Genomic DNA, 461,373 nt, shown 5'->3' with positions numbered 1-461,373 from the left:
GGCTGCCGAAACTTAACCGTTTCTACAGCGAACCAATCTACAGGTGAGTTTTTGACTTATAAATGGACGGTAGCTCCAAATACTGGCTATACAGTTACTTCTGGGTCACTAACGAGTGCTACGCCTACTTTTAACTTCACTTCTAGTGGGGTTTATACAATTAGTCTAGAAGCTATTAACCCATGCGGTTCCAATACTTCAAGCACGCAAGTCACCGTAAAAGCTCCACCCACAGTTTCGCTGCCAGATGCTAAGGATTATTGCGGTCCGCAGACTATAGCGTTTAGTGCAAGTAATGCACCTCACATTCCTACCTATGTAACTAACCTAGGACCCATTACCGCTTATAACTGGACGGTTACGGGCGGTACAGGAGCAACGTTTGTTTCGCCTTCTTCAGCTACGTCACAGTACCCCACCATAAATTTTGCGAACCCGGGTACATTCACTGTTTCAGTCACTGCTACTAATGAATGCGGCATTTCTGTGGCAGCCTCGCAGCAAATTTTAATAAGAGAACTGCCAAATCCACCAACCGTTGCAGGCAAAATCATCTGTGAGGGAAGCGTTGCTGGTTTGTCTGTGAGTAACCCAATTACAGGCGCGGCTTACAGATGGTATCTAGTAGCAACAGGTGGGGCCACTGTCATTACCGGCGCCACCTATAATCCAACCTTAACAAATACCACCACCTTCTACGTTGAGGTGACTGATCAATTTGGCTGTACTAGCGCAACCAGAACACCTGTTACCGTTACGGTCAACAAACAGATTACCAATAATACTCTTACTACGCCAACTCCTTCTACCATTTGTGAGGGAGAAACACCCAAGACCATTACAGGTTCCCAGCCTACAGGTGGAGACGGGGCTACTTATACTTATATATGGCAAACCAGCACCAATAATTCTATTTTTAGCAATGCACCAGGAGGTAATACCACGCAGAACTATATTCCTGGTGCCTTAACGCAAACCACCTATTTCAGAAGGATTGTTACTTCGGGGCTATGTTCTGCCAGCCCTAGTAACACCGTCACCATTACAGTTACGCCAAGGCCAACGGCGCCTGCTATTTCTGGTGTAACCATTTGTTCTGGGGCAACTGCTGCCTTGTCAGTAAGCAGCCCGGGGACAGGGCACACTTTTAGATGGTATAAAGAAACCGCTGGTGGCACGGCGGTAGGTACAGGGTCTTCTTACGCTACGCCTGCGCTCACTGCCACCACTACCTACTATGTAGAGTCAGTTAGTAACAATTGCCCAAGCTTCACCAGAACAGCAGTTACCGTAACCGTGACGCCAGCCATTACCAGTAACGCTATTTCGGGTATCCAAGATATTTGTTCAGGACAGCCTTCACTACAAATAGTTGGGCAGCCCGCTGTAGGAGGTACAGAAGCATTTACGTACAGGTGGGAACAAAGCCAGTCATCGGCTAGTGATGGTTTTACCGCTGCTGTTGGAACCAATAATGTCCTCAGCTATACTCCGGGTACTTTAACTACTACTACCTGGTACAGAAGGATAGCTGCTTCTGGGGCCTGTACTAGTATCAGTAATGTGGTGCAGCTAACGGTTAGACCTGTCATCTCAAACAATACGGTCAGCAATTCCCAAACCATTTGTGCTGGGGCTGCTCCAGCTACTTTAGTTGGCTCTGCTCCGCAGGGAGGTAACAATACCTACACCTACAAATGGTTGCTAAGCACTACTTCAGCAACTGCAGACTACAATGAGATTACTGGGGCTACGGCAAGCAATTATCAGCCAATGGCTTTAAATGTGACTACTTGGTTCAGGCGAGTAGTTTCTTCTGGCGCCTGTGACACGCAGGAGAGTGCGCCAGTTCAGATAATGGTGCAGCAGACAATTGTCAACAATGCTATCACGGGTGAACAGATTATCTGTAGAGACCAACCTGCTTCGGTTTTGATAGGTTCTGTGCCTGCAGGTGGCAGCGGAAGCTATGTCTACCAATGGCAGAGCAGCAGCACTGAAAATGGTACATACACCAGCGTGGCGGGAGCCACTGCCGTGAATTTAACGTTTAGTGCAGGGCAGTCGCCTATCGTAACCACCTGGTACCGCCGGGTAGTGACTGCTGGATATTGTGCCCCCAGCAATAGCAATGCTGTTAGAATAACTGTTAACCCGGCCATCATCAACAACACTATTACCAACGGCACGGCCCAGGTGATTTGTACAGGCTCCTCTCCGGTAGCGTTTCTAGGCGCAACGCCGGGTGGGGGAGATGGTACCCATTTGTACCAGTGGCAAATCAGTTCTAACAGTACTACCTTTTCTGATATTACTTCAGCCACCGGGAAAGACTATGACCCTGGTAATTTAACCACCGGTACTTACTGGTTTAGAAGAGCAGTAACTTCTGGTGGCTGCACTGCTCAGAGTGCCGCCGTTCAGGTAACCGTACAAGCGCTCATCACTAATAATACCATTGGCAGTAACCAGAATATCTGTTCAGGCAGCATACCAGCCCAGTTTAACGGGTCAGTTCCAGCTGGTGGGTCAGGTACCTACGCGTTCCAGTGGCAGTCAAGTACCAATGGGGTTGATTACTTTCCTATTACAGGCGCAACAGCGCAAAACTACCAAACACCTGCGCAAACTACTTCTACCTGGTACCGCAGAGTAGTGTCTTCGGGTGCCTGCGCCGCCGTTACTAGTGATGCTATTAAAGTGGAGGTAACGGCACCTATCATTAATAATACCTTGAGCATAGCAGAGGCCACTATCTGTGCGGGCACCGCACCTGCTACAGCCATTTTAGGGGCAAACCCAACTGGTGGAACAGAGACCTTTACTTTTGTGTGGGAAATAAGCACTACCTCTTCCACTGCTGGTTTTACCGTAATTGATAATGCTACTGGTAAGGATTACACTGCTGGTGTCTTAAACCAGACTACGTGGTTTAGAAGGAGAGCTAGCTCAGGCGCTTGTACGGTGATAAGTGCCGCCCTTCAAATTACCATTCAAATGCCGGCCACCAACAACACCATTACTACGGGTCCGCAAGACCTTTGTGCTGGTAGTGCAGCGACTACCCTAATTGGTTCTACGCCAAGCGCCGGAACAGGTACCTACACATATGTGTGGGAAAGCAGCACCACTTCCGCTAACACCGGCTTTACCTCCATTACGGGCGCCACGGCCAAAGATTACACGCCAGGTGTTCTCTCGCAAACTACCTGGTTCAGAAGAAAAGTATTCTCTGGGGCTTGCCCAGAAATTACCAGCACGGCAATTGAAATAAAGATCACTAATGCTATTACAGAGAATATAGTAGGGGCAGACCAAACTATTTGCGCAGGCACCAGACCAGCTAACATAGGGGGTAGTACGCCACAAGGAGGCAATAACAGCTTCACGTACCAATGGCAAGTAAGCATCAATGGTTCTACTTATATCAATATTACTGGGGCCACCGGCAAAGAGTATCACCCGGAGGCCTTATCAGTGACCACTTGGTACAAAAGAATAGTTACGTCTGGGGCTTGTACAGTAGCCAGCACCGCCATGAAAGTAACTGTGACGCCGCTGCCAGCTGCCCCAACGGTTACCGGTAAAATTATCTGTGCCAACACGTCAACCTCTTTAACCGCCTCCGGAGCTGCCGACATGTTCCGTTGGTACACGTCGGCCACTGGTGGAACCTCCTTCTTTGACGGGGCTACTTATATTACGCCGGTGCTCACCCAAACCACTACCTATTATGTAGAAACGGTGAAGGCAGATTGTGCCAGTGCCACACGCACCGCGGTCACTGTAACAGTAGAGCAGACAATTACCAACAATACCATTAATGCTGCTCAAATTATTTGTGTGGGCAGCACACCGCAAGGATTAACCGGTACAACTCCGGCGGGTGGTTCAGGTGCGTTTGTTTATCGTTGGGAAAGCAGTACAGATGGTGTAGCATTTACCACTATCTCAGGAGCAACTTCGACCACTTATAGCCCGGGAGCATTGAATGAAACCACCTGGTACCGGAGAGTAATCACGTCTGGGGTGTGCGTTGCTTCTACGTCAGAGGCTGTTAAAGTTACCGCTAACCCTGCTATTACCAATAATACTATCAACACCGTAGCTCCTATCTGCTCTGGTCAGGTACCGCCATTAGTAACGGGGAATGTTCCAGCGGGTGGCGACGGTTCTTATGTATTTGGCTGGGAAAGTAGTACCACCTCAGCTACTGCAGGATTTGCCACTATCAATGGAGCAAATGGTGCAGATTATCAGTCAGTTGCTTTAACTGCTACCACTTGGTTAAGGAGAGTAGTAAGTTCCGGTGGATGTTCCGTTATCAGTTCTGCGGTACGGGTGGAAGTACAGCAACCTATCACCAATAACACAATCTCCGCGGCACAGGACATTTGCTCTGGTTCAGCTCCGGCGGCTATCACGGGTTTAACTCCAACTGGTGGAGCGGCCCTGGGTTCTTTTGCTACTTACACCTTTCGTTGGGAAAGCAGTACTACTTCAAGTGCTACAGGCTTTACTACCATTGCTGGGGCTACTGCCAGCAACTATGCTCCAGGTGTTTTAACAGAAACTACCTGGTACCGAAGAGTGGTAATAGCTGGCGTTTGTACAGAAAGCATTAGTGATGCCATCCAGATTCATGTCACGGCGCCAATTACTACAAACACCCTTTCTGCTGACCAAACCATCTGTTCTACCAGTACACCAACTCTAGTGGTAGGCACGCAACCCACTGGCGGAAACGGAATAACATACACGTATAGCTGGGAAAGCAGCATCACATCAGCTACCACTGGTTTTACCGCCATTGCCAATGCCAACGGCAAAGACTATCAGCCAGGTGCTTTAACCGCTACTACCTGGTACCGCAGAAAGGTGACCTCAGGCGCATGTACGGAGATTAGTGCCGTCATGCAGGTAACGGTAACGCCACTTCCGGCTGCACCTACCGCAGCCGGAAAAACCATTTGCGCAGGCTCCACGGCGTCCTTAACTGCTTCAGGCGGTGCCGGAGATACCTACCGGTGGTACGCGGTGGCTACTGCTGGCCCTGTCTTGTTTGAAGGCGCCACCTTTGTAACGCCTGCGCTTACCCAAACCACCACCTATTATGTAGAAACCATAAAAGACAATTGCGCCAGTGCGGTTCGTACAGCGGTAGTAATTACTGTAGAGCAGCCAATTACGGCTAATACCATTTCTACTAACCAGGAAATCTGTGAAGGGGCAACTCCCCAAGGGTTCACAGGTTCCATGCCAACGGGAGGTACCGGCACCTATACTTTTGTGTGGGAAAGAAGTATTGATGGCCTTGTCTTTACGGCTATCACTAACAGCAATACAAAAGACCACGCTTCAGGCCCGCTTGCTCAAACTACCTGGTTCCGCCGGAAAGTAACTTCAGGCGTATGTGATGCCTCTCTTAGCCCAGAAATAAAAGTCACGGTAAACGCTGGCATAACTGGAAACGCCATTTCAGCTGTCCAGACTATCTGCGCTGGTCAGGCTCCTCAGAAATTAACAGGTGGTGCCATTGCTGGCGGAGGTACAGGGTACACGTACCAATGGCAGATAAGCACAGACAATACCACTTTCACAGATATCTCTGGTGCTACCGCCGCAGAGTATGCGCCAGGCATATTGAATGAAACCCGCTGGTACCGCAGATTAGTAATTTCTGGCGGATGCTCTTCTACCAGCAATGAGATTAAGATTGAGGTACAACAGCCAATTGTCGGCAATACTATTTCAGCAGCCCAGGTTATCTGTTCAGGGTCAGTCCCGGCGGCTTTAATGGGCGCTGCGCCTACGGGTGGCGTACAAACCGGTGGCGCAGCAACCTATAGCTATGAGTGGCAGAGCAGCGCTGACGGTCTTACATACACCACCCTTGCGGGTGCCATTGCCAGAGACTATTCACCGGGAACCCTTACCCAGTCAACCTGGTACCGCAGAATTGTTAGGGCTGGGGTTTGTACAGAAAGTATAAGTGCGGCTGTTAAGATAGAAGTTACCCAGCCTATTACAGCTAATACGCTTTCTGCTGACCAGATAATCTGTGCCAATACGGTTCCATTTAAAATTACGGGCAGTTCTCCAGCGGGCGGAAACAACACCTTCACCTATATATGGCAGGAAAGCGCTGATGGCTTAAACTACACTAACATAGCCGGGGCAACAGAGAAAGATTACCAGCCAGGCACGCTTACGGCTACCACCTGGTACCGCAGAGTGGTGACATCTGTAGCCTGTACGGTAACTTCACAGGCCATGAAAGTGATGGTGACCCCGTTGCCAGCCGCACCGGGTATTGCCGTTGCTTCGGTAACTACTATCTGCGCCGGTTTTACAACGACCCTTACTGCCACTGGTCCCGCTGAAAAGTATTTATGGTACGCCGCTGCTACAGGTGGAACAGCCTTGTATGATGGACCATCATTCCAGACGCCTTCCCTAACCCAGACCACTACCTATTATGTAGAGGCAATAAAAGACAATTGCGCCAGTGCTACCCGTACGTCTGTGACAGTCACGGTAGAACAGCTTATTGCCAACAACACTGTTGCTGCGCCACAGGTCATCTGTGCCGGGGCTATCCCAACGTCATTAACTGGCACCTTGCCAAGCGGCGGGACAGGTACTTATTCCTATCGTTGGGAAATGAGTACTAGTAATGCAACCACTGGTTTTACTATTATTGCCAATGCTACGGCACAAGACTATGCACCAGGTCCGTTGAACATGCCAACCTGGTTCAGAAGAGTGGCTATCTCTGGAGTTTGTGCCGAAAGTGTAAGTGCTGCCATTGCAATACAGGTGAACCCTGGTATTACCAACAACACTATTGCCGGAAACCAGCGCGTGTGTATTGGCAGTGCACCTACCACCAAGTTAACCGGTCTGGTGCCTGCAGGCGGAGACGCGGCGTATACCTACCGGTGGGAAAGCAGTACTGTTTCTGCCTCTGATGGGTTTGTAACCGCTGCCGGCACCAACAATGCCCAAGATTACCAGCCTAGCGTGCTAACCCAAACCACCTGGTACCGTAGAGTGGTCATCTCCGGCGGCTGTACTAATTATTCAGAGGCAGTTCAGGTATTGGTAGATCCATTGCCAAATCCGCCGGTAGCTGCCAATAAAGTCATTTGTACTGGCTTTACCGCTACGCTGGCAGTGAGCAGCCCCATGGCTACCGGCAAGTACGAATGGTTTACCGTGAACACCGGGGGGGCACCCGTGGCAGAAGGCGTTACGTTTGAAACCGAAGTTCTGACTTCTACTATCATTACTACCAAGACCTATTACGTGCAGGTAACTGATGATAAGGGTTGTGTCAGTCCAAGAACGGCAGTGGTGGTCACCATTAACCCAGTTATTGCTAGCAACACCGTATCTGCCCATCAGGAAATCTGTTCTGGGGTAGTACCACAGCCCTTAGCTGGCACCAACCCAACCGGTGGTGATGGGACCTATGCTTACTTGTGGGAATTCAGCACTGACAACAGCACCTTCAGTTCAGCCCCTGGCCTTAACACCGGCAAGGACTATGCACCAGGTGCTTTGAACGTGACCACTTGGTACCGCAGAAAAATCACATCAGGAGGTTGTGAAAACACGTCGCCTACGGTTCAGATTGTGGTGAACTCGCCCATTGCCAACAATGTGGTGTCACCGGAACAGGATATCTGCGAGGGTGATACCCCGGTTCTTCTCACGGCTACCAACCCCTCCGGCGGCAACAACCAGTACACTTACCGTTGGGAAAGCAACACCATTGGGCCGCTGGGCGACTTCAGGACAGCGGCGGGAGTGGCCACCAATGAATCTTACCAATCAGCTGCCTTAGCGCAGACTACCTGGTTTAGAAGAGTGGTGATTTCTGGAGGGTGCGAAAGCGTTTCTGCCGCTATTGTGGTAACCATACGGGAAAGCATTAAAAACAACCAAGTAGCTGCCTCCCAAGTCATCTGTTTTGGCAATGCCCCGGCAGACCTAATAGGCTCACTGCCCACCGGCGGAAATGGCTTGTATGAATATGTATGGGAGGCTAGTACACTAAGTGCCACCACCGGTTTTGCACCGGCTGCTGGAGACAATACCCAGCAAAACTACAATCCAGGTATTATGACCCAGACCACCTGGTTCAGGAGAGTGGTGAAAGCCGGCACGTCTTGCCCGGCAGTCACTAGCAGCGCTATTCAGATTACCTTAAATGAGGCCATTACCAACAACAGCATCACTACTCCGCAACTCATTTGTACGGGTACCAGGCCAGCAGGCCTGACCGGGACAACACCAGCCGGTGGCAGCGGAAGCTACACCTACCAATGGCAAGTAAGCTACTCTGGCTTAAATGACTTTGTGCCGGCAGAGGGCTTGAACAGCGAAGCGAATTATGCCCCGCCGGTACTTACCAGAAACACCTGGTTCCGGCGCATTGTCCTCTCGGCGCCTTGTCCAGCGCAGGCCAGCAACATGGTCATGATTACGGTGAACCCATTAATCACCAACAATGTGGTGCAAAGCGCGCAGACAGTATGCGAGAACACCGCACCAGCTCTATTCTTAGGCTTGGCACCTGGCGGCGGAGACGGCACGTATTCTTATTTGTGGCAAGTAAGCGAAACCGGCCCTACTTCTGGCTTTACCGCAGCCAGCGGCGATAACACTGAGATTAATTACCAGGCACCTGTGCTTACCAAGAATACATGGTTTAGAAGGGTAGTCATGTCAGGGAATTGTACAGATATCAGTGTTGCCGTGCAGGTTACGGTCAATAAGAATATTGCCAACAACGTGGTAACCGATGATCAGGAAATTTGTATTGGCGCTACTCCTATGCCTTTGACGGGCACGCTTCCTACAGGAGGAAAAGGCAACTACACCTACCTATGGGAAAGCAGCATTGAAGGGCCTAACAGCGGCTTTGGCCCTGCCAGAGGCGTGAACACGGCTTCTACCTATATGCCTGAGCTTGTTCTGCAGACTACGTGGTTCAGAAGGGTAGTCAGCGCTGGGCCCTGTGACCCGCATTACAGTGGTTCTGTGAGAATCAGAATTAATCCGCCAATTTCTAATAACCGCGTTTCATTTAACCAAGCCATATGTGCAGGCGCTTTGCCAGCAGCGCTGACAGGCACTTTGCCACAAGGCGGAAATGATGCTTACACTTATCTATGGGAAGAAAGTGTAACGGGCCCCAATAGTGGCTGGAGACCCGCGGAAGGTGCTAACAATACGGCAAATTACCAGCCTGCCTACTTAACCCGCCCTACTTGGTTTAGAAGGACAGTGTTCTCTGGCGGCTGTAATAACACTTCTGCTTACCTACAGATAAATGTATTACCTGCCTTGACCAATAATCTTATCAGTGCAGAGCAATTTATCTGTAGAGGAGATCTGCCACAAGCCATTAACGGGGTGCAACCTGCTGGTGGCACCGGCACCTATACCTACTTATGGGAAAGAAGTACTGACGGCTTTACTTATACTGCCGCAATTGGGGACAATACAGGCCTGAATTATCGGCCAGGGCCATTGAGCGTGTCAACGTGGTTCCGGAGGGTGGTAACGTCTTCGCCATGCGCAGAAGATATCAGTGATCCGGTGAAAATAACGGTGGCAGAGCCTCTTTCTAACAACATCATCATCTCTGACCAAAGTATCTGCGCGGGGGTAGCGCCAAACCTATTGCAAGGCTCTATGCCAGCGGGCGGCGGAAGCGGGTACACCTACCTATGGGAAATAAGCACCAATGGCCCGCTGGTTGGTTTCACGCCGGCTCCCGGCATAAACAATGTCCAAGACTATCAGCCTGCTGTATTAACTCAGAGTACTTGGTTTAGAAGAGTGGTGGCGTCATTGCCATGCCAAAATCAGACAAGCGCGGTGGTTCAGATAACAGTGAATCCATTACCAGCGGCTCCTGTTTGGCAAAATCCAGGAGCCAGAATCTGTCCCGGGTTTACGGCATTGCTTAGAGTCAACAACCCAGGGCAGCAGGTTGAATGGTATGAACAAGCCCAGGGAGGAACTGTAATACATGTGGGTGTCAGTTTTATTACGCCAGCCCTTACAGAAACCACTACTTATTATGTGCAAACGGTATCAGCGCAAGGTTGCACTAGTGCCAGCAGAACAGCTATTAGAGTTGAAGTTGTGGCGCCGCTGGCGAACGCCGGACCAGATGTCACTATTATTCAAGGTAGAACCACCCAGTTGAGAGCCTCCGGCGGAGTGCGCTATGTATGGTCGCCTGCCGTAGGTTTGTCATCGCCTAACACAGCCGTTACCCAAGCCAAACCAGATGAAACCACCACCTACACCGTGACTGTGACGTCCGCTGAAGGTTGTGTAGACACAGATGAAGTGACTGTGACCGTGCTTCCCAAAGTGTTTATACCTAACGTGATCACGCAGAACAAAGACGGTATCAATGATGACTGGGAAATCCTGAACATTGAGCATTACCCTAACTGTCGTGTGGAGGTCTTTACCAGATGGGGCGCTAAAATATTTTCGTCAGAGGGGTACCAGACCAGATGGGACGGCACCTACCAAGGCAAACCGTTGCCGGTATCAGCCTATTACTACATTCTGTATCTGGACAAGGATGAGGCCCCCATGTCTGGCAGTGTCACCATCATTAAATAACAGGGAACCATGAAAGTGATAAGAAAATGTGTGTTAGGAATGGTGTTCCTGGGCCTTGCCAGCATAAAAACCCTTGGGCAGCAAGTGGCGCAGTACAGTCAGTATATGTCTAATAGTGTCATTGTGAACCCCGCGGTGGCCGGCATAGAAAGCTACACAGACATTAGGTCTTCCTTCAGAAAGCAATGGGTTGGGCTGGAAGGATCACCTATTTCTTTCTATACCAGTGCGCACACGTCCATTGGTAAAAATGATCGGAACGCCACCACCAGAAGTAAGTTTAGGAAATCAGCAATTGCTACTCCCAAAAGCACTGGGGTCAATAAGAACAATAGATTTTATCGGGTGAATCCGCACCATGGGGTGGGGGCTATTGTGCAGGTAGACAAAGCTGGCCTATTGAATACCAGCTCGGTGAATTTTCTATATAGTTACCATCTTCCTATCACCAGTGAGTTGAATGTTGCAAGCGGTATTTCTGCAGGCGCTCTAAGAACCAGTTTCAACGCAAAAGAGGCACGGGCAGTAGATGCCACTGACCCCGCTCTGCAAGGTTCTTACGTGAGTACCCTAAAGCCAGACATAAGTGTGGGCGTGTGGGTGTATACGCCTACCGCCTTCCTGGGCGTTTCTGGCACCCAGTTAATCAGCAGCGGAGATGATTTCAAAGATGCCTATTCCACTGTTATTTCAGGACGCATGCAGCCGCACTTTTACATTACAGGGGGGTACAGATTCAAGGTTAACCGGGGGGTGATGTTGACCCCCTCAATCATGTACCGAAAAGCCACCGGTACACCTGCCTCAATTGACCTAAACGTGAAAGCAATGTACAGTGAGCGCATGTGGGTGGGGCTTTCTTACCGCAACAAAGATTCCTTCACCGTTTTAGGAGGATTATTTGTGAGCCCACTGCTGGACTTCGGTTATTCCTATGATTTGAATACCTCTGATTTGAATGCCACCAATGCCGGTTCACATGAAATTCTGGTGGGTTTCAAACTGAACAATAAGCGAAATATCATTTGCCCGCAATGGATCTGGTAACCTAGCATTGTTCAGTTTGAAACCTCAACCAAAATCCTGTTTTCGGGCTCATTTCTGAAAACGGGCCCTAAAACGCAATGCCCACGGTAATGCCGCCGCGCGGGCTGAATCCGCCGAAGGTACCCAGGTCAAAATTCTCTTCGCCGCCGCCGCCGCTCACCGTGGCCGCGTTAAAGCCCGGTCCGGCAAAGAGGTCCAGCACAAAATGTTTCCCCAGGATCATCTGGTAGCCCAGAAGCGCGCCGCCGCCAAAAGAAGTGAGCGAACCGGTGGCCTGGGTGTCTTCACGGGTGAGGGTGAAGTCCTGGTAGCGCAGGTATCCCGCGCCGTACAGCCCGCGGGGCGCCTCGCCAAAAAAGAAATACCGCACCTCGGGGGTAATGCCAAAGCCGTCAAAACTGGTTTCCTTCACTTTCATGCCCGTCTGGAAATAGCCCAGCTGCGCGCTCATCTGCGGCGAGAAAGCGTACTCGGCAAAGAAGGAACCGGTCTTGACAATGGGGCTCAGAATGCTGGCTTTGAGCGTGACTTGTTGCGCCTGGGCAGTGCCGGCGGTAAAAATGAGCATCGTTAAAAAAGAAAAGAACAGCTTTTTCATATCTATTGGGAGTTCGTGTAGAAGAGGCCTTCCAGAAATGGTGCCAAACCTTCTTTTCTACTGAAGAACGAAGGAAATGATGAGAAGGTGGCTGTAAAACCAAGGTTGGCCGCGGAATTGTGCTATCATTTTGAGAGTCTGCATAGTTTTAAGAAATAATAACTGTATTTTTGCGCCAAATTAGGACAAGTCTGCGCGGCAGGTTGTGCTAACCAAGACCTAAACCAAACCACGCTGTGCGCTGGCAGAACCCTGAGTACCGCAACAAATGCGGCACGCTGGCAGTAAGCACAACCGCACAAGCAACAAAAACAAACTAGACAAACCCGTTACTAACCGTACAGCCATGAGTGAAGAAAAACAACGGTATTCCCAAGAGGAGTTGAACGAATTCCAAGAAATAATCATTGAGAAACTACATAATGCGCGCAAAGAGGTAGCCTTTATCAAGGAGACCCTGAGCCGTCGTAATGATGCTGGCACTGACAACACCGCCTCCACCGCCAAAGTGCTGGAAGACGGCGCAGATACCCAGGAGAAAGAGAGCTTGAACCAATTGGCGTCGCGCCAGCTCAAGTTCATTCAGCAGTTGGAGAACGCCCTTATCAGAATCAAGAACGGCAGCTACGGCGTGTGCATTAAATCTGGGAAATTAATACCCAAGGAGCGTTTAAAGGCCGTGCCGCACACGCAGCACACCATTGAGGCCAAAATGAACCGCAACGACTAAAAGAGACCTGTTTGAACCTGTTACTGAACCATTTGCAGGCGCTTATCTTTTGCGCCACCTCGCCGGTGTCTATTGAGGAATTGCAGAAATGCCTTTCTGAAGCCCTGGTGCTGGAGGTGAGCGTGCCAGACGTACTGGAGGGAATTGAGCAGTTGAATGCTCAATTCTCTACAGACGCCTTCGCGTTTCAGATTTACGCCATTGGCGGCGGGTATCAGTTCTTGACCAAACCAGCGTACCAAGACTCAGTGAGCATTTTGCTCAAGCACAAGTCTAAAAAGAAACTATCGGCCTCGGCGCTGGAGACCCTGGCCATTATTGCTTACAAACAACCCATTACCCGTTCCCAGATTGAGCAGATCAGGGGCGTAAGCTGTGACTACGCCATTCAGCGGTTGCTGGAGAAAGGCCTGCTGGAAATCAAAGGCAAAGCCAACACCATTGGGCGGCCTGTTTTATTTGGCACCAGCCAGAAATTCATGGAGCACTTCGGGCTCAACCATCTCAAAGACCTTCCGCAGCTCAGAGACTTGGCGCCTGAGGAGAACACCATCGGCGAAGCCGCTCTTTAAGTAATTCAACACATCACTTCTTTTATACAGTAGCGATACTGCAATTTTCACAATACCATGGCTAGAAACGAAGACACGCCGCAAGAAGGCAACGAACGCCCCCGGGAAAACCGAGGAGGCGACAAAAAAGTATTTGGCAGAGGCACCCGCTTTGACCGCCCAGAAGGCGGCAACCGCGAAGGCAGCCGAGGCCCACGAGACAGAAACACAGACCGCCCTTCTTTTGGAGATCGTCCGCGCGCCCCGCGCCCAGATGACACAGACGGCAGCGTGAACAGCCGCCGCGAAGACCGTGAGCGCGCCCCTAAACGGGAAAACGACCGCCGTCCGGGTGATTTCCGGCCCGCCCGCGGGTTTGAGCGCCCAGACCGTGGTAACAATGACCGTCCTGCGTTTGGAGATCGTCCGCCGCGCCGCGACGGAGACCGGCCAGACAACCGCCGTTCTTCTTCAGACAGAGAAGGTGGCTACAACAGACCAGATAGAGACAGCAGAGATAGCCGCGGAAGTGGTTCTTTCCAGGACCGCCGCGAAGGTAGCCGTGGCCCCGCCCGTGACGGCGGAGACCGTGGCGAACGCCGTTCTTTTGGGGGCGACCGCGACAGCCGTGGTGGAGACCGCAGAGGCAGTGACCGTCCGGCGTTTGGCGCTGGCCGCGATGACCGCAGAGACAACCGGGACGGTGACCGCCGTGAAGGTGGTTTCTCAAATGACAGACCTGACCGTGGCAGCTTCAACCGTGACGACCGCAGAGAAAGACCAGCCGGTGACAGAGAAGAACGCGGCAGCTTTAACCGCGGGAGTGAGCGTCCGGAAGGCCGTGCGTTCCAACGTTCTGAAGACAGACCAGACCGCGCGCCGCGCGATTTTGGCTCCGATTCCAGAAATGAGGCCGAAAACGGAAATGACCGCCCACCGCACAAAGCTGGGGACAAACCGTTTGACCGCAGCGCACCCCGTGAAAACCGTGACGACCGGCCTGCCTTCGACCGCAGCGCCCCGCGTGAAAACCGGGGAGACCGTCCGTTTGACCGCAATGCTCCACGTGAAAACCGTGGCGGTGACCGTCCATCGTTCCAGAGCCGTGACAATAAATTTGATCGCGGTAGCCGCCCAGAGCGCAATGACCGTGGCGCAGACAGAGGCGCCGGCCGTGGCCGCGATGACCGCAGCCGTCCTTCGGACGAGGAAACCAAAGAAGCGCCTTTCTATAACTTAAAGCGCTACGAAGAACGCCGCAAGCAACGCGACGAAACGTATAACGCACAAGACTTCAGGCTTAACCGTTACATTGCCAACGCTGGTATCTGCTCTCGCCGTGAGGCCGATGAACTGATTGCCGCCGGTGAGATCAAAGTAAACGGCGAAGTGGTGACAGAAATGGGTTACCGCGTTGGTCCTAATGACACCGTAACGTACGGCCGCAAAAAGCTGAACCGTGAGAAAACGGTGTACGTGCTCTTGAACAAGCCCAAAGATTTCATCACCACCACAGAAGACCCGGAAGGCCGCAAAACCGTGATGGACCTGATCAAGAACGCCTCCAAAGAACGCATGTTCCCCGTGGGCCGCTTAGACAGAAACACCACCGGTCTGCTGCTGTTCACCAATGACGGCGAACTGGCCCAGAAACTCACGCACCCGTCTAACAAGATTTCCAAAATCTACCAGGTGGAGCTGGACAAGCCCATCACGCAAGATGACGTAAAGAAAATTCAGGAAGGCTTGATGCTGGAAGACGGCAAAGCCGAAGTGGATGAAGTGGCTTTGTTAGGCGACAGCAACAAGTTCCTGGGCGTGGAAATCCATATTGGCCGGAACCGCATTGTGCGCCGCATTTTTGAACACCTGGGCTATGACGTAGTCACCCTGGACCGTGTGCAATATGCGGGCCTCACCAAAAAAGACCTGCCACGCGGCAACTGGCGCTTTTTGTCAGAAAAAGAAGTGGTGCGCCTGAAATACTTCATGTAATTTCTCGTTCACAGTATGCTGAATCTGGTCATAGACAGAGGAAACTCACGCATTAAGGTTGGCCTTTTCCAGGAAGGCCACTTGCTGCGGCAGTTTACTTGCCAAACTTTTGCTGAACTCAGCAAAGAACTAGCCCATGAGCAGATTCAGCATGCTATACTTTCATCCGTCAGTGCAGAAGAAGCAGACCTTGGTAGTTTTGTAGAGGTAAAGGGCAAACAGGTAGTGTTCACTGCCCAAACGCCGGTGCCCATTCAGAACAACTACGGTACGCCGCACACGCTGGGCGTTGACCGGCTGGCTGCCGCCGTGGGAGCGTACCATTTGTTCCCGGAGCGACATTGCCTGGTCATAGACGCGGGTACCTGCATTACCTATGATTTGCTGACCGCCGATGGCACGTTCCAGGGAGGCAACATCTCACTGGGGCTTACCATGCGGTACCATGCTTTGCACGCGTTCACGGGCAAACTGCCGGAACTTTCGGGTACTGCGTTGCCGCCTAGACCAGGCAAAACCACGGCAGAAGCTATAACAGGCGGTGTCTTGTACGGGGCAGTGGCAGAGGCCGAAGGCATGATTCAGTATTATGGGCGGCAGTACAACCCATTGACCGTCCTTCTGTGCGGCGGCGATGCCCCGTTTTTTGAAAGTACAGTAAAAGCACGCATCTTTGTCATTCCCGAATTGGTTTTAATCGGGTTAAACCGAATACTTGAGTATAATGTATAAGCCTTTCCGCGCTCTGTTTCTTCTCTCTTTGTCTATCATTGGGGTTCAAGTACAGGCGCAACAGCTCTCAAACTCACCCTATTCCCGCTTTGGTGTGGGCGATATGGTGTCAGGAACAACAAGCATCAGGAGCGCGGGCATGGGCTATGCCGGCGTGGGCACGGCCAACGGGCAATTGCTCAATGACCAGAACCCGGCCCTTTTGTTCTACAACAACCTGGTAACGTTTGAGGCCGCCGTGGCCACAGAGCTGAAAAAAATCTCTAACCGCCAAACCTCCCAGATTGACGGCAGCGGAAGCCTGGGCCACCTTTCTTTTTCCATTCCCTTGTCGCGCAGCTGGACTACCTCTTTTGGGTTGAAGCCTTACAGCCGGGTCAATTACCTGACCTACCTAAGTGAGCCACTATTGGTAGATGGCAAGAACGTGAACATTCTGCGGGAGTACAAAGGCACCGGTGGGTTGAGCGAAGTCTTTTTCTCGCACGGTGTTAGAATTGCCAACGGTTTAACTGCCGGGGTGACCGCTTCCTATCTGTTCGGGACTATTGACCGTGAGGCCACCTCTGTGTTGGTAGACACCACAGACAAAGCCACCGCACCGCAGAAAGCAGTGGTGCACACTGCCGAAAAATACGCCGGTCTGGCCTTTAAAGGCGGTCTGCACTACAGAAAGAAACTGAATGAGAAGTTGAGCATGGGCCTGGGGGCCACCTACGCCGCCAAAGCCAACCTCAGCGCCGACTACCAGGCCAGCCTGGAGCGCCGAATGCTGGACGATTTCCTGATTTCCAGCATTGTGACAGACAGCACCGAAGGCTATTCCACCATTCCGCAGACCTTTCAAGTTGGTTTAGGCATTGACAACAACAAAAGCTGGAGCATGGGCCTGGACTACACCGCGTCTACGGGTTCAGATTTCAGGGGCTTTAGCCGCGAGAAAGGTGCCGGTCCGCAGGAACTGGGAGACAGCTATCGCATTGGCGTAGGCACCGAGTTCACGCCAGATCCGGCCTCGGTGAGCTCGTACATGAAACGCATTACGTACCGTTTTGGCGGTTATTACGGCAGTTCAGAGATTATGGCGGCCAGCAACATCCAGGAAGTCAACAACATGGGAGTTACGTGGGGATTCTCGTTCCCGGTGGGCAGAGGGGTTCGTCCGCCAGATTACACGCAGGCCGTGTTGAACACCAGCTTTGCGCTAGGCATGCAAGAGGCGCCGGGCACGGGCATCAAAGAGCAGTACTTTAGAGTGAACATTGGCGTGACCTTCAACAACCGCTGGTTCATCAAGCGACGGTTTGACTAACGTTTAAGCGTGTCTGCTGCGGTTTTATTCCTGAGGTGAAGTTCTGTTTTTGGCTTCATTTCCAGAAATGAGCCCGAAAACGGAAAACCAGACAAGCGGCAGAATGCACCGGTGAGACAGGAAAAATTTCCTCCGGGAAAACCCACTCACTGGCGGACCCATAAAAAATCAAGGCAGATACCAGCATAATAGATCACGCGTCTGTTGGGTTGGTATCTTCCGCATTTATAACAAGGTAGTTTTTGCTATGAACATGCGCCTTTTCCTTTCTTTTGCCATGGCCTGCGCGGCAATGGCCGTAGGGTGCCAGGAGGCAGAGAAGGAAGTGAAGATCATCGAGTACAAAGGCCCGGCGTCTGAGACGGTGAACGTGGAGACCATTTACAGTGACTCGGCCAAGACCAAGCTCAAGATGAACGCCCCGCTGCAACAGGACATGCAGAACGGCGACATTCTCTACCCCAAAGGCATGTTCATCACGTTCTATGAGAACGGGCAGCCCACCACCACGGTCACGGCCAAATACGGCAAGTACAACAAGAAAGACGACCAGTACTTCGTGAAGAATGACGTAGTGGTCAAGAACACCGTGAAAAACGAACAGCTCAACACCGAGGAACTGTACTGGAACCGGCAGCGCCGCCAGATTTTCACAGACAAGTTTGTGCGCATCACCAGCGCTGAGGAAGTAGTGACCGGCCACGGCCTCACCTCTAATGAAGATTTCTCTAATTACAAATTGACCAATTTCTCTGGTTCTTTCAGAATAAAGCAATGAGCCTGAAACAGACAATCTACATGGCCTTGATGGTGGTCACGCTGGTCATTGGCATTCACCGGTCCACCATAGACGGTATTCTGCCCAACTACTGGATTTTCATGCTGTCTGTTATCTTTCTCATGCTGTTTCGTATGAGCAAAGGGAAACCATAAAGAATGGAGCTGTCTGCCTATTATATTCTGCTGGCTGTGGGGGCGGTGCTGCTGGCGCTGTTCACCCTGGGCGAAGTGGCGCTCCGGCAGGTGGCCCGTGAACTGGTCAAGCTGGAGGTGCTGGACAACCAGGGCTTTGACTCTTTTCTGGTGAAACGCGAGAAAAGCACCTTGCTCACCGCACACCTGGGCACCGTGCTGGGGCTTCTGCTGCTGGCCATGGGTGCCTTTGGGTTGCTCTACCAGGTGTTGCACAGCCAACTGCAGCTCATAGGGCTGGCGGCCATGCTGCTGGCCGGGCTTTCTGCCATTCTTATCACGTGGTTGGTACAACTGAGCGTGGGCTTGCTGGCGGCTTTTGTGGCTCCGGCCGGCTTGCTGCGTCTGGTGGCTGCGCCTTTGGCCTTCTTTGTAGTGGTCTTTTACCCGCTCACGTATCTGGTGACTTCCGTTTTTGGCCTCATTTCTGAAAATGAGCCTGAAAACGAACTACAGCCCGCCATGAACGCCCTCACTTTGCAGCCCTTTGCCGTGAAAGTGCAGAGTCCCGAGGAAGCCGAACTTTCTTTTGTGCCTTCCAATGAGGTGGACAGCAAGATTTTCAACAACGCCCTGGAGTTCCGGAACGTGAAAGTGCGCGAGTGCATGGTGCCCCGCACCGAGATTGACGCCATTGAACTGGAGGAAGGCGTAGACGTGCTCCGGCAGGCGTTCATTGACACCGGCCACTCCAAAATCCTGATTTACCAAGACTCCATAGACCACATTCTGGGCTACTGCCACCAGTTTGCCCTGTTCAGCAGCCCCACCAGCCTGCAAGACATTCTCACACCCATGGAGGCCGTGCCCGAGAACATGCTGGCCCGCGAGCTCTTCGTGAAGTTCATCACCGAGCACCGCAGCATTGTCCTGGTCCTGGACGAATTTGGCGGCACCTCCGGCATTGTGACCCTGGAAGACGTGATGGAAGAGATTCTGGGCGACATTAATGATGAGTATGATGAGGAAGATTTGCTGGAGCAGGCTTTGCCCGAGCCCGGCACTTACCTCTTCAGCGCCCGCCAGGAGATTGACTACCTCAATGAGAAATACCAGCTCAATTTGCCAGAAGGCGACTATGAAACGTTGGGCGGCTTTATCTTGTCGGTGCTGGAGGAGATTCCGGCAACCGGAGACGTGGTGGCCGTGCCGCCGTTTGAGATCAGGATTCTGTCAATGGATGAGCACCGCATCAACACCGTGTTCCTGGGTCTGCGCCAGTCGGCTTCTGAGGAATAATAAATTCGCTCTTCAACACTTACTTAAATGTCAAGTTGAAACGCGAAAACTGCCAGCACGGAATTCGGCCAAAGTTGTTTTGGCAGTAGTATAAAATGTCTGATGCCGCCACTGTTGAGGCGCAAAACCTTGCGTTTTGGCTCTATGGAACGATTGGGAACGCCAAGCGCAAGGTATTGCGTCTCAACAAAAGGCTTTCTCCCAACCATCATACATTTTATACAACAACTGTTATTTCTAAGGCTTGTGGCAGCCCATGATGTCATGCCAAAAGCAGAGGCAGGAACCAGTTAAAGCCACTCCACGCAAAAACCTGAAGTTTAAACTGGTTCATACCCACTTATATTTTGATTTTACCACATATTCAGATTATTTTGCATACCGCATAAAATACGTTTACTACATACATGGCATTAATTAACAAGATTCGGGAGAGGTCAGGCTTTGCTATAGGTGCAATCGCCATCGGCTTGCTCATTTTCATTGTGTTGGGAGATTTGTTGGGGCCTAACTCCAACCTGTTCGGAAACAACACCACAGTAGGGGAGATTGCCGGGCATGAAGTGTCTGTGCAGGAGTTTGAAGCCTTGTTTGACGAAGCCAGAAACAATTACGCCTCGCAGTATGGCCGTCAGCCGGGTGAGGCCGAGATGGCTTCTTTGCGCGAGCAGACCTGGAACCAGTTGGTGTTCAAATACGCCTTCGCTGATGAGTTTGAGGAAGCCGGTTTGGGTATTTCAGACGATGAGCGCTTTGACATGGTACAGGGCCGCAACGTGCACCCCGCCCTCAAGCAGATGTTCACCAACCCGCAGACCGGTCAGTTTGACGTGGCCCAAGTGAAGCAGACGTTGGCCAACCTGGGCAACCTGCCCGAGGAGCAACGGAACGCCTGGCGCAAGTACGAGGAAGATTTGGCGCAAGACCGCCTTCGGAACAAATACTATAACCTGTTCACGTTCTCTAACTACGTGACCACCGAAGAAGCCAAGCGTTACAACACTGAGCAGAACGCCAAAGCCAGCATCAACTACCTGTTCATCCCGTATTTCAGTATTGCAGACTCTACCATTAAGGTAACTGATGACCAGCTGAGCCAATACCTGAACAACAACAAGAAGAAGTTTGAGGTGGAGGCCGGCCGTTCTATTACGTACGTAACTGTGCCGGTGGCCCCGTCTAAAGAAGACAGCACCGCGTACCAGCAGAGCACCGCCGCCCTTACGTCTGATTTCGCCACCACCCAGAATGATTCTCTGTTTGTGAAAGCTGAGTCTGACACGCCTTACAACGGCGCCTATGTACCCGTGAGTGATTTGCCTGAAGACCTGAAAAAGCAAAGCCTGGAGATGGGCAAAGTGTACGGTCCGTTTGTGCAGAACGGTACGTTTAGCCTTTACAAAATCACCGGCACCAAAGACGGAGGTGCCGCCTCTGCCCGTGCCAGCCACATCTTGATCAAGCCAGATAACGCCACCCCAGAAGCCAAAGCCGCGGCCAAAACCAAAGCCCAGGGCATTTTAACCCAGATCAGAGGCGGCGCTGACTTCGCGCAGATGGCCCTGCAACACGGCACAGACGGAACTGCCTCAGTAGGCGGTGACCTGGGCTGGTTTACAGAAGGCCGCATGGTACCGGCGTTTGAGAAAGCAGTGTTTGGTGCCACCAGCGCCGGCTTGCTGCCAAACCTGGTTGAGACCGACTATGGTTACCACATCATCAAAATCACCAACCCTAAGACTACCAGAACCTACCAGGTGGCCCAGGTGACCCGCACCATCTCACCAAGTGACAACTCACGTGAGTTTGCCTTCAGCCGTGCCAGCGAAATTGCCTCTAACAGCAATAACCTGGAAAGCTTTGAGAAAACCATCACCGCGCAGAAAGGCCTGAGCAAAACAGAAGCCAAGAACATCACCGCAGACAGCCGCAGCGTGAACAACCTGCAGAACGCCAGAGAACTGGTGCGCTGGGCCTTCTCTGAAGACACCAACGTAGGCGATGTGTCACATGTGATCACCATGGATGACCAGTACGTGGTGGCCGTTTTAACCAACAAGCGCGAGAAAGGCACTGCTAAACTGGAAGACGTGCGTGATGAACTCACCATGGCCGTGCGCAATGAATTGAAAGCGAAGAAAATCAAAGAGAAACTGGGTACTATTTCCGGTACCTTGGGGCAGGCTGCCGCCAAGTACGGCCCAGACGCCATTGCCCGCCCAGCCTCTGACATTTCATTTGCGGCTGCCAACGTGCCCGGCATGGGCATGGAGCCAGTGGCCATTGGCAGAGCGTTCGGTCTGAAGCCTGGCCAGCGCACCCCCGCCATTGACGGCGAAGGTGGCGTAGTGGTGGTAGAATTGACCAACATCACGCCCGCGCCGCCGGTATCTGACCTGGCCACTGCCAAAAAGCAAGTGCAGGACATCAGATCAGGCCGTGTGCAGGCTGCCATCTACGAGGCCGTTAGAAAGAACGCCAAGGTAGAAGACAACCGCGTTCGTTTCTTCTAAGAAGCCATTCTACACAAAAAGGCGAGAGCCGCACTTTCTACAGTGCGGCTCTTGTTGTTTCCGAGGAAACTGTTTTCGGGCTCATTTCTGAAAATGAGCTCATAAACGTATATTGAATACCTGAAATTTACGTTACCCAAAATACGGCATAGCAGTTCTGTCATGATGAGAAGGTTGTTGATTTGTTGGCTTTTATGCGCGGGCTGTCTCACGGCCAGTCTGGCGCAGGGCGTACCGGAGCAGATGGCCCTGGCCAAAGAATACCTGCGGCAAGGCGATTACCAGAAAGCCGAAACCCTGCTGGCCAAACTGGTGGAGCAAGACGTGCAGTTTGGCTTGGTGTACCCAGATTACCTCAAGACCCTGCTGGCGCTGCGCAACTTCAAAGAAGCCGAAAAACTGGTGAAGCGCGCCCAGAAGAAATACCCCAACGTGCCCAACTATATCATAGATGAAGGCAAGGTGCTCCAAGCCGCGGGCAACGCCCCCGCCGCCGAGAAACTCTACGCCAAAGTAGTGCTGTCTACCACCCCAGAGAATGTGTACGGCGTGGCCAACGCGTTCCAGCAGACCGAAATGTTTGACTACGTGGAACAGGTGTATCTGCGTGCCCGGCAACTGTCTGGCAATGAAAAGAACTTTGCCGGGCAGCTGTTGCAGATCTACGCCTACCAGCGCAAGCATGATCAATTGATTGACGAAGTGCTGAAGCAGGTGAAAAGTACCGCCGTGCCTTTGACTTACGCCCAGAACTTGCTACAGAACACGCTCCGCGAAGAAGAAGCCCTCAACAAGCTGGAACAGCGCCTCATGACCGAGGTACAAACTGACCCCGACGCCAGCTCCGTGCAGGAGCTTTTGATCTGGGTATTGGTGCAACGCAAAGACTTCGCGCCCGCGCTCTTACAGGCCCGCGCGTTGGATAGGCGTACCCAAGGTGGCGGGGCCCGCGTGCTTTCCCTCGCCGACATCAGCCTGCGCAACAAAGATTTTGAGACCGCCATTGACGGTTATACCTACGTGATGCAGCAATACCGCACCGGCGAGTATTACCCCGTGGCCCGCCACCGCATCATACAGGCCCGCGAAGAGCAGGTCAAGAACACGTTCCCGCTGAACAAAGAGAAAATGAAGCTGCTGGCCCAGGACTATGAAAGCCTGCTGCAGGAACTGGGCCGCTCTGAACGTACGGCCAACATCATCAAAAGCCTGGGCGAGCTGCAGGCCTTTTACCTGGACAACCAGCAAACCGCCATGCAAAACCTGCAGGCCGTCATTGCCATGCCCCGCGCCCAGCCAGACGTAGTCGCCGAAGCCAAATTAGCCCTAGCTGATGTGTACTTGCTGCGCGGCGAGCCCTGGGAAACTACTTTGCTCTACAGCCAGGTAGAGAAAACGCACAAAGAACAGCCCCTGGGCCACGAAGCCAAACTCCGCAACGCCCGCCTCAGCTATTACAAAGGCGAATTCGAACTGGCCCAGAGCCACCTGGACATCCTCAAACTAGCCACCAGCCGCGAGATTGCCAATGACGCCCTCAGCCTGAGCTTATTGATTATTGACAACACTGGCCTGGACACCACAGCAGCTGCGCTCAAAGAGTACGCCGCCATAGATTTCCTCATCTTCAAAAACCAGCACCCTGAGGCCTTGCTGGCACTAGATGAACTCCTAAAAAAATACCCCGGCCACAGCCTCACCGACGAAATCTATTTCAAGAAAGCCGAACTGTTCCAAACCCTGGGCCGTTTTGACGAAGCCGCGCAGAACTTCCAGCTTATTCTGGACCACCCCAAAGCCGATATTCTCTCTGATGACGCGCTCTACCTGCTGGCCAAACTGAACGAGGAAAACCTGAAGCAGCCCCAGAAAGCGCAGGAACTCTACAGCCAACTCCTCACCAAACACCCCGGCAGCGTCTTCGTGGCCGAGGCCCGCAAGCGGTTAAGAAAGCTGAGGGGAGATAAAGTATAGGGAAGGGATTTCCGTTTTCGAGCTCGTTTCTGGAAACGGAGCCGAAAAAGGGAAAGGGCTATAAGATTTTCTGAAGTTATTATTCTACTTCACCATAATCCCCGGATTCACCTGCTTCAGCCTCTCAATAAACTCCTGCTGCCTACTCGGCGAAATGTAAACCTCGTCCCACTTGCCGAAATGCACCACCAGGCCATTAAAGCCCAGCGCCGGCCGTAGGCCAGACCACAGCCGTTCATGCTGTTTCTGATGTCTTGGATAGGGATTCGGCTGTGCAGGGGGCCGCAGCGGTAGGAAAGGTGGTTGCCCGCTACAAGGTAATACGTCCCGAACCAGGTCCAGAGCAGGAAGCCAATAGTGAGAAACAGGAAGACGCCTTTGGTAATGCTCCCTACCACAGAAGAACCGGTGAGCATATCTTGCACAAATACAAACACCAGCAGCAAAGAGGTGCCCCAGATGACCAAAGTAATCAGCCAGCTTTTAGAGGAAGTAAACGTGACAGGCGCCATGGCGGTAAAGATGAACTACCCCAAGATATTAATTTCCACCACGTGAAAGTACGTTTTCGGGCTCATTTCCAGAAACGGAGCCGAAAACGCTAATCCCGGAAGAAGATGAACAAGATGGCCAGGAATAGAAAAAAGGAGAGGTACATAAGCCCGTCTACCAGGCCATAGTCTTTGTATTTGTGGTAAATTTCTTTCAGTCTTTTCATGCGCGTGCGGTAAAGAGAGCCGGATATTATTTCTTGAAAACGAAGAGGCTGCCAAACGAGTGCCCGCATCTGTCCTAGATTTCGTATTTTTGCGCCTCGTTCACAGATGAAACCGCAGCAACACAGAGCCGATGCAGAAACGATGGGTAGTAAAGGAAGCGCCGGACGCCGCAAAAGTACAGAATTTAATAGACAGCCTGAGCATTGGGCCAACGCTGGCCAGCATTCTTTGCCAACGGGGCGTGTGCACCTTTGAGGAAGCCAAGGAGTTTTTCAGGCCGTCTTTAACAGATTTGCCAGACCCCTTCCTGCTCAAAGACATGGACAAGGCCGTCGCGCGGCTGGTGCAGGCCCTGCATGCGCAGGAGAAAATCATCATCTACGGCGATTATGACGTGGACGGCACTACTTCGGTGGCGTTGGTCTACAGCTTCCTGCAGCCGTTCTTTCAAGACCGAATTGAATACTACATCCCGGACCGTTACGCCGAAGGCTACGGCGTGTCCTTCACCGGCATTGACTACGCCCAGGAACACGGCTACAGCCTGATTATTTCCCTGGATTGTGGCGTGAAGTCCATCGACAAGATTGCCTACGCCAACCAGAAAGGCATTGACTTCATCATCTGCGACCACCACTTACCAGATGACCAATTGCCCGAGGCCGTCGCGGTGCTAGACGCCAAACGCGCGGATTGTCCGTACCCGTACAAAGAACTGGCCGGCTGTGGCGTGGGCTTCAAGTTCATGCAGGCCTTCTGCCAGGACCAGGGCTTTGACCAGGAACCACTTTTTCAACTGCTGGACTTGGTAGTCATCAGCATTGCCGCCGACATTGTGCCCATCACCGGCGAAAACAGAATCTTGGCCTACCACGGCCTGCAACGCCTGAACAAAGCCCCGTTGCGCCCCGGTCTGCAAGCCCTCAAAGAATTAGCTGACTTAAAAGAGGAGCTGGACATCACGCAAATCGTCTTCGGGTTCTCACCAAGAATTAATGCCGCTGGCCGCATGGGCGATGCCAAACGGTCGGTGGCTATGTTGTTGGCCAAGACCAAGGATGATGCGTTCAACCTGGCGGCCAACATCAACGTCTCCAACTCAGAGCGTCGCGGGCATGACACCAGCATCACCAAAGAGGCCCTGCAGATGATTGAGGACGATGACTTCCTGCGCAGCGCCCGCTCCACGGTCTTGTTCAAGGAAACTTGGCACAAAGGCGTGGTGGGCATTGTGGCCAGCCGTTGCATTGAGAAATATTACCGCCCCACCATCATCCTCACCGAATCCAACGGCAAAGCCACGGGCTCGGCGCGTTCCGTACACGGGTTTGATGTGCACCAGGCTATTCTGGCGTGTTCAGACTTGCTGGACCAGTTTGGCGGCCATATGTACGCGGCGGGTTTGACCATGCCCGTGGAAAACGTGCCCGCGTTCCGGGAGAAGTTTGAGCAGATTGTGGTCAGCACCATTCTGGAGGAGCAGCGCGTGCCCATGGTAGAGATTGACACCACGCTGGACTTCAACCAAATTAACCAGAAGTTCTTTAATATTCTCAAGCAGATGGAGCCGTTCGGGCCGGGCAACATGGCGCCCGTGTTCATGAGCACCTGCGTGTATGACACCGGCTCGGCGCGCGTAGTAGGCGATGCCCACCTCAAACTCCGCCTCACCCAAGACGGCGACACCTCCTTTGACGCCATCGCCTTCGGCATGGCCGAGTATTACCCGCGCATTCTCAAAGGCATTCCGTTTGATGTCTGCTACTGCGTGGAGGAAAATGTGTTCCGGGGTAACGTTACGCTGCAGCTAAGAGTGAAAGACATCCGCTTTGCGGAATAGATACTTGTTGGGTATTTCCCTGAATCCCGTTTCCGGCCCCGTTTCCAGAAATGAAGCCGAAAACGGGATTTTTATGTGCTGAATTCTACTGTTGGACTTCCCTTCTATGGCGCGGAAGTTACTTCCGTGAATTTCTTAGAAGTAGCCGAAAGACACGGAGGTAACTTCCACGCCATATCTGCACGCATTCCGTCCCCCTTTGAAGGGGGTAGGGGGATGAATTACTTCTGCTGACTTCAACATTTCTCTGCTATATCTGCCGCAAGTTTAGCGTTAGCGTAACTTGTGGCTTGCCCATTGAGTGAGTTTATCAACTCACCTACCTGTATATACTTACAACGTGTTTCACCGCATTTACGCTAGCGCTAAACTTGCGGCAGGCGAGATGCTTCGTAGAGACGCAACACTTTGCGTCTCCCGCGTATGGCAACAGTTTTGTTCCATAGCACTAAGACGCAAAGTATTGCGTCTCTACAATCTGCAAGATTAACCATCCCGGGTCTTCAAAGGGGACGAAATGCGTTTTCCTTCCTTCCTTCCTAAGCAGAATTTCCGTTTTCGGCTTCATTTCCTGAAACGAGGCCAAAAACGCAACTCCTATCACAAAACCAAGGGCATGCAAACGGCACCATTACCCAAATCTGGCGTGAATCTGCTATCTTACTCGCCTCAAACGACCAAACAACCTACTTTATGAAATCCATACCTATGCTGGTGGGGATGCTGTTGACCGCCGGGGCCATGGGCACGGCACAGGCGCAGCAGACGCCCGCCAAGAAACCCCTCACGCATGACGTCTATGACCTCTGGAAAAGCGTGGACGGTGATTCGCTCTCCCATGACGGGAAGTTTCTGCTGTATGCCGTGAACCCGCAGGACTGCGACGGGGTGCTGCACCTGCGCAATTTAACCCAGAACAGCAGCAAGCAGTTCCCGCGCGGGTACCGGCAGGCGTTTACGGCCAATAACCAGTTTGCCGTGTTCCAGGTGAAACCGCAGGCCGCCGTGGTGCGCCAGGCCAAGCTGAAGAAAAAGAAAGCGGAAGAAATGCCGAAAGACTCGCTGGCGATTCATAACTTGGAGAACGGCACTACGCAGCACGTGGCCCGGGTGAAAAGCTTCAAGCTGCCCTCCCAAAACGGCGAGTGGCTGGCCTATCACCGCGAGGCACCTTTGGCCAGCGCCAAGCCAGCCGCCCGAGATACCACCAAAGCCAAAATGGCAACACCAACGCCAGCTGCCCCACCGGCTAGAGCTGGAGCCAGAGGCGGGGCCAGCGCAGCCGACCCAACAGAACTGGTGCTTCGGCATTTGCCCACGGGCCAGGAATACAAATTTGACCGGGTAACCGATTATCTGTTCGCGGAGAAAGGCAACCTGCTGTACTTTGTGCAGGCGGCCAAAGACTCGCTCAAGGCGGGTGTGTCGGCGTTCAACACGTCTTCGCGCAGCACTACGTCTATTGACAGCGGCCGGCAAGTTTATAAAAACCTGGCTACGGACCGTTCTGGCGAACAATTGGCCTTTGTGGCTAGCAAAGACAGCGCGAGCAAAGACCTCAAGTACTTCCAACTCTACCACTGGACCACCAAAGACCGCAGCGCGAAGGTGCTCGCTGACACCGCCTACAAAGGCATGCCCGCCCGCTGGATGGTGAGCGAACACGCGCAGCTGGGCTTCAATGATAAAGGCGACCGCCTGTTCTTCGGGACGTTCCCCAGGCCAACGCAGTACGAGAAAGACACCACTAAACTGGAAGAGGAAAAAGTAAACCTGGATGTCTGGACCTACCGTGACCCCTTGATTCAGCCTATGCAGTTGAAAGGCCTGGAGCGCGAACAGAAGCGGTCGTTCATGGCGGTGTATGACCTGAAAGGCAAGAAAATGGTACAACTGGCCTCGCCCGAAATCCCGGATATTTACCTCAACCCGGGCCGCAGCGCCGATGTGGCCGTGGGCATCAGCAACGTGAATTACTTGTTGAGCGTGGGCTATGACACGCCATCACGGCAAGACGCGTGGCTAATTGACCTGAAAGACGGCAGCAAGCGCCTGGCCATTAGAGACACCCGGGGCACGCCGCGTTTGTCGCCGGCCGGGAAGTTTTTGTATTGGTATGAGCCCCAGGACAGTTCCTGGAAAGCCATGTCTGTGAAAGCCAACGTGCCCACCAACCTTACCAAGAAACTGAGCGTGCCGTTCTATGACGAGCAGAACGATGTGCCTTCTTTGCCAGATGATTACGGCCTCACCGGCTGGACCAAAGATGACGCCTATTTGCTGGTGAATGACCGCTATGACATCTGGCGCCTGGATCCCACCGGGAAAAACGCTGCCGTGAACATCACAGATGGTTTCGGCCGGCAGAACAAGTTGCAGTTCCGGTACATGAGCCTACGACCCAGCCAACGCGTGATTCCGGTAGATGAAAGAATCATGCTGCGCACCCTTGATTTGAAGAGCAAGAACTCGGGCTTTTACACAGACCACGTAACCGCTTCGGGGGCGCCGCAGAAAGTGTTGATGGAAGCCTACAATTACTCCGGGGTTCGCAAAGCCAGGAACAGCGACCGCGTTATCTTCAGGAGAAGCACGTTTCAGGAGTACGGCGATGTGTGGGTGAGCGACACCAAATTTGAGTCTCCGCAGAAAGTGAGCAACGCCAACCCACAGCAGAGTGAGTACCTCTGGGGAAGCGTGGAGCAGGTAGACTGGAAATCGGCGGACGGGATTCCGTTGGACGGGCTGTTGTTCAAACCAGAGAATTTCGACCCGAAGAAAAAGTACCCCATGCTGGTGTATTTTTATGAACGTAACGCTGAAACGCTGCATAATTACCGTGCGCCTGCGCCCAGCGCGTCTACCATCAACATTGCGCTGTTCGTGAGTCAGGGTTACCTGGTGTTTGTACCGGACATTGTGTACAAAGACGGCTACCCCGGCGAGAGCGCTTATAACTGCATTGTGCCCGGCGTGCAGGCCTTGGTGGCGAAGGGTTTTGTGGACGAGAAGAACATGGCTATTCAAGGGCAGAGCTGGGGCGGATACCAAGTGGCCTATTTGGTGACCCGTACCAACCTGTTCAAAGCGGCCATGGCAGGCGCGCCGGTGAGCAACATGACCAGCGCCTACGGCGGAATCAGGTGGGAAAGCGGCATGAGCCGTCAGTTCCAGTATGAGCGCACGCAGAGCCGCATTGGCGGTACACTGTGGGAGAAACCCATGCAGTTCATTGAGAATTCGCCGCTGTTCTATGCGCCTAAGATTGAGACGCCACTTATGCTGATGCACAATGACAACGACGGCGCCGTTCCGTGGTACCAGAGCATTGAAATGTTCATGGCGCTGCGCAGGCTCAACAAACCCGTCTGGATGGTGGTTTACAACGGCGAAGGCCACAACCTGATGCAACGCAAAAACCGCAAAGACCTATCAGTGCGCATGAGCCAGTTCTTCGACCATTACCTGAAAGGCGCGCCCGAGCCCGCCTGGATGAAGAAAGGCGTTCCCAACTTAGTCAAAGGCAAGGAATACGGCCTTGAACTGCTGGAGGAACCGGCTACCGCCACGCCAGCCCCAGGGCAGCAACCTGGCAATCCTACTACGAATCCCACTACGGTGCCAGCTTCGCAGCGCTAAGCCGTTTTCGGGCTCCATTCTGGAAATGGACGCCAAAACGCCCGGCTTCTCCTAGGAGAGGCCGGGCGTTTTTCATGTGGTAGATTTATGAATACGTGCTATAACAATGAAACCCGTTTTCAGGCTCTGTTTCTGAAATGAGGCTAAAACAAGAGAAGATTAAAGTAATAGCACGAAGAAATATTAATCAGTAGTCATCATAAGAATATCTAAATATCCTTATATTTAAGAAACTAGACAAAGTCTTCTATCAGCTTACTTCAAATTCTTTTCACTGCGACATACTTTGGCATACCCTGGCCATACTTTTGAAAACACAACAACAGCGAAGCCGAAAACTGACTTGAGTAGGCACAGACTTTTATTTCATATCGAATGCCAAATTTTTATTGTAAATATTGCGGAACAAAATCATCTAGTGTTTCAAGTCTAACATCTGGCTCCTGTTCAAGGCACCCGCTAGGAGCTAATAAAGGCAAACATACCCTGTATGAGGGAAGCGAAAAGTCTCAATACACCTGCAAGCTCTGTGGCACCAAGTCTTCCAGTATCTCTAGCCTAACCAGTGGTTCCTGTAGTCGCCATCCGAACGGAGCTAACAAAGGCAAGCACGAGCCAGCCATGTAATGGGAGCGTCTTTCACAGCCATTGATTTTGAGACCGCCCAAGGCAAGCGGCATAGCATCTGTCAGGTGGGCTTGGTGCGGGTAGAACAGGGCGAGGTGGTGCAGACTATCAACCAATTGGTTTATCCGCCGGACAACTATTACTTCTACAAGAACATTGAGATACATGGCATTACACCTGAACGCACCTGCACGGCTCCCACGTTTGCAGAGGTTTGGTCAGTGTTAAAGCCCCACATACACGGCCAGACGGTAGTGGCCCACAATGGAGCCTTCGACTTCAGCTGCCTACAGCAAACCTTGGCGCATTACCAAATGCCGTCCCCTAGGTTTGAGCAGAAATGCACCTATAAGATTTACGGAGGGGATTTGGCCAGCTTGTGCAGGCAGCACCAGATTACATTGAACCACCATGACGCGCTGAGTGACGCTATGGCATGTGCGGAGTTGTATTTGAGGTATTTGAAGAGATAGATAAAAGATGGCAAAGAGTAATTTTAAGACAGTAGGGGAATATCTTTCATTAGGCAAGAAATTCATTATCCCCAATTACCAGCGCGGCTATAAATGGGGCGTTCCTGAGAAAGATAAATGCGCGGTGGGAGTATTGATGGGAAGTCTATTAGATGCTTTTTCAATAAAAAAGCCACAGTACTTCTTACAGGGTGTGACCGTATCTGAGACAGACAGAGGGATAGTATTGATTGATGGGCAGCAGCGCACCACCACGCTATTTCTGCTCTTGTGTTATCTCCAATGTACAACCCTTAGGAAGCTTACTATAGAATATCAAATCAGGGAAAAGTCAGAAACCTTTTTGAGGGGATTAGTCGGCAAAAGCCAAGAGCAATTAGTAGAGGCTGACAATCCAGAAGAGGATTACCAAGATATCTATTATTTCAAAAAGGCGCTAAGAACCATAAAGGATGAACTAGATGATAAGGACGATCAAACAGCGGGTTTCCTTAGTAGGTTTAATCAATACGTATTGCACCAAGTGCATCTCCTGTACATCGTTATTCCTGAATCAAAAGCAATTAGAACTTTTACCATGATGAACGGCCATAAGGCTAACATGAAAGATGGTGAATTGATAAAAGCTGAACTGTTACGTCTCATCTCACTGCCGCCAGAGGCAGAGAACGCCACAATTCCAGCCACTGTTGACGATGCTCTTGCTGCCATAAGCGGCACCTTCGCCATGGAATGGGACATAAATGCGCTCAGGAGCAAATATGCCCGTGAATGGGACAAATGGCAATACTGGTGGAACAGGAAAGAGATAAGGATTTTTTTTACATCTAATGAGGATTCTGTAGTGCGGCTTGAAAGAATATATTTTCTTTCTAAGATTCAAGACCAAGAATTTACATTTGACAACTTCAAGAATGCCTTTTTACAAAAAAAAGATAAGGCTAAGAAGACATTCGCTGGATTAAGGAACTTGCAAAAGGCTTTTGAAGACTGGTATAACGATCCTATCACGTATAACAGTTTAGGGCTTGTTCTGCAATCAAGTTCTGATAAAGAAAAATCAATCTTAAGCTTTCTAAAATTTGCATCACAAAACTCAAGGTCAAAACAAGATTTTCAAGAGTATGCAAAGTGGCTACTGCTTAATGTAGACATAAGTGAAGAAAGCGATTTGGCTAAGAGGAAAAAGGAAGCAGCTGAGGTAGTCCATAATCTTCTATCTGGGCCAGATGTTTACAATGTTGCTACAGGAGATGCTTATAAGCAGCTGTTAAGGCTGAATGTGTTAAAATTAGGCAATAGAAAATTCGATTTTAGTGCCTATACAAATAAAAGCCTCGAACATATTTGGTCTCAGTCAAAAGGTAGCCTCCCTGAGCATTATTCTGGTACTATACTTGATAAAACTTTATCTATGCACTGTATAGGCAACTTGGTGTTGCTTGAAGGATATATTAACTCCGCGCTCAGCAACAAGCCATTCAAAGAAAAAAAGGAAATATTATTTGAAAAAATAAAGAGGGGATCATTATTAATGCACACGCTACAGGTGTTCTCAAAGACTTTTGGAAAAGCAGACGATAAAAACGCAATGCTTGACTTAACTCACGATTGGGGCCCTTCAGACATAGCGAACAATAAAACACAATTCCTTACAGAGTTTAAGAATTATTATGGCCTTAATTAATACAAGAATGGTAAGTGGGGAAAATTATTCAATAGCCGAGCTATTCAGTGGAAACAAGAAAATTGTTATTCCTGACCTGCAACGTGATTACTGTTGGGGAGACAAGGCACACGGTAATAATAAGAAGAACCAAGTTGAGTTAGTGTCTGGCTTTGTGGATAGTCTTATTGAAATGTCTAATGCCACAGATGCAGGCAAAGAAGACCAGTTGCTTGGCTTGTTATATGCTTATGAGCACCCTGTCAACCATATTCAGCTGTGTGATGGGCAGCAACGATTGACGACCCTTTACTTGCTATTAGGTGTCCTTAACCAACAGACGGGGCAGGCGTTCAGGAAATATTTAATTAAGGATGAGTACAAAGCAGGAAAGGAAGAAATAGAGGATGATGATAGCCTTAGCGAGGCAGAACCTTTTCTACAATACGCCATTCGGGAAAGCACATTATATTTTCTGGATGATCTTGTGAATAAATATTTTATCAGAGATAACAACCATAAAGCAGTTGAAATCAAAAAACAAGTATGGTATTTCGCAGAATATGACGCAGATCCCAGCATTCAGAGCATTATTAGTGCTTTAGCTATAATTGAAGGAAAACTGAAAGAAATAAACGACTACTTAGCCTTTGGGGAATTCATCTCTTCAAAATTAAAATTCCTTTATTATGACATGGGCTCCCGCCTAAATGGCGAAGAGACTTTTGTAGTCATTAACACCACTGGAGAGCCTCTCACAGCTACAGAAAACTTAAAACCCGCATTGATAGGAGGAATAAAAGATGTAAGAGAAAGAGAAGGATATAGTAAGATTTGGGAAGAATGGGAGACATTTTTTTGGAGGAATAGAATAAAAATTGAGAGTACAGCAGATTTAGGATTAAACGAATTCCTTACTTGGTTTCTAAAGATTAAAACCAAAACAGAGGATATTAAATCCCTCAAAGGCATAAATAGCTCTGATCTAGGATCGCTGGAGATATACTTTCAGTCGTTTAAGGAACTCTTAATGCTGGTAAAAGAATCTGAAAAGATTAGGTTAGTTTTAAATTCCGTAAGCCGAAATACTCTAGACATAACATCGGATAAGTCTATAATTAAATATTTAAGGGACTTTCCTAAAACTGAGAAACAAGAACAGCAGAAGATACTACTACCACTTTTGCATTTTATGACAATTGTGAGTCAGGGCGAAAATGATGTCTATCAATTCTTGCGGAGGCTCAGAAAGAATTACTATGACTCTATAAGGAATGGTAGAAAAGGGAATTACGTTGACTGGCGTTATATTATAGAGATAATAAACACATGTGTAGCAAAGGGACTAAAAAATCTGACAAATATTTTAACTTTCAATGAACTAGAAAGTATAAAAAAGATACAGGATATACAGGTAAGGGTTTGGTATAATGATGAAGAAGTCATAAAAGATAAGTTAAAAGAAACTGATAGAGAAATATTGGAAGAATGGGAGGATCATACCCATTTTATGGGAGACTTAACCCCCTTATTAAAAGTAACTAATAGAAAGAACGGATATCAGTTAGATGTAGAAAAGGTGTTTTGCGTAAAAGAGCTTCAATTGTATTTTGTTACCTATTGCCAATTTATTTCTATTAAGCAGCAGCCAAGTAATAACTTACTTAAAAACCAATATTATTTATTCAGGCTATGTTGTGATTACGATTCAAATGATTTTTATACTAGTGAGTACGGATGGTTTAGATGCATTCAAGAAAATAGGAAGGATTTGCATACCAAAGATTGGTTCTTTCCTATTTGGGAACAGCTATTAGAGGGTAATTGGGGTGCTCTTCTAGAAAATATTAACCGTAATATATTTATTTATACTATATACAATAAAGATTTAAATGATAGTGTTTTATTTAAGAATGATCTTTTAAATACTAGTAAAAAGACAATAGATAAATTCAGTTTTGAGGAATTTGAAAATGAAAGGCTTAAAGATTGGGGGTCGTATTCACATGCATTGTCAATAATATTTGTGTTAATGTATTTTGAGGTGAGCCTTAATAAGGAGAAAAGATTGAATGTTCCGCAAGATTTAAAGCAAATAGGTTTTAGGTTATTTAACGAGTCGGTTTCTGAAGATCTTAGATTCCGGTTCGGAAATATAACTCTTGCTTTTCATAAAGCAGGGAGCAAATATATCTATCCAGATTATTTTGAGTTAATGAAGAAGATAGAGACTATTCGGAAGAAAGAAAATAGAACTGAAGGTCAAATTATAGAGGTTTGCAGTTTTTTCGACACTTTTATTAAAAGCAGTTCATTATTGGAATCTATAGTTGAAGAAATAGAATCAACCCAAGAAATTGGCTAAATTAACCCACCCCATGTCCAAAAAAGGCTTCATCTCCCGCTACCTGCTTATCATCAAAAAGCTCAAGGCCACGCCCTACGTGACCTTGGCTGAGTTGCAGCGGTACGTGGAGCGGGAGGTGGCCTATTTACAGCACCGCGATGACACGCTCCAGATTGGCGTTTCTGAGCGGACCATGGTGCGCGATATCAAAGACATCAGGAACCTGTTTGGGGTAGAGATTGCCTATGACAAGAAGGAAAAAGGCTATGCCCTGCTCCAGACCGAGGCGGATGACCTGAATTTCCAGCGCATGTTAGAAGCCTTTGACTTGTTCAGTTCCCTGCACGGGGCCCAGGAGGGCGCGCCGTACGTACAGGTGGAGAAACGCCGCCCACAGGGCACAGAAAACCTGCACGGGTTGCTGCACGCCATTAAAAACAGGCTATTGATTACGTTTACCTACCACAAGTTCTGGGAAGACCATGTGAGCCAACGCACGGCAGAGCCGTATGCGCTCAAAGAGTTCAGAAACCGGTGGTACGTGCTGGCCAGAGACCAGAAAGACCGGCGGGTGAAGAGCTTCGCACTAGACAGGCTTTCTAATCTGCAGATTACCAGCCAAGTGTTCAGGGTGACAGCGCCTTTCAACCCAGAGGAAACCTACCGCCACTGCTTCGGGATTATAAGCCCAGACCACGGGCAGGAACCAGAGGAGGTTATCTTGTCGCTAGACCCTTTCCAGGGCAAATATGTGAAGACCCTGCCGCTGCATAAAAGCCAGCAGGTGCTCTTGGACTCTGAGGACGAACTGCGCATAAAACTGTACCTCTGCGTAACCCATGATTTTGTGATGGAGCTCAAGTCTTTAGGTGCCGAGGTAACCGTACTGCAACCCGCCAGTCTGCAGAAGGAACTCAAACAAACATATTCTGAGGCGCTCGCCAATTACCAATAAAATCCAATTGCCTTCTGCGCCCATAACTAACAGGCATGTTCTTACGTGCCTTGGCTGGCCGCGCTTTTCCCCAAATTCCCATCTACATAAAAAAGAACCACCATGCACACTCCCATAAAAATATCTGCCTTGCCCGTCGGTGCCTTCGGGCGGGCGGTGCAAGCATATCTGTTAGCTAAAGGCGCACCGGGTGTAGAACTGTTATTAGATGCCTGGCCTACTGAACGCGAAACCGGCGCCACAGAAGACCCAGCAGAAGAAGTCCTGTTCATACTTGCCGATTGGCAGGAGGCAGGCCAGGAGAAACTTGCCAAGGTTCTGGGCAGAGGGCAACGGGACCCCAATACCTTCACTGTTGTTGTCACGCTTGAGCCTTTGGGGAATGGAGCCGCAACCAATGGCACGCTGCGCGGGAACAGAGAAGTGGCCGCTGCCGCCGCAGATGCCATGATAGTGCTTCCGGCAACAGGCCTGCCCCAGGCCAATCCTGCCCCTGCCACCCTGCAGGCTATCTATAAAGTAATCACCCACCTCACAGACCTTGCCTTAGATGCGCACAAAGCAGACGTGTCTATTGACTTTGAAGATGTAAAAACCGTGCTCAGGGGAACGGGCTACTCATTTGTGGGCATAGGCCAGGCCTCTGGTGCAGACCGCGCTATGGAAGCAGCTACTCAGGCTATCTCATATCCTTTCATGCGCAAGGAACAGCTAGAAAATTCGGCCAGGGTTCTCTTGAATATTTTCTCAGGCCCTACCACAGAACTGGAGATGGAAGAATTAACCCAGATAACAGACCTGATTCAGGATGCCTGCGGCGATGACTGCGAAGTCATCTTCGGGCACGGCCTGGCAGAGGTGCTTGACCAAGACATTGAGGTGTTCCTGCTGGCCACGCAATAAACGTAAAGCCGCCGTTTTAGGGCTCATTTCTTGAAACGAAGGCAAAAACGCCCGGCTTTTCCCAAGAAGAGCCGGGCGTTTTAATATGGGCATGAGTAGAAATCCAACGGAAGACAATCAGTCATGGACAATTTCCATTTTTGGGCTCATTTTCTGAAATGGAGCCTAAAGCGTTTCTTTCTGGGCTATTACTTCATCAGAAGGAGAAGCAGGTTTTTTCTGCAGACACAGCGAGTTCAGGTCATTGATGTCGCCGTAGAACCAGTTCACGTCTACTGGTAAGGCAATGCCTTTCACGGTGCCTTTCTCAGAATATTGCCAGAACGCCATCTTGTCGGTGGGGTGCAGGTTGGGTTCTTCGTTTTTGTAGCGGGCAATCCAGAAATGGTAGCCTTTGAAATGGCCGCGTAGTTTCTTGTCGTAAAAGCCTTGGTAGGTGTAAATGATGGGTTTTACGCCGTAATGGGCCTCAATGCCGACAAGCCAGGCTTTAATGCGCTGGCGGGCCAAAGCGTCTGGTACATCATGCGCGAAGGTTTCCACGTCCAGCACCGGAGCTAAATCACCAGGCTGCAGGTCCACCACAGATTTGAAATGGGCTATCTGGCTTTCCGCCGAAACCCAGGGCAGGAAGAAATGGTAGGCGCCGCGCTTGATGCCGTGCTTGCGGGAGCTTTCCCAGTTTTTGGCGAAGAAAGGGTCTTTGAGGAAATCGCCTTCAGTGGCTTTCATGAACGCGAAGGCAATGTCAGCGTCTTTCACGTGTTCCCAGTTCACATGCTGCTGGTAACGTGACACGTCAATGCCGTGCAGGTATGACGTAGTATTCAATTTGGCGCTGGGAAGCACCAGACAGCAAACAGTTAGCAACACCGCCGCTTTCACTCCCCTCACTGCTGTCCTGTAAAATGAACTCATAGTAGATAACTAGATGTACTCAAGCTGATTATGAGAAAGTTACGCGGAACCTATTGCATCTGCAAATTTACCCGGAAGGATTATAGCAAGTTGTTGAAAAAATACCAAGAACTAGGTAACCCAAAAGTGACTATATGCGTAGCCGCCTGCTTCTGCGTTAGAGTAGAACAATTGCTACTTATTGCCTAATTTTAGCACATCATGATTTTACGCGCAGAGAGTTTATTCAAGAAATATAAGACCCGCACCGTGGTGAACGATGTGAGTGTGGAGGTGAACCAAGGCGAGATTGTAGGCTTGCTGGGCCCCAATGGCGCCGGAAAAACCACCTCTTTCTACATGATTGTGGGCCTGGTGAAACCCAACGCGGGCAAGATTTTCCTGGACCAGGAAGACATCACGGCCCTGCCCATGTACCGCCGCGCCAAGAAAGGCGTGGGCTACCTGGCGCAAGAGGCCTCTGTGTTCCGGGATTTGACCGTGGAGGAGAACATTCTGGCCGTGCTGGAGATGACCAATAAAACCAAAGCCGAACGCCAGGAAAAAGTAGAGGAACTGCTGGAAGAATTTTCGCTCACGCACGTGCGCAATAACAAAGGCGTGGTCCTTTCCGGCGGAGAACGCCGCCGTACCGAGATTGCCCGCGCCCTGGCCGTTGACCCCAGCTTTGTCTTGCTAGATGAACCGTTTGCCGGCGTAGACCCCATTGCCGTGGAAGAAATCCAGACAATTGTGGCCAAACTCAAGACCAAAAACATCGGCATCTTAATCACCGACCACAACGTGAACGAAACCCTCTCCATTGTAGACCGCGCGTATCTCTTGTTTGAAGGAAAAATCCTGAAATCCGGCACCGCTGAAGAACTCGCCGCCGATGAACAAGTCCGCCGCGTGTACCTGGGCAAGCACTTCGAACTGAAAAGGAAGGTCTAATAAATTGCTGATTGTCAAGTAGACTTTTCTGTTAACACTTCGTGATGACAGATTTTTAAAGTCTAATTAGCTATTAGTTAGCCAAAATTCAAAGAAATATAATAGATGTGTTATTCCATTTATATAGGCACGACTGAAAAGCAAGATGTTGGCAAATTTGTGCCCAATGAAACAGACATCTATTTTGAAGAACTTTCGGAAGAGAAAGAAAAAGGTATTCGACCAAAGTTCAAAAACCCTTTCTTATATTATGTTGGTTCAGACACAAATTGCTCTTGTGGCTTAGTGTTCGACTCTGAAGAGTTTAATAACCCTGAAGAGCAGGACAACAAAAAGTCACCTACTAAACTACTAGAGTTCATAAATAAGCGGACTGAAAATGAAGATTTAGAATTATACTGTTGCTGGGACGGACAATGTGACGACCCAATAAAGGACAGAATAGAACTGGACATCAGAACAATATCGCTCGACAAAAACTACTTTGGCCCAACTTTAAACCAGTTCATTCTATTTAAGAGAAAAAGCTAAAAAGAACTTTGGCTACCAATACCTGAATGCCAGCCTCTGCCGGTAAGCGCAGTACGTTAATAGCTCTCGTTTTGCCACTTACTTTATGCCCACTCTGTCATCCTGAAAGGACCTTGTGGGCGAACTAGACAGGCCGATGTTCATCGGTATTCTCTAACTTGACCTAAGATTCACACGTATGGGTGCAAAGGTTATGATTAGCTAAATTGGTTTCCGTTTTTGGCTTCATTTTAAGAATTGAGCCCAAAAACGGAAAGTCATCTATAGCATAACAGCTTTTCTAGCTTGTCCACAAGGTCCTTTCAGGATGACAAAAGGGGAGAGGAGGAAAAGGAAAGAATTAGAAGTCGGTAGAGATGGAGCAGATGTTTAGACGATGTCAGCGGTTGAGTAGAGTATTTAGTGGAACCTGAATTACTACTAGCTTTCAACTGACAACCTAAAGGATTAAAACAACTAAAAACTAACAACCAACGCGTGGAGATTATCAATTCTATTGTGTCTTGGGTCATGAAAAAGCGGTTTCACCAGATAGACCTCTTCCGGAAATACCCGCATGACGTGCAGCAGGAAGTTTTCTCCAACCTGATCAACACCGCCAAAAACACCGCTTGGGGCAAGCAGTACGGCTACGCAGACCAGTTGAGCGTGAAGGAATTCCAGGAGCGGGTGCCGTTATCAACTTATGAAGATTTGTACCCGCAGATTGAACGCGTCATGCGCGGCGAGCAGAACGTGCTGTGGCCCAGCAAAGTAGAATGGTTCGCGAAGTCCTCAGGCACCACCAACGCCCGCAGCAAATTCATTCCGGTTACCCCAGAGGCGCTGGAAGATTGTCATTACAAAGGCGGCAAAGACATGCTCTCCATCTACGCCAATAATTTCCCAGACGCCAAGGTGTTCTCCGGCAAAGCGCTTTCCATTGGCGGAAGCCATCACCCCAACGAGTTCAACGGCAACACGCGCTGCGGCGACATTTCGGCGGTGATTATGCAGAATTTGCCGTTGTGGGCCGAGGCCATGCGCACGCCGCCGCTCAAAGTGGCTTTGATGGACACCTGGGAAGAGAAAATCCAGAAGATGGTGGAAATCTGCGTGAAGGAAAACGTGACCGCGCTCTCCGGCGTGCCCACCTGGACCTACGTTTTATTGAACCGCATTCTGGAAACCACTGGCAAAAAAGACATCACGGAAGTGTGGCCTAATTTAGAGCTTTTCACGCACGGCGCCGTCGCCTTCGGACCGTACCGCGAGTTGTTCCGGCAGTTGATTCCCTCAGAGAAAATGCGCTACCTGGAAGTCTACAATGCTTCAGAAGGCTTCTTCGGAATACAGGACGAACCCGAGCTGCTGGATGAGATGCTCCTGATGCTGGACTACGGCGTTTTCTATGAATTCATCCCGATGGACCAGGTAGATGAAGCTGAGCCTGAAGTGTTGACCTTAGACCAGGTGGAACTGGGCAAGAATTACGCGCTGGTCATTTCCACCAACGCCGGGCTGTGGCGCTACAAGATTGGCGATACCGTCAAGTTCACCTCGCTGAGCCCGTACCGCATCAAAATCTCGGGCAGAACCAAGCATTTCATCAACGCCTTCGGCGAAGAGGTGGTGGTGGAAAACGCTGAGGCCGCCATCACCAAAGCCTGCGCCGCCACCAATGCCACCATCACCAACTTCACGGCCGCGCCCATCTATTTTGAAGGCAAAAGCAAAGGCGGCCACCAATGGATTATTGAATTCTCCCAACAGCCCAGCAATCTGGAGCAGTTCACCCACGTGCTGGACCAAACGCTTAGAGAAGTGAACTCAGACTATGACGCCAAACGCCAGCACGACCTGGCCCTGCGCGCGCCCTTGATTACCGTGGCCCCCACCGGTGCTTTCCTGAAATGGCTGGAACACAAAGGCAAACTGGGCGGACAGCACAAAGTCCCCCGCCTGGCCAATAGCAGAGAGTATCTGGAGGAGATTCTGGAGGTCAATCAGTTGTAAGGCGTATAAGATAGAATCCGTTTTCGGGCTCATTTCCAGAAATGAGCCCGAAAACGGATTGGTTCTAAAACAAGAAAGCCCCACGTTCACGTGAGGCTTTCTTGTTTTAGCGCAGGCAAACTACTCCAGCATGGAGCTGAGCAAGCCACCTTCTTTGTTGGTGTTTCCGCCGTTCGGCATAAGTGCCTGAATCAGTTTCTTGATGGGCATGGACTGAATCCAGACCCGGCCGGAGCCGCGCAACGTGGCCAGAAACAAGCCTTCGCCCCCGAACACCATGGACTTTAAGCCGCCGGTCTGCTGAATGTCAAAGTCAATGCCTTCTTCATAGGCCACCACGCAGCCGGTGTCTACCCTTAGCGTTTCATTGTGCAGATGCCGCTCCACCACCGTTCCGCCCGCATGAATAAACGCCAGGCCATCGCCGGTGAGGCGCTGCATGATAAAGCCTTCGCCCCCGAAGAAGCCTGCGCCCAGCTTTCGGTTAAAGTGCATGGCTATTTTGGTGCCTAGCGCTGCCGCCAAAAAACCGTCTTTCTGCACAATTAATCCGCGCGGGAATTCTGCCAGGTTAATGGGCATGATGGTGCCGGGGTAAGGCGCCGAGAACGCCACTTTGGCCTTGCTGTAGCCGCGGTGCGTGAAATGGGTCATGAACAGAGACTCGCCGGTGATCATGCGGCTGCCCATGGACACCAGCTTCCCGAAAAAGCCCTGGCTAGGGTTGGAGCCGTCGCCCATCTTGGCCTCAAACTGAATGCCGTCTTCCATGTACACCATGGCGCCGGCCTCTGCTATGACGGTTTCCTGCGGGTCCAGTTCTACTTCCAGCACCTGAATGTCAGCGCCAAAAATGCGGTAATCAATCTCGTGTGATCTCATGCGTAAAAAGAGGTTTTATTTTTTCTTGGGTTTGGTAGAAGGCACGTCCTCATCTTTGGGAGTTACGTCTTCGTCTTCATCGCCTAAGTTAGCGCTTCCCTTGAAAAAATCTTCCTCATTTTCCTCTTCGTCCACGTGTTCTTCAATCGGGAATTCCTCTTCTTCCTCTTTTTCGCGCTTTTTGCCCTGGTCGCCCACCAGTTTTTTGTCAGACACGTTGCGGTCCAGGAACGAGTTGAGTTGGTCTATGTTGAAGTTGGAGGAAATATCGCCCAGCGGATTAATTTTAATCTCGAAGCCTTCCAGTTCTGGGTGCACGCGGGCTTTTTTCTCGGGTTTCTCTTCTTTCTTGCCTTTGTCTGCTTTTTTCTTTGCCATAGTTGTAGGTGGTTTGGTGGCCACGCGCAATGCCTGGCCTTTCAATTTTACTACAAACGGGAATTGCGGCCGTAAGGATAAACCTATTACCAAGAAACGTTTAAGTCAGCGGAAGTTTACGCTAGCAGAAGCCCAAAGAAAAAGCCGTTTTGGGGCTCATTTCTAGAAATGAGCCCCAAAACGGCTTTAAAATTTAACATCACCGAAAGGCGAAAGGTTGATTTACGCGGCGTACTGGCTCAACTTTGCAATGGCGGCGTCAATGCGCTGCTCGGTTTCTTCACGGCCGATGATTTCAATAATCGCCATCAAGTCTGGGCCCGCTTCTACGCCGGTTAGGGCAATGCGCAGGGCTTGCATTACTTGGCCAATTTTGAGGCCGTTCTGCTCCAGAATCTGCAGCAACAAGGCTTTCACAGAATCAGCGTTGAACTCAGCCAGAGAACCTAATTCATTTCTGAACTGGGCAAACGCGTTAGCGCCAGCCGCCGACCATTTCTTGGCTGCCACTTGCTCATTGTACTGGGTTGGTGCTTCAAAGAAATAGGCTGCTTCTTTCCAGAAATCCTGCGGAAAGGTCACGCGCTCTTTCATCAGGCCCACAATTTTCTCGGCGCGCTCTGGGGTGCAGTCAATTCCTTCTGGTAACGCCTCCAGTAAGTATTGGGCTAGTTCTGCATCAGGCTTGGCGCGCAGGTATTGTTCATTGTACCAACGGGCTTTCTGAATGTCAAACCTAGTGCCTGATTTACCGATGCGCTCAATGCTGAAGGCCTCAATCAGTTCGTCCATGGAGAAAATTTCCTGCTGCGTGCCAGGGTTCCAGCCCAGGAACGCCAGGAAATTCACGAAACCATCTGGCAAGTAACCAGCCTCGCGGTAGCCGCTGGACTTCTCGCCGGTCACGGGGTCCACCCAGTTTAAGGGGAACACGGGGAAGCCCAATTTATCGCCGTCGCGCTTGCTTAGTTTTCCGTTGCCGTCTGGTTTCAAAAGCAAAGGCAAATGCGCGAATTCTGGCATAGTATCTTCCCACCCAAAATAACGGTACAGCAACACGTGCAAGGGCGCGCTGGGCAACCACTCTTCACCGCGAATCACGTGCGTGATTTCCATTAAATGGTCATCCACAATGTTGGCCAGGTGGTAGGTGGGCATGCCGTCAGACTTCATCAAGACCTTGTCATCAATGGCTGAGGAATGTACCATCACCCAACCTCTGATCATGTCTTTCAGCCTGATTTCCTCTTTGCGCGGCACTTTCAATCTAATCACGTACGGGTCTCCACTCTCTAACCGGCGCTTCACTTCGTCCTCGGGCAAAGTGAGCGAGTTTTTCATGGTGGCGCGGGTGATGGCGTTGTACTGCGGGGTGGCTACTTTGGCGGCTTTGAGGCGCTCGCGCATTTCGTCTAGTTCCTCGGCGGTGTCAAAGGCGTAATAGGCGTGGCCGGCGTTCACCAGTTGCAGGGCGTAGTCCATGTACATGGGCTTGCGCTCACTTTGGCGGTACGGCGCGTGCGCTCCACCGTGCACGGGGCTTTCATCTAGCGTGATGCCGCACCAGGCCAGGCTGTCAAATATGTATTGCTCAGCGCCGGGCACAAAGCGGGTTTGGTCTGTGTCTTCAATGCGCAGCAGCATTTTGCCGCCCATCTTCTTGGCGAACAGGTAATTATATAAAGCGGTGCGTACCCCACCAATGTGCAGTGGCCCGGTTGGGCTGGGGGCAAAACGAACGCGAACTTCTCTCTCCATGAACAGGTCTGGTTTGTAAACGAGGTGCAAATTACGGTTTTTACGCGCCATGGTAAAGCTTTTGCCCCTAAAACCTTACAAACGTGCGTGTTCCCGCTGTGGGCCGAGGAAATAAGTATGAATTTGAAAGAGTTTCCCCGGAAATGACCTGTTTCCCAACCTATTCCGCAACTTGCCAGGCGCATTACGTATTAGGTCAAAACTGCCCACATGCCGAAGATTAAGATTACCGATGCCTGGTGCGTCATCAAAGAAACCTGGCTTGATTTCCTGGACAACAACTCGTTCCAGAAAGGCGCGGCGCTGGCTTATTACACGGTTTTCGCGCTGCCGCCTATTTTGATTATCATGATTAACGTGGCGGGCGCGTTCTTCGGGCGCGAGGCGGTGCGCGGGCAAGTCTACAGCGAGCTTCGGGAAGTTCTGGGAAACCAAGGCGCGCTAGATGTGCAGCAGATGGTGGAGAGCATCAACAAATCGGCTGACTTCAACTTGGCTACCTTAATTGGGGTTTTTGTCTTGCTGGTGGGTGCTACGGGTGTGTTTGTGTCTCTGCAGGAATCTCTGAATCAAATCTGGGGCGTAAAGCCGAAGCCGCGCAACGAATACGTAAAACTGCTGATTGACCGACTGCTGTCCTTCGCCATGATTCTGGCCATTGTGTTTCTGCTGCTGGTGAGTTTGATGGTGCATACCGCGCTGGTGGCTGTGACCACGTTCCTCTCTGACCGCGTGGACCCATCTGTACTCGAAATCATGTCTTTGATAAACCTAGTGGTTTCTACAGCGGTGGTTACGTTCCTGTTCGCCCTTATTTTCAAGTTTCTGCCCGATGCCAAAATTAGGTGGTCAGATGTGTGGGTAGGTTCTTTGGTGACGGCCTTGCTTTTCAATTTAGGCAAAACCCTGATTGGCATTTACCTGGGCAACAGCGATATTGGGGGAATTTACGGCGCGGCTGGGTCCATCATTGTGCTCCTGACTTGGGTGTTTTATACCTCGCAGATTATCTTCTATGGCGCACAATTCACGCTGGTGTACGCCCGCCGCTACGGCAAAGACATTTTCCCTTCGGCCTACGCCGTGCGGGTGGTGAACAAAGAACTGGAGATAGGCCACGCCCCTCTGAACGCAGAACCTGGGCCTAACAGCGAAGCCGTGAAAGACAAAGAAGCCGAGAACGAGCCCAAGGCGAACAAAGACGGCCAATCAGAGGAAAAGCAGGAAATAAAAACAACTTAAAGTCAATAAAGAAGAATCCCGTTTTCGGGCCCATTTCTGAAAACGAGCCCCAAAACGGAAGTATCTGCGTTTTGTAAGTAATCCCTCACTTTGTCATCCTGAAAGGATCTCGGTAGCGAACTAAAGCAGCGGTAACTAAATGCCTATCTAGCTTGCTACCAAGATCCTTTCAGGATGACAAAGATAGAGTTCTGTTTATTTTTGGCGAAGTGTTTAGCGCATCAGCACATCTTCACGTTTCCTAATTTGCGCATTACCACTTCACCGCAATGCAAGAAATCTCCACGTTCACATCCTTCGGTAAGCGGCTTACTTCCACGGTCTCACGCGCAGGCGGATTGTTGGTGAAATAGCTGCCGTAAGTTTCATTAATGGCGGCAAAATTGCCCAAGTCTTTCACAAAAATGCTGCATTTCACCACGTGGCTGAAGTCATAGCCAGCTTCCTGTAAAATGTACTGCAGGTTTTTCATGACCTGGTGGGTTTCGGTCTGAATGTTATCCTGCACCAGGTTGCCCGTGGCTTGGTCCAGCGCTATCTGGCCCGAGATGTACAAGGTGTTGCCCGCCTGCACGGCCTGGCTGTAAGGCCCAATAGGAGCGGGGGCAGATTTGCTTTCTATGATGTTGGTTGCCATAACGGTGAGGTTTATTAAGTATCTTTATGCCCTTAAAGGTACAGAAATATGAATACATTGGTGTTGGCCACCCCCGAGCAAGAGGCAGAGTTCAGCCTGAAATTTCCTAACCGCTTCTACCTGCACATACAAGACCCCGCCGAGCTGGCGCATTTTTTGCCGCAGGCGCACCTGGTCTTCGATTTTCTGCTGCATGAACAGCCCGAACGCCTGAAAGACTACAATACCGCTGCCCGCGGCGAAAAACTGATTGTCTTCTGCAACGCCGCCAAACTGCAACTTGCTGCCCTCGCTGCTGAACACGGCCCCGTGAACTTCCATCTTTGCGGCATGAACGCCCTGCCCACCTTCTTCAACCGTGAAGTCCTGGAACTCAGCGTCCTCCGCGAGGCCTCCAAGCGCGAAGTGGACAAAGCCTGCGTCTTTCTGGCCACGCTTTACGAACTGGTACAGGACCGTGTAGGCATGGTCACGCCGCGTGTCATCTGCATGATTATCAATGAGGCCTGCTACACCCTGCAAGAAGGTACCGCCACCCAGGAAGACATTGACCAAGGCATGAAACTGGGCACCAACTATCCCTTCGGGCCGTTTGAATGGGCGAATAAAATTGGCATTAAAAACGTCTATGAACTGCTGCAGGCCGTCTATGAAGACACCAAAGACGAACGCTACAAAATCTGCCCGCTGCTGAAGACTAAGTATTTGAAAGGAGAAGAGTTTTAGAGGAAGTAATAGCCGTTATTCATTGCGGATTCTCCCATTGAAGATTGCCCAAACGGAAGTTTGAAGCATCGAGCGCAGCTCTGCAGAGGGGTGTTTACACAGGAGAGTCTGCATAATTGATTTTGTAGGGGCGTATTGCATACGCCCTGACGCATTCCCGATTTGGTATTTCCTATTCAGGTATTGCTGTCCTTCCTTCGTGGAAAATAGTGATGCCAAGGTTACCGTATTGGGCGTATGCAATACGCCCTACATGATCTGGAATGCGTGGATTTGTAAATATAAATCTCCTGCCGCAAGTTTGCGCAGCGTAACTTGTGGCTAAACACGTGGTAAGTTTATAAACTTACGTGAGTTGATAAACACACCATGTTGGTTACCACAAGTTACGCTACGCTAAACTTGCGGTAGTTATAAGAGTAGAGACAAGGCACTGCCTTGTCTTTGCGATATCAGGAAAGCATTCCTGTTTTTGGCTTCATTTCTGAAAACGAGCCCGAAAACGGGAATGCTATTTCACCTGAAATCATTTAGCCTTTCCGCATCACACCCAGCGGTGCGCCTTCATAATCTGGGAAAAGGACATTGCGGTTGGTGATGTTCAAATGCCGACCCGCTACTTCGCTGAAAATGCTCCTGAAATCAGTGGTCACCGGTAAATCACGGCCGTCTTCCAGGTTTTCTGGGGCGAGGTTGGGGACGTTGCCGTGTACCAAGCCGCCGTTGACATTGTTGCCCAACAAGAACATACAAGAGCCGCGGCCATGGTCGGTGCCGTTGCTGCCGTTCTGTTTCACGGTACGCCCGAACTCGGTCATAGTCATCACATCCACTTCGTCTTGGTAGGCGTCTAGATCCGTCCAGAAAGCGGTCATGCTTTGGCTCAGGTCTTGTACGTTACGGGCAAACGGGCCTTGCGCCGCGCCTTGATTGTAATGCGTGTCCCAGCCGCCAGATTCAGCAAAAGCAATCTCCAGCCCGACATCCATCTTAATTAACTGCGCAATCTGTTTCAATGAATTGCCTAGCGGACTATTGGGATACGCTGCATTGTTGGCCGGTTTGTAGTTTTGGGTATCCACGGATTTCAGCATCTTCATGGCCTCAAAGCTGTCTTTGCCGGTTTTGTTCAGTAATGAAGAGGAGGTTTGGTCATAGAGTTCCTCGAAACTCTTAGCCGCTTCCATGGCTCCTAGCTGGCTCCCGCGCGGTTGAATGGCGAAGTCCTGTAAATTGCTGATGGCCACCGCCGAATGGTCGCCGTAAAACGCTTTCGGCAAGGCCGAAGTCAAACTAATGGCTTGGAATGGGGTGGCAGCTTCGTGGCCCAGCAACCCAACGGCACGGTTAAGCCAGCCGCTGGATGTGCCTTTTCTGAAAGGTGTGCCGGTTTCCATGTAGTCCTGCGCGTCAAAGTGGGAGCGGGTAGGGTTGGGCGAGCCCATGCCGTGCACAATGGCCAATCGGTTTTCCCTGAATAATCGCTCAAACGGTTGCATGGATGGGTGCAGCCCGAATTTCCCGTCTAAGTCCAGCAAGGGTTTCGCCTCAGATTTGGCAGGAGATAGGAATAGGCTAGGGCGGGCTTTCTTGAGATAATCATCGGTGAACGGGGTGACCGCCATCAGGCCGTCCATGGCACCGCGCTGGAAAATGCAGACCAGTATTTTGTTTCGTTTGTAGGGCAACAGCAGCTTGCGGCTGCCAGCGGCCTGCGCTAGAAAATTAGGCACGCCGCCCAAGCCGGCTACAAACATGGCCAAGGCTCCAGATTTCAAGAATGCTCTCCGTTTCATGGCTTTCTAATTTATCTACGTTGAAATTCTGGGCTTCCAATCAACACGCCCACTACTTGCGCCAGCATAAACTGTTTCTCAGTCAGTTCAGGCTGTGGTTTGCTAGCTGCCATAGCTTGGGTGCCCTTCCGGTTGCTTTTTTTGCGTTTGGGCGGAGTAGTTTCCTCCATCAGCGTGGTGTTTTCCTCTTCCTCTACATTCAAAGTAGTATAAGGAGAGGGCGTTTTGCTGGCGGCAGTGTTCACTTTTTCCTGCAGCGCAGGGTCCTGCAACACGGGTGACAATTGTTTGATGGTCTGGGTCAAGTCACGTTCGGGCAAAAGGAATTGGCCGTAGGTGGTCAAAGCTTCCTGCGCGCTTTCGGGCTCACGGCTTTGGTTCAGCTTCTCTAAATCAAGTTTTACGCCCGGTATTTTGTTGGAAGCCAGCGCCAGCCCGAAGTTCATTCTATTGAGCAGCGAGCCCGTGTTAATCCAGTACGCGCCTTTGTCGGGGAAGCCGGTGGGGGCTTGGTAGGCGTAGAGTTGCTCGCCCATTTTGGTAATCCAGGTGGCTAACTGCGCGGGCGCGACCACGTCGGCGTTCAAACTTCTCACAGAACTGATGGCCAATTCAAACGGCGATTTCGTTTTTTCGCGCAGCGCCTCTTTGCTCCAGAATTCCGGCGAGGAAACCATGGTAGCCAGCACTGCTTTTATGTCGCCGTTGGTTTTCTGGAAAGTCTGGGCCATTTTCTCCACCAGGCTGGGCGCGGGAGAATCGTTCACAAACCTGACGGCCAATTTGGTGGAGATGAATTTGGCCGTGGCCGGATGTTGCGCTAGGAGTTTAATCAGTTGTACGCCTTCTTCATAGCCGCCGCCGGCCGGAAAATTAGTGCCCAGAACCTGTTTGGCGCCGCGGTCATGCCGATTGTAGAGAAACAGGAAATCGCCGTCTTGCACCATTTTGAGTTGCGTGACCTTGGCTACTTTCATGGCTTTGGCGACGGCGGGCGGCTGGTTTTTGCCGTTGATGGCCGGGTTAACGGTCCAGCCGGTGAACACGCGCGCCGCCTGGGTTACGTCTTGCTGGGTGTAGCCGCCATCTACGCCCAAGGTGTGCAGTTCCATGATTTCGCGGGCGTAATTCTCGTTCAGACCCTGGGCTTTTCTGGCCTGTAAGGATTTCTCCATGAATTGCGCGGCTTGCCCTGAGGTATCTGCGCTGGTTTTGTCCACCATTTTCTGGACGATGCGGTCCTCTATCTTCCGCTGAAGTTTGGGTTTGGCGTCTTGCGGAACGGTGCTTTTAAAATTGTCTAAGTACACCAACATGGCCGGAGATTTGGCCGTGGCCAGTAGCAATTGCTCAAAAGAACCCAGCACGTTAGGCCTAATCACATCACGTTCATAGCTCAAAATAAAAGGTGCCGCGTTGCGGTTAGACAAAGAGACGTTGAAATGGTTGAACCAGAAACTGGTAAGCACTTCCTGCAGCTGGTTTTGGGAATACGCGGCCCTGAGAATCTTCTGGTTCACCACTTGCTGCTGCAACACACGCGCTGGTTTCAAGCCTTTCTGCTGCATGTACACCTCTAATTTGGCACGGTAGGCTTTCCGGGCTTCGGGGTCATCTTCACCCTTGCCAATATCATTTTTCTCCAGCACGCCGTCTTTTATTGCCATCCGTAGGGTCTGCCCGCCAAACGGAAACGTGGCTACAATCTGCTGGTTGTTCATCTTCAAGGCCTCAAACCGAGCCAGTTTCTGTTCCAGGTCTGGATTGGGGGCATTGGCCAGCAATTGTTGCTGCAGCCAGTTTTCCAGGCCCATTTTCACCACTTCGTCAATTTGCCCCGGCTTGGCGCCAAACGTAAAACGGCTGAGCAGATGCGCCGCCGCCTGCCGCTCGGTGAGGCCCGCTTTCTTGAAAGGCAGTTTTAGGGAGGTCTTCTCAGGGTTTGCCTTCGCCAAATTAAACGGCAACAGAAGAAGCAGCAGCAAAGGCAAAAGCAGTAGGTTCTTCTTCATGGTGGTAAACGTTAAACCGATGGATGATATGCGCCAGCCCAATTGTTTCAGTAAGACTGAAATTTTTGCCGGTAGTTTAACGGGCCAGCCTAATTTATTTGTTCAGAGACGGTTATGGGTTTTTAATAATAGGTTTATGTTGCTGGCTATTGGAATAAGAGCCGATTTGAAATACCCATGCAGAAATTTAGGAATGGAAGATAGGCTTTAAAAAATACTACAAAGAAGAACCTACGTGCGGGGAGCGGAAATTTTCCGTTTTTGGCCTCAATTCCCGAAACGAGCGCCAAAACGGGAGAAGGATTTACCCAAAAATCAATCAACCGGCACCTTGCCTGGAGGAAGCTGCGTTACAAAAGAACGGCTATTTTGAGGAAAGCCTATGAATGCTGGCCGAGGCAAGGTTGAAGCGGAAAGTCTTTTTGGTGGAAAGTCAATCGCTGTTTTCGGCTTCATTTCCCAAAACGAGCCCAAAAACAGGAATTTCATTTCATTCACCCGTTAGCTCTCAAGTTCTTGACCTTCAATTCCTAATTCCCCATTCTTAATTCCTAATTATAAGGGCGTGCCCCTGCGGGTCGGGCTATGCGCTGCAAGTCCTCGCTGGCGCTGCGGGCTTTCCGCTGCTATCCCTCACGCAAAAACTTGAGCTGTTTATTAGTTCTGCCGCAAGTTGAATGAAGCATGAAATAAGTATTCAAACTTACGTGAGTTGATAAGCTCATCCAGTAAAAAATTACAAGTTAGGCTTCGCTAAACTTGCGATAGTTTTGGTATTCCCGTTTTAGGGCTCATTTCTGGAAACGAGCCCGAAAACGGAAACCCCTGAAAACAGGAAAGGGAAGCAAATTGCCTCCCTTTCTTTGTTGCTATATTGTTTGAGCAGATTACTCCACGGTCACAGATTTGGCCAGGTTACGAGGCTGGTCTACGTTACAACCGCGCATCACGGCAATATGGTAGCTCAACAACTGCAATGGAATCACCGACAACAGCGGCGTAAGGGCTTCATGGGTGTTGGGCACCTCAATCACGAACTCGGCCATCTGCGGGATCACGGTGTCGCCTTCAGAGACAATGGCAATCACACGGCCTTTGCGGGCTCTAACTTCCTGAATATTAGAGACTACTTTCTCGTAAGAACTGTCGCGGGTGGCAATGACCACTACGGGCATGTTCTCGTCAATCAGGGCGATAGGTCCGTGCTTCATCTCTGCCGCCGGATAGCCCTCTGCGTGTATGTAGGAAATTTCCTTCAGCTTGAGCGCGCCTTCCAAAGCCACCGGGAAGTTGAATCCGCGGCCCAGGTAGATAAAGTTGGTGGCGTCTTTGAAGATCTCAGAAATGGCTTCTACTTCTTTGTCCAGCAACAGCGCTTTCTCTACTTTAGCCGGAATCTGCTCCATTTCCATCATCAACTGACGGAGGGCAGAGGTTTCCATGGTGCCGCGCATTTCGGCCAGCATCATAGCTATCAAAGAAAGCACCGTTACCTGCGCCGTGAAGGCTTTGGTGCTGGCCACGCCAATCTCCGGACCGGCGTGCGTGTACGCGCCGGCATCGGTGGCACGGGCAATAGAGGAACCCACCACGTTGCATACCCCAAAAATAAGGGCACCTTTGGATTTAGCCAGTTCCAGTGCCGCCAAGGTGTCAGCGGTTTCGCCAGACTGCGAAATGGCAATTACAATGTCACCTTCCCTAATGATGGGATTGCGGTACCGGAATTCAGAAGCATATTCTACTTCTACTGGTATGCGAGCCAATTCTTCAATCAGGTATTCTGCTACCAGGCCAGCGTGCCAAGAGGTTCCGCAGGCCACAATAATAATGCGGTCGGCGTTCTTGAACTTGGTGGCGTATTCCCTGATGCTGGACATGGTCAGCTGCGTGTTTTCGGCCACTAAGCGGCCGCGCATGCTGTCCAAGATAGAACGGGGTTGCTCAAAAATCTCCTTCAGCATGAAGTGCGGATACCCGCCTTTCTCAATAGACTCCAGTTCCATCTCCAAGGTCTGAATATAGGGCGTCTGCACCACATCTTCCCTGGTTCTGATGTCTAGCTGACCGTCTCTGATCACCGCAATCTCAAAGTCATTGAGATACACCACTTCATTGGTATATTCAATGATAGGCGTGGCGTCTGAAGCCAGGAAATACTCACCTTTGCCAATGCCAATCACCAGCGGGCTACCTTTACGGGCGGCCACCAACTCTGTGGGGGCATCATGGGAGATCACCACAATGGCGTAGGCACCTACTACCTCATGCAAGGCCAGGCGTACAGCCTCGGCCAAAGACACGTGGTTGTTCTCTCTTATGTCTTCAATCAGGTTCACAAACACCTCAGAGTCAGTGTCGCTGTGGAACTCGTAGCCTTTGTTGATCAAGTGCGTTTTTAAGGACGCATAGTTTTCAATGATACCATTATGGATGATGGCTATCTTTTTTGAGCTGGAATAGTGCGGGTGAGCGTTAGCATCATTTGGTTCGCCGTGGGTAGCCCAACGGGTATGGCCAATGCCAATGTGGCTGCTGGTATTGCGTTCACCAATGTAGGCTTCCAGGTCAGCAACCTTGCCTTTCTTTTTGAAGACCTCCAGTTCGCCGTCAACCAGCAGTGCTATCCCCGCGCTGTCATATCCGCGGTATTCTAAACGTTTAAGACCTTTAAGGATGATAGGGGTAGCCTCACGCTGCCCAACATATGCTACAATTCCACACATATTTTTTGAAAATTGGAATAAAGTTATTTGTAAAATTAAGGATTTTTAAACGAGGAAAAGTTCTATTGTCTTCTGTAAGTGCAAATAAATTTTTTTAAGAACACTATTTAAATTTATTTATTATCTTTTATGCTATTAAAATATACCTTATCCTATATTGCTTGACATAAGGTTGAATTCATTTACTTTTAGTTATTGCTTGATTTGAAAGGAGGTTTTATAATTATTCAAAGCCTTTCATTGTGGGTTGAAAGAGTGTGCCAATACGGCGAGTCAATCCTTAAGGTTATTTAAAAGATATACGTTCCATAGGTCATGTATTTCTTCTGTAAGGCGGAAGAGGAGGGAAGGTTGATTTAGTAATTATAAAAAGACAGTTGGAGAAGATATAAGAGAGGTTTTTAGCTACAAAGCTGATACTAAAGAAAGAGGATTTGTTTAAAGTGTTGGCCGGTGCAGAAGAGATTGTACTTACTCAGAAGTTTGTAAGAAACAGGAGCAATTGCCAACGCAAACGGTCTTTGATGCTCTAGTTTCAGAAGGACTCAATGAAAATCAAAAAGCCCAGCAAATCCTTGAGAAAGGAATATTGCTGGGCTTTTTTATGAAGGGATGCTTGTGCTACAAGAAGTTTTACTCTATAGTGCGTCTTTATTTTGCCACGGAGTAGAACAATCTGAGTTTTATTCTGCGGGCAGGGTCTGTCTGGCTTTGGGCTTCAATGATGGCGCGGTTCACGGTCTGACCGAAGTTAGCGGGCGTTCCTACATCTGACGTGATGTTGGAAGGATACAGAATCAAACCATTGTTCGTGCGCCGGTTGTAGAGCACATTCTGCATGTAAGACGTCACGTTGACTACATAGGTCAGATCATTGTTCCGGTACTCCAGAATGGCAGGTTGGCCTGTGCCTTCCATGGCCAATACCACAGGGAACCCACCGGAGGTTCTGGCAATGTCATTGATGGCATTAGACTCTACCACGCTAATGAGTGGCGGAAGTTTAAAGTAAGCGGTGTCAATAGAAGAGGCTTTCACCGGAATCACCAACTCCGCTTTGTTAATTACCAGGTCCTGCTGCTGCCCGGCGTTGGGCTGGCCAGCGGGCGCTTTCCGGAAGTTATTGATGTACGGTAACACCAATTTGGTCACTAGCCCAGCGCCGGCCTGCAAATAGGTCAACCCGTTGGTGGACTTAGAAGAAACCGTGTCTGTGTGCGTGGTCAATTTAGCCAAAGAAGTACCTGCTCTGGTGCTCAATATCTGGTTAAAATACCGGTTAGTGGTAGGGAACGTGTGGGTTTTTGTAGCATTCGCCGTGGTAGACTTGTAATGCAGGTTCAGTCTGGTATAGGCAGAGGCCATCTGTACACCCACCACGCTATTTGAATTGGCTGCAGGCACAATGGCCAGACCTTTCAAGAGGTTAGTAAAACCGAGCTGGGTTTTCAACGGGTCTTTGCCAGACTCGGCCATAATGCGCTGGGCCAAGGCTTTGCCCGCCGGGGTGTCAAGTTTCACCCTAATGGTCACCGGAAGATTCTTGGTGGTGTCACCGGGTGCGTTCACCACGTTGTACGTTGCTCTGGGAGTAGGCACAAAGGTCACTGAGCCCAGCACTTCTGGCTTATAGTCTACAGAAGCAGTAGTGTTGTAAGTCGCCTCATCAATAATCTTTTCGTCCAGTTCATGCACGTTCAGGGTGATGGGTTCTCTAATGTCACCATAAGAGTAGCCATAGTCTAAGAACAGCACCAATGAATCTGCCCCATTATTGGGTTCAAAAGTGATATTGGTCCCGTTCAGGCTTAGTTCTGTGAAAGCCCTAGCGGTTACGGTGCCCAATTCCCCGTCAGTTAATTCACCTACCAATGTATTGGCGCCGCCTAGAGACACAATATTGTCTTTCAGCAACACGGTAGAAGCCTGCACAGTGGCAGTGTCTGTGAACGACGTGCCAATCTGGCTACCAGGATCCTGAAGCTCCAGGCCAATGGCCGTGGGGTCTTCACAGGAAGAAAACAGGAAAGACGAAAGAAAGAGGGCCGCGGCGGCTTTGCTAATTCGCAAGTTCATTATATAGGTTGAAGTAAGAATCTAACGTGTTTTCGTCTTGATGAATGGTGGTGATCTGCTTGGTGTTGTTGTACTCCTGGAACAACGCGTTCAGGTTGTCACTGAAATCCTCCGGGGCCTTGATCACTGAGTCTGCGTATTGCAAGCCCATCTTGATGAACGCCTCAAAGTCACCCGCACGCAAATTGGCCAGCATTTCGTCCTCAATGTCCAGCATCTTGGCTTTCTCCAGCAGGTCTCCCTCAAACTTATGGGCAAACTCACTGTTGTATACCGAGAACACAGATTTAGAGGTCTTGAAAATAGGGTCGTTCTTGTACGTAGTCTTCAGGTACAGCGGAATCAAGCTGGTCATCCAGTCGTTGCAATGCACAATGTCTGGGGCCCAACCTAGTTTTTTCACCGTTTCCAGAACACCTTTGCAGAAGAAGATGGCACGCTCATCATTGTCTGCGTGAAATTTATTGTCTTTGTCCACCAAAACGGATTTGCGGTGGAAATAGTCTTCGTTGTCAATAAAATAAACCTGAAGCTTGGCATTGGGGATAGATGCCACCTTGATAATGAGAGGTTTCTCTTCTTCGCCCACGGCAATGTTGATGCCAGATAACCGTACCACTTCATGCAACCGGTTCTTGCGCTCATTGATCAACCCAAAACGGGGAACAAAAATCCGGACTTCCATCCCGCGTTCCTGCATGGCCTGTGGCAACATCCTCAGGAATTCCGCTACTTTTGTGGACTGCAGGAAAGGATCAATCTCAGTGGCCGCGTATAAGATTCTCAATTTGGACATAGGGTTGGAATGAATAAGATAAAAACAGGCAATAGTTATTGCGAGATGCAAAATTAAGCAATTATTGGCTGATTCTCAATTTATTTGAATAAAATCCTACCTTTGCCGCTTTTGTCAAAACCATTTAACAACCGCCCAGCCCATGTTGCAGCTCACTTCTTTATCTGATATCAGGCAGCATACCGAGCGGCTGCGCCAGCAAGGCAAGCGCATTGGCTTTGTGCCCACCATGGGCGCCCTGCATGACGGCCACCTCTCACTTATACGCGCCGCCAACCGGCAGAATGATGTCACGGTCTGCAGCGTGTTTGTGAACCCCGCCCAGTTCAACAACGCAGATGACTACCGGCTGTACCCGCGGCTCCTGGGCGCCGATGCGGAAATGCTGGAGCAGGCAGGCTGCGACGTGCTCTTCGCGCCCAGCCCAGAGGAGATGTACCGGCACCAGGCCAAGCTGTCGTTTGATTTTGGGGAATTGGAGCGCGTGATGGAAGGGGCCCACAGGCCCGGGCATTTCAACGGCGTGGCCTTGGTGGTGAGCAAGCTGTTTCATCTGGTGAAACCGCACCAGGCGTTCTTCGGGCAGAAAGATTTGCAGCAGTTTGCCATCATCAGGCAATTGGTGCAGGACTTGAGCTTTGACCTGGAGTTGGTGTGTTTCCCCATTATAAGGGAAGCAGACGGCTTGGCCATGTCCTCACGCAACCGGCGGCTTACCCCGGCGCAGCGGGCCGTGGCGCCCAAGTTGTATGAAGCCCTGCAAATAGCGCAAGCCAAGTTACAGGCCGCGGCCTCTGTAGAAGAAGCCAAGCAGGCGGCGGTTGCGTTTTTGGCCTCATTTCCAGAAATGAGCCTGGAATACCTGGAAGTGGTGGACGCGCGCTCTTTGCAACCGGTGCCTGACCTCACGGCCGGGCAGGAGGTGGCGCTGTGCCTGGCCGCGTTCCTGGGCGAGGTGCGTTTGATTGACAACCTGCTCTTACAACCACAAGCCAATTCATAGAAATTCCCGGCGGTGGGGCGCATCCGTTTCTCTCACAAATATTCTTTACCTTTGCAGACGTTTAGATTAGAGTTTGATGCAGATTGAAGTTCTTAAATCCAAGATACACCGGGCTAAGGTAACGCAGGCGGAATTACATTATGTGGGGAGCATTACCATAGATGAAGATCTGCTGGACGGCGCCAACATGGTGCCCCATGAAAAGGTGACCATTGTGAACGTGAACAACGGGGAGCGTTTTGAGACCTACATTATTAAAGGCGAGCGCGGCAGCGGCATGATTTGCCTCAACGGTCCGGCCGCCCGCAAGGTGCAGGTAGGTGACATCATCATCATTATTTCCTACGCCCTCATTGATTTCAAAGACGCCCGTTCCCACGAGCCCACCGTTATTTTCCCAGACCAGCACAACCGCTTAGTTTAGCGTGGCGGCCCTGTTCCCTGCATGAAGAAAGTAGTCAACATCCTCAAATATGTGCTGCTGCTGGCGGTGTCTGTCTTTTTGATGTGGTACGCCCTGCGTAGCATCAATTTTGCCGCGGTGCAGAAAGAATTGGGGCAGGTGAACTACTTCTGGATTGGGGCCACGCTGCTTATTTCTGTGGCGGGGTACCTGAGCCGGGCTGTTAGGTGGCGCATGCAGTTCAAGCCGTTGGGGTATCATCCTAGTTTGGGGCAGACGTACCACGCGCTCATGGTGGGCTATCTGGCCAACATTGTCCTGCCCCGGGCCGGCGAAGTAATCAGATGTACTTTTCTCAAGCGCTCGGCCAATGTGCCGGTGAACACGTCGCTGGGCACGGTCATCACAGAACGGGTGCTGGACTTGCTGCTGCTGGTGAGTTGCATTGGGCTCACGCTGCTGCTGGAGTTTGACCGCCTGCACGGGTTTTTTGAGGAAATCTTCTCGTCTAAATACAAAGGCCTGGAAGCCAACCTGCAAACGCTCTACATTCTAATGGCCGTAGGCCTGGCCGGCGCGCTCATCATGGGTTGGTATATCTTCAAGAACATCAAACGCCTTCGGCAAAACTCCCTTTTCAAGAAAATAAGCCACTTCATGCGGGGCATCTGGCAGGGCATTGCTAGCGTGCGCAAGATGGACCAAAAGGGCGCGTTCGTTTTCCACACTTTGTTTATTTGGTTCACCTATTTCCTGACATCTTACCTGGCGTTTTTTGCCATGCCGGGCACCAGCCATTTAACCTGGCAGGCGGGCATGGCTATTCTGGTGGTAGGCGGCATTGGCATGTCGGCGCCGGTGCAGGGCGGCATTGGGGTGTACCATATTCTGGTGCGCACGGCTCTGTTGTTGTATGCCATTCCGCTAGACACGGGCATGGCCTATGCCTTGCTGGTGCATACCACGCAGGCCATTCTGGTAGTGACCATGGGCGTGATCAGTTTGCTGGTGAGTTTGGCCAACAACAAGAAAACAGCGGCGGCGCTAACGTAGCAGTCATACTGTTTTTTTCCGTTTTCGGGCTCATTTCTGGAAACGGAGCCAAAAACAGGATTTCCCCAATTTCTTCCTCTCGGCCCAACTTCATACTAAGAAGACCTTTTCTTCGTATTATTTCTAAGAGCTTGCTTAAATTTTGATTTTGCCAGCGAAAACTGGGAGCGAAAGGTTCTGGCGAAGCGTTTTTTGAGCAGCGTAGCAGCGCTACGGTGAGAGAAAAAGGAGATGCCAGGTTCTTTTGATGCCTGTTTGCAGCGCAAAAGACAAATTAAAACATGCTCTAACTACCGCTTTACCTCAACAGAAACATGCTGCCTTCACAGGAGAAAATTCTTACGCTACACCAACTGCTGCCCCAACTTGAAACCTGGCGGGCGAACGGGGAGAAAATAGTCTTCACCAATGGCTGCTTTGACATTGTGCACGTGGGCCACGTAGACTACCTGGAACGCGCCCGTCTGCTGGGCGACAAACTGGTGCTGGGCCTCAATACTGACCAATCTGTCAGTACGTTAAAGGGGCCTAACCGCCCATTGCAAGACGAAATGTCACGCACACGGGTCATGGCAGGGTTTTGGTTTGTAGACGCGGTAGTGCTGTTTGCCCAGGAAACGCCGTATGAACTCATCAAAGCCGTGCAGCCAGACATTTTGGTGAAAGGCGATGATTACACCGTGGAGAAGATAGTGGGGCATGACGTGGTCCTCCAGAACGGGGGCCAGGTTAAAACCATTCCGTTGGTGAAGGGGTATTCTACTACACAGGTGGTGGCGAAAGCCGTGGCCAGCCAGCACCCTAACCTTTAAACGTAAGATACTATGGGAGGCATTTGGATTATAATGATTGGCATGATGCTGGTGTCAGCACTTGTCAGTTGGACCTTGAAAAGCAAATTTGAGAAGTACTCTAAACTGGGCTTGAGCTCTGGCCTAACAGGCCGGGAGATAGCCGAACTCATGCTCGCCGACAACGGCATTACCGATGTGCGCGTGATTTCCACGCCCGGCCGGTTAACTGACCATTACAACCCGGCAGACAAAACCGTGAACCTGAGCGAGGCCGTGTATGATAGCCGAAGCGCCGCCGCCGCGGCCGTAGCCGCCCACGAGTGCGGGCACGCCGTGCAGCACGCCAAAGCGTATACCTTCCTGAAGTTCCGGTCGGCCATGGTGCCGGCTTTGAGCGTGGCCAGTAAATATATGCAATGGATTCTGTTGATAGGCATTCTGTTGATTCAGACCACCGTTCTGCCGTTGGCTATTGGCGTGGCGCTGTTCGCGTTGACTACCTTGTTCAGTTTTATCACCCTGCCGGTGGAATTTGATGCCAGCAAGCGCGCCCTGGCCTGGATGGACACGCGCGGCGTGGTGACGGTACAGGAGCACGGCATGGCCAAAGACGCCTTGAAGTGGGCCGCCATGACCTATGTGGTAGCCGCCATCGGTTCCCTGGCAACGTTGCTGTACTACGCATCCTTCTTGCTGGGCCGCAGAGACTAGAACCTTCTTCGGTAAATTCTGTTAAAGAGGTCAGTGAAAGCTGACCTCTTTTTTTATGCCGTGAATTTGCCAAAGGCTGGTTTTGCGAACTAAGCAGGGTGAATTTCCTGGAAACCTGGTGGGGCAGCGCGCTTTCCGTTTTTGGCCCCGTTTCTGGAAATGAGCCCGAAAACGGAAACTTAGGCGGCCATTCTTAAGAGCGCCAGGGCTTTTGCCGTAGCTCCTACAAGTTTCAGGAGGTAAGCGCTTTATAGAAACCAAACAAATGTTAGCTTTGTGAAAGATTGTTGTGGAAATGTGCTGCTTGCATACTAAATTTGTAAATAGCACCTTGCATCAGAAATTTCCCTTTACCATTTAGGACTTTTAGATATGGACTTTAAACTGACTGAAGAACACCTAGCCGTACAAGAGGCTGCCAGAGACTTTGCCCAGACTGAACTGTTGCCCGGCGTGATTGAGCGCGATGAGCACCAGAAATTCCCTGCAGAGCAAATCAAGAAAATGGGCGAACTGGGCTTTATGGGCATGATGGTAGACCCCAAGTACGGCGGCGGCGGCATGGATACCGTTTCTTACGTGCTGGCCATGGAAGAAATCTCTAAGGTAGATGCCTCGGCGTCTGTAGTCATGTCAGTGAACAACTCTTTGGTATGCTGGGGCCTGGAGAAATATGGCAACGAGGAACAGAAAATGAAATACCTGCCGCGTTTGACGTCTGGCGAAATCATTGGCGCGTTCTGTCTTTCTGAACCGGAGGCTGGGTCAGACGCCACCATGCAGCGCACCACCGCCGAAGACAAAGGCGACCATTACCTTTTGAACGGCACCAAAAACTGGATTACCAACGGCAGCACGGCCTCTGTGTATTTAGTGATTGCGCAGACCAACCCAGAATTGCGTCACCGCGGCATCAACGCGTTAATCGTGGAGAAAGGCATGCCTGGTTTTGAAGTTGGATTGAAAGAAAACAAGCTTGGCATCAGGGGCTCAGACACGCACTCTCTCATGTTCACCGATGTGAAAGTGCCCAAAGAAAACCGTATTGGCGAAGACGGCTTCGGGTTTAAGTTTGCCATGTCTACCTTGAACGGTGGCCGCATTGGTATTGCTTCTCAGGCTTTGGGTATTGCGTCTGGCGCGTATGAGCTGGCTTTGAAATATTCAAAAGAGCGCAAGGCGTTTGGCGTTCCCATCTCGCAGCACCAGGGCATTCAGTTCAAGCTCGCCGACATGGCCACCAACATTGACGCCGCCCGTCTGTTGTGCCTGCAGGCCGCCGCTGATAAAGACGCACATCGGGATTATTCAAAGTCTGGCGCCATGGCCAAATTGTTCTCGTCTAAAGTGGCCATGGACACCACAATTGAGGCGGTTCAGATACATGGCGGGTACGGCTTTGTGAAAGAATACCACGTGGAGCGTTTAATGCGCGATGCCAAAATCACGCAAATTTACGAGGGAACCTCTGAAATACAGAAAATAGTAATCTCCAGGGAAATCTTAAAATAGAAAGGCCCTTTACGATGGGTAGGGGTTGAAAAGCAGGTATATAGTAATACCTGTTTTATAAATATTTTCCAAAGTATTTTGATAAATTAAAAGATAAGTGCTAGTTTTAAGCCGACAGACAACTTAAAAAAGGAATAAAACCCACAATCCTTAAGCTAGTACCAGTACATGGAAGATTACAATAAAATTATTGAATCGCTGAAGGTGCGTTACATCAAGTCTAAAAACCTGGTGTTGCAGCAGCCTTTGACAGTGCGTAATTACTATGATGTAGGTAACAACTTAATTCTGGTGCACAACGGCATCGTGGCCTTCGGCGACGATAAGCAGGTAGTAGAAGAGGGGCAACTGCTCTTTATACCGGGCGGGCGCAGCACCAAAATTTACTACGGTGACACAGAAAGCCGTGTTATCTCCAATGATGACTACATCACCACAAAAGACAAGTTCTTCAAGAGCAACTCAGACCTGGACCTAATCGGTGAAGCCGATGACAGCCACAGTTTTGTGAGCTTTGAGGCCAAAGTGTTTGACTCTGTGAACTTTTTCACCTCGCTGGAAGTGCCGGCATTTGTGATTACCAGCAACAAACTGGCCACGCTGGTGATTAAAGTGGTGGAAGAAAGCATGCAGGAGCTGCCGGGCAAGGAGCGTATCATTAGCCTGTACACTGAGCAATTGGTGGTGGAACTGATTAGATACATTCTGCGGAACAAGATGTTTGTGGAGCAATTGGCTACCAACAGCACCTATTTCAAAGACCCGCGCCTCATAGACCTTTTCAACTACATCAAAGAGAACCTGGGCGGCGACTTGTCTAACAAAGTGCTCAGCAACGTAGCCAACGTGTCTGAAGACTATGTAGGACAGTACTTCAAAATGCTGACCGGCATTAACCCGCAGGACTACATTGAGTACCAGCGCATGGAGCGCGCCGTGTTCTTGCTGCGCACCACCAAGAAGAGCATCAGAGAGATTGGTAAAGACGTAGGCTATAAAGACACCGCCTATTTCTGCCGCCGTTTCAAGATGATGTTTGGTATACCCGCCGGTAAAATGCGCCGCCGTGAGTCATCTATGAACGTGTAGAAATTCTTACATACAACCTATCAAGAAAGCCCGCCAAAAGCGGGCTTTTCTGTTTTGGGGCTCGTTTCCGGAAATGAGCCCAAAAACGCATGGTGTTAAGTGCTTTGGAGCTGTGCCATGTTCTGCAGGAGACGCTGTTTCCGGAGCCAGGCCCGCGCGGTGGCCATGTCTGCGAAGATTTCGGCTTCAAACGCCGTCACATGCTCATAGAAGATGTCGGCGGCGGCCTCAGCGAAGGTTTCTGGTTTCACCACCAGGGCGTAATGTTGCAGTCCGGCGGCGGCGGCCTGCGGTACCCAGTGTTCCAGCACCCAGTCAAGAGAGTGGTTCCAGGAGCCAACCATGGCGCGGGTGTCTATAAGAATATCACTATACCCGGCATCTTGCAGCGCTTCTGTGTACGCCGAAATGCCTTTTTTAATGGCTTCCTGGGTGGAGTAGCCCTGCCAGGTGGCCAATACCCATTGGTTCTGAGAATCTGGGCTAATAGTTAAATATACATTCCCGAAGGCATTCACAAGTTCAGTAGTCATAACAAAGGTTTTAAAGGGTGAACGTCCAGCTGCCGGCACCCCTACCAATGTCAGGAGTGCTGTTGGGTGCTGGAGAAAATAGACCGGTGGCATCCAGAGGCGTTGCCCTGTTTTTGGCTTCGTTTACAGAAATGAGGCCAAAAACGGGCTTTTCCCTTTGGTGCCTGCCAGGCCAACTTTTGGCCAGACAGAAACGGTGTAATGCTCATAGGGCAAAATCGCCGGCGGCCTCTGGTTGGTAAATGACTTCCTCCACTTCATAGTTGAGGGTGCGTCCGGCTACCTCGCAGGTGATTTCCTCGGCTACCTTGTGGCCTAAAATGGCAGCGCCCACCGGGGCTAGTACAGAAATCTTGCCAGAAGCCAGATTCGCGTCTTTGGGGTACACCACAGAGAGTTCCAGGCGCGTACCGCTCTTCTTCTCGCGCAGGCGCACCAGGGAGTTCATAGTCACCACATCTATGGGCACTTGCTCAGCGGGAATAATGGAGGCTTGGCGCAGGCCGCGGCAGAGGTTGTCTACCAGGCCCACGTTGCCTTGTGAGCGCTGGGTCTGTACTAATTGGTGCAGGCGTTCATAGTCTTGCTCGGTTACAAAAATGGTGTTCATACAAGTATAAGGGTTAAATTGAAAAAAGGCTTCGGCAACCCCAACAGAACTTCCTGCCTGATTTGGAGACAGGCGAAGGATGATGGGATGCAGAAGCAACGGTTAGAAAATGCAGGAAAAGAAAAGCCCAGTCTCAGACATCAGCAGCACGCGCACGGCGGCCACTGCCTACCTGAGGCCAGATAAAATAGACGTGGCCGGAAGCTCCCGGCTTAGTTAATAAAAGCTTTGGGTGACGCGAAAAAGAAAAGGCAATACCCGTTCAGCACATCACGCTGGGAAGCATGTTGTGACGCAGCCACCAAACCCAGGAACGGGTTGGAGAGCAAGAAGCGCATCTGACGGAAACTTGGGTACATAAATTTCTGAGTAATCTACAAGGTAGTCAGAAACTGGCAGAAAAGCAAGAGAACAAGACGTTAATAGCTGGTTTCCTGGGGTAAAGCCACGTTGAAACGCGCTTTCACGGCGCTCACCTCTGAGATAAACTGTGGCTGTTTCTCAATGTGGTTGCCCACCACCAGTACATCGGCGCCGGCTTTCCAGGCGGCTTCCGCTTTGTCTGGGGTGTTTACGCCGCCACCCACCAGCAACGGCACAGATACCGCTTGCCGTACCGCCTGAATCATAGCAACGCTCACCGGGTACATGGCCCCGGACCCAGCGTCTAGATACATGTGCTGCAAGCCCAGCATTTGCCCGGCCAGCGCGGTGCAGGCGGCAATAGAAGGCTTGTCATTTGGGATAGGGGTGGTGCCGCTCATGTAAGAAGCCGTGGTCTGCCTGCCAGAGTCTACCAACATATAACCCGTGGAATATAAAGGCAAACCGCTTTTCTGGAGCAAAGGCGCGGCGGCCACGTGCTGCCCAATCAAAAAATCAGGATTCCGACCGGAAATAAGAGAAAGCAACAGAAGCCCGTCAGCGGCGGAGTCAATGTAGAGGCCGCTGCTGGGGAAAAGAATGACGGGAATGGCGCTGTGCTGCTTGATGTACTGCACAAACGAGGTCTGGTCTGGGTTAGAGATCAGACTGCCGCCCATGAAAAAGTAATCTACCTGGTGCTGGTGGCTCAGGGCCAGAATCTCCTGGCAACGGGCCACGGTTAAATGGTCTGGGTCCAGCAGCACCGCCAGTTGTTTTCTGTAGGTGGTGGTGCCGCTGGTGCCAGAGGTGAAAATGCTAGAACGAGGAAGCAGGGTCATCTAAGGTTTGGTCTGGCTGTAGGGCATAGGTCTGGCTGGAGGCGTCGTCCACCACCACCGCCGGTTCTGGTGCGGCTGGGGTGTGCAGGCGCTCCTCAATCATTTTGGTCAGGTACACCATTAAAATAGCGGCCAGCTGCTGCTCTACCAGTTTCATGAGGTCAGACTTGAAGAAGGCCATCAGCTTTGACTCTTCCTTGCGTTTTCCGCCGGCGGCCACGGTGCCCGTGCTGGGGTGGTACACGGCTGGGTAGGTGCGCTCAATGGCGCTGTACAAGGGCTCATCATCTTCTATGTCTGGAATGGTAGAGATCCAGGCACGGTCTTCGGCGACTTTGAACTTGGCGGCTTTGAGGCGCTTGGCTTTCTTGCGTTCGGTTTTGGCCTCACCGCCGCTGTGCAGGGCGCGGCTCAGCAGATAAATGCCGCCCAGCAGCCCGCCGGCAATCAGCAGGTTCTTGCCAATCTGGGTAGACTGTTCTTTGAGGTCGGCCACATCTGAGAGAAGGGCGTTTTTATATTCTTCTTTCTGGCGTTCCAGGAATTCGCGCTGGTCTTCAAAAAGCGGATTGGTTAGTTCACTCATGGTAACAGATGGAGGTTAGATAGTTTGCTCAGATTCATCAGATTTATAAATGGTGTTCTTGAAGGCTTTGTCTGCCATGCCTCTGAACACCTTCTTGTCAAGGCCCACCAGTAAAATGACGAGCAAGATAAGATAAAAAAGTGTGACAATCCCGAAGCCCCAGTAGGAACTGTCCAGCGCGTCATTGAGCAGCAGCGCAATAAACACGTTGAGGAACAGGAGCACCATCAAGGCCACCAGGCCCAGCAGCACGCCGTGGATGGTACTCACAAAAATTTCTTTCAGTTTGGTCTGGAGGTCCAGCTTGATCAGGTCCAGGCGGGTGTCAATGTACCCCATCAGGTTGCTGATGATGCTGTCGGTCTTGCTTTTGTCTTCGGTTGCCATAGTTTTATTGAGGTTGGAACAGGTGGCCATGCGCTGGCACAGCTGTATATTTTTTCTAAAATGGGTCGCCCACAAAATCCCTTACGCAAATGTGCCGCTTCTGGATAACCTGCTCTGGCGCGCGTTGTTCCTGTTTTTGGCCTCATTTCTGGAAATGAGGCCAAAAACAGCGCAGCTCATAGCCGGGCACCGCTAGTTTAACGTTATTTTTGCAGACCGGGGCTAACAGAACCTTAACAGATTGAGCAAGAATTACTACCATATCTTAGAAGTAAGCCCCACGGCCACTGCGCAAGAAATCAAGGCCGCGTACAAACGCCTGGCGCTCAGGTTTCATCCAGACAAGAACCCGGGCAGCCCCCACGCCGAGGAACGGTTCAAGCAAATCAATGACGCCTACCAGGTGCTTTCCAACCCCCGCCGACGCGCCGCCTTTGACCAGCAGCAGGACTATGAACGGCGCCAGCGGCAGGCGGCCGCCTACACCAATCCCCGCTACCACCACACGCGCCCACCTGCCGGGTTCAAAGAACGCCATTACCAGCAACGCGCGCAGCACCAGCGCCGCCTGTCTAAGAGAGACATTAAAATTGCGCTGGGCGTAGTGCTGTTGGTGGTGTTGCTGGTGCTGGGCCTGAAACTGGGATGGGACAGCATGGCCGAGGGCAGGGCGTTCAAGCAGGCCCAACAGGCCGCCGCCAACGGGGAGTGGTCCCAGGCCGAGGCCGCTTATTCTACGTATTTGATGTATCAGCCAGAGGCCGGGAAGGCACGTCTGCAGCGCGCCGCCATCAGGCAGCGCCATTTGCAGGACCCGCAGGGCGCCGCCATTGACTATAGTTACCTGATCAACAGCAGCCAAAACCCCAGCCCCGCTTGGTTTGTAGCCAGAGGCGATTGTTACCTGGATGAGAAAAAAATGCTGGATGCACTGCTTGATTTCGAGATGGCGTTGAAGCTGGATTCTACCTTGGTGACCGCATTTAGAGGGCGGGCCCTGGTGCACTTGCAAATGGAAGATGACTGGCCCGCGGCCATCCAGGACCTCACCGTTTTCCTCAAACACCCCACCGGAAAGGCAGCGGCCAAAGTAGAAGCCTATCTCTACCGCGCCTACGCTTTTTACCGAACCCAGGAATATGATCTGGCCTGGCAAGACACAGAAGCCGCCCTCGCCGCCGATGCCTTCAACGCCAAAGCATTTTACCTGCAGGCCGTCATCTCCCGTGCCCAAAATGGCGATAATTCCCTCACCTGCGACTTGTTAACCAAAGCCGCCCAACTAGGGTTTGCCATGGCCCAGGAAGAAAAAGCCAGGTATTGTCAGTAACCTGAAAGCGGATGCCCACCCCTAACTCATCATTCAACAGGAAGAAAGCTTTCTGCTGAAACTTGCGTTTTAGGGCTCTAAACTGGAAACGGAGGCCAAAACGCAGCTGAGAGTTTTCAATTTCTGGCTTTGTATTCGGCTTACAGGATAGGTGTTGTCCGGAGTCTTCCTTAAGTTGTTCGGAGTCTTCCGGAGGGTGACTCCGAACTGCTGGAGTGGAAGTCTCTGACTTTCTGGTGGCTAACTGAAAAAGGGACCTGCCTGAAAACAGCTTTTCAAATTCATATGCGACTTCTGCTGAAATGCGGTTCCTTCACTTGTCCGGACCAGAATTCCTGCTTTGTCATCATAAATTTCAACCAGCCTTGCGGAAGATTTTCACTAGCTGCTTTCTCTAAAGGCGAAGTGCGTTTTCGGGCTCTAAACTGGAAATGGGAGCGAAAACGCAAGTGGGTGCGTGATTAAAAATGTGCAAGAAGTGGAACGGCACAAGCGCTTCGGCTGTAGCCAGTGCTTTCCTGAAAGATACTTCGTTTCCAATAAGTGATTTGCAAGAAAGTGTTGCTTCAAATAGCTAAAGTTCAACGAATTAAATTGTTTGTAGCAATAATGGCAAAGAAGGTTTCCTGAATGATAGCGTAGGGGTAGCGTGAATATAACATGTCAGTAATATTGTACAGGTACTTTTGTGCAAGATCATCTGAGTAAAATGAAACGCGTCTCCTTCCTGCTTTTGCTATTCCTGCTTTTTTCTGCCATTGGCTGCGAAGAGCTATTTGAATACCACCCCAACCAAGTCAGGCTCACTGCCAGCGAGCGGAACCTCACCCAGAAAAACCTCAATCGTCTACAAACCCAGACGCCCAAAGACACCCTTCGGTTACTGGTCATGGGCGACACGCAGCGGTTTTATGATGCCACCGTAGACTTCGTGGAAAAGGCCAACTCCATCCCAGACATTGATTTGGTGGTGCATTTGGGTGACATCTCAGACTTTGGGCTATCACAGGAATTCAAATGGGTGCATGACATCATGAAGCGCCTGAAATACCCGTACCTCACCGTGATTGGCAACCATGACATGCTGGGCAACGCCCGCACCGTGTACCAGCAGATGTACGGCAACTTCAACTATTCTGTGGTCTACGGGCACACTAAGCTGGTTTTTATAGACACCAACGGCCGCGAGTACGGGTTCAACGGGCAGGTGCCTGACCTTACCTGGCTGCAGCAGGAACTCCAGCCCGCGCCAGAGGCAACGTGGTCGCAGGCCGTGGTGCTGTCGCATGTGCCCCCGTTTGACGGCGATTTTGACCAGCAATTGGAGCTGCCGTACCACCGCACCTTGGCAGAAAGCAAGGTAGTGCCCTTAAGTCTGCACGGCCACCGCCACGGCTGGATGACCGAGACCAAATATGATGACCCTTCCATTCTCTACCACGTGACCACCACCGTTAAGAAAAGGGGGTTTACCCTGCTCAAACTCTGGAAAGGCGGCTACCAACTAGAAAGAATAGACTACTGATATGAACGTGCATCGTAACTTACTGCTGCTGGTGGTCGGTCTGTTTTGGAGCGCCGCCGCCCACGGCCAAGACGTGGCAGATTCTGTGGCAACACCAGAGAAACCACTAAGTTCTTTTTACCTCAAAACCCAGTTTGCGGGCAGCATTGGGTTGGTCTCGGTGGGTGTAGGCAAGCAATCTTTCAACCGAAGGCTGGAAACCGATCTGTCGTTCGGCTACCTGCCCAAGCGCTTCGGCGGCGACCGGCTGTACACGGCGGCGTTCAAGTCTACCTTTTTCCCCATCAAACCTGTTCCGGTACGTACCCTTGACTGGCAGCCGCTGAGCCTGGGCATGCAGATCAGTTATACCTTTGGTGATGATTTTTTTGCCTCTGAGCGTTTTCTGGCCCGGTACCCCAACCGGTACTACCGCTTTTCCACGGCCATTCACTACTACCTCTTTGCGGGTGGCCAGGTAAACCTTACGCGCGTGTCCAGGCTGCGCCGGTTTAGCGGCTATTATGAAGTGGGCACCATGGGCGAATATCTGATTTCCTACATCCAGAACCCAGCATACCTGAGTCCGGCCAAAATCTTCAACCTGGCACTGGGCGTGAAAATGCGCCTCTGACAACCAACTGCGTTTTCGGCCTCCATTTTCAAAATGAAGCCAAAACCAGGAACGTAAAAGCCTCCCTGGCCCAATCCAAGGAGGCTTTTACGTAGCCAGCCAGCCAGATCCTAAACGGGCTGCCCAAACGCTGTTATTATTTGCCGAACACCTTTTTGAGCAATTCTGTGGTGCGGGCCGCCGGGTTCTGGCGAATGTTCTGCTCCTCCTGGGCCACCACCGTGAACAGGCCGTCCATGGCTTTCTGGGTGGCGTAATCCTCCAGGTTGGGGTTCACTTTCTGCACCAGCGGTATCTTGTTGTACGCCGTGATAAGCGTATTGTAATACTGGGTGGCGTTCACCTTGTTCAAAGAATTCTGAATGATAGGCTGGAATGCTTCCTGTAATTGGGCAGACGTGGTGCGGCGAAGGTATTGCGTGGCGGCATCTGGCTGACCTTTGAGAATAGCGGCCGCGTCTTGTATGGTCATCTGCTTGATGGCGTTCAGGAAAATGGGCTTGGCCTGGGTGGCAGCGTCTTCGGCGGCGCGGTTGAGGGCCATCACAAACTTGTCTACCTCACTGCCCATGCCCAGCTGCCGCAACCGGTCCTCCACGCGCTTCACGTCTGGCGGAAACGGGATCTTAACGTTGGGATTTTTATAGAAACCATCGGCTAATGAAAGCGCGTCTGACCCTTTGCTCACGCCAATTGACAAGGCTTCTTTGAGCGCGGCGCCAATGTCAGTTGGGTTGGTGGCCGAAGGGTTGTTGACAATCTGCTTGAGTTTGCCCAGGTCTTTGAGGTTTACTTGGGCAAAGGCGGTCTGGGCCAGGAAAAACACGCCTAGCAAAAGGAAAAATCTAGAAGCGGAAGAAGGTAACATCATGGGTGTACAAGTAAGAGAAAGGCCTTTAAGAGAGCCTGTTGCCAGTAATAACCCAAAGTAAGCATTTATATTGTGGGCAGGCCGCACTTTGGTCCGGGAGAAATAAATTCACCGGCGCAGACACTAAAAAACCAGAGAAAAGCGTAAAATAGGGGTGTCAACAGGCCGAAGCAGGATGATGGAAGTGAAGGAGTTTAGCCAAATGCCGCTCTGCGAGCAACTTGAGTATGTGCAAAGCACCGGGCGGTACCTGCACGCCCGCTTAAAAGGCTGGTGCCACATCAGTCTGTATTTTGTGGGCTCGTTTTACGTGGAAGTCTGGCTTCTGGAACACTGCGGCAGCATTGCCCTGGTTCGTACGTTCACGTCACAGCAGCAACTGGAGCCCTACCTGCACACCACGTCCATGGAGAACCTTTTGAAAGAACTGGTCTAGCCCAAATACCGCACGTATTCCTCAGGTTTCAACCAGCGTAGTCTTCAGACCCAGCCATTGGTCATTTTCTGCTTTTCCCACCACATAGGCCTGCACCTGTACATTTCCCAATCTATAGACCGTGAGTTCCTGCAAGTTGCTTTCCAGCCATTGCACCAGTGCGGTAAACCCTTGCGCCAATTCTGCGCCAGCCACGTCTTCGCGCACCATATTCCTGAAAAAGTAAGGCACGGTGACCTGCTCCACGGGTTGGTCAGAAGTCAGGCCTTGGGCCGACAGAAAATCAGAAGGCGTTTGGGCCGAAGTGCCCATTGGCAATTCAAAGGGTTCAAGCAGAGATTCGCTCTCGCTTATAAAAAGCAGGCCTTGCACCTGTTGGCGTAACTCAGAAAGTAGACCTGACATAGTATCTGAAGATTAGAGCATGTTTAAATTTGTCTTTTGCGCTGCAATATGGCATCAAAAGAACCTGACTTCACCATTTTCTCGCACCATAGCGCTGCTATGCTGCTCAAAAATGGCTTCGCCAGAACCTTTCGCTCCCATCTTTCGCCTGCAAAATCAAAATTTAAATAAGCTCTAAGATAAAACCGATGGCAGACCCACCATCGGTTTTAAGAAAAGAGAATTATTGGGTGGGGCCGTTGTCTACGCGGGCCTCAATGGTGCTCTGCACGGTGGCAGACACGTTAGACAGCAAGTTGTATCCGGTGGCGGACTCAATGGCGTCTACGGTAGTGCGGTAGGTGCCCCAGGTGCTGCTGATGCTGGTAGAGTTGGGTGTGTTCACGGCAATCACGCGGGTGCTGCTGGTGATGCGGCTCACGTCGCCGGTGCCGTTGGGCAACACTACTATCACTTTCCAGATGCGGTTGGGCACGGTGACTTTGCCGGCGGCCAGGGTTTCTTTGTAGCCGTTCAGCCCGGTGCCTCCTTTGCCATAGCTACCCATGATGATGTAGAGTTCGTTGCCTGCATTGATCAAGGTGCGGCAGTAGTTCTCAAGACCGGCCCAGGTCTGCTGGTTGTTGGTGCCCGCCTGCGGAATCATGTTAGACATCAGGAACGTGGCTGAGTTGTCTGCCACCGTGAGCGTGCGGTCGGCTGAGGGGCAGTTGTGGCCCCGGTCAAACCCGCTGCCGGTGTAATCTGCCGACGTAACGCGGTAGAAGCTGCTGGGCAACGAAGTGTCTGCCCTGAAATCATCCTGGCGCGGCGTGCTGCCCACCCAGGCGCTGCTCAAATGCCAGCTCACCCAGTTGGGCGTGCCCCGGTAGCTGTTATACGACATCACAAACTGCGGCTTACTCACCAGGTAATTGCTGTAGCTGGTGCCCGCGCCGCTGGGATTGCCCAGGGCCAGGTGGCTGTCTTTGGTGGCGGTGGCGTCAGAAGCCGTGGTCTGGCTGATGCCTTGGTTGGGTTCTACGTACTCCGTGGAACAAGAAGCGCCGAAGCCCAGTACCAAGGCAGCCAGCAAAGATCTGTACAAGTGTTTCATAAGGGGAAGGGTTGGTTAGTTGGTGAAAGAAAGATAGCAAGGGCGCCCGCATAAATAATGCACACGCAGTAGAATTATATCCGGCTTTTTAGTGGCTCAGTTTGATGGGGGTTTGGCCGATGTTTTTCGCGGGTATAGCAGGTTTCCCCAGGCATATCAAACGCCCAATTTAAGGCTTCTGTGCGGTGTGGTTGGCTAAAAAGGACGTCAGCAGAGGCAGGCGCTGGCAAGCAATGGAGGTAAACTCAAAATTTTAACAGGCTCTGAATTCAAATGTGAGTAAGTTAGGGCTGCCGTTCTAAGAAAGGGAATCGCCCATGGGTTTGCCGGGCGCAGAGAGACACCACCATGCAACAAGAGTCAACGTACCAGGCGGCCCGTTCCGTGGCCAAGGCTGTAGAGGCCCATTTCACGCAACACCATGCGCTGGAGGTCCAGAGCGGCATGGCCGGCGCGGCACCCACGCCCTCGGCACACATCATTGAAGCTATCTTAGATGCCGCCTTCTGGGCCAGCCTGCGCAAAGAAGAAGGGCATTCGCCTAAAATATCCCTGGCGTTTCTGCCACCTGAGCTGGCCGGCAAGCCGTTGGTGTTTGAGCACCGGTTTCCGCTCACGCCCACCATTCTGGCCAAGCTGGCACCGGGGGTGGAACGGGCGGGCATTCACCTGGGCGTGTGGTATGAGGGCGAACACCTCTATCTCTGGGGCACCACCCAAACGGTCATGAGTTATTGCTTTGTGTTGGATGTGTCTGAGCCGGGCCTGCTGGTGGTCAAGCACCGTCGCGACGACGGGCTGGGCAAATTCGCGAACGTGGCCGTGCTCAAAGGCGACCAAATCAAACTCATTGACGAACACAGCGCCAGCCTACCCGACTGCCCCGGTCTCATGAAGCCGCTTCTGCATATCACCACGCCCTTCGCCGGTGATAATTCTGTGAACGTGCTGGTACAGTTGGCGGTGTCTATGCGGGCGCACGGGCGCGGGGGCACGCTGCTGGTGGTGCCCAGTGACTCCCTGGCCTGGCGCGAATCTATTGTGCAACCTATACTGTACTCCATTTCCCCGGCGTTCTCGGGCCTGGCTGAACTCATGAAAGGCGCCGAGGTAGAGCAAACGCAGACTCCGTGGCTCACCGCGCTCACCCAGGAAGTGAAAAGCCTGGCGGGCCTCACCGCCATAGACGGCGCCACCGTGGTCAATGACCGCCACGAACTCCTGGCCTTCGGGGCGAAGATCACGCGCCGCGACGGCTATGCGCCCCTGGAAAAGATCATGACCACTGAGCCCATTCTGGGCAACGAGCCCGTCATTATTCACCCCACCCAGAACGGCGGCACCCGCCATTTCTCCGCGGCCCAGTTTGTGCACGACCAACGCGACGCCCTGGCCCTGGTAGCCTCCCAAGACGGCCGCTTCACGGTCTTCAGCTGGTCGCCCTGCGAGCACATGGTGCACGCGCATAGAATTGACAGTTTGCTGTTGTAGGGGGAGAGTAAGATGAAAAGGGGGATTCTTTCAATATCAGCTGGTGCTAAATATTTTAGCAGATTAGACTTTTTAGCAAGTGTTTAACTGGTAAGATATCCCCCTGATTTCTTACCTTTGGTATATAGCAGAATCACCTTTTTTATACACGAATGATAAGCGAGCAAGAGCTACGTATCAAATACTCTTTTTCAGGCCATGAGTCCTTTCAATGTAGACAGCTTTGGTTGAAGAAGGGATTTGACTATATAAAAGCAGGAGGGTCCTTCCACAGCGAAAGTGCGGTGGTTGATTTGGGCGTTGGTAAGAACATGGTAGCCTCTATCCGTTATTGGTTGAAAGCTTTCAACATAGTAGACAGCAAAGATGAGGTTACTGAATTTGGAGAGTCTCTTTTTAGTGATAAAGGTTTTGACCCGTTTTTGGAAGACAGTGCAAGCCTGTGGCTGTTGCATTACCAACTAGTAAGCAAAGGATTAGCGTCTTCTTATTTTCTGATTTTTAATGAGTTCAGAAAAGAAAAGATGCATTTCAACAAAGACACTTTTGTCAATTACGTAAAACGAAAAGCAGAAACAGAAAAAGGATTGAGTTTCAATCCTAAGACAGTTGGCGATGATTTTGATGTTTTCCGTAAATTGTATCTATCTGGCAACGAGGATTCAAAGAATGGAATAGAAGATAGCTTTTCTGGGATATTAACGGAGTTGGGCTTGTTGAAGTCAATGATGCAAGTAAAAGAGGAAAATGGCAAGAAGATAAGGTATGATCTATTTTATATAGAGAATACAGAGAGGTTGGCTCTTCCGGCGGAAGTACTCCTTTATGCCATCTGCTCAAATCCTGCCTATGGTGCTTCCATAAGTTTACACAGTTTAGAGAATGATATTAATAGCCCAGGAAACATCTTTGCGCTAAATAGATCAGGCTTAGTAAGTAAAATTGAAGAAGCTGTTGAAGCATATTCTTTTATCACATACACAGACCAAGCAGGTATTAAAGAATTGCAGTTTAAAAAGGAAATAGCGCCTTTAGAAATTCTCAAATTGTACTATGCAAAATAATTTTACGCCTTCTATAAATATCATAAGAGATACTGAGAAGGACTTTTTCTATATACCTACTCCTAACGCAAAGCGTGTGGTTGGGCAAATGGTAGATGATTTTAGAAAAGGTACCCGGGCTTTTAACCTGATTGGGTCTTACGGTACAGGTAAGTCTTCCTTTCTACTTGCACTGGAGCAAAGCTTAAAAGGTGTCAAGCCTTATTTTAATGCTAAGTTCATGCAAGAGCCTAATTTTGAGGTTATCAAAGTTGTAGGTTCTTTCAACAGCATTATTGAGATACTAGCTTCTACTTTGGAAATTAAAGCGGAGCAAAATCTGCCAGAGAATGTTTTGTCTGAAATTTACAACAGATACCATGACCTAGGCGAAAATGGATTGTTGTTCATTGAGATAGATGAATTTGGTAAGCTGTTAGAATATGCGGCTCAGAACAATCCTGAGCAAGAGCTATATTTTGTGCAGCAGTTAGCAGAGTTTGCCAATAACCCTGAATACAACATTGTCTTAGTAACTACAATACACCAGGGGTTTGAAAGCTATGCCTATGGCCTTACACCTGCTCAGCGGCAGGAATGGACAAAAGTAAAAGGCCGCTTCAGAGAAATTACGTTTAATGAGCCGGTAGAACAGCTGCTTTTTCTTGCAGCAGAGCACATAGATGCAGCCACTAAATTCAAAGCTCCAAAGGAGAGCGTTGAAGATGCACATGAAATATTTGCAAACTCTAAAGCATTCCAAAATACTGCATGCAGCAATGAAATTAGTGAGAAGGTATTCCCGCTAGATCTCTTTGCTGCCAATATTTTGACATTATCTTTACAGCGGTATGGGCAGAATGAGCGGTCATTGTTTTCGTTTTTGGAAGCAACAGACTATACGAGTATTGCAAGGTTCAGAAAAACAGAAGCCCCTTTCTATAATTTGGCAAATGTTTATGATTATCTAAGCTTTAACTTCTATTCATTCCTTACTTCGAAATATAATCCTGATTTAACAGCTTGGGGATCTATTAGAACTGCGCTAGAGCAAGTAGAAAATAGCTTTGAGAATAATTTAGAAGCATATTCCAGAATAGTAAAATCAATTGGGTTATTAAGCATCTATGCAGCTGCGGGTTCAAATCTAAACAAGAGCTTCTTAGTTGCATACTCTACTCTCTGTTTAGGAATTCCAGAGGCAGAGGTTTTGATAAATGATTTAGAATCTAAGTCAAAGCAAATTATTAGGTACCGTAATCATAGTAAGCGGTACATTTTGTTTGAGGGAACAGATGTAGACATAGAAGGAGAGTTAATTAAAGCGGCAGACACTGTCAATGAAATCACAGATGTTAAAACTGTCCTTGAAAAATACTTGGAGCAAGAGCCAGTATTAGCTAAATCATATTTTTACTGGACAGGCACTCCGCGGTACTTCAGTTACCAGATTAAAGAAAATCTTGAAGCAGACATTCCACAAGGAGAAATGGATGGTTTCATTAACCTTATCTTCAATGAGAAATTAAGCATAGAAGAAGTTCAAGAGGCATCTAAGGAGCAAAAGGAAGCAGTACTCTATGGGTATTTTAAAAACTCAAAAGAGATAAAAACTCTTCTGTATGAGATTGAAAAAACCGAGAAAGTCTTACAAGGGAACCGGGATGACAAGACAGCTAAAAGAGAATTAGAGAATATTATTCTCCATCAAAAGAAGTTGCTTCAGCATTACATTGATAGAAATCTTTTTGGTGAGAAAAGCGCAGTTGCTTGGTTTTGGGGTGGTAAAGAATGGAAGCTTGAAGATAAGAAAGCCTTTGTTGTACTACTCTCTACCATTTGTGTTGATGTATATCCAAGCACGCCAAAATTCAATAATGAATTAGTCAACAAACATCGTATTTCAGGGGCTATACATAGTGCAAAAAGGAATTACTTTAAAGCACTGGCTAACCACTGGATGCAAGTAGATCTTGGTTTTCCAGCAGATAAATTTCCTGCAGAGAAAACCATTTACATTACCTTGCTTAAGCAGAATGGACTTTCTCCTTACATAGATGTAGCAGGGCAAGATATAGCTGTTACAGAAAAGTCCTCTTTCAAAGCCTTATGGGATTGCTCACTTAACTTCTTAGGAAAAGCAAAGCAGGAGAAGACTAACCTTACTGAATTTATAGAGGAGTTGAATAAACGGCCTTTAAAACTAAAACAAGGGTTGATAGGCTTTTGGGTACCTACTTTTCTTTTCTTGAAAAGGAACGATTTGGCACTCTTTGGTGAGAATGGTTACATCCCTGTTTTAAATGATGAGATCCTAGAACTTATTTCTAAAGAGCCTAAGGCTTTTTGGGTTAAGGCGTTTGACATTGAAGGAGTTAAACTTGATATCTTCAATAGCTACCGCTTGTTTTTAAACCAGGAAATAAAAGAGAAAGTTGACAACCAGACGTTCATCCAGACCATTAAGCCTTTTTTAACCTTTTACAGAGACTTACCCGCATATTCCAAAAACACCAAGCGCTTAAGCAGAGAGGCATTGGCTATACGCGCAGCCATTACTAAATCAGAAGATCCTGAGAAAACCTTCTTTGAAGATTTTCCTAGTGCATTGGGTATTTCTTTTAGCCAATTAAAGACTGATTCTATTAGTTTAAATGACTATATCAGTACCTTGCAAAATGCTATAAGAGAGGTGAGAACCAGCTATGAAGGTTTAGTAAATAGAGTAGAGGACTTCATTCAAGATGAACTACTATATGAACGCTACTCTTTTGAAGAGTATAAAAATAAATTACAGCTGCGTTATAAAAAGCTGAAGAAGCATTTGCTCTTGCCTTATCAAAAGACATTTATCCAGCGCTTAGACTCAGCTTTAGATGACCGTAAGGCGTGGCTGAACTCAATAGTTCAGGCAGTAGTAGGCAAATCATTAGAGAACTTGAAAGATGAGGAAGAAATTCTGCTGTATGAAAAGTTCAAGACCTTAATCTTAGATTTAGATAGCCTAACTGTACTCTCTCAATCTGAGATTAATGAAGAGAAAGAAGAAGTGCTAGGTCTTCAGTTTGATTCCTTTGCAGAAGGTGTTACCCGCAGTACCCTTAGACTACCAAAGACCAAAAGTGAGGAGATAGAAGTTATCAAGAGATCTATAGCAGAAGCGCTTTCAAAAGACAATAGCTTAAACATAGCTGCATTAGCCAAGCTTTTAAAAGAAATAATATCCAAATGAGTAATGTACGGCATGTATTAGGCATTTCAGGGGGCAAAGACAGTGCCGCTTTAGCTATTTATCTAAAACAGAACTATCCAACTTTAAATATTGATTACTACACTACAGATACAGGTAAGGAGTTAGATGAAACTTATCAGTTAATTGAGAACCTAGAAGTCTATTTAGGGAAAAGGATTACATTATTGAAAGCTGCCGAAGGAAGCCACGTGGACTCTTTTGATCATTTTTTGAAAATGTATGGTGGCTTTTTACCTTCTTCTAACTCTCGTTGGTGTACCAAAAAGCTTAAACTAGAACCTTTTGAGAAGTACGTTGGCAATGACTTGGTAGTCTCTTATGTAGGCATTAGAGGAGATGAAGATAGGGAAGGATATATATCAAAGAAAACTAATATCCAGTCTATCTTCCCCTTTAGAAAGAATATCTTTAGTGAAGATGTGATTAACAAGTTTGTTAATAATAACAATATTGGAAAACTTATTGCTTTAACTGATTGTGTAGATCTTGGGAGTAGAAGAGACAAAATTATTGACATACTAGCTAAGCCGATTGCTTTGAACTTCAATCAGCAAAGCAAAATAGATCAACTTTTTAATCAAGGAATCAAAGAGACCAATAGACTCATCTTTGAGTTTCTTAAATCCACAGAATATCCTTTAGCGCAGGAAGAAGATTTTCCGCTCCTAGATAATGAAGAGATTCTATTAAGAAATGATATCTTTAGGATTCTTGAAGAGAGCGGAGTAGGCGTCCCAGCCTATTATAAGAAAATTGATTTTGAGGTAGGTGATAAGAAAGGGCAATATGCTAGAAGTCGTTCTGGTTGTTATTTCTGCTTCTTTCAACAAAAAATAGAATGGGTATGGTTATATGAGCAGCATCCAGAGTTATTTCAGCAAGCTTTAGAGTATGAAAAAGCAGGTTATAACTGGAGCCAGGAAGAAACCTTGTCAGAATTAATTCAGCCTGAAAGAGTAAAGCAAATCAAAGAAGACTATATTAAACGGCAGGAACATAATCAATCTAATTTAAAGTCCTCATTTCTTTTAGATATTCTAGACGATTCTGAAGCAGAAGGGTGCGCTGCTTGCTTTATATAAGCATAAAACAACAATTCTATTAAAATACAAGATTAGTTCTGTAGTTAATTGGGATTTGTTTTATCAAAATGAATTTAGCATAAATTAAATATAATATAAAGTAAATTTAAATATGATGGTTCAAACAAACCAAAATGAATCTAAACTAATTATAAAGCTAAAAACTTCTTTTTCAGAAACTTTTAGATTAAGTCGATCTGGGTTAAATCAAATTTTGAATGCCTTAGTTTCTGCTAATAATAAAAACAACATTAAACCTACTGATAAAGTACTACAAGAAAATACTACTCTTGGACCTAATCAAATAACTTCTAATGTAAACTATGCTCGTGGTTGCGGTTTAATTAAAAGGGACGGCACTATCACTGATTTTGGAAAACTTGTTATTGAAAATGACTTAAACTTAAGTCTAGTCGAAACTCAATGGCTTTTACACTACTTTATTTCAGTAGAACATGGTTTTGGCCCCAAATTCTGGGGTAGTATAGTAACAACTAGATTCCTTTTAGGTAACTCATTAAATAAAAATGAAATCAGCGAATCAATCAAAGCTGAAAGCATAGGGTCAGAAGAAAAGGAGCTTGCATCCGGAACATATGAAGCAGCAGCCACTGCTATACTAGGGAGTTATTCTGCTGAAGACGGATTAAATAAATTAGGACTCCTTGTAGGACCAGAAAAAAACCAATATTTTGTTAGAATGCCTCAATCAATTCCTACTAATGTTTTCGCCTGCATTTTAGCGGATTACTGGCAGGCTCATTTTCCTACTTCAGCTTCCCTAGACGAAGAGGTTCTAACTAGAAGTGAATTGCCTAAAATACTATTATTAGGGGTAGATGGCTTTAATGCAAAGCTAGCAGAGTTAGCGGCACCACATATTGGTTTAATACAGAGACAGCGGCGTTTTGACCCTCCCCAAATTTTGCGTAGGTGGTCAGACACAGCCTCCCTATGGGAATCGCTTTATGCCTAATCATATTATTTTCTTACATGTCAACAACCGCCACTTCTGCCCCAAATAAATTAATTAAGCTTGCGAACTCTCTTCGGGGCCATACGGCTCCTAGGGTACGCACGGCTTTAATTGCTTTAAATAAAGATGAATATTTTACTGCCCCTGAGACTTGGGCTTCCAGCCTATTTTTAGAGCCAATTCATTTAAGTTTACACGTTGCGGAGAAATGCCAGACCTATGGCCATGTAGGCTTAAGTCCCACTCAATTATTAGAGTATATACTGAATTTATTACCAAATAATGACAACCCAGACCCTATGGAACCTGGAGTTTGGATTTGGGGAATTGATATTCTTTTAGCCAAGCTATCAGAAAATGAACGCACTATATTTTGGAGTAAGCTACACGGTATGGCTTCTTACCGCCCACCCATTGTTGTAGCCATACCATCTAACTTATTATCTCGTTTTGGTCCACCTGAGCCAGAATCTACTTGGGGCACTCAACGTTTTCTGTCTTTGACATAGTTTTAATAAAATATTAAGCAGTCCTATTCAACAATTTTATGAACTATTTAATAGGTAATATCACAAGAGAAAATCCTCAAGCTGCTTTTGTCAGCGATGTACAGCTAGCCTGGTATCCTTCTCACCCAAACAATGCCAAATTAGCTGGCTCTTATTCTTGGACCCGCCAGCAGATTGGCGAAGAGCTCCCTTCCTTAGAAGCCTTAAATAAATTACGCGATGGGTTTGAGTCAGACGAAATAGCCAAGCAAGGTAATCGCCATTTGTGGGAGGCTATCTACGGCCACGGCAAATCTCACTTGGCTTTAGCTATAGCTAATTTTTTCGGAAAGACTGCTGGGTCGCCAGAGGTAAACACGGTACTAGAGGCCATAAAACATGCTAAAGGGGATTTTGAAGGACTAAAGAATTTCAAAGAAAGCCGCCAACCATATTTAGTATTAACTCTTTTTGGGAATGACACCCTTACTATTGCCCAAAGTATTACTAGGGGTATTGAAAAAGCCTTTGCTCTCAATCCGGCTACTGCAAATGAAGATATAGGTTTATGGTTTAAGCCCGCTGAAGAAGGTCTGGCAGCACTTTCTGCTAAAGAAACGGATGTAGAAAAAGCATCTGAGTTTTTGCAGTCTCTTACCCCCTCTTTAACCCTACAAGACCTACGAGAGGACCTTAGCTCTCGGCGAGGGCAGTACCGGGAGCAGTTAAGTCAAATGGTGCACTATGTAACGGGTTTCCCTCCTGCCTTTGGCGATATGTTAGGCCCAAAACAGGTTATAGAAAGTGTTGTAGAAAGGTATTGTGGAGAAGGGAAGCCCTTTGCTGGCTTACTTATTCTTTATGATGAATTTGGCCGGTTTGTGCAAGATTATGCAACTGAGTATGATTTATTAAGCAGGAACCAACCTTTACAAAACCTCTTAGAGGCCGTTGCTGGTTTACAAAGCAAAGCCGCCATAGTAGCTTTTACGCAAGCGAATCCTGAAGGCATAGCCAAGCGTGCTATGGGCGCAAATTCTTCTAGACTGGATGAAGTAAATAGAGAGCTCACTCGTTTTCCAGATCCTGGACGCAAAGTACTAGTATCACCCCTGGAAGCTGTCTTGGGGGATTTCCTTCAGCAAGATAAAGATCTTTTGGGCACTATATTGGATGAAAATCAGACTGCCGAAGCCAACTTAGATGCTGCAGTAGACATGACAAAGTTGCTTTTTCAAGCAAGATATTCTACATGGTCATCACAGCAATTGCAGAATCAGCTGGGTTATGAGTGCTTTCCACTACACCCGCTTACTACTGCTTTGCTTTGCACGCTAGGTATTCGGGAAACTGTATCAGCTCGGCCCAGTTTAGGTTTTGTCAAGGAGACCTTCCAACGCTTTGCTGACTATCCTGTTCTTAATGCTAATGGTACACTTCAATTTATTCCAGCCATTCAACTAGTCGCCTATTTCAAAGAGTCATTGGCTAAAAATGATGAAGATTGGAATAGGTACCAAAATGCGCTTAGATTAGCTGGGGCTGATTTACCCCAGTTAAAATTAGCTGAATTATCTAGGTTAAAAGATGACGTATTAGCAGCAATGTTTGTGCGTGAAACAGCAAATTTAACTGTAGGAGATGGCATAACTAATTTTGAAAATATTATTGCTGCTCTAAGTGGACACTCACCTGAAGATGCGGCAAAAGCACTTGAAGAGTTAGCGGCTGATAGCCGTATCCAGCACGATCCGGCTGGAGCAAAATATTTATTTTGGAGTTTGGGCCAAGATGGCATGAAAGCAAGCAAAACACTTGCTACTGAAACAGATCTATTAGTACAAGACCAAGAAGACCTTAAGAAGGCACTTAGAAAACAACTAACTACCTTAAATCATGCTGAGGAAGTTTCTCTAGGTAATCCAATAGACTGGGCTGCACACGTATTTGTAGTGCCACGTATTTTATGGTCGCAAGATTACCTTCGCCAAGTAATTCGTCGTTACCAGCTTACCAGTGACAGCTCCTCTCTTGACGTAGCTGCACGTCGGGGTTATGCAATAAGGCCAGTTGGATTTACTGATGGAGAGGTTGCTTGGTTAAGAGCCAACGCCCAAGCTGACTTTGATGCAGTAATACAAGAACTGGATGCAACTTATCCACCACCTGTAGTTCTTGTATTACCTCAACAGCCACATACAGGATTACTACGGGCTTTAGCGCAGCAGTATGTATTAGATGGTTGGGGTTCGCAAACCCGTGCTGACTTAGGAGTAAAAGCTATTGAGCAAATTCAAGCGCAGATAAATACGCAAAAACAAGCAGAACTAACTAAGCTTCGAAAAGAAGAAAATAAAGTTATTGATTACAAGGTGCCAACAGTATACGCTTCTGCTGTGAATGCCTTATTATCTACCATCCCAACTCCTTCTTTAAGAGTTTTACTCAAAGCCTGCTATGATTACTCCTATGGCTGGCGAGCTCCTTATCTTGACGATGCCTCTTCTGGCACTAATTATAGAAGAGGGGTATGGACAGCCTGTGACTATTTAAGACGTGATAAGTTTATAGATTGGGAAAATAACACAAGGAGTGCCGCTGGAGCCCCAGCAAGAAAAGTATATGACAAAGTTCTTCGCGACTCCTCTACTACTTGGGGAGTTGTTGACGCAAGCTTACGTGTGGTAGACCCTCGTCTTGAGGTAGTACAACGTGGTTGGCAAGTTTTAGAAGCAGCAGTGCCTGTTGGCACTAGCCCTGATGACCGTGTATCGCTTAGAGGTCCTCTATTGCAGTTGTTAAATGCCCCTTACGGGTATGATTATTACGCATTAGGACTTCTTTTTTGCGCTTGGGCAGGCAGATATCGCCGTTCACTCAATTTTTATCACGGCCCAACTGGGCAAAAACTAAAAGGGGAAGACTGGTTCACCACAGAAAACAACTTTGAAAAGGTTATCTCCACCCTTCTTGGCCCCCTTAATCTCCATGCTACACGTGAAGACCAAGAAACGGCTAAAGTTTATCTTGAGCAAATACTGAATGATTGGGAAAATCAAGGGGTGCTCGAATTTTCTGAAGCAGAAGCAAGGCTTACTGCCTTAGAAGAATTTATAGCTAGTGAAAGTGATGACCCTATCCTTAAAGAGCGGGCCAGAGAAACGGCACCTCAAATAAAAACTGCAATACAAAATATAGAAGCTTATTGCAATTGGCTAGGTGAAACAACTGAACGTTTTACATTGTCCTCAACCACCCACCCCGACACAATTCAAGCAATTGTCAAAGCAATCGTTCAGATCCAGAATGGCCCACCACAGGTTAGTGTGCTACCTCCAAATATAGATTTAGTAAAGAAAGCCGAAGCCCAACTTATAATAAAGCTCCGCTCACTTGTAAAACTGATATGCAGTATATACACCTCACAGCAACAATTAGGCACGACTACTAAATGTTCGGAAAACACAACCCGTTTATTTTCAATTAAGAATTATTTATCTCCTTTGACTGAGGAAGTTGGACTTTCTATGGTAGAAGAATCTATTTCAACTATCTTAAAACAAAAAGACAAACTACAAGGAGAGGAAAAAGATATTACCCTATTAGCAAGGCTAAAAGACTTCGAAAAACTTAAAAATCTAAATGAATTACGAGAAGCTTTAGAAGAACTAACAACTTTAAATCCTCATTCTGAAAAAGGAGAAACTGCTCTTAATTCTACTATCACAACTGTTAAAGGTCGTATTGTAGAGCTTGAGAGTAGCGTGATCAATAATAAAACTAAAGCAAGGGATCTACCCGGGAAAGAAGGTAAATCCTTAAAATTTTTAGAGAAGGAGATTAAAACACTTTCCAGTACACTTGAGCGGCAGTACGATAACTATCAGGATGCAAATCCTGAAAGTGAAATGCATTCTCAAGCACTAAAATGGTGTAGGATATGGAATAAGATCTTAGATGATATTTCTGATTTACGTGAGGATAACCCAGAAAATACTACTGAACTACAAAAACTACTAAAGAAGTATGATAAACTAACGCTTCTTGAAGGGATTTCTGAATCACAACAATCTTACGTTTTAGAAGCAAAGCAGACGGTGGTAGACGCTTTTGCAGAGCATGTAAATGAGGCAGAAGAAATTTTATCTAATTTAATTACTCGCAATGAGTTAAATGACCCCAATGATCCACCTGCCAAAATTTATCAAGAGCTTCAGAATGCTATAAATAAGGAATTTCACTTTTTACCTAAAGAGGAAAAGTCACGAAAAGAAAAGCTTGAAAAAGCACTTCAAAAACGCTTCGATGCTGACCAAGTTGAAGATATTACTGTGCGTTTTAGCCAGATAAAGGATGCTCAACAAAGGAAGAAATGTGTTGAGCGATTAAAACTTTTATTAGAACGTGAGTCGTTTGCAGCTGCCAACTAATATGTCAAAGAGTTCTTCTTTACCAATTAAGGCACTATTATTAGACCCCTCTGGTGACGCTCCTGCACCAGAGGGGTATAGTGTTATAGATACCGATGTAGCATGGCTTAAAGCTGCTGCTAAAGTTAAGACCACTGATAATGTTCCTAAAGTAGTGGTACGTGGAGTAGAACGGTGCAATTGGGCTTATATTTGGTGGCAAGCACTTGGTGGACAAACAGCAACGCTTATATCTCCTTCCGTTCAATTAAGAGAGCGTTGCCCTTCACTTACAGAGCAACAAGCCCGTAAAGTGCTTTCTGATTTACCAATACCTTTCACCACTAAGCTGCCTCCTTTGTGGGAAATTCTAAAGAACCTTTATCCAAGTTTCTCTCACTGGAATGGTTTGCTTGCTCAAACAGATGTGACGTTAGTGCGTAACCAGGCTAGTTATTGGTTATCTTGGTTATCAACCCAGTCTACTCAATTTCCTGAACAACATTTACCAGTTATAAAAAAGGTGGTGGCTGATTGGCATGAAAGCTTTCCAGATGCCGCAGCGTTTTTCCCCACCAACTCTGCCCAAGCTAAAGCTGCTCTTACTGCTTGGATAGGTTATGAAAACCCTATGACGTCTTCACCTGCGTTAAAATCAGCTATATCTTGGGCTACACAATTTCCATTACCTGTAACAAATTGGATAACTGCTGCAAGAAACGCCTTCCTGCAGCAACTAGTTACAACTTTAAGCGGGGTTACTAAAGACAAACAAGACGAGGCAGCTCTTGCTTGGTGGCAATTACAAATTAGCAAAGCCCATCATCCTGAAATAAGGCAAACGGCTCTACAGGCTTTAGTACAACAATTACACTCCCCAATATTTTCTCATGCAGCTACTGAGCTTTTAATATCACAGCTAGAAAGAAGCCATGTAGCAACTCCCGCTTTGGTTGCAACATTACGGCAACTTGTTCCGCCACCTGTGCCTCCACCTGTACCTAGCGAGCCCTCTGGCGCCTTACAATGGGTTACACAACAATATCTCCCTTATCGTCTTTGGCAGGCTAGCCAGAAAAACAATGATAAAGCAAGAGCTGAGGTTCAGCGATTATCTGAAGCTTTTAGTGATTGGTTTTTAGAAACATATCCAATAAAGCTGGTGGGTACCCCTGCTCCCTATCAACAGCAATTTTGGGCTGCGCGTGCCCTAAAAAAGCCCGCGTCAAATGAAATAGTGCTTTGGGTGATTGCAGATGGATTGGGGTGGGATGATGCGCTCACCCTTCAAAAGCTTGTTTTATCTCAAGCAGCGGGTAGATTGAGCTTAATTGCGGCAACCCCTTGCTTTGGTTTAGTCCCTACTATCACATCCCATACAAAGAGGGCTGTACGCTGGGGAGTGCCTTTAGAATATACCCAAAAAGCTAAAGAAGATTATTTTAATCAACTGCCTATGCCCCCAGTAGATGTTAGGGGCATAGATAATCTAGCAGAAGCTGTGCATGTAGCTCAGGCTGGGCAGCTGTTAGTTTGGTTACCTCCTGAGCCTGATAGTATTTACCATAATCCAGGAAATGCGCAAACCATACGAAATAATGCAGTAGCTTCTTTAACAGGGATTGCACTTAGTATTTGTGAAGCAGTAGCTGCAGTTCCAATTCATACGGAGGTCCGAGTAATTATTACAACTGACCATGGTCGTCTTTTAAGTGAAAGCCCAAGGACCTTAGACCCCATATCTGGTTTTACGGGGCATGGGAGAGCAGCCTATAGAGCTTCTCCTCCACATAAAAAGCCTATACCTAGGCCAGATAAAGCTATTGATACAGATACAGTGCGTTGGCTTGATCCTGACCGTTTTAAGTTGCCTGATTGGGTTGCTATTGCTCGTTCAGATGCTTCCTTTAAAATTGTTAGTCATACTGGCTCTATGCGAGGAGGAACTGATATATTTCCACACGGCGGTGCTTGGCCCGAAGAAGTAGTTGTACCTTGGATAGAATTACAAAGCAATTTAGAGCCATTAATGATTGGCGGTTTTTTGTCTGGAGAATCTCGTTCCTATAGACAAGGGAAAGCTGAACTACATCTTAATAACAGTAGTTCTAGACCTGCCCGCCTTCGGAAAGTTAAAGTCCAAATTCCACGTGTTGATGACCTGGAAATTGAATTTGATGAACTGCTACCTGGAACCATAGGAATAAGTAAATCTATTGAGATACCCCGTTGGCCTGACACTGCTCAAGCGGAGAAAACAGTGGCACAAGTTACCTTAGAAACACCTGATGGAGAACTACATACTTTTAATCTCAATACTAACTTACGAAACACAGATTTGAGGCAATCAAGTACAAACCCACTTGATGATTTATTTTAAGTTAGTGGTGTATCACTTTTGCCAAATTATTTGATTATGGAATTTGAAAACTTAGAAGCTAAAATAGATCGTGTCTTTACTAATGCTGCCATAGATAAGCGCCGTTTAGCAGCATCTGGACTGAAAAACCGTGGAGTACCTGGCTATGTAGCTGAATGGGTACTTGAAACGGTTGTACCAGGCCACGGGGAACTCAGCTCTGCTGATGCGAATAAAGTTCAAGAATGGGCCTCTCGTGTTATTCCTAAGGCTGACGAAGGAAACGCTATTCGGAACCGGCTATTGGCTGGCGAGCGAGTAAAAATTCTCACTCGGGTACAAATTGATGTAACTTTAGGTCAGACCAAAGCAGTCCGCAATGCTCGTCTTGCCTTGATTGGCATTTTTGATGGACGCATTGGCGAAGACATTATTAAACAAAACCCTCAACTACTAAACCATGGAATGTGGGGGGTTGTAGAACTTGTTTATTTAACTGGTCAAGGGGTAGTCATAACTAATTTTAGACCCATGCAGGCCGATGCCAATCTAGATGACTGGAATGAGGCAAGAGCTCATTTTACAATTGAAGAGTGGCGCGCAGTCCTTCTCAGATCTATGGGTTACAATCCAGATTTTTATAGCCCTGAGCAGCAAATGTTAGTTCTTGCAAGGCTTTTACCATTAGTTCAAAAGCATACTCATCTAATAGAACTAGCGCCACGTGGTACTGGAAAGAGCTATGTATATGAAAATATATCACCACAGGTGCGCCTGATTAGTGGTGGTAATGTATCTCCAGCGGTTTTATTTGTAAATAACACAAATGGACAAGGTGGTTTGCTTACCCGTTATGCTGTTGTTGTATTAGACGAAGTACAAACCCTTAAATTTGAAAGCCCAGCTGAAATAGTTGGGGGGCTGAAGGGATACATGGCAAACGGTCGTATCACCCGTGGAGGGCTTCACGAGTTTGCCTCAGATTGTAGTTTTGTTTTATTAGCAAACATAACGCTTGATTCACAGTCAAAGCCTGTAAATGACCCTATTACACAAGAATTACCATCATTTCTACAAGAGACAGCCTTCATTGAACGTATTAAAGGCCTAATCCCAGGTTGGGAGATCCCTAAATTAGAGCAGAATAGCTTTGCACTAGGCTTTGGATTAAAAGCTGATTATTTCGGTGATATCTTAGTAGCACTTCGTAGCCACCATTCAGCTTCAGATACTTTCTGCGCCCGTAATATTGACCTAGGGGAGCGTGCCTATCATAGAAACAAAGAAGCTGTTACAACACTAGCTAGTGGGTACATGAAGCTTCTTTTTCCTCACGTTCAACCTACTCTTGCTGAATTTTATACTCACTGCTTAAAACCAGCCATAAAATTACGCCAGGGAGTATGGAACTTGCTTTATAGCCAAGGTGGAGAATATCGGAAATTTGACCGTGCCATTGTTCCTATTTTGTCTGAGTAAAAATTTACTTCCCTATTTAATTAGCTTATGCTACTTAAAATCTAAAATGGCTAAGTAAAGCTATAAAGCTGTAGTTAGAAAAATTTGCAGATACACTTCTTTCAACTCAGAGATGCTGGTTCAAATATGCCTCCGTTTTCGGGTTCATTTCCAGAAATGAGGGCGAAAACAGCATCCTTTGCGTTCAATCCTGAAATAAAAAGTGTCACTCTTTACCTCTTCAGTAGGAGCAGTGGGTAGATAAGTCTTCTGCCAGCTTGGTATTACCCTCAGAAAGTAAGCTTTACTCCTGAAAAATACCTAGAAGTAGGCATTTTTTGGAGATAAACTATTCCTTAACCTTGCCTTTTGGGAAATTAGTATCCACCAAATCAAGGCTATGACGCAACGCCTGCCGCCTTCTATTGATGTATTCCAGCAAATCTGGCAGAACCAGCCGTTTGATGTGGGTTTCCAGGATTTCAAACTGCGCAAATCTAGCCCAGAGGAGGCGGTGTCTGTCTTTACCCTGGGCTCGCAGTTCATGTACCTGCATGACTGCCAGACACTACAGGTACTGTACATTAGCCCCAGCTATGAAGATATTACCGGGTTTATAGAGAAGCCCACGGTGGAATTTCTGTATGACATCATCCACCCCGAAGATCGCGAGGCCGTCATCAAGGCCACCTGGCTGGCCATTGACTTCGCGGTGCTGTACAAACACCTGCGGCCCCTGCATGACGTGTTTTCCATAGACTACCGCCTGCGCGTGGCCAACGGCGACTACATACGCGTGCAGCGCCAGGACGCCATCTGGGAAACCGACCGCCTAGGCAACATCACCAAGACCGTGTCTTTGTTCACCAACATCACCGGCAACAAAAAGTCCACTGACATTCAGTACGGCTACAATCACCCTGCCTTCCAGGAGTATCTGCTCAGCAACAAGGAGATTCTGCAGGTAGTGACCCTGAGCCAGCGCGAAAAGGAGATCCTTCGCCTCTTGGTCAAAGGCAAGAACAGCCGCGAGATAGCCGACCTGCTCCACATCAGTGACCTCACTGTGAACACCCACCGCCGCAACATGAAAACCAAGCTCAAGGCCAAAAGCACCGCCAAACTGCTGCTCTACGCCCTGGAGCAAGGCCTGCAGTAAGTAATTCTACTTTCCGTTTTCGGGCTCATTTCCAGAAACGGGGCCGAAAACGGATTTTTTTTATTCTTTAATCGAAGTTCATTCCTGTGCCTGGCAGCGGCGGCTTTGTCTTCTTACTGGGACAAAAAGGATGAAAATAGTGCAGGAAGAAGTAAGAAACCATCCGCCGTTTTCGCCTTCATTTCCAGAAACAAGCCCGAAAACAGAAACACGGTGCCTGTATTTTTTTGCAGTGATGGTTCAATGAAACGTCAAGCAGCAAGTTGCCTTTTGTTTCTCATAGGTAAAAAATCAAGAATTTTACCCATGATACGTTTCTCATAGGTAAGAAATGGCAAAATTTACCCATGATGGAAAACGATGGTTTTTCGTTGATTTTATTCATCCTATTGCAAATCGCGAAGCATTTGCCAGCAAATTAGACTTGGCTGTTATGCACAATCACCTGAACCAAGCTTGGATTCAGATAAAAGTTAGATTTGCCTATCCTTTCTTTGTGCAGAATGTCTATACCTACTTATTGATCTAAGTATTTGGCGACCGTTTTTCTGGTAAAAAGTAAATCATGTTCCAGAAACTCTATTTTAGTAGAAGGGTGCCAGAAAGGATTGTTCTATATGTCTTGTGAATCTATGGTAGGCAACTATGTCCTGATTTGGGGTTTTTGTTGTTGCATTCCTTCTTTTATTCCTTTAATCAAGGCAATAATTTACTCCTCCAGCCATTCTGCAGCAAGTTCAATCTCTGTGAAGCTTTTAAACTGAATGCGGCGTGCATTTTCTCTGAACGCCTTAGAGACGTGGGTCTCCCTTAAGAAACTTGATGATTCAACACGCGCGATCTTTCTGATACGGGTGGAAGCCAGGGATTGTATGAATTCAGAGATAATTGGTGCGACTACTTCCTCCTGCATATCAACCTTTGTTGTCCTTGCATCAAACAGGAGCCTCCGTGCGTCATAGTTCCTTACATGCTCGGTGATGACCTCAAACGTCTTGCTAATCTCAGAGACGTGAATATCACTCACAGGAGGTAAACTAACTAATATAGTATCTATTCTGGGTTCGAATTCCAGCAATAAGAACCCGCTTTTGTAGACTAGCATGGATGTACATTTTGAGTCATCTCACAAACGTCACCTGAATGATATTCGTTACGAGTTGCTGTAAACAAAAGGCAGATCAGATGGTCTTTTAGTATAGCAGGGAGATTTCCGCTCGCACTTCAGCTGCCAGGGCTAGTTATATCTCTGGGAGGCGACTTTCATGATACCCCTTCCATAATGGGAGGTGGGTCTGTCCACCGTTTGCATGATACTATTGTGTTGCACGCTATCCAACAAGTCAAACTGTAGTAGACGGTAGGGTAGGATTTCAGTGAGCATGGTACCCGTCTTCTTGTAATTATATCATGGTATAAAGATGTACTACATAACGAGTAACGCGTAGTGGTTCAACTCCAGATCTGAGTTGTTAGCAACCAGTAGGATTATAAGTAGAGGAGAAACAAAAAATCCCGCTCCTTGTTATGGAAGCGGGATTCTTATTTTATGCTGGTGGTGATGATTGGAATCGAACCAACGACACAAGGATTTTCAGTCCTTTGCTCTACCAACTGAGCTACATCACCAGCACTTACTTTTTGCCGTTCTGGTTAAAAAGTATGCAAAGGTAAGCAGCCTGCGCAGATTTGCAAAACTTACTGCAAAAAAATCTTTTGCACCCGTTTCAGAATACTTTGTTAAATTCGTTCGTAATAGAAGCAGTTTTCACCGCTAAATTCCTGTCTGTGATCCACCAAATCATCTTTCTTCTTGTAGCTGCGCTGGGTATTGGTCTGTTTGTCTGGCAGATGCGTAAAATCACCGCCAACATTAACCTGGGCCGCGACAAAGACATTTCGGGCAACGTGTCTGAGCGCCTCAACGCCGTTTTGCTGGTCGCGTTCGGCCAACAAAAAATGTTCAAGCGTCCGTGGCCAGCCTTTTTACACCTGTTTGTGTACGTGGGGTTCCTGGTCATCAACATTGAAGTCATCGAAATCCTGATCGACGGCATCTTCGGGACGCACCGCGTGCTGGGCTTTCTGGGGCCGGTGTACAGCGCATTGATGGCTACCAATGAAATTCTGGGGCTGCTGGTAGTAGTGGCCTGTATTATTTTCATTGCAAGAAGAACATTGACCAAAGTGCCCCGCCTCACCCGTGGCCCTGAGATGCGCGCCTGGCCCAAGATGGATGCCAATGTAATTCTTATCACAGAAATAGTATTGATGGCCGCTTTGTTCGCGTTCAACATTGCTGACCAGAAGCTGGCTCAATTGCGCGGGCATGACCTGCCGGGCTATTTTCCGGTGACCGCTGGGTTGGTAGATCTATTCGGGAGCAATGAAAGCACGTTGAGCCTGATTGCCGGTATTGGCTGGTGGGTGCACATTGTGGGCATTCTGCTGTTCATGAATTACCTGCCGTCTAGCAAGCACTTCCACATTATCATGGCGTTCCCCAACGTGTACTACAGCAAGCTGGAGCCGAAGGGCCAGTTCAGCAACGTGGAGAGCATTACGCATGAAATCAAAGCCATGCTGGACCCCAGCTACGTGGTGCCGCCCGCCCCCGAAGGCATTGATCCGCAGAAATTTGGCGCGAAGGACGTGGAAGACCTCACCTGGAAACAGCTTATGGATTCCTATACCTGTACCGAGTGCGGCCGCTGTACCAGCGTTTGCCCGGCTAACCTTACCGGCAAATTATTGTCGCCCCGTAAGATTGTGATGGATACCCGTGACCGGATGGAGGAAGTAGGCCATGCGCCCATCATCTTCGCGCCCGCACACTACAAAGAAGAGTCTGAGCGCGTGAAAGTCTCTGACGAGCGCACTTTGCTACGTGGCTACATTACTCCGGAGGAACTGTGGGCCTGTACCACCTGCAACGCCTGCGTGGAGTCCTGCCCTGTGAACATCAACCAGCTGTCTACCATCATTGACCTGCGTAGGTTCTTGGTGCTTGAAGAATCTGCGGCACCAGCAGCGTTGAACACCATGTTCAGCAACATTGAGAACAACGGTGCCCCGTGGGCTTTCTCGCCCAGTGACCGCTTCAATTGGGCTGATGATTTGTTTACAGCTTCAAAAAATTAAGTTCTAGCGGGGAGCAGAACCGAACTTTCTGGAATTCTTGTAACCCACCCCTGCCCCTCCGAGGAGGGGAGGATCACCAAAGAGGGAAGGTGGGGAAGAACGAGTTGAGTTGGAAGTTGCAAAACAGCTTTTGGCGTGTTCAAGTTCTCCAGCTCTTTCGGAGTTCTACTTCGAAAGTAGTCTGCCGGGGAGTTCTACTCCCTTCACATGCCTCGGTTCCCGGCGGAGTGGAACTCCGCAGCAGGCAAATTCGGGAGTAGAATTCCCGAACAGCGAGGATTACATAAGTAGATAATTCCCCTCCTCGGAGGGGTAGGGGTGGGTCCCTCTTTCCAGAGTAACGCAAGCCCCACCTAACACCCATTAGTATTTGTGCGGCATGCCGAGTAAATTAGCACATCAGCACATTACCCCATTAGCACATTACCACAGATGTCAGAGAAAAAACAGATACAAGTACCCGTTATGGCAGACATGGCCGCCCGCGGTGAAACCCCTGAAGTTTTATTTTGGGTAGGCTGCGCCGGCGCCTTTGATGACCGTTACAAAGCCGTGACCCGCGCCTTCGTGCGTATTCTGGAGCACGTGGGCACCAGTTACGCCGTTTTGGGCATGGAGGAAACCTGCACCGGTGACCCCGCCAAGCGCGCGGGTAACGAATTCCTGTTCCAAATGCAGGCCATGACCAACATCGCTACGCTAGACGGTTACGGCATCAAAACCATTGTCACCGCCTGTCCGCATTGCTTCAACACCATTAAGAACGAATACCCAGCCCTGGGCGGCAACTACGAAGTCATTCACCACAGCACGTTTTTGCAGAACCTGATCAACGAGGGCAAAGTGAAAATTGCCGGCGGCGGCGAATTCAAAGGCAAACGCATCACGTTCCATGATTCTTGTTATCTGGGCCGTTCCAACAGCATCTATGAAGCCCCCCGCGAAGTTCTGGCTGCTTTAGACGCTGACTTGGTTGAGATGAAACGAAGCCGCGCCAACGGACTTTGCTGCGGTGCCGGTGGTGCCCAAATGTGGAAAGAACCAGAACCCGGCAGTAAAGACATCAACGTGGAGCGCGCCGAGGAAGCCATTGGCACCGGGGCCACCATCATTGCCAGCGCCTGTCCGTTCTGCATGACCATGATGGCCGACGGTGTGAAAAGCCACAACAAAGAAGACAGCGTGCAAGTCTTTGACATCGCAGAGTTGATAGCCCAGGCCGAAGGCTTGAATGCGTAGCATTTAGTAGCAGGTATCAGGTATCAAGAGGCTGAGTGCGTTTTCGGGCTCATTTCTGGAAACGGAGCCAAAAACGCCTTTTCTGCTTCAAGTTTAGCGGTAGCGTAACTTGGAGCTTTACACGCCGCAAGTTTATCAACTTGCGTACTTACAGATAAAGGGAATAAGGAAGTTTATAAACTTCCAACATATCTAGCCACAAGTTACGCTATCGCTAAACTTGCGACAGGAGGCAGAAGGCGACTGCGCTGCTTCACATTTGCTGTTCGGGATTTCTAATCCTGAACCACTCTGTCGGGGATTTCCTAATCCCCGTTGCTGGTCAATTGGGAAAAAGCAGGCACGGGGATTGATAAATCCCCGACAGACAACTTCCGGATTGATAAATCCGGAAGAGCAAATTAAAGCAAATCTGAACAGCAAAGCGGATGTACTCCAATCGCTTGTTGTAAATGAAAAATATGGAAGTTGATAAACTTCCATCATGGATGGCTCCAAGTTGAAAACTTGAAGCAGGGAAAGATTAAACAACCAGAACCAAATTTCCGTTTTCGGCCTCATTTCCAGAAACGAGGCCAAAAACGGAAAACAGAAATCATGTGTATTGCTACCTGGTACTTGCTACATGATACTCAAAACCAAAACCAGCACATTAACCAATGTACGTTCCCTTTCACCAGTTACCGCCCCAGAGCCGCGTGTGGGTCTACCAACTCAGCCGGCCGCTCACCTCTGAAGAAGAAGCGCAGATGAACCAGCAACTGCTGGCGTTTGTGACCGAGTGGAGCAGCCACGGGCGTGATTTGCAGGCTTCGTTTGCCATACGGGAGCGGCATTTCCTGTTTCTGGCCACCAATGAACAAGTGGCCAGCGCCAGCGGCTGCTCCATTGACAAGTCCGTCAACTATTTAAGGCAATTAGAACAGGATTTCAACGTTGGATTCTTTGACCGTACCCGCCTGGCGTTCAAGACGGCAGACGGCGTGCAGACCGTTTCCTTGCCCGAGGTGAAAAAGAAAGTGGCCGATGGTTCTTTATCCCCAGATACCTTATATTTTGACACCTTGGTGGAGACCGTGGGCGGCGTGCAAGACCACTGGCCCAAACCAGCCAAAGAAACCTGGCTGGCCCGTTACTTTTAGAGCTTTTACGCGTAGTACTGCATGATGCTGAAACATAGAATTTTGGTCCTGGGCACTGCCCTAACGTTGCTAGCTTCGGGTTGTGGCCCGTTCCGGAGCGCCGTGCAGAAAGGCGACAAAGACTTTGCCCAAGGCGAATACCAGCTGGCGATAGAAAATTACCAGGCCGCGCTGGCGAAAGGCAAGAATCCGGGCCCGGTCAACTTCAAGCTCGCTGAGGCCTACCGCCTCTCTAACCGCCTCGCACAAACCGACCAATACTACAAAGCCGCCCTTGACGCCGGGGTGAAAAACGACGAAACCCTTTTCCGCTACGGCAAGGCCCTCAAAGCCGCCGGCAAATATGAAGAAGCCGCCGCGCAACTCCAGAGTTATCTGGCCGTGGCCACCAACCGCACCTTCATTAAAGAAGCCCAGCGCGAAGTTGAGAACCTCAAGGTATTGCCTTCCATTCTCAATAAACCCTCTTACCAATTGGTACGCCCGGTGCCCGGCACTAACACCGCCGCCTCTGAGTTTGCGCCCGTGGTGCGCGAAGGCCAGCTTTTTTTCTCGGCTAGCCGAGAGGAAACCAAATACCTGGGCAACGGCGAAGGCTTCCAGAATATCTATTTCGTGGCCGTAGCAGATACGGGTTCTGCCGCGCCAGCCTCTTTGAGACCGCTGGAAGGCCCCGGCACCGCGCCCGGTATTCATGATGCCACGCCAGCCTTCACCAACCAGGGCCGAACCATGGTCTTTGCCAGAAGCAACAGCGGTAAGAAGTCTGGTCGGCAAGACGTGGATTTGTATGTATCACAGTTTAAAACCGGCACTTGGTCAGAAGCCACTTTGTTGAGCTTCAACGAAAACTCCGCCTGGGACGCCACGCCTGCTTTCTCGCCCGATGGCAAAACGCTTTATTTCTCCTCAGACCGCCGCGGCGGCCAAGGCGGGAATGACATCTGGAAGACAACTTTAGATGCCGGTGGAAGATTTTCTCGTCCTGAAAATTTAGGACCCACCATCAACACGCCCGGCAACGAGGCATTTCCGCACGTGGCGCCAGATGGTACTCTGTACATCGCCTCAGACGGACACAGCGGTCTGGGCGGACTGGATTTGTTTAGAATCAATGGCGATTCGGTGATTAATCTCGGTACGCCTATCAATTCCATAGGTGATGATTTCTCCATCTTCTTCACCGAGACCGAGAAAGGCTTCTTCGCCTCTAACCGCGCCGGAGGGCAGGGCGGCGATGATATCTACGCCTTCGAGAAACGTCAACCCAAACTGGTCAATTTCTTTGTAGACGGCCGCGTGCTGGAGCGAAACACAACTACTAACACCACCACGCCCATGGCCAACGCCCGCGTGACGCTGCAGAACGCCCAAGGCGTAAAAGTCACCGAAGTACTTTCAGATGCCACCGGCGCTTTCACCTTTAAGTTAGACAGCGCCAGCGTGTATTCTGTGTTAGGCGAGCGGGAAGGCTATTTCGCGGCGCGGCAGTCTGTGGTGACGCAGGGCAAAACACCGCCGCAGAGTGAACTCACAAACCCATTGACCGAAATCAGACTTAGCACCACGCTCACGCTCAGCAAGATTGTGCGCAACAGAGCCATTGTGGTAGAGAATATTTTCTATGACTATGACAAGTCTGATATCAGGCCAGACGCCGCCGTGGAACTAGACAAACTGGTGCAGACGCTGGTAGACAACCCTAAAATCACCATTGAACTGAGTTCGCACACAGATAGCCGCGGCAATGACAAGTACAACCAAGACCTGTCGCAACGCCGGGCGCAGAGTGCCGTGGATTACATCATTTCCAAAGGCATTGACCCAGCCCGCATCACGGCCCGCGGTTACGGTGAGGCCCAACCGGTGGTGCGCAACGCCAAAACCGAGGAAGAGCACCAGCGGAACCGCCGCACCGAGTTCAAGGTGACCCGTATTGACGAGTAATCCTTGCAGCAGATGGCCAATTTTCTTTTACTGATTTTCGGGATTCTGTTCACGGGCATCGGCATTTTCTCCATTTTCAGTGCGGTGAATGTCTTTACGTATATCATTCCAGGTGGCGCTGCTGATTTCCTGGATGGTTTCAGTGTGAGTTTCGGGATGATGCTGCTGTTGGCGTATTATGTGCGGCGCTATAAAGAGCAAAACACGTCCAGATAAGAAATAGAGAAAGAAAAGCCTCCCATAACCGGGAGGCTTTCTTATTTTTGCCCCGCAACCGGTTTCCGTTTTCGGGCTCCATTTGCCAAACACAGGCCAAAACGGCTTTACTCAACCTTGCCCACCCATGGAAAACCGGTATTTGCAGCGCGGCGTTTCGGCCTCCAAAGAAGACGTACACAACGCCATCAAGAACATTGACAAAGGCTTGTTTCCCCAGGCATTCTGCAAAATCATTCCAGACCTGCTGGTGGGCGACCCCGATTATTGCAACATTATGCACGCCGACGGCGCCGGTACCAAATCTGCCTTAGCGTATCTTTACTGGCGTGAAACCGGTGACTTATCTGTCTGGAAAGGGATTGCGCAAGATGCCATCATCATGAATACTGATGACCTTTTGTGCGTGGGCGCCACCGATAATATTCTGCTGTCTTCCACCATTGGCCGCAACAAGAACCTGGTGCCTGGCGAAGTGATTGCCGCCATCATCAACGGCACCGAGGAAGTCCTGCAGATGCTCAGAGACAACGGCATCGGCATTTACAGCACCGGCGGCGAAACCGCTGATGTGGGCGATTTGGTGCGTACCATCATTGTGGACAGCACCGTGACCGCCCGCATGAAACGCTCTGAGGTTATCTCCAACCACACTATCCAGCCCGGCGATGTGATTGTCGGCTTTTCGTCTTACGGCCAGACCACTTATGAAACCGAGTACAACGGTGGCATGGGCAGCAATGGACTCACCAGCGCCCGCCATGATATGTTCGGTAATTACCTGGCCAAGCAGTACCCAGAAAGCTTTGACCCGGCCGTACCCGCAGATTTGGTGTATTCCGGCAACTGCAGCCTCACAGACATCAATGAAGAAACCGGCCTTACCGTGGGGAAATTGGTGTTGTCGCCAACCAGAACCTACGCGCCTTTGGTGCAGGCTATTTTAAAAGATTATAGAAGCCAATTACACGGCATGGTGCATTGCAGCGGCGGGGCGCAGACCAAAGTGCTGCATTTCACCAAAAACGTGCACATCATCAAAGACAATTTGTTGTCCGTTCCGCCGCTGTTCAGGCTAATTCAGGAGCAGAGCAACACCAGCTGGCAGGAAATGTACAAGGTTTTCAACATGGGCCATCGTTTGGAGATTTATGTGCCTGAAAATATTGCCCAGGATTTGATTTCTATTGCGAAGTCGTTCAACCTGGACGCCCAGATTATTGGCCGCGTAGAAGCCAGCCAACAAAACGAACTCACCATCACCAGCCCCTACGGCGAGTTCAAGTACCAAGGATAATTGGTTACAGCCAGTTTGGTCTTGCATCTTTTCTGTCATCCTGAAAGGATCTCGGTGGCAAGCTAGACAAGCAATTATTAAACGCTTCCACAGTTTGCCCACAAGCTCTTTCCAGGCTGACAGCGCACTCCCGTTTTCGGCTCCGTTTTCAGAAACGAGCCCGAAAACGGGATTTCTTTTTCCCTTCGGAATATAGATTTGGCATAATATTTGGATTTGGCCACGCATTGCTTACGTGCTAATTGTTACGGCCATGACCAGATTCTACTTCTCCGTTTTCTTCCTATTTCTATTCACCAGCCTGGCGCAAGCCCAGGCACCACGGGAAGCTGCTATCTTAGTGGAAAGCCAGCGCGGCGAACGGTTTTACGTAGTCCTGGGTGGAAAAGTGATCAACACCGTGGCCTCTAACCGCGTGGCCGTGGCTGATCTGCCCGCCGGTAACTATTGGCTCGATTTGAAAGTAGTCCGGCGCGGACGGCCGCTCAACATCAGGGCGCAGGTTTTCCTGAAGGCCGGGTTTGAGGCAATCTATGTGCTGGAGCCCGCCCGGCGCGCAGGGTTTGTGCTCCGGAAGGTGGAGGAAATTCCTTTGCAGCCGCAAGCGCCGCTTCCCAACCCAGATGCACCCAACAACGCAGAATGCCGTGGGGCCATGGATGAACGGCAGATAGAGCGCACCCTTAGGTTTATGAAAGAAGAAGGTTTTGACGACCGTCGCCTGGAAATTGCCAAAGGCGAACTCAAACTGGCCGGCAGCCTCTACACCGATGACCTTTTGCTGCTGATGCAGGCCATCAATTTTGAAGACCGCCGCGTAGCCCTCGCCAAATTCGCCTATGCCTATATCTGCGACCTCAGAGAGTTTCCCCGGGTTATAGACGCCGTGGATCTCCCCAGCAGCAAACACCAACTCCAGGATTTTATCTATAAGCGGTAACATAGGATAATGAACACCTCCAGCCCCTCCTAGAATAGGAGGGGAGTTTTTGGGAATATGTGTTGTGGAAGAAAAGGTCTTTGGCGGAGACACTCGTAGGAGCTGCGCACACTACGAGGTCTTTTGAGCAGGCGTTCGTCGGGTCCTCGACCGTTGGAGACAAGGCAGTGCCTAGTCTCTACAAAAACCTCTGCCGCAAGTTACGCTGTCGCTAAACTTGCGGTAGAGAATGATATGCTTGTTTTCTCCTCCATTTCCAGTTTAGAGCCCGAAAACGCAATTGGCGCAGACCTCACAGGTTTCCAAAACCTGTGAAGTCTTTTGAGCAGGCAGCACTGCTGATGCCCAAAACGCAGACTGCCTTTCAAACTGTACCTTTTCCAGCCTTTCCATCGAGCGCCTCGCGGGTTGGCCTTGAACGACGGGAACTACAGGCAGATAACAGTCATGGCCAAGACGGGCAGTGCGAGAGGGGAAGGCGGGGCCTCGCGGCCGTGAGCGCTCGGAGCCCGGCAATGGAAAAGGCCGTCTTGTAGAACTCGGGATGCAGCGGTCATTTGGAAGGAAAGCAAACTGCATGCACAATGGCAGCTGGGAACGCAGTTTCCTTCGCCGTTGGTGATAATACCACCAACGGCGAAGGAAACTGCTTGTACACCTCTGAAAGTCAAGAAGAGGAAAGCAATAATCTTCGTTAGATCCTTCGACAAGCTCAGGATGACGTTCAATTTCTATCTGCGAGAGCTTCCCTTCGCTTCGTTCGCTACTTTTGGCTACCGCCTCAGGAATGCTCAGGATGACGTGAAAAAAGAAAAAACCGTTTTGGGGCTCATTTCCGGAAATGAGCCCCAAAACGGGTTGAAAAGAAAAATCAAATATCGCCTAGCGCAGCCTATCCATAGACCTCACCAAATCCTCGTCACGCTTGATGAAACGGTTGGCCAGTACGTTCATTAACAGACCAACTGCCGGAAGATAGAAGCCTGAGAGGTAGTCGCCTTGCGTAGTAGTTTTTACCAGGTCTTCGCCTACGTAAGAAGAATAGTAGAACACCAAGCCCATCAAACCTGCCATTACCAGGGAATTAAGCATGCCCAGTTTCATTTGCGTAAGACGGTTCTTGTACTGGAAAATCTCGTAAAGGGCAATTAGTCCGGCCAGGCCGGCGAGCACGGCAATGAAGATGGTGCTGGTAGTGGCGGCACCGTTCACGGGGCCTAACTGATAAGCGGTGAGCACATATTCCTGGTTGTCAGCGGGGTTGGTTTTCGCCCAGATGGGCAAAAAGAACAGAGATACCATGGCCACCACTAAAAGGAAGAGAAACACGCTTTGAATTCTTTGTATCATAACAGGGTTAGTTAACTTGCAGATAGTTTACAAAGCTACATAAAACTTGGCAATCCATGGCGCAAGACGCATATATCCTAGACATAGTACGTACCCCGGTGGGGAAATTCGGGGGGTCGCTCAGCACGGTTCGGCCCGATGACCTGGCCGCGCACGTGATCAAAGCCCTGATGGCCCGCAACCCCGGCGTGAACCCCGAAGACGTGGAAGACATTATCTTGGGCGCGGCCAACCAAGCCGGCGAAGACAACCGCAACGTGGCCCGCATGGCCGGGCTGCTGGCGGGTCTGCCCAAGGAGATTGGCGGCGTGACCGTGAACCGACTGTGCGCTTCGGGTCTGCAGTCTATCATGGATGCCAGCCGCGCTATCAAAGCCGGGGAGGGCGAGGTCTACATTGCCGGTGGCGTGGAGAGCATGACGCGCGCGCCGTTTGTGATGGCGAAAGCAGATGCGGCCTGGTCGCGCAGCCCTGAGATTCATGACACCACCATTGGCTGGCGCTTCATCAACCCGGCTTTGTCAAAACTGTACCACCCGTTTTCCATGGGCGAAACCGCCGAGAACGTAGCCCGCGACTGGAACGTGACGCGTGAGGCGCAGGATAATTTCGCGCTTCAATCACAGGAACGCTACCAGGCTGCGGCCCAGGCCGGCAAGTTCAAAGACGAAATTGTGCCCGTCACGCTTCCGCAGAAAAAAGGCGACCCCTTGGTATTTGACACCGATGAACACCCGCGCCTCTCGCCGTTGGCGAAATTGGCCGAGTTGAAACCTGCCTTTATTAAGGAGAATGGCTCGGTAACCGCCGGGAATTCTTCGGGCATTAATGACGGTGCCGCCGCTGCTTTAATTGTAAGCGGAGATTACGTGCGCAAACATAACCTCAAACCCATGGCCAAGATTGTGGGCGCCGCCGTAGCGGGTGTAGACCCGGCGCACATGGGCATTGGGCCGGTGCCCGCCACCAGAAAAGTATTGGAGCGTGCTGGGTTAGAAGTCAAAGATTTAGATTTGGTGGAGTTGAATGAGGCATTTGCGGCGCAGGCCGTGGCCTGTATGCAGGAGTTGGGTTTAGATGAAAGCAAAGTGAACGTGAACGGTGGTTCCATTGCCATAGGTCACCCACTGGGTGCCAGCGGTACCCGCGTTTCAGCTACGTTGCTGCATGAAATGCAACGAAGGTCAGATGCCAAATACGGTTTAGCTACCATGTGCATTGGTGTAGGGCAGGGCCTGGCCATTCTTTATGAAAAATGTGACGGCTCTGAAGGATAAGAGTAGAGCTGAAAATATAAATCCCGTCTGTGAAAAGCAGGCGGGATTTTTTTATACCTGATTGGCAGATAGTTGACGAAAGAGGTAGGCCTTAATTTCTTTAGAAGCTCAATCTGGCACAAACGTTGCGAGGAAGTTGTCATATTAAATCCTTAGAAAAATGAAACAGTTTGTCTTTGTCTTGTCTTTTATAGCACTTCTTTTGATTGGACAAAATGTCGCTGCTCAGAGTTATACTAGAGTTGGCGTGCAGCAGAAGGCGCAATTGTCTAAAACTGAAAAGCAACGCGCTAAAACCTTAGCTAAAGCAGCTAAGAAAGATGAAAAATATCAACAGCAACTGGCGCAGGCTAAGGATAAATACGAGCGCGACCAGCTTAAATTGAAAGAAGATTATAACCGTCGGCAGCATAAACTCAATGACCGGTTTTCCAAGTCTAACAACGGAGATAGAGCTGCCTTTGAGCAGGACCTAGCCCGTCTGAAAGCTGATTATGAGCAAGACCGTCAGAAACTACAGGAGAAGTATGAACGCAAGCGTGATCAGCGTCAAGCGAAATGGCAGGGTGAAAGAGGGCAATTGTCTTTGGTGAAATTGTAGGGTTTGCTTTAAAATTCTTATGATAGTAGTTCTCTGCCTTTGCTTGCTGAAGTATTTTTTGAACTGAAGTAATACCCTTTTGCCAAACGCGTATTCTCTCTTTGAAGGGGATGAAGGGAGATGTTTACACTAGCTGATTCCTACCGTTGCTGGTATTCCTAGGAGCCAACAACTAAGTCTGCCTCTCGCCGTTGTCGGTGTTCTCACCAACGACTGAGACTGCCTTGCCACTAACATTATGGCCAATACTCCAACCACCTACCTTGCCTAATTCTTTCTTACATTTTGCCAAGGTTTGTCACTTTTCTCCTTGATGCTCAACCTAACCAAAAGAATCAAGAACCCCCGAACTCGCTGCCGCTCAGACAGGCGGGAGTTCATTTCTTTGCACTTGGCTAATGCTATTTCTTTCATAGCTCACTTACGCCACTGCCATTCATAGGCTTCTACTTGCTCCCTCCCATGCTTCGGGCGCACAGCCAAGGCTGCCCTACGCATGGTCGGGAGGAAACGCTGCTACTATTTGAGAAGCTGCAATGCCTTGTTCGCCCTCCGTGCTGAGGCTTTATAAATTGTTTTGCCTTGAATAGACCCGCCCTTCAGGGCGGGTCTATTAATCTCCCCTCTCCGTTGGGGAGGGGCCGGGGGTGGGGCTAATTTCCTTATCTTTGCGCCATGCGGTATTTTCTAGAGGTGGCGTATGACGGAACGCGGTTTCATGGCTGGCAAACGCAGCCCAACGCGGTCACGGTGCAGCAGGTGCTGGACGATTGCCTGAAAAAAGTCTTCCGATTATCAATAGTAGAGACCATAGGCAGCGGCCGAACAGATACCGGCGTGCATGCCTCCCAACAATGGGTGCACGTGGACTTGCCACAGGTTATGGCCGCAGAAGAAATCCAGCACAAACTCAACCGAATCTTGCCACCAGACATTGCCATTGGGCAGGTGTTTCAAGTGGGGCCAGAAGCGCATACCCGGTTTGATGCCGTGCAGCGCACCTATGAATACCGAATCTCTTTAGGCCGAAATCCGTTTCTGGTGCGGCATGCCGCCATGCTTTCCAGAAAGCCAGACGTAGAAGCCATGAACCAGGCGGCGCAGGCGCTGCTGGAACTGGAAGATTTCACCACGTTCTCCAAAGTAAAAGGCGATACCAAGCACTACCGCTGTACCATTTCCCAGGTTTTTTGGCGCGAGGAGGGAAACTTGCTGATTTTCACTATTTCGGCTAATCGGTTTTTGCGCGGCATGGTGCGGTTAATTGTGGGCACGCTGCTGGATGTGGGCAAAGGCAAATTGACACCGGCGCAGTTCCGGGAAATCATTGAACGCCAGGATAGAAGCCTGGCCAGCGGGGCAGCGCCCGCCCAAGGTCTGTTTCTGCACCGTGTGGAGTATCCTGAAAATTATTTCCAGAAGCAGCAGATGTTGTTTGACCAGGAAGCTGCCGCCCAGGCGATTATGAAGCCAGAACAGACTGCGGAGTGATCCTCGTTTTTGGCTTCCATTTCAGAAATGAGACTGAAAACAGTTACCATGCTCTTGTAGAGACAAGGCACTGCCTTGTCTCCGATGACTGCTTGGGTACACTGAGACGCTGGCCCCAGCAACTTTTAATAGTCTGTAAAATCAGCAAGAGCCTAGAATTACTAATGTTATTACTCCCTCACCCTAACCCTCTCCCAGAGGGAGAGGGGATTACACTCTTGTTTTTTGGGATGTAGACAATGATAAATAAGGGTAACTAATCTCTGGGTTGTCGGTTTACTTTTGATGCGTCAAGGGATATCAGATTAAAGGCGCAATTGTGTACTTTTGCCGGGAGGGCACGGGCGTTTTCGGGCTCATTTTCAGAAATGAGGGCAAAAACGGAATGGACGCGTGGTAAACTCCTTGGGTTGAGCCAAAAATAAAGATCCAATCGTCTGCCTTCCAATATATTAGCGAAACAAACTACATGAGTGAAATAGGCGGTAACAAAACCGGGAGTGCCTTTGACTGGGACGTGCTGCGGAAGATTTTCCGGTTTGTCACGCCCTACAAGAAGGTGTTCTACCTGGTGATTTTCCTGACGGTGGCCTCGGCGTTTCTGGCCACGGTGCGCCCCTTCCTGATTCAGGAAATGGTGGACAAGGAGATTCTGCAGTATGACTGGCAAGGCGTGAACCAAATGTTCATCTGGCTGATAGTTTTGCTGGTGGCGCACACGGCGGTGTCTTATTTCCATACGTATTTTGCCGGTTGGCTGGGCCAGTACGTGGTGCGCGACATACGCGTGAAACTCTACGAGCACATCTTAAAGCTACGACTTAAGTTCTATGACCGCACGCCCATTGGTACGCTGGTGACCCGCAACGTGAGCGACGTGGAAACCCTTTCTGACGTGTTTTCTGAAGGTCTGGCCGCTATGATTGGCGATGTGCTGCAACTGGTCTTCATCTTGGGCTACATGTTCTGGATTGATTGGAAACTCACTTTGGTGAGCCTTTCCATGTTCCCGTTGTTGATCATCAGCACGTACATTTTTAAGGAGAAGGTGAAGGCCTCTTTCCAGGAAGTGCGGGGCGCGGTGGCCAAGCTCAACGCTTTTGTGCAGGAGCACATAACAGGCATGATGGTTGTGCAAATCTTCAACAACGAGGAGCGCGAGATGAAGAAGTTTGAGGCCATCAACAAAGAACACACGCGCGCCAACATCAAATCGGTGCTATATTACTCGGTGTATTTTCCGGTGGCCGAGGTGATTGGCGCGGCTGGTACGGGCCTCCTGGTCTGGTACGGCGCGAAGGGCGTGATTCAGGACACCGTCACGCTGGGTTCTCTGATTGCGTTTATCATGTACATTGCCATGTTCTTCCGCCCAATTCGGCAGATTGCCGATAGGTTCAACACGCTGCAACTGGGCGTGGTGAGTTCTGAGCGGATTATGAAACTGCTGGAAAGCCAGGAAATGATTTCTGATTCCGGCGAACATCGACCTGAAAACGTGCGTGGCGATGTTTCTTTTGAGAACGTGTGGTTTGCCTATAATGACGAGGATTGGGTTTTGCGCGGCATTTCGTTCAACGTGCACGCCGGGCAGACCGTGGCCTTGGTGGGCGCGACGGGCGCGGGCAAAACCTCCATCATCAACTTACTCAGCCGTTTCTACGAAATCAACAAAGGCACCATTAAAGTAGACGGCGTAGACATCAAAGAATACGACCTCGATTTGCTCCGCCGGCAGATTGGCGTGGTGTTGCAAGACGTGTTCTTGTTCTCCGGCACCATCGCCGATAACATTAGCCTGGGCAACAAAGACATCACCGAAGAACAGATGTGGCACGCCGCCAAACTGGTAGGCGCCGACCGGTTTATTGAGCGCTTGCCCGGCGGTCTGCAGTACAACGTGATGGAACGCGGTGCTACCTTATCAGTGGGCCAGCGGCAGTTGATCTCCTTTGTGCGCGCCATGGTGTACAACCCTAAAATCATCATTCTGGATGAAGCCACTTCCAGCGTTGACTCAGAGACCGAGGAACTGATTCAGTTCGCCATTTCTCAGTTAATGCAGGGCCGAACGTCTATTGTGATTGCGCACCGGCTCTCTACCATTCAGAAAGCAGACAACATCATTGTCTTAGACCGCGGCGAAATCAAGGAAAGCGGAAGACACGAGGAACTGCTGCAGACTGGTGGTTACTACGCGCAACTCCACGAGATGCAGTACAAGAATTTCGTGTAGGTGATAATTCCGTTTTCGGCTTCATTTTCAGAAACGAGCCCGAAAACGGAAATTTCTACGGACTTTCTTTGTCATGCTGAAAGGATTTCAGTGGCAAGCTAAGAAAACGTTTCGTAAAAGCCTGTCTAGTTCGCAACCGAGATCCTTTCAGGATTACAAAAGAAGAGTAATTCGTTCTTGCGGTTAGTTTCACCGTGCTTACTAGCCACAGAACAATCAGCAATTAACAAGCAGCAATTTCATAAATGAATAAGAAGTTTTTTATCTACATGGCGGTGGTGTTGGCCATCACCCTCGGGATTTACGCGTACGTAGGCGGTTTTTCAAGCGTTGACATCACCAAGGCAACCTCTGAGCAGACCTTTGTGGTGGGCCGCTATTACCAGGGCAACCCAGAATCCAAAGAGCTGGGCGAGCGCTTCACCGAGGTGGGCCAGCTGGTGGAGAAAAAACAACTGACCGGCGATTTTGCCGGCATCTATTACAATAAACCCACCAAAGAAACCAAGTTGCTCAAGGCATTTATTGGCGTGGCCGTGGCAGATTCTACGGTGGCGGTGCCCCAAGGCTTTGAGTTGCGGGTGGTGCCCGCCGGCCAACCGGTGCTGCTGGGGAAATCTGAGGCAAGCGTGATGCTGGCGCCCAAATTAATCTATGAAGCCCTGTTTGATTACGCTGAGGAGCACAAGCTTGCCCTGCAGGAATTCTACGTGGAACGTTTCCCAGAAGGCAAGCCCGCCCAGATTCAGGTGTTTTTGAAGTAAGAATTCCAAAGAGTTGGTAGCTGAAAGCTTCTTCTGCTAGCTTAGGAACTCAAATCATTTCACGCATTTCGTCTTCTTTACAGAGAATTCTATTCTTGACCGAATACATGATATAAGAAGTGCTTTTGAACTGATTTCCTTCCGAAGTTTCTCCCTGTAAAATTCCTGTTTTCGGGCTCATTTCCAGAAATGAGCCCGAAAACAGGAATTTTTGTTTGAACAAAGAAGCAGATTTAGGTGCTCGGTTTCTAGAATTCCTTCGGGTTTACGGCGGTAAGGGCGGGCACGTCATATTCGGCTTTTATGCGTTGCACCAGGCGGTTGCTTTTGCCTCTTATCTGAAACTCCACCACCACGGGGTTCTGGTCCCAATGTATTTTGAGAAGCCCAAAGTTCAGGCGGTCTTGTATGGCGCCTACGCGGTGGCGGTTGGGCTCAATGAAAAAGCCGTCTCGCCAGTTATGGGTCAGGCCGCTGCTGGTAAGATCATAAAGCGGATAGGGCACGCCGGGCCAGTCTATCTTAGACAGTTCGGCAAAGTGGCGGTCTCCGGAAAGCAAGATCACATTGGCGGCTTTGGTACGGGCAATGAGGTCAAACAGCCGCTTTCTGGAAGCCGGAAAGTTGCCCCAGCGCTCATACCGGTGGTCATCTGCAATAAACTGCAGGCCGCTGCCAATGAGGTGGAACTGAGCCGTGCTGTTGGTGAGTTCGCGTTCCAGCCACTGCCATTGGGCCTCGCCCAGCATGTCACCGGTGGGGTTGGGTTTGTATTTGGGTTCTTCGCCTATTAAAGGATCACGGTGGTAGCGGCCGTCCAGCAGCAAGACTTTCACCTGCTGCCCCGGCGGGCCGTAGGTATGGGCACTGTACACGCCTTCCTGCTTTCTGCGGGGGCTGTTGGCGGGTTCGTCTACAAAATCCCAGAACAGCTGTTGGCTCTCGGCCTTGTGTGCGTATTCTTTGCCTGCGTTGTTCTGCCCGTAATCATGGTCGTCCCAAATGCCAACCACGGGCACGGTGGCAAGCAGTTTCTGGTAGCCGGGCTGTTGCCGCTGTTTCTCATATTTGACTTTGAGCAGCGCCATGTCCTCGGTGTCGCCGTAGATGTTGTCGCCTAGCCAGATCCAGAGTTGCGGGTTGTTTTTGAGAATCTCTTCCCAAAGCGGCTGCTTGCGGTCCTGGGAGTTGCAGGAGCCCAGGGCAATCACCGACAAGGGGGCGGAGGCCGAAGCCAGCGGCAACGTCTCCAGCCGGGCAGTGTCTGTGGACGTGCAGGCCGTTAGCAGCAGAAGCAGCAATAAGGTGTAAATGGAGGCTTGTTGAAAAGAGCGCATAGGCAGGCGTACGGCACTTTTCGGGTATAAGATACAGGCGTACCTAAAACCTTTTGCTAGTGAAAGAAGGCTGTATGGAGTAGCCCACAACAAGAAGGACCAGCCATGGTAGGCTAGTCCTTTCGTTTGTGGTGTTGGCTTGCGCCGGGTATATAAAAAGCCCCAAAGGTGGGGTACAATTTTGAGTTAGCGGGTGTTCATAATCCTGAACGCCTCTTCGCGTGAAATCTCCCTTTCTGCTAGAAGCAAGTCATTGTGGCCCACTATCAGCAACTGAAAGTTTTTCTTGAAGTCATGGTAATATATCAGCATGGTGAGGTCTTCATACCCCCGCATGAAAATCTTCCGTGCTTTGGTTTTTAAGTTATATAATTCAAGCTTTATTCTTCTCAGTTGCTTCATCATGACCTTTCTGGCATCACTTTTCTAAGACGCTGCAATAGTACTTATACCATAAACCGTGCCTAATTGTTTCAGTATTTATAAATGAAGGTTGTTGTATTATTAATGTATTGTGGTTGGTGATGATATAGCAAATAAGGAGATGGCACTACCGGAAAGGCCTTCAATATAGATTTTCGCGCATATTTTACGCACTTTGGATAGACTTAATTAAATAAGGGGTTAGTAAAATTTTAAGAAATAGCCCTATCCAAAAATGCCTTCCGCCGTATAGAGTGATAGAGACTGCACACTCAGAGTACTATTTAAAAGCGATTGGTATGAAAAAGTATTATTCATTTTTGAGAAGCGTAGCCGCCGTTCTGGCATTGGCAGTATTGGGCCTGCAAGGGGCTCAGGCGCAAAAATTACAGGTGAACGAACTCTTAAGCCTGCAGACAAAGTCAGTAGAGGAAATAAGAGCATCTTTAGAAAGCAAAGGCTGGCTCTATGACGGCAACTGCGGCGGTGATGAAACACCAAGGCACTGTTTCAAGATAGGCGACGGCGGTACCAGCCTGGCAGCGGTGCTGTACGTGGAAGGTGACGGGGTAGGCGAGCAGGCTATTGAATACACCGTCTTCCGGAAGGGCCTGATCAGTCAGTTACAGAGTAGCTTGCGTGCTGCCGCCATGAAACTTACCCGCCAAGACCCTATTGCCCCCAACGTGAAACTCAGAATCTATGAGAAAAACGGGAAAGTAGCCGTGGCCCGCGGCGGACTGGAGCAAAACTACTACAGCCTCAAGATTCAACCAAAGCCCGCGTTTGAGCGCATGCAGGCTTCCAGATAATTTTCTGTTTTGGGGCTCTTTTTCAGAAATGAGCCCCAAAACAGAATCCACCTAAAAAAGCCGAAGGGCAGGAAAGCAATATCTTTCCTGCCCTTCGGCTTTTTTAGGTCTTTAGTTATCTGAGAATGTATAACCGCAAAAGTTATAGATCTCAGCCAGTGGTGCTACTGGCGGCAGTGTCTGCTGCAACACCAGCGGGGGGTTGTCTGGTGAGACAAAACCCCAACGGTTTCGGTTGCTGTACTGCAACTCCTCCGGTAATTTCAGCTTTCGGTGTTTCATATGGTAACCTCCCTCCTGTACTAGTTAGACTGAAATTCCATAGCGCTACCCCTACGTGAGCGCCCAACAATTAACAAAAACTTAGCAATGCCTCCCAGACACGCGGTACTAATCTGCTGTGATCTGCTGCTGTGGCACTTTTGCTGTAAAAGAAGAATAAGCTGGCACAGACTGGTTTTGTTTGTCACCAACACTGGCCAGAACGCCAATGACCTTGTGAAATCTGTGTCCGGCTCTGGCAAATGGCCCCGTTCCGCAGAGAAAGAAACCTATATAGAAAGAGCCTTCTCGTTGGTTGGCCACAGCAATTATACTACTGGTGAAAGAAGCCTTTAGTTGCCCTTCATGCGTAGCCAAGTGCCCAAGAGTCAATGGAAAAACCAGCTTGAAGGCACCAAATAGTTTGCAACTGAAAAAGAATCAGATCGTTGCCAAAATTAAATGTGGCGCGTTAAATCCCGTATTTTATGCCGAAGCTGGTCTAAATGGTTCTGCTCCTGTTTCTGCTTCTCCACTTCCTCCAGTTGCTGCAAAAGGGTCTGCATCTCCGCCAGGTAGGCAGAGCGGTCTTTCTTGAGCATGGGGTCAAGAGAGGAAGCATTGGGTTGGTCCTCAGATTTGAACACGTTGCCTTCGCCGTAAATAACCCAGCGGGAATTAAGGTCTGGCAATTGCTTGAGAAAAGCCAGTAATTCATCCATGCTGTATTCTTCGCCTTGCAGAATGCAGCCCACCAGTGCCGGCTGGGTTTGGGTAAGCACAGACAGCTGGTACTTGTCCAGCTCCTTAATGCGCATGTAGAACGTGAGGCGGGCGCTTATCTGTTGTAGATTAATGGCCATAGCGGTAGTGGTTAGTGGTAAGGGTAAGGCCAGAATCTGTTCCGCCAAAAAAGAACGAACAGAAACCAGGCGCACTCCTTGGGGTATCATACGCAACAGCGGTGCCCAGTGTTGGAATTGCCCGCCTGCCGCCGGGGAACCATGCGCCCAAGCAGACGTGTTGCAGATGGGGACCACCGGCAGTAAACGGGCGGTCTTTGCCGCAATGGCCATAAAAAAGTAACTTGCCCCTATGTACCTAGACCTTCTGTGGCAGTCCTTCAAAGAATATGCGTGGTACCTGGGCGCCGAACTGCTCCACCCGCACTGGGGGAACTACGTGTACTGGCTGCTAGGGCTTTCTGTGGCGGTCTACCTGCTGGAGCTGGCCTTGCCCTGGCGCAAAGACCAACCCAGAATTCGGCAAGATTTCTGGCTAGACGGGTTCTACCTTTTCTTCAATTTCTTTTTGTTCTCGCTGATTGGGTTCTATGCCATCTCCAACGTGGCGGTGCATGCCTTTCAGGATTTTCTGGCCTGGCTGGGGCTGAAGAATCTGGTGGCCCTGGAGATTGGTACCTGGCCCGCTTGGGCGCAACTGCTCACCCTGTTTGTGCTCCGCGACTTTATTCACTGGAACGTGCACCGTCTGCTGCACCGCGTGCCCTGGCTCTGGGAATTTCACAAGGTGCATCACTCTGTGCACCAAATGGGGTTTGCCGCGCACCTGCGGTTTCACTGGATGGAAAACGTGGTGTATAGAACCCTGGAGTACATTCCGTTGGCTATGGTGGGTTTTGGCTTGCAGGATTTTTTTCTGGTACACATTGTGGCCTTGAGCATTGGGCATCTAAACCACGCCAACGTGCGGCTGCCACTGGGGCCGTTCAAGTATATTTTCAACAACCCGCAGATGCACATCTGGCACCACGCCAAACAGTTGCCCCAGCGCCACGGTGCCAACTTTGGCATAAGCCTGAGCCTCTGGGATTACCTGTTCAAAACCGCGTATGTGCCCCAAGATGGGCGTGACATAGAACTGGGCTTTGACGAGAGCCAGGCCTTTCCCCGACGCTGGCATGAACAAATGCGCTACGGCTTTGGCCGAAACCAACCACAAAATAGTGCGCAGGAGGGGCCCATGCCCCAGGCAAAGACCAGGCCAGCACCTGAACCTGAAAAAATAAGCCAACAGTTTTAGCTTATTTACGTTTGGTGGGCTTGTACATTTGTCTTTCTCTATGTGTAGGGCCAGACACTTAAGAACGTTAGCCGCAACTGGGTGTGAAAGCACAGATTTGGGTTACGTTGGAATTGCTATCTTTGCACGTAAGTTACAGTTTACGGGTTGTACGTTGCCCGCCTAAGAATATTTGTCTATGGAGACTCAGTTTGAGCCGTTGGAAATGGTCATGTTGGTTGATGATGATGATACCACCAATTTTGTGAACAAGCGCCTGTTGGCCAAGATGGGGGTGGCTAAGCAAATAGTCATCAAGAAAAACGGGGCAGAGGCGTTGGAGTACCTGCAAAGCGTAGGCAAAGCCGAAGGTGACAACAAATTCCCCGACCTTATTTTCCTGGATATTAAAATGCCGGTGATGGATGGGTTCACGTTCCTGGACGAGTACCACGCCAGCAACCTGGGTGAGAGCGAAAGCATGATTATCCTGATGCTCACTTCTTCGGCCAGTTTCTATGACTTGGAAAGGCTTAAGACTTACCAGCGCGTGAAGCAGCACTTCTCCAAAGCCTTAACCGAGACAGACGTAAAGGAAATCATGGCCCAATACAACCAGAAAAAACAAAAATAGCCACCAACAGAAAGACCCGCCTTGGCGGGTCTTTCTGTTCGTATCTATTTTTGAACCTTACGCTTCCTTAGGAACCGGCCACGTAAAATGCATGGCTGTTCCGCGCCCGGTAGAATCTACCCAAATCTTTCCGCCTTTCTCTTCTACAATTCTGCGTACTAAGGCCAGGCCAATGCCAGTGCTGTCTGGGTGGTTTACGTCACTGGTGGTCTCAAAGAGCTCAAAAATTTTCTCCTGGTCTTCTGCGGGAATGCCGGGCCCGTCATCTTCTACGGTAAACTCCCAATGGCTATCTGTTGCGTTGGCTTTCACCCAGATGTGGCCGTTTGGCAGGTCATGGTACTTAATGGCGTTGCTCAACAGATTGCTGAAAATCTGCTGCAGGTAAATTTCCTCGGCCTCTAATACAGGCAGGTTGTCTGCCACCACAATCTGTAGCTGCTCTGGTATGGAGATGGCGGCCAGCACGTGGTTAAGCAAGTCTGGCAAAGACACCTGGGTCTGCTGTATCTGCTGGCGCCCGGTGAGCGAATACGCCAACACATCCCTTATGAGGTGGTCCATGCGTTTCACCTGCAATATGATCATGGGCATGACCGCCTGCGCTTCCTCCGTGGATTCCTCGTTCAAGAAATCAGTCACGGCCTCTGCCAGGCCCCGTATGTTGTGGAGCGGGGCCTTTAAGTCATGGGTAACGGTGTGGGCAAATTCATCCAGGGTTTTGTTCACCTGCTCCAGTTGTTGGGTTTTCTCCTCACGTTCCTGCAGCAGCAGATTGATCTCCTGGTTAAAGGTCTGAAGTTCCTGGTTCAGGTGCTGGATTTCCTGCAGTTGGTACTCGGCTTCAATGGTGCGTACGCGCAGCTGCTCCATCACTTCAATGAGCTGCATGTTCTGCCGCTTAATCTCCGCATAGGGCGAAATCTCAGACTCGTGGGTGAAAAAATCGGCCCAGCCTTGAATAATGGCTTTGTTAATGGGCGGGTGGTTGCCCGGAATGCGTTTCTGCAGCCGCACGCGCGTGCCGGTGGCCGCGTCGCTCTCCAGTTTGAAATGGTCTACCAGCTTGCGCGAACTGTGTATGCCCTGGCCCTTGCCGCCCGTGGGCATGTACTTGCGGTCCAGGAGTTGTTCCAGGTTGGCAATGCCGCGGCCTCTGTCGGTAACCAGGGCCTCCAGCAGCAGCACGCCCCGGTTGTCAATCATGTTGAACCTGATGGTGCCTTCGCCTACATGCTCCAATACATTTCGGCAAATCTCAGATACCGCCGTCGCGAATTTGGTTTGGGAAGCCACGGGCAAGCCAGAAAACTCAGACAACTGCATGGCGCGCTTGTAGGCCAGTACTACGTCTAGTTCATTCTGCAGCTTGATGGTGGTGATGGGTTGGTCCATAGCGGTATTACTCAGTGGCCCGCACTACGGCCACTAACGTGTCATCTGTGGTTCTGGTGTTGTCTTTGTACAGTACTGCCGCAATCAACGTAGCATCATGGCGGGTCAGTTCCGGATATTTCTGAAAATCCCAGCGGTTTTTAAGGCCGTCTGAGTGCAGCACTACCAGGTTGCCGCGCTCCCAGGTATGGAGTTGGTCATTGACGGTGTTGGGCATGCTCATGCCAAGGGTGCCATTATAGGAAAGCAGGTTTTTTGCCTTGTCCGGTGCAATGAGCCTTCCGCTGATGTTGCCAATGCCACAGAAGCGCAAGGCGCCGGTCTCCGCGTTCCAATGGGCAATGGCGCCCACGGCTCCACGGGTTCGTTTTATGTCGGCGTGAACGCCGCGCAGAATGTCGGCGGGGGTGGTTTTGGGCTGCTGTTGGAAAGATTTCAAAGCAGATTGGCTGGCCTCATGGGCGTTGGGGCCGTGGCCCAGACCGTCCAGCACCAACAGGTAGGCGCCTTCGTAAGACAACCGTATACCCAGGCCATCGCCGCTCACCGTTTCCCCGGCCTTGGGTACCAGCACAAAGCCCATCTCAAATTTCTGTTCACTGCGGGCGGCCGGTTTGGGGGCTTTGCCTTTGCGGTACACTCGGGAGAGAATGACCGTGCCCAGGCCGCGCTGCGAATAAAGGTCAAAAAAATCTGACTGCCGCTGAATGGCGCCCAAGCCCTGGCCCATGCTCCCAAACGTGGAGACGCCGTCTTCCATCATGCGGGCGGGGTCACTCATGCCGGGGCCGTTGTCAAGGCAAAGCAGCTCCAGGCCACAGGTTTTGCCGTTGGCCAGGCAAAGGGGTTTCACCAGCAGTTCGCCACCGTTAACGCCCGCGTGTTTGAGCAGGTTGGTGGCCATCTCTGTGACAATGATGTTCACCCGGCCCACCTCGGCCTCAGAGAAACCGGCAGTTTCAGCCAGCTTGCCTATGTCACGGCGTACCACGTTCAGGAAACTCCTGTCGGTGAGCGGGAACTGGCGGTGCGCGTCAAAGTTAAAGTCCATTCTTCCACCGGATAACTGTGACGGTAGTGCCCTGGCCAGGTTCGCTCTTCAAGTCAAACTCATTGACCAGCCGCTTGGCACCGGGCAGGCCCAGCCCCAGGCTTTTGCCCGTGGAGTAGCCGTCTTTCATAGCCAACGTAATATCTGAAATGCCAGGGCCTTTGTCTGTGAAAATGAGCCGCACGCCGGGCATGCTGTTGCGGCTCACAATCTCCAGCTGGGTTACGCCGCCGCCGCCGTAGCGCAGCATGTTGCGCACCAACTCACTGGCCGCCGTGATCAGTTTGGTTTGGTTGACCAGGCTCATGCCTATCTTGGTGGCCAGTTCCTTGATTCGGTTCCGGAACAAAACCACATCCTGTTCTTTCTGTATGGGAAGCTTCTCTTTAGATAAAACTATCATAGAGGCCTTCCTCGTCTTTTTCTAAGTGGCCTATTTTGTCCCGCAATAATTCCATGCCTTGCTCCACGTCCAGGGCGGTGTACACCCCAGACAAGGTGAGGCCCAGTTCCACCAGTGTAATGGCTACCGCCGGCTGCATGCCCACCACCACGGTGGTGGCGTCCATGATTTTAGACATGGAGGCAATGTTGCCCAAGATGCGGCCCATGAAGGAGTCTACAATGCTCACCGCTGAAATGTCAATGAGCACGCCTTTGGCTTCGGTCTTGCTCACCATGTTGATGAGGTCGTTTTCCAGGGTAAGGGCCAGCCGGTCATACAGATCCACTTGAATGGTGACCAGCAGGAAGGGGCCCATCTTTAAAATAGGAATTCTTTCCATGGCTGCAGAGAATTAAAAGCCGAAGGTTTGTTTGGAACCCTCCTGGCTCTGGGCCGCCCGTGATACCTGAATGCCCAGCATGGCGAAGGACATTTTGAGCGCGCTGGCCAATGAGGCCTTGGTGTGGATGTTGGTGAGGTCAATGCCCAGGTGCACAATGGTCTGCGCAATCTCGGCGCGTATGCCACTGATGATGCACTCAGCCCCCATTAATCTGGCGGCACTCACGGTCTTGATCAAATGCTGGGCCACCAAGGAATCTACGGTAGGCACGCCCGAAATGTCTAAGATGGCAATACGGCTGCCGGTGGCCACAATCTCCTGCAGCAAGGCTTCCATCACCACCTGGGTGCGGGCGCTATCTAAGGTGCCAATGATGGGCAGGGCCAGAATGCCTTCCCACACCCTGATCACGGGCGTGGAGATCTCGCTCATTTCATTGGTTTGCCGAAGGATTACCTCCTCACGGCCTTTGATATAGGTTTCCATGGTCACCAGGCTCAGGCTGTCCATGATTTTGTGCATGGAGAGAATCTCTTTGTAGAGCACGGCGGGCTCCTCTCTGAAACGGTCTTCCAGCACATTGCTCAGTACTTCTTTCAGGCTCAGCACATAAGAGCTGGTCTCGCGCGGCGAGAAGCCCTGGCGGGCGCGGGTGATGGAGATTTCATTCAGAATGTCCTGAATGGCCTCATACCCTTCAGACTCTGTGTCAGTGGCTTGGTTGGAGCTGAACGCTTTCAACAAGGTGGTCAAAAATTCCTCAGACTGCTGCTGTAGTTCTGCCACGCTCATGAGGTCATCGCGCAGGGCGGCGTCTTTCAGCTGGTTTTCCATCCAGTTCTGCAGAATGAGCTTTTTCTTTCCTTTTAAGGCAGCGGCGCTTTCTTTGTTCATAAAGGAGGGGTGTAGGAGTTTATGTTTTGGGCCTTCCTTTTAGTGAATAAAACAACCAATGCCAGAAGCAGTGATGAAAGGCTTTGGTAAAAGTAGGAAATAAAGTTGCCATCCCATTACATTCGGCATTCGTTTTGGGGCTCATTTCTGAAAACGAAGCCAAAAACGGAAAATCAGGCGCGCAAACCCCAGCTAGAAAACCATAGAAACCCACGCCCACCAAAAAGCCGGAAAATTCCAGGGCTGGGGCAGGTGAAGGAACTCCCAGGCTTTGCGTTTTAGGGCTCATTTCTGGAAATGAGCCCCAAAACGGAATTGACCAGGCAGCGATTATTCTGACTTGAGCGCGGTAACCGGGTTAGAGAAAGCGGCGCGCAGGGCCTGCACACTCACGGTGGTGAGGGCTATGACCAAGGTAAGGGCCCCGGCAGCCAGAAACGCCCAGTAACTCAGGTCAATGCGGTACGTGAAATCCTGCAGCCACTTCTCCATGAAGTAGTAAGAAATGGGCGCCGCAATAAGAAACGCCACCAGCACCAGCACCGCGAAGTCCTTGGAAAACAGCGCCACAATGCTACCCGCACTGGCACCCAAGACCTTGCGCACGCCTATTTCCTTGGTGCGCTGCGAGACCATGAAGGCCACCAGGCCATACAAGCCCAGACACCCAATCAAGATAGCCAGCACAGAGAAGATTTTGAACAGGTGCGCCTGGCGCTGTTCCTCCACGTAGAACTGGGCAATGGTATCATCTACAAACTCATAGTAAAACACGTCATTAGGGTAGGCGCTGGACCAGAGTTTCTGTAGGTGCGCAATGGCGGCCTGGGTGTTTTTCATCTCAATCTTGGCGTTGAGGCTGTAGTAGAAATAGTTCCAGGTAGACAGCACCACCGGGTCAATTTCTTCGCGCAGGGAACCCACGTGGAAATCCTTCACCACGCCCACAATCCGGCCTTCGTTCCGCCCGCCGTTCACCAGCAGTTTCTTGCCAATGGCGGCCTGCGCATTTTTCTCGCCTACTTGTTTTAAGAAGGTTTCATTCACCAGAAACTCGCGCATGGTGTCGCTTTTGGCATACATGCGCCCGGCCACAAGCGGAATGTTGAAGGTGGTGAGGTAATGCTCATCGGCAAACCTAAAGCTCACGTTGAAATCACGCTCTATGGAAAAGTCATCATAGTTAAAAGACATGTTCAGGTTCACGTTGGCCGCCGGCGGGCACAGCGCGAAAGAAACCGATTTTATAGCCGGGTTATTTTCCAGTTCCTGGCGCAACGGCAGCAGATCTGCGGCCTTGGAGGCGGGAATGGGAATGGTCACCACCGCTTCCTGGTCAAAACCCAGGGGCGCCGTCCTGAAATACTCCATCTGGTTGTGCACAATAATGGTGCAGATGATAAGCACCTGGCAAATGGTGAACTGCAGCACCACCAGCGCGCGTCGCATAGACAGCCCCGCGGTCTGGGCGGTGGCCACTTTACTTTTTAAGGCCGAAATAGGTTTGAAACCGGACAAAATCAAGGCTGGGTACAAACCCGCAAAGAACGTGACCAATACAAGAATAAGCAGCAAGAACAAGCCTACCTCGGGGTTCTGTACAATGGAGAACGTGATCTCTAACTCCAGCAGTTGGTTGAGCCAGGGCAATAGCAGCTCAGTAAGCACCATGGAGAACAGCAAGGCCACCAGCGTGATCAAACCGGTCTCACTCAGGAACTGGAACATAAGCTGGCCCCGGCTGGCGCCCAGCACCTTGCGCATGCCCACCTCTTTGGCGCGGCGCAGGGCTTGGGCCGTGGCCATGTTCACAAAGTTGATGCACGCAATCAAGACCAGAAAGCCGCCAATAATGCCCAGCGCCCACAGGGTTTTCTTGCTTACGGTGCGGTCTGCGTAATTGGAGTACCCCTCATTGTAATGCAGGTCAGAGAGCGGTTGCAGCGTGAACCGTTCACGTTCGCCGGGACTGCGTTGACGGTATTTGTTCGCCACGGCATTGATTTGGGCTTCGGCCTGCTGGGCAGAGGCACCCGGTGCCAGGGCAAAGTACACTTGCTGGCTGCTGGTGGTGCTGTTCCAGTTGTCTGACATAAAGAAGATATTGAGCTCTTTAGACGACTCATAGGCTACCAGCATGATGAACGGAATGTCTGAGTTGCTGGGCGCGTCTGGGATCACCCCCTTCACCTGCAGGTTAATCTTGTTGTTCATGCGCACTACCTTGCCCACAGCATCTCCCCGGGGGAAATATTTTTGGGCGATGCTTTCGGTGAGCAGCACAGAGTTGGGGTCTTTGAGGGCTTCGCGCACGGGTACGCCATTGGTCTCAAAGTCAAACAGGTCAAAGAAGGCCGGCTCCACAAACATGATAGAACCTTCTTCCCTGAACTTCTTTTCCACCTGCGTGGTGTCTTGTGACAGCAGCGCGAAGGTGCCGCCTTCTTCCTCATGCAGGTGCGTGGCCGGGGTGAGCTCCGGCAGAGACGCTTTTAAAGCCGCCAGCAGGGGTGCCGGCGTGCCAGAAGACTGGTGCTTGCCGTTCTGGTCCTCAGAGTCAATGTTGACGCGGTAGATGCGGTCTGCCTTGCTGTGGAACGTGTTGAAACTCATTTCATACCTGATTATCAGAAACAACAGCAGGCTACAGGTAATGCCCAGGCTCAGGCCCACCACGTTGAGCGTAGTGTAGCCCATGTTACGGCGAAGGGTGCGCAACGCCACCAGAAAGTAATTTTTGATCATGGCCGTAGGTTAAAGAATAGCGAGTTCCTTCACGTTCTCAGAGATAATCTGCCCGTCAAAGAGGTTCACAATGCGGTGCGCGAAATCTGCGTCTGTGGGGGAGTGGGTGACCATGACAATGGTAGTGCCTTGCTCATTCAGATGGCTCAGCAACTGCATCACCTCATGCCCGTGGGCCGAGTCCAGGTTACCGGTAGGTTCATCTGCCAGTAATAGTTTAGGTTTGCTCACCACGGCTCTGGCAATGGCCACGCGCTGCTGCTGCCCACCCGACAACTGCTGCGGGAAGTGGTTGCGGCGGTGTGCAATCTGCATCTGCTCCAGCACTTGCTCCACGCGCTGCTTGCGCTCGGCGCTGCCCACTTTCAGGTAAATCAAGGGCAGTTCCACGTTCTCGTACACCGTCAGTTCATCTATCAAATTGAAGCTCTGGAACACAAACCCCAGGTGCTCTTTGCGCAGGTTGGCCCGTTGCCGCTCACTGTATTTGGAGATTTCCTGGTCCAGAAAGAAGAACTCGCCGCCGCTGGGGTTGTCCAGCAAGCCAATGATGTTCAGCAGCGTGGATTTTCCGCAGCCCGACGGTCCCATAATGGCCAAAAATTCGCCCTTTTTCACGTGCAGGTTCACATTGACCAACGCCGTGGTCTCCACCTCGTCTGTGGTGTATTTTTTCTGAAGGTTAACGGTCTTTAGCATATCTTTTTACTAGGTAATTGCTGGTTATTGATTGTTCTTTTATCAAAATTAATTAGCACGCGTTTCGTCCCCCTTTGAAGGGGGTTGGGGGATGATTGCTCCTGCTGATTATTCATTCCCGAGAATCCATTGTACTCGTTTTATTTCTATAGTTGATGGTTTCTCGGCGGGCCGTTGTCATCCCCCTACCCCCTTCAAAGGGGGACGAAATACGTGTTTGGTTTACTTCGGAGGACTTTCCGTTTTAGGCCCTGTTTCCAGAAATGAGCCCCAAAACAGCAGGCATCATTCTTACTTCTTGAGCTCCAGTTTATCCTTGTCATTGAAAGCGTCATAAGACGAAGTGATGACTTGCTCGCCGGGTTTAAGGCCTTCCAATACTTCATAGTATTCTGGGTTCTGACGGCCTAATCTGATGCTGCGTTTGGTGGCCACTTTGCCGGTTTCATCTAACACGTAGGCCCAGGCGCCGCCGGTGCTTTGATAGAAGCCGCCGCGCGGCAACAGAACCGCCGGGGAGGGGTCAGAGAGCTGCAATCTGATCTGGAGCGTCTGGCCGCGTCTGATGCCTTCGGGTACTTTGCCTATGAATTTCATGTCCACGGGGAAGCGGTCATTGTTTACCTCAGAATACACCAGGGAAATTTCCAGCGGATAAGATTGCCCATTGTAGGTGAAATTGCCACGCTGCCCGGCAAAAATGCGGCTCACGTAGTGTTGGTCCAGTTCGGCTTTTACCTTGAAACCGCTCAAGTCATCTATCTGCCCAATGACCTGACCGGCCTGCACCGGCGTACCCAACTCCACCTGTATAGAAGACAGCTGGCCCGAGATAGGGGCTTTAATGTACAGGTTTTTGAGGTTGTCTTCCATCATGCGCAGGTTTCGGCTGGTGCGGGCAATGGTAGTCTCCAGTTGGGCAATCTGCGTGCGGGCGTTGCTTTCCTCAAACTTCTGCGACTCCAGTTCAATAGTGCGTTCGGCTTTCAGGCGTTCATAGTCGCGTTTAAAGCCAAAGAATTCCTGCTGAGAAACGGCCTTAGATTCATAGAGGGCAATGTTGCGGTCGTACACGTCTTTGGCGGCATCTACCTGCGCGTTGAGCGTGGCCAAACGGCGTCTGAGGTTGAATTTATTTTGCTGTAATGTTAGTTTGGAGTTCTGCAGGTTGTTGATCAGGTCGTTCATGAGCGTTTCCTGGTTCATGAAATCCAGCACCAGGCGGTTGTTGGTGAGTTTTAGAATGGGGTCGCCTTTCTGCACGGGTTTGCCACCTTCCAGGAATTTCTGGTCTACCGTGCCGCCTTCCACCGCCGGAATTACAATGGTTTTAATGGGATGCACCGTGCCGTCAACGGGAATAAATTCCTGGAAAGTGCCCTGGCTCACGGTGGCCATGGTCAGCTTCTGACTTTCCACGTTCAGCCTGGAGCTGTTATCGGCGAAGCCGATGAAGTAGGTCAACAGTCCAAGGCCAGCGACAATGCCCAAAATGAGGGCTATTTTCTGCGGTGTCCAGCGTTTCTTCTCTATAAGGCGGTCCATAATTTGGGTCAAATGGCAATAATGGTAGCTGCAATGCCAATAGCTGTGCCAGGTTTATAACGTGTTGATTTACAGTGGTTATGAAAGATGAAGTTTAGCGAAGTGTGCGCCAGCGGACACTTTTATGTCCGGGCCCGAACGATGGACTGAACGGCGGTCATATTTCCGTTTTCGGCCTCGTTTCTGGAAATGAGCCCGAAAACGGAAAGTCAATTCATAGAATAAGTACCTTAAGTTGCGGTCTAATAACTCCAAATGCGATTAACCCACCCCTACCCCTCCCAAGAGGGGAATTCTTCCTTCTACTTTTGCAGATAATTCCCCTCTTGGGAGGGGTAGGGGTGGGTATGTGTATAAAAGCGTAAAATTCCAGCTCCTTGCCTTTGTTGGTGTTATCACCAACAAAGGCAGAGATCATGCGCCTTTGAATAACAGATTTGGAGAAGAGGTTGAGGGTTTGACGAATGACGTAAAACGAAGCCAAGAAAAATTATTTTGAAACTTTTGTTTCCAAACAAATGTATATACAATAAATGTACATACATTTGTTTGTTGCTTCGGCAGTAAATCAGAAACCGAAATCAATTTAAGAACTTAAAAACAGAAAATCATGGCCACTACCCAATGGATTGTAGACCCCACCCACTCAGAAGTGCAGTTCAAAGTGAAACACCTCATGATCACCACCGTGACCGGGTATTTCCAGACGTTCCACGTGACCGCTGAGACCGAAGACGAAACCTTCACCAGCGCCCGCAAGGTAACCTTTACCGCCGACGTGGACTCCATCAACACCAACAACGAGCAGCGCGACACGCACCTGAAATCAGGCGATTTCTTTGACGCCAGCGCGCACAGCCAACTCACCTTTGAGGGCACCAACTATGAGCAGAAAAGCGGCAGTGACTACCTGCTGCACGGCAACCTCACCATAAAAGGCGTGACCAAACCCGTGACCGTGAACGTGGAGTTCGGCGGAATTGTGGTGGACCCGTACGGCCAGACCAAAGCCGGTTTCACTGTGACCGGAAAAATCAGCCGTAAGGAATTTGGCCTGACTTGGAATGCCGTTACTGAAGCCGGTAGCGTAGTAGTAAGTGACGAGATAAAACTGCAGGCTGAAATTCAGTTAGTAAAGCAAGCCTAAGTTAGGCTACGTTTTGGGGCTCGTTTTCAGAAATGAGCCCCAAAACGGCAAAAGCTTCTCACGCTAGGTAAACTTACACTTCGTTCACTCTTCAATACTAACCGCATGCAAACAGAACGCTTCAACCCCGCAGAAAGAGGCCTGAAAGATTTGGGCTGGCTCAAAAGCAATTTCGTGTTCAGTTTCTCGAGCTACCAGAATCCGGTGCGGGCGGGGTTTGGCTTGCTGCGGGCGTTCAATGATGATGTGGTGCAACCAGATAACGGCTTCGGGCTGCATCCGCACGCCAACATGGAGATAATTTCTGTGATGCTGGCCGGATCCATGAGCCACATTGATTCCTTGGGCTTCAATGAAACGGTGCACAAAGACTGGGTGCAAATCATGAGCGCGGGCAGCGGCCTTCGGCACGAAGAACACAATGTAGGCCCAGACGAGGTTAATTTCCTGCAGATCTGGATTGAGCCGAAGCTGCAGAACATTTCGCCGCGTTACCAGCGCCGCCATTTCCCAGAGGAGCATCGCAAAAACCAATTGGTCACCATTGTAAGCCAGGAAGAAGGCACCGCGCATTGCTGGATCAACCAAAACGCGAAGCTGTCATTGGGTTATTTTGAGGCCGGACAAACGCTGCGTTATTCTTTTAACCCCGTGAACAAAGCGGTCTTTCTCTTTAACATCAGCGGCACGCTGCACGTGAACGGCGAAGAATTCAAAGACCGCGAGGCGCTGGGCATCTGGGAAACGGGCCAGCTAGATTTTACCTTTCCGCAAGAGAGCCGGTTCCTGGTCATTGAAACCCCTATCAACCATTAAGTTACATCGTCATGGAAAACAGAATTTTAGGCTTGCACCACATCACGGCCATTGCCGGGCCGGCCAAGAAAAACCTTGATTTCTACACCAAGATTCTGGGCCTGCGCCTGCTCAAGAAAACCGTGAATTTTGATGACCCCGGCACCTACCATTTGTATTACGGCGATGAAAAAGGCAGCGCAGGCACCATTCTTACGTTCTTCCCCTATGAAGGCGCCCGCCGCGGAAGCGCCGGTACCGGCATGGCCACCAACATCGGCTACTCGGTGCCCGACGGCAGCTTTGATTTCTGGATGAAACGCTTTGAAGAGCACAACGTGATTTACAACAAACCGTCAGAGAAGTTCGGGGAGAAGTACCTGACTTTTCTGGACCCAGACGGACTGAAGTTGGAATTGGTGATCACTAAAAACCCAGATTCCCGCACGCCCTGGACTACCGCAGAAGTGCCCGCCGAAGCAGCCACTAAAGGTTTCCACAGCGTGACGCTCACTTTACAAAACGTGCAGGCCACCGCCGCCATTTTAACCAATGTCTTCGGTTACACACTGCAGGAGAAAAGCGGCAACCGCTACCGTTATGTGACCGATGCCGTGGACCACGCCGCCATTATTGACCTGGTGGAATTGCCTAATGAAGCCAGAGGAATAGGCGGAGCCGGCACCAACCACCACATCGCGTTCCGGGTGAAAGACGAAGCCACGTTGATGGAATTTAGAACGAAAGTTATCGCCGCCGGTCACCACATCACCGAGAAAATCGACCGTAATTATTTCTATTCGCTTTATTTCAGAGAACCGGGCGGCGTGCTGTTTGAGATTGCCACTGACAACCCTGGCTTCGGGATTGACGAGGAGTGGGATCAGTTAGGCTCCAGTTTGCTCTTGCCGCCCCAGTATGAACCGCGCCGCGCCGCCATTGAAGCCGTGTTGCCGAAGCTGGATTAAAAAGTGCACGTCAGACGCAACGTATTGCGTCTCTACATCTGCTGATTCATACATTCTGTAGTACCATTAGAAAAGAACATGTACACGCATCAGAAAAACATTCTTAGTGCCGGTCGGCCCATTTCGCCAGAGAGCAAGGTGCTGGTAATGGTGCACGGCCGAGGCGCATCGGCGCAAAGCATTCTGGAGTTGTCCAACTATTTGCCGGTGCAGGAATTCGCCTTGGTAGCGCCGCAGGCCACGCAGCACAGCTGGTACCCGTACAGCTTTATGGCCCCTGCCGCCCAGAACCAACCCGCTCTGGATTCAGCTTTAGAAGTGTTAGCCGAAATGGTGAACAGCCTGGTAAGCCAGGGCGTGAAAACCGAGAACATCTACCTGTTGGGTTTCTCACAAGGCGCTTGTCTCACGTCTGAATTCGCGGCACGGAACGCCCAGCGCTACGGCGGTCTGTTCCTGTTTACCGGCGGCCTGATTGGGCAAGAGTTGGAGGAAAGTAACTACCAGGGAGATTTCGGCGGCACGCCTATTGTCATCACCACCGGCAACCCCGACCCGCACGTGCCCGTGAGCAGGGTAGAGGAAACCACGGCTATTCTGGAAAAACTTGGCGCCACCGTGACCCAGAAAATCTACCCAGGCCGCCCGCACACCATTCTTCAGGAAGAACTGGAACTGGCGAAGGAGATTCTATCTCAAGAAAGATCATAGATTTACCCCATTTGTCATCCTGAAAGGATCTTGTGGGCAAGCTAAAAAAGCGCCTGCTAAAGGCTCCAAAAATAAAATCATAAATCCCGTTTTGGGGCTCATTTTTAGAAATGAGCCCCAAAACGGGATTTATGATTAAACGAGGTCTATCTAGTTTGCCACCAAGATCCTTTCAGGATGACAAAGTGGGGAGAAGCGCAGCGAGATGGTGAGAGAGGAAAGAGATTTAGTAAGGTTGCAGCGGATAGAATAGAAGGTAGCAAAGCTGGTTTCTGCTCCATTTCCAGAAATGAGCCCGAAAACAGGAATTCCAGAAAACTCCCCTCTCCGTGGGAGAGGGGCTGGGGGTGAGGTGTTCACCACCGGACACTTTTTGTTCAACCGTGAACACCGGCATGTCACTGGAATTTGTAAATTCACCTCGCCAGCGGCCCTACATGGGTTTTCCCCTCTCTGGCACAGTTTAGGCGTACCCGTTCCCCAAACCCACCCAGACCCTGACCGCCGTGCAAGAAAATTTAGGCAAGATTCTGATCATAGATGACAACGAGGACATTCTGTTCTCGGCCAAGATGCTGCTGAAAAAGTATTCTCAGCAAGTATTGATTGAGAAAGACCCGCGCAAGATTCCGTTTCTGCTCAACCATGACACCTATGATCTGATTTTGCTGGACATGAACTTCAGCCAAGACACCACCAGCGGCAATGAAGGCTTTCAGTGGCTGAAGGAAATTTTAGCGCGTGACCCCAGCGCGGTGGTGATTATGATTACGGCCTTCGGGGATGTGGAAATGGCAGTGCGCGCGCTCAAAGAAGGCGCCACCGATTTTGTGCTTAAGCCCTGGCAGAACGAGAAACTGATTGCCACGCTTTCGGCGGCGGCCAAGCTCAAGAATTCCTACAAAGAGATTTCCACGCTCAAGAAAACCAACACGGCGCTGGCCTCGCAATTGAACCAGAGCGTGAATTTGGTCACCGGCAAGAGCCCCGCCATGCAACAACTTTTGCACCTGATGAACCGCGTAGCCAAAACCGATGCGGATGTGTTGCTCCTTGGCGAAAACGGCACCGGCAAAGAGGTCATTGCCAGAAGCCTGCACCAGCAATCTAACCGCGCCGACAAAGTCTTCATCTCCGTGGACATGGGCTCACTCACCGAAAGTCTGTTTGAAAGCGAGTTATTTGGGCATAAGAAAGGCGCGTTCACAGATGCCAAGGAAGACCGAATTGGTAGGTTTGAGATGGCGAATGGCGGCACTTTGTTCTTAGATGAAATCGGGAACCTGTCCATGGCCATGCAAGCCAAACTGCTCACCGTATTGCAGCGTCGCGAAGTCATAAGAGTAGGCACCGGCCAGCCCATTCCTATCAATGTGCGGTTGATTTGCGCTACCAACATGCCGCTGGCGCAAATGGTGGCGCAGGGCAGGTTTCGGCAAGATTTACTGTACCGCATTAACACCATAGAACTGCATTTACCGCCGCTCCGCGACCGCCAAGAAGATTTACCGCTGCTGGTAGACCATTTCCTGAAACGTTACGCGGGCAAGTACAAGCAGCCCGCTAAATCCTTGGCTCCGGCCGCGCTGGACCGCCTAAAACGCTATGACTGGCCCGGCAATATCAGGGAACTGGAACACGTGCTGGAGCGCGCCACCATTATCTCAGAAAACCACGTGCTGCAGCCGCAGGACTTTTTCTTCTTGCAAATGCAACAGCATTCTCAGCAACTGGAACCAGCGCTTCAAAGCCATAACCTGGACGAAGTGGAGAAGTCAACCGTCATGAAAGCCATGGGCAAGCATGACGGCAACATCTCCAAAGCGGCCAAAGAACTGGGACTGTCGCGCGCGTCTTTGTACAGAAGACTGGAGAAGTATGGGCTTTAAGAACTTCCGGTTTCAGGTGGTGCTGCGGGTGATTCTGCTGGTGCTGTCAGTGTTTCTATTTTTCCATTTCGATTTTAAGGCGGCGTTTTTGGCCACGCAGATGGCCATTGGCGTGCTAGTAGCCGTGCAGACTGTTGCGCTTATTCTGTTTGTGGAACGGAGCACCGAGCGGCTCACCAAATTCCTGAACACCATTAAGTATGATGATTTCTCTGAGGTGTTCACCGCGCGCGGCGAAGGAAAAGCTTTTGACGAGCTCTACGAGCGTTATAATGAAGTCATCAGGAAATTCCGGGATATCAGGTCTGAGAAAGAGGCTACCGCGCAGTATTTCCAGACCGTGGTGCAGCACATTGGCATTGGCATTCTCACGTTCAAGAAATCCGGCGAAATACAATTAATCAACAACGCCGCCAAGCGCCTGCTGCAGGTGCCGCACCTTTCCCACGTGGAACACTTGCGTTCTGAGGCTGCCGGTTTGGTGGAAGCGTTGCTGCAATTACCCGCCGGCCAAAGCACCGTTTTGCGCCTCAAGCACGGCAAAGAGCGCGTGCCGGTCTCGGTGTTTGTGGTGGATTTGGTCTTGCGCGGCGAGGACTTCCGGTTGGCTTCTATCCAGAACATTCAGCGCGAACTGGAGGAGAAAGAGATGGAAGCCTGGCAGAACCTGATACGTGTGCTCACCCATGAAATCATGAATTCTGTGACGCCCATTTCGTCTTTAGCGGGCAGCGTGGCCGCTGATGTGCAGGATTACCTGGAAGCGCAACCCGGTGAACAAATCTTACTGGCCCGCGAGGAAACCGAAGACATGGGCATGGCGCTGCAGACCATTGAGCGTCGCAGCCAGGGTTTGGTCCGGTTTGTCCATGACTTTAGAAGCCTGGCCCGGGTGCCGGTGCCTAAGAAACAGTTCTTCTCTGTTGACCAAATGCTGCGGCAGTTGCAGACTTTGTTCCAGGAAGAATTCACCCAACAAAATATCCTGTTCCTGATTAATTGCCAGCCTGAAACCTTGCAAGTCTTGGCCGACCGTGAACTGCTGGAACAAGTATTGATTAATCTTTTAAGAAACGCCATCCACGCCTTGGCAGACCAGCAAAACAAAGTCCTGCAACTGGAGGCCTTCACAGATTCAGACAGCCGCGTGGTGTTGCAAGTCTCAGACAACGGCAGCGGCATTTCTGAGGAAGCGCTGGAGCAGATTTTCCTTCCGTTTTACACCACTAAGGCCACGGGCACCGGCATTGGGTTGAGTTTGTCAAGGCAGATTATGCGGTTGCACAAGGGCTCGTTGACGGTGAGTTCTGAGTTGGGTCAGGGCACCACGTTTACCTTGCGTTTTTAGCCTCGTTTCTGGAAATGAAGCCAAAAACGGAAACGAACTTGGCGAGTGTATCTTGGGCTAAACTTTTTTTCGAAATTGAAACTGTAAAGAGTTACCCAACCGCGCTGCCCTTGCAGTGTGTTTTCACCAACAAGCGGGGCGGTTCCTGCCCGTAGTTTCTAGGGCTAACTCTTATGCATTGGCAGTATTGCTTGCTGGCCCCTAGAAACACCAAAAAGGGCACAGGTACTTGTTTCTCTTTTAGGAGACAGGTTCTATCGTTTTCGGTTTACTATAATAGCTCTTACTAAAAACGTTCTTTTTTAAAGTCTGCCGCATTTCTTGGTTATGACGATTTCTTTTTTCCGTTTTTGGCTTCGTTTCCAGAAATGAGCCCGAAAACAGAAAAGACATTCCAGAGATTTCGTCAAAAATTTCCATTTACAGGTAATAACAACCCATTCCTTAACAAACTTTAACAAGTAGTTTTTCGGGCAGAAGTGTATCTTTCAGGGGAAAAGCTTTTGTCATGCCTGCTCGTCTTTCTGTTTGCCTTCTTTTTACTTTTTTGCTGCTGGCGTTTGGGTGGCCTACTTCAACGGTACAAGCACAGGCCAACGGCATTGGCAGCGTATCGGGCACGGTGATAGACGGGCAGACCAAGCAGCCTTTGGGCTTTGCCACGGTGTTTATTGCCCAGACCACGTACGGTACCAATTCAGCAGAGAACGGCACTTTTAAACTGATAGGTTTGCCGCCGGGCAGCCATGAGTTGGTGGTGTCTTTTCTGGGTTATGAAACGCTCACGCACCAAATCACGCTGCAGGCCGGCCAGCAACTGAGCTTCAGGTTTGAATTGATGCCCAAGGCCAACGCGCTGCAGGAAGTAGTGATCAGACCAGACCCCAACTGGCGTAACAACTACCAGGTGTTCTTCAAGAATTTCATTGGGCAGACGCCAAACGCCGCCAAGACCACCATTGTCAACGCAGAAGTCCTCAAGTTTAACTTTGATGCCAAAGCCAATGTCTTAACCGCCGATGCCTCCAAGCCGCTCATCATTGAAAGCAAGGCGCTGGGCTACCGGCTGCATTTTCTGCTGGAAGATTTCAAGGCAGACTTTAAGACGGGGCAGGTTTTTCATATGGGTTTTCCGCGGTTTGAGGAGATGAAACCCGGCAGCCAGGCGCAGCAGAAACGGTGGGCTTCGGCGCGGCTCAAGGCCTACAACGGCTCCATGATGCATTTCCTGCGGGCCTTGCACGCCCAGAATCTGGAGGCCGAAGGCTTTCAGGTGCGGCGCCTCCAGCGGCTCCCTAATCCGCACCGGCCCCCGCAAGAAGAGATTCAGGCAGGGTTGAAACGGTGGCGGAACAAAAGCAACGGTACTATCGTCCTCAATGCCAACGCCACCGGCCCCGAAGACAGCCTGCAGTACTGGTCCCGCATGGCGCGGCTTGACAAGACAGTGACGTATCTCTACAAAGAACCGGTGCCGTACACCAACATCCTTCGGCCAGACACTGCCGCCGGAAGAATGCGGGTGCAGTTCCCAGATTTCCTGAACGTGGTGTATGGGCGGGAGAAAGAGGAAATGAGCTTTGTGAACCAGGGGCCGTTGAGCCAGCGCCGGGCGCCTTCATTTCAAACCTCACTGCTCACGCTGGTGGAGCCCTTCACGTACCTTGACCCCGCCGGAATGCTGCTGAACCCTTACTCGCATTTGGTGGAAGGCTACTGGGCCTGGGAGAAACTGGCCGAGATGTTACCCTTAGACTATCAGCCTCTTACCCCAGTCAAGTAAAAGGAGTAGTTGGGCATGCCGGGCGCTGCCGAAATAATACAACTCTTTCAGAAGCAGCGGGCAAAAACCGGTTATATATTTTGAATTTTTTTAGGAAGAGGCAATTTTTTCTTTTTATATTCGGTAAACCAAGTTGAATCTGCGCAGGCGTAAGCTATCACCCTCTCTCACCTATCAGATAAAGCAAGGCTATTTTCTGTGTCATGTGCTCAAAGCCCCCCGTTTCAGCCACAAGACAGCCTTTTATATATAAAAATTAATATGTTTTGCCATGCTGCCTTTAAAAAAGGGCAACCCACTATAATACAAAATTCATAATTTATTTTCCATCTCTTACGCTCCCCACTTATGCGCATTTCTACCTCTTACAGAGCTTGGCCTCTCATGGCTTTGGCGTTCTTCTATTTCCAAACCGTGGCACGGGGTCAGGAAGCGCCCGTTAAGTTTGGGAAAGTGACCGAAGAAGAAGTCAAGATGACCGTCTATGACAAAGACACCAGCGCCGTGGCGGTGGTGCTGGCAGATTACGGCCGTTCCTATTTTAACTATGTGCAAGACTTTCAGGTGAATTTTGAGCGCGTAACCCGCATCAAAATCCTGAAGAAGGGTGGTTATGACTGGGCCAACTTTGTGGTGCCGTATTACCAGAAGGTGAACAGCGGCAAAGAAGTGGTGAGCAGCATTAAAGGCGTTACCTATAACATGGAGAACGGCAAAATGGTGAAAGTGAAAATGGACGACAAAGCCATTTTTGACGAAAAGGAAACCGCCAACTGGTCTAACAAGAAATTCACCCTGCCCGCTGTCAAAGAAGGTTCTGTGATTGAGATAACGTACACCATTGCCTCAGATTTCCTGTTCAACCTGCGTGACTGGCGCTTTCAATACCCCATTCCGGTAGTGCACAGTGAATACCGTGCCGCCATTCCAGAGTATTTTGAGTACAAGCAGATGCCCCAGGGCTATGAGTCGTTTGCGGTGAAAGAGGCTGTGCCAAGTACTATGAACTTCACGGTACGTTGGAGCGCTTCCTTTGATTTAGATTCTAAAAGCTATACAAATGGCCGTACCTCTGGTGGCGCCGAAAACATCACGGCCCGGTCTGTCAACCATCGCTGGGTCATGAAAGATGTGCCCGCCATCACGCCAGAGGCCCACATCACCACCATCCAGGACTATCTTTCTAAGATTGAGTTTGAGCTGGAGTGGGTGCGGTACCCAAATTCTATACCTAAGCGCTTTGCCGGTAACTGGAGCACCCTTTCTGAGGAACTCATGCGCGACGAGAGCTTTGGCTTGCAGCTGAACCGCACCGGTTTCTTCAAAAACGAAGTGGCCGCCTTGCAGACCATTCCAGACACCTTGGCCCGCCTGAACGCCATCTATGAGTTTGTGAAGAAATCTGTGAAATGGAACGGGCAGGGCGGCAAGTACGTGACCAATTCCCTGCGCAAAGCCTTTGACACCAAAACGGGAAACGTGGCAGACATCAACCTCATGCTGGTGGCCATGCTGCGCGATGCCGGGTTTGAGGCCCACCCGGTGATCATCAGTACCCGTGACAATGGCCGCGTGCCGTACACGCCGGTGCTGTCCAGGTTCAACTACGTGATTGCCTACGCGCAGGTGGGCAACCGCCGCATTCTCATGGATGCCACAGACCCGCTGGTGCCGCTGGGCTTGCTGCCCAAGCACTGCCTCAATGACAAAGGCTGGATCGTAGATCAAAAAGGCGGCGACTGGGTTTCGCTGAACATGAATGACAAAGCCACTGAGTTGGTGAATGCAGATTTGCAGGTGTCGGCTTCTGGGGTATTGAGCGGCAAAGTATCACAATCTTCCAGCGGGCTGTGGGGCGTGAACATGAGACGCAACGTGTTAGACGCCGGCGAGCAGAAATACCTGGAGAAACTGGTGAACAGCCAGAACCAAATGGAGCGCAAGAAGCCGGTATTACAGAACCTGAAAGAACTGCACAAGCCCATCAGTCTGGAGTATGAAGTGGCCAGCGCCGGTGACGCCCAGGCCAAAGACATCATCTACCTGAACCCCATGCTGCTGAAAGCCCAGCAAGACAACCCGTTCAAGCACGCGGGCCGCAAATACCCCGTTGATTTCGCCCACGCCATGGAAGAAGTGTACCTGTGCAACTTCACCATACCAGAAGGCTACGCGGTAGAGGAGATGCCCAAAGGCATGATCCTGACCTTGCCTGAGAACGGCGGCAAGTTCACCTACATGCTGCAGGTGAACGGCAACAAAATTCAGGTCATGAGCAAATTAACCATCTCCAAGCCTGTGTTCTACGCCGAGGAATATGAGTTCCTGAAGCAGTTCTACACCCAGGTGGTGGCCAAGCACGCCGAGCAGATTGTGCTCAAGAAAAAAGGATAATCCCGTTTTTGACCTCCATTTCTGAAACGTATGAAAAACTGGATAGCAATTGTGTGCCTGGGCGCATTGACCCGACTGTCGGCGTGGGCCAATGAACCGGCCTATACCGCCTTAACCATCAAGTCTTCCCTTTCTAAAGGCGCAGACGCAGTGATCAGGGCAGAGGAAACCGTGTTTACGGTGCATTCCCCCAAATCTGCCTCTGAGAAAGTGCGCCGGGTGGTGGCTGTGATGAATGCAGACGGCAAACGGCACGCCAGGGCAGTAGTGTACTATGACAAATTGAGCAAAGTAGACTATATCAAAGCCACGGTCTATGACATGCTCGGGAAAAAGGTAAAGGCCCTAAAAAACTCAGATATCAAGGATGAAAGTGCCAACGGCGATGACATTGGCGACAACCGGGTGAAAGTGGCGGATTTGACCTATACCGCTTATCCGTACACGGTGGAGTATGAGTACCAGACTACCACCAGCAACATGCTGTTCTATCCTTTCTGGAGCCCCATTGACGCAGAGAAATTATCAGTGGAGGAAGCCTCATTCAAGGTAATCATGCCGGCGGGCCTGGCCCTGCGTTACAAAGAACAGCTCATGCCAGAGAAAGCCAGCGTTACCCAGGTAGGCAGCCAACAAGTGTACACCTGGCAGGTAAAAGATCTGGCTCCCTATGAGGAAGAACCCTTAGGGCCAGACCTCTGGGACATGGTGCCCGCCGTGAAAACCGCCCCCAGCAATTTTGAGGTGGAAGCCTACGCCGGTACTATGGATTCCTGGGAGTCTTTGGGGAAATTCTACAGCAAACTGAACATGGACCGCGGGCACCTGCCCGAGCAGACCAAGCAGCAGATTCTGGCGCTGACCAAGAACATCACAGACCCCAAAGAAAAAGTGAAGGCGGTGTACCAGTTCATGCAGAACAAAACGCGCTACGTGTCCATTCAGTTGGGTATAGGGGGCTGGCAGCCGTTTGAAGCCTCTTTGGTAGACAGCAAAGGCTACGGAGACTGCAAGGCCCTGAGTAATTATACCAAGTCCTTACTGGAGGTTATTGACATCCCAAGCCACTACGCTATTATCTACGGCGGGAAAGACAACCGGCCTATGATGAAAAACTTCCCTAGCAACCAGTTCAACCACGTGATTTTGTGTGTGCCCATGGCCAAAGACACCGTTTGGCTAGAGTGTACTAGCCAGACAGATGATGCCGGTTACACCGGTTCTTTCACCGGCGACCGCTATTCCTTGCTGGTAACCCCAGAGGGCGGTAAATTGGTGCCCACTCCCAGGTTTGCCGCCTTAGACAACAAACAACTTCGCTCTGTACAGGTGAAATTGAACGCCCAGGGCTCTGGTACCGGTGAAGCCTTCACTCAGTACCAAGGCATTCAGCACGAAGAGCACAACCAGGTAATCCTGAACTACAAACCCGAGGACCAGCTTAAATGGCTTTACAAAAACACCCAGATTCCGGCCTTTGAGATCAAGAAGTACTCCTTGGAGAAAGTGAAAGACCAACCCGAAGTTAAGGAAAAACTGCAGCTGGATTTGCCCCGCGTAGCCTCGGCCACGGGCAAGCGCCTGTTCATTACGCCCAACCTCATGAACCGCTGGGACCACGTGCCCGCCATGAAGGAAAATCGCACCCAAGATGTGATCTGGCCTTTGTCTTTCCATGACGTAGACTCCGTGGAATATGAGATTCCGGCGGGCTACAAGCCCGAGAGCGTGCCGCAGCCCTCTAAAATTGCCTCCGCCTTTGGCGAATACCAGGCCCAGGTGCAGATCAAAGGCAACAAACTGGTGTACGTGCGCCAGCTCACCATGCACAAAGGCCGCTATGAGCCCGCCACGTACAAAGCCCTGGTGGAATTCTTGAAGCAAGTTTCGCGCGCTGACCAGCAGCAGGTAGTATTGGCGGCCACCACCATCTAAGAAATTCCTCCGTTTTCGGGCTCATTTCCAGAAATGAGCCCGAAAACGGATTTTTTTATTTCTCCAGAAACCCCTTAAAGTAAACGCAATAGGCGCTGTTTTGCCTTTCGCTCAACGTGTGTTTTCCAGCCGGTTCCTTATTTTCAATATTACCTTTCCATGCTTTCCTTTTACCAACGCGCCTTTTTTTGCTGTCTAGTGTTTGCCTTGGCCTTGCCCCTGAGCGGTTGGGCCAAAGAAGACCCGTTTAAACTGGGCAAAGTCACAGAGGCCCAGCTGAAGATGACGGTCTATGACAAAGACACCAGCGCCGCCGCTGTGGTGCTGCATGACCAGGGCGAGTCCTCTTTTCTGTTCACGCGCGGGACCCAGGTGCTTTTCAAACGCATCATGCGCATCAAGATCCTGAAGAAAAGCGGGCTGGACCAGGCAGACATTGTGATTCCTTTTTACAAGAAAAGCTTTGAGAGCAAAGAGGAAGTCTTGAACCTGAAGGGCTTCACCTACAACCTGGAAGGCGGCAAGGTAGTGAAGGTGAAGCTGGAGGAGCAGGCCATTTTTGAGGAAAAGCAAGACGTGAACTGGTACGCCAAGAAACTGACCATGCCCAACGTGAAAGTGGGGTCGGTGATTGAGGTGGCCTATGAAATCAAATCAGATTTTATTGAGAACCTGCGCGAATGGGAGTTCCAGAGCACCATACCCGTGCTTTGGAGCGAATACCAGGTGAACATGGTGCCTTTCTTTGAGTACACACCCCTGACCACGGGCTTCAACCAGTTCCACATAAAAGACGCCAAAGTAGTGAATGTAACCACTGCCATAGCCTGGGAAGAGAAAGTAGGCTATCTCAATGAAGAGAAAAGAGGTAGTATGAGCATGCAGGTGGTGGAGTACCGTTGGGTCATGAAAGACTTGCCGGCCTTTGTGCAGGAACCCTACCTGGGCAGCATGGGCGACTACCTCTCCAAAATGGAGTTCATGCTCACCAAAATTCAGTACCCAGACCAGGAGCCCCGCTACATGGCCGGCAACTGGGAAGGCCTGGCCAGAGAACTTCAGAAAGAAGAACAGTTTGGCGGACAGCTTTTGAGCACGCCGTTCCTGCAGAAAACTGCCGCCACCCTGGTGGCCAATGCGCCAGACAACCTGACTAAGGTAAAGACAATTCTGGCGTACGTGCAGAAGCAGATGGACTGGGACGGCAAAAACCGGGTTTTCTCTGAGAACCTCAAAAAAGCGCATGACAAAGGCACGGGTTCTTCGGCAGATATTAACTTGCTGTTGACGGCGCTGCTGCGCGAAGGGGGCGTAGACGCCAAGCCCATGCTGGTCAGTACGCGGCAGCACGGCAAGCCGGTCACCCAATCTCCCATGCTCAGCAAGTTCAACTATGTCATCAGCCACGTAACGGTGGAAGGCACGTCTTATCTGCTGGATGCCACAGATGCCAGTCTGCCGTTTGGTATGCTGCCTTTCAGGTGCCTCAATGAGCAGGGGTGGGTGGTAGAGATGCCCGCCGGCAAATGGGTGCCCCTCAAAAACAGCGAGCGGAACGCCCAGGTGGTGGCCGCCCAGATAGAAATCAAACCCACCGGTGAACTGGCAGGCGCCTTTGAAGATTCTTACCACGGCATGGTTGCCCTGCAGATGCGCTCTGCCATTAATGAAAACGGGCAGGACAGCTACACCAAAAAGTTCACAGAGACCGGCCGTGACTACCAGCGCCAGGCGCTCAGCATCCAGAACCTGGAGAACCTGCAGGAACCGCTCAAAACCAAATACACCCTCAACAAGGCAGGTGATAGCCAGCCCGCGCAACTCATCTATCTGTCACCAATGCTGTCACACACGGTGGGAGACAACCCGTTTAAAATTGCCGAGCGCCTGTACCCGGTAGATTTCGCCACGCCGGTAGATGAAGTGTACACCTTTTCTTACAAGATTCCGGAAGGCTATGCGGTAGAGGAACTGCCCAAATCCACCACCTTGACGTTGGCGCAGAACTCGGCTAAGTTTACCTATGTGGTGCAGGAAACCAACGGGAAAATTGAAGTCTTGAGCCGGCTCAGCATCAACAAAGCCATGTTCTCGCCCCAGGAATACGCCAACCTCCGCGAACTCTACAGCCGCCTGGTGGCCAAGCACGCCGAGAAAATCGTCCTCAAGAAAAAATCCTAAGTCTCCGTTTTCGGGCCCGTTTCCAGAAATGAGCCCGAAAACGGATTTTTCCTTTCTCACCTCGTTATTAAATTCCCCCCGCATGAAGCAATGCCGTTCTTATTTCCTTTGGGTAGTACTGGTGCTGTGTATGGCCGCGCCGCGCATTGGTTGGGCCCAGACCGAGCCGTTCAAACTAGGCAAAGTCACAGAAGCCGAGCTGAAGATGACCGTCTATGACAAAGATACCAGCGCCGCCGCCGTGGTGCTGCATGACCAGGGCGAAACCTCTTTTCTGCTGGCGCACGGCACACAGGTGCAGTTCAAGCGAGTCATGCGCATAAAAATCTTGAAGAAGCAGGGCTTGGGAGAAGCAAACATGGAGATTCTGTTCCATAAGTTTCACGCCAAGCGCAAAGAAACCATAACAGACCTGCAGGCCTTCACCACCAACCTTGACAACGGGAAAATTGTACGCACCAAATTAGAGGACAAGGCAATCTTTGAGGAAAAGGTAAACCAAGTGCTCTACCGCAAGAAAATGACGCTGCCCAAGGTCAAGGTTGGCTCAGTGCTGGAAATTGCCTACACGCTCAAATCAGATTTTATCTACAGCCTGCCGGAGTGGCGGTTCCAGAGCCATATACCCGTGGCCTGGAGTGAGTACAAAGTGAAGATGATACCGTACCTGACCTACCGCCAGGTGTACACCGGTACTTTTCCTTTTCATATAAAAGAAGCCTCACAGGGGACCCAACGAACCATTTCTGGCACCATGCAGGATCCTTTGGGCACCGCCGTGTTCAACGTTACGCAGTACCGTTGGGTCATGACCCACGTGCCTGCCGTGGTAGAGGAGCCGTTTGTGGGCACCATGACAGATTATCTGGCTAAAATGGAGTTTGAGCTGGTCACCATTGAATACCCTAATGAGAAACCTGACTTCATTACCGCCAGTTGGGAAGATTTAACCAATACCCTTCTGAAGGATGAAACTATTGGCGGGCAAGTACAGGAAACCTCTTTTCTGAAGAAAACGGCAGATTCTTTGGCGGCGCATCTCCCGGACACCCTGCAGAAAATGCATGCCCTCTATACTTATGTGCAGCGGCACATAACCTGGGACCAGAGTTACCAAGTCATGGCCGATGGCATCAAGGAAGCCCTGAAAAGCCAGAAAGGGTCATCGGCGGACATTAACCTGCTGCTGGTGGCCTACCTGAAAGAAGCCGGCCTTAACGCCAGCCCCATGTTGGTAAGCACCCGCGACCACGGGCTGCCCGTGACCGTTTCGCCCATGTTCTCCAAGTTCAACTCGGTGCTGGCCTATGTAAAAATTGGCGGGAAGCAGTACGCCCTTGATGCCACTGACAAAACCCTGGCGCCGGGTGGGCTGGCTCTGCCGTATTTAAACGGGCAAGGGTGGGTTTTGAAAGCACCGGCCGGGGAGTGGGTGCCGCTGTTGGGGGTAGAGAAAAACCTGCAATTGGTCTCTGGCAAGTTAGAGATAAAGCCTACCGGCGAAATTACGGGGTCTCTGGTAGAGAATTTCCAGGGTCTGTCGGCGCACCGGCACCGCGCCGCCCTCCAGGAGTTAGGCAAAGAACCGTACCTGAAAAAGCTTGCGCTACAACAGGCTGGCTGGGAAACCAATGATTGGCAGGTGCTGAACCAAGACAGCCTGCAGGCTCCCTTTCAGACCAAATACACGCTTCACAAAGCCGGCGAGGCGCAGCCCGCAGACATTCTGTACCTCAACCCCATGCTTACCTTCGGCCTGGGCCAAAATCCCCTGAGGCAAGTCACCCGGCAACACCCCGTGGATCTGGCCAGCCCGGCCGAGGAGTCTCATGTCCTGATTTATACCTTGCCCGCCGGGTACCAGGTAGAGGCCCTGCCCGAGCCTGCTACCATCAGCTTGCCCGGCAACACCGCCAAATTCAGTTATCAGGTTCAAATGGTTGGGCTACAGTTGCAGGTCATGAGCCGCCTAAGCATCAACAAAGCCATGTTCTCGCCCCAGGAATACACCAACCTCCGCGAATTTTACAACCGCCTGGTAGCCAAGCATGCCGAGAAAATTGTCCTCAAAAAGAAATCCTAAGTTTCCGTTTTCGGGCTCATTTCCAGAATTGAGCCCGAAAACAGGAATGTGAACAAGAGAATTTCTGGGCTGCGTCTTTACTTTCAGAGACAAACTGCGTATGCCCGTAGGCCTGCCTCAGCCGCTCACTAACCTGGATGCGCGGGTTTCGCTTTCACGTCGTTTTTATGCATCTCAATTATTGGAAAGGTCTTTTGCTGTTGTTTGGTTTTCTGTGGGCCAACGCCGCCAGCTCCCAGCCAGACAACAGGAACTTTTGGTTTCAGTACACCGGCACGTACTGGGCCAGCCCCGCCTGGGCCGCCGCCGTCACGCTGCAGTACCGCACCTATGAACCGCTCAAGAACCCGCGGGTGGGCTTTGTGGGCGCCGAGCTGCAACACCATTTCAAAGACGCCCCGGTTTCTTTGGCAGGCGGCTACGCGCATTTGTTTAACCGAAATTTCGCTACGGCAGAGGAAACCACCCACAGCCAGGAAAAACGCCTGTACCAGCAAATTGCAGTTCGGCAGAACTTCTGGAAAATAGGCGTCATGCACCGCTATCAGGTAGAAGAGCGCTGGCTGGAGACAGAATACCACACCCGGCTCCGGTACTCCATAGCGCTACGCATGCCGCTTCGCTTTCACAAACTTCAGGAAAACGCGCCGCTCTACGGCATTCTCCGCAACGAAATACGCGTGATTGTGCGCGACCAACCCTTTGACAGCAACCGCATTGCCGCCGGCCTGGGCTACACCTTCCACAAACACCTCACCCTGGAAGGCATGTGGATGTCACAGCTGGCCAGCGCCGGCAATCGGCAGCACTTCGCCATGTTTGTGCTGCGGCATGACTTCGGGAAGATGGCAGAAGATTGAGTTTGGTGATGGGTTCGTTTTTGCCCTCGTTTCCGGAAATGAAGCCGAAAACGGAAAATTACCTCAAAGCAAAAGCCCGTCACCTGCAAAGGCAACGGGCTTTTTCTGATTTCGTCGGAATGGCAGGATTCGAACCTGCGACCTCCAGCACCCCATGCTGGCGCGATACCAGGCTACGCTACATCCCGATTATTGGTACCGCTGCAAAGTAAAGCAAAAATCAGGTTTCAGGAAAGTGCCCGGCACAAAAATCATGGCCAGAATTTCACCACCGCCTTTCTGTTTTCGGCTTCATTTCCGGAAACGAGGCCGAAAACGGAAATTACTCTGTTTCCTCGGTCTGCAGTTGGCGTTCATACAGGGCGCGGTACAGGCCGTCGTGGTCGCGCATCAATTCCGCATGGCTGCCGTTCTGTACCACCACGCCATCGTCTAAAACTAAAATACGGTTGGCCAGTTTCACAGAACTCACGCGGTGCGAAATGATGATAGACGTCCGGTTGGCCATCACGCGGTGCAGGCTGTTCAGAATGGCATTCTCCGTTTTGGTGTCTACCGCCGAAAGCGAATCATCCAGAATCAGAATCTTCGGTTCACGGGCCAAGGCGCGGGCGATGGAGACGCGCTGCTTCTGCCCGCCCGAAAGCGTGATGCCGCGCTCGCCCAACACGGTGTCAAACTTCTGCGGGAAGTGCATGATGTTCTCGTACACGTCGGCGTCTTTGGCGGCCTGCAGCATTTTCTCCTCGGGCAAAGCATCTACCCCAAACCCGATGTTGTTTCTAATGGAATCTGAGAACAGAAACACGTCCTGCGGCACGTACCCAATCTGGCTCCGTAGGTTGGTAATTTTGTAGTTGCGTATGTCTTCGCCATCCACTAGAATCTGGCCACCGGTGGCGTCATACAAACGGCAAATCAGCGCGGCAATGGTGCTTTTACCCGAGCCGGTGTTGCCAATCACCGCCAGCGTCTCGCCAGGATTAATGGTGAAAGAAAGTTTCTTCAAGGCATGGATGCCGGTGTCTGGGTAGGTGAAATCCACGTTGTCAAACACAATGGCGCCCTGAATGTCCTTCTCCAGGTTCTGCTGCGAAATAATATCCGTCTTCGTGTTCAGGAATTCATTGATGCGTTGCTGAGAGGCGGCGGCGCGTTGTACCAGAGAAGTGGTCCAGCCCAGCGCAGTCACGGGCCAGGTAAGCATGTTCACGTAAATCAAAAATTCGGCAATTACGCCGGGGGTAATGCTGCCGTTGATCACTTCCTTGCCGCCCAACCACACCGTGATAATAGTGCTCAAGCCAATCAAGAACAAAATCAACGGAAAGAACAGCGAGTTCACGAAGTTGAGCTCCAATGATTTGTCTTTGTAGGTGTCACTAGCTTTGGTGAAATTGGCGTGCGAATCCTGTTCCCGCACAAACGATTTCAGCACCCGTATCCCCGAAAACGCTTCCTGCACAAACGTGGTAATCCCGCTCAAACTCTTCTGAATCTGGTCACTTTTCCGCTCAATGATGTTGTTCACGTAGTAAATGCTCACGCTCAAGATAGGCAGCGGCAACAGCGTGTAAATGGTCAACTTCACGTTTACGCTCAGCATGTACGGAATCACCATCAGGAACAGCACCAGCAGGTTGACGCCGTACATAATGGCCGGCCCCAGGTACATGCGCACGCGGCTCACGTCTTCAGAAATGCGCGCCATCAGGTCACCGGTGTTGTTGCGGCGGTAGAAACTCAGCGGCAAGGTCTGGTAGTGCGCGTAGATTTCGTTTTTGAGGTCGTTCTCAATGTGGCGGCTCATGACAATGATGGTCTGCCGCATCAGGAACAGGAAAATGCCCCGCAGGAGCGCCATCAGCACAATCACGGCCCCGTAAAACAAGGTGCTGCGCGCGAAGGAATCATAGACGCGTTCCTGCTGCGTGAAGCCCTCGTGGAGTTGGTACATGGTGATGCCCTCGCGCACCAGGTCAAAGGCGTGCCGCACCACCTGCGCCGGAATAATGGCGAAGATGTTGGACACAATCACAAACACAATTCCCCAGAAAAACCGGAATTTATATTTGAGCAGGTATTTATTTAAGTATTTGAGCGATTTCACAGGCTGGCTTTAGAGGAAATACGTACTAACACTTGTTAGGATTTTCCTTGGCGATTGAAAAATATAACCTTATTTTTGAAACAAAATTACCAAATCGGCTCCCATTTCCACCGGAAATTACAGCTGGTTGTCAAATTAAAAAGCAAACATGGTTGAAGTAACTGAAATAACGAAAAATCCGGAGTCCACGGTGTTCGGACAGATAAGTGAATACCAGCACGAGCAAGTGGTGTTCTGCCATGACCACGAAACGGGTTTGAAAGCCATCATCGGTGTGCACAACACCGTTCTGGGCCCAGCCTTAGGCGGCACCCGCATGTGGACCTATGCCTCTGAGGCCGAAGCGCTGCGCGATGTGTTGCGGCTTTCGCGCGGTATGACCTTTAAATCTGCCATCTCCGGCTTGAACTTGGGCGGCGGAAAAGCGGTCATCATTGGCGATTCAAAGAAAGACAAGACCGAGGCCATGATGCGCAAGTTCGGGCGTTTTGTGAACAACCTCAACGGCAAGTACATCACCGCCGAAGACATGGGCATGACCACCCAGGATATGGCCTACATCGGGATGGAAACCAAATACGTCGCGGGCCTGCCAGAATCACAGGGCGGAAGCGGCGATCCTTCTCCGGTAACGGCCTACGGCACTTATATGGGCATGAAAGCCGCCGCCAAAAAAGCGTACGGCAATGACAGCCTGGCCGGAAAGAAAATATCGGTGCAAGGCACGGGTCACGTGGGCGGATATCTGATTGACTACCTGGCTAAAGAAAACGCCCAGCTGTTCATCACTGACATTGACCAGGAACGCCTGCAGCGTATTGCCGCTAATACTGGCGCTACCGTGGTTGGCCTGGATGAAATCTATGACTTGGACGTGGACATCTACTCGCCTTGCGCCATGGGTGCCACCATCAATGACAACACGCTCAACCGCCTGAAATGCCAGGTGATTGCCGGTTGCGCCAACAACCAATTGCAGGACGAGAACATTCATGGCCCAGCTTTGGTACAGAAAGGTATGGTCTACGCGCCAGATTTCTTGATTAACGCCGGCGGCATCATCAACGTGTATTCAGAAGTGAAGCACCTGAACCGCGAGTGGGCCATGCAGCAAACCGAGCAGATTTACACCACCACCGGCAACATCCTGGCCAAAGCAGAAGCCGACGGCACGCACCCACAGAAAGCCGCCACGCAACTGGCTCAGAAGCGCATTGATGACATGGCCAAGATTAAGCAGACGTATTAGACCTCACCCCCGGCCCCTCTCCCACGGAGAGGGGAGTGACTAGTAAGTGAATGCGTTTCCGGTTCGGTTTGCAAAGACTGGGCTGGAAGCGCATTTTTTTTTACCACCCCCAGCCCCTCCTAGAACAGGAGGGGAGTTCTCTGGAATGCGAGGTGGCAGGAGAGAGCAATGCGAGGGAGACAAGGCGGTGCCTGGTCTCTATATTATTTTCCGTTTTGGGCTTCATTTCTAGTTTAGAGCCTAAAAACAATAACCGCCCGCAGGGTGAGGAAGGAATTTATGCGGCTCAAGCAGCAAATGCAGCAACCGGCCGACCTTGTGCAGGGCAGCCTTGGCTGTTTCCCGGAGCATGGGAGGGAGCAGCAGTGGCTTTATGAAATGGTAGTGGCGTAAGTTAGCAATGAAACGGATCACCTTTGCCAGGTGCAAAACGTTGAAGCCTCACTGTCTGAGCGGCAGCGAGTTTGAGGCTTCTTGATTCTTTTGGTTACTTTTCTTATCAAGAAGAAAAGTGACAAACCTGGGAGGCGAAGTAGCAAAGAGGGAATTAAGGGAAAAGGTTTTGGGTGGTAGCTGCCATCTAACAATGTATCTTCGTTAGATCCTTCGACAGGTTCAGGATGACCGCCTTCACCGCCGTAAACCCCCGGCAAGGCAAATAAACCAAAACCCATTTGCTTCTTGGGTGCTAAGTTCGGACCTTTGCGGCAGAATTGGCAGCAAGCCCTGCAGCAGACACGCACCGCACGTAGAAGCCAACTTTTATCCGTATTTTTTCGTTCACCACGTTCTTTCCGTACGCCCATGCTCAACCGCAGAATTCTAAGAATCAAAGCCATGCAAGCCATTTACGCCTATGTGCAGGCCGAGGGCTCTGATTACCAGTTAGCCTTAGATTTGATCGCGGACCGGTTCGCGCCAGATTTGATGGCCGCAGAGGTGCAGGACCGCAAAAAACTGGAAGGGCAGAAGCAGATTGCCAGCCTCATGTTCAAGGAATGGTACAAAACCCGTCAGTTTGACACCGAGGAGAAAGACCGCGAAATCTTAGACGTGGCCCAGGCCGCCGTCAACTTCTACCAGAACTCACTCAAGAAAGACCTCAAATACTTCGGGGCGCAGATGATTTCTGCCGCCGAGGAAATCTATGACCGCTATTTGCTGACACTATTAGTGGCCCAGGAATTGGTGCACCAGATTGAAGGCGAGGAGCAGAAAGCCGCCACCCGGTTCACCGAGCGCAAAGACGTGAACTTGCGCAAGCTGCTGGATAACAAAGCTTTGCAGAAATTATTGGGCAACAAGTTCCTGGAGCAGCGCGTGATCAGGAGAAACCTGAGCTGGGCCGGTGAGCAGCAGGTCATCCAGAATATTTACAAAAACAACCTCAAGAAAGACGAGGAAGTGCAGGCCTACCTAGAGATTCTGGAGCCCAACTACGAGCAGGACCATGAACTGCTTCGCCATATCTTTAAAAACGTTATCTTTAAGGACGAGAACCTGCAGGCCCTGTTTGAGGAGAAAGACTTGAACTGGGTAGAGAACCGCTCCGTGGTGAAGAACCTGGTGAACAAATCCATCAAAATGCTGGAAGAAAGCACCGATGAAAACCTGGCGCTGCTGGACCTCTCGGCCAGCTGGGACGATGACAAGGCGTTCTTTGAAGAACTCTACCATGAAACCCTGCGGGAAGACGAAAAATACGAGGCCATGATCTCTGACAGCGTGCAGAACTGGGACGTGGAACGCGTGGCGCAACTAGACAAAATCATTTTGAAAATGGCGCTCTGCGAGATGCACACCTTTAGGAGCATACCCGTGAAAGTGTCTATCAACGAGTATATTGACATTTCTAAAGTGTACAGTACGCCCAAGAGCAAGCAGTTTGTAAATGGCGTGCTGGACAAGTTGAGCCAGGAATTAATGGCTAGCGGCGCCATCCGGAAATCTGGCCGAGGCTTGCTGGACAACAAATAATTGGCCCAAAATTTCGTTTAGAAGAAGAGGGAATTCCGTTTTTGGCCTCGTTTCCAGAAATGGAGCCAAAAACGGGAGCCGCGCCTGTAAAATATTTATATGCGCGGTTCAATATATTTTGCTTTCGCTACGTATTGAGAGAAGTGACGCGTCCGGCAACGGCCGTCCTGCTTTGAATGCACTTGTGTCATACCACCTAAACTACCTACTGCTATGGGCAAAAAAATCAATGCTATCCTTGCCTTTTCCACCGGTATCGCCACGGGCGCGGTACTGGGTATCTTGTTTGCGCCAGAGAAAGGCCGTGAAACCCGTGACAAACTGAGCTTCCAGCTGGAGAAATACCGTGCACGGTTGCTGGAACTGTCTAATGACCTGATTGCCGGCAAAGAAGAGCAGGGTTCGGCGGCCAAAACCGAAGGCCAACGCGTGATCAAAGACGCCCGCGACAAAGCCGAGCGCCTGTTAGTAGACGTAGATTCCCTTATCAATCAAATCAACAGTAAGAAAGAAATATAAGCCCCTTGCCCATGACAACCGTTACCCTAATTCCCGGCGACGGGATAGGTCCTGAGATCACGGAAGCCGTAAAGGCGATCTTTGCAGCCGCCCAAGTGCCCATTACCTGGGAGGAAGAAAACGCCGGACAAACCACCTTTGACAGCATGGGTGAGTTGATTCCGCAAAGCCTGATTGACTCCCTGGAGCGCAACAGAATCGCCCTCAAAGGCCCTATCACCACGCCGGTGGGCAAAGGCTTCAAGAGCATTAATGTGCAACTGCGCCAGAAGTTTGATTTGTATTCCAACGTGCGTCCGGCCAAAACCACGCCCGGTGTGAAAACCCGCTTTGAGAACGTAGACCTGGTGCTTTTCAGAGAAAATACTGAAGGGTTGTACGCTGGTCTGGAGATGTATGACGAGCGCCTGGGAATTTCTGATTCCATCGCCCGCGTGACCGTGGAAGGCTGCCGCAAGATTGTTCGCGCTGCGTTCGCTTATGCTGCCAAGAACAACCGCCCCAAAGTGACTGTGGCCCACAAAGCCAATATCTTGAAATCGGCGGGAAGATTAATGCTGGAGGCTGCCGCCGAAGTATCTAAAGAATTCCCCAGCGTGCCTTGGGACGAGAAAATCATTGACAACATGTGCATGCAGCTGGTGAGCAAGCCAGAGCAGTTTGAGGTGATTGTGACCACCAACTTGTTCGGGGATATATTATCTGACCTGTGTGCCGGTCTGGTAGGCGGTCTGGGCGTGGTGTCTGGTGCCAACGTAGGTGATGACATGGCTGTTTTTGAGGCCGTGCACGGCTCAGCGCCTGATATTGCTGGTCAAGGCTTGGCCAACCCAACGGCTCTGCTTCGCTCCGCGTTGATGATGCTGGAACACATGGAGTTGAAAGACCATTGCGCCAGAATTGAGAACGCCCTGGAGAAAACGCTATTGAACAAAGAGCAATGCACCAAAGATTTGGGCGGAAATGCCTCCACCTCAGAATTTGCGCAGCATATCATTTCTAATTTGTAACTTGTCCTGTTCTTTTAAATAGGTTAACCATTTATGAAAAAGCAATTTATAGTATTGATGCTGGCTGCCGGTTCTTTCATGACCGTGAGCTGCGAGAAGACAACCACTGAGGAAACCACTACTACCGTTACTGACCAAAACTCAGCGAATGGTTCAGCGGCGGCTCCGGCGGCCAATGACCCTGCCACCAACCCCAACGTTGCGGGACAGGAGGCAGTGAACCCCAACGGCCCCAAGCCGGTGATGACGTTCAAAGAGTCTGAGCATGACTTCGGGAATATCAAAGATAACCAGAAAGTACAGCACACGTTCTCATTCACCAACACGGGCCAGGCGCCGTTGATTATTGAAAGCGCCACCGCTACTTGCGGCTGTACCGTACCAGAATGGCCAAAAGAGCCAATTGCCCCAGGTGCCTCCGGGAATATTAAAGTAGAATTTGACCCAGCCGGCAAGTCTGGTCAGCAGTCTAAGCAAATCACCATCACGGCCAACACAGATCCGCAGATCAACCAGGTAACCATTAAAACCAACATTGTGGGCACCGTGCCCCAGGCTGGTGCCAGCGGTCCTGTTCGTTTATAAGTTACCCAATCTCTATGCAAACCCTTTTATTACAAGCCGCATCCGCTGAGGGCGCCAACCTTTACTCTAATTTCCTGTTCATCGGGTTAATCATTCTGGTGTTCTATTTCTTTATGGTGCGTCCGCAGCAGAAGAAGGCCAAAGACCAGAAGAAGTTCCGGGAAGAGCTGAAACGCGGCATGAACGTGGTGACCATTGGTGGTATGCACGGCCGCCTGTTGAGCGTAGACGATGATACCGTGTGGTTGGAAGTGGACAAAGGCCTGAAACTCAAGTTTGAGAAATCGGCCATTGCCGTGGAGCCCACCACCCGCGTAAATGCCAACACCGTCACAGAAACCACTTAATACGTACAAAACACTTTGCCGTTTAACAAGACAAAACAAGCCATCCTTTGGATACTGCAACCGTTTTCACCAAAACAGAAGCAGTACTGGAGGGTGGTTTTGTATTGTTTTCTGACCGCGGCCACGTTCTGGCTCCTCAACGCCCTGAACAAGAATTACACCACGGTCATCACGTACCCCATCACGTTTGTGTATGACCCACAGAAATTGGTACCGGTAAAACCGCTGCCCGAGGAAGTGACCATCAACGTGACCGGCAAAGGCTGGAAACTGCTTCGCAAGAGTGTCTTCTTCCAGGTACGGCCCGCCGAACTCACCATCAGGGGCTTGCCCAACCTAAAGCGCCTGCCAGGCTACGCGCTCCGGCCCGCCATTTCCAACGTGCTGGACGGCCTGGCGCTCAATTTTGTGGTCACAGACACCCTTTCCTTTGATTTTGACCGCTTGAGCTCCCGCAAAGTTCCGTTAACGGTAGATTCTACCAAACTGAGCTTAGATGCAGGCTATGCCTTTGTGGGGCCCATTGTGATCCGGCCAGATTCGGTAACGTTCAGAGGCCCTGAGCAGATGATCAATCAGTTTCCCAACCCTTATCCGCTGAACCTTCCTGGTCGTTCATTGAAAGCCCCGTTTGCCGAAGATTTGACTTTAACGCATGACTTCACCAATCTGGTGACCGCAGATGTGCGTGAAGCCGATGTGAAGTTCAAGGTGGTGGCCCTGGAAAAGCAGGAAGTGACGGTACAGCCGGTGTTGCAAAACTTCCCGCCGGGCCTGCTGCTGCGGTTGGTCAATGGCCCCGTGAAACTCCAGTACGCCTTTCTGCCCAGGCACCGTGACCAGATTCAGCCCGAACTGTTCCAGGTGGTGCTGGATTATCAGAAATTCAACATCCTGGATTCTACCATTGTGCCCACGGTGGTGCAGCGTGCGCCCATGACCAAACAGATTGCCGTTACGCCCGGCCGCGTGAAGATTTCCTTGACGGCTCAATAGATTCTTATGCTGAAGATTGGAATTACCGGCGGCATAGGATCTGGCAAAAGCATTGTCTGCCGCTGTTTCCAGCTGTTGGGCGTGCCGGTCTATGACTCAGACGCCCGCGCCAAATGGGTGATGCAGCATGACCCCGAGCTGCGGCAGGGCTTGATTGCCACCTTCGGGCCAGAAACGTTTGACGCTGCCCAGAACCTGAACCGCACCTATCTGGCCCAAGCCGTTTTCCATGATGCCACACAATTGGCCAAACTCAACGCCTTGGTACACCCGCAGGTCCGCAAAGATTTCCACCGGTGGCTAGAAGCGCAGGCCCACGCGCCCTACATCTTGAAAGAAGCCGCGCTCATGTTTGAGTCCAATGCCTACACCCAAGTAGACCACGTGCTCACCGTGTCCGCGCCCAAGGACCTCCGCATCTCCCGAACCTTGCTACGGGACACCCACCGCACCGCCGCCGACATTGACGCCATTATCGCCAAGCAATTGCCCGAGGAAGAGAAAGTCAGCCGCGCGCAGTTTGTCTTGTACAACGATGACCAACAACTGGTGCTTGAGCAGGTGCTGCGTTTGCATGAAGCGTTTTTAGGATTGGCCGGGAAGTAGACGCGGGTCTGTTTATTGGCTCTGTTTTGGAAATGAAGCCAAAACCAGGGTTTTTCATAGATCCCCAATATTTTTCAGATAAGGCTGTTGGCAGAGACTTTCGTAGGAGCTGCGCACGCTACGAGGTATTTGGAGCAGCAGCCTTTATCTTTTGACACAACCCACCCCTACCCCTCCGAGGAGGGGAATTATTGGATATGCGTGGGCAGAAGAGAGCAATGCGTGAGGTGCCTGGTCTCTACAATGTAATCTGCCGCAAGTTTAGGCGAAGCCGTAACTTGTGGCTGTACATGTTGTGAGCTTATAAACTCACGTCAGTTGATAAACTGACCAAGTGGGTTATCACAAGTCACGCTGCGCTAAACTTGCGGCAAGAAAAGATATTTTAACGTTTTCGGCTCCGTTTCCAATTCAGAGCCTCAAAACGGAAATCACCGGATGATAGGATAACGCGTGAACGGTTTGGACGGGTCGAAGATCTTGCGGTAGGTCACGTGGGTTTTGTAGATGACGGCACCCAGGGCACGGGTCACCATCATCATCTTCGGGTTGAAGTCACCTACCCAGTTCATCTCCATCTCGGGAGCGTAGTCAATCACGGTTTGGTGTGACTTTGTCATCATGTACGCATCTACGCCCTTTCCCTGAAATTCAGGTACCACGCCAAAAATAAGCCCGAAGAGCTTGCGTTCATTGCTTCGTAAGATGCGCCATTTGTAGTAGAGGAATTTCAGCTTGCCCCACCAATCCAGCTTGCCGTGCAGGTGCTTGAAAATCTGGTTCAGCTCGGGTAGCATGATGAAGAACGCGACGGGTTTTTCTTGGTAATACGTGAAGATAAGCAGCTTTTCATCCATGATGGGTTTCATGTTTTTCATAAGTTTGCGCACCTTCTCAATGGTCATGGAACTCACCCCAGAGTGCCCGCCCCAGGCTTTGTTGTAGACTTCCAGGAAGTCTTGGGCTAGTTTCTCCAAGTTCTTTTTGGAGGCGTGCGCCACGCGGTAATTGGGGTCTTGGGCTAAAAGGGCACCCCGCTCTATTATTTTGGGGTGCAACGGCGCACCGGTGGGCCTTTTATAGGTGTACTGCTTGAAATACACCTGAAAGCCATAAGCCTCAAACAAATCTTTGTAGTACGGCGGATGATAAAACATGCCGTAGTTGGGTTCGGTGAAGCCGTCTACCAGCAAGCCCCAGAACCTATCCCGCTCCCCGAAGTTGATGGGCCCATCCATGGCTTCCATGCCTTGCGCTTGCAGCCAATTTTTGCAGGCGTCAAACAGGGTGAAAGCGGCGGTTTGGTCATTAATGCATTCAAAGAAACCCATGCCGCCGGTCACATACTCAGACGCGTTCTTGGTCTTTTCATTCACAAAAGCGGCAACCCGGCCAATGGTTTGGCCTTGAGCGTTCTGCAGAATCCACCGGATGGCCTTGCCGGTTTTGAAATTAGGATTTTTAGTCGGGTCAAAGACTTGTTCAATGTCGTTGTCCAGCGGCCTGATCCAGTGGGGGTGGTCTTGGTAAAGACCGGTTGGGAAGTTCAGAAACTCAGAGACGGTGGCAGGGGAAGTGACTTCAAGCAGGTGCATAGAAACAGGCGTGGCTAGAGCGGTAAAGATACAAAAATGCCCCAGACCGCGCTACGCAGGGCAATCTGGGGCAAAATATGAAAATGGTATGATTTACGCCGCCATAAAATGGTGGTATTGGTTTTCCTGGTGCATGGCTTCGTCAAAGGTGTAGGCTTGTTCATTGTACGGGCTAATGAACACTTCCTTCATCACCAGCCAAGATAAATCAATGCCCAAAACTTTAATAGGAGCCAGTGATCGCTTCCAACCGGCCTGTGCTAACAAAGTTGTATATCCTTTCATCTGCTCTTCTCCTTTCTTGGTTCACTCTTTTAAAACGAGGAACCCGTGAGAATATTTAAACGAGGGTTGGACTTTCTGTGTTTAGTACTTTGCCAAGGAATAAGTATGGCTGACAAATAAAAAGCCTTACCGGCGAGGTAAGGCTTTTGAAAGGAATGGGTGTTTGTTGTTCCCAGAATATCCTTCTTGCTATTATTTGTAAATATTGCGTGTTACTATGGGCCAGCGCATAGACTTCTTTAAAACGTAATGCTAAAAGAGCCCATGAAAATTATTGTGGCATCCACCATTTTCTGGTTGGGGTGGTGCCCGGTATTACTTTCTCCCCCATAAGGGGTGTCACAATTTCTATGTCGTGCTTTGAGGCCAAATCAGCTACCATCTTAATGGATTCATCCCAGGGGTGTAAGGCTAAATCAAAGGTAGAGAAATGAATAGGGAAGAGGAGCTTCGTGTTTATGTCCTGGCAAGCTTTGATGACCTGTTCAGGGAAAAGGTGGGTGTTTGGCCAGCCGTTGTTCCAGGCATCTATCTCCATAAAAGCCAGGTCAAACGGGCCGTGCTTGCGGCCAATTTCTTTGAAATGGTCACCATAGCCCGTGTCACCGCTCCAATACAGGTTCTTCTCTTTTCCTTTGATCACGTAAGAAGCCCACAAGGTTTTATTTCTGTCATTATAGCTTCTCCCTGAATAGTGAACCGTTGAGCAGGCAGTTATGGTCAAAGAGCCATGGGTGACACTTTGGTCCCAGGCTAGTTCAGTAATCTTGTTTTTGGGAACACCCCAGCCCTGTAACCTGGCGCCCACGGCTAGCGGCACAATGAACTGTATGTTCTTATCGGCCAGGAACTTCATGGTTTCCGCCTCCAAATGGTCATAATGATCATGGGTGATCATGACCACATCAATAGCTGGGAGTTCTTCCCGCTGCAAGGGAGCTGGACTCATCCTTCGGGCAATGATGGGCAAAGGGCCGGCGTTCTCAAACACCGGATCAATTAAGATACGCTTTCCGTCCAGCTCTATGATAGCCGTTGAGTGCCCTAGCCAATAAGTGGCATAAGAGGAAGGTTCTGCGGGAAAATCCTTTTTTGTGAGTGCTTTTCTAGGCAACTCAGCCGTTGGGGCATTGGGAGACGTTTTGAAGAACCTCAAAAACCCAGAGTTGCCTCCTGTTACCTGCTCTTCGTAATAAGTTATCTTTTTGGGGCTTATGAATTCATCTTTTTCAGGGGAAAAATAGGCATGTTGAGAGTATTCCGCTTTACGCTCGTCACTAGGTTTTAATTTGCCAATCTGGTTATTTACATAACAGCCGGTTCCGCCTAAAGCAAGGAGTATCACTAGTGCCAGGAAGCTTAGGGTATATTTCCTTTTCATTCTGAAATTCATGTGTTTTCTATTCTTGTGGGAAAAGACGCTAGCCAGTACGGTATGAATGGTTGTATTTATAACTAAGGGTTATATCGTTTAAAGACTTGACGACTACCATATAACATGTAGCCATAAATTATTGGCTGCTCACTAAAGTTGACCAATCATGAAAGGAGCAGGATTAGTTCAAGGAATCCTCCTGGCTTATTGAAGCCCATTATTTGCCTCTAGCCATCAAAGAGTTAAAAAGGAAACAAAAGGCCCTTCACGTTGAAGGGCCTTCAAAGGCTAAGATAAATCTAAGGGGCGGAGGTTTCTTTGTTTTAGCTAATTGCTTTCATTCCGGCCTCAGCTACCGTATGGTCATTCTCCACAGTGTCGCCTGATACCCCAATGGCACCTATGACTTCGCCGTTTCCCCCTACAATTGGAAGGCCGCCGGGGAAGGTGATTAGCCCTCCATTAGAGTGCTCAATGTTATAGAGAGACCCGCCCGGTTGTGAGGCCTTACCCAAGTCACCGGTGGGCATGTCGAAGAATCGTGCAGTCCGGGCTTTCCGGATGGCAATATCCACCGAGCCGAGCCACGCACCGTCCATACGAGCAAAGGCGGTGAGGTTAGCTCCTGCGTCCACCACAGCAATATTCATTTTCAAGCCTAGTTCCGCAGACTTTTCTAAGGCGGCGCGTACTGCTTTATTGGCTAGTTCAAGTGTTAATGACATAAAAGTTGATAGTTAAAAAGTGGGAATCTGATCTGATAGTTGATACTCTGCCAAATGGGAAAGGTTGGCAATCTCAGCCACTTTCACCCATTTAGCTCCTTTGTGTTAATTGAGTTCACCTTATTTCCTTAATCATATTGTGGGCATGCATGCCCTCGCCTGGATTTATGATTAACCTGCCTCTCCCTGGGGATTGCGCCACACTCAACCTTTTTACCGCTGTTCACTTTTCCCAATGGGCCAATTCATGAGGCGTGTCTACCTGCTGCGTTTTTATGGTTTCCTAGTTGCGTGGGTTCAATCTATTTTCTGATTTAGGGGGCGTGTCTTGTGAAAGCCTACCCATAGAGGAATCTGGTTTAGGTTAATAGTGCTTTGGAGAATACGAAACCCATTGGCATTGTACCATTACCTAATCATCATCATCATGCTGTTTTCAAACCCGGCAGGCATAACTAAGTGAGGAGATTGTCTGCAAAAAGTTTGCGCATAAAAAAAAAGCCTTACCGGTGAGGTAAGGCTTTTGGAAGTGGGGCGTGCTGGATTCGAACCAGCGACCCTCTGCTTGTAAGGCAGATGCTCTGAACCAGCTGAGCTAACACCCCAATCTTTATCAGTAGAAGACCTATTGTCCCCGTTTGATGATGCAAATATGGGGGATGTTTTTCTTTCTGCCAAATGCCGTCGCTAAAAAAGTGTAAAATTTTTCTTGTGGCGCACCTTCCATTGGAGGGGACAATCCCGCGCTGTATATTTAGAGTCTGTAAATCAGAAAGTTTGTGGGAAAGGGGAAAAAGATAGCGCGGTATATTTTTTTGGCGGCAGGCGGCCTGTTTCTGGTATTGGCCCTGGCGGCCGGCACTATTTACTTCTACCAAGACAAAATCATTCAGCTTTTTGTCACGGAGGCCAACAAACACATCAAGACCAAGGTGGCCGTGGAGAAGATAGAGGTGACCTGGTGGCAGAAGTTTCCGCAGGTGGCCATTAGTCTGCAGAACGTGGAAATCACTGAAGCCCTGCCCAACAGCACCGCGCCCCTGGCCAAGCTCAGGCGCATTTACAGCACCTTTGACTTCTGGGATGTCTGGAAGGGCAACTACCGCATCAAAGAAATTCATTTAGAGGAAGGCGAAGTGCTGGTGAAAGTGCTGCCCAACGGCGAGGTCAATTACCTGATTTACCAAACCGCAGACACCACCCAAACCGGCAAAATGGCTTTTGACCTGCAGCACATCTCGCTCCAGAACGTGCACGTGCGCTACCAAGATGACCCCGGCAAACAAACCTATGACCTGCAGGCGCACCAACTCACCGCCGCGCTAGCCATAGAAGGGCCACTGGTGCAAATCAAAACCAACGGCAAGGCGCTGGTCAACAGCCTGAAAGCGGGCGGCAGCGAGTTTCTGAAAGCCAAGGAAATTACGTTAAGCAGCCAGCTAGCCTTAAATACTGAGACGAAAAACCTCACCATTCAGCCCTCAGAACTGCAGGTGGGGGCCGCCACGTACGGGTTTGGCGGAACTGTGGCCTTTGCCCATAAAACTCAGCTAGATCTGCAGGTGCAGGGCAAGAACACCAGTATTCAGTCACTGCTGGCCTTGCTGCCACCCAAACTGGCCAAGCCGCTGGCTAGGTACCGGAGCAACGGCGATGTCTATTTCAAAGGCCAGGTGAAAGGCGAAGCTTCTGGCAAGAAAAGCCCTTTCATAGACGTGAGTTTTGGCGCGCGCGGAGCATCGTTCTATCACCCAGACTATCAGGAGAAAATTGAAGGCCTGCATCTGGAAGGTAGGTTTACCAACGGAACTAAGCAGACTGCGCAGAGTTCGGTGCTGGAATTGCGCAAAATCAAAGGAAAGCTGCGCGGAAAACCGTTCTCCGGCGAGGTGGTGGTGCGCAACTTCACTAACCCAGATTTGCAGGCCCAGCTGCGCGCAGAAGTGGACGTGGCCCATGTGCTGGGTCTGTTTCCGGTGCCAGACATGAAGAAAGGAGCCGGGCAGGCGCAGGTGCAGTTTGCCTTTACCGGTAATTTAAACGCCTTTAAGGCCAACCCCAACAGCCCTAAAATTAAAACCAGCGGCGAAGTCACCCTCCGGCAGGTGCATCTGCAGTTCAGGCAGCACCCGCAGGCGCTCAGCCAACTCCACGGCACGTTCCTGTTCCGGAAGAGCGATGTGGCCGTCACTGATTTCAAGGGCAAGGTGGGCGCGTCTGATTTTCTGCTGAACGGCTATTTCAAGAATGTGCTGGCCTGGCTGTTCCTCCCCAACCAGAAACTCAAAGTAGAAGCCGATTTCGTGTCCAAATCCCTTGATTTAGACCAGTTGTTGGCGGCGGCCGGGCAAGAGCAGAAAGCACCTGCGGCCGGGGGCAAGTCCATCAAATCTGGGGCAGCGGCCTATGCGTTCAATTTGCCGGCCTACCTGGAGTTTGACTTGAATGCCTCGGTAGGGCAGTTGCAGTTCCGGCGGTTCAAGGCCAAGCAGGTGCACGGGCAGGTGCGGCTGCAGAACAAAGTCATCACGTCGCCTAACATTGCCCTGCAGGCGGTGGGCGGCACGTTCAAGGTGCGGGGCTCTTTAGATGCGCGCAAGTCCTTGATTCAGATTAACACCGTGGCCAGCCTGCAAGACATTAAGGTAGACAGCCTGCTGTATGTGTTTGAAGGCTTCGGGCAGAAGTTTCTCACGCCACGGCACCTGCGCGGCGAACTCACGGCCCAGATGGACGCCGAGCTGTTCTTTGACCACCAACTCAATTCCCGCACGTCTTTGATGCAGGCCGAAATTAACACGTCCATCAAGAACGGGCAACTGGTGAATTTTGAGCCGCTGCAGAAGCTGAGCACCTTTGTAGACCGCCGCGAACTGGCCAACCTGCGCTTCTCAGAGCTCAGGAACAATTTCTTTATTCAGGAAGGCATCATCTACATTCCAGAGATGGAAATCAAGTCCAGTACCAGCCGGTTCAACACCATTACGGTCTCGGGCACGCACACCTTTGACCAGCACATGGACTACCGCCTGCGCATACCGTTAGCCAACACCGCCGCCGCCCGCCGTGACAAAGACGAGCGCTTCGGGACCGTGGCCGGCGGCTCCACGCCCAACCCCAACCTGTTCCTCACGCTCAAAGGCAAGGAAGGCAACTTTAAAGTGGCCTTTGACCAGGAGAAAGTCAAAACCAAGATTGCCGCTGATCTAAAGAATGAAAAACAAGAACTCAAAGACGTGCTGCAAGGCAAGAAAAAAGAAGAGAAAGCCGTGAAGCCCGCCACCGAGTATTTTGAGTTTTAAGCGAAAAGCCGTTTTTGGCCTCGTTTTGGGAAATGAGCCCGAAAACGGGAATTTATCAAATCTTATATAGAATCAATAACTTTAATCCAAAACATGCAAAATATGGATAAGCAAACAGAGAGGAACCTAATGGGCATAAATTTTGAGAAATCTGGGAATATGCTTAAGGCGATAGACCTTTACGAAGCAAATATTTTAGATGGATTTGATGGTAATCATCCCTATGATAGGCTGGCTATAATCTATAAAAAACAACAGCGCATAGATGATGAAATTAGAGTATTAGAAAAAGCAATTGAGGTTTTTGGAAAGAATAAAAATAGCGAGAGGAATGACCAACTTATTAAGCTTAGAAAGTTTGAGGATAGATTAATTAAAGCTCAGAATAGAAGAGCAGTTGATTCTAATTAGTGCTAATTTATCATAGGTTGTTTTTGGCTCGATAATCTTAAAATTAGTATCCATAATGAATTCATAGCCTAAGCTTTCCAACTAACTCAATATTTGCGAATTATAAACTAAACTTGTGTCATGTGTATGTTATCAAATTTATTTTTGAATACCCTTACAAACTGTGAATGAAAAACATAAGTGCACGTTTGTTACTTTTCCTTTTGCTAGGCTTAATCTCCTGCCAGCCAAACAATACCAGTACTTCCAACCAAACCGCTACTTCCACCAAAGTCTATTACCCAGAGAAAGGCGATAAATGGGAACGCAAGAAACCCGAACAAGTTGGCATGGACGCTGACTTGCTGGCCCAAGCGGTGGCCTATGCGCAGACCCAGGAAACCAAGCGCGCGAAGGATTTCTCTGACCAGGAACAGACCTTCGGGAAGTTGCTGGGGCCAATACCTAATGATAGAGCGGCCACCAACGGCATCATTCTGCGGCACGGTTACATTGTGGCAGAGTGGGGCGATACCGAGCGCGCTGACCCGACCTACAGCATCGCCAAGAGCTTTTTGTCCACGTTGCTTGGTGTGGCCCTAGACAAAGGCTTGATCAAAAACGTGCAGGACCCTGTGGCCAATTACATCAAAGACGGCGGCTATGACTCAGAACACAACCGCAAAATCACCTGGCACCATCATGCGCAACAGACCAGCGAGTGGGAGGGCGAGCTCTTCGGGAAGACACATACCTTTGTAGGCAAAGAGGAATTTGGTTCCGGTGAACGCAAACCTAGAGCCCTCCAAGAACCCGGCACATTCTATGAATACAACGACGTGCGCATCAATCGGTTCTCGTTGTCCATGCTTCGGCTCTGGAAGAAACCACTGCCTGAGGTCTTAAAAGAGCAGATCATGAACCCCATTGGCGCCTCAGACAGTTGGCAATACCTGCCGTACCAGAATTCTTTTGTAGACGTTGACGGCCAACAACTGCCCAGCGTGAGCGGCGGCACCCGCTGGGGCGGCGGCCTCTGGATCAACACCCGCGACGAAGCCCGCTTCGGGTATCTGTTCCTGCGCCAGGGCAAATGGAAAAACCAACAGCTGGTCTCTGCTGATTGGGTAAAGCAAGCCACCACGCCCGGCCCGCACGGCCCCGACTACGGCTACCTTTGGTGGCTGAATACGCAGAAAAAGCAATGGCCCAACGCGCCCGCTACCAGCTACGCCGCCCTGGGCGCCGGTTCCAACACCATTTGGGTAGATCCAGAGCATGACCTAGTGGTAGTCTGGCGCTGGCACGGTACCAACGGAGATGAATTTTTTAAGAGGATTATTGCGGCGGTGAAGAAGTAAAGGATTGGCCAATTTATGAACAGATAGTGGGTGTTATATTCCCGTTTTCGGGCTCGTTTCCAGAAATGAGCCCGAAAACGGGAATACTTTTTTCCTTCAACCAAACTTTCTTAAATATTTCCAGAGGCTACTGACAAACGGTTGTCACAAGGGGCGGGTAGATTTGTCTAAATCATTCACCAATAACCCCAACACTTATGGAAACCATGATCCCCAACCCCACCACCGCCCCGGTGATTTCGTCCCAAGACTTGCTGAAACACTGGCAGGCGCACCGCGGGCTCACGCGCAGAGTCATTGACGCGTTCCCAGAGAAAGAGCTGTTTGAGTTCTCTATTGGCGGCATGCGGCCCTTTAGCAAGATGGTGTATGAACTGCTGGCCATTGCCGCGCCGGGCGTAAAGGAAATTGCCACCGGCACGTCTGAGGAACTCAAGGAAGACCTAAGCCAGGCCACCACCAAAGACAAGATTCTGGCTCTCTGGGACGAAGCCACTGCTGCCATTGATCAGTATTGGGCTCTCATACCCGACGAGAAATTCCAAGAGAAGATCATGGCGTTTGGGCAGTATGAAGGCACGGTCATTTCCAGTGTGCTATATTACATTGACAATGAGATCCATCACCGCGGCCAGGGGTATGTGTATTTGCGCGCGCTAGGCGTGGAGCCACCCAACTTCTGGGAGAGATAAGACCATGCGGACCGTGCTCGTAATCAAGACATCGGTTCAGACGAGCAGCGGCGTGAAACAGGTGGCGCCGCTGCTGAACCAACTGCTGCGCTCCCGCGCTGATCGTTGGAACTTTGACCTTCAGGACTGCGACCACATTCTGAGGGTGGAGGCCCAGGCCGTGACGCCATCTGTAGTGATTGACCGCCTCCAGAAAGCCGGTTTCATGTGCGCAGAACTAGAAGATTAAGTGCTTGTTTACATTTGTATTTTGCGCTGCAAAAAGGCATCCAAAGAACCTGACTTAGCGGTTGAGTCGCACCATAGCGTTGCTATGCTGCTCAAAAAATGCTTCGCCAGAACCTGTCGCTACCTGTTTTCGCCTACAAAATCAAAATGTAAACAAGCACTTAGCTTTTTTTTGCCTCGGCGGGCGCCGAATTTTACAGTTGAATTAAGAAAAAACAGGCTCGGGTTGGAGGTGGAGGGCCGCCTGCACCCGGGCTATGATTTCGCTTACTTGGTGTTTCAGGCTTTCGGGTTCTAGAATCTGGGCGCAGTCGCCAAACATGAGAAACCACCTGGCAAAGCCTTCGCATTGATCCTCGGTCATGAACGTCATCTCCACGTACTCACTTTCTATTCTCTCAGACACAAACCCGTAATACGTGCGGCTGGTCTGGATGAACTTGCTGAACGATTTCTCCACGCGCAGCACCACTTTCACTTTCTCTCTTGGTGCTTTAGGCTTTCGGTAATCTGCCAGCGGGCCGTGCTCGCGGGTGAACGGTTTGTCTGTGAGTTTAATCTGCAGCATGCGGTCTGTCCGGAACTGGCGGTACTCCTGGCGCAGGTGGCAATAGCCCATAATGTACCAGAAGTTGTTTTCATGGAACAGGCCCACGGGCTCAATCCGGCGCTCAGTGGTGGCCTCAGAACTGAAGGCTTGGTACTGCAGGGCCACTTGTTTTTTATCGGCCATGCTGTCCAGGAGCACATCCAGGGCGTGGGGTGTGTCTTTGTTGAACACCGGCGCTGCCGCGTCTACCCAAATCTGCGATTCCAGGGCGGCCACGCGGTCTTTGGCACTTCCACGCAACACAGATTTCACCTTGTACATGGCACTCTCAAAATGCGCGCCCAGGGCTTTGTCGGTGAATTTCTGCATGAGTTTGGCGGCGGCCACAAAACTACCGGCCTCTTCCTGCGTGAACATAACCGGCGGCAACCTATAGCCCTCCAGCAGAGAATAGCCCACGCCGGCCTCGCCGGTCACCGGCACGCCTGAGGCCTCCAAAGACCTGATATCTCTATAAATAGTGCGCAAACTTACCTGAAACCTATCTGCCAGGTCCTGGGCCTTCACGGTGCGGCTGCTCTGCAGGTGCTGCAGGAGGGCCACAATGCGGTCAAAACGGTTGAGCGGTTCAGTGGTGTCCATGGCGTGCGGGTTTGGGTACTTAAAGCTACTGAAAATCAGGTTGGGCTGCGCCGATGCGCGGGAAAATTTAGGGCTGGATTTCCGTTTTTGCCTTCATTTCTGAAAATGAGCCCCAAAACGCCAACTCCTTGAGGCGGTGTCCGTTTCTGTTAGTCCAACCTCTAATTCAGAAAACTATGGAAGAAGAAACCACCTTGCTCAAAGATTATTCAGACCAGGAAAAAGGTGCTTATATGGGCGCGTTGGCCACCATTGCCTCGGCAGACGGCAACGTGACCGAACAAGAGATTGCTTTCTTACGCGTATTAGGCGAGGCCGCCGAGTTGCCCGAGAACCTGCAGGAAGAAGTGGCCTCCATCGCTAAAAATCCCTCACAGATTAGTTTGCAGCGGTGCTTGGATGTGCTCAAGACCAGCCCTCTGCGGTTCTCCTTCGTGACAGACATCATCAGCTTCGCGAAGTTAGACGGCCAGTACACCCCAGAAGAACAACAGCGCATTAGTGAGGTGAGCCAGTATTTGGGCATTGACCAGAAGCAGTTCAGCATCTTAGACCAGTTTGTAGACAAGGCCAACCAAGCGCAGGAGCAAGGCGAAGACCCTACCTCGCAGTCTTTCCTGAGCAAAAGCGGCTTCGGTGACATGTTCAAGAACTCGGGTATTTCGCCGGGTATGGTGACGGGTATGCTGGGTATTCTGGCTCCTATTGTAATCAGCGGCATGATGAACCGGCGCGGCCGGGGCACGGGCGGCGGTATGATGGGCGGCATGGGCGGTGGCCTGGGCGGACTTTTAGGCGGAATGCTAGGTGGCGGCATGATGGGCGGTGGCATGGGCCGCGGCGGCCTGTTCGGGGGCGGACGCATGGGTGGCCTGGGCTCCATGGCCTCCATCTTGGGCAGCCTCAGCGGACGCGGCGGCTACGGAAGAGGAATGGGCGGCGGTGGTTTAGGCGGTCTGTTAGGCGGAATTTTAGGCGGTGGAAAACGCGGCGGCTCTGGCTGGTAACTAGCTGTTTAGATAGATTTAAAGCTTCCCGTTTTTGGCTTCGTTTTTAGAAATGAGCCCAAAAACGGGAAGCTTTTTATTTTAGAGAGTACATTTTCTCTGCCGCAAGTTTAGCGCGAGCGTAACTTGTGGCTTTTAACTTGGTAAGTCTATTGACTTACGTAAGTTTATAAACTTACATCATGAACAACCACAAGTTACGCTTGCGCTAAACTTGCGGCAGTGAAGGAGAAATAATAAAGAAAAATCTGCAAAAGCAATCATCCCCTAACCCTCTTCAAAGGGAAACGAAATGCGTCAAAAAATTCACTTACCCCTGCAGTGAACCATACAAAAACGGCGGGTGGGCGAAGGCAGCGCCGTGGCGGGCTATGATGGCCTCAATTTCATAGTTGATTTCTTCGCGTATCTTCATGTATTCTTCCCACTCAATGGTGTTGATGAAGTAGAAGATCCTGATGTCTTTGGAGTGCGGGCCTAAGCGGTAAAACCGCACTTGTCCGTCTTCATTGGTGCGCGGGTGGTGGTCAATGTAGGCCTGAATTTCCTGGCAGACGGCGCGCATCTGCTCTGGGGTGGTGGCGTAGGTGAGCATGACCTCAAACGTAACCCGCCGGAAAGTACGCAAGGTGAGGTTGTCCAGCGGTTTGTCAATCATGCTTTTGTTGGGAAGCGTAACATAGCTTTTCTCAATGGTGCGAATGCGCGTGCTCCGGAAACCTATTTTCTCAATAGTGCCCGTAATCTCGCCTACCTGCACCAGATCTCCTACCACAAAAGGATGATCCAAAAAGATTGTGAACGAAGCCAGCAAGTTCTCAAGGCTTTCTTTGGCGGCAAACGCCAGCGCCAGACCGCCCACGCCCAGACCCGCCACCAAACCGGCCACGTTCACATGAAACACCGTGCCCAGAATCACGAAGAAGCCAATAATCACTACTATCACCTTGGTGAAATCCACGAAGAACGGCACCAGTTGGTCGTCTAACTTAGAGAGGGTCTTGGCCGCGCGCTTGGAGAAGAACATCCCGAAGAAGTCTAGCAGGCGCATGACTACCCATGTAATGGAGCTGATCAGGAAAATGCCGTAGATGCGCTGCAGAATGCGTTTCAGGCCAATCTCGTCTTTGGCTGGCAAGCCCAACTGTTCTGGGTAGGTGAGCTGGTCAAATGCTATGTAAAAGAATACCAGGAAACTGAGGAACTCCAACGGGGTCACCAGCAGACGCTTGAACTCTTCTTTGGTCACGTCTTTGGAGAACCGCTTGACCACCACACTGAACAGAATCTCAGACAGCAGTTTAGACACCACCGTCTTGAACAGAAAACCGGCCAGCATGATCCCCAGAAAAACTAGGAACTGCTGCATGGTGTTGCTCAGAAACTCAAGCCGTAAGAAATCTGCTACCTGTTCTTTCATGCCACAAGAGAAAATATCAAGTTGGGAGATGCAACCTTTGGGAATGCCGCCGGGTCATCTGTAAAAAAGGAAACCGTTATGATGAAACGCAAAACTATCTCTTTTCTGGCAATGCTGGGCTTGTTTCTGTCTTTCACCGCCTGCCAGATTCCGGCCACCCCAGAAGAAGCCTCGGAGGGCAAAGGCCTTTCCACCGACGGCCAATGGCTGTCTTATAGTGAAACCCAATGCGCCGACCCCTGGGGCTACTGCAACAAAACCCCAGATAAACGGGTCTGCGTGCGCGAATACGTAGAGAACAACGGCTACACCGTGCAGGAAATTTCTGTTACAGAACCCAAAGACGGCTATGGCACCTGCCTGGCCTGCACCTGCCCCAGCGGCCGCGTGTTCAAAGTGAAAGTGGCCGAGCAAGACGTAGCCAAACTCCTGGCCGTGGGCTTCAAGAAAGTGTAGTTGGCTTTCAGCCGAAAGTGAATGCCCATGATGGGTTTCATTTAGGAAAAACCGCGTTGAGATTTAATCTTTCCACGCGGCTTTTTTTCAAATAGTTTTCACGGTTGTTTTCCCCTGTTGTCATCTTGGAAAGATCTTGTGGGCAAGCTAGAAAAGCAGGAATTCAATGCTATCTCTGTTCACCGCCAAGCTCCTTTCAGGATGACAAAAGAGAGGAACGCGTAAGAATTTGGTAGTTGAATATTAAAATAAGAACTAACAAAAACAGCCTTCGTTTTCGTGCTCATTTCTGAAATTGAGCCCGAAAACGGAAGATTTGCTTTACACCCATTAAAATTACAGCAACTGGCTCAGGGCAATCTCAAAGGAAGTCTTGGCGATCTCCGTTTTCTGCGGGTTCTTGGCGTGGCTTTTCTCCAGGGCGGTTCTGATGGTGCGGGAGATGTCTGAGAAAATGGCGTCATCGGTGATTTCCACGTCCTGTTCCATCAAATACGCGAACACGCGGGCCATGCCGCAATTGGCCACAAAGTCCGGAATCACGCTCACCTGCTGGTCGGCAAACTCGCCCGTAGCCCCGAAGAAGATTTCTGGGTCTTTGAACGGTACGTTGGCACCGCAGGAAATCACCTCCAAGCCCTTGTTGCGCATGCGCTCCACCTGGTCTGTGGTCACCAACCTTGAGGCCGCCGCCGGAATGAAAATCTCCGCCTGTACGTCCCAGATTTGAGTATTCACCTCGTCAAACGAAAGCAAATTATCAGCGGTCAAGGCGTTGCCAACGCGGTTGAGGAATAGGTTCGTGATTTCTTCCAGGGTAAAACCTTCGGCGTTGATTAAACCCCCGGCCCGGTCAATGATGCCTACCACGTGCGCACCCTCGGCGGCCAGATAAAACGCAGCGGCAGCGCCCACGTTGCCCCAACCCTGAATGATGGCCCGTTTGCCTTTTAAGTTACCGCCCCAAATGTCATAATAATGCGCCACCGCTTTGGCCACGCCGTAGCCCGTGATCATGTCGGCCACGGTGTATTTGCGTGCCAAGGACGGCGAGTAGTTGGCATCTTCCAGTACTTTGCTCACGCCCTGGCGCAGTTGGCCTATCTTGTTGATTTTCTGCGGTTCAGTGGCTTTGTAGTGGCCGGTGACCACACCTTCCTGCGGGTGCCACAGGCCGTATTCCTCGGTGATGGGAATCACTTCATGAATTTCGTCCACGTTCAAATCGCCGCCGGTGCCGTAATAATTTTTTAGCAGCGGATAGACCACGCGGTACCAGCGCTCCAGCACGCCTTGCTTGCGCGGGTCTGCCGGGTCAAAGTTAATCCCTGACTTCGCGCCGCCAATGGCCGGGCCCGAGACGGTGAATTTCACTTCCATGGTTTTGGCCAGTGATTCTACCTCGCGCTTGTCCAGGCCCTTGCGCATGCGCGTGCCGCCGCCGGCCGCCCCGCCGCGCAGGGAGTTGATGACCACCCAACCTTCGGCCTCTGTTTCAGAATCTTTCCACTCAAATACAATCTCCGGGCGTTTGTTCTCAAATTTGGCGAGCAGGTCTTTCATAACTGGGGTGGGGTTTGGTGATGCGCTGCAAAGGTATAACAAACAACTGTTTGTTGCAGGTTTGCCGCCGGAAAGGTTTGTCTTATGAAAAGTGTGGTTTTGGCTCTATTTGGAATATGAAGCCCGAAAACGGAATTCTTTTACGGTCATTCTAAGCGCTCTTAAGGCGAGAGCCTAACGTCATCCTGAGCTTGTAGAAGAATCTAACGAAGATTATTGCTTTCTTCTTCTTGACGTTCAGAGGTGTACAAGCATTTTTCCTTCGCCGTTATTGGTGTTATCACCAACGACCCAATCTGCGGTTATAGAAGCTTTTGTGCACGCCATTTGCCTCCCTTCCAATCCGCCGTTTCATCCTGAGTTTCACAAGACGGCTCTTTCCATAGCCTGCCTCCGAGCGCTCACGGCCGCGAGGCCCCGCCTTCCCCTCTCGCGCTGTACCAGCTTCCTGGCGCCTTCGGCACCCGCCTGCCTGCGACGGAACCTGCTTAGGCGCTCAATAGAAAGGCTGGAAAAGGTGACCACCCCCAACCCCTCCTAAAACAGGAGGGGAGCCTTACTGTAAATTGCGTTTTCGGGCTCTGGATTAAAAATGGAGGCGAAACTGGAATTCGGTTGCAGGTTGTAGAGACCAGGCACCGCCTTGTCTCCCACGCATGGCTCTCTTTTGCCTTCGCATTCCAGAGAACTCCCCTCCTGTCCTAGGAGGGGCTGGGGGTGGTCTCAAAAGACCTCATACTGTCTCCATGACCTAGGTTTGTCTCCATTAATTCCTGTTTTCGCCTCCATTTGCAAAACAGAGCCCGAAAACGCTAGTACCAGTAGATGGCGCCGCCGCAGTTGTCATGGCGGGCGCCGGTCACGCTTTTGAGGCAGTTGGTTTCCTGGCGCCAGCGGAGTACGCCCAGAAATGCGAAGATCAGGGCTTCCTTGAAATTGACCAGTTCGGGTTTTGGGACTACTACTTCAAAGTTGGGGCCCAGGTAATGCCTGATTTGCTCCACCAGAAAAGAGTTGAACGCGCCGCCGCCGGTGAGCAGCACTTTGCCTTGCTTCTGGGCGGCGTGCTGCTGAATGGCCTGGGCAATCTGGTAGCCCATGTGGTGGCAGGCCGTGTGCAGTTTGACTTGCACGGTGGCTTTTGACTCTTGCAGGGTGCGCAGGCTGTGTTCATCGGCCCACTCTTTGCCGATGGATTTGGGGAAAGGCGCTGAGAAATAGGCGGGGCCGTTGAGTTGGTCAAACAAAGTCTGGTCAAACTGACCGCCTCGGGCGTTGTCGCCGTTCTTGTCATAGGGCAGGCCCAGTTCCTCGGCTAGGGGGTTGAGGAGCATGTTGCAGCAGGAAATGTCAAAGGCCACGCGCTTGTCTGCACCTTCTTGTGAGATGTTGGAGATACCGCCCAGGTTCAGGCAGAAATCATACTCAGAGAATAAAAGTCTATCTCCGATAGGCACTAAGGGCGCGCCTTGTCCGCCCAGGGCAATATCTAGCGTTCTGAAATCAGAGACGGTGGGCAGACCGGCGGCAGCGGCCAGGTATGCGCCGCTGCCCACCTGGAACGTGATGTGCAGTTGCGGCTGGTGGAAGATGGTATGCCCGTGCGAGGCCACAAAATCTACTTGCAGATTATGGCGGTCTGTGAAGGCTTTCACCAGTTCGCCCAGATAGTGCCCGTAGGCCCGGTCAGTGGCAATTAACTCCACAGCGCTGACCTCGGTGAGGCCCGCCAGACGCTGTTCCCATATATCTGAATATGGAACTGTTTCAGTATTAAGTATTTTATATATCCAATTCCCTTCATTATACGTAAATCTGCAATAAGCCAGATCCACTCCGTCCAGCGAAGTGCCAGACATTACGCCTATAACATGGTAAGTAGCCATGCGTTAAAGATAACGTAATGTTCCGGTAAGTCGCAAAGAAAGGGGTGGCCGGCGGGTTTAAAGGGCGCGGGCGGCGCGCCTCATGTAGTACAGATTTTAGCGTGTCCTTATGAAAAGTTTATTATCCAGAGTGGAATCTAAGAAGATAGATAAGGCGGCGTCCATGCTCAAGGTATTGGCGCACCCTAAAAGGTTGGCCATCGTGGATCTTCTGGGTAAGGAAGATAAAATGACCGTGACGGAGATTTATCAGTATTTAGATCTGCCTCAAGCCATTGCGTCACAGCATTTGATCACGCTGAAAGACAAGGGCGTGCTCTCGTCTTTCAAGGTGGGCACCAAAATCTATTATTCCCTCTCCATCCCCAAGCTGATTGATGTGATAGACTGTCTGGAAGAGTGCTGCGGCGATCTGTAGTCCTGTTCTTTTATTGCAACGCGTCAATACACATCAAACGAGTATCCCCCAGAACCGTTTCCGGCCTATAGTAAAGGGCTAGAAACGGTTTTTACTTTTGGCGGGCATGTTGTAGCAAATCTTTTAACGCTACAATTTTCCGTTTTCGGGCTCATTTCTGAAAATGAAGCCGAAAACAGGCATTGCTTTGGATGGATTAGTCCTTGTATTTCAATACCAGCACCGCCGGAACGGGTCGTTGGTTGCCGTTGTCTGAGGGTTTGATTGTGTCTTTTCCTTTGATATACAACGCACTAGAGCCACCGCCGTCCAGGTTCAGGGCTTCGTGGCAACCCAGGCTCACCATCAATTGCGCCAATTGGTCCAGACTCGCACCTTCGGCAATACCTTTGTTACGGCCTTCCACCATTAAAATGATGAACTTGTTGTCTGGCGTGTAGCCCATGACCGTGCGCGGGTGCGGCCCTCTGAACCCAGCGCCGCCGCGCATTTCCTCTTCGGCGGTGATATGTTCGTTGCCGTTCTGCACCAGTACCGGACCGCCGCCTACGGCCACGCGCGGTTTCCAGCGTTTCATGCCTTTTACCGTTTTGGGCGATGGTTCTGGGACAGCGCCATCGGCTGCGCGGGTTTTATAAGGCGCGGCCAATTCCATGGTTTTCTTTTTCTTGCCCACGTTGTAGGCCCAGGCCACATCTGCTTTTCGGTTCCTGAAAAACCCGATGGCGCCGGTGGTAGGGTAGAAGGTGAGCGTGTCCTGGCCCTTCGGGTTTTTGCGTTTGACGGGAGCCTGAGCGGCCAGCACTTTGCCGTCATTGATGACCAAATTCAAGTTGCTGTTATCTGCGAAGGAGAAAAACGTGGTGTTCACCGTGGCCAGCACATTGCCCGGTTCCTGCTCAAAATATTGCTTGGGGGTGTAGCGCTTGCCATTGCCCACACGAGTAAGTACTTCCAGCTTAGGGTCTTTGAGGTCAGCGATCAGGTAATAGGCTTTGAACGGCTTGCCACCCAGGGAGTCTGTGGTCACAAAAACCTGCACAGAAGCGGGCAAGCCTTGCTGATGTTCTGTAGAAGGTTTCCAGGTGACTTGTGCCGAAGCGGAAAATACAGTTAGGGTTGCGAGACAGAGGAACAGCAGCTTTTTCATGCTGCCAAGATAGCTGGTTCTTGAAATTATTTATGAAGTTGGTGTTATTGATTTTCAATGATAGGAGGAAGGGTCAATGGAATTTCCGTTTTCAGGCTCGTTTCCAGAAATGAAGCCGAAAATGGGGATGGATTGTCTCATGGTTACGCATTCCTGAGCACTTAGGGACAGGGCTTGACCTGTCCGCACGCATTCCTGATCATGGCGTTCCTGGCCCACACATTACTGAGGGCGCTTTCTGCTTTGTTGTATAGTAAACCAACTGCTACGGCCACCGTTTAGGACAGGTCAAGCCCTGTCCCTACGTGCTCAGGAATGCGTAAATCAGCGAACGAGTTTAAAAAAAAGAGGCATCCATTGCGGAATGCCTCTCAAATATCAATTCGAATTAAAAATCTTAGGCGTGCGCCTCAGCAGACTGCTTTTCCAGGTCAAACAAATCGGTGAGCACGTCAATCAGGGTTTCGGCCTCCCCGCGTTTGCAGGCGGCTTTAAGTTGGAGTACGGGCAGTTTGATGATTTTCTGCATCATGGACTTGGTGATGTCATCCATGTGCTTGGCTTCCTCGGCGGAGAGTTTCTTCATGTAGCGGGCCATCTCTTCCTGCCGAATGCTTTCTAAGGCGTTCTTCAGTTTCTGGATAGTGGGCGACACGTTCATCTCTTTGCTCCAGTCCTCAAACGAGGCGATGGACTCAGAGATAATCTGCTTTACCTGCGGCACGGCTTCAATGCGGCGTTGCAGGGCTTCAGAGGCTTTGTTTTGGATGGTATCAATATTATAGACCAGCACACCCGGAATCTGCTCAATATCTGGCTCCACGCTGCGGGGTACGCTCAGGTCAATGAAGAACTTGTAGGTGAGTACGTTCAGGCGACTCACCATCTCTTTGGTGAAGAACGGCTGGTCGCGGGCCACGGAGGAAATCACCACATCGGCTTCTTTCAGGGCTTCTACCAGTTCCTCAAAAGGTACCACGTCCAGGCCGCATTCATCGGCTAAGATTTGGGCTTTGGCTTGGGTGCGGTTAGAGATTTTAACGTGGGTGTAGTCTGAGTCTTTCAAGTGACGGCAGACATCGGCCCCAATTTCGCCCAGGCCTACCACTAAGATTTTTGGCTCGGCAATATCGGCAACCAGGCTGTCTACCAGTTCCAGAGCGGCGTAAGACGTAGAGGCGGCGCCGTCTCTGAAGGCGGTTTCCTGTACTACGCGCTTGTTGGTGAAGAAAATGGTGTGCAGCAAACGGTGCAGAAAAGGGCCGGCGGCCTCAGAGTCCACGGCCCACTGGTAAGCCTGTTTCACCTGGTTAGAGATCTGCATGTCGCCTACCACCTGCGCATCTAGGCCCATGGCCACGTTGAACAGGTGCTGCACCGCGTCTTGGTGCTCATTGATGATGGTGAAATAGTCCAGGTATTGGGCAATGTTGGTCATGCCCTTGGTGATACCCAACAGTTTCACTATCTCATGGCTGTAGTCAGCGTCTGAGGTATAATAAACTTCCGTGCGGTTGCACGTAGAGAGTACGAGGAGGTCAGTTGCCTGAATGAAACCCTTTAACGTCTGCAGAAACTGCCGACAGGAATTTTCATCTAAAGCAATTAGCTCTCTTATGTCTAAGGGAGCCTTTTTATAAGAAAGACTGACGGCTCTAAAGTTGTGAAGCATACGGCAGTTTTAAACTAGCTTGCAAAATTACGCTTGTATCATGTAAAAAAGAAGGATGTCGCCTCTTTTGTTTTATTTATTCGCATTCTAAATTAATCAGAAACCCAGTTTACTGCGTTATCTTAGCCGAGCGGCCCCAAAGGCATACTGAAAGGGCGTTTGCGTTAGTAGTGTACATGATTCCAAAATCCATCTATTCTAAAAAGTCACGGCTCAAGCTCCTCATCATTGTGGTGGCGCTGGTGATTGGCGGCGCCACCGTGATTTATACCAACTTACTGGTGGCCAAGCTCTCTGAGCGCGAGCAGCAGCTCATTGACCTCTACGCCAAGGGTCTTCGGTACATGGGCAACGCCGAAATTGACTCAGACAACCTGGTCTTTGTGCAGGAGGAAATCATTGACGCCAACCGGTCGGTGCCCGTGATTCTCACCGATGAACAGGAGAACGTGCTCGCCTATAAGAACCTCACCATCCCAGAAAAAATTTCAGAAACGCGCAAAAAAGCCCTGCTTCAGCGCGAGGTGGCCAAGATGAAAACCCAGCACAAGCCCATTGTGGTGGCCTACCAAGACGATTTCAGGAATTATATTTTCTACAAAGACTCTGAGTTGCTCACCCAGTTGCGCTATTACCCTTATGTGCAGCTCACCGTCATTGCCTGCCTTTCTTTGATTGCCTACTACGCGTTCAGTTATTCGCGGAAGGCCGAGCAGAACCGCGTATGGGTGGGTCTGGCCAAAGAAACCGCCCACCAGCTGGGCACGCCGCTTTCGTCCTTGATGGCGTGGTACGAATACCTGAAGGCCAGCCCCCGTTTTGAGAACGAACCCATTGTGGAGGAACTTGGCAAAGACGTGCGTCGGCTGGAAATCATCACCGAACGGTTCTCCAACATCGGGTCTGTGCCGGTGCTCAAAGACGAGCCGCTGCTGCGCGTGGTAGAAAACGCCATCGGTTACCTGCGCAACCGCGTCTCGCAGAAAGTGGCGTTTTACGTGGAGACCGAATTTGACCCCGAGACTACCGCCAAAGTGAACATCCCGCTGTTTGAATGGGTGATTGAGAACATCTGCAAAAACGCCGTAGACGCCATGGAAGGGAAGGGCAGCATCACGCTCAGGCTCACCAAGTCCAACACCAAAGGCGCCATTGCCCTGGATATTCAAGACACCGGCAAAGGCATTCCCAAATCAAAGCAGGAGGAAGTCTTCTTACCCGGCTATACCACCAAAAAACGCGGCTGGGGTTTGGGCTTAGCTTTGGCAAGGCGCATTATTGAGAACTACCACCAAGGCAGATTGTACGTGCGAGCTTCTGAGGTAGGGAAGGGGACTACGTTCAGGTTGGTGTTGAATAAGTAATTCGCGTTTTTGGGCTCGTTTTGAGAAATGAAGCTGAAAACGGAAGGGCATTTCAGGTAAATGTAGGGGCGTATTGCATACGCCCGATGGCGCTGGCGGCCTTCATGTACCTTGCTCAGCGATAAGGCCGAAAAGGATAAAGCAGAATAGTTAAGCAATGCGCAGGGCGTATGCGATATGCCCCTACAACCTAATTTTTGTGGTGAACTAAAAAACAATCTTGTGTTGGAGCCTTTGCTATCAGGCTCAGTTCTCTGTTTTGGGGCTCGTTTTGAGAAATGAAGCCAAAAACGCAATTAGCGGAAGAGGTTTCTGAGGCGCTGTTTCATGCCGTAATAAGAGTACCAAGGATATATCGCAACCAGACCGCCAAGTCTTCCTTGTAAACCTTCAATCCTAAAGGCTTCAGACACCATCGCTATCTGAATGGGCTGCTTCTCCATAAGTTCTGAAAGCCGGTGCCGCTGCGTTTTAAATCCTATAGCCGAAATCACCAGCCATTGTTTTTCCTGCGGAATTGATTTGGGAATTGGAATAGCAAAACGCCCTTCAGCATCTGCCTGGGTTTCCAGTGAATCATTGAGCCTGACAGTAATCACTGTCTTTTGGCCAGGAGCCTGAGCCAAAACCATTCCGCTCACATATTGGCTGTTAGGAACCGAAGTGGCGAGGGACGCTGAAAAATTTCTGGAGGGGAGTAGTTCAATGTCTTCTTTGAGTGGCTTTTGTTGCTGCGCCGCGGCTGATTTCGCGGTGAAAAAAGATACAGCCCCAATCAATAAAGCGCGAAAGGCCCACGTTTTGGGTTTTCCCCAGGTCTGGGATAGGCCTCGGTTTAATTGGGAATCATGAAATTTCCCGCAGGTCTCGCCTTTTTGCGCAGAAAGCCATTTCACTACCTCCGCATCAGACTTTTCCGTAAAGTCCACCACGGTTTTCTGGCAACTTCCGCAGAATCTTCCCTGCTGCACAGGCGTCATGGTCTGCCAATTTTCTTGGCAAGGTTTGGGGACGGTGACAGTAAGGCGGCTTTTGAACACAGTTTCTGTTTTGGGGCTCGTTTTGGGAAATGAAGGCAAAAACGGGTTTAGCGAAATAAATTTTTCAGCTTTTGAAAAAAACCTTTGGGTGAAGGAGGATTGCCAAAACCTGTTACTATCACTTCCCCTATAATCATACGGTTGTCAACTTGCATGGAGATAATTGGATATGCTTGCTTTTGCAAATCAACTAATCTTTTTTCCTGAGGTATTAAGCCGATATAAGCAAAAACCACCACTTGTTCCTGCAGTGGTAGGTTCTTAGGTATAGCAAGTTCAAAGCGCCCGTTTTTGTCAGTGGCTGTGGCTATATCGGTGCCTTTTAGCATGACGGTCACGCCGGGAAGATTGTCTTTGGAGCCTAGTTTCTGCACCACGCCTTTGAGCAGCCTGGGGTTAGTGGAGGGAACAGGAGCTAACGTAGGAAGTTCTTTCATGGGCGCTGCCGGAACTACTGGCTGAACCGGCAGTTCATGCACGTATTTATGAATTTCTTTCTGAGCCTGTGCGGGTTCTACCTGTAACCAAGCTACTAAGCTGAATAAGGCCGTTGACCAGGTAAATGATTTGGTTCTATTAGAAACCGGGCGCAAGTTTTTATCAATCTGGTCTTTTCTAAACCGGCCACAAGTGCGGTCAGTTGCTTTAGAAAGCCAAGCCACCACTTCCCCATCGGTCATTTTAGTAAAGTCCACCACGGTGGTGGCGCAGGAATGGCAGAAGCGGCCTTGTGCATCGGGAGTCATCAAAGACCAGGGAGCAGCACAAGGTTTGGGGACAGAAATTGTAAGGCGTTGGCGGCGCATAGGCGGGGAGCTTTGTCTAAATATACGCAGGTTTGGCCGCTTTCAGAATATTTTCCTTAACTTTTCCCCCTGAATTTCTATAGCCTGTCAATCTGTGATCTTAAAAAACTTACTTCGCCGTAAAAGCTTAAACGCTGTTCTGCATACCCCGCCCATGGATGTGGCCACGCACCCGGGCACCGTGGAAGAAGGCCTGGAGCGTAACCTGTCGGTGCGCGATCTGACCTCTCTGGGCATTGCCGCCATTATTGGGGCCGGTATTTTCAGCACCATTGGCAACGCCAGTTATGAAGGCGGACCGGCGGTGTCTATGCTGTTTGTGTTCACGGCTATTGCCTGCGCGTTTTCGGCGCTGTGCTACGCGCAGTTCGCGGCTACCATACCGGCCAGCGGTTCTGCCTATACCTATGCATACACGTCCTTCGGTGAACTGGCGGCCTGGATTATTGGCTGGGCCCTGATTATGGAATACACGGTGGGAAACATTGTGGTGGCCATTTCGTGGAGCGATTATTTCACCGGGCTGATGTCTGGCATTGGGTGGGACATACCGGTCTGGCTCACCATGGGCACGCAGAGCGCCTACAAAGGCTATCAGGAAGTGCTGGCGTTGCTGCAGGCCGGGAAACCGCTCTCGGCGGCAGACCCGGTGCAGTTGGAAGCTTACAAAACTTGGTTGGCGGCGCCGGATTTCCTGGGCGGGAAACTGGTAGTAGACTTGCCCGCGTTCATGATCAATGCGGTCATTACCACGCTGGTGTACATAGGAATCAAAGAATCTAAGAACGCTTCTAACATCTTAGTGATTCTGAAAATGATTGTGGTGTTGGTAGTGATTGCCGTGGGCATTTTCTACATAAACCCCGACAACTGGAGTCCGTTTGCGCCCAACGGTGTGGGTGGCGTATTGAAAGGAGTGAGTGCGGTATTTTTCGCCTACATCGGGTTTGACGCCATCAGTACCACTGCCGAGGAATGCAAGAACCCGCAGCGCGATTTACCCCGCGCCATGATTTACGCCTTGATTATCTGCACCATTTTATACGTGATTATCACGCTGGTTTTAACCGGAATGGTGCCTTACAATGAACTGGGCGTGGGTGACCCGTTGGCGTTTGTGTTTACCAAAGTGGGAGTAGATTGGTTGGCCGGTGTGGTAGCGGTAAGTGCTATTTTTGCCATGGCCTCGGTACTGTTGGTGTTCCAGATTGGGCAACCGCGCATCTGGATGACCATGTCTAGAGATGGTTTGTTGCCGCCGGTGTTCGCCAAAGTACACCCGCGGTTCAGAACGCCTTCGTTCTCTACCTTGGTGACTGGTTTCTTCGTGGGCGTGCCTGCGCTGCTGCTGAACATGGACTTGGTGATTGACCTGACCAGCATTGGTACCTTGTTTGCGTTTGCGCTGGTGTGCGGCGGAATCCTGATTATTGACCCACACGGCACCTCTGAGGCCCGCTTTAAAGTGCCTTACCTCAACGGAAGAATCTGGGTGCCGTTGATTTTGCTGACCGCAGGCGTGTTGGTGATGCTCTACAACCGCGAAGCCATTGACGCTTTCTGGAGCGCCGTGGGCTGGAGCGGAGGCTATGACGAATTCCGCCATCAGATTCCAATGCTGGTTTTCCTGATTTCCTGCGTGCTGTTGACCTATGCTTCAGTGAATAACAGACTGTCGTTGCTGCCGGTTTTAGGCTTGCTCACTAACCTTTATTTAATGACCCAGCTGGGCGTGAACAACTGGATTCTCTTCACCATCTGGCTGCTGATTGGCTTGGCTATTTATTTCGGGTATAGCTATAAAAACAGCAAATTGGCTACGCGGGCACAGGCCTAAAAGTTTGGATTGTGGAAAACCTGCGGCTTGTACGGTGATTTATAAAAAAGGTTTGCGCGGGTAACAATTATTTTGCTCTGATGTCGTAATTTTAGAGCATTATCTACGCTTTAACCCGCGCCGCTTTGCTAGAGAAAGAAATTCAAGGAAGTCACCTGCATCTCACCTATCGGCGAGACATGGAAATCCTGTTTCTGCGCTGGACCAAACCCGTAGATTCTATGCTGCTCCGCAAAAGCTACCTGGAAGCACTGGAGTTTGCCTATGACTTAGGCGTGAGCCTCTGGCTGTTTGACCTGCGCGGACGCGGCGGTGCCTCTGAGGAAGACGAAGCCTGGATTCTGAAAGAGTTTTTCCCGGCCGCCGAGCAGCGCCTGGGGCACGGCAATTACGTGGCTTACCTGATTTCGCCCAACCATTACCAGCACGTGCAGGAACACGTAGGCCTAGATTTTCTAGCCGACTACAGCGAGCGCACCAAAATAAAGATTTTCATGTCTGAATCTGACGGCATAGATTGGCTTAGTTCGTTCAAAACCGTGCAGATTCCCAAGAAATAGCTAGCCTGCCTTTTCCGTTTTCGGCTTCATTTTCAGAAACGAGGCCAAAAACGCACCATCCGCTTTCAGCGCCAAAAGTATCCCAGAAATTCTACAGGAAGCAAAGCAATTATTTAGCGCGGTTCACCAGCAACACGCCAGCCAGAATAATAGCCATTCCCACGTAATGCATCAGGTGAATGCTCTCCCCATCGGCCACGCCCCAGATTAAGGCCACAATGGGCATTAAATAGGTAGACGTACTGGCGAAGAGCGTGTTGGTCATGTGAATCAGCTTGTTGTAAAACACTAGCCCAATGGCCGTGCTGAACACCGCCAGCAGCGTGATATAGCCCAGCGCTTCCCAGGCTGCCGGGTGCGTCTGCAACTTCTCCACTGCTTCTGTTGAAAATAAATACGCCAACGCAAAAGGCCCCACCGTGAGCATGGCTAAACTGGCCATGGTCAACGGTTTTATGCCCGCCAACTTGTGTTTGATGATGTTGAGGCTTCCGCCGTAGAGCACCGTGGCAAGTACCACGTACAGCCCGTAAAAAGAATTAGAAGACGTTTCTTGCGCGCTGCCCGAAAAAATCAATACCGCCGTTCCGCCAATCCCAATCAAAATGCCTAACACCCGCAATGCCGTAATGCGCTGCTGGAAGAAAATGGCCCCAATCACCAGTGTGAACAACGCCGTGAGCGAATTCAGCACGCCCGCCAGTCCGCTGGCCAGTTTGGTCTCTGCGTACGCGAACAGAAATGCCGGTGCCAGATTGCCAATCACGCCACTGATGATTAAGAACTTCCATTGGCCCGGCTGCGGTGCTTTCAACCCTTTCAAGGCAAACGGAAGCAACGCCAGCATGGCAATGGAAATCCGCAGCGCGCCCAGTTCATTAGACGAAAACACTTCCAGCCCCTTCTTAATCAAGATAAAAGACGTTCCCCAGATTAAAGAAAGGCCCACCAGAATAACCCAGGCCAAAGCTGGCGTAGAAGCTGTATTTTCTTGTAGGGCGGGCGATGGATTTTCTTGGGACACAGGTTTCTAAGCGAGGCGAAGTTTATAGGAGGCGCAAAGATAGCAGAAGGATTTCCGTTTTAGGCCCCGTTTCTGGAAATGAAGCCGAAAACGGCCTTTGGCTGAGACACTCGTAGGAGCTGCGCACACTACGAGGTCTTTTGAGCTAGTGGATTTTTGTATTTTGTACTGTAGAGACCGGGCACCGCCTTGTCTCCCGCGCATTCAAACGTTACATGATAGCACGCATTTCGTCCCCCTTTGAAGGGGGTAGGGGGATGATTCTCGTGCTGATTTTTATTCCCGAGAATCATTCTGTGGCGCGGAAGTTACTTCCGTGACTTAAAATAATAACGTTGAGTCACAGAAATAACTTCCGCGTCATAAATTAGGCAGATTTTATTCCCGAGAATCATTCCTGCTTGTTTCATTTCTCTAGCTGATGGTTCTTCAACCGCCCTTGTCATCCCCCAACCCCCTTCAAAGGGGGACGAAATGCGTGCGAATTCATCACACAAAAAATCCCGTTTTCGGCTTCATTTCTCAAAACGAGGCCAAAAACGGGAATGCAGAAAAGCTCCCCTCTCCGTGGGAGAGGGGCTGGGGGTGAGGTTCTATATCTCCGCGTATTCCATGGAGTTGGCAATCTCGTCTAAGATGGCGTAAATCTCGGCAGGGTCTTCGGTCTGCACCAGGCGGGTGCGGTAGGTTTTCACGTTGGGCAGGCCTCTGAAATAGTTGGCGTAGTGGCGGCGCATCTCAAAGATACCTAGGCGCAGGCCTTTCCACTCCAAACTTTTGTCAAAGTGCATTTTGCACATGTCAATGCGTTCCTGTAGTGTGGGCGGGGCCAACAATTCGCCGGTCTGCATGTAGTGCTTGATTTCCCTGAAAATCCAGGGGTAACCAATGGAGGCGCGGCCAATCATGATGCCGTCCACACCGAACTGCTCTTTATAAGCCACCGCTTTCTCGGGTGTGTCAATGTCACCGTTCCCGAAGATGGGGATATTGATGCGCGGGTTTTCCTTGATTTTCCGGATTAAGGTCCAGTCGGCTTCGCCTTTGTACATCTGCACGCGGGTGCGGCCGTGTACGGTGAGCGCTTTTATGCCGATGTCCTGCAGACGCTCGGCTACTTCCTCCACGTTTTTGGTGGAATCGTCCCAACCCAAGCGGGTTTTCACGGTCACGGGCAAGCCCGATGGTTCTACTGCTTTCACAATGGCTGCCGTCATGGCCACCATCTTGGGAATATCACGCAAGAGGGCCGCGCCGGCGCCTTTGCAGGCTACGTTTTTTACCGGGCAGCCGTAGTTGATGTCAATTAAATCAGGGCCAACTTCCGAGGAAATGACCGCAGACTCGCGCATAGACTCAATCTCAGACCCGAAAATCTGAATACCGATAGGCTGTTCGTAATCAAAAATATCTAGCTTCTGACGGCTCTTGGCGGCGTTCCGGATTAGGCCTTCAGAAGAAATAAACTCAGTATACATTAAGTCGGCGCCGTTGGCCTTGCAGACCGCCCTGAACGGCGGGTCGCTGACGTCCTCCATAGGGGCCAGAAGAAGCGGGAAGGCCGGAAGCTCCAGATTGCCAATTTTTACCACGTGATGCTGTTTAGAAAATTCGCGTAAATTTACCTCTTTAAAACCACATCGCCTATATGAAAGGTTTCATCTCGCCGCGTCTGCACCCGTTTGTTTCCCTAATGCTGCTCACGGGCTTTGTGATGGCGGGCATGCTGATAGGGATGTTTCTGGCCACAGTGGCCCTGAAACTGGGATTTGGCTACGGCTTGCAGCAGATTACCGAGGTGATGCAAACCCCGCTAGACTACCCAGACGGGCGACAAGCATTATTGGTGTATCAAGCCATCACGCATTTTGTAGGCTTCACAGTCGGCCCGGCGGCGTTTCTGTATTTCAACGCACATTACCCGGTAGATTATTTGTCGCCCAGGCCGTCTGTGCCGGTGGTTTTGCTCTTGGCGAGTGCCGTGCTGATTGTTTTAATTATGCCCGCCAATTCATGGTTAATTGATTGGAACGCCAACGTTAAATTCCCGGAGTTTTTGCAGGCTTTTGAAAAAGAGGCCAAGGAAACCGAGGAACGCCTGAAAGTACTCACCCAATACCTGACCAAGTTTGACTCAGTGGGGGCTATGTTGCTGGGTGTGCTGATAGTGGCCATTATTCCGGCAATTGGCGAGGAACTGTTGTTCAGGGGCGTGGTGCAGCAGGAATTGATTAGGTGGTTCCGAAATCCGCACGTGGGCATCTGGCTAGCTGCGTTTCTGTTTGGGGCCATCCATTTCCAGTTCTACGGCTTCTTCCCGCGCATGATTCTGGGTGTGGTGCTGGGTTATCTGTATTTCTGGTCGAAGAACATTTGGGTGCCCATTGCGGGCCATTTCATGAACAACGGCTTCACGGTTTTCATTCTGTACCTGCAACAGCGAGGCAGCATTCAGCTGGACATTGAATCTACCGAGGCCTCGCCGTGGTATCTGTCTTTGGTTTCCCTGGTCATCAGTTTGGCTGTCATGTTCGGTCTGCATAAAGCCTTCAGGCGGTTGCCGATGCCAGAAAAAGAACCGGAACAAAGCTGGTTTTAGCTTCATTTCCGTAAACAAGCCCGAAAACGGGAATTTAAGTGGTTAGTTGTCAGCAATGCTAAATATGATAAAGATTCAAAATAGAACCGGTGATAGTTTGGCTTTCCTTGAAAAAGTGGAGCAGATTATCCTCGATAGGGTTTTGCTTTGGACACCTGATGAACTCTACATCACTTGTATTGACAACTGGTTCGACTCTAAATGGCTAGGGTTTTCGGGCACAATAATGCATGAAATCTCAATACGTCAGTTAGTTGAAGTAACTCTACCGCCATTCAACCCAAACCGCGTAGTTGGAAGTGACCTTTATCTAAATGAAGGAAAACATTATATAAGAAATGAAATAAAGCGCCCGCTTCACATTTATCAGAACAGCACCAGTAACCTAAAAAGGAAAATCACTGACTTTTCCAAAAACGGCTTATTCATCTGGTACAGTGGCAACTCTGAACCAAATGGTACTGGAAGCATAATGGGATATCTAGTGCAAGCGGACAATATATTTACCTTTTACTTAACGCTTTCAAGCGCTTTAGACTGGGGCGTAAAAAAAGCTGTTGGTTTGACAGCTGAAGAGGCAAATTCAATATTAAGGATAACAACCAACAACGTTAAAAAAGCTCAACCGGCAATTCATTTAAAAATTAGTTGTTAGAATCAATAGTCACTAACTGAAAATTAACAACGAAAAACTACCACCACCCCACCACATGGAGCAAACCAAGAAACCACTTAACAATCTACAGCAACGCGTGCTGGCCGGGGCCATTGGTGGCGTGGCTTTCGTGGGGGCTATCTACTTCAGTGAGTGGACGTTCTTTCTGCTGTTCCTGTTGCTCACCGTGCTGGGTTTGCTGGAGTTTTACCGGTTGCTGGCTGCCAAAGGGTTTCAACCGAACCGCGCCATTGGGGTGCTGCTAGGCTCGGGGCTGTACGTGCTGGGCTTTTTCGTGAAACGCGGTGACCTGAGTAATGACTGGTTGTTTATCCTTCCGCCGGTGATGCTGCTTGTGCTGGTTGCCGAATTGTACAGAAGAAAAGATGCGCCGTTCACCAACGTGGCCTTGACGCTGGTGGGCGTTTTTTACATTGCCGCGCCGTTTACGCTTCTGCACGCACTGGCTTTTCTGCCAGACAGATACAGCTGGCAAATTATTCTGGGCGTTATGTTCCTGATTTGGTCTTCAGACACGGGGGCGTACGCAGCGGGCAAAACCTTTGGGAAAAATAAATTATTTCCGCGTATTTCGCCCGGCAAAACCTGGGAAGGCTGGGTAGGCGGTGTGGTGCTGTCTTTGGGCGTGGCCTGGCTCCTGGCCCAATACTACACAGACCTGCCGCTGGAACATTGGCTGGGCGTGGCCGTACTGGTATCCATATTCGGGGTGTTGGGAGACCTGGTGGAGTCAATGCTGAAACGAAGTCTGGACGTGAAGGACTCAGGGACTCTTATTCCCGGGCACGGCGGTATTCTGGACCGGTTTGACAGCTTGATTCTGGTGATTCCCTTCCTGGTTGCCTTTCTGGAACTAGTCAAGCGTTGAAACTTCTTTTTAATAAAGAATCCTTTTCTAGCTTTGTTTTAGAAATTTGGTAATTTCGCGCCCTGATTTCACCTTTAATTTGTTGATTTAGCAATGGCATTCCAAAATAAGATGGCCTATAAAGAGCCAGCCCCAATCAAAGACAAAGAGAACCCGTTTGAGTCTATGATGTCCCGCTTCAACATTGCCGCGGAAGTGTTGGGTCTGGATGATGAAACCTATGAAGTGCTCAAGTCGCCAACGCGCCAGGTAATTGTGAACCTGCCCGTGACCATGGACAACGGCAGCGTGCGCGTGTTTGAAGGCTTCAGAGTCATTCACTCCAACATCCTGGGCCCATCTAAAGGCGGAATTAGATATGACGAAGGTGTTTTCCTGGACGAGGTAAAAGCCCTGGCCGCCTGGATGACCTGGAAATGCGCCGTGGTAGATATTCCGTACGGTGGTGCCAAAGGCGGTATCATCTGCAACCCTGCCACCATGTCGGCGGGAGAACTGGAGCGTTTAACGCGTGCGTATACCGTGGCGTTGATAGATACGTTCGGCCCAGACCAGGATATTCCGGCCCCAGATATGGGCACTGGCCCAAGAGAAATGGCGTGGTTGATGGATGAATACTCCAAGACCAAAGGCATGACCGTGAACTCCGTAGTGACGGGTAAACCGTTGGTATTGGGTGGCTCTTTGGGCAGAGTAGAAGCTACCGGCCGTGGCGTGATGGTGTCGGCCATGGCAGCCATGGAAGTGTTGGGCATGGACCCTACGCAGTCTACGGCGGCGGTACAAGGCTTCGGGAACGTAGGTTCCTGGGCTTCTAAATTACTGTCTGACCGCGGCGTGAAAATCTTGGGCGTAAGTGACGTGAGCGGTGCTTACTGGAACGAAAATGGCATTAACATTGACGAAGCCATCGCCTACAAAAATGCACACAACGGCCGCCTGGAAGGCTTTGTCGGTGCGCAGCCTATCACCAATGAAGAACTATTGACCTCTAAAGTTGACGTGTTGGTGCCTGCCGCCGTGGAAGATGTGATTACCGCCCGCAACGCAGACCAGATTCAGGCCCGCCTGATTGTGGAAGGCGCCAATGGCCCCACCTCGGCCAACGCCGATAAAATCATCAACGAGAAAGGCATTATGGTGGTGCCAGACATCTTGGCTAACTCCGGTGGGGTAACCGTTTCCTACTTCGAGTGGGTGCAGAACCGCCTGGGCTACAAGTGGAGCCTGGAAATGGTAACGGAACGTTCTGACCGGATTATGACCGAAGCCTTCAACAAAGTGTACGCCACGTCACAGAAATACAACGTGCCCATGCGGATTGCCGCCTATATTGTGGCCATCGATAAAGTTGCCCAGACGTATAAGTTCCGGGGTGGCTTCTAAACAGAGCTTATTTTCGCCTTTTTAAGGCCCAAAACGACTGCCTCTTCTCTTTTATTAGATAGGAGGCAGTTTTTTTTATATTTTTGCTTATTAAGCCGAAGGAGTTACTAATGAAAATTCACAAAGAAGGACGAAAGATTCTGTTTTTTACGCTCATGGGCTTGCTGCTCGTGAACTTGGCGCTCTACTATTTTAACGCCGAGCACACCATCTTCAATAGAATTTTCTCTGGGGCTTCGCTCATCGTTTTCCTGCTCATCCTTCAGTTTTTTAGGAGCCCGTACCGCAATTTTCTGCTGCATGAAGACCTCATTGTAGCGCCTGCCGACGGCAAAGTGGTTGTGATTGAGAACGTGGAGGAGCCTGAGTATTTCAAAGACGCGCGCAAGCAGATTTCCATTTTCATGTCGCCCATCAACGTGCACATCACGCGTAACCCGGTTTCTGGCATTGTGAAATATTTCAAGTACCACCCCGGCAATTACCTGGTGGCCTGGCACCCAAAATCCAGCACCAAGAACGAACGCACCACAGTAGTAGTAGAATCCACCGCGGGCCCCGAGGTATTGTTCCGGCAGATTGCCGGCGCCATGGCCCGCCGCATTGTGTGGTATGTCACTGAAGGCGATGAAGTAACCCAAGGCGAAGAGTTCGGGTTCATCAAGTTCGGTTCCCGCGTAGACATCTTCGTGCCCCTTGACACCGAGGTGAAAGTAGAACTGGGCCAGAAAACCAAAGGCGGCCAAACCATCATCGCGCAGTTGAAAACCACTAACTCTGGTTCCTTCTTTGGTTAGTATTCTTTAGTATCAAGTATCAAGTAGCAGGTAGCAAGACCTGGATTTTTTATAAAACGAAGAAGCCTTTCCTGGTTGAGGAAAGGCTTCTTCGTTTTTCCGTTTTCGGGCTCATTTCTGGAAATGAAGCCGAAAACGAGATTTGATAATGTCTTGCTACTTGCTACTTGATACCTGCTTCGTGATACTATAAAAACTCAAAACCAGTTCTCGGCCAGTTTCATCAGCTGCTCCAGGTATTTCTGGTCCACTTCATCGAAGTCATTGAGTTCGTCGCTGTCTACGTCCAGCACCATTTTCACCTCGCCATTTTTAATGACCGGCACTACAATCTCAGACTTAGAAGCACTGCTGCAGGCAATATGACCAGGGAACGCTTCCACGTCTGGCACTAAAATAGTTTCTTGGCGCGTGTAGCAAGCACCGCAGACCCCGCGGTGAAACGCAATGCGCGTGCACGCCACCGGCCCCTGGAACGGCCCCAATACCAATTCACCGTCTTTCACCAGATACGCGCCCACCCAGAAAAACCCGAAGGTCTCTTTCAAGGCCGCCATCACGTTGGCCAGGTTCGCGATTAAATCGGTCTCGGGGGCCACCAGCGCTTCAATCTGTGGAATTAATGCTTTGTATCTTTCTTCTTTGGAAAGCGAGGTGTCTATTAATAAATCTTCGGCCATAGGTATAATGTGCTAATTTTTGAATGTGCTGATGTGCTACTTCTAACTTCGTTCACTAGCACTCTAGTGATATAACTACAAAGGTAACCGCTGTAGTTTTCGGGAACAATGTCTTTGAGTATACCGGTTTCTTTGGCGTTGCGTGATTTTCCGTTTTCGGCTTCATTTCCAAAAACGAGCCCGAAAACGGAAAGCGGGAATGTTGGGATTGCCTCCAAAAATGGAAGAAGCTCAGGATGTGGGTACTTATAATAATCCGAAGTTATTCTGGTAAACGGTGAGTTCATCGTCACCTACCATGGTTCTGGAGTTGAAAGGCAAGATGGGCAGCTGCGGCGCAGAAACTCCATCGGTCAGGTTAACCGGGCTCCTGAAAATCCTGATTTCGTCCCAGAGGTTGAGTTGCAAGAAAGTTTCCAGCAGAAACGTGCCGCCTTCCACCAACACAGACTGCACGTTGCGTTGGTGCAGGTCAGTTAATAGCTGCTCCAACAAATTTTCTTCTGGCGAAAGGGGGATGTATTCAGTTTGGGTGGTTGCCGCTTTCTGCTGAAGCATATAGATAAGCGTAGGTTGGCTGCCGTCTAGCAAATAATGACTGGCTGGTATCTGCAGCTGTTTGTCAATGGCAATTCTGAGTGGGGCCGGTCCGGGCCAGTGGCGCACGTTCAGCTGGGGATTGTCGAAGATGGCCGTGCGGGTGCCCACTAGAATTGCCTGTTCCTCGGTTCGCCACTTATGCACCAGCTGCTTCGCCAATGGCCCAGAAATCTGGCAGGGCTGGCAGTTGGGCAAGGCAATAAATCCATCTGATGACTGCGCCCACTTTAAAACGATGTACGGCCGCTTTTTGGTCTGCACCGTGAAAAACCGACGGTTTACACCTATGCCTTCTTGTTCCAGAACTCCCAAATGAACTTTACAGCCGGCGTCCATCAACTTTTTGATGCCCTTACCGGCCACCAAGGGATTAGGGTCAGCGTTGCAAATGATTACATCTCGCACGCCGTGCTGCAACAGAAAATCAGCGCAGGGCGGCGTCTTCCCGTAATGCGAGCAAGGTTCCAGCGTGACATACACCTGGCTGTGGGGCAGCAGGCTTTTGTCAGCTACGCTGTTCAAGGCATTCACCTCAGCGTGCGGGCCGCCGTATTGCTGGTGCCAGCCTTCGCCAATGATTTTCTTGTCATGCACCACTACACAGCCCACTAGCGGATTGGGACGCACTTTTCCGGTTCCCAGAAGAGCCAAATCCAAGGCGCGGCGCATATATTTTTCAGAGGAGTCCATGGCAGTTTTTACGGCGAACAGAATTCTTTACGCCAATATCGGGGGTTTTTTCAGAAATTGCCCAAAACTTGACCGCATGCCCACCATTCAAGACGTTCTGCAACGGCTCAGCCAAACTCTGGTAACCCTCTACGAAGCCCCAGAAGCCCAGAGCATGGCCGAATGGGTGCTCCAGCATCTGTTAAAGGCGAGCAGGTTTGAGCTGCTGCAACGCAGGAAAGAGATATTCCCAGAATCGTTGGAAAGCCAATTGCATGATATTCAACAGCGATTGCTACAGCATCAGCCTATCCAATACGTGTTGGGCGAAGCTTCTTTCTATGGCAGGGATTTTTTGGTGACACCCGCGGTACTGATTCCCAGGCCAGAGACCGAGGAACTGGTGCAACTGGTCATCAAAGCTTTCCAACACCATCCAAATCCAAAATTGCTAGACATTGGCACGGGAAGCGGCTGTATTCCTATCACTTTGGCTGCTGAACTGCCGACTGCTGAACTATGGGGGTTAGATGTGTCTGCAGATGCCTTGAACATAGCCAAAAGAAATGCTGAAACGCTTGGGCAAAAGGTGACCTGGTTGCAGCAAGATATTCTTCAGGAAATCCCCGCAGTAGCCCCCGCTTCCCTGGATGCGGTCATCAGCAACCCACCCTATGTGCTGGAGGAGGAGAAACAGCTAATGCGGGAGAATGTGCTAGACTTTGAACCACACTTGGCGCTCTTTGTGCCAAACCATGACCCATTGCTATTCTACCGGCGCATTGCCCATTTGGCCCAGCATCTGTTGAAACCCGGTGGCAGGCTTTTCTTTGAGATTAACGAACGTTACGCTCAGGAAACACAGGACATGTTGCAGGAATCTGGCTACCAAGATGTGCAGATATTGCAGGATTTACGCGGGAAAGAACGAATGACGCTGGCTGTCTGGCCTAAATGATATTTGCCGCAGTTAGGTGAGTAGGCGTTACTGAATTAAGATTTGCCTGCAGAATTTGTTCCGGGCTTATTTTCAATCTGTGCCCAGATGTAGCTTCCGTTTTTGGCTCTATTTCTCAAATTGAAGCCAAAAACGAAAATATTGAAAGCCGAAATCCATTAGAAGTTGCCTTTTTCAGGCGTGTTTTGAAAACTTGTTCAGCTTCATCTGCTTCATTAGTAACGCGGTACCAATTCAAGTACTGTGAATTATTTTAAAAACTGTACCTTTGCCTTTTGTAAAGCATATCCCTGAATACGGTAATTCCGTAAGGAACCTGATTCTCGGAAGTCAAGAAAAGCAATGACCCACGGTAGCCCCCAGTATTTCGCCCATGAAACAGCCGTCATAGACAGCGGCTGCACCATTGGTGAAGGCACTAAAATCTGGCATTTTTCGCATATTATGCCGGGCTGCATCATTGGGGAACAATGTAACATCGGTCAGAACGTAGTCATCTCTCCAGATGTGGTTTTGGGTAGAAATGTCAAAATACAGAACAATGTGTCGGTCTACAGTGGTGTAACCTGTGAAGACGATGTTTTTTTAGGGCCGTCCATGGTGTTCACCAACGTGTTGAACCCACGCAGCGCTATCAACCGCCGCGGCGATTACCAGAAAACGCTAGTGCAGAAGGGTGCCAGCATTGGTGCGAATGCAACGGTAGTCTGTGGCAATACTATTGGAGCTTATGCCCTGGTGGGGGCCGGAGCTGTCATTACCAAAGATGTGCCGCCGTATGCCTTAGTATATGGAAATCCGTCACGCCAGTATGGCTGGGTAAGCGAGGCTGGCCACAAATTAGCTTTCAATGAAAAGAATGAAGCTGTTTGCCCAGAAACGGGCGAGCGCTACTCTTTAGAAAATAAAAGTGTAACTAAATTCTCCATCTAAAATATTCAACTGTGTACCAGCAACTCCTCAACAAAGAAGCCAAACTGGCCGTCATCGGACTAGGGTATGTAGGACTCCCCATTGCCCTAGAGTTCGCGAAAAAAATAAGTGTGATAGGGTTTGACATCAATGCCAAGCGTGTGGAGTTGATGAAAAACAACATTGACCCAAGCGGAGAATTAGAATCTTCGGCCTTTGATGGTGCTGACATCACGTTCACAGATGACCTGGAGGTACTGCGCGAAGCCAAGTTCTTCATTGTAGCCGTGCCCACCCCAATAGATGCGTACGCGCTACCTGATTTGAAGCCGCTGCTAGGCGCTTCCAGCACGGTAGGTAAAGTCTTGAAGCAGGGAGATTATGTGGTGTATGAATCAACCGTGTACCCCGGCTGTACTGAGGAAGACTGTATTCCAGTGTTGGAGCGTGAGTCTGGTCTAAAGTTCCACCAGGATTTCAAAGTGGGTTACTCACCGGAGCGCATTAACCCAGGTGACAAAGAACACACCCTTACCAAGATTGTGAAAGTGGTCTCTGGTTGTGATGCTGAATCTCTGGATGTAGTAGCCAAAGTGTATGAACTGGTGATTGAGGCTGGTGTGCACCGTGCGTCTTCCATCAAAGTGGCTGAAGCGGCTAAAATCATTGAGAACACCCAGCGTGACGTGAACATCGCGCTGATGAATGAATTGTCCATCATCTTTGACCGCATGGACATCAATACCTACGAGGTGTTGGAAGCCTCCGGCACCAAATGGAACTTCCTGAAATTCTTCCCGGGCCTGGTAGGTGGTCACTGTATTGGCGTGGACCCATATTATCTTACTTACAAGGCGAAGGCCCTAGGCTACGATTCTAAAATCATTTTGAGCGGCCGTACCATCAATGACGGAATGGGCGCGTATGTGGCCAGCAAAGCCATTAAAATGATGATAAAGGAAGGCAAAGCTATTTCTAAAGCGAAGGTTTTGGTGATGGGCGCTACCTTCAAAGAGAATGTGGAAGACATAAGAAACTCCAAAGTGGCAGACGTTATTAATGAACTGAAGAGCTTTGGGGTGCAGGTAGACGTGGTGGACCCGTATGCCTCTTCTGAAGAACTGAACCATGAATATGGGTTCGGATTGGTGGAGAACCCAACCAATGACTATGACGCCATCGTAGTAGCGGTGAACCACAAAGATTATTTAGGTTTTGACGAGGAATACTTCAAGAGCATCTCCTCAGACAGCCCTATTGTCATTGATTTAAAAGGTATTTACCGGAATAAGATTAAGAGCCTGCCTTACTGGAGTTTATAAATTAAACTATGCAGAAAATACTTGTTACAGGCGGCGCGGGCTACATTGGTTCTCACACAGTATTAGAGTTGGCCAATGCGGGGTATACGCCCATCATTGTAGACAACTTCAGTAACTCCGAAGAGCGCGTGCTGCAAGGCCTAGCGCAGATTCTGGGGCATGTGGTGGTTTGCCATAAAGTGGACTGTACTGATGCCGCTGCTCTGCAAGAAGTATTTTCACAGGAAGGAGATATTGCCGGGGTTATTCATTTCGCCGCGTTCAAAGCAGTAGGTGAATCTGTAGCGGAACCTTTGAAATACTACCAAAACAACATGGCTGGTTTGGTGACGCTGCTGCAAGTGATGGAGGCTAACAAGGTGCAGAACCTGGTTTTCTCCTCTTCCTGCACGGTGTACGGGGTACCGGAGAAACTGCCCGTGACTGAGGAAACGCCCACCCAGAAAGCGAATTCGCCTTACGGCAATACCAAGAAGATTGACGAGGAGATTCTGCAGGATATAGCCGCCAGCGGAAACTATGGTATTAAGACTATTGCTTTGAGGTATTTCAATCCCATTGGGGCGCATGAATCCGCGCTGATTGGAGAACTGCCCTTGGGGGTGCCCAATAACTTGGTGCCGTTTATTACGCAAACCGCAGCCGGTATCAGGGAAAGCCTGACCGTTTTCGGAACTGACTATGACACGCCAGACGGTAGCAACGTGCGCGACTACGTGCATGTGGTAGATTTGGCCAAGGCACATGTAACTGCTATTCAACGGCTTGAGAAACCTGCGTCCGTCGCATTTGAGGTCTTCAACATAGGCACTGGCCAAGGCAGTTCGGTTTTAGATGTAGTGAAAGCCTTTGAGAAAGCATCTGGCAAACCATTCAACTATAAGATTGGTCCGCGCCGCGCCGGCGATGTGCCTGCCATCTACGCAGATGTGACCAAAGCTACCCAAGAGCTAGGTTTTAAAACGTCGCTTTCTTTGGAAGAAAGTCTAGCCAGCTCCTGGAAATGGCAGCAGCAATTAATGAAATAAAATATAACAGATAGATTGATGAAGATTTTAATCACCGGAGGAGCAGGTTTTATTGGGTCGCATGTGGTGCGGTTGTTCGTGAACAAGTACCCTAACTACCAAATCTACAACCTGGACAAGCTGACTTATGCGGGCAACCTGCAGAACCTGACCGACATAGAGAATGCGCCCAACTATACCTTCATCAAAGGCGACATCACCAATCAGGAATACATCAACAACTTATTCCTGGAACATAAGTTTGATGCGGTCATGCACCTAGCCGCTGAATCGCACGTGGACCGGTCTATCACAGACCCCATGGCCTTTGTGCGCACCAATGTGAACGGCACCTGTAACTTGCTGCACGCCGCCAAAGAACTCTGGAAGGAAGATTACTCTGGTAAGATTTTCTACCACATCTCCACAGATGAAGTGTATGGTTCCCTGGGCGAGGAAGGAATGTTCACCGAGGAAACGGCATATGACCCTCGGTCCCCGTATTCGGCGTCCAAAGCCAGTTCTGATCATTTTGTGCGCGCGTATTACCACACCTACGGTTTGCCGGTAAAGGTTTCTAACTGCTCCAACAACTACGGACCGAACCATTTTCCGGAGAAGCTTATTCCGCTGGCGCTCAACAACATCAAGAACAACAAGCCCGTGCCGGTCTACGGAAAAGGTGAGAACATCAGAGATTGGTTGTATGTGATTGACCACGCGCGGGCCATTGATGATGTGTTCCACAAAGGAAAAATGGGCGATACCTACAACATTGGCGGGGTGAACGAGTGGAAGAACATTGACCTCATCCATCTGCTCTGCGACATCATGGACCAGAAATTAAGCCGTGAGCAGGGCACTTCAAGGCAGTTAATCACCTTTGTGACTGACCGTGCCGGCCATGACTTGCGTTACGCCATTGACTCTTCTAAAATCATGAACGAGTTGGGCTGGAAACCATCTGTCACGTTTGAAGAAGGCCTGGAGAAAACCGTTGACTGGTACCTGCAGCACGAAGAATGGTTGCAGAATGTTACCTCAGGTAATTATCAGGCCTACTACAACGAACAGTATAACCGTTAAGATTTTCCGTTTTCGGGCTCATTTTCAGAAATGAGCCCGAAAACGGAAATGTTTTCATGACGTGCCTATCGTTTAAGGAAAGGCATAAGTACCATAAACGTTAGATGTTAAGGAGTAAGTTGTTTTGAGGCTCATTTCCAGAAACCAGGTCAAAAACGGCGCCATCCTTAATCCCTAATTCTCAATTCATAATTAAACTAGGTGTACAATTCCCCATTCCATAGCGGCTCTCTGGAGCAAACCTCTTTTCTGGTGACCGGCGGCGCTGGCTTTATTGGCTCCAACCTGGTAGAATACCTGCTGAAGTACAAAGCCAGAAAAGTACGCGTGCTGGATAATTACTCCAACGGTTTCCATAAAAATTTGCGGGCATTTGAAGGCAACGAGCGGTTGGAAGTGCTGGAAGGCGATATCCGGAACCTGGAAATTTGCATGCAGGCTTGTGAAGGAATGGATGTGGTGTTGCACCAAGCAGCGCTGGGCTCGGTTCCGCGTAGCGTGAAAGACCCGGTCACCTCCAATGAAGTGAACGTGGGCGGTTTCGTGAACATGCTGATGGCCACCAAGGAGCAGGGTGTGAAACGCTTTGTCTATGCTGCGTCTTCGTCTACGTACGGTGACAGTAAATCTTTGCCTAAGGTGGAAGACGTGATTGGGCGGCCATTGTCGCCGTACGCGGTGACCAAGTATGCCAATGAATTATATGCTGATGTGTTCGGGAAGACGTATGGCATGGAAATCATCGGGCTGCGGTATTTCAACATCTTCGGGCCGCGGCAAGACCCTAATGGGGCCTATGCGGCGGTGATTCCGTTGTTTATTGATGCGGTGCTGAACGGGAAATCACCTAAAATAAACGGCGATGGCGGGCAAACGCGGGACTTTACCTTCGTGGAGAACTGTGTGGAGGCCAACATTAGAGCCGCTTTGGTAGAAAAACCAGAGGCTATCAACCAAGTCTACAACATTGCCGTGGGCGACCGGACTTCTTTGAATGACCTGTTCAATATTCTCAAGGATGAAGCCGGCGTAGACATCACCCCAGAATATGGTCCGGAGCGCGCCGGTGACATCAGAGACAGCCTCGCCGATATCTCTAAAGCAGAAAAACTATTGGGTTATCAGCCACAGATTAAAATAAGAGAAGGTCTGCAGAATACGCTGGCCTGGTTTAAAGAAAACCAAGATTTCATCTACAATCAGAAATAGAACATGAAAGGAATAGTTTTAGCAGGCGGTTCGGGCACGCGGTTGCACCCACTTACGCTGGCGGTGAGCAAGCAATTGATGCCGGTGTACGACAAACCCATGATTTATTATCCTTTGTCAACTTTAATGCTGGCGGGGATTAAAGACATTCTGATTATTTCTACGCCGCATGACCTGCCCATGTTTGAGCGTCTACTGGGCGATGGCAGCCAGATTGGCTGTAACTTCAGCTACCAGGTGCAGGAAGTGCCTAACGGTCTGGCCCAAGCGTTTGTATTAGGTGCCGATTTTGTGGGCCGAGACAAGGCTGCGCTGATTCTAGGCGATAATATTTTCTACGGATCTGGCATGAGCCAACTCTTGCAGGCCAACAATGACCCAGACGGCGGCGTGGTGTATGCCTACCATGTGCAGGACCCGGAACGCTACGGCGTGGTGGAGTTTGACGCTGACATGAAAGCCGTTTCCATTGAGGAAAAGCCCAAGCAACCCAAGTCAAACTACGCCGTGCCGGGTTTGTACTTCTATGATAATGATGTAATTGACATCGCCAAGAACCTGGAGCCCAGCCCACGCGGTGAATACGAAATCACCGATGTGAACAAAGAATATCTTCGCCGGGGTAAGTTGAAAGTAGGTATTTTAGATCGAGGAACCGCTTGGTTAGACACGGGTACCATTCAGTCTCTGATGCAGGCCGCCACGTTTGTGCAAGTGATTGAAGAGCGCCAGGGCCTGAAGATCGGTTCTATTGAGGAAGTGGCCTACCGTATGGGCTTCATCAACGCAGAACAGTTGCAGCGCGTGGCAGAACCGCTCAGAAAAAGTGGCTACGGCGATTATCTGTTGAGTATCTTGAAGTAAGCATCTTCTTAGAAAGCTATCAAAAGGCCTCTGTTCTTCTTGAGCAGAGGCCTTTCTGTTTTGAAGTTCGATTTACTGATTCCCGTTTTCAGCTCCATTTCCAGAAACGAGGGCAAAAACAGAAAACGTAGTGTCGCGGTACTGACACGATGTGGTCCTGCGCAGCAATTAGGTTTCAATTAACCGATTTCTGGCTTTGCAATTTCTCCTTGGAATTAAGGCTCTCGACTAGGGAGATGTTCCCGTTTCATGGAGACACGTCGTATCAGTGCTACGACGCTACATTTCTGACATGCGTTTTCGGCTTCGTTTCCAGAAATGAGGCCAAAAACGGGAACCTAACCAGGAAAGAGAAGACCCACGACCAAACCAGTAAGAATCAAAGCCGGAGCGGGAATTTTAGTCCATTGCAGCAGCGCAAATGTGGCCACCACCAACCCGAAGTTGTACGGGGTGTTCTCAATAGGATGGTAGAGCATGATGGCCGCCGCGCAAACCATACCAGAGCCCACGGCGTTAATGCCTTCCAGGGAGGCTTGTATGACGCGGTATTTGCGTAGCCCTTCCCAGAACCTGATCACGAAGAATATCAGAAACGTGCCCGGCAGAAAAATGGCGATGGTGGAAATGACACCGCCTACAAGTTGTCCGGTCCAGCCGTAGGGCCGCATAGACAAGGCGCCAATGTAGGAGCAAAAGGAAAAAACCGGACCCGGCAAAGCCTGCACCATGGCAAACCCAGACAGAAACTCCTTGGGCTGCAGGTAGCCTTTGAACTCCACAAACTCGGTGTACATCACGGGAATCAACACCTGGCCGCCACCAAAAATCAAACTTCCGTTCCGGTAAAAGTTCTCAAACAAAAGCACGGCGCGTAATTGGGTGTAGCGGCCTAGCAAAGCGGCTGCCACAAACACGCCAATGAAGAGTAGAAAATTCGCCCATTCCACTTTCATGGGTACTTTCTCCAGAATGGGCTGTTGATAAAACCTGATGGCAGTGAGGCTTCCGCCGGCCAGCAGCAACACCGGAAACACCCACGGCGACCGGAAGAAAAACGCCAGAATAGCCGAGAAGACCATAATCACAATGCCGCCCTTGGTGTGCACCACTTTGGAACTGATGCGCCAGGCGGCAAAGGCCACAAAACCAACGGCCATGGGCTGGATAAACCGCGTGAACCCCAGCGGCGCGCCCTTGCTGCCCAGAAACGAGATGACCAGGGCTGCCGCAATCATAATCAAAGCCGCCGGGGCAATCCAGACCAGCAGAGTGAGGTAGGCCAGGTTGGGTCCGCCTACTTTATAGCCAATGGCGGTGATGGTCTGGGTAGAGGAGGGGCCGGGTAGAATCTGACAGAGCGCGTTCAATTCCAGCAATTCCTGCTCGGTGACGTACCGCCGTTTTTCTACCATGGTGCGCAGCATCATGGCAATATGCGCTTGCGGGCCGCCAAACGCGGTGAGCGAGAGGGTGGCCACGTCTTTCAAAAAAATGTAGTTACGAGGACGCAAGGGCAGTTAGGAAAAAGGCGCTGTAGAGCAGCTAATTTTTAAAAATAGCTATAAAAACGAAAGGAGCCCTACGGCTCCTTTCAAAATCAGTAATAATACTTGCTATTTTTTCAATCCTAGCTCAACCAGGCGCTCATTCAGGAAATCACCGGCGGTAATGTCTGGGAACTGCTTGGGGTTCTGTTCGTTAATGCAGCTCTCCAGGCAAGTCAAATCCATCTCAGAACGCGGGTGCATGAAAAACGGAATAGAGAACCGTGACGTGTTCATCAACTCCCGTGGCGGGTTCACCACACGGTGGATGGTGGACTTGAGCTTGTTGTTGGTATGGCGGGAAAGCATGTCGCCCACGTTCACAATTACCTGTTCCGGCAGGGCCGTGATAGGAATCCATTTGCCGTCGCGGCGAAGTACTTGCAGGCCGTCTGCGGAAGCGCCCATTAGCAAGGTAATCAAGTTAATGTCACCGTGCTCGGCGGCGCGTACGGCATCAGCAGGCACGGCGTCTGGGTTCTCAATAGGGAAATAGTGGATAGGCCGAAGGATGCTGTTGCCGTTATGCACTTTGGCATCGAAATAATCCTCAGACAAGCCTAAATAAATAGCTAAGGCTTTCAGAACTTGCTTGCCCGCGTTCTCCAGACGTTGGTAGGCCTCCAAAGCTACTTCCTGGAACTCGGGTACCTCTGCCGGCCACACGTTGTCTGGGTATTCTTCTTTGATGGGGTCATTGTCGGTGACTTCCTGGCCCACGTGGTAGAACTCTTTGAGGTCGCCGGTGTTGCGGCCTTTGGCGTGCTCCTTGCCTTTGCCCACGTAGCCGCGCTGGCCGGCCAAACCAGGAATCTCGTATTTCTGCTTCACGTCATCTGGCAGCGCGAAGAATTTCTTGATGGCAGCGTACAGTCTATCTGTAAGGTCATCGGAAAGACCGTGGTTTTTGAGGGCGGCGAAGCCAATGTTCTGGTGGGCATCGCCCATGGCCTGCACAAAAGCGGCTTTGCGGGCCGGGTCACCAGAGGTGAAATCGGCCAGGTCTAAGGAGGGAATTTCCTCTAATAATGTATGGTCCATAAGGCGTAGCGTAGCTATTCTTGAAACGTAGTTTTTAAGCTCGGCAAGTTACGAATTTTCTATCTTTGAAACATTCTCCGTAGTTATACGAAAACCTATAGTACTATGAAAAAGAAGAACCTATCATTCCTGGCCGTTTCGGCTATGCTTTTGGCGGCTGCCTGCAGTGAGAGCAGCACCACCAAGACCACAGAAACTAGCACAGAGGACCACACCGTGGCACATGACACCGCGGGCGTGCAGCACAACGGCGCCATGGGCACGCCCATGGAGAAAGGCGGCCTCAAAGTGTATTCCTACAGCAACTCGGTTGATTTCCCAGACGCTAAACTTACCTTGGGCAAACCTGAGAAAAACGGCAAAGTGACCGGCGACTCCACCGCTTTTGAGTACACCGTAGCGAATTACCAGCTGAGCCAGCAGACCACAGACGCGGGCAACCATGAGCACGCCAACTCCAAAGAAGGCCAGCACATCCACAACATTGTAGACAATGAGCCTTACACGGCGCACTACAAGCCAACGTTCAACAAAGCCATTAAGCCCGGCCAGCACGTGGTCTTGTCGTTCCTGTCCAGGTCTTACCATGAGAGCATCAAACACCAAGGTGCCTATGACCTGCGCGTGATCAACGTGGGCAACGCGGCACCTAATGCCACCAAGTTTGACGAAAGCGCCCAGCACCTGTTCTACAGCCGCCCCAAAGGCGAATACAAAGGCCCGGACACCAAAAAAGTGATGCTGGACTTCTACCTGGTGAACACTACCCTGAACAAAGAAGGCAACAAAGTGCGCGCCACCATCAACGGCAATGAGTTCATTCTGGACCAGTGGTTGCCATATTTGGTGGAAGGTCTGCCCATGGGCGAAAACACCTTCAAGCTAGAGTTGATCAACAGCCAGGGCCAGGTGATTCCGGGTCCGTACAACACCGTGGAGCGCAAAATCACGCTCAAAGAATCCTAAGCGTACCTGCTTTCCCAATACCCGTAGAGCCGACTTTTAAGTCGGCTCTATTTGGTTAAGGCTGAAATTTGGGGAAATGGAATTTCCGTTTTTGGGCCCATTTCTGGAAATGAGCCGAAAAACGCTATCTTCCTCCTGTAAACCTGTATGCCATGAAAAAATCTGTCGCCGGTGCCCTGCTGTTGGTGCTGTTGTTAAGTGCCTTCCCCTTGCTTGCGCAAGCCCTGGGAACCCAATACGTCAACAACACCGTGGTGAAAAGCGGCATGGGCCTGGGGTCTGTGCTGGCCGTGGTCACTTCCTAGACCCGGAACCGCTCCATCTTGTGGGCCATTTTCCATGCCATTTGTGGGTGGCTGTATGTGGGTTATTTCCAGATCACCAGAACCGCAGAGGAACGCCGGTTCTAGCAGTTAGCACTCGCTGCCAGTTGATTTTTTAAATTCGATGCAAAGGAGTGACGCTGAAGTTTCCGTTTTTGGCTTCATTTCTAGAAACGGGCCCGAAAACGGGAAGTCAACTTCTGGCGGCCTTCCATCACCTAACCCAAGCCTATGAAAAACCTTTCGTTTCTACTGGACCTCAAGTTTGACCCCAGCCTGAGCATTAACGCAGACGGCAAACACGTGCGCGACGGCCTTTCTACCGCTCTTCGCACCGGCGACTACCTGTGGCTGAGCTGTGACGAGCGCACTTCGCTGGAGCGCCTGAAAAAAGTTGGCGAACACACTTACGCCGAGCACACCCACTTTGACCTCACCCAGTACCTGGACCTGCCAGACGGCACCAACTCAGAGATTGACATTGAAGGCCTGGGCGAAGCGGGTGGCTACCTGTGGCTGGTGGGCTCGCACAGCCTCAAGCGCAAGAAACCCCGGGCCGGTGACTCGGTGGAGAAGCAACTGAAACGCTTGGCCCAGGTCAAGGCAGACCCTAACCGCTATCTGTTGGCCCGCGTGCCCTTGGTGCAAGATTCTGAAACCGGCGAATACACGCTCTGCAAGTCCTGCTCAGACCCTAATGACCCCACAAAAACCCTCAGGGCGGCGCAACTGCTGGGCAATGACAAAGAAAACCAACTCATGGAAGCCCTCAAGGAAGACCCGCACGTGGCACCTTTCCTGGCCATTCCAGGCAAAGACAACGGCTTTGACATTGAAGGCCTGGCCCTGGACGGCGACCGCGTTTTTGTGGGTCTGCGCGGGCCCGTTTTGCGCGGCTGGGCCATGGTGCTGGAACTCAAACTGCAAGACGCCCCTGAGGAAGGGTACCTGCAACTCATGCCATTCCCGGGCTCAGGTGAACTCTACCAAAAGCATTTCCTGAACATGAACGGCAAAGGCATACGCGAGCTCCGGATTCTCAACCAAGACCTCTACGTGCTGGCCGGCCCCACCATGGATTTGGACGGCGCTATTGCCGTGTACCGCTGGCCAAACGCCATGCCGCAGTCTCTGGGTGGCTCACAGGTGGTGCACCGTAAAGAACTGGACCGCCTGTTTGAGGTACCCCACGGCAGCGGGTTCACCGCCGGCCAAGACAAAGCCGAAGGCCTGGCCATTTATGATGATAACCATTTGCTGGTGGTCTATGACAGCCCCTCGGCCATTAGAAAACCTCTGGAAGACGGCGTGCTGGCAGATGTGTACCGCATTGCTAAGTAGCATGAATGATCTGTAGTAGGCTTATAATTACTTACTTGTAGGTATTGAGTAGATGTGGGGTCCATTATAAATTTGCGGTTAGGGCTATGTCCTTCAATACAATTTATTGTCATCCATTTCTTACTTAACCAATACCTTATGCCTAAACTTTACAAATCTACATGGCAGGTCTTGTGCACCTTTGCTTTTTTGATGATGAGCCTTGTCGTTACAAAAGCGCAAGCTCAAACAGTCTTTGTTCAGCCAGTTCAAATAGGTGAAAACCTCTTTGCTCCACCCGCCAAGAACATAGCACCAGGAAGTACCAATAACATTCTAACAGTATTTTCTGCTACTCCTTCTACTGCCCAAGCCATGCTAACGTCGCTGGTACTTACCACTACTGGTACGTACCAGGCCAGTGATGTTCTTGGTTTTAGATTATGGTATGCTACTGGTTCAGACTTTGACCCCAGTAATGTTCAACGGGCAACGCTTATTTCTACCAAACCAACTGTCGCTAGTGGGAATACGCTGGTGTTCAATGGTTTGTCTCGAGTGATTAATGCCAGCCAAGGAGCTTTCTTTTACGTGACGGTAGACTTAGCTGCCAACGCTACAGTTAATCGTACTATTTCTTTTACCCAAACGCCTTATTCTAACATTGTCTTTACGGGGGCCACTACCCAAGGCCAAAGCTCTGGGTTGCCTGCTACTTCGGTCCAAACCATTGGGGCTCCCTTGGCCCTCGTTCAGATAAACGCCTATCAAGACGATGATGCGAAGGTGTCTCCCGGCTCCACCAAAATTGAATTAGGCAGGTACTCTATGTATATAACGCAAGGAAACGCCGAGTTGAGGTCTTTCCAGTTGCCGGTTAGGGGATCCTTTACTACGGCAGATATAGCAGCAAATGGCTTTAAACTATACGCCAACAATGCCCTGACAGATTTCGAGGATGTGCTTCTTGGTACTGGAACGCTTTCTAATGGCGTGGTTACTTTCTCTAACTTAAACTATGCACTAAACCTGAGCCAAGAGAGAGACTATGAGTACTTTGATTTTAAGGTAACGGCAGACATTGCCTCTGGCGCAACGGTAGGTAGAACCTTGGGAATTGGCCAAGGAAACGTATCTGACTTTGTGTTTGGGCCTACAGAAAGGGTGGAGGGGCAGTTTTCTGAAGGGGCTTTGTTCACCATAGCTCTGCCAAACGTCACCATTACCTCAGTAGGTCCGGCGGCGGGTACCGTGTCACCGGGAGCTATCAATCATCTGGTGTATAAAGTAAAAGCTGCATCCGCTAACGCTAACACCTCGTTCACTAGGCTAGTCTTTAGGCCAACCGGTACTTTCCAAGCTTCTGATGTCACCAGGTTTAAATTGTTTGGGGGTGATGCGGACGGATATGAGGCAGACGAGCCTTTTGCCACTGCCTCTTCTGTAGGGCCAGGCAATGCGCTTACCTTTAATCTCACAGACATTTCTTTAGAGGAAGGCTCAGAAGGGTACATCTATTTAGTGGCCGACATGGCGACCACAGCTGTGAATGGGCGCACTATTCAGATACAACCTCTCACCACTAATGATATCACCATTGCTTCTGGTACTATTACCCTCACGGCTAGCGCTGGCGGGGTACAGACCATCACTACTCCAGCCGTGGCGTTTACCGCAAGCGGCCCGGCGACAGGCATTGTAACTCCGCGTACTATAGGTGTTCTGCATACCGTAAAAGTGAATGTGACCAATGCGGCAGCTACGCTTTTAGAGGCTGCTTACCAACTCTCCGGTTCCTACCAGCCTTCTGATTTCGGGGACACGTATGATGAAAACGGCGATGGCATTGCCGACGGGATAGAAGGAATTTACTTAGTGTATCACAAAACACCTAATGTTTTAAGAGAGGTGGAGCAGGACGACGTACAGCTCCTGAACTACCGCGAGTCATTATTGCCTGCCTCGGGTAGTACCCTAACGTTTAGTTTCAACCCGAACAATGCAGATGATGACCTAAATCCTACTTTGCCGCTGGGCGAAGGCTATGTGTCTTTGGTAGTGGAAGTAGCTGAAAACGCGGTTTTAGGCCGTACCATCCAGGCCTCCACCAATGGGCTGGCTAATTTCACCCTGGCTTCCGGAAACAAAACCGGTAGCTTGGGCAATGGCGGCCTGCAGACAATAGGAAAAGCCTCTGTCACCATTAGTGCCGTGTCTACGCCAGCCGCCGCTATTTCCACCAACAGGGCAAGGTTCCCGGTCTATGCGTTTAAAGTAGAGGCAGCCAACGCCACTGCTATCTTAAGCGAGGTAACCCTCACTACCGCCGGAACCTACCAGCAAGGTGACATCAATGATTTTCAACTCTATGCCAGCTCTGATGCCACCTTCAATGCGAATGACGATAATATCATTGGCTATGCTCCTGCAACGGCAAGCGGCAGTGTGCTCCAGTTCGATGACCTGGACCGCGAGGAAATTGTGCCAGGAATGCCGGTCTACTTTTTTGTGGTAGCCAATGCATACAGCAACGAGGCCGTTGGCCGTACTTTTTCTATCATGGCAACCCCAGCCAGCGCCTTTACTTTTATAGCCGCAGATATTACCGGTTCCTTCCCGCTGGCGGCTGGTGGAGTGCAGACATTCACCAATCCTACCATCTCCGCCACCGGCCCTAGCCAAACAGCCCAAAACTTGGCCGCCGGCACTACTAGAAATATTGTGCACAGGTTTAGCGTGACCGTATCAGGAGCAGACGCAGAATTAACTGGTATACAACTCATGACAAGAGGTACGTATTCTAGTGCAGACCTAGGCGATTCTGGATTTTCTATATGGTACAACTCCACTAATTCTTTCGCCGGCAGCCAATTGGTCCGTAGCTTTGGAGCGTTGCCCACTGAGTTAGATTATACCACATCTATTGAGCAAAGCATACAGGCAGGGACTACGGGTTATTTCTTTATCACGGCAGACCTTGCCGCCTCGGCCACGGTGAATCGGACCATTCAAATGGAGGTTAAGAAACTGCAGTTCGGTACGCAAGAAGTAATGTTGTCTGCCAATGCGCTTTCTGCGTTGCATGTCATCTCTGCCCCATTGGCGGTGCCGAATTTAGCCGTAACATATCCAATGGTGTCTGGCGCTACGCTGGCAGCAGGCACCACTAACCACGTTATTTACCGTTTTAACGTAGCAGCCTCTAATGCCAATGCTCAAGTGAACTATCTGGACTTCAGACTTGGCGGCGATTTTAATGTTTCTGATTTGGCGGCCAATGGAATAAAAGTGTGGTATAATACTACTGACGCTTTTGCCGGTAGTACGGTAGTCGCAAGCTTTCCCCCCCAACAAAGCTTTGGCGAATTAACCAGTACCATTAACAATTTGCAAATCAACAGCGGTACAACCGGTTATTTCTTTATTACCGCTTCTTTGGCACCCCAGGTGAGAAATAACAACAATATCCTGATTGACCAAATCAGGGAGCTGGGTTTTGTGTCTGGGAATGTCTCCGTGACGAATAGCCCTAGAGGCGCCCGGTTTACTTTCAGCAACCCGTTAAGCGTGGCCGCTGATTTCGCTACCGCAGGCTCCGTGCTCTATCCTAACCCGTCTGCCAAAGGCGGTCTGCTCACCATTGCCACTGGTAATAGCCAACCAAAGAATGTTGTGGTTTATAATCTAAGCGGAAGCGTCATTGCAGAAGCCTCTTTTACTGAAGACAAGCAGCTACAGCTGTCTGAAGGGTTGCAAAGTGGGCTCTATTTAGTGAAGATAGTGAACCTGATGACCAACCAAGTAGAGGTTAGAAAACTGATGGTGCAATAACATAACTCTGTCAAATTTCTTTCTAGAAAGGGCTTCTTGTTATAAGAAGCCCTTTCTTATGGAGGTATAGGCAAATGATTTGTATACCCAGCCATTACTACCACGTTGTAAGGACAACACCCTGTTTTTAGGCTCATTTCCAGAAACAAAGCTGAAAAAGTACCATATTAAAAGTATGCTTGCCTGTCTTTTAAGTATTGCCGCTATTGACCAGGCCCAAGTCACTGGACCATGCTGGGCAAAGCATCGAAGCAAACGGCGGCGCATATCACCATTTGGGTAGAAAAAACGGCTTATGCACCACCCTAGATGAGAAAGGAGAGGTCACCGTGCCTGCCAAAGTTATCATGGCTGAATCTATGACAAAGGCCAGGGGCGCCACAGATATCAGAAAAGGCAATGCTGTTTCCTTTGCCGCCCCGCATTTTCAGCTTACCTTGAGTAGGTAAAAGTAACTGCGTTTTCGGGCCCATTTCTGGATACGAAGCCAAAAACAGAATCTATGAAAAAATACTATTGGGGCATTTGTGTGCTTTTGCTGTACGCAGGAACCGCCTTTGGCCAGATTACCGGCACGGTGGTGGACAAAGTCACCGGCAAACCGGTGGCCTATGCCAATATCTGGTTGGAGAACGAAGACGTAGGCGTGACCTCTACAGAAGCGGGGGCTTTCTCTCTCGGGGATAAGGCGACGGCGGGCAAGGTGCTGGTGGTTTCCTGTTTGGGGTACGAACGGGGCCGTTTCAATATCACATCTGGGCCAATGGTGCTCCACTTGCAACCGTCTGCGGTGGCGTTGTAGGAAGTGGTGGTCAAGAAAAGCAAAAGGCGGAAGAAGCTGGTGCTCCATAACCTGAAGAAAGCGAAAGTCTCCCACAGCTTCGGGACTCACGGAGGGCCCTGGATTGTGGCTGATTTCCTGCCCTACAACCAGAGTTTTGACGCAACACCTTATCTGGAGGAGATTGCCTTCTCCACTTCCAGTGACATACCAAATGCCCGGTTCCACATCAGGCTTTTTGAGGTGAACCAGAACGGGGAACCCGGCAAAGACCTGACACCTGCTCCGCTGGTGGCCTTCGCGCCGAAGGGTGTGTATAAAACCATTACGCTGGATGTAAGCCAATACAACCTGCAAGTGCCTAGCACAGGCATGTTCATTGCGTTTGAATGGCTGGTAATTGAGGAGAACAAGCACGCGTTCACCTATGTGGAGAAAGAGACCAAGAAAGAAGTAAACGCCATTTCGTTTGAGCCCGCCATCAATTCACGAGGCTTTAAATCAGGGAAAGAACTTACCTGGACCTACCGGAAAGGCAAATGGTCTGACAAAGGAATGAATGGGAAAGGTGTGAAAGGCACTATTTTCCAAGTCACGCTCAGTAATTGAAACTCGGATTTCCCGTTTTCGGGCTCAATTCTGGAAACGGAGCCGAAAACAAAAATAACTCAACACCCTCTTTGTCATCCTGAAAGGACCTTGTGGGCAAGCTAGTAAAGCGTTTAATCTATACTTTACCGTTCATGCCAAGGCTCTTTCAAAACGACAAAAAAAGATAAACGCTAATAATCTCAATCTCCATTCTCAGATAATATTTTCCGTTTTCGGGCTCATTTCTGGAAACGAAGCCAAAAACAGAAACTATAAAAAAAGGCCGGGCCGATTTCAAGGTATGAAATCGGCCCGGCCTTTTTTGGTCAAACAGGAAATTCTATCTGCCCGTGGAAGAAGTAGAAGTAGCGGCTGGCTTAGCCGTTTTCGCTTTCTCCATAGCGTCATAGACTACCTGCATTACCTTGGTGCGGGTGTTCAGTTTGCCCAGCGTAGAACTCTCGCGGGTAGGGTGCACACGGTTAGACAAGAAGATGTAGACCAGATCATTCACCGGGTCAATCCAGCTGTAAATGCCCGTGAAACCCGTATGCCCGAAGCTCTCTGCCGGAGCGCTTCTGGCTGCGTTCCCGTTCTCGGTGCCGGGTTTAGACGGACGGTCGAAGCCCAGGGCGCGGTAGTTGTCTGGGCAGAACTGACATTTGCTGAACGTGCTCACGGTTTTGTCTGCAATAATGCGTTTGTTGGCGTACTCGCCGTCGTTCAAATACATTTGCATCACCTTGGCCAGGTCATTCGCGTTCCCGAACAGACCCGCGTGGCCGCTCACGCCGCCCAGCATGGCCGCGCCTTCATCATGCACAGTGCCGTGCAGCAGTTGCTTTCTGAACAGCGTGTCTACCTCGGTGGGCACAATTCTGCTCAGCGGGTATTTTTTGTACGGGTTGAACGTGAGCGTAGTGGCGCCCAGCGGCCCGAAGATGTTTTTCTGGAGGTACGTCTCAAAGTCTTCGCCGGTAATCTGTTTCACCACCAACGGTGCCAGAATATAAGACAAATCACTGTACACGTACCCCGGCTTGTCGTTCAGCGGCGATTCTTTGATTTGCTTGTACACCTCAGCCATGTAGTCTTTGTGCATGTACAGGTTCTTGGCCACTTTGTGCGGGAATTTGGCCGAGGAATCTGGGCTGAAGGTGTTTTTCTTGAACTCGCCTTTCTTGTTCACGGTCTCTTTCCAGAACGGAATCCATGATTTCAGGCGGGCCTGGTGCGTGAGAATGTCGCGGTACTTCAGGTTTTCTTTGTTGGAGCCCTTCATCATGGGAATGTACTCGCCCATGGTTTTGTCCACGTCAAACCTTCCTTCGCCGCTCAATTTCATGTACGCCGACATGGCCGCCGTAATCTTGGTCACCGACGCCAAATCATACAAATCTGTGTTTGTCACCGGCGTCTGGTTTTCATAGGTATGGTACCCAAACGATTTCTGGTAAATCACCTTTCCGCCCTTCGCTACCAGCACTTGCGCGCCCGGCGTAGCTTTCTGCTGAATGGCCTGGTTCACCAGAGAATCAATACCGATTAAATCTTTTGAGTTCAAACCAACAGCCTCCGGCACGGTGTAAGCAAAGCGCAAACCAGCTTGGGTGGTCAGGCCGTCATTAATTCTAAAGGCGCTGGAGACGTTCACCGGCAACTTGCCTTTGGCGCCAATTCCGCCAAAAATCAACTGCGAGGCGGCGTCTTGGGTCAGTTCATTCTCTTGGTAGGTGGCAATCACGCCGTGGGCTTTCTCAATGTCCTCAAAGCGGGTGAGGCTGTACACGTTACCAAACACACTCACCACCGTAGGTTTCGTTCTAATTAAGTCTTTCAGGAACAGGTTCATCTCGGCGGTAATGCCAAACGTGCCGCTGCCCGAAGCCTTCAACTGCAGTTTGTGCACACCCACTATCACCATGTTGTAGCCCTGCAGACGCTCTTTCAACAACTGCAACTCCGCAATGCTGCTGGTAGGCGACAGGAAGAAGTTGTCCACTTTGCCGTAGCGCGCCAGGCCTTTCTGAAAATCGGTTTCCAGGTGCGTACCCATGGCCAAGGCGGCGATTTTGAGGGTGTCTAAGGTCTTGATAGGCAGGATGTTGTTTTTGTTGCGCAGCAAGGTCAACGACGCCTCGGTTAACTGACGGTTGATGAAGTCTGCGGTAGGGTTGTTGAGGTCTTTGATCAGGTTGGCAGTCTCAATGGGCTCAAACTTGTCAAGGCCGGCCCAGTGCTTGGCGGCCAGCACTTTGCGCACGCGGCTGTCAACTTCCTCCTGCGTGATTTCTTTGTTCTTGATGGCTTTTAAAACCTCTGAAATGGTGGTTTTTACGTCCATGGTGTTCAGGAGCATGTCATTGCCGGCCAAAAGCGCTTTCACATCGGCAATGCCGGCGGGGTAGAATTTGGCCACACCCTGCATGTTCAGCGCATCTGTGAAGACCAGTCCTTTGAAGCCCATTTCCTGCTTAAGCAAGCTCCAGACAATGGGTTTTGAAAGGGTAGAGGCCAAGTCTTTGGTATTGTCCAGCACCGGAATGTTCATGTGCGCCACCATTAAACTGCCCAGACCGTTTTTCATCAACTCCCTGAACGGGTACAACTCCACAGAGTCAAGGCGCTGCTTGGAGAAATGGAGCACCGGCAAACCGTAATGCGAATCTACGTTGGTGTCGCCGTGGCCGGGGAAGTGCTTGGCGTTGGCCAGAATCTTGTTGTCCTGCATGCCTTTCACGTAGGCCATGGCCTTGCGGGCCACATTGTGTTTGTCTTCGCCGAAGGAGCGGAACCCGATCACGGGGTTGTTGGCGTTGTTGTTCACGTCAATCACCGGCGCAAAGTTCACATGAATGCCCATGCGGCGACACTGACGCGCAATTTCGGCACCCATGTCATAGATCAGGCTCTCGTTTTCAATGCCGCCCAGCGCCATCTGGTACGGGAACCGCGTGGTGCTGTCCAAACGCATGGCCAAGCCCCACTCGCCGTCAATGGAAATCATTAAGGGAACTTTGCTTTCTTGCTGGTAGCGGTTGGTCATGTGCGCCTGCCGCACTGGTCCGCCCTGAAAGAAAATCAAGCCGCCCACTTTGTAAGTAGTGATTAACTTGCTGATGGAGTCTACGTGCGCCTGGTTTTTATTGGAGTACACCGGAATCATGATCAGCTGCGCGATGCGCTCCTCCACAGAAAGCGTCTTAAACACCGAGTCCACCCAGTTTTTGCTGGCGGGGTTCAAAAACGGCGGGTCTGTCTTGGCGTTGAAGGCCGCTGCCGCTGGTTTTTTGGCCGTGGCGGCGGTAGTTTTCTTGGCAGGAGCTTTCTTTTTAGTCTGCGCCGCAACAGGCAACGTGCCGCAGAAGCAGAGCAGTAGAAAAGCGAAGGATAAGCGTCTCAGGTTTTTCAAGATTGTCAGGTAATTAGTGTTCAAGGTTAAGTGTGCGTTTTGGGCTTCATTTCTGTAAATGAAGCCCAAAACGGGAATTCGTGTTCTACTTTTTCGTCCCCCTTTGAAGGGGGTAGGGGGATGATTACTCGTGCTGATAAAAAAATGTGGTAGTGGTTTACAATGTATGATGCTTTGATTTTTGGTTGTTTCGGTAGTTGAACATTAGGTTTAAGCTCGCATCATGGTTCTCCTTTTTCTTGGAGAAGCAGGTCGTTTTCCTGACCAGCCTCCTGTTCCTGGCCCTGAGGCAGGTATTTACCCCTTCTATATTTTTTGTGTAAGCCTTGCCCACCTTGTGTTTCTCTGTAGGTATCACCTGGGCGAAGGCTCTCCAATGGTCGGTGCAGTATTCTCCAATGTGTGCTTTCTCCAGCTTCTTGAGCAGCTTCCTCACAGTTGCTGCGCTCCTGGGGCCGCAACTGTAAGCCAAAACCTCATCCGTCTCGGGGCAGTAGGCATACAAAAGCCAGTACTTCCCTTTCCTGCGCCTGCCCACGTAGCTCCAGACCTCGTCTATCTGCACCGACTCGTAGCAGCGCCGCGCCGGTGCGATGCTGAGTCGGCTGCCTTGCCGGCACAGGTTGTCCAGTATGCACTTGCGGCTCACCCCCAGCAGCGCCTCTATGTCGCGGATGCCGTTGTTGCGCTCCAAAAGCCGCACCATTAGCTGCTTTGTGGCCGGATCGGCGCCTTTGTACTGGTACGTGGCCTGGAACTGCTTTCTGCAGCTGTGGCATAGCAGGTTCTGGGCACCGTTCTTTTTCTTTCCGTTTTTTACTACCTTACTGCTCTGGCAGTGGGGACAGTTTATTTTGATGAGGACTTCGAACATTCCATCATCTTAAACAACTCACTGTCAGCTTTTATCCCATCATACTTTCTAAACCACTACCAAAAATGTATGGCTCAGCTTATGGTTTGTTTCATAGTCAACGTCCGTAACTCTTTTGCCGTTCCTTGTCATCCCCCAACCCCCTGCAAAGGGGGACGAAAACGTGCCCTTACACCACCGCGCCACTCAATAAACGAATGGTACCGGCGGTTGCGTCTATTTCTGCTTCCGCGCCTACGGGTACGGTGAATTTATGTGTGATGTGGCCAATCATGGCGCCGGAATACACGGGCACTTTCAAGGACTGCAAATGCTGTTCCAAGACTTCTTCCAGCGTGAGCGAGCCGTAGCCGCCGCTGCCGGGGTTGCAGTCTGAGCATTTTCCGAACACCACGCCTTTCACCTGATCCAGCACGCCGGCCAGTTTCAATTGCGTGAGCATGCGGTCTACCTTGTACACGTTCTCATTGGTGTCTTCCAGGAATAAAATGGCGTCTTTCCAGTTGGGCAAATAATCTGACCCGATGATGGCGGTGAGCACCGTTAAATTGCCGCCCACCAGTTTTCCGCGCGCGGTGCCGGGCGTGATGGTGGTGATGCGGTCTTTGGTAAGGGCCAGGTTGTCGCCTAGCTCTTTGGGGTTCTGGAACGTAACTGGGGCGGCGTCAAACAAGACCTGCTTGAAAGAATCTACTGAGAATTTATTCCAGGTGGCCGCGCCTACGGGGCCATGAAAGGTGACCAAGCCGGTTTTGGCGTAAATGGCCACCAACAGCGCGGTAATGTCTGAGTAGCCAATCAGCGGCTTCGGGTTTTTCTGGATGGTTTTGTAGTCCAGCAAAGGCAATAATCGGGCACAGCCCCAGCCACCGTGAATGGCCAGAATGGCCTGTACGCCTTTGTCTGCGAACATGCTGTTCACGTCTTCGGCGCGGGCCTGGTCTGTGCCGGCCAGATACCCGAAGCGGTCAAACACGTGTTTCCCCAGCTTCACTTTCAGGCCCAGCGCTTCCAGGCTTTCCTTGGTCACCTGCACGGTTTCTTTGCTGAACGCCGCGCCGGCCGGACAAATCAAGCCTACTGTGTCGCCGGGTTTAATGCGAGGCGGAAGCAAAGTTTTGGGCTGCTTGTCCACTGCCAGGCTCGGACTGAACCCCAAAAGCGGAAGTACAGCCGCGGCCAGGGAAAGAGATGCCAATACGTCGCGCCGGGAACGGAAAACCATGGTAACTAGGGTTGAGGAAGAACCAGATTCAGAAACAAAGCCTAAATTACAGACTTTGCCGGGGATAGCCTGAATTTTTGCCGAATATTTATTACAAAGGCATGGCTTGTTCTTAAAAAAAATTAAATTTCAGGATGAAGGGGGGAGTGCGGGGCGAATAATTTTATCCTGCTTTCATTTTGTCTTCGGGCCTTACCTCCTGTATCATCCTGAAAGGAACTTGTGGGCGAACTAAGAAAGCATTTAGTAAGCGCCCTTGCAGCTGGCCACCGAGATCCTTACAGGATGACAAAGAAGAAAGCATCTTTGAAAGACTTTGCTCAAAACTTTGGGTAGCTTTTCCCGCCCAAGCCTTCAAGATTACCAGAAAATTCAGCTATTTACGCGTTCCAAACTACACCAAACATGCAAACCATCCTTTTAAAACCCTTCCGGCTGTTGCCCTTGCTCACTGTGTTGTTGCTGGCCGGTTGTACCACCACTAAAAATACGCCTATGTCAGTGGCAGTTACTCCGCCGCCGCCGCCGGCGTATGGCCCCGAGGTCATCAAACAGCGCATTCTGGAGTCTGAGAAGCTGAACAACCGGTTTATTGGCTTCGTGTTGTATGACCCCGCGCTGGGCAAGGCGGTGGTGGAGCATAACGCTGACAAATATTTTGTGCCGGCCTCCAACACCAAACTGTTCACGTATTACGCTTGCATCAAGATGCTGGGTGATTCTATTCCGGCGCTCAAGTACGTGGTGCGCGGCGACTCGCTGATTTTCTGGGGAACTGGTGATCCTACCTTCACGCACATGGATTTGAAGAACTCGCTGGCCTATGACTTCCTCAAAAACCGAAAAGAAAAACTGTTTTACGTGGAGACGCCCATGACCAGCACGCCTTTCGCCAATAACTGGGGTTGGGACGATTATAATTATTATTATCAGCCAGAGCGCAGCGTGTTCCCCATCCATGGCAACATTGTGAAGTTCGCGCGCACCGGTAGAACCAGCACGCCGGTGCCGTCTAACAATGGGTCAGTGTGGGTGAACGTAAATCATGGAAATTCTTTCTCCACCACACCCGCCATCTTCAAGGCCGGCATCAAGACAGATACCACGCGTGCCGCGCACGGTGATTCCTTTGTGCGGGCCTGGCGTACCAACGAGCTGACGTTTTTCCCCAAACTGGCGAACCCCAATTTCTCGGTGGAAGTGCCGTTCATTCCTTCGCCAGACATGACGGTGAGATTGCTGGCCGATACGCTTAAAAAGAAAGTGACTTTGCTCAAGCGCCCTATGCCCAAAGGCGGCACCACGTTTTACGGCCTGCCAAGTGACAGCGTGTACAAGCGAATGCTGCAAGTGAGTGACAACCTCTTTGCCGAACAATTGATGGTGCTCTGCTCCGGAACGCTCTCAGATACTTTGAGCGTGGAGCGCGCGATTAAGCACGTGGTGAAAAATTACCTCTCAGATTTGCCAGATGCGCCGGTGTGGGTAGACGGTTCTGGGTTGTCTAGCATGAACATGTTCACGCCGCGCACCATTATTGCCCTGTTGCAGAAACTGCAGCAGGAACGCCCCACCGACCAACTTTTGCCCATGATGGCCACCGGCGGAAGACCCGGCACGTTTAGGAACATTTACAAAGCGGAGCCGCCGTACGTCTTCGGGAAGTCCGGGACGCTGGCGCATGTGCACAACCAAAGCGGCTACATCAAAACCAAAAGCGGCAAGCTGCTGCTCTTCAGTTTCATGAACAACAACTTCAAAGGCAGCTCCACAGACATCAGAAACGAGATGGTGCGCATCATGACCGAAGTGCACGAGAAGTATTGATTTCCGTATTCGGGCTCGTTTTGGGAAATGAGCCCGAAAATAGGGGAGTTTATGGAGTTTTGAACTGGATCAGGGCGATAATATGCGATTTAAAGGCTGGGCTTTACCTATTTTACTTCCCTTGCTGCTAGTAGCACCTTTGGGGTATTTTATATTGCAGCTTGGCCCATTCAATTTTATTCCGTTCGCACTGCATCAGGCAATTTTCAGGAATACCTTAATAGAAGAAGGAAAGTTTATCATCGTTTTTGATTTACTTTTTATAACTGGGATATATTTATTTTTTAGCCGAATGGTTATGAAAAGACTGAACGATTAATATTAACATAAATCTGGATACCGTAGATTAATAAGCCAAAGTCCAATTCCCGTTTTTGGCTTCATTTCCTGAAATGAGCCCGAAAACAGGGTGTTCAATTCCGCTTACTCCACTACTACCAACCGGAAAGAAACACTTTTCTGAGAAGTAGAAGCAGTCAAGAAATATAAGCCTGCCGGAAATGTCTCCGTGCTGAAATGACCATCTGCATTCACTGTTGGCATTGTTAAACTTCGGCCCAAAGCATCTGTCAAAATCACTTTTCCCCCAACTGCTTTCCCCAAGAACACAGGCTGCCCGCGTTTCACAGGGTTGGGGTATAGACTGGGTTTTTCATCTTCCAAGGCGTCTGTCGCAGACATGACCACCGGCGGGAATTTGACGCGAAGCAGGTTGTTCAACTCCGGATTAGTGGACGTGTCATCATACCCCAGGGCCCAGATGCCAATGCCCGCCAGGTTTTTCTGGTTCACCAAATCATACTTCAGCCCGAGGCTCTGCGCATCATCATAAAAGGTCTGGAACCATTGGCCGTTTTGCTGGTAGACATAGTAAGGCGTGTCGCCTTCTGGGTTCCAGTGGCGGGTGTAGTTGTTGGCGGCTAGTTCAGCTTTGGCTGCGGCGTAGGTTCTGGAGGCAGATGGCGCATTGGCATTCTGCGTGGCCGAAGGAACGGTGGCGCTGGCGGTGGCCCATCTTCGGCCGTAGTAAGGCAAACCCAAGAATAATTTTTCAGTGGGCACGCCTTTGTTCAGGTACCAGTTTACAGAATAGGTGAGATTGAGCGTGGGTCCCCAAAAGGCCCAGGAACTGGGTTTTAGGGGCGCGTTGGGGCCGGCTTTGTCTGCCCCGCCATAGTAGTAACCATAACCCATAATCAGGAAATCATCCACTTGGGTCATCTGTGCTACCATAAATACTTCTATCCATTGAATAGCGGGCAAGGCAATAGAGACGCGGGAGCCCGGAATCTCTGTATGGAAACGAGCGCCCAACTGGTTCATGAACTTGGTGAGGCTGTCGCGTTGGGCTACAGCTACGCCTTCAAAATCAATGTTGACACCATTGGCGTTGCGGGCTTTTACTAAGGTAATGAGTTGGTTGATGAGGTTCGCTTTGGCGGCGGGGCTGTTAAGCAAGGTTGCGTTGTTGGCGTTGTCAAAGTTGGTGACGGTGAGCACTACTTTGGTGCCCGCCTGCTGAGCGATGGTCACCAAGTCTGTGGTAAGCCAACTATGGATGGTTTTGTAGCCGCCCGTGGCCGGATTCACTTCATAAGAGAAATACGCAATGGTGTGGAGGTTTGAATAATCATAAGCCCTATAATTAGTGCCTAGCCAAGACGGGTGCCACCCAAATACTTTCTTACCCAGCGGTGCTTTGTCTGCCCGACGATTGTTTTGAGTTGGCAATGGTTTTGGTTTTCGGCCGAAGGCTTGGTCATATTCAGCGTCTGTCTTGAAATTTAAATGCTGGTAGTGGGCCGCGTCTTCTGCGTGCACAAACTGACCATTAGCCGCTAGTTGGCCCAATCCGAAAAAGCAGAACAAAAGAACCAGGTTTTTCATAAAGCATGGACTACTAGTTTTTCGTTTTTGGCTCCGTTTTCAGGAATGAGCCCGAAAACAGAAAGCACCAGAAATGAAAAAGCCTGTACCGGTTAAGATGCAGGCCTTTTCTGGGAAATGTATAAATCAATCAACTACTACAACTCTGTGGGTGGTGCTGCCTTTGGCGGTGGTGGCGGTCAAGAAATAAACCCCAGACGCCAGGCCCTGGGTGCTGAACGTGCCCTGTGCGCTCAACACGGGTTGTGGGTAATTACGGCCCATGGCATCACGCAAAGCCAAAGCCACCGGAACGCCGCTCAGTTTCCTGCTCAGGGCTACATCTTGGCCACGCTTTACCGGGTTAGGATAGGTCATGCTGCCTTCGGCGTCTAGTTCATCTGCCGCAGACAAAGGCGCCGGTGGGAATTTCTCGCGCAACACGGCGTTCAACTCAGGGTTCTCAGCCATTTTATCATGGCCCAACGCCCAAATGCCTATGCCGGCCAAGCCCTTCTGGTTCACCAGGTCATATTTCAGACCTAAGCTTTCTGGGTCATCATAAAATACTTGGTACCATTGTCCACTGCTGCTTTGATAGGTGTAGTAGGGAACATCGCCTTGAGTGCTCCATTGGCGGCCATAACGCTCTGCCTCAACTTTGGCGGTGGCATATGCTTTGGAAATGGAGGCCGCTACTTTGTTTCTAGTGGAGTCTGGAACGGTGCCGCTTTTGGTAGCCCATTGACGACCATAATACGGTACTGCTAAATGAAGCTTGTTAGCGGGTACGCCTCTGCCCAAATACCAGTTCACAGAGTACGTGGAATTGAGCGTGGAGCCCCAGTAGGCACTATTGCTGGCTTTCAATGGTGCCACTGGTCCAGACTTCAATGAACCAGAGTAATGGTAATCATACCCCATGATGTAGAAGTCATCTACCTGGGTCATCTGGCGCACCATGAACACCTCGGTCCACTGAATGGCGGGCAAGGCAATAGACACCAGGGAACCAGGGATCTCCGCATGGAACCGGTCAGACAGTTCGTTCATGAACTTGGTCAGGCTGTCGCGCTGGGCCACGCCCACGGTTTCAAAGTCAATGTTCACGCCATCGCCGTTGCGGGCTTTCACCACGGTAATGAGGTTGTTGATGAGGTTTTTCTTGGCGGCGGGGCTGTTGAGGAGCGTGGCGTTGTTGGCGTTGCCAAAATTGGTGACCGTTAAGACCACTTTTACGCCGGCGGCGTGGGCCGCGGCAATCAAACCAGTAGTATTCCAAGTTCTGGTGGTGATGGCGCCGCCCGTGCTGGGGTTTACCTCATAAGAGAAATAGGCAATGGTGTGGAAGTTGCTGAAGTCATATGTGGTGTATTCTTCGGCATTCCAGTACGGGTACCACCCCAGCACCCTTTTAGAAAGCGGTTGGGCGGTGGTGGTGCGTTGGCTTTTTTGGGTAGCGCTGGCTTTGCGCATTTTCTCCATGTCATGGCCCAAGGCCTTGCCATACTCGGCATCCGTTTTAAAATCTTCCAAATGCTGGTAACGCGCGGCTTCCTCCTGATGAGTAGACTGGGCTTGGGCAGCCGGTGCGGCCATGCCTAAAAGCAGTAAGGCAGATAAAAAAGGGGGGAGAAATCTTTTCATGATATGGCAATGGGTTCTTGCTGAGAAACCTAATTTTTGACAAATTATTAAAAAAAATTAAGAACCCAAGCAAGAACCGTAATATTTATTGATAAAGAGCCGCCGAGCGCAGGTCCAGCAGGGTAGCCTGTGGTGGAACTCGCTTGGCACGCAGAAAGCGCTTAAGCTCAGGTTCATCAAAATTAGGGGAAGCGGGGTCCATGCTGCTGATGCGTACGCGGCCCGCCGAATGGATGAACTCATTGTTCCCAATCCACATGCCTACGTGCACCACCCGTTCTGGCCTGCCGTCTTTGGCTTTTGACCCGAAGAACAGCAAATCGCCGGGGCGCATGTTCTGGAAACCATTCTGGGTGTCAATAGGTTCACCCACGTGTACTTGCTGGCTGGCATCACGGGGCAAGACCAGGCCATTCATGAAATACACCGTCTTGGTGAAACCGCTGCAGTCCACGCCCTTGAATGAGGTTCCGCCCCAGAGGTAAGGCAATCCCATCAGTTTCTTAGACGTCTCCACCAGGTTTTGCTCCGTGGGTTGGCGCGTGGCGGCCCACTTGGCGTATTTTTCGGCTTCTGGCAGGGACACAAACGCGGTGCGGCCGTCTGGGAAACCTACTTCGTAGAACTCTTTGGTTTGGTTTTTCAGCACCATCACATCGCCGTACACCAGGTCAGAAACGGTGGCGCCGCCTTTGTCTGGAGCAGCGTAGGCAAAGCCGTAAGGCAAAGTGTAGAGCAGTTTTTCGCCCTTCTGCCAGGCAGCAAAAGCAGTGTTGTCCATCAATTTAATGCCACTACCATCTACCCAGGCCAAATAATGATCTGGGGTTTGCACCAGGTACCAGCCGCTTTTCTGTTTCCAGACTTTGAGCGGCGTGCCCATGGTGGCCTGCGTGGCCAGTTCTGCCGGGTGCTTGGGCTCAGAGCGCAAATTGGCCACTGAAAGCGTGACAACGGCGTTGGTCTTGTCTTTCAGATCAGCCAGGGGCAATACCTGAATGCTGTCCTGGAACGAGATGCCGGCAGCCGTAAGCTTGCTCAGCAACGCGGCCTTGGCGGCGGGCATATTGGTCTCGCCGGTGAGCACGGTGCCGTTGGTTTTCACGTCAAACAAGGCCACGCGCTTGTCTGGGGCAAACTGCTGGCGCACGGCGTCCACGTGGGACGTGAACGCTGAAACAGGCGCGGCCGTGGGGGCGGAGGAAATCTCTGGGGTTGGTTTGCTGCTGGAACAGGCCACCAGAAAACCCAACAGGAGTAGGAAGGGGCTTTTTTTCATGTGATTTTATCTGTGCGGCGAAAGATAGGGGGTTTTGTTGGTTATCTGAACAGTAAAACGGCCGGTCGCGTTCCCGGCGTATGCCAGCGCCAGGTGCGGGATCAACTTTTTCTTTTGCGTTTTCGGCCTCGTTTTCAGAAATGAGCCCCAAAACAAACTATTCACTTCCTTATCTTTGCCCAGCCACTTTTTTACGTTCCTATGCAAGCTCACCCCGAGGCCCTGTCGGTCTCTATCATAGATTACCAGCCCCAGCACGCCGCAGATTTCAAACGCCTGAACCAAGCCTGGATTGAGCGCTACTTTGAGATGGAAGAGCTGGACCACAAGTCGTTAGGTGACCCAGACGGTTACATCATGGCCAAGGGCGGCCACATTTTCATGGCCCAGTACCAGGGCGAGATAGTAGGCGCCTGCGCCCTGATCAAAGTCAACGACCACACCTATGAACTGGCAAAAATGGCCGTCACTGACAAAGCCCAGGGCCTGAAAATTGGCCGCCGCCTGGGCGAGGCTGCCATTGCCAAAGCCCGCGCCCTGGGCGCCACCACCCTTTTTCTGCTCTCTAACCGAAAACTGCAGACCGCGCTGCACCTGTACACCAAACTGGGCTTTGTGGAAGTGCCAGATGATTTCAAAGACTACAAGCGCGCCGATATTAAAATGGAGATGACGTTCTAAAAATGGTGCGTTTCCCTGAAGAGTTGGCCCGCGTTTCTGATTTTGCAACATGCCCAGTGCCATGCCATCAGGTGATTTTCCCAAGCAGTATCAGGGTTGCCAAATGTTCCGTTTTCGGGCTCATTTCTGAAAACGAGCCCGAAAACGGAATCTAACCAATCTTCCTTCCAGCCAACAAACCAGTACAACACCTTGCCTACTTATATGAAGTCTTTCCTTGTTTTTCTTATGTTCTGTTTGCCGCTGGCGGTGCTGGGGCAGCGCGCCACGGTGTTGGACAAAGCCAATCTGCAGCCGCTGGCGGGAGTACGGATAGTGCCCGTGCAAGGCGGTGGCGCCCAGTTGACCAACGCCCAGGGCCAGTTCAATTTTACAGATTTCAGAGCCACAGACAGCCTTCGGTTTGAGCGCACAGATTATCAGCCACGCACGCTTTCTCTGCAGCAAATCAAGAACGCACACTACCGAATCTTACTCACAGAACGAAGCTATTCTTTGAATGAAGTGGTGGTGTCTGCCAGTAAGTTTGAAGAGAACCGAGGTGATGTGCCCCAACAGATTCAGGTCTTGAAAGCCCGCGATCTGGCCTTCCAGAACAACCAGACCACCGCCGATGTGCTGCAGCAGACCGGCCAGATTCTGGTGCAGAAAAGCCAGGCCGGCGGCGGAAGCCCCATTTTGCGCGGTTTTGAAGCCAACAAGGTACTCATGGTGATAGACGGCGTGCGCTTGAACAATGCCATTTACCGCGGCGGCCACCTGCAGAACGTGATCACCGTTGACAATGCCGCGCTGGAGAAAGTAGAAGTAGTGTTTGGGCCGGGTTCTGTGGTGTATGGGTCAGATGCCCTGGGCGGCGTGGTGCATTTCTACACCAAAGAACCTAAACTGGCTGACAGTGCGGGCACCAAAGTAACGGGCACCGCCTTCACCCGCTACGCCACCGCCAACCAGGAGAAAACCGCCCACGTGAATGTGTCAGTAGGAGGCCAGAAATGGGGAAGTCTCACCAGCCTCACTTTCTCAGATTTCGGGGATTTGCGGCAGGGGGCCCAGCGCAATCCGTTTTACGGCAACTGGGGCCTGCGCCCGTTTTACGCCGAACGCCAGAACGGGCAAGACGTGCAAGTGCCCAACAACAACGTGAACGTGCAGAAGCAGAGCGGTTACCAACAATATGATCTGTTGCAGAAAGTGCTGTACCAGGCATCGGCCAATACTTCTCATGTGCTCAATCTGCAGTATTCCACGTCATCAGATATTCCCAGGTATGATCGCCTCACCGAAGTAGACGCGCAAGGCAAACTGAACCACGGGCAATGGTACTACGGGCCGCAGGAACGGTTGCTGGCGGCCTACACCTTCGCCACGCAGGGCAAAGGCTGGCTGGAGAACCTGCGCTTGACCGGCGCTTACCAGAACGTGAAAGAAAGTCGGCATAACAGAAGATTTGGCCGAAATGTGCTACAAAACAGATTGGAAGAAGTTGACGTCTTCACCTTGAACGCTGATGCCAGCCGCCTTTTGAATACACACGAACTGCGGTATGGCCTGGAGTTGGGCTACAACAAAGTAGGTTCCCGGGCTTATGGGTCAGATGTGAACACAGGGCAGGAAACGCCGCTGGACACGCGCTACCCCAGCGGCGGGTCACACATGCGCAACGCGGCAGCCTATTTTACGCATACCTGGGAAATTTCGCCCCGCTGGATTCTGTCTGACGGCATACGCATCAGCCGCGTGGAATTGAACGCCGATTTCACCGATAAAGCGTTTTTCCCGTTTCCGTTTGACGAAGTGAACCAGAAGAACACCGCCGTAAACGGAAACCTGGGGCTAATCTTTCAGCCGGGGCAAGACTGGCGCTTCGCGGCGGTGGCTTCCTCGGGGTTCAGGGCGCCTAACGTAGATGATCTGGGCAAAGTGTTTGAGTCGGTGGCGGGGCAGTTGATTGTGCCTAACCCAGATTTAAAGCCAGAATACACCTACAACGCGGAGCTCAGCCTTGGCAAAACCGTGGCGCAGAGCGTGCGGCTGGAAGGCGTTGGTTTCTACACCTGGTACCGTGATGCCATCACCACGCAACCTTTTCTGTACCAGGGGCAACCCCAGATTGACTACAATGGCCGCATCAGCCAGGTGACGGCCAACGTGAACGCGCGCCGCGCCTACGTGTACGGGTTCAGCGGGTCTATTGCCGCCGATATAAGCCAGGCTTTCCGGCTGACTTCCTCGTTGACGTACACCTACGGGCGCATCAAAGAGGCAACCGGTGAAATTCCGTTGGATCACATTCCGCCGGTGTTCGGAAAAACTAGTTTCTTTCTCACGCTGCCTAAGTTTCAGTCTGAGTTCTACGTGCAGTACAACGGCTGGAAACGCCTGAAAGACTACAACCCCGTGGGCGAAGATAACCTGCAGTACGCCACCCCGGAAGGCGTGCCCGCCTGGTACACGCTCAACCTGCGCGCCTCTTACCAGCTTCATCCACGGCTGCAAGTACAGGCTGGCCTGGAGAACATGCTGGACCAATTCTACCGCGTGTACGCCTCTGGCGTAAGCGCGCCCGGCCGTAATCTACTCTTGACCCTGCGCGGGAATTTCTAAGCTGTTTCTTTGGCTGCGCGATTCCGTTTTGGGGCTCATTTTCAGAAATGAGCCCCAAAACGGACATCGGTTTTTCTAGTCAGTTGGCAAGAACGATTATGCGCCTCGCCCGCGGACCCATTAAAATCGCTACACCTTTATTTATAATAGAACAGTCTTTCTATTTGGCAGAATCTAGCGGAACGGTCTTGGCTGGAGAGTGAAGTGGCTCCTGTCATTACCTGTAATTCTGGGTTGAATGGGCCCCGTTTCCGTTTTTGGCTCCGTTTCCAAAAATGAGCCCGAAAACGGAAAAATCAGAAAATGAAAGTGGGGAAAGGTCCGATTTCTAAGAGCGATAAATCCCTAAAGGCCAATAATTTTCAGGGAACCGGTCTTGAATCTCTATAAGTTTTTAACTTTTTTTTACAAAGGCTTTCAGCTTATAGAATAAAGTCCTATAATTATACAGCCAAATTCTTGCTGGTCAGGGCGCCTGCTTATCCCCCTAAGTAGCTGACTGGTTATGGCTGTTTTCCTTCGTCTTTTTTCTGATTGTTTACCTTCACATTACCTTAAGCGTATGCTAAAACTCTACAAAAACCCTTTTTCTGCTTCATCTGCTGGCATGTTGGGCAAGATGAAGAAACTTGTTCTGCCGTTCTCTTTTCTGCTGCTGGCAGGAGGCACCGCGGCAGGGCAGGCCGCTGACCACGTAGTTATCAGTGAAGTGGCTGGCGGCGGCGGCAACACCACCGCGCCGTACAACACAGACTATATTGAGCTGTACAACCCTACCGCGAATGATATTGTCATGACCAACTGGTCTGTGCAGTATGCGCCTAACACCGGCGAGACCTGGCAAGTGGCTACTTTCACCGGCACCATCAAAGCGCACAGCTTTTTCCTGATCTCTGGATTTACTGGCAACGGTGCTGCCCCACTGCCTTTTGCCGCAGACGCTACCTCTGGGCTTAGCATAGCTTCTTTGCAGGGCAAAGTGGTGTTGGTGAACAACAGTACCGCCGTTACGGGCGCTAACCCTACCAACGCTTCTATTATAGACAAAGTAGGCTGGGGCAGCGCGGCCACGGGTTCTGAAGGTTTTCCGGCCCCAACCTCTAACACAGCGTCTGCCGTTGAAAGAAAAGCTTTTGACTATTCTACAGATGTGAGCATGATGCCCGGCGGCGAGGACCACACTCAAGGAAACGGCCATGACAGTGACAGCAATGACAATGATTTTGTGATTGTGGCACCCAACCCACAGTACTCCGGCTCTCCTAAAGAGCAGCCAACAGTTACCTCCATCAGAGACGTTCTGGCTAAGTCAGGTTCCCTGAAGTCGGTGGAGCTGGCGGCTATTTACCCAAACCCTATGCAGGCCAATGGTACGGTTAAGTTTGGTTTGCCCAAAACGTCATCCGTGGATATTCTGGTGTTCACCTTGGGTGGCGCCAAAGTGCTGGAGAAACGCGTAGGCACCCTGCCGGCCGGTTACCATGAAACAGAGCTGCTGTCTGGCGCTTCTAAGAAGTTAACGGCGGGCACGTACATAGTGCGCGTGGTAGCGGGTGGTTCTTCGGCCACCGGTAAATTTGTAGTAACAGAGTAACCTCTTGCCCACAAGCGCGACTTTTTAACAGGTCGCGCTTGTGGTTTATAGGGCAGCCGCCCTTTTGTGAATGCTTTTTCTACCGTCATGAGGCGGTTTTTTCTTTCTTCTTCTTACCATCACACAAACAACAAATTCAGTTTTATGACAAAAAATTACTCTAGTTTTTCTCCGGGCAATTCCCCCACCAGGGCCTTGTCTAAGATGAAGGGCATTTTCTTGCTTTTCCTGTTCACCTGCCTGGCCTTTGGGTCAGCGCGTGCGCAAATAGCCAACAATGTGGTGATCAGTGAAGTATATGGCGGAGGCGGCAACGTAGGCGCTCCTTATTCCCATGATTTTATTGAGTTGTACAACCCTACTGCGGCAGATATTGTCATGACCAACTGGTCTGTACAATATGCGGGCGCAGATGGAACATCTTGGAGCAAGACCAATATTCCAGCTGGCACCATTAAGGCAAAAAGTTACTTTCTGGTGCGGGCTTCGTCTGGGAACGGTAACGTGGCCATTACCAATTTTGATGTTTCTGGCTCTTTGAGTCTTTCTGCGCTCAGAGGGAAAGTGGTACTCTCTAACAGTGATGTGCTACTCACAGGCGCAAACCCAACAGGTGCTGCCGTGGTAGACAAAGTGGGCTGGGGAACAGGTCCGCTCCCAACAGGGTATGAAGGTTCTGTGGGGCCGGCAACCACTACCACAAATTCAATTGAGAGAAAAGCGAATACCTATTCTACTTCAGCCTCAATGGCTGCGGGAGGGTCAGATGATACGCAAGGCAATGGATTTGACAGCAATGACAACGGCTTTGACTTCGTGAACTCAGCTGTCCCGGTTCCGCAGTATTCTGGCTCAGCCTCTGAAGCGCTTACCGTTACCGTACCGGCCACAGCTGCGCCAACTGTGCAAACCAGCACAGCTTCTAGTATAAGAGCCATAACTGCTACGGCCAACGGAAATGTAACGGCTAACGGAGGTTCAAAATTGACGGAGCGCGGGTTTGTGTACCTAGCCAGCACTACAGACGTAACTCCTACGCTGGAGACGGCAGGAGTTACCATTAAAAAATCGACGGCCTCTGCTACTGCTCCAATTCAAACGGGTGCTTTCTCAGAATCTTTGACCGGCTTACTAGACAATACCAACTACTACATCAGGTCATTCGCTACTAATGCAGCTGGTACTGCTTACGGAGAGGTGCAGCAGTTCACTACTATTGCTTCGTCACAGTTATCTGAGTTGTATATTTCTGCAGGTATGTTAGCGCCGGTTTTTTCGCCTGCTACTTTAGCATACACCGCTACGGTTGACAACAGCATTGCCTTTGTTGATGTGGTGCCTACTTTCGCCAACCCTGCTGCCACGGCTACTATCAATGGCGCAACCGTGACAAGCGGTAGCGGCGCCAACAACTTTCCATTGGCTGTAGGTGAAAATAGCATTGCCATTGTGGTGACTGCGCCAGATGGTATAGTTACTACTACCTATAATTTAACCATCACCAGAACAGCGGCACCTTCTACAATGGGCATGGCTGACCATTTGGTGATTAGTGAAATCTATGCAGGATCTGGTGAGTCTGGCCCTTACACGCATGACTTTGTGGAATTGTATAATCCTACAGATGCGCCAATCAGTGTGGGTGGTTGGTCTATGCAAGTAGCCAGTGCCACAGGCTCTACCTGGATTAAGACGGCCCTGCCTTCCAAAGTTATTCCAGCCAAAGGTTACTTCTTATTTCAAGGTGCCACTGTCACAGGTGCACCCGGTGTTGGCGTTGGCGTATTTGATGATAACCTGGGCACATTTGCTTTTGCCTCTAGTGGCGGTAAAATTGTTCTGGTTAACAATAACATCTTGCTGACGGTAGCTAACCCGGTTGGGCCACAAGTAGTGGACAAAATTGCCTGGGGAAATGCCACTACCGGTTTTGAAGGGGCTGCTGCTCCGGCATTCACGGCCACCTCTTCTCTTGAAAGAAAAGCAGTAGCAACCTCTACCGCCGCTACCATGGCCGCAGACGGAAGTGACGCTACCAGAGGAAACGGTTATGACAGCAATAACAACAGCTTTGACTTTGTGGTTTCTGCAACGCCAAGCATCCAGAATTTGGTTTCTCCGCTGGAAGGCGAGATTGCCCCAACCACTACCACTGCCGCTGCTACCGCCATTACACCTAACAGTGCGACCCTTAACGGAAACGTTACGGGTACCGGTGGCTCACCAGTGACAGAGCGTGGCTTTGTGTACATGGCCAGCACTACAGACGTAACCCCAGCTATTGGCATGGAAGGTGTAACCAAAGTTGCAAATGCCACTGCGGGAACGGGTGCATTCACTTCGGTGCTTACCTCTTTACCTGTAATGACCAAATATTATGCACGGGCGTATGCCATCAATTCTTATGGTACGTCATATGGCTCTGTAATTAGCTTTACTACGCCAGCTTCTGACAACGCTAATCTGTCAGGTTTAGTGACCAGCGAAGGTACGTTAACCCCAGCGTTTGATGCCGCTACCACCAGCTATACCTTGGCGGTAGCTAACGGTACTTCTAGCCTGACTCTAACCCCCACCGTAGCTGATGCCAATGCTACCGTTATGGTAAACGGAACAGCGGTGACCAGCGGAAGCGTTTCTTCTGCCATTGCCCTGAACGTAGGAGCCAACACCATCACCACCGTGGTAACTGCCCAGAACGGAACTACTGCTAAAACCTATACCATCACTGCCACCAGAGCCGCTTCTACCAATGCCAATCTTTCTGGCTTAGTGCTGAGCGCTGGTACGTTGTCACCAGTATTTGATGCGGGAACCTTGTCTTACAAAGCCATGGTTTCTTCTACTACTGAGTCTATCACTGTAACACCTGCCTTGGCAGATGCTTCTGCGGTTGTAACTGTGAACGGCGTGGCTGTGACCAGTGGAAGCGCTTCGGCGGCAATTCCGTTGAAAGTAGGGGACAATACCATTACAGCAGTGGTGACTGCCCAAGACGGTACAACTTCCAAGACGTATACCACAACCGTGAACAGAGCCATGACCAACCACTTGGTGATCAGTGAAGTGTACGGCGGTGCCGGTAACACTGGTGCTTTGTTTAAATCTGACTACATAGAACTTTACAACCCAACTGATCAAGACATTGTCATGAACAACTGGTCTGTGCAGTTTGCGGTGGCTGGATCAGCTACCTGGACCATGCACACCATCAGTGGAACGGTAAAAGCCAAAGGGTACTTCCTGGTCAAAGAACTGACCAGCTCAGGTGCTGCTGACCTTCCTACGCCAGATGCTTCTGGTACCTTGAACATTGGTGGGTTTAGAGGAAAAGTAGCCTTGTCAAACACTAATACCTTGCTGGCCGTTGCAAATCCTTCAGACGCTTCTATTGTTGACTTGTTAGGATGGGGTGAACCAAATGCTGCGGGCACTACTGCCGGAGCCAGCGGGTTTGAAGGCTACAGAGCCGCCAACACCAGTGAACTCACCGCGTTGGAAAGAAAGGCCAACAACTTCTCTACCACGGCAAGTTTGGCCACCGGCGGAGCAGATGAACTGCAAGGCAACGGGTTTGACAGCAACAACAATAATTTTGACTTTGTGTTGGTGACGCCAAATCCGCAGAACTCCAGCGCTCCGTTAGAAATGTTGACCAATGAACTGACTGCTCCGGTAGCGCCTGCCGTGACCACCACCGCGCCTGCTGCCATCACTAGTACTACCGCCACCTTGGCTGGAGAAGTGACCGCCGTTGGCGGAGCACAGGTAACAGAAAGAGGCGTGGTATATGTGGCCAGTGCCACAGCTGTAGAGCCTACCATTGGCACTGCCAATCACGTGAAAGTTGCGTCTACGGTGCCTGGTTTAGGAGTGTTCACCCTGCCAGTGACAGGCTTGAGCTTTAACACCAAATACTACGTGCGCGCCTATGCTACCAATGAAGTGGGTACTTCTTACGGTGCAGTACAGGAGTTTACGACTGCCGCCGCTTCTACCAACGCCAACTTGTCGGCGTTCACCATAAGCGCGGGCACATTGACCCCAGCGTTTGATGCCGCCACGGTTGCCTACACCGCCTCTTTGCCGTTTGCTACCTCGTCCATCACGGTGAGACCAACCGTAGCAGACGCCACCGCTACCGTAACCGTGAACGGAACTACCGTAGCTAGTGGAGCCGCTTCTTCGGCCATTGCCTTGAACGTGGGCGCTAATACCATCACTACCGTGGTAACAGCCCAGGATGGCACTACAGCCAAAACCTACACCGTAGTAGTGACCAGAGCTGCCGCTGCTACCAACGCCAACCTTGCTGGCCTGGCCTTGAGCGCCGGTACCTTAAGCCCCGCGTTTGATGCCGCTACCATGAGCTACACCGCCAACGTAGGTTTCTCCAGACCAACCATCACGGTAACGCCCACCACCGCAGATGCCACTGCCACCGTCATGGTGAACGGAACGGCCGTTGCCAGTGGTGCTGCCTCTCCTGAGATTGCCCTGGAAGTAGGAACCAACACCATTACCGTAGCCGTAATGGCCCAGGACGGAACCACCGCCAAGAGCTACAGCATTGTAGTGACTCGCGCTACCTTGACCTCTATTGGGGACTTGGCTGCCCAACCTACCAGCGTGGCCGTATCTGCCGTGTATCCTAACCCAGTACAAGACCAGGCCGCTGTGAAATTCGGGTTGCCGAAGGCTTCTTCTGTGAAGGTGCAGGTGGTGACCATGGCCGGTGCGCAGGTACTAGAGAAAAACTTGGGAACCTTTGCCGCCGGTACGCATGACGCCACTTGGTTGACTGCCGCCGATGCCTTGGCCCCAGGTGTGTACCTCCTGCGCGTGGTGACCAACAACGGTACCGCCTCTGTGAGATTCGTGGTGACCAGATAAGGAACAACCCAGGAGTGGCTCAGCCGCTTCTAATGCATACAAAAGCGCTTCGGTCTAAGACTGAAGCGCTTTTTTTATGTCTCGCTGTAAAGAGTTATGTGAATAATTTCGCTTAAGGCAATCAGTCAAATCCTGTTTTCGGGCTCATTTCCGGAAACGAAGCCAAAAACGGAAATTATTTCCCGGATGTATGGGAAAGGACAACATCGAAATAAATTCTGGGAATTGTAGAAACGCAATACCTTGCGTCTCCCACGCATTGCGGTTTTTTAGGCCTTCATGTAGGGCAACGCTTTTGATGCATAGAGACAAGACGTAATCGCGCATGGCAATATTCCTGTTGCATAGCGCCAAGACGTAAAGTGTTGCGTCTCTACACAGCGTGGTTCTGCCAGTTCTGCGCCATGCATATTTTCAAAAAAGCACCAACGTACGGCAAATCCCATAAAAAAAGTCTCCCGTTTTCGGGCTCATTTTCAGAAATGAGCCCGAAAACGGGAGACTTTTACTCTTTTAAACTGGAACGTCTACTGCACCTGGGTTTTGTCTACGCGTTTAGGCGTTTTCTTGCCTTTTACAAAATCACCAGCGCCTAAGGCAATGGCTTTGATCATGTTGGTCATGTGGGCCATGTCCAGGCTTTCCACCTCATCGTTCACGCTGTGGTAGAGTTTGTCTTGGTCAATCTGTACCGATGAGATGGTGTGCGCCGGAACGCCCAGGCGGGCCAGCGTAGCGTTATCTGAGCGGTAGAACAGGTTTTCTTTGGGATACGGGTCTGGGTGGAAACTGTAAGCGGTGCCTTTCACGGCGGCCTGCAACAGCGTACCGAAGTCTGATTTCTCAAAGCCCGTGATGTACGCCGTGTTAGGCCCGAACTTGGAGCCTTTGCCGATCATCTCAATGTTGAACATGGCCACAATCTGGTCTGGGTCTAGCTGCTTGGAGAAATGCTGTGAGCCGAAACCGCCAATTTCCTCTGCGGTGAACGTCACAAACAGCAGCGTGCGCTCTGGCTTGGGTTGTTTCTTGAAATGGCGCGCGAGCGTGATCACGGCCGTGGTGCCGGAAGCGTCGTCATCGGCGCCGTTGGCTATGGAGTCGCCGTCCAGGGCTTTCTGAATGCCAATGTGGTCATGGTGACCCGAGAACACCACAAACTCGTTGGCGCGCTTGCCCGGAATCATGCCCGCCACGTTGGCCAGATTCAATTCTTTGGCATCGTTCTTAATCTCCACATCCAGAGACGTGATCTGGGTTAGCTCGGTCATGACATAGATAATGGTGGGGCCTTTGCCCAACTCAGCCACCGGGCTAGACTGCTTAAAGAAGTTGGCGTAGCGGCTGAACATGGCCTGGTGCTTGGGGTGCACCACCACCAGCGCGTCTTTGGTCTGCTGGCGGGCTTTGTTGATGCCTTGTCTGAAATCATCATTCTCGCCAATGAAAATAGGTTGCGGCGCCTTGTCTTCCCACTCAATCTTGCGGTGCACGGTGCTGTAGAACAGGTTTTCAGGTTTCACCTTGTCGCCGTTCACTTCCACGTCTACTTTGTCTGGGGTGAGTTGGTACATCTTGAATTCCTGCTTGAAATCGGTGTCGCCGGCCAAAGGCTGCAACCCGATGGCCTTGAACTCAGCGGCAATGAAATCCTGGGCTTTCTCAATGCCGGGCGTAAACGTTCTGCGGCCCTGCATGTCATCAGCGGCCAGGGTCTTGACAATGCGCGTGACGTCTTTCTGCTGAATGTTTTTGACCGCTTTCTGGGCCATGGCGCCGGTAAAGGGCAAGCAGGCCAGCCCCAGCGCAACAGATACTTTTTTTAGATTCATAGGGATTGTGGTTGAAATCATAAGTAAAAGACTGGCTCAGAATTAACAGGATTTTCCCTGGTTTTCGGTTAGCGGGCCAATAGAAAGTAAGTTTACTGTTTTTTTCAGGACCTGCCAAGCCTCTGGGCCGTGCGGGCCACATTAATCAAGAAGTACGCCAACATTCACTTTCGGCCCGCGGCCTGGGTCAGTTTGCCGGATTTTCGTTTTCGGGCTCATTTCTGGAAACGAAGCCAAAAACGGAAAACGCAGAACAGAACGATGGTCCTTTGGTTAGAAATAAGACTTTTTGGGTACGGCTTGCAATGCGGCCGAGCGATTCTTTAGGTGAAGGGACAGCAGTTAGACACGGCAAACGGCCTGCAGTGTTTGGAAACGTAGGCAATAGGATCAGAATAAGAGAAAATGCATATATAGTTCTGATTGAATATTGTTGCGTCGATTTTGAGACGTAAAAAGGACGGAGCGAAAGAAATAGTAAAAAAGTGAGAAGCCAACGCAACCATTCTGCCGCTTTCCCGATACAAGAGATTCGGCCACGCGTCAGTTTGGCCTGCAACCCAAGCAATTGGAACCCAGAAATAAAATAGACTACTTAATACTTACAACTATGGAAAACAATCAGAACCGCGCAGCCCAAGCGTCTGCCGCCAATACTTCTTACGAGCAAGATTCAGCCAACAGAAGTACTACTTCAGCCACGGCCAACAACCAGCAGAACCAGAACCAGAGCCAAGGCGGCGTGATGGACTCCATCACCGGCGCTATCAGCAACATTCAGGTGCCACAGGCCGTGAAGAACATTCAACTGCCAGACGCTGTGAAAAACATTCAGTTGCCACAGGCCGTGAAAGACTTTGGTGCAACGTGCGCACGTAGCTACAGCGGCCTTTCTACTACCCAGAAAGTTGTGGGTGGTGCAGTGTTAGCGTTAGGCGCTAGCTACTGGGCAGCCTCAGCCAACGGCTGGATTGGCCAAGGCAAAAACAAAACTGCCAAAAGAAACAAAGGCACCCAACATTCTTAGTACTTTCTCTTTTTAGAGAATAGCTGAGAAGCAGAAAGCCCGGGCGTACAGTGTACGTCCGGGCTTTTGTATGTTTGTTCAGAAAGCTTTTCCGTTTTAGGGCTCATTTCTGGAAATGGAGCCGAAAACGGAAATAGACGCTCTTGCGGAAATGGCTGTTTACCTGGTGCCGCGGCCTCTGGAAGAGGAATTGCGGTTGCCACCGCCGGCAGGTTGGCCTTGGCGTTGCTCCGGTCTTCTTCCGCCGCCGCCTTGGCCGGTTCTTGGACCGCCACCACCGCCGCCTTTGTTGGCAGCAGAGCGGGCTTTGTCAGTGGCTTTGCCGCCGCCAATGGGCAATTTCTGGTAATCTGCGTGGTAGGGTTGCTCTTCTTCCACGGGAATGTTCTGCTTGGTCAACTTCTCAATGTCACGCAGGTAAGGCAACTCGGTGTCATCACAGAAAGATAGCGCCAAACCATCTGCGCCGGCGCGTCCGGTGCGGCCAATGCGGTGCACGTAGGTTTCTGGTTCATTGGGCAGATCTACGTTGATCACGTGCGTGAGGTCATCTACGTCAATGCCGCGGGCGGCAATGTCTGTGGCCACCAGGGCTTTCAGTTCATGGTTTTTGAACTGGTTGAGCGCTTTTACGCGCGAGCTCTGGGCTTTGTCGCCGTGGATGGACTGGGCCGCTATGCCTACTTTAGAAAGTTCTTTGGCAATGCGGTCTGCGCCGTGCTTGGTGCGCGAAAACACCAGGGCGCGCTTGATTTCTTCGCCCTGGAGCAAATGCTTGAGCAGGGCTCTCTTGTGGGTTTTCTCCACGAAGAACACTTTCTGGCCAATCTTCTCTGCGGTGCTGGAAACCGGGGTCACTTCCACGTAAATTGGGTCACGCAAGATACTGGCCGACAGTTTCTGGATTTCCTGGGGCATGGTGGCCGAGAACAGCAGCGTCTGGCGGTTGGCCGGAATCTGCGCGATCACCTTGCGCACGTCATGAATAAAGCCCATGTCCAACATGCGGTCGGCTTCATCTAAGATAAAGGTCTCAATGTGTTTCAAAGACAGCAAGCCCTGGTTCATGAGGTCCAGCAATCTGCCGGGCGTAGCCACCACAATGTCAACGCCGCGTCTAATCTGTTCTACCTGTGACGTCTGGCCCACGCCACCGAATACCACGGTGTGTTTGATTTTGGTGTGCCGGCCGTAGGAATTAATGCTGTCGCCAATCTGCAAGGCCAGCTCGCGGGTGGGGGTCAAGATAAGGGCGCGGATGGCTTTGGCCGGGTGCGCGGGACCTGCCTCGTGCAGGCGCTGGATCAAAGGCAAGCTGAAAGCGGCGGTTTTGCCGGTGCCGGTCTGGGCACAGCCCAAAAGGTCATCACCGTTCAAAAGGTGCGGGATGGCTTGTTCCTGAATAGGGGTGGGGGTGGTGTATCCCTCTTCCTGCAAGGCCTGCAGCAGAGGTTCCATCAAATTAAGTTCTGAAAATGTCATTGTGAAATATAAAGGCCGAAGTGTGTGGCCACGCATGAAAAGATGGCAAATGCGTCTGCACTGCCTTGGTAGTAAGACACAAAGGTAGGGAAAAAGATTCAGTGTTGGGTTTTGTGCAGCTTTCGCACAAACCGAAGCACAGCCAATGGATGGGTTGGTACGTGAAGTTACTCCTGCCCGCATAGAAAATTAGCAAGCCCGTGGCGGTATGCTGTTAACCAAGGATGTACAACCCTATAGCAGAACTACAGTAAACAACGTATATCTAATTCCCAGAGTGGTGAATTTGAAGCATACATAAGATACACCAATTTCATAAAGCAGCTTTACATGTTAGCTGCAGTAACTCCTGTACATATGGCAAAAGAACTGATTTTAACCAACAAGCAAGGAACGCCTATAGCGCAACCTGGCCAGAAGAAAAATAAACTTGCCAAGAAGACCAAAAAGGCTGGCAAAAAGCGCCTGAACAAATGGCTGACGGCAGGCCTGAGCGGCATGGCTGGCGCCCTTGCCGTGACCGCCGTGCATGAAACCGTCCGTCGTTTTTACCCAGAGGCCCCGCGTATGGACATTCTGGGCATGCGCGCCATTGCCAAAGGGCTGCGCAGCGCCGGGCAAACCCCACCGGAGAATGACACCCTGCACACTTGGGCTTTACTAGGCGATATTCTCTCCAACAGTTTGTACTACAGCTTGGTAGGTTCCGGCAAGAAAGCGTTGTGGCGCGGTACCGTTTTAGGAGCAGCGGCCGGCGTGGGTGGCGTGGTGTTACCGGGTCCGTTGGGTCTGGGCACAGCTCCCAGCAATAGAACCACGCAAACGCAGGCGCTCACGGTGGGTTACTACCTCATGGCCGGCGTAGTGGCCGGCCTGGCCGCCCGTTACCTCCGGAAAGTGAAAGTGTAAACGGCTTAGCCTACTTTATGAAACTCCCGTTTTGGGGCTCATTTTCAGAAATGAGCCCCAAAACGGGAGTTTTTGTTTCTCTTACTGGTAGTTGAAATATCGAAGTAAGGTATTTTATTATCGAAAAACGGTAATAAATTATTGCAGGTCAGGTAGAGATGTGTACCTTGGGGTAGTTTTAAGAAAGCCCTATGAAAAAGAATACGTTGCTTATGCTGGCCTCACTGGTGGGGACCGTGTTTTCTGTCTTGATTATCAGTGCCTTTGTAGTGCTCACCGGTCTTTTCATTCATTTCCAGGTAAAGCCGTCTGCGTATGAAGGGGTGCAGGTAGATGTGAAAAACGAGACCTTTGTGTACCAAAAAACGGTGCGCGAGGAAATGAAAGGCAAGGGAGGCGCCACCATCAAAATATCGAAATCCATAGGGCTAAACCCCGGGGAAAGTACACCCGGCAAAAGAGGCGAGAAGATTCCGCTGGCACAGGTGCACTGGTACTCCCTGTATTTCATGTATGCCCAGATGGCCTCCGTCTTGCTTATCTTTTATAGAATTACCAGGGAAGTACTGAAGGTGATTTCGTCTGTGCGGGCCCTGAATACGTTTGGGGCGGGCAACGTGCAGTCTTTCCGGCGCATTGGGTTTATGTGTCTGCTGTTGTCACTGGTGCAGTGGTTTTCATTTTTCATTGCCGAAGGACATTCTATCGTTAAATTCTCTGTGGAGGTGTTGCCGCTGGTGTTTATGCTGGCTGCCTTTGTCATGGCCGAAATCTTTAAGGAAGGCCACGAACTTCTGGAGCAGGAGCAGTTAACCATTTAGCCCGCATGCCCATAATTGTGAACATTGACGTGATGATGGCGCGCCGCAAAATGTCGTTGACCGAACTGTCTGAGCGCGTAGGCATCACCATGGCCAACCTCTCGGTGCTCAAAACCGGCAAAGCCAAAGCCATCCGGTTCTCTACCCTGGAGGCCATCTGCCAGGTGCTGGACTGCCAACCCGGCGACGTACTGGAATTCCGGCCTGATTGAGAATCATAGTAGCCAGTTATTTTTAACCTTTATCTCTAATAAAATGAAATCAAAAGGCTTTTTATTGACCGGATTACTCCTGTTCTTCTTTTTTACAGGAAACGCGCAGGAGAAAAAAGGGGAAGCAACTACCACTGTTTCCACCTTTCAATTGAAAGCAGCGAACCTAGAAGAGCTTTCAGATATTAACTGGCAAGATATAAGAGATATTTTCAAGGAGAACTCGCCTGAAGCGCCTATCACCTTAGCTTTTGTGGTGAGCACGAACATGAAGCAGGCAGATGCGCAGAATTTCAGGTTTAAAATTACTGGCAAAACGTCTGAGCTAGACCAAATGATCATTGCCTCCCAAAAGGTACTCCGCGAAATGGAATCTTTAGAAAAGGACAAAAACTAAAATTCCCGTTTTGGGGCTCATTTCTGGAAATGAGCCCCAAAACGGGAATTTTTATTGAGAACAAGCAGGGTTTACTTTCGGCCGGAGCCGCTTTTCTTGCCGCCGCCGTCTTGTTTGTTCACGGTGGCCCAGGCGCGTTTTTCGGCTTCTTCTTCAGAGAGGCCTTTCTTTTCATAGCTTTCCTCAATGTGTTCGGCCTGACGTTTCTGCTTGTCAGTGTACGCTGATTTATCTCCCTGTGGCATGGGGTCCTCCTTTCTTATGGGTGAAACAAATTTTTCCTTTTATACGGGCATCGCTTTGAAAAAAATACCTTCCTGAGAGGTGTAGCGCAAGATTCAGTATTTATACCCAGGTAGCTGTCTGTCTTCCTGTGGGTCTTAGGACTGCAGAATTACGGTTTACAGTGGCAGAGCACTTCGCGCTGGAGCGGGGCGGTTTTGTAGTTGGGCAGCGTGAATTCCTTCATGTAAATCACCGACAATTCCTGTATCTGTTCCTGTTTTGGGTGGGCTTCGTTCCAGCGCCGGAGCAGGTAGAAACAGTAATATGGCCGCATGTACGCGTTGGGCGAGAAAAGGTAATTCTCAGAGTATTTCCGCCAGCGGTCATTTTTGAACAGGCCCATCACCGAAGCCGGTTTCACCGTGTCTGGTTCTTTGCCCTGCTGGTTGAGGTCTACTTTCTTGTTGGTAGTGGTGATGCCTTCCAGAATGTACCAGCCATCGTCTTTGAACACGTTGGGCGCGAACATGCTCCAGTTCTGGTCTAGCCTGGGCACCAGCGCTGCGGCTTCAAGAGCCTTGGGGAATTGCAGTGCCGGTTTGCGCAAGGTGCCCAGGTTCCACCAGAAAGCCAGTACCAGACAGGTCAGCACCAGCGCTTCACGCACGTATTTTCTGGGAATCCTTTGGGCCCAACGCGGCGCCTGCCATTGCACGTTTACCTGCACGCGTACCGGCGAGGCCACGCTTTTGGCCAGGCCCTCCCAGCGCTGTTGCACCCGCCCGTAGCCCACGCGCAGCCGCCGGTCCAGGAAATCCATGGCCGGGGTGGGCAACAAACCAATAACCGCCGAAATACTGATCAGGTAGAACAAGCCCACAAACAGCGTAAGACTGATGCCGATGTGCAGCCCCACAATACACATAATAAACAGTAGCCGCCACCAGGTGGTGCGCCACGGAATGAGCAGCACGAAGGGTAGATACAGCTCACCGTAATACGTGGCGTGCGTCAGGAATTTCAGCAGCTCTGGGTAAGGGTAAATGAGTTTTCCGCCGGGCATGAGCACCTGGTCTATGCTGAGGGCATAGTAAAGCGCGGTGCCGTCGGTGGTCCAGTCTGGTCCGCTTTTTAGCAGCGCGGTGAACACGTACACCCAGGCCACCTGCAACAGATACGCTACTGTGGCCGCACTTACATATTGGGTTGGTTTGGAATCAATGGATGGGGAAATCTTACGGGCGTCTACCGAATAATGGCGGTGCCAGGGCAAAAACATACCCCAGAACAGCAACATGCGCAGCAAACTGTCGCCGGACTGCGTGATGAGCGGGTTCCGGTTCTGGAGCGAAAGCAGCAAAACCCAGGAGATAGCCGTAGCCCAGCGCGTGTGATAGCCCAGCAGCATGGCCACTGCCGCACCGGCCGCCACCAGAAACAGCATCGCCTGAAACTGCCACAGCCCGCTCAGCGCATGCAGGGAGAAGAAATACTGGTTCCAGGCGTTGGCGTGGAGCACATGCAGCGGCAGCACCCCCATGTTGGAATAATGCGCCTCCAGGTCGGTGGCCCGTATGCCAATGTCCAGCAGCAGGACGGCCGCCACCCAGATGCGCATAAGGGAGAGTGCGCGCACATCTGCGTAAAAGACCCGCTGAAGATACTGTTGCAAAAGGTGCATAAGAGAAGGCGAATGGTAAGGCCGTGGCCTGTGACGCTTAACAACGCAAACAAGCCTTTCACAGTTACCTCATGCGGCTCACAGATATTGTTTGCGGTTGAGGAGCTTCTGCGCTGCTTCAAAGAAGGCCAAAAGAAAAGGCAAAACCCGCGGGTTTTGCCTTTTCTTTTGGCGGTATTATTACAGTTGACTAACGAGCAGTAGTGCCGGTTGTAGTTCCAGTGGTAGTGCCAGTTGTAGTTCCAGTGGTAGTGCCGGTTGTAGTACCAGTTGTAGTTCCGGTTGTCATACCAGTAGTACCAGTAGTTCCGGTAGTAGTTCCGGTGGTGCCAGTAGTACCGGTAGTACCTGTAGTGGTTCCGGTGGTACCTGTAGTGCCAGTAGTTCCTGTAGTGCCCGTAGTTCCAGTAGTTGTGCCGGTGGTAGTTCCGGTTGTACCAGTGGTAGTGCCGGTTGTCATACCCGTGGTGGTTTCTGAAGTAGTACCAGTGGTCTCAGACTCGGTGGTCATGTCAGTGGTGGTGGTGTCAGTAGTGGTTTCAGTGCTGCCTGAGCAAGAAGTCAATGCTGAAGTAGCAACCAGCGCCGCTACGGCCATCACGTTTACAAATGTCTTTTTCATAGTGCTTTGAATGTGTTTAAGGTAAATTTTTTAATGGGGGTTGATTTCAAGTTCATCTTTTACGAGGGCTTTTTAGAAAGGTGTTCAATTTTTTATAAAATTAATTCTGGTAGCAAACGCCGGTAATTCCCTTATTTGCAGGTGTCAAGCGTCATGGGTAAGTTCGGTCTGGGCCGTTCCTTCATGGTGAAGAAAAAACAAACGCTGCCGCCGCCTGTTTACCCAAGCGCCTAGGATAGCCAGAATTACCCAGCCACATACTCAGAACCAAAATAACCGAAGGCTGGCTACCCGCGTACTGCCACCAACGTTTCATGGAACAAACACTCTCTCCCACTTCTGCCATCATTCTGTTCGACGGCGTCTGCAACCTCTGCAACGGCTTTGTGCAGTTTGTAATCAAGCATGACCCCCAAGGCCATTTCAGGTTTGCGGTCTTGCAGTCTGACCTGGGCCAACAGATTCTGGCAGCGCACAGCCTGCCCACCCATGAGTTCAAAAGCGTGCTCCTGCTGGAAAACGGCAAACTCTACACCCGCTCCTCAGCGGCCCTGCGCATTGTGAAGCGTCTGAACGGGGGGTGGTCGTTCTTGTATGCCTTGGCGGTAATTCCCAAATTTCTGCGTGACCCGGTGTATGACTGGGTTTCTAAGAACCGCTACCGGTGGTTTGGCCGGCAGGAAAGCTGTTGGCTGCCTACACCGGCGCTCAAAGCCCGTTTTCTGTAGCGGTGGTTTCGCCCAAAATTTCACGTAAATTGCTCTGTGCTAAAAATCTCTAGTTCTTCTATAGAATTTTGGTGTTGTAACTCAGATAGATACCTGTTTTGGGGCTCATTTTCAAAACAGAGGCCAAAAACAGACCGTTATTTTGCCAACCGCAGACCGTAAGTTTGCATGCTAGACCATTTTTATATCCGTGGAAAATATAGAAACCTTTCTTGCCGAAGCCAGCAGTCTGGCCTGGGGCATGCCTTTGTTGATCTTGCTTATGGGCGGCGGCCTTTTCCTGATGCTGTATTGCCGGTTTGTGCCTTTCCGGCACCTGGGCCATTCCATTGAAATCTTGCGTGGGAAATACGTGGACCCCAACGCGCCCGGTAAAATAAGTCCGTTTCAGGCTATGGCCAGTGCGCTGGCGTCTACCATTGGCATGGGCAATATTAGCGGTGTGGCCGTGGGCATTGCCATGGGCGGGCCCGGCGTGCTCTTCTGGATGTGGGTGAGCGCTATTGTGGGCATGGCCACCAAGTTCTTCACCTGTACACTGTCTGTCATGTACCGCGGCCGCAATGAGCGCGGCGAAGTGGAGGGTGGCCCCATGTACATGGTCACCGAAGGGCTGGGCCAGAAATGGAAACCGTTGTCCATCCTGTTTGCCGCCGCCGGCCTTATTGGTACGTTGCCACTTTTTCAGTCTAACCAACTCACCCAGATTGTGCGTGATGTGGTGCTGGTGCCCAGTGGCGTGGTCACCAATGAAGATGCTTTTCTTTCTAATTTGTTTATGGGAATAGCGTTGGCGTTTCCGGTGGCCATTATCATGTTTGGGGGCTTGCAGCGAATTGCCAGCGTGGCTACTAAGTTGGTGCCGTTAATGGTGGTGCTTTACACGGGCTCGGTGCTCTACATCATTGGGGTGAATATTTCGGCGGTGCCGTCTATGTTTGCCATGATCTTTGAAGATGCTTTCACAGGCAATGCTGTTTTGGGCGGGGCCGTCATGCAGATTATCATCATGGGTGCGCGGCGGGCGTCTTTCTCCAATGAGGCCGGCATTGGCACCGCCGCCATGATGCACGGCGAATCCCAAACCAATGAGCCCGTGCGCGAAGGCCTGGTGGCCATGCTGGAGCCTTTCATTGACACCATCATTGTCTGCACCATGACCGGCCTTGCCATTCTGGTGACGGGCGTGTGGCAAGGCGCTGATACGGGCAATGGGGTTTCTATGACCGCGCAAGCCTTTGAGGCGGCCATGCCCGTAATGGGCAAGTACCTGCTGGTTATTTGCGTGTTTATCTTCGCGTTTACGTCTCTGTTTTCTTACTGCTACTATGGCTCCAAGTGCTTCACCTACCTATTTGGGTTCAAATACCGCCGGGCCTATGATTTCTTCTATATTTCCACGGTCATTATTGGCGCGGTGGTCACCATGAAATCTATCATAGATTTAATTGACACCTCTTTTGCGCTAATGGCTATTCCTACTATGGCGTGCGCGTTGATTTTATCGCCTAAAGTAATGACCGCCGCCAAAGACTATTTCGCCAGAATGAAAGCAGAGCGGTTGAGTAGTAGGTAGCAGGTAGCAAAGATTAGAATTCCCGTTTTGGGGCTCATTTCTGTAAATGAGCCCGAAAACGGGGATTATTTTTGACAGGCTAATCCTATCATAGCAGTCGGATTCTTATCTTTCCCAATGAAGAGGGCTATTGAAATCTATTTCGCTGGAATAGAAGAATGAACTGTTAAGGAATATTTTCCCTTGCTTGGTAATGATGCGTTTCAACTAGAAATTCTGCTTCTACTATGTGTAGCTGTAATTCTGCACTGGTAAAGGGAAGACGTTGAATCTAAAATCAGACTGCACATGGTTAAAAAGATAAGTATGCCAAAGTTTTACGCACGTTTCATTTTATTCACCCTCTTGTTCACGTTAAGCGTATCTGGGCTCTGGGCGCAGGCACCAGATTTTCTATGGGCAAAAAAGGCTGCCGGGGAATATGGCGTAGGGAATAACGAGTTTGGGAGAGCCGCGGCGGCAGATGCAGAAGGGAACGTGTACGCAACCGGGTATTTTGAGGGATATGTCAGGTTTGGGAACATTACCCTCACAAGTGCGGGCGAGCATGATGTCTACCTGGTTAAATATGATGCGGCGGGCAACGTGCTGTGGGCGCAACAGGCTGGTGGCACCGGCGAAGACCAAGCCTACGGGATCTCTGTTGATGCCACTGGGAACGTGTACGTCACCGGGAGTTTTGAGACCACGGCAACTTTTGGCGGTACCGCCCTCACCAGTGTAGGTTATACTGACATTTTCATCGCCAAATATAACGCGGCGGGAAACATACTTTGGGCGAAGCGGGCGGGCGGCGGCAGTCCAGAAAATGCCTATGGCGTTGCGGTAGACGGCCAGGGGAACGCTTTTATAACCGGGAGAGTTGCGGGCACCGCTTCGTTTGGCAGTGTTACGCTCCCCAATGCAGGCTCCGGAGATGTGTTCATAGCCAAGTATGATGCAGCGGGCACCACGTTGTGGGCAGTGAAAGCCGGCGGGAATTATATAGACAACAGCTACGGCATTTCTACTGATGGCGCTGGCAACGTGTATATCATAGGAGATTTCCAGGGAATCGCCTACTTCGGGGCCTCTAAACTCACCAGTGCCGGTAGCCAGGATATCTTCCTGGCCAAATATGACGCAGCCGGGAACCCGCAATGGGCACAAAGCGCAGGGGGCAGCGGTGCAGACATTGGCTACGGCATTGCCGCTGACAAAAACGGGAATGCGTATATAACCGGCTTTTTCTCGGGCACCGCCACTTTTGGTGATATTTCTGTTACCACCGCCGGCAGCATAGATATGTTCCTTACCAAATATGACCAAGATGGCAAGGCGCTATGGGCACAGCGGGCAGGCGGAACCGGTTCAGACGTGGGATACGGCATAGCCCTTGACGGAACCGGGAACCCGTATGTGACCGGAGATTTCGCAAGCAGCGCAAGATTTGGGCGTATCACCTTGCAGGGCAACAGCTATCAGAGCTTTTTCATGGCAAAATATGACACCACAGGAGCCGTGCGCTTTGCCAAAGGGGCGCTGTGGGGAACCACCAAAAGCTATGGCATTGCCGTAGACGCCGCGGGCAAGGCTGTAGTAACGGGCAATACCCAAGGCAGCATCACCTTCGGTGATTATGACTTGACCGCCAAGGGTAGCAGTGATGTCTACATTGCCAGGTACAGTGAGGCGGGCAACGTGCTGTGGGCTGAAATGCCTTTCGGGTTTACCGCAACAGATTATGGTAGAAGCGTAGCCGTAGACAACGCAGGCAATGCGGTTGTGGCTGGGTATTTCCTGGGAAGTATCACTTTGGGCAGTACCACGCTCGTGAGCACGGGCATCAATAACGCTTTTCTTGCCAAGTATGACGCGGCCGGCAATGTGCGCTGGGCGCAGCGGGCAGGAGGCAGTAGCGTTATCTACCCTACAGACATGGCCATAGACGGCGCCGGGAACATTCATGTGACAGGTTATTTTCTGGGGAACGCCACCTTTGGCACCACCACCCTCATCAGTCCCGGTAACTATGACATCTTTCTTGCCAAGTATGATGCGGCGGGCAACGTGCTGTGGGCAAAGAGGGCGGGCGGGCTGAATAACATAGAAAGTAACGGCATCGCCTTAGATGCCTCCGGGAATATTTACGTGACCGGGGAATTCAGTGTCAATGCCACCTTTGAAAACAGTACGCTTACCAGCACGGGTACAACCAATGCTTTCTTGGCCAAATATGACGCGGCAGGCAACGTGCTGTGGGCACAAAAGGTTAGCGGAGGCTACAATGATTATGGTTATGACTTAGCCGTAGACGGTGCTGGTGATGTCTATGTGACAGGCTCTTTTGCAGGTACTTCTTCTTTTGGTACCACCAGTCTGGTCAGCAGTAGTGCAGATGTGTTCCTGGTCAAGTATAGCGCGGCGGGCAACGTACTCTGGGCACAGAAAGCAGGAGGAAGCAGCTTAGATTACAGCAACAGCATAGCCCTGGATGCAACCGGAAATATTTACGTGACCGGAGATTTCTCGGGCACTGCCGCTTTTGGGAGCACCAGCATTTCCAGTACCGGCAACAAAGATGTCTTTATCGCTAAATTTGATGGGCAAGGCAATGCGTTGTGGGCCCAGAAAGCGGGAGGGACAGGCATAGACGTGGGCTATAGAATAGCCATTGATAATGCAGGAAACGCATTTATAACCGGGTCTTTTCAAAATGCCGCCGCGTTTGGCTCCACTAGGCTCGCCAGTGCCGGTGGAACAGACGCCTTCATGGTTGCATATGATCCGGCGGGTACTGCCTTGTGGGCGCAGCGGGCAGGAGGAGCATTAGATGACTACAGCAACAGCATTAGCTTAGACAACTCAGAAAATGTCTTTATCACCGGGTATTTCCAGGGCAGCGCCACGTTTGGAACCAGCAACTTAACCACTCACGGAAGGACGATGTTCCTAGCTAAACTAGCCGCCAGTACCGTTACGGGCATAGAGGCTTTAGAAGAGGAAGATGGTTTGGTAGTGTATCCTAACCCAGCCACCGAAGGATTGGTGGAAGTACGGCTTTCTGGGGTTAACAGCGGCAACATTTCTGTCTCCCTCTACAATTCCCTAGGCCAACTTGCACAGAAACAGGTGGTAGCACAAGGTGGCGGACAGCTAAATGTTGAGGCGCTAGCTGCCGGTATTTATGTGCTGAGGGCGGAATATAACGGAAAGACCTACGTAAAGCGGCTTGTCATACAATAAGGAAAGCCACAGCTATAATCCTTCACGCTAACCATCAATTAGGCAAGTCCCGTTTTCGGGCTCATTTCTGTAAATGAGCCCGAAAACGTCTGAAGAAGAATGTTTAGGGATAAAGGCAATTGGCACAAACGCTTGTAGGAACTGCGCACGCTAGCATGTCTTTTGAGCAGGCTTCTTTTGCGACCTCAACCGTGAGGCAAGGCACATTGTCTCTATAAGAACTCCTGCTGCAAGTTTAGCGATACCGTAACTTGCGGCAGGGATGTTTCCGTTTTCGGCTTTCTTTCCAGAAATGAGCCCGAAAACGGGAATTTTGCCTTATTGGGCCGTTTGAAGGTCTTCAATAATCTGCATGAAGTTTTCGCGGTACGTGTCTCCCAGGGGAATGACGGCTTCGCCAATAAAAATGCGGTTGCGCTCAATGGAATCAATCTTGTCTAGCGGCACGATGTAGGATTTATGCACCCGCACAAACTGCGGCCTGGGCAGCTGTTCCTCCATTTTCTTGATGTTGCGCAAAGACAGAATCCGTTCGGTTTTGGTGTAGATGGACACGTAGTTCTGCAGGCCTTCCACGTACAGAATATCGTCTAGCCTGATTTTCACCAGCTTGTACTCGGTCTTCACGAAGATGATGCCCTGGCCCGTGTTTTCTGGCGCTGCGGCAGGCGTTACGGCTGGGGCCGGTTCTGAAGCAGGCAGTAAAAGTTGCTGCGCTTTTTGGGCGGCGCGGTAAAAACGGTCAAACGCGATGGGCTTGAGCAGATAGTCTATCACGTTGTGTTCGTAGCCTTCCAGCGCGTATTCGGTGTAGGCGGTGGTGAGAATGACGTGGCATTTGTTGCCCAGAATCTTCATGACCTGTATACCGGTGAGCTCGGGCATCTGAATGTCCAGAAACAGCAGATCCACTTTCTCCTGGTCTACCAGTTTCAGGGCTTCCAGGGCGCTGGTGGTGCTGCCCGCCAGTTCCAGGAAATCAATCTTCTGAATGTAATCTGAAAGTATGTCCAGGGCCAGCGGTTTGTCATCTACCGCCAGGCAGCGTAGTTTTTTCATGGTTGAGGTGGGTTAAAAAGAAAGCAGTGCCGGTTCAGTTTGTCTGGTGGGCGCTGGTTTCTTGAGCGACAAACTGGCAGAATCCAGCTGCAACGTTAAGGTGGCAAAAAAACTCTCTTTCTCGTCTTGAATGGTTAAGGTGTGGCGCTGCGGGTAAAGCAGTTCTAGCCGTCTTTTAACATTAGGCAAGCCAATGCCGCCAGTGTGGTCTTTCTGGTCGGTGTTTTTGTGGTTGAAGACGGAGAAATGCAGCTGGTTTTCCGCCAGCTCGGCGTGAATCTGAATGGGCCGGGCCGGGTTGGTGCAGATGCCGTGCTTAAATGCATTCTCCACAAAGGCAATCAACAGCAGCGGCGCAATCTGGTACTGGTCTATATCGCCTTCTTGCGAGAAATCAATATAGGCGTGGCCTTTCAGCCCGATGCGCTGTAGTTCTACCACGTCTTGCAGGTATTCCAGTTCTTTGGAAAGCGGCACCAGCGTCTGCTCACTTTCGCGGAGCATGTAGCGCAGCAAGCCAGATAGTTTGAGCAAGGCATCGGGGGCTAAATCAGATTTCTGGTAGGTGAGCGCGTAAATGTCATTGATGGTGTTGAACAGGAAATGCGGGTTAATCTGCGAGCGCAGAAAAGCCAGTTCGGTGCCCATGCGGGCTTTCTCCAGTTCTTTTTTTTCTTCCTGCGCCTTAAACCAATCCAGAATATAGCGGTAGGCAATGCCCAGCAAGATGTACATCAGCGTTGAAGTGACAAGGCTCTGGAACAGGAACACAAAGCTCACCTGCTCGTCATAACTGGCCCACCCAAAATAGCGCATCAGCGACACCTCAAATACATAATACACCGGCGTAAACGCCAGCCACAGCCCAAACACCCCGGCCACATACACGCCAAAGCGCTGCTTTTCAAATAATCTGGGCACCAGCAACTGCGCGTTCAGGTAAAAGAGCGAAGCGGTCAGTAGGGTTCGGGCTATTTCTACGGCGGCTATTTTATAAAACGCATACCACGTGTACTGCATCTCCCCGAAGTTGTAATACTGAAACCCGAAGATGATGTCTTTGACCGTGTCTATGAACCAGAAAAGGCAATGGAAAAGAAGGATTCGTTTTTTATCCATGCCTTAAAATTAGGGGAAACCTCTTTCAAATGCCTCTGCAAATACAGGAAACCCAGCGTAAACTTTACCAACGGGCCTTTTACAAGTAGCAACGCGCTTAACTGTTCAAAAACGGGTTCATCAAGGAAAAGCGGGCGTTGGTGTATTTTAGTAAAGCCGTTGAAAATGGTTGTGGTATGTTTGCAGCAGTTCTTTTAACCAACATCGCACCCAACTTTTATGAAAAAGCATCTTCTGCTCCTCGTGTTTGTGTTTTCTTTTCTGAACAGCGCCTTCAGCCAGACCGCCCCGGTTCTGCCAGACTCCATCAAGAAGTACGTGCTGGCTGCCCTGGACACCATGAAACTGAAAGCCCTCCGCAAACACACCGTAGATTGGGAGAAAGTCTATGCCAAAACGCTCACCAACGCCCAGAAAGCCAAGACCGTCAGAGACACCTATCCGGTTCTTCTCAAAACGGTTAAATCTCTTGATGCGCACGGCAACTTCGCCTCGCCAGAATTAGCCAAAGCCTATGAAGGCGGCTACCGCTCCAACGGCATGCAAGTGCCTTTCGCCACGGGCGGAATGGTAGAAGGAAAGTACGCGTACATAAAAGTGCCGGACTTTGCCGTGATAGACAAGAAAGAGAAAGTAGAGTACGCCGATTCTCTGCAGAATTTGATTAAGCGCTTAGACCAACAAAACCCCAAAGGCTGGATTCTGGACTTGCGCGGAAACTGGGGCGGTATGCTAGACCCCATGATGGCCGGCGTAGCGCCACTGCTAGGCGATGGCAAGTGGCTGGGCTTTGAAGACGCCGACAAAAACGAGGTTTTCTGGGAAGTGAGAGACGGGCAATTAGTGGAGAAAGACAGCGTGCTCATGGCCGTCTCCAATTCGTATCGCGTGAAAAACACCAAAGCGCCCATCTCTATCCTCACCGATAAAAACACCGCCAGTTCCGGCGAAATGGTAGCCATGGCCTTCGTGGGTAGACCGCACACCAAACTCATAGGCACCAACACCGCCGGCGCCACCACCAGCAACGAAGGCATTAAACTGCAAGACGGCGCCTTTCTTATCTTAACCACCAGCGTCACCTTTGACCGCACCGGCAAGCGCTACGGCAAACACATGGAACCCGACGTGAAATTGACCGATTTAACCGGTGTCAACGCCATTGATAATACGGCCTACATGCAGGCCGCTGTTAAATTTTTGAAGAACCCGAAGAAATAGAATGTCACTAAAGGTATCAGCAATTGCCGTTTTCGGGCTCTGTTTTGGAAATGGCGCCGAAAACAGGAATTGGCACTTGGCAGACCGCCCCCAACCCCTCCTACAACAGGAGGGGGGCTTTTCAGGAATGCGTGGGAGACAAGGCGGTGCCTGGTCTCTACAGTTTAATATGCCGCAAGTTTAGAGTGAGCGTAACTTGTGGCGATACATGTTGTGCGTTTATAAACTCACGTCAGTTGATAAACTGACCAAGTGGGTTACCACAAGTTACGCTGTCGCTAAACTTGCGGTAGGAGAGTCTCAGTCATATATTTTAGTTTTGCTTCCATTTCCAAAACAGAGCCCAAAAACGCAATCAATTCAGTTCCAGAAACGAAGGCTGCCTATGAAGGCGCACCTTTTCCAGCCTTTCCATCGAGCGCCTCGCGGGTTGGCCTTGAACGACGGGAACTACAGGCAGATAACAGTCACGGCCAAGACGGGCAGTGCGAGAGGGGAAGGCGGGGCCTCGCGGCCGTGAGCGCTCGGAGCCCGGCTATGGAAGGAGCCGTCTTGTGAGGCAAGGGATCAGCGGAATTTTGGAAGGAAGGCAAACTGCGTGCACAAAGGCAGCTAGAGCCGCAGTTCAGGTTGTTGGCCCCTATGAACACCAACAACGGCGGGAATTCTGGTTTAGCTTCCATTTCAAATCCAGAGCCTGAAAACGCAAAAAGGGCTGCTCCAGTGGAACAGCCCTTTGCTATGAATAAGTCTTGCTACTTGATACGCACTACTTGCTACTCAAAAACTACATACTCAAGTACAAATTCCGCTCCGCGTAAATCTTAGCGAAGTACTCATCATCCAGATTGTCAATGAAGTAGATGGCCTCACCGGTAGATTTCATCTCGGGCCCGAGCTCCTTGTTCACCTCCGGGAATTTGCTGTGGGAGAAGACCGGTACTTTAATGGCGTAGCCTTCCAGTTTGGGGTTGAAGGTGAAGTCGGTTACCTTGTTTTCGCCCAGCATCACTTTGGCGGCGTAGTTCACATAGGGTTCGCCGTACGCTTTGGCAATGAACGGCACCGTGCGGCTGGCTCTTGGGTTGGCTTCAATGATGTAGACAATCTCGTCTTTGATGGCGAACTGAATGTTGATCAAGCCTACTGTGTTGAGCGCCAGGGCAATTTTCTTAGTGTACTCATTGATCTGGTTCAACACGTTCTCGCTCAAATCAAAGGGCGGCAGCACGGCATACGAGTCACCGGAGTGAATACCGGCCGGTTCAATGTGCTCCATCACGCCCAGAATCTGTACGTTCTCGCCGTCACAAATGGCATCGGCTTCGGCTTCAATGGCGCGGTCCAGGAAGTGATCCAGCAAAACCTGGTTGCCGGGGCTGTCTTTGAGAATGTCCAGCACCTGGGCTTCCAGTTCTTTTTCGTTGATCACAATTTTCATGTTCTGGCCACCCAACACGTAAGACGGGCGCACCAACAACGGGAATTTCAGGTTTTTGCATTCCTCCAGGGCTTGCTCCGCAGACGTCACACTGGCGAAGGGCGGGTACGGAATGTTGTTGGCTTTCAACAAGCTGGAGAAAGCGCCGCGGTCCTCGGCCAGGTCCAGGCTTTCATAAGTAGTGCCCAGAATCTTGATCCCAAAGCGGGTTAGTTTCTCCGCCAGTTTCAAGGCGGTTTGTCCGCCCAACTGCACAATCACGCCCTCTGGTTTTTCGTGCAGGATAATATCATAGATATGCTCCCAGAAAACCGGCTCAAAGTAGAGTTTATCGGAGATGTCAAAGTCCGTGGAAACCGTCTCTGGGTTGCAGTTGATCATGATGGTCTCGTAGCCACACTCGCGGGCGGCCAGTACGCCGTGCACGCAGGAGTAGTCAAACTCAATGCCCTGGCCAATGCGGTTGGGGCCGGAGCCCAGGACTACCACTTTCTTGCGGTCAGAGGCTTTGCTCTCGTTTTCGCCGTCAAAGGTGCTGTAGTAGTAGGGCGTCTGGGCCTCAAACTCGGCGGCGCAGGTGTCCACCATTTTCCAGACGCGGGTAATGCCCATGCCGGTGCGTTTCTCGTGCACTTCGCTTTCTTTGCAGCGCAGCAAGTAGGCCAATTGTCTATCCGCGAAGCCTTTCACTTTGGCGGTGCGCATGAGCTGGGCCGGAATGCTGTCTACCGTGTATTTCAGGATTTCGCGCTCCACCTGCTCCAGTTCCTCAATCTGCTGCAAGAACCACGGGTCAATCTTGGTCACTTTCTGGATGGTGCTGGTGGCTACGCCGAATTTCATGGCGTCTTTGATGGTGAACAGCCGGTCCCAGCTGGGGTTGGCCAAGCTGTGCATCAATTGGTCATAGTTGGTTTTCTCCTTGCCATCGGCACCCAGACCGTTGCGCTTGATCTCCAAACTCTGACACGCTTTCTGCAGCGCTTCCTGGAACGTACGGCCAATGCCCATCACTTCGCCCACGCTCTTCATCTGCAGCCCAAGGAGTTTGTTGGCGCCTTTGAATTTGTCAAAGTTCCAGCGGGGTATTTTCACAATCACGTAGTCCAGGGCGGGCTCAAAGAACGCCGAGGTGGTTTTGGTGATGGAGTTCTTCAGTTCATCTAAGTTATAGCCAATGGCCAGCTTGGCCGCTACTTTGGCAATAGGATAACCCGTCGCTTTAGAAGCCAAGGCCGAGGAACGGCTCACGCGCGGGTTAATCTCAATGGCGATGATGGTGTCATCCTCAGGATTCACCGAGAACTGCACGTTACAGCCGCCCGCAAACTGCCCGATTCCGTTCATCATTTTAATGGCCAGATCGCGCATGCGCTGGTACACCGTGTCTGGCAAGGTCATGGCCGGGGCAACGGTGATGGAGTCGCCGGTGTGAATGCCCATGGGGTCAAAGTTCTCAATGGAACAGATGATGATCACGTTGCCGATGTTGTCACGCAGCAGTTCCAGTTCGTATTCCTTCCAGCCCATGATGCTTTGCTCCACCAATACTTCATGGGTGGGGCTGGCGTGCAGACCGCGGGTCAAGGCCTGGTCAAATTCCTCTGGGGTGTTCACAAAGCCGCCGCCGGTGCCGCCCAGCGTGAATGAAGGCCTGATCACCAGCGGGAAACCGATTTCCTGGGCAATTTCCTTGCCTTCTAAGAAAGACTTGGCAGTGTAGCCTTTGCAGACGTTTACACCCAGTTCAATCATTAAAAGGCGGAATTTCTCACGGTCCTCAGTGGTTTCAATGGCGGCAATGTCCACGCCAATAATCTTGACGCCGTATTTCTTCCAGATGCCTACTTTCTCACAGTCAATGGCCAGGTTGAGCGCTGTCTGTCCGCCCATGGTGGGCAGCACCGCGTCAATTTTATGTTTCTCCAGAATCTGGATGATGGACTTCTTCTCCAGCGGCAACAGGTACACGTTGTCGGCGGTGATGGAGTCAGTCATGATGGTGGCGGGGTTGGAGTTGATGAGCGTGACCTCAATGCCTTCCTCGCGCAGGGAGCGGGCGGCTTGGGTGCCAGAATAATCAAACTCGCAGGCTTGGCCAATGACAATAGGACCGGAACCAATGATCAGGACAGACTTGATGGAAGTATCTCTAGGCATTACAAGGAATGGGGTATGTATAAATTGCCCAAAGTTAAAGTGTAAAGTTTAGAAATGAAGGAATTTTACGGGAGTCTTTGAAAAAAAGTAAGGTAACCGCTGTTTTCTTCGGCCCAAGGAAACAGAGCAAAGGTTTTATTGCCAAAAACTATGTACGCCTGGCAGAATTGTTGGCATATTTTCAAAAGTGGGCAGAGAGAATTTCTGTTTTGGGGCTCATTTCCAGAAATGAGCCCCAAAACGGAAAGTAAAAGCTAAGACGTGGATTGACGCAAAGGCAAGACGGTGCGTGGCTGCCAAGTTGAAACGTGCGGCTCACGCGCTGCTTTGAAAGGAAATACACGGCCCATTATGAGCAATCTGGTAAAACATTGGACTATCTTTGCCGTTAGTATCTGGGTTTTGGGGGTTGTACCCGCCTAAAACCTCCGTTTGCCGGGCATCCCCCGCCCGTTCATGCTGTCATCCATTCCATATTTTATATGAGATTATACGCCTCGCTGTCTAAGATTAAATTTCTGAACACGTATGCGGTCAAGTTCCTGTTTGTGGCCTTTCTGGGCATTCACATCCCGCTGATCGGGATTATTTTCTTCATCGCGTTCAATGATGATGCCCTTACTTCTTTGGAGATCATTCTCTACACGTTAGGGCTTACTTTGTTGGCTACGGCCATCACGCTGTTCATTCTGCACAAACTCATTCGGCCTATCATTGTGGCCAACCGGGCGCTCCGGAACTACATCACGGCGCAACAGCTGCCCAACCTGCCCATGACCTTTACAGATGAGGTAGGCGTGCTGCTCCAGGATATTCAGAACACCGTCACCTCCGTAGACAATTTGCTGCAGGAGAAAAAAGACCTGGTGTCTATGCTGTCACATGACCTGCGCACGCCCACCATCACCACCCTGGACACCGTTAGGCTGCTCCGCGAAAACCCCGAGGAACAGCAGCAACTGCCCGCGTACCTGGACAACCTGGAGACAGTGGGCAAGAAACAGCTGGAACTCATGGACTCAGTGTTGACCTTGCTCCGGCAGGAAGACAGCCTCACCCAGGAGCTGGTGAAGAAACCCATGTCTTTGGCGCTGCTGGTGCGCGGCACCATTCTGCAGCTGCAACTGCCGCTGGTGGCCAAACGCCTGCAAGTCAAGCAAGAGATTCCGGCAGAACTCATGGTGTCTGTGGAGGCTACCTTGTTTGGGCAGGTGTTGAGCAACGTGCTGGTGAACGCCATTAAATTCTCCAATCAGGGCCAGGCCATTACGTTAAAGGCCGAAGAAACCCCCACGCACGTGCTGCTGCACCTACAAGACACCGGCCTGGGCTTCGCCCCCGAAGTGCATGAGCGGCTCTTTGACCGGTTCACGCAGTACCGGCAGGTAGGCACGGCCGGCGAGGCCACCAACGGCATTGGGCTGTTCCTGTGCCAGAAAATCATGCAACGGCACGGCGGCACCATTACGGCGCACAGCGCGGGCAGGGGCCAAGGCTCCACGTTTACGCTGCAGATTCCCAAAGGCTAGGCCAAGCAGAAAGCAGTAAGGCAAAGCCGTTTTGGGGCTCATTTTCAGAAATGAGCCCCAAAACGGCTTTTTTTGTTTGGTTCACAGGCCAAAGAACTGAACGCCAAACACAAAAGTTGCCGGGAGCCTTGCATAACAAATAAAATTTCAGTTTGTTTGAAATTAGTACCAACAGTTTGGGCTATGCGCCGTTAACTCAAGGTAACGTGCGCGTGAAGGGCAAATGCAACCGCAGGAACCGTTCCTTTCCCAAGCCAGGAACACGCACAACAGAGGGCAGGTGCACTAAAAACAGGCTTTCAAGCGTAACCATGAATTCAGTTCCAGACGTTTCCCCCATTGACCCAAACACGCCCAAGACCCAAGACCAGTACCGTCTGCTGGTGGAGAGCGTAACCGATTATGCCATTTTCCTGCTGGACCCCACCGGCCACGTAGCCACCTGGAACGCGGGCGCGCGGCGCATCAAGCAATACCAGGATGATGAGATCATCGGCAAACATTTCTCCACATTCTACACCTCAGACGCCAAGGAGCGCGACTTCCCGGCCTATGAGCTGCGCGAAGCCAAGGCCCGCGGGCGGTTTGAGGATGAGGGCTGGCGCATTCGCAAAGACGGGTCTGTGTTCTGGGCCAACGTGATCATCACGGCGCTCTTCAATGAACAGAAGGAACTCATTGGCTACTCCAAGATTACCCGTGACCTGTCTGAGCGCAAAAAAGCCGAAGACGACCTCTACAAAGCCTACGAGGAACTGAAAGCCAGCGAGGAGCGCTACCGCCTGCTGGTGGACGGCGTGACCGACTACGCCATTTTTCTGCTGGACCCCGCCGGCAACGTAGCCACCTGGAACCAGGGCGCCAAAAAAATAAAAGGCTATGAGTCCTCTGAGATCATTGGCAAGTATTTCTCCAAGTTCTACAGCCGTGAGGCCATTCAGCGCGGCTACCCTGAGTATGAACTAAAGGAAGCCCGCAGCCACGGCCGGTTTGAGGACGAAGGCTGGCGCTACCGCAAAGACGGCTCGGCGTTCTGGGCCAATGTGGTCATCACGGCCATTTACAACCACCGCCAGGAACTCATAGGCTTCTCCAAAATCACGCGGGACCTCACAGACAAAAAGCAACTGGAAGAACAACTTTTCAGAACCAATGAGGAACTGAAGGAAAGCGAGGAGAAAGCCCGCCTGCTCATTGAGAGCGTGAAAGACTACGCCATCATCATGCTCACCCCAGAAGGCCTCATTGGCACCTGGAACGCGGGCGCCGAGCGCATTAAAGGCTACAAGGCGCATGAGATCATAGGCAAGCACTTCTCGGCGTTTTATGCGCGGGAAGCCGTGGAGAGTGGTTTTCCGCAGTTTGAGCTGGGCAAGGCCATTGAGGTGGGTAGGTTTGAAGATGAAGGCTGGCGCATACGCAAAGACGGTACCGCTTTCTGGGCCAACGTCATTATTTCGCCGGTGTACAATCTGGACAACAGGTTGCTGGGCTTCGCCAAGATCACCAGAGACTTAACCGAACGCCGCCGCAATGAGGACCTCATGAAGAAGAACAAGGAGCTGGTGCGCATCAACAATGACCTTGACAATTTTGTGTACACGGCTTCGCATGACCTCAAGACACCCATCACCAACCTGGAGGGCCTGCTCAATGTGCTGCAAGATGACCTGGGGCCAGACCGCAACCAGCATGACCAGGTGCTCACCATGATGGCCGGGGCCATTGCCACCTTCAAAACCGTTATCTCAGACCTGGCAGACATTACCAAACTGCGCCAAGACAAAGGGGTGAAAGAACAGGTGGCGATTCCGGCCCTGGTAGAGGAGGTGAAAATGAGTTTGTTGGAGTGGATCAAGTCTTCGGGCGCGCAAATCACGCTGGGTGACCTGGAGTTTGAAACCCTTGACTATTCCCGCAAGAACCTGCGCAGCATCATCTACAACCTGGTGTCTAACGCCATCAAGTACCGGCACCCAGAAAGAACCCCGCACGTGGAGATCAGCACCAAGCATCTGGCCTCCGGCGAATATGAACTCACCGTGAAAGACAACGGCCTGGGCGTGCCTGAAAACCAGAAAGAAAAGATTTTCTCCATGTACCGCCGCGCCCATGACCACGTGGAGGGCTCAGGCATTGGGCTCTACATTGTGAAGAAAATACTGGACAACTCCGGTGACCGCATTCTGGTGGAAAGCCAGGAAGGCGAAGGCGCCACGTTCAGGGTCTTCTTTAAGCAGGAAGGCAAACGGTAAACCCAGGCGTTTTGGGGCTCATTTCTGAAAACGAAGCCAAAAACGCCTACCTGAACTGTGGCGTCTTTCCTCACAATCACCATGCGAGGCGGCATTTATGTAAACTGCACGTTTTGGGGCCCATTTCTGAAAATGAAGCCAAAAACGGAAAAGGCCGCGCTACCAGCGCGGCCTTTTCTTATATATGGAGTAGTGCAGTATATGCTATTTACGCGGTGACCTGGGCCAGCGTGGGGTAATCTGTATAGCCTTTCTCGGCGGTGTTGCTGTAGAACGTATTGGGGTCCGGTTGGTTGAGGTTAGTGTTCTGCGCGAACCGCTCCACCAGGTCTGGGTTGGCAATGAACGGCACGCCAAAGGCCACGGCATCGGCGTAGCCGGCCTCAATGACCTTGTTGCCCGACTCACGGGTGTAGCCGCCGTTGGTGATGAGCGTGCCCTGGTAGATCTTCCGGAAATGCTGGGCCACTTCTTTAATAGCGAAGGGCAAGGCCCGGGCGGCAGCGCCAGCCTCGGTCAAATGCAGGTACGCCAGGTTATAGTCATTGAGTTTCTGCACAATGTACTCAAAGGTCTCTGGGTCTGCTTGGGACAGTTCAATCCCGAAGCCCCCGTGCAACGATGGGTTCAACCGTACGCCCACTTTGCTCAAATCCAGCACTTCCTTTACCGCGTCCAGAATCTCAAACAGAATGCGGGCTTTGTTTTCGGCGGAGCCACCGTATGCATCTGTGCGGGTGTTGGCCGAGCTGCTGAAGAACTGGTGCAACAGGTACCCGTTAGACGCATGAATCTCCACGCCGTCAAAACCGGCTTCTACGGCGTTGGCGGCCGCTTTCCTGAAATCCTGCACAATGGCTTTGATCTCAGGTACCTCCAGCGCGCGCGGCGTCACGGTGTCTTTAAAGCCCTGCGGTGTGTATGATTTGTCATTGGGATTGATGGCCGACGGTGCCACCGGCAACTCCCCGTTGTGGAAATCTGGGTGCGACATGCGGCCCACGTGCCACAGCTGCGCGAAGATCTTTCCGCCATTGGCGTGTACCGCCGAAGTGACTAGTTTCCAGCCCTCTACCTGCGCCTGGGTGTAAATGCCCGGCACGTTGATGTAGCCCACGGCCTGCTTGCTTACCGGCGTTCCTTCTGAAATAATGAGGCCCGCGCTGGCGCGCTGCGCATAGTATTCGGCTACCAGGTCAGTGGCGGCGTTCTCTGGGTTGTTGGCCCGGCTGCGGGTCATGGGGGCCATGACCATGCGGTTTTTCAAGTCCAGAGCGCCTTTCTGCAGGGGCTGTAACAACGGTTGGTTTTCTATCTGAGTCATAAATTTATTTTGTGTGTTTACATATGTTGTAGATACAACTGTATGGGTAAAAAAATAGGTTATTGCGTTTTCTCTCTCAATTTATCCATGAGCAGGCCAATCTGCACGGCTTCCTGCTCCGTGATCTGCGCGAATTTCTCATCCAGCTGCTGCATGATGGTCTCGGTCTGTTTTAACAGCTCCAGGCCTTTGTCTGTGATGATGATGTCCACCTTCCGGCGGTTGTGTGAACATTGGCAGCGCGTGACCAGGCCTTTTTCCAATAGTTTATCTACCAGGCGGGTGGCGTTGGAGTCGCGGTCCATCATGCGTTCCTGAATGAGGCCCAGCGTGGCGGGGTTAGGGTACTGCCCGCGCAAAATGCCCAGCACATTGTGCTGCTGCATGGAGATTCCGTAAGGTTTGATCTGCGCCGAGAACTCTTTCTGCAGCCAATTGCCGGTAAACATCACGTTTACCACCATGCGCTTGTAAGGGCTCCCAAACGTCTTCTGCTTCAATTCTTCTTCTAAGGTCATAGGCGGCACCAAATCGTGAGCAAATGTAAGGACAACTATTGTATATACAACTATATGCCAGGTTTAGTTTCACACAGCGCCGGTTTCCTTGGGGAAAGCGATTCCGTTTTCGGGCTCATTTCTGGAAATGAGCCCGAAAACAGAAACCTCAATCAACAACAACCAATCAACAATTAATTAAGGCTGCAGTTTGTTCTCCAGCATGCGGTTGTTGTACTGCTGAATGAAGGCCTTGACTTTGTTTTCTAGGGCCACACGCACTTCAGGTAGTTGGTCTTTCAGGTTTTCTTTCAGCAGCTTGTCTTTCTGGTAATTGTAGAGACCCAAGGTGTTGGTGCCGTCAAATTGCAGGAAATACTCGTTCTCCAGCCATTGGTAAGCGCCCTGGTAACTCACGGCAAAGTTGCCCTGGCTGGGGGCCAGTAGGCTCTTCCCGAAGGAGAAAAACGGTTGGTCATAGCCCAAATACGCCAGCACGGTGGGCATGATGTCCAGTTGCTGCACCACGCGGTATGGCTCCACGCCTCTGAACGCGGCATCGCCGGGGGCAAAGAAGATGATGGGCACCGCAAAATTCCCGACCGCGCTCTGGTACTCCGGGTAATAGGTGAACGTGGCCGAGTGGTCGGCGGTGATGACAAACAGCGTGTTCTTAAACCAGGGCGACTGGCTGGCTTTCTCAAAGAACTTGCGCAGGGCCATGTCTGAGTAGCCCAGGCACTCAAAAATCTCAAACGGACCTTTCTTGAATTTCCCCTTATACCGCGCTGGTACTTTGTACGGGTGGTGCGAAGACGTAGTGAACACGGTGCTCATGAACGGCTCTTTGAAGGTGTTGAGTTTGCCCGCCATGAACTGCAGAAACTCCTCATCCCAGATGCCCCACATGCCGTCAAAGTCCTCGGGTTTGCCGTACTCGGTCATGCCGTAATAATGCTGCACGCCAATCAGGTTCATGAGCGCGTCAAAGCCCATGGAACCATTGGGCGCGCCGTGGAAGAACGAGGTGTGGTAGCCTTTCTGGCTCAAGGTGCGCGGCAAACTAGGCAGGTTGTTGCTCACATACTGCGTGAGTACAAACGGTTCCTGAATGCTGGGAATACTGGTGAGCACGCTGGGCAACGCGTCAATAGACTTCCGGCCATTGGCGAAGGAGTGCCAGTAGACCTTGCTCTGCCCCATAAGCGAATCTATGAACGGCGTGTAGCCCGTGTAGGTACCGTTCTCCAGGTGCTTATTGTATGCGCCCACGGCTTCCTTGCCCAGACTTTCCCAGATAATGATAACCACGTTTTTAGGAGTGAACCTAGCACTGTCAGCGGGCAGATGCACCGGGTTGAACAGCTGGGCCGCCTGCTGGTCCGTGAAGTATTCTACCTTCTGGTAACTGGTTTTGTTGATGGTCCTGATGATGGAGAACGGCGTGTTGAGCACAATGTACATTTCCTGGGGCCGCTCCACGTACTCGCCGGCGTTGCTGAGCGTGATGGGCCGCGTGCTGTGCCGGAACCCGCCCCGCATGGCGCCAATGCACAAGCCCACCATCAAGACCATGACCGTAGTGTGCCACGGATAATAAAACCACGGGTTGAACGCCGTTCTTTTCTTTAATTGAATGCGATTGTACAGCCACACCATGACCAGCACCAGCGCCAGCCAGATGGCGGGCACGTACCAGAAATCCTTCAGAAAGCTGGTGGCAAACCCACCCCAGTCCTCATTCCCGAACTCCCGGACCACACTCCCCGTGGTCCGGCGCAGCGTAAACCGATAGTACACCAAATCGCCGCAGTTGAGGGCAAGGCCCAGGCTGTTGAACACAATAAACACCCATTTGGCCACTTTCTGGTACGCCGGGTGGTGCCTGAACCGGAACGGCAGCAGCAGCAGCACAATGAACAGCAGGTTGGTGTACAGCACCGCCACCAGGTCAAACCGAAGCCCACCCCACATGAGGTACAGCAAATCTGAGAACGACGTCTCCAGAAAAAAACCTTGGTTGAACAGGTAAAACAGCACCCGGCAGACGGTATACAGCAGCATGGCCACGCCCAGCGCCAGCAGCAGCTGGAGGTGCACACTTTCGCGGAGGCGGGAGAAGTTGAATCTTGGTGTCATGGGCAAAGGTAACGTGCCGTAAAATTAGGCATCTGCCCGCAGAGTTTTATAAGGCATTTTCAGGGGAAGGAAGTACGCAGGTTTTGATTCCCGTTTTCGGGCTTGTTTTTGGAAATGAGGGCAAAAACGGGAATTGGCAGAAGACACTCGTAGGAGCTTCGCACACTACGAGGTCTTTTGAGCAGGCGTCTGTCGGGACCTCCACCGTAGAGACAAGGCATTGCCTGGTCTCTACAAAAACCTCTGCCGCAAGTTTAGGCGCAGCCGTACCTTGTGGCTAAACATGTTGTGAGTTTATAAACTCACGTCAGTTGATAAACTGACCAGGTGGGAAACCACAAGTTACGCTGCGCTAAACTTGCGGTAGAGAATGATACTCGCGTTTTCGCCTCCATTTCCAATCCAGAGCCCGAAAACGCAATTTATAGTAATGCTCCCCTCCTGTTTTAGGAGGGGCTGGGGGTGGTCAACTTTTCCAGCCTTTCCATCGAGCGCCTAAGCAGGTTCCGTCGCCGGCAGGCGGGTGCCGAAGGCGCCAGGAAGCTGGTACAGCGCGAGAGGGGAAGGCTGGGCCTCGCGGCCGCGAGCGCTCGGAGCCCGGCTATGGAAAAGGCCGTCTTGTAAAACGTAGGATGCAGCAGTCATTTGGAAGGAAAGCAAACTGCGTGCACAAAAGCAATCAAAACCACCACTCCAAACATTCGGCAATTCTATTTCTCCAACCCATAGGGGTACAACCCCAATCGCATGTCTGATAAAAGCCGGCGTGAACGGCCTCACCAGATAATCGTTTTTACCTTTACGCATGTATTTGCCCAAACTTCTACCTTCCCTTCGCCCAAGGTTATTTCTTGCTGTTGTATTTCTAGTGCTGGCCACCGCCTGCACCGCGCCGCGGTCAGTGATCCATTCGGGGAAGGTGACGCCGCACGGGCAGTTCAAGGTGGGCTTTAACGCGGGCGGAAACCTGGCCTCGGAACCTATTGGTGAACTCAAGAACATCACCGAAGCCGCCGTAGATGCTCTCCTGAAACAGGATTCTGTCTACTACGGGCCGCAGATTCAGGCCGCTACCAGAGGCGCTATTGCCTACTCGCTGGACCCCGTGGGCCCGACGTTCGATTTTTATGTGCGCTATGGCGTGCTGCCGCGGGTAGACGTGGGTTATAAATATGCGGGCGGCGTGCACGTGGTAGATGCCATGTACCAGTTCATGGGTTCTGTGGGCACGCTCACCAACCCGGGCAGCCAACGCAGATGGTCGGGGAGTGTGGGCGTGCAGTACTCGGGCCAGGACTCAGATTTGCTGGACAAGCTGTTCCTTTCCAAGCTGTCGCCTATTCTGGAGTTCACGGCCACGCGCAAAGACGTGCTGGTGCCGCTGGTGTTTAGTCGGTCTTTTGGGGTGGAGGAGGAATACGGCAACATCTCATTTGGGGTGGCCTACAACCACACGTTCATTGAATACGGCCTGCAGCCCACCAAACTCTACCGCAAAGTGGGCGGCAACGAAGTGGTGCGGTTAGATGGGCTCACCAAATCCAACAGCTTCGGGTCTTTTGGGCTGTTTGTGAACGCGAAGATTGGCGCCAAGCGCATTTACCTGTTGCCTGCGCTGGCTATGTATTACCAAAACTACGGCACGTATGATTTGCTGCTGGGCGAACAGTATAGCTATGCGGGCTTCACGCTGGTGCCCTCATTGGGCGTGCAGATTGGCCTGGGCAAAGGCAAAGTAGGGAGGAAGTGAATTTCCGTTTTCGGGCTCATTTCCAGAAACCAAGCCGAAAACGCCAAAACAAATATACCGTAAACGCCCAAGGCGACTCTTAGAAAAGGGTCGCCTTTTTTTTGCTTAGCCGTCTTTGGGTACTGCTTTCAAGAATGGAAAGATGCAGAGACTGGAAGTGGTACAGGCAATGAAACTGCCAGGTGAGTGCCTGCCGTATATTTTTCAAAACCAGAAAGGAAGGACCGGGTATAGTAAATATTAAATATTTTAATTTTATTGTACTACCCGGAACCAACTGGCCCGAAAATCCTTTATTCCCCTGTAGCAGCAGATCACATCACCCCCATGATTGACATCACAGACGAGTTATACCAAGACATAGAAGCCGTCAGGCAGATTTCCCTTATCCCTACCATGCTCAGAGTTGTCACCCAGACCACGGGCATGGGCTACGCGGCCGTGGCCCGGGTGACCAATGACCGGTGGGTGGCCTGCAGCGTGCATGACGAGGTGAACTTTGGCTTGGGCGAAGGCGGCGAACTGCCCATTGAGACCACGCTCTGCAATGAAATAAGAGACCACCGCCAGCCCATTGTCATTGACAACGTGGCAGAAGACTCTCAGTACTGTGACCACCATACGCCCAAAATTTACGGGCTGCAGAGTTACATTTCCGTGCCGATCATCTTAAGAAACGGCGCTTTTTTTGGCACGCTCTGCGCCATAGACGCCCGCCCGGCCCAGGTGAACACAGAGAAAGTGGTGGGCACCATGACCATGTTCGCGGAGCTGCTGTCTTTCCATCTGGAGAGCCTGGAGCTGCTGCAGCAGAGCCATACCCTCAACCTGGACCTTCGGCGCCAGAACAAAGTGCTAACCAACACCAACTTTGACCTTGACAATTTTGTCTATACTGCCGCGCATGACTTAAAATCGCCGGTAGCCAACATTGAAGGCCTGCTAGACGTGCTGGAGCAAGTGGTGCACCAAGACCAGATAGACAAAGAGGAAATGGACCAGGTGATTACGCTTATGCGGTCATCGCTGGGCAGGTTTGGCGGCACCATCAAAGACCTCACGGCCATTGTGCGCGCCAGCCAGGACTATGACGAAGACCCTACCGAGGAAATTGACCTGCTGGAGATGATCAGCCAGGTCAAGGAAGACCTGAACCACCATTTGCTGGAATCAAAAGGCAAGATTAAAGTAGAAGTGCCCCACGGCCGAACCCTATCTTTCTCGCGCCAGAATTTCAAGAGCATTCTCTACAACCTCATCAGCAACGCGCTCAAGTACCGTTCCCCGGAAAGAATGCCCGAAGTGTTGGTGAAGCTGGAGCAGATAGACGGGCGGCAACATTTGTCTGTGACAGACAACGGTCTGGGCATTCCGGAAGACAAACTGGACAAGGTGTTCACCATGTTCAAGCGGTTCCATGACCACGTGGAAGGCAGCGGCCTGGGCCTTTACATTGTCAAAAGGCTGGTGGAGAACCGCAACGGCGAAATGCGCGTGCGCAGCACCGTCAACCAAGGCTCCACGTTCACCATGGTGGTATAGGTTGTTCCTGTTTTCGGGCTCATTTCCAGAAACGAGGCCAAAAACGGAAAGCAGTTACCGCCTGCTGGCCACGGGCGCAGATCCGGCAGCCTGCGGCGGGGCCGGGTACAGTACTTTCCTGATTTCCTCCAGGTAACTCAGGCTTCCGTTGGGCAGGTTGCTGAGCACAATCAAGGCGCTGTGTTCTTTGGGGTTGCGCAGGAAATACGTGGAGAACCCGTGCCACAAGCCGCCGTGGTACACCGCGGTGTCACCGTTGGGCAACGGCTTGATGCGCCAACCAAAACCATAATCCTCATCATTCTGTTTTTTGTTGATGCGCATGCCCGTGAAGGCTTCTTTCAACGTCTCCCGCGAAACCAGTTTCTGGGTGTACAGCGCTTGGTCCCACTTTAACAAATCTTCCACGGTAGAGTAAATGCCTTTGTCGCCCAGCACGGTGTCTAGGTAATCTGAGGTGCGTTTCTGCCGGAAGCGGGTGTGGCCGGTGGCAATCTTGCCGGTGAGCGTGGCCACATCTGGGCTATACGTGAAGGTGCGTTTCATGTCCAGCGGTTCAAAAATGCGTTCGCGCAGAAACTCACTGAACGGCTGCTTGGCCACTTTCTCCACAATAGACGCCAGCAGACTGTAGCCGGTATTGCTGTAGTCAAAGCGCGTGTTGGGCTTGAAATACGGCTTGGGCTGGTGCGCCACCATTAAGTCAATCACGTCTTTATTGGTGAGGTTCTGCTGCCGGTTGGGCCACAGCTTATCCGCGAAATACGTGTAATTACTCAACCCGCTCTGGTGCGTGAGCAATTGCCTGACCGTGATGCCGTGGTACGGAAACTCCGGGAAGAACCGCTGCACGCTGTCATCATAGCTCAGTTCGCCTTCCTCCTGAAGCATCATAATGGCCACCGCCGTGAACTGCTTGCTCACCGACGCCAGCTGGAACGCCGTCTCTACGGTGTTGGAGTCCCGTTTGTAAAAATCAGCCATGCCAAAGGCGCCTTTGTAGATTACCTGGTCATACTTGGTCACCAGCACCGCCCCGTTAAACCCTCGCTTCTTGTTGAAATACTTAAACACGGAGTCCAGCTGCCTGGTCAATTGCCGAATGCTGTCTGGGGTGAAGTTGGCGGGAATGGCAATGGTTTCTTTGGTGTTGTCTTCCTTGTTCCAGAATTTCTTCTTGCCGGTTTTCTGGCAGGAGGAGAGGCATAGCAAAGCACAGATGAAGATGTAAAAGGCGTTTTTTAAGCGAAGGAGAATCATACCAGCGGGCCAACCATTGAAAACGGAATTTTAAAGATAGTCAGCAATGCGTGTAGAGACAAGGCACTGCCTGGTCTCTACGACAGAAATTGATTCATTTCTCCTCGAATGCACCCGAATTCAATAAAACTGGTCTTTCTCCCAAGTCTCAGGGTTGTGGAGAATATACTCTGAAATATGCTGGAAGGAATTCTTGTCTCTGATGATATGGTCATGAAACCTGGCTTGCCACGAAAAATCAGCATGAATCTTTCTGGCCTGTTTGGTAACCGCAGATTTGTATGACCCAATAATTGAAGACAGCGTGTTGGTGCCTTGGTTCTGGAATCTACTTTTGCCAATAGCGTTCCTGGCCTGCGTAGAGACAAGGCAGTGCCTTGTCTCTACAGGTGTTTCAGATTCCTTCTTGTCTATGATTATAATGCCATGCACATGGTTGGGCATGACCACAAATGCGTCTACTTCAACAAAAGGGAAATGAACCGGTATTTCATTCCAGAAGCTTTTTGCCAAAATTCCTATCTCTGACAAGTGCATTCGGTTGTCTGAAATTTCACCAAAAAAATGTTCCCGGTTTTTGGTACAGAGCGTGACAAAATAGGCCGCATTCCAGCCATAGTCCCAGTCCTGCAAACGGGCAGAAGGAACACGGTATTTGTTCAGGAATCTCTCTGCATCTTCCATTTTTGGAGATACAGTAGCTCCAGAATTTTTGTTCTGATATGATTATCTGGAACACGTAGAGACAAGGCACTGCCTTGTCTCTACACGCATTGCCTTCTTTATCAGAATTTCCCGTTTTCGGCCTCCACTCTTCATACCCACCCAAAAACACCCGCTTTTGGTTTCTCCCACCTAATTCCTGAACTTTGCCGCGTGAAAGTACTTCGTAAATTATTGGTCAAGGCGCTGGGGTTTGAGAGCTATCTGCGTCTGGTGAGCCGTCTGTACATCATCATGATTGGCACGGGCCGGGGGCGGGAGAAGTACCCAGAGCTGTTTTTCTTGCGAAAAATCATTAAACCGGGGTCCACGTGCCTGGACATTGGCGCGAACTTGGGCTATTATTCCACGTTTTTGTCTCGGTTGGCCGGGCCAACAGGACAGGTGCTGGCGGTGGAGCCGGTGCCGTTGTTCGGGAAGATTTGGACCGACAATGTGCGGGCCAGTGGCGTGGCTAACCTCACCCTGCTACCGTTTGCGCTGGGCGGCGAGAACACCACCATTGAGATGGGCACGCCCCTGCGCGATGGGCTGGTGCACCACGGCATGACCAAAATTGCCAGCAGCGCGCAGGAAAAATACGCCCAGACCTACCAGGTAGAAATGCGAATTCCCGATGAACTGTTCCAGGACCTGGAGCAGCTGGATTTCATAAAGTGTGACGTGGAAGGGTATGAACACCAGGTCTTTGCGCACCTGCAGGAAACTATAAAACGCCACAAACCGTTAATTCAGACAGAGCTCAACGGGCAGGAGAACCGCCAGAAGGTGGTGGCTATTCTTACCAATTTAGGCTACGGCGTGTACAAGTTACAGGGCGGCCAGACGTTATCTCCTTGCCCCCCCGCAGAAATTGACCAGTACCAGGGCGGCGATTTTTACTTTAAACCAAACCCAACTCAGACTTGAAGACCTTTTTTATAATCATAGCCATTCTCTTCGCGCTGCGGTTCATCATGCCGTACGTGATGAAATACCTGCTCAAGACGTTTGTACAGAAACAGATGCGCAAAGCGCAGCAGTTCGCGCAGCAGGGCAGGGGCCAGGCACCACCGTTCGGGCGGCAAGCCCCACCGTTTCAGAGCCAAGCAAACAGAGCGCCCAAAGGCAAGGTGAAGGTGGCTTACGTGCCTGAGGAACAGCGGCAGCGCAAGGACTTCCCCGGTGGCGAGTATGTGGAGTATGAAGAAGTGAAATAAACCTAGTATCTTTCAAGCCCGGTGCCCGCAGCATCGGGCTTTTTATTGCAAGCAAATCCCATCATGGCCACTTCTTCTAAACTCGATTTCAACCGCCACGTGTTGCCGCACCTGCTAGTGCTCCTCTTTTTTGTGCTGCTGGTAGTAGCGTATTTCTCGCCGGTATTCTTTGACGGCAAAACCCTGATGCAGAACGATGTGATGCAGTTCCAGGGCGGCGCCAAAGAAATAGCCGATTATCGCAAAGCCACCGGTGAAGAAGCCCTTTGGACCAATTCTATGTTCAGTGGCATGCCCGCCTACTTAATCAGCGTGCAGTTCTCCGGCGACTTGTTCCGGTTTGTGCATGATTTATTTACCGCCGGTTTGCCCTTGGTGGCCTCCAATGTGTTCATCACGCTGGTTTGTGCCTATGTGCTGTTCTTAGTGTTAGGCCTGCGGCCGATGCTGGCGGTAGTGGGCGCGGTGGCCTATAGCTTCGTTTCCTACAACTTTATCATTCTAGAGGCGGGGCACAACACCAAATCTTTGGCCATTGCCTATCTGCCGCTGGTACTAGCGGGTTTGTTGTACGCCTACCGCAAAAACATGTGGCTGGGCGCGGCGCTTTTCGCGTTTGGGCTCACCATGCACATGCGCACCAACCACATGCAGATTACGTATTACCTGCTGTTGATGGTGCTGATTTTCGGGATTGTGGAATTGGTGGCCTGGTCCAAAGAAGGCCGTCTGCCCGAATTCTTTAAGCGTTCTGTGTTATTGGCCGTTGGTGCCGCTTTGGCCGCGGGCGTAAGCTTTGGACGAATCTATACCACAGCTGAGTACGGTAACTATTCCATTAGGGGAGCCTCTGAACTAACCCAAACGGCTGAGTCGCAAGCCAAAATAGGCACCGGACTTGACCGCGAGTATGCGTTCCAGTGGAGCTACGGCGTGGGCGAAAGCATGACGCTCTTGATTCCCAACTTCTACGGCGGCGCCAGCCAGGGCCCGCTGGGAAAAGGCTCTGAAACCTATAAAGCGTTGCAACAAGCTGGTATGCCGGCCGGTCAGTTAGACACGGCCACCATGCCGTATTACTGGGGCGACCAGCCCGGTACCAGCGGCCCCGTGTACATGGGCGCTATCATTTGTTTTCTGTTTGTGCTGGGAATTATGGTGATGCCCCGCCGCACCTGGATTTGGCTAGTGAGCGCCACCGTTTTGTCTTTGCTGTTGAGCTGGGGTAAGAATTTTGAGGCCTTCAATTACTTTATGTTTGACGTGTTCCCGGGCTACAACAAGTTTAGGGCGGTGAGCATGGCGCTGGTGATTGCGCAGGTGTCTATGGTGCTGCTGGCTATTCTGGCTTTGTGCCGCGTGCTGCAGAACGAACCTATCATCAACCTTCAGAAGAAACTCTTGATTGCCCTGGGCGTGACCGGCGGACTCTGCCTGGTGTTTGTCTTGTTGGCTGGTACGTTTGACTACACCGCCGCCGTGGATGAACAATTGCTTCAGTACCAGTATCCCGTCAACGAGATTAGAGCAGACAGAGAAGCCATGTTGCGCGGCGATGCCTTCCGCTCGTTAATCTTCATCTTACTGGCTGCCGTGGCGCTGTACCTGTATTCCAAGCAGAAATTATCGTCGTTCATGGCCACGGCTGCGGTGGGTCTGTTGATTCTGATTGACCTCTGGACCGTGAACAAGCGCTACCTCAACAACGGTGATTTCCAGAAAGACTACACCAGCAGCTACTTCCAGCCTACTCCTGCAGATCAAGCCATTCTGCAGGACAAAGACCTGAGTTACCGCGTGTACAACGTGGCCAATCCGTTTAATGATGCGCGTACGTCTTACTTCCACAAGTCTATTGGCGGGTACCATGGCGCCAAACTGCGCCGCTACCAAGACGTAATTGAGCAGCACCTGGCGCCTGGCAACATGAATGTACTCAACATGCTCAACGCCAAATACGCCATCACGGGCCAAGAGCAGCAGCCGGTGCAGATGATCCCCGGCAACCTGGGCAATGCTTGGTTTGTAACCGAAGTGCAGCCCGTGAGAACCCCCGACGAGGAACTGGCCGCCCTTAAAAGCTTTGAACCCGCCGCCGAAGCCATTGTGGATGTCACGAAATTCCCGAATGTAAAGGTTCAGAATTATCCTTCAGAAGGTTCCAGCATCAAACTGGTAGAGTATCAACCCAACTACTTGAAATATACTGCTAACGCTGCGCAGGCTGGTCTGGTGGTCTTCTCTGAGATTTACTACAAAGACGGCTGGCAAGCTTTCATAGACGGCCAACCCGCCGACCACTTCCGAGCCAACTACATCCTGCGCGCCATGAACGTTCCCGCCGGTCAGCATACCATTGAGTTTCGGTTCACGCCAGAGGAATACACCTTGGGCAACACCGTTTCCATGATTTCCTCGGTGCTGTTGCTGGCTGGTTTGGCCGGAGCGGTGTTCTACGGGTTCAAGCGTAAACGCGAAACCGTTTAAGTAGACTTATATCGGTCTAGTTTTAAGCTGCATTGCTTCGTAGGGACAGGGCTTGACCTGTCCTTGCGCATTCCGGATCACCACGCCTTGCCGAAGACGTTCACTGATTGTGGCTTGGTTTGCCAAAGGCTACGGTAACCGCCTGGGACAGGTCAAGCCCTGTCCGTACAGGGAATGCGCCACTTCTAGATAGACCCTCACCCTAACCCTCTCCCAGGGGGAGAGGGGATTTTTGTTTTTCCGTTTTTGGCCTCGTTTCCAGAATTGAAGCCGAAAACAGGGCGTTTTTGTGCCTAGTCTTTTTTGTGATTTTCCATGCCCACGCCGCTCCAGACCTTACATGATTCGTTGCTTTCTGAGAAGAAAGTGACCTTGTCGGTGCTGCGCGAAGATTTGCTGCATCCCACCATTCCTGGGAACAAATGGCGTAAACTGAAATACAACCTGCAGGCGGCGCGGGAACAGCATTGTAACACGCTGGTGACGTTTGGCGGAGCGTTCTCCAACCATATTGCTGCCGTAGCCGCTGCCGGAAAAGAGTTTGGGTTTGCCACCGTGGGCTATATCAGGGGCGAGGAAACACTGCCGCTCAACCCTACTTTGCAGTTCGCCAAAAGCTGCGGCATGGAACTGCGCTATCTTTCCCGCGAGGAATACCAACTGAAAGATGATTCCCGTTTTCGGGCTCAAAACCTGAAACCGAGCCCAAACCAGTTCTTGTTACCAGAAGGCGGCACCAATCAATTAGCCGTGCGGGGCTGCACCGAGATTGTCACGGAAATCACTGCGCCATGGGACGTGCTCTGCGTGGCCGCGGGCACCGGCGGAACCTTGGCTGGCCTAATTGCAGGTGCAGAGGGCCGAGGGCAAATCATCGGGTTCCCCGCATTAAAAGGCGGCGATTTTCTACGTTCAGAAGTGGCGGGGTTAGTGCAGGAATTCTCTGTCCAGCCATATGATAATTGGGAGTTGCAGACAGATTTCCACTTCGGCGGTTACGCCAAACACACCCCAGAATTGCTGGCCTTTATTCAAAACTTCTATAACAAGCACGGCATTTTGCTTGACCCGGTGTACACCGGAAAAGTGCTGTTTGGCGTGTTTGACTTGATTCAGCAGGATTACTTTTCGGAAGGAACTAAGATTATTGCCGTGCATACCGGTGGGCTGCAAGGCTGGGCTGGGTTCAAGCAGCGGTATAGATTAGATTGGCCAGGAGAGGATTTGATGCCGTAAGGAGCGCAGTTTTCTAGTCCTTTTTATGTCATCATGAAAGGACCTTGTGGGCAAACTAGAAAGGCCGTGGCTATTTGGTTATTTAAATCAGCAGATGTAAACATCCCTCTTCGCCCCCTTCAAAGGTGGAATCTGCGTTTGGTATAGGTTCTTACTAAATCCAAAAATCTGTAGTGTTACTAGCACAGACTATAGATCCACTTAGTCAACAATCAACAATCAACAATTCCCCGTTTTTGGCTCCGTTTCCAGAATTAACCCCGAAAACGGAAAGAGACAACCTTCGGCTCGGTTTTCGCTTATATAGGGGAAACCTTATCTTGCCGCATGCGACTTCTCTATATCCTCCGTAAACTGATTCCGTGGTTACTTATCTTTTTGGTGGCGTTCTTCGGCTGGCGCGCTTGTCAGGGGCCGTTGGGCGATTTATTCTTCGCAAAAAAAGAGCCTACCGTGGAAGTCACGCACAACACCATTCTCACCAAGATTGAGGAGATGGGCAAGTTGGAGTTGGTGCGCTTCAACTTCAAAGACGTGGTGGAATACAAGAAAGAAGTCTCACGGTTTCTGCCAGATTCTAAAGTGGCGTTGATTGTGGGCGGCGAAGCGGTGGGCTGCATTGACCTCCAGAAATTACAGGCCAGCGATCTGCAGTTTATTGGCGATTCAGTGCTGCACATCAGTTTACCCGCACCAGAGATTTGCTATTACCGCATTGACCACACGCAGTCCAAAGTGTTCGGGAAGGAGAACACGTATTTCAAAGATGCTGAGTTGGTAGACGAAGGCTACAAATACGCCGAGGCCAACGTGAAACAGGCGGCCCTGAACAGCGGTATTTTAAAGCAAACCTCCATCAACGCAGAGAAAATCCTGAAGCCCATGCTGGAGAACATGACCGGCCGGAAGGTGTACCTGATGCCTAGGGAAATTATGGCTGCCCCGCCAGTTCCTAAGAAACGGTAAGTTAATTGTTGGTTGATTTTGGAGTTACTCTCTCACTCTAACCCTCTCCCAGAGGGAGAGGGGATTGCGCTATTCCGTTTTCGGGCTCAATTCTGGAAATGAAGCCGAAAACGGAGTTCCCACATCTTCAAATCTACACATCTCCAAATTTTCAAATTGAATTAGCACCTTAAAGAATTAGCACATTAAAGCCCCAATTCCTTCCAGGCGTCTTGGATGATGTCTAGTTCATAGCCTTTGCTTTGCAGAAAGTATTGGATTTTCTGGCGACGGGCCATGGGGTTGCGTTCGCCTTCTGTCTTGTTTTTCTTTTCCAGGAGGTGCAGCAGGTTTTCATAGTATTGGTCGGGGTCAATTTCTTGCAGGCCTTTTCTGATGCAGAAGTCTGAGATGCCTTTGGCTTTGAGGCCTTGCTGAATCTTGCGCCTTCCCCAGCGTTTGAGACCGTATTTCCCGCGCACGAAGGACTGCGCGTAGCGTTCCTCGTCCAGCAGTTTCTCCTGCGTGAGCCTGATGATGATTTCCTCGGCATCGTCTAACTCCAGCCCATAGTCCAGCAGTTTGGCGCGCACCTCGTTCTGCGTGCGTTCCTGGTAGGCGCAATACGCCGCAATCTTGGGCAGCGCTTCTTTGGGCGTGTAGGTTTTCTTTTTCTTGGGAGAGAACACAGGTGGTTTTTTTAAAGGCAAGACACAAAATGTAAGAAGCAAGATTTTTAAAATCGATGCAAAATATCCTGTGTATTATGTCTTGAATCTATTGTCTACTCAATAACCAAAATTACGCAAAAACAGTTTGCCTTGGCGCGAGTTATCAATAGGAATAAAACGGATTTTGGGTGGTTTCTGCCGGAATTCCCCGCACCTTTGCGCCTTCAATTCTTACCGCTTAGTACCATGACCAAAGGGGTGCAGTTCATGCTGCTGTCTACGTTTTTTTTCGCGTTGATGAACGTGTGCGTGAAATTTTTGACGCACCTGCCGCCCATGGAAATTGTGCTGTTTAGGTCAATTATCTCGCTCACGCTGAGTTATGCCATGCTGCGCCGCGCCAAGGTGATTCCGTGGGGAAACCGCAAACTAATCTTGATGGGCCGTGGGCTGGCGGGCGGGCTTTCCTTGTTGTTTTACTATACCACCTTGCAGAACATTCCGCTGGCCGGGGCCGTGACTATTCAGTATTTGGCACCCATTTTCACGGCCTTGCTGGGCGTGTTCATTGCCAAGGAGAAAGTGGCGCCGTGGCAGTGGGTGTTTTTTCTGGTGTCGTTTGCGGGCGTGTTGGTGATTGAAGGCGTAGATACGCGCATTTCCAGTTATTATCTGATGATTGGCGTGGCCAGTGCGCTGCTGTCGGGGTTGGCGTATAATTCGGTGCGCAAGTTAAGCGAGACTGAGCACCCGCTGGTGATTGTGTTTTACTTTCCGTTGGTGTCTTTGCCGCTATCTTTGCTGTTCTGCGTGTTTGACTGGGTACCGCCAAGGGCGGAAGATTGGCTTTGGCTGGTCCTGATTGGTTTGCTTACGCAGTTGGGGCAGTATTTCATGACCAGGAGTTACCAGGTAGAAAAACTGGCGCGGGTGGCCAACCTCAACTACATCGGTATTCTGTACGCGCTGGCGCTGGGGTTTGTGTTCTTCGGGGAAACGTTTCCGGTGGGCGCGTATGTAGGCATTGCCTTGGTACTGTTGGGCGTGCTGTTGAACATGTGGTACAGCAAAAGACTCAGACTAAAAGAAGCCGCGCAGGCAACCTGAACGCTGGTTTTGGCATCATTTACAAAACAGAGCCCGAAAACGGACTTCCTGCCGGTGCCTTCTCCTAAAGAGCGCGACCTGCCTTTTTTGATTTGTTTTCCGGCGTAAGAATATGTTGTTCCTCGCTACTAATGCGTTACCTGTAAAACTTGCGCCCTTTATGTTGTCACGTGTACCTGCTTCCCTTGCCTTTCTTCGTTTCAGCATCTTCTTGTTTTTTGTAGTTGGGGCCGTTTTTTCGGCGCAAGCCGGAAGCATTAAAGGCAAGGTAATTGATGAAAAAGGCGAAGGCCTGGGTTTTGCCACGGTCTACTTGCAGGGCACTAACTTGGGTTCCACCACCAACGAGCAGGGCAATTATCAAATCTCGAATCTAGACGCGGGCAAGTACACACTGGTGTTTCAGTTTGTGGGCTACAAAAGCCAGAACAAGGAAATTGAAATCACTGACAGCCCCGAGCCGCTGGTCATCAACATGCAACTCTTGCCAGACGTCTATAATTTAAACGAGGTGCGCGTGAGTTTGAGCGGCAAAGACCCGGCTTACGGTATTATGCAGCAGGCCATCGCCAAACGGAATTACCACCTCAAAGAAGTGGAGGCTTACACCGCCCAGGTGTACATTAAAGGCTTGCAGCGCTTGCTCAACGTGCCCAAGCGTGTGCTGGGTGTGATAAAAGTGCCGGCGGGCCTCAAACCGGGTATTCTGTATCTGTCAGAGTCGGTGGCCGAGCTTAATTTCATGCAGCCCAACAAGTTCCGGGAGCGCATGATTTCGTCTAAGGTGAGCGGCAACAGCCGGGCGTTCAGTTTCAACAAAGCCTCAGATTTCAGCCTGAATTTCTACCAGAGTTTGATTAAGGCCCAGGGCATAAATGAACGCGGGTTTGTATCACCCCTGGCGGGAAATGCCATGTTATTCTACCGCTATGAACTGATGGGCAGCACCCAGAACAACGGCCAACTGGTGCATCGCATCAAAGTCACGCCCATCAGAAAACATGATCCCGTGTTCACGGGCTACGTCTACATTGTGGAAGGCTCCTGGCGGCTGCACAGCTTAAATCTCTTTCTGACCAAAAACCAGCAGGAATTTGTAGACACCTTGCGCGTGACGCAGCAATTCACGCCCGCGCCCGGCAATGTGTGGGTGTTGCAGTCACAGAAATTCACTTTTGACTTAGAGGGCTACGGCTTTAAAGGCAACGGCTATTTTCTGGCGGTGTACAGCAAATACAAAGTAAGACCGGCGGCGTTTGTGCCCAAAGAAGCCGCCCCTGCGCCCGCCACTGTACCCGCCACGCCAGAACCGCCCCTTGCCGCTTCCGCTCCTTCTGCCAGAAAACCCACCAGAAAAGAACTCAAAACCCAGAAAAAAACCGTGGCAGCAGACGGTGTGCCCACGGCTGATTTCTTCAAGAAAAAGGAAGTGCTGGTGATAGAGAAGGAAGCCAATACCCAAGACACTTCGTATTGGAACGATGTCAGGCCCGTACCGCTCACCGAGGAAGAAGTAACCGATTACCAGGTGAAAGACAGCCTGCAGGTCATCAAAGAATCACAACCTTACAAAGACTCACTGGACCAGGAGAATAACAAGTTGGGCGTCTCTGATTTGCTATTGTCGGGGTACTCGTACCGGAACTCGTTTGCCCGCACCAGCTTCACCATTGACCCTATTACCCAAATCTGGCAGTACAACACCGTGGAAGGTCTGGTGGCCAATCTGCGCATTGGCTACACCAAACGCTTTGAAGACCGCCGCAGCTACACGCTTTCGCCCACGCTGCGGTACGGGTTTAAAAGCAAAAAAGCCTACGGCCAGTTGTCTGGTTCTTACAACTATGATTTGGTGAACCGCCGAAGCGTGGGTTTTGACGGTGGCCACTTCGTGAGCCAGTTCAACGGTGCCAACCCCATTACGCCGTTCATCAACTCGGTGTATACTTTGCTGGTGGAGGAAAATTACCAGAAACTCTACCAACGCGACTTTCTGCGCCTCTGGCATAATCGGGAACTGCTGAACGGGCTTTCGGCCACCATTACGCTGGAGTACGCCCAACGCAGCATGTTGCAGAACAATACCAATTTCACGCTGCGTGACCGCGATCACAAGGTTTTCACCCCCAATGAACCCGTCAACGCCGAAATCGCCAGCACCGCCTTTGACAGAAACCAAACCTTGGGCATGTACCTGTCTTTCTCCTATAGGCCGGGGGTACAGTACATTTCGCACCCAGACCGCAAGATTAACCTGGGTTCTAAATGGCCTACCTTTACTTTACTGTACCAGAAGGGCATTCCTAACGTGCTGGGCAGTGACACCGACTATGATTTCCTGTCTTTGGGCATGCGCGATGACCTGCAATTAGGCTTGTTGGGTACCAGTACTTATTCTGTGAACGTGGGCAAGTTTCTGCGCAACAACAAACTATATTTTATGGATTTCCGGCATTTTGAGGGCAACCGCACCATTTTGTCCGGGGATTTCAGCGGGTTTCAGTTGCTGGATTATTACCGCTACAGCACCAAACAAAGCTACATAGAGGCGCATTACAGCCATTTCTTCAATGGGTTCATCCTCAACAAAATTCCGCTGCTGCGCAAACTCAAATGGCAGGAAGTGGGCAGCTTGAACTACCTGCATACCAAAGCCGCAGGCCATTACCTGGAACTGGGCGTGGGCATTGAGCACGTGTTCAAAATCTTCAGGGTAGATTTCCTGACCGGGTTCCAGGAGCGCCAGAAAGTAAGCTCCGGCATTAGGATTGGGTATGGGTTCTAAAGGAAAGCGGTTTTGTGGCCACGCCCGTTTACCACTTATGCATTAAGCCAACTGTAAAGGCCGATTTAGAGTATAGCTAGAACTAGATACTTTGCCGAGTGCCGACTGATCTGAATTTCTATAGGTGACCAATCATTCAGGCACGTTTGCGCCCGAACTACTTTGGTACTTCTGTGCGCCGGCAAAGGTGAAAACAACGTTTCTAGGGGTAGGTTTCTGGTAGCCTAAGTCCATAGAGGCATTTTTACTGGGTAGGTATGGCATTTCATAGAGTAGCAAAGCTTTTATTTCAGTGGACCATCATTATCCCGGTGCTGGCGTGGGGTCTGTATTTTTCGGGCCTGATTCAAGACAGTTCCATTGTTCAGATAGTGGCCAGCGTGTTGCTTATTTTCAGCGTGATGTCGGCGGTGCACCATTCTGAAATTATTGCGGGCAGGGTGGGCGAACCGTACGGAACCATTATTCTGGCGCTGTCCATCACCGTGATTGAGGTCTCCATTATTATTTCTTTGATGATGACCGAAGGTGAAGCCGCTGCCTCGCTGGCCCGGGACACGGTGTATTCGGCTACCATGCTTATTCTGAACGGTATTGTGGGCCTTTGTCTCTTGATTGGTGCCTTAAAGCATTATGAACAGGATTTCTCCAAGCCGTCGGTGACTATTGCCTTGGTGTCATTGATCTCCATTATTGTGTTCACGTTGGTGTTTCCTACGTTTACCAACAGCGTGGCGGGTTCTTATTATTCCATGCCGCAGCTGGTATTTGCGTCTATTGCGTGCCTGGTGATTTACGGCAGTTTTCTCTTTGCCCAGACCAAAGGTTACCGGCAGTATTTTCTAGCCGAAGACAACCAGGACGGTGAAAAGACCAAACCTTTGGTCATTAGTAACCGCCAGTTTTACACCAGTTTTCTGTTTCTGCTCATCTGTCTGGGAATTGTAGTGCTCTTGGCCAAAACGCTATCGCCCACCATAGAAAGCATTATCACCGGCTATAACTTGCCCAAGACATTGGTAGGGGTAATCATTGCCGCCATTATTCTCCTGCCCGAAGGCATTGCCGCCATTATTGCCGCCAGCAACAACAAACTGCAGACCAGCATTAACCTGTCATTGGGGTCAGCCCTGGCCAGTATTGGCCTGACTATTCCAGCCGTAGCGGTGGTGTGCAGTATCTATGACTTCAAGCTTATTTTGGGGCTCGACATCAAATCTATCATTCTGCTGGGCTTGTCTGTGTTTACCGTCATGCTGTCTTTAAGCGGCGGCCGAACCAATGCGGTGTACGGTGTGGTGCTGCTGGTGAACCTGTTCGCGTTTATCTTCTTGATGGTGTATCCGTAAAGATAGGTTAGACGAGCCGGGACTTCAACAGAAGCCATTGTTCGCCTGTCTCAGGAACTTTTAAAGACCGAAGAAATGGACGAGAAATATGTAGTGCCGGCCCAGACGCGCATTGGTCACGTACACCTGAAAGTAGCAGACCTGGACCGCGCACTGGCCTTTTACTGTGACTTACTGGGCTTTGAGATCACCACTTTGTACGGCAGCCAAGCGGCGTTTATCTCTGCGGGTGGCTACCACCATCATATTGGCCTGAACACCTGGCACAGCAAAGGCGCAGCGCCCGCCGCGCAAAACGGCGTGGGCCTGTACCACACTGCTATTCTTTACCCCACCAGAAAAGACCTGGCAGTCATTTTAAACAGACTTCTTGCCGCCAACTATCCGTTGTCAGGGGCCAGTGACCATGGCGTTTCTGAGGCGCTGTACCTCAATGACCCAGACGGCAACGGCGTGGAACTCTACTGGGACCGGCCCAAAGAACAATGGCCTTCCAAACCAGACGGTTCGCTGGAAATGTACACCCATGCCTTGGATTTGGAAGATTTGCTGGACGAGCTAACGTAAAGCAGGCGCCGGCTGCGCCCTGGGTTGGCTGTTCGGTTTATTTAATATATTCGCGGCGGCACAGTTATACTGGGGAGAGGGGAATACTGTGCGGCGGGTCCGTAAAAAACACCTATGAACTATCTTTTCGCGCTGTTGTGCTTTCTCTCTGCCCTCACTTGCCTGGGCCAACAACCAACTCCTGCCGCTGACTCGTTGCGCAGACACTACACCCAAGACATGAAAGCCGTGAGCCAGGTGTTTGAGCAACAGTTCTACCCCAACCGGCCGGCCATTTATGCCCTGAGCGAAGGCCCATTCCTGGCAAAGATTGATTCGTTGAAACAGCCTTTCCTATCTATCCTGCAGAAATATTCCTCGCCTTTTCAAGCGCTAAATGCTGCTTTTATCCCAACCGAGCAGCGTGATATTGGTTATTTCTTTGACGCCATTATCCTGAATTACCCGTATTTCCATGAAAACCACACCCATAAAAAAGTTCGGCTTTCAGCGGCTACGCAGGCCAGGTTAGACCAGCACTTAAAAGAGTTTAACAACCCGGCGCTGCTGACCAGCCAAGATTTCAGGGGCTACGTGCAGGCATTTCTTCGGCACCAATCTTCAGAGGAGGTGAAAAAGCCGATATACAAAAAATCAGACAACAAACGGCTAGACGCTTACCTGGCCCTGGTGCCCACGTATTTCACCAACCAAGCGTGCCGCGACTATTGGCAGTACCATTACCTGCGAGCGCATTTAGAAGATTGGGGAAGCAAAAACATTGGCCCAGCCATTAAGTCGTTTGTAGCCACCAGTCAAAATGCCACCCATACCAGAACCATTGACAGCCTGTACACAGAAAGCGCCAACTCGTACCAAGGCCATGTGATCAAAACCTACAAAACGGTAGATGGCCATGCGCTAGACCTGCACCTTTTTTTGCCGGATAGCACCTATAAAAACGCCAAAAGACCGGTAATGGTGTTCTTCAGCGGCGGAAGTTGGACCCAAGGCACACCCGAATGGAATTTCTATAACGCGGCAGCCTATGCCAGGAAAGGCTGGGTGGCTGTGGCCGTGGAATACAGAATTGCCGACCGCCATGAAACCACACCCTTTGAGGCGGTGAAAGACGCCAAAAGCGCTATCAGGTGGTTACGCATGCACGCCGCTGCCTATAACTTAGACCCCAACCGTATAGTAGCTTCGGGGAATTCAGCGGGTGGGCATTTGGTGCTTGGGGCCGCTCTGGCAGAAAACATCAATGAACGCACCGACGACCTGCGCATAAGTTCTGTGCCTAATCTGCTGTTGGTAAACGCCGGGGTGTATAATATGCAGGCAGACGGTAGCACCAGCTGGATCAGCAAAGGCCTCAAAGACAAAAACGACGTCCAGAAAATCTCCCCGCAGCATCTCTTGAAGAAAGGCCTTCCGCCCATGTTGCTGTTGCACGGCACCCATGACCAGAGCGTGGAGTACCAGACGGCCAAAATGTTTGCCCAGGCCATGCAGCAATTAGGCAATGACGTTGAGTTCCATACGCTGCAAGGCGCGCCGCACGCCATTTGGTGGGACCGCAGGTTTTCTGGGAAAGTGGCCACGCTCAGAACCGAGTTCCTCAAAAAACACGGCTACGAATAAATTCTGCGGACTGTTTTCGGGCTCAATTCCAGAAACGGAGCCAAAAACGGAAGGGCCAGAAAAAGTGAAACCCGCAGCCAATGGCCACGGGTCCACTCGTCTTCAAACAACCCTATAAAAACACTCTTACAGAGTTCTCAGAGACAGTTTGGCCGTTTTTTCAGCTGGGTTTGGGTCAGAGGTATTGGGGTACGGCTGAACTTCGCTCAGAATAATCTGGTAGTTCTTGCCGCTGAGCCCTACTTCCACAGTGTCTGCAGCGCGAGGGCCGCGGTTGTCTGGGGCTTCCAGGGCATCGCCTAAATAAAGTTGTTTGGTAACCGAGGCCGAACCGTTGATTTCTAGCAGCTGCACGTGCGCAATGGCAGAGCCCTGGCGTATGCAATTGGCGTTCATGGGGCATCGGCTGTCTTCTATCTGCAGCAGTTTTAAGGTGGCGCCGCCCAGTTGCAGGTTTTTCTGGGTGGTCAGCACCGCCGTGGCCTGGGCGCGGGCGTTGGCCTGTTCTTCAGCGGGAAAGATTTCTGAACTGGTGCAGCCGCTGAGCAGCGCACCTGCTAACAATAGAAGAGAGAAACTATATTTCATGGTAAGGGAATCTGGTCTGGTGAAACTTCATTTCCGAAGGCCTTCTTTTACAAGAGCCCGTTGCGCGGGCAATGGTTGCACCACCCAGAAAAAAATCACTGAACAACGGCTTCTTTCTTTTTCTTCTTGCCGATGGGCAGATTGTAGAGCATCACCGACAGGAAAATGACCACGTAGGCCCAAATCTTCCGTTCGCTGGCTACTTCATTAAAGTACACAAACGCCATGGTGAAATTGATAATCGGGTTCAAGTACATCAATACACCCACCGTGGCAGATTTCAGTTCTTTTAACGCGTACAAATTCAGAAACAGCGGAATCACCGTGAACAGCCAACTCAGCAGCGCAATCTGTCCCAGGAAAAAGCCGGTGACGGGTTGCGCTTCCTCGCCCACAAACCACGGGTAACTAGGCCCGATAACCAGAAACGCCAATAGCAACTGCAGCGTGAGCAGTACAATCTTGTCATATTCCTTGAGCAGGCGCTGCGTGATCAGGTAAAAAGCGTAAGACGAGGCAATCAACAGACTGAACAGCAGGTTGTACAAAGAATCTGTGCCCACCAGCAGACAACTCATCAAACTCAACCCCACCGACAGCCACTGCACCACCCGCAACTGTTCTTTGAGCAGCACAAAGCCCAGCGCCGCCGTGAGAATGGGACAGAGCAAATAGGAAAACGATCCGGTCTGAATGTCTACATGGTTCACCACGTAAATAAACGCCAGCCAATTGATGGTGAGCAGCCCGCCGCCCATGAACGTGAACAGGAAAAACCGACGCTTCTCTACCGCGTTCTTACTTTTCACCAGCGCATAGGTCTCTTGCCAGTACTGTCGCCGCACCGTTAGTGAAACCGCCAGCAACGTAAGCACAGCCACCAGAATCCGGAAGTACAGAATCTGACTGCTAGGAAACCCCGCCAAGGCCTTGAGCGGAAACGGAATGAAGCCCCAAATAATAAATGCCGAAATGGCCGCGCCGTGGTATTTGTTGAATTTCACCGGAATGTCTATTTACAAGCCCGCAAAGGTACGCCTTGCTCTTGGGTCTGCCTAATGCCGCGCTGGCGCCTGTTTATTGGTTGAGTTTGTTGGGTTGGAATTTCCGTTTTCGGGCTTGTTTCTGGAAACGGAGCCAAAAACGCAATATTGATTCTATGGCGCGGAAGTTACTTCCGTGACTTACTGCTAAATAGTCACGGAAGTAACTTCCGCGCCATAGAGGTTTTAAATTGTAAAAAGGTAGCGTGGCTGGAGTTGAATCTCTGTTTTAGCGCTCATTTCTAGAAACGAGCCCCAAAACGCAGCTTTGAAATTCCCCTTGCGCGGGTGTCCAGACTCGCCGGTAACCGCCAAAAGAATTGCAAGAATTCTGTTTCCTTGGTCTGTCAGGGTACAGACCCAAGAGGAGGTAAATGACTTAAGTAACTTCCGCTTTCGCTGTTCGGGAGTTCTACTCACGAACCTTGCTGCTGCGGAGTTCCACTCCGCCGTGAACCGAGAGCAGGTGTTGCAGAGGAAGGAGAGTAGCATTTCCCAACCGTATTCTTCCGGAGTAGAACTCCAGAAGAGCCAAGAAACAAGGAGGCCCGGAGACTCCGCCCATCCATCGGTACGAGTTTAGAGACTAGCGCCAGAAATACCCATAATAGCTCCCCTCTCCATTGGGGAGGGGCCGGGGGTGAGGTTTCCGTTTTCGGCTTCATTTCCCAAAACGAGCCCGAAAACGGAATCTTCGAAACAACCTTTAACCCACCCCATGCCTGCAACCTGAGAAAGTTGTTATCTTTGGTTGTCTCTACAAAGGAACCATGCTTACGTTCAAAGAAATAGCCCAGGTGACCGGCGGCATGCTGGTGCAGTACAAACGCCAATACCCCGTGCAGCACCTGGTCGCCGACAGCCGGAAAATCATTCAGGCCAGTAGTTCTGTGTTCTTCGCTATAAGAGGGGAGTACCATGACGGGCACCAGTACCTGCCAGACCTATACACCAGCGGCATCCGGCAATTTGTAGTGGAGGACGCTGACCAGGTCATGGACCTCGCCGCCTTCCCCGATGCCAATTTCCTGCTGGTCAGCCACAGCATTGAAGCGCTGCAGCAAGTGGTGGCCTACCATAGACGCAAATTCAACATTCCGGTCATTGGTATCACGGGCAGCAACGGCAAAACCATTGTCAAGGAATGGCTGGCGCAGTTGTTGAGTGTTTCTGAACGCGTGGTGAAAAGCCCGAGGAGCTACAATTCTCAGATTGGCGTGCCGCTTTCAGTATGGCAATTAAATGACAGCCACACGGTGGGCGTGTTTGAAGCGGGCCTTTCCAAGCCAGATGAAATGGAGAAACTGGCCTCAGTGCTACAACCTACCATCGGTATTTTTACCAATCTCGGCCCCGCGCATGATGAAGGCTTTACCTCTAGAAACAAGAAACTGCAGGAGAAACTGAAACTCTTTGCGGATGTGGAGCAGCTTATTTATTGCGCCGACCAGGTGCCCGTGACCTACGCCGTGCAGAAAGCCAAACTTCCGGCCTTTGCCTGGAGCAGGGTAGCGGGCACGCCCGCGCAAGTGCAGATACAGGTGCTGGAAATGCGGCAGCAGAAGACCAAAATCAGATTTTTCTACCAGGGCCGCGGCCAGGATTTGACCTTGCCTTTCTCAGACGAAGCTTCGCTGGAAAACGCGCTGCATTGCCTGGCTACCTTGCTGTATTTGGGAATAGAACCCGACCAACTGGCCAGCCGCTTTGACCGCCTCACGCCCGTGGCCATGCGTCTGGAGCGCAAAGAGGCCATTAACGGCTGTTATATTATTGATGACACCTACAACAATGACGTGGCCGGTCTGCGCATTGCCTTAGACGTACTTTCGCACCAAGCTAGAAAAGGGCGCAAGACTTTAATTCTCTCAGATTTGCTGGAAGCGGGAATGGAGGAACTGGAACTCTACCAGCAAGTCGCGCGCGAGGTAGCTACGCGGGGCGTGAACCGTGTCATCGGCATCGGCGACATCATTTCTCGGCACCAGGATTTGTTTCCTTCGGGCAGCGAATTTTACCTCGGCACAGATTCTTTTCTGGGGCAGCTCCGGCCCGAGACATTCCGGCAGGAAACAATTCTGGTGAAAGGCGCACGCGTGTTCCAGTTCGAGAAGATTGTGGCCGCGTTGCAACAGCAGGTGCACGGCACCGTGCTGGAGGTGAACTTAGACGCGCTGGTGCACAACCTGCATTACTATAGAGCCAAAGTGCCCGCGCAAACCAAGATTATGGTCATGGTGAAGGCCTTCGCGTACGGCACGGGTTCCTACGAGATTGCCAACCTGCTGCAGTTCCACCGCGTGGATTACCTGGCCGTGGCCTATACAGACGAAGGCGTGGCACTGCGCGAACACGGCATCACGCTGCCCATCATGGTCATGAACCCCAGCCCAGACAGCTTCCTGAAGATGCGGCAATACCACCTGGAGCCCGAGATTTACTCCCCAGACCTGCTGCACCAGTTCCTGGATTATTTCCCAGAGAAGTCTTCCAAAACACCGCACATCCACCTCAAGCTAGACACCGGCATGCACCGTCTAGGCTTTGACGCAGATGAATTACAGGAAGCCCTTGAAGTAATCGCCCAGATGCCGCACGTGCACGTGCAAAGCGTGTTCAGCCATTTGGCCGGTGCCGATGAAGCGTTGTACAATGATTTCACGCAACTCCAGATTTCCAGGTTCAAGGAAATGGCGAAGTTGGTAGAGAAAGAACTGGGCTACACGGTCACCAAACATATTCTCAACTCGGCGGGCATTGTGCGCTTCGGCGAAGAAGCGGCCTTTGACATGGTGCGCTTGGGCATTGGCTTGTATGGGATTGAATCCTCGGGCTTAGACCAAAGCGGCCTGCAAACCGTGGGCAGATTAAAAACCACGGTCTCGCAAGTAAAGCAAATCAAAGCCGGCGACACCGTGGGCTACAGTCGTAAAGGGGTGGCTACTGAAGACAAACAGACCGCCACCATCGCCATTGGCTACGCAGACGGCTATGACCGAAGATTCGGGAACGGTGTGGGGGAAGTGTTGATTAACGGCCAACGCGCGCCCATCATCGGCAACGTCTGCATGGATATGTGTATGGTTGACGTGACTAATCTAGACGTGCGGGCCGGTGATGAAGTAGTAGTGTTTGGTGAAGGATTGCCGTTAACAGAACTCGCCCAGCGCATCGGCACTATTCCGTATGAACTATTAACCAACGTGAGTACGCGCGTGAAACGGGTCTTTTACAACGAATAGCGTTTTCGGCTTCATTTCTGGAAATGAGCCCGAAAACAGAACCTGTAGAGACCAGGCACCGCCTTGTCTCCCGCGCATTCCAAAAAACTCCCCTCCTGTTTTAGGAGGGGTTGGGGGTGGTCAACTCACGCATTCCAAAAAACTCCCCTCTCTGTTGGAGAGGGGCCGGGGGTGAGGCCCTTGTTTTCGGCTCCATTTCCAAAACAGAGCCCGAAAACGCAAAAGCGGAATCCATCCTGAGACAGCTTCCGCTTTTACTTAAAATAGAAAACGGCTTGGTTAGTTTCGGCTATTCAGCTTAGACAGCAGGCGCAGAATCTCAACGTACAGCCAAATCAAAGTCACGGTCAACCCGAAGGCGGCATACCATTCCATATACTTAGGCGCGCCGTACTGCATGCCGGTTTCAATGGTGTCAAAGTCCAGTAGCAGGTTCATGGCCGCCAGAATCACCACAAAAACGCTGAAGATGATACCCGCCATACCGCTGCTGTGCAACAACGGCATGTCCACGCCAAAGAAAGAAAGCGCGAACGAGGCCATGTAAAACACAAAAATCCCGAAGGTGGCGGTGATGATGATAGACTTGAAGCGCTCGGTCACCCTAATCAACCGTGTGCTGTACAAAAGCAACATGCTTCCAAAAATGGTGAAGGTCAGCAGCATGGCCTGCGTGGCGATGCCCGGGAATTTCAACTCCAGCAAACCAGACACGCCGCCCAGGAACAAGCCTTGGAGCGCGCAATAGATAGGCGCAATGTACGCGGCCAGGTGTTTTTTATAAGTAATCAGGAAGGCCAGCCCAACGCCAATCAATGGGATAGAAATCAAGTATGGCACCGGCACCCCCATGTAGGCAAACAAATCCCAGGCGAAAAGCGCGAACGTGAAAACAATGCCCAGCATCAAGGCCGCTTTGGCCATGGTGCCGTTCAGGGTCATCACGCTTCCGCCAGATACTTCACGCTCGGCGGCCGTCTGGGTGAACACTTCCTCTTTCAGGGCGGGGTTGTTGGAACTAAAGAAAGACATGGTCTATTAAGGTGGTTTTATTCGAAATTTAAAGAACTAATACGGCTTCTGCAAGAATCTAGCCACTAAACAGCCTTGGCGCTGGCAAAGGCGCATATCTTTTTGGATTCAAACGGAACACCTTGTACCTTGCAACTGTTTATAAAGAGTCTAAATAAAAACAGGGAGCAAGTGCAGAAAAAGCTGAGGAGTGTGCGGGACTTGAAAATTGGCGAGAGCGGCATCATTGCGTCTCTGCTGGACCCTGAAATGTCTCTGAAACTCCTGGAAATGGGCTGCATACCCGGCGAGAAGGTCAAACTCAACAGCCGCGCCCCCTTGGGGGACCCCATCACCATCATTGTGAACGATTACACCCTTTCCCTGCGTTTAGACGAAGCTGCCACTATTCTGTTAAAGGGGTAATCTATGTCTGAAGTTCTTTCGCCCGCGCCCGTTTCTGCCTCGCATACCGCGGCAGCCAATAAAGTGTCTAAGATTGCCCTAATCGGGAACCCTAACTCTGGTAAATCCTCGCTCTTCAATCATCTTACGGGTTTGAATCAGAAGGTGGGCAACTTCCCGGGCGTGACGGTAGACAAGAAAACCGGCATCACGCAGCTGACCTCGGGCCTGAAAGCGCAGGTGATTGACTTGCCCGGCACCTACAGCCTCTACCCTAAATCCCTGGACGAAAAGGTTATCATTGACCTGCTCCACGATAAAAAATCTTCGTCTTACCCAGATGTATTGGTCATTACCGCCGATGCCTCTAATCTCAAGCGCAACCTGCTGCTATTTACCCAGTTGGTAGACCTCAAGATTCCGGCGGTTTTGGCCCTGAACATGCTGGATGTAGCCGAAAAGCACGGCGTGAAGATTGACATTCAGCAGTTGCAGCAAGACCTGGGCATTCCTATTGTGCCGGTGAACGCCCGCACGGGCAGCGGCCTGGCGGCGCTCAAAATTTTATTGTCGCAGCCGCTGGAGACCACCACTCCTGAGTTTTTCCAGATTCCGGACGAACTGTTTGTGATGGTGCGCCAGATACGCTACTACTTTGAGCTGAGCAACGATTACCTGGCCTGGCACTACGCCCACCAATACCACAAACTTTCTTTTTTGTCAGACGATGACAAAGAATACATAGCTGACCTGGTCAAGAAATACAACTTCCAGTCAAATGCCCTGCAGGCCGCCGAGACCATTGAACGCTACAACAGCATCAATGAAGTGCTCCTGGACTCCATGCGCGTGACCAAGGCCGAAAACAACGAGCAGTTCAGCAACAAACTAGACCAGGTGCTCACGCACAAAGTCTTCGGGTACCTGATTTTCTTTGCCGTGCTGTTTTTGATGTTTCAGGCCATTTTTGCCTGGGCCAGTTACCCCATGGACTTGATTGACACCGGTGTGGCCACGCTCAACGCCTACATTCATACGCTGGCTGACGGCCCTTTAATAGACTTGCTCACCGAAGGCGTGCTCGCCGGTTTGGGCGGCGTGCTGATCTTCATTCCGCAGATTGCCATTTTGTTTGCCTTCATCGCCGTGCTGGAAGAAACCGGTTACATGGCCCGCGTCACGTTTTTGATGGACAAAATCATGCGCAAGTTCGGGCTGAACGGCAAAAGCGTGGTGCCCTTGATTTCGGGCGTGGCCTGTGCGGTACCGGCTATTATGGCCACCCGCACCATTGACAACTGGAAAGACCGCATGATCACCATCTTCGTGACCCCGCTGATGAGTTGTTCGGCGCGTCTGCCCATTTACACGGTCATGATTGCGCTGGTGGTGCCGGAGCAATATTTCCTGGGCTTTCTGAGTCTGCAGGGCTTGGTGTTGATGGGCCTGTATTTGATTGGGTTTCTGGCGGCTATTTTCTCGGCGGCCTTGCTCAAACTAGTGCTCAAAACCAAAGAGCGCAGCTACTTCATCATGGAGTTCCCTACCTACAAAATGCCGCGCTGGAAAAACGTGGGGCTTACCATTGTAGAGAAAGTGAAGGCCTTTGTGTTCCAGGCCGGTAAAGTGATTCTGGCTATTTCGGTGATTCTGTGGGTGCTTTCTTCCTACGGCCCGGGCAATTCTCTGGAACTAGCCGAGCAGCGTGCCACGCAGGAATTGACCACTCTCAACTTAGCGGAAGAGGATGCCGAAGCGCACGTGGCCGGTCAGAAACTGGAGGCGTCCTACGCCGGGCGTTTCGGGAAATTCATTGAGCCTGCCATCCGGCCCTTGGGCTATGACTGGAAAATCGGCATCGCGTTGTTGACCTCTTTCGCGGCCCGCGAAGTCTTTGTCGGCACCATCTCCACCATCTACAGCGTAGGCGACTCAGAGAATATCTCCACCGTAAAAGAAAAACTCCTGGCTGAGAAAGACGAATTCGGTCAGCCCTTCTTCACGCCCGCCCGCGCCTATTCATTATTGATTTTCTACGTCTTCGCCATGCAATGCATGAGCACCATTGCCGTGGTCTACCGCGAAACCAAAGGCTGGAAATGGCCCATCCTGCAGTTGATTTACATGACTGGTCTGGCGTATGTGTCAGCGTTTGTGGTATTCAGGTTGTTCTCTTAACCAATTTCCGTTTTCGGGCTCGTTTCTGGAAATAGGGGCAAAAACGGAAATTGGCATAGACGCTCGTAGTAGCTGCGCACGCTACGAGGTCTTTTGAGCAACAGCAGTCGGTTCCTCAACCGTAGAGACAAAGCAGTGCCTGGTCTCTACACCCGGCACGCAGATTTTCCAGTTTCACCTCCATTTCAAATCCGGAGCCCGAAAACGCAATTGGCGCAGACCTCACAGGTTTCCAAAACCTGTGAGGTCTTTCATGATAGACTGCCTACCAACTAGCACCTTTTCCAGGCTTTCCATCGAGCGCCTAAGCAGGTTCCGTCACCGGCAGGCGGGTGGCGAAGGCGCCAGGAAGCTGGTACAGCGCGAGAGGGGAAGGCTGGGCCTCGCGGCCGTGAGCGCTCGGAGCCCGACTATGGAAAGAGCCGTCTTGTGAAACTCAGGATGAAACGGCGGTTTGGAAGGGAGGCAAACTGCGTGCACAATGGCTGGTTGAAACGCAGTTCGCCGTTGTTGGTGATAACACCAAAAACGGCGAAGGAAACTGCTTGTACACCTCTGAAAGTCAAGAAAAGGAAAGCAATAATCTTCGTTAGATCCTTCGACAGGCCCAGGATGACCTTGAAATATAAACATCTCCCTTCGTTCCTTTCAAAGGGGGAATCTGCAGTTGATAAGTATTCTTTCAGTTTCACCACTTATAAACAAGCAGCAACCAACAATTATCAATTTTTTCGTTTTTGGGCTCATTTCCCAAAACGAAGCCAAAAACACACCGCCCTCCAAAAAAATCCTCCAAAAATTTTTCTGTAAAAAGAACACGTAACGTACTTAATAGGCGGTTGCTTGTGTTTCAGTTGATTTATTTGTACATTTGTGCGATTAAATGGAAGGAGAGGGGACGAGAGAGTCCCCCTTTTTATTTGTTAGCAAGCGCACGAATGGCCTTAGACCAGAGAAAAATAGAAGACTTTGCCCAAGAAGCACTGCCCGAGCCAGACTTGTTCATTGTGAGCGTGCATGTGTCTGACACGCCGGTTAGGCCCAAAGTGACCATCTTAGCCGACGGCGACCAGGGCATCACCATTCAGCAGTGCGCCAAGATCAGCCGCCGGGTCTCTAAGCAGATTGAGGAAACGTACGGCGAGGAACTGGAGTATTCCATTGAAGTGTCATCGCCGGGCGTGGATTATCCTTTGACAGAAGCCCGGCAGTTCGCTAAAAACGTGGGCCGCAACATCAAAATAACCTTGGCCGGCGGCGTAGAAAAAGTAGGCGTGCTGCAGGAAGTAGAAATAGACGGAATTTTATTTGCCGAAGAAGTAAAAGTGAAACACAAAGTGTCTTTGCAGGAGCCCGTAAAGGTGCCGTACCTAGACATTGTGAAAGCGCAGATTGTAATCTCTTTTAAATAAGACAAGACATGGATAGCTCAATATTGATCGAATCGTTTGCGGAGTTCGCGAAGTTCAAGAACATTGACCGCCCTACCATGATGCGGATCTTGGAGGACGTGTTCCGTACCATGATCCGGAAGAAGTGGGGCACAGACGAGAATTTCGACATCATCCTGAACGTGGAGAAAGGCGATTTGGAGATTTGGCGTAACCGCGAAATTGTAGACGATAACTCAGAAGATATCTGGGACACTGATAAGATTCCATTCTCAGAGGCCATCAAGATTGAGCCTGACTTTGAAGTTGGCGAGGAAGTGTCTGAGCTGATTAAGCTGGAAGACTTCGGCCGTAGAGCCGTGTTGACCGCGCGCCAGACCTTAATCCAGCGCGTGAAAGATCTGGAGAAAGACTTGCTGTACCAGAAATACAAAGACCAGGTAGGCGAAATCATTTCCGGTGAAGTGTACCAGGTGTGGAACCGCGAGGTGCTGATTCTGGATTCTGAGGACAACGAGCTGTTAATCCCTAAAGGCGAGCAGATCCCCAAAGACCGTTACCGCAAAGGTGACGTGGTGCGGGCGGTGGTGCAGCGCGTGGAAATCATCAACGGTACGCCAAAGATTATTCTTTCCCGTACTTCTCCACAGTTCCTGGAGCGTCTGTTTGAAAATGAGGTGCCTGAGATCTTTGACGGCTTAATCACTATCAAAAAGATTGTGCGGGAGCCCGGCGAGCGCGCCAAAGTGGCCGTAGAATCGTATGATGACCGTATTGACCCGGTGGGTGCCTGTGTGGGCATGAAAGGTTCGCGTATCCATACCATTGTTAGGGAGTTGGAGAACGAGAACATTGACGTGATCAACTACACAGACAACATGGAGCTGTACATTCAGCGGGCCTTGAGCCCAGCTAAGATTGGCAGCATCAAGATCAACGAAGAAACCGGTCGCGTGTCTGTATTCCTGAAGCCAGACCAAGTGTCATTGGCCATTGGAAAAGGCGGTCAGAACATCAAACTCGCCAGTAAACTGGTTGGTTTGGAAATAGACGTATTCAGAGAAACCGAAGGGTTTGAGGAGGACATTGACCTGGAAGAATTCTCAGATGAGATTGAGGCCTGGGTGATTGACGAGCTCAAGCGCATTGGCCTGGACACCGGACGCAGCGTGCTGGCCGTGACCAAAGAAGATTTAGTGCGCAGAACAGAACTAGAGGAAGAGACGGTAGAAGACCTGCTCAAAATCATTCGTTCTGAATTTGAATCAGAGGCAGAAACAGAATCTGAGTCTGAGCCAGAAGAGAACAACAACTAGTGGTACGCTTCAGCTACCGGGTTATTTAATCTGCCAGAAGGATGGGCGCCGTTACGGCCTATTTTTCGGGGAACAGGTTAAAAACGCGTCGTCGTCAAGGCCAACCCATCCTTTTTTAATGAGTAGAGTATCTAACACAATAGTATTATAACAGCATATTTGAACATGTCAGAAGAAAGATCGATGAGGCTTAAACAGGTAGCCACCACCTTGAACATCAGTACTTCCACCGTGGTGGAGTTCCTGGAGAAAAAGGGAGTGGATGTCGAGAATAAACCTACTTCAAAAATTACCCCGGAGCAGTTCAATATGCTGTCGAAAGAATTTGCTTCCTCTATGCAGGCCAAGGCCGAGGCGGCAGATTTGAATCTCCCCGGTAAGAAACCAGCCGAGGCCGAGCGCCCAGAGCCTAAAAAGGCCCAGGACCCAGAGCCCGAGATGCTCATCAAGTCTAACCAGGTGAGAACCCAGCAGCCCGAAGCGCCCAAACCAGCGGCTCCGGCACCTTCGGCACCAGCCCCTGCAGCCGCCCCAGTGTCTGGCGCATCATTGCCAGGTATTAAGGTGTTAGGCAAGATAGAGTTAGATGCCAAAGGCAGACCCGTTCCGGCTAAACCGGCCCCGGCTCCAGCACCTGCGGCAGAAAAACCAGCTACACCTGCCCCAGCGGCGCCTGCCAAACCAGCAGAAGCGCCGGCCGCAGAAAAACCTGCTCCAGAGGCAGTTCCCACACCACCGGCAGCCCCGGTGGCAGAAAAGCCAGCTGCCGCGCCAGCAACACCTGCCCCAAAAGCCCCAGAAGCACCCGTTGCGCCTGAAGCTCCAAAGGCACCCGCTCCGGTGGCTGAGGCACCAAAAGCTGCGGCCCCGGCCCCAGCCCCGGAGGCTCCTAAAGCTGCTGCTCCAGCAGCACCGGTAGAAGCCCCTAAAGCGCCTGCGGCTCCTGTAGCACCAGCCGCGCCGGCTGCCCCGGTGACAGAAACGCCTTCGGCGCCAGAAGAACCCCAGGAAACCATTAAAGCTCAGGCAGACCAGCTGAAAGGCTTGACCGTGTTGGGTAAGATTGAATTGCCGGTGAGCGGTGGTAGAGGCAAAGGCGGTAAGCCCGTGGCTTCTTCTGACGAGCGCCGCAGAGGCAACCAACCCGGCACCCCGGGACAACCTGGGCAACCAGGCCAGGGCGGCGACAAAAAGAAACGCAAGCGCATTGAAGTTCCTAAAACCGGACCAGGCGGAACACCAGCCCCACAAGGCCACCGCGCCGGTGACAGAGCTACCAGCACCCGTCCGTTAGGAACAGGTCAGGCGGCCAACCGCCAAGGCGGTGTGGGCGGACCAGGCAGACCAGGCGGCGGCTACCAAGGCAACCGTCCGGGTGGCCCAGGTGCTCGTCCGGGTGGACCGGGCCAACGCCCTGGCGCTCCGGGAGCCCCACGCGCTGAATTAACCGACAAGGAAATTCAGGATCAGATCAAGGCCACGTTGGCCCGTTTGAGCGGTGGCAAAGGCGGAAACCAAGGAAACCGTTCCAAATATAGAAGAGAGAAACGTTCGGCTGTGGCAGATGCTGCTGATGAGCGCAGAATGCAGGAGCAAGCAGAGTCTAAAACGCTGAAAGTAACCGAGTTCGTGTCTGCCAATGACTTGGCGGCGCTCATGGATGTGAGCGTGAACGAAGTGATCAAGACCTGTATGAACTTGGGTATGTTCGTATCCATCAACCAGCGTCTAGATGCCGAGGCCATTACCATCATTGCAGATGAATTTGGCTATGACATTCAATTCGCCTCTGCCGAGGAAGAAGAAAATACAGGCATTGAGGAAGTAGATGCTGAAGAGGATCTATTGCCACGCGCTCCAATTGTGACCATCATGGGTCACGTGGATCATGGTAAAACCTCTTTGCTGGATTATATCAGAAGAACCAAGGTAACGGCCGGTGAGGCGGGTGGTATCACCCAGCACATTGGCGCCTACCAGGTAACTACTGAAGCGGGCAAAGAAATCACGTTCCTGGATACACCGGGTCACGAGGCCTTTACCGCCATGCGTGCCCGTGGTGCCAAAGTAACAGACGTTGTTATTATTGTAGTAGCAGCTGATGATAACGTGATGCCACAAACCAAGGAAGCCATCAACCACGCGCAAGCGGCCGGGTCTCCTATTGTGATTGCCATTAACAAGATTGACAAGCCAACCGCCAACCCAGACAAGATTCGTGAGGAACTTGCCCAGTTGAACGTTTTGGTGGAAGAATGGGGAGGTAAATATCAAAGCCAGGAAATATCCGCTAAGACCGGACAAGGCATTGATGAACTCCTTGACAAAGTATTGCTGGAGGCCGAACTCCTTGAACTGAAAGCCAACCCAGACCGCCGTGCCGTGGGTACTGTGATTGAAGCTGCCTTAGATAAAGGTAGAGGTTACGTAGCCACCGTTCTTGTTCAAACTGGTACATTGAAAATTGGTGACATTCTGGTAGCGGGATCCCACTACGGTAGAGTGAAAGCCATGACCGATGAACTGGGCAAGCGCCATAAAAACGCCGGACCATCTATGCCAATTCAGGTGTTGGGTATTGACGGCGCGCCGCAGGCCGGTGACAAGTTTGTGGTCATGGAAACCGAGCGTGAAGCCCGTGACATTGCCGTAAACCGCCAGCAGTTGCAGCGTGAGCAGAGCATGCGTACCAAGAAACACATCACCCTTGATGAAATCGGTCGTCGTTTGGCCATCGGTACATTTAAGGAGTTGAACGTGATTGTACGCGGTGACGTGGATGGTTCTGTGGAGGCACTTTCTGACTCATTACTGAAGCTTTCTACCGAAGAGGTGCAGGTGAACATCCTGAGCAAAGGCGTGGGTCAGATTTCAGAATCAGATGTATTGCTGGCTTCGGCCTCTGATGCGATCATCATTGGTTTCCAGGTGAGACCGTCTGTGAATGCCCGTAAACTGGCCGAGCAGGAAGAGATTGACATCAGGTTGTACTCTATCATCTACAACGCCATCAATGAGTTGAAAGACGCCATGGAAGGTATGTTGGCACCAACGGTGAAAGAGGAAGTAACCGCCAACGTAGAAGTTCGTGAGGTGTTCAAAATCACCAAGGTGGGTACCATTGCCGGCTGTATGGTCACAGATGGGGTCATCACCCGTAACTCTAAGATCAGAATTGTACGTGATGGTATTGTGGTGCACTCCGGTGAGATCCTGGCCCTCAAGCGTTTCAAAGACGATGCGTCTGAGGTACGGACCGGCTACGAGTGCGGTATCAGCATCAAGAACTTCAATGATCTGGTGCAAGGTGACGTGATTGAAGCCTACGAAGAGAAAGAAATCAAGCGTACGCTGTAATCAGCTGATCTAGAATTCTAGTGAAAGAGAAGCCCCGCCTGCAAAGAGCGGGGCTTTTTGTTTTGCTGGTTATTTGGGTTTAGCAAGAGAAAGGTTTGGCTTCTAGTGTTTAGCAAAAGCACAAGTTCTGTTTTTGAGCTCGTTTTTAGGGATGAGGTCGAAAACGGATTATTAGCAGACTTAATAGGTCTTTTTATTGACTACGACTACTGGCACAGACGCTCGCAGGTCTTGCAGACGCTACGAGGTCTTTTGAGTTAGTGATATTGGTATGCACGCGTAAAGGTATTCAGAAGAAGAAAGCAACGCATGGGAGATAAGGCGGTGCCGTTGTCTCTATAGGAAATAAAAAAGCATCAGTGCAGTTTTTCGTTCTCTGTGATTGTAGAGACAATGACTTGTTTTTAGCGGTTGAAGTGGCGAAAAGCCTTGGCTCAAAAGACCTCGTAGCGTCTGCAAGACCTGCGAGCGTCTGTGCCAATTGCTTCCTCCTAAAAAGGAGGAAAACCCAGGGCCAGACAATTTCTATTTTTGGGCGCATTTCCAGAAATGAGCCCAAAAATAGAAACCTGAGCCCATAAAAAAGCCTTTCCCGCATTCATACAGGAAAGGCTTTTTCAAGAAAAACTATAACTCGTTAAAAGAACAGGAACTTACGGTTTCGTTTCTTGAGGCCCGCTTGGTAGAGCCTGCCGTTGGGGTTTTCCTGGTCAATTACTTTCTTAGACTTCTTCTGCTTGGTCTTTTTGGCCTTTACCTTGTTTTGGTACGTGCCGGCGGCAAAACCGCCTTTGCCGGTTTCATACTGGTTTTTAGGCAAAGAATATTTGGGGCCGGTGTATCCGCCGCCGTTGGCCTGCGCCTTAGCAATGGCCGACTGGCGGTCCAGCAAAAGCTTGCGGTCTGCGTTACCCGCAGAGGCGCGGCCGCGGGCAACGCCATCGGGGCCTTTTCGCTTGACTTCCTTTTTAGACTTCTTGGGGTTGGAGAATTGCGCGGCCACGGGCGCGGTGCCGGCAAAGAAAAGCAGAACCGTCAAGGCTGCTACTAAAGTTCTGAAAAAATGTGTCATAAATGAATAGACCACAAAGGGTTAGCGGTATGCCTCTTAACTTTAAATAGCGCGCGGCAGTTCCTGATTTCTGTGAAGTAACGTAATTTTTAGCCAGGTTAGATGTCGGTTTCAGAGAAAAATGAGCAGATTTCGGCAATATTTTGCAAGTTGTTGGAAAGGGAATATTTTGTTTTGTTTTCTTTATATTTGCGCCTTTCTGTTTAGATTTTCCTTACCCTTAGAAAATACCCATGGCCCAATACAACAACCTGTTGCTGGAGAACAAAGAAGGGATTTTGTTTATCACCATCAACCGGCCTAGCAAGATGAACGCGCTCAACATTGAGACTGTGAAGGAGATCAATGCCGCCATGCAAGACGTGTATGATGACACAGACGTGCGCGGCATTATCTTGACGGGCTCTGGTGAGAAAGCCTTTGTGGCCGGCGCAGACATAGCGGAGATAGCCGAACTGAATGAAGTGAACGGGCGCAGGTTTTCTGAACGTGGCCAAGAGGTTTTCGCCATGATTGAAGAGTGCCCCAAGCCGGTGATTGCCGCCGTGAACGGTTTTGCGCTGGGCGGCGGTTGTGAATTGTCTATGGCCTGCCACATACGCGTGGCCTCTGAGAATGCCCGCTTCGGGCAGCCCGAAGTAAACTTAGGCTTGGTTCCCGGCTACGGCGGCACGCAGCGCCTTACGCAGTTGGTGGGCAAAGGCAAAGCCATGGAACTAATGATGACCGGTGACCTGATTTCGGCGGCTGAGGCCAAGGAGATCGGCTTGGTGAACCACGTTACCTCTGCAGAGGACCTGATGCCGAAGTGTCTGGAAATCATGCGCAAGATTGTCGCCAAGGCGCCCATTGCCGTGGGCATGATTGTGGACTGCGTGAACGCTTGGTATGACAAAGAGGAGCACGGCTACCAGACCGAGGCCAACTCGTTTAGCCGCTGCTGCGGGTCTGAGGACTTCAAAGAAGGCACCAGCGCCTTTTTAGAGAAACGCAAACCCGAATTCAAAGGAGAATAAAGCCAGCATTACGTCGTTTACAAGAATACTAAATCCCGTTTTCGGCTTCATTTTCAGAAATGAGCCTGAAAACGGGATTATCGTTACAAGCCCTTTATCACGTGCATATTCCTTTTAAGAATTCCCTGCTATGAGCCTCGCCAAGAAACTGATGGGCCAGACGGCGGCCTACGGGCTGAGCAGCATTGTGGGCCGGGCGCTCAATTACCTGCTGGTGCCGGTCTATACCAGCGTGTTCGCGCCCGAGGAATACGCGGTGGTGACCAAACTCTACGCCTTTGTCGCCTTCCTGAACATTGTGTACACCTACGGCATGGAAACGGCATTTTTCCGCTTCGCCAACAAAGAGGGCGCTGACCAGCTGGATTTGTACCACAAAGTGCAGAGCATGGTTTTGACCTCCAGTCTGTTACTTACGGCGGCGTTTATCATTGGCGCACAACCCATCGCCGAAAGTCTTGGTTATCCGGGGCAGGAGAAATACATTATCTGGCTGGCCATCACCATGGGCGTAGATGCGTTGGTAGCCATTCCGTTTGCGCGGCTGCGCTTGCAGAACAAGGCCATTCAATTTGCCACCATCAGGCTCACCAATATTCTGTTGGTTATTGGTGGTAACCTGTTCTTTTTGGTGTTCTGCCGGCACGTCTACCAAGGCGATTATTTTACGCTTCTGCAGCCGTTCGTCAGAACTATTTATAATCCTGAGCTGGGCGTGGGTTATATTTTTGCGGTGAACATGGTGGCCAACCTGCTGTTTATTCCCTTGCTCTGGCGACAGCTCGCTGATTTCAGGTTCAAGCTTGATTTTGGTTTCCTGTGGCCAATGCTCGTGTACGCCTTTCCCATCTTATTTATGGGCTTGGCCGGTGCCACCAACGAAATGTTGTCTAGGTTAATGCTGGAAGATTGGCTCCCAGAGAATTTCTATCCCGGCACCAGCAATGAAGCAGCGTTGGGAATCTTTGGCGCGAACTACAAGCTAGCGATTATGATGAGTCTGATTATTCAGGCCTTCCGGTATGCGGCTGAGCCGTTTTTCTTCTCGCAGGCGCAGGACAAGAACTCGCCCAACACGTTTGCGGTGGTCATGCGCTGGTTCGTGATTTTCTGCGCCTTGGTGTATCTGGGCATCAGTGTGAACCTAGACATTTTCCAGTATTTCCTGGGCCGTGAAAGCTACCGTACGGGCATGGAAGTAGTGCCGGTGCTGCTGCTGGCCTATTTGTTCAACGGCGTCTATTACAACCTCACCGTCTGGTTCAAGCTCACCGATAAAACTTTTTACGGCACGTACATCACCATTTTTGGCGCGATTGTTACGGTGGCCGCTAATTACCTGCTGATTCCAGTGCTGGGCTACATGGGCAGCGCGATTGCGGCCTTGCTCTGTTATGTGGCCATGGCGGCGGTGTGTTATGCGCTGGGTCAGAAGTATTTCCCGGTGCCGTATCCGTTGAAAGCTATTTTTGGGTATTTGCTGCTGGCTTCGGCGCTGATTTGGGTGGGTTATACCTGGGATTTGGAGAATTTCTGGCTTCGGCAGGTGTACCACTTCGCACTTTGCGGCGTGTTTTTAGCGGTGGTTTGGGTGGTAGAAAAGCCCAGGAAGCTGCTGTTCAACAGATAATTGTTATCTTAGCTGTCTATGACCTCAAGAGTGAACATTAAAGTAATCAACAGTGGCAGGCACGCCTTGCCAGAATATGCCACCGAGCATTCGGCCGGGTTGGACTTGCGTGCCAATTTAGAAGGAGCCTTGACCTTGAAACCATTGCAACGCGCGTTGGTGCCCACCGGCCTCAGCATTGAGCTGCCCGAAGGCCACGAAGCCCAGATCAGGCCCCGCAGCGGCCTTGCCTACAAGCACGGCATCTCTATTGTGAATAGCCCCGGCACCATTGACGCCGATTATAGAGGTGAAATCAAGGTATTGTTGGTCAACCTCTCAGACACAGACTTCGTTGTAGAAGACGGGGAACGCATTGCCCAGATGGTGGTGGCCAAATATGAACGGGTAGCCTGGCAAGAAGCCGCGGAACTCTCTGAGACAGAGCGCGGTTTTGGTGGCTACGGCAGCACTGGCAAAAAATAAGATTTCCGTTTTTGGCTTCGTTTTCAGAAATGAGCCCAAAAATAGCGTTTGAACTATATCTAAATTCCCGTCTGTCCGTAGGTAGGCGGTACGTATTATCACTTATACCTAAGATTTACTATGAGAATTATTGTACCAATGGCCGGCATGGGAAAGCGCATGCGTCCCCACACCCTCACGGTTCCTAAACCCCTTATTCCTATTGCCGGCAAGCCCATTGTGCAGCGTCTGGTAGAAGATATTGCTAAAGTGTGCAACGAGCCCATTGAGGAAGTAGCCTTTATCATCGGGCGTTTCGGGAAAGAGGTAGAGGCCAAGCTGATGAAGATTGCTGAGTCTGTTGGTGCCGTTGGTTCTATCCATTACCAAGACGAGCCCCTGGGCACGGCCCACGCCATCCTGTGCGCCCAGAGCGCTTTGAAAGGCAACGTGGTGGTGGCGTTTGCTGATACCTTGTTCAAAGCCGATTTTAAATTAGATACGTCCGCCGAAGGCACTATTTGGGTGCAGCGCGTAGAAGACCCGCGTCCGTTTGGCGTGGTGAAACTGAACGAGAAAGGCCAGATTACTGATTTTGTGGAGAAGCCGCAGGAGTTTGTATCTGACATGGCCATCATAGGTATCTACTACTTCAAAGACGGCGAGTACCTGCGCAGTGAGTTGCAGTATTTGCTGGACAATGACATTAAAGACAAAGGCGAGTTCCAGTTGACCAACGCGCTGGAGAACATGAAGAACAAAGGCTCTGTGTTCATACCGGGCCCAATTTCTGAGTGGCTGGACTGCGGCAACAAAGACGCTACCGTGTATACCAACCAACGCTATCTGGAGTACATCAAAGACGAAGAAGGCTTGGTTTCTTCTTCGGCCACGGTGACCAATTCAGTGATTATTCCGCCGGTGTATTTGGGTGAAAACGTGGTGTTGAACAATTCAGTGGTAGGTCCGCACGTTTCTATTGGGAACAACACGCAGGTGAGCGGTTCTGTGCTGAGCAACAGCATTGTGCAGGAGAGCAGTACTATTAAAAACGCGCTGATCAGTAATTCCATGGTAGGCAATTCGGCAGTCTTTGAAGGCACGCCGTCTGACCTGAGCCTAGGCGATTACAACGTGCTGCGCGGCTAGAAATGGACTAAAAGATATGTGGAAGAGAGGACTCACGGTAGTAGCGGCCCTTTGCGGGGTTTTGGTGGCAGGCGAGAACGGGTATGCCCAATCTGAGCGGAAGAAGGAGCGAAGCGCTCCCGCTGAAGCTGCCCAGCCCCTGAATCTCAGCCAACAGGAGCAGCAACTAAGTGAGTCCTATTTTCTGGAAGGCATGAAATTCTTCATGCTGGAGGAATACACCAAGGCCCTGGACCGGTTTCAGCGCGCCTACGCCATCAGCCCGAACAACGCAGCCATCAACTACAAAGTAGCCGAAACCAGCCTGCTGATGGGCAGCGTGCGGGGAGCAATGCCGTTTGCCAAAGCAGCGGTTGACCTGGAGCCCAACAACACCTATTACCATCTTTTGCTGGCCCAACTCTACACCAACCAGCAGCAGTATGATGACGCCATAAAGGTGTACGCGCGCCTCACGCAGGAAATTCCCAACACAGAGCAGTACCTGTTCAACCTCACCGACCTTTATCTCGCCAAGAACCGCTTAGACGAAGCATTGCAGACGCTGGGGCAGATTGAGCAGAAGTACGGGCTTCAGGAAGAGATTTCTTTTAAGAAACAGCAGATTTACCTCAAGCAGAACAATCTGGCCAAAGCTTTGCTGGAAGGCGAAAACCTGATTGCCGCCAACCCAGAGGAAGTAAAATACTTATTGGCCCAGGCCGAAATTCTGGCCGTGAACAAACGCGTGCCAGATGCCATCAAAATGGCCGAACGCGCCATACGCGTAGCCCCAGAAAATGCCTACGGCCGCTTGATGCTGGCAGATTTGCTGCAACAGCAAGGCAAAACCGCCGAAGCCGATGTGCAACTGGAACAAGCGTTCAGCAGCCCTACGCTGGACATTGACTCCAAGGTCAAAATTCTGGTAGATTACATCAGAAGATTGCCCAACGAGAAAGTAGCGGTACAAGCCATTAAACTAGCCGAACTGACCACCAAAACGCATCCAACAGAAGCCAAAGCTTTTGCCGTAGCCGGTGACATTTACGTGAACTCAGACAAGAAATTGGCCGCGCGTGACAATTACCTCAAAGCCGTGAAGCTGGACCCCGGGCATTTCAAAATCTGGCAGCAGATTGTCTTGCTGGACGGCGAGATGAACCAGACTGATTCTTTGATTCTGCATTCTGAGCGGGCGCTGGAGTTCTTCCCCAACCAAGCCATGTTCTGGTTCTACAACGGCACGGGGCACTTAATCAACAAAAACTACAGCAAAGCTGCCAAATCTCTGGAGTACGGCCGCCGGCTTTCTGCCAACAACCGCGAGCTTTTCCTGCAGTTCAACCTGCAGCTAGGCGATGCCTACAATTCCCTGGAGCAGTTTGACCAGTCTGACCAAGCCTATGAAGCGGTACTGCAACTAGACCCGGCCAACCCGCATGCGCTGAACAACTACAGTTATTTCTTGTCGCTGAGAAGTCAGAACTTGCCCAAAGCCAAGGCTATGGCGGGGGTGCTGGTGGCGCAGTTTCCAGAAAACGCCACGTATTTAGACACCTATGCGTGGGTTTTGTATAAAATGAAAGACTACGCAGAGGCCAAACGCGTATTAGAGAAAGCGGTGGCGGTGTCTTCAGATGCTACCATTATTGAGCATTACGGCGATGTGCTGTACCAACTGGGTCAGAAAGACCTGGCGCTCAAGCAGTGGGTTCGCGCCAGCCAGGTGGGTGGCGCGTCAGATGCCATCAGCAAGAAAATTAAAGACAAGCGACTGTATGAATAAGCATCTATTTTTCTCCCTGGCTCTTGGGCTACTGGTGTTGGCGGGCTGTCAGAAGAAAGTCACCCCTGGCACTTCTGTAGGCGCAGGCCCTGAGAAAATCAACAAAATCAGCGTAGTCAACACAGACTTCCAGTTTTTCACGGCCAAAGGCAAAGTACAGAGCGAGAACAGCGGCCTGAGCGCCAACATCACCATTAGAATGAAGAAGAACGAGGTCATCTGGGCCTCAGTGCAGAAGATTGGCTTTGAGGTGGCGCGCCTGAAAATCACGCCAGACTCAGTATACATTGTGAACAAGCTCAAAGACGAATACGTGATTGGCTCTTACGCCAAGCTGGCCCAGCAGTACAAGATTGACGTGGATTTCAAAACGCTGCAAGAGGTTATCTTGGGGAATTACGTGCCCGGCGACCCTAGCAAAGAGAAAGTGAACCTAGACGGACCCGTACAACACGTGCGCCAACTGCGCAGCAATCTGCAGATTGACCAGTTCATTGACACCACCCGCTACAAACTCAAGCGCACCGAAGTCCGGAACCTAGGCAACAAAGACTTGATGACGGTGGATTACCAAGATTTCTCTGACCTGAACGGCCGTTCTTTCGCGCATTCATTGCTGCTCACCATTCAGCAGCCAGAGGGCAACACGGCCAAAAATAACATAGTGGTAGTGAAGCACAGCCAGGTTTCCACGTCAGAAACTTCCCTGGACTTTCCTTTTTCTGTACCTTCGGGGTATGAACGCAAATAGGCTCGGCCTTCTTTTCCTTTTCTTTTCCTTTTTGCTGCAGGTTCCTTTTCATGCGCAGGCGCAGAAGAAGACCGCGCGCACCACAAAGCAGCCGGTAAAGAGCAAGGCCCAGTTGGAGCGCGAGAAAGCCGCCAACTTACGCCGCATCAAAGAAGCCAACCGCATTCTGCAACAGACCGCCCAAAAGAAACAAGCTTCTTTGGGGCAGTTAAATGTCATCAAAGAGAAAATCACGGTCCAGAAAGGTGTCATCAACAACATTTCCACCGAAATCACTTTCCTGGACAAAGACCTGCAGACCACCGAGGAAAAAGTGATGGAGACGCAGACGGACTTGGAGCGCCTGAAGCGGGAGTACAGCCGCATGATTTACGCGGCTTCCAAAACGGCCAACAGCTACAATAAACTGATGTTTCTGTTCGCGTCTGAGTCTTTTAACCAGATGATGCGGCGCATGCGCTACCTCAGGCAATACACTGAGGCCCGCAAGAAACAGGCCGCTGCCATTGAACAGACCCAGCAGAACCTAAATCAACAACTCACCACGCTCACTACCCAAAAGCAGCAGAAAAAGAGCCTTTTAAACGTACAGTTGAGCGAGAACAAAAACCTGTTGGGCATGCATGACCAGCAGGACCAGGTAATTCAACAATTGAGTTTGCAAGAGCAGTCTTTAAAGCAGGAACTGGAGCAGCGCCAGCAGGCCGTGCGCCAGTTAGACAACTTAATTGCCAATCTGGTGCGCGAAGAAATTGCTCGGGCTGCCCGCGCTGCCGAGAGAGCTGCCGCCGCCAAAGCTGCCCGTGAGGCCGCCGCTGCCGCGCGTGAAGGAAAATCGGCGCCCGCGCCTGTGGCTAAAAAAACCGCCACCAGCAGCAACCGTGTGACTTTGACCCCTGAGGGCGAAGTAATTTCGTCTAATTTCGCCGGGAACAAAGGGCGGTTTGCCTGGCCTGTGGAACGGGGTTTTATCTCGCAGCGCTTCGGGCGACAGGCGCACCCTGTGCTTAAAAACGTGGTAGTAGAAAACCGCGGAATAGACATTCAGACAGGCTCCAATGAACGGGTGCGGGCAATCTTCAGCGGTATTGTGCGGGCGGTGCAGACCATACCGGGCATGGGCAACATTGTGATGGTGCAGCACGGTGAGTATTTTACCGTTTATGCCAAACTACGCACCGTGAACGTGACTGAAGGCCAGGAAATCAACATCAAAGACACCATCGGCACGGTCTCCACAGACGCCGACGGCACCTCAGAACTCCAGTTCCAAATCTGGAAAAACCAATCCAACCTTAACCCCGAGGGCTGGCTCCTGCGCAAATAAAATTTCCCGTTTTCGGCTTCATTTCCAGAAATGAAGCCGAAAACGGGAAAGTGTATGTGTCTTTTTTAAGAATCAACTTATGAAACTATAATGAGGCTTCTTAGAATCATATCAGCCCTTGTTTTTCTAACCTCAACCCTCTGCCTTGGGCAAACGAGTGAACTTCCTAAAAATCTATCTCAGGCTGTTCTATTCTTAAATAATGATGCCTCAGATAGTCTGAAATCAGTTATAAAGAAGATTCCTGAGAGCGAGCTAAAAAAGTTGAGCTACCCTTGGGGTGGTGATTATAAAACTGTTTATAACTGGACAAATCAGCCATATAAGGGAGTTACTAAATACTTGGGCAAGAAAGGAGTTTTGGCCCATCAAGAGACTGTCATCTTAGCTGCATTTAAGCATTTTCTACTGGGAGAAAAATTAAATGAAGCCGCCCTTCTCAAACCTTACCAAAAGATTGAACAGCAATGGGCAAAAGAAGATAAGGTGAGGTTTGTCACAGATAGCTTAAGGGGAGTTTATATTCCCAAAGATTTAGAAGATTGCTTTAATCAAATAAATTCGTTCTGGTCTGACAGCATAAAATTAAAAGTTAAGCAATTGACTGAAGAAGAATTTACTGGAAGAGTACACCATGGATTTGGCACTTGGATGAGGAATAACTGGCAGTTATGGGCTGGTTCCCGGCTTTCAAAATATTTTAACGAGAAAGGTATTCAGCATCCAGATGATATGTCTGGGATTATATTAGATAGTTATCATCGCACCCTAAATAATAAACCTCTGAAACTTGATGAACAAATTGTTTATTATATCAATTATTGGGAAAAAGCTAAGAAAGAAGAGCTAGAAAGCAAAAGGGTTGATTTTGCTGAATATGTTATTGGAGATACTGTTGCATTTCTTTACAGGCAAGGATATTCTTCAAAGGGGCAAGAAGACAAATATGACGATGATTCTTGTATTGCAACCGGAAGAATAATTGGGCTGAATACTAAAGATTTCTTTGTGCATATTAAGCTTTTGCAAAGCTGTGACAAAAAAGGCATTGTCTATTATGACAATGAGGATTCAAGGGTTTACAACAAGAAGACAGGGAAGTTGGAAAAACCTAAGAAACGGAAAATTCTATATATGAGAACTGGCCAAGAGAGATGGTTTGACTATGCTGATTGGGAGGTAGACTAAAACAGTACTCAAAAACCTATAATTCCTGTTTTCTGGCTCGTTTCTGGAAATGAAGCCGAAAACGGAAAATGCAGCTACCGCTTATAAATCAAGAACACCGCCGGTTGTTTGTGCAGGTCCGGTACTTTGCCTTTCCAGTCGACTACGCGCAGGGTTTTGATGAATTCATCTGAACCTGTGATGTTGGCCGCAATGCAGAGCTTGGTGTCTTTGTTCAGGTTTTGCAACAGGTCTTCTACCATCTGGCGGTTGCGGTACGGCGTTTCCATGAAAATCTGCGTCTGGTCTTTCACCGCCATTTCCTTTTCCAGATTCTTCAACGCCAGCACGCGCTCCCGTTTCTCAATAGGCAAATAACCATGGAACGCAAAGCTCTGCCCGTTAAACCCTGAAGCCATCAAGCCCATCAAAATCGCCGAAGGCCCCACCAAGGGCACTACTTTCACGCCGTGTTGGTGCGCCAGCCGCGCCAGTTCCGCACCGGGGTCGGCCACACCGGGACAGCCTGCTTCTGAAATCACGCCTGCATCTTGCCCCGCCAATAATGGTTTTAAAGCTGCCGTCAGCTCCGCATCCGTAGAATTTTTGTCGATGACGGTTATTTGTAGGTTTTCTATGGTTTGGCTGGGCGCAATGGACTTGATGTAGCGCCGGGCCGTGCGCGCATTTTCCACCAGAAAGTAATTCAACTTTGCGGTGACTTCGGCCACTTGCTGACAAATAACCGCCGAAGCCGTGTCTTCAGCCAGCACCGTGGGAATCAGGAAGAGCGTGCCTTTTGCGGGTGTCGCCATGGGTTAAAGTTTACGCCTGCAAAAAGGCCATGGTAAGTTGGTAGAAATCAGCGGGTTTTTCGGCGTGCAGCCAGTGGCCGGCACCTTCAATCGTCTTGATTTCGGCCTGCGGGAACAAAGTCTGAATCTGGGCTAAATCCTGCTCGGGTTTGATGTACCGCGACGTGCCGCCCCTGATGAATAGCGTGGGTTTGTCAAAAGGCGTTTGTGATTCAATGTTGCCCAAAATGTGGTCTAGATTCTTTTCGATTCCCGCCAGATTCAAACGCCACGCAAAACTGTTGTCCTCTTGACGGTACAGGTTCTTCAGCAAAAATTGCCTCGTCCCGAAATCTGGGACCAGTTCGGCTAGTTTTTCATCTGCGTCTTGCCGACTTTCAATAGCTGCCAAATCAATGGAGTGAAAACCGGCCAGAATATCATCATGGTGCGGCGGATAAGCCTTGGGCGCAATATCTGCTACCAGCAATTTGCCCAGTTTTTCTGGGTGCTGCAGCGCGAAGTTCATCGCCACCTTTCCGCCCATGGAATGCCCCAGAATGTAAGGGTTCTGGAGGTTATGGGTGTCAATGAATTCCAGCAGGTCATCAGACATTAACTGATAACTGAAATCATCTGAATGCGGAGAACGGCCGTGGTTGCGTAAATCCACCAGATACACTTGAAACGTCTCTGAGAACTGTTTGCCCAGCGTCTGCCAGTTGTCCAGCGTCCCGAAGAGCCCGTGAAGAATGATAAGCGGTTGGCCTTGGCCTATGACTTTGAAGTTGAGTTCCATTGGTTAAGAGGTTAAAGGGCAAAGGTAAGTTGTTTGCCTGTTTTACAGAAAACACACCCATTTCGTTTTCACTTGGCGCGGCACCTGCGGCCAAAGCGCGGTGAGTTGGTCCAAGTCTAGCAGGAGGGAAGTAATGGTCACCGTGCGGCCATCTGTCAGGGAAAGCGTGAGGTAGCGGTAGTCTTTCCAGAAGCCGCTGGTAGAAGTGCTGCGTGTCTCCAGAATGTTGGTGATGTGCGAAGGATGCAGGTAGTATTTTTGGTTGGGCCGAAGCAAAAGTGCCGTATTGTTCTTCGGTTCCAACTCTAGGGCGCTTTCGCGTTCATGGCGGTAGTATTGCCAATGCACCAGCAAAGTGGGCACCGCGAACAAGAACAAAATACTGCCCAAGCCGATGGCGATGCCGCGCTCCAGCGGAGTGTCATTGCCTTCGCGCAGCAACATCCCGAACATAGACAAGGCCATCCAGAAACTAATCAACGACCAGAACACCAGCCCGAACTGCCGCTGCGGCGTGAGGTAATACAGGTTGCCGCGTTTTTTGAACACCTTCATCAGGAACCGCACCAGAAAATGCGCCAGCACCACAAAGGCGGCAATCTTGAAGAGCATGCCTAACATGGGCGCGCCTCCGTTTTTGGGCTCGTTTCTGGAAATGAAGCGGAAAACAGAAAACCCCGCATCAGCCTTTGAGTTGGCGCAGGTACAACTGAATGGTGTTCTCCAGCCCCAGATAAATAGCGTCACAGACCAATGCGTGGCCAATGGACACTTCGGCTAAATTGGGAAGTTGTTGTTTAAGGTAACGTAGGTTGTCTAAGTCTAAATCATGGCCGGCGTTCAAGCCCAAACCGCACTGCTGCGCTACACGGGCAGCTTCAGCGTACGGTTTTACAGCGGTTTCGCGGTCAGTTAGATAATGGTGGGCGTAGGCCTCAGTGTAAAGTTCTATGCGGTCGGTGCCGGTGAGGGCGGCGCCTTCTACCTGCGCGTTGATGGGGTCCACGAAGATGGACGTTCTAATGCCCAAGGCTTTGAACTCCGCAATGACATCGACTAAAAAATCTTTGTGCTTGAGGGTGTCCCAACCGGCGTTGGAGGTAATGGCGTCGGGCGCGTCGGGCACCAGGGTTACTTGCTCGGGCTTCACGGCGGTCACCAGTTTGATGAAATCTGGTGTGGGGTTGCCTTCAATGTTGAACTCGGTGGTCACCACTGCTTTTAAGTCGTACACGTCCTGGAACCGGATGTGCCGCTCGTCGGGGCGGGGGTGCACGGTGATGCCCTGCGCCCCGAAGCGCTCGCAATCCAGTGCGGTCTGCACCACATTGGGCCGGTTGCCGCCGCGCGCATTCCGCAACGTGGCTATTTTATTTATATTTACGCTGAGTTTCGCCATGGTGTAAAAGATTTACGTTCCTTCTACGGATGTTAGAACTACTAACATGCTCTTGCGGCAAATATAAAACAAACTGCGCGGGACTTGCCTACATTTGATTTTCCACGGATATTTTTCAACTGAGAAATGTCTTCTAACCTGTAAAACTATGTCACTGAAAGAAAACATTGAAGCCGGTATCAAACAAGCCATGCTGGCCAAAGATAAAACCCGCCTGCAGGCCCTACGCGCCATCAAATCTCAGATTCTGTTGGCCGAAACCGAGAAAGGCGCCGCCGAAGCCCTGACCCCAGACGCAGAACTGAAACTCCTGACCAAAGCCGCCAAGCAGCGCCGCGAGTCGGCCGAAGTGTACCGCACTCAGTCCCGCACCGATTTGGAGGAGATTGAGCTGGCAGAGCTGGCCATTATTGAGGAATACCTGCCGCAGCAACTAGACGAGGGAACGCTGCGTGAGCGCCTCCACGAAATTATTCAGCGCGTTGGTGCCCTGGGGCCGTCTGACATGGGCAAAGTGATGGGCGTGGCCTCACGTGAACTGTCGGGTCAAGCCGATGGTCGTGCTATCTCCAACGCCGTGAGCGCGCTCTTGAACAACCCCAACGCCTAAGCTTTCACTGGTTGAGTACATTTGATTTCTTCCTGCTTTTGCCCGTGATGTACGGGGCGTTCAGAGGATTTTTCAGGGGTTTGGTACTGGAGGTTGCGTCTATGGCTACGTTGGTGGTGGTCACAGTCTTCGGGGTGAAGTTGGTGAGTCTGGTCACGCCGTTCATTCAGGAATTTCTGGGCATGGGCGGGGGCTTTGTGGCCTATCTGCTGGTGTTTGTGGGCGTGGGCTTTGCGGTGCGCGCCATGGGCGTGGTGGTGAAGAAAGCCGTGCACCTCACGCCCTTCGGCTTGCTGGACAATCTGCTGGGTGCTGGTATTGGCGGCGCCAAGTGGGGCTTCGTGATTTGTCTGCTGGTGTATTTCGCGAATGCTACCGGCGTAGATAAGTATGTGGACGCCACGGCTACCTCCACCGTGTATCCTTATTTTGTAGAGGTGGCGCCAAGTGCCTGGGCGTTTGTGCAATGGGTGATTCCCGTGGGCCGTGAGGCGCTGGGAGCGTTTACTTGAGATTTTTCGATTCCCGTTTTTGGCTTCGTTTTGGGAAATGAGGCTGAAAACGGGAATTGGTAGTTGACAACACTGCAAACTCCTTTGTATATTAACTCAGTTTCCTAATTTTCAGAAAAAGATGAAACGCAGATTTAAGCTAATATTTATCGGGTCTCTATTCGCCATAAGCTTAATCTTTTTTACAGGAAATATCATCTTGAACTATCCGGCAGAATGGGATTCTGTCAAAGTTGGCAGGCCACGTTCAGAAATGATTGGGCAGTTAGGAAAATCTTTAACAGAAGGTATTTATAGAATTAAGGGAGACGTTTACATAAAAGATTTTGCCTTTGGTTGGTACAGATTAGACGCTTTTTCAGATGAAAACAGTAATCAACTCACAGACAAATATGTATCTCTGTATTTAGGAACCAAGGCCCACTACTACGTATTTAGTTTATGATTTAACGGTAATTACGTATCTTACTAAAAAGGAGATTTTATGAGAGCCATTGAAGCCACCGGTAAGATAGACAAGCAAGGAAATCTGCGCTTAGACAATCCTTTGCTGATGCGGGAAAAGAACGTGAAGGTGATTATTTTGCTGTCTGACGAGGAAGAACAAGAAGAAAAACTTTGGATGAAAGCCATGGCCACCAATCCAGCGTTTGATTTTCTGCACGAAGCTGAGGAGGATATTTATAAGCTCACCGACGGAAAGCCATTCCATGACTAAAGGAAAAATTGTGTTGGTGCCTTTCCCGTTTGATGATTTCAGCGGAACCAAGGTAAGGCCAGCCGTTTGCCTGACCAATGAAATCGGTTTTTATGATCATGTGGTTATTGCTTTCATAAGTAGTCAAATTCCTGCTTCGCCAGAAACTACAGATTTGATTATAACCAAAAGCGATAGAGACTTTAAAGCCACTGGGCTATCTGTAGATTCAGTCATCAAGCTTCATAAAATAGTGACCATTCCCAAGAACCTGATAAAAAGGCAATTGGGCGTGCTTTCTGCAAATCAACAAACCGAAGTCAACAAGCACTTGAAAGTCTTGTTCGATTTATAGCATCTATAAATTCACTTCCCGTTTTCGACTCCGTTTCCCAAAATGAGCCCGAAAACGGCCATATCTTTTTCTTCTTCCCCGCGTTTCTCTCCTGTGCTGCTGCTTCTAGACAACTTTGATTCCTTTACTTACAACCTGTATGACTACTTCCGGCAGTTGGGCGTGGCGGTGGAGGTGCGACGCAATGATGTGCCGTTGGCGGAGTTGCAACAGTTGCCGCTGGAGGGGATTGTGCTCTCACCCGGGCCGGGCACGCCGGAGAAGGCGGGGGTGATGCCGCAAGTGATTGACTATTACCATGACAAGCTTCCCATTTTGGGCATTTGTCTAGGGCATCAGGCGCTGGGGCAGTTCTTCGGCGCGATTGTGGTGAAAGGCCTGAGACCCATGCACGGCAAGATTTCTGAGATTCACTGCGCACCCGACCCTATTTTTGAAGGCTTGCCCACCGTCATGCCGGTGGTGCGGTACCATTCTTTGGTGGTGCAGGAGTCGCCGGCGTGTCTGGTGCCGCTGGCCCAGACGGAGGAGGGCGAGTTGATGGCGTTCAAGCATTGCGAACTTCCGCTGTACGCCCTGCAGTTCCACCCCGAGGCCGCGCTTACCCAACATGGGCTGGCAATGCTCAGAAATTGGGTGGAAATTGCTAATATTACACTCGTATAGTTGTTTTTACCACCAGAATCACAAGCGAATTTCTCACATGGACTTGGAAATCAAGAAGGAAGGCGGGTTTGAGTACATTGACGAAGGCCAGGGCGACGTGCTGTTGCTTTTGCACGGCCTCTTCGGGGCGCTCAGTAACTGGCAGGGTGTGGTCTCTTATTTCCAGAAAAACTACCGCGTGGTCATTCCCTTAATGCCTCTGTACGAGATGCCTTTGCCCAATGCCAGCGTGCCGGGCCTGGTGGAGTTTGTGGAGGAATTTGTGGCGCACAAACAACTGAACAACCTGAGTTTGCTGGGCAATTCCCTGGGCGGACACGTGGCGCTGGAATATGCCTTGAAAAACCCTTCGCACGTAAGTCGGTTGGTCTTGACAGGTTCTTCGGGCTTGTTTGAAGATTCCATGGGCGGTTCTTTCCCTAAGCGCGGCAACTATGAATTTGTGAAAGAGCGCATTGAATACACGTTCTATTACCCAGAGGTGGCTACCAAAGAATTGGTAGACGAGGTCTTCGAAATCACCAACAGCAATCCCAAAGTGCTTCGTATTATCTCCATTGCTAAATCGGCGCAGCGAAATAATCTGGGCAAGGAATTAGATAAAATAAAAGCGCCCACCTGCCTGATCTGGGGCCTGAATGATACCATTACACCGCCTGTGGTGGCCCACGAGTTCAACAGATTGATTCAAAACTCAGAACTGCACTTCATTGACCACTGCTGCCACGCGCCCATGATGGAACATCCCAAGGCGTTTAACAGTATCTTAGAGAGATTCCTACTCAAGACCGCTGTATGATTGCTGAAGAACTGATAAACCAGATGGTGCCCCCGCTCAAACTCTCTGACACCGGCGAAAAAGCCGTGCGGTGGATGGAAGAGTTTCGGTTGAACCAGCTCCCCGTGGTGAAAAACCGCAAATACCTGGGGCTGGTCACCGAGGAGAACGTGCTGGAAGCCAAAAACCCGGAGTTGAGCCTGGAGAAAATTACCTTTGACTTTGAGCACGTGCACGTACAGCAGAACCAGCATTTCTATAACGTGATGGAACTGGCTATCAAAAACAAAGTGCAGGTAGTGCCGGTTCTGGATGAACTACAAGAATATTTGGGCGTGATTACCGTAAATGATACCATAGCAGCCTTCGGGCAGATGACCGCCATGCAGGGCCAGGGCGGTATTCTGGTGCTGTGCATGGCCGAGCGGGACTATTCCCTGAGTGAGATCAGCCGCTTGGTGGAGTCTAACAACGTCAAAATCCTGAGCGCCTATGTAAGCCCAGACGAACTTGATATCTTCAGGATCAAGCTCACCCTCAAGATGAACACCCTGGATTTAACGCGTGTAGTGGCCACTTTAGAAAGGTTCGGTTACAAAGTTACCGCGCAGTACCAAGACGGCACAGAGCCCCAAGATGACCAAGACCGTTTGGATATGTTGATGCGGTATTTGAACGTTTAAATGTCTTTAATTTCCGTTTTCGGGCTCATTTCCAGAAACGAGCCCGAAAACGGAAGAAAAATTTTACGTCAAAGAATACCAGAAATAGCAGGCGGTCTTATCTTACAACTCAGAAAACGCACCCACGCGTCATTTCAAATTCCTTAATTCCCCCAGCGCCAACACAAGCCATGAAAATAGCCATCGTCGGGAAGCCAGTTAAAGAGGAGGTAGTGCCGTTTGTGCGGCGCCTGCTGGACCTGCTGCTGAGCCAGGGCGTACAAGTGACCGTGGCCGATGAATTCGCAGCGTCCTTGGCTCCGTTTTTTCCGTTACCACCCCACATTGACGTATTCACCCGCGAAGACAGCCTCTTAGATGTAACCTACCTGCTCAGCCTTGGGGGCGATGGTACCTTGCTAGACGCCGTAACCTACGTGGGGCCGCTACAGATTCCCATTCTAGGCATTAACATGGGCAGGCTGGGTTTTCTCGCCTCTGTACCTTATGCGCAATTGGAGTTAGCCATAGATTCTCTTTTGCGCGGACACTACACCATAGAAGAGCGATCCCTTATTCACCTAGACAGTGACCAAGAGGTTTTTGACGGCAAGAACTTCGGGTTGAATGAATTTACAATTTTAAAGCGCGATACGTCATCTATGATTGCGGTTCATACGTACATAGACGGTGAGTATTTGAATTCCTATTGGGCAGATGGCTTAATTGTGGCAACGCCTACGGGGTCAACGGGGTATTCGCTCTCCTGCGGAGGCCCGGTCATGATGCCGCAGACAAACAATTTTGTCATCTCACCCGTATGCCCACATAACTTGAACGTGCGTCCGCTGGTAGTTTCTGACAAGAGCGTGATCTCTTTTGAAATTGAAGGCAGAAGCACCAGGTATTTAGTGTCCTTAGATTCCCGCTCCAAGCCTGTTGATGCCTCTATTCAACTGGCTGTGAGGCGGGAAGATTTTAATGCACGGCTGGTAAAGCTCAATCAGGTGAACTTCCTGACCACCCTTAGAACCAAAATGCATTGGGGCCTGGACCAGAGGAATGCTTAAGAAGAGATATTATATGTGAAATGCCTATATATCTGCTTCTTATATTCAGAAAAAAGTTATAGTTTTGCCCGTGGCTGTACAAGTGTGACTTGTATGGTATAGTATATTTTAGTAACCGTTGATGGCATGAAAAACATATTCTCTCTTTCTTCTCTTATCCTCTTCCTATTATTGGCGGTCGCACCTGATGCTGACGCGCAGCGTTTCAATAGAAGAAATCTTTACAATAGTGTGGGAGTAAGCTTAAATGCTATGAACTACTTTGGTGATGTAACGCCAGAGGCAGATTTCACTAGCTTGCGCCTAAACTCCACGCGCCCAAGCGTTTCTGTGTTTGTCACTAGAAAATTCACGCCACGTATTTCTGGCCGGGCAACCTTGTCATGGGGCCGTATCACCGGTGATGACAGCAAGAGCGCCAGCCCAGACGAGGCAGAAAACGTGCCGCGCTACAAGCGGAACCTGAGTTTCCGGAACGACATCAAAGAATTGAGTTTGATAGGTATTGTTGACCTGTTTGAGAACAGAAGAACCTATCTGCGCCGTCCGGACTTTACCCCGTATGCGTTTGCTGGTGTAGCCGTGTTCCATCACAACCCTATGGCCTATTATGATGGCGGTAATGGTGTTGCTACCGGTTGGTATGATTTACAGCCTTTAGGCACTGAGGGTCAGTATGCTGAGGGTGAAGGTTACCCAGACCCTTATAAGAAAATTCAATTCGCTATACCATTCGGCTTGGGCGTGCGTTACAGAATTGACAAGCGTTGGGACGTTGGCCTGGAAGTAACCTGGCGGAAAACATTCACTGACTACTTGGATGATGTGAGTGGTTCTTACGCTGATAAAAACGACCTTAAAAATCCGGTTGCCATTGCCTTGTCAGACAGAAGCGCTGAAAGCGCGAGAGCAAAAGCAGGACAATACCCCATTGTGACAGATGGTGGTTTCCCACATTTGAGAGGATATGGTTCAAAAGGTGACCAAAGAGGAGACATTACAGATGATGATTGGTTTATCACAACAGGCATTACGCTTACCTATATTCTTCGGCCAAACGCCAGAGGACCTAAGTTCCGTTAACCGGGAGAAGACCACCGTAGTTAGTACATGATGTTACAACCATTACGCACACTCCTTATTTGCACCATGGTGCAAATGGGGAGTGTTTTTTTTGCGGGTAATTCCTTTGCCCAGCAACGCATGCCGGAACGCAGCACAAGTGAGTTGGGTATCAGTGTGGGCGGTATTACCTATAAGGGAGAGGTAGCGCCGCGTTACAGGTTTTTAAGCAACCGCCCAGCCTTAATGGTTTTCTATAAAAGAGATTTCTCCAGGGCCTTGTCTTGGCGTGGCAGTTTGCTTTTGGGCCGTATCAATGCCCAGGATGAGCAGTACCAGAAAAAAGTGCCCTTGGCAGAATATAGAAAAGCAACGGTAAACACTAGCGTGTTGGAGTTAAGCGGTGGCATTGACTATAATTTCCTGGATTACTATGACTTCAGACGCCGCACCAGATGGACCCCTTATTTCACGGTTGGTGCGGCGGCAGTAGTATACAACAACAAGACTACGGCAGAAGATCCTAACCTCATTTATGGACAACCAGACAACGAGCCCTATAAAACAGGTTTCGCCTTTGCTGTACCGGTAGGGGCAGGTGTTAAATATGCGTTATCTCATCATTTAAACCTGGGGTTTGAGTTTGGCGCGCGCGCCATGTTCACGGATGACTTTGACAACCTCTCCACCAAGAATGAGCAGGTCATGAACCGCCATGACAATGACTGGTATTTTTACAACGGTATCAGTATCTCCTACACTTTCTATCGGCTTAACTGCCCTCAATAGGCAGTATCCTCCGCTTTCCTTCAGCAAGACTGCACCAAATACCTAGAATATACCAAGCTTTTCCTAAATTGCATTGAAATTTCATTTTTAATGAGTCCCAAGGAAAAGATAGACACAGGCAATTTGCCGCAACACATTGCCGTTATCATGGACGGAAACGGGCGTTGGGCAAAGAAAAAAGGGAATCTCCGAATCTTCGGTCACCAGAACGCCATTACGGCGGTGCGGGAAACGGTAGAGGCGGCGGCAGAACTGGGAGTCAAATTCTTAACGCTCTATGCCTTTTCCACAGAGAATTGGTCCCGGCCTAAGTATGAGGTAGAAGCCCTCATGCAATTGTTGGTAAGTACCATCCGGAAGGAGACGGCCACCTTGAACAAGAACAACATCAGGTTACAGGCCATTGGTGACCTGGAGTCTCTGCCCCAGGCTTGCAGGAAGGAATTGCAGGAAGCCATGGAGATGACCAGCCAGAATAGTAGAATGACCCTGGTACTGGCACTGAGTTACAGTGGGCGGTGGGAATTGGTACAAGCTGCCCAGAAAATAGCCTCTTTGGTGAAAAACGGGGACTTGTTGCCGGAAGACATCACTGAAGCCACTATTGCAAGTTGCCTCAACACCACCGGAATTCCTGATCCAGAATTGTTGATCAGAACCAGCGGCGAGCAGCGAATCAGTAATTTTTTATTGTGGCAACTGGCTTACACAGAATTATATATCACAGAATTACTCTGGCCAGATTTCAGGAAAGAGCATCTTTATGAAGCAATACTTTCTTTTCAGCAACGGGAACGCCGTTTTGGGAAGACAAGCGAACAATTACAAAACACACATTCTTAATGAGTAAGTATTTTTGGCTGTTATGCCTTTTAGCAATGTCTGGTGCCACGGCCACGGCTCAGATCAGATTAGGTCTTGGTAACAGCAGCGCGGCAAGTTCTATAGATTACGCAAATCCTAAGAAATATGAAATTGGTGGAATTACGGTAAGCGGGGCTAAGTTCTTAGACCCCAATGCCTTGATTTCATTGACCGGCCTACGTATTGGAGACAATATTGAAGTGCCCGGTGACGCCATTGGCCGTGCCATCCAGAAACTGTGGGACCAAGGCATTCTTGGTGGCGTAGACGTGCGGGCTACCAAGATTGAAGGCGATAAAATCTTCCTTGATTTCTTCTTGACAGAGCGCCCACGCTTGTCACGGTTTGATTTCACGGGTGCCTCCAAATCACAGGCCGAAGACTTACGCAAACAAATCACCTTGAACAAAGGGCGCGTAGTGACAGATGACGTGCTCAGCTCCACCCGCACCATTGTGCAAAAATTCTTTCAGGAGAAAGGTTATTTGAATACCCAGGTGGTCATAAAGCAGACGCCTGACTCCATTATTGGGAACAGCGTGATTCTGGACATACGCGTAGACAAAGGAGAGAAAGTACGTATTGGGGAATTGGTGATTGAAGGAAATGAAGCCTTCAGTGACCGGAAACTCAAACGCCAACTTAAAAAGACCAAAGAAAAGGATTTCTATAAAATCTTTACCAGTTCTAAATTTCAGCGGGCCGCTTTTGAGGAAGACAAAAAGCTATTGGTAGATTTCTATAACAAAGAAGGCTACAGAGACGCCGCCGTGGTTACTGATTCTATCTACACCATCAGTGATGACCGCATCGGTATTAAATTGGTGGTAGAGGAAGGGAGCAAATACTTCTACCGCACCATCAGCTGGAGAGGTAACTACCTGTATGATGACGCCTTTCTGGCCAGAGTCTTAGGCTTGGACAAAGGCGATGTGTACAACAAGGAAGAGCTGGACAAACGCCTGAACTATGACCCCACCCGCGGGACAGACATCACGTCTTTGTACATGGATGATGGTTACCTATTCTTCCAGATAGAGCCGGTAGAAGTGGCCGTGGAAGGCGATTCCATTGACATTGAGCTACGCATTAGTGAAGGGTCTCAGGCCAAAATCAACTCCATTACTGTACAAGGGAACACCAAAACCAGTGACCACGTGGTACTGCGTGAGTTGCGTACTTTGCCTGGGCAGAACTTCAGCCGGGCAGCCTTGATCAGGTCTCAGCGCGAATTGGCCAGCTTGGGCTATTTTGACCCAGAGAAAATTGGCATGAACCCTGTGCCTAACCCCGTAGACGGAACCGTAGACATTCAATATACCGTAGAAGAACGCCCGAATGACCAAATCACCCTTTCCGGTGGCTGGGGCGGTGGCTTAGGTGCCGTGGGTACTGTTGGCTTGGTGTTGAATAACTTTTCATTGCGCAAGGCAGGCAGCTTTAAAAACTGGCGCCCGGTTCCGTCTGGCGACGGTCAGCGGTTGGCTCTGAACATTCAGGCCAACGGCAGAAGATACCAATCGTATTCGCTTTCTTTCACAGAACCATGGCTAGGGGGCCGAAGACCAAATTCATTGACGGTAAGCTTGAGCAAATCTGTGCAGCGTTTCAATGAGCAAGGTGAGCTGGGCCAACTCAAAGAAGCCTACATTGACATTAATGGTGCCGCGGTGAACTTAGGCCGTAGGTTAAGATGGCCAGATGATTATTTCACGTTGAGCAACTCGTTGTCTTACTACAGATACAACATGAGCAACGGTTCTACCATCTTTAGAGGCTACGCCGAGGCAGACAATATCAAAGACGCCAATAATATTTCGTTTATCACATCATTTGCCAGAAATAGTATTGACAACCCTACCTACACGCGTTCAGGGTCTTCTATTGGCTTGAATGTCACTTTTACGCCGCCTTATTCCCTTTTCAAAGGCTCCACTAACTCGTTCCAGTGGATAGAATTTCACAAATGGATGTTTGATGCCTCTTGGTTTCATAGTTTGGCAGGAGATTTGATATTGAATACCAGAGCGCACTTCGGGTTCATTGGTTCTTATACTTCAAAAGGAAATATAGGGCCGTTTGAGCGCTTCAAGTTGGGTGGTTCTGGTCTGGGCGGTGGCGGCTTTATTGTGGCCACAGATTACGTGGGCTTGCGAGGGTACCAAGATGAAAGCATTACGCCTATCAATTCACCGGGCGGCGTGGCCTTCAACAAATACGTGGCAGAACTCAGGTACCCTATATCATTGAACCCTGCGGCAACTGTGTTTGTTCTAGGGTTTGCAGAGGCAGGTAACAACTTTGGAACGTACCGTACATACGATCCTTTCAAACTGTATCGTTCTGTAGGGGTAGGCGCAAGGGTGTTCATGGCGGCCTTCGGGTTGCTGGGCTTTGACTATGGTTGGGGCTTAGATACGGTGCCGGGCATACCAGGCGCCAGCGGTGGTCAGTTCCACTTTATCATAGGCCAGCAGATTAGGTAATCGGCAACAAAATTTGAATAATGAAAAAGCTGGGGTATCTTGTATTGGTAAGCTTCTTCTTGCTTGTGGGCCAGAATACCTTCGCGCAGCGTTTTGGGTACATTGATTCTGAGTTTATCTTGCAGAAAATGCCGGCCTACGCCACTGCCCAGGCAGACGTGGAAAAGCTCTCAAAGGCCTGGCAACAGGAGATAGAGAACATGCGGGCGGAACTGGACAAGCTCCAGAAGAGTTATCAGGCAGAGGAGATTCTGCTCACGCCAGACATGAAAACCAAGCGCCAGGAAGAGATTGCGCGCAAAGACGCTGAGTTAAGGGAATTCCAGCGCAAGATGTTCGGGTTTGAGGGAGCGCTCTTCAAAAGAAGGCAGGAAATGGTAAGGCCAGTGCAAGACCAGCTGTTTGAGGCCGTTGAGAAAGTAGTGCGCCAACGTGGGTTGAACTTCATGTTTGACAAATCTGGTGATGTGGTGATGTTGTACACAGACCCGCGCCATGACTATACAGAAATGGTGTTGGAGGAACTAGGCCTGGCGTCTAAAGAATCTAACACGGCCGGTGCCAGACCTGCAGGCGCGTTGAAAGACAACCCCGCTGACATTCCGCCTTTACCGGCCGGAACCGCTGACCCAGCCCCAACCCAAAAGAAAGAACCAAGCCGCCCAGCGGTGCCAGTAAAAAAGAAAAACAACTAAAACAATTAAGTACAAACAAATGAACAAATTGAAATCTCTGTTGGTAGCCGCCTTCTTATTAGTAAGCGTGGCTTCTTTTGCCCAAACAGGAACGGTGAAGATTGGGTACACCAACGCAAACTACATCATTAGCCAACTGCCAGAAAGCCGCCAGATTGAGTCTGACCTGAAAGCCCATAGCAGCCAGTTAGAGAAAGAGCTTCAGAACAAGTACAAAACCTACCAGGAGAAAGTAGAAGCCTATAAAAAAGGAGCTACTGGAATGACAGATGTGGTTCGTGCTGATAGAGAGAAAGAATTGACCACCTTACAGGCTTCTATTGAGGAGTTCCAGCGCAACGCTGATGCTTCTTTGCAGAAGAAAGAGCAGACTGCCCTTGAGCCGGTAATGGGTAAAATTCAGAAGTCTATTGACAAAGTGGCCAAAGAGAACGGCTTCACGCACATCTTCACGGCTGAGGCGCTGTTGTTTGGACCTGAAGATGGCAACAACTTCACTGACTTAGTGTTGAAAGACCTTGGTGTGACGCCAGCTCCTAAAGGTGCGGCTACCTCGCCGGCTGCCTCTGCTGCTCCAGCTACCTCGGCGCCTAAGCCAGGTGCTACCCCGGTAAAAAAGAAATAAGGATACTTTCTTTATAATTCAAAGAGCCGATGACGGATTCCGTCATTGGCTCTTTACTTTTGTGCTCATTTCAGGAATAGAAGCCAAAAACGCATGACTACGCCCGCACTCTCTGAAGACGGATTTGATGATCTTGACGCTGCCATAGACTCAGACGAACTCTATGAACACCACCGCATAGTGGTAGACAAAGGGCAAGCCCTGCTGCGCCTTGACAAGTTCCTGATGGATCGCTTGCCCAACGTTACGCGCAACAAACTGCAGGAAGCCATAAAGGCAGAATCTGTGCGCGTGAATAACCTGGGCATTAAGTCTAGTTACCGCGTGAAGCCTTTTGACGTGATCACGGTGACCCTGGCAGAACCGCCCCGCGAAACCGATGTAGTGCCGGAGAACATTCCGTTAAACATTGTATTTGAAGACGAAGACTTAATGCTGGTGAACAAACCGGCGGGCATGGTGGTGCACCCAGCCTACAACAATTGGTCTGGCACACTGGTCAACGGTTTGGTGTATTACCTGCAGAATCTGCCAACCTCCCGCAACGGAGAAATAAGGCCTGGTTTGGTCCACCGCATTGACAAAGACACCTCGGGGCTGTTGGTGATTGCCAAATCTGAATTGGCCATGGCGCATCTGGCCCGGCAGTTCTTTGACCATACCATTGAGCGAACGTATTATGCCTTGGTCTGGGGAGTGCCTGCCCAAGCCAAAGGCACCATTGAAGGCCACATAGGCCGAAGCCTGAAAGACCGCAAAGTAATGGCAGTATATCCGGAAGGAGATTTTGGGAAACCCGCGATCACGCATTATGAAGTGCTGGAGAATTTTTCTTATTGTAGCCTGATCAAATGTAACCTGGAGACCGGCCGAACCCACCAAATACGGGCGCACATGAAATACCTGGGGCACCCGTTGTTCAATGACGCTACCTACGGCGGTGACCGAATCTTGAAGGGGCAACAGACCGGTTCTTACAAAGCCTTCGTGCAGAATACCTTTGATGCGTTACCGCGCCAGGCTTTGCACGCCAAGTCACTGGGCTTTCTTCACCCCAGAACCAAGGAAACCCTTTTCTTTGAATCTGAGTTACCAGCAGATTTCCTGGCAGGCCTCACCCGCTGGCGCCAATACGGACAAGTGCTCCAGAATAGATCATAACCATCCTGTTTTCGGGCTCAATTCCAGAAATGAGCCCGAAAACAGGAATTCCTGCGCTGATAAATTACCAGGCGCTCTAGGAAGAAAATATTATTTTGCACTGAGCAAGGCTTGATCAAAAGAATCTGCAGGCGACCAATAGGGTTAAGTTGATGAAAGCGCTAACACTGCATTTGAAGATTGTGGTGCTGTTTTTTGTAGAGACGCAATACCTTGCGTCTCCACGCATTCCCTCTTCTGCTATAAACGTCTGTTATAATCCTGAACCTGTTTAATTTCAAGCTGAGAAAGCAGAAGTGTAAAGACGCAAGGTGTTGCGTCTCTACATTAGGAATTTGCCTATTGGCATTCCGTTTTCGGGCTCATTCCTGGAAATGAGCCCGAAAACGGAAACCGCATTTCTCCATTAACTAGATAAGCACAAAAAAAACCCTTTCCTGCAGGAAAGGGCTTTTTTGTGTTAGTAGGCTGAAGGTTATTTCAAGGCTTTTAGTCCGTCTGTGGCTTGTACGTTGGTAGGGTCCAGCGCTTTTACCTCAGACCAGAATTTAGTGGCATTCGCCTTGTCTTTTTTCTTGTAGTGGTAATACCCAAGGTAGTTGTTGGCCACCACCAGGTCTTTCTTGTATTTCTCTTTATCGCCTGAGGTGAGTTTGATGAACTCCTCATAGTGCGGTTTGGCTAAACCAGTTTCTGTTTCAGGATCTAAGTTGGCATTCACGCGGGCTCTCCAGTAATGACCGTACGCGTAGGTAGGGTTATTGGTGGTGATGATGGCGTAAATGCTGTCTGCGGTTTTGTAGTCATTGTTCAGTTCATGCGTCTGCCCATAGTAGAACAAGTCTGTGTTGGTAGGCGGCGTTACACTGAATTTCGCTTTATAGGCTTCAATGGCTTTCGGATAGTTCTTCAGGGCTAAATATTGTTTGGCCAGAAGGTCATCATACAACGCATTCTTAGGGTCCAGCTGCTTGGCTTTGGTGATCAGGTCAATAGCTTCCTGGGCTTTTTTGTTCGCTGACAGAATGTTGGCGTAGTATTCATAGTCAGAAGGAATACGCTTGCCTTCGTCAAATTTGCTGAAGTACATGGTCATGGCCTCCAGTGCTTTCTCATTCTGCTTGTTGTCAAACAAGTAGTAAGCAAGAATACGCTGCATGGCAATGTTGTTAGGATCTGCCTGCAACACCGCCTGAATCTCTGTCAACGCGTTCGGGTCTTTGGTCAGGTACAAGATAGACGCATACTTGGCGCGGGTCTCTGTGGTGTTCTCTGCCAGCGTCACGTATTTTTTGATGTTCTCAGAGCTTTTGGGTAATTGGTTGGCGTTGTAATACATCTCGGCCAGCTCCAGATAGGTAGGGGCGTAGTTAGGATCTGCGGCGGCGGCAAGGTCCAGGGCTTCTTTGGCCTCTTTCAGGTTTCTGGACTGCACGTACAACTTGCCTTTGCGGTGGTACGCCTTGGCTGACTTAGGGTTCAGGTTGATGGCTTTGTCATAGTTAGACATAGCTTTACCACCGTCAATGGTTTTGTGGTTAAGGTAAGCATCGCCTAACAGAAGAAATGCGTCTGCATTTTTAGCGTCTTTGCTTACGGCATCTTCCAGAACCTTGATAGCATAAGACAGGTCTTTCACACCGGCATCTATATAGGCTTGGCCAATCTGCACCATTACCTGCGGGTTTTTGCCTTTGGTAACCGAAATGGCTTTGTCAAAGTGCTGCTGGGCCTCGGCTAGTTTATTCTGTTGCAAGGCGGCTTTTCCTTGGGCAATGAAGGGGGTACCGGCATTGTCTTGGTATGCGTAAGAAGAATATGATGCCAGGTTGGAGTGCTCAAGCGTGCCAGAATTAAGCCCCGCTGCTTGCGCTGTGGTTCCAGCAGCCAGTGAAAAAGCAGCCGCCAAAATTCCAAAGGTCTTCCAGTTCTTAATCATCAGTTTTTGTTTGTTAGAGTGAGTAAACTACTTGTAAAAATTATTCAGTGATGCTGACAATGCGTACCGGCATGGAGGCTGGAACCAAGCCAGACTTTAAGATGATACGCTGCCCTTTATCTCCTACCAGGAAGGATGCAAAACCTGTGCCAAGTCCTGCACGCGCTTCTTTGCTAATCATATAAACTTCTCTGCGGAGCGGGTACGTGCCCTGGGCCAGAAACGCCTGGTACGGTTGCACATACTCCTCTTCTGAGGTAGGGTTGGGGTTACGGCTAATGCCCGCCACTTTTACATTCTTCAAGAACGAGGTGGCGGTGCTGTCATCACGGTCACTGATCCAGTTAACACCTATAATGCCTATCGCGTTCCGGTTCTGGGCCACATAATCCAGCACTTTGCTGTTGGAGTTGGCGGAGAAGGTGTTGGCGGGCAGCGGTTGTTTCTGGTTGATGCTGTCTAAAATGTAACGCGCGGTGCTGGAGTTGCCGCTGTCAAACACTATGGTAATCTCGCCACCTTTATTGGTGGGGTCCAATTGTTTCCAGGTGGTGGTTTTGCCAGTGAAGATATCGCGTACCTGCTGCAGGGTTAGGGTAGAGTCTGTGTTCTCATTGTTCAGGATGAGCGCAATGCCGTCTACCGCAATTTTGGTAGTTCTGGGTACCAACTTCTGCTTATCTAGTTCTGCTACTTCTTTGTCTGTAAGGTGCCGAGTGCTAATCACTAATCTAACCGTATCTTCAAGAAGGGCACGTATAACTTCCGTCTCTGGTTTATACTCAGCTTGTATCTTGGCGTATTTGTAGAGGCCTTGAAAAGCGTTTGCCTCGGCTTCCATAATTGGGGCAAAGGTTTCATCTACACTAATTTTGATGTGCCCGGAAGTAGGTGTGTCTAAGACTTTGCCAGATTGGTTACAGGCGGTGCCCATGATTGCCAGACCGGCAACAAGAAGCGGGGTAAAGAAAGATGCTTTAGTCATTTCGCCTGTTTTTTTTAAAATACTGTTGGTACGCACGCACAAATCTAAGCAAACCGTAAAAAACGAGCATGCCCCCCAGAATATATTTATACTGCTGCGGGAAAGCCATTTGCTCTTGAGAAGACTGCAGAATGTAAATCCCAAACCCTAAGTACAGCGCCACCATCAACAGTGACGTATATTTCATAACGCGTTGGTAGGGGCTCTCAGTGTTTCGGTGGGGTGGTTTTCTTTGGAAATCCATAAAAGTGCGGGGTGGCAAGCGTCTGTATACGTAAAAACCAAAGCCAAGATTGGCAAGAAAAAACTCCGGAAACAGACCGTTTTCACAAGGTCTATCTCCGGAGCTTAAAGGGCGTAAACCCAATGAGGAGCTTACTTGATCACAATTCGGTAAGGCACTGTGTATTTCACAGATACTTTACGGCCGTTCTGCTCACCTGGGTTCCATTTTGGCATGCTCTGAATTACCCGTACGGCTTCTTCGTCTAGCCCGAAACCAAGTTTCTTCAGTACCTCAATGTTAGAGATTTCTCCGGTTGGGCCCACCACAAAGCTCAGTACCACGGTACCTTCTGCTCCGGCGCGCTGGGCCGCCGATGGAATTCTGAATTTATCACTGAGGTATTTGAACATGGCCGCTTGTCCACCAGGGAACTCAGGCATTTTCTCTACCGCAATGTAAACTTTGTCTTCAAACACCTCTTGTACCGGGGCAGCGCCTTTGCCGTCTTCAATACCTTCAAGGCTTGGCGGCGCATTAGGGTCACCTTTCACCGTGGCGGTACCTGCGTCAACCTTGGTCAGTTCTTTTACGTCTGGAATCTCTTCCTTCTGTACTTCTTCGTCTTTCTTCACTACCGGAGGCGTGAATTTAACGGTAGACCTGATGGGCGGTGGCGGTGGTGGCGCGTCTGGCGGTGGCGGTGGCGGTGGTACAATCTTCTCTACAGAAGGCGGTGCCGCTAAGTCTACTACCTTTACCACTGGCGCTTTCACTACTTCTTCCTCGCCTTTGAACAATGACTGAATCAAGGGAATGCTAAGGAAAAGTATGAAAAGGGCAATGGAAATAATAATAGCCCGATTAACATGCTTATTGTAAATCTTACGCAACATGTAAGCGCCATACTCTTTGTTACGGTTTTCAAAAACCATATCATCAAGAGAGGCGGTTGCTAATCTTTGGTCATCCATCATTGGCCTCCTTTCTCTGTTTTTCTAAGTAGTGTGGCATCAGCGTTGTCTAGCGGAACAATGGCGTATTTCTGCGTGGCAGTAATACTCATTTCATCCAAAACGTCTACCAAGTTCTTGTAGTTAGACGTTTCATCTGCTTTAATCAACACTACCAAATTTGGGTTGGCGCGGGTAGACTCCATTACTACTTTTCTAAGCCCTTTGGCTGACCAGTCTGTCTCTTCTACCGTTGGTATAGCGCCAACGTTAGGCTGGTGCAAACCCCGGTAATAGAAAATTCTGTTGTCAGACCCCAAGAGAACCGTAAACGCGTTTGACGCCTTCAGTTCACTTTGCTCTTCAATGTTCTTGGGCTTCACCGGCATGTTGATCTCCATGATCTGCGGCTTGGCCAGGGTTGTGGTCATTACGAAGAACGTAAGTAACAGGAAGCCTAAGTCTACCAATGGAGTCATGTCCACTTTGGTAGAGCCTTTCTTAGCCCGTTTCTTACCGCCGTCGTCGCCGCCCTGCTGTTGTATTTCTGCCATGTCTTTTCCCTTTAATTATAGGTTACGAGGTTTGACTTCCATATCTGTCACAAGATTGAAACGGTTCACGTTTTTCTCCTGCAAGATCTCTATCACACGACCTGCTACCGGGTAACCAGCTGTACCGTCTCCTTTGATGGCTACAATAGACTGAGGGTTGGAGTAACGGGCTAACTGTACCCAATCTCCTAGCTCGTTTCTTGCAGAATCAATAGGAATGCCCGTCTGGTTTACCTTTTTCATTTGGTCTGGGGCTAGAGACAAATAAGACTTGAGCTGCGGAATAGGAACTCCAAAAGAGGCCAAGCTAGCAAATGTCTGCTTCTCAGCGTCAGTGAAGGCTACGCCGTATTTCTCACTTATTTTGTCTATCAATCTTAATTTAGTGTTTTTGTCATCTACACCAAAGAATACCCGCTCATCATTACCAATACTAATAGTGATGATGTTTGAGTCAGGTTGTTTAATCTCTGAGGTGGCAGAAGGCGTATCCACTACCAGCACTTCCTCTGGCGCGAACTTCGAAATAAGCATGAAGAACGTTACCAGAAGGAATGCCAGGTCCACCATGGGCGTCATGTCCAGGGAGGGCGATGTTCTATGTACTTTTACTTTAGGCATTTTTTTCCTTCTACTAGAAGTTCAGATTAAAGTGCTCTGTTGCTCTCTGTATGCTGAGCGGCGTACGTCTGGATAATGCTGTAAGAAGCTTCATCAATGCTGTACGTCAATTCATCAATCTTGCTGGTGAAGTAGTTGTACGCAATGATAGCGATGGCCGAACCAGTAATACCAAGAGCCGTGTTGATCAAAGCCTCAGAGATACCGTTTGCCAGCTGGGTAGCATCTGGCGCACCAGAGGCTGTTGCCAAAGCCGCGAACGCTTTGATCATACCTAATACTGTTCCAATAAGACCAACCAAGGTAGAGATAGAGGCAATGGTAGAAATAATTACCAGGTTTTTCTCTAAGATTGGCAGCTCAAGGGCAGTAGCCTCTTCAATTTCTTTCTGGATAGCCAGAATACGCTGATCCTTGGTCATGCCCGTCTCATTGTGCATCTCTTGGTACTTCAACAAACCGGCTTTCACCACATTGCCAACAGATCCTTTTTGTTGGTCACAGATGGCAATAGCGCCGTTGATGTCGTTCACATTCATTTTCTGGCGTACGCTTCTCACAAAAGACTCCAGGCCTTTACCGCCTTTGGCTTTGCTGATAGTCAAGAAACGCTCAATAGAGAACGCTACCACCAGAATGTTGATTGAGATTAGGATAGGTACAATAAAACCACCTTTGTAAACCTGACCCAGATAATTACCTGGAAGCGGGTGGTTGGCGTTGTCGCCGCCTTCAAAGTTGGCGGGGTTACCAAGGATGAACATGTAAATTAAAACAGCGGCTATCAAAGCCAACGGAATCACGATGCTTGCAAACATTGAGCCTGCCTTGCCTTCACTCTTTTGTACCGGTTTTGCAACTGCAGGTGCACTCTTTTTTTCCATCTTTCTAAAAATTTAGGTTTAGTTGTTTGTGTTACTGTTTGTTGTGAATAATTGGGTTAGAAAATACTTAACTCTGTCTGGGAGAATAATGCCAGCCGGGGATACACCAGCACTGTTTTTATTCTCACTTGGGAGGCAACATAAATACAAGCCTAGGGATTTAAACGCAAAATATCAAATCTAAAGCAATATTTCATTAAAAGTCTCCTACCTATTCTTTGAAGGCTCCTATTGTACTGCTAATAATCAGTTTTGGTTATCCTCCTTTTTGGCCTCGTTCCAATACACGTCCATCTGCGCCAGGGTCATCTCATTCAAGGCCAGACCTTGCTGGGCCGCTGCCCGCTCTAGGTACTGAAAACGCTGAATGAATTTGAGGTTGGTTCTTTCCAGGGCCTCCTCTGGGTTGAGGTCTAAGAAGCGGGCGAAGTTGATGAGGGAGAAAAAGACGTCACCCAGTTCTGCGGTGGCGCGTTTCTTCTCTTCTTCTGTTAAGGTGGGTTTGTTGAACTCCGCCTTGAACTCTGCCAGTTCTTCTTCTACTTTTTCCCAGACTTGGTCTGCATTCTCCCAGTCAAATCCAACGCCGCGGGCCTTTTCCTGTATACGCATGGCTTTCACCATACTAGGGAGTGACCCTGGAACGCCGCCCAGCACAGATTTATTGCCTTCTCTGAGTTTGAGCGTCTCCCAGTTTTTCTTCACCTGCTCCTCTGTGTCAGCGGTGGCGTCTCCGTATATGTGCGGGTGCCGGAACACCAGCTTGTCACATTGGGCCTGCAGCACCTGGGCCAGATCAAAATGACCTTGCTCAGAAGCAATCTTGGCGTAAAAGACCAAATGCAGCATCACGTCGCCCAGCTCCTTCTTCACCTCAGGCATGTCATTTTTTAAGATGGCGTCTGAGAGTTCGTAGGTTTCCTCTATGGTCAGGTGGCGCAGGCTTTCCATGGTCTGCTTCCGGTCCCAGGGGCACTTCTCGCGCAGTTCATCCAGAATGTCCAGCAAACGGCTGAAGGCTTCCAGTTGGGCCGCACGGCCAGAAGATGCTAACGCTACAGGATTGTCCATATGGCAAAGATAAACGGAATGTTAGCATTTAATCAGTAAAACATCATTTCTTAATGAATTGGTAACAACAAACAAACTGTCCTAAACTTACTGGGCGGCCTGCGTTGGGAGCCTTGCTGCGCCGCTGCGTTCATGACCGCAGGTAGAGACAGCGTCCCGGTTGCCGCCCCACCGTGGGGCCTTTTAGAAGTAGATGCCCAGGGCCTCCCAATTCCATAAACCGGGCAGAAAAAAAATAAATTATTTTTGAGACGCTTAGCGCAGATGCGCCAAAACAGGCACTGCTGGGTTTGTGGTGGCGTTTTTGGCCTCGTTTCTGGAAATGAAGCCGAAAACGGAAAAGGCAGAAATATTTTCCAGACAAGGCCTTACCCTGGGCCGGCGGTTGCGTATGCATTTTACCAATGCGTGGTTGTGTTCTATAAAGTGAGCGTGCCAGAAGACAAATCAGAAATTTCCAGAGTGAAGGAACCAGAAGGCGGGTAGTTTCCTTTGAGATACCAACACCTTTCTATGGCTTATTTAAATACTAGTATACAGCAGTTGCCGGGCAGTCGGCGCGTGCGTTGCAATTAATCCTCCAGGTTTTACTACTTTTACACATTCAATAAATAGCAATACGTGGCACTTATAAAGTCAATTTCAGGAATAAGGGGAACCATTGGGGGCAAAGTAGGAGAGGGACTTACACCTTTAGACGTGGTTAAATTCTCCGCCGCCTTCGGGACCTGGGTTCTTCAGAAAACAAATAACAACACCATTGTCATTGGCCGCGACGCCCGCCTTTCCGGCGAAATGGTGAACCGTTTGGTGGTGGCTACCTTGCAGGGGCTGGGCATCAACGTGATTGACCTGGGCCTTTCTACCACGCCCACCGTAGAGATGGCCGTGCCCGACAAAAAAGCCGGCGGCGGCATTATTCTCACCGCCAGCCACAACCCCAAGCAATGGAACGCGCTGAAATTGTTAAACCAGCACGGCGAATTCATCAATGACGAAGAAGGAAAGCTAGTGCTGGACATTGCCGAGCAGGAAGCCTTTGCTTTTGCCGAGGTGACCAAACTGGGCAAGTACACCCAAAGTGACAAATACCTCAAGAAACACATAAAAGCCATTCTGGACCTGCCGCTGGTAGACGTGGCCGCCGTGAAAGCCGCCAACTTTAAAGTGGTGGTAGACGCCGTGAATTCCTCAGGTGGTTTTGCCGTGCCTATGTTGTTAGAGGCCTTGGGCGTGCAGCACATTGAGAAACTGTACTGTGAGCCCGACGGAAACTTCGCGCACAACCCAGAGCCGTTGCCGGAGAACCTGGGTGAAATTGCCCGCGTGCTGCAGAAAGGCAAGTTTGACTTAGGCATTGTGGTAGACCCAGACGTAGACCGGTTGGCCCTGGTGAACGAAGACGGCAGCATGTTTGGCGAGGAATACACCTTGGTGGCCGTTTCTGATTACGTGTTGCAGAACACTCCCGGCAACACCGTTTCTAACCTTTCTTCTACCCGCGCCCTGCGTGACGTGACCGAGAAAGCCGGCGGAACGTATTTTGCCTCTGCCGTGGGCGAAGTAAATGTGGTGAACATGATGAAAGCCCAGAACGCCATCATTGGTGGCGAAGGCAACGGCGGCATTATTTACCCCGAGCTGCACTACGGCCGTGATGCCTTGGTGGGTATTGCCCTGTTCCTGACGCATCTTGCCAAGTCTGGTCTGACCATGACCCGCCTGCGCGCCAAATACCCTAGCTATTACATCTCTAAGAACAAGATTGAGCTCACCCAGGGCGTTGACGTAGATGCTATATTAGCCAAAGTGCAGAAGCAGTACGCAAAGCAGCCCATCAACACCATTGACGGGGTTAAGATTGAGTTCGATAAGGAGTGGGTGCATCTGCGCAAGTCTAACACCGAGCCCATCATCAGAATCTACGCTGAGTCTGACACGCTCTCCACCGCTGACCATTTGGCCAACAAGATTATTGGCGACATCAAAGAAATCATCTCAGAGAAATCTGAGTAAAGCATTTTCTGTTTTCGGGCTCGTTTCCAGAATTGAGCCCGAAAACGGAAAATTACTTCATATTATATAAGGAAGTACTTGCACGAAAAGTCCTGCTACTTGATACGTGCTACTTGCTACCCGTTCCCTGCTACCAAAAAGCTATGACCCGTTTTTGTTTTACCTGTTGCTGTTGCTGTTAAAGAAATGGAATTCACGCGTGTATATTTAGATAATGCGGCCACCACCCCGCTAGACAGAGAAGTGTTTGACACCATGGCGCCCTTCATGCTGGAGCACTTCGGAAACCCATCTTCCATACACGCCCACGGCCGACAGGTGCGCGCCGCCCTGGAAGGCGCCCGCAAAACAGTGGCCAACTTGCTGAACGCTTCTCCGTCAGAGATTTTCTTCACCTCCGGCGGCACAGAGGCTGACAACCTGGCCATTATCTGCACCATCAAAAGCCAGAATATCAAACACGCCATCACCTCGCCGCTAGAGCACCACGCGGTCTTGCATTCCCTGGAAGTGCTGGAGAAAAACGGCGAGATTGTACTCACGCTCCTGCGCGTAAACGAGCAAGGCGAACTGGACCTAGAGCATTTGGAAGATATTCTCTCCACCAAGCCCCGCAGCTTCGTCTCCATCATGCACGCCAACAACGAGATTGGCAACCTCAATGACATTGCCGCCATCTCGGCCATTTGCCAACGCTATGACGCCATCCTGCACTCAGACACGGTACAGACCATGGCCCATTACAAGCATGACGTGCAGACCTTTGGGGCGAATTTCCTGGTAGGTTCTGCGCATAAATTCCACGGGCCAAAAGGCGTAGGGTTTATTTATGTCGATTCTGGCATCAAAATTCACCCGTTGATCCAGGGCGGTTCGCAGGAACGTAACATGCGCGGCGGCACCGAGAACGTGTACGGCATTATTGGTCTGGCCAAAGCCCTGGAGATTGCCTACCGCGACATGGACGCGCACCACCAGCACATCCAAGCCCTCAAAGACCGCATGGTTTCAAAACTGCGTGAACAGATAGAAGACGTACAATTCAACGGCCTTTCTGAATTCGGGGATAAAAGCTTGTACACCGTTCTAAACGTGAGCCTGCCCGCCTCAGAGATGAACGAGATGCTGCTCTTCAACTTGGACATCAGCAAAATATCAGCCTCCGGCGGTAGCGCCTGCACCAGCGGCGTGGACCTAGGTTCCCACGTGCTCCGCGCCCTAAACGCAGACATGAACCGCGGCAACGTGCGCTTCTCCTTCAGCAAATACAACACCGACGCCGAGATTGACTACGCCGTGGCTACCTTAGCAAAACTGTACCAGAAAGAGACGGTGTAGCGGTTAATTTTCAGTAATTCGTTTCTAGGCGATAATATTTTTGAAATCCCTGCCCAACCCGGCGGGGATTTCTGTTTTTAGGCTCATTTCCAGAAACGAGGCCAAAAACGCATAAGCCAAAATTCCCTCTCCCCCTGGGAGAGGGTTAGGGTGAGGGGATGCGGATTTTCTTTTTCTGGCGCGAGTCTCCAAACTCTTGCCGATGGATGTTTGGAGTCCCTTGCTCTTCAGGATTTCTAATCCGGAAGTACGCTGTCGGGGATTTCCAATCCCCGCGCCTGGCAAGGCGCAAGTTGGTTACCACAAAAAGTAGCAATGCGTGGTTTCACTGCTTTACAGCGAGGGAAGTCAGGAGACTACCCATCATCCACAGACACGCGTGACCGCTGCGCTAAACACTTGCGCCAGCAGATTAATTATTGATTGGGGGTTGTTCATTGTTACAGGGCTTTATCTCAAATAACAATCAACAAGAAACAATCAACCATTCACCCGTTTTCGTGCTCCTTTCCAGAAACGAAGCCAAAAACAGAAATTCAAACCCATAGCTGAAAATCAACCGGTAACGTAGTAGCTTTGCGAAACTTTACAGCACCATGGCAGAGATTGGCAGAGACATAGCGCGGGCCGCTTCTTTTTTATCGCAGGGCGAATTAGTGGCCATCCCCACCGAAACGGTGTACGGCCTGGCCGCCAACGCCTATGATGAAGCCGCCGTGGTCAAAATCTTTGAGGCGAAGAACCGCCCTGCCTTTGACCCGCTCATTGTCCACACACATTCCGTAGCCGAACTTTCCAAAATAGCCCGCGAAGTACCCGATGTGGCCTACCTGCTGGCGGAGAAGTTCATGCCCGGCCCATTAACGCTCATTCTTCCCAAAGCCGAGCACGTGCCGCTGCTGGTAACGTCTGGCCATGACTCAGTTGGCGTGAGAATTCCCCACCACCCGCTCACGCTGAAGTTGTTGCAAAGCCTGCCGTTCCCCTTGGCGGCGCCCAGCGCGAACCCGTTCGGGTACGTGAGCCCCACCACCGCGCAACACGTGCAGGACCAATTAGGAAATAGATTACCCTACATCTTAGACGGCGGTGCCAGCCACATAGGGATTGAATCTACCATTATTCGGCTAGACGGCCACCAGGTGGAAGTGCTCCGCCTGGGCGGATTGGCATTAGAAGACCTGGAAGACGTGGTGCAAATCTCCAAAGCGAAAATCAAGACCTCGTCCTCCAACCCCGCCGCGCCCGGCATGCTCAGCAGCCATTATTCCCCGCGCATAAAAGTGCTGTTAGGCTCCATCTCAGATAACCTGCAAGCAGTGAACCCTGAGCGTGTGGGCATTATTTCCCTCCAAGGCCTCTACCCCAACGTGCCGCTAGACCAACAAGTACAACTCTCCGCCACCGGTAACCTCGCCGAGGCCGCCCGCCATCTTTTCTCCGCCCTCCGCTCCTTGGACGGCTTGAACATTGACCTCATTTTAGCGGAACCTATGCCAGAACAAGGCCTCGGCCGTGCCATCAACGACCGCCTGCAACGCGCTAGTTTTCAAGGGTAGCAAGTATCAGGTAGCAAGTAGCAAGACGGGCTCCGTTTTTGGGCTCTAATTTGGAAACGGAGCTGAAAACAGATAAACGCAGATTCTCCCCTTGAGGGGAGCGCAGAGGGGTGTTTACACAGGAGAGAGAATTTGTAGATTCTGTAGTGCGGGCGTATCGCATGCGCCCGCACGCATTCCTGATTTGACGCATTTCGTCCCCCTTCAAAGGGGGACGAAATGCGTATGCCTTTTCTAAAGCATCGCAAGTTTCTGCAAACTTTCGTTAGTGCAATCCCCAAGGGGAGAATCCGCTTTTAGCTGCCGCTATTTTAAATGGAACACATACTATGACCTCGTAGTGTGCGCAGCTCCTACGAGTGTCTTTCCTGTTTTCAGGCTCATTTCTGAAAACGAAGCCAAAAACGCAAAAGCGCCAGCTCTCCTAAAAGAACTGGCGCTTTTCACTGTTCAAAAAACTCAGCCTACAAATTCCTCAACACGAAGTCTGTCATCTGGGTAAACAGGTGAATGCTGGTATTGCCGCCGCTGATGCCGTGGTTCCGGTTAGGATAATAGGCGCTCTCAAACGGACGGTTGGCTTTCACCAGGGCGTTGGTCATCTCCACGGAATTCTGGAAATGCACATTGTCATCGCCGGTGCCGTGGATTAACAGGTACTTGCCTTTCATGCGGTCCGCGTAGAAAACCGGTGAGTTCTCATCATAGCCCTTGGCATTTTCCTGCGGGGTTTTCAGGAAGCGCTCGGTGTAAATGGTGTCATAGAAGCGCCAGTTGGTCACGGGTGCCACGGCAATGGCGGCCTTGAACACATCGGCGCCCTTGGTGATGGCCAACGAACTCATATAACCCCCGAAGCTCCAGCCCCAAATCCCGATGCGGTTTTTGTCCACGTACGGCAGGTTGCCCATGTATTTGGCACCTTCAATCTGGTCAATGGTCTCGTAGTGGCCCAGGTTGCCGTAGGTTACTTTCTTGAAATCTGCGCCACGGCCGCCGGTACCGCGGTTATCAATCACGGTCACAATGTAGCCTTTCTGGGTGAGCATGCTGTGCCACAGATAATTGCGACCGCGCCAGCTATCCACTACTTCCTGGCTGCCGGGGCCGCCGTACAGGAACATCAATACGGGGTATTTCTTGTTCGGGTCGAAGTTGGTGGGCTTTAAGGTGTAGCCGTTCAGGGTGGTGTTGTCCGTAGATTTGAACTGGAAGAACTCGGCCTTGGGCATGTTGAAATTGCCCAGAATGTTGTTTAGTCTGAGGTTGTCTTCCAGCACTTTCACCTGCTTGCCGTCATTGGTGTGCAGGCTCACCACGGTGGGCGTGTGAATGGTGGAATGGTAGTCTAAGTAATATTTGAAATCGCGGCTCAGGTTGATGGTGTGCGTTCCTTTGGCGGGCGTGAGGCTCTTCTTGTTCTTCCCGTTCAGGCCCATGCTGTACAAATGCCGTTCCAGCGGCGACACCTCCGTAGAAGTGAAATACACCAGCCCGTTTTTCTCGTCCACGCCGTAGAAGCTGCTCACTTCCCAGTTGCCCTTCGTGATTTGACGCACCAGTTTGCCGTTCATGTCATAGAGGTACAGGTGGTTGAACCCGTCTTTCTCTGAGCTCTGCACAAAATGCTTGCCGTTGGCCAGGTAGGTCAAATCATCGGTGATGTCAATGTAGGCTTTGTCTTTTTCGATGAGGATGACCTTGCTTTGGCCGGTTTGGCTGTTGGCGTGCAGAATCTCCAATGTATTCTGCAGACGGTTCATCCTTCTGATAGACAACAGGTTGGCCGTGTTGGTCCAGTTGATGCGCGGAATGTACTGGTCGGTTTCAGTGCCGGTATCCATCTTGGTGGTTTTGCCGGAGCCAAGGTCGAAAGTATAGATGGTCACGATGGCGTTTTTCTCACCGGCCTTCGGGTATTTGAACTTGTAGTCCTGCGGATACAGCGGGCCCCACATCTGCATGTTGTATTCGGGTACCTGGGTTTCATCGAACTTGTAGAAGGCAATCTGGTTCCCCTGCGGCGACCAGAAGAACGCCTGCGCAAACCCGAATTCCTCTTCATACACCCAATCGGTACCGCCGTTGATGATGAAATTCCACTTTCCGTCTGTGGTGATTTGGCGTTCCTGCATGGTGGCTAAATCCACGTAAAACAAATTGTTGTCGCGCACGAAGGCCACAAACTTGTTGTCCGGCGAGAACGTGGCGTAGCTCTGTTTTCCGCCTTGGCTCAGCTTCTGCAGTTTCTTGCTGGCGCGGTCATATACGTAGAAGTGGCCTTTGCTGCTTCGGCGGTAAATGGGCTCGTGCTCTGTTTCAAACAAGATTTTGGTCTCGTCGGCACTGAAGCTGTAGTTGTCATAGTCCAGCACCTTGCCGTCAACTTTCAGAGCCTCGCCCTCAATGATGTTGCTCACCGGCTGGCCCGTGGTCACGTCTACCTGCGCAATGTCCACGGCTTTGTTGGCTTGGTCGGGCACTTGGCTAGAGTAATATTGGCCGTTACGCATCCAGTTCACGCCGTACACTGACCGCGCCTGAAACGTGCCTTTCCTGAAAATGTCTTCTAAGGTGATGTCCTGTTTCTGTTGCGCCTGCGCCCCCACGGCAAACGTGAGGCAGACCACGGCCAGCAGCCATTGGTGAAGTTTATGATTCATGTATCTGTTTGTTGAGTTCGTAGCCTTAAATTTAGGCAAATATTTTAAGATTGGCTCCCGCCGAAAGAACGTTCGTTTTTGGCTTCGTTTCTGGAAATGAAGCCGAAAACGGGGAAATTGCTGATTGCTTATTGTTGATTGTTTTTTGAATTGGAAATCATCAACGATGAACAATCAGCAATTATCAATTAATCCGCTGGCGCGAGTGTTGAGCGCAGCGGTCACTCGTGTCTAATGGATAACGGGTAGTCTCCAGACTACCCTCGCTGCGCTAGCAGCGAACCCACGTATATCTACTAAATTTACTACCTTATTTGCGCCTTGCCAGGCGCGGGGATTAGAAATCCCCGACAGATAGCTTCCGGATTAGAAATCCGGAAGAGCGAGGAGTGAGGGAGCGAGATTGCGGGAGGAAAAGTGAGAATAGTCCCTCATCCTAACCTTCTCCCAGTGGGAGAAGGGACTGCGTTAATGCGTTTTTGGCTTCGTTTCTGGAAATGGAGCCGAAAACGCAATCTCCACATTTTCAAATCTTCACCTTTCCAAATCTTCACCTTTCCAAATCTTCAAATCTCCACATTTTCAAATCTTCAAATTTTAATACACACATTTTGCTGCTCCGTGAAAAACCGAAGCGCTTCCCAACCGCCTTCGCGGCCCACGCCGCTTTGCTTGGTGCCGCCAAACGGTGTGCGCAAATCACGCAGGAGCCACGTGTTCACCCAGACAATGCCGGCTTGCAGGGCATGCGAGACCCGGTGCGCGCGGGTGACATCTTGGGTCCAGACGGAGGCAGCGAGGCCGTATTCGGTGATGTTGGCGTAGGCGAGGGCTTCTTCCTCGGTGTCAAACGGTTGCAGCGTGACTACTGGTCCGAAGATTTCCTCTGTGTTGGTGCGGCAGTTGTGGGGCAGGTTCTCAAAGACGGTGGGCTGCAGGAAATAGCCGTTGGCGCAGCGGCCTTCCAAGTGTACGCGTTCCCCGCCGGTGAGCAGGGTGCCGCCTTCTTCTTTGGCTAGTTCTATGTAAGACAACACTTTTTGAAGATGTGCTTCTGAGACCAAGGCACCCATTTTGGTATCAGGTTGCAGCGGGTCGCCTAAGGTTAAGGTTTGTACGCGTTGTAAAAAAGCTTCTTTAAACTTATCATACAGGGAGCGCTCCACCAGAATGCGCGAGCCGCAGAGGCAGATTTGGCCTTGGTTGGCGAAGGCGGCCTGCACCGCGCCCGCCACCGTTTTCTCAAAATCACAGTCGGCGAAGATGACCGTGGCGTTCTTGCCGCCCAGTTCCAGAGACAGTTTTTTGAACATAGGGGCCGCCGTGCGCGCGATGGTTTTGCCGGTTTGAGTGCCGCCGGTGAACGAGATGGCTTTCACGTCGGGGTGCTCTACCAAGGCCGCGCCTACTTTGGGGCCGGTGCCGTGCACAATGTTCAGCACCCCCGCGGGTAACTCGGCCTCCACACATAATTCAGCCAGCAGGTGGGCGGTGTAGGGCGTGATTTCTGAAGGTTTGGCGACCACGCAGTTTCCGGCGGCCAGGGCGGGGGCAATCTTCCAGGTGAACAGGTAGAGCGGTAAGTTCCACGGCGAAATGCAGGCTACCACGCCCAGCGGTTTTCTTACAGTGTAATTCACCGCCACACCTTCCATCATGTGTGCTTCAGATGCAAAATGCTGAATGCCCGTCCCGAAGAAATGCATATTGCTGCTGGCCCTAGGAATATCCACGGTCTTGGCCAGGGAAAGCGGTTTACCGTTATCCATGGTTTCTGCCTCAGCCAGCCGTTCCAAGTTCTGGTCAATCAACTCCGACAGCCGCACCAGATACCGTCCCCGCTTCTCCGCCGGCAAGCCTGCCCACGCCGGAAACGCCGCCTTGGCTGCTTCTACTGCTGCCTGCACATCCTGTTCCTCAGAATCAGGAATCTGGGAGAAGACCTCGCCCGTGGCTGGCTTGATGTTGGGCAGGTAGTTGCCAGAAATGGGAGGGGAGAAGGTGCCGTTGAGGAAGTTCTGGAGGTGCAGCATTTAGTTTATGGGGTGGTAATTGTTGTAGATAATCATGATGCATTAATTGATAGGAAACTGACTTGTCTAAAGTTTCAACTCAAAATATGTTTCCACGCATTCCGTCCCCCTTTGAAGGGGGTAGGGGGATGATTACTCTTTTGGATAATTGGCATTCCCGAAAACCTAATTAATTGCCTTTGATTTAGAACCCAGCTTTTTCGGAAGACCTTATCATCCCCCTACCCCCTTCAAAGGGGGACGGAATGCGCAATAAAATAATTTGAGTTTTTGGCCTCGTTATTAGAAATGAGTCCGAAAACGCATTCCAAACTCAGGACTCAGAACCCAAGACTCAGGACTCTATTACAAATTCCCCAACCGTCCACCGTCCACCGGCAAATTAATGCCATTGATATACCCCGCCGCTGGGGAAGCCAAAAACGCCGCCGCTGCTGCTACTTCCTCGGCCTCACCGAAACGATTGGCCGGAATGCCGGCTTTCATCTCTTTCTCAATCTCCTCGCGCCGAAGGCCGGTTTTCTGCATGCGGGTTTCTATCAATGAATGATGGCGCGCCGTGACGGTGGCACCGGGCAACACGTTGTTCACCGTGATGCCGAAAGGCGCGAGTTCAAAGGAAAGCGTCTTCGCCCAGTTGGCCACCGCGCCCCGGATGGTATTGGACACGCCCAGGCCTTTGAGCGGTTGCTTCACCGAAGTGGAGATAATGTTGATGATGCGGCCGTAGGCGGCTTCTTTCATGTAGGGCACCGTGGCCTGGGCCAGCACGTGGTTGCAAATTAAATGCGCCGCGAAGGCGTTCTCAAATTCGCTTACATCTGCCTCTAAAGCTGGTCCGCCCGCCGGGCCGCCGGTGTTATTGACCAGAATGTGCATCTGGCCCAGTTGCTGCAGGTGCGCCTCCACGCGCTGCTGAACTTCTGCCGGACGGGTGAAATCTGCCACCACGTAAGAATGTTTTTGCCCGGTGTGGGAAGAAAGTTCCTGTAAGGTTTTCTGCAGGCTGTCTTCGTTGCGGGCGACTAAGGTGACCGTAGCGCCCAAGTCTGCCAGTTCCAGCGCGGTGGCTTTTCCTATGCCTTGGGTGCTTCCGCAGACCAGCGCGTGTTTGTGCTGTAAGTTTAAATCCATAATAGGGGAGTTCTGAGTCTTGAGTGGTCAAAATAGGAAATAATATAATGAATTGGTTGGTCTTACTTTTTTGTCATCCTGAAAGGACCTTGCGGGCGAATTAGAAATACGATTGTTTACCCGCAGGATTTCCGTTTTCGGCTTCATTTCCAGAACTGAGGCCGAAAACGGGAGGCTATCTTTTATGCGGCGGGTTTCGTACCTTGGGCAGCGGCTGTCACAGCTGTTCTACATCAAATTCTACCGCTATGGCCATACAACCTTCTTTCAACTTCAAGACCTGGATAGACGAACACCGCCATCTGCTTAAGCCGCCGGTGGGCAACCAACAGGTCTACAAAGACAACAAAGACTTTATTGTGATGGTGGTGGGCGGGCCCAATTCGCGCAAAGATTACCACATCAACAACGGCGAGGAATTCTTCTTTCAACTGGAAGGCGACATCACGCTCAAAGTCATTGACGAAGGCGAATTCAAAGACATCGAAATAAAAGAAGGCAGCATCTTTCTGTTGCCGCCCAACGTGCCGCATTCGCCGCGCCGAGGCCCCAACACCGTGGGCCTGGTCATGGAGCGCTACCGCGATGAACGGGAACTGGACGGGTTCCAGTGGTACTGCGAAAACTGCCACACCAAACTGCACGAGCAATTTATTCCCGTCTCTGACATTGTGGGCCAATTGCCCGTGGTTATGGACGCTTTCTGGGCTTCTGAGGAAAAGCGCACCTGCAACAATTGCGGCGAGGTGATGGTCAAACCAGCGCCGGTGAAGTAGAAAATAGCCAAATTGACGAGGCAACTATGTGATTTTCGCAGGATTTATAGTAAAAAAGCCTATTTTTGAACTTAGACAAAACAAAAAACTAATTTTCTGATTTTAGACGTTACGGGTGCAAGCGCTCGTTTCAAAAAAAATAAGAACAAGGCGTTGCCTGCGCAGGGCCTTCCATTGCTAGAAATTGAACCAGTGCCCTATAGAGAATTTCCTTTCCTGCATATAAGCGTTGACCTCAGTACCTCGGTGATTACCATGGACTGGAAGGGCACGTTCACCTCGGCGCAGTTCCGGGAGGCTGTGACCTATTGCATGGACCTAGTGGCCGAACACAAGCTTAAGTACTGGTTGGCCAACTCCAGCCAGATTGGCGAGATACAGCCCTCTGACCAGAAATGGAGCAGTGATGTGCTGCTGGCGCGCCTGTCTGAGATGGGCGTTAGAAAAGTGGCGCTGGTCATTCCAGAAGACCTCAACAGCCATTTGGCCATTACCACCATCATGGTCAAGGGCAAAGACAAAAGCGCGTTCATGGCCAACTATTTCGTGAAGAAAGAACATGCGCTGGCCTGGCTGCTTTCTGCTGAATAGCCGCCGCTTTGGCTTCTAAAGCAGTTATTTAGCAAGTGGGCACATTTAAAAACCGATTCTGAATGAGTTACGATTTAATGGTTTTTCAGAAAAATGCCGCTCCACTAAAAAAGAAAGAATTTTTGGAGTGGTATGAAAATCAAACCGAATGGTCAGAAGACCACAGTTATGATGACCCTGCAAACGCTTCTGATGATTTACGGAATTGGTATGTAGAAATGCAAGCATTCTTCCCTGATTTAAATGGTCCTGACACAGGTGATGATGCTGTGAATTCGAATGAAACGGACTATAGTATCGGAAGAAATGTGATTTATGCGGCATTTAACTGGTCCCAAGCAGAAACAGCTTTTCAAAAAACGATAGAATTAGCCGCAAAACACAATGTTGGTTTGGTAGTGGTTTACAATGTATGATGCTTTGATTTTTGGTTGTTTCGGTAGTTGAACATTAGGTTTAAGCTCGCATCATGGTTCTCCTTTTTCTTGGAGAAGCAGGTCGTTTTCCTGACCAGCCTCCTGTTCCTGGCCCTGAGGCAGGTATTTACCCCTTCTATATTTTTTGTGTAAGCCTTGCCCACCTTGTGTTTCTCTGTAGGTATCACCTGGGCGAAGGCTCTCCAATGGTCGGTGCAGTATTCTCCAATGTGTGCTTTCTCCAGCTTCTTGAGCAGCTTCCTCACAGTTGCTGCGCTCCTGGGGCCGCAACTGTAAGCCAAAACCTCATCCGTCTCGGGGCAGTAGGCATACAAAAGCCAGTACTTCCCTTTCCTGCGCCTGCCCACGTAGCTCCAGACCTCGTCTATCTGCACCGACTCGTAGCAGCGCCGCGCCGGTGCGATGCTGAGTCGGCTGCCTTGCCGGCACAGGTTGTCCAGTATGCACTTGCGGCTCACCCCCAGCAGCGCCTCTATGTCGCGGATGCCGTTGTTGCGCTCCAAAAGCCGCACCATTAGCTGCTTTGTGGCCGGATCGGCGCCTTTGTACTGGTACGTGGCCTGGAACTGCTTTCTGCAGCTGTGGCATAGCAGGTTCTGGGCACCGTTCTTTTTCTTTCCGTTTTTTACTACCTTACTGCTCTGGCAGTGGGGACAGTTTATTTTGATGAGGACTTCGAACATTCCATCATCTTAAACAACTCACTGTCAGCTTTTATCCCATCATACTTTCTAAACCACTACCGTTGGTTTTTTTGATGCAAGTGGTTCAAGTGATATTTGGATTCCTGATGGTAATGGAGAGCTAAAAATATTAAAAGAAAGCGAGACAAAACCTTGGTGGAAGTTTTGGTAAAATTACTCTACCCAAATATTGTGTAAAAGTCATCTTCTGCCAACGCCTTCACCGCTTACACGAGCCCGTTGACCCGCTTGGTTGAGAAATCAAAAAGCCCCGCCTTCTCCAAAGAAAGCGGGGCTTTTGGTTGGTTTCCGTTTTTGGCTCCGTTTCTGGAAACGAGCCCGAAAACGGAGAATATTACTCAGCGTCTGGGTCTTCTTTCATGTTGTGGAACACGGCCTGCACGTCATCGTCTTCCTCTAGGCGGTCCAGGAGTTTGGTCATGTCTTCCTGCTGCTCGGGGGTGAGTTCTTTCAAAACGGTGGGGTAGCGCTGCAGCTCTGAGGTTTTCACGTTGAGGCCGCGCTCTTCCAGGGCTTTCTGCATGGCCCCAAAGTCAGGGAAAGAGGTCTGGATGATAATTTCGTTTTCCTCTTCGTCTTTGTCAATGCTCTCCAGCCCGAAGTCAATCAGGTCCAGTTCCAGTTCTTCCAGGTCCAGGCCTTCCGCGTCTAAGTGGAACACGCCCTTGCGCTCAAAGATGAAATCGAAGGCTCCTGTTCTGCCTAATTCGCCGCCGGTGCGGTTGAAGTGCATGCGCACGTTGGCCACGGTTCGGTTCACGTTGTCTGTGGCGGTTTCTACCAGCACAGCCACGCCATGCGGACCGTACCCTTCATACACCACCTCAGAGTAATCGCTCTCCTCTTTGCCCTGGGCACGCTTAATGGCAGCTTCCACGCGGTCTTTGGGCATGTTCACCCCTTTGGCGTTCTGGATGCACACCCGCAGACGGGCATTGGTGTCGGGGTCTGGGCCACCGGCTTTCACGGCCATCACAATCTCTTTCCCTATGCGGGTGAACTGCTTGGACATCATGTCCCAGCGTTTCATTTTCCGGGCTTTCCGGAACTCAAATGCTCTTCCCATTGCGGTTTTCTAAAACGAAGTACAGGCAAATATCGGGAAAAACGGCGGATAGCCCAAGCGGGTTTCTCTAGACATGCTCAGCTAAATAATCTTCCAGGCGCAGGTGGCCTTTGGCGGGCGCCAGGCAGTCGGTTTTGGTCACTTCCACCAAGAAATGCGCCTTTTCATAGAGAGACCGGTTAAAGAGTTTGAGCACAGGCAATGCCGTGTGCGCCACCCAGTACGGCAGCTGTGGCGTGAGCCGGAAATGGCCCATGCGTTTGTTGATTAACTGCATCAATTCCAGGCGCGTGTAATTGACCGGGCCGCCCAGTTCCACGGTGGTTTCTGGTTGGGAGAGGGCGTTCACGCAGGCCTCGGCCACCTCCATTTCATGAATAGGGTTGGTCAGACTGTTGCCCGGACCCAGCGATGCCAGCATGCCTTTGCGGGCAAACGGCACCAATTCCATGAACGCGCTGAACAAAGCCGGCGGTTTGACAATGGTGGCCTGAATGCCGCTCTGGAGCAACGCCCGGGCGAAATCTTCATGCGCCTTAAAATACGCCACCTTCGGGAAGAACTCGCCTTTGAACGCGGCCACGTACACAAACTTCTCTAACCGCCCATGTGCTTTGGCTAAGTTCAGGACATTTAAATTTCCCTGAAAATCTACGCCATGAAACGTGGAATTGCTTTTGTCTTTCAAACTCAGGCTCTTGCCCAGCGCCGAAATCACAAAGTCCACACCCTGTAAAAGCTCCGGCGATAAGGTATCGGGTTGGGTGGGGTCACAGACAAAAACTTCGTCGGCGGAGGGTTGCAGTTGCTCAGCTTTGAGGGGCGTTCTGGCGGTGGCCCGCACCAGGTAGCGTTGCTGCTTGAGCGCCTCCAGAATGCAGGAACCCAGCGCGCCGGTGGCTCCCAAGACCAAGACTTTTTTCATACGCGGGGCAGTATAAGGGTTCAATTATAGCAACTGCTCCTCCAAACTAGCGTTTTCTTGTCTTTTTAGCAAGGATTCTGGAAGGATGGTGGAAATTTAATAGCGGGATAAAGTATTTCCCTCTTTTAGATTTTTAATCCAGAAGTAAGCCGAATGGGGATTTCCATGAACAATAGGGACAGCAGGGCAGAGGCAAGTGCCAGCTCTAAAGACCTCACAAGTTATCAAAACCTGTGAGGACTGTGCCAGTGGTCGTCATTTATCAACTTCACGCCAATCGGGAGATTGGCTGCCCGGCAATGCGAAGAGCGCTTTTGCTAACTCTTCGCATAACAAATGCGTTTTAAGGCCCTGGATTTGAAAGGGAAGCGGAACCAGCATTTTCTACCGCAAGTTAAGCGCTATTGCTAAACTTGCGGTAGAAAATGCCTTTGTAGAGACCAGGCACCGCCTTGTCTCTCACGCATTCAAAAGAGGGCGAAGGAGATTTTAAACCACCTAAAACACTTTTACTCCGCGCAATACGCGGTGGCTTCAATCTCTACCAACAGCGTGGGGTCAATCAGGGCTTTCACTTCCAGCATGGTGGAGGCGGGCCTGATGTCCCGGAAGAACTCGCCATGCGCGCGGCCCACGGCTTGCCAGTCATTAATGTTGGTGAGGTAGATTCTGGTGCGCACCACGTCTTCTAAGCTGGCTCCGGCTTCTTGCAGCGCGCGTTCTATTTTCTGCAAGATGTGCACGGCCTGGGCGTACGCGTCATTGGGCGCCACGGTCTGTCCGTTTTCCACGGCGGTGGTGCCGGCTACTTCTACCAAGGGCCCCACGCGCACCGCCCGTGAGTAGCCCACAATGTACTCCCAGGGAGCGCCAGATGAAATCAATTGGTGAGAAGCAGAGGCCATGCGCGGTTAGGTGGAAATTTCGGCACAATAGTAAAGAACGGGGGGCTAGATAGCAAGCGTGGCTGCGCCGTTTTCAGGCTCATTTATGGAAATGAAGCCAAAAACGGGTTGGAGCTTTAGCGGGGAATAGGAAGGCGCCTTATCCTCACTTTGTCATTCTGAATGAACCTTGTGGGCAAGTTAGGAAAGCGTTTAGCAAAGGTCTGTCTAGTTTGCCACCAAGATCCTTTCAGGATGACAAAAATAAGAAGGAGGGATAGTGGTTTTCGGGAAACGTTTTGTAGAGACGCAATACCTTGCGTCTTGGCGCTATGTGATCCTCATGCACGTCAGAGGCAAGGTATTGCGTCTCTACAAATCAATTCGTGGGCGGGGGAAATCTATTTGCTGCTGCTGTCTGTGCCTGCACAGGATTGGAGGGGGTAAATTATAAAGGCGATGTTGGGGAACTGCGGCAGATTCAGAAAAAAGATGTAGTTTCAAAATTGCAATAGAGTTGAGAACGTCATGGCTGCCTTCGCCCCGCTCAAGATAGACATTCACACGCATATTTTACCGGAGACCTGGCCCGACCTGCGCGAGCGCTACGGCTACGGCGGTTTTGTGCGGCTGGAGCACCACAAGCCCTGCTGCGCCCGCATGATGCTGGACGACCGTTTTTTCCGGGAAATCCAGGATAACAGCTGGGACCCCGCCGTGCGCATGAAAGAATGCGACCAGCACGGCGTGCATGTTCAGGTCCTGAGCACGGTGCCGGTCATGTTCAGTTACTGGGCCAAGCCCGAACACACCTGGGACCTCTCCAAAATTCTGAATAACCATATTGCCGAGGTGGTGGCGCGCTACCCCACCAGGTTTGTGGGTCTGGGCACGGTGCCGCTGCAAGACACAGAGTTGGCCATAAAAGAACTGGAGCGCTGCGTGAAAGAACTGGGCTTTGCCGGGGTGCAGATTGGCTCCAACGTGAATGATGTGAACCTAGATGATGCCGCGCTTTTCCCCTTTTTTGAGGCCGCCGCAGACCTGGGAGCCTGCGTGTTTGTGCACCCCTGGGACATGATGGGCGAAAAGAAAATGCGTAAATACTGGCTCCCTTGGCTGGTGAGCATGCCTGCCGAAACATCGCGCGCCATCTGTTCCCTCATCTTCGGGGGTGTGCTGGAACGCTTGCCCAAGCTGCGCCTGGCCTTCGCGCACGGCGGCGGTTCTTTCCCCTTCACGGTAGGCCGAATCCAGCACGGCTTTGACGTTCGGCCAGATTTGTGTGCCGTGGACAACCCCGTTCCGCCCGAAAACTACATCGGCAAGTTCTGGATTGACTCGCTGGTACACTGCCCCAACACGCTGGACTACGTAGTCAAGCAGTTCGGGGCCGATAAAGTGGCGCTGGGCTCTGATTACCCGTTCCCGCTGGGTGAACTGGAACCCGGCAAGCTGATTGAGTCCATGCCGTATGCAGATGATGTGAAAGAATTACTCTTGGGTGGCGCTGCGCTGCAATGGCTGGGGCTGGAGAAAGAGCGGTTTTTGGTGGGGAAGGGGAAAGGGTAGGAATAGGGTTGATAAAAGACTTTCAATTAATGCGGGTGCATTAATGAATATGGAAGGAAGTATAAAAATGAAAAATCTAATTGTCATACTTATTTCAATTTTGCCCTTTTGTTCCTTTAGTCAAACGTATAGTTCTATTATACCGGATAAGGACATTTTAGACTTTGTGCAATGGGAAATAAGCAATGTTGAGAAGTACGATGAAGACAGGCCATTGGGAAGAAAAAAGCTATTCAAAAGACCAAGGCATTGGAGAGATGCTGACATAGGATTAATTAGTGCATATGGAGACACTGTGACTTTCAATCAAAAATTATATCCATTTCTTAAAGATGACTCCATATTTAGTCCAGAGGATTTAGAATTCTTAGAACTTCAATTTAATTCACAGCAGCAAAATGAATGGGCTTCTCAACTTAAGAGAGTCAATTTGAAAAAACGATTTGGCCTGAATACACATGAAGTAACAATTCCGTTATTTTCTCAAGACAAGACGCTGGTTATATTTTGGAAATATTTTTACTGTGGAAGTCTTTGCGCCCATTCTTGTACTTTTATATATAAAAGGAAAGAAGATAATTCTTGGGAATTAGTCAAAACCTTTGGCTGCTGGATAAGTTAAGGGATACTCTATCTAGTTAATTTAATCAGCCTATCTAAGCTGTCCCTCCCGTTTTCCACCCCCATTTCCCAAAACGAGCCCAAAAACGGAAACAAACGCCAACCTGTAGAGTTTCAGGTAAAGGCGTATGGAAGTCTAACGCCGGTTAGGTAAATTCGCCAACGCAATCACCCGTTACTTAACCAAGCTTCTATGGCTTTTCAAAATACGCTGGCCTACGCCCAAGAACAAGACCGTTTAGACCCGCTGCGTTCCTACCGAGAGCATTTCCATATCCCGCAGCACAACGGCCAAGACACCGTGTATCTCTGCGGAAACTCTTTGGGTCTGCAACCCAAAGCTGCCCGCGCTGCGCTGGAGCAGGAAATGACCCGGTGGGCTGAACTGGGCGTGGAAGGCCATTTCAAAGGCGATACGCCGTGGTTTACCTATCATGCCGCACTGGCCGCGCCCACCGCGAAATTGGTTGGTGCCAAGCCCGAGGAAGTAGTCATCATGAACCAGCTCACCGTGAATTTGCACCTCATGCTGGTGAGTTTTTATCGGCCTGCGGGGCAGCGCTACAAGATTCTGATGGAGGGCGGGGCGTTCCCAAGTGACCAATATGCGCTGGAGACGCAGGTGAAATTCCACGGCTATGACCCAGAAGACGCCATCATAGAAATTTCGCCGCGCGAAGGCGAGAACACCTGGCGCACTGAAGACATTCTGCAGACCATTCAAGACCACGGCGACCAGCTAGCACTCGTGCTCCTGGGTGGCGTGCATTACTACACCGGCCAACTGTTCGACATGGCAGCTATCACCAAAGCAGCGCACGCTGTGGGCGCGGTCTGCGGCTTTGACCTGGCGCACGCCGCCGGCAACGTGCCCATGCAACTGCATGCCTGGGACGTGGATTTTGCCGTGTGGTGTACCTATAAATATCTGAATTCGGGCCCGGGCGGAACCTCTGGCGTGTTTGTACATGAGCGTCACGCCCAGAACCCGGACTTACCGCGCTTTGCCGGTTGGTGGGGCCATGACCAAATCCAGCGGTTCCAGATGAAAAAAGGCTTTATTCCCATGGCCGGGGCCGAGGGCTGGCAACTGTCCAACGGGCAGATTCTGCCCATGGCCGTGCACAAAGCCGCCCTGCAAGTTTTTGACGAAGCCGGCATAGACAACCTCAGAGCCAAAAGCGAAAAACTGACCGGTTATCTGGAGTTCCTGATTAACAGCCTTGGCCAACCCAAAGAAATGCTGGAGATTATCACGCCCACCAACCCTTCAGAGCGCGGCTGTCAGCTTTCATTGCTCGTAAACCAGAACGGCCGCCAGCTCTTTGACACGCTCATGGCCAACGGCTTCATCTTGGACTGGCGCGAACCCAACGTGATACGGGTAGCGCCTACGCCGCTCTACAACACCTTTGAAGACGTGTACCGGTTAGGGCAGTTTTTAGCCGCGCATTTCCAGAAGTAAATCCAATTTCCCGTTTTCGGCCTCATTTTCAGAAATGGAGCCTAAAACAGAGAATTGTTGATTGGTAATTGCTGATTGTTTATGGCAGGTTGTTATCTGAGCCAATGTTTTTCAGCAATGAACAATTACCAATCAACAATTTAATACGCTGGCGCGAGTGTTAAGCGCAGCGTTACTCGCGCCTAATGATGCTGGGTAGTCTCCAGCCTACCCTCGCTGCCCGGCAGCGAAACCACGCATTATAGATGCCGCATTTCGTCCCCCTTTGATGAAATCAAGTAACAATCAGCAATTAACAAGATTCCGTTTTTGGGCTCTTTTCTGTAAATGGGGGCTAAAACAAAAAAGGCGAAGAATAAGTTAGTAGGTATTTGTACTGTACCGTTGCCTTCGTTCATGGATTTTTACCTGCTTGCGTTAGTGGTGATTGGGGTGGCCGCCCTGGCCATGGCCTGGTTGCCCACCTTGCTGAAAAACGCGCCTTTCTCGTACGCCATGCTCTTTATTGGCGTGGGTTTTCTGCTGTACAAACTGCCCATCGGCTTGCCCGAGCCAGACCCCATCAGGGAAAACGAACTGGCGCTGCGGCTCTCAGAAATGTGCGTGATTGTGACGCTTATGGGCACGGGCATTAAAATTAACCGCGATTTCTCGTTGTATAACTGGCAGGTGCCGCTGCGGTTGGTGGGCTGGACCATGCTGCTCTGTATCAGCGGGCTGGCGCTCATGGCGTATTATTTCCTGGGCTTTCCGGTGGCGTCTGCCGTGCTGCTGGCTGCGGCGCTGGCCCCCACAGACCCGGTGCTGGCCGCCGATGTGCAGGTAGGTCCACCCAGCGAGGAGGTGGAGGACGCCCCCCGTTTCGCGCTCACCGCAGAGGCTGGTATGAATGATGGCATGGCCTTCCCGTTTACCTGGCTGGCTATTGCGCTGGCGTTGCACGGCCTGGCCTTTGATGAATGGCTGGCAGATTGGTTTGCCATGGATTTGCTCTACCGCATTGGCGCGGGCTTGGGCATTGGGTACCTTTTGGGCCGGGGCCTGTCTTTCATTTTGTTTGTGCTGCCCAAGAAAAGCAGTTTCCCCAAGGCTAAGGACGGGTTTGTGGCTATTTCGGCAACGCTGCTGGTGTACGGTGTCACGGAGATGGCGCATGGCTACGGCTTTATTGCCGTGTTTGTGGCCGGGCTCACCATCAAGCACTATGAAAAAGACCATAAATACCACCGCGAACTCCATGATTTCACAGACCAGATTGAGCGCATTTTGCTCGTGATGGTCTTGATTCTGTTGGGCGGCAGCATTGGGCGGGGCTTGCTGGAGGCGCTTACCTGGCAAAGCATTCTGGTGAGCGTGGCGTTTGTGTTGGTGGTGCGGCCGCTGGCGGGCTACATTGGCCTGCTGGGCGTGCCCGTGAAGCGCCGCGAAAAATGGGCCATCAGCTTCTTCGGGATTAGGGGTATTGGCTCTATCTTCTACCTGTCTTTTGCGTTGCACGAAGCCAAATTCCCGATGGCCGAAGAACTGTGGGCGTTCACGGGCTTCACCATTCTGCTTTCCATTATAGTGCACGGCGTGCTGGCTTCGCCCATCATGAACTACTTAGATAAACGCCGCCAGCCCGCTGATTTTATTGACCCCGCCCAAGCTGCGGAAGACGGGGTGGCAGAAAAGTAAATCTCCCCATGCCCCAACTTTCCCCCGAATTTCAGCAGCGGTTCGCGCCTTTTTTGTTGCCCATGCCAGACGCGGAGGTGTACCTGATTCCTGATTTTGTATCACTGGAAAACCAAGCCACGCTTTACTTGGCCCTGAAACAAAAAGCCGCCTGGCGACAGGAAAAGATAAAGCTGTTTGGCAAAGAAATAGACCAGCCCCGGCTTACCGCCTGGTACGCCGATGCCGGGAAAAGCTACACCTATTCGGGCCTCACCTGGCAACCGCAGCCCTGGCTATCAGAACTCACAGAAGTGAGAATGGCGCTAGAAAAAATATCGGGCGTAGCCTTCAACAGTGTCTTGCTGAATCTGTACAGAAACGGCCAGGACAGCATGGGCTGGCACGCCGACAATGAACCAGCGCTGGGCCAGAATCCCATCATTGCGGCTATCAGTTTGGGGAGTGCCCGCACTTTTGCCTTCAAGCACCGGAAAAACCCAGACCAGAAACTGAAGTTTATGTTGCCTTCAGGTAGTCTTTTGTTGATGGCGGGCGCCACGCAGCATCATTGGCTACACCAGTTGCCCAAATCTGCCAAGCCGCTGGAGCCTAGAATCAACAGCACGTTTAGGTTTATTAAGTGAGATTGAGCCAAAGTGTGTTTTGGGGCTCATTTTCAGGAATGAGGGCAAAAACGGACATCGGCAATTCTTAATTAGCTTTCTTACTTTTTAAAACAACGAGGTCTGGTACACGCCCGCCAGTTTGGCTTCATGGTCCAGTAACCATTTCTTGCGCCAGAGTCCGCCGGCGTATCCTACCAAATCGCCGGAGGCGCCAATTATGCGGTGGCAGGGCACCACCAGCAACCATGGGTTGGCGCCGTTGGCCACGCCCACCGCGCGTACGGCCTTGGCGTTCCCCATCCGTTTGGCAAGATTTAAATAGTGGTCTGTTCTGCCCGCCGGAATTTCTTGCAAGGCGTGCCACACTTGTTGCTGAAATGCGGTGCCCTGCGGCTGGAGCGGTAAGTCAAACGTCAGTCTTATTCCGGCGAAATATTCATTCAACTGCGTGGCGGCTTGGAGCAGCGCCTGGGGCGCAGGGTCGGTTTCCGTTTCGGGCTCCATTTCTGTAAATGAGCACGAAAACAGGAATTCCTGGGTGCCGGTGAGTTGCACGGTGCCCAGCGGACTGTCTAAAAAATGGGTGAAGCGCGAGATTGCCGGGGCCATGGTGCGGATTTTAAACGAAATTTAACCAAGTTTACCTCATGTTGCCGAAGATAGCCGTAAAAATTGGGCAGATTCTATGAAAGGCTGGTGCTGTACCCTTACTCTATGGAAAAAACTCCCCAACTCTGCGTGATGGGCGGCGGCCTGGTGGGCTGTCTGTTGTCACTGTACCTGGCCAAACAAGGCTACGGGGTGCAGGTCTATGAACGCAGGCCAGACCTCAGGCGGGCTGATTTGTTCAGTGGCCGGTCCATTAACCTGGCGTTAAGTGACCGCGGCTGGCGCGCCCTGGAAACCATTGGCATTTCTGAAGACATCAAGAAAGTAGCCATGCCCATGTACCGCCGCGTGATGCATGACGGGCAGGGCAACTTGTCGTTTCAGCCGTACGGGCAGGCGGGGCAGGCCATTTACTCAGTGTCACGGGCGGGGCTTAACCGCGCGCTGCTGAATTTAGCCGAGGCCCAGCCCAACATCTCGCTTAACTTTGAGCAGCAGGTGCTGGAGGTAGACGTGCCCACCAACCGCGTGACCATGCTGAACGTGGCCAGCCAACAAGAGCACCAGATTACGCCAGACGTGATTTTTGCCGCCGACGGTGCGTATTCCATGGTGCGGCTTTCTTTGCAGAAAACAGACCGCTTCAACTTTGAGCAATCGTATTTAAACTACGGGTACAAAGAACTCACCATTCCGCCTGCGGCAGACGGCACCTGGCAACTGGAGAAGAACGCGCTGCACATCTGGCCCCGCGGGCAGTACATGATGATTGCGCTGCCCAACATAGACGGCTCCTTCACTTGCACCTTGTTCTTCCCGTTTGAGGGCGAGCCTTCGTTCAAGAGCCTGCAGACGCCCGCGCAGGTGACTAGTTTCTTTGAAGAAGTCTTCCCAGACGCCGTGGCGCTCATGCCTGAACTGGCCCAGGAATTCTTTGAGAACCCCACCGGCTCTCTGGTCACCGTGAAATGTTTTCCGTGGCAGCACAAAGGCAAAATTCTGCTCCTAGGCGATGCCGCCCACGCCATTGTGCCGTTCTACGGCCAGGGCATGAACGCCGGGTTTGAAGACTGCACCGTGCTGCGCGGCCTCTTAGAAACCCACCAAAACGACTGGGAAACTATTTTTAACACCTTTCAGGAAGTCAGGAAACCCAACACAGACGCCATTGCCGACCTGGCCGTCTACAACTTCATTGAGATGCGAGACAAAGTGGCCGACCCGCGGTTTCTGCTCCAGAAGAAGATTGAGGCCAAGATCACGGGCCAATACCCAGACGCCTGGCTGCCGCTGTATTCCATGGTCACCTTTTCCCCAGATTTACCGTATGCGCAGGCACTGGCCAACGGGCAGCGGCAAGAGGAAATCATGCGGCAACTCATGGGCCACATTGAGACAGAGGCAGACTATGACAAGCCCCAGGTACAGGAATTCCTGAAAACACATTTAAGCGCGTAAGGGCGCAGCCGTTTTAGGGCTCATTTCTGAAAACGAGGCCAAAAACGGAAGGAGAAGGCAGCGCCACAAGCTGCCCGCAGAAAGAACGGATGCCTACATGATATTTTCCAGACTCAAAGATTATTACCTGGCGCTTGGCTCCTTTGTGTTGGTGCTGGGCATCACGCTATACGCTTATAACGTCTCCAAAGAAAGCGACAAGCTGGAAGACACCAAAACGTTTGAGATACGGTCTGTGCAGATAAAATCTGCGCTGGAGCGGCGCATGGGGCATTACCTGCAGATTCTTAAAAGCGTGAACGGGTTGTTTGCCGCCTCAGACACGGTGTCCCGCACTGATTTTCAGCAGTTTCTGGGCTCCCTGCAGATTGAGAAGACCTACCCCGGCATACAGGGCATTGGGTTTGCGGTCATGCTGCCCCGTGCAGAGGTGCCCGCGCTGGAGCAACGCATGCGGGCCACGGGCATCCCAGATTTTGAGGTCAACCCCAAAGATTTCAGGGATGACTACTCCAGCGTTATTTTCCTGGAACCCATGGATGACCGCAACCGCCGCGCCCTGGGCTTTGACATGTTCAATGAGCCCACCCGCCGTGAGGCCATGGAAGCCGCCCGTGACTTTAACCTGCCCGCCATGACCGGCAAAGTGAAGTTGGTGCAGGAAAACGGCGGGGAATCACAGGTGGGGCTCCTGATTTACATGCCTGTGTACTACGGCGGCGCAGACCCCGGAGACGTGGCAGAACGCCGCCGTCGGCTCAAAGGCTTTGTGTATGCTCCTTTCCGGGCCAAGGACCTCATTGACAACACCATCAATCATGAGGCCCGTGACATGAACGTCACCATTTATGATGGCAAGGAGGCCCGGAGCACTGACCTGATCTACCAAACCGAGGTAGCGGCAGACAGCCTTTTGGACACCAGCGGCAAGGCCTTGTTCATCAAAGACGTGGTGCGCGTGGCCGGCCGCACCTGGACCATCCATTTCAAACCATCGCGCAGCTTCTCTAACCAGAACGGCATTGATGAGCACAACCTCATTTTGCTGGGCGGCCTTATCATCAGCTTGCTCATTTTCTTTGTAGTGTGGACCTTGCAACGCTACCTGCAGTCTAACCAACTCACCGAGCTCATTACCAACAACACCACCGCCGGGCTTTTCATGCTGGACAGCCAGGGCTACTGCACGTTCCAGAACCCGGCCGGTGAGCGCCTGTTGGGCTATAACCAGGAAGAACTGCGCCGCCGCCCGCTGTATGAACTGGTGCACCGCAAACAAGACGCCGGCGACCTGGCCCCTGACCTGGTCACCCAGAAATCATACACGTTTGAAGACACCTTCATCTGCCGAAGCGGCAAGAGCATTCCGGTTTCCTGTTCCATCAGGCACGTGAAAGAGGGCAATAAAGTGGTGGGCCACATTCTGGAAGTGCGGGACATCACCGAGGAGAAACGCGCCCAGCGCGACCTGCAGGAAAGTGAGGCCCGCTTTAGGAACATGGCCGACAGCGCCCCCGTGATGATCTGGATCACAGACCACAACCGCGACTGCCTCTACATGAACCGCCAGTGGCTCCAGTTCACCGGCTCTACTCTAGAGGACAACCTGAACAAAGGCTGGCTCAAGTACATTCACCCAGAGGACCTCAAGCATTATGAGGAAGCCTACGTGCGGGCCCGCCGCGAGAAAGAGGATTTCATGGTGGAGTACCGGCTGTTGCGCGCAGACGGCGTGTACCGCGGGGTCATGGCCACGGGTTCGCCCAGGTACAGCGCCGAAGGGGAGTTCAAAGGCTTCATTGGCTCTGTTATTGACATCAGTGACCGCATCAAGATGGAGCAGAAGCTGAAGCAGAGCGCCGACACGCTGCAGAAAATCTTCATGCAGGTGCCCGCCATTGTGGGCTTGGTGAAAGCCAAAAACCTGGAATACACGCTGGTGAACGCATACCTGAGCAATCTGTACGGAGAGGAAGCTAAGGTAGGCACGGTGGCTATAGACAGCTTGCCGACTTCGCAGCGGTCTTCTTTTGCGGCCACCATTGAGAAAATAAAGGAAACCGGTGAGCCGTTCATCGGCAATGAGGTGGCCGTGCATTTTGACGAAGAAGGCTCTGACCAGCAAGGCGCGCGCTACTTCAACATTGTGTATGAACCCATCAAGAACAGCCAGGGCGAAGTGGAATCTGTGCTCACGTTTGCCGTAGAGGTCACCGAGCAGGTGCGCAGCCGCGAACAGCTGTCTTTTATCAACGGGGAACTGAACCGCAAAAACAAGGAACTCACCAGAATTAACAATGACCTTGACAGCTTTGTGTACACGGCCTCGCATGACCTGCGCTCGCCGCTGGCCAACCTGGAAGGCTTAACTGATGCCCTGCTGGAGAACATAGAGGAAAAAGCCGACACCGAAGAAGCCACGCTGCTCAGAATGGTGGCTTCGTCCATCACCAAACTCAAGAGCACCATCCATGACCTCACTGAGATCACCAAAGTGCAGAAAGACCTGGAGTCACAGGCAGAGGAATTGTCTTTTGAAGAAGTGTTGGAAGGCATTAAAGAAGACATAGCGCCCATGATCAAGAGCGCCGGCGTGGTCATTGCCTCTGAGTTCCACGTGCCACAATTGCGCTACGCCCGCAAGAACCTGCGCAGCATTCTCTACAACCTGGTCTCCAACGCCGTGAAGTACCGTGACCCCAGCCGGCCCCTGGAACTCTGCGTGAAAACCAAAACCCACCATGACTTTGTGGTGCTCACCGTGGAAGACAACGGCCTGGGCATACGCGCAGACCAGCAGGAAAAACTGTTCACCATGTTCCGGAGGTTCCATTCACACGTAGAGGGCACGGGCATTGGTCTCTACATTGTCAAGCGCATTATTGAGAACAACGGCGGCTACATTGAGGTAGACAGCCAGGAAGGCCGAGGCAGTACCTTTACCGTCTATTTCAAGGAAATGGAATTGCAGGACCCACAAGAACAAGACCACGCGTAAGACCGTTTCCGTTTTTGGCTTCATTTCCAGAAATGAGCCCTAAAACGGAGGAATGGTGTGTTGCTGTTTCTTTGATTCGATGAAAAATATTTATTGAGATTTCAAGAACGCTGTCCAGCAAAAGCCAAAACGCCTGCTCCTATAAAGGGCAGGCGTTTTGGCTTTGGTGAATCTATTTTCCTTAGACTACCCCAGTAACGGAAGCAGCAGTTCTGGGTCAATCTTCTGGAGCAGCATTTCTACCTGGCTTCTGGTGAAGCGCCCGTTGACCTGCAGCATGAGAAAGCTGTTGCCGTATTTGCGGTAGCCCACCAGTTCCTGCACCTGCTCGCCGGTCTGGCGCATCCTGAATTGCAGCGTGCCCGGGGCGGCGTCTAGCATGGGCAAGGCAGCGTAGTTTTCTTTCTGCAGCACCTGGTCCAGTTCCTGGGTGAGGCCTTTCTCTAGCAGGCGCTGCGCCCTCTTGTTGGTGGGCGTGAACGTGAGCACCCGCACCGAGGTGAGGTTGGCCAGCGCGGCCAGCATGGTAGTGTCTGAGACTTCATTAGACAGGTACCGCGTGACCAAGCCCACCGGCACGCTGGTGCCCTTAAAGCCGGGCTCTGATTTATATTTCTGGTAGAAGTCAGTAGTGGTTTGGGCGGGCGGCAAGGAACTGGTGCCGCTGCAGGCTCCTACGGTAAGCGCCAGCGCCAAGGTCATGAGCAGAAGCAGCCCTTTGGTAGCAAGTTTTCTATTTTCTGAGATCATACGGCAGAACTGTTTTTGGCTTGGTTTACGGAAATGAGCCCAAAAACGCTGCTGTAATCTTTTGCGTGGCCTGCTGGATAACAGAAATCAGGGTTGCTGGTAAATGTTGGGCATGTGCACCTGCATGAAGCGCTCTGGCATGGCCAAAGGCGTAAACCCGAAGGGCGCGTACAGGCTATGCGCATCTGTGGTAGCCAAAAGCCAACGGCGCAGGTTCCCCAGGCGGGGATGTTCCCTGAGCGCCTGCACCATCCATTTTCCCAGGCCTTTGCCTTGGTAATCTTCCAGCACAAACACGTCACAGAGATAGGCGAACGTGGTGTAGTCTGTGATAAGCCGCGCAAACGCCACCTGCTTTGTACCAGCATACACGCCCACGCACAAAGAATGCTCCACCGCCTGCGCCACCAGGTCTATAGAAATACCCTTCGCCCAATAAGACTCGGTTAAAAACCCATGGATTACGTCTAGCTGCAGCTGCGTTTTGTCAAAGCTGAGGCTAAAGCCGTGGGCGTTGGTGTGAGGGGCAGGGTGTTGCATGGTGCTGGTGTTTAGGCAAGAAAAATACGGGAAGCATAGCAATCTTGCTACTTTTGGACCTGTTTTTCGGTTAGTTTGAAACTGAGAGAAGCCTAGAATATCAACAGTGCTTTTTCTGTTTTCGGGCTCATTTCTGGAAATGGAGCCAAAAACAGGCTGCTAGAGAAATTCCTGCTGTAACCGGTGTTTCCATTTTCGGGGCTAAAACAGAAGGGCTAACCTGCGGAAACAAGCTAGCCTATCTGGTAAGTGACCGGGTAATTAAGGTTGCCGTCTGCGCATCTTGAAGATTACAGGAACCCCGGTGGTGCCGTTTGACAGAAAGGACAGCGTTAAAACCCCGTCTTGCAAAGACACAGACCCTTTCATGGTTTGGTTTAAGGTCATTTCATTCTTGGTGGCATCATACACATAGGTGAACGTCTTGGCGTCTGTGGAAGTGGTCACCTTCGGGCTGGTCATTTTACAGTCATTCCCGACAGGCGTGAAATTGAAGCTGTGTTTCTCAATCACTGAGGTCCAGGCAATACTGCCGGTGTTGGTGATGTTAAAGGTGGAGGTTAAGAATTTCTCTTTGTCTTGGTAGGAGACTTCTCCACAGATTCTGTTTCCTCGGTCTTGGAAATGAAAATAGTCAGAACCGTTGACTGTGTAAGAGGTTAAATCCCAGAGGCCTACCAATGACAGATCAGCGGTAAAGGTAAGCGGGGTGCCGGCAACCAGCGTTCCATCTCCTTTTTTCACAGTAGCTTCCACTTGCTGGTCACCGCTGGCGCCTGCTTTCATGGTCCAAGTCACTTGGGCAATTCCCTCTGCGTTGGTGGTTGATTTTGGAGCGCTCAGGCTCCCGCCGCCCGTTTTCACAGCCCATTCCACCTCAATGTTCTTCAGCAGTTTGCCGTCTTTGTCCGTCACTTTCACCTTCAGCGCTTTGGGCAGGGCCTGGCCGGCGCTGGCTTGCTGGTTGTTGCCGTCAGTGATGGTCACGGTATGCGGCTGGGCAGGTTTGTAAATGGCACTGATAGCCTTGGTCAGGGTTTTTCCTGTGTAATTATCAGCATAGACAATGTCAAAGGAAAAAGGCTTGTCCTGTAGGCCTACGGCATCTCTTTGGGCTACCTGCGTGAACCCGGTGGCGGTAGCGGTGGAGGTGAGCCGAATGCTGGCGTCTGAGATATTCTTGATAGAGACTTTTTGCAAAGGCAAGGCAATCTGGTTCATGCCTGCCTGCGCCTGAATGGTATTTTGGTACCCCGGAAAATCTGGGTTCTGGCCAGGGAACCAGCTTCTTACCTTATTGACCAGGGCAATAATCTGGTTGTATTGCTCCTGAAGTTTGTCTATGTAACTGAAGATGTCGGCAATGAGGGCACTCCCCGAAGATCTATCAGAAGTTACCAGGTTTCTGAATTCGCCGGTCAGCTGAAGGGTCTTGTCTTTCCCTTGCTGGAATTCAATTTCCCCGGCCCGTAGCGCAGTTGCAGCCGTGTTTGCTAACCGTTGGTTAGAAAAGTCTGAGAGAATGCTTTCTGGCACACCTTTAAGACTGCCTACTTCCGCAGCCAACGCTTTGGCCTTAGAAAAGTAAATCAACCCCCCGCCAAGACTGGCCGCCGCCAACACTTTAGAGAAAAAAGTGGGGTCAGGGGTGTACACCAAGGCTACACCAACAGAAAGGCCAATGATAGAATTGATAACCGCGTCTTTAAAGGCAATACCCGTCTGAAACAAGGCTTCGCCCGGATCCACGCTGGAGCGACGGTGGTTGGCAGGGTTGGGCGGCGTTAGAATGAAATCAGCGTCATTGGGCATGGCTCCTCGCAAGTAATAAGCCATCTCCATCTGCTCCTGGGCAGAAAGTTTGGGGAAGTTCTCCTGCAGTATCTGTTTCTGCCTGTTTAAAACGGCAATGTAGGCAGGGTCAAGTTTTATGATGGGGTTACTTACGTACGTCTGGAATCTGTCTGCAATCTGCCCTAACTCAGCTGTGAACGTATTGGCGATGGCAGTTGGGTCAGTAATAGGCGAATAGGCTGCTATGGTCAACTCCACTTGTTTGTCAATGCCCACACCGCTGTAGTCAACCACCGTTTTGCCAGGTGGGAGCACGGGCAAAATGAACAATACCCGGTTGGAGTCTGCCTCAATGGCTTGCACGTCCTTTCCGCCCACCTTTAGCATGGTGGTGCCCGTGATTTTAGGTTTTGAGCTGGCCTTGGCAATCACAACCTGGCCCGGCGTGGCCGAAGTGGTAACCAGTTCTATGGAATTTGCTGGCGTGTTGGGCGCGTCCGGTTCAGGCTCCTCCTCAGAAGAACTACAGGCGGCCACAAAGAACAGCGCCAAAAAATAAGGTAAAATCCTTTTCATATACATTAGTAGTGGTAAGGCAGTGAAGGAGAAAGAAACGAAAAGATGCCTCTCTCATTACAAAGGTCCGAGGATTTAAGCATTCAGCCAATACCTAGTTTTAAGTATTTGTCCAGGAGAATGATGGGTGTAAAGTAAGAAATATGCAATTTTTAGATATAGCACAATGTCTAAAAAAGAGGGAAACCTTGGCGGTATCCATCGCGGGTGAATTGAAATAAAAAGAGGGGAGATGGGACATTGACTTCAGCCTAAATTAAAGCAGGAAATCAGGTGGCCGGGAAGGAAATTAACATTTTGCCTGGTAGGTGAAACCAGCCCTGGTGCTGAACTTTTTCGTTTTCGGGCTCATTTCCTGAAATAGAGCCGAAAACAGAAAAAGTCTACCCATCTAACCAGGTCTTAAAGGCGGCCACGCGCTCGCGGCTGACGAGTACTTCTTCCTGGGCGTGGTGGCGCAGCTGTACTTTAAGGCGGCTGTTGGTGAAATGCAGAATGTCTTGAATGGCATTTAGCTGCACCAGATAACCGCGGTTCACTCTAAAGAAGCGTTTGGGGTCCACCAGTTGCTCCAGCTGTTCCACGGTGTAGTCAAGGGCGTAGCGGCGGTTGTCAGAGGTCTGCAGAAAGGTGGCTTTCTCAAAGCTGTAGAAGAAATCAATCTCCTCCACGGGCACCGCCCTTATGTGTTCACCCACCTTGATCACAAACCGGTTTTTGTACGAAGGCGCGGCAGGGTGCTGCAACTGGTGCAAAGCCTGCTGCAGGAGTTGCAGAGACGCCTCGGGCTGTGGGGCGGCGGCGGGGCCGGAAGTTGTGAGCCGTTGGAATTTGAGCAGGGCCTGGCGCAGGTCATCAGAATCAATGGGTTTTAAAAGGTAGTCTATGCTGTTGGCTTTGAAGGCGCGCAGCGCATAGGCGTCATAGGCGGTGGTGAAGATGATGGGGCAGGTGACCGGCACTTCGTCAAAAATGCTGAAGCTCAGGCCATCGCCTAGTTGTATGTCAAAGAAAGCGAGGTCTGGCATAGGCTGCTCCCTGAAAAACGCGACGGCTTCCTGCACAGAGGCCAGCTTGGCCACCACCTGCAGGGGCACCTCTTCCTGTGATTCCAGTAAGTGCGCCAACCGGTTGGCCGCCAGGGGTTCGTCTTCAAGAAGGAGCGCGCGGAGCATAGCGGTGATTCGTTTTTAGTGATTCGTTGTCAGAAATAGGATTTCCGTTTTTGGCTTCGTTTCTGGAAATGAGCCCGAAAACGGCTTTTGGTTACGCTTGAAAGGTGAGCAGCGGCAGTTTCACGGTGAAAGTGGTTTCGGTGGCCTGGGTTTCCATTTTTTTGGTGGTGAGCATGTCATAGCGGGCGGCAATGTTGGCCAGGCCCAGGCCGCTGGGCGGCTCATGCTGCGGTTTGGGCTGCAGGTTATTCTGCACGGTTAGGTAATCTCCGGTAAGGGTAATGTCTACCTGCAGCGGTTCTTTGGCCCAGGCCCGGTTGTGTTTCACGGCGTTCTCCAGCAGCATCTGCAAGGCCAGCGGCGGCACATAAAAGCCCGCCGGAACCGTCTGGGGCAAGTTCACCACCAGGCTTTCGCCTAACCGTATGTTCTGCAGAAAGGCATAACGCTGCGTGAAATGGAGTTCCTCTTCCAGGGGCACCACTTCCTTCTGCTGCGAATCCAGGACGTAGCGGTACACCTCAGACAGTTGCTTGATGAATTTCACGGCCAGATCGGGCTCGGCGTGCACCAGGCTGGTGAGCGCGTTGAGGCTGTTGAACAAGAAATGCGGGTTCACCTGGTTTTTGAGGGCTTCGTACTTAGAGAGGGCGGTCTCTTTCTGGAAGCGCTCGGCCTGCACCGCCGTCTCGCGCCAGCCCCGCAAAAACGCGACGGCGTGCAACGTCATGGTGATCATGTACGTGACGAGCATCTGGCTGCCCATGGTCCAGCGCACGCGGGCAGTGTGCATGATGTTGAAATCGCGCTGCGGCAAGAACACATACCAGAACCAGTTCACCAAAAACACAATAACGGCCGAATACACCAGCACGGCAATCAAGGTGATGAAAAAGCGCTTCCAGGGGTTTTCTGCCCAGGAGACAATGAACCCCAGGCTGTTGCTCAGGTAGCCGTTCCCCAGCCACAAAAAGCAGAAGAGACTGAACGAATACAGAAAATTTCGCCAGGTGAGGTTCAGGTTGGTGTAGCAGTTCTCACACGTGAGCAGCACCTGTACCCCAGCCAACAGCGCAAACAGCAAGATCCATTTCAAGATGGAAACAAAGCGCTTGCCGGGAATCCCGAAGGTTGATTTCATGGCGAAAAGGTAAGGATTTAAGGGCTAAAAACTGCCTTTGTGCTTTGTAAGGGCGGCAGGAAAATTGGTTGGATTTTAGGTGAAGCGCAGAAAAGTGTTTTTTCAGTCCTGGAAAGTAACCCACCCCAACCCCTCCCAGGAGGGGAGTTATCAGCACGAGTTTTGAACGTCTTTCTTGGTATTCCATTTCCCTTCAAGGAGGGAATTTGGATATCCGTTTTCGGCTCCATTTCCAGAAATGAAGCCGAAAACGCAACCTGTAGAGACCAGGCACTGCCTTGTCTCCACGTATTCCAGATAACTCCCACCTGGGAGGGGTGAGTTTTATGTTTCCAGTAAACCAAGGTTAATTGCATTTGGCCAGCAAAGCCAGGTTGTTCTGTTCGCCCCATGTGGGCTGCAGCGGCTGGGTGGTTTTCTGGGCGGCGTATTTCTCTTTGGCGGTCTGCAGCAAGGGTTTGGCCGCTTCTGGTCCGCCGCCAAACATTTTAGGCATGTTAAACGTGTTCTGGCCCAGCAAAAAATACACGCGCGGGTTGTTTGGGTTCAGTTGTTTGGCTTTCTCCAGGGCGCTCACCACCAAACCCGAGTATTTCATGCCACGCATCATGGGCGAAATCACCAGGCGCGCCTGGTGCAGATAGCCTTGCAGCGCATACAGCTCAGATTCTTTGGGCTCCAGCTTGAAGGCGCGGTCCAGGTAAGTCTGGGCTTTGTCTAGCAGGGCCTCGCGCTGTTCCTCTTCTTTTACCCGGAACGAGACACTGATTTGGGCGAAAGCGGCGTAATAGGCGGGCAGCCATTGCTTGGGTTCGGCCTCTGCAATGCGGTTGAATTTGTTGACCAGCGGCAAGGTTTCCTCGGTGGTTTTGGCGGCCTTGAACTGTTGCAGCGTCTCTGTTAAAGCCGCCTGAAAATTGCCCTGGGCCTGTACCAGCATGGAAAGAAAGAACAACGGCACGAAGAATAACTTTTTCATTTGAATGGTTTTTAGGGTTTGACGTTTTTGGCTCCGTTTCCGGAAATGAGCCCGAAAACGGAAAATTGGTAATTGCTTATTGAGGATTGTTTAAGGAGAGTAGCACGCTAACACATTAAAAAATTAGCACCTTATTTTCGGTCATTGATGGAGAACATAAGCGCGATGACGGCAAAGCGTTTGGCACCCGGCACCACCGGCTGAAAAGCGTAGGAACCGTTGGCGTCTGGGCTGGCCGCGTACCGGTACCCAAACACATTCTCGCGGCCCAAGAGGTTGGTGCAGGCCACGTGCAGAATAGTGGAATGGCCTTTAAAAGTGGTTAAGTAGCTGGCGCTGAAGCTCAAATCTTGGTAATTCTTGGTCTGGCTTTGCATAAAACCCTCCAGGTTGGGGTTGTGGTACGGCCTTCCGCTGGTGTAACTGTAGGTAAAGCCCACGTAGGTTTTGATGGGAAAGATCATCTGCTTGTACACCAGGTTCACGTTGTGCGTAGACGCGAAGCCGGGTTGCGCCGCCACCGGATAGCCTTTGTACAGCCGCTTGCTGTCTAAGAGCGAGTAAGACACCCAGTAATCGGCACCTTTGAGGGTCTGTTGGTCGCGCCAGAAGACTTCCACGCCGCGGGCGTAGCCGTGACCGCCGTTGGTGATGGCAGAGGCGTCTCTCAGTTGCAGCGCGTTGTATTTGATTAAGTGCTGGTAGTCTTTGTAGTAGCCTTCAATGCGCAGCGTGCGTTTGTTGGCGGTGTGCTGGTAGTTGAGAATGTAGTGGTCGGCGCGTTCAAAGCTGAGGTTTTGGGTGTATTTGAGGTAGTCATGCTCCGGGGTTTGGTAAAAGTGGCCGTAGGCGAAGGAAAACTGCCCAAACGCGTTCACTTTGTAGGCCAATGCCATCCTGGGCGACAAGGCCTGCTGGTCTAAGGCAGAAGAACGCTCCCACCGCAGCCCCGGCCGGGCCACCAGTTTGTCGCCTAAATACACATCGGCTTCCGCGAAGGCGGCCACGTTCTGGTCCTTTACCGCGCCGCTCCAGGCGGTGGCTTCGGGGGTTTCTAAGGTTTGCTGATAATTTTTGAGTTGCACTTCAGCGCCCGTGCGCAGCGTAACCGCGTAGCCCAGGTCTCTGATGATGACCGCCTTGCCGTTCCAGGCATTTTGCTGGGTGGAAATCTGGGTGGCATCGGCTTGCAGGAAATCTTTTGTGTGGGTAAACGCCATGCCCGCCTGCAAAGTCCATTTCTCCTTGTAAACTTCCTCAAAAGTGCTGTTCAGGAACAGGTTTCTGTTGCTCAAATCCACGGCTACGGGCTGTTGCGGTCGGTCTATATCTGGCTGAAATAGACCAAACTGGCTGTGGGCATAAGTGCCGTACACTTTAAGCAAACCGGTTTTGGAAGTCTTGTGCCGGAAGACCAGGCTGCCGGCTTTGGTCTCGGGCATTTTGCGCCAGTTCTGGCGTTGCGGCACCAGGCGCATGTAGGGCTGCAGGTTGGTGTAGTCTAAAGAACCCGCCACTGACGTGTTTTCCCAGCGTTTGGTCCTGGAAAGGGTAGCGCCCACTGACATCAATGAAACACCGGTCTGCGAGGCGTCTGGCAAATCTTGACTCTGCAACAGCAACGCTGACGAAAGCGCCTGCCCGTATTCGGCGGAGAACCCACCCGAGCTGAAGGCCATGCCGCTGAACAAAAACGGCGAGAACCTGCCCCGCGCCGGAACGTCTGGCACGCTGGCGTTGTAGGGGTTGGCCACCAAGAGCCCGTCAATGAATGTCTTGGCTTCATAGCTGTCGCCGCCCCGTACAAAGAGTTTTCCTTCTTCGCCCACTTTCTGCGTGCCGGGCAAGGTGTTGAGCGCCGCCATAATATCGGCACTGGCCCCGGCGGTGGTCACAATGTCGCGGGAGTTGAGCAGGGCGCTTCGTTTCTCATCACTGGCCTCAAACGCGCCCGCCGAGATGACCACTGCCTGTAATTGCCGCTGGTCTTGCCTGAGCGTGAGGTGCAGCGCCGGCATGGATTGGTATACCTCAATTTGTTTCTCCAACGGTAAATACCCCAGAAAACTGATCACCAAGGTCTGCGTGCCGGTTTCCTTCGTGCTGAATTGGAACGCGCCGTTTCCGTCCGTGCTGGCCCCATCATACAAACCTTTCAGGTACACGTTGGCACCCACCACCGGCTGGCCCTGCGCGTCTTTCACCTGGCCCTGCACCGTGACCTGGGCTTGCGAGGTAAGCGTGAGGAGCGTTAGGAGGAAGGAAAGGAGGGCAGCCGTTTTCATAGCGGGTTTGGTTAGGTTCTGAGCAAAGGTGCCCCGCCAAAACCGCGTCTGAAATTTAAAGGAGATGAACTGTGGAAGAAGGTGGATGAAGTGTAGGACAGAGGAGATAAGTAGTTTCTGTTTTTGGCTTCATTTCCAGAAATGAGCCCTAAAACAGAAAGAGCCCGCAGCAATGCGGGCTCTTTCTGTTTGTCTACAATTGAAACGATTGTTTCTAATCTTCAGCGTTTTTCTTTTCAGAGGATTTAGCTTTGGCGGCCATTTCTTTTTCTTTCAGAGCAAGTTTCTTGGCTTTCTCTTTTTCTTTCAAAGCAGCGGCCTTCTCTTTGGCAGCTTGTTTTTTGGCGTCCTCTTTTTCCATGAGGGCTTGGTCTAAGGCCTCATATCTGGCGTCTTCGGCGGCTATTCTGGCTCTTTCCTTTTCTTTCAGGGCCAATTTCTTAGCTTTCTCTTTTTCTTTAAGGGCAATCTTCTTGGCTTTCGCTTTCTCTTTCAGCGCCAGTTTTTTGGCTTTTGCTTTCTCTTTGGCAGCTGCTTTTTTAGCACCACCATCCTCTTTCAGGATAGACGTGCTTACGCTAGAGGTAGAAGTGGCATGGGCGCTTCCAACGGCTAGTGCCAACACTACGGTAAAGGCGGTAAAAAATCTTTTCATATCAGTTAGATTGGAGTGTGGTTGTCTGGTGCGTAAATATAGAATGATTTTTAGAATTTATATATTTATACCGAAAAAATATTTTTTCGTTTCAATTCAATCTTTTTTAAGTCATGAAATTGCGTTTTTGGCATCATTTCCGGTTTTGAGCCCAAAAACAAAAACCGCTTCTCTCCCAATAGAAGGAGAGAAGCGGTTGTAAATAGAAGGAATCAGAGAATAAATTTGATATCAGTCGCTGGCCTTTAAATTTTATATGAGGTAAGGCTAAACGAGTCTTTAAAACTCAGCACTTTTGGGAAAGCGGGGGAAAGGAATCACATCTCTAATGTTGCCCATGCCGGTCACAAACAACAGCAGACGCTCAAAGCCCAACCCGAAGCCGCTGTGCGGCACCGTGCCAAACCTGCGGGTGTCTAAGAACCACCACAGTTCTTTCTCGGGAACGCCCATTTCTTGCATGCGGGCCACCAGTTTCTCGTAGCTTTCCTCGCGCTGGCTTCCGCCAATTATTTCGCCAATGCCGGGGAACAGCACATCCATGGCGCGCACGGTTTTGCCGTCTTCGTCCAGCTTCATGTAGAAACTCTTGATGTCTTTGGGATAGTTGGTGAGAATGACCGGTTTCTTGAAGTGCTTCTCTACCAAGTAGCGCTCGTGCTCGCTTTGCAAGTCTGTGCCCCAGTCTACTTTGTATTCAAACTTCTGCTTGGCGGTTTTCAGAATTTCCACGGCCTCTGTGTAGGTAAGGCGCTGGAAGTCATTGTCCACCACAAACTGCAGGCGGGCTAGGAGTTCCTTGTCGTACATCTCGTTCAGGAAAGCCAGGTCTTCAGCGCAATGGTCCAAGGCGTAGCGCACCAGGTACTTCAGGAAGTCCTCCGCCAGGTCCATGTTGTCTTCCAGTTCATAGAACGCCATTTCGGGCTCAATCATCCAGAACTCGGCTAAGTGACGGCTGGTGTTGGAGTTCTCTGCCCTGAACGTAGGCCCGAAGGTGTAAACTTCAGACAAAGCCATGGCCAACACTTCGCCTTCCAGCTGCCCGGAAACGGTTAGGTTAGAAGAACGCCCGAAGAAATCCTGGGAGAAATCTACTTCGCCGGTCTCCGTTTTGGGAGGATTCACGGGGTCTAAGGTAGTTACCCGGAACATCTCGCCTGCACCTTCAGCGTCTGAGGCAGTAATTACCGGCGTGTGCACATAGAAAAAGCCTTTCTCATTGAAATAGTTGTGCACGGCAAACGCCATGGCGTGCCGAACGCGCAAGACCGCGCCAAACGTGTTGGTGCGCGGGCGAAGGTGGGCAATCTCGCGCAGGAACTCCAGCGAGTGGCCTTTCTTCTGCAGCGGATAGGTTTCTGGGTCTGCCAGGCCTAACACTTCTACGGTTTTGGCCTGAATCTCTACCGTCTGGCCTTTGCCCTGGCTTTCTACCAAGGTACCCAAAATAGAAACACTTGCGCCGGTGGTCACGTCCTTCAATGCCTCCTCAGAGAACACGTTCATGTCGGCCACTACCTGAATGTTATTGATGGTAGAGCCGTCGTTCACGGCAATGAAGGTCACGTATTTGTTGCCGCGCTTGGTGCGCACCCAACCTTTTACCAACACCTCTTGCCCTTGGCCGGGCGTCTGGAGCAATGCGTTTACTTTGGTTCGTTTCATGGTCTTAGACGTATCAGGTAGCAAGTATCAGATAGCAGGTACTTTGCTGGTGCAAAAGTAAGGAGCAAGTTACAGAATTCTTAAAAAAAGAAAGTTTTCCCCTTTTGTCTTGCTACTTGATACCTGCTACTTGCTACCCCACACCCGGCGTGACTAACCTTTTTTGCATTGCCGTAGTAAAAAACCATAACTTTGGCCTAGTCCGTGCTCCATGGGACCAGTGCTTTTCCGCCTATGCAAAGACTCGACCTAAAACAACTACTTGGCCAGAAACTGTCGCCGCAGCAGATACAGTTCATAAAACTGCTGCAGGTGCCCACCGCCGAACTGGAGGCGCGTATCAAAGAAGAGCTGGAGATGAACCCGGCTCTGGAAGAAGGGGACGTGGCCGACGAGCCCGCCCAAGACAATGAAGAATCGAGCGACTCTGACGAAGATTTCGACAACACCGAACCCGATGATTTTGCCGAGGAAGAAGCGCGCCGCGACGATGATGACGTGAACATTGACGACTATCTCAATGATGACGAGATAGCCGGTTACAAAATGCAGGGCGATGGCCCCGGCGAGGAAGAAGACCGTGAAATGCCTATCGCGTTTATGGGTTCGCTCACCGACTCGTTGATGGAGCAGTTGGATTTCCTGAACTTAGACGAAAAACAGCATGCCATTGGCGTACAGCTGATTGGCAGCATTGACGAGGAAGGCTACATACGCCGCGACATGCAGGCCATTTCCAATGATTTGGCTTTCTCGCAGAACATAGACGCCAGCGTAGAGGAGATTGAAGACGTGCTCCGAAGAATTCAGGCCTTTGACCCGCCCGGCATCGCCGCCCGTGACCTGCAAGAATGCCTTTTGCTGCAACTGGAACGCCGCGACCCCGACGAAATCACCGAGGTAGCAGAGCAGATTATCCATGACACTTTTGACGAGTTCACCAAGAAACACTACCCCCGCATTCAGCAGAAACTGGAGTTGGAAGATTACGAATTGAAGTCGGCGATTGACTTGATTCTGAAACTAAACCCAAAACCCGGCGGAAGCGGCGGCGCGGGGCGCGTGCAGTACGTGATTCCGGACTTCATCATCACCAACGAGGAAGGCCAACTGCAACTTTCTCTCAACGCCCGCAACGCGCCAGATTTGCGTATCTCCCGGTCGTACGCAGATATGTTTGATGCCTATGACAAAAGCGCCAAAACAGACAAAAAGCTGAAGGAAACCGTGACCTTTGTAAAGCAGAAACTGGACGCGGCCAAGTGGTTTATAGACGCCATCAAACAGCGCCAGAACACCTTGCTCCGCACCATGGAAGCCTTGATGAAACGTCAGTATGATTACTTTCTGGACGGCGATGAAAGCAAGCTCAAACCCATGATTCTGAAAGACATTGCGGAAGACATCGGTATGGACATTTCCACCGTGAGCCGCGTGGCCAACAGCAAAAGCGTGCAGACTGAGTTCGGGATAATTCCGTTGAAATTCTTCTTTTCAGAGGGCATTGCCACCGACGCCGGCGAAGACGCCAGTAGCCGTGAGGTGAAAGCTATTCTCAAAGACATCATTGAAAAAGAGAACAAGCGCAAGCCGCTCTCAGATGACAAAATTGAGAAGATGCTCAATGACAAAGGCTACAACATTGCCCGCCGCACCGTGGCCAAATACCGCGAGCAATTGAACCTGCCCGTAGCCCGCCTGCGTAAAGAACTCTAACAAGCTTCTGCCAAGTCAGTTTTCACTTCTGCAGCACCTTTCTTAGAGGCGGGCACCAAGATTTTGGATGTCTTAATTTTTTAGCGGCAACGCTTATTTGGTGCCCCTAAACGTCTACCATTTTACCCTGAAACAGCACCTAAAATCAAACAAATTAAATTTATTCTAAAAGTTTGCTTTACCGTATATAGCTTGCCATCAGATGATTTCTGGTGCTAGTCCTACTTTTTAATTCTTACTTATACAGTGAATAACCGCCTCGCGATGGTTCTTTCAGTGGTGTTCCATCCGCTGCTGCTGCCTTCGTACCTGTTTGCGTTGATTTTATATTTCCTTCCGGCAGAGGCCGTTACCCTGCCCATGCCCGCCCGAAGGCTGGTGCTGCTGCTGGTGTTCATCACCACGTTTCTGCTGCCCAGTTTTGGTACGTTCCTGCTGCAGAAGGCTGGCGTGGTGACTACTTTTACCCTAGACGCAAGGGTTGACCGCCGGTGGCCCCTGCTGATGGCGGCTATCTGTTTCACCATGACCAGCGCGGTGTTCTACCGGCAACCTTATTTTGACCGCATCTTTTTTCTGGTGATGGGCGTGATTACCGCCACTGTTTACGCCACGCTGGTCATCAACCAGTTCTGGAAAATAAGTGCCCACTCCATAGGGCTGGGAGGTAGTCTGGGTATTTTGCTTTTGTTACACAGCTGGCTGCCTGAACCCATTTTAGTTTTCCCCATTGTAGCCTTCATTGTGATTTCTGGGGCGGTCATGACGGCCCGGTTGTCTCTGGGTGCGCACTCCACCAAGCAGATTTACGTGGGGTTTGCGCTGGGGCTGCTGGTGGGAATTAGTTTGTGGGGACTTCCGTTTTAGGCTTCATTTCCAGAAATCAGCCCCAAAACGGGAATTGGATTTACTTGAATTTCAGTTCAAGGAAATAGACTTCTGAAGGTTGTTCTGGGTAATATTGGTCCTTCATTTTCTCAGCCTTCATCACAATGGAGCGCTCTTTGGTCCAAAAGCACTCCAGCGGGTTGAATAACAGCTGGTTTAATTCTAAGATTTTCATCAATTCTAATGGCTTGTCTGGGTCGCTTTGGCTTTCTTCCACCTTCCAAATCTGTAACCCCAAAGGCTCACTTTCCAACCCATAGGTGAGATAGCACATGAAGTATTTGCCATCAGGTGAGAAAATTGGTGTATCCCAGATTTGAGTTTTGGTCCCAGTTCTAGAAATGAATTGCCATTCAACCGCTTCATAGAAGATGGTTCTCAAAAGATGGCTCTCAATGGTTTTGTAATACCCTTTGTACTCATGCGTAATGTCTTCTTCCTCAATATCAGGAACCACACGGTCTCTATAGATGAAAGAGGTGTCATCATCTTCTATGAACTGAGAAATTGGAATTGTTAATTGGCCACTTTTCTTCTTGATATAGTTTGTGTCAGGTTGCACTGGCGATTGATACGTACTTGCGGCATCCTTAAAGCGGGCTTCAGTGATTTCTGAAATAGTGAAAATACCGGCACTTCCTTCCTTTTGAACGCGGGCGCCCTTTTTCTGCTCAGTAGCTTCTTCCGATTTCTGGGAACAGGAAACCACTAGAAAGGCAAATAGAACTAGCGCATATTTCATGAATGCAGTAGCTAAGAGATTATATTGTTAAAGTCGTTCGAAGCCATGTTTGATTTTCTGTTTTCGGGCCCATTTTCAGAAATGAGCCCGAAAACAGAAAAGATTACTCGCCTTTGAAAACGGGTTTGCGCTTTTCATTGAAGGCGGCAACGCCCTCGCGGTAATCAGCGGAGTTGCCGGCAATTTCCTGGCAATAGGCTTCGTATTCCAGCATTTCGTCCAGGTTAGATTCAAAGGATTTGTTCAGCATTTTTTTCATGAGCCCGATGGTTTTGGTAGGGGCGCTGGCGTAGCGGGCGGCTATTTCCTGCACGGCGGCGTCCAGTTCCTCGGGGGAAACTACTTGGTTGACTAAACCTAAGCGCAAGGCTTCCTCGGCTTTTACTTTGGTGCCCAGCGTGCTTAGTTCAAAGGCTTTGCGCATGCCCACCAAACGTGGTAGAAAGTACGAGGAGCCAGAATCCAGCACCAAACCTACGTTAATGAACACCTCAATAAGGCTGGCCTCAGAAGACGCTACCACGTAATCACAGGCCAGGGCCAAAGAACAACCGGCGCCCGCGGCCACGCCGTTCAGGCGGCAGATAATGGGCTTGGGAAGTTCACGCATGGCTTTGATAATGGGATTGTAGCGTTTGTGCAAACTTTCAGAAAGCGAACGTTTCTCAGCGCCGGCTATGGCTTTCAGGTCCTGGCCCGAGCAGAACGCGCGGCCTGCGCCGGTGAGAATGACCACGCGCACGGCGGCGTCACGGGTTACTTTTTTCAGGGCATCCTGTAATTCGTAACTTTGCTGGTCATCAAAGGCGTTGAAGACCTCGGGGCGGTTGAGCGTGATGGTGGCGATGCCGTTGTCAACGGTATATAGAAGCTGTGTTTCTGGCATGGTTTTTAGAGGTTTAAGGGAGAAATGGGCCGAGCCCGTTTATCAAAAGTAGATATTTGCCGTGGGAGTGCCAAGCGCACGGCGCAGGAGCCGAGGGGCGGGCAGAAGAAGACTCAAACACAGACTATGACTCACCAACTCAAGCGCAGTTTCGTTTTATTGACCGGTATTGTTGCCTTGCTGCTTTCCAGTTTAGGAAGCTCTGCGCAAAGCAAAACCGAACAAGCCATTGCCCAGGATTTTATGAAGTTCCTGGCGCTGCAAGGCGGCCGCGTGACACGCGTGGACAAAGAAATTCTGCCCTTGCAACGCAGCGAAGTGTACCTCAATGACTCCCTCTGGGCCCGCGTGAACCTCACCGACAACAACCGTCTGCTGGCGCGCCAAGGCTGGTACGGGGCCGGACCCATGCTCAAAATGGACTATAAGTTCAACGCCAGGGACTTCGCCTCAATGAAGCGGCAGTTGGCCGACACCACTAAAAAAGAGTGGCTGCCCAGTGATTTCACAGATTCCATCACGGTCCTGCAAGACAAGGCGCTGGTGCCATCGGCGTTTTACGTTTTCTCAAAGCCGCTGGTGTTCCCAGACAAAAAGCTGGTGCTGGTGAAACGTCATTTCCGGGCTGAGAAAATCACCGCCCGCTGGACCGCGCTGGAAGTCTACCAAATTCTGAAAGACGGCAAATTCAAACTGGTAAACACGTACCTGCGCAGCGATAAATAACTCAGGTTTTTGCGGAAAATCACAATTCGGGCTGCTGTCTTTCCTTTCGTTAATCATAGAAGCTGTTTTGGGCTTTCCAAAAAGCATCACTCGTTCGCGTCTCGCGCGTGTGGAAACGGCAAACTCCAACTTCCATTTCCGTTTTGGGGCTCATTTCCAGAAATGAGGCCCAAAACGCGTAAATATCTCTTTCTGAAATTCGGGAACCCGAACCCTTTGGCAAGGCGTGATTTATTGGCAGCGGCGGCTTTAGCAGCGAAAAAGTAGCTTATTTCAATTGGCTTCTTATCTTTACTTCGCTAACACACAAAACTTCTGCTGACCCATGAACAAAACCTTTACTTTTCTGTTAGGGGCTGCCTTTCTGGCCGTTCCATCTTTTGCCCAAACCGCTGAGCCGCTAGACGCCGCCGTGGTGGAGAAAATCCGTCAGGAGGGGCTCAACAACTCCAAAGTGATGGAGTTGGCTTTTTACCTCACAGACGTGAACGGCCCGCGCCTGTCGGGTTCTACCGGTCTGGCCAAAGCCAACCAGTGGACCAAAGAGAAACTGGCTTCCTTCGGGTTGGTCAACGCCACCATTGAGCCTTGGGGAACCTTCGGCAAAGGCTGGGAAGTGGAGAAATCTTACGTTGCGCTCTCTAAACCGTATTACCAGCCCATGATAGGCTCGCCCAAGGCTTGGACGCCCGGCACCAACGGCGCAGTCAAAGGCCAAGTGGTGGTGGTGAAAGCCGCCACCGAAGCAGATCTGGCGCAGTACGCCGGAAAACTCAAAGGCAAAATTGTGATGATGGAAGTGACCAACCCCATCAAAACCACCTTTGCGGCCGACGGAAGCCGTTACACCGAGGACCAACTACAGAAATTAGCGGAGCCGGTACAGGCCGCGCCCAACCGCGCGCCCATGACGCCCGAGCAGCAGAACGCCATGCGCGCCCGCCGGGCCTTAATGACCAAAATGAGCGAAATGTTCAAGTCTGAAGGTGCCGTGGCCATTTTCTCCGGAAGATCTGGTGCCCACGGTACGTTCTTCACCAGCAATGGTGCTTCTTACGCCGTAGATGCGCCCGCCGCGTTGCCGGAGTTTGAGATGGCCCTGGAAGATTTGGCCCGCATGAGCCGCCTAGTGGCTGCTGGTATTCCGGTGGAAGTGGAGATGGAAAGCAAAACCCGTTTCTTAACTGAAGACCCACAAGGCTACAACGTGATTGCTGAAATTCCGGGCACCGATAAGAAACTGAAGTCTGAGATTGTGATGCTGGGCGGCCATATTGACTCCTGGCACGCCGCCACTGGCGCCACTGACAATGCTGCTGGTGTGGCCGTGATGATGGAAGCCGTTCGTATTATCAAAGCTCTTAATTTACAGCCGAAGCGTACCATCAGAATTGCCCTTTGGGGTGGTGAGGAGCAAGGTTTGTTCGGGTCACGCGGATACGTGAAAAAGCACATCGGCGACCCGCAGACCATGAAACTGATGCCTGCCCACGCCAACATTTCGGCCTACTATAACTTAGACAACGGTACCGGCAAAATCAGAGGCATCTACACCCAGGGCAACGAAGCCGTAGCACCATTGTTCACCGAGTGGCTGAAGCCGTTCCATTCTTTAGGCGCTACTACCGTGACCAACCGCAACACCGGCGGCACCGACCACCAGTCGTTTGACGCGGTGGGCATCCCCGGTTTCCAGTTCATTCAGGACGCCATTGAGTACAACACCCGCACGCACCACACCAACATGGACACCTATGACCGCCTGCAGGCTGATGACCTTAAACAAGCATCGGTGATTGTGGCCTCGTTTGTGTACCAAAGCGCCATCAGAAAAGATAAACTGCCGCGCAAAGCGTTGCCAGCCCCAAGACCTCCGCAGTCTTAAGTTCTGATAGCAAGTAGCAAGACTTGTTTTGAAATGAAAATCGGCCTTTCTCCATTATGGGGAAGGCCGATTTTTTTTGGTGCGGCTTGAAGTGAATGGGCTGGATTAAACTTTTACTAAACGCGGATTCTCCCCTTGAGGAATGCCCGAACGAGAGTTAGAGGCAGCGAGCGAAGCTCTGCAGAGGGGTGTTTACATTAGCTGATTTACGCATTGCTGATTGTAGGGACAGGTCGCGACCTGTCCTGAACGGTGGCCTAACCAATCTATTTGCCACGAAGAAAAAAGCGAACACCCACAAAAGAAATGCGTGGATCAGGAATGCGTGGGACAGGTCGCGACCTGTCCGTACAGATCATAAATGCGTATTCTCCTTTGTAAACACACTTCTGCAGAGCTTCGCTCGCTGCCTCTAACTCTCGTTCGGGAAATCCTCAAGGGGAGAATCCGCGTTTAGTAATGGCAGTCAACAGTTGATTGAAGTGTCATTTCCCGTTTTTGCCTCCATTTCCAGAAATGAGCCCTAAAACGGGAAAAGCCACTTGGCAATAGCTTTACAGCGAGTAGGTTACCAATTCAGCTTAGGTAAATTTGGTAAGAATAGCGTTCTTAGAGGCTTCAACGGGTACACATCAAACACATGAAAAAACTTTCCTGCTTCGTTCTCTCGGTTTTCTTCACGTTCCTAGCGTTTAGCACTCAGGCGCAGGCCATCAATAACATCATTCCCAAGCCGGTTTCGTTTACAACTACCAAAAACAAAGCGGTGACTATTACGCCGCAGACGGTGATTGTAGCTGATGCGCCCTTCAAAGACCAGGCAGTCTATTTGCAGGAACAAGTACAGAAGCAGTTGGGCTTCGCGCCCAAGATTGTCCCTCACATACCCAAGGTGGGGACGTATATTACATTAGCAGCGTCAAAGGCGGTGAATAAACCAGAAATGTATGTCCTGGAGACCGCTGACCGACAAATCTCTATTGCAGCGCAGGACGTGCCAGGCGTGGTGCACGGCATTCAGACTTTGTTGCAGTTACTGCCCTTGCAGAAATCAAAAACCGTGACAGTGTCGGCGGTAAAGGTGACCGATTACCCACGCTTCGCGTACCGGGGTATGCACTTAGACGTGAGCCGCCACATCTTTCCGGTGGAGTTCATCAAGAAATACATTGACTACCTGGCGTTCCATAAGTTCAACACGTTCCACTGGCACCTCACAGATGACCAGGGCTGGCGCTTGCAGATTGACTCGTACCCCAAACTGAACCAGATAAGCTCTTACCGCAATTCCACCTTGATTGGCCATTTCAAAGACACGCCCGCGCGGTATGACTCCATCCGGTACGGCGGTTTCTACACCAAAGACCAAGTGCGTGACATTGTGAAATATGCGCAGGTGCGGGGCATCAACGTGATTCCGGAGATTGACATTCCGGGCCACAGCCGCGCCGTGATTGCCGCTTACCCAGAATTCAGCACGCGCCCAGACACCACGTGGCAAGTGGCCAACACCTGGGGCATGTACAACCGGCAGAACAATGTGCTGGCACCCAACCCCGCTACGTTCAAGTTTCTGGAGACGGTTTTTGGCGAAGTGGCAGATCTGTTTCCGTCACAATACATTCACATCGGCGGCGATGAAACCAGCAAAAAGTGGTGGAAGGAAGACCCCAAAACGCAGGCATTCATGAAAGCCAACAACCTCAAAGACGAAAAGGAACTGCAAACCTACTTCGTGAAACAGGTGGCGGGTTATCTGGCCAAGAAGAATAAACGCATTATTGGCTGGCATGAAATTCTGGAAGGCAAACTAGACACCACGGCCATCATCATGAACTGGGGCGGCGCCAAAGAAGGCATTGCCGCCGCGAAGTTGAAGCATCACGTGATCATGAGCCCCGGCAAGCCGCTGTACTTTGACGCCTACCAATCCAAAGACCCCAAAGACAGCCTGGCCATTCATGGCTACAACCCCGTAGATGCTGTGTACGCGTTCAACCCGGTGCCCGAAGAACTGGAAAAGCAGAATCTGGGCCAATACATCATGGGCGCGCAAGGCAACGTCTGGACCGAATACATTGGCTATCCGTCTAAAGTGGAGTACATGGTATTCCCGCGCATGACCGCTTTAAGCGAAGTTTTGTGGACCGACCCCAAGCAGAAGAATTACGAAGATTTCAAAAAACGCCTGAAGAGCAACGCCATCCCAAGGTACAATTTCTGGAACAGCGCCTACTTCAAAAACTACGAGCAGTGGACCATTGACAAAGAGAAATAAGGAATTTCCGTTTTCCGTTTTAGGCTCCGTTTTCAGAAATGAGCCTGAAAACGGATACCGGTACTTAAGCATTGTTCACGCATTCCGTCCCCCTTTGAAGGGGGTAGGGGGATGATGGCTTTTCCGATGATAGCTTTTGAGTAAAAATTTATGACTGCATAATTCTTCTTTTCATAGCCAAAACTGTACGTGCGTCAATGGGGCTTATCATCCCCCTACCCCCCTTCAAAGGAGGACGGAATGTGTGTAATTTTCGCACCAAAAGGAATAATTGGCTTAAAAAATATCTGCCCATAACAACTGCCACATTTAAGAAATCAATCAACAATTACCAATCAACAATTTTCCGTTTTCGGGCTCATTCCTGGAAATGAGCCCGAAAACGGAAGGCTGGTGCGTTTGGCTTCTGTTTCGTATCTTTACCTATCACCGTTTTGCCGCTTATGTCTACCCGTGCCGCTGATATGCTGTTGAATGCCATGCTCACCATCTCGTTTCTAATCTTGATGTGGCGCCTGGAAGACCCAAATATTCTGGTGACACTGTTTGCGTTCATCGGGTTTATGGCGTTTGTGATCATCAAGATTGTGATCACGCTGCGCAGACGAGACAAGAAACCCCTAAACTAAAACTCATGGCCTCGTTCTTCCTTAATTTAACGCCCGCTAAAACCAACGCCACCTCGTTGTCATGGCTGTACCTGTTCATGGCGGTAGTGTTCCTGCTGCTGGGCGGACTTGGTCTTATGCGGGAATACGATGCCGGCGCGCGGGATTTTACTTCCTTTGCGTTGCCGTTGATTCAGGTGGCCATTGCGCTGGCGTACTTTTTCATTGCCTGGAAGAAAAGTCGGCCGGTGGGCAAACAGTACGTGCAGGTCACAGAGGAGCAGCTGGAACTGAAACTGGAAGCCAACCAAGACGCGCTGGTGTTGCCCTGGAGTTCCATAAGTCTGTTGCGCGTGCAGCAGAACAAATTGATGTACCGTCTGGTGTCGGGGCAAGGTGGCGAGGTGGATTTGGAGTCACTGCCCGAGGAACACGAAGAAGCCGTGCGCGATGCCCTGCGCACCGCCGGAAAACAGAAAGGCGTGAGTCTCTAGAAACTACGTTTTTGGCCTCGTTTCCAGAAATGAGCCCGAAAACAGAAGCGGGTGCCTTGTACAAGGCACCCGCTTCTGTTTTATAGACCTATCAGATTTTTACCGAAGGTGATTTGCCGGCTTCTTCCGCTCAAGGTGTTTTGCGCAATGCGGTCACAGAGTTCGCCGCCAAGGGGCCGTGGCTACGCTTTTGGGGCAACGTTTAACCGCTCTGGAATACATATAGTGGTTTTTTAATGCAGCCGAAGAACTGTTTATTAACCCTAAGGCACCTGCCGCGTAAAAAAGGGGCCGGGCAACGCTCGGCCTGACCATCACTTGAACCTACCTGACTATGAAAACATACCTGACCATCTTCTGCGTTGTAGCCCTGGCCTGGGGCATGGCTAGCTGCGGCGACTCCTCAGACTCCACCTCAGTAGACGCCGCCGGCAAGCACAATGAAAAACTGCTGGAAAGCACCGGCAAAGATGAAAAAGCCGGCTGGTTTGTGGCCGAAGCCGCCAGTGCCGGCATGCTGGAGGCCGAACTGGGCCGCTTGGCCAGCAGCAAAGCCCAGGACGCCCGCGTGAAGCAGTACGGCCAACTCATGCTGGACCACCACACCCAAGGCAACAAACAGCTCAAGCAGATTGCTGACCTCAAGAACCTGATCACGCCCACCAGCCTGGGCGAAGACCACCAGGAAATTTACAATGAACTCATGAGCCAAAGCGGCGCGGCCTTTGACAAAGCCTACATGCAGTCTATGGTCAAAAGCCACAAGGAAACCATTGACAGATTTGAGCAGATGGCCAACGAGGGCACCGACCTGGAACTGAAAAACTTCGCCGCCAAAACCTTGCCCATGCTGCGCGCCCACCTAGAGCAAGCGGAGCAAATAGAGGATGCCTTGGAAGCATAACCACAGCATGGAGAGAAAACGCATATTCATGAAACACGCCCTGGCTATTTGGGTGCTTGCCCTTTTGCTGGGGATAACCGCCTGCACCACCGCAGATTTGGGCACCTCCACCGGCGGTGGCGGCACCGGCACTACCGCCAACAGCCAGGCAGATAAAAACTTTCTGGCCAGCGCAGCTAGCAGCAACCAACTGGAGATAAAACTCAGTGAACTGGCCCAGCAGCGGTCGGCTAACCTGGAGGTGCGGGAGTTCGCCAAGCTTATGGTGCAGCAGCATACCAAATTCAGCAATGAGCTAAAAGGTGTGGCCCAGCAGATGCGGCTCACGTATAGTACCAATCTTACGCAGGGCCACCAGACCCGTTATGACAAGGTGGTCAAAATGACCGGTGCCGGGTTTGAGAAAGCCTTTGTGCAGGAAATGGAGATGCTCTACCAACAAGACATTGCTATTTACCAGCAGGCCGGGAGCAACAGTACCAACTTCGCCCTGCGGGCCTACGCGCTTAAGAACACACCCATTTTACAAGGACACCTGCGCTTAGCCACGCAATTGAAAAACATACTCCCTTAATCAACTTCACCTGCCTGCAGTTACATTCACCAAGAAGGAACATAACCAAGAACGCCATGAAAAAGATAGGAGCCATAGTACTAGTAGCTTTGATGACAGGGGCCTGTAGCCGGGTGAACACCTCTACGTCCAACAATATTCCTACCACAGACGCCTATGAAGCCGCCATGCGGACCAACGGTTCTGGGGCCGGAGGTGCCACCGGTGCCGTAACCGTAGGGAAAGAACCCGTTATGAACACCGGGGCCACCAGCGCCATGGCGGGAACCATGACCTTTGACAACCGGCCCATGACTGAGGAGAGTTTTCTGATGGAAGCCGCCAGCAGCAATATCATGGAAATAGAAGCCAGCCGCCTGGCCCTGCAGAAAGCCACCCACGCGGAGGTGAAGAAATTCGCGCAGATGCTGGTAGACCACCACACCAAAACCAGCCTGGAACTTATGTCTGTGGCGTCTGGTATGAACGTGAATTTGCCTACCACCATGATGCCCGCCCACCAGGAAGTCATGACCAAGCTTTCAAAATTGTCTGGGGCTGATTTTGATGAAGAATACATGCAGGCCATGGTGTCTGTGCACAAGCAAGACGTGGCCAAGTTTGAGGTTGTGAGCAACAGCGCGCCCACCGTTTCTGTGAAAGCCTTCGCCATACGGGCGCTCCCGGCCCTGCGCATTCACCTGCGCGAAGCAGACCAGCTGGAAGACAAAGTAGACAAGTAACGGTTGCCACCCAGCGTAAACCATTCAGCGGCTGCTGCATAACTCTGCCTTCGCTTTGCTACACCACCAGAGTCAGAATGAAGTGAAAATCAGGAGAGCGTGGATACCAACGGCTGCATCAGGAGATAAAAAATAGTCACCATTTGTAAGAGAAGATACATGAAAAAAGGAATGTTGTGCACGGCGGCCGGACTGCTGTTTGCCGGGTTTGGCTGCACCAAAACAGAAACGGCCGTTGTCTCTCAAGCCAATAAAGCCTCTTATACCGTTTCCGCCTCGGTGGGTGGGGCAGCCATGGAGGCAGGTCCTATGTCGGTCACGGGCGAAACCACAGCCAGTAACAGTAACACCCTCACCGATGCCGCTTTTCTAGCAGCCAGCGCCAGCAGCAACCTGTTGGAGATTGAACTGGGCACCTTGGCTGCCAAGCTGGCCTCCAACCAGGAGGTGAAACGGTTTGCCCAAATGATGGTGGAGCACCACACCAAAGCCAGCGAGGAACAAAAAACCATGGCCGCCCAGTTGAACATTGCCTTACCCAGCACCATGCTCCCCGAGCACCAGGCCCTGGCTGACAAGCTAAAAGGAAAAACGGGCAAAGACTTTGACGTGAGTTACATGGACCTCATGGAAACCGTTCATAAGCAGGACATCGCCCTGTTTGAGGCCAAGAGCAAGAGTGCAGAATCGCCGGTGGTAAAGGTGTTTGCCGCCAAAACGCTGCTCATGCTGCAGTCCCATTACATGGCGGCCACCCGCATTGAAGACAAGGTAGACTAAGTTGAAAAGCAATTAAATACAAAAGCCCGGTGCGAAAAACACCGGGCTTTTTTGTTGCTGAAAAGTTCTATAACCCACTGTTTGCGCCGCAAACCCCTTGCCAACAGCCTCGTATAACAAAGTCGTTACCAAAAACTAAAACGTATGAAAAAAGTACTAATGTTGTTTGTAGCCAGCGCCACCCTGTTAGGCGCTGCCTGTACCAGCACCACCACAGACTCAGCCACCACTACCACCGCTGAAACCACCACAGACGCCACCACAGAACCTAGCCCTGGGGCTGTGATTTCCGGGTCGGCCAACACCAATGCCACCACCAACACGGCCACTGGCCCGGGCGGACGCGTGGAAGACGCCGCTACCACCGTGACTGACGTGAACGACCCCACATTTCTCATGACGGCAGCCAGCAGCAACATGATGGAGATTGAGCTTGGTCGCCTGGCTGCCCAAAAAGGCGCCCATGCCGAAGTGAAGAAATTTGGGCAGATGATGGTAGACCACCACACCAAAGCCACGCAGGAACTGAAAACCGTAGCTGGCCAGGTCAACACCCAATTACCAACCGCCATGATGCCCATTCACAAAGAAGTGGTAGACCGTCTGGCCGCCAAGTCGGGCAAGGAATTTGACGAAGACTACATGGATGCCATGGAGACTGCCCATAAAACGGACATCGCCATGTTTGAGATGAAGAGCAAGAACGCCGAGAACGCTACTATCAAAGCGTTCGCCACTAAATCTTTGCCCATGTTGCGCTCCCACTTAGAACAAGCTACTAAGATTGAAGACATGGTGGACTAAACAGGTGCATCACGCTTGCAAAAAGCCGGGCAGCTAAGGTTGGCCGGCTTTTTTATGTGACGCGGCGGCGCTTTCCAGATAAGCCCCGCCAACTGCAAGTCTTGAGTCTTAACCCCAAGGCCAAGCGCGCGTATACACAATTTCTTATATTGCCGATATCGTACAAAAGAAGACTATGAAAAAAGTAATGCCTTTCTTGGTGGCCGGTGCCTTGCTGGCAGGATCCGCCTGTAGCACGTACACCTCATCCACAGACCCAGATGACATGGGCAGCGGCTGGGCGCTCTCAGACACTAAATCGGGGACGGGAACGACCAACAGCCCAGATGTGGCCGAAGCTAACAACAACGCCACTTTTGACAACCCAGACGCTAAGGACACTAAGGTGCCCACAGACAGTGCGGTGGTCATGCCGGCAGCCAAAGACAGCGCCAACACCAAACCAAAAGCCAGCACCAGCGCCCCGGTAAGAGTCTCTACCGGGCAGCAAGACCAGTAATTTTTCTGGCGAAAAGGAAGAGCTGCTTTCTGAAAACACGTTCCCCTTCAAGAAATCCCGGTGCTGGTAATAGCATCGGGATTTCTGTTTTGGGGCTCATTTCCAGAAATGAGCCCCAAAACAGAAACCCCCTAGCTTTTCCAGGCTGTGCCAGGAAACCGGTGGTTGTATTGCAAGACCTGAATTGCCTACCTTTGCCCAAATTTTTACCCTAAACCATGAAAAACCTATTCCCTTTCTTTGCCGCTTTCTTTCTATTGACCGGTTCTGCCTGCTCTACCTACACGGCCAACACAGACCCCAACGACCTGGGATCAGGTTCAGAACTTCAGGAAGAAGTAACCACCACTACTCCAGAAGCACCAGCCACCACTGAAGCTGCTCCGGCTGCCGCCAATGCTGACAGTGCGGCTGCACCTGTAAAAGAAGAAGCGGCTGCTCCCGCTGCGCACTAACAAGCTGCCAAGACTTTATACAGGCGCATGAACCCACCCCTACCCCTCCCAGGAGGGGAGTATCTGCACAAGTATTTTCTATAGTAAATGACCTAGTACGTATTCATTCCCCTCCTAGGAGGGGTAGGGGTGGGTTGCTCACGTTGCTGAGATTTGCCCTATAACAAAGAAAGCCTTGCTCATAAGAACAAGGCTTTTCTGTTTCTAAACTTTCCGTTTTCGGGCTCATTTCTGGGAACGAGCCCGAAAACGCTACTCGGTTTTCTTTTTGGGGCCGGGCTTCTTTTTCTCTTTCACAGGAACTGCCGCGGTTGCAGTAGCATCAGAAGCTGTTTCGGTTTCAACCTTTTTCTTGCGGCCGCGGGTTTTCTTTTCAGGAACCTCTGCTATAGCTATGTCATCTTCCTCAACCTCTTCTACAAACGTGGGCGCATCAATGTAATGGCTGTTGGCTAATTCCTCTTTCAGGAAGCGAGCAGTGTGACCTAAGTTCAAAGCGGCTACTTCCTCTGGTGTTCCCTGTGCCACAATATATCCACCTTTCGCGCCGCCTTCGGGGCCAATGTCAATCACGTGGTCGGCCACTTTAATCAAGTCCATGTTGTGCTCAATGATGAGTACGGAGTTGCCTTTGTCTACCAAGCGGTTCAACACGTCTGACAAATGTTGAATATCCTGGAAGTGAAGGCCGGTGGTTGGTTCATCCAAGATGTACAATGTGCGGCCGGTGTCTTTCTTGGAAAGCTCGGTGGCCAGTTTCACGCGCTGCGCCTCACCGCCAGACAACGTAGTGGCTTGTTGACCTAACGTGATATAGCCTAAGCCCACATCGTTCAAGGTCTTGATTTTGCGCAAAATTCTGGGCTGGTTCTCGAAGAACTCCACGGCCTGTTCTACGGTCATATCCAGAATGTCGGTCACCGATTTTCCTTTGAAGCGGACTTCCAGGGTCTCGCGGTTGTAACGTTTGCCTTTGCAGGTTTCGCAGGGCACGTACACATCGGGCATGAAGTTCATCTCAATGGTGCGCATGCCGGCGCCTTCGCAGGTTTCACAGCGGCCGCCTTTCACGTTGAACGAGAACCGACCCGCCGCGTAGCCTCTGATTTTAGCCTCCGGCATAGACGCGAACAGACTTCTGATTTCGGTGAAAACCCCCGTGTACGTGGCTGGGTTGGAGCGCGGCGTACGCCCGATGGGGCTTTGGTCCACCTCAATCACTTTGTCAATCACATTCAGGCCTTCCACACTTTTGAACGGCAACGGCTCGCGCTTGGCGTTGAAGAAATGCTTGTTCAGGATAGGGTAGAGCGTGTCATGAATCAACGATGATTTCCCGCTACCTGAAACTCCGGTCACGCACAGCAATTTGCTCAGCGGTAACTCCAGCGTTACGTCTTTGAGGTTGTGACCGGTGGCCCCGCGCAGAATCAGGCTTTTTCCGTTGCCGGGCCGTTTCTGTTTGCGCACCGCAATCCCTTTTCTGAAACTCAGGAAGTCTGCGGTGGTGGTGCCGCTTTCCATCATTTCCTGGGGCGTGCCGGCGGTCACAATCTGCCCTCCGTGAATACCCGCGCCCGGCCCGATGTCCACCACGTAATCAGCAGCCAGAATCATGTCTTTGTCATGTTCCACCACTACCACAGAGTTGCCCAAATCGCGCAAGTCTTGCAGGGCTTTAATCAGTTTCTCGTTGTCGCGCTGGTGCAAGCCAATGCTGGGTTCATCCATGATATAGAGCACGCCTACCAACTGCGTTCCAATCTGCGTGGCCAAACGTATGCGCTGGCTTTCGCCACCAGACAGCGTGCGCACGGAACGGTGCAAATGCAGATATTCCAGTCCCACATCTACCAGGAAGCCAATGCGTTTTCTAATTTCCTTGAGCAGTTCCCGGGCAATTAAGTTCTGGCGGTCGTTCAGGCGTTCTTCCAGGTTGGCCACCCAACCGGCAAGCTCAGCAATGTCCATTTCGGCCAGTTGGCCGATGTGTTTGTGGTCTATTTTAAAGTGCAATGATTCCCGTTTCAGGCGGTAACCGTTGCATTCTGGGCAGGTGCTCTGCTGGGTGTATTCTTGAATCCAGTTCCGTACGTTTTCTGAGTCAGACTCCAGCTGTTTTTTCAGGAAGTTGATAACGCCCTCAAACACGAACGGCTCTTTCTTGCCCTTCGGGTCCTCCTCCTCAAAACCGTACATCAGTTGCTGCCACGTCTCCTCCGGAATGTCAGAGATGGGGGCCATCAGCGACAGTTTGTGGCGCTTGAGCACGGCACTTATTTGCGTGAAAATCCAGATGTCGCGGTACTCGCCCAGCGGCGCAATTCCGCCTCGGCTGATGCTCACACCCTTGCTGGGGACTATGGATTCCTCGGTGAGTTCCTCAATTTCGCCCAGGCCGTTGCAGGTAGGGCACGCGCCATACGGCGAGTTGAACGAGAACGTATTAGGCGCCGGATCATCATAGGCGATGCCGGTGGCCGGGTCCATCAAATGCCTGGAGTAGAATTGCGTGGCGTTGGTGTCAGCGTCTAAAACCAAGACGGTTCCTTTGCCGTGTTGCAGCGCATTCTGAATAGAGGTTGACAAACGGTAACGGTCCTCAGCCGAGGGAACCAGTTTGTCAATCACAATCTCAATGTCGTGGATTTTGTAGCGGTCCACCTGCATCTTGGGCGTAAGCTCGGTGAGTTCGCCGTCAATACGCGCACGTAGGAACCCCATCTTTCTGATTTGCTCAAACAGTTCGCGGTAATGGCCTTTCCGGCCTTTGACCACGGGGGCCAGCACAATGGTTTTTTTGCCTGAGAAATGCTCCAGCACGTGCTGCACAATCTGGTCATCAGACTGCTTAATCATCTTCTCGCCTGTCTCGTAGCTGAAGGCTTCGGCGGTACGGGCGTAGAGCAGGCGCAGGAAATCGTAAATCTCCGTGATAGTGCCCACCGTGGAGCGCGGGTTCCTACTGGTGGTTTTCTGCTCAATGGAAATCACCGGCGACAGTCCTTCAATCTTGTCTACGTTGGGCCGTTCCATGCCGCCCAGAAAGGACCGGGCATACGCAGAGAAGGTCTCCATGTAGCGGCGCTGGCCTTCGGCGTAGATGGTGTCAAAAGCCAGCGAGGATTTCCCGCTGCCCGAGATGCCCGTGAAGACCACCAACTGGTTACGCGGTATCTTGAGGCTGATGTTCTTGAGGTTGTGTTCCCGCGCGCCGTACACTTCAATGAACGGCACTTCTACGGTGGAACTATTTTTTTTGGCTACCGGCGAGGCAGCTACAGAATCTTTTGGCGTCATCCGACTTGGTTCGGTTTAAAGAGCAAAGGTAGGGATTTGCGCGCTAGTAAAGGAGCGGCCAACCCATCTCTTCTTAACCGAAATTTTGGCAGAATAGTTTGCGGGTAGGGAAGTGTTTTTGGGACCTCACCCCCGGCCCCTCTCCCGCGGAGAGGGGGTGAGTTTTTAGTAGCTGCGTTTTTGGAAATGAGGGCGAAAACGGGGGTTAGTTTAGTTTTTAGGAGAAGGAAGTAACAGTATTTCTGGGGAAATTGGAAATCGTTTGTGACCAGCTTTAGAAATAATTGGTACTACTATGCTGTCTTCATTAAATCTAGTACTGGTAGGCTTCATTAAGGCAGTATCTGTTAGTCTGTAAAGTAAGGAAATGGTGCTATCCATCTGTGCAGAAACATTTTGCTTTTTTAAGAGTGTATACCGCTCTGTCGTATCATCTTTAATTTTGATGAAATAGGCAAAGGCATTAGCGTAACTATCAACAAAATCTTCTAGGCTCGACCCAGAGCTATAATGTTTTTGGCTAACTCCTTCTAAATTTTTCAAGTCAGCGGTGAAAAGAGACTCTAGGAGAGTGTCGTTTTTAAGACTGCTGATTGTAAATGTTTGTTTAAACCTTTTAAAATTGATAACTGTGTCTTGCATTAAATACTTCCGATAGGTAGAAATGCTGTCTTTGTTAAAGTCAATGTAAACAAATCGTGCTACCCCAAAACCATGATTTTCTTTGGTGGTGGAGTCTGCCGCGCCAAGTGTAATAAAAGTCATGGTGCGCACTTTCTCTTCCGGAACGTTAGTTTGACAGCCATGAATTCCTAAACAAAAGATGCCTGGAATTAGAAGACGCAACAGCTTTAGCTTTGTAAACCGCATAGGCAGAAAATCTAAGTTCAGATGCGTTTTTGGCTTCGTTTTGGGAAATGAGGCTGAAAACGGGAGGCTAAATATGATAAATGAAGACTGCACCTGAGAATCATTTATCATCTATTTGAATGTCACCAATTGCCGGGACTGCTTTCAATTCAGAACGAGTGAGCAAGGGGATTAGAAGGCTGTCTTCATTTATTCTTATCGTCGATGATTTTAAATGGGGGTTTTGATTCAATCCTACTAAATAGCCAATTACGTAATCAATAACATAATCTGATTCATAGGCTCCAAAGTTGATTATTTACTGTTGTGTACCTTCTTCAATTATTAGAACATAAGGAGAGTTTTCTCTAAGTCCACGCTCAGAAGAATATTCTATCTTAGGCCTGCCAAGCATGCTTTTGCTGCGTTGGAGAAATTTGATGATGGTACTGTCTTTGCTGAAGCCTTGTATAATTCCCGCTCTAGAAGGTTGAGTCTTGGGTATATGGTGATATCCATATCCTGAATTAATACTTTGATAGTAGAAAACAGAGTCAGTATTTAAGTTAGCATAGATATATCTACTAATGCCTCTGCCTTTGTTTAGGGCAGTGGCAGAATCAGCTTGGCCAATTGAAATCAAAGTAAAGCTGCTATGGGCTTTAGGTTTTTCAGTTTCTTTTAGGCCGCAGGCAGGAAAGAAAAGGGCGCTGATAAGAAGAAGGCAGAAGAGGAGAGAAAATGGTAGAGTTCGCATCTTGTGAAAAGTTAGAGGTTGAACATCCTTTTTCAGAAGATGCGTTTTTGCCTTCATTTCCATAAATGAGCCCGAAAACGGAAACTAGTTAGGTTGGCTGCTATGACCTCGTAGTGTACGCAGTTCCTACGAGTGTCTTCCTTCATCTTACAATGGCACACCACTCAAATGCTCCAACCGCTCGCCTTTCAACGTAAGATAACCTCTAGCCGCATCAGTGGTCAAACAGGAATGCACGGGCAATACTCCTACTAAATCCCCCACCTTAAATTGCCCAAACAACTCCGCCGAAGTGCGTGCCACGCCGTGTTCCTGTGAAAGCGAAACCACCGAAGTACCTGGCAAGGGTTCACCCCAACCATCTTCCGACAACGGCACTATCAACCCGAATAAATTCTGCCCATTTGGCTGGGGAAGTATGTCTTTGGAGAAATGTACCGCGCCGCCGTAGAGAATAATTTCGTTGCGTTCTGGGTGCAGCGCGACAATGGGGCAGGCCATGGCCACGGCAATATCTTCTAAGCGACAGGAACCAATCTGATGCTGGGTGAGGTCATAGAACACGTAGTTGCCGGGTCTTATTTCGTCCATTTCGGCAAAGTCGCCCATCACGCTGCAGCAGGGCGTGTCGCCAATGGAGAGTTCCAGGTTTGGCCAGGTGGGGGCATAGTGTTTTTTGAGGGCGCGCATTTTCTCCAAGGTTTGCCGGTGCACGGCGGCTACGGCCTCAAACCCACGGACTTTGTAACTGTGGCCGGCGTGGGCCAGAAATCCTTTGAACGTGTGCTGGGAGGTGTACTTGAGTTCATGCAGAAGAAGGTCTAGGGTGGCCGTGTCTTCAGAAGAAATGCCCGTGCGGCCGTAGCCGGTGTCTGCCTTGATCCAGATATTGACAGAAGCGGCCAAGTTGTCCCGCAGAAAAACCACGTCATCAGCAGACGTAACGGTAAGACCCAAGGCAATCTGCTGTGCCAGTTCTATGATCTGCGGCAATTGTCTTCGGTTGAGCGGGAACGCAATGGTAATGTCTTGCCAACCGTGCCCGGCAAAATACTGCGCCATTTTCACGCTGGAAACCGTGATGGCTGAAATGCCTTCTTGCCGGAACCATTCGCCTACCTGCCAACTCTGGTGCGTCTTGAAATGGGGGCGTAACCGTACTTGGTGCCGCCTTGCTTTGGCGGCCATGCGCCTAATGTTGGCCCGGCAGATGGCTTCATTGACTAACAGCGTGGGCTCAGAAATCTGGTCAAGAAAAGACATAAGTAAATGGCAGTAAAGACGGTTTTAGGTGGGCCTGACGGCCCTGGGAGGTTTTGGGCCAGCTGGTTTCACCGGAACTGCGGGGCTGTCCTGCTTCATGCGTTTGGGGCCATACCACAGCCAGAAACCGGTAATGGTAAAGATAAGCAGGGCCACGCCCATAATGGTGCTGTAGATTACCTTGAGCGCGCCACTGTCCACGCCCAGCCACCGGTCCAGAATGGAGCCGTCATGCAGGTTTTCAATGAAATCGGCGCGACGGGTTTCCAGGTGCAGCAGTTGGCCGGTGGTGGCGTCTAGCTGCACGCCCAGGTACTCTTCGGTGAACAGGAATTTGACGGTGCCTTTGTCGGGCCGCATGTCAATACGGTCTAAAGTCAAGGTCTTATCTTCTCCTAATGAATCTCTGATGGCGGCAAAGGCATTGGTGGTGAGGCTGTCCACGGGCAGCCAGTCTTTCAAGTTTGTAGAGGCGCCTTTGTAGGTTTTGGCCAGAATAATGCCACCACTATGTTTTTTCCAGCCAAGGAGTAAACCGGTAATGGAGATGAGGAAGAAGAACACAAACAGCAGCGCACCCGTGAGCCGGTGTACTTTTCTGAAGTCTCTGAGAACGCGGGCTTGTTTCTGTCTTTTGTTGGGTGGAAGCATGAAAAATAGAAGGCGGGGTAATTATGTAACGGAAAAGTCGCGCTTTTCATGTAAAGATGGCAAAGAACTAAGAAATCCAGAGGTTCTTGGCCGATTTAATTACCCATTTGTCCTTACTTTTCTCAATTGTTAAAATCTCACCCATGCCGCAATTTCCACCGCAAGAAAACTCGTAGTACAGCCATCCTTTGGTTTGTGACCCGTTCAAACTCACATTTGAAAACTGGAACCGGCCAATTTCACAGGTACTGCGGTCTATCTGATAGTGTTGAATGTCAGCTACTCTAAACGTGCACGCTTGGAAGTTTTTTGATTTGAACTCTTTTTGCGGGGATTGGAGATTGATCAAATAACTAGGTTTCCATTCAGATTCCTGAAAGCCGAGCCGTTTTCCCATCAAGTATTCTGCACTGTCTATAGGTAAGGCTCTGAGTATTTCTTCAAAATGAGAATCGCCGTACCAGGCTGTGTCTAAGTACACCGTGCACCATTGTTCAGGGTTATTGAAAATCTCTTTCTGCCGTTGGCTATAGATGGCAGACATTTTATTCAATTCCTTAAAAACTTGCATTGAATCTGTGAGTTCATACACGTTGCTAGCCGTTATGATGGAGTCTGCGAAGGATTCCCCCAAGTATCTATGGTAAAAATGACGTTCTACCAATTCAATCAATACATCATTGTACAATTGCAATTTAGCATTGCTGGTCTGGTAGGAGCAGGCCTTTAAAACTAACTTGGGAGGTTGGTTTTGCTCACAGGCAGAAAAAATGAATAGGTAACATAGAAGCAACAGGAGTTTTTTCATAGGAATACAGGAAAGGCATATTGGCAAGATGCCTTTACTAGCTTTAATCCATACTGATGTTGAAATTATTGACAGCCCCAAAACCAAACAGAGCCCGAAAACTTGCGTTTCCGGGCTCTGTTTTTGAAATGAAGCCAAAACTGGCTTTTGTCGCCTCGTTCTTAAAAGTTGGGCGACAAGAGGTATTTGCTGTAGAAATCATCAATCACCTTCACGGCATCGGTGGCGTTGTCTACCAGGTGCACCAGGTCCATGTCCTCGGCGCTAATGTTGCCTTCCTGCTCCAGCATCACGTTCTTGATCCAGTCAAACATGCCGCCCCAGTAGGCGCGGCCTACCAGTACAATCGGGAATTTGCCAATTTTCTTGGTCTGGATGAGCGTTAAAGCCTCAAACAATTCATCCAGCGTTCCGAAACCGCCAGGCATACCAATGAAGCCCTGCGCGTATTTCACAAACATGACCTTGCGCACAAAGAAGTAGTCAAAGTTGATGATCTTGTCTGGGTCAATGTAAATGTTGTTGAACTGCTCAAACGGCAACTGAATGTTCAGGCCCACCGAGCGGCCGCCTTCTGAGTGCGCGCCTTTGTTACCTGCCTCCATAATACCGGGGCCACCTCCGGTGATCACGCCGTACCCGTGGCGCACCAGTTTGGCGGCAATCTCCTCAGCCATTTTGTAGTACGGGTTGTCAGATTTAGTACGGGCAGACCCAAAGATGGACACGCACGGGCCAATCTTGGCCATTTTCTCAAAGCCTTCCACAAACTCAGACATCACCTTGAAGATCTGCCAGGAGTCGGCTATTTTAATTTCGTTCCAGTCTTTGTCTGTAAAGGCTTCGCGAATGCGTTTGTCGTCTTCGCTTAAAATGGGGGCTTCGCGCTTGGCAATTTTCTTGGCTTCCTGCAGAGACGATACTTTGTTGTCGTTTACGTCTGGCTGAATGATGGTGGTGCCGCTGCCGGCGTTCTGGACCTCGTCATGCAACTTGGTCTTGCTGGTTTTTCTCAACTTCGTCATATATCAATCTTGTTTTTGGCCTTGTTTCTGGAAATGAGCCCCAAAACAGGCGCGTCAAAAATGCATCTTAGAACAACCTAGGGAGAAGGCACTAGTTTTCTAAAATTAGTGAACTGTAGTGCTTGTAAAAATTTGAAATCGTACTGAGGGAGTAAGCCGGTTATCGCCCAGAAAACAGCAAGCTGAAAAGCCCGCTGCATGGAATCTGGCTGCTACCGTCTCCTTTACTTTGACCTGATGGCAATCACGGGGTCCAGGTGCGAGGCCACCACCGCCGGAATAATGCCAGACAGCACCCCAATCACCACAGATACGCCCAAGCCCAGAAGGATGTTGCCGGGCGTTAGGATAACCTCTAACGAGCCCATGGGAATGAAGGTTATCAAAGACACCAGCAGAATGCCCACGCCCCCGCCAATAAGGCTCAGGAACACAGACTCAAACAGGAACTGGAACAAAATGAAAAAATTCTTGGCGCCCAATGATTTCTGTATGCCGATGATGTTGGTGCGCTCTTTCACAGACACAAACATGATGTTGGCTATGCCAAAGCCGCCAATGAGAATGGAGAACCCGCCAATAATAGCCCCGGCAAACCCAATGATGCTGAACAGGCTGCTGATCTGGTCGGCCATCATCTCTGAGCGGTTCACGGCAAAGTTGTCTTCCTGGTAGGGTTTAAGCCCGCGTATGGTGCGCATCTTGCCCCGTACCTCGTACTCCAGGTTCTGCATGCCCGGGTCGTCTACCAGGCCCTTGATCATGAGCACCGGCTGTATGCCCCGGGGGCCGCTGGCAAACATTTTCCCGAAGGTGCCAAACGGCGTGTACGAGTTTTTGTCATTGGTAGGCAGGCCCTCAAACAGACCGGCACCCTGCTTCTCCATCACGCCCACCACCGTGAATTTCTGGCCGCGTATGCGCAGGTCGCTGCCCAGGGCGTTGCCGTTGGGGTACAGGTTCTCGGCAATGTCATGGCCAATGATGATCACGTTGCGCGAGCCCTCAATCTCCTGCTGGGTGAAGAAACGGCCTTCGGCAATGGGCACCTCGGCCACTTTGTTGAAATGCTGGGTCACGCCCTGCAGCATAATGCCGCTGATGCTGTTGTTGCGGTGCTTGAGTATGTTGCCGCCCCGCCGGGAGACCAACGCGATGGCCTCTGCATTTTCCAGGTTTTCCTCCAGAAATTTGTACTCGCGGGTGGTAGCCGGCGGGCGCTGCTGGTATTTCCACCACGGTATGTCGGGCCCACCACTGAAAATCCAGGGGAATTTCTCTACGTACATCACACGTTCGCCCACAAAACTCATGCTCTGGCGTATGCTGCGCTCCAGGGAGTCTACAATGGTGAATACTGAGATAATGGCGAAGATGCCTATGGTCACGCCCAGCAACGAAAGGGTAGTGCGCAGGAGATTAGACCGCAGGGCCTGCATCGCAAAGCGGAAACTCTCAAACACCAGCCGTATGTAAATCATAAAATAAAGGTAGGGATTGTTTGCGTAAGGCAAGTCTTGGGTCTGTTCCTAAACCGCCCGCCACCACCGGGTAGCTAGGCATTGGTCGCAGCCTGGGTGAATTTATTACCGGGTAACGCCTTGATTTGTAGCTTCTCTGTGGCCTGGAGCAGACACAGAACCTGCCAATTTACAACTAAATTTGGCTAAAAGTAAAGTTTTTTACTTCAAACGGCGTACCTTTGCCCATTATTTTTTGCTTAGAGTCTGCTTAAATTTGTCTTTTGCGCTGTAAAACAGCATGAAATTTAAACCAAGCTCTTAAAAGTTTAATACCGTAATATTAAATATGAAATTATCTGAGTTCAAGTTTGACCTTCCCGTTGAACTAATGGCCATGCACCCGGCCACCAACCGCGACGAGGCCCGCATGATGGTGCTCCACCGTGACAGCGGCAAAATAGAGCACAAAGTCTTCAAAGACATCATCAATTATTTTGACGAAGGCGACGTGATGGTCACCAACAACACCAAGGTGTTCCCGGCCCGCCTCTACGGCAACAAGGAGAAGACCGGCGCCAAGATTGAGGTGTTCCTGCTCCGCGAACTGGACAAGCGCATTCACCTCTGGGACGTGCTGGTAGACCCGGCCCGTAAGATACGGGTGGGCAACAAGCTTTACTTCGGGGACAGTGACCTGGTAGCCGAGGTGATTGACAACACTACCTCCCGTGGGCGCACCATCAAGTTTTTGTTTGACGGCTCAGACGAAGATTTCTACAAGACCATCCATAACCTGGGTGAAACGCCCTTGCCTAAATACATCAAGCGCGAGCCGGAGCCAGAAGACCAGGAGCGTTACCAGACCGTGTACGCCGAGGTGACCGGTGCCGTAGCCGCGCCTACCGCCGGCCTGCACTTCACCAAAGAGGTATTGAAGCGCCTGGAGCTGAAGGGCGTTGACGTTTCGCCTATCACGCTGCACGTTGGTTTGGGTACTTTTAGACCCGTTGACGTGGAAGACCTCACCAAGCACAAAATGGACTCTGAGCAGTTCTTTGTGGCTGAGGAAACCACCAAAATGGTAAACCGTGCCTTAGACGCCAAGAAACGCGTATGCGCCATTGGTACCACTTCTATGCGCGCCCTGGAGTCCTCGGTGTCTGCCAACCTGCGTTTGAAGCCCAATGAAGGCTGGACGGACCGGTTTATCTTCCCGCCGTATGATTTCAAGATAGCCAACAGCCTGGTGACCAACTTCCACATGCCGGAGTCTACCTTGCTTATGATGGCCGCTGCTTTTGGAGGCTATGACCTGGTCATGGAAGCCTACCAAACCGCCATCAAAGAAGAATACAAGTTCTTCAGCTACGGCGACGTGATGTTGATTTTGTAACAGCCACACTTCTTATAAGTACAATCCCCGCCGGGCAACCGGTGGGGATTTTTAGTTTCTGGCAGAATCGTTTCTCAGCGGCCTCTGGTTTTCCTTCTTCCGTTTTTGGCTCCGTTTCCAGAAATGAGCCCGAAAACGGAAAACCCAGGCCAGGAAGGATCTTTGCTGTGGAGAGAGTCCTTCTGTTGCTAAGTATTCATGTTGTCGGATTTAAAAGAAAAGCACATCTTCCTGAAAACGTGGAGTATGCGCATCTGTCACATAGGGCTTGATAAAGGCAAATGATGTTATTAGGAGGCAGCATATTAATTACTAGCCGGTGTTTCAGGAATCAAAAGAAATAGATTATATTTATTTTCTGATTGATTACGTGCCGCTAACCCCACCAAGGAAACCTCCCCACTTCCTAGATTCGTTTACAGACTTCCGCCGCCTAAAGTGCGCGCGTTGGTTTGCGTAGGCGATTCTCTGAAGGAAAGTGTCAAACACGTGGAGAGGCTGCTGCCGGGCCATTATTAGCAATTGCATTCACATGGAGGATAAGAATTTTCTGGGGCAGCCAACCGACACCCTGCAGGCTGCAAAGCCGGAGCAGGAGGGAAGCGCGGCTTCAGCATTTTCGCCCGCAGACCACGCAGCCGCGGGGGAATGGGCCTGGGTGCCCAAAGAGGAGATGGAAAGCCTTCAGCTTGAATTGCACATAGCCCGGCAGGAATTAATGATTGCCAAAGCCCAGGCCATGCGCATTGCCACCGAGAAAGTGAGCACCGGCACCCTGCGTGACATGAGCGAGTACCGCCGCCTGTTAGAGTTGGAGCGCTTGGGCAAAGAAGTGCTGGAGATGAACGCGCTGCCCGGCAGCACACTGGAAAAAACCGTTGAGTTCTATCTGGCCGGGGTGGAGCGCCTGCACGGGGGCATGATGTGCTCCTGCATGCGCCTCAAAGACGGCAAACTGTATAAAGTGGCGGCTCCCTCTTTGCCCCAAGGTTTCTCCAAGGCCCTGGAAGGCTCCTCCATTGGCGACAACGTGGGCTCCTGCGGCACCGCCGCCTACCTGGGTTGCAAAGTCATTGCCGCTGACATTGCCCATGATCCGCGCTGGGTAGATTTCTCTGGCTTGGCCCTTTCTTTCGGCTTGAAGGCCAGTTGGTCTTTCCCCATTCTGGGGGGCAACAGAAAAGTGCTGGGCACGCTGGCGGTTTTCTACAACAACGTAAAATCACCAACCCCTGAGGAAGAAGCATCGCTGGACAGCATCAGGAATTTGTTGCAGGTGATCATGGAGAACAAGCTGGCGGTAGCTGAGCTGCAGGCCAGCAATGAGCGCTTCAGATTGGCCGCCGCCGCCACCAATGATGCTATCTATGACTGGGATATTGTCACCAACCACCTAGTCTGGGGCGCAGGGTTTGAGAAAGTGTTCGGCTATGCCGTTACCTATGAGACAGAAACCCTTGCCTTTTGGGAGAGCCTGCTGGTGCCCGCAGATAAAGAACGCGTGACAACTTCTTTATACCGGGCCATGGCGGAACAACAAACAAAGAACTGGCTCATAGAATACAGCGCCATTAAGGCAGATGGGTCTGTTGCCATAGTAGAGGAACGGGGCTTTGTCATTAGAGATAGTGCGGGCAAAGCCATTAGAATGGTGGGGGCCATACAAAATGTGACCGCCAGAAAAGAGGCCGAGGAAGAATTGCGGAAGCTCTCTGTCATTGCCCAGGAAACCTTGAACGGTGTTATTATCATGAAATCAGACCTCTCCATTCAATGGGTGAATGAGGCCTTTGTGCACATGATGGGCTATGCTTTGGAAGAGGCGGTGGGCCATACCCCGGGCCAGCTCATGAACGGCGAAGACACCGACCCCGACACAATTGGCTACATTGACCAGCAACTGGCCCGGTGCGCCCCGCTGCAATGTGAACTGGTGCAGTATTCAAAAACTGGGCAAAAATTCTGGGTACGCCTGCAGGTGCAGACCTTGCAGGGCAGCCAGGGAGAGACAGAGCGCCTGTTCGCGTTTCTTACAGACATTACCCGCCAGAAAGAAGAGGAGGAAAGATTGCGTTTGCTGGAGTCTGTGGTGACCAATGCCCAGGAAGCCATCACCATAAGCCAGGTAGACGCCCGGGACTCTCAAAAGCTGCAGACTATGTTCCTCAACCAGGCCTTCACCCACATGACGGGCTATGGCATTCTGGACATGCTGGGCCAAGACCCCATGGTGCTGGCCGGACCAGAGACAGAACCTGCGGCGGTGGCAACCCTGCAAAGCCTGATCCAGGAGAAAGTGGCCGGTCAGGTGGAGTTGGTCAACTACCGCAAAAACGGGGAGAAGTTCTGGAGTCACCTGTCTTTGATTCCTATCTTCAACAAAGAGGAGATGCTCACCCACTGGATCTCCATGCAGCATGACATCACGGCGCGCAAGCAGTATGAAACCGAACGTGAATTGCTTATTGCCGAACTCACCCATAACAACGCAGACCTCAAGCAATTCTCCTTCATCACGTCGCATAACCTGCGGGCGCCGCTGTCTAACCTCACCGGCATTGTGAATTTAATAGACCTGGCTGCGCTGCCCGAAGGCCGTAACAAGCTCTTGATTGAGAAATTCAAAGAAGCCATTCTGCAGCTGAACACCACCATTGATGACCTGCTGGAAGTGCTGGTGATCAAGAACAGCGTGCAAATCAAGAAAGAACCGCTGGCCCTGGAGCAGGCGTTCACTAACGTGACGGCTACCTTGCATGAACAGTTGCAAGAGATGGAGGCCCAGATTTCCACAGATTTTTCAGAGGCGCCGGTAGTGGAGTACAATGCCGGGTATTTGCACAGCATCTTGCTGAATTTATTGAGCAACGCCATGAAATACCGTTCCCCGGCCCGGGGCTTGCAGGTAAGCGTAGTGTCACGGGCAGTGCCGCAGGGCGTGGAGGTAACCTTCAAAGACAATGGCCTGGGTATTGACCTAACCCGCTACGGCGACCGTATTTTTGGGCTCTACCAGCGCTTCCACCAACACAAAGACAGCAAAGGGCTGGGCCTGTACATTGCCCGGTCGCAGGCCAACGCCATGGGCGGCGACCTAAAGGTAGCCAGTCAGGTAGACCAGGGCACCACGTTTACGCTTACCATTAACCAATAACCCCGCCATGGTGGAGAGAGTGCTCTTGATAGATGATGATGAAATTAACCTCATGCTGTGTGAGATGGTACTGGCGCAAAACGCCTTCGCCCAAAAGATTATAAAACTCCATGACGGGCAACAGGGCATTGATTTTTACCAGGACCACGCCACCCAGGGCCCCGCAGAGCCGGTGCCTAACTTGATTCTGCTGGACCTGAACATGCCCATTATGAACGGCTGGGACTTTCTGGACGAATTTTCAGCGCACTATTTAACCCAGTTCCCCAAGACCAGGGTGGTGATTCTGTCTTCGTCTATTGACCCACTGGATGTGGCCCGCGCCGGGCAATACCCGTTTGTGATAGAATTCCTGAACAAGCCCCTCACAGACCAGGCCGTGCACCAACTCACCATGAACCAGCAACTGAAGCAGATGCTGCCGTAGCCGTGCCCGCCATCTGGTATTTTGCAAAGTATTCATGAGCTGGAATAAGTAGTGGTTTGGGCAAATGCTACCTGATTGCGTAACTTGGGCCCATGCCTGACAATCCATTTCAGAAATACGCTATTTTGGTGGCCGGTGGGTCTGGGAGCCGCATGCAGGCAGCCATTCCCAAGCAATTTCTGCCCCTGGCGGGCCTGCCGGTGCTCATGCACACCATCCGTCGGTTTCAGGCATTTGACGCCGCCATGCCGCTGGTAGTGGTCTTGCCAGCCCATGAGCAGAAGACGTGGGAAGGCCTTTGTGCCCAGCATCAATTTGACGTGCCGCATGAAGTAGTCAGCGGCGGGGCCAGCCGGTTCCAGTCTGTGAAAAACGGTTTGGCTGCACTGGCCAGGTACCCAGACGGCGTGGTGGGCGTGCATGACGGCGTACGTCCGTTTGTAGACGTGCCCTTGCTGGCCAACGTGTACCAGAAGGCCGCCACGCACGGGGCCGCGGTGCTGGCAGTTTCACTCAAAGAGTCCATCAGGCGGGTGACCGGCACCTCCTCCAAAGCCGTAGACCGAAGCGCCTACCGCCTGGTGCAAACCCCGCAGTGCTTTCGGCTGCCTTTGCTGCGGCAGGCGTATGGCCAGGAAGAATCTGCTTTGTTCACCGATGATGCTTCGGTGGTAGAGCGGTTCGGGCATAAAGTGCAATTGGTGGAAGGCAGTTTCAAGAACATCAAACTCACCACCCCAGAAGATCTCCTTTTAGCCGAAGCCTTCCTGGCCCAGGAAACGTCCCAACGCTAAATTTCGTTTTTGCCTTCATTTCCAGAAATGAGCCCCAAAACGGAAATCTGCCCCCATCTGTTCTTTCTATATTCAATAAACCACAGATTTCGTCCTCCTTCAAAGGGGACGAAAAGCGTGCTAATTCCTGTTATAAAATGGTAGAGACCAGGCACTGCCTTGTCTCTAAGGTAGCAGATGCCAGTTCCTGTTTTCGGGCTCATTTCTGGAAATGAGGCCAAAAACGCAGCTTTTCTTTTGATTGGTTTCGCTTTTTAGGCTTGGGACGGAGCATGCCATTCCTTTTCCTCTAAAAACCGTTGGTGCGCCAACACATTTTCAGGAGAAATCACTTCCAGCGTGGGGTTTGGTTGGGAGAGGTTGAGCAGGTAGCCGGTCATGTTCATCAGGTTTAACAAGTCATGGGTCACGCAGAGCACGGTTTTCTGCTCCTGCATCGCCCAGAGGGCCATTAAGTCAAACACCTTCTTTTTGTGGTACACGTCCAGAGACTGGGTAGGTTCATCCAGGAGCAGGAGCGGGGTGTTCTGGAGCATGAGCTGGGCCAGCCAGACTAGTTGCTGCTCGCCGCCGGAGAGTTCAGTAAAGGTGCGTTGCGCCAAATGCTGGATTTGCAAGTGCGTTAAAACGGCATCGGCTTTGCCGTAATCTGCGGCGGTATAATTTTCCAGCAGTTTCTTTTGCCTGAACAGGCCCATGACCACCAGCTCGCGCACCACTATGGGGAACGCCACGTTGTTTTTCTGCGGAAGGTAGGAGAGGGAGCGGGCCAAGGCCTGTGATTTGGCCGGCAGCGGTTGCCCTTGCACCAGAATCTGGCCCTGGTACGGAATCTGATTGGTGAGCGCTTTCAGAAAGGTAGATTTGCCCGAGCCGTTGTGCCCAATAACCGCCACAAACGACGCCGAAGGCACTAAAAAAGAAAGGTTGCGGAGCAACACGCGTTCTGCGTACCCCACAACCAAATCTTTTATCTCTAGAACAACCAAATTTTAATTGGGAATTAAGAATTGAGAATTAAGTATGATGAAACAATTCCTAATTCGTAATTCCCAATTCTTAATTAAGTGTTAGTATTCGTCTTCGTTGAACATGAAGTCCTCTTTGGTCGGGTAGTCCGGCCAAACTTCTTCAATGCTCTCGTAGGGCTGACCGTCATCTTCCAAGGCCTGCAGGTTTTCTACCACCTCCATGGGGGCACCTGACCGAATAGAGTAATCAATCAATTCATCCTTGGTGGCGGGCCATGGCGCGTCTTCCAGGTAAGAGGCAAGTTCAAGTGTCCAATACATAGTAAATCTCTTTAAATAGTATAGCGTTACAATAGGTGTGTACTACTCAACGGGCTGCAAAAATAGAATTTTGTTTGACAATTCAAACATGTAATGCAAGATGCGCGCCGTGGCAATGCTAGAACACAACGGCCAAAGATGCAAAATGTTTACCTGGGCCGCTCTTTTTTTAAACTCAGCCCGAAAACTAAAAGGAAGACATCTGCTTACTGGTGGCGGGCGGGGCTGCGGTCATCGCCGGTGTTGAACAGGAAATGCACGCCCACCTGCACGCCCACCACCATGTTCTGCCGCAGCGTGAACGTGTCTGGGTCAACGGGCGAGTTGATCTGCTCTTCTTTTCTGATGTTCACAAAGTTGTAGTGGTAGCGCAGGTTGGCGCTAAGGTACGCAACGGGAGTTAGGTTCACCTCCAGCCCCATGCCAGCCAAAAGACCCAAATCATATTCATTGAACCGGCCTATGGCTTGGTCATTTCCTCTGGCAGTCTCCTCTGTGCTGGCCAACAAATAAGTGCCCTGCGGAATAGTGAACGTGCTGGCCTCGCGTTTGTAGGTAGCGGTACGGGAGAAGCGGTTTTCCTCTGAGCCTTTCTGCAACAGACTAATCTGGGGGCCCACCTGAAACGTGAACCGAACCTTGCCCGCCGTGGTGTATTTGAACAGCACCGGAATGTTGTAGTACACCAGATCAATGTGTTTTTCGCCGGCCTTTTCGCCGTCTTGGTCTATAAGGTCCAGTACTTCACCTTGCTTTGACCTGATGAACTCTACCTGCAGGCTGTGGTTTTCATTGAACTTGTAACCGGCCGTAATCCCGAAGGGTGCCCATTTGGTGGTGAACGTGTGTTTGTAGTTCACGTTTTCATACTGTTCATCATTGATGATGTAGGTATTCTGGTACTGCGTGGTGACCCCAATGAACGGCCCTTTTACGTTCTGGGCCTGCGTGTGCAGCGCCAACAAAGCAGGTAAAAGCAAGAGGAAATATTTTTTCATAAAAAAGCCCTTAGAGTGATTCTTGTTTGAGCAGGTATACATTTTTCTTTTGCGCTTCAAAGGACCATTGTAGGAACCTGACTTCACCTTTTTCTCGCACCGTAGCGCTGCTACGCTTCTCAAAAAATGCATCGTCAGAACCCAACACTGGTCCTTTTCGCTTGCAAAACAAAAATGCAAACCTGCTCTAGGGCTTACGCATTTGCTACGCGTTTGAGTTACTTTCTGAACCAGACTTTTTCTTGAGCAGCTCTATGAGCTCGGTCTTGGTCTTTATTTTGCGGTTGAAGTTCTTGATTTTGCCTTCCAGCATGGTTCTGAACGTCTCGTTGCCGGGGTTGGCAGCAAGACGGCCTAAGTTGGTCTCCAGCACTTCCAGTTCCTGCTTGTCATATTTTATGAAGTCACGCAGGGCGTTGAGACGGGCGTGTAGTTGGTCGTTGGGCGTGTCTTTGCCTTCGGGCAAGGGGCGTTTACGCATGAAGTGCTCCAGGCTGCTGAGCTCGAATATTTTATCGCAGGCCACCAGAAAGCTTTCCCACACAATATCAGATTCCTGCTGAACTACGGGGCCTACTTTTTTCCAGGCGGCTTGTAGTTCTTTGGCTTGGGTCACGGCCTGCTGCACGGGCTGGTGCAAAAGTTCTTCGGCCTGGGCCACCAAAGAGCGTTTCTTTTCCAGATTGTCTTCCAGGTATTTCTCCTTGGACTCTGTTTTTTGGCTGTTGATGTGTTTCTTGAGGCGCTCGAAGAAGTGGTTGTTGGCTGCCCGGAAACTGTTCCAGAGGTCATTAGACATCTTGCGGGGCAAGGTGCCACCAATCTCTTTCCACTGGTTCTGCAGGTCTTTGAGCTTTTTGCTGGTCTCTTCCCACTCCTCAGAATTCTTGATGCTCTCAGACGTTGCAATCAATGCTTTGTACTTGTCCACGGTGCGGGAAAGCATGTCTTTCTTGTCCTGGAAGAAGTCTTTCTTGCGCGTGAAGAATACCTCTACTGCCGCTTTGAAACGTTCCTCCAGTTCCTCCGTCAGGTTTTTCTCTACTGGGCCGGTTTTAATCCAGGTCTGGCGCAGTTCCTTCAGTTTCTCGGTGGTCTCGGGCCAGTCAATGCTGTCTTGCAGGGCCTCGGCCTGCTGAATGAGCGTTATTTTGGTGCTCAGGTTTTTCTCGCGGTTCTTGGCAATGGCGTCAGTGATCTCCCCCTCAGCGGCAGAAAGGCGCTGGTGCAGCTTGGCGAAGTCCCCGATGGCGTCATATTTTTCCACCTGTTCTTTGAGGTGCAGCACCTTCATCAGGAACGAGCCTTTGTTCTCAGAGGTCTCTATTTTTTCCAGCAGGGCATCAACCTTCTGTCTGAAGTTCTCAAAACGGTTGGCGAAGTACAGCAGGCTTTCTTCGGGCACTTCTTTCACCTCGCCTACCTGGCGGGCCGGGAAGTCCATGAAAGGCTTCAGCCATACTTGGTTGCCCTCTACGTAACCGTAGGCGTGGGCCTCCTCAGACAAATCTTTGGTTTCCATCTACTGGATTATTATCTTAAAAATGTAAAGTCTATTTTGCTACAAGTTTGTGAATTGCCGTCAATTTTCATAACCCCGCAACGTGTAATTTACAATATTTGCAGACCTTGGCAGTTCAGCCGGAAAAGCCGACATTTGCTTTCATACTGATTTCAGGCCACAAAGTTATACCTGCGTTTTGGGCTCCATTTCCAGAAATGAGCCCCTAAACGCCTAGCTGCCAGCCTGTCTAACCCAGATAAAAACCGCATTCTTACACATGAGCAACGAAACCATTATCTTCTCCATGGCCGGGGTAAGCAAGATTTACCCGCCCCAGAAACAGGTCCTCAAAAACATCTATCTCTCTTTTTTCTACGGCGCCAAAATTGGCGTGCTGGGCCTCAACGGCTCTGGTAAGTCATCTTTGCTCAAAGTGATTGCCGGCGTAGACAAGCAGTTTCAGGGCGAAGTGGCCTTTTCACAGGGCTACAGCGTGGGCTACCTGGAGCAGGAACCGCAGCTGGACCCCAGCAAAACCGTGATGGAAATTGTGCAGGAAGGCGCCGCTGAAACGGTTGCTTTGCTGAAGGAATACGAGGAAATAAACGAGGCCTTCGGCGATGAGAACGCCGACTTTGACAAACTGATGGCCCGCCAAGGCGAAGTGCAGGAAAAGCTGGACCACCTGAACGCCTGGGAGCTGGACAGCAAACTGGAGCGCGCCATGGACGCCCTGCGTACCCCACCCGGTGAAGCCGTGATTGGAACCCTCTCCGGGGGTGAGAAGCGCCGCGTGGCCCTGTGCCGCCTGTTGTTGCAAGAACCTGATGTGTTGCTGCTAGATGAACCTACCAACCACTTAGACGCCGAGTCTGTGCTCTGGCTGGAGCAACACTTGCAACAGTACAAAGGCACTGTAATTGCCGTGACCCACGATAGGTACTTCCTGGACAAAGTAGCCGGCTGGATTCTGGAATTGGACCGCGGCGAAGGCATTCCGTGGAAAGGCAATTACACCAGCTGGTTGGAGCAGAAAGCCGAGCGTTTGGCCAAAGAAGAGAAAACCGAAAGCAAACGCCAGAAAACCTTGCAACGTGAATTGGAGTGGGCGCGCATGTCACCTAAGGCCCGCCAGGCCAAGAGCAAAGCGCGTTTAGGCAACTATGAGAAAATGGCCTCTGAAGATGCCAAAGAGAAAGAACAGAAACTGGAGCTTTTCATCCCAGACGGTCCGCGTTTGGGCAACGTGGTCATTGAAGCCGAGAATCTGAAAAAAGCCTTCGGTGATAAATTGCTGTTTGAAGACCTCACGTTCAACTTACCGCCCGCCGGTATTGTGGGTATCATCGGGCCAAACGGCGCGGGTAAGTCTACCTTGTTCAAGTTAATCACGGGCCGTGAAGCCGCCGATGCCGGAACCATCACCGTCGGCCCCACCGTAGAAACCGCCTACGTTGACCAGCAGCATGAAACCCTGGACCCCAACAAGTCTGTCTTTGAAACCATTTCGGGCGGAACCGAGATGATGCTATTGGCCGGACGCCAGGTGAACGCCCGCGCCTACGTGAGCAAGTTCAACTTCTCGGGCGGTGACCAGGAAAAGAAAGTAGGCGTACTCTCCGGCGGGGAGCGCAACCGTGTGCACTTGGCCATGACTTTGAAACAAGGCGCCAACCTGTTATTACTAGATGAGCCTACTAACGACCTGGACGTAAACGCAATCCGGGCCCTGGAAGACGCCCTAGAGAACTTCTCCGGCTGCGCCGTAGTCATCAGTCACGACCGCTGGTTCCTGGACAGAATCGCCACGCACATCCTCGCCTTTGAAGGTGACTCACAAGTGGTTTGGTTTGAAGGCAACTTCTCTGACTACGAAGAAGCCAAGAAGAAGCGCCTGGGAGATGTGGAACCGAAGCGCATCAGATATAAGAAATTGATGGACTAGTCCTGGTTTCGCCTCCATGTCAGAAACAGAGCCCGAAAACGCAAGTTTTCGGGCTCTGTTTGGTTTTTCGGGAAGTGAGTATCGCAGTTGGATAGGCTATTTTGCTTGTTGGTGATAACACCAACAAGGGCGGGAATTATTTTTAGCAAGTCACCATGGCCAGAATCGAAATCTCCTACCTACTTTCTGTCCGTCATATGGAGGCTGTAGCAAGAAGTCTTTCCAACTAATTAATACATGTTTTAAATCTTGAGTTGGTATTTTCGGATAATCAGTTCCTGCCGCGTCTGGATAAAATATAGTGTTAACAGGGTCAACTATTACTGTAAATAGTACAGTGCCCGTTTCAAGTTCTTCATTAGTATTATTGATTACCTTTTCAATTTCTGGAAGTAGGAAAGATATAATATCGTCAGCTTTCCATGCGAGTAGAAATTCTGACAAATAATAATTATTTGTGTAAGGAATCTTAACATACTCCTTACCTTTCTTCGGCCAAGTACGCACTTCATTGACAAAGGAAATATTATATATGTCACTCACATTTTGATTCATAAAGTAGAGTAATCAAGGGACTTGTATAATAGATATAACGTATTAAATTCCCGCCGTTGTTGGTGTTCTCACCAACAACCAAGACTGCGGTTGCCTAGTCAAGATAGTGCGTTAGAAATCCAAAATCATCTTTGTTCTCCAAATAAAATTTGGCCGAAGAATAATAGTAGTTCTCCGGCTGCTTCGCCAACTTCCATTTCTCCTGCACGGGGTTCAGGTGAATGTACTGTAATTTCTGTTCCGTCACAGCAACTGTATAACACGGCACAGACAGCGGGTTGCGTTCCCAAATCTGGTATTGTCGGTCTTTGGCATCAACTCTGAACTTCTCTAAAACGGCAGGGTGATGCTGCGTTAGTTCTAACTTCAATTGCTGGCTGGTGAATTTCAAAAAATCCCGCTGCACGTTGGGGCGGAGGTGCGGTTCCTCTATCTTCCAGAGTACGTGAAAGTGATTGGGCATCAACACGAACCCATAGATTTTTACGCGCTTATCCTTTACCAAAAACCGAAGGCTCTCCAAAATAAGGAGCTTGTGCTTGTCTGGCTTCAGAAGATGTTTCCATTCCAGAATAGTAGCGGTGAAGAAGCTGATGTGCCGTTGGCCGTCCATGAATTAAAATATTCTTTTTGCACCAGGAAACCAAAAGTATTGATAAGGTGCACCGCTGTTGGGCTTGTTGGTGATAACACCAACAAGGGCGGGGTTATAGCAATTACTGAAGTTGTAAACTAGAAGTTATCCACGCTGAAACTTTGGTTGTTGGTGTTTTTACCAACAACCAGAATTGCCTGCAAGCCACCAAACAAGTATACCTTCCACGCCGCAACTTTCTGTTTCTGGCACGGTAAACTAGAGCAAACCAAGCACATAGAATGCCATGGCAGAGAGAAAGGTATACCACGTAACCAAAACTGAGGCTGGCTGGGAAGGAAAACAGGAGGGCGGACAGCGGGCCTCGGTGACGGGTTCCACCAAAGCCGAAGTGGTGCAGAAAACCATTGAGATCGCCCAGAACCACGCTTCCAGTTCCGTGATCATCCATACCCAAGACGGAAAGATTGAAGAAGAGCGCACCTATCCCAGAAGCAGTGACCCCACTTCCAGCAGAGGCTGAAAATTGGCCACAATCATCTTCTTAAGGAGACCAGCTTTCAGTTTTAGCCCCCATTTCAAAAACAGCGCCCGAAAACGGAAGTCTTCGGGCGCTGTTTGGTAGTGGGAAATTCTCAAAGGGCTCTTGCCATCAGGAGAAGAGCCGGTAGATTGTTTTTAGAAGGCGCTGCAGTCAACATTTCGCCAGGCCTGGGCTGCTTGTTCCCAGTTGGCGTCATTGCATTTTCTGGCTTTCTCAATAACATCAAGCGCTGACTGTTTCAAGGCGTTGCAGTTGGCAGCGGTTGGGTTCTGGTTAAAGGTGGTAGACCTGCGTTGCATGATATCAGCGGCCTCCTGTAGTTCCACGCTGCAGTCTAGTTCCTCCTCCTCGTCTTCATCGTCAAAACATGCGGTAAAGGTGAAACTGCCTAACACCGTGAATAAAATCAGTAGAAAAGAGTTGAATTTCTTCATAAGAGATAGGGTTTAGTTACCCTAAAAGTAGAAGACTGCTGAAGTATTTGAAATACCTACTTCTAAGTATTTTACCTGCGGAGGCACCTTGGCGCTACCGCCAGTGGGGGTTGCCGTCTTCCAGGCAAAGGCTTGCTTCCGCGATTTTCCCAGTTTTGGCCTTACTTCAAAAAATGAGCCCGAAAACGGACGTCTTCGGGCTCTGGTGCTGAATGCGAATATTTTATTTTATATTGAATAGATAATGTCTTGGTGCCGCCTTGAAAAGCTAACTGCCTGTTATTTATGTATTTACTGGTGAAGACACCGCGCAACGGGCTTAAGTTCAAACAACGGTAAATAAAAACGGAACCGCCGTTTAGGGGCTTGTTTCTATCTGTAAAGGACGCACCTGGCGGCTATAAATGAAATACCGGGAAGTAGGTAATTTAAGGGCGAAACTCCTGGCCTGGCAGGTTTTTAAAAGTCGGCACCATTGACGTTACACGGTGCCTCAGGCAAATGGAAAAACCCGTTTTCTCAGTGGATAAAAACCGATAACCTAGCCGGGGCCAAATCAGTACCTTGCTTTGCGTTTTCGGGCTCATTTCCGGAAATGAGCCCGAAAACAGACAGTCAAATTTTTTTCCAAACGTTCCTGAGCCCGCGCCGGTAAAGATTTGAAACCTTGCCCGGCGGCATTGGTTACATGAGCAACTACCCAACCCATTTCTATGAAATACCTTTGCTTGCTGCTGTTCACCTGCCTTTGTTTCAACGGGACTGCGCTCCAGGCGCAAATGCCGGCTCCCAAGCCCATGACGTGGCAAGACCTCATGCAGCTGCCAACACCACCGGCCGGGCAACGCATCAGTTATGGGCCAGACTCCCTGCAGTTTGGCGAACTGCGCTTGCCCCAAGGCAAAGGTCCTTTCCCGGTGGTGGTGCTGGTTCATGGCGGTTGCTGGCTGTCTCAATACAACTACCAGTACATGAACTACGCCAGCGAAGCGCTCACCAAGGCCGGGTACGCCACCTGGAACCTGGAGTTCAGGCGCGTGGGCAACTCCGGCGGCGGCTGGCCCGGCACGTTCCTAGATGTGGCCCAAGGCCTGGACTACATCCGGAAACTCGCCAAAAAATATCCCTTGAACGCCAAACAGGTAGTAGTGATGGGCCACTCAGCGGGCGGACACCTGGCGCTGTGGGCGGCCACCAGAAAAAGCCTGCCAGCTTCCAGCCCGCTGTATGTCAAAAACCCTTTACCGCTGAAGGGCGTGGTTTCTTTGGCCGGCATCACAGATTTGGCAGCGTACAGCGCCCAGAACGGAAGCTGCAACGCCGCCGTGGAGAAACTTATGGGCGGTCTGCCCGCGCAAGTGCCGCACCGGTATAAAGAAGGCTCGCCTATGGGCCGCATCCCCCTAAAACTTCCCGTCCGGCTCCTCCAGGGTCAGCGCGACCCCATAGTGCCCGTGAGCCAAGCCGAAAGCCTAGCATATTATTCATCCTATAGTAAGTATTTGGTTAAAATGGTCTTGTTGCCAGACGGCGGGCATTTTGACGTGGTGGCGCCTACCTCGCCGGTTTGGTCTTCTGTGGAACAGGCCGTGCGGGAGGTTTTGGGAAGGAAATAAACTGCCCTTCCTTTCTAGAAGAGGTTGCCCACCCCCGGCCCCTCCTAGAACAGGAGGGAAGTTTTTTGGAATGTGTGAGCAATGCGTGGGAGACAAGGCAGTGCCTGGTCTTTACTGTTTGCGTTTTCGGGTCCATTTCTGAAAACGAGGCCGAAAACGGCAATGCCACAAGAACCCCGAGCTAAAGCACAGGTCTATTGATTTCAGGAAAAGTCAGCAAGAAACATTTTCCCATCATCAAAACACCTTCAAAAAAACGCATAAAAAAAGAGCCCGGAACGCTAATACCGGGCTCTTTACTCAAATGTGAAATTAACGCTGTGTACTCCTTTTATTGTTTTTTGGCCTGAAGGTCAAGCTCAATGTTCACGGTTTCTGAGATGAACTTATCTCCCAGGGTTTTGTCATTGCCATAGTTCATCTGCCACTGGCGGCGGTCAATGTCAAAGTTGGCTTTGCCCTTGAGGGTGTTGTCGTCCAGGTCTACGTTGGCGGGGAAGGTGATGTTCTTGGTCACGCCCTTGAGAGTGAAATTGCCGCTCACGTTAAAGTTGGCGCCATCTACCACAGATGTGTCAGAACTGTTGGCCTTGTAAGGCTCTACCTTGGTGATCTCAAAAGTGGCTGTGCCGAATTTGTCGGCGTCAAAGAAGTCACCGGAGAGCAGGTGCGGACGGAGCTTGGTGTCAAACATTTCGCCTTCCTCTTCCAAATCCATGGACTTGATGTTGATGGTGAAACTTCCGCCGGTGAGCTGGTCATTGGCCACGGCCACGGTGCCGGTAGACAGCTTGAACTTGCCCGGGTGGTTCTTGCCCACGCCGTTGCCGGTGAACCGGACGCTGGACGCCGCCGTGTCTACCACAAACGTCTGGCCGCTGGCCGAAGCCGCCTGCTGTTCATCTGTGATGACGGCTTTGTCGCCTTCGGGGGCTTTGTTGCAAGAGGCCAACGTTAAAACGCCGGCGGCAAAGGCAAGAGTAAAGAGGTTTGATTTCATAGAGTTGGAGGTATAGATGAAACAATGTCGCTACATTCTATAAGCAATAGACTATATAACGAAAGTGCCATACAGAAGGTTGGCAGAATTATTTCCGATTTTCTGTTTTAGGGCTCATTTCCAGAAACGGGCCCCAAAACAGAAACGGATTTTTATCCTTCGTCAAGTAAGAATTAAACACATGCTACCCGGTAAAAGCGGTACTTTACGGTAGGCCAAAGTTATTAATGTGCCTGGCCAGAAAACTGCCCTTCCCGCAGGCCGTATGCTGGGGGAGACCATGAAAATGAGAGGTGGTTTTGAATGCAACACTAGCGTATGTCACAGATAAATACAGACCAGCAACCCGTTGATTCATTGGGGTTCATGCAAGGCGGCGGCGAGATGGGAGCTATGATGCGCGCCTACAATTGGGAAACTCACCCGCTTGGGTCGCCGGCGCACTGGCCGCAAAGCCTTAAGGCTAACATCAGGTTGCTGCTGCACGCAGAGTTTCCCATGTTCATCTGGTGGTCTAAGAACTTGTATGACTTTCACAATGACCCCTACACCCCGGCCCTGGGCAACAAGCACCCAACGGCCCTGGGCAAGGCCGCCTCTGAGATCTGGTCTGAAATATGGGCAGATATAGGCGGAATTGTAGAGCAGGTAATGGGCGGCGGCCAGTCTTTCTACGCAGAGAACCTGCTGCTGTATCTGGAGCGCAAGGGCTTTCCGGAGGAAACTTACTGGACTTTCTCCTACAGCCCCGCCTTTGATGACCAGGGCCAGGTGGCCGGTGTTTTCTGCGCCTGTACAGAAGTGACCAACACCATTCTGGGCCAGCGCCGCCTGGCAACGTTAAAAGACATTGCCGATGCCATGGCCCACATTCAGACGCAGGAGCAAGTCTGCCAGTCGGCTAGCCAGGTGTTGAGCGAAAACCAGCAGGATTTACCTTTCAGCCAGATTTACCTGCTAACCGGGAACGGCCGACAAGCGCAACGCATGGGCTGGTCTGGGACCATAGGTGCCCAAGTGCCGACCGTTATTTCCCTGGAGAAAGACCAGGCAGCTACAGACGCCTGGCCGCTGTGGCAAGTGCAGGAAACAAAGCGCCAGGTGCTGCTGGAAGATTTGACCCTTTATATCGGCGGCTCAGCCACCAATGACCACCAAGGTACTTCTACCAGCGTGGCGCTGGTGCCCATCTTTAGGCCGGGGCATGACCAAATTCTGGGTTTCTTTGTGGCGGCGGTGAGCCCTAGGTTGGAGTTCGACACAGATTATCAAAATTTCTTCGGGTTACTGGCCGGGCAGATAGCCACCTCCATTGCCAGCGTACAGGCCCGCGAGGAAATGGCGCGCCAGCAAGAAGAACTGGTCAACCTGTTTGAGCAGGCTCCCGTGGCCATCTGCATTATGCTGGGCGAAAACTACGTGGTGGAACTGGCCAACCCGGGCATCTGTGAACTCTGGGGCAAGAAACCCGAAGACGTGATGGGCAAACCCGTGCTGGAGGCCCTGCCTGAAGTACGGGACCAGGGCATCAAAGAACTCCTGGACAGCGTGTACACCACCGGCGTGCCCTACGTGAACACTGAGTTACCCATCAAACTGATGCGCAACGGCCAACTGGAGACCCTGTACGCCAATTTTGTGTACCAGCCCATGCGTGACCGGTTGGGCCAGATCACCGGCGTGATTGCCGTGGCCACCAGCGTGAATGAGCAGGTAGCCGCCCGGCAAGAAATTGAAACCATGAACACCGAGCTGCGCGCCATCAACGCAGACCTGGACAACTTTGTGTACTCGGCCTCCCATGACTTAAAAGCGCCTATCTCCAACATTGAAGGCCTCATGGAAACCCTGGTGGAACATTTGCCGCCGCAGACCCAGCAGCTGGACATTGTGCAGCGGGTGCTGAGCCTCATGCAGGCCTCGGTGGGCAGATTCAAGCGCGCCGTCTCAGATTTAACTGAAGTAGCCAAAATACAGCGCGGCGCTGAGGAAGACGTGGCCTCTCTACGCCTGGCCGAAGTGGTGCAAGACGTACAGCTGGACTTTGAGCGGGACCTCCAGAACACAGGCGCGCAGGTAGAAACCCATTTTGACGAAGGCACCACCATCAGATTCTCGGCCAAGAACGCGCGCAGCATCATCTACAACCTGTTCAGCAACGCGCTTAAATACCGGTCCCCAGACAGAACGCCTGAGATCAGGATTAACGCCCATGCCACGCCAGATTTTGTGGTGCTCTCGGTGGCCGACAACGGCTTGGGCATTCCGGCGGAAGATCAGGACAAAGTGTTCTCCATGTTCAAGCGCCTGCATGACCACGTGGAAGGCACCGGCATTGGCCTCTACATTGTCAAGCGCATTGTAGAGAACGCCGGGGGCAAAATTGAACTGGAAAGCGAGCTAGGAAAAGGCTCTACGTTTACGGTGTACTTCAAGCGGTAAATCTTTTCTAATCCAGTGTTTCAGGTTTCCGTTTTCGGGCTCTTTTCCAGAAATGAGCCCGAAAACGGAAAGGTTTGCCTTACAGAAACCCGCCTTCTTTCACTTCAATGGCAGAACCTTCGGCCAGGAAAACGGAGGTAGGGGTGGCTTGGCGCAAGAACTCAAACTCATGGCCGTACAGTTGCCCAAAGTCAACCTCAATGGCGTAGTCTAGCACCGGGTAAGTGTCCCAGACCGGGTGCGCCACCTCATACCCAGACACCCGCCCGTTTTTCCGTTTGGTGTAGCCCCAGTAATGCTCCGTGATGAATTCGGCCTCTGAACCAGGGGCAATGGCGTGAGACGGCAATTGGGCAGTCACACTTAGTTCCTGCCAGTTCTGTTGCTTGAACCGGTAGGCTACCTCTAGCGTTTTCCCGTGTTGCTGCCAGCTATGGGCCATGGGCAAGGTCTGGTAATGCTCGCCGTAAAAGGTGTTGGCCACCAGCGTAATAGCGGGCTTGGGCACAATCTCTTTCAGGAAAACCACGCCGCGCCGCACAGTTCCGTGATCATTGTAAGTGACATAAAACCGCAGGTTCACTTCCTCAAAGGTGCTATGGAACGGCACTTTCACGCCTTTGATTTTGGTGTTGGTGAACAGAAACCCAATCAGGCTTACGTAGCAGGCGCCGTTCCAAAGGTCTAGTTGCGTATTGGCCGGCAGATAGGGCAGGAGCAGGCTGGGATCAATGGCGTAGTTGGCCATGATCAGCTTGCGCCATTCGGCGGTGAGGAAGTTCTTTTTCTGGTTCATGGTACGGGTTGATAAAGTTGCTAAAAGCGAAACCGAAGTTGAACTCACACACTTGGCTGATACCGCGGAAACCGGGCGTTTTTGGGCTCCATTTCTGAAACGTGGCCTAAAACAGGCGCAGGCAGACACAATTTCACGGCTTCTTCTATGGTTTGCACTTTGAAAGTATAACCAGCTTCTAGCAGCCGCGCAGGCACCACCCAGCGGCTTTTCAGGAGCAGCTCGGTCTCGGTGCCCAGCAGGAACGCGCCAATCTTCAGCATCCATTTTCTTGCCCTTAGGCCAAATTTTATTCGCAAGGCCTGCCTAATGGTAGTCATGAAATAGTGGTTGGGAATGGGTTTGGGCGAAGCCAGGTTGAAATCGCCTTCCAGTTCTTCATGCTGCATCAGGAACTCAATGCTGTGGATCACGTCCTGGGCATGAATCCAGCTGAAGCATTGCAGACCGTTGCCTTGTCGTCCGCCCAACCCAAAGCGCGCCAGGTTGCGGTAATACGGCATCACGCCACCGTCTGGGGCCAACGTGGCGGGCGTGTGTTGGCTGTAAAACGCGTTCTCCCATTTGGTGCAGACATCCACAGAAAAGCCGGTGCCAATCTCGCCGGTGAGTTCATCTTGCGGACCGTCTATGGCATGGCGGTAAATGGTGGCCGAGGCAGCGTTGATCCAGAGTTTGGGCGGGTGCTGGACCTGCCTGATAGCCTGGCCCAGCGCGTCAGTGGCGTTGACTCTGGAGGCTATGATTTCGCGTTTGTTTTTGGCGGTGTAACGGCAGTTCACGCTTTTGCCGGTGAGGTTGATGAGCACGTCAGCGTTCTCCAGGTGCTGCACCCAGTCTCCGTTGGCGGTGGCGGCGTCCCAGTACACTTGTTTGGCCGCGGTAGGTTCAGACGTAGGTTTTCTGGTGAGTACGATGACGTTATCGCCTTTGCCGGTGAAATGCTGGGCCAGAAACCGACCGATGAAGCCGTTGCCGCCCGCTAAAATGATCTTCGCCATGGCTATACAGTTTTAGGTTGAAGTTGTTCCTGCGCGCGGGCTCTCAGTTTGAAGAAGATGGTGAGGTTGAGGAAATGCATGCCGCCCAGAATGAGAATTATCCAGCCCAACTTGTAACTCAAGACTTCCACCACGGCCTGCACAGAGGCAATCTGGTTCACTTCTTTCAAGGCCAGGGTCATATACCCGATGTTAATCAGGTAAAAGCCCACCACCAGAAGTTTGTTCACAGAATCTGCCAGGTCACTGTTGCCGTGGAAGATGTCCACCAGAAAGATCCGGCCGTTTTTGAACAGCACCCTGGCCACCCAGACGGTGAGGGCCACACTAACCAGCAAATAAATGGCGTAGGTAAGCAAGAAGTAATTCATGGTAGTAAAGGTTAAAAGGTGGATGATAAATATTGAACTTTCAGTAAAAAATGAAACATAATGGGCAAAAAAAAGCCACTACTTGAGTAGCTTCAAAATAGACCCGAAGAACCAGTTCTCCTCGGCTTTCAGCATGGTCTCCATGGTTTTGTCCACGTTAGAGGCCAGCTTGTTGATGTCGGTCACGGAGGTTTTGAAGGTTTTGAATTCAGGATCGTTTTCGTCGCCTTCCACGGTTTCTAATTGTTGCAGGAGTTTGAGCACCGGCTCCAGCTCGCGGCGCTTGCGTTCCTTGGCCACCTGGCGCGCGATGGTCCAGACGTCTTTCTCGGCAAAGAAATATTCCTTGCGTTCGCCGCTGCGGTGCTGCTTCTCAATGAGGCCCCAGTTGATCAAATCGCGGAGCGTCATGTTGGCGTTGCCGCGCGAGATCTGCAGTTGCTCCATCACTTGCTCGGTGGTCAGGGCCTCCGGCGAAATCAGCAAGAGCGCGTGCACCTGCGCCATGGTGCGGTTGATGCCCCACTCAGAGCCCAGTTTGCCCCAGGCCTCAATAAACCGCTGCTTTGCCTCTGCTAACTCCATGGCACAAATATATAAAACTTTTTAAACTTTCAGTATTTATTGAAATATACTTTTTGTCTGCCGAAAGGTTGTGTTTAGGCGGAAGAAATTTCAGGGATTTGTATGCTGGCTGGGCAGTTAGCTGTCCGTTTTCGGGCTCATTTCCAGAAACGGGCCCGAAAACAGGAATTCAACCTCGGAATTTACTTCTTCAGTTTCTCTTCATACAGGTCAATCCACTGCGCCGGCGTCATCTTAGAAACCAATTCGCCCAGCAAGGAAAACGGAATCTGGTCTGGCTTCTTGAACCGGATGCAGCTTTTGCCCATGTCCAGCTTGGTTTTGCTGTGCTTTGGGTACTCCGTGGTGAACCATTCCAGCAGTTGCGGATCTGCGTAAATGCCCATGTGGTAAAGCGCAATGAAGTTCTTCTGCGACGCAAGGCTGATAAACGGCAAGGGCAGTTCAGGGTCGCAATGATAGCCCGCCGGATACAGCGAGTGCGGCACCACGTAGCCCAACATGCCGTAGCTCATCTCCTCTGCAAAACCAGCAGGTAAGTTAGCCAGAATAGTCTCCCTGAGTTTTTCCATGGCCGGCTTGCGGTCCTCGGGCAAGGTTTCCAGGTATTCTTGCGGACTGGTAGCGGTAGATTGCATAGGCAATTGGGTTGGAAGAAGGAAGTAGATAGGGTACCAAATATAGAAAAAGGATTGGGTAATAAAAGCAGGCTTTCTACTGACGTTATTGACTTTTAAATCAGACGCTCATCCAGTTTTTCACGCATATCGTCCCCCTTTGAAGGGGGTAGGGGGATGATTTACTCTTGCTGATAATGTGTATTCCCGAGACTATTTTTTACTTGCTGCAATCTTATGGATGGTTGCTTCTTCACCAGACTTTTTCATCCCGGGCCTTCAAAGGGGGACGATATGTGTGGATATCATCAAGTCTTTACAGCTTACTGTCGTTTTGGGGCTCATTTTCAGAAATGAGCCCCAAAACAGAGTTTGTTTGCACCGTATGAAAAAGCTTAGGCCTGCTCTTTGGAGGCAAGGGCCGGCGCGCAGTCGTACCACAGCTGCACCAGGCCACTAGACGGAAACGTCAAGGTTTTCTTGAGGCTCAGATACTGTTCCGGTCGACCGTCTTTGAACAGGCGTATGCCGCTGCCCAGCAGGTGCGGAATGATGGAGACAATCACGCGGTCCAGGAGGTGTTCCTGCAGGAGGGCTGCCACTACCTCGCCGCCGCCGTCACAGTAAATGTCTTTGCCGGGCTGTTGCTTGAGCGTGGTGATCAGTTCTTTCAGGTTACCGCCGTAAAATTCCACGTGGCCTTCCTGCCCGGTTTTTTGGCGCGAGAGCACGTACACTTTCTTGTCTCGGTGCAGATATTGGGTTTCGCCAAAACTCAGGACTTTATCATAGGTTCTTCGGCCCCAGATAAGGGTGTCCACGGTCTGCTGGAAATCGGCGTAGCCGAAGTCCTCCCCGGGGCGTTCCACCAAACTCAGGAAATCCAGGGTATCGTCTTCTTTGGCAATGTAGCCGTCCAGGCTCATGGCAATGTACAGTACTACTTTTCTAGACATGCGGGCAACAGTTTAATGGTGAACCGTTTCACGGAAAAAGCACAGGTGGAGAATCGGCAGGTTTCCGTTTTTCGGCTAGTTTCTGAAAATGAGGCCAAAAACGCAACTGCTCAGATAAAAGCGGGCGCAAATTATTTTTAGTCGAGCTATTTTTCGGACTAGCCGTATCTTTAGGCGTGGGCGCCCAGCTGAGGGTTGCCTGTTTAGCAGAGAATTGTATGACAGGATTGGTTGCGTTGGCCGTGGTGGTGTTGGTGGTATGTGCGTTTTTTTACCAATGGGCCACGCGCAAAACCCGCCGGAGAAAAGCCGTGCTGGCCACCGATTTTCCCGCTGAGTGGCGCAAGGTGCTCACAGACCGCGTGGGCTTCTACCACACCTTGACTACTGACCAAGACAAGCACCGCTTTGAGAAAATGATCCAGCTGTTCTTATCTGAGAAGCGCATTACGGGCATTGACGTGGTCATTGATGACACCACCAAAGTGCTGGTGGGGGCCAGCGCCATTATCCCCATTTTTAGGTTAGAAGACTGGGAATACCAGAACCTGGGCGAGGTCTTGATTTTCCCCGGCAGCCTGGAGCGGTTCAAAGACCCTGACAACGAGGCCGTGTCTGAGGTGCTGGGCCGCGTGAACCCGTTCCAGAACGACCATTACGTAACCCTTTCCAAACCTGCCCTGGAGCGCGGTTTCAATGACATGGCCGATAGGCAAAATGTGGGAATACATGAGTTCGCGCACATGCTGGACCAGGCAGACGGCGAGATTGACGGCACCCCCGAAGCTTACCTGCCAGATGAACTGGTGCAGCCCTGGAAAGAACTGGTAGACCGAAAAATAAAGGAAATCAAGCGTGGACAGTCTGACATAAACCCGTACGGGGCCACCAATGAGGCCGAATTCTTTGCCGTTACCACAGAGTACTTCTTTGAAAAACCCATACAACTAGCTCAAAAGCACCCTCGGCTCTACGGCATGCTGCAGAAGATCTTCAGGCAAAATCCCAAGCGCAGGTTTAGCCTTAATTTCAGGGAACTGCTTAACCCCTACGGCAAGCGCCTGGGCCGTAATGAACCGTGCCCCTGCCGTAGTGGCGAAAAGTACAAGAACTGCTGTCTGTTGAAGAAAACGGCGGCGTGAGATGGTACGCTAATTTAAAGTTTTCTTGAAAGGCAACACGCAGCAGTACATCTTCTTTTATTGCTCGTAGGTGGTTTCCCCTGCCTTCTACTTTTTCTTCGTCTTATATATTCCCGTCACAAACGCTGCTCCCGAGCATATTTTTATTGTATATATTAAATTTATTTAAAATTATATACATATTGCATTTGATATCCGCAGAAACCTTTAGGGCCTTAATTCTTGATTCAGGCTTTTAAAGACTGAGCAATCTTTTTCTTAGTAAATCCAAGGGAATTAAACTCAGTTCCTTTTCCTGATTTCTGGAGAAACCAGATTGCTATAGAGGGAAGGTGCCACAAGAGAAATAGCCTTTGGCATTGCTTCTAAGAGCTTGTTTAAATTTTGATTTTGCAGGCGAAAAATGGTAGCAAAAGGTTCTGGCGAAGCCATTTTTGAGCAGCATAGCAGCGCTATGGTGAGAAAAAATGGTGAAGTCAGGTTCTTTTGATGCCATATTGCAGCGCAAAAGACAAATTTAAACATGCTCTAACGTTTCTGCTAGATATCACCATACACCATGACCCCCAGTGCCTTTCTTTGGGCAAGCACCGCCCAGGAAAAGGTGAGAACCCAACCCAAACTTTTAGTACACTTTTAACTGTCACCCAACTACCAAACAGCATGATTTTTAAGAAAGCATTCAGTTGTGTAGCCTGCCTGAGTTTGACCTTAGGTAGTGTTAGCCTACAGGCCCAGGCGCAGGTCAAAGCGCCTGCGTTGCAGAACATCAGAGAAGTAGCCTCGGGCACCAGCGAGTACAGCAGCCCGGTATGGTCGCCAGACGGACAGAAACTCCTGTTCACTGACCACCACAACGACGCGCTCTACATCAAAGATATGGCCGGGAACGGCAGCGTGAAAAAAATTAAAAGCGGCCAGGGCATTGGTTACAAAGCCCGCTGGACCGCAGACGGCAAGGGCATAGTCTTCTATGAAAAACAGACGTCTTCTGCCGGGGCCAGGTCTTTGGTAGAGAAAAGCATTGACGTAGCGGGCGGCAGGGAGCGCGTTTTGTCAGAAAATACATCCAAGCAAGCCAACCGTACCTTCAGTGCCCGGAAAAAGTCCAGCATCCAGGTGTACATCAACTCAGAAACTCTTAAGCTGGAGGCCAAAGACGGAAACGGCAAGCCCTGGGTTATCACCAAGGAAGAAGGCCAGTTCTACAGCCCCCTAGTGTCGCCAGACGGGAAATCAGTTATTGTGAATGAAGGCGCCAACATGTATTTGTATTCCATCAATGGCAACGGTAAGCGTAAAAACCTGGGCATGGGCCTGCCCAGCAGCTGGCTCCCAGACGGCAGCGGCATCCTCACCTTTGAGGACGAAAGCAAAGACGGTCACTCCATCTCCGGCTCAGAGCTTTATTTTGTGGCTGTCAGCAACGGCGCCAAGACCAAGCTCACCAACACCCCAGACAGAATTGAGATGTGGGCAGACGTGTCGCCAGACGGCAAGAAAGTTGCTTTCTCTGATGAGAAGTCAGGCAAGATCTACGTGGCAGATTTAAAACTCAAAAAGTAGCACCTCATGAAAACAACTATACTACATTCCTTTTTGAAAGCAGGAGTCGCCCTTTGCCTGGTTCTCTGTACGCTTACCGTGCAAGGCCAGGTGATTGTCATTGACCCGGGACATGGCTACAACGCCACCGGCGGCAACCCAGACACCCGCACCGAAACCGAGATAGTGACCGCCCTGGAAGTGGGACTGAAGCTGAAAGACCAGTTAAACAGCGAGTGTTCCAACTATACCGTAAGAATGACCAGATCCACCCGCAACGGCTGGATTTCCTTGGCCCAGCGCCGGGAACTTTCTAACAGCTGGAATGCAGACCGGTTCCTGAGCATTCACTGCAACGCCGGCGGCGGAACCGGAACAGAAACTTTCTGGTGCAACAGAACCACCCCCAACCAAACTACCAGTGCACAGTTTTCACAAGAAGTACAGAACCGCATGGCGGCAGACGGCAGTTGGGCCAGCCGCCGTTCAGTGGAAGACCTTGGCTACCTTACCTATCACTTAGGGGTGTTGAATGGCAACAATGCAGTGGGCGTATTAAGCGAGATTGGCTTTGTGGACAGAGCCACTGATGCCGCCAAACTCCTGGACGATGCCTGGCGAGACAAGTTTGCCGCCGCCTACGTGAAAGCCATTAAAACCAGCCTTGGCGTAACGTGTACCCAAGCTCCACCTAATTACACACAGATAGAAGCCGAAAACTACGCTACCATGGCGGGTGTAGACAAGCAAACCTGTTTAGACACAGGTGGCGGGGAGAACATTCACAACATTGCCACCGGCGACTGGGCCGCTTACAGCAACGTGAGTTTCCCAGCCACGGGCGCGTACACCATTCAATACCGCGTGGCCAGCCTCAGCAGCACCGGCATCATCAAAGCTGACCTGAACGAAGGCGCCACTGAGCTGGGGACTATCAACGTGCCAGCCACGGGTGGACCGCAGACCTGGACCACCATTTCGCAAACCGTGAACATAGCCACCGCGGGCACCTATACCTTGCGTTTACTAGCCGCGGAAGGTGGCTGGAACCTCAACTGGATCAGAATCATCAAGCAAGACGATGTGGTGACCGGCATAGAAGATGGTGATTTGGCCGAGGACTTTGACCTTTACCCGAACCCCGCCGATAACAGCCTGTCTGTAAGGTTTACCGGAAGAGCGGCCAGCGCCAACGTACTCAACACAGTGGGGCAGAAAGTACTGAGCCTGCCAGCGGTGAAGAGCGGCGAACCCATTGACATCTCCTCGCTCAAAAGCGGCGTCTACATGCTTGACCTGGTGATTGACGGCAAGAAAGTCATCAAGCGGTTCATCAAACGTTAATTGAAAGAATTGCTGGAGGGCAGTCTTGGGTGTACTTCGGTACGCCCAAGACTGCCCTTTTTTTATGCCCTTATACAAGGTCAAGCCTCTGCGAGGAATTGCGTTTTTGGCTCCGTTTCCAGAAATGAGCCCGAAAACGGAAAGTGAGTTTAGCTTTCTCCGGCGTACGCGCGCTCCAATGCGGCCACGTCTATCTTTTGCATTTTGAGCATAGCCTGCAGCACGCGTCCGGCGGCCTGGCGGTCAGAGCCGTGTAGCAGGCGACCCAGCGCCTCCGGAATAATCTGCCAGGAAACCCCAAATTTGTCTTGCAGCCACCCGCACCGGTCTTCGCGGCCACCGGCAGAAAGTTTTTCCCAGAGTTCGTCTACCTCGGCTTGGTCTTGGCAATTGACAAAAAACGATAGCGCCGGGGTGAATTGGTACATCGGCCCGCCGTCCAGCGCCATGAATTCCTGACCCGCCAGCACAAACGTACCTGTGACCATAGAACCAGACTGGTTGGGGTCAACGGGGCCCATGTGCTGCATGCTCTTGATGTAGGAGTCTTGGAAGATGGACGTGTAGAAGCCCATGGCCTCCTCGGCGCGGCCGTTGAACCATAGGAACGGGGTAATCTTCTGGCTGGGGTTGATTTGAATGTCCATGGGCTGGTGTCAAGGGAAAACGGTGTCTGTAAACCTAGTCATTTCTGGGGTGGGCATATTGGTCTGCCAAGAGAAATATATTCAAAGTTGGGCATTCCGGTGGTTGTCTCCTTTAACCAGCATTTCACTTACAGAACATCAAGCTGAACGGTAGCTAGCCTGGGCATTGGAGCGGGCCGCGATAACCATTTTACAGGAGAAGAATCTCGCGCTTTGTAAAGGAGTAAAAACCAAAATTCCCGTTTTCGGGCTCATTTCTGGAAATGAGCCCGAAAACGGGAATTTACTTTGAGAGAGAGAAGGGTTACTTCTTGCGGGGTAGGTGTATCTGGAAACCTATGTTCAGGTTAAGGCCGTTTAATTTATTCGTTTCAAAACGGAAAGATGCTTCGTCTGACTTATCATACGATAGCAGGATTTCAAGGCCCACGTGTTCATTTATGAATTGAGCCAGTCCTGCACCTACCCCAAAGAACTGGACCGTTCTGGAGGTCTCAGCATCAGAATACATGAAACCACCTTCTGTTTCGTAGTTTTCTCTAGTAACCCCGGCCCGGCCTTCCAGAAAAAACTTGGTGGCTGAAGCGCCAAAATATCCTCTTACAAACGGGGCAAGCCCAATGCTGGTGACAGAGCCGTAGGTGGAAGTATTATATAGAAAAGGAAGGCTGGCTCCTATGGCAAAATTATTCCCCGCAAAATAACCAAGGCGGGGCGTTGCCATAAAAAAGACGTCATCTTGTGCGCCCTCTGTGTCAAAATGCAGCGTGCCTGTGCCGCCAATAAGCTTGGTGCCTTTTTCTGTTTGGGCTTGGGCAGAAACTAAAAAGCAAGAAAACAGGACAAGCGTAAACAATAATTTTTTCATAAAGGAAGGGTAGGTATAGATATAGGATTTAAGATGGCAGAAAGGTAGAGCAAAATTTTAAAACATGGCTTTACAGTGGCGTGCTCCAACAATTGAATTTAAAAGTAACTGTGCTGCGGCACAAGGGTGTTTATTTAAGTGACCAGTAGACCACTCAGAAAGTTTATTCCCTAGCTGCTCAGAACCCAATCTTCTTTTTGTTGCTTGCTTCGGTAAAGGCCTTCTCCTGGAAGTTGAAGATATCGGCCAGGGCAAGGTCTGTGTCTGGGGTTTGGTGGCCCAAGGTCTCCAGCAGGCGGGTGGCTTTTTTGGCTTCCAGCGGTTTGAACTCATAGTTGGCAATTAGCCGGCCTTTGCGCAGCAGGGCTTTGTCTACTTTGTCAAGGGTGGTGTTGAAGGTGCAGATGACCTTGATGTTCAGGAAATCTGAGAACAGGCCGTCTGTGAGTTGCAGAATGGTGGAAACCACTGAGTTCTCCTGCACGCTTTCGCGGGTGGTGATCACTTTCTCGGCGTCTTCAATCACCAGAATGGCGTTGCGGTTTTTGAGCAGAAAAGAAATAAAGTCGGGTTTGAGCAGGTCCTGCACAAACTCGTTCTGGATAAAGATAAACGTGCTGTTGGGGTGCTTGGAGATAAGGCTTTTGATGTAAGAGGTCTTGCCGGTGCCGGGCGCGCCGTGCAACAAGATCAGGCCAGATTTCTCCTGCTCCAGCGAGGCTTCAATCAGGCTGTGGATCTCCAGGAAATCGTCGTTGTACAAGGCGGCCACGTCTACCTGCAGAAATTCGCACTTCACGTCTTCGGTGCTGAAAAAACGGTCATTGTGCGTGAGCACTTTAAAGGTGGGCGCCTTTTTCTCCCCGAACTTCTCCCTAAACGTATGGTTCAGGGCCAGGACCTGCTGCTCCAGTTCCTGCGTTTCAGCGTCATAATGGAGGTCCATGTACAGTTCATTGTTGTTCAGGGAAATCCAGATCAGCAGCTTCAAGGCATCGCTCTTGAACAAATACTGAAACGGATAATCCTGGGCCACATCTGCGTCTTTGTCATCCTCAGTGCGCCAGTTTTTGAAGATGGGCTTGAGCTGCAGTTTCTCCACGTCCAGAGTGGCCACGGCCAGTTCCATGTTGGCTTTGGTTTCTTTTAAAGGAATCTCCAGGGTGAGGTTAGACGGCAAGGTGTTGAAACAGAGAATGTAGTACGCCGACCGGTTAAAATCATTGTAGCTGTCAAAGGCATCTAAAAGCGTAGGCATGTATTGGTGGCTGAAAGAAAAAAGTGGAAAGTGGTGCATTGCAGAAAAACCGCGGCTACTCTTAAAGCAGAAGTAATTGTCGGGAAAAAGAAGGGCTACTGCTCCACCGCAATCTTCAGCACTACCTTTCTTACCACTGCTTCAGTTGCCAGGGGCGCGTGCACGTCATTGGGGAAGAAAATGGTGAAGAAACCGGCGGGAACGTCAAACCAGCTGGTAGGCCGAACATCAAAGAAATACACATCGCGCTCCGTGGAATACGGTTCTATAGATTCTCCGCAGGCCGAAAGGTCTTGCCAACCCATGTGATCCACGCCGCGCACCACGTACTGAATGTCAATGTAGCGCTGGTGCGCCTCCATTTTAGCCGTTTCCTTGGCCACACCCGGCCCGTCTGAGATAATAGCAAATAAGTCTTCACCAGCCAGTTCAATTTTGCCCGCGGGTAGGTTCTGGAGATCAGCGGTGCGCAGAAAGTCAAAGGCCTGCCGAAACAAAGGGTGCAAAGCATGATACCGGGCGGCGTGTTGGAGTGCATCTAAAACCATAAAACTAGGCGTGACGAAAAGTTGAAAATAGGGTAGGGCTGGCGAGTGTATTTGCCGCGTTCAAATTGCCTAAAATTAACACAAGCGCCAACCGAATTTTCTGTTTTTGGCCTCATTTCCAGAAATGAAGCCAAAAACGCATTTCCGGGCAATCCCTTTTCTGAAGGAAGTAAAATGGCTGCGTTTGTGCCTTGCACTAAATCTTGAGCAGAAGAACCAAGCAATCTTCTTTCGTTTTCACGGAAATGTTAGATTTTTTTTTCCAATTTAGACCACCCAATCCCTTTTCGCCGGAACCCATGAAAAAAATCTACGCCTTTTTCTCTCTTTGTGCCATCGTTGGCATAACGGCTTTCACGTATGTTCAGAAAGAAAAGTATGCCTACCCGTTTCAGGATCCTTCGCTTTCAGTAGAGGCTCGGGTGAATGATTTGGTGTCGAGGTTGACCTTAGAGGAAAAAGTTGCCCAGATGCTGAACGCGGCGCCGGCCATTGACCGCCTGGGCATTCCTTCTTATGACTGGTGGAACGAAGTACTGCACGGCGTGGCCCGTACGCCCTACAAAGTGACCGTCTACCCGCAGGCGATTGGGATGGCCGCCACCTTTGATACCACCTCGCTGCAAATGATGGCCGATTACTCCGCGCTGGAAGGCCGGGCCATCTACAACAAAGCCATTGCTGACGGAAAAGGCGGGCAGCGCTACGTGGGTTTAACCTACTGGACCCCCAACATCAACATCTTCAGAGACCCACGCTGGGGCCGCGGCCAGGAAACTTACGGCGAAGACCCATTTTTAACGGCTATGCTGGGTAGGGCTTTTGTGCGCGGTTTGCAGGGCGATGACCCCAAATACCTGAAAGCGGCGGCCTGCGCCAAGCACTACGCCGTGCACAGCGGCCCCGAGCCCGAGCGCCACGTGTTCAATGCCACTGCCACGCCCTATGATTTGTGGGACACGTATTTGCCTGCTTTTGAGGAACTGGTGGTGAACGCCAAAGTAGCCGGTGTCATGTGCGCCTACAACGCCTACAAAGGCCAGCCCTGCTGCGGAAGTGATGAATTGATGAACGACATTCTGCGCAACCAGTGGCAGTTCACCGGCTACGTGACCTCAGACTGCTGGGCCATTGATGACTTCTTCAAAAACCACAAAACCCACCCAGACGCCGCCTCTGCCTCTGCAGATGCTGTCATGCACGGCACCGACATTGACTGCGGCACTGATGCCTACAAAGCCCTGGTGCAGGCCGTGAAAAACGGACAGATCACCGAGCGCATGATTGATGTATCTGTGAAGCGCTTGTTCACCATCCGGTTCCGGCTGGGCATGTTTGACCCCGTGGCCATGGTAAAATACGCGCAGACGCCGGTGAGCGTGCTGGAAAGCGCCCCGCACAAAGCCCATTCGCTCAAGATGGCACAACAATCCATGGTGCTTCTCAAGAACGAGAAGAACACGCTGCCCCTCAAGAAAAACCTGAAGAAAATTGCCGTGGTAGGTCCAAATGCTGATAACCCCATTGCGGTGCTGGGTAACTACAACGGTTTGCCGTCTGAGATTGTGACCGCTTTGCAGGGCATCAAAAACAAAGTGGGCGCCGGGACCGAGGTGGTATATGAACGCGCTTCCACGTTTACCAAAGACACGCTGCTCATGTACACCAACATCACGCCACAACTGAGTTTTGAGGGCAAACCCGGCGTGCAGGCGGAGTATTTCAATAACATGGAGCTCAAAGGCCAACCCATCACCACACGCCAGGAACCAGACATCAACCATTTCTGGCAAGAAGGCGAAACCGTGGTAGGCAACCTGAAAGCGTACAACTTCTCGGCCCGGTACACCACTGAGTATACCGCCACCGTTACCGGTTCTATCACCTTGGAAGTAGACGGCGACGACGGGTATAGATTACTGGTAGACGGCAAAGAGCGACTGAACGCCTGGACCCGCAACCGTTGGGGCGCGAAGAGTTATAAACTTGCTACCAAAGCCGGCCAGAAATACCGTTTGGTGGTAGAATATAACCAGGACGGCGGCAAAGCCTCTATTCAATTACGCGCCGGTAACTACGCCAAGTCAGATTTCAAGGCCCTGGCCAACCGCATAAAAGACGCTGATGCCATCATTTATGTGGGCGGCATCTCACCGCAGCTGGAAGGCGAAGAGATGAAAGTAGACGAGCCCGGTTTCAACGGCGGCGACCGCACCTCCATCTTGCTGCCCAAAGTACAGACTGATTTGATGAAAGCCCTCAAAGCCACGGGCAAGCCGGTTGTGTTTGTCATGATGACCGGCAGCGCCATTGCCATGCCCTGGGAAGCCCAGAACATTCCGGCCATTGTGAATGCCTGGTACGGTGGTCAGTCGGCGGGCACGGCTATTGCCGACGTGCTGTTCGGTGACTACAACCCGGCAGGCCGACTGCCAGTGACCTTCTACCAAGGTGATCAGGATTTGCCCGCCTTCGGCGATTATTCCATGGAGAACCGCACCTACCGCTACTTCAAAGGACAGCCGCTGTATGGTTTCGGGCATGGCTTGAGTTATACCACCTTCACCTATGACAAACTGGAAATGCCGAAGAATACCCAGGTGAACAGCCCCGTGCAGGTAAGCGTGCGCGTCACCAACTCCGGTAAACTAGACGGCGAGGAAGTAGTGCAGTTGTATGTGACCCGGCAGGAAACCGGATTTAAAACGCCCATCAGAGCGCTAAAAGGTTTCGAACGCATTGCCCTTAAACGCGGCGAAAGCAAAGTGGTCACCTTCACCCTTCGTCCGCAGGATTTGCATCTGATTTCTGAGACTGGTACTGCCAAACATGTAGCCGGCAACGTGACCATCAGCGTTGGCGGAAGCCAACCAGACGCCGCCACCAAAAAGAGCAAGAAAACCGTGGAAGGAATTTTGGCCTTGAAGTAAAAAGGCGATTCACGGGGGACTTTTTTTGCGAGTGGTTAATTCCTCCTTCGTCCCCTTTGAAGGGGGTAGGGGAATGATTACATTCCACGGTCATCCTGAGCCTGTTGAAGGATTTAACGAAGAAGCATTTCTAATGTGATTACAACCGTCTTCCAACCAATATCCTCGCCGTTGTTGGTGTTATCACCAACAACCAAAACTGCCTGTCAATTAAGCTGCTACCAATTTAAAACAATTACCACTCACCACCTTCTTTACGCAATTCCTTCTTCCTTGCTTTGCCTGTGAGGTTTGTCACTTTTCTCCTTGATAATCAACCGAACCAAAAGAATCAAGCCCCCCCGAACTCACTGCCGCTCAGACAGGCGGGTGTTCATTCTCTAGCAACTAGCAAATGCTTTCTGTTTCATAGCTCACTTAGGCCACTGCCATTCATGAAGCCTTTACCTCTCCCTCCCATGCTCCGCGCACATCGCCTTCTGGCGACCCTCCGCAAGGCCGGTCGATTACTGCATTTGCTGCTTGAACCACTGCATAAACTTCCTCGCCCTTCAGGGCGGGAGGAAGAATAGCACTTTGCAGGCTTTTGCTGAAATCAATAGACCCGTGCTTTAGCTCGGGGCCCTTATGCATTTTCTGTTTTCGGCTTCATTTCCAGAAACGAGGCCGAAAACAGAAACGCCCAAAAAAATCCCTGACCGGCAGAAGCGCCAACCAGGGATTTTTATGTCTTGTACATCAGGTGAAGTTAGTCACACACACCATCTACGGAGCAGGAACCGCCGGCAGTACCTTCGGTCATGATGAGCGGCTTTTCTTCTTCCCACACTTTGTTCAGTACATCTTGGAAGACCTCAGTGGGTTGGGCGCCAGAGACGGCGTATTTGCGGTTGAACACATAGAACGGTACGCCGCGCACGCCCACTTGCTGCGCTTCGTAAATGTCTTGCTGCACGGCTTCCTTGAAATCGTCAGAGGCCAGCATTTGTTTAATGGCCGCGCCGTCTAAGCCCACTTCTTCGCCTAATTTGGCCAAGGTTTCCAGGTCACCAATGTCTTGGCCCTGGGTGTAATAAGCCGCAAACAGGCGTTCTTTCATGGCGTCTTGCTGGCCGTGCTCCTTGGCGAAATGAATGAGCCGGTGCGCATTTAGGGTGTTGTTGATGATGGCTTTGTCAAAGTCATAATCCAGGCCCACTTCTTTGGCCATGTTGGCCATATAGTCGTTCATCTGCTTGCCCTCGGCCTCAGAAACGCCTTTGCGCTGCGCCAAATACGCATGCACCGACTGTCCGCCGGGCTTGGGTTGCATGTCGGGGTCCAGCTGATAGCTTTTCCAGGTGACGGTTACTTTGTCTTTCCCCGGAAAGGCCTCCAGGGCTTTCTCAAATCTTCGTTTGCCTATGTAGCAGAACGGGCACACTACATCAGACCATATCTCAACGTTCATCTTCTTATCAGTTTAAATTGTTGCCAAAGACTCTTTGACGAAAAGCAAAGGTATCTCTGAATCTATGTACCTACAACAGTCAGGCTTCTGGATTTGTTCGCCCTAAGGTAAAAGCCAGTCAAATTGCCGGTATCCCGCAGGGAAGTGACATTTCCGTTTTCGGGCTCATTTCCAGAATTGAGCCCGAAAACGGACCCAGGCATGCCAGCATAACAGCTGTTATTAGTTGGCGGCGGTGGTGTCCTGGGTGTTTTGGTTGAGCGAGTCCAGGCCGCCGTCGGTACCTTCCACCAACGGTACCTTCCACCATGTTTTAAGTATTGGTGTTGCCGGTTTTCTCAGCGGGCGCGCTTTCACCGCAGGAAGCCAGCAGGAGAGAGGCTGCCATGCCCGCCATCACAAACATATTTACCGTCTTTTTCATAGTTCTTGAGGGTAAGCGTGAGAGATTTCTATGTGTTGAAAATCAATATTTTGAAACTAACTATTATGGAGAATAATCAACAGTCCTTCTGTTTGTAAGAACTTTTTTATTTCCGTTTTCGGGCTCAATTCTGAAACTGAGCCCTAAAACGGAAAAATATTTTGAATGCGTAGGACCCACCCCTAACCCCTCCGAGGAGGGGACTACCTGGACGAGTAGTTCTCTAAACGTTTAACCACGCATTTCAATTCCCCTCCTCGGAGGGGGTAGGGGTGGGTGCACTCGTTCAATTCTAGTTGCCTACTTCTTAGCGCCCGTATAGGCCACGCGGTACACCACGCCATTTTCATCATCTGAGAAGAGCAAGGAACCGTCTGTGTGCACCGTAATGCCGCAGGGCCGCCCGAACTGCGCTTTGTTGTTGTTCAACAAGAAACCCGTGATAAAATCTTCTATCTGGGTGGGTTGCCCGTTCTGGAATTTCACGCGCACCAGGTTGTAGCCGCTGGCGTCTTGCCGGTTCCAGGAGCCGTGCATGGTGGCAAAGGCATCGCCTTGGTAGTCTTTGGGGAATTGGGTGCCGTTGTAGAAAACCATGCCCAGCGGCGCGGCGTGTGCTTTATAAGTGAGCAGCGGGTTTTTGGTGGTCTTCGCGAACTCGGCCCAGGTCATGCCTTTGGGTTCATCTGCCTTGTTGGCTTTTCCGTTTTCGTACACGTAGGGCCAGCCGTAGTTGGCACCGTCTTCCAGGCGGTTGAATTCCTCTTTTGATTCTTCGTCACCGAGCCAGTCAATGCCGTGGTCAAAGCCATACATCACTTTGGTTTCTGGGTGCCAGCCAAACCCGATGGTGTTGCGCAGGCCCTTGGCGTAAATTCTTCGGTTTTTGCCATCGGCATCCGCCACTAGCATAGTTGCGCTTTCTTTGCTGGTTTCCTCGCAGGCGTTGCAGGTGCTGCCCACGCTCACGTACAGCTTGCCGTCGGGCCCGAACGCCAGGGTGCGATTGTTGTGCTGGCCGCCGTCGGGCAGGTCTTTCATGATTTCCTTGAGGGAACCCAGCGTGCCGTCTTTGTTGATGTCGGCGGTATAGACTTCGTTTACGGTAATCAAATAGGCTTTTCCATCGCGGAGCGCGATGCCGTGCATGTTCTCTTTCTGGGCCACTACTTTGCTCACTTCGGCGGTACCGTCTTTGTTTTTGTCCTGGAGCATGGTCACCGTGCCGGCCTCGCGGCTGGTCACATATACCGTGCCGTCTGGGCTTACGGCTAGCATGCGGGGTTTGCCCAGGTTCTCAGCGTATTTAGTGACGGTGAACCCGGCAGGCACTTTGAGTTGGCGCATATTAGCGTATGTGGGCTCCAGCACGGCGGGTTTGAAGATGTGGCCTTGCATGCTTTCTGTAATGGCGGCTTTTTTAACCTGGGCCTGTGAAGAAACTGAAAGCAGCAGCGCGGCCGGAAGCAAAGCCAGCAATCGGGGGAAATTATTTTTCATGGGTTTGGATGTTCATGCCGGAGCAGAATGCGTATGCAAGTCCGGTCTGGGTTAATTTTAACAATTCAATTACACTTTATAACTTGTTTAGGGTTGTTTGGTTACAAAGACGGCTGAAACGCCTTGCAAAACCCTTCTTCTGCTTCTATGAAATACCTGTTGACGTGCCTGTTGCTGCTTTCCTTTCTATCGGTTGCCGCCCAAACCACCCTCACCGGCCGCGTGCTGCACGCCACAACCAGACAACCGGTGCAGGCGGCCAGCATTGGCCTTTTAGGTTCTACCGCGGGCACCTTGTCAGATGCGCAGGGCAATTTTATACTGGGGCTTCCGGCTGGCGCCGATTCTCTGGTGGTTTCCAGCCTGGGCTTCCAAACCAAGACAGTGGCGGTGGCCTCGTTGAAAAATCCCGTGCTGGTGCTTTTGGCGCCTACTGCTACCAGCCTGCAGGAAGTGGTGGTGACCGGGTATGAAACGCGTCGGCCGCTGCTCCAAACGGCCGGTGCCATTGGGCTGTTGTCTAGCCGTGACTTGCAGCGTTTCTCAGAGACTACCTTGGTGCCCGCGCTCAACACCTTGCCTGGCGTGCGCATGGAAGAAAGGGCCACCGCCAGTTACCGCTTGTCTATACGCGGCAGCAGCTTGCGGGCGCCCTACGGCGTGCGCAACGTGAAAGTGTACCTCAATGAAATCCCGATGCTAGAGGCCAACGGCACCATTCCTTTGAACATGCTGGACGCCGCCACCATAGGTTCTGTGGAAGTGATCAAAGGCCCCGGCGGAAGCGTGTACGGCGCGGGCACCGGCGGCACAGTGCTGCTGGAAACCGCCCGTACCCAGGAAAGCAGCGCCAGCGTAGGCGGATTGGTAGGAAGCTATGGGTTGAAGAAAGGGTTTGCCGCTGCCAATGTAGCCACTGAGAACTCCAACCTGCAACTGCGCTACGACCGCCAAACTCTGGACGGCTACCGCGAACAAAGCGCCATGGACCGGCAGACGCTTTTGCTTTCGGGGCAGTTTTACCCTAGTCAGAAACAGACGCTTTCGTTTCATGCGCTGTACTCAGATTTGTTTTACGAGTTGCCCGGCGCGCTCACACAGGCCCAGTTCAATGACAATCCCAGAGCCGCGCGTCAGGTGAACAAAGACCAGCGCGCCGCTATCAATGTGGAAGGTCTGAATCTGGGCTTGGTACACACGTATCATTTCAACGACAACTGGAGCAACACTACGGCCTTGTTCGGGGTTTTCAGCTTTCTGGACCACCCCTTCGTGACCGATTATGAACGGAACCTGAACCAGAGTTTTGGCGGACGTACGCGCACCACGTACCGCACGCAGCTGGGTACTTGGGCCACCCGTTTCACGCTGGGCGCCGAAGCCCACCAACGCTTTGTCAACGCCCGCCAATACAAGAACAACGCCGGCGTGCCCGGCGTATTGAATTATGACGATGAAGTGACCGTGCGCGAAGGCTTTGTGTTCGGCCAGGCCGAGGTGGATTTGCCTTTGGATTTTCTGTTGACCGTAGGGGCCAGCCTGAACAAACTCACCTATGGCATTGCCCGCGTTTCTGATGCCGCCACTAATTCCAATTTCACCCAGAAAAGAAGCTTAGACGCCACGTTTTCGCCGAGGGTGGGCTTGGTGAAAGTCTTGTCGCCGGTCTTGTCAGCGCACGGTTCCATTAGCGCCGGTTTCTCACCACCCACTGAGGCCGAGATTCGTCCGTCTGACGGCAGCATCAACACGGCCCTGGAGCCGGAGCGCGGCTTGAACTATGAACTGGGCCTGCGCGGAAGTCTGTGGCAGCGCCGCTTTACCTATGATTTGGTGGGCTTCTACTTCAACTTAGATGAAACCATTGTGAGTCGCACCACGCCGTCGGGGGTAGCCGTATTCGCTAACGCGGGAGCCACCAAACAGCAGGGCGTGGAAGTTGCCTCCAGTTTTTTGGTGGTAGACAAGTCGCAGGCCTTGGTGACCTTGGTGAAAGTCTGGGGCACGTACACCTACAACCGGTTCAAGTTCCAAGACTACCAGCAGAACGAGAAAGACTTCTCCGGCAACCGCCTCACCGGTACCGCGCCACACGTAGCCGTAGCCGGGGTAGACGCAGAATTGAATGTGGGCTTTTATCTCAACGCCACCGCTACCTATTCAGATAACGTTCCCCTGAACGACGCCAACACCGTGTATGCGCCGGAGTATTATATTTTTGGCGCCCGCGCCGGGTTCAGGAAAGTCTTTGCCCAAAAATGGGGGGTGGATTTTTACGGCGGCGTAGACAATACCACAGACAGAGATTACAGCCTGGGTAATGATTTGAATGGCTTCGGGAACCGGTATTTTCAGGCAGCGCCAGGCAGGAATTTTTATTCAGGCTTGCAATTAAAGCGCTTGTTCTAGGAAGTACGTTTTCGGGCTCTGTTTTGGAAATGAAGCCAAAAACGAAGAATTGCTGCTTGTAAATACCAGGCACCGCCTTGTCTCTCATGCCTTGCCGTCTTCTGCCCTTGGAGTGTTGATACTCTCCTTTTGAAAAGGGCTAAGGGGGATGTTTACACTGATTTTTTATTTCTCTGGTTCAAGTTTTCAACTTGGACCTATCCATGACCTGAAGTTTTAAACTTCGGTGAGGCGTCAGCCTCAAAGCACCCACTGCGGCTTTTTTTGTTATTGATGCGTCCGTTGTTGGTGTTCTCACCAACGACCAAGACGGCCTTTCAAAAAAGGATTTGGCACCTAAAACCGGCCTTCCCTAATTCCCATCTTTCTTACTTCGCCTCCCAGGTTTGTCAGGTTGATCCTTGATAATCAACCTAACCAAAAGAATCAAGAACCCCCGAACTCGCTGCCGCTCAGACAGGCGGGTGTTCATTCTCTAGCACCTGGGAAGCGCTAAATGTTTCATAGCTGACAAGGGCCACTGCCACTCTCCAAGTCCCTCCCATGCTCCGGGCACATCGCCTTCCGGCGACCCTCCGCAAGGTCGGTCGGTTATTGTATTTGTTGTTGGAGCCGCTACATAAACTTCCTCGCCCTTCAGGGCCGGAGGAAGAATGGGTTCGATATTGACTTTTGCTGAAATCAATAGACCCGTGCTTTAGCTCGGGGTTCTGTATTGCAACATTCCGTTTTCAGGCTCATTTCTTAAAACGAAGCCAAAAACAGAAAAATCCCCTCCTGTTCTAGAAGGGGTTAGGGGTGGGGCAACAAGAAAAAAAGCAGCGGTTATTTCTGCAGGGAATAGGTGCGTTCCTGCTTGCCTAGTTGGTAAATGGCCTTCACGAAACCGGCTTCGGGGTGAACCCAATAAGTGATTTTCACCTGCCCGATGGGGCTTTCATCCTGGGCTACCAGTTTTCGGCATTGGGCGTGTTGCTGCTTGCCTATGGACAGGTCTTCATTGCCCATGTAGGTGATGTTTCTTCTGATGGCATACGACTTGCCCGGGTGCAGGGTGCCTTTGGTCAGGCCGGTGACCAGTTTGGTGCGCGGCGTGCCAGGCTCCATGACCCAGTCCACTTCCAGGGGAAGCGTGTATTGCACAAAGTCTTGGGGAGAGAGCGGTGGCAAGCCCAGGGAATAAGCGTGCTCGTCGGTGGTGATGGCGGCGCCCAGCGTGTCAGGGGAGGCCGACATCTGCCAGTGACCGGCCAGTGGTAAGCTGGCGTGAGGGGCCGAGTTGTCCAGGTTCTGCTCCTCTACTTTCTGGGATGGAGAACCAGCCATTTGCAAGGTGATTTGCTGCGTAGGCAGGTCTTTGCCCAAAGAGTCTTTGCCGGTGAGTACATACTGGTACTGAAAACCTGGCTTAAAAAGAACCAGTGAAGCGTCTTTGTTGGTGGTCTCTGCGTCTTTTTTGGCGCTACAGCTGGCCGTCCACAGGCCAAGGGCCAACAGAAGCATGAGCGGCAGGTAAGCGTAGCGGCGAGAAATGTTCTTTTTTCGTACTATCAAAAATCAAAATTTAAATAAGCGTCGGGCCGGCGAAGATAGAAGGCCCGCGTGGTATAGTCAGGTAACGTAGCCAACCCAAAAACGGAGGTTGGGCTTACACTAAATAAGGGCAAAATAAGTCAATTGCCCAATGATAGGCTCAACTTATTTATTTTATAACCGCAATTTCCTGAAAAAGGTTAAGCTTTTATCTATAAAATGAAAGAATTAACCTAAAGGTAACATGGTTGCTCTGCTACACAAACGGATATCTACTTTCTGGCGGGCAGTACCTCTGCTACCCTGTTCCGTTTTCGGCCTCATTTCTGGAAATGAGGCCGAAAACGGAAATCTCTGAATTGGCCTAGCGGCACGGTTGGGTAGGCTAGAAGGCCGCCACTTTTGGCGGAAGGCAAAATACATGGGCGAAAGGTGAAAAAGCCAAAGACTCGCCAGAGACCCAGAAAAAAAATCGCCACCAGAAATTAATCTGATGGCGATTTTTGCATTAGGTTTCCGGTTGCCCGAAATCATAGATTTAACTAGAACACGCGGCCTTGGGCTTTGGCTTTGCGGCCTTTCTTGGGCTCTTCTTTCTTAGGCTCGGCGGTGATGGCCGGAACTTCCACCTTGGCTACCACGGGGGCACCTTCTGGGTCCAGTTCCACCACGTCATAGCCCAATTTCTCCAGGCCTGGCTTGATTGAGGCTTTGTCGCCTACCAGCATAATGCTCATGTTATCAACGGGCAGGTATTTCTTGGCCAGGGCATTGATTTCCTCCTTGGTGATGTTCTGCAGAATCTGGTTTTGCTTGGCCACATAGTCGGCATCCAAGTTGTAGCGCAGCATGTTGTTCAGGAACGCGGCTTTCTGGAACGAAGTCTCGTAGCGGCGGGCATCTGACTGCCCGATGGCGCTCTTCATAAAGGCCAACTCGGCGTCTGTGATTCCTTCTTCTCTGAAGCGCTTGATTTCTTTCATGAACTCCACCACGGAGGCATCAGACGCATCTGACCGCACACCCGCAGAAGCCGTAAACGGACCAGCTTCCTCGGTGCCCGAGAAGCCTGAGCGTGCGCCGTAGGTGTAGCCTTTGTCCTCGCGCAGGTTCAGGTTAATGCGGCTGTTGAAAGCGCCACCTAACACGTAGTTCATCAAAGAGGCTTTATAGTACTCGCCAGTAGCGTCAAACGGAAGGGCCATGTAGCCAATTCTGATTTCTGACTGGGCGGCTTTCTCTTTGTCTACAATAAAGATTTTGGTCTTGTCAAACGCAGTGGTTTTGAAGTCAGCGGGCATGTTCACCGGTTTGGCGGCCCACTTGTTCAGGAACGAAAGCTTCGGCATGATTTGACTTTGCTCTACATCACCCACAATCACCAAGTTGGTCACAGACGGCGAGAAGTAGTTCTGGTAGAATTTCTTCACATCATCTAGGGTGATGTTCTCCACCGTTTTCACCGTGCCCGTTACCGGAATGGCTCTGATGTTGCCTTCGCCGTACAGCATTTTGCTGTACACGTTCTCAGCCACGGCCGTAGCCTGGGTGCTGGTGTTTTTGATGGCCTCTAAGCGTTGTTTCTTCAGGCGGTCAAAGTCAGCGGCGTCAAATTTAGGTTGGAACATGCGCTCCTCCAGTAAGGCCAGCGTGGCATCCAGGTTTTTCACCTGCGATGATACAGAAACGGTCATGCTCTCAGAACCGCTGCCAAAAGAAATGGAAGAACCCAGTTTCTCCAGCTGCGTGCTGATGTCCTCAGCGGAAGTTTTCAGGGAAGACTCGTTCATCAGAGACGCCATCATGGAGGCCACACCGGCTTTTGATGGGTCATGGGCTTCCAGTTTGTGTCCGCCTTGCAGCGTGAACAGCATGGTTACGGTTGGTACTTCATCGCTCTTGGCGCCAATTACTTTAATGCCGTTGGCCATGCTCTGCTTCCAGAACGGCGGAACCGTGATGCTTGGGTTGGCACCGGCGGTTGGTTTCTTGGTGCGGTCAAAGTTATCTGTGGCTTTCACGTACTTCAAACCAGAATACTGGTCGGCGGGCGCTTTGTAACCAGAGGCATCTACCTTAAAGTTGTCGGCTTTGGCAATCAGCTCGGTTTTGCCCTTCGGCACCACGCTTAAGATAACGGCTTTCTTGCCTTTGATGTACTGGTTGTACACGCGCTGCACATCTGCCTTGGTCACGGCTTTTACCGCGGCCAGTTCTTGGGTAATGTAGTTGGGGTTGTTGTTGAAGGTTTGGTAAGCGGCCAGCGTTGAGGTTTTGCCAGAAACGCTGGAAAGACGGCTGATGATACCGGCTTCAGCAGAGGCTTTGTAGCGCTCCAAATCATCATCGGTTACGCCGCGCTTCTCAAATTCTGCCACGGCTTCGCGCAGTTGTTTCTCGGCATCGGCCAGACTCTGCGTAGGCAATACTCTTGCCGACAAGCCGAATTCACCCGCCAGTTCTGAGGTAGAGTGGAAGGCGCCCGCCTGGTTCATTTTCTGGGTTTTCACCAGGTTTTGGTAGATGATGGAGTTTCTGCCGCCGCCAATAATGCGGGAAAGCACATCTAACGCCGGTTCATCTTTGTGGTTGGCCGGTACGGTGGGCAAGGTCATCTGCAACGACGGGAACCGCACGTTGTCTTCATAGGAAATGTAGCGGTCCTGGGTTAATACCGGCGCCGGCAATTTCATGTTCTTCACCTCCGGCCCGCGTGGGATAGAGCCGAAGTATTTCTCAGCGAGCTTCACCACTTGCTCTGGGCTTACGTCACCGCCCACGGTCAAGGTGGCGTTGTTGGGTCCGTACCAGCGCAGGAAGAAGTTCTTCAAGTCATCCACGCCCACACGGTTCAGGTCTTCTAAGTACCCGATCACATCCCAGGAATAGGGGTGGCCTACGGGGTACAAAGCAGCGTAGATTTTCTCTCTTGATTTCCCGTAAGGCACGTTGTCTACGCGTTGGCCACGCTCGTTCTTTACAGTCTCGCGTTGAACCTCAAATTTCTTCTGGGTAACGGCGTCCAGCAAGAAACCCATTCTATCGGCTTCTAACCAAAGCGCGGTCTCTAATTGGTTGCTAGGTAGTGTCTCAAAGTAATTGGTACGGTCACGATTTGTAGTTCCGTTCAAGGTTCCACCAGCTTCAGACACAATCTTAAAGTGTTCCTCGTCAGCTACGTTGTCTGAGCCCTGGAACATCATGTGCTCAAAGAAGTGCGCAAAGCCGGATTTTCCTACTTCCTCGCGGGCCGAGCCTACGTGGTAGGTTACGTCAACGTGTACGATGGGGTCAGAATGGTCTTCGTGCACCACCACGGTCAGGCCGTTGGGCAATTCATATTTTTTGTAAGGAATTACTAATTCACCGGGCTTGCGGGTTACGGTCTCGATTAATCTTGGGCCTTTGGCAGCAGGTGCCGCGGCCGAGGTGGTTTTCTTAGCCGGAGCCGCCTTTTTAGGGGCCTGCGCCTGCGCTTGTGATAGCATGGCCGCCGCTAGCAGCACTGCCAGAGTACTCTTCTTTGACATAGGTAAGCTGTTATGTTTGTGTAGGTTTGGTGAAAGCCGCGCTCTCAGGATAATATTAAGATATTCCTTCCACAATTCCAAGCCCGGAAAGGTTCATAAGCCAATGGTTTTAGTGGATTTGGGGTGGGGTTTGTTGCGGGGTATAGATGGATGTTCCTGCTCCAGGGTATTCTGGCAGTGGCGTTACTTTTTAACTCCTAGTGACAGAACGCCTTTAAAGGTTTGCCCCGCCGCCATGTCCCAGAGAGGTAGGGCCTCCATGGCTGCTTTCACTTTCTCTTTGTAATTATCCTTCACGCCCTCTGGCATCTTGATAGTCTGTATGTGGGTAAATCCGAAGCTATTGATCTCAAACTCCACCTGAATGGGTTGGTCTTTGACGGCTTTGCGGTAACCATTAAAGTCTAGACAGTTGCTAAGGTATTCTTCAAACGCCCCTGCAATCATAAAGGCTGGTAGTTTGCCAGCAGTTGGTTTTACCTCAATGGTGTATTTGCTGGCGTAGCTGCCCGTGATGGCACCAGACGTTGCAGTGTAAATGCTGATAATATGGTGCGGCAAAAGATTGTCCAATTCTGGCATTAGAAACATTTCCTGGTTGAGGGTGGCAGGTATTTCCTTGACTATTTCCCGCGCCAGGGTTTCCATGGCCGCTTGCCGATCGGTGAAAAGTTTCTTGGTCTGGTGTAAAAGTGAATGCACGCGGCCGTCTTTTCTAATGGTCAAAGTGATAGAAGGGTAGTCGCCGGGGTATTGGTAAATGAACGCATCTGCCAAAAATAGTTCTGTATTGCCGCCCTGCGTCGGCTCAGAAACAGGAGCCTTAGTCAATACTTTATAGCCTTTCTGCACAAACCCCTCTTGTAGAATCTCTTCAACCTTGGCTAGGTTAGATAAAACGGTAACGGTGCTTTCTCCTTTGATAGGGTTTACTTTCACTAAAACTACTTTATCCTGCGCTACTGCCTGAAAGGAAAGTAGCAGTAAACTCAATACTTGAAGAAATCTCATGTAAGTGTAATTAAATGTAATGTTGTCTTTTACAGTTTAGAGCTTGTTTAAATTTTGGTTTTGCAGGCGAAAGGTTCATTTGATACCATTTTGCAGCGCAAATGACAAATTTAAACATGCTCTTACTTCACCCGGCTAAACTCCAACTCTGAGAAATGGAAATCTGGGTTGTTGGAATCTAAGCGTAGGTCAGTGATAGAACCGTCTGGGCCGGGCAGGAAGCGGGCTTTGGTAGGCGTGAGCAGCGCGAAATTGTTTTTCCAGGCCAGGTCAAAAATGTCTGCCCGCCAAATGGTGAGTTCACCGCCCAGGGCTGGAGCAGCGGCCAGGTCAAGCACCAGTTTGCCGTTGCGCAAGGTCACGGTGGCGTTGCCGTACAAGGGGCTGTGGTAGGTACCGGTGTATTCCTGCAAATCACGAGTAAGTTTAGCTTTGGTGTTTTTCTCCTTCGGTTTTTTGGCGTCTGTGGCGCGTTGCTGGGCGCGGGCTTTGGCGGCTAGGTCTAGGTTGAAGCGGCTCCAGTCGCGACCGTTTTTGATGCCCAGGAATTGGTCAACGGTGTAGGTGGCAATGGGGGCCATGATGCTGCTCATGCTGTTGGTGAGAATGACAATGCCCAGGTTTTCCTCGGGCACCAGCACGGTGCGGCTGTTCATGCCTTCGTGGCCACCGCCGTGGGCTACAATCTTGCGACCTTGGTAATCATTGAGCATCCAGCCCAGTCCGGCGCCTGAGAAATGCGTGCTGGGGTTTATTTCTGAGGCTTGCGGCGCGATGGGGAAGGAATTGTGCAACGTCCACATCATGTGGCTGCCGGCCTCAGAGAAAAGGCGCTGGCCTTTGTAGGTGCCGCGGTTGAGTTGCAGTTTCAGCCATTGCGCATGTTGGGTTACGCTGGTGAAAATACCGGCGGCGGGGTTCCAGTTATCCCAGGCGGTCAATACAGTAGGAATTGGCTTCCCGTTTTCAGTGGCCGGATGACCGTGCGGCGTAGCAACGTTAGACAGACCTTCCAATTGGTTTACCGACGTGTAGGAACGGGTCATGCCCAACGGTTTAAATATTCGGTCTTGGATGAACTGCTCCCAGGTTTTACCGGAGACGGCTTCTATGACTTCGCCAGCGGCGATGAACATTAAGTTAGAGTAGCCATAGCCGCTCCTGAAGCTGTAGGCTGGTTGCAGATGACGGGCGCGTTCCAGAATTTCCTTTCTACTATAAGTGGTGTTGTACCAGAGCAAATCGCCGCCGTAGGTCTGGAAACCCACGCGGTGGCTGAGCAGGTCTTTGATGTTGAGTTGCTGAGTGACGTACGGGCTGTAGAGTTGCAGATACGGCAGGTATTTGGTCACGGGGTCGTCCCAGTTCAGTTTGCCTTCGTCTACCAACATGGCCAGCGCCGCGGCGGTATAGGCTTTGGTGTTGGAGGCAATCCCGAAGACTGTGTTGGCGTCTACCGTTCCGCCTTTTTGTGCATCCAGCACGCCGTAGCCCTTCGCGAAAATCACCGAATCATTTTTGACGATGGCGATGGCCATGCCCGGCACGTTCCAGTCTTTGAGCGCCTGTTGGTAATAGGTATCCAGCTTCTGTAAATCGGCTTGGCCATGCGCAGGCAAGGTCATCGACCCTAAAAACAACAGCAAAGACAGCAACACAGGCAAACGCAGGCGGAAAAGCGGCAACGGCATAGTTAGAGAATTAGGCTGGCTAAAGGTACACAAAAGCGGGTTTGCGTGAAACAGCGGCAAGGGGCAAAAAACCGACGGTATCGAATAATGCGCTACCTTTGTGATCGCAATTGCTTCGTTCCACAAAAATAAAGTCCGTTTTCGGGCTCATTTCTGGAAACGAAGCCAAAAACAGAAAACCATGGGGCGCATTCTGGCCATTGATTACGGCGTGAAACGGGTAGGACTAGCGGTGACAGACCCGCTGCAGCTCATTGCGTCTGCCCTGGACACGGTGCATGCGCAAGACCTGCTGGTTTTCATTCAAACCTATTGCACCAAAGAAGAGGTAGACGAATTTGTGGTGGGCATGCCCGTGCACTTAGACGGAAACGCCACCAACAACACCCAGCACGTGGTGGGCTTTGTACGGAAGTTGCAGAAACTCTACCCGGGCAAAAAAGTACACACCCATGATGAACGCTTCACCTCGCGCATGGCGTTCCAGACTATGATAGACCTGGGCCTGGGCAAAAAAGCCCGCGCCAACAAAGAAACCGTGGACAAACTCAGCGCCACCATTATTTTACAGAGTTTTTTAGAGAGCAGATCTTACTTATGATTTACCCTATTGTAGCCTACGGCGATCCGGTGCTTCGCACCAAAGCCAACGACATAGCCCTAGACGCCCCCGAGCTGCCCAAGCTCATTGATGACATGTTTGAGACCATGTACCACGCCCACGGCGTTGGCCTGGCCGCGCCGCAGATTGGCAAGAGCGTCCGGCTGTTCGTGATTGACTCCAAGCCATTCATGGACGAGGGCGAAGAAGAAAAAGGCGTGAAAAAAGCGTTTATCAACCCAGTAATCTTAGAGGAATCTGGCGATGAATGGGCGTTTGACGAAGGCTGCCTTTCCATTCCTGGCGTGCGCGAAGAAGTGTGGCGCCAGGAAAACGTCAAAATCAAATACTATGACCTGGACGGTACCGAACACATTGAGGAATTCGATGACGTGACCGCCCGCGTGATTCAGCACGAATACGACCACATTGAAGGCATCCTGTTCACCGACCACCTCTCGGCGCTCAAGAAACGCCTGCTCAAAGGCCGCCTCACCAAAATCTCCAAAGGAGACGTTGACGCCGACTATCGCATGAAGTTCGCAGGGTTGGGGAAACGGTAATCTTGTAGCTGCGCTGGCGAAGTTGAAACCTCACAGGTCTTGGAGACCTGTGAGGTTTTTGTGTTTTAGGGCTCTGTTTGGGAAATGGAGGCGAAAACGGGAAGATTGGTTACTCGTCTATATCTTCGAATATTAATTCGTTTCCTTTCTTATTGATGGTAATTACTCGGTAGGTTGGCGCATAACCCTCACCGTTCGGCTTAAATAAATCCCGCTTATATGTATCTTTAGTTTCGTAATTATGCCGCAGGATTGGGCCTTTGTATCTATTGTCATTACTAGTGTTGTAGGGGAAATTTAAAATATCCTCGTCAGTAGAATCTAAAGTCTTGAAATTAGATGCGCGTTTAATTTCAGTTATTATTCTCGCTTTATCTTTTGAAGATATTTTCAAAGTGAATTTATGGTAGTAATCCCCTATGGCTGACATAGATTTATTATTTAGTAGCGAGAAATCGTCTTTTAAAATGATTTGTTGCTCTTGTAATAATTTTTCAGCGTCTCCTTTAGTAAAAAATTCATCTTCAAAAAAGATATACAGAGCAAGGCAAGCAAAACATAAAAAGACTATTCGTGATAGAGTTTTGCCAAATTTTATATAACCTAGTTTTTTTGGTATCCAATAAGATAGAAATATTAGGATGCTGGGTATCCCAAATAAAACTATTAGGAATATAAAAATGAACATTAAAGTAGTTTGCTTTTGATGAAATTGTTAGGTTTTAAAAAATAAAACCGACTTATATTTTGGTGCTGATTTAGCAAAATGAACCGGAAAACGCAAATTTTCAGATTGGTGGAGACGCTCTACTAACGCAATCTCTTTACTCACTCCACTTCCACCTCAAACAAACTCACTGTAGCGTTTTCATAGTGCGCGGGCAGGCCAACGGTGTTCTCCAGTTTAAACAGCCCCAGAAACGTGAACCCGCACGCGGTGTAATGCTGAATCAGCGGCTTGTTTTCGCCAATGGTGTCTAGCCGCACGTACTTTTTCTTGTGCTGGGCAGCGTACTCTTTCGCCCAGGCCACAATCTTTTGTACTAGTTGTTTGCCGCGGTGGTCTGGGTTGGTGGCAATGCGGTGGATGTAGACGGCCGGGTCTTGGTCACGTTCTTCCCAGATAAGCGGGTCAGAAAATGTAGTGGCCCAAATGCAGATGATTTGCCCGTGTTCATCTAGCAGTTTCCATTGGTGATTTTCCTGTATTTCTTTCAAGATTAGCTGGTGGTCGAAGTCGGGCCAGGTGACCACGTTTTTGGCGCGTTGGTAGGCAGAGGCAGCCTGGTACAAGCGCAGAATCTCGGGGAAATCGTCTAAGGTGCTGTTGACAATCTGCATGATGCTACGTGCTGGATTAGGTTTGCTCGCCGCAAGTAAAACAAAGCGCCGGAGAAATAAAGCCTTAAATGAAAGCCGCGCGACTTTCCGTTTTCGGCTTCATTTCCAGAAACGAGGCCCAAAACAGAAAACCTTCAGCAAATTCAGCTAATTTTAGAAAACAGACCGATGCCCGCAACACGTATAAACCTACCATGCAACGGCCTCTGTTCCTGCTTCTTCTCTTGCTGCTGCAAACGCCACTGGCGTTTGGCTGGGGCTTCTACGCGCACCAGCGCATTAACCGGCAGGCCGTCTTCACCCTACCGCCCGAGATGATCGGTTTCTACAAGCAGCAGCTGCCCTACATCATGGAACAGGCCGTCGCGCCGGACAAACGCCGCTACCTGGTGCCCGAAGAAGGCCCGCGCCATTTCATTGACTTGGATGTTTACGGCGACAGCGCCGCCTACAAACTGCCCCGTTTCTGGGACGAAGCCGTAAAACAATTCACGCTAGACACCCTGCAACGCCACGGCATCGTGCCCTGGCACATCTCACTGGTGCAATACCAGCTTACCGAGGCCTTCAAACAACATGACCAGCAGCGCATCTTAAGACTTTCGGCGGAGTTGGGCCATTACATAGCCGATGCCACCGTGCCCTTGCACACCACTAAAAACTACAACGGCCAGTTCACGGGCCAACGCGGCATTCACGGTCTCTGGGAAAGCCGCCTCCCCGAACTCTGGAGCCAGGACTATGACTTTTTCATCGGCGCACCGCAATACCTGGAGAATCCTGGCAAGACTGCCTGGCAGATTGTGGCCCGGTCGCACGCCGCCTTAGACAGTGTTTTTTCCGTGGAGAAACAACTCACCCAAACCTTTGACGAAGACAAGAAATACAGCCTGGAAGAGCGCGGCGCCACCACCATAAAAGTGTATTCCAGAGATTTCAGCAAGGCCTACCACCGGGGTTTGCACGGGCAGGTAGAACGGCAGATGCGGCTGGCCATTCATTTGGTTTCCAGCTATTGGTACACGGCCTGGGTCAACGCCGGCCAACCCAATTTAAAGAACCTGGCCCCACTCACCGAGCAGCAGAAACGGGAACTGGAACTTCAGAAACCCGTTTTCCAGACCGGCGAACATGACACCAGATGATTTGTTGAAAACGTTTTGGGCTGCGTTTGTGGAAATGAGCAGAAAAACGCATCTTAGAGAAAAGACCGCCGCCGCACCAGAAAACGAGGGCGCGCACGTTAGGAAGAAATCGCGGCAAAAGGCATTTCTGAAAACCCAACGCGCGGCTTTTTTGTTTGAATCCCATTTCCTATTGTTGTACCACTTCCTGTTTTTAGCCTATGAAACGGAAACCTATTTTTGATATCTGCATGATTTCCCTGGGGCTGGTAGTTCTGGTGGTGCATTACGGGCTGGAGAAAAGCGGCTACCAAGGCCAACGTCGCGCAGCCATACGGCAGGAGCAGGCCGCGGCCATGCCTCCTATGGCCGTGTATGAAAAACCTAAACCCATGCTCACCATTCCGGCGGGCTCGCCTTACCAGGATTTAACCCCACCGGTCGGCCAGAAAACAGATCCGTTCCTGCAGGTGGAGAACATTGCCAACGGACCCAGCGGTTTTAACCTAGCCGACAAAGACGCAGACATGCGCGTACTCCTGGACCAGCACAAAGGCAAAGACTACTACTTTATCTTACAGCAGCAGGCCGCCCAGGAAATGCTCAGGCACGGCTTGTTTCAGCAGTACTACCAAGACCCCACAGATAAAAAAGTGCTCCATGCCATCGGGTTTTATGTAGAGCAGCTGCAAGAAGCCAAGTCAGAAGACTCTAAACTGATTTACATGGGGTTGCAGGCGCTGGCCGGTTACTGGCCCAAAGAGAAAATTGCCAGCGTGGCGCAGTCCACGGTCAATCGGTTGGCGCTGAACCAAGCCCTGGCCAACCAAGACACCACCCGCGCCCCTGCGTATTACCAGATGGCGTACGCCCGCGAGCTCAAGAAAATTGGCAATCGGCTTTCCATGGCGGCACACGCAGAATAAAGGTTTTTGCCTATATTTCTGAAATTACCGTGGCCGGTTTCTCCAGATTTTTACCTTGAAGCCGACTAAGAAGTAGTATCTATTTTGATTTACAGGACTTTATGCGAGTTTCGATTTTAAAGAGTGCCTTTTTGATAAGTGGTGTAGTGGCCGTGCTAGGTCTGTCTTCCTGTGAGAAGATGATGCGCGACATGGCCACCAAAGAAACCCAGAACCAGACCGCCAAAAATCAGAATGAGGAGGAAGCCGCCGCCGCGCAGGCCGCCGCCGCCAAACCCAAGGAGCCCGAGTATGAACTCACGTTCCCCAAAGGCGCTAAATACCCCAATCTGGAAACCCTGGCGCAGCAAAACCCCAAGGCGTTGGAACTGATTCCCAACGTGGCGCAGAACTACGCCGGGGCTACCAACTGGGCCGACAAGCACGCCGACATCAATGGCATTCTGCTCCAGAACGAAGACAAAGACTATTACTTTGTGCTGCAGCAACAGGCCGCCAATGAACTGCTGCGCAAAGATCTGTTCACCCATTACCTGCAAGACAACCAGAATAAAATGGTGCTAGACATGATAGGGCAGTACACAGACCACTTGTTGCAAGCCAAGTCTGAAGACTCAGAACTCATGTACAAATGCCTGCGCGCCCTGTCTGGCCACTGGCCGAAAGATAAAATTGTGTCGGCGGCCTTGGTGACGGCGGCCCGGGCGCAGGCACGGCCCATTGCCTCGGCGGCAGACACCACCACGCGCAACGGCAGCTACCGCCAGATCTACGCCCGCGAGCTCAAGAAAATGGGATTGAAGCTGCAGACAAATTCATAGCCTATAAAAGTAACTTTAGGTCGCTATTTTTTGTATTATAGGGGATGGTTACCAGTTGTCTGTTTTTTAACCGTCATGGCAGATGGTATTTAGGCAAGAGAAGCGGTAGATAACAGGGCATACACACCTTACGGGTTGAGAAGATGGAAGATAAAAAAATAAACAATTCATTGTTTCAGGTACGGTTGCCGCTGTTTTTGGGGGTGGCGGTAGCGCTGGGCGTTTTGCTGGGCGCCACCTTGTTCCAGCCCAGCTCCAACAATCCGCAGGGCACGGCGCGGGGCTACCTCAAGTTCCGGGAAATTCTGAGCTACATTGACCGCGAATACGTGGACACCGTGAACACTGAGCAACTCTCTGAGTACGCCATTGGTAAGATGCTGGAGAAACTGGACCCGCATTCGTCTTACATTCCGTCTAAGGATTTGAGCATGGCCCGTTCTTACCTGGAAAGCGACTTTGACGGCATTGGCGTGGAGTTCAACATCTTCAGAGACACGCTCTACGTGATTGCGCCCATCAACGGCGGTCCGTCTGAGCAGGTGGGGATTCAGGCCGGCGACAAAATCATTAAAGTAGAAAACGAGAACATTGCGGGCATCAACATCACCAATGAAACGGTGTTCAAGAAACTGCGCGGCCCCAGAGGTTCCAAGGTGAATTTGACCATTCTGCGCCGCGGCGAAACCAAGCCCCACGTGTTCACCGTCACGCGCCGCAAGATTCCGTCTGTGTCAGTAGATGCCGGCTACATGGTAGACGAGCAGACCGGCTATATCAAAGTGAGCCGCTTCTCTAACGGGACGTTTGACGAATTCAAAACCAAACTGACCGCCCTTAAAAAGCAAGGCATGCAGCGTTTGGTGCTGGACCTGCGCGACAATCCCGGTGGTTACTTAGACCATGCCACCCGCATGGCCGATGAATTTATTTCGGGCAGCAAGAAACTGGTGTACACAGACGGCAAAGGCACTAAATATGACGCAGATTATTACGCTCGCACCAAAGGCGAATTTGAGGCGGGTTCTGTGGTGGTGTTGATTAACGAAGGCAGCGCCTCGGCGTCTGAGATTCTGGCCGGTGCCTTGCAAGACCATGACCGCGCCCTGATTGTGGGCCGCCGCTCCTTCGGGAAAGGCTTGGTGCAGGTGCCCATTCCGTTGTCAGACGGGTCTGAGTTGCGCTTGACTATTTCCCGGTATTACACGCCCAGCGGAAGGTCCATTCAGAAACCGTATGACCCTAATTCTACGGAGGATTATGAAATGGATCTGATGAACCGCTACAAACACGGCGAACTGTTCAGCCAGGACAGCATCAAGTTCAATGACTCGCTCAAGTACAAAACCAGCCGCGGGCGCACCGTGTACGGCGGCGGCGGCATTATGCCAGACGTGTTTGTGCCCCGTGACACCCTAGACAACACGCCGCTGCTGATGGAACTGTACCGCAAAAACATTCTGCGTGAGTATGCCATGAACTACGCCCGTGACAACAAGAAGAAACTGGAGAACATGGCCTTAGCTGATTTTAAAGCCAACTTCCAAATCACAGACGTCATGTTCCAGGGCTTGCTAAAAGAAGCCAGGCGCGCCGGTGTAAAGGTGGAAGACAAAGACATTCAACGCTCGCAGCGCACCATCAAGAATAACCTCAAAGCCTACATTGGCCGCAGCCGTTTTGACGCCGAAGGTTTCTACCCCGTGCTCAACGAGATTGACCCAGATTTCCAGAAGGCCATGGGCGCCTTCGGGCAGGCCAGCCAGATTAGCTTAGGCAAGTAATTGTAAAGGGAAAGCGCCTGCCGGGTAAAACTGGCAGGCGCTTTTTTGTTTTCATTTGAGACTGTTTGATTAACTTCCTGTTTCCGGGCTCAGTTCTTGAAATGAAGCCGAAAACAGGAATGCTTTTTTTCTATCTTAGAGTTGGCATGCTTTGTATATATGATAAATAGGAAAGAAACAGCCTGGAAGAAGAGCAGGAAATTTGGAGATGTGAAAGGAGGCAGGAGGCACCCTAAATTAGCTGACCAAATCTTTAAAAGCCAACATAACTTACTTGCTCCATCTGCTGGACAAGAGACATCTATTTTCATTGAAGACAATCCGTCTAAGGACTTCTTCTTTCCTGTCACAGCAGAGCAAGTAAGGAAGACTCTGGAAAAATTACCTAAGGAGCACAGCAAAGAATTAACGCATGTCTGGTTTCGAAAGGTAAAGAGAACGGATTATCAGAATGGAAATGCGGTTCAAGGCAGCTTTATAAGTGGAAGCGGCGTGAACCTTATTGTGCTTCATCCATTCCCGAATGATTTGAAAATGCGCTTTGGGGACAAGAAGCCAGAACTGAAGCAGCTTAAGTTTTATGCTCCCTACACTACCCAACTCGGGTCTGATGAAAATGGTTGGTTTCTAAAATGGGAAGTAGAAAGAATTAAGGACTATTACCTTGAACGTTTATTGCTTCATGAGATTGGCCATCATATAGACAGTATGTACCACCGTTTCTGGAGCAAGGCATATAAACAGAAAGCAGAGAATTTTGCTGACAACTATGCCGTAGTTTGGTCTAATAGCGAAACAGTAAACGTTATTGAATAGGAAAACAACAAGGCATAAGCCTTAAAAGTATCTTCGTGTCACAACTTTGAATTGCTTATGCGAGGTGTTTTTTTCAACTCCTGTTTTCGGCTTCATTTCCAGAAATGAGCCCGAAAACGCATCTATAAAATTAGCACATCAGCACATTACCTAATTAGCACATTAACCAAATGGCCTACTACCATAGATTAGGAAACATTCCGCGGAAGCGGCACACGCAGTTCAGAAAGCCCGATGGCAGTTTGTACCATGAGCAGTTGGTGGGTACGTTGGGGTTTTCGGGGGTGTCGTCGTTGCTGTACCATAACCATGCGCCCACCCGCATCACGCGCATTGGCGAACCGGTGCCGTACGGACCGGTGCAATCTACCGTGCCGCTGGCGCCGTACCATCTACGCCCCTTCAAAGGCGAAAGCACCGGCGAAGATTACCTGAGCGCGCGCAAGACGGTCTTGATGAACAAAGATTGCACTATTTCTATCTGCCTCCCGAAGCAACGCGAGATGGACTATTTCTACAAAAATGCGCTCGCAGATGAGATTGTGTTCATCCATGAAGGTTCCGGCGCCTTGCTGTCGCAGATGGGCCGGCTGGAGGTAGAGGCCGGCGATTACGTGGTCATCCCTAGAACCATCATCCACCAATGGAAATGGAACGAAGGCCCCGTCCGCCTTTTAATCACCGAGAGCTTCAGCCCGGTAGAGACCGTGCGGCGCTATAGAAACCACTTCGGGCAACTGCTGGAGCACAGCCCGTACTGTGAGCGCGACATCAGGCCACCGCATGAATTGATTCTAGATGATGCGCCGGGTGAGTATCTGCTTCAGATTAAGAAAGAAGGTTTTCTGCACCAGTACACCTATGACTATTCGCCGCTGGACGTGGTGGGTTGGGATGGTTATTTCTATCCGTATGCCTTTTCCATCCATGACTTTGAGCCCATTACCGGCCGCATTCACCAGCCGCCGCCCGTGCACCAAACGTTTGAGACGCAGGGGTTTGTAGTGTGCTCTTTCGTGCCGCGGTTGTTTGATTATCACCCGTTGGCAATTCCGGCGCCCTACAACCACTCCAACGTAGACTCAGACGAGATTCTGTATTACGTGGCCGGTAATTTCATGAGCAGAAAAGGCGTGGACATTGGCTCGTTCACCATTCACCCCAGCGGCCTTCCGCACGGCCCACACCCTGGCACCGTGGAAGCCAGCATAGGTAAGAAAGAAACCCATGAACTGGCCGTGATGATTGACACCTTCAAGCCGCTGTATTTAACTGTTGACGCCCTGGAATTCCTGGACCAAAACTATCCCATGAGCTGGAACCCAGACGTCGCCCCGCACGCCCCCCGACCCGCCGATATGATGGACTAAACCCGTTTTGGGGCTCGTTTTGAGAAATGAGTCCGAAAACGGATTTTGTTTGGAATAAGGAAGTTGATAAACTTCCTCAGTGCCAACCCACAAGTTACGCTGCGCTAAACTTGCGGGAGATTAAGTAGTGAAAGTTAGGATAGGCTACAGATGCGATCTTTAATATTTGAATATTTAGGTATCACGGCTAGATGGCTCTTTTTTTTCATTCGCTCAAAGGTGACTGGAAAAAAGGCAAAGTCGTTTAAGGAGGTAAGGCATGGAGATATGCATGAACCTGCAGATGTTTTATCGTATGGATGTTTAAACATTTTTGTAGGCCTAATTATAGTTGTTATCATTGCTTATGTAATGGTTTATTTCTCCTACAGGTAAAAGAATTTCATTTCTCCCGCAAGTTTAGCGCCAGCGTAACTTGTGGGTAGCCAACGTAGTAAGTTTATAAACTTACGTACATCCCCATGAGCCGCAGCTACAAAATAAAGGACCAGGACTTCCTCTATTTCGTGTCTTTTGCCACGGTATATTGGGTAGACGTGTTTACCCGGCGGGAATACAAAGACATTTTTGTGGAAAGCCTGCGCTATTGCATTCAGCACAAAGGCCTGCACGTGTATGCGTGGTGCCTGATGCCCAACCATGTACATTTGATTATTGGCTCAAAGGGTGAAAAACTGGAGGATATCTTACGTGATTTAAAGCGGCATACTTCCAAAGAAATTACCAAAGCCATTGACGCCAACACTCAGGAAAGCCGCAAAGGCTGGCTTCTCTGGCTCTTTGAACGGGCGGGGCAGCGCAATCCCAACAACACCAAATACCAATTCTGGCAACAGCACAACCATCCCATTGAGGTAAGCACCAATGCCCTGCTGGCCCAGAAGCTGGACTACGTGCACCAAAACCCCGTGAAGGAAGGTTGGGTAGAGGAGCCGGAACAGTATCTGTATTCTAGCGCGAAGGATTACGCCGGGTTAAAAGGATTGGTGCCTGTGATTTTGATTGAGTAGTGTACGGAAGTTGATAAACTTCCTGCGTGTAAACCCACAAGTTACGCTGCGCTAAACTTGCTGGAGTGTACCTTTGAAAAATTGGCAGCAGCTGCATCTAGCCTTCCCCTAAAAATCACTTCCTCCAGTTTTCGCCTTCATTTCCAGAAACAAGCCCCAAAACAGAAACTGTCCGGAAACGGAGAGAAGGTGTCCAATTGCGAACAGTGTTTACAAAGGTGAATGTCAGTAAGTTGCTGTAAATGAATAATTTGAGATACTGGCACGGCGGTTGTAAGAGAAACTGCAGGAATTTTAGACAGCCACGTGCAACCTCCCGCGCACTTTGTTGTCTTTTAGAGCAGCATCCGTTTCTGGGCTGTGTTCCGTGTTGTTCCATCTTAACCTTACCGCTATGCGTCCATTCTTACTTTCCTCCATGTTCGCCTTCGGGTTGTTAACGGTTTGTTTGCCGGCCACAAGCCAGGACCAGGCCGAGAAAAAGCCGTCGCACAGCAGTGTCAATGTGGTCAAGGGCACCTACATCAACAACTCCAGCCAGGGCAACACGGTTTTGACCAGAACAGATGAGACCGGACGCCGCTCACAACTGGTGGCTACGGGCAAAATCACCATCGCGCCAGATGAGAAATCCATCATCGCCATAAGTGACGGGGGCAAGTTTGAGTATTCTGTGCGTGAGAAAAATGCGCCGGAGCACATGGTGGTGCTCAAGCACAAAAACGGCGAGTTGGTGGGCTTTTATTGGGTAGACCATGAACCCAAAGACTACAACACCGCCGGCAAAGCCTGGTTGGCGCAGCAACTGCCCGAGGTTATCTCCACCACCGGCATTGGCGCAGAGGCCCGCGCCGAACGCCTGATGCAGGAAGGCGGCAGCGCGAAAGTGCTGGACTACACCGCCACCATGCCCAGCGGCTCAGGCAAGACCAAAATGTACCGCTACCTGTTGGCCAACCCAGACCTGAAACCCACTGACCTACAGACGCTGGTGGAACAGGTGGGCCAGACCAAGAACTCAGACTATGAAGTGGTGTCGTTGCTCACCAAGATTCCGGCGTCAAAGCTAAACCACAGCGGCATTGCCGAGGCCTACGTGAAAGCCGCCGCGGGCGTGGGGTCAGACTATGAGAAAGCCAAGGCGCTCAAACATCTGCTCTTGCAGGAAAACCTGCCAGAAAGCACGCTCACCAGAATAGCCGAAGCCAGCGCCGGCATGAGTTCAGACTACGAGAAGCGTAAGTTGCTGACCAGCCTGGCGGCCCGGCCAGAACTCACCGAGAAACAGTTCGCGTTTGCGATGAAAGCCCTGCAGAAAGTGAGCTCAGATTATGAGCGCACGCAGGCCCTGAGCCCGTTTATGAAACACGAGAAGCAGGTAATCAGGCATTTTGATCAGGTCTTGCCCTTAATCAGCACCATTGGCTCAGATTATGAGAAAGTGAAAGCTTATGGCAACCTCTTGAAAGTGGGCACCCTGGGCAGCAGCCAATATGTGCCGCTTCTGAAAGCCAGCGAAGGAATTTCGTCTGACTATGAGAAGAGCAAGCTCCTGCGCAAGATAGCCACCCAGCTGCCCAAAGACGACAAGCGCGTGCGCGATGCCTTCGCCCATGCGGCCAAAACGGTGAGCTCAAAATATGAATATGACAAAGTGATGGCCTCGTTCAAATAGGCCGCGCCTCTAAAGATTTTTTTTGGTTGTTTGAGTTGATTCGGTCCTTCAGGGGCCGATTCTCTTTTATGGCGGTTCCTGAGGACAGCTTTTAAGAAAGCAGCTGGCAGGAAACGTTTTCTGTTTTCGGGCTCATTTCTGGAAATGAGGGCAAAAACGGCTTCGCCGAAGGCAAGACTGGCTACAGGTTTTCCTTCGCTCCCAGGTTTCTTCCAACCCAAGTTTAGCCTTTCCTGAGTTTTCTATAGATCATGATGGCCGCCATTAAAACTACAGACAATCCAATAAAACCAAGCACGCCCCAGGTGGCGCTGAGTCCGTTTTTCAAGACTACCAGAAACACAATGCTCACCAGAAAAAGCGTGGCCACTTCGTTTAAGATGCGCAGTTGCGTGGAGCTTTGGTGGATTTGGTTGCGCTGGTGTTGCCTGAAAATGCGGTGGCAGTATAAATGATAGGCGAAAAGCCCGGCCACAAAACCCAGTTTCCAGAGAAGCCAGGTGGGCCAGGTTTGGTGCAAGTTCAGGCTGTAGACCACTGAGAAACCCATGATGAACGTGAGTACGGCGCTGGGCCAGGTAATGCCGTACCAGAGCCGCTTCTGCATGAGTTGGAACTGCTGTTGCAGAATGCTTTTCTCGGGCTCCGGTTTCTGGTCGGTCTCTGCGTAATAGACAAACAGGCGCACAATGTAGAACAGCCCGGCAAACCAGGTCACCACAAAAATGATGTGCAAAGACTTGAGGTACAGATAGCTCATTGGGCAGGCGCGCGACAGGCACAAATTGTATTCCGCAAAAATGGCGCATGAAACCGTAGAAACCTAAAACGCCTGCCTTTGTGCTCCAGTGAAGAAGACAAAGGCAGGCGTTTTCAGGCTCATTTTCAGAAATGAGCCCCAAAACGGGAATTTAGATTTTCAGCCTCAGGCCAATGGCCAGGTTCAGGATGTCTGTGACGGCAATGCCGCTGTTGCGGTATTTGTCAATGATGAGCACATCGGCGGAGCCGATCTCCCCATAGAATTCACCGTAAAGCGGGCGGGTTTTGCCTTTGAAGTCGCGCCCCACGGCGGTGCCCACAAACGGTAGAATGCGGGTGGCGGTAGGCCAGATGTAATATCCTCGCGGGTATTTCTTCGGGAAGAAGGTCTCAAACTGTTCGCCAATGGTCATGCTGATGCCCGCACCCGCCCTGATCCAGCTAATTTTGAAGTCGCCCACCAGCGGTTTGGGATGTGATTGGTAGTACAGGCGCGTGGTGAACGTGTGCGTGGTATTTTTGATGCCATAGTTGGGCGTGAACCCGTACATGAGCTCCACGTTGGTGCGGTCATGCCGCCCGAAGTCATAGCCCACACCCGCCGCCAGAATCCCGATGAGGCCGGCGTGCTGGGCCACCAGGTAATCTGGTGCGTACCACTTGTTTTTGGGGCGGTCCTGTTTTTCGGGGGTATCCTGCGCGGCGGCCTGGCTCCAGGAGGCTATAAAAAGGAGGGCAAGGAGTAATCTTCTTTTCATGGCCTTAGAAAGTAATAACTTCATGGGTAATGGTATTGCCAGTGACGGTGACCATCACATAGTTGCGTTTGTTGGCTGAAGCCGTGGTAAGATAAGTGATGCCGTCATTGTACGGTTGCCGTACCGTGTGGCCGTGTATATGCCCATGCAAAGACAAGCCCACGGTAAACTGCTGCATAAGCGTGGCATAGCCCATTGCTTTGGCGGGGTTGGCCTCGCCGTGGTCTGGGGAGATATGGGCCACCACAAACTTGTTGGTGATGTCTGCCGGGGCCTGCAGTTCGCGCTGCAAATAGTCAAGGTCAGGCACAGAGGCGTCAAACTCCAGAAAGTTGGAGTTGAGGAAGATGAACTTGTTGTTTTTGAACGTGAACGAATGGTTGAGCGGCCCATACATGGCCTGATAGATTTTGTCTCCGTCGCCTAGGCAGTCATGGTTGCCAATCACGGTCACGTAGGGCGCATTCAGCTTGGATAGCACCCGGTGCGACCGCTCAAACTCGTCTGTGAACCCGTAGTTGGTGATGTCGCCGCCGTGCAGCACAAAGGCCACGTTGCGGCTGTTGATGTCTTTGACCATGGCCTCTTTTTCCTCAAAGAAATTGTGGGTGTCTGAGATGAACGCAAACTTAAGCGTTGCCTGGGCCGGGAAGGTAGATTCCAGGGCTTTGATGCGGGCCACGTTCTCAGCGGTGAGGTTCTTGTAGGTCACGTTCCCTTCATAGGGGTGGTAGTCAAACAAGTCACAGGAAGAAAAGGGAAGCAGGAGCAGGAAAGCCAGCCAGCCGCACAGTTGGCGGCGGTTGAGAGTTTTCATAAATATATTGGTAAAGCTATTCATTACCCCTATACTATTTAATGGAAATAGAGTTGCTTGCCAGGGTGGCAGGCCGGTTACAGACCTTTACTATTTTCAAGATAATCAACAACAAGGCGCTGCTGGTGTGCGGTTTATGAGTATATTTGTTTTCCATGGCTTCCAAAAGCGTTCACCAAAGGCAACTATAGGTATTCCTGGCCGGTTTGGTGACCATGCACGCCTGTCAGCAGTAAGAGGCGCGCAACGTGTCTGTTAATCAAGGAGAAAAGTAGAATGCAGGCAGCAGGCAAGGGCGCGGAAGTAACGGAGAAAATACCAGCGCCTGGGCAAAACCCATTGGCGCCAGGCACTGCCCAGGTCATTCTGGAACTGATCAACGTGCTGCCGCTTGCAGAACCAGCTAGCAATGGTCTGTGCAACAGGGCAGAGGGGCGGGTGCGGCAAGTGCTGGGCTTGGGTTCGTCTTTCACAGAAACGCTGGCGCCGGGGCAGGTAGTGGAGGTGTATTTCACCATGACGCTCAACCCAGACAACGGTTGGCCAGGTGCCAAGCCGGGCACGGTGTTGCAGGCAGAAATGCAGGCGCCTGCCCTAAACAGTACTTTGTTTACTGTGCAGCACTACACCGTGGCGTTGTCAGGTGCAGGAGCTGAGGTTTAGCAGATTGCCAAGACAAGCTGTGTATCACGGACTTATTTAGTTGCTAGGGTTTTGCAGGGAAGTGAAGGAGAAGAAACCAGCTTTAACGGCTCTCGCATATAGTGTTGAATTATCAAATTAGTCTATACCTATCACGCGTTTTATGAATCAACTTTACCGGCAGCATGTCTTAGCCGCCTGCGTTCTGTTCCTGCTTTTTGGAGCAACCTTTTTTTTCGCTTCGTCTTTGCCATTTAGTGACAGCCGAAAATCACATTTCAATGAGCAAGACGTAGCGTCTGCGGGCCTCACCGCCCGTGAACACCGGCTGCACAAAGCGGGCTCCATTGGCAGCAAAGACAATCCGTTTGCCCGGGAGCAACATGAGATAGACCGCCTCAAGGACCCAGCCACCGGCAGAATTCCAGCCAACATGCGGGAACTGGAGCTGGCCTACTCCAAACGGATGCCAACTATTGAGGCGGTGGAGCGGTCTACCAACCCTTATGCCAAGCTGGCCACGTTTGAGTGGAGCGCCAGAGGGCCTTTTAACGTGGGCGGGCGTACGCGTGCCCTGGCCATGCACGTGACTAATGAAAGCCTGTTTCTGGCAGGCGGTGTTTCTGGGGGCATGTGGCGCAGCGCTAACGGCGGCAGTTCCTGGACCAAAGTGACCCGGGCCGACCAACTGCACAGCGTGACCACCGTGGCCCAAGACAAAAGAGCCGGCAAGCAGAATACCTGGTACTACGGTACCGGGGAAATCATAGGAAACTCAGCCAACAAGACCGGCGCACCTTACCTCGGCAGCGGCGTGTTCAAATCCATTGACAACGGCATTACCTGGAACCAGTTGCCGGCCACCCAGGTGCCTATCAAGGCTAACGGAATCAGCAGCGTGTGGCAGTTTGTGCACCGGGTTGCCACCAATCCCGCCAACCTGGCGCAGGACGAGGTGTTTGCCGCCACGGTTTCGGGTATTCAGCGTTCCACCAATGGGGGTGAGTCCTGGTTTCCGGTCTTAGGCTCCGATGACTTGACCAACTACAGCACCAATCCCTATTACACAGACATAACCATTGGCAACACCGGGGTCATGTACGCCGGCCTGAGCCAAACAGGCGGCGGCGGAAACTCTTCTACCAAAGGCATTTTCCGGTCTGTGAATGGTGTAAACTGGGCCAATATCACGCCTGCCGGGTTTCCTGCCACCTACGGGCGCATTGTCATGGACATTGCGCCTTCCAACGAGAACATTGTCTACTTTCTGGTGTACACCACCACCAACCTCAATAACCGCGGCAACCTTTGGAAATACCAGTACGTGTCTGGTGACGGCACCGGCTCTGGCGGTATCTGGACTGATTTAAGCACCAACCTGCCCATGCTGGGCGGCACCTCTGGTAACTTAGACTTGCAGACTGGCTACAACATGGTGGTGAAGGTGCGGCCAGACAACCCTAATTTTGTGATTCTGGGCGGGACCAACCTTTACAAATCCACTAACGGGTTCTCTTCTACCAGCACTACCCGCAAGATTGGCGGTTATACCATCAACAACAACAGCTACGCCCTGTACCCTAACCATCACCCAGACAACCATGAGGTGGTGTTCTACAGAAGCAATCCGTCTGTGATGCTCTCGGCCCATGACGGCGGCGTAAGCAGAACCGCAGATAATACAGAGTCTGTGGTGGAATGGGAATCTTTGAACCGAGGCTACCGCACCACCCAGTTTTACACTGTGGCCATTGACTTAAATACCACCGATGATTTTGTGGTAGGCGGTATGCAAGACAATGGCAGCTGGGCCGTGGGCAATATCAATGAGCAAACGGGCTGGGTAGAACAGTTAGGCGGCGACGGCGCGTTTGCCGCGGTTACCACGCACTCAGTGTTTGTGTCTACGCAGAACGGCACCTTGTACCGGTATGCCTATAATGATGCCGGGCAACGCACCGGGTACGCGCGTATTGACCCACCCAAAACCACCGGTTACCTGTTTGTGAACCCTTATACTATTGACCCTAACAATGAATACCGCATGTACCTGCCAGCCGGTGACACGCTGTGGCGGAACAACAACTTGGCTCAGATACCGGTGAGCAACACGGGCAACCAATCTACCTTAGGCTGGGAAGTAGCTGCCAACCTGGCCACCAATGAAGCCATCACGGCGGTGTCGGTGAGTAAATCGCCGGCCAATGTGGTGTATTTCGGAACCAGAACCGGTAAGTTGTATAAGTTTCAGGACGGCACCGTGCCGGCCCCCATGCGGTTAGACGTCACAGGCTCTAACTTCCCGGCAGGTGCGTACATCAACTGTATTGCCATTGACCCGCGTGACGCCAACAAAGCCGTGGTGGTGTTTACCAACTACCGCGTGCAAAGCTTGTTCTACACCGTTGACGGCGGCGCTTCCTGGTCTCCGGTCTCTGGGAACCTGGAGGAAAACGGCAACGTGAACGGCAACGGACCATCTACCCGCTGGGTGAGCATTCTGCCGGGCGCCGACGGCTCCACCAAATACTTTGTAGGCACCAGCACCGGTCTATACGCCACCTCCGCGCTCAACGGCACCGCCACCACCTGGCTGCGTGACGGCCACAGCACCATTGGCGAAGTACCCGTAGACATGGTCATCAGCCGCACCACCGACAACCTGGTATTGGTTGGTACCCACGGAAACGGGGTGTATAGCCGCCGCTACAACGGGCCATTGTTGTCTAAAGAAGAAGTGAACGCCGCCAAATTGGGCCTGGGCCAGAACTACCCCAACCCGTTCCGGTATGGCGCCGTGACCACCGTTCCTTTTACCTTAGAGAAACCGGCCAACGTGAAATTGGTGGTGTATGACTTAACCGGAAAAGCGGTGGCCACGCTCACCAACGGCAAACGCCTGGCGGGTCAGCACCAGGTGCAGTGGAACGGCAGAAGCGCCTCTGGCCAGGAGTTGCCATCAGGCACGTACCTGTATCAATTGACCATTGACGGCCAGCACTCCACCAAGCGCATGGTGTACACCAGATAGAAAGTACAAAACCTATAGAAATGAAATCGGCTGCCAGGTATATCTGGCAGCCGATTTCATTTTATGATGCAGTAATCTTGATCAGGCTTTTCCGTTTTCGGGCTCATTTCCAGAAATGAAGCCAAAAACGCAGTTTACCGCTTCAGTAACTGCGCGTATTCCTTGGCGAAATAAGTAAGAATGATGTCTGCGCCGGCGCGTTTCATGCTCAGGAGCACTTCATTCATTACGCGTTCGCCGTCAATCCAGCCGTTTTGGGCGGCGGCTTTCACCATGGCGTATTCGCCGCTCACGTTGTAGGCGGCAATGGGCAGGTGCGAATTATCTTTCAGCAATTTGATGATGTCTAAGTAGGAGAGGGCCGGTTTCACCATCAGGAAGTCTGCGCCCTCGGCGGTGTCCAGTTCGGCCTCCAGCAGGGCCTCGCGGCTGTTGGCGGGGTTCATCTGGTAGGTTTTCTTGTCACCGTGCTTGGGGGCCGAGTCCAGGGCGTCTCTGAACGGGCCGTAGAAGGCGCTGGCGTACTTGGCAGTGTAACTCATGATAGAGACGTTGTAAAACGCGTGCTTGTCCAGTACCTGTCTTATGTGCGCCACGCGGCCGTCCATCATGTCTGAGGGGCCAATAATATCGGCGCCCGCCTGGGCTTGGGCCAACGCCATCTGCCCTAAAATCTCCAGGGTAGCGTCATTTATGATTTCGCCGTTAGGGTCCACAATGCCGTCATGGCCGTCTGAGCTGTAGGGGTCCATGGCTACATCGGTCATCAAGACCACGTCTGGGAAGTTCTGTTTGATCTCAGAAATGGTGCGGAGGTACAGGCCTTCGGGGTTTTTGCTTTCCTGCGCGAAGCGGTCTTTTTTGGCCTCGTCAATCTGGGGGAACGGCGCGAAGGTCTTTACGCCCAGTTCCACACACTGGGCAATCTCCTCCAGCAAACGGTCCGGCGAAAACCGGTGGATGCCTGGCATGGACGTAATCTCCACGGCCAGGTTATCGCCTTCCATCATGAACAGCGGGAAGATAAGGTCTTGCACGGCCACGTGGTTTTCCTGCACCATGCTTCTGATGGCCTCTGATTTACGGTTGCGGCGGGGGCGGCGGGTTAAATGGTTCATAGCAGCTAGTTTCTTGGTGAGCAACGGAGCGTACATGGCATCCGGTGCCGGTCTAACAACAAAGCTTTCACTCTTTTTGCCGAATAGTTGGAAAACATTGGGCAACGGCGGAAAGGCTGGCGCAAAGGTACGGCTTTCTGAAACGGCAAACCTACCCAGGCCGGTACCTGCGCTTATACCAAAGGTAGAAGATTGTTTTTGAGCTTCTTTTTGGAAATGGGGCAAAAATTGGCTTAGTGCTCTGTTGGTTCTTTTTCCCAGAATTCGTCTGCTTCTTTTTGTTGAACCAGTTCAGTCTCTTTTAGGTAAAAAATGTTGAAAGCAAAAACCCAAGAGCTCTCTCTAATAGAGTTTGCTCTTGGGTAAAAATTAAAAGATTATACAATGCTATACCTTCTTCCTGAAAAAAACATGGTAAAACAACATTGCTAAAAAAAGGAAAGAACTGAAAATTCCGATAAATAACAAGGTGTTTGTTATAGAATCATTAATATGGAGTATTTTGGCTGTTGCTCCCAATATAGAAGTGATTAACCAAATAATTGTAATTGTTTTTAAATCAAATTTCATAAAAAGGAAATTGAATAGTTTTAATTAAATCTTCTTGTTATTGAGGGAGGTGCCTTACTGCGCTGCAGTTACATGATGCGGCTACAACTGTAACGACTATAGGATTTAAGAAATAAACGCAGCTCACAAAACTATCGCAAAATTCTTTAGATTCTTCTTCAAAACACTTAGCGTAAGTTTCTCCGGACTCCCGCTGGCAAAACCCATCACCTCCATGCCTTCCTTCACTATCATCAACCTTTATTATACTTAGTTTGCCATCCTCTTCTAATATAGGCCTTATTTTATTAACGCCATTTTCTATGTCAATAGTAAGCCCTTCTTTGCCATTTAGGAGCATTATTTTCCCGTTTTTCCCATCATGAAGTAAATATCCAATTAGGAAGTTTTCAACTACTTGAAAACCACTATTGCTGAAAGCCCCTTTTAATACGAGTATTTTTTTATCAGTGCCTTTAAAATTAATCATAGCAATCGTTATGTTATCTTTGTCATTTGTAAATAACCTCACATTACTGTAATCTAATTTTTCTTTAAACTGTTGAAAGTATTTGCTTTGTTCTTTAGCACTTTCTAAAATTGATTTAAGTTGATTAGGAGTTGCTTCAATATTAAATTTGCTAATATTATATTGCGCTTTAACAGCTTGCTCTACTTTCTGATCTACACTGATAAATGTAGGTTGGTCAGTGTCCTGAGTGCAGGAAATAGAAAATATTAAGAAGGCGAATAATAAAAATTTTGATAAAGTTTTCATGGTTACAAATTGATTTTTATATTTTTTTAATTCAACAGATGGCTACTTTATAGATAATTTCATTTCTCCATGCAAAAATGTTTAAGTTCTAAAAAAAAGTAAAACCGTACTTATAATTAGATTATATTATAAATATAGAGTCTCTATCTATCCTTGAAAAGGAAACTTGTGTCTATCAAGTAACTATAATTTTTTTGATAAAAAATTATAGTTTAAATATATTAAAAATTGGTATTTGAGTTTTTGATGTTTTTTAATGAAAAAAAACATCAAAAAATATCTTTTAGTAACCTTCTGATTTTTAAAACTGATAAGAGATTGCTTAAATTTTGATTTTCCAGGCGAAATTTTGGAGAAAAAGGTTCTGACGAAGCCATTTTTGAGTACCATAGCAGCGCTATGGTACTCAAAAATGGCTTCGTCAGAACCTTTTGATGCCGAATTGCAGCGCAAAAGATAAATTTAAACAATCTCTTATTTTCATAATCATTTATAAGCAAGGGTTAGATGTAATTTATTGCAATATTGTATGTGTAAAAGATTGTATCAAATTTGGATATATAAGAGGAGAGCCACTCAATCCTTGAATTTAATAGCTCTCCAAACTTTTTTTATAGGTTAAAAAATTAATGGTTCGTCTTGAAATGGGTTACTAGTTAAAATTCCTCTAGCGTCTTTTCTATGATGTCACAGCAGGCGTTGAGTTGTTCCTCTGTGATGACCAGCGGTGGCGCGAAGCGGATAATGTCGCCGTGCGTGGGTTTGGCCAGGAGGCCGTTCTCCATCAGTTTCACGCAGACATCCCAGGCGGTGCGGCCATCGGCGGTAGGCTGAATGATGACGGCGTTCAGCAGGCCACGGCCGCGTACCAAGGTCACCAATTCCGGGCGCTTGGCTTTGATCTGGTTCATGCGGTCTCTAAAGATTTCGCCCAGGCGCATGGCGTTTTCGGTGAGTTTCTCGTCTTTGATCACGTCCAGCGCGGCCACGGCCACGGCGCAGGCCAAAGGGTTTCCGCCAAAGGTAGAGCCGTGCTCGCCGGGCTGAATGCAGAGCATTACTTCATCATTCGCTAACGCCACAGAAACCGGCAACACGCCGCCAGACAAGGCTTTGCCCAGAATCAGGATATCAGGTTTTACGCCGTCATACTCAGAGGCCAGTAGTTTGCCGGTTCGGCCAATGCCCGTCTGAATTTCGTCAATAATCAACAGCACATTGTACTGCTCGCAGAGCGCTTTGGCTTTGGATAGATAGCCGTCACTGGGCACTACTACGCCGGCTTCGCCCTGGATTGGCTCCACCAAAAACGCGCACACGTGGGCATTTTCTTTCAAGGCCAGTTCCAGCGCATCTAGGTTGTCATAGGGCACCACTTTGTAGCCGGGCATATACGGCCCGAAGCCGCCCGTGCTGCTAGGATCAGTGCTGAAGGAAATAATACCGGTAGTTCTACCGTGGAAGTTATGCTCCACCACAATAATCTCGGCCTCGTGCGGCGGAATGCCTTTCTCTTTGTAGCCCCATTTGCGCGCCAGTTTAATAGCAGTCTCCACGGCCTCCGCGCCGGAGTTCATCAACAAAGCCTTGTCATAGCCAAAGAGCTCGGTCAAATATTTTTCGGCGGGGCCGAGTTTGTCATTGTAGAAGGCGCGGGAAGTAAGCGTGAGGTTCTGGGCTTGCTGCGTGAGCGCGCCAATAATGCGCGGGTGGCAATGGCCCTGGTTCACGGCGCTGTACGCACTCAGGAAATCATAGTAGTGGTTGCCCTCCACGTCCCAGAGAAACACGCCTTCGCCGCGGTTGAGCACCACAGGCAGCGGGTGGTAGTTGTGGGCACCGTATTTGTCTTCTAGGGCAATGGCTTCTTGGCTGGCGGTATTGGTGGCAGTGTTCATGCGTTTGGTGTTTGGTGAAAGTGGCAAGCCGATGTGAAAAACAGCAGGCCAGCTGTTTATGATACGGCAGAACCGTTCTCAGAGATAAAAGTAACGAAAACTCTTCAATTACAGATTGCATGCGTTTGTCACCAAGGATTATGTGTAGGAATCACCGCCAACCTGCTGTTTGAAGTGTGATTCCAAATAGCGGAAGCAATGCGTAAGAGACAAGGCGGTGCCTGGTCTCTACCACCTGGAAACCCGTTTTAGCCTCCATTTCCGGAAATGAGCCCCAAAACGGGATTGGCGGAGACACTCGTAGGAGCTGCGCGCACTACGAGGTCTTTTGAGTAACAGCAGTCGGGACCTCAACCGTAGAGACAAGGCAGTGCCTTGTCTCTACAACCGGCACAGGCATTTACCAGTTTCACCTCCATTTCCATTTTAGAGCCCGAAAACGCAATTAAATCAGTTCCAGAAACGCAGACTGCCAATCAACACGCGCCTTTTCCAGCCTTTCCATCGAGCGCCTCGCGGGTTGGCCTTGTATGGCAGCTGCGATGAAACAAATATCAGAATTGGCCAAGACGGGCAGTGCGAGAGGGGAAGGCGGGGCCTCGCGGCCGTGAGCGCTCGGAGTTAAGCTATGGAAAAGGCTGTCTTGTGGGGCAAGGGATGGAACGGGATTTTGGAAGGAAAGCAAACTGCATGCACAAAAGCTGCTAGAGAGGTAGACTCGGTTGTTGGTGATAACACCAACAACGGGGCGCATGGCAAGAAAACAGTGAAACTTAATCAACGCAACAATCATCGTTAGATCCTTCGACAAGCTCAGGATGACCGATGAAAGAAACCAAAGAAAGCTATTAGTTCTTAGCAATAGCGCTAAACCCTTATCTTTGCCCCATGGCCCCCAAACCCCTGCCTTTAGAACCCGGCGACGTGTATTTCAATGAACAGGGGTTGATGGTGTTCACCGAGCAATACCACAAACGCCGGGGCTTCTGTTGCAAGAGCGGCTGCAAGCATTGCCCCTACGGATTCAGCAAAGAAGCCCCAAAACAGCCCGGCAACCCAAGCAACGGTGGAGGTAAAAGCGGGTAAATTGCTTCTTGAGAAGGGATTGAAAGAAAATTTTAAGAGATAGGGTTGACATTGCGCATCTTTATGCGGATATTTGCATCCCTTTTGTAATAAACGATACTAACGATACAATGGCACGAGTTTGTGATTTAACCGGTAAGAGAACGCAGGTAGGTAACCGCGTATCGCACGCCAACAACAAGACCAAGCGTAAATTCTACCCGAACCTGCAGAAGAAGCGTTTCTTCATACCAGAGGAAGATGCTTGGGTTACTTTGAAAGTTTCTACGTCTGCCCTGCGCAACATCACCAAGAACGGTATTTCCGCCGTGTTGAAGAAAGCCAAAGAAGACGGTTATATCGTTTACTAAGCTTCAGCCATGAATTTCCTGCGACACCTTTGTTTCACATTGCTGGTGTCGCTGCCCTTGGGCGTGGCCGCGCAAAACACCGGCCCCGACAAACCCTCGGATTTCCTGGATAAAGAATTTCACCGGCAACGGAGAGAGGTCCTGCGGCAACAGCTGCCCCCTCGCTCCGTTGCCGTTCTTTTTTCCAACCCCATCCGGAACCGCGCCAACGACGTGGATTTCCACTTCCACCAGCACCCAGATTTTTACTACCTCACCGGCTACCGCGAGCCCAACGCTGTGCTGCTGCTGTTCTCTGACCAGCACATGGTCAATGGCGTAGCCACTGAGGAAATCCTGTTCGCGCAGGCCCGCAACCCGCAGGCTGAGTCCTGGACCGGCAAGCGCTTGGGCGAGGAAGGCGTGGAGCGGCACCTGGGCCTAACGCATGCCTTGCCTGCTACCGCCTTCGCCGGTTTTAAGCTGGACACCGCGGCCTATGACCAGATTCTGTTCCTGGAGCTTCCGCATGACGTCCGGAATGATCCTAACAACTCCGCTGATCTGTATGATTTGGTGGCGCAGTTCAAGCAGAAAATCGGGCTCACCGAAGGCAAAGATTTCGCGCACCAGGAGCTCTTCCAGATTATAAAAATGTACGATGCACAAGGCGGCGCCCGCGTGCAACAGGAAGTGCAGCGCCAGATGCGGGCCAATCCCAACCTCGCCAAAAATCCTACCCTCAACGCCTATGTGAATGCCAAAGACGCAGCGGCGCGCGCGGCCGTGGTGAAGGGCATGCCCAAAGAAAAAGCAGATATTACGTGGCTGGACGGCGCACTTTCTGAAATGCGCGAAGTGAAAACTCCGCAAGAATTGACCTTGCTTCGTAAAGCCGTGGCCATGTCGGCGATTGGGCAGGTGGAAGTCATGAAAGCCATGCACCCCAGCATGTCTGAGACCGAGGTGCAGGGCATCCATGAATTCGTCTATAAAAAGTACGGGGCCGAGTATGAGGGCTACCCCAGCATTGTGGGCGCGGGCAACAACGGCTGCATTCTCCACTACGTGGAAAACGAGAAGCCCAAACTGGGCACAGATTTAGTTTTGATGGACCTGGGCGCGGAGTACCACGGCTACACCGCCGATGTGACCCGTACCATTCCGGCAAACGGCAAGTTCAGCCCGGCGCAAGCGCAAATCTATGAATTGGTCTATGCCGCGCAGGAGGCAGGTTTCAACGCCTGCAAACCGGGCAACGCCTTCAACGCGCCAGACCAAGCCGCCCAGAAAGTAATGACTGATGGCCTGATCAAGTTAGGCATCATTAAGAATGCGCAGGAAGCGCGCCGCTACACCATGCACGGCGTGTCGCACTACATTGGCTTAGACGTGCACGACCGCGGCACCTACGGCCCTTTAAAACCCAATTCAGTAATCACGGTGGAGCCCGGCATCTACATCCCCGAAGGCAGCCCCTGCGACAAGAAGTGGTGGGGCATTGGCGTGCGCATTGAAGATGATATCCTGATCACCGAGAAAGGCTGGGAGAACCTGTCTAAAGGCGCCCCGCGTACCATCAAAGAGATTGAAGCCACTATGGCGCAGCCTAGCCCGCTGGATAATTTCAAGCTGCCGGTGTTGAAGTAGTATCAAGTAGCAAGTATCAAGTAGCAGGATTTTCTCTTGGCGTTTTCGGCTTCATTTTCAGAAACGAACCCGAAAACGGAAACCTTTTTAATCTAAAATCCTGCTACCTGATACGTGCTACCTGATACCACCACAAAAAAGTAGCAGACCTGTTTGTAATTCAAGAATCAAGGCTGTATATTTGCAGTCCTAAATAAAAATCAACTTCGCGATGGCAAAGAAAGCTAAAGGCAATAGAGTTCAGGTGATTTTGGAGTGCACTGAGCAGAAAAACTCCGGCGTACCTGGCATGTCTCGGTATATCACTACCAAAAACAGAAAGAACACTCCGGAGCGTTTGGAGATGAAGAAGTTCAATCCTTTCATGAAGAAAGTTACCGTTCATAAAGAAATTAAATAACCATGGCTAAGAAAGTAGTAGCAACCCTGAAGACCGCCACTGGTAAAGACTGGGCCAAGATCATCAAAGCAGTAAAATCTCCTAAGACGGGTGCTTACACCTTCAGAGAAGAGATGGTGCCTGTTGACCAAGTACAGGACGCCCTGAAAAAATAATTGCCTATATCGCATCCTGATATACCTATGAAAGTCCCACCTTACGCGGGACTTTTTTGGTATATTCCTATTTCACCAACACCCGCTTAAACTTCCGCCATGGCACTATTCGGTTTCTTCAGCAAAGAAAAAAAGGAATCTCTGGACAAAGGCCTTGAGAAAACCAAAACCAGTTTCTTTGACCAACTCAGCAAAGCCGTTGTGGGCAAGAGCAAGGTAGACGAAGAAGTGCTGGATGAACTGGAGACCGTGCTGGTACATGCAGATGTGGGGATTGGCACCACCGTCAAGATCATTGACCGCATTGAGAAACGCGTGGCCCGCGACAAATACGTAGGCACCTCTGACCTGGATAAAATCCTTCGGGAAGAAATCATGGACCTGATGGAGGAGAACAAAGGCGGCGTGGCCGCCGATTTCTCTTTGCCAGACACCGGTGGCATGCCCTACGTGATTATGGTGGTAGGCGTGAACGGCGTGGGCAAGACCACTACCATCGGTAAGCTGGCCTCGCAGTTCCACAAGGCGGGCAAGAAAGTAGTGCTGGGTGCCGGTGACACGTTCAGAGCCGCCGCCGTGGATCAACTCAAGATTTGGGGCGACCGCGTGGGCATTCCGGTGATTGACCACGGTATGAACACAGACCCCGCCGCCGTGGCCTATGACTCCGTGAAAAAAGGCGTAGAGATGGGCGCCGATGTGGTGATTATTGACACCGCTGGCCGTCTACACACCAAGATCAACCTCATGAACGAGCTCTCCAAGATCAAGCGCGTGATGCAGAAAGTCATTGACGCCGCGCCACACGAAGTGCTCTTGGTCTTGGACGGCAGCACTGGTCAGAACGCCGTGATCCAAGCCCGCGAGTTTACCAAAGCCACCGAAGTCACCGCCCTAGCCGTCACTAAACTGGACGGAACCGCCAAAGGCGGCGTCATCATTGGCATCTCAGATGAATTCAAGATTCCCGTGAAATACATTGGCGTGGGCGAGAAAGTAGAAGACCTCCAGATTTTCGACAAGCGCGAGTTTGTTGATTCACTGTTTTCTAAGAAGTAAGTAGTTGCCTTTTTCGGGCTCATTTCTGGAAACGGAGCCGAAAACGGAAATGTAAAATCATTGCTTCCCTAATCCTTTTTTGTCATCCTGAAAGGATCTTGTGGGCGAACTAGAAAAGCGTTTCCTGCTTCAAGTTTTCAACTTGGAGCCACCAATGCCGCAAGTTTTCAACTTGCTTTTTTTGCAGATTGAAAAGAGAAAGCGAGGAATGCGCACGTTGAGGCTGTCGCCTCACTGAAGGTGCAAACTTCAGAAAATAGTAGGTCCAAGTTGAAAACTTGAACCAGAGGAGAATTAAAAATGAATCAAAATTCAGGCTCTATAAAGCCTGAATTCAAATAAAACGGCACACAGTAAACCAAATACCCCAATTTGGTTGTTGCCACCCTAATCAAGATCACCTAAGACAGGCACGTGAAAGTAAGATCGCTTAAACAAGACAAATACAACGTTATCACGCTGGGTTGCTCCAAAAACCTGGTAGATTCTGAAGTGCTCATGGGCCAGTTGCAGGCCAACGACCGCCACGTGGTGCATGACTCGGAGAAAGACGACGCCAATATCATCATTGTGAACACCTGCGGCTTCATTGACAACGCGAAGCAGGAATCTATTGACACCATTTTGCGGTACGCCGATGCCAAAGAAGCCGGGGCCATTGACAAACTCTACGTGACCGGTTGCCTCTCGCAGCGCTACAAGGACTCTTTAGAAGCTGAAATCCCGCAGGTAGATGCCTATTTCGGAACCTTGGAATTGCCGCAGCTGCTGAAAACGCTGGACGCTGATTACAAGCATGAACTCATTGGCGAGCGTCTGCTCACTACGCCCAAGCACTACGCGTATTTCAAAATCGCCGAAGGCTGTAACCGTCCCTGCTCGTTCTGCGCCATCCCGCTCATGCGCGGCAAGCACGTTGACCGTCCCATGGACAGCCTGGTGAAAGAAGCCACGCGCCTAGCCAACATGGGCACCAAAGAATTGATTCTCATTGCCCAAGATTTGACCTATTACGGCTTGCAGCACTACGGTGAGCGCAAACTTGCTGAGTTG

379 protein-coding genes, 3 tRNA genes and 1 pseudogene (2 of these 383 cut by a window edge) are annotated in these 461,373 nt (G+C 50.9%); 229 read left to right on the top strand and 154 right to left on the bottom strand.

Features of this window, described 5'->3' with window-relative positions; all coding sequences use genetic code 11:
- Positions 1-10,656: the 3' portion of a gliding motility-associated C-terminal domain-containing protein gene (locus IMY23_RS13230; RefSeq protein ID WP_225986504.1), read on the top strand. Its footprint begins 1,527 nt before the window's first position; 10,656 of the gene's 12,183 nt are visible here — the last part of the coding sequence; its start codon lies beyond the left edge, outside the window; the stop codon is at positions 10,654-10,656.
- Positions 10,657-10,665: 9 nt separating this feature from the next.
- Positions 10,666-11,703, top strand: a complete 1,038-nt coding sequence (locus IMY23_RS13225) for a type IX secretion system membrane protein PorP/SprF (protein ID WP_192822539.1) — start codon at positions 10,666-10,668, stop codon at positions 11,701-11,703.
- 67 nt (positions 11,704-11,770) lie between these two features.
- Here the strand turns inward: IMY23_RS13225 and IMY23_RS13220 are convergent, their stop codons facing one another.
- Positions 11,771-12,271, bottom strand: a complete 501-nt coding sequence (locus IMY23_RS13220; RefSeq protein WP_192822538.1) for a DUF3575 domain-containing protein — start codon at positions 12,269-12,271, stop codon at positions 11,771-11,773.
- 376 nt (positions 12,272-12,647) lie between these two features.
- On the opposite strand from IMY23_RS13220, the gene IMY23_RS13215 reads away from it, so the two are divergent.
- From IMY23_RS13215 to IMY23_RS13170, 10 genes are all read left to right on the top strand, one after another.
- Positions 12,648-13,031, top strand: a complete 384-nt coding sequence (locus tag IMY23_RS13215; protein WP_192822537.1) for a TraR/DksA C4-type zinc finger protein — start codon at positions 12,648-12,650, stop codon at positions 13,029-13,031.
- Between the two features lie 11 nt (positions 13,032-13,042).
- The gene (gene scpB / locus IMY23_RS13210) at positions 13,043-13,603 is read left to right on the top strand and encodes an SMC-Scp complex subunit ScpB (protein ID WP_192822536.1); all 561 of its coding nucleotides are present in this window, start codon (positions 13,043-13,045) and stop codon (positions 13,601-13,603) included.
- 57 nt (positions 13,604-13,660) lie between these two features.
- Positions 13,661-15,577 carry a pseudouridine synthase gene (locus IMY23_RS13205; RefSeq protein ID WP_192822535.1) on the top strand — a complete coding sequence of 639 codons (1,917 nt, stop codon included), beginning with the start codon at positions 13,661-13,663 and terminating at the stop codon, positions 15,575-15,577.
- A 15-nt stretch (positions 15,578-15,592) separates the two neighbouring features.
- Positions 15,593-16,309, top strand: coding sequence for a type III pantothenate kinase (locus tag IMY23_RS13200; protein WP_192822534.1), 717 nt, complete (start codon positions 15,593-15,595; stop codon positions 16,307-16,309).
- Entirely contained in the window at positions 16,302-17,621 is a 1,320-nt protein-coding gene (locus tag IMY23_RS13195; RefSeq protein ID WP_192822533.1) for a hypothetical protein, read from the top strand. Before IMY23_RS13200 ends, IMY23_RS13195 begins: the two co-directional genes overlap by 8 nt.
- Positions 17,622-17,874: 253 nt before the next feature.
- Positions 17,875-18,399: an LPS export ABC transporter periplasmic protein LptC gene (gene lptC, locus IMY23_RS13190; protein ID WP_192822532.1), complete on the top strand. Its 525-nt coding sequence runs from the start codon at positions 17,875-17,877 to the stop codon at positions 18,397-18,399.
- On the top strand, positions 18,396-18,554 hold the full coding sequence (locus IMY23_RS13185) for a hypothetical protein (RefSeq protein ID WP_192822531.1): 159 nt from the start codon (positions 18,396-18,398) through the stop codon (positions 18,552-18,554). Before lptC ends, IMY23_RS13185 begins: the two co-directional genes overlap by 4 nt.
- A 3-nt stretch (positions 18,555-18,557) precedes the next feature.
- A complete protein-coding gene (locus tag IMY23_RS13180) occupies positions 18,558-19,832 on the top strand; it encodes a hemolysin family protein (protein WP_192822530.1) in 1,275 nt (424 codons plus the stop codon).
- Positions 19,833-20,239: 407 nt separating this feature from the next.
- Positions 20,240-22,345: a peptidylprolyl isomerase gene (locus tag IMY23_RS13175; RefSeq protein ID WP_192822529.1), complete on the top strand. Its 2,106-nt coding sequence runs from the start codon at positions 20,240-20,242 to the stop codon at positions 22,343-22,345.
- A 162-nt stretch (positions 22,346-22,507) separates the two neighbouring features.
- On the top strand, positions 22,508-24,319 hold the full coding sequence (locus IMY23_RS13170) for a tetratricopeptide repeat protein (protein ID WP_192822528.1): 1,812 nt from the start codon (positions 22,508-22,510) through the stop codon (positions 24,317-24,319).
- Positions 24,320-24,403: 84 nt separating this feature from the next.
- On the opposite strand, the gene IMY23_RS20350 is transcribed toward IMY23_RS13170, so the two are convergent.
- On the bottom strand, positions 24,404-24,505 hold the full coding sequence (locus tag IMY23_RS20350) for a PH domain-containing protein (RefSeq protein WP_370589909.1): 102 nt from the start codon (positions 24,503-24,505) through the stop codon (positions 24,404-24,406).
- Between the two features lie 198 nt (positions 24,506-24,703).
- On the opposite strand from IMY23_RS20350, the gene IMY23_RS20345 reads away from it, so the two are divergent.
- The 8 genes from IMY23_RS20345 to IMY23_RS13130 all read left to right on the top strand — a co-directional run bounded on the left by IMY23_RS20345 (position 24,704) and on the right by IMY23_RS13130 (position 37,488).
- Positions 24,704-24,877, top strand: a complete 174-nt coding sequence (locus IMY23_RS20345; RefSeq protein WP_370589851.1) for a hypothetical protein — start codon at positions 24,704-24,706, stop codon at positions 24,875-24,877.
- A gap of 291 nt (positions 24,878-25,168) precedes the next feature.
- The gene (recJ, locus tag IMY23_RS13160) at positions 25,169-26,878 is read left to right on the top strand and encodes a single-stranded-DNA-specific exonuclease RecJ (protein WP_192822527.1); all 1,710 of its coding nucleotides are present in this window, start codon (positions 25,169-25,171) and stop codon (positions 26,876-26,878) included.
- A gap of 693 nt (positions 26,879-27,571) precedes the next feature.
- Positions 27,572-30,517, top strand: coding sequence for a S9 family peptidase (locus IMY23_RS13155; protein ID WP_192822526.1), 2,946 nt, complete (start codon positions 27,572-27,574; stop codon positions 30,515-30,517).
- A 626-nt stretch (positions 30,518-31,143) separates the two neighbouring features.
- Positions 31,144-31,617 (top strand): 3'-5' exonuclease, encoded by a 474-nt coding sequence (locus IMY23_RS13150; protein WP_192822525.1) that lies wholly within the window; start codon positions 31,144-31,146, stop codon positions 31,615-31,617.
- 7 nt (positions 31,618-31,624) lie between these two features.
- Complete coding sequence (locus IMY23_RS13145; RefSeq protein WP_192822524.1) at positions 31,625-33,304, top strand: DUF262 domain-containing protein; 1,680 nt, start codon at positions 31,625-31,627, stop codon at positions 33,302-33,304.
- Positions 33,291-35,648: a DUF262 domain-containing protein gene (locus IMY23_RS13140; protein WP_192822523.1), complete on the top strand. Its 2,358-nt coding sequence runs from the start codon at positions 33,291-33,293 to the stop codon at positions 35,646-35,648. The genes IMY23_RS13145 and IMY23_RS13140 overlap by 14 nt, the downstream gene beginning before the upstream one ends.
- Positions 35,641-36,585 carry a YafY family protein gene (locus IMY23_RS13135; protein WP_225986503.1) on the top strand — a complete coding sequence of 315 codons (945 nt, stop codon included), beginning with the start codon at positions 35,641-35,643 and terminating at the stop codon, positions 36,583-36,585. Before IMY23_RS13140 ends, IMY23_RS13135 begins: the two co-directional genes overlap by 8 nt.
- Before the next feature lie 102 nt (positions 36,586-36,687).
- The gene (locus tag IMY23_RS13130) at positions 36,688-37,488 is read left to right on the top strand and encodes a hypothetical protein (protein ID WP_192822522.1); all 801 of its coding nucleotides are present in this window, start codon (positions 36,688-36,690) and stop codon (positions 37,486-37,488) included.
- Between the two features lie 165 nt (positions 37,489-37,653).
- Here IMY23_RS13130 and IMY23_RS13125 read toward each other — a convergent pair whose 3' ends face one another.
- On the bottom strand, positions 37,654-38,406 hold the full coding sequence (locus tag IMY23_RS13125) for a glycoside hydrolase family 25 protein (RefSeq protein WP_192822521.1): 753 nt from the start codon (positions 38,404-38,406) through the stop codon (positions 37,654-37,656).
- A gap of 201 nt (positions 38,407-38,607) precedes the next feature.
- On the opposite strand from IMY23_RS13125, the gene lptB reads away from it, so the two are divergent.
- From lptB to IMY23_RS13110, 3 genes are all read left to right on the top strand, one after another.
- The gene (gene lptB / locus IMY23_RS13120) at positions 38,608-39,339 is read left to right on the top strand and encodes an LPS export ABC transporter ATP-binding protein (protein ID WP_192822520.1); all 732 of its coding nucleotides are present in this window, start codon (positions 38,608-38,610) and stop codon (positions 39,337-39,339) included.
- A 105-nt stretch (positions 39,340-39,444) separates the two neighbouring features.
- Entirely contained in the window at positions 39,445-39,870 is a 426-nt protein-coding gene (locus tag IMY23_RS13115; RefSeq protein WP_192822519.1) for a hypothetical protein, read from the top strand.
- Positions 39,871-40,380: 510 nt separating this feature from the next.
- The gene (locus IMY23_RS13110; RefSeq protein WP_192823775.1) at positions 40,381-41,865 is read left to right on the top strand and encodes a GH3 auxin-responsive promoter family protein; all 1,485 of its coding nucleotides are present in this window, start codon (positions 40,381-40,383) and stop codon (positions 41,863-41,865) included.
- A gap of 120 nt (positions 41,866-41,985) precedes the next feature.
- Here IMY23_RS13110 and IMY23_RS13105 read toward each other — a convergent pair whose 3' ends face one another.
- The 3 genes from IMY23_RS13105 to gltX form a co-directional block, all read right to left on the bottom strand.
- Complete coding sequence (locus IMY23_RS13105) at positions 41,986-42,747, bottom strand: TIGR00266 family protein (RefSeq protein ID WP_192822518.1); 762 nt, start codon at positions 42,745-42,747, stop codon at positions 41,986-41,988.
- Between the two features lie 15 nt (positions 42,748-42,762).
- Entirely contained in the window at positions 42,763-43,125 is a 363-nt protein-coding gene (locus tag IMY23_RS13100; RefSeq protein WP_192822517.1) for a hypothetical protein, read from the bottom strand.
- 222 nt (positions 43,126-43,347) lie between these two features.
- The gene (gene gltX, locus IMY23_RS13095) at positions 43,348-44,883 is read right to left on the bottom strand and encodes a glutamate--tRNA ligase (protein WP_192822516.1); all 1,536 of its coding nucleotides are present in this window, start codon (positions 44,881-44,883) and stop codon (positions 43,348-43,350) included.
- A 210-nt stretch (positions 44,884-45,093) separates the two neighbouring features.
- On the opposite strand from gltX, the gene IMY23_RS13090 reads away from it, so the two are divergent.
- A complete protein-coding gene (locus IMY23_RS13090; protein WP_192822515.1) occupies positions 45,094-46,125 on the top strand; it encodes a YihY/virulence factor BrkB family protein in 1,032 nt (343 codons plus the stop codon).
- A 253-nt stretch (positions 46,126-46,378) separates the two neighbouring features.
- Here IMY23_RS13090 and IMY23_RS13085 read toward each other — a convergent pair whose 3' ends face one another.
- Complete coding sequence (locus tag IMY23_RS13085) at positions 46,379-46,762, bottom strand: RidA family protein (protein ID WP_192822514.1); 384 nt, start codon at positions 46,760-46,762, stop codon at positions 46,379-46,381.
- Positions 46,763-46,810: 48 nt separating this feature from the next.
- On the opposite strand from IMY23_RS13085, the gene IMY23_RS13080 reads away from it, so the two are divergent.
- A complete protein-coding gene (locus IMY23_RS13080) occupies positions 46,811-47,488 on the top strand; it encodes a 3-hydroxyacyl-CoA dehydrogenase family protein (protein WP_192822513.1) in 678 nt (225 codons plus the stop codon).
- 530 nt (positions 47,489-48,018) lie between these two features.
- Here the strand turns inward: IMY23_RS13080 and IMY23_RS13075 are convergent.
- The 5 genes from IMY23_RS13075 to IMY23_RS13055 all read right to left on the bottom strand — a co-directional run bounded on the left by IMY23_RS13075 (position 48,019) and on the right by IMY23_RS13055 (position 56,894).
- Entirely contained in the window at positions 48,019-49,284 is a 1,266-nt protein-coding gene (locus IMY23_RS13075) for a DUF1501 domain-containing protein (RefSeq protein ID WP_192822512.1), read from the bottom strand.
- An 11-nt stretch (positions 49,285-49,295) separates the two neighbouring features.
- The gene (locus tag IMY23_RS13070; RefSeq protein ID WP_192822511.1) at positions 49,296-51,296 is read right to left on the bottom strand and encodes a DUF1800 domain-containing protein; all 2,001 of its coding nucleotides are present in this window, start codon (positions 51,294-51,296) and stop codon (positions 49,296-49,298) included.
- 887 nt (positions 51,297-52,183) lie between these two features.
- Positions 52,184-54,022 (bottom strand): glutamine--fructose-6-phosphate transaminase (isomerizing), encoded by a 1,839-nt coding sequence (glmS, locus tag IMY23_RS13065; protein ID WP_192822510.1) that lies wholly within the window; start codon positions 54,020-54,022, stop codon positions 52,184-52,186.
- Positions 54,023-54,673: 651 nt separating this feature from the next.
- On the bottom strand, positions 54,674-56,098 hold the full coding sequence (locus tag IMY23_RS13060) for a DUF4270 family protein (protein WP_192822509.1): 1,425 nt from the start codon (positions 56,096-56,098) through the stop codon (positions 54,674-54,676).
- Complete coding sequence (locus tag IMY23_RS13055; RefSeq protein WP_192822508.1) at positions 56,082-56,894, bottom strand: glycogen/starch synthase; 813 nt, start codon at positions 56,892-56,894, stop codon at positions 56,082-56,084. Before IMY23_RS13055 ends, IMY23_RS13060 begins: the two co-directional genes overlap by 17 nt.
- Before the next feature lie 142 nt (positions 56,895-57,036).
- On the opposite strand from IMY23_RS13055, the gene panC reads away from it, so the two are divergent.
- From panC to IMY23_RS13020, 7 genes are all read left to right on the top strand, one after another.
- The gene (panC, locus tag IMY23_RS13050; protein ID WP_192822507.1) at positions 57,037-57,897 is read left to right on the top strand and encodes a pantoate--beta-alanine ligase; all 861 of its coding nucleotides are present in this window, start codon (positions 57,037-57,039) and stop codon (positions 57,895-57,897) included.
- 76 nt (positions 57,898-57,973) lie between these two features.
- A complete protein-coding gene (gene panD, locus IMY23_RS13045) occupies positions 57,974-58,321 on the top strand; it encodes an aspartate 1-decarboxylase (protein ID WP_192822506.1) in 348 nt (115 codons plus the stop codon).
- Between the two features lie 21 nt (positions 58,322-58,342).
- The gene (locus IMY23_RS13040; RefSeq protein WP_192822505.1) at positions 58,343-59,353 is read left to right on the top strand and encodes a lysylphosphatidylglycerol synthase transmembrane domain-containing protein; all 1,011 of its coding nucleotides are present in this window, start codon (positions 58,343-58,345) and stop codon (positions 59,351-59,353) included.
- 314 nt (positions 59,354-59,667) lie between these two features.
- On the top strand, positions 59,668-60,165 hold the full coding sequence (gene rfaE2, locus IMY23_RS13035; RefSeq protein WP_192822504.1) for a D-glycero-beta-D-manno-heptose 1-phosphate adenylyltransferase: 498 nt from the start codon (positions 59,668-59,670) through the stop codon (positions 60,163-60,165).
- A 12-nt stretch (positions 60,166-60,177) separates the two neighbouring features.
- Entirely contained in the window at positions 60,178-60,858 is a 681-nt protein-coding gene (locus tag IMY23_RS13030) for a zinc metallopeptidase (protein WP_192822503.1), read from the top strand.
- A 372-nt stretch (positions 60,859-61,230) separates the two neighbouring features.
- The gene (locus IMY23_RS13025; RefSeq protein WP_192822502.1) at positions 61,231-62,370 is read left to right on the top strand and encodes an acyl-CoA dehydrogenase; all 1,140 of its coding nucleotides are present in this window, start codon (positions 61,231-61,233) and stop codon (positions 62,368-62,370) included.
- 168 nt (positions 62,371-62,538) lie between these two features.
- A complete protein-coding gene (locus tag IMY23_RS13020) occupies positions 62,539-63,459 on the top strand; it encodes an AraC family transcriptional regulator (RefSeq protein WP_192822501.1) in 921 nt (306 codons plus the stop codon).
- 95 nt (positions 63,460-63,554) lie between these two features.
- Here the strand turns inward: IMY23_RS13020 and IMY23_RS13015 are convergent, their stop codons facing one another.
- The 5 genes from IMY23_RS13015 to IMY23_RS12995 form a co-directional block, all read right to left on the bottom strand.
- The gene (locus IMY23_RS13015; protein ID WP_192822500.1) at positions 63,555-63,992 is read right to left on the bottom strand and encodes an STAS/SEC14 domain-containing protein; all 438 of its coding nucleotides are present in this window, start codon (positions 63,990-63,992) and stop codon (positions 63,555-63,557) included.
- Positions 63,993-64,197: 205 nt separating this feature from the next.
- The gene (gene rnk, locus IMY23_RS13010) at positions 64,198-64,602 is read right to left on the bottom strand and encodes a nucleoside diphosphate kinase regulator (protein WP_192822499.1); all 405 of its coding nucleotides are present in this window, start codon (positions 64,600-64,602) and stop codon (positions 64,198-64,200) included.
- Between the two features lie 419 nt (positions 64,603-65,021).
- Positions 65,022-65,807 (bottom strand): geranylgeranylglyceryl/heptaprenylglyceryl phosphate synthase, encoded by a 786-nt coding sequence (locus tag IMY23_RS13005; protein WP_192822498.1) that lies wholly within the window; start codon positions 65,805-65,807, stop codon positions 65,022-65,024.
- Complete coding sequence (locus tag IMY23_RS13000; protein ID WP_192822497.1) at positions 65,785-66,393, bottom strand: hypothetical protein; 609 nt, start codon at positions 66,391-66,393, stop codon at positions 65,785-65,787. The genes IMY23_RS13005 and IMY23_RS13000 overlap by 23 nt, the downstream gene beginning before the upstream one ends.
- 15 nt (positions 66,394-66,408) lie before the next feature.
- A complete protein-coding gene (locus IMY23_RS12995) occupies positions 66,409-66,780 on the bottom strand; it encodes a phage holin family protein (protein ID WP_192822496.1) in 372 nt (123 codons plus the stop codon).
- Between the two features lie 241 nt (positions 66,781-67,021).
- On the opposite strand from IMY23_RS12995, the gene IMY23_RS20210 reads away from it, so the two are divergent.
- The 3 genes from IMY23_RS20210 (at position 67,022) to IMY23_RS12980 (ending at position 70,248) form a co-directional block, all read left to right on the top strand.
- Positions 67,022-68,110 (top strand): DnaJ domain-containing protein, encoded by a 1,089-nt coding sequence (locus IMY23_RS20210; protein ID WP_192822495.1) that lies wholly within the window; start codon positions 67,022-67,024, stop codon positions 68,108-68,110.
- A 709-nt stretch (positions 68,111-68,819) separates the two neighbouring features.
- The gene (locus tag IMY23_RS12985; RefSeq protein ID WP_192822494.1) at positions 68,820-69,635 is read left to right on the top strand and encodes a metallophosphoesterase; all 816 of its coding nucleotides are present in this window, start codon (positions 68,820-68,822) and stop codon (positions 69,633-69,635) included.
- Position 69,636: 1 nt separating this feature from the next.
- Positions 69,637-70,248, top strand: a complete 612-nt coding sequence (locus IMY23_RS12980; RefSeq protein WP_192822493.1) for a hypothetical protein — start codon at positions 69,637-69,639, stop codon at positions 70,246-70,248.
- Positions 70,249-70,384: 136 nt separating this feature from the next.
- Here IMY23_RS12980 and IMY23_RS12975 read toward each other — a convergent pair whose 3' ends face one another.
- On the bottom strand, positions 70,385-71,116 hold the full coding sequence (locus tag IMY23_RS12975) for a DUF4197 domain-containing protein (RefSeq protein ID WP_192823774.1): 732 nt from the start codon (positions 71,114-71,116) through the stop codon (positions 70,385-70,387).
- Positions 71,117-71,294: 178 nt separating this feature from the next.
- Between IMY23_RS12975 and IMY23_RS12970 the strand changes: the two genes are divergently transcribed.
- Positions 71,295-71,555, top strand: a complete 261-nt coding sequence (locus tag IMY23_RS12970; protein WP_192822492.1) for a hypothetical protein — start codon at positions 71,295-71,297, stop codon at positions 71,553-71,555.
- A 21-nt stretch (positions 71,556-71,576) separates the two neighbouring features.
- Here the strand turns inward: IMY23_RS12970 and IMY23_RS12965 are convergent, their stop codons facing one another.
- Positions 71,577-71,960: a nuclease A inhibitor family protein gene (locus IMY23_RS12965; protein WP_192822491.1), complete on the bottom strand. Its 384-nt coding sequence runs from the start codon at positions 71,958-71,960 to the stop codon at positions 71,577-71,579.
- Between the two features lie 223 nt (positions 71,961-72,183).
- Positions 72,184-73,056, bottom strand: coding sequence for a DNA/RNA non-specific endonuclease (locus tag IMY23_RS12960; protein ID WP_192822490.1), 873 nt, complete (start codon positions 73,054-73,056; stop codon positions 72,184-72,186).
- Positions 73,057-73,404: 348 nt separating this feature from the next.
- Between IMY23_RS12960 and IMY23_RS12955 the strand changes: the two genes are divergently transcribed.
- The 11 genes from IMY23_RS12955 to IMY23_RS12905 all read left to right on the top strand — a co-directional run bounded on the left by IMY23_RS12955 (position 73,405) and on the right by IMY23_RS12905 (position 91,303).
- A complete protein-coding gene (locus IMY23_RS12955; RefSeq protein WP_192822489.1) occupies positions 73,405-74,547 on the top strand; it encodes a putative sensor domain DACNV-containing protein in 1,143 nt (380 codons plus the stop codon).
- Between the two features lie 152 nt (positions 74,548-74,699).
- Positions 74,700-75,611: a DUF4007 family protein gene (locus IMY23_RS12950; protein WP_192822488.1), complete on the top strand. Its 912-nt coding sequence runs from the start codon at positions 74,700-74,702 to the stop codon at positions 75,609-75,611.
- On the top strand, positions 75,601-78,822 hold the full coding sequence (locus tag IMY23_RS12945; RefSeq protein WP_192822487.1) for a hypothetical protein: 3,222 nt from the start codon (positions 75,601-75,603) through the stop codon (positions 78,820-78,822). The genes IMY23_RS12950 and IMY23_RS12945 overlap by 11 nt, the downstream gene beginning before the upstream one ends.
- The gene (locus IMY23_RS12940) at positions 78,819-79,925 is read left to right on the top strand and encodes a phosphoadenosine phosphosulfate reductase family protein (protein WP_192822486.1); all 1,107 of its coding nucleotides are present in this window, start codon (positions 78,819-78,821) and stop codon (positions 79,923-79,925) included. The genes IMY23_RS12945 and IMY23_RS12940 overlap by 4 nt, the downstream gene beginning before the upstream one ends.
- A 112-nt stretch (positions 79,926-80,037) precedes the next feature.
- Positions 80,038-80,901: a DUF4007 family protein gene (locus IMY23_RS12935; protein WP_192822485.1), complete on the top strand. Its 864-nt coding sequence runs from the start codon at positions 80,038-80,040 to the stop codon at positions 80,899-80,901.
- Between the two features lie 17 nt (positions 80,902-80,918).
- A complete protein-coding gene (locus IMY23_RS12930; RefSeq protein WP_192822484.1) occupies positions 80,919-81,410 on the top strand; it encodes a hypothetical protein in 492 nt (163 codons plus the stop codon).
- 38 nt (positions 81,411-81,448) lie between these two features.
- The gene (locus IMY23_RS12925) at positions 81,449-85,819 is read left to right on the top strand and encodes a hypothetical protein (RefSeq protein ID WP_192822483.1); all 4,371 of its coding nucleotides are present in this window, start codon (positions 81,449-81,451) and stop codon (positions 85,817-85,819) included.
- A 1-nt stretch (position 85,820) separates the two neighbouring features.
- Entirely contained in the window at positions 85,821-88,178 is a 2,358-nt protein-coding gene (locus tag IMY23_RS12920; protein WP_192822482.1) for a hypothetical protein, read from the top strand.
- Between the two features lie 36 nt (positions 88,179-88,214).
- Complete coding sequence (brxL, locus tag IMY23_RS12915) at positions 88,215-89,636, top strand: BREX system Lon protease-like protein BrxL (RefSeq protein ID WP_192822481.1); 1,422 nt, start codon at positions 88,215-88,217, stop codon at positions 89,634-89,636.
- A gap of 379 nt (positions 89,637-90,015) precedes the next feature.
- The gene (locus IMY23_RS12910) at positions 90,016-90,774 is read left to right on the top strand and encodes a LuxR C-terminal-related transcriptional regulator (RefSeq protein WP_192822480.1); all 759 of its coding nucleotides are present in this window, start codon (positions 90,016-90,018) and stop codon (positions 90,772-90,774) included.
- A 331-nt stretch (positions 90,775-91,105) separates the two neighbouring features.
- Positions 91,106-91,303, top strand: a complete 198-nt coding sequence (locus IMY23_RS12905; RefSeq protein WP_192822479.1) for a hypothetical protein — start codon at positions 91,106-91,108, stop codon at positions 91,301-91,303.
- 180 nt (positions 91,304-91,483) lie between these two features.
- On the opposite strand, the gene IMY23_RS12900 is transcribed toward IMY23_RS12905, so the two are convergent.
- The 3 genes and pseudogenes from IMY23_RS12900 to IMY23_RS12895 form a co-directional block, all read right to left on the bottom strand.
- Positions 91,484-91,801: a hypothetical protein gene (locus IMY23_RS12900; RefSeq protein ID WP_192822478.1), complete on the bottom strand. Its 318-nt coding sequence runs from the start codon at positions 91,799-91,801 to the stop codon at positions 91,484-91,486.
- Between the two features lie 126 nt (positions 91,802-91,927).
- Positions 91,928-92,005 (bottom strand): annotated as a pseudogene (locus tag IMY23_RS20340) (hypothetical protein); the annotation flags it as partial.
- A gap of 322 nt (positions 92,006-92,327) precedes the next feature.
- Positions 92,328-92,403 (bottom strand) — tRNA-Phe (locus IMY23_RS12895).
- Positions 92,404-92,511: 108 nt separating this feature from the next.
- On the opposite strand from IMY23_RS12895, the gene IMY23_RS12890 reads away from it, so the two are divergent.
- The 7 genes from IMY23_RS12890 to IMY23_RS12860 all read left to right on the top strand — a co-directional run bounded on the left by IMY23_RS12890 (position 92,512) and on the right by IMY23_RS12860 (position 100,696).
- On the top strand, positions 92,512-93,915 hold the full coding sequence (locus tag IMY23_RS12890) for a 4Fe-4S dicluster domain-containing protein (protein ID WP_370589850.1): 1,404 nt from the start codon (positions 92,512-92,514) through the stop codon (positions 93,913-93,915).
- A gap of 432 nt (positions 93,916-94,347) precedes the next feature.
- Entirely contained in the window at positions 94,348-95,154 is an 807-nt protein-coding gene (locus IMY23_RS12885; protein WP_225986502.1) for a (Fe-S)-binding protein, read from the top strand.
- A 659-nt stretch (positions 95,155-95,813) separates the two neighbouring features.
- The gene (locus tag IMY23_RS12880) at positions 95,814-96,296 is read left to right on the top strand and encodes a hypothetical protein (protein WP_192822477.1); all 483 of its coding nucleotides are present in this window, start codon (positions 95,814-95,816) and stop codon (positions 96,294-96,296) included.
- Positions 96,297-96,317: 21 nt separating this feature from the next.
- Positions 96,318-98,243, top strand: coding sequence for an OmpA family protein (locus IMY23_RS12875; protein ID WP_225986501.1), 1,926 nt, complete (start codon positions 96,318-96,320; stop codon positions 98,241-98,243).
- Positions 98,244-98,255: 12 nt separating this feature from the next.
- A complete protein-coding gene (locus tag IMY23_RS12870) occupies positions 98,256-98,459 on the top strand; it encodes a hypothetical protein (protein WP_192822476.1) in 204 nt (67 codons plus the stop codon).
- A 127-nt stretch (positions 98,460-98,586) separates the two neighbouring features.
- Positions 98,587-99,756: an AIR synthase related protein gene (locus IMY23_RS12865; protein ID WP_192822475.1), complete on the top strand. Its 1,170-nt coding sequence runs from the start codon at positions 98,587-98,589 to the stop codon at positions 99,754-99,756.
- Between the two features lie 253 nt (positions 99,757-100,009).
- Positions 100,010-100,696 carry a DUF4476 domain-containing protein gene (locus tag IMY23_RS12860; protein WP_192822474.1) on the top strand — a complete coding sequence of 229 codons (687 nt, stop codon included), beginning with the start codon at positions 100,010-100,012 and terminating at the stop codon, positions 100,694-100,696.
- Positions 100,697-101,578: 882 nt separating this feature from the next.
- On the opposite strand, the gene IMY23_RS12855 is transcribed toward IMY23_RS12860, so the two are convergent.
- Complete coding sequence (locus IMY23_RS12855; protein WP_192822473.1) at positions 101,579-102,046, bottom strand: DUF4293 domain-containing protein; 468 nt, start codon at positions 102,044-102,046, stop codon at positions 101,579-101,581.
- A gap of 56 nt (positions 102,047-102,102) precedes the next feature.
- On the opposite strand from IMY23_RS12855, the gene IMY23_RS12850 reads away from it, so the two are divergent.
- From IMY23_RS12850 to IMY23_RS12830, 5 genes are all read left to right on the top strand, one after another.
- Entirely contained in the window at positions 102,103-103,323 is a 1,221-nt protein-coding gene (locus IMY23_RS12850; RefSeq protein WP_192822472.1) for an acetyl-CoA C-acyltransferase, read from the top strand.
- Positions 103,324-103,483: 160 nt separating this feature from the next.
- Positions 103,484-103,924 (top strand): hypothetical protein, encoded by a 441-nt coding sequence (locus IMY23_RS12845; RefSeq protein WP_192822471.1) that lies wholly within the window; start codon positions 103,484-103,486, stop codon positions 103,922-103,924.
- A 675-nt stretch (positions 103,925-104,599) separates the two neighbouring features.
- The gene (truA, locus tag IMY23_RS12840) at positions 104,600-105,415 is read left to right on the top strand and encodes a tRNA pseudouridine(38-40) synthase TruA (protein WP_192822470.1); all 816 of its coding nucleotides are present in this window, start codon (positions 104,600-104,602) and stop codon (positions 105,413-105,415) included.
- A gap of 469 nt (positions 105,416-105,884) precedes the next feature.
- Positions 105,885-107,651 carry an ABC transporter ATP-binding protein gene (locus IMY23_RS12835; RefSeq protein WP_192822469.1) on the top strand — a complete coding sequence of 589 codons (1,767 nt, stop codon included), beginning with the start codon at positions 105,885-105,887 and terminating at the stop codon, positions 107,649-107,651.
- A 245-nt stretch (positions 107,652-107,896) separates the two neighbouring features.
- Positions 107,897-108,415 (top strand): GyrI-like domain-containing protein, encoded by a 519-nt coding sequence (locus IMY23_RS12830; RefSeq protein WP_192822468.1) that lies wholly within the window; start codon positions 107,897-107,899, stop codon positions 108,413-108,415.
- A gap of 248 nt (positions 108,416-108,663) precedes the next feature.
- Here the strand turns inward: IMY23_RS12830 and IMY23_RS12825 are convergent, their stop codons facing one another.
- Positions 108,664-109,752: an alkaline phosphatase D family protein gene (locus tag IMY23_RS12825; protein ID WP_192822467.1), complete on the bottom strand. Its 1,089-nt coding sequence runs from the start codon at positions 109,750-109,752 to the stop codon at positions 108,664-108,666.
- A gap of 186 nt (positions 109,753-109,938) precedes the next feature.
- Positions 109,939-110,157 (bottom strand): hypothetical protein, encoded by a 219-nt coding sequence (locus tag IMY23_RS12820; RefSeq protein ID WP_225986500.1) that lies wholly within the window; start codon positions 110,155-110,157, stop codon positions 109,939-109,941.
- 317 nt (positions 110,158-110,474) lie between these two features.
- On the opposite strand from IMY23_RS12820, the gene IMY23_RS12815 reads away from it, so the two are divergent.
- A complete protein-coding gene (locus IMY23_RS12815; protein ID WP_192822466.1) occupies positions 110,475-110,987 on the top strand; it encodes a hypothetical protein in 513 nt (170 codons plus the stop codon).
- A gap of 111 nt (positions 110,988-111,098) precedes the next feature.
- On the opposite strand, the gene IMY23_RS12810 is transcribed toward IMY23_RS12815, so the two are convergent.
- Positions 111,099-111,269 (bottom strand): hypothetical protein, encoded by a 171-nt coding sequence (locus tag IMY23_RS12810; RefSeq protein ID WP_192822465.1) that lies wholly within the window; start codon positions 111,267-111,269, stop codon positions 111,099-111,101.
- Positions 111,270-111,706: 437 nt separating this feature from the next.
- Entirely contained in the window at positions 111,707-112,111 is a 405-nt protein-coding gene (locus IMY23_RS12805) for a hypothetical protein (protein ID WP_192822464.1), read from the bottom strand.
- 232 nt (positions 112,112-112,343) lie between these two features.
- On the opposite strand from IMY23_RS12805, the gene IMY23_RS12800 reads away from it, so the two are divergent.
- Together IMY23_RS12800 and IMY23_RS12795 are read left to right on the top strand one after the other, a co-directional pair.
- Positions 112,344-113,291 carry a sterol desaturase family protein gene (locus IMY23_RS12800; protein WP_192822463.1) on the top strand — a complete coding sequence of 316 codons (948 nt, stop codon included), beginning with the start codon at positions 112,344-112,346 and terminating at the stop codon, positions 113,289-113,291.
- 178 nt (positions 113,292-113,469) lie between these two features.
- On the top strand, positions 113,470-113,904 hold the full coding sequence (locus IMY23_RS12795) for a response regulator (protein ID WP_192822462.1): 435 nt from the start codon (positions 113,470-113,472) through the stop codon (positions 113,902-113,904).
- A 57-nt stretch (positions 113,905-113,961) separates the two neighbouring features.
- On the opposite strand, the gene IMY23_RS12790 is transcribed toward IMY23_RS12795, so the two are convergent.
- The 8 genes from IMY23_RS12790 to IMY23_RS12755 all read right to left on the bottom strand — a co-directional run bounded on the left by IMY23_RS12790 (position 113,962) and on the right by IMY23_RS12755 (position 123,021).
- The gene (locus tag IMY23_RS12790) at positions 113,962-115,299 is read right to left on the bottom strand and encodes a sensor histidine kinase (protein WP_192822461.1); all 1,338 of its coding nucleotides are present in this window, start codon (positions 115,297-115,299) and stop codon (positions 113,962-113,964) included.
- A 7-nt stretch (positions 115,300-115,306) separates the two neighbouring features.
- Positions 115,307-116,350 carry an ATP-binding SpoIIE family protein phosphatase gene (locus IMY23_RS12785; protein WP_192822460.1) on the bottom strand — a complete coding sequence of 348 codons (1,044 nt, stop codon included), beginning with the start codon at positions 116,348-116,350 and terminating at the stop codon, positions 115,307-115,309.
- Positions 116,340-116,753: an anti-sigma regulatory factor gene (locus IMY23_RS12780; protein ID WP_192822459.1), complete on the bottom strand. Its 414-nt coding sequence runs from the start codon at positions 116,751-116,753 to the stop codon at positions 116,340-116,342. Before IMY23_RS12780 ends, IMY23_RS12785 begins: the two co-directional genes overlap by 11 nt.
- Positions 116,737-117,135, bottom strand: coding sequence for an STAS domain-containing protein (locus tag IMY23_RS12775; RefSeq protein WP_192822458.1), 399 nt, complete (start codon positions 117,133-117,135; stop codon positions 116,737-116,739). The genes IMY23_RS12780 and IMY23_RS12775 overlap by 17 nt, the downstream gene beginning before the upstream one ends.
- A 12-nt stretch (positions 117,136-117,147) precedes the next feature.
- Positions 117,148-118,032 (bottom strand): STAS domain-containing protein, encoded by an 885-nt coding sequence (locus tag IMY23_RS12770; protein WP_192822457.1) that lies wholly within the window; start codon positions 118,030-118,032, stop codon positions 117,148-117,150.
- Between the two features lie 330 nt (positions 118,033-118,362).
- Positions 118,363-120,777: an ABC transporter permease gene (locus IMY23_RS12765; RefSeq protein ID WP_192822456.1), complete on the bottom strand. Its 2,415-nt coding sequence runs from the start codon at positions 120,775-120,777 to the stop codon at positions 118,363-118,365.
- A gap of 9 nt (positions 120,778-120,786) precedes the next feature.
- The gene (locus IMY23_RS12760) at positions 120,787-121,476 is read right to left on the bottom strand and encodes an ABC transporter ATP-binding protein (RefSeq protein WP_192822455.1); all 690 of its coding nucleotides are present in this window, start codon (positions 121,474-121,476) and stop codon (positions 120,787-120,789) included.
- 291 nt (positions 121,477-121,767) lie between these two features.
- Positions 121,768-123,021 (bottom strand): efflux RND transporter periplasmic adaptor subunit, encoded by a 1,254-nt coding sequence (locus tag IMY23_RS12755; protein WP_192822454.1) that lies wholly within the window; start codon positions 123,019-123,021, stop codon positions 121,768-121,770.
- Positions 123,022-123,631: 610 nt separating this feature from the next.
- On the opposite strand from IMY23_RS12755, the gene IMY23_RS12750 reads away from it, so the two are divergent.
- The 12 genes from IMY23_RS12750 (at position 123,632) to IMY23_RS12695 (ending at position 141,115) form a co-directional block, all read left to right on the top strand.
- The gene (locus IMY23_RS12750) at positions 123,632-124,168 is read left to right on the top strand and encodes a YceI family protein (RefSeq protein WP_192822453.1); all 537 of its coding nucleotides are present in this window, start codon (positions 123,632-123,634) and stop codon (positions 124,166-124,168) included.
- A gap of 105 nt (positions 124,169-124,273) precedes the next feature.
- Entirely contained in the window at positions 124,274-124,984 is a 711-nt protein-coding gene (locus IMY23_RS12745) for a pirin family protein (protein WP_192822452.1), read from the top strand.
- An 11-nt stretch (positions 124,985-124,995) separates the two neighbouring features.
- Positions 124,996-125,931, top strand: a complete 936-nt coding sequence (locus tag IMY23_RS12740; protein WP_192822451.1) for a ring-cleaving dioxygenase — start codon at positions 124,996-124,998, stop codon at positions 125,929-125,931.
- A 78-nt stretch (positions 125,932-126,009) separates the two neighbouring features.
- Positions 126,010-126,642, top strand: a complete 633-nt coding sequence (locus IMY23_RS12735; RefSeq protein WP_192822450.1) for an alpha/beta hydrolase — start codon at positions 126,010-126,012, stop codon at positions 126,640-126,642.
- A 506-nt stretch (positions 126,643-127,148) separates the two neighbouring features.
- Positions 127,149-128,531, top strand: coding sequence for a sigma-54 dependent transcriptional regulator (locus IMY23_RS12730; protein WP_192822449.1), 1,383 nt, complete (start codon positions 127,149-127,151; stop codon positions 128,529-128,531).
- The gene (locus tag IMY23_RS12725) at positions 128,521-129,879 is read left to right on the top strand and encodes a PAS domain-containing sensor histidine kinase (RefSeq protein ID WP_192822448.1); all 1,359 of its coding nucleotides are present in this window, start codon (positions 128,521-128,523) and stop codon (positions 129,877-129,879) included. Before IMY23_RS12730 ends, IMY23_RS12725 begins: the two co-directional genes overlap by 11 nt.
- A gap of 508 nt (positions 129,880-130,387) precedes the next feature.
- Entirely contained in the window at positions 130,388-131,662 is a 1,275-nt protein-coding gene (locus IMY23_RS12720) for a carboxypeptidase-like regulatory domain-containing protein (RefSeq protein WP_192822447.1), read from the top strand.
- Positions 131,663-132,010: 348 nt separating this feature from the next.
- Positions 132,011-134,056, top strand: coding sequence for a DUF3857 domain-containing protein (locus IMY23_RS12715; RefSeq protein ID WP_192822446.1), 2,046 nt, complete (start codon positions 132,011-132,013; stop codon positions 134,054-134,056).
- Between the two features lie 30 nt (positions 134,057-134,086).
- Positions 134,087-135,991: a DUF3857 domain-containing protein gene (locus IMY23_RS12710; RefSeq protein ID WP_192822445.1), complete on the top strand. Its 1,905-nt coding sequence runs from the start codon at positions 134,087-134,089 to the stop codon at positions 135,989-135,991.
- Positions 135,992-136,150: 159 nt separating this feature from the next.
- On the top strand, positions 136,151-138,172 hold the full coding sequence (locus IMY23_RS12705; protein WP_192822444.1) for a DUF3857 domain-containing protein: 2,022 nt from the start codon (positions 136,151-136,153) through the stop codon (positions 138,170-138,172).
- An 82-nt stretch (positions 138,173-138,254) separates the two neighbouring features.
- Positions 138,255-140,255, top strand: coding sequence for a DUF3857 domain-containing protein (locus IMY23_RS12700; protein WP_192822443.1), 2,001 nt, complete (start codon positions 138,255-138,257; stop codon positions 140,253-140,255).
- A 167-nt stretch (positions 140,256-140,422) separates the two neighbouring features.
- On the top strand, positions 140,423-141,115 hold the full coding sequence (locus tag IMY23_RS12695) for a DUF2490 domain-containing protein (protein WP_192822442.1): 693 nt from the start codon (positions 140,423-140,425) through the stop codon (positions 141,113-141,115).
- A 114-nt stretch (positions 141,116-141,229) separates the two neighbouring features.
- Here IMY23_RS12695 and IMY23_RS12690 read toward each other — a convergent pair.
- Together IMY23_RS12690 and IMY23_RS12685 are read right to left on the bottom strand one after the other, a co-directional pair.
- Positions 141,230-141,303 (bottom strand) — tRNA-Pro (locus IMY23_RS12690).
- A gap of 134 nt (positions 141,304-141,437) precedes the next feature.
- The gene (locus IMY23_RS12685) at positions 141,438-143,225 is read right to left on the bottom strand and encodes an ABC transporter ATP-binding protein (protein WP_192822441.1); all 1,788 of its coding nucleotides are present in this window, start codon (positions 143,223-143,225) and stop codon (positions 141,438-141,440) included.
- A gap of 148 nt (positions 143,226-143,373) precedes the next feature.
- Here IMY23_RS12685 and IMY23_RS12680 point away from each other — a divergent pair, with 148 nt between their 5' ends.
- The 8 genes from IMY23_RS12680 to coaE all read left to right on the top strand — a co-directional run bounded on the left by IMY23_RS12680 (position 143,374) and on the right by coaE (position 150,514).
- On the top strand, positions 143,374-144,474 hold the full coding sequence (locus IMY23_RS12680; RefSeq protein WP_192822440.1) for a Glu/Leu/Phe/Val dehydrogenase: 1,101 nt from the start codon (positions 143,374-143,376) through the stop codon (positions 144,472-144,474).
- Between the two features lie 804 nt (positions 144,475-145,278).
- Positions 145,279-146,451 (top strand): transcription antitermination factor NusB, encoded by a 1,173-nt coding sequence (gene nusB, locus IMY23_RS12675; protein ID WP_192822439.1) that lies wholly within the window; start codon positions 145,279-145,281, stop codon positions 146,449-146,451.
- A gap of 213 nt (positions 146,452-146,664) precedes the next feature.
- A complete protein-coding gene (locus IMY23_RS12670) occupies positions 146,665-146,970 on the top strand; it encodes a YtxH domain-containing protein (RefSeq protein WP_192822438.1) in 306 nt (101 codons plus the stop codon).
- Positions 146,971-146,981: 11 nt separating this feature from the next.
- Positions 146,982-147,980, top strand: coding sequence for an isocitrate/isopropylmalate dehydrogenase family protein (locus tag IMY23_RS12665; RefSeq protein ID WP_192822437.1), 999 nt, complete (start codon positions 146,982-146,984; stop codon positions 147,978-147,980).
- Between the two features lie 33 nt (positions 147,981-148,013).
- Positions 148,014-148,565: a DUF1573 domain-containing protein gene (locus IMY23_RS12660; protein ID WP_192822436.1), complete on the top strand. Its 552-nt coding sequence runs from the start codon at positions 148,014-148,016 to the stop codon at positions 148,563-148,565.
- Positions 148,566-148,579: 14 nt separating this feature from the next.
- Positions 148,580-148,912 carry a preprotein translocase subunit YajC gene (yajC, locus tag IMY23_RS12655; RefSeq protein WP_192822435.1) on the top strand — a complete coding sequence of 111 codons (333 nt, stop codon included), beginning with the start codon at positions 148,580-148,582 and terminating at the stop codon, positions 148,910-148,912.
- 99 nt (positions 148,913-149,011) lie between these two features.
- On the top strand, positions 149,012-149,908 hold the full coding sequence (locus IMY23_RS12650; RefSeq protein ID WP_192822434.1) for a hypothetical protein: 897 nt from the start codon (positions 149,012-149,014) through the stop codon (positions 149,906-149,908).
- 6 nt (positions 149,909-149,914) lie between these two features.
- Positions 149,915-150,514, top strand: a complete 600-nt coding sequence (gene coaE / locus IMY23_RS12645) for a dephospho-CoA kinase (RefSeq protein ID WP_192822433.1) — start codon at positions 149,915-149,917, stop codon at positions 150,512-150,514.
- 431 nt (positions 150,515-150,945) lie between these two features.
- Here coaE and IMY23_RS12640 read toward each other — a convergent pair whose 3' ends face one another.
- From IMY23_RS12640 to IMY23_RS12620, 5 genes are all read right to left on the bottom strand, one after another.
- Entirely contained in the window at positions 150,946-152,109 is a 1,164-nt protein-coding gene (locus tag IMY23_RS12640; RefSeq protein WP_192822432.1) for a hypothetical protein, read from the bottom strand.
- Between the two features lie 93 nt (positions 152,110-152,202).
- Positions 152,203-152,394 (bottom strand): hypothetical protein, encoded by a 192-nt coding sequence (locus IMY23_RS12635; protein WP_192822431.1) that lies wholly within the window; start codon positions 152,392-152,394, stop codon positions 152,203-152,205.
- Positions 152,395-152,665: 271 nt separating this feature from the next.
- Complete coding sequence (locus IMY23_RS12630) at positions 152,666-153,550, bottom strand: MBL fold metallo-hydrolase (RefSeq protein ID WP_225986499.1); 885 nt, start codon at positions 153,548-153,550, stop codon at positions 152,666-152,668.
- Between the two features lie 542 nt (positions 153,551-154,092).
- Positions 154,093-154,494 carry a heme-binding protein gene (locus tag IMY23_RS12625; RefSeq protein WP_192822429.1) on the bottom strand — a complete coding sequence of 134 codons (402 nt, stop codon included), beginning with the start codon at positions 154,492-154,494 and terminating at the stop codon, positions 154,093-154,095.
- A 530-nt stretch (positions 154,495-155,024) separates the two neighbouring features.
- Positions 155,025-155,099, bottom strand: a tRNA-Val gene (locus IMY23_RS12620).
- A gap of 174 nt (positions 155,100-155,273) precedes the next feature.
- Here IMY23_RS12620 and IMY23_RS20335 point away from each other — a divergent pair.
- The 5 genes from IMY23_RS20335 (at position 155,274) to IMY23_RS12595 (ending at position 160,468) form a co-directional block, all read left to right on the top strand.
- On the top strand, positions 155,274-157,796 hold the full coding sequence (locus IMY23_RS20335) for an AsmA-like C-terminal region-containing protein (RefSeq protein WP_192822428.1): 2,523 nt from the start codon (positions 155,274-155,276) through the stop codon (positions 157,794-157,796).
- A 102-nt stretch (positions 157,797-157,898) separates the two neighbouring features.
- Positions 157,899-158,207, top strand: a complete 309-nt coding sequence (locus IMY23_RS12610) for a hypothetical protein (RefSeq protein ID WP_225986498.1) — start codon at positions 157,899-157,901, stop codon at positions 158,205-158,207.
- 167 nt (positions 158,208-158,374) lie between these two features.
- A complete protein-coding gene (locus tag IMY23_RS12605; RefSeq protein WP_192822426.1) occupies positions 158,375-159,547 on the top strand; it encodes a serine hydrolase in 1,173 nt (390 codons plus the stop codon).
- Between the two features lie 197 nt (positions 159,548-159,744).
- Complete coding sequence (locus IMY23_RS12600) at positions 159,745-160,239, top strand: DinB family protein (protein WP_192822425.1); 495 nt, start codon at positions 159,745-159,747, stop codon at positions 160,237-160,239.
- Between the two features lie 4 nt (positions 160,240-160,243).
- A complete protein-coding gene (locus IMY23_RS12595; protein WP_192822424.1) occupies positions 160,244-160,468 on the top strand; it encodes a hypothetical protein in 225 nt (74 codons plus the stop codon).
- Positions 160,469-160,672: 204 nt separating this feature from the next.
- Here the strand turns inward: IMY23_RS12595 and IMY23_RS12590 are convergent, their stop codons facing one another.
- Positions 160,673-161,659 carry a YafY family protein gene (locus tag IMY23_RS12590; protein ID WP_192822423.1) on the bottom strand — a complete coding sequence of 329 codons (987 nt, stop codon included), beginning with the start codon at positions 161,657-161,659 and terminating at the stop codon, positions 160,673-160,675.
- 176 nt (positions 161,660-161,835) lie between these two features.
- On the opposite strand from IMY23_RS12590, the gene IMY23_RS20205 reads away from it, so the two are divergent.
- On the top strand, positions 161,836-162,666 hold the full coding sequence (locus tag IMY23_RS20205; protein WP_192822422.1) for a TerB family tellurite resistance protein: 831 nt from the start codon (positions 161,836-161,838) through the stop codon (positions 162,664-162,666).
- A 310-nt stretch (positions 162,667-162,976) separates the two neighbouring features.
- Here IMY23_RS20205 and IMY23_RS12580 read toward each other — a convergent pair whose 3' ends face one another.
- Positions 162,977-164,086, bottom strand: coding sequence for a mechanosensitive ion channel family protein (locus tag IMY23_RS12580; protein ID WP_192822421.1), 1,110 nt, complete (start codon positions 164,084-164,086; stop codon positions 162,977-162,979).
- A 78-nt stretch (positions 164,087-164,164) separates the two neighbouring features.
- Here IMY23_RS12580 and IMY23_RS12575 point away from each other — a divergent pair, with 78 nt between their 5' ends.
- Positions 164,165-164,542 (top strand): hypothetical protein, encoded by a 378-nt coding sequence (locus IMY23_RS12575; protein WP_192822420.1) that lies wholly within the window; start codon positions 164,165-164,167, stop codon positions 164,540-164,542.
- A gap of 336 nt (positions 164,543-164,878) precedes the next feature.
- Here the strand turns inward: IMY23_RS12575 and IMY23_RS12570 are convergent, their stop codons facing one another.
- On the bottom strand, positions 164,879-166,105 hold the full coding sequence (locus IMY23_RS12570) for a Glu/Leu/Phe/Val dehydrogenase dimerization domain-containing protein (RefSeq protein WP_192822419.1): 1,227 nt from the start codon (positions 166,103-166,105) through the stop codon (positions 164,879-164,881).
- A gap of 812 nt (positions 166,106-166,917) precedes the next feature.
- Complete coding sequence (locus IMY23_RS12565; protein WP_192822418.1) at positions 166,918-167,991, bottom strand: anhydro-N-acetylmuramic acid kinase; 1,074 nt, start codon at positions 167,989-167,991, stop codon at positions 166,918-166,920.
- A gap of 109 nt (positions 167,992-168,100) precedes the next feature.
- Between IMY23_RS12565 and IMY23_RS12560 the strand changes: the two genes are divergently transcribed.
- Entirely contained in the window at positions 168,101-168,409 is a 309-nt protein-coding gene (locus IMY23_RS12560; RefSeq protein WP_066830613.1) for a helix-turn-helix transcriptional regulator, read from the top strand.
- A 196-nt stretch (positions 168,410-168,605) separates the two neighbouring features.
- Here the strand turns inward: IMY23_RS12560 and IMY23_RS12555 are convergent, their stop codons facing one another.
- Both IMY23_RS12555 and hemA read right to left on the bottom strand, forming a co-directional pair.
- On the bottom strand, positions 168,606-169,559 hold the full coding sequence (locus tag IMY23_RS12555) for a phosphodiester glycosidase family protein (protein ID WP_192822417.1): 954 nt from the start codon (positions 169,557-169,559) through the stop codon (positions 168,606-168,608).
- A 397-nt stretch (positions 169,560-169,956) separates the two neighbouring features.
- Positions 169,957-171,231, bottom strand: coding sequence for a glutamyl-tRNA reductase (hemA, locus tag IMY23_RS12550; RefSeq protein ID WP_192822416.1), 1,275 nt, complete (start codon positions 171,229-171,231; stop codon positions 169,957-169,959).
- Positions 171,232-171,407: 176 nt separating this feature from the next.
- On the opposite strand from hemA, the gene IMY23_RS12545 reads away from it, so the two are divergent.
- Positions 171,408-172,595, top strand: coding sequence for a HAMP domain-containing sensor histidine kinase (locus IMY23_RS12545; protein WP_192822415.1), 1,188 nt, complete (start codon positions 171,408-171,410; stop codon positions 172,593-172,595).
- 296 nt (positions 172,596-172,891) lie between these two features.
- On the opposite strand, the gene IMY23_RS12540 is transcribed toward IMY23_RS12545, so the two are convergent.
- Together IMY23_RS12540 and IMY23_RS20330 are read right to left on the bottom strand one after the other, a co-directional pair.
- Entirely contained in the window at positions 172,892-173,527 is a 636-nt protein-coding gene (locus tag IMY23_RS12540) for a hypothetical protein (RefSeq protein WP_192822414.1), read from the bottom strand.
- 155 nt (positions 173,528-173,682) lie between these two features.
- Positions 173,683-174,333, bottom strand: coding sequence for a carboxypeptidase-like regulatory domain-containing protein (locus IMY23_RS20330; protein WP_192822413.1), 651 nt, complete (start codon positions 174,331-174,333; stop codon positions 173,683-173,685).
- A 262-nt stretch (positions 174,334-174,595) separates the two neighbouring features.
- On the opposite strand from IMY23_RS20330, the gene IMY23_RS12530 reads away from it, so the two are divergent.
- Positions 174,596-176,278 carry an amino acid permease gene (locus IMY23_RS12530; protein ID WP_192823769.1) on the top strand — a complete coding sequence of 561 codons (1,683 nt, stop codon included), beginning with the start codon at positions 174,596-174,598 and terminating at the stop codon, positions 176,276-176,278.
- Between the two features lie 125 nt (positions 176,279-176,403).
- Positions 176,404-176,838 (top strand): hypothetical protein, encoded by a 435-nt coding sequence (locus tag IMY23_RS12525; protein WP_192822412.1) that lies wholly within the window; start codon positions 176,404-176,406, stop codon positions 176,836-176,838.
- A 109-nt stretch (positions 176,839-176,947) separates the two neighbouring features.
- On the opposite strand, the gene IMY23_RS12520 is transcribed toward IMY23_RS12525, so the two are convergent.
- A complete protein-coding gene (locus IMY23_RS12520) occupies positions 176,948-177,862 on the bottom strand; it encodes a DMT family transporter (protein WP_370589849.1) in 915 nt (304 codons plus the stop codon).
- 593 nt (positions 177,863-178,455) lie between these two features.
- Positions 178,456-179,454 carry a tRNA dihydrouridine synthase DusB gene (gene dusB, locus IMY23_RS12515; protein WP_192822411.1) on the bottom strand — a complete coding sequence of 333 codons (999 nt, stop codon included), beginning with the start codon at positions 179,452-179,454 and terminating at the stop codon, positions 178,456-178,458.
- Between the two features lie 56 nt (positions 179,455-179,510).
- Between dusB and IMY23_RS12510 the strand changes: the two genes are divergently transcribed.
- The 5 genes from IMY23_RS12510 to IMY23_RS12490 all read left to right on the top strand — a co-directional run bounded on the left by IMY23_RS12510 (position 179,511) and on the right by IMY23_RS12490 (position 184,188).
- Positions 179,511-180,461, top strand: a complete 951-nt coding sequence (locus IMY23_RS12510; protein ID WP_192822410.1) for a CPBP family intramembrane glutamic endopeptidase — start codon at positions 179,511-179,513, stop codon at positions 180,459-180,461.
- 64 nt (positions 180,462-180,525) lie between these two features.
- A complete protein-coding gene (locus IMY23_RS12505; protein WP_192822409.1) occupies positions 180,526-181,116 on the top strand; it encodes a hypothetical protein in 591 nt (196 codons plus the stop codon).
- Positions 181,117-181,171: 55 nt separating this feature from the next.
- Positions 181,172-182,005, top strand: coding sequence for a phosphatidate cytidylyltransferase (locus IMY23_RS12500; RefSeq protein WP_225986497.1), 834 nt, complete (start codon positions 181,172-181,174; stop codon positions 182,003-182,005).
- 111 nt (positions 182,006-182,116) lie between these two features.
- Positions 182,117-183,391, top strand: coding sequence for a Glu/Leu/Phe/Val dehydrogenase (locus IMY23_RS12495; protein ID WP_192822408.1), 1,275 nt, complete (start codon positions 182,117-182,119; stop codon positions 183,389-183,391).
- A 110-nt stretch (positions 183,392-183,501) separates the two neighbouring features.
- Positions 183,502-184,188, top strand: a complete 687-nt coding sequence (locus tag IMY23_RS12490; RefSeq protein WP_192822407.1) for a phosphatidylserine decarboxylase family protein — start codon at positions 183,502-183,504, stop codon at positions 184,186-184,188.
- A 197-nt stretch (positions 184,189-184,385) separates the two neighbouring features.
- On the opposite strand, the gene IMY23_RS12485 is transcribed toward IMY23_RS12490, so the two are convergent.
- Together IMY23_RS12485 and ribD are read right to left on the bottom strand one after the other, a co-directional pair.
- Positions 184,386-184,868: a GAF domain-containing protein gene (locus IMY23_RS12485; protein WP_192822406.1), complete on the bottom strand. Its 483-nt coding sequence runs from the start codon at positions 184,866-184,868 to the stop codon at positions 184,386-184,388.
- A gap of 246 nt (positions 184,869-185,114) precedes the next feature.
- Entirely contained in the window at positions 185,115-186,158 is a 1,044-nt protein-coding gene (gene ribD, locus IMY23_RS12480; protein WP_192822405.1) for a bifunctional diaminohydroxyphosphoribosylaminopyrimidine deaminase/5-amino-6-(5-phosphoribosylamino)uracil reductase RibD, read from the bottom strand.
- A gap of 76 nt (positions 186,159-186,234) precedes the next feature.
- Between ribD and prmC the strand changes: the two genes are divergently transcribed.
- The 7 genes from prmC to rfbA all read left to right on the top strand — a co-directional run bounded on the left by prmC (position 186,235) and on the right by rfbA (position 193,495).
- Positions 186,235-187,095 carry a peptide chain release factor N(5)-glutamine methyltransferase gene (gene prmC, locus IMY23_RS12475; RefSeq protein WP_192822404.1) on the top strand — a complete coding sequence of 287 codons (861 nt, stop codon included), beginning with the start codon at positions 186,235-186,237 and terminating at the stop codon, positions 187,093-187,095.
- A 342-nt stretch (positions 187,096-187,437) separates the two neighbouring features.
- Positions 187,438-188,028, top strand: coding sequence for an acyltransferase (locus IMY23_RS12470; protein WP_192822403.1), 591 nt, complete (start codon positions 187,438-187,440; stop codon positions 188,026-188,028).
- An 11-nt stretch (positions 188,029-188,039) separates the two neighbouring features.
- Positions 188,040-189,329 (top strand): nucleotide sugar dehydrogenase, encoded by a 1,290-nt coding sequence (locus tag IMY23_RS12465; RefSeq protein ID WP_192822402.1) that lies wholly within the window; start codon positions 188,040-188,042, stop codon positions 189,327-189,329.
- A gap of 8 nt (positions 189,330-189,337) precedes the next feature.
- Complete coding sequence (gene galE / locus IMY23_RS12460; RefSeq protein WP_192822401.1) at positions 189,338-190,357, top strand: UDP-glucose 4-epimerase GalE; 1,020 nt, start codon at positions 189,338-189,340, stop codon at positions 190,355-190,357.
- A gap of 18 nt (positions 190,358-190,375) precedes the next feature.
- On the top strand, positions 190,376-191,422 hold the full coding sequence (gene rfbB / locus IMY23_RS12455) for a dTDP-glucose 4,6-dehydratase (RefSeq protein WP_192822400.1): 1,047 nt from the start codon (positions 190,376-190,378) through the stop codon (positions 191,420-191,422).
- Positions 191,423-191,623: 201 nt separating this feature from the next.
- Complete coding sequence (locus IMY23_RS12450) at positions 191,624-192,631, top strand: SDR family oxidoreductase (RefSeq protein WP_192822399.1); 1,008 nt, start codon at positions 191,624-191,626, stop codon at positions 192,629-192,631.
- 3 nt (positions 192,632-192,634) lie between these two features.
- Positions 192,635-193,495 (top strand): glucose-1-phosphate thymidylyltransferase RfbA, encoded by an 861-nt coding sequence (rfbA, locus tag IMY23_RS12445; RefSeq protein ID WP_192822398.1) that lies wholly within the window; start codon positions 192,635-192,637, stop codon positions 193,493-193,495.
- Positions 193,496-193,833: 338 nt separating this feature from the next.
- Here rfbA and chrA read toward each other — a convergent pair whose 3' ends face one another.
- The gene (gene chrA, locus IMY23_RS12440; protein ID WP_192822397.1) at positions 193,834-195,009 is read right to left on the bottom strand and encodes a chromate efflux transporter; all 1,176 of its coding nucleotides are present in this window, start codon (positions 195,007-195,009) and stop codon (positions 193,834-193,836) included.
- 102 nt (positions 195,010-195,111) lie between these two features.
- On the bottom strand, positions 195,112-196,083 hold the full coding sequence (locus IMY23_RS12435; protein WP_192822396.1) for an isopenicillin N synthase family oxygenase: 972 nt from the start codon (positions 196,081-196,083) through the stop codon (positions 195,112-195,114).
- A gap of 105 nt (positions 196,084-196,188) precedes the next feature.
- Here IMY23_RS12435 and IMY23_RS12430 point away from each other — a divergent pair, with 105 nt between their 5' ends.
- From IMY23_RS12430 to IMY23_RS12405, 6 genes are all read left to right on the top strand, one after another.
- Positions 196,189-197,049: a hypothetical protein gene (locus IMY23_RS12430; RefSeq protein ID WP_192822395.1), complete on the top strand. Its 861-nt coding sequence runs from the start codon at positions 196,189-196,191 to the stop codon at positions 197,047-197,049.
- 152 nt (positions 197,050-197,201) lie between these two features.
- Complete coding sequence (locus IMY23_RS12425) at positions 197,202-197,354, top strand: hypothetical protein (RefSeq protein WP_192823842.1); 153 nt, start codon at positions 197,202-197,204, stop codon at positions 197,352-197,354.
- 249 nt (positions 197,355-197,603) lie between these two features.
- Positions 197,604-198,713, top strand: coding sequence for a DUF3616 domain-containing protein (locus tag IMY23_RS12420; protein WP_192822394.1), 1,110 nt, complete (start codon positions 197,604-197,606; stop codon positions 198,711-198,713).
- Positions 198,714-199,067: 354 nt separating this feature from the next.
- Positions 199,068-202,523, top strand: coding sequence for a T9SS type A sorting domain-containing protein (locus IMY23_RS12415; RefSeq protein ID WP_192822393.1), 3,456 nt, complete (start codon positions 199,068-199,070; stop codon positions 202,521-202,523).
- 502 nt (positions 202,524-203,025) lie between these two features.
- Positions 203,026-203,325 (top strand): carboxypeptidase-like regulatory domain-containing protein, encoded by a 300-nt coding sequence (locus IMY23_RS12410; protein ID WP_192822392.1) that lies wholly within the window; start codon positions 203,026-203,028, stop codon positions 203,323-203,325.
- 39 nt (positions 203,326-203,364) lie between these two features.
- Positions 203,365-203,913: a hypothetical protein gene (locus IMY23_RS12405; RefSeq protein ID WP_192822391.1), complete on the top strand. Its 549-nt coding sequence runs from the start codon at positions 203,365-203,367 to the stop codon at positions 203,911-203,913.
- Between the two features lie 322 nt (positions 203,914-204,235).
- Here the strand turns inward: IMY23_RS12405 and IMY23_RS12400 are convergent, their stop codons facing one another.
- The 3 genes from IMY23_RS12400 to IMY23_RS12390 all read right to left on the bottom strand — a co-directional run bounded on the left by IMY23_RS12400 (position 204,236) and on the right by IMY23_RS12390 (position 209,406).
- The gene (locus IMY23_RS12400) at positions 204,236-207,307 is read right to left on the bottom strand and encodes a glycoside hydrolase family 3 N-terminal domain-containing protein (RefSeq protein WP_225986496.1); all 3,072 of its coding nucleotides are present in this window, start codon (positions 207,305-207,307) and stop codon (positions 204,236-204,238) included.
- Positions 207,308-207,464: 157 nt separating this feature from the next.
- Positions 207,465-208,181, bottom strand: a complete 717-nt coding sequence (locus tag IMY23_RS12395; protein WP_192820093.1) for an IS1 family transposase — start codon at positions 208,179-208,181, stop codon at positions 207,465-207,467.
- 169 nt (positions 208,182-208,350) lie between these two features.
- A complete protein-coding gene (locus IMY23_RS12390) occupies positions 208,351-209,406 on the bottom strand; it encodes an LD-carboxypeptidase (RefSeq protein WP_192822390.1) in 1,056 nt (351 codons plus the stop codon).
- A gap of 405 nt (positions 209,407-209,811) precedes the next feature.
- On the opposite strand from IMY23_RS12390, the gene IMY23_RS12385 reads away from it, so the two are divergent.
- The gene (locus tag IMY23_RS12385) at positions 209,812-211,233 is read left to right on the top strand and encodes a D-alanyl-D-alanine carboxypeptidase (RefSeq protein ID WP_192822389.1); all 1,422 of its coding nucleotides are present in this window, start codon (positions 209,812-209,814) and stop codon (positions 211,231-211,233) included.
- Positions 211,234-211,656: 423 nt separating this feature from the next.
- Here IMY23_RS12385 and IMY23_RS12380 read toward each other — a convergent pair whose 3' ends face one another.
- From IMY23_RS12380 to IMY23_RS12370, 3 genes are all read right to left on the bottom strand, one after another.
- Positions 211,657-213,120, bottom strand: coding sequence for a glycosyl hydrolase family 18 protein (locus tag IMY23_RS12380; protein ID WP_192822388.1), 1,464 nt, complete (start codon positions 213,118-213,120; stop codon positions 211,657-211,659).
- 126 nt (positions 213,121-213,246) lie between these two features.
- Complete coding sequence (locus IMY23_RS12375; protein WP_192822387.1) at positions 213,247-214,746, bottom strand: glycosyl hydrolase family 18 protein; 1,500 nt, start codon at positions 214,744-214,746, stop codon at positions 213,247-213,249.
- An 85-nt stretch (positions 214,747-214,831) separates the two neighbouring features.
- Complete coding sequence (locus tag IMY23_RS12370; protein ID WP_192822386.1) at positions 214,832-216,025, bottom strand: SH3 domain-containing C40 family peptidase; 1,194 nt, start codon at positions 216,023-216,025, stop codon at positions 214,832-214,834.
- 201 nt (positions 216,026-216,226) lie between these two features.
- Here IMY23_RS12370 and IMY23_RS12365 point away from each other — a divergent pair, with 201 nt between their 5' ends.
- The 4 genes from IMY23_RS12365 to IMY23_RS12350 all read left to right on the top strand — a co-directional run bounded on the left by IMY23_RS12365 (position 216,227) and on the right by IMY23_RS12350 (position 225,800).
- Positions 216,227-216,706: a GNAT family N-acetyltransferase gene (locus IMY23_RS12365; RefSeq protein ID WP_192822385.1), complete on the top strand. Its 480-nt coding sequence runs from the start codon at positions 216,227-216,229 to the stop codon at positions 216,704-216,706.
- Between the two features lie 204 nt (positions 216,707-216,910).
- On the top strand, positions 216,911-219,313 hold the full coding sequence (locus IMY23_RS12360) for a TonB-dependent receptor (RefSeq protein ID WP_192822384.1): 2,403 nt from the start codon (positions 216,911-216,913) through the stop codon (positions 219,311-219,313).
- 562 nt (positions 219,314-219,875) lie between these two features.
- A complete protein-coding gene (locus IMY23_RS12355) occupies positions 219,876-220,907 on the top strand; it encodes a lamin tail domain-containing protein (protein WP_192822383.1) in 1,032 nt (343 codons plus the stop codon).
- Between the two features lie 144 nt (positions 220,908-221,051).
- Positions 221,052-225,800, top strand: coding sequence for a cadherin-like beta sandwich domain-containing protein (locus IMY23_RS12350; RefSeq protein ID WP_192822382.1), 4,749 nt, complete (start codon positions 221,052-221,054; stop codon positions 225,798-225,800).
- Positions 225,801-226,327: 527 nt separating this feature from the next.
- Here the strand turns inward: IMY23_RS12350 and IMY23_RS12345 are convergent.
- Positions 226,328-227,632, bottom strand: a complete 1,305-nt coding sequence (locus IMY23_RS12345) for a M20/M25/M40 family metallo-hydrolase (protein WP_192822381.1) — start codon at positions 227,630-227,632, stop codon at positions 226,328-226,330.
- Between the two features lie 610 nt (positions 227,633-228,242).
- On the opposite strand from IMY23_RS12345, the gene IMY23_RS12340 reads away from it, so the two are divergent.
- Positions 228,243-228,659 carry a hypothetical protein gene (locus IMY23_RS12340; protein WP_192822380.1) on the top strand — a complete coding sequence of 139 codons (417 nt, stop codon included), beginning with the start codon at positions 228,243-228,245 and terminating at the stop codon, positions 228,657-228,659.
- Positions 228,660-228,818: 159 nt separating this feature from the next.
- On the opposite strand, the gene IMY23_RS12335 is transcribed toward IMY23_RS12340, so the two are convergent.
- Positions 228,819-230,117, bottom strand: a complete 1,299-nt coding sequence (locus IMY23_RS12335) for a DEAD/DEAH box helicase (RefSeq protein ID WP_370589848.1) — start codon at positions 230,115-230,117, stop codon at positions 228,819-228,821.
- 381 nt (positions 230,118-230,498) lie between these two features.
- Here IMY23_RS12335 and IMY23_RS12330 point away from each other — a divergent pair, with 381 nt between their 5' ends.
- From IMY23_RS12330 to IMY23_RS12315, 4 genes are all read left to right on the top strand, one after another.
- Complete coding sequence (locus IMY23_RS12330) at positions 230,499-231,050, top strand: hypothetical protein (RefSeq protein WP_225986495.1); 552 nt, start codon at positions 230,499-230,501, stop codon at positions 231,048-231,050.
- Positions 231,051-231,241: 191 nt separating this feature from the next.
- Positions 231,242-231,871 (top strand): DUF2975 domain-containing protein, encoded by a 630-nt coding sequence (locus IMY23_RS12325; RefSeq protein WP_192822378.1) that lies wholly within the window; start codon positions 231,242-231,244, stop codon positions 231,869-231,871.
- A gap of 5 nt (positions 231,872-231,876) precedes the next feature.
- Positions 231,877-232,083, top strand: a complete 207-nt coding sequence (locus IMY23_RS12320) for a helix-turn-helix transcriptional regulator (protein ID WP_192822377.1) — start codon at positions 231,877-231,879, stop codon at positions 232,081-232,083.
- Between the two features lie 43 nt (positions 232,084-232,126).
- Positions 232,127-232,480 carry a hypothetical protein gene (locus tag IMY23_RS12315; RefSeq protein WP_192822376.1) on the top strand — a complete coding sequence of 118 codons (354 nt, stop codon included), beginning with the start codon at positions 232,127-232,129 and terminating at the stop codon, positions 232,478-232,480.
- Between the two features lie 71 nt (positions 232,481-232,551).
- Here IMY23_RS12315 and IMY23_RS12310 read toward each other — a convergent pair whose 3' ends face one another.
- The 3 genes from IMY23_RS12310 to IMY23_RS12300 form a co-directional block, all read right to left on the bottom strand.
- Positions 232,552-232,725, bottom strand: a complete 174-nt coding sequence (locus tag IMY23_RS12310) for a hypothetical protein (protein ID WP_192822375.1) — start codon at positions 232,723-232,725, stop codon at positions 232,552-232,554.
- A gap of 149 nt (positions 232,726-232,874) precedes the next feature.
- Positions 232,875-234,386: an HTTM domain-containing protein gene (locus IMY23_RS12305; protein ID WP_192822374.1), complete on the bottom strand. Its 1,512-nt coding sequence runs from the start codon at positions 234,384-234,386 to the stop codon at positions 232,875-232,877.
- 190 nt (positions 234,387-234,576) lie between these two features.
- Positions 234,577-235,008 carry a hypothetical protein gene (locus IMY23_RS12300; RefSeq protein ID WP_192822373.1) on the bottom strand — a complete coding sequence of 144 codons (432 nt, stop codon included), beginning with the start codon at positions 235,006-235,008 and terminating at the stop codon, positions 234,577-234,579.
- Positions 235,009-235,322: 314 nt separating this feature from the next.
- On the opposite strand from IMY23_RS12300, the gene IMY23_RS12295 reads away from it, so the two are divergent.
- The 3 genes from IMY23_RS12295 (at position 235,323) to IMY23_RS12285 (ending at position 240,537) form a co-directional block, all read left to right on the top strand.
- Complete coding sequence (locus IMY23_RS12295; protein WP_192822372.1) at positions 235,323-235,736, top strand: thiol-disulfide oxidoreductase DCC family protein; 414 nt, start codon at positions 235,323-235,325, stop codon at positions 235,734-235,736.
- A gap of 190 nt (positions 235,737-235,926) precedes the next feature.
- Positions 235,927-237,312, top strand: coding sequence for an alanine/glycine:cation symporter family protein (locus IMY23_RS12290; RefSeq protein WP_370589847.1), 1,386 nt, complete (start codon positions 235,927-235,929; stop codon positions 237,310-237,312).
- Positions 237,313-237,618: 306 nt separating this feature from the next.
- Complete coding sequence (locus IMY23_RS12285; protein ID WP_192822371.1) at positions 237,619-240,537, top strand: SBBP repeat-containing protein; 2,919 nt, start codon at positions 237,619-237,621, stop codon at positions 240,535-240,537.
- A 318-nt stretch (positions 240,538-240,855) separates the two neighbouring features.
- Here IMY23_RS12285 and IMY23_RS12280 read toward each other — a convergent pair whose 3' ends face one another.
- Together IMY23_RS12280 and IMY23_RS12275 are read right to left on the bottom strand one after the other, a co-directional pair.
- A complete protein-coding gene (locus IMY23_RS12280) occupies positions 240,856-241,596 on the bottom strand; it encodes a LytTR family DNA-binding domain-containing protein (RefSeq protein WP_192822370.1) in 741 nt (246 codons plus the stop codon).
- A 12-nt stretch (positions 241,597-241,608) separates the two neighbouring features.
- Positions 241,609-242,715: a sensor histidine kinase gene (locus IMY23_RS12275; RefSeq protein ID WP_192822369.1), complete on the bottom strand. Its 1,107-nt coding sequence runs from the start codon at positions 242,713-242,715 to the stop codon at positions 241,609-241,611.
- A gap of 219 nt (positions 242,716-242,934) precedes the next feature.
- On the opposite strand from IMY23_RS12275, the gene IMY23_RS12270 reads away from it, so the two are divergent.
- Entirely contained in the window at positions 242,935-243,936 is a 1,002-nt protein-coding gene (locus tag IMY23_RS12270) for a S41 family peptidase (protein WP_192822368.1), read from the top strand.
- Positions 243,937-244,723: 787 nt separating this feature from the next.
- Here IMY23_RS12270 and carB read toward each other — a convergent pair.
- A complete protein-coding gene (gene carB, locus IMY23_RS12265; RefSeq protein ID WP_192822367.1) occupies positions 244,724-247,537 on the bottom strand; it encodes a carbamoyl-phosphate synthase large subunit in 2,814 nt (937 codons plus the stop codon).
- A 482-nt stretch (positions 247,538-248,019) separates the two neighbouring features.
- Between carB and IMY23_RS12260 the strand changes: the two genes are divergently transcribed.
- Positions 248,020-249,066, top strand: coding sequence for a sensor histidine kinase KdpD (locus IMY23_RS12260; protein WP_192822366.1), 1,047 nt, complete (start codon positions 248,020-248,022; stop codon positions 249,064-249,066).
- A 311-nt stretch (positions 249,067-249,377) separates the two neighbouring features.
- Entirely contained in the window at positions 249,378-251,321 is a 1,944-nt protein-coding gene (locus tag IMY23_RS12255; RefSeq protein WP_192822365.1) for a PAS domain-containing sensor histidine kinase, read from the top strand.
- 208 nt (positions 251,322-251,529) lie between these two features.
- Here the strand turns inward: IMY23_RS12255 and IMY23_RS12250 are convergent, their stop codons facing one another.
- The 3 genes from IMY23_RS12250 to IMY23_RS12240 form a co-directional block, all read right to left on the bottom strand.
- On the bottom strand, positions 251,530-252,645 hold the full coding sequence (locus IMY23_RS12250) for an alkene reductase (RefSeq protein ID WP_192822364.1): 1,116 nt from the start codon (positions 252,643-252,645) through the stop codon (positions 251,530-251,532).
- Between the two features lie 59 nt (positions 252,646-252,704).
- Positions 252,705-253,163, bottom strand: a complete 459-nt coding sequence (locus IMY23_RS12245) for a MarR family winged helix-turn-helix transcriptional regulator (protein ID WP_192822363.1) — start codon at positions 253,161-253,163, stop codon at positions 252,705-252,707.
- A 177-nt stretch (positions 253,164-253,340) separates the two neighbouring features.
- Positions 253,341-255,281: an LTA synthase family protein gene (locus IMY23_RS12240; RefSeq protein WP_192822362.1), complete on the bottom strand. Its 1,941-nt coding sequence runs from the start codon at positions 255,279-255,281 to the stop codon at positions 253,341-253,343.
- An 805-nt stretch (positions 255,282-256,086) separates the two neighbouring features.
- Here IMY23_RS12240 and IMY23_RS12235 point away from each other — a divergent pair.
- Together IMY23_RS12235 and IMY23_RS12230 are read left to right on the top strand one after the other, a co-directional pair.
- The gene (locus tag IMY23_RS12235; RefSeq protein WP_192822361.1) at positions 256,087-257,031 is read left to right on the top strand and encodes a hypothetical protein; all 945 of its coding nucleotides are present in this window, start codon (positions 256,087-256,089) and stop codon (positions 257,029-257,031) included.
- A 327-nt stretch (positions 257,032-257,358) separates the two neighbouring features.
- Positions 257,359-258,573 carry an ATP-binding protein gene (locus tag IMY23_RS12230; protein WP_192822360.1) on the top strand — a complete coding sequence of 405 codons (1,215 nt, stop codon included), beginning with the start codon at positions 257,359-257,361 and terminating at the stop codon, positions 258,571-258,573.
- 54 nt (positions 258,574-258,627) lie between these two features.
- Here IMY23_RS12230 and IMY23_RS12225 read toward each other — a convergent pair whose 3' ends face one another.
- Together IMY23_RS12225 and IMY23_RS12220 are read right to left on the bottom strand one after the other, a co-directional pair.
- Positions 258,628-259,833, bottom strand: a complete 1,206-nt coding sequence (locus IMY23_RS12225) for a serine hydrolase (protein ID WP_192822359.1) — start codon at positions 259,831-259,833, stop codon at positions 258,628-258,630.
- 120 nt (positions 259,834-259,953) lie between these two features.
- Complete coding sequence (locus IMY23_RS12220) at positions 259,954-260,517, bottom strand: transposase (protein WP_192822358.1); 564 nt, start codon at positions 260,515-260,517, stop codon at positions 259,954-259,956.
- 192 nt (positions 260,518-260,709) lie between these two features.
- On the opposite strand from IMY23_RS12220, the gene IMY23_RS12215 reads away from it, so the two are divergent.
- The 5 genes from IMY23_RS12215 (at position 260,710) to IMY23_RS12195 (ending at position 266,444) form a co-directional block, all read left to right on the top strand.
- Positions 260,710-261,465 (top strand): FkbM family methyltransferase, encoded by a 756-nt coding sequence (locus tag IMY23_RS12215; protein ID WP_192822357.1) that lies wholly within the window; start codon positions 260,710-260,712, stop codon positions 261,463-261,465.
- Positions 261,462-261,755: a DUF4834 family protein gene (locus IMY23_RS12210; protein WP_225986494.1), complete on the top strand. Its 294-nt coding sequence runs from the start codon at positions 261,462-261,464 to the stop codon at positions 261,753-261,755. The genes IMY23_RS12215 and IMY23_RS12210 overlap by 4 nt, the downstream gene beginning before the upstream one ends.
- A 63-nt stretch (positions 261,756-261,818) precedes the next feature.
- Positions 261,819-264,242 carry a YfhO family protein gene (locus tag IMY23_RS12205; RefSeq protein ID WP_192822356.1) on the top strand — a complete coding sequence of 808 codons (2,424 nt, stop codon included), beginning with the start codon at positions 261,819-261,821 and terminating at the stop codon, positions 264,240-264,242.
- 315 nt (positions 264,243-264,557) lie between these two features.
- Complete coding sequence (locus tag IMY23_RS12200; RefSeq protein ID WP_192822355.1) at positions 264,558-265,478, top strand: 1-aminocyclopropane-1-carboxylate deaminase/D-cysteine desulfhydrase; 921 nt, start codon at positions 264,558-264,560, stop codon at positions 265,476-265,478.
- Positions 265,479-265,805: 327 nt separating this feature from the next.
- The gene (locus tag IMY23_RS12195; protein ID WP_192822354.1) at positions 265,806-266,444 is read left to right on the top strand and encodes a DUF4230 domain-containing protein; all 639 of its coding nucleotides are present in this window, start codon (positions 265,806-265,808) and stop codon (positions 266,442-266,444) included.
- A gap of 185 nt (positions 266,445-266,629) precedes the next feature.
- On the opposite strand, the gene IMY23_RS12190 is transcribed toward IMY23_RS12195, so the two are convergent.
- Entirely contained in the window at positions 266,630-267,112 is a 483-nt protein-coding gene (locus IMY23_RS12190; RefSeq protein WP_192822353.1) for a regulatory protein RecX, read from the bottom strand.
- Between the two features lie 228 nt (positions 267,113-267,340).
- Between IMY23_RS12190 and IMY23_RS12185 the strand changes: the two genes are divergently transcribed.
- From IMY23_RS12185 to IMY23_RS12165, 5 genes are all read left to right on the top strand, one after another.
- A complete protein-coding gene (locus IMY23_RS12185; RefSeq protein WP_225986492.1) occupies positions 267,341-268,201 on the top strand; it encodes a DMT family transporter in 861 nt (286 codons plus the stop codon).
- Positions 268,202-268,361: 160 nt separating this feature from the next.
- On the top strand, positions 268,362-270,986 hold the full coding sequence (locus tag IMY23_RS12180) for a DUF5686 and carboxypeptidase regulatory-like domain-containing protein (RefSeq protein WP_192822352.1): 2,625 nt from the start codon (positions 268,362-268,364) through the stop codon (positions 270,984-270,986).
- A 257-nt stretch (positions 270,987-271,243) separates the two neighbouring features.
- A complete protein-coding gene (locus IMY23_RS12175; RefSeq protein WP_192822351.1) occupies positions 271,244-272,335 on the top strand; it encodes a calcium:proton antiporter in 1,092 nt (363 codons plus the stop codon).
- Positions 272,336-272,410: 75 nt separating this feature from the next.
- A complete protein-coding gene (locus tag IMY23_RS12170) occupies positions 272,411-272,902 on the top strand; it encodes a VOC family protein (RefSeq protein WP_192822350.1) in 492 nt (163 codons plus the stop codon).
- A 114-nt stretch (positions 272,903-273,016) separates the two neighbouring features.
- Complete coding sequence (locus IMY23_RS12165) at positions 273,017-274,525, top strand: alpha/beta hydrolase (protein WP_192822349.1); 1,509 nt, start codon at positions 273,017-273,019, stop codon at positions 274,523-274,525.
- A 126-nt stretch (positions 274,526-274,651) separates the two neighbouring features.
- On the opposite strand, the gene IMY23_RS12160 is transcribed toward IMY23_RS12165, so the two are convergent.
- A complete protein-coding gene (locus IMY23_RS12160) occupies positions 274,652-275,113 on the bottom strand; it encodes a hypothetical protein (RefSeq protein WP_192822348.1) in 462 nt (153 codons plus the stop codon).
- A 95-nt stretch (positions 275,114-275,208) separates the two neighbouring features.
- Positions 275,209-276,117 carry an EamA family transporter gene (locus IMY23_RS20325; protein ID WP_370589846.1) on the bottom strand — a complete coding sequence of 303 codons (909 nt, stop codon included), beginning with the start codon at positions 276,115-276,117 and terminating at the stop codon, positions 275,209-275,211.
- Between the two features lie 809 nt (positions 276,118-276,926).
- Here IMY23_RS20325 and IMY23_RS12150 point away from each other — a divergent pair.
- On the top strand, positions 276,927-279,398 hold the full coding sequence (locus IMY23_RS12150; protein ID WP_192822347.1) for a bifunctional UDP-N-acetylmuramoyl-tripeptide:D-alanyl-D-alanine ligase/alanine racemase: 2,472 nt from the start codon (positions 276,927-276,929) through the stop codon (positions 279,396-279,398).
- A gap of 279 nt (positions 279,399-279,677) precedes the next feature.
- On the opposite strand, the gene IMY23_RS12145 is transcribed toward IMY23_RS12150, so the two are convergent.
- Positions 279,678-280,430, bottom strand: a complete 753-nt coding sequence (locus tag IMY23_RS12145; RefSeq protein ID WP_192822346.1) for a Bax inhibitor-1/YccA family protein — start codon at positions 280,428-280,430, stop codon at positions 279,678-279,680.
- Between the two features lie 183 nt (positions 280,431-280,613).
- Here IMY23_RS12145 and IMY23_RS12140 point away from each other — a divergent pair, with 183 nt between their 5' ends.
- The 5 genes from IMY23_RS12140 (at position 280,614) to infB (ending at position 289,056) form a co-directional block, all read left to right on the top strand.
- Complete coding sequence (locus IMY23_RS12140) at positions 280,614-280,835, top strand: FeoA family protein (protein WP_225986844.1); 222 nt, start codon at positions 280,614-280,616, stop codon at positions 280,833-280,835.
- 3 nt (positions 280,836-280,838) lie between these two features.
- Complete coding sequence (gene feoB, locus IMY23_RS12135; RefSeq protein ID WP_192822344.1) at positions 280,839-282,992, top strand: ferrous iron transport protein B; 2,154 nt, start codon at positions 280,839-280,841, stop codon at positions 282,990-282,992.
- A gap of 938 nt (positions 282,993-283,930) precedes the next feature.
- A complete protein-coding gene (gene rimP / locus IMY23_RS12130) occupies positions 283,931-284,404 on the top strand; it encodes a ribosome maturation factor RimP (RefSeq protein WP_192822343.1) in 474 nt (157 codons plus the stop codon).
- Between the two features lie 8 nt (positions 284,405-284,412).
- The gene (nusA, locus tag IMY23_RS12125; protein WP_192822342.1) at positions 284,413-285,699 is read left to right on the top strand and encodes a transcription termination factor NusA; all 1,287 of its coding nucleotides are present in this window, start codon (positions 284,413-284,415) and stop codon (positions 285,697-285,699) included.
- Between the two features lie 165 nt (positions 285,700-285,864).
- Positions 285,865-289,056 carry a translation initiation factor IF-2 gene (gene infB / locus IMY23_RS12120; RefSeq protein WP_192822341.1) on the top strand — a complete coding sequence of 1,064 codons (3,192 nt, stop codon included), beginning with the start codon at positions 285,865-285,867 and terminating at the stop codon, positions 289,054-289,056.
- A gap of 637 nt (positions 289,057-289,693) precedes the next feature.
- Here infB and IMY23_RS12115 read toward each other — a convergent pair.
- Positions 289,694-290,128 (bottom strand): hypothetical protein, encoded by a 435-nt coding sequence (locus tag IMY23_RS12115; RefSeq protein ID WP_192822340.1) that lies wholly within the window; start codon positions 290,126-290,128, stop codon positions 289,694-289,696.
- A gap of 233 nt (positions 290,129-290,361) precedes the next feature.
- Here IMY23_RS12115 and IMY23_RS12110 point away from each other — a divergent pair, with 233 nt between their 5' ends.
- From IMY23_RS12110 to IMY23_RS12075, 8 genes are all read left to right on the top strand, one after another.
- Positions 290,362-291,144 (top strand): enoyl-CoA hydratase/isomerase family protein, encoded by a 783-nt coding sequence (locus IMY23_RS12110; protein ID WP_192822339.1) that lies wholly within the window; start codon positions 290,362-290,364, stop codon positions 291,142-291,144.
- Between the two features lie 130 nt (positions 291,145-291,274).
- Entirely contained in the window at positions 291,275-292,774 is a 1,500-nt protein-coding gene (locus tag IMY23_RS12105; protein ID WP_192822338.1) for a lipopolysaccharide biosynthesis protein, read from the top strand.
- Between the two features lie 18 nt (positions 292,775-292,792).
- The gene (gene dut, locus IMY23_RS12100; RefSeq protein WP_225986491.1) at positions 292,793-293,239 is read left to right on the top strand and encodes a dUTP diphosphatase; all 447 of its coding nucleotides are present in this window, start codon (positions 292,793-292,795) and stop codon (positions 293,237-293,239) included.
- A gap of 120 nt (positions 293,240-293,359) precedes the next feature.
- Positions 293,360-294,367, top strand: coding sequence for a sugar phosphate nucleotidyltransferase (locus IMY23_RS12095; RefSeq protein ID WP_192822337.1), 1,008 nt, complete (start codon positions 293,360-293,362; stop codon positions 294,365-294,367).
- A gap of 16 nt (positions 294,368-294,383) precedes the next feature.
- Complete coding sequence (locus tag IMY23_RS12090) at positions 294,384-296,135, top strand: tetratricopeptide repeat protein (protein ID WP_192822336.1); 1,752 nt, start codon at positions 294,384-294,386, stop codon at positions 296,133-296,135.
- On the top strand, positions 296,128-296,886 hold the full coding sequence (locus IMY23_RS12085; protein ID WP_192822335.1) for a DUF4292 domain-containing protein: 759 nt from the start codon (positions 296,128-296,130) through the stop codon (positions 296,884-296,886). Before IMY23_RS12090 ends, IMY23_RS12085 begins: the two co-directional genes overlap by 8 nt.
- On the top strand, positions 296,873-298,213 hold the full coding sequence (locus tag IMY23_RS12080; protein WP_192822334.1) for a murein hydrolase activator EnvC: 1,341 nt from the start codon (positions 296,873-296,875) through the stop codon (positions 298,211-298,213). Before IMY23_RS12085 ends, IMY23_RS12080 begins: the two co-directional genes overlap by 14 nt.
- A gap of 90 nt (positions 298,214-298,303) precedes the next feature.
- A complete protein-coding gene (locus tag IMY23_RS12075) occupies positions 298,304-299,401 on the top strand; it encodes a DUF6794 domain-containing protein (protein ID WP_192822333.1) in 1,098 nt (365 codons plus the stop codon).
- Positions 299,402-299,475: 74 nt separating this feature from the next.
- On the opposite strand, the gene IMY23_RS12070 is transcribed toward IMY23_RS12075, so the two are convergent.
- The 4 genes from IMY23_RS12070 to IMY23_RS12055 form a co-directional block, all read right to left on the bottom strand.
- The gene (locus tag IMY23_RS12070) at positions 299,476-300,195 is read right to left on the bottom strand and encodes an SAM-dependent methyltransferase (RefSeq protein WP_192822332.1); all 720 of its coding nucleotides are present in this window, start codon (positions 300,193-300,195) and stop codon (positions 299,476-299,478) included.
- A 10-nt stretch (positions 300,196-300,205) separates the two neighbouring features.
- On the bottom strand, positions 300,206-300,973 hold the full coding sequence (locus IMY23_RS12065) for an alpha/beta fold hydrolase (RefSeq protein ID WP_192822331.1): 768 nt from the start codon (positions 300,971-300,973) through the stop codon (positions 300,206-300,208).
- 42 nt (positions 300,974-301,015) lie between these two features.
- Positions 301,016-301,594 carry a hypothetical protein gene (locus IMY23_RS12060; protein WP_192822330.1) on the bottom strand — a complete coding sequence of 193 codons (579 nt, stop codon included), beginning with the start codon at positions 301,592-301,594 and terminating at the stop codon, positions 301,016-301,018.
- Between the two features lie 61 nt (positions 301,595-301,655).
- Entirely contained in the window at positions 301,656-302,372 is a 717-nt protein-coding gene (locus IMY23_RS12055; RefSeq protein ID WP_192822329.1) for a pyridoxine 5'-phosphate synthase, read from the bottom strand.
- A gap of 148 nt (positions 302,373-302,520) precedes the next feature.
- On the opposite strand from IMY23_RS12055, the gene IMY23_RS12050 reads away from it, so the two are divergent.
- The 16 genes from IMY23_RS12050 (at position 302,521) to IMY23_RS11975 (ending at position 315,404) form a co-directional block, all read left to right on the top strand.
- Complete coding sequence (locus IMY23_RS12050) at positions 302,521-302,982, top strand: GatB/YqeY domain-containing protein (RefSeq protein ID WP_192822328.1); 462 nt, start codon at positions 302,521-302,523, stop codon at positions 302,980-302,982.
- Positions 302,983-302,993: 11 nt separating this feature from the next.
- Positions 302,994-303,494: a CvpA family protein gene (locus tag IMY23_RS12045; protein ID WP_192822327.1), complete on the top strand. Its 501-nt coding sequence runs from the start codon at positions 302,994-302,996 to the stop codon at positions 303,492-303,494.
- Positions 303,495-303,615: 121 nt separating this feature from the next.
- Positions 303,616-303,939 (top strand): hypothetical protein, encoded by a 324-nt coding sequence (locus tag IMY23_RS12040; RefSeq protein WP_192822326.1) that lies wholly within the window; start codon positions 303,616-303,618, stop codon positions 303,937-303,939.
- Between the two features lie 39 nt (positions 303,940-303,978).
- Complete coding sequence (locus tag IMY23_RS12035; protein WP_192822325.1) at positions 303,979-304,212, top strand: hypothetical protein; 234 nt, start codon at positions 303,979-303,981, stop codon at positions 304,210-304,212.
- Positions 304,205-304,546: a type II toxin-antitoxin system PemK/MazF family toxin gene (locus IMY23_RS12030; RefSeq protein ID WP_192822324.1), complete on the top strand. Its 342-nt coding sequence runs from the start codon at positions 304,205-304,207 to the stop codon at positions 304,544-304,546. The genes IMY23_RS12035 and IMY23_RS12030 overlap by 8 nt, the downstream gene beginning before the upstream one ends.
- Before the next feature lie 93 nt (positions 304,547-304,639).
- Positions 304,640-305,212 (top strand): aminodeoxychorismate/anthranilate synthase component II, encoded by a 573-nt coding sequence (locus IMY23_RS12025; RefSeq protein ID WP_192822323.1) that lies wholly within the window; start codon positions 304,640-304,642, stop codon positions 305,210-305,212.
- 37 nt (positions 305,213-305,249) lie between these two features.
- Entirely contained in the window at positions 305,250-306,011 is a 762-nt protein-coding gene (locus IMY23_RS12020; protein ID WP_192822322.1) for an alpha/beta fold hydrolase, read from the top strand.
- Positions 306,008-306,673, top strand: coding sequence for a CBS domain-containing protein (locus IMY23_RS12015; RefSeq protein WP_192822321.1), 666 nt, complete (start codon positions 306,008-306,010; stop codon positions 306,671-306,673). The genes IMY23_RS12020 and IMY23_RS12015 overlap by 4 nt, the downstream gene beginning before the upstream one ends.
- A gap of 170 nt (positions 306,674-306,843) precedes the next feature.
- Complete coding sequence (locus IMY23_RS12010; protein WP_192822320.1) at positions 306,844-307,722, top strand: NAD kinase; 879 nt, start codon at positions 306,844-306,846, stop codon at positions 307,720-307,722.
- A 126-nt stretch (positions 307,723-307,848) separates the two neighbouring features.
- The gene (locus IMY23_RS12005; protein WP_192822319.1) at positions 307,849-308,805 is read left to right on the top strand and encodes a DUF6089 family protein; all 957 of its coding nucleotides are present in this window, start codon (positions 307,849-307,851) and stop codon (positions 308,803-308,805) included.
- 27 nt (positions 308,806-308,832) lie between these two features.
- The gene (locus IMY23_RS12000) at positions 308,833-309,573 is read left to right on the top strand and encodes a DUF6089 family protein (protein ID WP_192822318.1); all 741 of its coding nucleotides are present in this window, start codon (positions 308,833-308,835) and stop codon (positions 309,571-309,573) included.
- A gap of 90 nt (positions 309,574-309,663) precedes the next feature.
- Positions 309,664-310,416, top strand: coding sequence for an isoprenyl transferase (locus IMY23_RS11995; RefSeq protein WP_192822317.1), 753 nt, complete (start codon positions 309,664-309,666; stop codon positions 310,414-310,416).
- Entirely contained in the window at positions 310,416-312,923 is a 2,508-nt protein-coding gene (gene bamA, locus IMY23_RS11990) for an outer membrane protein assembly factor BamA (RefSeq protein WP_192822316.1), read from the top strand. Before IMY23_RS11995 ends, bamA begins: the two co-directional genes overlap by 1 nt.
- Before the next feature lie 20 nt (positions 312,924-312,943).
- Positions 312,944-313,618 carry an OmpH family outer membrane protein gene (locus tag IMY23_RS11985; protein ID WP_192822315.1) on the top strand — a complete coding sequence of 225 codons (675 nt, stop codon included), beginning with the start codon at positions 312,944-312,946 and terminating at the stop codon, positions 313,616-313,618.
- Positions 313,619-313,637: 19 nt separating this feature from the next.
- Entirely contained in the window at positions 313,638-314,243 is a 606-nt protein-coding gene (locus IMY23_RS11980; RefSeq protein WP_192822314.1) for an OmpH family outer membrane protein, read from the top strand.
- Between the two features lie 93 nt (positions 314,244-314,336).
- The gene (locus IMY23_RS11975) at positions 314,337-315,404 is read left to right on the top strand and encodes an RluA family pseudouridine synthase (RefSeq protein WP_192822313.1); all 1,068 of its coding nucleotides are present in this window, start codon (positions 314,337-314,339) and stop codon (positions 315,402-315,404) included.
- Positions 315,405-315,879: 475 nt separating this feature from the next.
- On the opposite strand, the gene IMY23_RS11970 is transcribed toward IMY23_RS11975, so the two are convergent.
- From IMY23_RS11970 to mazG, 8 genes are all read right to left on the bottom strand, one after another.
- Complete coding sequence (locus tag IMY23_RS11970) at positions 315,880-317,343, bottom strand: lipopolysaccharide assembly protein LapB (protein ID WP_192822312.1); 1,464 nt, start codon at positions 317,341-317,343, stop codon at positions 315,880-315,882.
- A gap of 40 nt (positions 317,344-317,383) precedes the next feature.
- On the bottom strand, positions 317,384-318,328 hold the full coding sequence (locus tag IMY23_RS11965) for a PstS family phosphate ABC transporter substrate-binding protein (RefSeq protein ID WP_192822311.1): 945 nt from the start codon (positions 318,326-318,328) through the stop codon (positions 317,384-317,386).
- Entirely contained in the window at positions 318,321-318,515 is a 195-nt protein-coding gene (locus IMY23_RS11960; protein WP_192822310.1) for a hypothetical protein, read from the bottom strand. The genes IMY23_RS11965 and IMY23_RS11960 overlap by 8 nt, the downstream gene beginning before the upstream one ends.
- 188 nt (positions 318,516-318,703) lie before the next feature.
- Complete coding sequence (locus IMY23_RS11955; RefSeq protein ID WP_225986490.1) at positions 318,704-319,363, bottom strand: TonB family protein; 660 nt, start codon at positions 319,361-319,363, stop codon at positions 318,704-318,706.
- Positions 319,364-319,524: 161 nt separating this feature from the next.
- Complete coding sequence (locus tag IMY23_RS11950; protein WP_192822309.1) at positions 319,525-320,058, bottom strand: biopolymer transporter ExbD; 534 nt, start codon at positions 320,056-320,058, stop codon at positions 319,525-319,527.
- Positions 320,059-320,073: 15 nt separating this feature from the next.
- Positions 320,074-320,679 carry a biopolymer transporter ExbD gene (locus tag IMY23_RS11945; RefSeq protein WP_192822308.1) on the bottom strand — a complete coding sequence of 202 codons (606 nt, stop codon included), beginning with the start codon at positions 320,677-320,679 and terminating at the stop codon, positions 320,074-320,076.
- A gap of 26 nt (positions 320,680-320,705) precedes the next feature.
- Complete coding sequence (locus IMY23_RS11940) at positions 320,706-321,563, bottom strand: MotA/TolQ/ExbB proton channel family protein (RefSeq protein ID WP_192822307.1); 858 nt, start codon at positions 321,561-321,563, stop codon at positions 320,706-320,708.
- Between the two features lie 246 nt (positions 321,564-321,809).
- Positions 321,810-322,634, bottom strand: coding sequence for a nucleoside triphosphate pyrophosphohydrolase (gene mazG / locus IMY23_RS11935; protein ID WP_192822306.1), 825 nt, complete (start codon positions 322,632-322,634; stop codon positions 321,810-321,812).
- Positions 322,635-323,255: 621 nt separating this feature from the next.
- On the opposite strand from mazG, the gene glmM reads away from it, so the two are divergent.
- The 3 genes from glmM to IMY23_RS11920 all read left to right on the top strand — a co-directional run bounded on the left by glmM (position 323,256) and on the right by IMY23_RS11920 (position 327,547).
- Positions 323,256-324,650, top strand: coding sequence for a phosphoglucosamine mutase (glmM, locus tag IMY23_RS11930; RefSeq protein ID WP_192822305.1), 1,395 nt, complete (start codon positions 323,256-323,258; stop codon positions 324,648-324,650).
- 186 nt (positions 324,651-324,836) lie between these two features.
- Positions 324,837-325,988, top strand: a complete 1,152-nt coding sequence (locus tag IMY23_RS11925) for a cysteine desulfurase family protein (RefSeq protein WP_192822304.1) — start codon at positions 324,837-324,839, stop codon at positions 325,986-325,988.
- A gap of 596 nt (positions 325,989-326,584) precedes the next feature.
- Positions 326,585-327,547: an L-threonylcarbamoyladenylate synthase gene (locus IMY23_RS11920; RefSeq protein WP_192822303.1), complete on the top strand. Its 963-nt coding sequence runs from the start codon at positions 326,585-326,587 to the stop codon at positions 327,545-327,547.
- 464 nt (positions 327,548-328,011) lie between these two features.
- Here IMY23_RS11920 and IMY23_RS11915 read toward each other — a convergent pair whose 3' ends face one another.
- The 3 genes from IMY23_RS11915 to IMY23_RS11905 form a co-directional block, all read right to left on the bottom strand.
- Positions 328,012-330,210: a S9 family peptidase gene (locus tag IMY23_RS11915; protein WP_192822302.1), complete on the bottom strand. Its 2,199-nt coding sequence runs from the start codon at positions 330,208-330,210 to the stop codon at positions 328,012-328,014.
- A 590-nt stretch (positions 330,211-330,800) separates the two neighbouring features.
- Positions 330,801-332,243 carry an aldehyde dehydrogenase gene (locus tag IMY23_RS11910; RefSeq protein ID WP_192822301.1) on the bottom strand — a complete coding sequence of 481 codons (1,443 nt, stop codon included), beginning with the start codon at positions 332,241-332,243 and terminating at the stop codon, positions 330,801-330,803.
- A 345-nt stretch (positions 332,244-332,588) separates the two neighbouring features.
- Entirely contained in the window at positions 332,589-333,377 is a 789-nt protein-coding gene (locus IMY23_RS11905) for an SDR family oxidoreductase (RefSeq protein ID WP_192822300.1), read from the bottom strand.
- A gap of 248 nt (positions 333,378-333,625) precedes the next feature.
- On the opposite strand from IMY23_RS11905, the gene IMY23_RS11900 reads away from it, so the two are divergent.
- The 3 genes from IMY23_RS11900 to IMY23_RS11890 all read left to right on the top strand — a co-directional run bounded on the left by IMY23_RS11900 (position 333,626) and on the right by IMY23_RS11890 (position 335,160).
- Positions 333,626-334,153: a 3-hydroxyanthranilate 3,4-dioxygenase gene (locus IMY23_RS11900; protein WP_192822299.1), complete on the top strand. Its 528-nt coding sequence runs from the start codon at positions 333,626-333,628 to the stop codon at positions 334,151-334,153.
- A 192-nt stretch (positions 334,154-334,345) separates the two neighbouring features.
- The gene (locus IMY23_RS11895) at positions 334,346-334,744 is read left to right on the top strand and encodes a hypothetical protein (protein WP_192822298.1); all 399 of its coding nucleotides are present in this window, start codon (positions 334,346-334,348) and stop codon (positions 334,742-334,744) included.
- 62 nt (positions 334,745-334,806) lie between these two features.
- Positions 334,807-335,160, top strand: coding sequence for a hypothetical protein (locus IMY23_RS11890; RefSeq protein ID WP_192822297.1), 354 nt, complete (start codon positions 334,807-334,809; stop codon positions 335,158-335,160).
- Here the strand turns inward: IMY23_RS11890 and IMY23_RS11885 are convergent.
- The 4 genes from IMY23_RS11885 to IMY23_RS11870 form a co-directional block, all read right to left on the bottom strand.
- A complete protein-coding gene (locus tag IMY23_RS11885) occupies positions 335,148-335,864 on the bottom strand; it encodes an IS1 family transposase (RefSeq protein ID WP_192820093.1) in 717 nt (238 codons plus the stop codon). The genes IMY23_RS11890 and IMY23_RS11885 overlap by 13 nt on opposite strands.
- A 355-nt stretch (positions 335,865-336,219) precedes the next feature.
- A complete protein-coding gene (locus IMY23_RS11880) occupies positions 336,220-336,951 on the bottom strand; it encodes a YebC/PmpR family DNA-binding transcriptional regulator (protein ID WP_192822296.1) in 732 nt (243 codons plus the stop codon).
- Positions 336,952-337,018: 67 nt separating this feature from the next.
- The gene (locus tag IMY23_RS11875; protein ID WP_192822295.1) at positions 337,019-337,876 is read right to left on the bottom strand and encodes an SDR family oxidoreductase; all 858 of its coding nucleotides are present in this window, start codon (positions 337,874-337,876) and stop codon (positions 337,019-337,021) included.
- 509 nt (positions 337,877-338,385) lie between these two features.
- A complete protein-coding gene (locus IMY23_RS11870) occupies positions 338,386-338,781 on the bottom strand; it encodes a RidA family protein (RefSeq protein WP_192822294.1) in 396 nt (131 codons plus the stop codon).
- A gap of 507 nt (positions 338,782-339,288) precedes the next feature.
- On the opposite strand from IMY23_RS11870, the gene IMY23_RS11865 reads away from it, so the two are divergent.
- The 5 genes from IMY23_RS11865 (at position 339,289) to IMY23_RS11845 (ending at position 344,721) form a co-directional block, all read left to right on the top strand.
- Entirely contained in the window at positions 339,289-340,332 is a 1,044-nt protein-coding gene (locus tag IMY23_RS11865; protein ID WP_192822293.1) for an amidohydrolase family protein, read from the top strand.
- A 67-nt stretch (positions 340,333-340,399) separates the two neighbouring features.
- Complete coding sequence (locus IMY23_RS11860; RefSeq protein WP_192822292.1) at positions 340,400-340,954, top strand: hypothetical protein; 555 nt, start codon at positions 340,400-340,402, stop codon at positions 340,952-340,954.
- A 192-nt stretch (positions 340,955-341,146) separates the two neighbouring features.
- Positions 341,147-342,418, top strand: a complete 1,272-nt coding sequence (gene kynU, locus IMY23_RS11855; protein WP_192822291.1) for a kynureninase — start codon at positions 341,147-341,149, stop codon at positions 342,416-342,418.
- 396 nt (positions 342,419-342,814) lie between these two features.
- On the top strand, positions 342,815-344,095 hold the full coding sequence (locus IMY23_RS11850; protein WP_192822290.1) for a sodium:proton antiporter: 1,281 nt from the start codon (positions 342,815-342,817) through the stop codon (positions 344,093-344,095).
- Between the two features lie 8 nt (positions 344,096-344,103).
- Complete coding sequence (locus tag IMY23_RS11845) at positions 344,104-344,721, top strand: alpha-ketoglutarate-dependent dioxygenase AlkB (protein ID WP_192822289.1); 618 nt, start codon at positions 344,104-344,106, stop codon at positions 344,719-344,721.
- An 87-nt stretch (positions 344,722-344,808) separates the two neighbouring features.
- Here the strand turns inward: IMY23_RS11845 and IMY23_RS11840 are convergent, their stop codons facing one another.
- Positions 344,809-345,312 (bottom strand): methylated-DNA--[protein]-cysteine S-methyltransferase, encoded by a 504-nt coding sequence (locus IMY23_RS11840; RefSeq protein WP_192822288.1) that lies wholly within the window; start codon positions 345,310-345,312, stop codon positions 344,809-344,811.
- Positions 345,313-345,417: 105 nt separating this feature from the next.
- Between IMY23_RS11840 and IMY23_RS11835 the strand changes: the two genes are divergently transcribed.
- Positions 345,418-346,770, top strand: a complete 1,353-nt coding sequence (locus IMY23_RS11835) for an NAD(P)/FAD-dependent oxidoreductase (protein WP_192822287.1) — start codon at positions 345,418-345,420, stop codon at positions 346,768-346,770.
- A 97-nt stretch (positions 346,771-346,867) separates the two neighbouring features.
- A complete protein-coding gene (locus IMY23_RS11830; RefSeq protein WP_192822286.1) occupies positions 346,868-349,768 on the top strand; it encodes a CHASE domain-containing protein in 2,901 nt (966 codons plus the stop codon).
- Positions 349,769-349,954: 186 nt separating this feature from the next.
- Here the strand turns inward: IMY23_RS11830 and IMY23_RS11825 are convergent, their stop codons facing one another.
- The 9 genes from IMY23_RS11825 to asnS form a co-directional block, all read right to left on the bottom strand.
- Positions 349,955-350,518 carry a DUF4252 domain-containing protein gene (locus IMY23_RS11825; RefSeq protein ID WP_192822285.1) on the bottom strand — a complete coding sequence of 188 codons (564 nt, stop codon included), beginning with the start codon at positions 350,516-350,518 and terminating at the stop codon, positions 349,955-349,957.
- Between the two features lie 87 nt (positions 350,519-350,605).
- Entirely contained in the window at positions 350,606-351,058 is a 453-nt protein-coding gene (locus IMY23_RS11820) for a GNAT family N-acetyltransferase (RefSeq protein ID WP_192822284.1), read from the bottom strand.
- A 261-nt stretch (positions 351,059-351,319) separates the two neighbouring features.
- Positions 351,320-353,428: an Ig-like domain-containing protein gene (locus tag IMY23_RS11815; RefSeq protein WP_192822283.1), complete on the bottom strand. Its 2,109-nt coding sequence runs from the start codon at positions 353,426-353,428 to the stop codon at positions 351,320-351,322.
- A gap of 383 nt (positions 353,429-353,811) precedes the next feature.
- A complete protein-coding gene (locus IMY23_RS11810; protein ID WP_192822282.1) occupies positions 353,812-354,603 on the bottom strand; it encodes a LytTR family DNA-binding domain-containing protein in 792 nt (263 codons plus the stop codon).
- 91 nt (positions 354,604-354,694) lie between these two features.
- Positions 354,695-355,744, bottom strand: coding sequence for a sensor histidine kinase (locus tag IMY23_RS11805; RefSeq protein ID WP_192822281.1), 1,050 nt, complete (start codon positions 355,742-355,744; stop codon positions 354,695-354,697).
- Positions 355,745-356,090: 346 nt separating this feature from the next.
- The gene (locus IMY23_RS11800; protein WP_192822280.1) at positions 356,091-356,723 is read right to left on the bottom strand and encodes a hypothetical protein; all 633 of its coding nucleotides are present in this window, start codon (positions 356,721-356,723) and stop codon (positions 356,091-356,093) included.
- Positions 356,724-356,854: 131 nt separating this feature from the next.
- The gene (locus IMY23_RS11795) at positions 356,855-359,008 is read right to left on the bottom strand and encodes a TonB-dependent receptor (RefSeq protein ID WP_192822279.1); all 2,154 of its coding nucleotides are present in this window, start codon (positions 359,006-359,008) and stop codon (positions 356,855-356,857) included.
- Positions 359,009-359,222: 214 nt separating this feature from the next.
- Positions 359,223-359,663, bottom strand: coding sequence for a hypothetical protein (locus tag IMY23_RS11790; RefSeq protein WP_192822278.1), 441 nt, complete (start codon positions 359,661-359,663; stop codon positions 359,223-359,225).
- A 279-nt stretch (positions 359,664-359,942) separates the two neighbouring features.
- Complete coding sequence (asnS, locus tag IMY23_RS11785; protein WP_192822277.1) at positions 359,943-361,331, bottom strand: asparagine--tRNA ligase; 1,389 nt, start codon at positions 361,329-361,331, stop codon at positions 359,943-359,945.
- A gap of 234 nt (positions 361,332-361,565) precedes the next feature.
- Here asnS and rpoN point away from each other — a divergent pair, with 234 nt between their 5' ends.
- Together rpoN and IMY23_RS11775 are read left to right on the top strand one after the other, a co-directional pair.
- Complete coding sequence (gene rpoN, locus IMY23_RS11780; protein WP_192822276.1) at positions 361,566-363,047, top strand: RNA polymerase factor sigma-54; 1,482 nt, start codon at positions 361,566-361,568, stop codon at positions 363,045-363,047.
- 264 nt (positions 363,048-363,311) lie between these two features.
- Positions 363,312-363,914: a hypothetical protein gene (locus IMY23_RS11775; RefSeq protein ID WP_192822275.1), complete on the top strand. Its 603-nt coding sequence runs from the start codon at positions 363,312-363,314 to the stop codon at positions 363,912-363,914.
- A 40-nt stretch (positions 363,915-363,954) separates the two neighbouring features.
- Here IMY23_RS11775 and IMY23_RS11770 read toward each other — a convergent pair whose 3' ends face one another.
- Positions 363,955-364,677 (bottom strand): hypothetical protein, encoded by a 723-nt coding sequence (locus IMY23_RS11770; RefSeq protein ID WP_192822274.1) that lies wholly within the window; start codon positions 364,675-364,677, stop codon positions 363,955-363,957.
- A gap of 103 nt (positions 364,678-364,780) precedes the next feature.
- Positions 364,781-365,563, bottom strand: coding sequence for an enoyl-CoA hydratase/isomerase family protein (locus IMY23_RS11765; protein WP_192822273.1), 783 nt, complete (start codon positions 365,561-365,563; stop codon positions 364,781-364,783).
- A gap of 126 nt (positions 365,564-365,689) precedes the next feature.
- On the opposite strand from IMY23_RS11765, the gene IMY23_RS11760 reads away from it, so the two are divergent.
- From IMY23_RS11760 to IMY23_RS11705, 12 genes are all read left to right on the top strand, one after another.
- Positions 365,690-366,289: a hypothetical protein gene (locus IMY23_RS11760; protein ID WP_192822272.1), complete on the top strand. Its 600-nt coding sequence runs from the start codon at positions 365,690-365,692 to the stop codon at positions 366,287-366,289.
- A gap of 325 nt (positions 366,290-366,614) precedes the next feature.
- Positions 366,615-368,174 carry a M20/M25/M40 family metallo-hydrolase gene (locus IMY23_RS11755; RefSeq protein ID WP_192822271.1) on the top strand — a complete coding sequence of 520 codons (1,560 nt, stop codon included), beginning with the start codon at positions 366,615-366,617 and terminating at the stop codon, positions 368,172-368,174.
- A 640-nt stretch (positions 368,175-368,814) separates the two neighbouring features.
- The gene (locus IMY23_RS11750) at positions 368,815-370,452 is read left to right on the top strand and encodes a beta-N-acetylhexosaminidase (protein WP_192822270.1); all 1,638 of its coding nucleotides are present in this window, start codon (positions 368,815-368,817) and stop codon (positions 370,450-370,452) included.
- A 443-nt stretch (positions 370,453-370,895) separates the two neighbouring features.
- Positions 370,896-371,081 carry a hypothetical protein gene (locus IMY23_RS11745; RefSeq protein WP_192822269.1) on the top strand — a complete coding sequence of 62 codons (186 nt, stop codon included), beginning with the start codon at positions 370,896-370,898 and terminating at the stop codon, positions 371,079-371,081.
- Between the two features lie 5 nt (positions 371,082-371,086).
- Entirely contained in the window at positions 371,087-371,554 is a 468-nt protein-coding gene (locus tag IMY23_RS11740) for a hypothetical protein (protein ID WP_192822268.1), read from the top strand.
- A gap of 334 nt (positions 371,555-371,888) precedes the next feature.
- On the top strand, positions 371,889-372,458 hold the full coding sequence (locus tag IMY23_RS11735) for a DUF4142 domain-containing protein (protein WP_192822267.1): 570 nt from the start codon (positions 371,889-371,891) through the stop codon (positions 372,456-372,458).
- 28 nt (positions 372,459-372,486) lie between these two features.
- Entirely contained in the window at positions 372,487-373,032 is a 546-nt protein-coding gene (locus IMY23_RS11730) for a DUF4142 domain-containing protein (RefSeq protein ID WP_192822266.1), read from the top strand.
- Positions 373,033-373,088: 56 nt separating this feature from the next.
- The gene (locus IMY23_RS11725) at positions 373,089-373,754 is read left to right on the top strand and encodes a DUF4142 domain-containing protein (RefSeq protein ID WP_192822265.1); all 666 of its coding nucleotides are present in this window, start codon (positions 373,089-373,091) and stop codon (positions 373,752-373,754) included.
- 159 nt (positions 373,755-373,913) lie between these two features.
- Positions 373,914-374,534, top strand: a complete 621-nt coding sequence (locus tag IMY23_RS11720) for a DUF4142 domain-containing protein (protein WP_192822264.1) — start codon at positions 373,914-373,916, stop codon at positions 374,532-374,534.
- Positions 374,535-374,678: 144 nt separating this feature from the next.
- Complete coding sequence (locus tag IMY23_RS11715) at positions 374,679-375,338, top strand: DUF4142 domain-containing protein (RefSeq protein WP_192822263.1); 660 nt, start codon at positions 374,679-374,681, stop codon at positions 375,336-375,338.
- A gap of 175 nt (positions 375,339-375,513) precedes the next feature.
- The gene (locus IMY23_RS11710) at positions 375,514-375,837 is read left to right on the top strand and encodes a hypothetical protein (protein ID WP_192822262.1); all 324 of its coding nucleotides are present in this window, start codon (positions 375,514-375,516) and stop codon (positions 375,835-375,837) included.
- Between the two features lie 218 nt (positions 375,838-376,055).
- Positions 376,056-376,292: a hypothetical protein gene (locus IMY23_RS11705; RefSeq protein WP_192822261.1), complete on the top strand. Its 237-nt coding sequence runs from the start codon at positions 376,056-376,058 to the stop codon at positions 376,290-376,292.
- Between the two features lie 252 nt (positions 376,293-376,544).
- Here IMY23_RS11705 and uvrA read toward each other — a convergent pair whose 3' ends face one another.
- The 8 genes from uvrA to IMY23_RS11665 form a co-directional block, all read right to left on the bottom strand.
- Positions 376,545-379,592, bottom strand: a complete 3,048-nt coding sequence (gene uvrA / locus IMY23_RS11700; RefSeq protein ID WP_225986489.1) for an excinuclease ABC subunit UvrA — start codon at positions 379,590-379,592, stop codon at positions 376,545-376,547.
- Positions 379,593-379,802: 210 nt separating this feature from the next.
- Complete coding sequence (locus tag IMY23_RS11695) at positions 379,803-380,462, bottom strand: hypothetical protein (RefSeq protein WP_192822260.1); 660 nt, start codon at positions 380,460-380,462, stop codon at positions 379,803-379,805.
- A gap of 298 nt (positions 380,463-380,760) precedes the next feature.
- Complete coding sequence (locus tag IMY23_RS11690; protein ID WP_192822259.1) at positions 380,761-381,255, bottom strand: hypothetical protein; 495 nt, start codon at positions 381,253-381,255, stop codon at positions 380,761-380,763.
- A gap of 90 nt (positions 381,256-381,345) precedes the next feature.
- Complete coding sequence (locus IMY23_RS11685) at positions 381,346-382,461, bottom strand: alanine racemase (protein WP_192822258.1); 1,116 nt, start codon at positions 382,459-382,461, stop codon at positions 381,346-381,348.
- Between the two features lie 24 nt (positions 382,462-382,485).
- Positions 382,486-383,112 carry a PepSY-associated TM helix domain-containing protein gene (locus IMY23_RS11680; RefSeq protein ID WP_192822257.1) on the bottom strand — a complete coding sequence of 209 codons (627 nt, stop codon included), beginning with the start codon at positions 383,110-383,112 and terminating at the stop codon, positions 382,486-382,488.
- Positions 383,113-383,179: 67 nt separating this feature from the next.
- Positions 383,180-383,920, bottom strand: a complete 741-nt coding sequence (locus IMY23_RS11675; protein WP_192822256.1) for a hypothetical protein — start codon at positions 383,918-383,920, stop codon at positions 383,180-383,182.
- Between the two features lie 161 nt (positions 383,921-384,081).
- Positions 384,082-384,945, bottom strand: coding sequence for a TIGR00730 family Rossman fold protein (locus tag IMY23_RS11670; RefSeq protein ID WP_192822255.1), 864 nt, complete (start codon positions 384,943-384,945; stop codon positions 384,082-384,084).
- Positions 384,946-385,169: 224 nt separating this feature from the next.
- Positions 385,170-386,426: an ABC transporter permease gene (locus tag IMY23_RS11665; RefSeq protein WP_192822254.1), complete on the bottom strand. Its 1,257-nt coding sequence runs from the start codon at positions 386,424-386,426 to the stop codon at positions 385,170-385,172.
- A 328-nt stretch (positions 386,427-386,754) separates the two neighbouring features.
- On the opposite strand from IMY23_RS11665, the gene queA reads away from it, so the two are divergent.
- The 4 genes from queA to IMY23_RS11645 all read left to right on the top strand — a co-directional run bounded on the left by queA (position 386,755) and on the right by IMY23_RS11645 (position 392,176).
- Positions 386,755-387,801, top strand: coding sequence for a tRNA preQ1(34) S-adenosylmethionine ribosyltransferase-isomerase QueA (gene queA, locus IMY23_RS11660; RefSeq protein WP_192822253.1), 1,047 nt, complete (start codon positions 386,755-386,757; stop codon positions 387,799-387,801).
- A gap of 532 nt (positions 387,802-388,333) precedes the next feature.
- Positions 388,334-390,955, top strand: coding sequence for a PAS domain S-box protein (locus tag IMY23_RS11655; protein WP_192822252.1), 2,622 nt, complete (start codon positions 388,334-388,336; stop codon positions 390,953-390,955).
- A gap of 7 nt (positions 390,956-390,962) precedes the next feature.
- The gene (locus tag IMY23_RS11650) at positions 390,963-391,382 is read left to right on the top strand and encodes a response regulator (protein WP_192822251.1); all 420 of its coding nucleotides are present in this window, start codon (positions 390,963-390,965) and stop codon (positions 391,380-391,382) included.
- A gap of 92 nt (positions 391,383-391,474) precedes the next feature.
- Positions 391,475-392,176: a 2-C-methyl-D-erythritol 4-phosphate cytidylyltransferase gene (locus IMY23_RS11645; protein WP_192822250.1), complete on the top strand. Its 702-nt coding sequence runs from the start codon at positions 391,475-391,477 to the stop codon at positions 392,174-392,176.
- Between the two features lie 254 nt (positions 392,177-392,430).
- Here the strand turns inward: IMY23_RS11645 and IMY23_RS11640 are convergent, their stop codons facing one another.
- The 4 genes from IMY23_RS11640 to IMY23_RS11625 form a co-directional block, all read right to left on the bottom strand.
- A complete protein-coding gene (locus IMY23_RS11640; RefSeq protein WP_370589845.1) occupies positions 392,431-393,135 on the bottom strand; it encodes an ABC transporter ATP-binding protein in 705 nt (234 codons plus the stop codon).
- 111 nt (positions 393,136-393,246) lie between these two features.
- Positions 393,247-393,468, bottom strand: a complete 222-nt coding sequence (locus IMY23_RS11635) for a DUF2795 domain-containing protein (protein ID WP_022821757.1) — start codon at positions 393,466-393,468, stop codon at positions 393,247-393,249.
- A gap of 206 nt (positions 393,469-393,674) precedes the next feature.
- Entirely contained in the window at positions 393,675-394,466 is a 792-nt protein-coding gene (locus tag IMY23_RS11630; protein ID WP_192822248.1) for an outer membrane beta-barrel protein, read from the bottom strand.
- Positions 394,467-394,671: 205 nt separating this feature from the next.
- On the bottom strand, positions 394,672-395,988 hold the full coding sequence (locus tag IMY23_RS11625) for a DUF349 domain-containing protein (protein ID WP_192822247.1): 1,317 nt from the start codon (positions 395,986-395,988) through the stop codon (positions 394,672-394,674).
- Positions 395,989-396,247: 259 nt separating this feature from the next.
- Here IMY23_RS11625 and ettA point away from each other — a divergent pair, with 259 nt between their 5' ends.
- Positions 396,248-397,915 (top strand): energy-dependent translational throttle protein EttA, encoded by a 1,668-nt coding sequence (gene ettA / locus IMY23_RS11620; RefSeq protein ID WP_192822246.1) that lies wholly within the window; start codon positions 396,248-396,250, stop codon positions 397,913-397,915.
- 150 nt (positions 397,916-398,065) lie between these two features.
- Here ettA and IMY23_RS11615 read toward each other — a convergent pair whose 3' ends face one another.
- Both IMY23_RS11615 and IMY23_RS11610 read right to left on the bottom strand, forming a co-directional pair.
- Positions 398,066-398,458, bottom strand: coding sequence for a hypothetical protein (locus IMY23_RS11615; RefSeq protein WP_192822245.1), 393 nt, complete (start codon positions 398,456-398,458; stop codon positions 398,066-398,068).
- 106 nt (positions 398,459-398,564) lie between these two features.
- Positions 398,565-399,083 carry a transposase gene (locus tag IMY23_RS11610; RefSeq protein WP_192822244.1) on the bottom strand — a complete coding sequence of 173 codons (519 nt, stop codon included), beginning with the start codon at positions 399,081-399,083 and terminating at the stop codon, positions 398,565-398,567.
- Positions 399,084-399,351: 268 nt separating this feature from the next.
- On the opposite strand from IMY23_RS11610, the gene IMY23_RS11605 reads away from it, so the two are divergent.
- Positions 399,352-399,588, top strand: coding sequence for a DUF2188 domain-containing protein (locus IMY23_RS11605; protein ID WP_192822243.1), 237 nt, complete (start codon positions 399,352-399,354; stop codon positions 399,586-399,588).
- A gap of 155 nt (positions 399,589-399,743) precedes the next feature.
- On the opposite strand, the gene IMY23_RS11600 is transcribed toward IMY23_RS11605, so the two are convergent.
- The gene (locus IMY23_RS11600; RefSeq protein ID WP_192822242.1) at positions 399,744-400,043 is read right to left on the bottom strand and encodes a hypothetical protein; all 300 of its coding nucleotides are present in this window, start codon (positions 400,041-400,043) and stop codon (positions 399,744-399,746) included.
- Positions 400,044-400,756: 713 nt separating this feature from the next.
- On the opposite strand from IMY23_RS11600, the gene IMY23_RS11595 reads away from it, so the two are divergent.
- Complete coding sequence (locus IMY23_RS11595) at positions 400,757-401,659, top strand: S9 family peptidase (protein ID WP_225986488.1); 903 nt, start codon at positions 400,757-400,759, stop codon at positions 401,657-401,659.
- A gap of 331 nt (positions 401,660-401,990) precedes the next feature.
- Here IMY23_RS11595 and IMY23_RS11590 read toward each other — a convergent pair whose 3' ends face one another.
- Positions 401,991-402,659, bottom strand: a complete 669-nt coding sequence (locus IMY23_RS11590; RefSeq protein WP_192822241.1) for a YceI family protein — start codon at positions 402,657-402,659, stop codon at positions 401,991-401,993.
- Positions 402,660-402,977: 318 nt separating this feature from the next.
- Here IMY23_RS11590 and IMY23_RS11585 point away from each other — a divergent pair, with 318 nt between their 5' ends.
- Entirely contained in the window at positions 402,978-405,101 is a 2,124-nt protein-coding gene (locus IMY23_RS11585) for an ATP-binding protein (RefSeq protein WP_225986487.1), read from the top strand.
- Between the two features lie 79 nt (positions 405,102-405,180).
- Here the strand turns inward: IMY23_RS11585 and IMY23_RS11580 are convergent, their stop codons facing one another.
- The 6 genes from IMY23_RS11580 to IMY23_RS11555 form a co-directional block, all read right to left on the bottom strand.
- Entirely contained in the window at positions 405,181-405,897 is a 717-nt protein-coding gene (locus tag IMY23_RS11580) for a YqjF family protein (protein ID WP_192822240.1), read from the bottom strand.
- A gap of 44 nt (positions 405,898-405,941) precedes the next feature.
- Positions 405,942-406,898: a TIGR01777 family oxidoreductase gene (locus IMY23_RS11575; RefSeq protein ID WP_192822239.1), complete on the bottom strand. Its 957-nt coding sequence runs from the start codon at positions 406,896-406,898 to the stop codon at positions 405,942-405,944.
- A gap of 2 nt (positions 406,899-406,900) precedes the next feature.
- Positions 406,901-407,269 carry a hypothetical protein gene (locus IMY23_RS11570; RefSeq protein WP_192822238.1) on the bottom strand — a complete coding sequence of 123 codons (369 nt, stop codon included), beginning with the start codon at positions 407,267-407,269 and terminating at the stop codon, positions 406,901-406,903.
- A 78-nt stretch (positions 407,270-407,347) separates the two neighbouring features.
- The gene (locus IMY23_RS11565) at positions 407,348-407,854 is read right to left on the bottom strand and encodes a GbsR/MarR family transcriptional regulator (protein ID WP_192822237.1); all 507 of its coding nucleotides are present in this window, start codon (positions 407,852-407,854) and stop codon (positions 407,348-407,350) included.
- A gap of 182 nt (positions 407,855-408,036) precedes the next feature.
- The gene (locus tag IMY23_RS11560; RefSeq protein WP_192822236.1) at positions 408,037-408,492 is read right to left on the bottom strand and encodes a DUF1801 domain-containing protein; all 456 of its coding nucleotides are present in this window, start codon (positions 408,490-408,492) and stop codon (positions 408,037-408,039) included.
- Positions 408,493-408,866: 374 nt separating this feature from the next.
- Entirely contained in the window at positions 408,867-409,427 is a 561-nt protein-coding gene (locus tag IMY23_RS11555) for a dihydrofolate reductase family protein (RefSeq protein ID WP_192822235.1), read from the bottom strand.
- Between the two features lie 218 nt (positions 409,428-409,645).
- Between IMY23_RS11555 and IMY23_RS11550 the strand changes: the two genes are divergently transcribed.
- Complete coding sequence (locus IMY23_RS11550) at positions 409,646-410,569, top strand: zinc-dependent peptidase (RefSeq protein WP_192822234.1); 924 nt, start codon at positions 409,646-409,648, stop codon at positions 410,567-410,569.
- A gap of 282 nt (positions 410,570-410,851) precedes the next feature.
- On the opposite strand, the gene IMY23_RS11545 is transcribed toward IMY23_RS11550, so the two are convergent.
- Positions 410,852-411,094: a hypothetical protein gene (locus IMY23_RS11545; RefSeq protein ID WP_192822233.1), complete on the bottom strand. Its 243-nt coding sequence runs from the start codon at positions 411,092-411,094 to the stop codon at positions 410,852-410,854.
- A gap of 138 nt (positions 411,095-411,232) precedes the next feature.
- Here IMY23_RS11545 and IMY23_RS11540 point away from each other — a divergent pair, with 138 nt between their 5' ends.
- Together IMY23_RS11540 and IMY23_RS11535 are read left to right on the top strand one after the other, a co-directional pair.
- On the top strand, positions 411,233-412,135 hold the full coding sequence (locus IMY23_RS11540; RefSeq protein ID WP_192822232.1) for a PD40 domain-containing protein: 903 nt from the start codon (positions 411,233-411,235) through the stop codon (positions 412,133-412,135).
- Between the two features lie 6 nt (positions 412,136-412,141).
- Positions 412,142-413,458: an N-acetylmuramoyl-L-alanine amidase gene (locus tag IMY23_RS11535; protein ID WP_192822231.1), complete on the top strand. Its 1,317-nt coding sequence runs from the start codon at positions 412,142-412,144 to the stop codon at positions 413,456-413,458.
- Positions 413,459-413,607: 149 nt separating this feature from the next.
- Here IMY23_RS11535 and IMY23_RS11530 read toward each other — a convergent pair whose 3' ends face one another.
- The 4 genes from IMY23_RS11530 to IMY23_RS11515 all read right to left on the bottom strand — a co-directional run bounded on the left by IMY23_RS11530 (position 413,608) and on the right by IMY23_RS11515 (position 416,779).
- Positions 413,608-414,105 (bottom strand): VOC family protein, encoded by a 498-nt coding sequence (locus IMY23_RS11530; RefSeq protein WP_192822230.1) that lies wholly within the window; start codon positions 414,103-414,105, stop codon positions 413,608-413,610.
- A gap of 304 nt (positions 414,106-414,409) precedes the next feature.
- On the bottom strand, positions 414,410-414,973 hold the full coding sequence (locus tag IMY23_RS11525; protein WP_192822229.1) for an outer membrane beta-barrel protein: 564 nt from the start codon (positions 414,971-414,973) through the stop codon (positions 414,410-414,412).
- Positions 414,974-415,151: 178 nt separating this feature from the next.
- Positions 415,152-416,231: an AAA family ATPase gene (locus IMY23_RS11520; RefSeq protein WP_192822228.1), complete on the bottom strand. Its 1,080-nt coding sequence runs from the start codon at positions 416,229-416,231 to the stop codon at positions 415,152-415,154.
- A 95-nt stretch (positions 416,232-416,326) separates the two neighbouring features.
- Positions 416,327-416,779, bottom strand: a complete 453-nt coding sequence (locus tag IMY23_RS11515; RefSeq protein ID WP_192822227.1) for a YhcH/YjgK/YiaL family protein — start codon at positions 416,777-416,779, stop codon at positions 416,327-416,329.
- Positions 416,780-417,078: 299 nt separating this feature from the next.
- On the opposite strand from IMY23_RS11515, the gene IMY23_RS11510 reads away from it, so the two are divergent.
- Positions 417,079-419,709: a glycoside hydrolase family 3 C-terminal domain-containing protein gene (locus tag IMY23_RS11510; protein WP_192822226.1), complete on the top strand. Its 2,631-nt coding sequence runs from the start codon at positions 417,079-417,081 to the stop codon at positions 419,707-419,709.
- 748 nt (positions 419,710-420,457) lie between these two features.
- Here the strand turns inward: IMY23_RS11510 and IMY23_RS11505 are convergent.
- On the bottom strand, positions 420,458-421,159 hold the full coding sequence (locus IMY23_RS11505) for a DsbA family oxidoreductase (protein ID WP_192822225.1): 702 nt from the start codon (positions 421,157-421,159) through the stop codon (positions 420,458-420,460).
- A gap of 724 nt (positions 421,160-421,883) precedes the next feature.
- Positions 421,884-423,083, bottom strand: coding sequence for a sorbosone dehydrogenase family protein (locus IMY23_RS11500; RefSeq protein ID WP_192822224.1), 1,200 nt, complete (start codon positions 423,081-423,083; stop codon positions 421,884-421,886).
- A gap of 147 nt (positions 423,084-423,230) precedes the next feature.
- Here IMY23_RS11500 and IMY23_RS11495 point away from each other — a divergent pair, with 147 nt between their 5' ends.
- Complete coding sequence (locus IMY23_RS11495; protein ID WP_192822223.1) at positions 423,231-425,492, top strand: TonB-dependent receptor; 2,262 nt, start codon at positions 423,231-423,233, stop codon at positions 425,490-425,492.
- Positions 425,493-426,317: 825 nt separating this feature from the next.
- Here IMY23_RS11495 and IMY23_RS11490 read toward each other — a convergent pair.
- The 4 genes from IMY23_RS11490 to IMY23_RS11475 all read right to left on the bottom strand — a co-directional run bounded on the left by IMY23_RS11490 (position 426,318) and on the right by IMY23_RS11475 (position 433,257).
- Positions 426,318-427,046: a hypothetical protein gene (locus IMY23_RS11490; protein WP_192822222.1), complete on the bottom strand. Its 729-nt coding sequence runs from the start codon at positions 427,044-427,046 to the stop codon at positions 426,318-426,320.
- 521 nt (positions 427,047-427,567) lie between these two features.
- On the bottom strand, positions 427,568-430,555 hold the full coding sequence (locus IMY23_RS11485; protein ID WP_192822221.1) for a pitrilysin family protein: 2,988 nt from the start codon (positions 430,553-430,555) through the stop codon (positions 427,568-427,570).
- Between the two features lie 183 nt (positions 430,556-430,738).
- Positions 430,739-431,566: a hypothetical protein gene (locus tag IMY23_RS11480; protein ID WP_192822220.1), complete on the bottom strand. Its 828-nt coding sequence runs from the start codon at positions 431,564-431,566 to the stop codon at positions 430,739-430,741.
- Positions 431,567-431,688: 122 nt separating this feature from the next.
- Positions 431,689-433,257, bottom strand: a complete 1,569-nt coding sequence (locus tag IMY23_RS11475) for a serine hydrolase (RefSeq protein ID WP_192822219.1) — start codon at positions 433,255-433,257, stop codon at positions 431,689-431,691.
- A gap of 181 nt (positions 433,258-433,438) precedes the next feature.
- Between IMY23_RS11475 and ruvX the strand changes: the two genes are divergently transcribed.
- Together ruvX and def are read left to right on the top strand one after the other, a co-directional pair.
- Positions 433,439-433,858, top strand: a complete 420-nt coding sequence (gene ruvX, locus IMY23_RS11470; RefSeq protein WP_192822218.1) for a Holliday junction resolvase RuvX — start codon at positions 433,439-433,441, stop codon at positions 433,856-433,858.
- A complete protein-coding gene (gene def / locus IMY23_RS11465; protein WP_192822217.1) occupies positions 433,855-434,421 on the top strand; it encodes a peptide deformylase in 567 nt (188 codons plus the stop codon). The genes ruvX and def overlap by 4 nt, the downstream gene beginning before the upstream one ends.
- A gap of 109 nt (positions 434,422-434,530) precedes the next feature.
- Here def and IMY23_RS11460 read toward each other — a convergent pair whose 3' ends face one another.
- Together IMY23_RS11460 and IMY23_RS11455 are read right to left on the bottom strand one after the other, a co-directional pair.
- Complete coding sequence (locus IMY23_RS11460) at positions 434,531-435,109, bottom strand: hypothetical protein (RefSeq protein WP_192822216.1); 579 nt, start codon at positions 435,107-435,109, stop codon at positions 434,531-434,533.
- 140 nt (positions 435,110-435,249) lie between these two features.
- Entirely contained in the window at positions 435,250-435,762 is a 513-nt protein-coding gene (locus tag IMY23_RS11455) for an N-acetyltransferase (protein ID WP_192822215.1), read from the bottom strand.
- A gap of 194 nt (positions 435,763-435,956) precedes the next feature.
- On the opposite strand from IMY23_RS11455, the gene IMY23_RS11450 reads away from it, so the two are divergent.
- The 8 genes from IMY23_RS11450 (at position 435,957) to IMY23_RS11415 (ending at position 445,288) form a co-directional block, all read left to right on the top strand.
- A complete protein-coding gene (locus tag IMY23_RS11450) occupies positions 435,957-436,907 on the top strand; it encodes a zinc dependent phospholipase C family protein (RefSeq protein ID WP_192822214.1) in 951 nt (316 codons plus the stop codon).
- 200 nt (positions 436,908-437,107) lie between these two features.
- Positions 437,108-437,812 (top strand): hypothetical protein, encoded by a 705-nt coding sequence (locus IMY23_RS11445; protein ID WP_192822213.1) that lies wholly within the window; start codon positions 437,108-437,110, stop codon positions 437,810-437,812.
- 131 nt (positions 437,813-437,943) lie between these two features.
- On the top strand, positions 437,944-438,633 hold the full coding sequence (locus tag IMY23_RS11440; RefSeq protein WP_192822212.1) for a hypothetical protein: 690 nt from the start codon (positions 437,944-437,946) through the stop codon (positions 438,631-438,633).
- A gap of 143 nt (positions 438,634-438,776) precedes the next feature.
- Entirely contained in the window at positions 438,777-440,417 is a 1,641-nt protein-coding gene (locus IMY23_RS11435; RefSeq protein WP_192822211.1) for a S41 family peptidase, read from the top strand.
- 159 nt (positions 440,418-440,576) lie between these two features.
- Entirely contained in the window at positions 440,577-441,233 is a 657-nt protein-coding gene (locus tag IMY23_RS11430; protein ID WP_192822210.1) for a hypothetical protein, read from the top strand.
- Positions 441,234-441,403: 170 nt separating this feature from the next.
- Entirely contained in the window at positions 441,404-442,603 is a 1,200-nt protein-coding gene (locus IMY23_RS11425) for a homogentisate 1,2-dioxygenase (RefSeq protein ID WP_192822209.1), read from the top strand.
- Positions 442,604-443,064: 461 nt separating this feature from the next.
- The gene (locus tag IMY23_RS11420; RefSeq protein ID WP_192822208.1) at positions 443,065-443,613 is read left to right on the top strand and encodes a transposase; all 549 of its coding nucleotides are present in this window, start codon (positions 443,065-443,067) and stop codon (positions 443,611-443,613) included.
- A gap of 394 nt (positions 443,614-444,007) precedes the next feature.
- Complete coding sequence (locus IMY23_RS11415; RefSeq protein ID WP_192822207.1) at positions 444,008-445,288, top strand: hypothetical protein; 1,281 nt, start codon at positions 444,008-444,010, stop codon at positions 445,286-445,288.
- Between the two features lie 223 nt (positions 445,289-445,511).
- Here the strand turns inward: IMY23_RS11415 and IMY23_RS11410 are convergent, their stop codons facing one another.
- The 4 genes from IMY23_RS11410 to IMY23_RS20155 form a co-directional block, all read right to left on the bottom strand.
- On the bottom strand, positions 445,512-446,048 hold the full coding sequence (locus IMY23_RS11410) for a CopD family protein (RefSeq protein ID WP_192822206.1): 537 nt from the start codon (positions 446,046-446,048) through the stop codon (positions 445,512-445,514).
- A 151-nt stretch (positions 446,049-446,199) separates the two neighbouring features.
- Entirely contained in the window at positions 446,200-446,808 is a 609-nt protein-coding gene (locus IMY23_RS11405; RefSeq protein WP_192822205.1) for a hypothetical protein, read from the bottom strand.
- A 4-nt stretch (positions 446,809-446,812) separates the two neighbouring features.
- Complete coding sequence (locus IMY23_RS11400; protein ID WP_192822204.1) at positions 446,813-447,625, bottom strand: metallophosphoesterase; 813 nt, start codon at positions 447,623-447,625, stop codon at positions 446,813-446,815.
- Positions 447,626-447,659: 34 nt separating this feature from the next.
- Entirely contained in the window at positions 447,660-447,782 is a 123-nt protein-coding gene (locus tag IMY23_RS20155) for a hypothetical protein (RefSeq protein WP_255430316.1), read from the bottom strand.
- Between the two features lie 119 nt (positions 447,783-447,901).
- On the opposite strand from IMY23_RS20155, the gene IMY23_RS11395 reads away from it, so the two are divergent.
- Positions 447,902-448,288 (top strand): hypothetical protein, encoded by a 387-nt coding sequence (locus IMY23_RS11395; protein ID WP_192822203.1) that lies wholly within the window; start codon positions 447,902-447,904, stop codon positions 448,286-448,288.
- Between the two features lie 142 nt (positions 448,289-448,430).
- Positions 448,431-451,298: a FlgD immunoglobulin-like domain containing protein gene (locus tag IMY23_RS11390; RefSeq protein WP_192822202.1), complete on the top strand. Its 2,868-nt coding sequence runs from the start codon at positions 448,431-448,433 to the stop codon at positions 451,296-451,298.
- A 134-nt stretch (positions 451,299-451,432) separates the two neighbouring features.
- On the opposite strand, the gene hemB is transcribed toward IMY23_RS11390, so the two are convergent.
- From hemB to rocD, 3 genes are all read right to left on the bottom strand, one after another.
- Positions 451,433-452,416, bottom strand: a complete 984-nt coding sequence (gene hemB / locus IMY23_RS11385) for a porphobilinogen synthase (RefSeq protein WP_192822201.1) — start codon at positions 452,414-452,416, stop codon at positions 451,433-451,435.
- 607 nt (positions 452,417-453,023) lie between these two features.
- The gene (locus tag IMY23_RS11380) at positions 453,024-453,743 is read right to left on the bottom strand and encodes a hypothetical protein (RefSeq protein WP_192822200.1); all 720 of its coding nucleotides are present in this window, start codon (positions 453,741-453,743) and stop codon (positions 453,024-453,026) included.
- A gap of 656 nt (positions 453,744-454,399) precedes the next feature.
- Complete coding sequence (rocD, locus tag IMY23_RS11375; protein WP_192822199.1) at positions 454,400-455,641, bottom strand: ornithine--oxo-acid transaminase; 1,242 nt, start codon at positions 455,639-455,641, stop codon at positions 454,400-454,402.
- A 628-nt stretch (positions 455,642-456,269) separates the two neighbouring features.
- On the opposite strand from rocD, the gene IMY23_RS11370 reads away from it, so the two are divergent.
- From IMY23_RS11370 to rimO, 8 genes are all read left to right on the top strand, one after another.
- Entirely contained in the window at positions 456,270-456,440 is a 171-nt protein-coding gene (locus IMY23_RS11370; protein ID WP_192822198.1) for a hypothetical protein, read from the top strand.
- Positions 456,441-456,529: 89 nt separating this feature from the next.
- Positions 456,530-456,727: a DUF5522 domain-containing protein gene (locus tag IMY23_RS11365; RefSeq protein WP_192822197.1), complete on the top strand. Its 198-nt coding sequence runs from the start codon at positions 456,530-456,532 to the stop codon at positions 456,725-456,727.
- Positions 456,728-456,837: 110 nt separating this feature from the next.
- Positions 456,838-457,077 carry a 50S ribosomal protein L28 gene (gene rpmB / locus IMY23_RS11360; RefSeq protein WP_192822196.1) on the top strand — a complete coding sequence of 80 codons (240 nt, stop codon included), beginning with the start codon at positions 456,838-456,840 and terminating at the stop codon, positions 457,075-457,077.
- A gap of 9 nt (positions 457,078-457,086) precedes the next feature.
- Entirely contained in the window at positions 457,087-458,706 is a 1,620-nt protein-coding gene (locus tag IMY23_RS11355) for an aminopeptidase P N-terminal domain-containing protein (RefSeq protein WP_192822195.1), read from the top strand.
- A gap of 211 nt (positions 458,707-458,917) precedes the next feature.
- Positions 458,918-459,106: a 50S ribosomal protein L33 gene (rpmG, locus tag IMY23_RS11350; protein WP_062543030.1), complete on the top strand. Its 189-nt coding sequence runs from the start codon at positions 458,918-458,920 to the stop codon at positions 459,104-459,106.
- 2 nt (positions 459,107-459,108) lie between these two features.
- Positions 459,109-459,261 (top strand): DUF4295 domain-containing protein, encoded by a 153-nt coding sequence (locus IMY23_RS11345; protein WP_192822194.1) that lies wholly within the window; start codon positions 459,109-459,111, stop codon positions 459,259-459,261.
- A 99-nt stretch (positions 459,262-459,360) separates the two neighbouring features.
- Positions 459,361-460,320, top strand: coding sequence for a signal recognition particle-docking protein FtsY (gene ftsY, locus IMY23_RS11340; RefSeq protein WP_192822193.1), 960 nt, complete (start codon positions 459,361-459,363; stop codon positions 460,318-460,320).
- 414 nt (positions 460,321-460,734) lie between these two features.
- Positions 460,735-461,373, top strand: partial view of a 30S ribosomal protein S12 methylthiotransferase RimO gene (rimO, locus tag IMY23_RS11335; RefSeq protein ID WP_192822192.1) — the start only. The gene runs 729 nt beyond the window's last position; 639 of the gene's 1,368 nt are visible here — the first part of the coding sequence; the start codon lies at positions 460,735-460,737; its stop codon lies beyond the right edge, outside the window.

Origin of the sequence: Rufibacter sp. LB8, assembly GCF_014876185.1 — a bacterium.
Classification (GTDB): Bacteria; Bacteroidota; Bacteroidia; order Cytophagales; family Hymenobacteraceae; genus Nibribacter.
Note: the sequence above shows the minus strand (reverse complement) of the source record. Positions and strands in the feature narration are given on the sequence as shown.

Coding starts and splice junctions, on each gene's coding strand:
- IMY23_RS13225 (WP_192822539.1), top strand. CDS start 10,666: ATGAAAGTGATAAGAAAATGTGTGTTAGGAATGGTGTTCCTGGGCCTT.
- IMY23_RS13220 (WP_192822538.1), bottom strand. CDS start 12,271: ATGCTCATTTTTACCGCCGGCACTGCCCAGGCGCAACAAGTCACGCTC.
- IMY23_RS13215 (WP_192822537.1), top strand. CDS start 12,648: ATGAGTGAAGAAAAACAACGGTATTCCCAAGAGGAGTTGAACGAATTC.
- IMY23_RS13205 (WP_192822535.1), top strand. CDS start 13,661: ATGGCTAGAAACGAAGACACGCCGCAAGAAGGCAACGAACGCCCCCGG.
- IMY23_RS13200 (WP_192822534.1), top strand. CDS start 15,593: ATGCTGAATCTGGTCATAGACAGAGGAAACTCACGCATTAAGGTTGGC.
- IMY23_RS13195 (WP_192822533.1), top strand. CDS start 16,302: ATGTATAAGCCTTTCCGCGCTCTGTTTCTTCTCTCTTTGTCTATCATT.
- lptC (WP_192822532.1), top strand. CDS start 17,875: ATGCGCCTTTTCCTTTCTTTTGCCATGGCCTGCGCGGCAATGGCCGTA.
- IMY23_RS13185 (WP_192822531.1), top strand. CDS start 18,396: ATGAGCCTGAAACAGACAATCTACATGGCCTTGATGGTGGTCACGCTG.
- IMY23_RS13180 (WP_192822530.1), top strand. CDS start 18,558: ATGGAGCTGTCTGCCTATTATATTCTGCTGGCTGTGGGGGCGGTGCTG.
- IMY23_RS13175 (WP_192822529.1), top strand. CDS start 20,240: ATGGCATTAATTAACAAGATTCGGGAGAGGTCAGGCTTTGCTATAGGT.
- IMY23_RS13170 (WP_192822528.1), top strand. CDS start 22,508: ATGATGAGAAGGTTGTTGATTTGTTGGCTTTTATGCGCGGGCTGTCTC.
- IMY23_RS20345 (WP_370589851.1), top strand. CDS start 24,704: ATGCTCCCTACCACAGAAGAACCGGTGAGCATATCTTGCACAAATACA.
- recJ (WP_192822527.1), top strand. CDS start 25,169: ATGCAGAAACGATGGGTAGTAAAGGAAGCGCCGGACGCCGCAAAAGTA.
- IMY23_RS13155 (WP_192822526.1), top strand. CDS start 27,572: ATGAAATCCATACCTATGCTGGTGGGGATGCTGTTGACCGCCGGGGCC.
- IMY23_RS13150 (WP_192822525.1), top strand. CDS start 31,144: ATGGGAGCGTCTTTCACAGCCATTGATTTTGAGACCGCCCAAGGCAAG.
- IMY23_RS13145 (WP_192822524.1), top strand. CDS start 31,625: ATGGCAAAGAGTAATTTTAAGACAGTAGGGGAATATCTTTCATTAGGC.
- IMY23_RS13140 (WP_192822523.1), top strand. CDS start 33,291: ATGGCCTTAATTAATACAAGAATGGTAAGTGGGGAAAATTATTCAATA.
- IMY23_RS13130 (WP_192822522.1), top strand. CDS start 36,688: ATGCACACTCCCATAAAAATATCTGCCTTGCCCGTCGGTGCCTTCGGG.
- IMY23_RS13125 (WP_192822521.1), bottom strand. CDS start 38,406: ATGAGTTCATTTTACAGGACAGCAGTGAGGGGAGTGAAAGCGGCGGTG.
- lptB (WP_192822520.1), top strand. CDS start 38,608: ATGATTTTACGCGCAGAGAGTTTATTCAAGAAATATAAGACCCGCACC.
- IMY23_RS13115 (WP_192822519.1), top strand. CDS start 39,445: ATGTGTTATTCCATTTATATAGGCACGACTGAAAAGCAAGATGTTGGC.
- IMY23_RS13110 (WP_192823775.1), top strand. CDS start 40,381: ATGAAAAAGCGGTTTCACCAGATAGACCTCTTCCGGAAATACCCGCAT.
- IMY23_RS13105 (WP_192822518.1), bottom strand. CDS start 42,747: ATGAGATCACACGAGATTGATTACCGCATTTTTGGCGCTGACATTCAG.
- IMY23_RS13100 (WP_192822517.1), bottom strand. CDS start 43,125: ATGGCAAAGAAAAAAGCAGACAAAGGCAAGAAAGAAGAGAAACCCGAG.
- gltX (WP_192822516.1), bottom strand. CDS start 44,883: ATGGAGAGAGAAGTTCGCGTTCGTTTTGCCCCCAGCCCAACCGGGCCA.
- IMY23_RS13090 (WP_192822515.1), top strand. CDS start 45,094: ATGCCGAAGATTAAGATTACCGATGCCTGGTGCGTCATCAAAGAAACC.
- IMY23_RS13085 (WP_192822514.1), bottom strand. CDS start 46,762: ATGGCAACCAACATCATAGAAAGCAAATCTGCCCCCGCTCCTATTGGG.
- IMY23_RS13080 (WP_192822513.1), top strand. CDS start 46,811: ATGAATACATTGGTGTTGGCCACCCCCGAGCAAGAGGCAGAGTTCAGC.
- IMY23_RS13075 (WP_192822512.1), bottom strand. CDS start 49,284: ATGAAACGGAGAGCATTCTTGAAATCTGGAGCCTTGGCCATGTTTGTA.
- IMY23_RS13070 (WP_192822511.1), bottom strand. CDS start 51,296: ATGAAGAAGAACCTACTGCTTTTGCCTTTGCTGCTGCTTCTTCTGTTG.
- glmS (WP_192822510.1), bottom strand. CDS start 54,022: ATGTGTGGAATTGTAGCATATGTTGGGCAGCGTGAGGCTACCCCTATC.
- IMY23_RS13060 (WP_192822509.1), bottom strand. CDS start 56,098: ATGAACTTGCGAATTAGCAAAGCCGCCGCGGCCCTCTTTCTTTCGTCT.
- IMY23_RS13055 (WP_192822508.1), bottom strand. CDS start 56,894: ATGTCCAAATTGAGAATCTTATACGCGGCCACTGAGATTGATCCTTTC.
- panC (WP_192822507.1), top strand. CDS start 57,037: ATGTTGCAGCTCACTTCTTTATCTGATATCAGGCAGCATACCGAGCGG.
- panD (WP_192822506.1), top strand. CDS start 57,974: ATGCAGATTGAAGTTCTTAAATCCAAGATACACCGGGCTAAGGTAACG.
- IMY23_RS13040 (WP_192822505.1), top strand. CDS start 58,343: ATGAAGAAAGTAGTCAACATCCTCAAATATGTGCTGCTGCTGGCGGTG.
- rfaE2 (WP_192822504.1), top strand. CDS start 59,668: ATGCTGCCTTCACAGGAGAAAATTCTTACGCTACACCAACTGCTGCCC.
- IMY23_RS13030 (WP_192822503.1), top strand. CDS start 60,178: ATGGGAGGCATTTGGATTATAATGATTGGCATGATGCTGGTGTCAGCA.
- IMY23_RS13025 (WP_192822502.1), top strand. CDS start 61,231: ATGGACTTTAAACTGACTGAAGAACACCTAGCCGTACAAGAGGCTGCC.
- IMY23_RS13020 (WP_192822501.1), top strand. CDS start 62,539: ATGGAAGATTACAATAAAATTATTGAATCGCTGAAGGTGCGTTACATC.
- IMY23_RS13015 (WP_192822500.1), bottom strand. CDS start 63,992: ATGACTACTGAACTTGTGAATGCCTTCGGGAATGTATATTTAACTATT.
- rnk (WP_192822499.1), bottom strand. CDS start 64,602: ATGAACACCATTTTTGTAACCGAGCAAGACTATGAACGCCTGCACCAA.
- IMY23_RS13005 (WP_192822498.1), bottom strand. CDS start 65,807: ATGACCCTGCTTCCTCGTTCTAGCATTTTCACCTCTGGCACCAGCGGC.
- IMY23_RS13000 (WP_192822497.1), bottom strand. CDS start 66,393: ATGAGTGAACTAACCAATCCGCTTTTTGAAGACCAGCGCGAATTCCTG.
- IMY23_RS12995 (WP_192822496.1), bottom strand. CDS start 66,780: ATGGCAACCGAAGACAAAAGCAAGACCGACAGCATCATCAGCAACCTG.
- IMY23_RS12985 (WP_192822494.1), top strand. CDS start 68,820: ATGAAACGCGTCTCCTTCCTGCTTTTGCTATTCCTGCTTTTTTCTGCC.
- IMY23_RS12980 (WP_192822493.1), top strand. CDS start 69,637: ATGAACGTGCATCGTAACTTACTGCTGCTGGTGGTCGGTCTGTTTTGG.
- IMY23_RS12975 (WP_192823774.1), bottom strand. CDS start 71,116: ATGTTACCTTCTTCCGCTTCTAGATTTTTCCTTTTGCTAGGCGTGTTT.
- IMY23_RS12970 (WP_192822492.1), top strand. CDS start 71,295: ATGATGGAAGTGAAGGAGTTTAGCCAAATGCCGCTCTGCGAGCAACTT.
- IMY23_RS12965 (WP_192822491.1), bottom strand. CDS start 71,960: ATGTCAGGTCTACTTTCTGAGTTACGCCAACAGGTGCAAGGCCTGCTT.
- IMY23_RS12960 (WP_192822490.1), bottom strand. CDS start 73,056: ATGAAACACTTGTACAGATCTTTGCTGGCTGCCTTGGTACTGGGCTTC.
- IMY23_RS12955 (WP_192822489.1), top strand. CDS start 73,405: ATGCAACAAGAGTCAACGTACCAGGCGGCCCGTTCCGTGGCCAAGGCT.
- IMY23_RS12950 (WP_192822488.1), top strand. CDS start 74,700: ATGATAAGCGAGCAAGAGCTACGTATCAAATACTCTTTTTCAGGCCAT.
- IMY23_RS12945 (WP_192822487.1), top strand. CDS start 75,601: ATGCAAAATAATTTTACGCCTTCTATAAATATCATAAGAGATACTGAG.
- IMY23_RS12940 (WP_192822486.1), top strand. CDS start 78,819: ATGAGTAATGTACGGCATGTATTAGGCATTTCAGGGGGCAAAGACAGT.
- IMY23_RS12935 (WP_192822485.1), top strand. CDS start 80,038: ATGATGGTTCAAACAAACCAAAATGAATCTAAACTAATTATAAAGCTA.
- IMY23_RS12930 (WP_192822484.1), top strand. CDS start 80,919: ATGTCAACAACCGCCACTTCTGCCCCAAATAAATTAATTAAGCTTGCG.
- IMY23_RS12925 (WP_192822483.1), top strand. CDS start 81,449: ATGAACTATTTAATAGGTAATATCACAAGAGAAAATCCTCAAGCTGCT.
- IMY23_RS12920 (WP_192822482.1), top strand. CDS start 85,821: ATGTCAAAGAGTTCTTCTTTACCAATTAAGGCACTATTATTAGACCCC.
- brxL (WP_192822481.1), top strand. CDS start 88,215: ATGGAATTTGAAAACTTAGAAGCTAAAATAGATCGTGTCTTTACTAAT.
- IMY23_RS12910 (WP_192822480.1), top strand. CDS start 90,016: ATGACGCAACGCCTGCCGCCTTCTATTGATGTATTCCAGCAAATCTGG.
- IMY23_RS12905 (WP_192822479.1), top strand. CDS start 91,106: ATGGCAAAATTTACCCATGATGGAAAACGATGGTTTTTCGTTGATTTT.
- IMY23_RS12885 (WP_225986502.1), top strand. CDS start 94,348: ATGTCAGAGAAAAAACAGATACAAGTACCCGTTATGGCAGACATGGCC.
- IMY23_RS12880 (WP_192822477.1), top strand. CDS start 95,814: ATGTACGTTCCCTTTCACCAGTTACCGCCCCAGAGCCGCGTGTGGGTC.
- IMY23_RS12875 (WP_225986501.1), top strand. CDS start 96,318: ATGATGCTGAAACATAGAATTTTGGTCCTGGGCACTGCCCTAACGTTG.
- IMY23_RS12870 (WP_192822476.1), top strand. CDS start 98,256: ATGGCCAATTTTCTTTTACTGATTTTCGGGATTCTGTTCACGGGCATC.
- IMY23_RS12865 (WP_192822475.1), top strand. CDS start 98,587: ATGGAAAACCGGTATTTGCAGCGCGGCGTTTCGGCCTCCAAAGAAGAC.
- IMY23_RS12860 (WP_192822474.1), top strand. CDS start 100,010: ATGACCAGATTCTACTTCTCCGTTTTCTTCCTATTTCTATTCACCAGC.
- IMY23_RS12855 (WP_192822473.1), bottom strand. CDS start 102,046: ATGATACAAAGAATTCAAAGCGTGTTTCTCTTCCTTTTAGTGGTGGCC.
- IMY23_RS12850 (WP_192822472.1), top strand. CDS start 102,103: ATGGCGCAAGACGCATATATCCTAGACATAGTACGTACCCCGGTGGGG.
- IMY23_RS12845 (WP_192822471.1), top strand. CDS start 103,484: ATGAAACAGTTTGTCTTTGTCTTGTCTTTTATAGCACTTCTTTTGATT.
- truA (WP_192822470.1), top strand. CDS start 104,600: ATGCGGTATTTTCTAGAGGTGGCGTATGACGGAACGCGGTTTCATGGC.
- IMY23_RS12835 (WP_192822469.1), top strand. CDS start 105,885: ATGAGTGAAATAGGCGGTAACAAAACCGGGAGTGCCTTTGACTGGGAC.
- IMY23_RS12830 (WP_192822468.1), top strand. CDS start 107,897: ATGAATAAGAAGTTTTTTATCTACATGGCGGTGGTGTTGGCCATCACC.
- IMY23_RS12825 (WP_192822467.1), bottom strand. CDS start 109,752: ATGCGCTCTTTTCAACAAGCCTCCATTTACACCTTATTGCTGCTTCTG.
- IMY23_RS12820 (WP_225986500.1), bottom strand. CDS start 110,157: ATGATGAAGCAACTGAGAAGAATAAAGCTTGAATTATATAACTTAAAA.
- IMY23_RS12815 (WP_192822466.1), top strand. CDS start 110,475: ATGAAAAAGTATTATTCATTTTTGAGAAGCGTAGCCGCCGTTCTGGCA.
- IMY23_RS12810 (WP_192822465.1), bottom strand. CDS start 111,269: ATGAAACACCGAAAGCTGAAATTACCGGAGGAGTTGCAGTACAGCAAC.
- IMY23_RS12805 (WP_192822464.1), bottom strand. CDS start 112,111: ATGGCCATTAATCTACAACAGATAAGCGCCCGCCTCACGTTCTACATG.
- IMY23_RS12800 (WP_192822463.1), top strand. CDS start 112,344: ATGTACCTAGACCTTCTGTGGCAGTCCTTCAAAGAATATGCGTGGTAC.
- IMY23_RS12795 (WP_192822462.1), top strand. CDS start 113,470: ATGGAGACTCAGTTTGAGCCGTTGGAAATGGTCATGTTGGTTGATGAT.
- IMY23_RS12790 (WP_192822461.1), bottom strand. CDS start 115,299: ATGGACCAACCCATCACCACCATCAAGCTGCAGAATGAACTAGACGTA.
- IMY23_RS12785 (WP_192822460.1), bottom strand. CDS start 116,350: ATGGACTTTAACTTTGACGCGCACCGCCAGTTCCCGCTCACCGACAGG.
- IMY23_RS12780 (WP_192822459.1), bottom strand. CDS start 116,753: ATGATAGTTTTATCTAAAGAGAAGCTTCCCATACAGAAAGAACAGGAT.
- IMY23_RS12775 (WP_192822458.1), bottom strand. CDS start 117,135: ATGGAAAGAATTCCTATTTTAAAGATGGGCCCCTTCCTGCTGGTCACC.
- IMY23_RS12770 (WP_192822457.1), bottom strand. CDS start 118,032: ATGAACAAAGAAAGCGCCGCTGCCTTAAAAGGAAAGAAAAAGCTCATT.
- IMY23_RS12765 (WP_192822456.1), bottom strand. CDS start 120,777: ATGATCAAAAATTACTTTCTGGTGGCGTTGCGCACCCTTCGCCGTAAC.
- IMY23_RS12760 (WP_192822455.1), bottom strand. CDS start 121,476: ATGCTAAAGACCGTTAACCTTCAGAAAAAATACACCACAGACGAGGTG.
- IMY23_RS12755 (WP_192822454.1), bottom strand. CDS start 123,021: ATGGACCGCCTTATAGAGAAGAAACGCTGGACACCGCAGAAAATAGCC.
- IMY23_RS12750 (WP_192822453.1), top strand. CDS start 123,632: ATGGCCACTACCCAATGGATTGTAGACCCCACCCACTCAGAAGTGCAG.
- IMY23_RS12745 (WP_192822452.1), top strand. CDS start 124,274: ATGCAAACAGAACGCTTCAACCCCGCAGAAAGAGGCCTGAAAGATTTG.
- IMY23_RS12740 (WP_192822451.1), top strand. CDS start 124,996: ATGGAAAACAGAATTTTAGGCTTGCACCACATCACGGCCATTGCCGGG.
- IMY23_RS12735 (WP_192822450.1), top strand. CDS start 126,010: ATGTACACGCATCAGAAAAACATTCTTAGTGCCGGTCGGCCCATTTCG.
- IMY23_RS12725 (WP_192822448.1), top strand. CDS start 128,521: ATGGGCTTTAAGAACTTCCGGTTTCAGGTGGTGCTGCGGGTGATTCTG.
- IMY23_RS12720 (WP_192822447.1), top strand. CDS start 130,388: ATGCCTGCTCGTCTTTCTGTTTGCCTTCTTTTTACTTTTTTGCTGCTG.
- IMY23_RS12715 (WP_192822446.1), top strand. CDS start 132,011: ATGCGCATTTCTACCTCTTACAGAGCTTGGCCTCTCATGGCTTTGGCG.
- IMY23_RS12710 (WP_192822445.1), top strand. CDS start 134,087: ATGAAAAACTGGATAGCAATTGTGTGCCTGGGCGCATTGACCCGACTG.
- IMY23_RS12705 (WP_192822444.1), top strand. CDS start 136,151: ATGCTTTCCTTTTACCAACGCGCCTTTTTTTGCTGTCTAGTGTTTGCC.
- IMY23_RS12700 (WP_192822443.1), top strand. CDS start 138,255: ATGAAGCAATGCCGTTCTTATTTCCTTTGGGTAGTACTGGTGCTGTGT.
- IMY23_RS12695 (WP_192822442.1), top strand. CDS start 140,423: ATGCATCTCAATTATTGGAAAGGTCTTTTGCTGTTGTTTGGTTTTCTG.
- IMY23_RS12680 (WP_192822440.1), top strand. CDS start 143,374: ATGGTTGAAGTAACTGAAATAACGAAAAATCCGGAGTCCACGGTGTTC.
- nusB (WP_192822439.1), top strand. CDS start 145,279: ATGCTCAACCGCAGAATTCTAAGAATCAAAGCCATGCAAGCCATTTAC.
- IMY23_RS12670 (WP_192822438.1), top strand. CDS start 146,665: ATGGGCAAAAAAATCAATGCTATCCTTGCCTTTTCCACCGGTATCGCC.
- IMY23_RS12665 (WP_192822437.1), top strand. CDS start 146,982: ATGACAACCGTTACCCTAATTCCCGGCGACGGGATAGGTCCTGAGATC.
- IMY23_RS12660 (WP_192822436.1), top strand. CDS start 148,014: ATGAAAAAGCAATTTATAGTATTGATGCTGGCTGCCGGTTCTTTCATG.
- yajC (WP_192822435.1), top strand. CDS start 148,580: ATGCAAACCCTTTTATTACAAGCCGCATCCGCTGAGGGCGCCAACCTT.
- coaE (WP_192822433.1), top strand. CDS start 149,915: ATGCTGAAGATTGGAATTACCGGCGGCATAGGATCTGGCAAAAGCATT.
- IMY23_RS12640 (WP_192822432.1), bottom strand. CDS start 152,109: ATGCACCTGCTTGAAGTCACTTCCCCTGCCACCGTCTCTGAGTTTCTG.
- IMY23_RS12635 (WP_192822431.1), bottom strand. CDS start 152,394: ATGAAAGGATATACAACTTTGTTAGCACAGGCCGGTTGGAAGCGATCA.
- IMY23_RS12625 (WP_192822429.1), bottom strand. CDS start 154,494: ATGTCATTAACACTTGAACTAGCCAATAAAGCAGTACGCGCCGCCTTA.
- IMY23_RS12610 (WP_225986498.1), top strand. CDS start 157,899: ATGGATAAGCAAACAGAGAGGAACCTAATGGGCATAAATTTTGAGAAA.
- IMY23_RS12605 (WP_192822426.1), top strand. CDS start 158,375: ATGAAAAACATAAGTGCACGTTTGTTACTTTTCCTTTTGCTAGGCTTA.
- IMY23_RS12600 (WP_192822425.1), top strand. CDS start 159,745: ATGGAAACCATGATCCCCAACCCCACCACCGCCCCGGTGATTTCGTCC.
- IMY23_RS12595 (WP_192822424.1), top strand. CDS start 160,244: ATGCGGACCGTGCTCGTAATCAAGACATCGGTTCAGACGAGCAGCGGC.
- IMY23_RS12590 (WP_192822423.1), bottom strand. CDS start 161,659: ATGGACACCACTGAACCGCTCAACCGTTTTGACCGCATTGTGGCCCTC.
- IMY23_RS20205 (WP_192822422.1), top strand. CDS start 161,836: ATGGAAGAAGAAACCACCTTGCTCAAAGATTATTCAGACCAGGAAAAA.
- IMY23_RS12580 (WP_192822421.1), bottom strand. CDS start 164,086: ATGAAAGAACAGGTAGCAGATTTCTTACGGCTTGAGTTTCTGAGCAAC.
- IMY23_RS12575 (WP_192822420.1), top strand. CDS start 164,165: ATGATGAAACGCAAAACTATCTCTTTTCTGGCAATGCTGGGCTTGTTT.
- IMY23_RS12570 (WP_192822419.1), bottom strand. CDS start 166,105: ATGAAAGACCTGCTCGCCAAATTTGAGAACAAACGCCCGGAGATTGTA.
- IMY23_RS12565 (WP_192822418.1), bottom strand. CDS start 167,991: ATGGCTACTTACCATGTTATAGGCGTAATGTCTGGCACTTCGCTGGAC.
- IMY23_RS12560 (WP_066830613.1), top strand. CDS start 168,101: ATGAAAAGTTTATTATCCAGAGTGGAATCTAAGAAGATAGATAAGGCG.
- IMY23_RS12555 (WP_192822417.1), bottom strand. CDS start 169,559: ATGAAAAAGCTGCTGTTCCTCTGTCTCGCAACCCTAACTGTATTTTCC.
- hemA (WP_192822416.1), bottom strand. CDS start 171,231: ATGCTTCACAACTTTAGAGCCGTCAGTCTTTCTTATAAAAAGGCTCCC.
- IMY23_RS12545 (WP_192822415.1), top strand. CDS start 171,408: ATGATTCCAAAATCCATCTATTCTAAAAAGTCACGGCTCAAGCTCCTC.
- IMY23_RS12530 (WP_192823769.1), top strand. CDS start 174,596: ATGGATGTGGCCACGCACCCGGGCACCGTGGAAGAAGGCCTGGAGCGT.
- IMY23_RS12510 (WP_192822410.1), top strand. CDS start 179,511: ATGAAAGGTTTCATCTCGCCGCGTCTGCACCCGTTTGTTTCCCTAATG.
- IMY23_RS12505 (WP_192822409.1), top strand. CDS start 180,526: ATGATAAAGATTCAAAATAGAACCGGTGATAGTTTGGCTTTCCTTGAA.
- IMY23_RS12500 (WP_225986497.1), top strand. CDS start 181,172: ATGGAGCAAACCAAGAAACCACTTAACAATCTACAGCAACGCGTGCTG.
- IMY23_RS12495 (WP_192822408.1), top strand. CDS start 182,117: ATGGCCTATAAAGAGCCAGCCCCAATCAAAGACAAAGAGAACCCGTTT.
- IMY23_RS12490 (WP_192822407.1), top strand. CDS start 183,502: ATGAAAATTCACAAAGAAGGACGAAAGATTCTGTTTTTTACGCTCATG.
- IMY23_RS12485 (WP_192822406.1), bottom strand. CDS start 184,868: ATGGCCGAAGATTTATTAATAGACACCTCGCTTTCCAAAGAAGAAAGA.
- ribD (WP_192822405.1), bottom strand. CDS start 186,158: ATGGACTCCTCTGAAAAATATATGCGCCGCGCCTTGGATTTGGCTCTT.
- prmC (WP_192822404.1), top strand. CDS start 186,235: ATGCCCACCATTCAAGACGTTCTGCAACGGCTCAGCCAAACTCTGGTA.
- IMY23_RS12470 (WP_192822403.1), top strand. CDS start 187,438: ATGACCCACGGTAGCCCCCAGTATTTCGCCCATGAAACAGCCGTCATA.
- galE (WP_192822401.1), top strand. CDS start 189,338: ATGCAGAAAATACTTGTTACAGGCGGCGCGGGCTACATTGGTTCTCAC.
- rfbB (WP_192822400.1), top strand. CDS start 190,376: ATGAAGATTTTAATCACCGGAGGAGCAGGTTTTATTGGGTCGCATGTG.
- rfbA (WP_192822398.1), top strand. CDS start 192,635: ATGAAAGGAATAGTTTTAGCAGGCGGTTCGGGCACGCGGTTGCACCCA.
- IMY23_RS12435 (WP_192822396.1), bottom strand. CDS start 196,083: ATGGACCATACATTATTAGAGGAAATTCCCTCCTTAGACCTGGCCGAT.
- IMY23_RS12430 (WP_192822395.1), top strand. CDS start 196,189: ATGAAAAAGAAGAACCTATCATTCCTGGCCGTTTCGGCTATGCTTTTG.
- IMY23_RS12425 (WP_192823842.1), top strand. CDS start 197,202: ATGAAAAAATCTGTCGCCGGTGCCCTGCTGTTGGTGCTGTTGTTAAGT.
- IMY23_RS12420 (WP_192822394.1), top strand. CDS start 197,604: ATGAAAAACCTTTCGTTTCTACTGGACCTCAAGTTTGACCCCAGCCTG.
- IMY23_RS12415 (WP_192822393.1), top strand. CDS start 199,068: ATGCTAACGTCGCTGGTACTTACCACTACTGGTACGTACCAGGCCAGT.
- IMY23_RS12410 (WP_192822392.1), top strand. CDS start 203,026: ATGAAAAAATACTATTGGGGCATTTGTGTGCTTTTGCTGTACGCAGGA.
- IMY23_RS12395 (WP_192820093.1), bottom strand. CDS start 208,181: ATGTTCGAAGTCCTCATCAAAATAAACTGTCCCCACTGCCAGAGCAGT.
- IMY23_RS12390 (WP_192822390.1), bottom strand. CDS start 209,406: ATGGTTTTCCGTTCCCGGCGCGACGTATTGGCATCTCTTTCCCTGGCC.
- IMY23_RS12385 (WP_192822389.1), top strand. CDS start 209,812: ATGCAAACCATCCTTTTAAAACCCTTCCGGCTGTTGCCCTTGCTCACT.
- IMY23_RS12380 (WP_192822388.1), bottom strand. CDS start 213,120: ATGAAAAACCTGGTTCTTTTGTTCTGCTTTTTCGGATTGGGCCAACTA.
- IMY23_RS12375 (WP_192822387.1), bottom strand. CDS start 214,746: ATGAAAAGATTTCTCCCCCCTTTTTTATCTGCCTTACTGCTTTTAGGC.
- IMY23_RS12370 (WP_192822386.1), bottom strand. CDS start 216,025: ATGAAAAAAAGCCCCTTCCTACTCCTGTTGGGTTTTCTGGTGGCCTGT.
- IMY23_RS12365 (WP_192822385.1), top strand. CDS start 216,227: ATGCAAGCTCACCCCGAGGCCCTGTCGGTCTCTATCATAGATTACCAG.
- IMY23_RS12360 (WP_192822384.1), top strand. CDS start 216,911: ATGAAGTCTTTCCTTGTTTTTCTTATGTTCTGTTTGCCGCTGGCGGTG.
- IMY23_RS12355 (WP_192822383.1), top strand. CDS start 219,876: ATGCTAAAACTCTACAAAAACCCTTTTTCTGCTTCATCTGCTGGCATG.
- IMY23_RS12350 (WP_192822382.1), top strand. CDS start 221,052: ATGACAAAAAATTACTCTAGTTTTTCTCCGGGCAATTCCCCCACCAGG.
- IMY23_RS12345 (WP_192822381.1), bottom strand. CDS start 227,632: ATGAATCTAAAAAAAGTATCTGTTGCGCTGGGGCTGGCCTGCTTGCCC.
- IMY23_RS12340 (WP_192822380.1), top strand. CDS start 228,243: ATGGAAAACAATCAGAACCGCGCAGCCCAAGCGTCTGCCGCCAATACT.
- IMY23_RS12335 (WP_370589848.1), bottom strand. CDS start 230,117: ATGGAACCTCTGCTGCAGGCCTTGCAGGAAGAGGGATACACCACCCCC.
- IMY23_RS12330 (WP_225986495.1), top strand. CDS start 230,499: ATGGCAAAAGAACTGATTTTAACCAACAAGCAAGGAACGCCTATAGCG.
- IMY23_RS12325 (WP_192822378.1), top strand. CDS start 231,242: ATGAAAAAGAATACGTTGCTTATGCTGGCCTCACTGGTGGGGACCGTG.
- IMY23_RS12320 (WP_192822377.1), top strand. CDS start 231,877: ATGCCCATAATTGTGAACATTGACGTGATGATGGCGCGCCGCAAAATG.
- IMY23_RS12315 (WP_192822376.1), top strand. CDS start 232,127: ATGAAATCAAAAGGCTTTTTATTGACCGGATTACTCCTGTTCTTCTTT.
- IMY23_RS12310 (WP_192822375.1), bottom strand. CDS start 232,725: ATGCCACAGGGAGATAAATCAGCGTACACTGACAAGCAGAAACGTCAG.
- IMY23_RS12305 (WP_192822374.1), bottom strand. CDS start 234,386: ATGCACCTTTTGCAACAGTATCTTCAGCGGGTCTTTTACGCAGATGTG.
- IMY23_RS12300 (WP_192822373.1), bottom strand. CDS start 235,008: ATGAAAAAGACATTTGTAAACGTGATGGCCGTAGCGGCGCTGGTTGCT.
- IMY23_RS12295 (WP_192822372.1), top strand. CDS start 235,323: ATGGAACAAACACTCTCTCCCACTTCTGCCATCATTCTGTTCGACGGC.
- IMY23_RS12285 (WP_192822371.1), top strand. CDS start 237,619: ATGCCAAAGTTTTACGCACGTTTCATTTTATTCACCCTCTTGTTCACG.
- IMY23_RS12280 (WP_192822370.1), bottom strand. CDS start 241,596: ATGAAAAAACTACGCTGCCTGGCGGTAGATGACAAACCGCTGGCCCTG.
- IMY23_RS12275 (WP_192822369.1), bottom strand. CDS start 242,715: ATGGATAAAAAACGAATCCTTCTTTTCCATTGCCTTTTCTGGTTCATA.
- IMY23_RS12270 (WP_192822368.1), top strand. CDS start 242,935: ATGAAAAAGCATCTTCTGCTCCTCGTGTTTGTGTTTTCTTTTCTGAAC.
- carB (WP_192822367.1), bottom strand. CDS start 247,537: ATGCCTAGAGATACTTCCATCAAGTCTGTCCTGATCATTGGTTCCGGT.
- IMY23_RS12260 (WP_192822366.1), top strand. CDS start 248,020: ATGAGATTATACGCCTCGCTGTCTAAGATTAAATTTCTGAACACGTAT.
- IMY23_RS12255 (WP_192822365.1), top strand. CDS start 249,378: ATGAATTCAGTTCCAGACGTTTCCCCCATTGACCCAAACACGCCCAAG.
- IMY23_RS12250 (WP_192822364.1), bottom strand. CDS start 252,645: ATGACTCAGATAGAAAACCAACCGTTGTTACAGCCCCTGCAGAAAGGC.
- IMY23_RS12245 (WP_192822363.1), bottom strand. CDS start 253,163: ATGACCTTAGAAGAAGAATTGAAGCAGAAGACGTTTGGGAGCCCTTAC.
- IMY23_RS12240 (WP_192822362.1), bottom strand. CDS start 255,281: ATGACACCAAGATTCAACTTCTCCCGCCTCCGCGAAAGTGTGCACCTC.
- IMY23_RS12235 (WP_192822361.1), top strand. CDS start 256,087: ATGTATTTGCCCAAACTTCTACCTTCCCTTCGCCCAAGGTTATTTCTT.
- IMY23_RS12230 (WP_192822360.1), top strand. CDS start 257,359: ATGATTGACATCACAGACGAGTTATACCAAGACATAGAAGCCGTCAGG.
- IMY23_RS12225 (WP_192822359.1), bottom strand. CDS start 259,833: ATGATTCTCCTTCGCTTAAAAAACGCCTTTTACATCTTCATCTGTGCT.
- IMY23_RS12220 (WP_192822358.1), bottom strand. CDS start 260,517: ATGGAAGATGCAGAGAGATTCCTGAACAAATACCGTGTTCCTTCTGCC.
- IMY23_RS12205 (WP_192822356.1), top strand. CDS start 261,819: ATGGCCACTTCTTCTAAACTCGATTTCAACCGCCACGTGTTGCCGCAC.
- IMY23_RS12200 (WP_192822355.1), top strand. CDS start 264,558: ATGCCCACGCCGCTCCAGACCTTACATGATTCGTTGCTTTCTGAGAAG.
- IMY23_RS12195 (WP_192822354.1), top strand. CDS start 265,806: ATGCGACTTCTCTATATCCTCCGTAAACTGATTCCGTGGTTACTTATC.
- IMY23_RS12185 (WP_225986492.1), top strand. CDS start 267,341: ATGACCAAAGGGGTGCAGTTCATGCTGCTGTCTACGTTTTTTTTCGCG.
- IMY23_RS12180 (WP_192822352.1), top strand. CDS start 268,362: ATGTTGTCACGTGTACCTGCTTCCCTTGCCTTTCTTCGTTTCAGCATC.
- IMY23_RS12175 (WP_192822351.1), top strand. CDS start 271,244: ATGGCATTTCATAGAGTAGCAAAGCTTTTATTTCAGTGGACCATCATT.
- IMY23_RS12170 (WP_192822350.1), top strand. CDS start 272,411: ATGGACGAGAAATATGTAGTGCCGGCCCAGACGCGCATTGGTCACGTA.
- IMY23_RS12165 (WP_192822349.1), top strand. CDS start 273,017: ATGAACTATCTTTTCGCGCTGTTGTGCTTTCTCTCTGCCCTCACTTGC.
- IMY23_RS12160 (WP_192822348.1), bottom strand. CDS start 275,113: ATGAAATATAGTTTCTCTCTTCTATTGTTAGCAGGTGCGCTGCTCAGC.
- IMY23_RS12150 (WP_192822347.1), top strand. CDS start 276,927: ATGCTTACGTTCAAAGAAATAGCCCAGGTGACCGGCGGCATGCTGGTG.
- IMY23_RS12145 (WP_192822346.1), bottom strand. CDS start 280,430: ATGTCTTTCTTTAGTTCCAACAACCCCGCCCTGAAAGAGGAAGTGTTC.
- feoB (WP_192822344.1), top strand. CDS start 280,839: ATGTCTGAAGTTCTTTCGCCCGCGCCCGTTTCTGCCTCGCATACCGCG.
- rimP (WP_192822343.1), top strand. CDS start 283,931: ATGGCCTTAGACCAGAGAAAAATAGAAGACTTTGCCCAAGAAGCACTG.
- nusA (WP_192822342.1), top strand. CDS start 284,413: ATGGATAGCTCAATATTGATCGAATCGTTTGCGGAGTTCGCGAAGTTC.
- infB (WP_192822341.1), top strand. CDS start 285,865: ATGTCAGAAGAAAGATCGATGAGGCTTAAACAGGTAGCCACCACCTTG.
- IMY23_RS12115 (WP_192822340.1), bottom strand. CDS start 290,128: ATGACACATTTTTTCAGAACTTTAGTAGCAGCCTTGACGGTTCTGCTT.
- IMY23_RS12110 (WP_192822339.1), top strand. CDS start 290,362: ATGGCCCAATACAACAACCTGTTGCTGGAGAACAAAGAAGGGATTTTG.
- IMY23_RS12105 (WP_192822338.1), top strand. CDS start 291,275: ATGAGCCTCGCCAAGAAACTGATGGGCCAGACGGCGGCCTACGGGCTG.
- dut (WP_225986491.1), top strand. CDS start 292,793: ATGACCTCAAGAGTGAACATTAAAGTAATCAACAGTGGCAGGCACGCC.
- IMY23_RS12095 (WP_192822337.1), top strand. CDS start 293,360: ATGAGAATTATTGTACCAATGGCCGGCATGGGAAAGCGCATGCGTCCC.
- IMY23_RS12090 (WP_192822336.1), top strand. CDS start 294,384: ATGTGGAAGAGAGGACTCACGGTAGTAGCGGCCCTTTGCGGGGTTTTG.
- IMY23_RS12085 (WP_192822335.1), top strand. CDS start 296,128: ATGAATAAGCATCTATTTTTCTCCCTGGCTCTTGGGCTACTGGTGTTG.
- IMY23_RS12080 (WP_192822334.1), top strand. CDS start 296,873: ATGAACGCAAATAGGCTCGGCCTTCTTTTCCTTTTCTTTTCCTTTTTG.
- IMY23_RS12075 (WP_192822333.1), top strand. CDS start 298,304: ATGAGGCTTCTTAGAATCATATCAGCCCTTGTTTTTCTAACCTCAACC.
- IMY23_RS12070 (WP_192822332.1), bottom strand. CDS start 300,195: ATGGCGACACCCGCAAAAGGCACGCTCTTCCTGATTCCCACGGTGCTG.
- IMY23_RS12065 (WP_192822331.1), bottom strand. CDS start 300,973: ATGGAACTCAACTTCAAAGTCATAGGCCAAGGCCAACCGCTTATCATT.
- IMY23_RS12060 (WP_192822330.1), bottom strand. CDS start 301,594: ATGTTAGGCATGCTCTTCAAGATTGCCGCCTTTGTGGTGCTGGCGCAT.
- IMY23_RS12055 (WP_192822329.1), bottom strand. CDS start 302,372: ATGGCGAAACTCAGCGTAAATATAAATAAAATAGCCACGTTGCGGAAT.
- IMY23_RS12050 (WP_192822328.1), top strand. CDS start 302,521: ATGTCACTGAAAGAAAACATTGAAGCCGGTATCAAACAAGCCATGCTG.
- IMY23_RS12040 (WP_192822326.1), top strand. CDS start 303,616: ATGAAACGCAGATTTAAGCTAATATTTATCGGGTCTCTATTCGCCATA.
- IMY23_RS12035 (WP_192822325.1), top strand. CDS start 303,979: ATGAGAGCCATTGAAGCCACCGGTAAGATAGACAAGCAAGGAAATCTG.
- IMY23_RS12030 (WP_192822324.1), top strand. CDS start 304,205: ATGACTAAAGGAAAAATTGTGTTGGTGCCTTTCCCGTTTGATGATTTC.
- IMY23_RS12020 (WP_192822322.1), top strand. CDS start 305,250: ATGGACTTGGAAATCAAGAAGGAAGGCGGGTTTGAGTACATTGACGAA.
- IMY23_RS12015 (WP_192822321.1), top strand. CDS start 306,008: ATGATTGCTGAAGAACTGATAAACCAGATGGTGCCCCCGCTCAAACTC.
- IMY23_RS12010 (WP_192822320.1), top strand. CDS start 306,844: ATGAAAATAGCCATCGTCGGGAAGCCAGTTAAAGAGGAGGTAGTGCCG.
- IMY23_RS12005 (WP_192822319.1), top strand. CDS start 307,849: ATGAAAAACATATTCTCTCTTTCTTCTCTTATCCTCTTCCTATTATTG.
- IMY23_RS12000 (WP_192822318.1), top strand. CDS start 308,833: ATGATGTTACAACCATTACGCACACTCCTTATTTGCACCATGGTGCAA.
- IMY23_RS11995 (WP_192822317.1), top strand. CDS start 309,664: ATGAGTCCCAAGGAAAAGATAGACACAGGCAATTTGCCGCAACACATT.
- bamA (WP_192822316.1), top strand. CDS start 310,416: ATGAGTAAGTATTTTTGGCTGTTATGCCTTTTAGCAATGTCTGGTGCC.
- IMY23_RS11985 (WP_192822315.1), top strand. CDS start 312,944: ATGAAAAAGCTGGGGTATCTTGTATTGGTAAGCTTCTTCTTGCTTGTG.
- IMY23_RS11980 (WP_192822314.1), top strand. CDS start 313,638: ATGAACAAATTGAAATCTCTGTTGGTAGCCGCCTTCTTATTAGTAAGC.
- IMY23_RS11975 (WP_192822313.1), top strand. CDS start 314,337: ATGACTACGCCCGCACTCTCTGAAGACGGATTTGATGATCTTGACGCT.
- IMY23_RS11970 (WP_192822312.1), bottom strand. CDS start 317,343: ATGATTAAGAACTGGAAGACCTTTGGAATTTTGGCGGCTGCTTTTTCA.
- IMY23_RS11965 (WP_192822311.1), bottom strand. CDS start 318,328: ATGACTAAAGCATCTTTCTTTACCCCGCTTCTTGTTGCCGGTCTGGCA.
- IMY23_RS11960 (WP_192822310.1), bottom strand. CDS start 318,515: ATGAAATATACGTCACTGTTGATGGTGGCGCTGTACTTAGGGTTTGGG.
- IMY23_RS11950 (WP_192822309.1), bottom strand. CDS start 320,058: ATGGCAGAAATACAACAGCAGGGCGGCGACGACGGCGGTAAGAAACGG.
- IMY23_RS11945 (WP_192822308.1), bottom strand. CDS start 320,679: ATGCCTAAAGTAAAAGTACATAGAACATCGCCCTCCCTGGACATGACG.
- IMY23_RS11940 (WP_192822307.1), bottom strand. CDS start 321,563: ATGGAAAAAAAGAGTGCACCTGCAGTTGCAAAACCGGTACAAAAGAGT.
- mazG (WP_192822306.1), bottom strand. CDS start 322,634: ATGGACAATCCTGTAGCGTTAGCATCTTCTGGCCGTGCGGCCCAACTG.
- IMY23_RS11925 (WP_192822304.1), top strand. CDS start 324,837: ATGGAATTCACGCGTGTATATTTAGATAATGCGGCCACCACCCCGCTA.
- IMY23_RS11920 (WP_192822303.1), top strand. CDS start 326,585: ATGGCAGAGATTGGCAGAGACATAGCGCGGGCCGCTTCTTTTTTATCG.
- IMY23_RS11915 (WP_192822302.1), bottom strand. CDS start 330,210: ATGAATCATAAACTTCACCAATGGCTGCTGGCCGTGGTCTGCCTCACG.
- IMY23_RS11910 (WP_192822301.1), bottom strand. CDS start 332,243: ATGCTGCACCTCCAGAACTTCCTCAACGGCACCTTCTCCCCTCCCATT.
- IMY23_RS11905 (WP_192822300.1), bottom strand. CDS start 333,377: ATGGATTTAAACTTACAGCACAAACACGCGCTGGTCTGCGGAAGCACC.
- IMY23_RS11900 (WP_192822299.1), top strand. CDS start 333,626: ATGGCCATACAACCTTCTTTCAACTTCAAGACCTGGATAGACGAACAC.
- IMY23_RS11890 (WP_192822297.1), top strand. CDS start 334,807: ATGAGTTACGATTTAATGGTTTTTCAGAAAAATGCCGCTCCACTAAAA.
- IMY23_RS11885 (WP_192820093.1), bottom strand. CDS start 335,864: ATGTTCGAAGTCCTCATCAAAATAAACTGTCCCCACTGCCAGAGCAGT.
- IMY23_RS11880 (WP_192822296.1), bottom strand. CDS start 336,951: ATGGGAAGAGCATTTGAGTTCCGGAAAGCCCGGAAAATGAAACGCTGG.
- IMY23_RS11875 (WP_192822295.1), bottom strand. CDS start 337,876: ATGAAAAAAGTCTTGGTCTTGGGAGCCACCGGCGCGCTGGGTTCCTGC.
- IMY23_RS11870 (WP_192822294.1), bottom strand. CDS start 338,781: ATGGCCTCTGCTTCTCACCAATTGATTTCATCTGGCGCTCCCTGGGAG.
- IMY23_RS11865 (WP_192822293.1), top strand. CDS start 339,289: ATGGCTGCCTTCGCCCCGCTCAAGATAGACATTCACACGCATATTTTA.
- IMY23_RS11860 (WP_192822292.1), top strand. CDS start 340,400: ATGAAAAATCTAATTGTCATACTTATTTCAATTTTGCCCTTTTGTTCC.
- kynU (WP_192822291.1), top strand. CDS start 341,147: ATGGCTTTTCAAAATACGCTGGCCTACGCCCAAGAACAAGACCGTTTA.
- IMY23_RS11850 (WP_192822290.1), top strand. CDS start 342,815: ATGGATTTTTACCTGCTTGCGTTAGTGGTGATTGGGGTGGCCGCCCTG.
- IMY23_RS11845 (WP_192822289.1), top strand. CDS start 344,104: ATGCCCCAACTTTCCCCCGAATTTCAGCAGCGGTTCGCGCCTTTTTTG.
- IMY23_RS11840 (WP_192822288.1), bottom strand. CDS start 345,312: ATGGCCCCGGCAATCTCGCGCTTCACCCATTTTTTAGACAGTCCGCTG.
- IMY23_RS11835 (WP_192822287.1), top strand. CDS start 345,418: ATGGAAAAAACTCCCCAACTCTGCGTGATGGGCGGCGGCCTGGTGGGC.
- IMY23_RS11830 (WP_192822286.1), top strand. CDS start 346,868: ATGATATTTTCCAGACTCAAAGATTATTACCTGGCGCTTGGCTCCTTT.
- IMY23_RS11825 (WP_192822285.1), bottom strand. CDS start 350,518: ATGATCTCAGAAAATAGAAAACTTGCTACCAAAGGGCTGCTTCTGCTC.
- IMY23_RS11820 (WP_192822284.1), bottom strand. CDS start 351,058: ATGCAACACCCTGCCCCTCACACCAACGCCCACGGCTTTAGCCTCAGC.
- IMY23_RS11815 (WP_192822283.1), bottom strand. CDS start 353,428: ATGAAAAGGATTTTACCTTATTTTTTGGCGCTGTTCTTTGTGGCCGCC.
- IMY23_RS11810 (WP_192822282.1), bottom strand. CDS start 354,603: ATGCTCCGCGCGCTCCTTCTTGAAGACGAACCCCTGGCGGCCAACCGG.
- IMY23_RS11805 (WP_192822281.1), bottom strand. CDS start 355,744: ATGAAATCAACCTTCGGGATTCCCGGCAAGCGCTTTGTTTCCATCTTG.
- IMY23_RS11800 (WP_192822280.1), bottom strand. CDS start 356,723: ATGAAAAAGTTATTCTTCGTGCCGTTGTTCTTTCTTTCCATGCTGGTA.
- IMY23_RS11795 (WP_192822279.1), bottom strand. CDS start 359,008: ATGAAAACGGCTGCCCTCCTTTCCTTCCTCCTAACGCTCCTCACGCTT.
- IMY23_RS11790 (WP_192822278.1), bottom strand. CDS start 359,663: ATGAAAAGATTTTTTACCGCCTTTACCGTAGTGTTGGCACTAGCCGTT.
- asnS (WP_192822277.1), bottom strand. CDS start 361,331: ATGAAACGAACCAAAGTAAACGCATTGCTCCAGACGCCCGGCCAAGGG.
- rpoN (WP_192822276.1), top strand. CDS start 361,566: ATGCAAAGACTCGACCTAAAACAACTACTTGGCCAGAAACTGTCGCCG.
- IMY23_RS11775 (WP_192822275.1), top strand. CDS start 363,312: ATGGTTCTTTCAGTGGTGTTCCATCCGCTGCTGCTGCCTTCGTACCTG.
- IMY23_RS11770 (WP_192822274.1), bottom strand. CDS start 364,677: ATGAAATATGCGCTAGTTCTATTTGCCTTTCTAGTGGTTTCCTGTTCC.
- IMY23_RS11765 (WP_192822273.1), bottom strand. CDS start 365,563: ATGCCAGAAACACAGCTTCTATATACCGTTGACAACGGCATCGCCACC.
- IMY23_RS11760 (WP_192822272.1), top strand. CDS start 365,690: ATGACTCACCAACTCAAGCGCAGTTTCGTTTTATTGACCGGTATTGTT.
- IMY23_RS11755 (WP_192822271.1), top strand. CDS start 366,615: ATGAACAAAACCTTTACTTTTCTGTTAGGGGCTGCCTTTCTGGCCGTT.
- IMY23_RS11750 (WP_192822270.1), top strand. CDS start 368,815: ATGAAAAAACTTTCCTGCTTCGTTCTCTCGGTTTTCTTCACGTTCCTA.
- IMY23_RS11745 (WP_192822269.1), top strand. CDS start 370,896: ATGTCTACCCGTGCCGCTGATATGCTGTTGAATGCCATGCTCACCATC.
- IMY23_RS11740 (WP_192822268.1), top strand. CDS start 371,087: ATGGCCTCGTTCTTCCTTAATTTAACGCCCGCTAAAACCAACGCCACC.
- IMY23_RS11735 (WP_192822267.1), top strand. CDS start 371,889: ATGAAAACATACCTGACCATCTTCTGCGTTGTAGCCCTGGCCTGGGGC.
- IMY23_RS11730 (WP_192822266.1), top strand. CDS start 372,487: ATGAAACACGCCCTGGCTATTTGGGTGCTTGCCCTTTTGCTGGGGATA.
- IMY23_RS11725 (WP_192822265.1), top strand. CDS start 373,089: ATGAAAAAGATAGGAGCCATAGTACTAGTAGCTTTGATGACAGGGGCC.
- IMY23_RS11720 (WP_192822264.1), top strand. CDS start 373,914: ATGAAAAAAGGAATGTTGTGCACGGCGGCCGGACTGCTGTTTGCCGGG.
- IMY23_RS11715 (WP_192822263.1), top strand. CDS start 374,679: ATGAAAAAAGTACTAATGTTGTTTGTAGCCAGCGCCACCCTGTTAGGC.
- IMY23_RS11710 (WP_192822262.1), top strand. CDS start 375,514: ATGAAAAAAGTAATGCCTTTCTTGGTGGCCGGTGCCTTGCTGGCAGGA.
- IMY23_RS11705 (WP_192822261.1), top strand. CDS start 376,056: ATGAAAAACCTATTCCCTTTCTTTGCCGCTTTCTTTCTATTGACCGGT.
- uvrA (WP_225986489.1), bottom strand. CDS start 379,592: ATGACGCCAAAAGATTCTGTAGCTGCCTCGCCGGTAGCCAAAAAAAAT.
- IMY23_RS11695 (WP_192822260.1), bottom strand. CDS start 380,462: ATGCGGTTTACAAAGCTAAAGCTGTTGCGTCTTCTAATTCCAGGCATC.
- IMY23_RS11690 (WP_192822259.1), bottom strand. CDS start 381,255: ATGAAGGCAAAAACGCATCTTCTGAAAAAGGATGTTCAACCTCTAACT.
- IMY23_RS11685 (WP_192822258.1), bottom strand. CDS start 382,461: ATGTCTTTTCTTGACCAGATTTCTGAGCCCACGCTGTTAGTCAATGAA.
- IMY23_RS11680 (WP_192822257.1), bottom strand. CDS start 383,112: ATGCTTCCACCCAACAAAAGACAGAAACAAGCCCGCGTTCTCAGAGAC.
- IMY23_RS11675 (WP_192822256.1), bottom strand. CDS start 383,920: ATGAAAAAACTCCTGTTGCTTCTATGTTACCTATTCATTTTTTCTGCC.
- IMY23_RS11670 (WP_192822255.1), bottom strand. CDS start 384,945: ATGACGAAGTTGAGAAAAACCAGCAAGACCAAGTTGCATGACGAGGTC.
- IMY23_RS11665 (WP_192822254.1), bottom strand. CDS start 386,426: ATGATTTACATACGGCTGGTGTTTGAGAGTTTCCGCTTTGCGATGCAG.
- queA (WP_192822253.1), top strand. CDS start 386,755: ATGAAATTATCTGAGTTCAAGTTTGACCTTCCCGTTGAACTAATGGCC.
- IMY23_RS11655 (WP_192822252.1), top strand. CDS start 388,334: ATGGAGGATAAGAATTTTCTGGGGCAGCCAACCGACACCCTGCAGGCT.
- IMY23_RS11650 (WP_192822251.1), top strand. CDS start 390,963: ATGGTGGAGAGAGTGCTCTTGATAGATGATGATGAAATTAACCTCATG.
- IMY23_RS11645 (WP_192822250.1), top strand. CDS start 391,475: ATGCCTGACAATCCATTTCAGAAATACGCTATTTTGGTGGCCGGTGGG.
- IMY23_RS11635 (WP_022821757.1), bottom strand. CDS start 393,468: ATGTATTGGACACTTGAACTTGCCTCTTACCTGGAAGACGCGCCATGG.
- IMY23_RS11630 (WP_192822248.1), bottom strand. CDS start 394,466: ATGAAAAAATATTTCCTCTTGCTTTTACCTGCTTTGTTGGCGCTGCAC.
- IMY23_RS11625 (WP_192822247.1), bottom strand. CDS start 395,988: ATGGAAACCAAAGATTTGTCTGAGGAGGCCCACGCCTACGGTTACGTA.
- ettA (WP_192822246.1), top strand. CDS start 396,248: ATGAGCAACGAAACCATTATCTTCTCCATGGCCGGGGTAAGCAAGATT.
- IMY23_RS11610 (WP_192822244.1), bottom strand. CDS start 399,083: ATGGACGGCCAACGGCACATCAGCTTCTTCACCGCTACTATTCTGGAA.
- IMY23_RS11605 (WP_192822243.1), top strand. CDS start 399,352: ATGGCAGAGAGAAAGGTATACCACGTAACCAAAACTGAGGCTGGCTGG.
- IMY23_RS11600 (WP_192822242.1), bottom strand. CDS start 400,043: ATGAAGAAATTCAACTCTTTTCTACTGATTTTATTCACGGTGTTAGGC.
- IMY23_RS11595 (WP_225986488.1), top strand. CDS start 400,757: ATGAAATACCTTTGCTTGCTGCTGTTCACCTGCCTTTGTTTCAACGGG.
- IMY23_RS11590 (WP_192822241.1), bottom strand. CDS start 402,659: ATGAAATCAAACCTCTTTACTCTTGCCTTTGCCGCCGGCGTTTTAACG.
- IMY23_RS11585 (WP_225986487.1), top strand. CDS start 402,978: ATGTCACAGATAAATACAGACCAGCAACCCGTTGATTCATTGGGGTTC.
- IMY23_RS11580 (WP_192822240.1), bottom strand. CDS start 405,897: ATGAACCAGAAAAAGAACTTCCTCACCGCCGAATGGCGCAAGCTGATC.
- IMY23_RS11575 (WP_192822239.1), bottom strand. CDS start 406,898: ATGGCGAAGATCATTTTAGCGGGCGGCAACGGCTTCATCGGTCGGTTT.
- IMY23_RS11570 (WP_192822238.1), bottom strand. CDS start 407,269: ATGAATTACTTCTTGCTTACCTACGCCATTTATTTGCTGGTTAGTGTG.
- IMY23_RS11565 (WP_192822237.1), bottom strand. CDS start 407,854: ATGGAGTTAGCAGAGGCAAAGCAGCGGTTTATTGAGGCCTGGGGCAAA.
- IMY23_RS11560 (WP_192822236.1), bottom strand. CDS start 408,492: ATGCAATCTACCGCTACCAGTCCGCAAGAATACCTGGAAACCTTGCCC.
- IMY23_RS11555 (WP_192822235.1), bottom strand. CDS start 409,427: ATGTCTAGAAAAGTAGTACTGTACATTGCCATGAGCCTGGACGGCTAC.
- IMY23_RS11550 (WP_192822234.1), top strand. CDS start 409,646: ATGACAGGATTGGTTGCGTTGGCCGTGGTGGTGTTGGTGGTATGTGCG.
- IMY23_RS11545 (WP_192822233.1), bottom strand. CDS start 411,094: ATGTTTAAATTTGTCTTTTGCGCTGCAATATGGCATCAAAAGAACCTG.
- IMY23_RS11540 (WP_192822232.1), top strand. CDS start 411,233: ATGATTTTTAAGAAAGCATTCAGTTGTGTAGCCTGCCTGAGTTTGACC.
- IMY23_RS11535 (WP_192822231.1), top strand. CDS start 412,142: ATGAAAACAACTATACTACATTCCTTTTTGAAAGCAGGAGTCGCCCTT.
- IMY23_RS11530 (WP_192822230.1), bottom strand. CDS start 414,105: ATGGACATTCAAATCAACCCCAGCCAGAAGATTACCCCGTTCCTATGG.
- IMY23_RS11525 (WP_192822229.1), bottom strand. CDS start 414,973: ATGAAAAAATTATTGTTTACGCTTGTCCTGTTTTCTTGCTTTTTAGTT.
- IMY23_RS11520 (WP_192822228.1), bottom strand. CDS start 416,231: ATGCCTACGCTTTTAGATGCCTTTGACAGCTACAATGATTTTAACCGG.
- IMY23_RS11515 (WP_192822227.1), bottom strand. CDS start 416,779: ATGGTTTTAGATGCACTCCAACACGCCGCCCGGTATCATGCTTTGCAC.
- IMY23_RS11510 (WP_192822226.1), top strand. CDS start 417,079: ATGAAAAAAATCTACGCCTTTTTCTCTCTTTGTGCCATCGTTGGCATA.
- IMY23_RS11505 (WP_192822225.1), bottom strand. CDS start 421,159: ATGAACGTTGAGATATGGTCTGATGTAGTGTGCCCGTTCTGCTACATA.
- IMY23_RS11500 (WP_192822224.1), bottom strand. CDS start 423,083: ATGAAAAATAATTTCCCCCGATTGCTGGCTTTGCTTCCGGCCGCGCTG.
- IMY23_RS11495 (WP_192822223.1), top strand. CDS start 423,231: ATGAAATACCTGTTGACGTGCCTGTTGCTGCTTTCCTTTCTATCGGTT.
- IMY23_RS11485 (WP_192822221.1), bottom strand. CDS start 430,555: ATGTCAAAGAAGAGTACTCTGGCAGTGCTGCTAGCGGCGGCCATGCTA.
- IMY23_RS11480 (WP_192822220.1), bottom strand. CDS start 431,566: ATGAGATTTCTTCAAGTATTGAGTTTACTGCTACTTTCCTTTCAGGCA.
- IMY23_RS11475 (WP_192822219.1), bottom strand. CDS start 433,257: ATGCCGTTGCCGCTTTTCCGCCTGCGTTTGCCTGTGTTGCTGTCTTTG.
- ruvX (WP_192822218.1), top strand. CDS start 433,439: ATGGGGCGCATTCTGGCCATTGATTACGGCGTGAAACGGGTAGGACTA.
- def (WP_192822217.1), top strand. CDS start 433,855: ATGATTTACCCTATTGTAGCCTACGGCGATCCGGTGCTTCGCACCAAA.
- IMY23_RS11460 (WP_192822216.1), bottom strand. CDS start 435,109: ATGTTCATTTTTATATTCCTAATAGTTTTATTTGGGATACCCAGCATC.
- IMY23_RS11455 (WP_192822215.1), bottom strand. CDS start 435,762: ATGCAGATTGTCAACAGCACCTTAGACGATTTCCCCGAGATTCTGCGC.
- IMY23_RS11450 (WP_192822214.1), top strand. CDS start 435,957: ATGCAACGGCCTCTGTTCCTGCTTCTTCTCTTGCTGCTGCAAACGCCA.
- IMY23_RS11445 (WP_192822213.1), top strand. CDS start 437,108: ATGAAACGGAAACCTATTTTTGATATCTGCATGATTTCCCTGGGGCTG.
- IMY23_RS11435 (WP_192822211.1), top strand. CDS start 438,777: ATGGAAGATAAAAAAATAAACAATTCATTGTTTCAGGTACGGTTGCCG.
- IMY23_RS11430 (WP_192822210.1), top strand. CDS start 440,577: ATGATAAATAGGAAAGAAACAGCCTGGAAGAAGAGCAGGAAATTTGGA.
- IMY23_RS11425 (WP_192822209.1), top strand. CDS start 441,404: ATGGCCTACTACCATAGATTAGGAAACATTCCGCGGAAGCGGCACACG.
- IMY23_RS11420 (WP_192822208.1), top strand. CDS start 443,065: ATGAGCCGCAGCTACAAAATAAAGGACCAGGACTTCCTCTATTTCGTG.
- IMY23_RS11415 (WP_192822207.1), top strand. CDS start 444,008: ATGCGTCCATTCTTACTTTCCTCCATGTTCGCCTTCGGGTTGTTAACG.
- IMY23_RS11410 (WP_192822206.1), bottom strand. CDS start 446,048: ATGAGCTATCTGTACCTCAAGTCTTTGCACATCATTTTTGTGGTGACC.
- IMY23_RS11405 (WP_192822205.1), bottom strand. CDS start 446,808: ATGAAAAGAAGATTACTCCTTGCCCTCCTTTTTATAGCCTCCTGGAGC.
- IMY23_RS11400 (WP_192822204.1), bottom strand. CDS start 447,625: ATGAAAACTCTCAACCGCCGCCAACTGTGCGGCTGGCTGGCTTTCCTG.
- IMY23_RS20155 (WP_255430316.1), bottom strand. CDS start 447,782: ATGGAAAACAAATATACTCATAAACCGCACACCAGCAGCGCCTTGTTG.
- IMY23_RS11395 (WP_192822203.1), top strand. CDS start 447,902: ATGCAGGCAGCAGGCAAGGGCGCGGAAGTAACGGAGAAAATACCAGCG.
- IMY23_RS11390 (WP_192822202.1), top strand. CDS start 448,431: ATGAATCAACTTTACCGGCAGCATGTCTTAGCCGCCTGCGTTCTGTTC.
- hemB (WP_192822201.1), bottom strand. CDS start 452,416: ATGAACCATTTAACCCGCCGCCCCCGCCGCAACCGTAAATCAGAGGCC.
- IMY23_RS11380 (WP_192822200.1), bottom strand. CDS start 453,743: ATGAAAACTTTATCAAAATTTTTATTATTCGCCTTCTTAATATTTTCT.
- rocD (WP_192822199.1), bottom strand. CDS start 455,641: ATGAACACTGCCACCAATACCGCCAGCCAAGAAGCCATTGCCCTAGAA.
- IMY23_RS11370 (WP_192822198.1), top strand. CDS start 456,270: ATGGAAAAGGCTGTCTTGTGGGGCAAGGGATGGAACGGGATTTTGGAA.
- IMY23_RS11365 (WP_192822197.1), top strand. CDS start 456,530: ATGGCCCCCAAACCCCTGCCTTTAGAACCCGGCGACGTGTATTTCAAT.
- rpmB (WP_192822196.1), top strand. CDS start 456,838: ATGGCACGAGTTTGTGATTTAACCGGTAAGAGAACGCAGGTAGGTAAC.
- IMY23_RS11355 (WP_192822195.1), top strand. CDS start 457,087: ATGAATTTCCTGCGACACCTTTGTTTCACATTGCTGGTGTCGCTGCCC.
- rpmG (WP_062543030.1), top strand. CDS start 458,918: ATGGCAAAGAAAGCTAAAGGCAATAGAGTTCAGGTGATTTTGGAGTGC.
- IMY23_RS11345 (WP_192822194.1), top strand. CDS start 459,109: ATGGCTAAGAAAGTAGTAGCAACCCTGAAGACCGCCACTGGTAAAGAC.
- ftsY (WP_192822193.1), top strand. CDS start 459,361: ATGGCACTATTCGGTTTCTTCAGCAAAGAAAAAAAGGAATCTCTGGAC.